The sequence below is a fragment of the Citrobacter sp. MGH100 genome, assembly GCF_001034465.1.
Lineage (GTDB): Bacteria > Pseudomonadota > Gammaproteobacteria > Enterobacterales > Enterobacteriaceae > Citrobacter > Citrobacter youngae.
This window is the reverse complement of the sequence record NZ_KQ089800.1, coordinates 976,115-1,314,775: the sequence shown is the minus strand read 5'-3', so window position 1 is coordinate 1,314,775 and position 338,661 is coordinate 976,115. Positions and strand designations below refer to the sequence as shown.

Below are 338,661 nucleotides of genomic sequence, written 5' to 3'. Positions count from 1 at the left end.
TGCAGACCTGCTTCTTCCGTCGGCGCCTGGTAAATCGCCTTCAAATCGCGGGTAACGGCCTTGTAATCTTTCCAGGAGACGAACCGCAGGCTGTTGCGCACCATATGTACGATGCACAGCTGGATGCGGGCCTCCGGATATACCGCGTTTATGGCGTCCGGGAAGCCTTTCAGTCCGTCGACACAGGCGATGAGGATGTCGTTCAGGCCGCGATTCTTCAGTTCTGTCAGCACATTCAGCCAGAACTTCGCGCCTTCATTTTCGGCCAGCCACATACCCAGCAGTTCCTTCTGGCCTTCGATGTTGATGCCCAACGCCAGGAACACGGATTTATTGATGACGCGACTGTCCTGCCGGACCTTAAGGACAATACAGTCAAGGTAAACAATAGGATAGATTGCATCCAGTGGCCGGTTTTGCCACTCAACAACCTGCTCCATGACGGCGTCAGTGACTTTTGAGACCAGCGCTGGCGAGACATCCGCGTCGTACATCTCTTTGAATGCAGTCGCTATCTCGCGGGTGGTCATCCCTTTGGCGTACAGGGATAAAATCTGATTATCCATCCCGGTGATGCGGGTCTGGTTTTTCTTCAGCAACTGAGGCTCAAAGGTGGCTTCGCGATCCCGGGGAGTACGCAGTTCAAGTGGACCATCCGCAGTCGCTACGGTCTTTGTTGAGTAGCCGTTGCGGGTATTGGAGCCCGGTTTAGGCTGATTTTTATCGTACCCCAGATGGTGAGACATCTCAGCATTGAGAGCCGCCTCAACGCTGATTTTCTTCAGCAGACGATCGAACTGGCTAAGATCGTCGGGAGTTTTGAGATTTTTGGCCAGTTCATTAGCCAGAGCCTGCAACTGTTTTTCGTCCATAAAGTAACCTGCCTTTGATGTTGAATTGAACATATCAAAATCAGGCAATTACACAAATTTATGTACAGGCTCAATGTACCCGTGTTCAGAACCCATCTACAACTCATTGTGGATAATATCTACGATGTCATCGCCATATCACCTAACCTATTTATTTTTAATGATAAAATAATGATTAAACCTTTATTCCCTCATAATTATATACGGTTTGGTCTGCGAAAGTGATGAGCAGAAATACTGACCAGCTCCCCGTTGTTCAACTAAGACTTGTTATTGACAACCTCCGCTAATGGCACAAAGCGAACTGTCATAGGTGGAAGGTCCGCTATTGGCACAAAGCGAACATTCTAAAACAAGTTGATGGACGATGAGCATTGCTCATCGCAAGCATTCAGAGCCAGACAGAAAGACACTGCGGCACAGTTCCCGTTTCGTTTAGCCGAGGTTTACTGCATACGACCTGTACAATCTACCTCACCACACACATTGGTCTGCCAGATATCGGCTCGGGATGGATCTCCGTTTCCACGCTGAATACGCTTCTCAGCAATCCAGGATTCATCACTGCTTCGGGTGTGCCTTGTGCCATCACATGTCCGTTGGCCATGACCACCAGATGATCGCAGTATCGGCTTGCCTGATTAAGGTCGTGCAGCACTGCGACTACCGTTTTCCCCTGGGCTCGGAGTGCGCCCATCAACCGCATCAGTTCCACCTGATGATTGATATCGAGATAGGTCGTTGGCTCATCGAGCAGGACAACGGGCGTATCCTGCGCCAGGACCATCGCCAGAAATGCGCGCTGGCGCTGGCCGCCAGAAAGATCGGTTAACCGTCTGTCGGCAAGATGATGGATTTGGGTCTGGCTCATCGCGTCATTCACCCGCGCATTGTCTTCAACGGAAAGACGCCCCCAAAGTGGTAACCACGGGTTGCGGCCGTAGGAAACCAGCTCTCGGACGGTGATCCCCTCTGGCGTTAAATGATGCTGCGGCAGCAGCGCCAGCCGGCGGGCAAGCTGGCGCGATGAGAACGTATTGATGGGATTGTCGTCAAGAAATACGGTGCCGGACTGCGGTATTAACAGCCGTGAAAAACAGTTTAACAGCGTCGATTTCCCACAACCGTTAGGGCCAAGTAGCGCAGTAATCTTGCCCGTAGGCAGTGCGAGTGATACGCCGTCAAGCACCTTGTTTGTCCCGTAACAAACCGTCAGATTTTCAGTTCGTAATGTCATTTATCGCATTCTCACAAGCAGCCAGACAAACCACGGCGCACCGATAATGGCGGTCAGCACGCCAGCCGGAAGCTCCAGCGGGGGATGAATAATTCGCGCCAGCAGGTCGGCCGCCACCAGCAGCAATGCACCCGTCATGGCCGAAACGGGCAGCAGCCAGCGGTGACGCCCACCGGTAATGGTGTGCACCATATGCGGTACCACGAGTCCAATAAAGCTAATCGGGCCGCAGACGGCCACGCCGGTTGACGTCATGGCAACCGCCAGTAGTAAAGCCTGAAACCGTGTACGCGGCACCGACACCCCGAGCGTGGTGGCACGCGCATCGCCCAATGCCAGGAGGTCGAGATCTCGGCAAAAAACCAGGCTCAGCGGCAGAAACAACATCAGCAGCGGGGCGGCAACCTTCACAAAACTCCAGTCACGTCCCCATAAGCTGCCGGTCAGCCACAGCAGGGCGCTGTTCACATCCTGTGGGCGCGAAAGCATCAGGTAATCCGTCAGGCTGGCCCAGCAGGCAGAAAGCGCGACACCCGTGAGCGCGAGCTTCATCGGCTGGCTGGTGTTCGCCAGCATTTTCAGCAGAATCAAGCCTGCCATGCCACCGGCAAAGGCCAGCAGCGGCAGGGCAATTACCGGTAGTGACGGCAAGAGCAACAGCGCGCCCACAGAGGCCAGGCTTGCGGCATGATTTACGCCGAGAATATCCGGCGATGCCAGAGGGTTACGCACGATCCCTTGAACCAGAACGCCTGCCACCGCGAGGGCTGCGCCGACCAGCAGCGCCAGCAGCAATCGCGGCAGGCGGTACGCCGTTAACACGTAATGATACTCGCGCCCGGTGTGCCAGTCGGTCAGCAGGGCGCGCCAGGGAACGGCGATCACCCCCATTTGCAGAGACAGAACCGAAAATCCCGTCAATGCGAGGGCGATGAAAATGACTAACGTAATTTTCATCCACGCCTCCTGACCAGCCAGACAAAGCAGGGCGCGCCAATCAGCGCCACTACTGCCCCGGCAGGCAATTCGCCAGGAAAAGCCAGCGCTCGGGCCAGAAGATCTGCCAGCAGCAGCAGCGTAGCGCCCATCAGCATGCTCATCGGTAAAACCTTGCGCTGATCGAATCCCACCCAGAAGCGAGCCAGATGCGGCATCAGCAGGCCGATAAACGCCACCGGGCCAGCCACGCTGACGCAGGCACCGACCAGAAGCAGCACCAGAATATTGATGATCAAACGTAGCTTTGGCAGATTCACCCCCAGCGTGCGGGCAGTGCTGTCACTGACGTTAAGCAGGTTCAGTTGATTAGCCAGCAGCAACACCACCGGCAGGGCAACCGCCACCATCGGGAAAAGCTGCCAGAACTCCTGCCAGCGTGCGTGGGATACGCCTCCCGCGAGCCAGTATAAAATGCCGTAAGCGTGATCTTCCGTCAGCAGCAGGGTGATGCGGGTCAGGGCCATGCAAAACGCCGAGAACGCGATGCCCGCGAGGATCAATTTGTTTCGGTCCTGGCTGTGGCGAAATCCGCCGCCAGCGGTCATCACCAGCAGCCAGCTTACGCCGCCACCGCAGGCGGCGATAAAGGCGATGGAGTAACCTGCAACGGGCACGGGGCTGAGAGCACTGGTCAGCGCCATCGCCAGCGCCGCGCCGCTGTTAATACCAAGCAGCGAAGGGGATGCCATTGAATTATGCGTCAGGGTCTGCAGCAGCGTTCCCGCGAGAGCCAGACTCGCGCCGATCAGAATGGCGACCAGGCTTCGCGGCAAACGAAGGTTTTGCACCAGCGCTTGTGCAAGCGTCGGCGTATGGCCCGGCAGCAGAGCGTGAATGGCGTCAACGCCAGAAACAGGAATGGCCGAGTAGCAAAACAGACTCAGCCAGAAGAGAGTGATAAGCGCGGCAAGGGGAAGACCCCACTGCAGCGCTGGATGTCTGAGAACCGTCATTTCACATCGGATAAAGGCTGGTGATGGAAGATTTTTACCGTGTCACTGGCAATGCGTTCGGCCGCGAAAATGCCGCGCATCCGCGCCCAGGCGTTACTGTCGACCGACGCCGTCTGCTGTTTTTGCACCGCAGTTAACATCTGCCACAGCGGGTCCTGCTGCCAGCGTTTGACGATGCTCTCTTCGCGGTAGTGGGCGACCAGCAGCCATGCTGGATTGAGCGCCAGCAACTGCTCCAGGCCGATAGACGGCATAGACGCACCGGATATTGCCGCCGGCACCTTCAGCCCCAGAGAGGTCAGGACGCCCCCGGTCCAGGTCTCCTGCGTGTGCAGGTTGAACTGCTGCTCCCGGGACGTACCAAACAACACCAGCGTGCCTTTTGGCAACTGGCTTGCCCACGCTGACATCTGTTGTTGGTGTTGCGCCAGACGTGACTGCATCTGCGCCTTTTTGCCCACTACTTCGCCGATGATGGCCGCAGATTGCAGATTTTCAGTGTAGGTTTCATTGCGGGACTTAAGCAGCAGCACCGGTGCGATTTGCTGCAAGGCGCTGTAGATACCCGCATGACGGCTGCTGTCGGCTATGATCAGATCCGGTTTCAGCGCGCTGATGGCTTCTAAGCTCGGCTGCGCGCGCGTACCGACAGACTGCCAGGGTTTAAGATGGGCGCAAACTTCTGGAAGAATACGCGTGGCATCGTTATCGTCGGCAATGCCGACCGGACTAACATCGACGGCTGCCAGTGCGTCCGCGAACGACAGTTCCAGCACCACGATCCGCTGTGGCGTTTTATCAAGCGTAAAGGTGCCATGTTCGTCAAGAACCGTGGCGGCAAAAGCGTTGCCGGTGAGCAGCAGAGCGGCGAATAGCGTGCGTAGTGATGTGAACATGTGAATGGCCTGTGTCGAGTGGCGCGTCGTTTACCCGGCCGACAAAAACAGCATGCAGGCCGGGTAAACGGGATTTAGAACTTCAACGACCCCTGCATATACAGCGTGCGCGGCTGGCCGGCGTAAATGCCTTTATTGTTGTCGTCGTAGGAGCGGGTGAAATATTCTTGGTCGAAGATATTTTTCACACCGAACGCCAGGTTCAGGTCTGCCATCTGCGGACCGAAGTCATAGGCTACGCGTGCGCCCCAGAGCATGAAACCTGGGATACGGCCAGTGCTGCCGTCGGCGCTCTCTTTGACGGTGTTGGCGTTATCCGCAAACTGGCTGGACTGGAAATCGCTGTTCAGGTTGAAGGTCCAGTTGCCCGGCTTATAGTCCACGCCCAATGTGCCTTTGTGTTTCGGCGAGAACGGCACCTGGTTGCCGTAGGTGTCGCCTTTCTCACGAATCTCGGCGTCCACGTACGCATAGCTTGCGTAGACTGAAACGTTTTCGAGCGTTGGCGTCAGCGTGCCGAGGTCATAGCGGGCCTGGGTTTCCAGCCCGGTATGGCGCGTTTTACCGCGTGCGGTAACGGTGTCGTTGGTCTGGTTGGAGTCGTACTGATTATTAAAGTTAATCAGGAACAACCCCATTTCCGCGGTCAGCGCGCCATCGTCGTATCGGGTGCCGAGCTCCCAGGTTCGCGCTTTTTCCGGTTCCACATTGCCGCTTTGCACAGCCTTGCCAATTTGGCTGTACTGTACGGTGCCGAACGAGCCTTCGGTGTTTGCATAAAGATTCCAGCTGTCAGTCAGGTGATAAAGCACGTTTAGCGCCGGAAGCGGGGCGTTATAGCTCACTTCCTCATGTGTGCCTTTGATGGCGTTGTTCTGGTATGACTCGATATGTTCAAAGCGCATACCCGGAGTGATAGTCCAGTTGCCAATATCGATTTTGTCATCCAGATACCAGGCGTGCGCTTCGGTACCGGAACGGGTGTCGCGATCGTAAGGGCTGGCGCTGGTCGGCAGTTGCCCGCTGCTGGTGGCGGTGTAGTAGCGCATTTCATGCGTCGACTCGCTCACATAGCGGTATCCCACCCCCACTTCGTGCGCGGAAGGGCCCAGCATAAAGCTCTGGCTGTAGCGTGGCTCAATGCCGCGTACCCAATAGTTACGCGGTGAAAGCGTGGTGCGTTTGCCCTGTTCCAGATAGCCGCTGCGCAGGGTTTCGGTGTAGAAGCCCTGAATATTGAATTTATGCTGGCTGTCCGGCTGGAACTGATAGCCGAGGCTTGCCAGCTTGCGACGCCCCCAGAAGCGATCGTTCGGACGCGTAGATTGCCAGCGGTCGGCGTTGTAATCCGCGCGCGACAGACCACCGGGCATATCGGCTTCACCGTCGTAGTATTGCAGAAGACTATTGAAGGTATGCACGTCGTTCGGCGCATATTTGCTTTTCAGCATCAGATCGTCGATGCGCGTCGCGCTGTGCTCGCGCCAGTCGCTGCCGCGCGTGCCGGAGTAAAGCAGGGCGGTACCAAAACCGTTATCCGCCGTGCCGCCCACCATCAGGTTGTGCGTCTCTTTTGGATTATTTTGTGAGGACGTTGGGCTGAGCTGGCCTTCCATGCCGGCTTCGATCCCGAAGTCTTGCGGAATGGCGCGGGTGACAAAGTTCACCACGCCGCCCACGCTCTGCGGTCCGTAACGCACCGCACCACCGCCGCGTACCACATCGATGGCGTCCATATTTCCGAGCGAAACGGGTGCCAGGGAAAGCTGCGGCTGGCCGTAAGGGGCAAACGGCACCGGAATACCGTCCATCAGCACCGTTGAACGGCTGGCAAGGCGCGGGTTCAGGCCGCGAATACCAAAGTTCATCGCCAGATCGTGGCTACCGGTACCGTTGTTTTCCGGGGCGGTAACGCCAGGAATACGATTCAGCACCTCGCGCATGGTCGTCGCGCCGGTTTTGGCGAAATCCTCACGGCGGATAACGTCACGCGCGCCGGCATGTTCGAATACGTCGTTTTCGCGCGCATCGCCCAGCCAGTCGCCCACAACCGTGAGCGCATCTTCCTGTGGTGCTGGAACGTGTTCGAGCGTCCAGCTGTTATTCCCTAACGGCTTCACCTGCAGGCCACTGCCCAGGAGCAACTGCTGCAAACCACTCTCAACATCGTAATCGCCGTGCAAACCGTTGCTGTGCTTGCCGCGCGTCAGGCTGGCATCAACAGACAGGGTAATTCCGCTGTGTGCGGCATATTGGTTTAGCGCTTTATCGAGTGAGCCTGGTGCAATATCAACCTGCGCTGCGAAAGCGGATAACGAGAGCCCAGCCAGCGGCAGCAGGCTCAGGCGAATGGCGTTAACCAAAGGTGTTGTTTTGCTAAAAACGCGTAAAGGCGTCATACCTTCTCCATCATCATTTTTGTTGTGTTCAGCTATGAGTCGAATGAGAAGGGGAAAAAGGACAATGAAAATGAGAATTATTTTTCTTACAGTGCCGAAATATTTACCCAGTATCGCGTAACGGTCTGAATTTTAACTGGAAGTGTCTGGGCAATAACATCCAGAATCGCATCGGTATTTTTCAGCGGGAACGTGCCACTCAGGCGCAGCCCGGCCACTGCCGGATCGCAACGCAGCACGCCGTTGCGATAACGGCCCAGTGTGGCAATGACCTCACCCAGCGGTTTATCGCTGAAACTCAGAACACCCTGGGTCCAGGTTGCGCTTTCATCATCCGATGTGGTGATTTCAGCAAATTCAGACGCGCTAAACTGCAGGCTCTCGCCAGCGTTGACGATACGTTTTTCCTGCAGATGATTTGCCAGGCGGACTTCAACAGCGTGCTGCTGTACGGCTACGCGCGTGATGTTATCGTGCTGAAAGACGGTAAATTCTGTGCCTAAGGCGGTGAGCTGACCCTGGCGTGTCATCACACGGAAAGGCCTCTGCTGCGCATCTTTTGCGGTGGTAATCGCAATTTCGCCATACCAGAGGTGGACAGCGCGCTGATGCGTATCAAAACGAACATCAGCGGCGCTTTGTGTGTTGAGCGTCAGCAGTGAGCCATCCTCCAGCCGCTCATGGCTGACCACGCCTTTAGCGGTGCGGTAGTCGGCACGTAGACCTTCTCCGGCCTCAGATTGCCAGAGCTGCCAGCCGCTACCCACGCCAAGCAGTAGCAACAACCCTTTCATGACGTGACGACGAGTTAGGCGCGTATCGTGCAGCGCCCGGCTGGCGACATCGCCCGGAACGCTGCTGAGCTGGCTGCGCAGGTTTTCAACCTGTTGCCATGCCCACTGATTGTCCTGGTCCTGTTCATACCATTGTTGCCAGCGAGCTTCCTGCTGTGGGCTGACACGCTCGCCGCTCAATACCGCATACCAGTGTGATGCCGAGCGCAAAGCCTGACGGCGAGAATCGGTGATAGAAGCGTTCACAGGCCGTGCTCCAGACGAAACAGCAGACAATGTTCGATAGCCTTTGCCACATACTTTTTCACCGAGCTGACGGAGACGCCGAGCTTAAGCGCGATCTCGCTGTATTTGAGCCCCTCCAGTTGCGAAAGCAAAAACGCTTCGCGTGTGTTTCCGTTCAGGCCGTCAAGCATGCTGTCGATGAGTTGCAGGGTTTCGAGCTGGCTCTCACGTTCCTCGGGCGAAGGCGCGAGATTTTCCGGCATCAGCGCCAGCATCTCCAGATAGGCTTTTTCCAGCGCGTTTCGGCGAAACAGGTCGACCATTACCCGTTTGGCGATAGTGCACAGGAAGGAACGAGGGTCGCGGACAGTCTTGAGCGAGTCACTGCCCATTACCCGTAAAAATGTGTCCTGGGCAATATCATCAGCATCAAAGGCAGACTGGAGCTTGCGCGTCAGCCAGCTTTTCAGCCAGCCGTGATGTGTGCCATAAAGCGACTCGAACGTGAAGCAAGCGGTAGTAGTGGCGCGGTCAGACATGCGGATTGCATCAAAAGTTAATTATCACGCGGCTACATTAACATGAGAATGGTTATCATTACAATTGGAAATGAAATGAGATAAAAATGACATTTTAAAGGGGTTATGATTTTGGCATTAATAGCATCCCTTATTGCCCGCGCTTGCGCTCCCCATCTTTCCTGAGAGTCATAGATCCCATTGGCGATGGTTTAATTGCCTGCACATTCGCAGGCAATAGCACAATAAAATTACGCCAACGGGATGTCTTCAAGGCGGAAATAAACGGTGAGTCCATGCTTATGTGCGACATCGATGTCCATATCAGCACCTTTAGAAGCGCCTTTAATACGGTAAATCGCATCACATTTGGTGATAAGTCGATGGGCAACGGGGTAGATCATAGATTCGCCGATTTCATCGTCAATAGCCGCAGAACCGGCAGATTTTGCCAGTGGTAGTGCCAGCCATTCGCCAATTACAGGAATGTGTCCTCTTTGATATACCGCTAACGCTGCATCTTCCAGGCGAGCAAGATTCGCATCAATAAGATTTTGTTTTCCATCCGTACCGCTACGGTAGGGGCCAGCAATGAGAATAAGTTGTTTCACAAAGAGAACCTCATAGAATGTTTTTCAGCGCGATGTGATAAAGCAACATAATGGTTTTGCCATCGACGATAAGACCACTTTCAATTGCGGCAAGTGCGCTTGCAAGCGGCCACTCAAGCACTTCGATATCTTCTCCTTCAGCCGCAATTCCACCACCGGCACCTGTCTTGTCGGCAGCATCATATTCCGCGATGTAAAAATAGAGCTTCTCCGTGACCGAGCCTGGGCTCATGTACGCCTCGAAAACCTTCTGTACGCTGGATACACGAAAACCGGTTTCTTCTTCAACTTCGGCTTTGATCCGTTTTTCAGGAGCCATGTTGTCAAGAAGACCTGCTGCTGTTTCAATGAGATAGCCATCGTGACCATTTATAAATACCGGAAAACGAAACTGACGAGTTAAGATCACTGTTTTCCTGTCACGGTTATAGAGCAGAATCGTGGCTCCGTTGCCGCGATCGTAAACTTCACGACTTTGGCGCTGCCAGTCACCGTTTCTTCGTTGAATATCAAAAGTGTATTTTTTTAAACAATACCAGTCATCGGATAATGTTAGGTTATCGACGATGCGTATTTCTGCACGTTTAGGTTGCATGAAGACTCCTTGATCCGTAGAGTTGACATCATAATCAGCATTATCGTGCAAATACAAGTATAAACATGCATAAACAGGAACGGTCACATGCTCGCTCATCAACGTAAACACCTTATTCTTGAACAACTGCAGGTTGAAGGGCAGGTCCAATCGAAAAATCTGAGCGATCGATTTGGCGTTTCAGAAGACACCATTCGACGGGATTTACGTGAGCTTGCCGCAGAAGGGCGATTGCAGCGCGTTCATGGTGGTGCTTTGCCATCGTCTTCAGCTGTTGCGACATTTTCCGAGCGTAAATCATTAAAAACAGATGTGAAAATGAAGATCGCACGCAAAGGCACTGAACTCATTTCTTCGGGACAAGTTGTTATTGTGGATGGCGGCACGACCACATCAGAGCTGATTGCCTGTCTGCCGGACGATCTGCATATTACCGTGGTGACACACAGTCCCAGCATTGCACTGGGGTTGGTCGATAAACCCGAGATTGACGTTATTTTGATCGGTGGCCGACTGTACAAGCACTCCATTGTCAGTGTAGGGGCGGCCGCTATTGAAGGCATCGGCAATATTCATGCGGATATTTTCTTCATGGGGGTAACGGGTATTCATCCTGAAGCGGGATTAACCACGGGTGATTATGAAGAAGCGTGCATCAAACGTGCATTTTCCGGCAGAGCGGCGGAAACGGTCGTACTGGTGTCACCGGAGAAGGTCAACGCTGCGTCATCGTTTGTTATCGGTGAGGTAGGGCTAATCAATACTATCGTGGTTGATAGTGAAACCGATGATAATTGGTTAAGGAGTATTGAAGGAAAGGGCATCACCATTATCAAAGCGTGATTCTCTGTTAATCGAACATGAGAAATCGCATAAAAAACAGATACAGCCACGCCAGTACACTCTGGCCGTTCAGCAACTGTCGCAGATAGCCCAGCACTGTAAAAATCACGCTTTCCATCGTTTGTTCGTGAGATGGCACATATTTGTAAAGTCGGAGGGAAAGGGCAATGAATAGGGGATCTTTGGTAAGGATCTTACTGACTATGGCATTAGTTGGGGATGGGGTAGGACTAGCGACCGCTTTGAGCGAGGAGCTGACATTGCTAACAGCATTCTGTGTGAATCAACAGGGAGCAGGTCATGTTTATCAATAACGATATATTTTCTCCACATGCACCTCAAGTACACTGCGCCACTACACTATATAATCGCTAATGATGATAAGTATACTTATATAATTTTTTCCCTTTAGCTCCTGGATTAACTTGTTGAAGTTTCAATAAAATGATGATAAACAAAAAGGAGCGGCAATAATAATGGATTTTAATTATGGAATGGAGATTTTTAGGTTCTATATCAGAGGCCAGGAAATCTGGCTGTAGCGGAGTTTATCTTATTGTCCATAAGGGACTTTTCAATCGCGTGGTTTACGTTGGGGTAAGTTGTAATGTAGGTAGAAGGATAAACGAACATTACGACGGTTACCTGAGAGGAAACCGAACAATTTACGACGCGGGTCAGGATGACGACGTGTATCGCTTCATGTCTGCTTATAAAATTCATAACCACACTAAACATTATCAAGCCTTAGCGAAAGATTATAAGATATGGGCATCTACAACGTTATATTCTGATTTACCGAAAAACATGCTAGCAAAAAGCCAAGCATTTGATACTGACTGGCAGAGTATTGCATTAGAAAAATATATTCCTCAACTGGTAGTATGGGCCCTTCCAATGGCAAATTACTGTTATTCAAATGCCAGCAGAATTGAAAGTGCAATCCAATTAAAACTCATTAAATCTTTTGATTTGAGAGGTTTTTTTAATTTAAAACAACTAAGTATATTGGATAAGGTTGAATATCCATATATGGAGAAGGTCAAGGTTTTTATTATTGATGTACCTGATTTAGACCCGGCATCCCAACTTATCTTTAGCAATCTACATAATAAAAAAATCGATGACAATTTCTGTAAAGAGTTCCGTTCACAGTTTAAAAACGAGATTTTTCAGAGGGAAAGTGAAACTCAGAGAAAACGAACTATCAGGGAGCATAAGGTCTCTCTTTATGAAAATTTTGGCAAGCCCTGGACTTTAAAGGAAATGGAAAAACTTAGAGTCATGCTTGTTGATTTTGATTTGTCCCCGACAGAAATATCTGAGTATTTAGGAAGAGAGCCTCGCTCTATCTCTAAAAAAATAAGCGAAAATGATAAAGTTACTAATTATAAGTGGAGAGAGAGCGTCGGCTGGTTGTGACGTTACGTTTTGATTGAAATAACCCCATTTCGTAATGTCCGCTTCTGGCACCAGGCAGACATTTCAAATGACAATAATACCTAGATTTCAAGTGCAGCAAGGATGATGGTTTCCATTTTCTCCGGGGTAGTGAACGGCGCAAAACGCTTTAGCGGCTTGCCATCGCGTCCGATCAGGAATTTTGTGAAATTCCATTTTATCCGTCCCCCCAGCATGCCGGGCAACTCGTCTTTTAGATAACGGAATACCGGATGCGTAGCGGCACCGTTAACCTCCACTTTTTCAAACATCGGGAAGCTTACACCGTAGTTGATGTGGCAGGTCTGCGCGATTTCGTCGGCTTCGCCGGGTTCCTGCTTACCGAACTGGTTGCAGGGAAAACCAAGCACTACCAGTCCGCGAGCTGCATACTTTTTGTAAAGCGTTTCCAGACCTGCATATTGTGGCGTGAAGCCACAATGGCTGGCGGTATTTACCACCAGAACCAGCTTGCCAGCATAGTCAGCCATAGGGATACGCTGGCCGTCCAGGCTGGTGGCTGTTAGTTGATAAAAGGTGGTCATAGCGAACTCCTCAGAGCAGGACCTGTCAGACATCGGCATAGCCATACAGCATGGTGCTGCTGGGGCAAGTGAGGAGCGGAGGTGAGTCCGCTCGGTTTAGTGCTGCCAGATTCAGTCCCTAATGATCCAAATCTTCGCGAGTGGGTCCTTGAAAGTAAAGGGTACTAATATGGCAACTACGCGGTTGAGCCAGCACAAAATGAATTGTTTCCCAGACAGAACGCCCATTCATTAGATGTTCTCCCATTCTGGATTGAGTGTCGACAAGAGGATCTAACCCGGTCAATTCAAAATCCGGTGGGTATAACCCGGTTACCCGTATATTTTCTTTGGATAACTGTTCCGACAGTTTAGTTGTAAAACCACTCATCCCGTGTTTACTGGCAAAAAAAGCGGGATGGGCAATTGAATCCGTAAAATTCGGAATGCCGCATACAGATATAATCGAAACGATGTCAGCACTGTCTGAGCGCCTTAATCCTGGAAGCAATGCCTGTGTTAGTAGAATTGAACCTGTCAGGCCTGAGCTGACGGTATTGTAGATTTCTGAGTCCGGTTGTTCGTCTATAGTCCCTGATAACCACTGAGCAGCATTGAGAATTAGAATGTCGATGGACCTGTCTATATCTAAGAGTTGTGAAGCAAACTGAGAAATAGATTCAGGCTGGGTTAAATCACACAGATACCCTTTTGCAACACCACCTTCAGCGGCGATGATGCTGCAGGTTTTGTGAATATCCTCAACCCGCCGGGCAGAAAAATCCACGTTGACGCCTTCTCGAGCCAACCAAACGCACAACGCCTGACCAAATCCTCCTCCGCCGCCGGTGATAACGGCTCTTTTACCTTTCAACATAACGATGCTTCCCTTTCGTGATGAGTTTGTGTCGCTGGATATATAGCATGGTGATACGGGGTCACATCTTCCCGTTAGTGCCATTTACGGCGGGATATAAATAGCGGTTTGCATGCGTTATATCGTTCTCAAAATGGGCTCAGCTCAGATTTAAGCAAAATGCACACCGACGGGGGGATGCATGATGGGACGTCAATCCAGATTAAAATACCGACAATCCCAATCCTTGTTTTACTTCTCTTAGCGTTTGCTGTGTGATGTCGTAGGCCTGCGCGCTGCCTTTTTTAAGCATCGCCATCAGCATACCTTTATCCTGAATATAGGTTGCCCGACGCTCACGCATGGGCGCGATGAGTTCTTGCAGGCACATCTCCAGCTCATTTTTGCATGCCCGATCACCCAATCCTCCTTGCTGATAATTCACTTTCATTTCTGCGACTTTGGCCTTATCCGGGTGAAAAGCATCCAGATAGGTGAACACGACATTACCCTCAATTTGCCCCGGATCGGACACTTTTAGGTGGTTAGGATCAGTGTACATTGCGCTGACGGCGCGATGGATAGTCTCTTCACTTGCCGACAGGAGCAGCGTATTACCGAGTGATTTCGACATCTTGGCGTTGCCGTCAATACCAGGAAGACGGCTGGTTTCGCTTAACATAGCTTTACAGTGATGCAGAACGGGGGTCGGTAACAGGCTATTCATCTTATGCACGATTTCATTAGTCTGTTCGATCATCGGCAACTGATCGTCGCCGACGGGCACCAGGCTGGCTTTGAACGCCGTAATATCTGCTGCCTGGCTGATGGGGTAAACCAGGAAACCGACCGGAAGCGAACGGGCGAAACCTTTTTGCGCAATTTCATTTTTGACCGTTGGGTTACGCTCGACGCGAGCCACGGTAACGATATTCATATACAGCGCGGTGAGTTCGGCAAGGGCAGGTAGTGCTGATTGTAAACAAAGGGTGGTGAGTGAGGGATCAATACCTGCAGCGAGATAATCGGCCAACACTTCGGGTATGTTATTTTGGATCTTTTGTGGATCGCTGCCGTTATCGGTCAGACCTTGCAGGTCTGCGACCAGAACAAACTGCTGATAGTCGTGTTGCAGTATCGCGCGTTGGCGCAGGGAACCGACATAGTGGCCAAGATGCAGTGGCCCAGTAGGGCGGTCGCCGGTAAGGATGATGGATTTGTTGTTCATAGAAGACTCCTTAAGCATAAAACCGAAAGGGGTCTCAAAATGCAAATAACCGCCTTTCGGCGGTTATTTAAAAATGGATAAACACATTCTGACCGCCTTTAAGAAGGCAGCCACCAACGCTTGTGGTTAAAACCGTTGCAATCGTGTTTTATATTCATCGGGTCAACATATCACTACCAGGGGTAGAGGTAAAGTAATGCTCTGCCCGCTCGGGGGGATATTTTAGGAAGTACCCGTCTGGGCTTACGCACCGCTTTTTAGCTCGCTTCCAGCATCCCAAAGCTCACTATGCGCGAACGCCCCAGCTCTTTTGCGCGATACAGCGCGACATCCGCGGCACGTAACAGGTTATCGCTCTGGGCGTGCTGCGGGTAGCTGGCGACACCAATAGACACATCAACATGACCGATGTCAGAGACGCCAAAGCTGAGCGTCAACTCGCGTACCCCGTTGTAAATGTCCGTCGCAAAGCGATTGGCCGCTTCTTCATCCATACCGGCAAGCAGAACCAGAAACTCTTCACCACCGTAGCGGAAGGCCATTCCGTGGTCGTGAACAACGCGCTGAATAATTGCTGCGATACTTTTTATCACCCCATCACCAGCCTCATGACCAAATCGGTCGTTGATGTTTTTGAAGTGATCGATATCGATCATCAGGCAACTGATCGGTTCCTGGTTGTGGACAGCCTGACTCATTTGGGTGCGCAGAGTGTCTTCAAGGTGATGGCGATTGCGCAGACCGGTCAGTGGGTCGTAAAGCGCTTTTTCCAGTAATGCATCGCGCAGACGTTGGTTGGCTAATGCCAGTCCAAGTGCCTCGGCCATCAGCTCCAGATAAGCACGGGAAGGGGCGGAATTGTCACTGAGATTCTGGAATGAGAGCAGGCCGATGGTTTCCCCCTGGGCGATCAACGGTACGCACAGGGTATGATCCTGACACGACTCAGGCAGGTGGTAGCAGGCGATATCAGGCTCACCTTGCACGGGAGGATGACTTTGCCCACGGCGCACTGCCCAGCAGTCATCCAGATGGAAAGGGTCTGTTTTGCCTTGCGGCGAAAGCCACTCGGCGGCACAGCGCATGTGCCAGGCTTGCCGATCAAGAATGTAGAGCCGTCCGGCAACGCCAGGGGCAATGTTCGGGGCAAAAAGCTGCGCAACATTGATAACATCGGCAAAGTTTTCGCAGCCCTGTAAACGCTGGGTCATACGAGCCAACAGTTCACGGATCGCCCAGTCGGCGTCCCGCTCTTTCTCCAGCCGCTGCCGCACCAGGCCGTTCTCACGAAAGATGCGAATGGCTTGCGCCATATCGCCAATCTCGTCAATCTGATTAAAGTTAGGCGTTTCTACGGCATAATCCTGCGATGCGAGACGGTGAACCACGTCGCTCAGACGCACAACCGGACGCAGTACGCGGCGTTTCAAAATAAAGCCGAGGACAAACAAAAACAGCAGCGCGGTTAAACCGACCATAACTTCGGAGAGCGTACGCAGTATGCGGGAAGTCCTGGTGGCATCGTCAATGCTGTTACGTACACGGTTATCGAGCAACTGCCGGAAATGATCTATCCGCACCTGCGCCCGTTCCAGTTCCTGTTCATAGGCTTTGCCGTAGAGCAGGGCGATTGCCTGTGACGTTTCTCCGCGGGCCATACTGGCGAGCGCGGCTGCTTGCTCTTCCTGCAGCGCATCGACAATTTGTAATCCTTCATGCAGCAGCGCCAGCTCTTCACCTGTCGCGCCGAAGTCTTTTAATTTTGTTAACCGCAGCTCAATCGCTTTTAGTGATGACGCCTTTTGGCGATAGGCATTCAGTGCTTCTGGATCTTTGGCGATCACGTACTCGCGAGCTAAATCTGACAATGACCAGGCATCGAGCTCCACCTCTTCGGTTAGCTGATCAAATTTATACCGCTGCTCTACCACCTGACGTTCAGTATTGTCTGCTCCGGAAGCCATCAGCATAACAACGCCGGAGGCAATGGTCAGGCATACCGTCGCACTGTAGGCCCAGTTGGTGATTGTGGCTATTCGCACTTTTTCGTTCCTTCTGCGACGATTAATGAATAAGCATGATTGAAATTATAGGAAACGTATGATTTTGCGTGAAAACAAAAGGCGACCCGCGGTCGCCCCTTGTTATCGTCATGCCATCATAAATCTGGAGGGTTTTTTCCTTCTTCCATGAAGGCTTCATCGATACCTTCTACGTTGCCCTCATGGTCACGTCCGGAGAACAGATTCCAGCTGGCCAAAAACAGTGCAGCGATTAGCGGGCCAATCACAAAGCCATTGATACCGTAAATCTCCATCCCACCGAGGGTGGTAATCAATATCAGGTAGTCCGGCATTTTGGTGTCTTTTCCTACCAGTAGCGGGCGCAGGATATTGTCCACCAGTCCGACAATAATGACGAAGAATCCGACAATAAACAGCCCTTGCCACAGTTGGTGGGTGGCAAAGAGGAAAATAGCCGCCGGGACCCAGACTATCGCCGAGCCAACCGCAGGCACCAGCGAGAGGAATGCCATTAGTGCGCCCCACAAAACGCTGCCGTCGATGTCGACAATGGCGAAAGCAATGCCGCCCAGCGTGCCCTGTACGACAGCGACAACCGCCGTGCCTTTGACTGTCGCCCGCGTGACACCCACGAATTTGGCAAACAAGTGCTGCTTGGCAAAATCAGACAGCGGTAAGGAATCCAGAATCTGACGCACCAGATACGGTCCATCCTTCAACAGGAAAAATAGCAGGTACAGCATGATGCCAAAGCTGATGGCGAAGCCGAAGGTCCCTTTACCAATCAGGAAAGCACTGCCTGCGAGGTACTGTCCGCCCTGCAGCGCAATGTCGGAGAGTTTTTTCTGGATCTGCGCGACATTATCCAGATTGTGTTCTGCGAGGAATCCTCTGGCCCAGTCAGGAAGATAAGAAAGAATAGAACTGACCACTTCCGGAAACTGCGTATCGTTTTGCTGCAACTTGGTGTAAACCACATTCAGTTCGATTGCCAACGATGACAGGATCACCATCAGAGGAATAAAGACAATTAAGCAAATAATACCAATAGTGATTAACGATGCCAGACCGTTACGTTCGCCAAGCGCACTGCGCAGTTTGTTTTTTACTGGATTAAAGATGGTCGTCAGAATTGCGGCCCACAAGATTGCGGAGAAGTAGAGGGACAATACGTCGAAAAACGCCCAGGTCACGAGGGCAAGAATGAAAATGAAGAAACCTTTGGTCAGTCCGTTAAATCGCATTAGTGAATCCTGTAACTGAGAAGCAGTCTCGACTATAGAACTGTTCAGCAGAATTACCAACTGTGGATGTTGATTCCGGCTTAACGCCGCCTTGATGAGCAAACAGTGAACTCAGAGCAAAAAATTGCCGCGTGTTCCTGTCTCCGTAAGGGGTGAGCGAATGATCTATCTACTCGCCGAGAAAGGGGGCAACGTGTCTGGAAAGCCAAAAATTCTCCGTCGTTTACTGTCCACCATGAAGCGAGTTGATTCGCCAGCCGGTTGAAAATTCGTTATGATCTATCCCCACTTTTTAGTCTGGTTGTCTGATGTCTACGATTCTCGATACCTTTGTTGCTCCGCCGTGCCATGACGAAATAGAAATCCTTTACCAGGATGAACATCTGCTGCTTATCAATAAACCCAGTGGGTTGCTGAGTCTGTCGGGGAAAAATCCGCAAAATCTTGATTCGGTTCACTATCGTCTGGTACAGATATACCCGGGCTGCACGCTGGTACATCGGCTTGATTTTGGTACTTCGGGTCTGATGGTCGTTGCACGCAATAAAGCGATCAATGCAGCGCTCTGTCAGCAGTTCAGCCAGCGCGCGGTGACTAAGGTGTACAGCGCATTGTTATGTGGACACCTGAAACAGGATGACGGTGTGATTGATGCCGCCATTGTCAAAGATCCAGCACTGTTTCCGTTGATGTCGATTAGTGCTATTAGCGGTAAACCTGCGCGTTCCCGTTTTCGGGTGATTGAGCGCTTCAATCAGCTACTGAAGGATGGACGGTCACTGCCCCTGACACGGGTGCAACTGATGCCGGAGACCGGACGAACCCATCAGCTACGTCTTCACTGTCAGCATTTGGGTCATCCGATCTGGGGCTGCGATCTTTATGGTGGACGCGAGTGGCCTGGCACGGAGCAGACGTCGCGGCTGATGTTACACGCCAGCGAACTGCGCCTGGTACATCCCATCAGCCATGAACAAATCAACGTCTGCCATGCCAGCCCATTTTAATCCGGCGGCTATTACGGTGTTATCGTGCTGCACGCTGCAGAATGACGGCTGACGGCTGGCGTTGCAGAAAACGCATCCGCAGCATCATCAGCACCGCGGCAGAGGTCAGGCCAATAATAAAGCCCATCCAGAAGCCCGCTGGCCCCATGCGGTCGACGACCAGATCGGTGAGCGCAAGAATATATCCACTTGGCAAACCCAGCACCCAGTACGCCGTGAAGGTGATAAAGAAAATGGAACGCGTATCTTTATAACCACGCAGGATCCCGCTGCCAATAACCTGAATGGAGTCCGAAATCTGGTACACGGCAGCCAGCAACATCAGCTGTGCAGCCAGTGTGACAACTTCAGGATTATTGTTGTAGAGCAGGGCGATGTGCTCGCGCAAAGTGACGGTGAAAATGGCGGTCATCATCGCCATACATACGCCGACACCTAAGCCAGTTCTGGCAGCGGTCTGTGCATCCAACGTTGATCCCTGACCCAGGCGGTATCCCACACGAATGGTGACGGCAGCCGCCAAAGACATCGGCAGGACAAACATTAATGAGCTGAAGTTCAGCGCGATCTGGTGCCCGGCCACGTCGACAATCCCCAGCGGGGAGACCAACAGCGCCACCACGGCAAACAGCGTGACTTCAAAAAATAATGCCAGCGCAATTGGCAAACCCAGCTGTACCAGGCGTTTCATCACCGCGGTGTCAGGTTTCTGGAAGCCACGCTCATTACGGATATCACGCATTGATCGGGCGTGTTTTACGTAAGAAAGCATGGCGGCAAACATCACCCAATACACCGCCGCCGTTGCCACACCGCAGCCTACGCCACCCAGTTCTGGCATACCCAAATGGCCATAGATGAAAACATAGTTAACCGGAATGTTGACCAGCAGGCCGAGAAAACCCATTACCATTGCCGGTTTGGTCTTGGCCAGGCCTTCGCACTGATTACGGGCAACCTGGAAGAACAAATATCCGGGCGCACCCCATAGCAGCGCGCGCAGATATCCCACGGCTTTGTCGGCCAGTGCAGGGTCAATGTTATGCATAGAGCGGATAATGTATCCCGCATTCCAAAGCACAATCATAATCAGAACGGATACGATCCCCGCCAGCCAGAAACCCTGACGTATTTGATGAGCAATACGATCGCGGCGCCCGGAACCGTTAAGTTGCGCAATCACTGGCGTCAGAGCCAGCAACAGCCCGTGACCAAACAGAATTGCGGGTAGCCAGATGGACGTACCGATAGCAACGGCTGCCATGTCCGTCGCGCTATATCCGCCGGCCATCACGGTATCGACGAATCCCATTGCGGTTTGAGCGATTTGCGCAAGAATCACCGGAATTGCCAGAGCTAATAACTGACGCGCTTCACTTACATACTTTTGCACGTGTACACCACTATATTGTTGTTATTTGAGAGACTAAAAAAGCCGCCTTATATGGCAGCAAGGAGAAAATGCAGGGGGAATTTCAGTCTATTGTAGCGAGGAATCCGTATTTCTCCAGTGAAAAAATAGGCGGGAGCGGCGCATTGCTGGCAACCTGATTTTCCACCTGCTATTGTGCACAGCAGAGATGTCTTAATTGAGTTCAGGAGTTACAGGTATGTTTACGGGTATTGTGCAGGGCACCGCGAAACTGGTGTCGATTGATGAAAAACCGAATTTTCGCACACATGTAGTGGAGTTACCTGAATACATGTTGGATGGGCTGGAGACCGGCGCATCGGTAGCACACAACGGCTGTTGTCTGACAGTGACCGAAATTAACGGTAACCAGATAAGCTTCGATCTGATGAAAGAGACGCTGCGAATCACCAATCTGGGTGACCTGAAGGTCGGCGATTTGGTCAACGTTGAGCGCGCAGCAAAATTCAGCGATGAAATTGGCGGACATTTAATGTCAGGCCATATTATGACTACCGCCGAGATATCGAAAATTCTGACCTCAGAAAACAACCGCCAGGTGTGGTTTAAAGTTCAGGATCCGTCGCTGATGAAATATATCCTGTACAAAGGATTTATCGGTATTGACGGTATTAGCCTGACGGTTGGCGAAGTCACACCGACACGCTTTTGCGTGCATTTGATTCCGGAAACCCTGGAACGTACAACGCTGGGCAAGAAAAAACTGGGTGCGCGAGTCAATATCGAAATCGACCCGCAAACACAGGCTGTTGTTGATACGGTTGAACGTGTATTGGCCGCGCGTGAAAGCGCTATGAGCAACGTTACTGGCGAAGCGGGCGTTTAAGTCGGAATAAAAAGCCCCCGGTAGTTCGGGGGCGATGCTGTCTAACGGGGAACGCGGAGCCCGTGTTCAACGCCACGAGAGAACACAACCTGCCACAGCTGGATGTCGCGCGCGCGAAATGCGCCAGCACACGCATTCAGGTAATAACTGAACATCCGTTTAAAGCGTTCACTATAGTTGGCGGCAATTTCTGGCCAGGCGGTTATGAAACGATCGTGCCAGGCCATCAGGGTAGTATCGTAATCCGCACCAAAGTTATGCCAGTCTTCCATCACGAAATGTGGCTCGCTGGCGTTGGCTATCTGGCGAACTGACGGTAAACAGCCGTTCGGGAAGATATATTTATTGATCCACGGATCAACATTATTGTCGGTTTTTTTAGAGCCGATGGTATGCAGCAAAAAAAGACCGTCTTGCTTTAAATTACGGTCAACAACGTCAAAATAGGTGTTGTAGTTTTTCGGCCCCACATGCTCAAACATACCGACGGAAACGATACGGTCAAACCGGTCATTCAGGTCACGGTAGTCCTGCAGCAAAATCGTGACATCCAGCCCTTCACAGCGCGTCTGCGCCATTTTTTGCTGTTCTGCTGAAATAGTCACGCCAGTCACGCTCACCCCGTATTGTGACGCCATGAACTGGGACAAGCCTCCCCAGCCGCAGCCAATATCGAGAACGCGCATACTTGGTTTCAATTGCAATTTATCGGCAATCATTTTTAGCTTCGCCTGCTGGGCAGATTCCAGGGTATCGGCATCTTTCCAGTAGGCGCAGGAATATTGCATGTAGGGATCAAGCATGCGGCTAAAGAGATCGTTGCCAAGATCGTAGTGTTCTTTGCCAACGACCCACGCACGTTTTTTGGTTTGTAAATTAAACAGACGGGCCATTGCGATACGTAGCGTATCTCTGAAGTGGCGGGGAAGTTGGCTTTCAAGACCTGCACGCAGGACTTTGCTAAAAAACATATCCAGCCGATCGCATTCCCACCAGCCGTCCATATAACTTTCACCTAAACCCAACGACCCTTCCTGCAACACGCGTTTGAAAAAGTCGGGGTTTTTAACGCGAATATCTGCCGGTGCCGGGCCATTAATAGTAATGCCTGCACGGCTCAATAGCTCATTGGTGATTCGGTACCAGTCATCATCCGGTACGCTGACGTCTTCTATACATGATGAACTCATAGCTTCTCCATCACTGGTCGGTGATCAGAACCTTAAAACAGCGTAGACGCTTTTTTGGGCTTTGTGAGAAATCTCACGGAATTAATCCGCGAATCTATAATCCGACGTAGAACAGAGGAAGGGAGGAACCCTTGCCGAAAAGGCCATCCATGGAAGAACGGGAACCTGCTTGTTCCCGTTACTCTATAAATCTTATCGTTTTATTAACAACCGAAAATCAGTATAGGCCTGAATTTTTGGCTATTCAACCGAAAATTGTTAGCGGGCTAACTAAATGCCCGCAACAATGATTAATGTGACTCACCGTGTGCAACTTGCGCGCTCTCATCCGGCAAGGATGTGTTCTCAGCCTGTGACTGCATTTTGTAACCTAACGCGGCCAGTAACACTGTCGTCAGCATAACGCTGGTGGTCGTGAGCAGCGGCGTGCTGATTAACCACGAAACGACCAGGCTTGCCAGGAAGCATAACCCCAGTTGCAGCGTATTCTGCAACGCAGCGGCGCGCCCTGTTGCCTGAGGGAATGGGCGCAGCGCCTGAGCGACAACGATAGGGTAGATTGCCCCGTTCGCAATGGCCATCACGCAGAATGGGATCAGGATTTCAGCCAACGCAACGTGGTGAATAAAGCCTGTAGCCCAGGTGCCGATAACGCTAATGGCGTACAGGATAAGCAACCATGGCAGAAGCTGGCGACCCTGCCATTTTTGCAGTGCCGCGCGGCAGCCGTAACCCCCGATCAAAAATGCAATAGTTTGCGGGACATAGCTCAGACCAATCACAGCCGGGCTATAGCCCATTTCGCTAAGGATAAATGGTGAACCCGTCAGCCATGCGAAGAAACTTGCAGAACATGCTGCGTAAATCAGTACATTTCCACGGTATGCTTTGGAGCGCAGCAGCGTAGCGAACGTCAGTTTATCCTGGCTGTCGTCGCGCGCTTTTGCCGTTGGTTTTAAGCGCAGGGCCGGCAGCATCAGGATCAGGGTAATCGCAAAAAGGGTAGCAAAAATGGCCTGCCAGGAAAAATGTACCAGGATCCAACTGCCTAATAACGGTGCAAGTGCAGGGGATAATCCAACCAGCGGCATAATGGTGGCAAAAATGCGGTTTACTTTTTGTGAAGGATAATAATCAGTAACCAGCGCCTGCCAGATAACCGAAGCCGCACAGACACCAACGGCCTGAATAAAGCGTAGCACCAGTAAGCCGGTGGCGTTTTCTACCCACAACATGCCCAGGCTGCCCAGCGCGAAGATGGATAAGCCCAGCAGCAAAATAGGTTTGCGACCATAGTGGTCAGAGAGTGGCCCCCACAAAAGTTGTGCGACGGCAAATCCCGCTAAGAACAAGCTAAGGCTGGCACTCACGGCAGAGGCGGGCGTCTGTAAATCGGACTGAATAGCCGCAAAGGCGGGCAAATACATATCCGTTGCCAGAAAACCCAGCACGCTAAGACCTGCCAGCCAGACTAAAAACCCTTTTCCCGGTTGCATTATCGTTTCTCTTTTTAGCAATAGAACATTGCCGCTGAGTGTAGTGAGTGTAATTCTCGCTGTGAAACGCTAATATTTGCTTACTGATTTCAAATTTTTTGCAGGCAGAATATGTGGTCTGAATATTCACTTGAGGTGGTTGATGCGGTGGCGCGTAACGGTAGCTTTAGTTCGGCCGCGCAGGAGTTGCACCGCGTACCTTCGGCGGTAAGCTACACAGTGCGCCAACTGGAAGAGTGGCTGGCTGTGCCACTTTTTGAACGTCGTCATCGGGACGTGGAATTAACGCCTGCAGGTGCGTGGTTTTTAAAAGAAGGCCGATCTGTTATCAAAAAAATGCAGATCACCCGTCAGCAATGTCAGCAAATTGCCAACGGCTGGCGCGGGCAGTTGGCGATTGCAGTCGATAACATTGTCCGCCCGGATCGTACCCGCCAGATGATCGTGGATTTCTACCGCCATTTCGATGATGTGGAACTTCTGGTCTTTCAGGAGGTGTTTAACGGCGTCTGGGACGCGCTTTCAGATGGTCGGGTGGAGTTAGCTATCGGAGCAACGCAGGCCATTCCGGTAGGGGGGCGCTATACGTTCCGTGATATGGGAATGCTGAGCTGGAGTTGCGTGGTGGCCAGTCATCATCCGTTGGCGGCAATGCCGGGACCGCTCAGTGACGATACGTTGCGCAACTGGCCATCGCTGGTACGCGAAGACACGTCCCGTACGCTGCCAAAGCGTATTACCTGGCTACTGGACAACCAAAAACGCGTCGTGGTGCCTGACTGGGAATCATCGGCCACCTGCTTGTCAGCCGGACTCTGTGTCGGGATGGTACCGACGCATTTTGCCAAACCGTGGATCGATAGCGGAAAATGGGTGGCGTTACAGCTGGAAAATCCGTTCCCGGATGCCGCATGCTGTCTGACATGGCAACAGAACGATACGTCGCCGGCATTGAGCTGGCTGCTGGACTATTTAGGGGATAGCGAAACGCTGAACAAGGAGTGGCTGCGGGAGCCGGATGAGGCTCCCGCACAACAGTCTTAACGACGGTAATCGCGGAACGGGCCGTCGGCCACGGAGCGACGCTCTACCAGGCGTGGGTGTACCTCGATGGACTGCGATTCTTCACGTTTATTCACGATTCGGTCTAACAGCATGTTGAAGGCCGTTTCACCAAGTGAATCTTTTGGCTGATGGATGGTTGTCAGCGCAGGGGTGAAGTAACGGGCGTTGCGCACGTTGTCGTAACCGATAACTGAGATATCCTGCGGCACGCGCAGTCCCATCTCATCTGCGGCACACAGCGCACCCATCGCCATAATATCGCCACCACAGAATACGGCGGTTGGGCGATGTGACTGGGAGATGATTTGCTGCATAGCGCGGTAGCCGGATTCAGGCTCAAAATCACCCTGGACAATCCAGTTGTCAGGCACTTTAATCAGCGCTTCTTCCATCGCTTTCATGAAGCCAGCCAGGCGGCCTGCGCCGGTATTACGTTCCATAGGTCCTGGGATCACGCCGATCTCACGATGACCGCGTTCAATCAGATACCGGCCTGCCATGTAACCGCCTTCGAAAGCGTTATCAATGACGGTATCGGTAAAGTCGGCTTTTGCTTCGCCCCAGTCCATAACCACCATGGGAATATGGCGATACTCTTCGAGCATGGAAAGCAGTGATTCCGGATATTCTGAACACATTACCAGCAAGCCATCTACGCGCTTTTGCGCCATCATAGACAGATAAGCCTGCTGTTTTTCGAGACTGTTCCAGGCGTTGCCCAAAATCAGGGTGTAGCCTTTCTGGAAACAATTTTTCTCAACGGCCTCGATAATTTCGGCGAAATAGGCCGCTTCGCTGCTGGTTGCCAACAAACCGATCGATTTGGTGTGATTCACCTTCAGGCTACGTGCAACTGCGCTAGGGGAGTAGTGCAGCTCTTTGATCGCTGCCCAGACAGCGTTGCGCGTTTCTTCAGCGACAAAGCGCGTTTTGTTAATTACGTGTGATACGGTTGTAGTGGAAACGTTTGCTCGCTTCGCTACATCTTTAATAGTTGCCATTACATCTCACTCCAGACCATATCCTAAGCTCCTGAGAATACTCCAGGTAAACGTTTGCCTTCACACACCCTCAACGCAACGTCAGGGTTGCGGCACGCCGGGAAAACGACACGGAACGTCAGGAAGGGGTCAATGGCCGGTACGCTAATCAAGTAAGCGTGGAATTTTGTCTGATCTTAACGAAAAGGGGAAGAGTTAAAAGCAGTTATCAATATAAATCGTGAGAGATTTTTGCTTTCAAGTGTGTAAAAATGCGCAATATCACTTTTTGTGTGGGAATAAAAAGGAGAAAACTTGATGAGCACCGATCTGAAATTTTCGTTAGTAACGACCATAATTGTTCTGGGCCTGATTGTCGCGGGTGGCCTGACTGCAGCACTGCACTGATTTCCCCTGAGGGAGTTCGCTCTCCCTCATCCTTTCTGCTTGCCTTTTCCGTCCTATTTTTTGCAAATAAGCAAAAGTCTTTTGCAGTTTTGTTAACTTTATTAATTTTGCGATCAATGTCATGCTTTTGACTCTTATGATGTGTCGTGCCAAGGCTCGACGTTACGGAGTCGATAGATGAAACTCAATTATCCTTTACTGGCGCTGGCGATAGGTGCGTTTGGCATTGGAACGACCGAATTTTCTCCTATGGGGTTGCTACCCGTCATTGCCAAAGGCGTGGATGTATCCATTCCGGCCGCCGGGATGTTAATCAGCGCGTATGCGGTAGGCGTGATGGTTGGCGCCCCGCTGATGACATTACTGCTGTCCCATCGTGCGCGTCGCAATGCGCTTATCTTCCTGATGGCCATTTTTACGTTGGGTAATGTACTTTCGGCGATATCTCCGGATTACACGACGCTGATGCTGTCGCGCATTTTGACCAGTCTTAACCACGGGGCATTTTTCGGCCTTGGCTCTGTGGTTGCCGCAAGCGTGGTGCCCAAACACAAACAGGCCAGTGCCGTAGCAACCATGTTTATGGGGTTAACAATTGCCAATATTGGCGGTGTTCCCGCAGCAACCTGGCTTGGGGAAACCATCGGCTGGCGTATGTCCTTTATGGCGACGGCGGGACTGGGTGTTATCGCCATGGTCAGCCTGTTCTTCTCATTACCCAAAGGTGGGGCAGGAGAGCGCCCGGATGTCCGCAGCGAACTGGCGGTACTCATGCGTCCGCAGGTGTTGTCGGCTCTGCTGACGACCGTTCTGGGGGCCGGGGCGATGTTTACGCTTTATACCTACATCTCACCCGTGCTGCATAGCATTACTCATGCTACACCGGCGTTTGTCACCGCTATGCTGGTGCTGATTGGCGTTGGGTTCTCTATCGGTAACTATCTGGGGGGTAAACTGGCTGACCGTTCGGTTAACGGTACGCTAAAAGGCTTTTTACTGCTGCTGATGATTATTATGCTGGCGATACCTTTCCTTGCGCGTAATGAGCTGGGTGCGGCCGTGAGTATGGTGGTGTGGGGTGCAGCAACGTTTGCGGTGGTTCCGCCGCTGCAGATGCGTGTGATGCGCGTTGCCAGCGAGGCGCCTGGATTGTCATCGTCAGTTAATATTGGCGCGTTTAATCTGGGGAATGCCCTGGGAGCGGCGGCTGGTGGGGCGGTAATTTCCGGAGGGTTGGGCTACAGTTTCGTACCGGTAATGGGGGCGATTGTGGCGGGACTTGCGCTACTGCTGGTCTTTGTCTCGGCAAGGAAACAAGCGGAAGAAGTCTGCAACGCAACGAATTAAAAACAAAAACGCAGAAGGGAAACCCTTCTGCGTTGTCATCTTATGCTGCGAAGTTTTTCGCAACAAATTCCCAGTTCACCAGTGCCCAGAAGTGTTCCAGGTAGCCAGGACGGGCATTACGATAATCGATGTAGTAAGCATGTTCCCACACGTCAACGGTCATCAGCGGCGTCGCGTCAGTCGTCAGCGGTGTACCTGCGTTGGAGGTGGACACGATAGCCAGTTTGCCATCCGTTCCTTTGACCAGCCAGGTCCAGCCAGAACCGAAATTCTTGATAGCGGCATCGGTGAATTGTGCTTTGAAGTCTGCAAAGCTGCCAAAGGAGGCGGCAATCGCTTCGGCCAGTTTACCGGTCGGCTCGCCACCTGCGTTCGGGGCCAGGCAGTTCCAGTAGAACGTGTGGTTCCAGACCTGGGCTGCGTTATTGAATACACCACCTTCAGAGCTACGTACGATCTCTTCCAGTGATTTACCTTCAAACGCCGTGCCTTTAATCAGGTTATTCAGGTTAGTAACGTAAGTCTGGTGATGTTTGCCATAGTGGTATTCCAGCGTTTCGGCAGAAATGTGCGGTGCCAGAGCATCTTTGGCATACGGTAATGCAGGTAATTCGAACGACATTGCTTCTCTCCTTATTATTTATATTGAGTACACACAATAGCCTCATTGTGAGTAAGGATAGGGTAGCAAATTGAAAGGTTATGCAAAAGAAGAACTTACCCTACAGCATATTCTGTAGGGTAAGTTTTTAGCGAATTGTTTTCGGCGTCATTACACGGCGAGCGCCCACGTAGTGGCGTTGCCAGTAATCTTCGCTCAGAGAGGTTATTTGAATTTCCTGACCGCTGCGTGGAGACTGGATAAATTTACCATTGCCGACATAGACGCCAACGTGGTCGGCGGTACCGCGACCTTGCGTGCGGAAGAAGACCAGATCACCGTTTTTCAGTTCGCCACGTTCAATCGGCGCAGCGTCGCGCAGGTGATACATTTCATTGGCGGTACGCGGAATACGGAACTTGACCAGATCTTTGTATGCGTAATAAACCAGCCCGCTGCAATCAAAACCGGTTCTGGGTGAGGTGCCCCCCCAACGGTAAGGTTTGCCGATTTGGTTCATCAGGGTAGACATGGCGGTTTTGGTTGCTTTCTGTACTTTCACTTTATGTACATCAGCAACGGCTGTTGGCGCAGTCGTCTTCACTTTTACACAACGTGGCTTATGACCTTTGCGCGGGGTACATTTTTCAGTCCAGGTGACGGCGGGGGATTGTATTGCCGCTGTTTTACTACGACGGTTTGCTGTTTTCGTCGATTTTGCCGGAGTCGCTGTGCGTTTTTTGGAGGAGGAAGCCGTTTTCGTACTGGTTTTACTGGTGTTTTTTGTCGCCGTTTTCTTGTTGGTTTTTGTTGCTTTTTGGCTGGCTGTTGCGCTTTTCTTTTTATCTACCGTCTTGACGGTGTGGGAAGCGGTAGGTGTCGTCCTGGCCTGCTTGGAAGCATGAGCCATAGGCGTAAAAGGCAGTGTGGTAAAAAGTAAAGCACAGAGCGTGATCGAGATTCGGTTTATCCGCGCCACTGAGCAGTCCTCTGGTAAGGCAGGTCTATCGTGCCTGCGTGTGATTTTCAAAACTTGACGATTCTAATCTATAGAAAGAGGGAAAGTTAATAGCTTTTTTCGTTTAAAACTACGTTTCGTAACCGACCGCAAAAAAAAACAGCAATTCAGGGCGTAATTGGTGAACAGATAATCAATTCCACAGGCTCCATGCGGATAAATGAGATTGTGAATGCAACTTTTAACGACAGGCGATAAAATAATATCGCGTAATGAAAATGTTATTTTCCGTTACCTGCCTGACCCGCTACAATGTCAGACTACTGCCGTAAAAGAAGTTTAAGGAAGCAAGATAATGAGCACCACTATCGAAAAAATCCAGCGCCAGATCGCTGAAAACCCGATTCTCCTGTACATGAAAGGTTCCCCAAAACTGCCAAGCTGCGGTTTCTCTGCTCAGGCTGTGCAAGCGTTGTCCGCCTGTGGTGAACGTTTTGCTTATGTTGATATTCTGCAGAACCCGGATATTCGCGCCGAGCTGCCGAAATATGCCAACTGGCCGACTTTCCCACAGCTGTGGGTTGATGGTGAACTGGTAGGCGGCTGTGACATTTTAATTGAAATGTACCAGCGCGGGGAGTTGCAGCAGTTGATTAAAGAAACTGCGGCGAAATACAAAACCGAAGAGCCAGACGCTGAGTAATTTTAGCGGAAATAAAAAAGCGACCTGTGATGGTCGCTTTTTTTATCGGTCCGTTATGCTTCTTCGGGCATGGGAAGAGGCCAACCGCCGAGGCGTTTCCAGCGGTTAACGATTTCGCAAAACAGAACGGCTGTCCGTTCTGTGTCATACAGCGCCGAGTGCGCCTGAGTCCCATCAAACTCCATTCCTGCAGCCAGACAGGCTTTTGACAGTACTGTTTGCCCCAACGACAGGCCGCTTAATGCTGCCGTATCAAAGGTGACGAAGGGGTGAAACGGATTACGTTTCAGTGAAGCGCGTTCTGCTGCAGCCATCATAAAACTGTGATCAAATGTCGCATTGTGCGCCACCATGATAGCCCGATTACAGCCGCTATCTTTGATACCTTTACGCACCATTTTGAAGATGGCATGCAGCGCGTCGTACTCGCTGACCGCGCCACGCAGCGGGTTGCTCGGGTCGATACCGTTAAATGCCAGCGCTTCGGGTTGTAAATTCGCCCCTTCAAACGGTTCAACGTGGAAATGTAACGTCATGTCCGGCATCAGCCAGCCTTGTTCATCCATTTTCAGAGTGATGGCGGCAATTTCAAGCAGCGCATCGGTTTTGGCGTTAAATCCTGCTGTTTCGACATCAATGACGACAGGATAAAAACCACGAAAACGGTCACACAGACCGGAAAGTTGAGCGTTATCGGACATCTGGGTCTCTTAATACGGGAAAATTGCAGCGCGTATTATGGCAAAATGATGAGTATAAAACTACGGGCACAGACGATCTGCGCCCGAGGGGAGGTTAGTCGCCCAGACCGCGGCCGGCGTCTTTTTCTTCGATCAGCTCAATTTTATAGCCGTCCGGATCTTCAACAAACGCGATCACAGTTGTGCCGCCTTTTACCGGACCCGCTTCACGCGTTACGTTACCGCCGTTTTGACGAATACGTTCACAGGCCTCTGCCGCGTTATCTACGCTCAGGGCGATATGACCGTAGGCTGTGCCCAGCTCATACTTATCGACACCCCAGTTATAAGTCAGTTCGATCACCGCTTCGCTGGTTTCCGGGCCGTAGCCGACAAAGGCCAGAGAGTACTTGTATTCAGGGTTTTCGCTGGTACGCAGCAGCTTCATGCCCAACACGTTAGTATAAAACTCGATGGAACGCTGCAGGTCACCCACGCGCAGCATGGTATGAAGTAAACGCATCTTTTTCCCCTTCGAAAATGGCTAATACATTCAAAATGTTGTTTTAGTATAGCGGCGTTGTTACGCCGCTATCAATGGCAGAACTGAGTTTGTGAGGTTACAGGGTAGGATAATCGGTATAGCCTTCAGCACCGCCGCCGTAGAAACTTTCCGCACGCTGTGGATTGAGCTCGGCTTTACGCTGCAGACGTGCAACCAGATCCGGGTTAGCTATGTAAGCACGACCAAAGGCAACAGCATCGATCAGACCTTTCTCGATCAGTGATTCGGCTTTCTCTGGCGTATAGGCGCCCGCACCAATAATCGGACCGTGGAAACGGGCGCGAACTTTCTCGCGAAACGCGTCTGAATACGGTTCGCCACCAGCCCAGTCTGGCTCGGACATGTGCAGATAAGCAATGCCGCGCTTGCCCAGTTGTTCAATCAGGTACAGAGCATCAGCCTCTTCATTCGGACCGTTGTCGACGTTCTGGAACGAGCCGATAGGGGAAACACGGATACCAATGCGATCGGCACCCCATTCTTTAATACCTGCATCGACGACTTCCAGTACCAGACGAGCACGGTTTTCAACACTACCGCCGTATTGATCGGTACGCTGGTTAGACGTTGGTGACAGGAATTGATGCAGCAGGTAGCCGTGAGCGGAATGCAGTTCAACCATGTCGAAACCCGCTTCGCGTGCGTTGGCAATCGCCTGACGGAAGTCATTTACGATGCCAGGGATTTCTTCGGTTTCCAGCGCACGCGGCATTGAGGTATCGACACGTGTTGCCTGGCCATTTTCATCGCGCAGTGAGGTGCGGGTACCGGCGCTAATCGCAGAAGGCGCAACCGGTGCCTGACCATTTGGCTGCAGACTGGCGTGAGAAATGCGCCCGGTGTGCCACAACTGAACAGCAATATGACCTTGCTCAGCATGTACGGCCGCAGTGATTTTTTTCCATGCGGCAATCTGTGCTTCGCTGTGTAGTCCCGGCGCCCCTGCATAGCCTTTCGCCTGGGCGGAGATCTGCGTCGCTTCACTGATAATAAGACCTGCGCTGGCGCGTTGACGGTAATACTCGGCCATCAGCGGAGTAGGGATGTCGCCCGGCTCGATGCTGCGCAGACGCGTCAGTGGCGCCATGAATATGCGGTTCGCTGCCGTAATGGCGCCCACTTTCAGTGGGGAAAACAGTTTTTCAGATGACATGTGGCACTCCTGAATAGACCGGTCGTCTAGTAATAAAAGAAATAAAAACGCCTGTTAAACGGCAGGCGTTGTAATGATGGTTTTAACGTGCGCCAGCGCATTTTCCAACGGAGTGGCGCTACGAGAAATCTTGGCCTGGAGGTTGGCGCCCAGCCACAATGCATACAGCACCTGTGCCTGCTGTAACGGCTCGCCAACAAAGGACAGACAGTGATTGCCCCGGCCTTTCTCCAGCGCCTGCGCTAACAGCGCAATAATGTGCCGTGCACCTTTATCCATCGCTGTGCGCATATCCTCTGACAGATCGCACACTTCGGCAGACAGCTTAACGGTTAAACAGCCGCTGATAATGCCGTGCTGGCTAAACTGGTTCAGGGTTTCCTGATAGTAGGCCAGGATACGGTCGCGGTAATTCCCCGCCCCTGTAGCAAAATGCGTAGCCAGTCGCTGATGATAGGCCGCATAGTGGCGTTCCAGCATCGCGACGCCGAACGCTTCTTTCGAGCGAAAATAGTGATAAAACGAACCTTTAGGAACTTCAGCGGTTTTCAGTAGTTCGCTTAAGCCCATGCCGGTGAAGCCGCGCTGCATACACAGCAGTTCGCCGGTCGCCAGCAGATGTTCGCGTGTATCGTGTTCAGTGACTTTGTTCATGGGAAGAAGTGTAATAGACCAGTCGGTCTAATGCAATAGCCCTTGCGAGAAATTCAGTTAACGTCTTCAATAGGTATATCAATCTTACTAAAGGAGGGGATGTGGCCGAACAGCTGGAGTTTTTCCCCGTCCAGAGCCCATGCCGTGGAATATGTCAGTCTGACGAACGCGGATTTTGCCGTGGCTGTTTTCGCAGTCGGGATGAGCGTTTTAACTGGCAGAAAATGAGCGATGCCCAAAAGCAGGAGGTACTGCGGCTTTGTCGCCAGCGCCTGATGCGTAAATTACGCGCAAACAAATCCAACCCGCCGGAAGAACCGCAACAACCTTCACTCTTTTAAAAGCGTAATTGCGTATACTCGATGCACATTCACTTATAAGGAAGCTGCTATGGTTCAGCGTATTACTATTGCGCCGCAAGGCCCGGAATTTTCGCGCTTTGTGATGGGGTACTGGCGCCTGATGGACTGGAATATGTCCGCACGTCAGCTAGTCAGCTTTATTGAGGAACATCTCGATCTGGGTGTCACGACTGTCGATCACGCGGATATTTATGGCGGATACCAGTGTGAGGCGGCGTTTGGCGAGGCGATGAAACTGGCACCGCACCTGCGTGAAAAAATGCAGATTGTGACCAAATGCGGTATTGCCACGACGGCGAAAGAGGAAAACGCGCTGGGTCATTACATCACTGACCGCGCCCATATTATTGCCAGTGCCGAACAGTCGCTGAAGCTGCTGGCAACCGATCATCTTGATCTGCTGTTGATCCACCGTCCCGATCCGTTAATGGATGCAGACGATGTGGCGGAAGCTTTCAAGACATTACATCATAGCGGTAAGGTGCGCCATTTTGGTGTCTCTAACTTCACGCCATCACAGTTTTCACTGCTGCAATCGCGATTACCCTTCACCCTGGCAACCAATCAGGTCGAAATTTCACCGGTGCATCAACCCCTCCTGTTGGATGGGACGTTAGATCAGCTGCAGCAACTGCGTATTCGTCCAATGGCCTGGTCCTGCCTCGGCGGCGGTCGCTTGTTTAATGACGATGCGTTCCAGCCATTACGAAATGAACTTGCCGTGATAGCAGAAGAACTGAATGCACAGTCCATAGAACAAGTGGTGTATGCGTGGATCCTGCGTCTGCCGTCGCAGCCACTGCCGATTATTGGCTCGGGTAAAATCGAACGTGTGCGTGCTGCAATTGAATCAGAGTCATTGAACATGTCTCGCCAGCAGTGGTTCCGTATTCGTAAAGCGGCGCTCGGTTACGACGTGCCTTAATCACGTATTCAGCGTTCCGTCGTTCAAATTTGTGTCACTGGATTACACTTATCAGTCAGACACCTGGATGACGGAGGTTGTATGAAACGTTTGAGTTTAGCCATCATCACGTTATTGGCCTGTGCAGGTGCACAGGCTGCCAGTGAGAAGGTGGTGATGAATCTGGTGACGTCGCAGGGCGTTGGCCAGGAGATTGGTACGGTCACTATTGCCGAATCCGCAAAAGGGCTGGAGTTTACGCCTGATCTTAAAGCACTGCCACCGGGTGAACATGGTTTTCATGTGCATGCTAACGGCAGTTGCCAACCCGCTATCAAAGAGGGTAAAGCCTCAGCAGCAGAATCGGCTGGCGGTCATTATGATCCGCATAAAACTGGCAAGCATGAAGGTCCGGAAGGCGCAGGTCACATGGGTGACCTGCCATTGCTGGTGGTAAATAACGAAGGGAATGCGACAACGCCGGTTGTTGCGCCGCGGCTCAAAACGCTCGACGAGGTAAAAGGTAAGGCGCTGATGATCCATGTGGGTGGCGATAATATGTCCGATCAACCGAAACCACTTGGCGGCGGAGGTGCGCGCTACGCCTGTGGTGTTATCAAGTAATCAGCGACTCAGCGTGCCCGGTGGCGGCGCTTGCTCAAGTTGTGAAAGTGAGCAGTGTAGTCGCCAGATAAGGGCCGATAACTCCTGCGCTGCGGGCTGATGATGATGGGCCAGTGCATCACAGATGCGCTGGAGTTCGTTAAGCGTGGCATTCAGCGGACGTTGCTGCACGCCACGTTCACTCATCACATCGCGTAACAGTGATATACACACATCCCTGACGCGCGCCAACGGATCTGATCGTGCCTCCCAGACGCGAAGTTGCCATACCACGTGTGAGCAGTTCAGTAGCACCACTCCCCAGCGTAGTAACCAACGTCGCGCCAGTGCATCCTGGCTGTTGCTGAGCTGGCTGACATGATGATAGGTCAGTGACTCAAACTCATTTTCACTGAGTGACGGATGGCGGCTAAGTTGATCGACAAAGTTACGCCGTAACGCGCGAATATGACGGCGGCTCTTTCTCGCATCAGAACCTGGCCGCAGAATGGCAAAAGCCAGCCACGACAGCGCGACGCCCGTGATCTTCGCCGTATTGTCATTCAAAAAAACTGCAAAATCATAGACGGGAGGATTGGTCACCGCGATGAACGATCCCATAAAGACGATCAGCTGTCCCCAAAGCCCTGCCAGTTTCGGCATCTGTAATTTTAACAACTGCATGGTGGCAAGCAGTGGGAAGAGAAACAGAATGAACTGCCAGAGATCGGTAATTTGTACCATCAGACCGAATTTCACCACAAAACTGAACAGCGACAGCAGGACCAGCGTGCGCATCAGCAAAGAGAGTGATTTGAAGGGGGCTGCTACGGCGGAATACAACACGCAGCTGATGGCGGCAAGTGTCAGAGCCCCGGAGCCTGATTCCCATTGTGCGCCAATGCTCCACGCGCCGATTGCCATCAGCGTAATGAAGGTACGCAATCCGCTCCAGAGAGCCTCCGCGTTATCGGTATGACGGGCAAGACCCGGCGTGCGCTCAATATTGATATTATCGACCGTAACCCCCTTTTCCAGTAAGCGCAGATAATGGCTGCTTTTCAGATAGATACAGCAAAAATAGCGCAGACGCTGCCAGAAGGCGACGTGCCGATAGTCATGCTGATCGACAGGGCACAGCGGGGCGATAATCCGCGCGACGGCGTAGCTGTCGGTATCGGGTTTTACCAATGCGTTCAGCAACTGCTCAATGACATTCCGGGTATTTGCCGGGGGATTGGGCCAGTTCAGTAGCATCCGCCGCAGACTGGAAATTACGCTGGTCAACCGCAACTGCTGGTGTAACAACGCATTGAGCAAGGTATTTTGACGGCGAAAACGGTAGTGGCTCCAGAACGCCTGAATACGTAGCAGATTCATGGTCAGGATTTGGCCGATCACCCCTTCATGGGCGGTGCGGATAGCATCTGTGGTTTCTGGCTGCCAGAGTAAACTGGCATGCTCCAGCAAACGTGCATGCATATTTTTCAATGCGGTCAACAGCGTGGTGCCATCGGATGTACTGGGCAGGATCATCATCATCAAGCCGCCACACAGGATCCCGACAATGACTTCGCACACACGTGCCTGGGCGATATCCCACAGTTGCGTAACCTCTGTAATATGCACCATTGGAAACGCAATAATCGCCGCGGTATAGCCTGCCAGTTGAAAAGCGTAGGCCACGTTGTTGGTGAAATGCGCGCACGCCCAGGTACAAAAACCGATCCAGACTGACATGCTCAACAGAAACAGCCACGGTTCATTGAGTGTATGGCCGGCTATAATCAATGCGGCCGTTGCACCAAGTAAACTGCCCGCGATACGGCCCAGACTTTTGCTGATCACGCCACCAACGGTTGGAAAACTGACTACCGCTGCTGATGTCATCGCCCAGTAGGGTTCGTCCAGATTGAGGTAATAGGCGAAGGTTAGCGCCAGACACATCGCAATAGTATTACGCAGCGCGTAACGCCATTGTCCGCTCGTGGCTTTAAACCACGGCAGAATGGCTGGTGTCAGGCGGGGCAGTTTCATTTTTGCTGACCGATGGACACGCTACAGGTTGTCCCCGAAACCAGCGTAACATCGTGCGGAAGGGTATCAAATTCGATACGAACAGGAACCCGCTGCGCCAGACGGACCCACGGAACGTTTGGTTTGATGTCAGGAACCAGACCGGAATTGCTTTCCACGCTCTGATCATAAATAGCGCGACCAATGCTGGAAACGTGACCCTGTAACTTAATGTTGCCGCTGTAGAGAGTGATTAGAGCAGGTGCCCCGTCTTGAATATGGCGTAGCTTGGTTTCTTCGAAATAGCCCATGACATAAAAAGAGTGACTGTCGACCAGAGCAAACAGCGGTTTACCCGTTGAGGCGTAGTCTCCGGTACGGGTTGATAGATTGGTGACCCAGCCTGTGACCGGGGCTTTGACTACCGTTTGCGCCAGTTGCCACTGAGCATGGCGCAAGCTGGCCTGGGCTGCGGCAACAGTCGCCTGCATGGCTTTTACATTGAGCAGTGCACTGTCCAAATCTTCTGCCGAGATGAAATTTTGCGACAAATTGCGGCGACGTCTGGCTTCATTATCGGCTTTGGTCAGATCGGACTGCGCTTTAGCCAGCTGAGCCTGTGCATTCAGCTCAGCTATTTGGAAAGGGGTCTTGTCGATAACAAAAAGAATATCGCCTTTGTTAACCAGTTGATTATCTTTAATGTTGAGTTCACTAATGCTGCCAGAGATTTGCGGTGTGATGCTGACCTGTTCAGCGCGGACTTTTCCGTCACGCGTCCATGGAGATTGCATATAGTAATTCCACATCCACCACCCGGCGAGGACGGCGATGACAGCGACTATAATAGTGGAGAAGTATTTAATGGTTTTAAGCGACATAATCACCACGCAATCAACATGACAAAGGCCAGACACACGCAAAGCGTAAAGAGGGACAGATCCATTAACAGGGGATGCCAGATTTCGCCAGAATAGATCCAGTCGCGTAGCAGGCGATGAACAACTAGCCAGAGGATAAATCCTGCAACAAACGCCTTGAAAATAGGGGGGAAGTAGACAGATGCTCCGATCATTAAATCTTGTAGGGGCAATCCTGTTGCATTAAACATAAACTTCACGGGCAAAATCCTTGGCGAAAAGAGCGTTGCTATAGGTTTAGCAAAAAAAGGGACAATGTGTCTCTGTAACGCATAATGTCTGAAAAAATGTCATCCGGTAAGCAAATTTGGCAATACATTTGTTTTGGGAATACAAATGCTGCACACTATTCTAAAATCAGCACAATAACTTAGCAAGCTAATTATAAGGAGATGAAATTGGAATCGCCATTAGGTTCTGATCTGGCACGGTTGGTGCGCATTTGGCGTGCTCTGATTGACCATCGCCTGAAACCTCTGGAGTTGACGCAGACGCATTGGGTTACGCTGCACAACATTCATCAGTTGCCACCGGATCAATCACAGATTCAACTGGCTAAAGCGATTGGTATTGAGCAGCCTTCATTGGTGCGTACACTCGACCAGTTAGAAGAAAAGGGACTCATTTCACGACAGACTTGCGCCAGCGATCGTCGGGCAAAGAGAATTAAATTAACGGAGAAGGCCGAACCGCTGATTGCTGATATGGAAGCGGTTATCAATAAAACGCGCGGCGAAATTCTGGAAGGGATTTCCGCTGAGGAAATTGATCTGCTGATAAAACTGGTCGCCAGACTGGAACACAATATCATTGAACTGCAGTCGCAGGGCTAAAGCGATCAAAACGACGTGTGGCCAGAGGCTGACCACACGTGAATTTGATTAACGTGGAGACACGGTAACCTGGCTACCATTGTTAGCCATAACAACGCGCTGACCCGCAGAGAATTTGGTCGCACCCTGCTTCTGAACCACCATAATGGTATTACCGTCATCCTTACGAATTTCCAGTTCTACGCCCTGGGTTTTATTCATCGCGCCTTGTACGCCCTGGCCTGCTACGCCACCAGCAACCGCACCTGCAGCTGTCGCTAATGAACGACCGGTACCGCCGCCTACGGTGTTACCGAGGAACCCACCCAGCACAGCACCACCAATAGCGCCAATCACGTTTGCGTCGTCACCACCCTGGATTTGCACCGGACGAACATGAACAATCGTACCGTAGGTAACGTTCTGAACTTGTTTCGCTTCGGATGCGGTATACACGTCACCGGAAAGGCTATCATTGTTAACGCAGCCCGCTAAAGATACGCCCATTAATGAAACAATCAGCACACGTTTAATCATTTACAAATCTCCTTTGTCACCACGAAACGCTAATAAAGCACTCCTCATGGCTAAATTATATGGCATTTGTGAGCCTAAGGTCACATGTTCTACTGGAACAATATGAAAATCTTAACCGAAATCGGGTTAACCGAGTATAAACGAATCATTCATCACGGTGATGGAATTTAGCGGTTACTGGAAAGATTAACCTGCAAAAATCATCAAGGAAGCATGGAATTAGTCGACACTTTATGGTGGAGTGTCAAGGCTAATTTGCTTAAAAGGATGACGTATGAAATCGGGCCGTTTTATCGGAGTGATGTCTGGAACCAGCCTTGATGGTGTGGATGTTGTGCTGGCGGCGATAGATGAAACGATGGTTGCGCAGCAGGCAAGTCTGACATGGCCCATCCCTGTTCATGTAAAACAGGCCATTCTGGATATTTGTCAGGGGCAGCAACTGACGCTTTCCCAATACGGTCAACTGGACACGCAGTTGGGGCGTTTGTTCGCTGATGCGGTGAACGCGTTGCTGCAGCAGGAAAAATTAAAACCGCAGGATATTGTCGCGATCGGCTGTCATGGGCAAACCGTGTGGCATGAACCGACAGGAATTGCGCCACACACGTTACAAATTGGTGATAACAACCAGATTGTAGCGCGTACCGGGGTAACGGTGGTCGGTGATTTTCGTCGGCGCGATATCGCGTTAGGTGGACAGGGGGCACCGCTGGTTCCCGCTTTTCATCAGGCGTTGCTGGCGCATCCAACGGAACGCCGGATGGTGTTAAATATTGGTGGTATTGCCAATCTGTCACTGCTCATTCCAAAACAACCGGTTCGGGGGTATGACACCGGCCCGGGCAATATGCTGATGGATGCGTGGATTTGGCGGCAATGTGGCCAACCTTATGATAAAGATGCACAGTGGGCCTGCTCGGGTACAGTGATCCTGCCACTGTTGCAAACGATGCTTAACGATCCGTATTTCTCTGCACCAGCGCCAAAGAGTACGGGGCGCGAATATTTCAATTATGGCTGGATTGAACGCCATCTGGCGCAGTTTCCGGGAATTCGCCCACGAGACGTACAGGCGACTTTGGCTGAGCTGACGGCCGTGACGATTTCCGAGCAGGTCCTGTTGAGCGGTGGGTGTGAACGGTTGATGGTATGTGGCGGCGGTAGTCGCAATCCACTTCTTATGATGCGTCTGGCGGCGCTGCTGCCAGGGACGGAAGTGACCTCCACCGATGAAGCCGGGATCAGTGGTGATGATATGGAAGCGTTGGCCTTTGCCTGGCTGGCGTGGCGTACACTCGCGGGACTGCCGGGCAACCTGCCTTCGGTGACCGGTGCATCTGAGCCCAGCGTTTTAGGGGCTATTTTCCCCGCCAATCCACGAACTCAGAGTTAACTGAAATTATTTCAGGCGCTATACCGATAAACTAGGGATGTTAGGGAGGGTGTTTTTGCCCTCCGGGACCAGGAAAGTCTTCAGGAAATGGCTATGAAAAAATTGTTATTAGTGTGTCTGCCCGTATTGCTTACCGGTTGTAGTGTGTACAACCAATTTGTCGAGCGCATGCAAACGGATACGCTCGAATACCGCTGTGATGAAAAACCGCTTACCGTAAAATTGAACAATACCCGACAGGTGGCGAGCTTTGTTTATGATAATCAACTATTGAATCTCAAACAGGGTGTGTCGGCATCAGGTGCACGCTATACCGATGGTATCTACGTCTTCTGGTCTAAAGGCGACGAGGCAACGGTCTATAAACGAGACAGAATTGTGCTAAATAACTGTCAGTTACAGAACCCGAAGCGTTGAGATTTTCACCTGGGCGGCGCACAATAGCGTCACCCACTGACAATCCGTAGCCAACATCATGTCTGATAACGACGAATTGCAGCAAATCGCGCATCTGCGCCGTGAATACACGAAAGGTGGTCTTCGCCGCCGCGATCTTCCCGCCGAACCCCTTGCGCTGTTTGAGCGCTGGCTGGGGCAAGCCTGTGATGCCAAACTGGCAGACCCTACCGCTATGGTCGTCGCAACAGTCGATGAACACGGTCAGCCGTATCAGCGAATCGTGTTGCTCAAACATTATGATGACAAAGGGCTGGTGTTTTATACCAACATGGGCAGCCGTAAGGCGCACCAGATCGAGAACAACCCACGCATTAGCCTCTTGTTCCCCTGGCATACGCTGGAACGGCAGGTGATGGTCATCGGCAAGGCCGAACGCTTGTCCACGCTTGAGGTGGTAAAATATTTCCACAGTCGCCCGCGCGATAGCCAGATTGGCGCCTGGGTTTCTAAGCAGTCCAGTCGGATCTCCGCACGCGGAATTCTGGAAAGTAAATTTCTTGAGCTGAAGCAGAAGTTTCAGCAAGGGGAAGTTCCGTTGCCGAGTTTCTGGGGAGGCTTTCGCGTGAGCATTGAACAAATGGAGTTCTGGCAGGGTGGTGAAAACCGTCTGCACGACCGTTTTTTATACCAACGTGAAGATGACGCGTGGAAAATTGACCGTCTGGCCCCCTAAAGATGCAAAATTCTTGTTTTAAGCGCTGGTGCTGATGAATCCGGCGCTTTATTCTATGTCTCTTTCGCATCAGGCGAAAAGTCGTGTACCGGCAAAGGTGCAGTCGTTTTATACATGGAGATTTTGATGGCAAGCAGTAACTTGATTAAACAATTGCAAGAGCGGGGGCTGGTGGCCCAGGTGACGGACGAGGAAGCGTTAGCAGAGCGACTGGCGCAAGGCCCGATCGCGCTCTATTGCGGCTTCGATCCTACCGCTGACAGCTTGCATTTGGGGCATCTGGTTCCATTGTTATGCCTGAAACGCTTCCAGCAGGCAGGCCATAAGCCTGTTGCGTTGGTGGGTGGTGCAACGGGTCTGATTGGCGATCCGAGCTTTAAAGCCGCCGAGCGTAAACTGAATACTGAAGATACCGTGCAGGAGTGGGTGGATAAAATCCGCAAACAGGTGGCACCGTTCCTCGATTTCGACTGTGGCGACAACTCGGCGATTGCTGCGAACAACTACGACTGGTTTGGCGGTATGAACGTACTGACTTTCCTGCGTGATATCGGCAAACACTTCTCCGTAAACCAGATGATCAACAAAGAAGCGGTTAAGCAGCGTCTGAACCGTGACGATCAGGGGATCTCCTTTACCGAGTTTTCTTACAACCTGCTGCAAGGTTATGATTTTGCCTGCCTGAATAAACTGCATGGCGTGGCATTGCAAATTGGCGGTTCTGACCAGTGGGGTAACATTACCTCGGGTATCGATCTGACCCGCCGTCTGCATCAGAATCAGGTATTTGGCCTGACGGTTCCGCTGATCACTAAAGCTGACGGTACCAAATTCGGTAAAACGGAAGGTGGCGCAGTTTGGCTGGATCCGAAGAAAACCAGCCCATACAAGTTCTACCAGTTCTGGATCAACACAGCTGACGCGGACGTATATCGCTTCCTGAAATTCTTCACTTTCATGGACATTGAAGAGATCAATGCGCTGGAAGAAGAAGATAAGAACAGCGGTAAAGCGCCGCGTGCCCAGTATGTTCTGGCTGAGCAGGTAACGCGTCTGGTTCACGGCGAAGAAGGTTTAGTGGCGGCGAAACGCATTACCGAAAGCCTGTTCAATGGTAACCTGAGCGACCTGAGCGAAGCGGACTTCGAACAGCTGGCGCAGGATGGTGTACCGATGATTGAAATGGACAAGGGGGCCGACCTGATGCAGGCGCTGGTGGATTCTGAACTGCAGCCTTCTCGCGGTCAGGCGCGTAAGACCATCGCGTCTAATGCGGTCACCATTAATGGTGAGAAACAATCTGACCCGGAATATTTCTTCCAGGACAGTGATATTTTGTTCGGCCGCTACACCTTACTGCGCCGTGGCAAAAAGAACTACTGTCTGATTTGCTGGAAGTAAGTCAAAGTCAGCAGGGGCGTGGGAAACTACGCCCCTTTATTTTTTAGGGTTGTGGTAAGTAAAATGAAGAATATCCTCGCCATCCAGTCCCACGTTGTTTTTGGCCATGCCGGCAACAGTGCTGCCGAATTTCCGATGCGTCGTCTTGGCGCGAATGTCTGGCCGCTCAACACCGTTCAGTTTTCTAACCACACGCAGTACGGTAAATGGACCGGCTGTGTTATGCCACCCAGTCACCTGACTGAGATTGTTCAGGGCATTGCTGATATCGATAAACTTCAGACCTGCGATGCGGTGCTGAGTGGTTATCTGGGATCCGCTGAGCAGGGCGAGCATATTCTGGGTATTGTGCGCAAAGTGAAAGCGGCAAATCCCCAGGCGAAATTCTTTTGCGATCCAGTGATGGGTCATCCTGAAAAAGGGTGCATCGTGGCGCCTGGCGTTGCGGAATTTCATGTTCGTCACGCACTTCCGGCCAGCGACATTATCGCGCCAAATCTGATTGAACTCGAAATTCTGTGCGAGCATGCGGTTAACAATGTTGATGAGGCGGTGCTGGCTGCCCGTGAACTGATTGCGCAGGGGCCGGAAATTGTGCTGGTTAAGCATCTTGCCCGTGCAGGCATGAGCGCAGATCGCTTTGAGATGCTGTTGGTCACCGCTGATCAGGCGTGGCATATCAGCCGTCCGCTTGTTGATTTTGGCTCACGCCAACCGGTTGGCGTTGGTGACGTCACCAGTGGCTTGCTGTTGGTTAAACTGTTGCAGGGGGCTTCATTGCAGCAGGCGCTGGAACATGTGACTGCGGCGGTGTACGAAATTATGATCGCCACCAAAGAGATGCAGGAGTATGAGCTGCAGGTGGTTGCCGCTCAGGATCGTATCGCGAAACCGGAACACTACTTTAGCGCTACTCAGCTGTAATCAATGTGCAATGGCGCTCACGCTTATCGGGCCTGGGTTTGGCTGTAGGCCGGGTAAGCGCAAGCGCTACCCGGCAACAACAATTAATTTAATCCTTCCGCTTTAAGCGCTGCGGCAACCGCCGGGCGTTCAGCCATCCGCGCCATATACGCCTCGATATGGCTTAATCCTGCCATATTCAACTTAACCGCATACGCCCAACGCAGTACGGTAAACAGATAGGCATCAGCAATGCTGAAGCGTGCGCCGCAAATCCACGGGTTGTCTTTCAGCGATTCGTTCACATACTGCATTTTTTTCTCAAGCAATGCGCGTACGGTTGGTTTGTACTCCTCTGGCGTGTCCGGGCGGAACAGTGGGGTAAAACCTTTATGTAGCTCTGTAGCAATATAGTTAAGCCATTCGATAGTTTTGTAGCGGGAGAGACTGCTGGTAGGGGCCAGGAGATGACGGTCTGGAACGGTATCTGCCAGATATTGCATGATGGCGACGCCTTCGGTCAGTAGTGTACCATCATCCAGCAACAGTGCGGGAACTTGTCCTTTCGGGTTTACCGCGAAAAAATCGTCGCCGTTTTCCAGGCGTTTCTTCATCAGATCAACACCATCCAGAGTGAAATCTTTACCGCTCTCACGAAGTGTGATGTGGGAAGCGAGAGAACAAGCGCCCGGTTTGTAGAACAGTTTCATCGGTAACTCCTTTTGGCTGAGGTATACCGTATGGTAGTGCTACCTGGAGCAAAAAAAAAGCCGCTAACAACAGTTAGCGGCCTGAAATTAAGTTTCCCTGAGAATTACGCTGTTGCGGCCTTAGCGGCTTTCTCATCGGCTTCGTCGTCCTGAGTCATACGATTCAGTTTCGGTGCCGTCAGCAGCATCAGAACAGCGATAACCGCCGTTGCAACACCAATCTGCAGGAACACGCGACCGTAGACTTCCAAAGACATCAGCGGATCGGTCACATTCTCCGGAACCGCCATCATGTTAGCCACGTAACCACCGATGATGTTTGCACCGGCAGTGGTCAGGAACCAGCTACCCATAATGAAGCCCATCAGACGCTGTGGAACCAACTGTGCCACCATCGCCAGGCCCAGACCAGAAATCATCAGTTCACCGATACTTTGCAGACCGTAGCAGATGATCAGCCAGTTAACAGAAACGATGCCCGCATCGGTCGCGAATTTAGCGCCCAGCGGCAGGATCAGGAACGCACCGGAACACAGCACCATACCAATCGCAAATTTGGTTGGCATCGGCAGCGTATCGCCCATCTTGTTATAGATAGCGGCGAGGATTGGGCTACCAATGATGATCCAGAACGGGTTCAGCGCCTGGTACTGTTCAGGTTCGAAAGCAATGCCCAGAATAGAGTGCTCAACGTTACGAATCGCAAAGAAGTTCAGTGAGGTCGGCATCTGGCTGTACAGTACGAAGAAGATAATCGCTTCCAGCATCAGAATGAAGGCGACGATCATTTTACGACGCGCAGCACCGTGCATGGTGAAGGCTTCTTTACCGAAGATAAACACGATACCGATGGCAATTACACCCAGAACCATACGTGCGATCTGCTGGTTGTGCAGCAGCCAGGTTGCAATCGCGATCAGCACCACAACACCAACGATGGTCAGCAGCAGGTTACGGAAGTTGATCGGCTCAAAGTCAGGCTTGGAACCGTACTGTTTAACCCAGCGCTGGCAGAAGGCGAAGTTAACAACGGTGATCAGCATACCCACAACGCTCAGGGCGAACGCGGTGCTCCAACCATAACGCGCTGCCAGCCACGGTGTTGCCAGCATAGAGAAGAATGAGCCGATGTTGACGGACATGTAGTACATGGTGAATGCACCATCAAGACGCGGGTCATCTTTGGCATAGCAGGTAGAAAGCAGGGAAGATGGGTTCGCTTTAAACAGGCCGTTACCGACCGCGATGGCTGCCATACCCATATAAACGATACCCGCATCGTGACCAGACCATGCAACCAGCGCATAACCAATGGCCAGGACAACGGCACCCAGCATAATGACGCGTTTTGTACCCAGAACTTTATCACCTAACCAGCCACCAATGGCAACAAGGCCATACACCAGGGCGCTAAAGGAGGAGAAAAGGGTGATGGAATCCGCTTCTGACATACCCAGTTGCTTCACCAGGTAGACGGCCATAATCCCTTGCAGGCCGTAATAACCAAAACGTTCCCATAGCTCAATTGAGAAAATGAGATAGAACGCTTTTGGTTGTTTGAAGGCGTTTAAACTGACGCTTTCTGTTGGTTTATTGTTTGCAGTAGACACTTTTACCTCTTTTTTTACATCCCATATCAACGGGGGTGTTCTGGTACGTGATGAGTCAAGTTCATCCGTCCGATTGTTATAGTGGGAGGGGAAACGGCAAGTAATGTTCACTATCTTGACCATTCAGACAAGGGGTTTGTAATAATCTGTTACATATAACTCAGATGGTGAAATCGTCGGGGCTGAGAAATGTTATCCAGCGTTAAATTTCTTCATATTGAGAATGGCAGATTTTTACACTGTCAGGATGGGGTTAAAATGGGAATGTGGCGATATGTTCTGCTATTTTGGCTTGAAGGTAGTGATATGGTCCATTATCTGAAAAATAGCCAGTGTAATGTTTTGTATCGAAACGAACCTGTCAGGTCATCTGATTGTCATTTTAACTACAAAATAATAAATATTTTACATAATGTTATCAGGGTGATCTTGATCACGGATGGATAGAAATTTCTACTATTAAAAAAACGATTAACCTACTCAGGTGTTAGTTCACAAGAATATTACATTAGATATGCAGGAAGGTACGGCATCATTGTCGGGAAATTAACGGTTGAGAAGTGCATAACTAATCGTTATGAAATAGGGGCCAGCGTTATGGCCCCATGTTGTCAGATATCGACTTTTTCTTTGAATTCGCAAAGATCTTCGATAATGCAGGAACCGCAACGTGGTTTTCTGGCTATGCAGGTGTAGCGACCATGAAGAATTAACCAGTGGTGGCAATCGACTTTAAATTCACTGGGGACGACTTTCAGCAGTTTCTCTTCGACCTGTTCGACGTTTTTACCTGGGGCAAATTGTGTCCGGTTACATACCCGGAAAATGTGGGTATCTACGGCAATCGTTGGCCAGCCGAAGGCGGTATTTAACACTACATTCGCCGTCTTGCGCCCAACGCCAGGCAGGGCTTCTAATGCGGCTCTGTCTTCCGGAACCTCGCCATTGTGCTTTTCCAGTAAAATGCGGCAGGTTTTAATCACGTTCTCCGCTTTGCTGTTAAACAAACCGATTGTCTTGATGTAGGACTTAACACCTTCAACGCCGAGTTCCAGCATCGCGGCAGGCGTATTAGCGACGGGGTAAAGCTTAGCTGTTGCTTTATTGACGCTGACATCGGTGGCCTGCGCGGAGAGCAAGACCGAAATCAGCAGTTCAAACGGTGATGTAAAATTAAGCTCGGTTGTCGGATGCGGATTGTTATCACGCAGGCGCGTCAGTATTTCCAGCCGTTTTGCTTTGTTCATTACACATTCCCTGTTTCACCCGCCGGGTCTGCTGCCATAGCGGCCTCGGCACGACGCTTCTTCATCTTTTCATCAATCAGATACTTAACAGCCAGCATCAGCCCCAGGCCAATGAATGCACCCGGCGGTAGCATGGCCAGCAGAAATGGTGTGTCAGTATGGAAGATCTCCACGCGCAGGACTTTGGCCCAATTGCCCAGCAGTCCGTCTGCGCCGTCGAACAATGTACCGTTACCTATGATTTCACGCAGCGATCCGAGAACAAACATGGCGCCGGTCGCCCCCATGCCAATAGAAAAACCATCGAGTGCGGATAATGCAGGGCCTTTTTTGGCGGCGAAGGCTTCTGCGCGGCCAACAACAATACAGTTGGTCACAATCAGCGGGATAAAGATACCCAGAGACTGATACAGGCCAAAGGCGTAGGCATTGATAAGCATTTGTACCGCACTCACTACGGAGGCGATGATCATGACATAAATGGGAATACGGATTTCGGGCGGTGTCCAGCGGCGTAGCGCTGAAATCGTCAGGTTTGTCAGGGTCAACACCAGCGTGGTCGCAAGCCCCAGACCTAACGCATTGGTTGCAGTAGAGGTAACGGCCAGCAACGGGCACATCCCGAGTAACTGTACAAGGGCGGAGTTATTTTTCCAAAGCCCCTGAACAATGACGTCTTTAATTTCGCTCATGGTTATTCTCCACAGGCGCTAAGTTGAGGAAGTTGCGCAGGCAGCGTCTGCGCATATAAACCGGCGCGTTTTACTGCATTCACCACCGCACGCGGCGTGATGGTTGCGCCCGTAAACTGGTCAAAGTCGCCGCCGTCTTTTTTCACCGCCCAGTGAGGGTCGTTCTCTGCACTAATCGTTTTGCCGCTAAAATGGGTTATCCAGTCTGACAGACGTAACTCGATTTTATCACCGAGGCCTGGTGTTTCATGATGTTCTGTTACCCGCGTACCCAGCACAGTACCGTTGAAATCTACACCAACCAGAAGTTGAATTGCGCCGGAATAACCATCGGGGGCCGTAGCCTCCAGAATTGCCGCAACCGGACGATCGTCCTGGCGGGCAATATACACTCGGTGGCTGCCTTTGCCTAACGCTGGCGCATCGACCAGATAACAACTCTCAGGCAAGTTATTATTGTAGCGTTCGCCAGGCAGAACCTGATCGAACAGTGCTTTTTGCTGCAGCGCGGCCTGTTCATCAATAGTGGACTTGGTTAATTGATTGATTGCCGCGGTTAACCCCGTCGAGCCCGCAGCAAACAGCGCCAGTGTAATACCGTGTTTACGAATCGTTTTCAGCATAGGGAGTCCTTAGCGATGTCCGTACACGCGAGGGCGAGTGTAATAATCAATCAGCGGAACCGTGATATTTGCCAGCAATACGGCAAAGGCTACACCGTCAGGATAACCGCCAAAACTGCGAATCAACCATACTAACAACCCCGCAAGTGCGCCAAAAATCAGGCGGCCACGGTTAGTTGTCGAGGCCGTAACGGGGTCGGTAAGAATAAAGAATGCACCCAGCATGGTTGCGCCGGAAAGCAGGTGCAACTGCGGTGATGCCAGAGAGTCTGGCGAGAAAATCCAGCCTAAAGTGGCGCAAACAGCGAGCGATATCAGGAAGCTCACCGGGATGTGCCAACGAATCGCTTTCTGCCATAACAACACGATGCCGCCCGCGAGCCAGGCAAGGTTAACCCACTGCCAACCCGCGCCCGCGAGCATGCCGCTGTAAATCGGATACTGCATCACCTGTTCAACGGTACGCCCTGCATGTAGTGACGTCTTAAAGGTGTCGAGAGGCGTTGCCTGACTGATGCCGTCGATCCCTATACGGAGCGTGTTCATATCGCTGCCGCCAGCGGTATGTCCGGTAAAGATAACGTTTAAAGCATCAAAAAAGCCGGGCACCGTAGCGGCAATTTCATGTGGTGGCAGCCAGCTTGTCATCTGCACCGGGAATGAGATCAACAGCACGACATAACCAATCATTGCCGGATTAAATGGATTCTGCCCAAGACCGCCATACAGCTGCTTGGCAATGATAACGGCGAAGACGGTACCCAGGATCACCATCCACCACGGAGCCAGGGGAGGAATACTGACGGCAAGCAGCAACCCTGTAAGCAGGGCGGAGTTGTCTTTCAGGATTGCGGCAACGGGCTGTTTACGTAGTTTAAGCACGCCCGCTTCGGCGGCGATGGCACTGACCGATGCCAGCACTATCTGGAACAATGTACCCCAGCCGAAGAACCACCATTGAGCGGCAATTCCTGGTAATGCAGCAATCAGAACCAGCATCATGATACGCGATGTCTGACGCTGGTTATGGGTATAAGGGGAGCTAGCTATTCTGAATACCATTTATTCCTCGTTTACAACCTGCTGCTGTGCGGCTTTCTTTGCCTGAGCGCGAGCAATAGCGGCCGCAACGGCGGCTTTACGTGGATCAATCGGCTCGGCTGTTTCCGTTACTGCCTGCTGCTCAAGCTTGCGGGCTTTGGCACGGGCAATTGCGGCTTCGACGGCAGCTTTGCGCGGGTCAATCGGTTCGGTTGTTTCCGTGGCTGCCTGCTGCTCAAGCTTGCGGGCTTTGGCACGGGCAATTGCGGCTTCGACGGCGGCTTTGCGCGGATCAACCGGTTCGGTTGTTTCCGTAGCTGCCTGCTGCTCAAGCTTGCGGGCTTTGGCTCGGGCAATTGCGGCTTCGACGGCAGCTTTGCGTGGATCCGCACCCGCTCTGCTGTCCTCATCTTTTGACGGATTATCAGTGCGTGCGGCGCGAGCCTGCGCTTTTCGCGCTTCACGTGCGGCAATCACTGCGCTGTTATCAGGTTTTTCACCCGCCTGAATGACAACCGGCTGCATAGCCTGGGCCTGTTTCTCTTTCACGCGAGCCAGTGCAGCAGCGATGGCATCATGATCTTTCGCTGCAGGTTGTACAGCTGCGCTTTTATGCCGCTCAAGACGCGCTGCTTTTTCACGTTCAAGGCGCGCCTGTCGGGCTTCAAATCGCGCTTTTGCTTCAGCCGCTCGTTTTTCTTCCTGACTAATGGCGTAAATCTCGGCTTTTTCCTGACGGAAATACTGCACCAGTGGAATGTTGCTTGGACATACCCAGGCGCAGGCACCGCATTCAATGCAGTCGGCGATATTGTGGGTTGTCGCTTTATCATGCTGCTGGCCTTTACTGAACCAGTAAAGTTGCTGCGGCAGAAGATCGGCAGGGCAGGCATCGGCACAGGCGCTACAGCGAATACAGCCTTTTTCTTCCTGCGGTTCACCCATTTCACTGGCAGAAGGCGCAAGCAGGCAGTTGCTGATCTTCACGATGGGAACATCCAGCCAGGGCAGGGTAAAGCCCATCAGCGGACCGCCCATGATCACCATCTGGTCAGCAGAAGGACAGAAACCTGCATCATTGAGCAGGTGACGAACAGGCGTACCCAATCGCGCCCAAACGTTGCCCGGGCGGCTGACTGCTTCGCCCGTTAGCGTGACCACACGCTCGGTGATTGGCTCGCCGTCAATAACGGCCCGCTTGACAGCATAGGCAGTCCCCACGTTTTGCATCAGCACCCCGATATCGGAGGAACGTCCACCGTGAGGAACCTGTTTCCCGGTCAGGATTTGCGTCAGTTGTTTGGCACCGCCTGACGGGTATTTAGTGGGAATGACTCGTAAGCTGATATCGTGAGAATCAGCCAACACTGCGCGCAGCATGGAGATAGCCTGCGGTTTGTTATCTTCAATACCCAGCAGGACTTCGCGCGGTTGAAGAATATGAGCAAGTATGCGGATACCTTCGACCACCTGGGCCGCGCAATCTTGCATTAAGCGGTCATCCGCGGTGATGTAGGGTTCACATTCAGCGGCGTTGATGATCAGTGTTTCAATTTTATCACCGCCACCCTGCAATTTGACGCCGGTTGGAAAACCTGCGCCGCCGAGTCCGGCAACACCGAATTGGTGAATACGGGCTATGAGCTCCTCGCGGCTGCGGGCACGATAATTTGCCCAGCCGTCACGCTCAATCCAGCGATCTTCGCCGTCCGCATCAATGATGACGCTAAGTTCAGCTAAAGCCGAAGGATGCGCGGTAGAGTGCGGGGCAATGGCAACAACGGTGCCGGAGGTCGGGGCGTGTACGGGCAACATTCTGCCGCGCCCACGGGTTAGCGCCTGACCACGCAGCACGGTGTCGCCCACATTGACACACAGTTCACCTTCAGCGCCAATATGCTGCTTCAACGGAATAATAAAGCGCGGAGCCAGCGGAACCTGCCGCAGCGGTGTCCCGTTAGACTGGGTTTTCATTTCAGGTGGGTGAATGCCGCCATCAAAGTCCCAGATTTTATTTTTTCTGAATGCGGAGAATAACTTAAGCATGTTGTTCCACAGGAATGATGCGCACAGGAATAGTGTTTAAATCCCACTTCCAGCTGTCAGGCGTCTCGGCGACCGGGCGTAATTCGATACATTGGGTCGGGCACGGATCAACGCACAAATTGCATCCGGTGCACAGATCGCTCATCACCGTGTGCATGGCACGCGTAGCGCCCACGATGGCATCGACCGGGCAGGCCTGAATGCATTTTGTGCAGCCGATACAGTTATTTTCATCAATCACCGCCAGCATACGAACGGGGGTAGCATCCTGCTCATCACCATCAATAGGTTGCGGATCGACGTTCAACAGGGTCGCAATTTTTAGCATCACCGCTTCGCCACCAGGGGCGCATCGGTTGATTTTTTCGCCCTGACAGCCAATAGCTTCAGCATAAGGACGGCAGCCCGGATAACCGCACTGCCCACACTGGCTTTGCGGGAGAATTTCATCAATTTTCTCCACGACTGGATCATCCTCGACGGCAAATCGACGAGAGGCATAACCCAAAATAGCGCCGAACGCCAGACCCAGCAGACTCACTGCGGCAACGGCAATCCAGATAGCATTCATTACAACTTCACCAAACCACTAAAGCCCATAAAGGCCAAAGACATTAAACCAGCGGTAATCAGCGCAATCGCATTACCGCGGAAGGGGGCAGGAACGTCTGCCACGGCGAGGCGTTCGCGAATTGCGGCGAACAGAACCATCACCAGTGAGAAGCCGACGGCGGCGGAAAAACCGTACAGCGCCGACTGTAAAAAATTATGCCCGAGGTTGATGTTCAGCAACGCTACACCTAATACCGCGCAGTTAGTGGTGATCAGCGGTAAGAAGATCCCCAGCAGGCGATACAGTGCAGGGCTGGTTTTGCGTACAACCATCTCGGTAAATTGCACCACCACGGCGATGACCAGAATGAAGGCCAGCGTGCGCAGGTAGATGAGATCGAGCGGGATGAGGATCCAGGTGTCAATCAGCCATGCGCAAATGGATGCCAGCGTCATTACAAAGGTCGTGGCGAGGCCCATACCCATTGCGGTTTCCAGTTTTTTGGAAACGCCCATAAAGGGGCATAAGCCCAGAAACTTGACCAGTACAAAGTTATTGACCAGTACAGTTCCGACAAACAGCAGCAGGTAATCAGTCATTTTTCGGCCTGAAATAAAAAAGCCGCCTATTATCTGACAATCTACAACAGGCGACAACAGGTTAACTGTAGGGTTATTACGGATTCACAAACGTCGTCTTAACGCGTTGCGAGCGTTTGAAATAGGGTACCAGCAGCGCAGCCGCCAACAAAGGGAACAGCAGCTGACGCACGGCAAACGCATCCGGAACAGGTGAGAATGCAAACGCTTTAATTGCCAGTAACACCGAGATCAGCAGCCATATAATATAGTGTTTTGGCACACAGGCTCTGCGTTTGAAAAACGCGATGGTCAGCCACAGCGTGTAGAACCACATGGCGATAGCGGTAATAAAGGAGACGCCCCATAGCAGCAAATTCGTCGTACTTTGCTCGCTCAGCGTGTGGAATGTCTGCGGTGTGGCCAACGCAGTGACATACAGCAGTAACGCCAGCGAAGCACTTAACAACGCGACTAACAGCCAGGCCAATGGCCCGAGTAGCCAGCCTCCGATACGTTGTGCCGGTGTTGTAGTCATTTCATCTCCAGGTTTACACGCGCGAACAGACATGCCGTTCATTTTGGGGCAATTATTATAAAGCTTTTAACGCCAGGCGCTACTTTCTTGTTTATTGCACGTAATGCCAGACGGACTTGGGCACCTGACCGACATCGAACAGGCGGCCTCCCGAAATGAGCTCGGCACGGCGGTGGTCTGCAGCGCGATACATATTGATAATGTCGCTATCGTCAGTAAGTGTGTAGTTAAGATGATCGAACAATTTTTCCAGACTTTCTAGCGAACTGATTTTGCGGAATTTTAATAAGTAATCCTGAACAGTCATAAAAGGCAATCCATATTAATAAAATAATACTAACGGAGTAGTAAATATTAAAAAACAACCAACGTTGTACAGGTAAACGCGAATTTGCGCGCAAATGTAAGAAGAGTTTTCAACCCTGTGGGAATCCAGGCGCTATTTACGCCTGCGGAAAGGGTAACGCGCTTCACGATCGCAGGCAATACGCGCTGGAGCGGGATGCGGCATAATTCGCTTTTTTTTTGACAAAAAATGATCTTTTACAGCCATACCCAGCAACCATCGCGGAGTTAACTGCCAGGCTATAACGGGCTGCGTATATTTATTTTTTCTGTACTGCAGCGACGGGTTCCGGTGGTTGGTAGTTGTCAATATGATTGGCAACACCCAACAGGATCACGGAGACCACGAGAACAATCCAACCTGTTAACTCAATAAGACGATTCATTACTGACGACATTTGCTTTGATTTATCCATAAACACAGGTAGCAAATGTTACTTATCAATAAATGATACAGCAAGAGTATTGGGAACGATTTCGATGACTTTTTCGCGGCAAGTTAACTCTAAGTGGCATATGTTTGACTTAAGTTAAGCAACAACCTTTGTAGCGCAAAGGTTATTAAACTATTGTGGCGCTACTATCTATGGTGTGAAATAGGCCAGATCTGAATTGAGAGGCAAAAACATGAGTGACAACATCCGCGTTGGGCTAATCGGTTACGGTTATGCCAGTAAAACTTTCCATGCCCCCCTGATTGTGGGCACTCCGGGTCTGGAACTGGTTGCGGTGTCCAGCAGTGATGAAACAAAAGTGAAGGCGGACTGGCCTTCGGTGGCGGTTGTTACTGAGCCTAAACACCTGTTTAACGATCCGAGTATCGACCTGATTGTGATCCCTACACCCAATGATACACACTTCCCGCTGGCGAAAGCGGCGCTGGAAGCAGGTAAGCATGTGGTTGTTGATAAGCCTTTCACTGTGACACTGTCACAAGCACGCGAGCTGGATGCGCTGGCCAGAAGCGTAGGGCGCCTGCTTTCTGTCTTCCATAACCGTCGCTGGGACAGCGATTTTCTGACGCTGAAAGCCTTGCTGGCTGATGGCGCGTTGGGTGAGGTGGCTTATTTTGAATCTCATTTCGATCGCTTCCGCCCGCAGGTCCGTGACCGCTGGCGTGAACAGGGTGGCCCGGGGAGTGGTATCTGGTATGACTTAGCGCCGCATCTTTTAGATCAGGCAATTAACCTGTTTGGCTTGCCGGTGAGTCTGACGGTCGATCTGGCACAGCTCCGTCCAGGGGCGCAGTCGACAGATTACTTCCATGCCATCCTGACGTATCCGCAGCGTCGGGTGATTCTGCACGGAACGATGCTGGCAGCGGCTGAGTCTGCTCGTTATATCGTTCACGGATCGCGTGGCAGCTATGTGAAGTATGGTCTGGACCCACAAGAGGAACGTCTTAAAAATGGTGAGCGGCTGCCACAGGAAGACTGGGGTTATGACATGCGTGATGGTGTACTGACACGCATGGAAGGTGATGAGCAGGTGGAAGAAACCTGGTTAACCGTGCCAGGTAATTATCCGGCTTACTATGCGGGAATCCGTGATGCGCTGAATGGTAACGGCGAGAACCCGGTTCCAGCCAGACAAGCCATTCAAATCATGGAACTGATTGAGTTGGGCATTGAATCGGCGAAACACCGATCGACGCTGTGCCTTGCCTGATAATGCCAATGTCGGATGTCGAGGCATCTTATCTGGCCTACAATGCAATGTAGGCCAGATAAGCGTTAGCGCCATCCGGCAATAAAGCCATTACGCTGCGGCGACTTTCTCACGCAGTGCTTGTTTCTCTTCATTGCTCAGGAACGCCATTTCCAGGCCATTGATTTGCGCCTGGCGAATCTGTTCACGCGTCAATCCTGCAGCCGGAGCGGCTACGGTGTATTCGTGAATAATATCCACACCCTGAACCGCCGGGTCGTCCGTATTCAGACTGGCCAGTACACCGTGTTCAAGGAATGTTTTCAGCGGATGCGTCGTCAGTGAGGCGACGGTACTGGTTTGAATATTCGATGTAAGACAGGATTCAATGCCGATGCGCTGCTCGGCGAGAAAATCCATCAGGGCGCGATCTTCGACGGCTTTTACGCCGTGGCCAATACGTTCTGCTCCCAGTTCTCTGATAGCTTGCCAGATGCTTTCCGGGCCTGCCGCTTCACCTGCATGAACCGTGATATGCCAGCCAGCGTCGCGTGCACGGTTGAAATGGGACAGGAACAAACTGCCCGGGAAACCGAGTTCATCGCCGGCCAAATCCAGTGCGGTGATGTGATCACGATGCGCTAACAGTGCATCCAGTTCCTGCAAACAGGCAGCTTCGCCGAAAGTACGGCTCATAATTCCAATTAAGCGAGCTTCAACGCCGAACGTTTTACAGCCTTCGCGTACGCCTGCAATAACGGCTTCAACCACACCTGCAACGGGGAGTTGATGGGCCATCGCCATATAGCCTGGGGAAAAACGTAGTTCAACGTAATGCAGACCATTACGTGCGGCATCCTCAATATTCTCAAATGCGACGCGGCGACAGGCATCCAGCGAGGCCAGCACTTTGACACCCCAGTCAAGCTTTGACAAAAAACTGACCAAATCAGGCTCAGTTGACGTTACCTGCACGTGAGGGATCAGCATTTCAAGTGTTTGAGCAGGAAGCGTTAAATTAAACTGACGACCAAGATCCAGGATCGTTTGGGCACGGATGTTCCCATCAAGGTGGCGATGGACGTCGGTTAAAGGAAGGGAAGTATCAATCATGGTCGCACTCATGTTTTTAGGTAAAGTGCGCAGTATTATAAGAATAAATCGGGATAAAAATCTATGTTGCGCAATGATTAATTTCATTGCGCAACTTTAGTTAGCGAAGAGAGCGCAGGGCGTTAATTAATCCCTGAACACCTTTCTCAAGTTTTGAGCGGGGGCATCCGGTATTCAGGCGTACAAAACCGCACCCTTCCTCTCCGTAGGTCGAACCTGGCATGATCGCCACTTTTTGCTGGTGGATAAGCGCATTTTGTAACGCCTGATCATCAACCCTGAGCGGACGTAAATCTATCCAGGCCAGATAGGTGGATTGCGGGATCTGCCAGTTAAGTTCAGGGAACGCGGTATTAAGTTCATCAGCAACATAATGCAGGTTGCCGACAAGATAATCCCGTAAGGCATCCAACCAGCGCTCACCTTGCTGATAGGCGGCAATATGTGCGGTGAGTGCCAGCACCGCAGGGGAAGACAATCCATCGCGTCCCTTTAGCGCACTGAGATAATCGTTGCGACTATTGGCGTCTTCGATGATCCCATACGCTCCGGTTAATGCCGGGATATTGAAGCTCTTGGAGCCGGAGGTGAGTAGCGCCCAGTCGCCGCGTGCGACATTGAACCACGGGATATGCGGTTGCTCTCCCCAAACCATATCCATATGGATTTCATCGGAAATGACGTTGACACCATGTCGCTGGCATAAGTCAGCCATGGTTTCCAGTTCCTCGTGCGTCCACACTTTGCCCGTTGGATTTTGTGGGCTACACAGCAGAAGAATTTTACTCTCTGGCCGTGAGAGAGCTGCTTCCAGCTTTGCCATGTCGCAATACCAACCGTCGCTCCGCTTTTCCAGACCGACGGGGAGCACTGTGCGCTGGTTGCCCTCGATGGCCTTGTAGAATGCATCGTAAGCTGGCGTATGGACAACTACCGCGTCGCCAGCAGACGACCACTGGCGGATGAGTTCTGAGACCATATAGATAACTGAGGGGCCATATACCAGCGATTGAGGATCGATCCGGGTATTGTGACGAGTTAGAAACCAGTGGCTAATGGCCGCCAAAAACTCGTCATTTTTCCAGCGGCTGTATCCTAATACACCGTGTGACAGGCGCTGTGTCAGCGCCTCCAGAATGCAAGGGGCCGTAGCAAAATCCATATCAGAGATGGTGAACGGCAGCAGATCGGCAGTGCCAAAACGGTCGGCAACGTAATCCCACTGAGTACACCAGGTACCATGCCTGTCCACAACCTTTGAAAAATCAAACATGTCGTTGTCCTCACGCCTGTACGGTGTTCATCAGAACTGCGATTTCGTCTTTCACTGACTGGACCTGCGGGCCAATAACGACCTGAAGGTTATGCTGATTGAGCTGTACCACGCCAATGGCCCGGTTGTCTTTCAGTGCCTGGACATTTACGCGTGACATATCTTTGACCGACAAGCGCAAACGCGTAATGCAGTTATCCAGACTAACGATATTCTCCGCGCCACCCAATGCCGCCAGAATTGCCGGGACATTGTAGCCAGATTTACCGGGTGTGCCTGCCATCACTTTCTCGATATTGCTGGCAATTTCGACATCACGGCCCGGTGTCTTCAGATTAAAGCGGGTGATCGCGAAGCGGAAGATAACGTAGTACACCGAAAACCAGATGGCCGCGACAACAGGGACCAGATACCACTTGGTGGACAACCCGTGCAGGATCCCGAACACCACGAAGTCAATCAGGTTACCGTCTGTGTTGCCGATAGTCACACCGAGCACCGCCATCACGGTAAAGCCGAGGCCGGTCAATAAGGCGTGGATCACGTACAGAACTGGGGCAACGAACAAGAACAAGAATTCCAGTGGTTCGGTGGTACCGCCAATGACGCAGGCAATCAGACCAGAAATTAATAACCCTTTAATTTTATGTCGATTCTCAGGACGAGCACAGTGATACATCGCTAATGCTGCACCCGGCAAACCACCGAGGAACGCCGGCATTTTACCCTGGGACAGGAAGCGGGTTGCGCTTTCAGAGAAGCCTTGCGTTGTCGGGCAGCTCAGCTGCGCCTGGAAAATAGTCAATGCGCCACTGACGCTATGACCACACACTTCCTGGGTACCGCCCGCTTCAGTAAAACGAATGAGGGCCACCAGAATATGGTGCAGGCCAAAAGGCAGCAGCAGGCGTTCGCCGGTACCAAACAGCATCGGACCAAATTCACCTGCGCTGTTGATGATATTGCCGAGCCCGGTGATACCCATCGCAAATACAGGCCAGATCAGAGGGATAACTAATCCAACCAGCCCCATGACCAGTGAAGAGATGATGGGGACAAAACGGGTGCCGCCGAAGAAAGCCAATGCGTCCGGCAGACGGATATTGTGGAAGCGTTCATGCAGCATCCAGACAATGATCCCAGCGATGACGGCACCGAGGATCCCGGTGTCGATCGACTGGATCCCCAGGATGTTTTGGATGTTATTGGCCTTCAGGATTGCTGCATCAGTGGTAGGTAAAATCCCTTTCGCCGTCAACCAGAAGTTAACGGCAAGGTTCATGACTGCATAACCAACAAACCCGCCAAATGCCGCCACACCTTTGTTCTCGCGCGCCAGACCGAGAGGAATAGCAATACAAAACATCACGGGTAAGAAACTAAAGGCGAAAGAGCCGACTTTACTCATCCAGGTAAAAAGAGCCTGAAGCACCGGGTTACCCAATGCGGGGATCAGCGTTAAGACATCATGACTGCTTAATGAACTGCCGATCCCCAACATGATCCCGCAGAAGGAGAGCAGAGCCACGGGCAACATAAAGGTTTTGCCCAACTGCTGGAAAAATTCCCATAACGTTATTTTTGGTGTGGTTCTCGTCGTCATCTAACGACTCCTCGTGAAAGCTCGGTGACTAATGATGGCGAGAAGATAAAACGTTTTACCTAATTTTAGTGCGGTATAAATCACATTATCGAATGATAATACGGCGTATAACTATAACCGATTGATAAAACGTTTTATCCGTCACGTTATCAGGGAGTTTTCTGTTTTTATGGCTATAGCCAAAAAAATAACCATTCATGATGTTGCGCTGGCTGCCGGGGTTTCGGTCAGTACAGTCTCATTGGTGCTTAGTGGAAAAGGGCGTATCTCATCCGCAACCGGGGAGCGGGTAAACGCAGCCATTGAGCAGTTGGGGTTCGTACGTAATCGTCAGGCATCGGTGCTGCGTGGCGGTCAGAGTGGTGTGGTCGGGCTGATTGTGCGCGATCTGTCTGCGCCATTTTATGCTGAACTGACGGCAGGCCTGACGGAAGCATTAGAAGCACAGGGTCGGATGGTCTTTCTTTTACACGGCGGCAAAGACGGTGAGCAATTGGCTCAGCGTTTTGCGATGCTACTTAATCAGGGCGTGGATGGCGTAGTCATTGCAGGTGCAGCTGATAGCAGTGATGCGCTGCGACAACTGGCTGAAGAAAAAGGGATTCCGGTCGTATTTGCCTCACGAGCCAGTTACCTGGATGACGTCGACACGGTACGACCCGACAACATGCAGGCAGCGCAATTGTTGGTTGAGCATCTCATTCGGCACGGCCACCAGCGAATCGCGTGGCTGGGGGGACAGAGTTCTTCTTTAACCCGCGCAGAGCGTGTCGGCGGCTATTGTGCGACGCTGCTAAAATATGGTTTACCGTTTCATAGTGATTGGGTTCTTGAGTGTTCATCCAGTCAAAAGCAGGCTGCCGAAGCCGTTGCTGCACTGTTACGCCGCAACCCGACGATCAGCGCCGTAGTGTGTTACAACGAAACCATCGCTGTTGGTGCCTGGTTTGGTTTGATGAGAGCGGGGCGTCAGAGCGGCGAAATTGGCGTCGATCGCTATTTTGAACAGCAAGTTTCACTGGCAGGATTTGCGGATGTGGCGGAAAACGCGCTGGATGACATTCCCATTATCTGGGCCAGTACCCCGGCACGCGAAATGGGTTATACCCTGGCTGAACGTATACTGCAGCGCATTGGTAATGATGACAGCCATTCCCGCAATCTGACGCTTTCCGCCCGACTGGTCACGCAGAAGTAGCTTGGCGAAGATCAAAAGCCCGATAAGCGGTATTATCGGGCCTGGTTCAGAGAAGAATTACTGTTGTGGAACTGCCGGAGCATCCGGTTCGCCAAGGGTCGGCATACCGAACATACCAACAAACTCATCCAGCGGCATCTTCTGCCCGTTGAGCGTTACCTGGCCATTGGTGTACTGCAGGCTGGAGCCGATAGTGTTGTCCTGCATCGTGGTAATGCGGAACATCTGCCCCATCGCAGCCATGCCATTGACCTGCTGTTTAGCCAGCTCCGCGGCTTGCTCCTGCTGATAGCCCTCAATTTTGGCTATCTGTGTCATGAACTCAGTCGCCATATCCACAGGAATAGTCAGCTTCGCGTCCAGTGATTTGACTGAACGATCCACTTCCTGAGCCAGCGTTTGTGGCTCTTCTTTGGTCGCGGTTGGATCTTTGAGCAGCAGCGACAGATTAAACGTCGTTTCGCCTTTCGCATTTTTCCAGCTTAACGGCGCAATGGTGATTACTGGTTCACCTTTCATCAGAATGGGCAGCGCATTAAAGAACGCTTCCGTGACTTTCTGCTGATACAGCTCTGGGTTTTGGACGACATCAATCTGCGACATTAGCACCTTGGTTTGGGCACTGTACTGCTGGCTGAACTGATGCAGGGCTTCACCGTCAATCTGACCCACTTTCAGCGTTAGCTTACCGCTACCCAAATCCTGACCCTGTAATTTAAGGCTGTTCAGGGTGTAATCCAACTGACTGTTCACGGTTTTTCCATCGTTAATCAGATCGGATTTACCATCAATTCCCATCCCTTCCAGCACGGCCAGTTCTTTGCCTTCGACCGATATCGACAGCTTATCGAGAGACAGCTTCTGGTCGCCGATGCGTTCACCAAAACTGGCGACACTGCTGGATCCTTCGGTTGTCAGGTTATTAAAGGTAATTTGCACCTTCTGATCGTATTCGTTGACTGCATTAACCTGACCGCTTTGCGCAGTGCCCGTCAGGGAAACCGCGTTACCGTCTTTATCTGCGGTGAACTGGAATTCCCCACCGCTAAAGGCCACTTTTTCGTCGCCTTTCTCGTAGTTCAACGGTTTAAGGGAAAGATCGGAACGGGTGTCGCCACTATAGCTAATACGGGAGTTGATGACAAAAGGAGACTCGCCTTTGGCTATATCAAACAATGACTTAGTGACATCGTTATTCACCAGTGTTGTTCTCACCGAAGCCATAGCAGGAATGAGGTTCAATGACTTAAGCTGGGTTAACGGGAAGGGGCCGTGATCCACCGTTTCATCCAGAACGATAGTTTGGCCTGCTTTCAGCCATGCGTTTTCCTGTCCGGCGATGGGCTTCACTACCAGTTGCAGTTGGCTATTGAACACGCCGCGCTGGTAGTTTTGATAACTCAGTTCAATTCCTGCCTCAGGTGAGTAGCGTTTGATCTGATCATTTGCCTGCGTCACCATCTCAGCGAGATGCGTTTCCAGTTTCTTTCCGGTGTACCAGGCGCCGCCCGTCCAGACGATACCCAGCGCAACCACCACACCCGCAGCTACCAGCGATTTTTTCATTTCGATATCCATAAAATAAAACCAGGCGTTTGAAGACGCCTGGAGGAGTGACATGTTTTTAACTCTCTACTAGCTTAGCAAGAGTTGTCAAAAATATCAGTATCTTGCTAGAGCTTGTTGTAAACACGCGCTAAACGGCCGACGCCGCTGACACTTATTGGCGATTCATTCGCACTAATAAATGCGGATTCACCCGGTTTTAGTACCAGACGTTGATCGCCTTTACTCAGTAGCGCTTCACCTTCGATGCAGAACAAAATCGCCGCACTGTGCTGGCTAATTACGGCTTCTCCGGCAGACAGTTCATGCAGGGAGAAGGCGAAATCATCAACCGGGATCGGGAAGTCGAGTTCACCACCGGTTTTGACCGGCGTGGTCAACAGTTGGTTCGCCGGTTTTGCGACAAATTTAACGTTGGCCACCAGCTCCGGAATATCGATATATTTCGGTGTCAGCCCTGCACGCAGCACGTTATCTGAGTTTGCCATGACCTCAAGTGCCACACCTTGCAGATAGGCGTGCGGCGTTTCGGCGAACAGGAACATCGCTTCGCCAGGATTTAGCTTCACCACATTCAGCAGCAGTGGGGAGAAAAGACCGCTGTCGTTCGGGTAGACATCAGCGATAAGGCGAATAGTCTGCCACGGTTCGCCTTGCTGGCTGTTAAGGGCTGATTTCAGTATTGCCAGTGCATGCGATTTTTCCTGGTCCTGCATATTTAACAGGCTGGCGAAAAGGTAGCTCAGGCGCTCGGCACCGGGTTCCTGCAAAAAGTGAGCAATGGCAGGATGTGCGCCCGCAACCGGTTGCAACAACGCAACGATGTCAGAGAACTCGCGAAACGCATTCATCGCCAGGAATGGCGTCAGGGCAAAAACCAGTTCTGGCTTGTGGTTCGGATCTTTGTAGTTACGCTCAGCGGCATCCATCGGGATCCCGGCAGCGTTTTCTTTGGCGAAACCTATCTCAGAGTTGTGTTTGTTTGGATGGACCTGAATAGAAAGGGGTTGAGCGGCGCAGAGCACTTTAAACAGGAAGGGCAGTTCGCCAAAGCGTTTTGCTACCGCATCGCCCAACAGTGCGGATTTATCGTGCTCGATAACATCGCGCAGAGCAACGGGTTGGCCATCGGCCCCTTGAACCTGAGAGCTGCTTTTCGGATGAGCACCCATCCACAGCTCGGCCATTGGCTGCTGGGTTGGGTTGGCAATGCCATAAAGTTCCGTTAACGCAGTTTTACTTCCCCAGGCGTAGTGTTGCACTGAGTTGATCAGTTTTTGCATTATCAATGCCCTGTTTCAATGTTGAAAAATCTCTGGCTATTAAACCAAGAAACCCCGGTCGAAGTAACCTGCACGTGCAAAAAGTCGTACTAGTCTCAGTTTTTGTTAAAAAATTGTGTAGGATATGGTGACTCGCTTTTAATACCCTGAGTAATTCTGGTTGCAGAAAGCCATATCTTCTACAACCCGATCTGCGGCAGGGAAGCAGGGCAATGGAACATCTGCCCAGAGAATAACCAGACCGAGCAGTAAGTGAGAGCACAATGTCAAACAAACCCTTTCATTATCAGCATCCTTTTCCCCTCAAAAAGGATGATACCGAATACTATCTGCTGACCAGCGACCATGTTTCCGTTGCCGAATTTGAAGGGCAGGAGATTGTCAAAGTTGCGCCTGAGGCTTTAACTTTGCTGGCTCGCCAGGCGTTTCATGACGCATCGTTTATGCTGCGTCCTGCTCATCAGCAGCAGGTTGCAGACATTCTGCGTGATCCGGATGCCAGCGAAAACGATAAATATGTCGCCCTGCAATTCCTGCGTAACTCTGATATCGCGGCAAAGGGCATTCTGCCGACATGTCAGGACACCGGCACGGCGATTATCGTGGGTAAAAAAGGACAGCGTGTCTGGACTGGCGGCGGTGACGAAGCGGCGCTGGCGCGTGGGGTTTATAACACCTACATCGAAGATAACCTGCGCTATTCACAAAACGCCGCGCTGGATATGTACAAAGAGGTGAACACCGGTACCAATCTGCCAGCACAGATTGACTTGTATACCGTCGACGGCGATGAATATAAATTCCTGTGTATTGCCAAAGGCGGCGGTTCGGCGAACAAAACCTATCTGTACCAGGAAACCAAAGCGCTGCTCACGCCAGGCAAATTAAAAAATTACCTGGTGGAGAAGATGCGTACGCTGGGAACAGCAGCTTGCCCGCCGTACCACATCGCGTTTGTGATCGGTGGAACATCCGCAGAAGCCACGCTGAAAACGGTGAAACTGGCGTCGGCGAAATACTATGATGAGCTGCCGACCGAAGGTAACGAACATGGCCAGGCATTCCGTGATGTGGTGCTGGAAAAAGAGCTGCTGATTGAGGCACAGAATTTAGGGCTGGGCGCGCAGTTTGGCGGAAAGTACTTTGCTCATGATATCCGTGTAATCCGCCTGCCGCGTCACGGCGCGTCGTGTCCGGTCGGTATGGGGGTCTCTTGCTCTGCTGACCGTAATATCAAAGCCAAAATCAACCGTGAAGGGATCTGGATTGAGAAGCTCGAACACAATCCTGGCAAATATATCCCGGAAGAACTGCGTCAGGCAGGCGAAGGCGAAGCCGTGCGTGTCGACCTGAACCGTCCGATGAAGGATATCCTGGCACAGTTGTCGCAATATCCGGTTTCTACCCGCTTGTCGCTGAATGGTACGATCATCGTTGGACGTGACATAGCGCATGCGAAACTGAAAGAACGTCTGGATAACGGCGAAAGTTTGCCGCAGTATGTTAAAGATCACCCAATCTATTACGCCGGACCGGCAAAAACGCCGGAAGGTTATGCATCTGGCTCGCTTGGTCCAACCACTGCCGGACGTATGGACTCGTATGTTGACCAGCTTCAGGCCGCGGGCGGGAGTATGATCATGCTGGCAAAAGGAAACCGCAGTCAGCAGGTTACTGACGCTTGCCATAAACATGGCGGTTTCTACTTAGGCAGCATTGGTGGGCCAGCGGCCGTGCTGGCTCAGGGCAGTATCAAGAGTCTGGAGTGCGTGGAATATCCCGAACTGGGGATGGAAGCCATCTGGAAAATTGAAGTGGAAGATTTCCCGGCGTTTATCCTGGTGGATGACAAAGGGAACGATTTCTTCCAGCAAATTCAGACGTCGCAGTGCGCACGCTGCGTTAAGTAACGTCAGCCGCCCTACGGGGCGGTTTTTTTTTACCGCACGAACCACCAAACGACAGTTTTTTCCTCGTTAATACTCATAAGACCAATGCAAGTGGGCAATGTCGAAACATAACCTAATCAATCGTTAATATAAGGAGCAGGTAATGGTAACGGTACGCCGCGAGAATGATTCAATGGGTGCGATCGATGTCCCGGCCGATAAACTCTGGGGCGCGCAAACGCAACGATCGCTGGAGCATTTTCGCATTTCAACAGAGAAAATGCCGGTTTCGCTGATCCACGCGTTGGCGCTGACTAAACGGGCCGCTGCGAAGGTTAACCAGGATTTGGGGTTGCTGGCTGCGGAAAAAGCCTCCGCCATCATGCAGGCTGCAGACGAGGTTCTGGCAGACAAACATCGTGATGAGTTTCCGCTGGCTATCTGGCAGACCGGCTCCGGCACGCAAAGCAATATGAATATGAATGAGGTGCTGGCAAACCGGGCCAGCGAATTGTTGGGCGGCGTGCGGGGGATGGAGCGAAAAATACATCCGAACGATGACGTCAACAAAAGCCAAAGTTCAAATGATGTTTTTCCCACGGCAATGCATGTCGCCGCGCTGTTGGCTTTGCGTGAGCATCTGATCCCTCAACTGAATGTGTTGACCACCACGTTACGTGAAAAATCGCATGCCTTCGCCGACATTGTCAAAATCGGCAGAACCCATTTACAGGATGCGACGCCCCTGACGCTGGGTCAGGAAATCTCAGGCTGGGTGGCCATGCTGGAACATAACCTGAAGCATATTGAACATAGTCTGCCACACGTTGCTGAACTGGCGTTGGGCGGTACGGCGGTAGGGACCGGGCTGAACACCCACCCGGAATATGCCGAGCGGGTTGCGGATGAACTGGCTGTGTTGACCTCTGCACCTTTTGTCACCGCGCCGAATAAATTCGAAGCGCTCGCCACCTGCGATGCCCTGGTTCATGCTCACGGCGCGCTAAAAGGCCTGGCTGCATCGCTGATGAAAATCGCCAATGATGTACGCTGGCTGGCATCCGGTCCGCGCTGCGGCATTGGCGAAATTTCTATTCCTGAAAATGAGCCGGGCAGTTCCATCATGCCGGGTAAGGTTAACCCGACACAATGTGAAGCCCTGACTATGCTGTGCTGTCAGGTTATGGGTAACGATGTTGCCGTTAATATCGGCGGGGCGTCAGGGAATTTTGAACTGAACGTCTATCGCCCGATGGTTATCCACAACTTCCTGCAATCGGTTCGCCTGTTGGCTGATGGTATGGAAAGCTTCAACGAACACTGTGCGACAGGGATCGAGCCAAATCGTGAACGCATTGATCAGCTGCTCAACGAATCACTGATGCTGGTAACCGCGCTAAACACCCATATCGGTTACGATAAAGCGGCTGAGATTGCTAAAAAGGCGCATAAAGAAGGACTGACCTTAAAAGCGTCAGCCCTGGCGCTGGGATATTTAACCGAGGTCGAATTCGACAGTTGGGTCCGCCCGGAACTGATGGTCGGTAGCATGCGACCGGGTCGTTAATCCGCTACATACAGGTGCAGCCGTGGGATAATCAGTCTTAACGGTTGTGCCTGAGGTTTAAAACGGTGCTGAACATTGTCAGCATCGTAGTTCAGTAATCCTCCGATATCCGGCACCGTCATGCCGTTTTCGTTATTTACTAGCGCAATTAATGGCGTCGGGCAGGCATATTGCACCTGTTTTTGCTGCCCTTTGTACCAGACTCGGGCGATGGGTTGTACTTTGACCGGGCGTTTGATCTTCAATTTTGCCTGCTGTGGCAGGGCAGCAATGTCCTGGTATTCATGCTCAAGCCTGGCCTGCCACTCTTCGCGTGTCCACGGATGCACGCTGCGTGGTGATGTCAGGCTCTTTTCCAGTTGTTGCAGTACCTCATCACGTGTCAGGTTCTTAATAATATGCTTGTTGGCCCAGCCAAATCGCAGGGTAGCCGGATTTCTGACGACCGTTAGCGTCCGATAGGCGTTCAACGTAATCAGCCCCGGTAGGTGGCGGTGCACCCATTCAAAACGCGCCGCCGATGGCAGACCAGAATCTACGGTGACAATACGCTCAAAGGTGGTTTTAAGCTGATTAATACGTTGTATTTGCTCTTCCAGCACGACTTGTGTGCCGGTATTCACCTGATAGCAGAGTACCCCCGGCAGGCGGACAGCCGCTTTGCTGCTGCGATTCTCGGACTGCTGTTGAATAAACAGGTGGCGAAAGTGGCGTAGTGCCAGGGTTTCCGCCTCTTTACCCAAGTGCTGTTTAACGTCGATGGTTTCCAGTGGCGCGTGTTCTGCCTCTTTCACCACTTCCGGCAACGAGAACACGCGAGCAATCAGCAGCGCCTGCTGTTGCAATTGCCCGGTGAGGTGTGCCAGTTCTTGTTCCATCTGGCGAAAGGTTCCGTTTAAGCGTTCGACAAGATCATAGCGAGACATAGGCTTACCATTTTAGTTACAACATACTTTTTTATAGCACAAGACACTCAACCTGACCACCGAGCGGTGTAGGTCAGGCAGCTGAAAATTCAGGTATGTTATGCCAGACAGGCCAACTGAAGGAGAAGCGGGCACCACCGAGTTCACTTTCACCACAGACCACAGTACCGCCCATAGCCAGAGCAATGGAGTGGACGATGGCGAGGCCAAGCCCGCAGCCACCTGTCGCCCGGTCACGGCTGGGGTCCAGACGAACGAACGGTTCAAAAATCTGCTCGCGCGCAGCTGGCGCGATGCCGGGTCCATCATCTTCGACGATAAGCGTTGCCTGACTCCCATTGAGTTGCAGGCTGGCTTGCACAGTAGACTGGCAGTAACGCAGAGCGTTGTTTAACAAATTATCCAGCACACGCTCCATCAAACGCATATCCAGTGCGCCGTAGTCTCCGATTTGAAGATGGCGCAGGCGTACCGCACGATCGGGATTGACGCTTTGTACATCTTCCAGATGGGTTGTTAGCCACATAGGCAGGTCCGGAACACTGAGTTTTAGCTCATTTTGCGGCCGATCCAGACGAGCATAGGTGAGCAATTCTTCAATTAACGCTTCCAGTTGACCAATATCGCGGTTTAGCGCCTGCGATTCCTGCTCGGTGAGGTTATCGCTCATTTCCAGGCGGTAACGCAATCGCACCAGCGGTGTGCGAAGCTCATGGGCAATGCCGTCAATCAGCTGTTTTTTACTGGCAATCAGGGCATTGATATTGTCTGCCATTTGGTTAAACGCCACGCCCAGACGTTCAAAGCTTGATCCGCTGTCAAAGTGCAACCGCTCATTAAGATGCCCTTCACCAAAACGCTGCGCAGCGGCCTCCAGTCTGAGCATCTCTTGCCAGTGTGGGCGCATCCAGATCAGCACAGGGAAGGCCAATGAAATAGCAATGAAGGCCATCAGCGCGACGTCCAGCAAGCGCATCTGGTGCAGGAAATAGAGATAAGGTACCGGGCCGACGGCTAGTACATAGTGGCTTCGTGGAATTCGTTGAATAAAGGTGTACTGATCGTCGAGCGCAACGATATCGCCTTCCCGTAAGCGCTGCATGGTGGGAGCATCCAGATGGTATTTATTCAACGGTTCTACGCGAAGATCAAAAGACAGATTTAAATCCATCTCTTTCAGGGTTTTTCCCCAGTCACGCGGCGGGATTTCGCGTAATTCGCTGCGCATCAGATACAACGAGCTTTTCATCAAGTCGTCGAGCGACTGTCTGCCCGCACGTTCTGCGGTGAATTTGTACACCAGGCCAACCAGCAGGGTCATCACCAGAAAACAGACAAACAATAAGAGATAAAACTGCACAAACAGCTTTTTCATGAAAAATCACTCAATGTTCAATATGTTAGCTATTGCGCGTTTCCCTCTGGGGCACCAGGGGACACTGTTGTATCCGCTGATGCGCTGGTTCAGAAAGGCTATTTGATCACCATCAAGCGCGTATATCCAGGCAGAGTACACTGTATAAACCATTTCTGCATTCTCATGACCCATCTGATTTGCAATAAACGTAGGGTTGGCTCCAGCGGAGAGCATCCAGCATGCATAAGTATGCCGGGTTTGCTATGGGCGACGGCGGCGCACGCCAGAACGCCTTATGGTTGTGTTCCAGAGTGAGCTTATCGAATTAGCAGTGAATCGCCGCAGGTTTAACAGACACCTCAGAGTCATTTAAGATGGCTTAAAGAGAGGTGCCCATGAGCGGTAAGCGTTATCCCGAAGAGTTTAAAATTGAAGCAGTCAAACAGGTTGTTGATCGCGGTTATTCTGTTGCCAGCGTTGCAACACGTCTCGATATCACCACCCACAGCCTTTACGCCTGGATAAAGAAGTACGGTCCGGATTCTTCCACTAATAAAGAAGAGTCAGATGCTCAGGCCGAGATCCGCCGTCTCCAGAAAGAGCTGAAGCGGGTTACCGACGAACGGGACATATTAAAAAAAGCCGCGGCGTACTTCGCAAAGCTGTCCGACTGAGGTACGCCTTTATCCGTGACAACACCTGTTGCTGGCCTGTTCGCCTGCTCTGTCGGGTGCTGGATGTTCATCCCAGTGGTTTTTACGCCTGGCTTCAGCAGCCGCATTCACAACGCCATCAGGCAGACCTGAGACTGACAGGACAGATTAAACAGTTCTGGCTGGAATCGGGATGCGTCTATGGTTATCGCAAAATCCATCTGGATCTGCGGGACAGCGGGCAACAGTGCGGAGTGAACAGAGTCTGGCGACTGATGAAACGTGTCGGGATAAAGGCTCAGGTCGGATACCGGAGCCCGCGGGCACGTAAAGGCGAGGCCAGTATCGTGTCGCCCAACAGGCTCCAGCGACAGTTCAACCCGGATGCTCCGGATGAGCGTTGGGTAACGGACATAACCTACATCAGGACCCACGAAGGCTGGCTGTATCTTGCCGTGGTTGTTGATCTGTTCTCACGCAAAATTATCGGCTGGTCCATGCAATCCCGGATGACAAAGGACATTGTCCTGAACGCACTGCTGATGGCTGTATGGCGGCGTAATCCCCAAAAACAGGTGCTGGTTCATTCGGATCAGGGCAGTCAGTACACAAGCCATGAGTGGCAGTCGTTCCTGAAATCACACGGCCTGGAGGGCAGCATGAGCCGTCGCGGTAACTGCCATGATAATGCGGTTGCAGAAAGCTTTTTCCAGTTGTTGAAACGCGAACGGATAAAGAAAAAGATCTACGGAACGCGGGAAGAAGCCCGCAGCGATATTTTTGATTACATCGAAATGTTTTATAACAGTAAGCGTCGGCATGGTTCTAGCGATCAGATGTCACCGACAGAATATGAAAACCAGTATTATCAACGGCTCGGAAGTGTCTAGATTATCCGTGGCGATTCAGGCAGCTGTTTATTGGCTTTTAGCATTTTCATCTTCCTGAGTATCAATCACGAGTATCAAAAACAGCGGAGACAGGATGATATGAAGATCTATATTATCGACCAGAATGGCGATTTAGCCTTACAAAATGGTCGCAGTATTGTTGTTGAGTTTGCTGATGGCAAATCGCTTGAACTGGCTGGTAGCCCACAACCGTTACCGGAGGGAATCCCTGACGGGATCCATATTTGGGGCGGCAGAATTCCGTATCAAACGTCAGAAGAAGTGAAGACCTCGCAACTGGATTTCAAACCGGTAGCGGCCAATGGCATGATTGTTTCACCGCTCCCGATCAAAGAATCTGATTCCTGTGTAACAGAGATGTTTATTGCAGATGATGACGGTTCCCTGCAACCGCTAAAAGGGAGCAGGGTGGTTATTGCGCTTGAAAATGGCAAAACCCTGGAGTTCATGGAACATTATGCCAACAATGGGCTGCTGGTTTGGGGAGGACGCGAGCCCGATTCGCAACTTCCTTTTGAAGAAGTTAAGCAAAGAACCGAGAGTCTTGGAGTGTATCTACTGGCAGGCAACGTTGTTCATGTATTTCCCTATAAAGTGGAGTAACAATATGCTTTTCGCCTCAAGGCTCAATCAAATAAGAGGTCGCATTGGATAAATCTGTAGTCAATGGCTGGCTCAGCCGATGGGGACTCACCCCTGATGGCGAACAGATTGCAACGCACACATCGCAGCTTTTGCCCGTTACCGTTATTAAAAATGGACAAAAAGCGATACTCAAACTCACCACCAATGACAGTGAACGAAATGGCGGCGAGCTGATGGTTTGGTGGAGCGGGAATGGCGCAGCGAGAGTGCTTGCTCATGCTGATGGCGCGGTTCTGTTAGAACGAGCGACAGGGTCGAGTTCTTTAGCTGACATGTCCCGCTCTGGCAAAGATGCGCAGGTTTGTCGCATTATTTGCCATACTGCCAGCCGTCTCCATCTCCCGCAAAATACGTCTACACCCGCGCTAACGCCGCTACATCATTGGTTTGGCGATCTTGCCCCAGCGGCGAAAATCTATGGTGGAGTTATGACGCGCTGTGCAGAGATCGCAAACGAATTGTTCTCATCTCCTCAGAATGAGGTCGTATTGCATGGTGACTTACACCACGGCAATGTCCTCGATTTTGGCCCGGCAGGCTGGCTGGCAATTGATCCCAAGGGACTACTGGGTGAGCGAGGGTTTGATTTCGCCAATATATTCACGAATCCTGACCTTGCCGATCCCTGTGTTGCTATCGCGACAGACCCAAACATTTTTAAGCAACGCGTGCAACTTGTCGCTGAGATAGCCGGGATTGAACGACAGCGACTGCTGATGTGGATAGCCGCATGGTGTGGTTTATCTTCTGCATGGTTTCTGGAGGATGGGGAAAATGCGGCGATAACCTTGCGTGTCGCGGAGTTAGCGATTGCTGAACTGGACGAAGAGAGCAGGCAACTTTGATCTAAGACACTGGGCTGGTAATTCTTAAACGTTATCATTAGGCTGGTAAACGTTTTATTAATCTATCAGTGAACGGCGGTGATGTTGTGTTGTTTATTACAAAACGAGTGGGCCGGAAATAATGACTTCGTTGTATTCATTAATAAAAAAACGGCCAAACCTCATATTGCTGGTGGTTTTTCTCATCGGAGCAAACATAGTCGCCTGGCTTTGGGCATTCACCGCGTTTCGGCATAATACGTCACTTCTGGCGCTGAGCCTGATCGCGTGGTGTTATGGTCTGCGTCATGCAGTCGATGCCGATCATATTGCGGCCATAGATAGTGCGACGCGAAAGCTCATGCAGCAAAACAAACGCGCGCTGACGACGGGGGCATGGTTTTCTCTGGGACACTCCACCATCGTCGTGCTGGCAAGTATGGGTATTGCTCTGACCACCAGCGTGTTTAAGCAGCATATGGTATGGTTTCAGAATATTGGTGGAATTATCGGAACCACCGTTTCTGCAGCATTTCTGCTGATTCTGGCTACCATCAACCTCATCATTTTCTGTCAGGTCTGGAAGGCGTTCCGCCATCTGAAACGTACCGGTATTTATGATCTCTCCACGGAAGATGTCACGGTTTCAGGTCCGCTGAATTGGCTATTCCGCTCAGCCTTCAGGTTGGTTGGGAAAGACTGGCACATGTATTTTGTTGGTTTCTTATTTGGCCTGGGCTTTGACACCGCGACTGAAATCTCGTTATTGGGCATATCGGCTTCAAGCGCCTCCAACGGGATGTCTGTCTGGTCCATTTTAGTCTTCCCGGCGCTGTTTACCTGCGGTATGGCGCTGATTGACTGCCTCGACAGTATTCTGATGGTTGAGGCCTACGGTTGGGCATTCAATAAGCCGCAGCGTAAGCTGTATTACAATATGACCATTACCGGAACCTCAGTGATTGTGGCGCTGTTTATCGGTGGACTGGAGGGGTTGGGCCTGCTGTCTGATGCTTTTTCGTTACAGGGCGGGCTGTGGGACACGGTCAGTAACTTAAGTGACCACATGGGCAACGTCGGGTTTGTCATTATTGGCGTTTTTATTGCCTGTTGGATTATTTCCGCGTTGAACTACCGCTGGAAAAAGTATGACGGTCTGACGTTCAGTTGAGGTAGAAAATCGGTATGCAACTCAACGTGACGCTGTCACGTTGAGTTGCATTCACGCGATAGGTTATGCGCCTCATCCGGTGGGTTATTTCTGAGATTCGTCGTCCCAGGCGTGTGGCGCGAACAAATAACCTTTGTTGCGTACCGTTTTGATTCGATAGGGTTCAGTCGCGTTATCGAGCAGTTTTTTACGTAACCGGGAAATTGCGACATCGACACTGCGGTCCATACCGTCGTAACTTACGCCGCGCAGATTCTTCAGCAACGCATCACGGTCCATAATCTGCCCGGCATGGGTTGCCAGTTCCCAAAGTAACTCAAAATCCGCCGTAGAGAGGGCGACCAGCTCACCGCCGAGCAGCACAGACCTATTCGTTGGGTCAATGGTCAGTGCACCAAAACGCAGAGTGGTGTGCGGGGTGATGGTGGCAGCCTGAATCCCTTTAGCCTGGGCTGAATGTTCGTTTTGGCGTAAATGCAGGCGCAGGCGAGCCAGCAGTACTGCCGGTGGTGTGGTTTTCAGGATATAGTCGCAGGCACCCATTTCGAGAGCCAGAATATGGTTCATGTCACTGTCCAGCGAAGTCAGCAGGACAATTGGACCTTGCCAGCGCCCACGCAAATCACGGCAAATAGTCATACCGTCCTTACCTGGAAGCATAATATCTAACAACACCAGATCGGGTTGCACTTGCAGAATTTTCTCTTCGGCCAAATCACCACGAGGTTCAACGATAACCTCAATATCATGCCGGGCCAGATAGGCCGCAATCAGCGAACCTACTTCGGGATCATCTTCAACAAATACGATGGTGTTCATATCATTCATTTTGAATATAAAACGCCAACATACACCGCCATCGTTTTTCCTTCCATTAATCTTTTCTAAACGAGAACGCTTCCGTTATGCTAGAGGCTGATGTTATTGATGTGTTAAGGCAAAACGATGGGGCTCGTAGTAAAAGCGGCGCTGGGTGCGCTGGTGGTGGTGTTGATTGGCTTGCTGGCTAAAACAAAGAATTACTATATTGCCGGATTAATTCCGTTGTTCCCAACCTTTGCGTTGATTGCCCACTATATTGTGGCCAGTGAACGTGGGATCGAGGCGCTGCGTACAACGATTGTATTCAGCATGTGGTCGATTATTCCCTATTTTGTCTACCTCATTTCACTGTGGTACTTCACCGGTTTTATGCGTTTACCCGTCGCGCTCATTGGCTCGGTAGTCTGCTGGAGCCTGAGCGCGTGGTTGCTGATCTTTTGTTGGATAAAACTGCACTAGCGCAGGTGGCGACCACCGTCAACGGCAAAGCTGCGGCCGGTGACAAAGCAGCTGGTAAACAGGTAGTCTATTAAATCAATGACTTCTTTTTCACCGGGCGCGGTTTTCATCAACGATTTATTCAGCGCCTGCTGACGATATTCTGCATCGTCACCCTCGTTAAACAGGATTAGCGAGGGGGCGATTGCGTTAACTTTCACTTCCGGGGCCAGTTTGCGGGCAAATGAGCGGGTCATATTATCCAGAGCAGCTTTACTGGCAGCATAGGCAATATGCTTGTCGCTGCCACGCTCTACGACGTAATCAGTAAAATGGATAATATCGCTGGCCGCATGCCCATGTCCGCGTAGCAGGCCTTCCAGCGCGTGATTAAGCAGGTAAGGGGTATTCACGTGGATCTGCATCATGCTGGACAGCACCTCAGAAAGCGGCAGCCCCGGTTTTTCGGCAAGCCAGGCGCTGGCATTATGCACAATAGCGCGTAAACCTTCGGTACGGGCTTTCACTTCCCTGGCAAAAGCGAGGACGCCTTCGTCGGTCGCGAAGTCAGCCTGAATACATTGTGCACCCGCCTCTTGCAGGCCATCAATCGCCGGGTAGTGTGTCCGGTAACTGACGATCACCGGCTGCTTTTGATTCAGAAAATGCCACGCGATGGCGAGACCGATACGACGGCCCCCTCCGGTGATAAGTATTGGCAAAGCGGGCTTTTTACCCATCGAGATCTCCATGAGTCGCAAACGATGGGTCAACTATTTAACCCATCAGCATCCAGGTCGCTGGAACAGCTGCTACAAGAAGCAGGCCGATCAAAGCCATTTCCTGGCGTTTTAATACGTTGTCATGCGCGTGAGTTTTGCGGGCATAAAGGAAAACCAGCAACCCCGGAGCATACAGCACCACGGACAACAGCAGGTGCATCGGACCTGACGCGTACAGTAACCATAAGCCATAAATGCATGCACCGACACCAACAGCCTGATGAATTGGGCGGGTCGCTATTTTCAGCAAAAATGCGCCGACGAGGAAATAGGGCACCAGAATCATCTCTGAGGCAATAGTCAGCAGCGTATTGTAGTCAGAACCTGTGAGCCAGATCAGCACCAGACAGACCTGCACGCAGATGTTAGTCAGCCACAGTGATGCAGATGGCGCACCTTGCGCATTCTGACGGGCAAAAATACGCGGGAATGCTTTGTGCGTGGATGCCAGAAACGGGACTTCCGCCGCCATAATCGTCCAGCTCAAATAGGCGCCGCAGACAGAGACAATCAAACCCGCGGCGATAATGATTTCGCCCCATGGCCCCATCATTTTAACCATCAGACCAGCCATTGATGGGTTGCGGATCTCAGCCAGTTCCGGGCGTGCGACCACGCCAAGAGAAAGCAGGGTCACCAACAGGTAGACGCCAAGCGCGGCAAGTACTGCCAGCAGTGTCGCGCGCCCAACGTCGCGTTTGTTCCTCGCCCGTGCGGACACCACGACAGCGCCTTCCACGCCGATAAACACCCACAGAGTGATAAGCATGGTGTTTTTAACTTGCTCCCAGACAGGAACACCCAGTTTCACACCGGTAAAGTCCAGGCTAAAGGTGTCGAGCTTAAATAACATAAATGCCAGAACGATAAACAGGCCAAGCGGCAGTAGCTTCGCCAGCGTCGCCACCAGATTAATGCTGGCGGCTGTCTGTACACCACGTAACACCAGAAAATGCACGACCCACAGCAGTACCGATGCGCCAACAATAGACTGCCAGGTATTCCCGTCGCCAAACAGACGCAACGCAGGTGTATCGGTAAAGAAGCTAAGTGCGGAAAAGACGATAACCAGATAGGAAACGTTAGCGATAACGGCGCACAGCCAATACCCCCAAGCGGAACAGAAACCGATCAGTTCTCCGAAGCCTTCACGCGCGTAGGTAAAGATACCGCCGTCCAGTTCCGGGCGGATACGCGTCAGGATAAGCATGGCAAACGCGAGCAGCAGGATCCCCGCGCCCGTAATCGCCCAACCAATCAATAACGCTGCCGGGCTGGCTACTGCAGCCATATTTTGTGGCAGGCTGAAAACACCGGCGCCAAGCATTGAGCTTAGAACCAGCGCCGTCAGTGCGCTCAGACCCAATTTCTTTTCCATTTGTATCCAGTTACAAAAACGAGAGTGAGAGAATAATTATTTTGGCAAATCGCATAAAAATGGTGAAAGCGACTCAAGGCGCGGGATTTTACGGAGAGAAGACAGCGCATGCAATGGGGATAGGCAGATTTGTGACTAAAAATGCTAAAGGCGGCATAAAGCCGCCTTTTATTGTTACAACTGTCTGTTACTTATACAGGTCGGCGCTGATGGTCATGTTGTTACCACGTTCCGACCACTGGCGGGTAATGTGGTAGTACTTGGCACCTTTTTTCGCTGCACGTTTCGCAACCTGGTAAGAGACTTCGGTCATGTTGCCATAGTTACCGGTGAACTTGATGCTGTCGAACGGCACCATCATCGCGGCGGTAGCTTTGTTCAACTCCTCAACTTTAGTACCGTCAGGCAGGGTGACAGTGTAACGCCCGCCTTTAGTTGACTGAGTTTCGAAGAAACGACCCACTTCGGCACTCGGAGACGCGGTTGTTGCCACGCCTGGGATTTCAACTTTCTTCGCGGCTTCGCCACCGGCTGCTAAAGCGGCACGTCCGGCATCAGAATCGGCAGGGATCGCATCAGGGCTTTGAACAACACGTTTTTTCGCATCTTCTTTGTAGATGAATGCGGTAATACGTTGGTTACCCCCCTGGTTGGCATCAACTTGGCGTACGATATAAAAAGAGTAAGCCCCTTTTTCTTTTGCCACTTTGGTGATGGCATCATTTACTTCAGGCTGGCTGCGGTAGAAACCCTGAACCGTAACGGTATCGAAAGGTTCAATCAGAACAGCCTGGTCTTTCGGTAATTCCATAACGCCGTTGATGACGCGATTTTTGGTGACTTCTGCTTTTTCAGCGTCGGCTTTATAGATATCGGCGACGACGCGCCAGTTACCGCCACTGCCAAAATCTGAGGTATCAACAACATAAAAGGAGGCTGCACCGTCTTTATCTGCACGACGGGATACGGCGTCTACCGCATCACCGATAGCATTAAAACGACCGGTAACCACAATGCGGTCATAGGGTTTCAGGGCAGTTGCTTGCTCCGGCGTCAATTCTGTCGCTGCATTTACAGAAAAAGCAGTCGCAGAAAGAAGAGCGGACGCCAGGAGAGTGTTCTTAAGCTTCATAAAAATAATCCTTCGCCTTGCGCAAACCAGGTACTGGTATTGTTATTGACTAGAAACGTGGCTGATTATTGCATTTAAATTGTGTCAGTGTCTGCGTGATTTTTCACTCATCGTGCCACCCATGCTAACAACATCGATAACATTTAGTGATATGTCTAAAAATTCGGCGTTTGGCGGCTAAAACTGATAAAGCAGTTGAATTTCATAAGTTAATTTAATGTTAATCAATTGTTCTACGGTGGCGCTTAATCATGTTTTGCCGCTTCGCTTGAGCGAATTATCGGCCTTTGCGGGCTATTTAAAGGGCATTATCCCTGCTTGCGAATGAATTCATTCCTGTTTTGCAAATTTCATAATAAATACTGTTTTTTGGCGCTAGATCACAGGCGTCATTTTCAGTAGCTTATACAGAGTTTGTTACTGTTTTATTTTATTGGGGTAACACTGAGCTCTCTCGGGAGTGTGCGCATGCCTCTTGCGAACATTGATAAACCATCATCAAAAATACAGATGGAAGGGAACATTATGCGAATTGGCATACCAAAAGAACGGTTAACCAATGAAACCCGTGTTGCAGCCACACCGAAAACGGTTGAGCAGTTGCTGAAGCTGGGTTTTAGCGTCGCGGTTGAAAGCGGCGCAGGTCAACTGGCTAGTTTTGACGATAAGGCGTTTGTGCAAGCAGGCGCAGAAATTGTTGACGGGAATGCTGTCTGGCAGTCAGAGATTATCCTGAAGGTCAATGCGCCAGAAGCGTTTGAGATTCCGTTGCTTAATTCGGGTACCACGCTGGTGAGTTTTCTCTGGCCTGCGCAGAACCCTGAGCTACTGCAAAAGCTCGCTGAGCGAAATGTGACGGTCATGGCGATGGATTCCGTGCCGCGTATTTCGCGTGCGCAGTCACTGGATGCCTTAAGCTCGATGGCCAACATTGCCGGGTATCGTGCAATTGTTGAAGCGGCACATGAGTTCGGACGGTTCTTTACCGGGCAAATTACCGCGGCGGGTAAAGTTCCACCTGCCAAGGTGATGGTGATCGGTGCTGGCGTGGCAGGATTGGCCGCTATCGGTGCAGCAAACAGCCTCGGGGCGATTGTTCGCGCCTTTGACACTCGCCCGGAAGTAAAAGAACAAGTTCAGAGTATGGGCGCTGAGTTCCTCGAACTGGACTTTAAAGAAGAAGCGGGCAGCGGCGATGGCTACGCCAAAGTGATGTCCGAAGCGTTTATTAAAGCGGAGATGGAGCTGTTCGCCGCTCAGGCAAAAGACGTCGACATCATCGTTACCACCGCGCTGATCCCGGGGAAACCAGCGCCGAAACTGATCACGCGTGAGATGGTTGATTCGATGAAGCCCGGCAGCGTGATTGTCGATCTCGCCGCGCAAAACGGGGGTAACTGCGAGTATACCGTTGCCAATCAGGTGACCACCACCGAGAACGGCGTCAAGGTTATCGGCTATACCGATTTGCCGGGGCGTTTGCCGACTCAGTCTTCACAATTGTATGGCACCAACCTTGTAAACCTGCTGAAACTGTTGTGCAAAGAGAAAGACGGCAACATCACCGTTGATTTTGACGATGTGGTGGTGCGCGGCGTGACAGTGGTTCGCGATGGTGAAATTACGTGGCCTGCACCACCCATCCAGGTTTCTGCTCAGCCACAAGCGGCGCCTAAAGCTGCACCTGCACCACAGGAAGAGAAAAAACCTGCATCCCCATGGCGCAAATATGCGCTGATGGCGCTGGTGGTGATTTTGTTTGGCTGGCTAGCCGACGTCGCGCCAAAAGAGTTCCTCGGACACTTTACGGTGTTCGCACTTTCCTGCGTGGTGGGTTACTACGTGGTGTGGAATGTCTCGCATGCGTTGCATACCCCGCTGATGTCCGTGACTAACGCTATCTCCGGGATCATCGTCGTGGGGGCATTATTACAAATTGGCCAGGGCGGCTGGGTGAGTTTCCTGAGTTTTATCGCGGTGCTTATTGCCAGCATTAATATTTTCGGTGGCTTCACCGTGACTCAGCGCATGCTGAAAATGTTCCGGAAAAACTAAGGGGTAACATATGTCTGGAGGATTAGTTACAGCTGCATACATTGTTGCCGCAATCCTGTTTATTTTCAGCCTGGCGGGACTTTCCAAACACGAAACGTCTCAACAGGGTAACAACTACGGCATCGCCGGGATGGCGATTGCGCTGATTGCCACGATTTTTGGCCCGGATACCGGCAACGTCGCCTGGATTCTGGTTGCAATGATCATTGGTGGTGCAATTGGTATTCGTCTGGCGAAAAGAGTCGAGATGACCGAGATGCCGGAGCTGGTGGCGATTCTGCACAGCTTCGTCGGTCTGGCCGCCGTACTGGTTGGTTTCAACAGCTACCTGTATCACGATACCGGTCTGGAACCGATCCTGGTGAACATTCACCTGACTGAAGTGTTCCTCGGCATCTTTATCGGTGCAGTAACCTTCACCGGTTCTATCGTGGCGTTTGGTAAACTGCGCGGCAAGATCTCATCTAAGCCGCTGATGCTGCCGAATCGCCATAAGTTGAACCTGGCGGCACTGGTGGTTTCTTTCCTGCTGCTGGTGGTGTTTGTTCGTACCGAGAGCGTGGGCCTGCAGGTTCTGGCGCTGCTGGTGATGACCATTATCGCACTGGCGTTTGGTTGGCACCTGGTAGCATCCATCGGTGGGGCCGATATGCCGGTCGTCGTCTCTATGCTGAACTCCTATTCAGGATGGGCGGCAGCAGCGGCAGGCTTTATGCTGAGCAACGATCTGCTGATCGTTACGGGTGCGCTGGTCGGTTCCTCGGGTGCGATCCTGTCTTACATTATGTGTAAGGCAATGAACCGTTCTTTCATCAGCGTTATTGCGGGTGGGTTTGGCACCGATGGGTCCTCAACCGGTGATACCGAAGAAGCAGGTGAACATCGCGAGATTAATGCCGAAGATACCGCTGAAATGCTGAAAAACTCTCATTCTGTGATTATCACCCCGGGCTACGGTATGGCGGTGGCGCAGGCGCAGTATCCGGTGGCGGAAATCACTGAGAAACTGCGCGCCCGTGGTATCAAAGTCCGCTTTGGTATTCACCCGGTAGCAGGGCGCTTGCCTGGTCATATGAACGTGCTGTTGGCGGAAGCAAAAGTGCCGTATGACATCGTGTTGGAAATGGATGAAATCAACGATGATTTCGCCGACACCGATACCGTGCTGGTTATTGGCGCCAACGATACGGTGAACCCGGCAGCGCAGGATGATCCGCGCAGCCCGATAGCCGGAATGCCGGTGCTGGAAGTGTGGAAAGCGCAGAATGTTATCGTGTTCAAACGCTCAATGAACACCGGTTATGCAGGCGTGCAGAACCCGCTGTTCTTTAAAGAAAACACCCATATGCTGTTTGGTGATGCCAAAGCCAGCGTGGATGCGATTCTGAAAGCGTTGTAATGCGTGCTTAAAAGTAAGACGGCCTCTGCGGAGGCCGTTTTTTTATTAAACATCCAGTTTACGCTGGGTTATCCATTCCACGCGCGCCGGATCGCGATGCGAGAAAAATGCGCTGATCCCGGCGTCCATGGCGGCGATTTGCGTCATTTCCTCAGTCGTTAAGGTAAAATCCAGTATCTGAATATTCTCTGTCATACGCGCTTTACGCACGGTTTTCGCCAGAGAAATAATTCCGCGCTGATAAATCCAACGCAGTACTACCTGACCGATGCTTTTCCCGTACTTTTTACCAATCGCGGCCAGTGTCGGATTTTGAAACAGGTCATTGCGCCCCTCGGCGAACGGCGCCCAGGCTTGTGGTTGAATATTGCGGCTCTGCATCCAGGCTACGGCATGCGGTTGCTGGTGGAAGGGATTCACTTCTATCTGATTCACCGCCGGGATGATGCGGTTGAAGGCCATCAAATCTGCCAGACGGTCCGGGTGAAAATTGCTGACGCCAATCGCGCGAATTTTCCCTTCCTCGTAGAGTTCCTCCATCGCACGCCAGGCACCGTGTACGTCGCCATAGGGCTGGTGGATTAAATACAGGTCAAGGTAGTCAAGTTGAAGGCGCTGCAACGAACGTGCAAACTGAGCTTTCGCGCCAGCGTAGCTGGTATCCTGTAACCACAGCTTGGTTGTGATGAAAAGTTCATCGCGGGGTACGCCGCTTTGTTTCAGCGCATTGCCGACCTGAGTTTCATTCAGATAGGAGGCGGCGGTATCGATCAGGCGATATCCTGTTTCGATGGCATCCCGCACGGCTTGCTCACACTCGTTCGCTTCGGTCATTTGGTATACACCAAAACCGAGCAGAGGCATCTCAACACCGTTATTTAAGACCGTTGTATTCATGGAACGCTCCTGAACATCATTTTTTGCATTGCCAGCAGATTAGCAAGAATCTGTTCACACCATTAGTCCGTTAAATCAGCATAGACCTATGAGCTAAATTCATTTTTAGCAGGCTAAAATGCGAAGGTTGTCGCATGTGTTAGCGGGGAGAGGGCGTTACTCATGATTGGCGTTCATAAACTTATGCTTCTTCGGCTATCTAATCACTGTCATTCACCCCGTATATACTGCCACCTGACTTTTCCTAAGATAACAGGACGCTATGCGTACACGTGAACAGTGCCTGCCGGCTGCTGCTGCAAGCCAGACCGGTCTCTCTTTTATTCTCATCCTCAGCGGCCTGATGGCCTTTACTTCACTTTCAACCGATATCTACCTCCCGGCGATGCCGACTATGGCGGGGGATTTAAACGGCAATGTGGAGCTTACTGTTACCGGTTTTTTGGTGGGGTTTGCTATTGCGCAGCTGATCTGGGGACCGATCAGCGATCATCTGGGCAGACGTACACCGTTGTTCATCGGCATGGTGCTGTTTATCATCGGTTCTGCGGGGTGTGCGCTGTCCACGGATATCACGCAAATTGTTTTCTGGCGGGTCTTTCAGGCGCTGGGGGCCTGTACCGGACCGATGCTGGCGCGTGCCATGATTCGTGATCTCTTTGCTCGTACTCGTGCGGCGCAAATGTTGTCAACCCTGGTACTGGTTATGGCGATTGCCCCCATCGCAGGGCCATTGATTGGCGGGCAAATTATTCGACTGAGCACCTGGCACTCTATTTTTTGGTTACTGGTGGCCATTGGCGTGCTGATGTTTATCTCGTTGCTGTGGTTACCGGAAACACTCCCTGAAGAAAGACGCGTAAAAGCCTCACTGGCAGGCGCATTCCGGCATTACCGCGCGCTATTAACCAATGGTCGATTTATGCGCTACACCCTGAGTCTGACCTTTTATTACGTGGGTGCGTATGCGTTTATTACCGGTTCGCCATTTGTTTACATTCGCTATTACCATGTCGATCCGCAGCATTATGGCTGGTTATTTGCGTTAAATATTGTCGGCGTTATGGCGATGAGTGCGGTCAACCGCCGGCTGGTGCAACGGCACGCGTTAGAACAGTTGCTTAAGTACGCGACAATGTTGGCGGCACTGGCTGCTGTTGCATTGGCACTGCTGGTTAAGCTGGAAATAGGGGGGTTTATTGCCATTATCATCACTGTGTTTCTGCTATTTTCGATGAATGGGATCATTGCAGCAACGTCGACGGCCGCCGCGCTGGATGCGGCCCCCAATATCGCCGGGTCAGCTTCGGCGCTGATTGGTTCATTACAGTATGGCAGTGGCATCATCTCATCATTACTACTGGCGAGATTGAGTGACGGCACCCCCTGGACCATGGCCTGGATTATTGCGCTATTCACATTGATGAGCGCCGCACTGGTGTTCCGTGACAAACAGTAGTTGAACAGCTCCGCGATAGCGGGGCATATACTTATTCTTTGTTAAGATCGCTCAGCAGGACGGCAATGCTTTGACCACCATTTGTTTGCTCAAGGGCAATCTTTACAATGATGGTCAGCGGTACTGAAAGCAGCATCCCAACGGGGCCGAGCAGCCAGCCCCAAAAAATCAGCGACAGGAATACCACCAGCGTAGAAAGTCCCAGCCCACGTCCCATGATGCGGGGTTCGAGGATATTGCCGAATACCAGGTTAATCACCAGATAACCTGCCAGCACGAGCAACGCGTCGTAAAAACCACTGAATACCAGTACCTGAGCAATAGGGGGAATCGCTGCCAGCACCGAACCGATGTTAGGAATATAATTCAGGGCAAAGGCCAGTAGTCCCCAGACAAACGCGAAGCGGACATCCAGTGCGGCAAGCATGCCCCAGGCGACCAGGCCGGTGACGATGCTGATGGCGGTTTTTAGTACCAGATAGTGTGAGACACTGTCGATAGCGCGTTGGATTGCGGCCATTCCCTCAAGAGGGCGGCTCATCATTTGTTTGAGTTTTCCGGGGAGTTGCGGTACTTCCAGCAGCATAAAAACCACGGTCAGCAACAGTAGAAATATCGAGGACATCGCATTAGAGAGTTGCGTCAATAAATTGGTGACCAGCGTCATCGCAGCGTTCGGATCGACATATTTCACCAACTCGTCTACGGAAACGCCGATCCCCGCACGTTGTAGCCACGGTTCGATATTTTTCAGTGGGATAACCAATGACGAACGATACTGCGGCAGTGTCCGTGCCAGCTCATTTAAGGATGTACCTAAATAAGCCAGAAGCAGCACCATTAGCATGACAATAATAACAACCAGCAATGACACGGCAAATACACGCGGTATGCGGAGCTTAACCATGCGCTGTACTACGGGATTAAGCACGACGGCGATAAATAACGCCAGAATAAACGGTACGATGATATCGGCGGCAAATCGGATACCGGTTAAAATGATAACCAACATGCCGAGCATAATAACTATTTTTAGGCCGTTAAGCGTGATGATCGGTTTTGCCATGTGAATCCCTGAGTTTTTTATCAATATAATAATGTGATCTGCCTCGAGCCGTTATAACAAAAATCAAACGAGTCGGGTAAAGAAGTGAAAAGATTTTGAGTTCGCATTGAACCTATGATACAAATCATCTGTGTTTAACTACCGAGGACAATTATCATCCGCGATGATGAGAAGCAACACTGCGGATAATTGTAATATTATGGACAATACGTTCAGGATGTTTTTGCGTTTACCTACACTTCTTCGTACCTCCTCCACTTTCTTGCTTGCGGGTGAGCAACACTGGCGCAACGCGCTTTAGTCCCTTCTTCTGCCTGAGCTGGCGTTATGCGCTGAGCTATCTGATTCTATTTTTTGGTTTACTGCATGCAGTAGGCCCAAAGGACTATATTCTCAAGCAGGAGATGCATCATGTTTTACTGGATATTATTAGGTCTGGCCATTGCGGCTGAAATTACCGGTACGCTGTCAATGAAATGGGCCAGCGTAGGCCATGGTAATGCGGGCTTTATTTTAATGCTGGTAATGATCGCCTTATCGTATATTTTTCTCAGTTTTGCCGTTAAAAAAATCGCCCTTGGTGTGGCCTATGCCTTATGGGAAGGTATCGGAATTTTATTTATTACGCTGTTTAGCGTGTTGTTATTCGACGAAACCTTGACCACGATGAAAGTTGCTGGACTGGTCTCGCTGGTGTTAGGCATTGTGTTGATCAAATCGGGTACACGCAAACCGGCAAAAGCGAGGAGGGAGGTGACCCATGCAGCAGTTTGAGTGGGTTCACGGCGCGTGGCTTGGAATGGCCATCGTTCTTGAAATCGTTGCTAACGTCTTCTTAAAATTTTCCGATGGTTTCCGCCGTAAGGCTTATGGCGTGTTGTCGCTGGTGGCGGTGTTAGCGGCCTTTAGTGCGCTGTCCCAGGCGGTAAAAGGGATCGACCTTTCTGTCGCCTACGCGCTGTGGGGAGGATTCGGGATCGCCGCAACGTTGGCCGCAGGATGGGTGCTTTTTGGTCAGCGCCTGAATAACAAAGGCTGGATTGGCGTCGCCTTGCTGCTGGCCGGAATGATAATGATCAAACTTGCCTAATCTACGTGCTGCCCGCAAACGTGGGCAGCATGCGTCATCCCTTCGCCAGTGCTTCGAGTTTATCGCGAAAACCCGTCACAGAAATGGCGCGATTATCTGCCCGCCAGCGATCTTTTGCTGCTGGAGCGGAGCTTTGCACACCAATCAATTGCCAGCCTGAATCTGTCTTTAACATCAATGGGGAGCCGCTGTCGCCAGGGAGCGTATCGCACTGATGCGACAAGACTGTATTTTGCGCCCAGCCAGTTACCACGCAATCCTGATGCGTGTACAGGTCATCCAGGTGATCTTCCGGGTACCCCGATTGAGTCACTTTACGGTCAGCAGCTTTTAGCGCAGCGGTTAACGCGGCTTTATCACCGTCAAATAACGGTAGCGGCGTGATCCCGGAGGGGGGATAACGTAACACTACCAGACCAAAATCCCACGGAGCTGCAGAAGGTGGGACAATCCAGCCGTCACCATCTGCTTTTAAACGCTTGCCGAGAGAGGGATCAACCCGTCCTTCAATGCCGTGGATTTCATAGCGCCAGATACCCTTTTTCGACACAAAACGTAGCGCGACGGCTTTATCCGGCTTGCCTTTTGGTGGGGTGAGTAAGCAGTGCCCGGCGGTCAGGGCCAGGTGAGGTGAAATGAGCGTAGCCGTACACAGGTTACCGCTGGCGGTTTCCAGTTGCCCGATAGCGTCCCACGGTGATTGTGTAGGGTCAGTCACCCTCACACGATCATCATGACCAAAAAACAGCGTTTTTATGTTATCGGCTTCAGCAATGGTCGTTGCAGGCTGCTCCGCATGTGCAACGACAGGAAATAGACAAATTGAACCCAGTAATACCGCAATGGTTTTATGCATATCACACTCTGGTGGGGAATTATGATTATTAACAGCAAACCCTCAGTTAATACTATAGACGGGACGGCGGGAAAGTGGGAGTAAAATCAGATAACTACACTCAGGAAAGATAAAAATGCATGGCGATAAGAGCGCAAATTATCAGGGTAATAAGAATGAACTCAAAGCGGTAATGTGACACCATTTTACCCTCCGAAAGGCGGCGCTAAATCAGACTGATTTAGCGCCGTATGCTATGGCATGGGGGATGCCATGGTTACTACAGATGTTTTATGCAGCCGGCTGAGCAGCTGGTTTAGCGGTTTCGTGTTTTACTGCTTTTTTGGTGTGTTTTTTAGCGGCCTGAGCTTTCTGCTCTGCGGCTGGTTTGGTTGCAGCTGGTTTAGTTGCTGCTTTTTTGGTGTGTTTTTTGGCTGCCTGAGCTTTCTGCTCTGCAGCTGGCTTGGTTGCTGCTTTTTTGGTGTGTTTCTTCGCAGCCTGAGCTTTCTGTTCTACAGCCGGTTTAGCTGCGGATTTTTTAGCGTGCTTTTTGGCAGCCTGCGCTTTCTGCGGAGCTGCTTTGTGCTGTTTTTTATGATGAGTGGTTTTTGCCGGTGCGGCTTTCGTGGTCGCAGCAGCAGTCGGAGCGGTAGTAGCAGTTGTTTCAGCAGCAAATGCAGCGGAAGACAGACCCATAGCAGCGGCAACAACCAGAGCTAATACTTTTTTCATTCTCATACCCTCGATTTGGTTTTTCATTCAACCCCACTGCGGGGCCGTTGAAATAACTATATCGCTGTAATCTCTGGGCTTCCGTGAGTCATTGGTTTCGACGTGTAACCGTTTGTACAATGACTCACGGTTTACGATTACAGATAGCGGGCTTCCAGATGGGCGCGGAAATAGCGGCTGCTCAGCGGCTCTCCGGTTGCCTGGGTAATGAGCTGCTCGGTCGTGAAACGACTGCCATGTTGCCAGATATTCTGGCGCAACCAGTCAAACAAGGCGCTAAAATCTCCTTGCGCAATGGCGTGGTTTAAGCCTGGCAAGGCACGGTTAGCTGCACTGAAAATCTGGGCTGCATACATCGCCCCCAATGTGTACGAAGGGAAGTAGCCAAAACCGCCATCGGTCCAGTGGATATCCTGCATACAGCCGTTACGGTAGTTCCCGATCGTAGAGAGCCCTAACCAGGCCTGCATTTTTTCATTCCACAAGGCAGGAATGTCATCGACCTCAATGTCGCCGTTAATCAACGCGCGCTCGATTTCATAACGCAGGATCACGTGAGCAGGATAGCTAACCTCGTCAGCGTCAACGCGGATATAGCCCGGTTTGACCTGCTGGTTCCAGGCGATGAAATTGCTTTCCTCAAAGGCGGGTTGATTGCCAAAATGTCGGGTTACTGCGGGAATTAACCGTTTCAGAAACGCCGGGCTGCGGCCTAATTGCATTTCAAAGAACAGGCTCTGAGATTCATGGATGGCGGTTGATCGTGCCAGGGCAATAGGTTGTCCTGACCAGTTCTGAGGTAGATTTTGCTCATAACGCGCATGACCTGTCTCATGAATGACGCCAAATAACGCGCTGAGCAGTTCGTTTTCATCGTAGCGGGTGGTAATCCGAACATCTTGCGGTACGCCGCCGCAGAACGGATGTGCACTGATGTCCAGGCGTCCCGCGGTAAAATCAAAACCTAACTGAGCCATGGTTTCAAGGCCCAGCTCACGCTGAACTGCAGTCGGGAAGGGACCAGTGGGGGCGATAAGCGATTGTTGTGATTGTTTTGCCACTACCTTATTGAGCAATTCGGGTAGCCAGCTCTTGATGTCGGCAAAGAGAATATCCAGCCGGGCGCTGGTCATCTCTGGTTCAAAGACATCCAGTAATGCGTCGTAGGGCGAACATCCTTTCGCTTCTGCACGCAGTCGGGCTTCTTCGCGGCTGTACTTAACCACCTCTTTCAGGTTTTCAGCAAACCCTTCCCAGTCATTGGCCGGGCGTTGGCTGCGCCAGGCATGTTCGCAACGACTGCCCGCCAGTGATTTCGCTTCTACCAGTGATTCGGGTAGCAAGGACGCTTGATGATGTAGCCGTGACATTTCGCGCAGATTGGCCTGCTCGACATCGTTCAGGTCTTCCTGCTGTGCGGCGGCGATCCACTTTGCCACATTGGCATCGGTTAACAGTTGATGTTCAAGCACGCTCAGTTCAGCCAGCGCTTCACCCCGGGCTTTGCTACCGCCAGGCGGCATCATGGTAAACATGTCCCAACTGGCTATTGCCGAGAGGTGGGAGAAGCGAGAGAGGCGCTGGAACGTACGGGTGAGTTGATGGTAATTATCGCTGTTACTCATTTTTTGTTCTCGTTCTGTTGGACCAGATTTCAGAGTCTAACGCGATTTCGCAAATTAACCCATTCATCATAGGCATGGGAATTTTGGTAGCTTGTCAATGATAATGATACTTTTTATCATGGTTGTGTATTGTTCAGATAACGAGAACATTTCATTTTATCCAAGGAGCAGGTGTGCAACAGGAAGTCAGTAACGAATATATCGCAAGGACAAAAGCGGTGGCTGGCTGTTTCTCTATGTTTTTGTTGATGTTCGGCCTCACATTTTCCCCATTATTTTTCCCTGCCAGTCACGACTTGCTCGCCAAAGGATTACTTTTCCCGCTGCTGTTTACACTGGAATTCGTCGTCCTGGTGCCGTTGTATTACGTTTTCTTTAGAAAAAGAGACGGTCTCGGCAAAGGAACATTCAACGCCAGGTGGTTTGTCATATTGTTTGTTGCGCTGCTGATTGTGCAGCTGGTCCTGCCCTGGGTATTGGGGATCAGAAAGACCGAAGAATGGGTGACAAGCCAGGTCTCACTGAACAGCTACGCGCTTTGGTTATCCAGTGTAACGCTGATATTTATTGCACCCGTGTATGAAGAAATCATCTTCAGGGGCTGCCTGTTCAATGCCTTTCAGTACTGGTTCAATAATAAAACAGGATTGTCGTCAGTGGTGGTGTCGGCTATTTTCGCCGTGATGCATACACAGTATGTGGATCTGAGAACGTTATTGATGTTGTTTATTGTGTCCCAGGTTTTGATCCTGGCGAGGCTGAAAAGTAACGGTTTACTGATGCCGATTTTGCTACATATTTTGATGAACGGTATGGTAATTGCTCTGCAGATTAGCGCCCAGACGTTTATGTTATCGTGAGACGTTTATGATGCCCGGTTTTCGGGCATCATTGATTATGCGTGCAGACGGTGGTGCAATCGGGCACCAACCAATAGCGCCAGCACCAGCATCAGTGCGATAAACCCGCCCACGCCGTTCCAGCCATAGCTATGCCAGAAAACACCCCCTAGTGTACCGGCAATGCTTGAGCCCAGGTAATAGCTGAACAGGTACAGTGAAGAGGCCTGGCCTTTAGCGCGTTTGGCTCGCGGCCCGATCCAACTACTTGCCACGGAATGCGCCGCAAAAAAGCCGGCTGAAAAGAGCAACATACCGGCAAAAATCAGCCATAACGAGGTAAACAGAGTCATTATTAGTCCGAACAACATCACGCCTGTCGAGAACAACATTACCGGGCCGCGCCCATAACGGGTGGTCATGGAACCGGCTTTTGGTGAGCTCCAGGTGCCGGTAAGATAAGCCACAGACAACAAACCGACGACAGCCTGGCTCAGCGCCCAGGGAGACAGCATCAGACGGTAGCCGATGTAGTTAAACAGTGTGACAAACGACCCCATCAGCAAGAACCCTTCTGCGAACAACAGTGGAAGTCCTCTGTCACGCCAGTGCAAACGGAAGTTGATAAATAACGTTTTAGGCCGTAACGATGTCGGTCTGAAGTGCCGTGATTCCGGTAAGATCTTCCAGAACATTAGCGCGGAGGCGAGGGCAAAGCAGCCAATAGCCGCCAGCGCGATTCGCCAGTTAAAAAAGTCAGTAAACACGCCGCTAATCAAACGACCACTCATACCACCAATCGAGTTTCCGCTGATGTATAAGCCCATTGAAAATGCAACAAAACTTGGGTGAATTTCCTCACTCAAATAGGTCATTCCCACGGCCGCCACGCCGCTCAGTGACAGTCCGATCAGCGCACGCATGATTAAAATACCGTGCCAACTGGTCATCATTGTTGAAAGGAGCGTACAACAAGAGGCGAGCAGCAGCGCGGTAACCATCACCGGCTTGCGGCCAATAGCATCTGAAAGTGGGCCGGTAAACAGTAACCCTATCGCCAGCATCGCTGTTGAAATGGAGAGCGAAATACTACTGCTGGCAGGCGATACGCCAAACTCGTGCGAAAGCACAGGCAGTATGGGTTGTACGCAATAGAGGAGGGCAAAAGTCGCCAGTCCGGCGGAAAACAGCGCCAGCGTGACGCGCATAAATGGGGATGTTCCGCGTTTGATAAAACCATCCGGCGGGGTAACTATCTGTTCATCAACATCGCTTGTTGGCGCGGTATCGACAGTTGTTGTACGGCTCACTTGAAATCCTTGCTCATCCAATTACGTCTACAGGACCAGCCTTAAGAGTATGAAAATCACAATATTCTGTCTAATATATTAATAATCTCAAATAATATTTTAAAGATATGAATATCGAACTGCGTCATTTACGTTACTTTGTGGCAGTTGCGGAAGAGCTGCATTTTGGTCGTGCAGCGGCACGACTGAATATTTCGCAACCTCCGTTGAGCCAGCAGATTCAGATTCTTGAGCAGCAGGTGGGTGCACGGCTACTGGCGCGGACTAACCGCAGCGTGGCGCTTACCGCTGCCGGAAAACAGTTTCTGGCGGACAGTCGGCAAATCCTGGGCCTGGTAAATGAGGCTGCCGCCCGTGCTGAGCGATTACACCTGGGGGAGTCGGGGGAACTGCGCATCGGTTTTACGTCATCAGCCCCGTTTATTAAGGCCGTGTCCGATACGCTGTCTCTTTTTCGCCAATGTTATCCTGCGGTGCATATGCAAACCCGTGAAATGAATACGCGCGAGCAAATTGCCCCGCTCAACGAGGGAACACTGGATTTAGGGCTCCTGCGCAATACGCAACTACCGGACACGCTGGCGCGGGAGGTCATTTTGCATGAGCCGCTGATGGCGATGATCCCACGCGCACATCCTCTGGCGCAAAAGCCGGTGGTGACGCTGGCGGAGCTGGCAAACGAGCCGTTTGTCTTTTTTGATCCGCATGTTGGAACGGGGTTGTATGACGATATTCTCGGCCTGATGCGCCGTTATGATCTGAAACCAACCATCGCCCAGGAGGTCGGTGAGGCGATGACCATCATTGGACTGGTGGCCGCAGGGTTGGGGGTTTCCATTTTGCCCGCCTCTTTTAAACGGGTGCAATTGTATGAAATGTGTTGGATCCCTATTGCCGAAGACGATGCGGTCTCCGAAATGTGGTTGGTGTGGCCGAAGCATCATGAACAAAGCCACGCTGCGCAGCGTTTTCGCCAGCAGCTTTTAGCCGCAGTGCAGCGCGGTTAATTTAGTTTAAAAATGGTCGAAAATGTGCAGTAAATCACAAGGCTAAGCAAAAAGTTGACGGAAACCATTGAAGTGCTTCACCATAGTCTACAGATTATTTCGGAGCGCGAAAATAAAGGGAGTAAGTGGTGGTTGCTGATAGTCAGCCTGGGCATATCGATCAAATTAAGCAGACCAATGCGGGCGCGGTTTATCGTCTGATTGATCAGCTGGGACCGGTATCGCGTATTGATCTCTCTCGCCTGGCACAATTGGCGCCTGCCAGTATTACCAAAATTGTCCGAGAAATGCTGGAAGCGCATTTGGTGCAGGAGCTGGAAATAAAAGAAGCCGGTAACCGCGGACGTCCGGCGGTTGGGCTGGTTGTCGAAACAGAAGCCTGGCATTACCTTTCTATTCGTATTAGTCGTGGCGAGATTTTCCTGGCGCTGCGCGATCTGAGCAGCAAACTGGTGGTCGAGGATTGTCTTGAAATGGCGCTGGTCAGCGAGACATCGTTACTGGAACGGGTTGTTGCGCAAGTTGATCAGTTTTTTATTCGTCACCAGCAAAAACTCGAACGCCTAACTTCCATCGCGATTACCTTACCCGGCATTATTGATACAGAGAACGGTATCGTACATCGTATGCCGTTCTATGATGACGTCAAAGAGATGCCGCTCGGCGAAACGCTGGAGCGGCATACCGGCGTGCCGGTATACATTCAGCACGATATCAGCGCATGGACCATGGCCGAGGCGCTGTTTGGTGCATCACGCGGGGCGCGTGATGTTATTCAGGTAGTCATCGATCACAACGTGGGTGCAGGGGTGATCACTGATGGTCATTTACTGCATGCAGGCAGCAGCAGCCTGGTCGAAATAGGTCATACGCAGGTGGACCCTTACGGCAAACGGTGCTACTGCGGTAATCATGGGTGTCTGGAAACGATCGCCAGCGTCGACAGCGTGCTGGAACTGGCGCAGGTGCGACTGAAGCAGTCAATGAGCTCCTCTCTGCACGGACAACCGTTGACGGTAGACGCACTGTGTCAGGCGGCCATGCAGGGCGATTTATTGGCGAAAGATATTATTAACGGCGTTGGGACACATGTCGGTCGTATCCTGGCCATCATGGTGAATTTGTTCAACCCGCAAAAGATATTGATAGGATCTCCACTCAGTAAAGCCGCTGACATTTTGTTCCCGACGATTGCTGACAGCATTCGTCAACAGGCGCTTCCGGCCTACAGCCAGCACATTGTTGTCGAAAGTACGCAATTTTCTAATCAGGGGACGATGGCGGGGGCCGCTCTCGTTAAAGACGCGATGTATAACGGTTCTTTGTTGATTCGTCTATTACAGGGTTAACATTTTTTAACTGTTGTACGAAAAATTGCGCTATCTCAAGCTGGTTCTGGCCGTCATACTTTAGACTTTCTCCACTGTTTTATTTTCCTGACTTATATTTTCAGAGCATACGGTGGAGTTAGTGATGCTGAAGCGTTTCTTTATTACAGGTACAGACACTTCTGTTGGGAAGACCGTGGTTTCCCGCGCATTACTACAAGCGTTGGCGTCAGGGGGTAAACGTGTGGCGGGTTACAAACCCGTCGCCAAAGGCAGCAAAGAGACTCCGGAGGGTATGCGCAATAAAGATGCACTGGTGCTGCAAAGTGTGTCATCCATCGAACTGCCGTACGAGGCGATTAACCCTATCGCGCTGAGCGAAGACGAAAGCAGCGTGGCGCATAGTGGTCCGGTTAACTACACCCTGTTATCCAATGGACTTGCAAGCCTGAGTGAGAAGGTTGATCACGTTGTTGTTGAAGGCACAGGTGGCTGGCGTAGTCTGATGAACGATCTGCGTCCGTTATCGGAGTGGGTAGTACAGGAGCAACTCCCGGTTCTGATGGTGGTGGGCATTCAGGAAGGCTGTATTAACCATGCCATTCTCACCGCACAGGCGATTGCCAGTGACGGGCTGCCGTTGATTGGCTGGGTAGCGAACCGTATTAACCCCGGATTGGCGCATTATGCCGAAATCATCGACGTGCTAAGCAAAAAATTACCGGCACCGTTGATGGGTGAATTGCCTTATTTGCCACGTGCCGAGCAGCGCGAGCTTTCTCAGTATATTCGTCTGTCAATGCTCGGCAGCGTGTTGTCTGTAGATAGAGTCATGGCGTAACGTTCGCGACAGCACTGACGACACGACGCAAGCAATCAACAGGCCGGGGAGCAGTCGATACTCACCGGTCATTTCACAGACCATCAATGTCGACATAATGGGGGCATGGGTCGTCGCCGCCAGCAGTGTGGCCATTCCTGTTAAGCCCAACAGTACCGCTATTTCATCCGCCCCCGGAAGCCAGAATCCCCATACCCGACCCAGTAACATACCGATCGACAAACCGACGAACAGCGTTGGTGTAAACACGCCGCCGGGGGCTCCTGAACCGCTACTGGCGAGTACGGCCAGCAATTTGCAAATGAAAATTCCGCTGATGACGGCGAGCAAAGGCGGAGAGAGTAAATACGACTGTACCACGCTGTAGCCGTTGCCCCAGACCGCAGGTGTGAGTAGCGACAACAGGCCAACGATCAACCCACCCAGGGCTAACTGGCCTGGTGGTGCGAGTTTTAAGCGCAAAAAGCCGTTGTGGCTGGTGGTCATAAGCCACATAAAAAGAGGTCCGCAGAGACCGGCTAACAGACCCGTGCTGATAATCATCACATATTCCAGCACATGCAGCTCACGTGTCAGATGAACGGTATACAGTAGCGCGTTGCTGTTGCTAAGCGCATTGGTGGTTAACAATGCGACGACGGCGGAGACAACCACCGGCCCTAATGAGGCGAGGATCAACGTGCCAAACAGCACTTCGGCAATAAATAAGCTACCCGCCAACGGAGCGTGATACGCACCGGCCATACCAGCAGCAGCCCCGCAGGCAATCCATAATTTCCATTCCGAACGCGGTGTGAAGCGTTGTGCGAAGCATGAGGCCGCCAATGCGGCCAATAAAATCATTGCTCCTTCACGACCAATGGCGCTACCGCTCGCCACGACGACCAAAGAGGCCAGTGATTTCACCAGACTTGCGCTGACGTCGAACTGCCCGTCAGTCTGCAGGGCTTCCATATAATCTGTGGGGGCCTGTGGGCGTAAACGATTAAATTTTTGCCAGCCCCAGAGCAAGAGTCCTGCCGCCAGACCACCGAGCGCAGGTGTCAGCATGCGTCTGAACGGCGGCAGATTTGTCGCGGCATTGACCAGACTTCCCGTATCGTTAATCAGGAACAGCCATTCAAGCAATTGCATCGCATGACGAAATCCTGCAACGGCCAGGGCTGCAAGGATACCAATCAGCGCGGCGATCAGCAGACGCCGAAACAGAGTGCGTAGGTCAGGATAAGCATGTAAACGATGCATGGGTTGCCAGACAGGAATATTCAGACGGCTTATTTTGCGGGTAATTAGCCGCAGAAGCAAAAGCTCAGCGTGCGAAACTCAGCGGGAAATGGGCAGGAACTGTCCTGCCCGTGGGTGACATTAACGAAACAATGGTTTATCTGCCACCGGAACTAATAACTGCGACTGCCATTGTGCCAGCGTCAGGCGTGCCAGTTTACCCAACCCCTGGTAGAACGGATGGTCCGCCTTCTCGATAAAAATATCGAGAAAGCGAGCCGACCACGGCAGTAGATGCCAGGCCAGCAATTGCTCACATTCGGTGTGGCGGCCATTTTCGGCAAGCCAGGCGGTTAGCAGTAACAGCGAACCAAAGTGATCTTCTGGCTCATTCTGTTGCAGCGCAAACTGAATGCCGTTGTCGCGCATCCATTGACGTAATGCCAGCGTGGAATCACCAAACAACACGTTTTCGCGATCCAGCCAGACCGAACCCCAGGGCGGGGATGGCAAAGCGTAGGGGCCGATAAACAAACGTTGCCAGGCTTGTGGGAGCGTTTCATCGCTATCTGTCTGCATTTGTGCAGCCAGTGGCGACAACGTAGCTTCCGGCAGCGGCCACTGTGCTTGCCAGCCATCAGCTTTTAACGCACTGACCATCGCAGATGCTTCAGCGCTATCTGGCGCATAGAAGAACAACGCGCCCAGAACGCGCGCTGCGGTTGAAAAGTTGTCACATTGTGAAAAATGGGTCATGCAAACAATCCTGAACAGTGCGGGTTGCCCCGCACCCGAGAGTTAACCTGCAACAGCCATTCCGACTGTCATATGCAAACCATAAAACAAACCACGACCAATGATTTCACCGGCCAGGACTAAAATTAAACCTAACGCCAGCCCAGCGGCATGCGGGTTTTTACGGCGGATAAGCGGGCATATCCAGCACCCAAGACCTGCGGCCAGCAAGACGATGCGCCACACCTGTAAGCGGCCGTAGTCAGGTACCAGCGCATTGGCGAATTGCACCGAACTGTGGATTGTGCCGAGGGAAAGTCCCTGCAGGACAATCACACCTGCACTCACCAGTAACGCCAGCACGCTTATTCCCGCGAACACGTTGGCATTAAAAGGAACACCAGCAGCACGCAACAGCAGGGCGGCAAAGAGTGGCCCGCTCAGAAGCATGGTCATGAAAAAGGCCACCGTAGTGTAACCATTATACCAGGTCGGTACGGTATCTATCTGGTAAACGTTGGTCATCGCCCAGACAAACACCACGCCCAGCAACATGCTTACCAGCAGCCATATTTTACCTAATGCAGCAGGCATTTTACCGAGAAAAGCGACCAGCCACCATAAACCACCGACGGCAAAAAACAGCGAACCGCTGGCGATTTCATTACTTAGCGCTGATTCACCGACTCTGTTCAGTGAGTTAAATGCGCGTAACGGAGACCCCAAATGCATAACCGAGGCCAGGAATGCGATTCCCATTACCAGCCAAAGAAAAAACATACTGCGAACAATGCGCTGCCTTACAACATCGTCTTTGGCGGCAACCCAACCCAGCCCACTGACGATTAGCGCGCCTGCCACGCATTGGCCCAGAACCGTGAACAGTACCAGCGGCCATTCATGCCATCCACTTCCCATTTTAGACCTCCTTCGGATTAGCCAGATAACCCGTGGTATCCCCGGTCGGGCGGCTATTGGCATTTGGTTTGATGACGATGCTCGGTTTGGTAAAGTGCGCGCCAGGGAGCGGCGCTACCGCGGCCAGGGTGCCGTGTTTTTTACGCAGTTCCTCTATCGGGCCGAAGTCCAGCGCACGCAGCGGGCAGGATTCGACACAGATGGGTTTCTTACCCTCAGCAACGCGTTCATGACAGCCATCGCACTTGGTCATGTGTCCTTTGGCGGCATTGTATTGCGGCGCGCCATACGGGCAGGCCATGTGGCAATAGCGACAGCCAATGCACACATCTTCATCCACGACCACAAAACCATCTTCACGTTTGTGCATCGCGCCGCTTGGACACACCTTGGTACAGGCCGGGTCTTCACAGTGGTTGCACGCAATGGAGAGGTAGTAGGCGAAAACGTTCTGGTGCCAGACACCGTTATCTTCCTGCCAGTCACCGCCGGCGTATTCGTAAATACGGCGGAAACTGACGTCCGGCGTTAAATTTTTGAAGTCTTTGCAGGCCAGTTCGCAAGTTTTGCAACCGGTGCAACGGGCGGAGTCGATAAAAAATCCGTATTGAGTCGTCATGGGTTACACCTTACGCCTTTTCAACCTGAACGAGATTACTGTGGGATGGATTCCCCTTCGCTAACGGAGAAGGACGATGTGACGTGAGAATGTTAATAGAACCACCGTGATCGATCTGGTCACCAAACATATCAGCATTGAGCCATGCGCCTTGGCCGATGGCTGTCACGCCGGGCAAAATACGCGGTGTGACTTTCGCAGCGATCAGCATCTGACCATTGCTGTTAAACACCCGTACCGTATCGCCGTGATGAATACCACGTGAACGAGCATCGACGGGGTTAATCCAGATTTCCTGCGGGCATGCCTGTTGTAAAACATCAATGTTGCCGTAGCTTGAGTGAGTTCGCGCCTTATAGTGGAACCCGGTGAGCTGTAGCGGATACGTTTTGCGTTTGGGGTCGTCCCAGCCGTCAAAGCCTGGCGCATAAGCCGGTAGCGGATGCACAATCTCGTCTTGCTTGAGTTCCCATGTCTCGGCAATGGTGGCCAGTCTTTCAGAGTAAATCTCAATTTTCCCTGATGGCGTTTTCAACGGGTTTGCCGCAGGATCTTCGCGGAATGAACGGAAGGCAACATAGTGTTCTTCCGGGCATTTTTTCTTGAAAATACCGGTCGTTTTCATCTCTTCGTAATCCGGCATTTCCGGGTTACGTTCTTTGGTTTTGGCATGCAGATATTTCACCCACTCGTGTTGGGTGCGGCCTTCCGTGAATTATTGATAGACGTCCGGGCCCAGGCGTTTAGCGACTTCACTTAACATCCAGTAGATGGGTTTTCGTTCAAATTTAGGTGTGGTAGCGGGTTGTCCGAGGATCACATAGCCCATATTCCCGGCGGACTCATGTGAGATGAGATCTTCCTGTTCAGTAGGCATCAGATCCGGCAGCAGGATGTCGCAGTACTTCGCCGATGCGGTCATAAAGTGCTCAATGCCGACAATCATTTCGCACTTACTGTCATCCTGTAAAACGTCATGAGTATGAGCAATATTGCCATGCTGGTTGATGAGCGTGTTACTGGCATAGCACCAGATAAACTTGATAGGCACATCCAGTTTATCTTTGCCACGGACACCGTCGCGGGTGGCCGTCATTTCTGCACCATGATCGATAGCATCCGTCCAGGTGAACACCGATATCTGTGTTTTGACCGGGTTCTCTAACATGGAGAACCATTCAACGCCCAGATCCCAGGTCCCTTCACGCATACCGGAGTTACCGCCGTTAATTCCCACGTTTCCTGTCAAAACAGAGAGCATGGTGATTGCTCGGGCTGTCTGTTCACCGTTGGAATGGCGTTGCGGTCCCCAGCCCTGACAGATGTAAGCAGGTTTTGCCGAACCGATTTCACGCGCTAACTGGATGATTTTGTCTGCAGGGATGCTGGTAATCTGAGATGCCCATTGCGGTGTTTTGGCAATTCCGTCCGGACCGTCACCTAATATATAGGTCTTGTAGTGCGCATTACGCGGTGCGCTGGCGGGGAGAGTGGTTTCATCGTAGCCGATGCAGTATTTATCAAGGAAAGGTTTATCAATCAGATCTTCTGTGATCAGCACCCAGGCGATAGCGGCGGCCAGTGCAGCATCCGTCCCAGGGCGAATAGGCAACCATTCATCTTCACGACCTGCGGCGGTGTCGTTGTAGCGTGGATCGATAACGATCATTCTGGCATTTGACCGCTCACGTGCCTGCTCGACATACCAGGTTACGCCACCGCCGCTCATACGCGTTTCGGCTGGGTTATTACCAAACATCACAACCAGTTTTGTGTTGGCGATATCGTCGGGGCTGTTACCGTCGTTAGCACCAAACATGTATCCCATGGCGGCGCTGATTTGTGCGGTGCTGTAACTCCCGTAACGGCTTAGATAGCCACCACAGGAATTCATCAAACGGTAGGGGACGTTGGAGTTCGTGATATTACCGCCATCCACACCGGTACCGTAAAGAACGTGAACGGCTTCATTACCGTAATCATGCAAAATACGTTTCAGATTTCCGGCTACGGTATCCAGCGCTTCATCCCAACTGATACGCTCAAATTTACCTTCACCGCGTTTGCCAACGCGTTTCATCGGGTATTTGAGGCGGTCAGGGTGGTTCATACGACGGCGAATCGAACGACCACGCAAGCAGGCGCGAACCTGGTGGTTACCGTAGGTATCATCGCCGGTCGTGTCAGATTCAACCCAGTAGACTGCATCATCTTTCACATGCAGACGTAAAAGGCAACGGCTGCCGCAGTTAACCGTACAGGAACTCCAGACAGCTTTATCTTCAACAGGTTGCACTGATTGCTGTACTGCAGCAGCAGCGGCACGAATACCAAAGGGTAGTGACAGGCCTCCGGCAGCAAGTGCCAGTGAACCTATAGCCGAGGATTTCACTAACGTCCTGCGGCTAATACCTCCATATTGCTCATCTTCAGACATAACCCACTCCATTGTAATTGTCGTTATATACATTGTTTTATAACGAAATAACTAGCTTGCTAACAATGAAGTTGAGTCTACCTATTTATAGGTAAATCTTATTAATGCATATCAAACAGGAGTGACCCTCCGCGAACGGAGGGTAAAAATTTATTGCGGTTCAGCCACGTGACCGTCCTGAGAAGGGCTACTGTTTGCGGGTGCGTTACCGCTGTTAGTTCGGGTATAGAGGATCTTGTGCGTATCATTGGCACAATGACCGACCACCAGTGAATCAGGCTGATCGGCCTGGTCATTTGGAACAATATTCAACGTGAAACTGGATTCCGCGACACCATTATTAATAATGCGCTGCTCAATATCACTCTTCACGCGCTCACATGACGCGGGTGCCGCCAGGATCTGCGGGGAAGCGACCAGTAATAAGCTCGCGGCAATTCCTGCTATGTATTTCATCATCAACTCCTTTCGTGATCGACATAAACTAAGATTAGCATTTCTGGTGTAAATAACTGTATTTGCTAATATGATTGAGAATTATCTTCTTATCCCGGTGAAAAATGTGAAGAAACAGACCCTGTTAGGTTTCCTGTGTATCGTGTTGGTTGGGTGTGATAACGCCAAAGGGCTGGTGTCCTTTACGCCGGAAATGGCCAGCTTCTCCAATGAATTTGATTTTGATCCGCTGCGCGGCCCGGTGAAAGATTTTAGTCAGACGCTGCTCAACGACAAAGGCGAAGTGACTAAGCGCGTCACAGGTACGCTCTCGCAGGAAGGCTGTTTTGATACGCTGGAATTGCATGATGTCGAAAATAATACGGGTATGGCGTTAGTGCTGGATGCGAACTTCTATCGGGATGCCGAAACGATGGAAAAACGGATCCGTTTACAGGGGAAATGCCAACTGGCGGAACTGCCTTCTGCGGGCGTAGTGTGGGATACCGACGATAACGGTTTTGTTGTGTCCGCCACGGGAAAAGAAATGAAGGTGCAGTACCGGTATGATGCGGAAGGCTACCCGCTCGGCAAAACCACCGTCAGTAAGGACAATACGCTGCAGGTTGAGGCTAAACCGTCAGCCGATCCATTGAAAAAACTGGATTACACGGCAGTAAGCATGCTGAACGATCATCCTTTAGGTAACGTCAAACAAACCTGTGAGTATGATTCGTATGCTAATCCGGTCAACTGCCAGCTGGTTATCGTTGACGAAAGCGTAAAGCCGGCAGTTGAGCATCATTACTCGATTGAAAACACCATTGATTACTACTAACCGTTTTTACTGAGCGGTAGGTTGTAACAGGCTGGAACCCGGTATTTTGTGATCGGCAAGATATTGCTGTTGGAAGATACACATGCGAATGGTGTTACGATATTGGCCGTTAATAAAGAACTCATGAATCAATTCACCTTCGACCATAAAGCCAAGTTTGCGGTAGATATGAATGGCTTTTTCGTTCTCTTTATCAACGATCAGATACAGCTTATATAAATTAAGCACGGTAAAACCGTAATCCATCGCCAGCTTTGCCGCGCGCGTTGCCAGACCTTTTCCCTGGTAATCCGGGGAAATGATGATCTGAAATTCAGCCCGGCGGTGCACATGGTTTATTTCAACCAGCTCCACCAGCCCGGCTTTCTCACCGTCACACTCGACCACAAAACGGCGTTCACTTTGGTCGTGAATGTGTTTGTCATACAGGTCTGACAGCTCAACAAACGCTTCGTAAGGTTCTTCAAACCAGTAGCGCATGACGCTGGCGTTGTTATCAAGCTGATGGACGAAACGTAAATCTTCACGCTCCAGCGGGCGCAGCTTTACACTGAGGGCGCTTGCCATATCGTATCCTTTCAATATCTTCTAATGAGCACAATGATTATGGGGCAACGGTGCGCCCAGTGCGGCGATCGAGACAACGCAGGGTGTTAGGCTCCCAATACGCATTCAGGTTCGCGCTTTGTTCGCATTTATCACGGCTATCAAAAGCAGCGTCGGCTTTGTCCCACTCTTTCTCTGTACGCTTGTTGACTTTCTGACGCAACTGACGCGTATCGTTCCACTGTTCCTTTTCCATTGCAGCCTGTTGACGACTTTGCGCACTGTCCCCGGACTCTATGACCAGTTTACTGGTTTCAGCAAATACGGAAGAGGTGTACACGGCCGCCGCCAGCGTCAGCATGGCCGTCAGACACAGGCGTTTGGTCAGTGTAATTTTCATGGCGAATTCCTTTAATGAGAAAGGGAAAAAAACGATAAAACAGGGTTAAATTCTACACTATTCCTGCGCCAGGGCATACCCACTGGGCGCATATGGATACGTTGGACATATTCTGTCGTATCATGGTTAAACCGAAGGTAACTGAATTACTTCAATGCTTAAGACAACATTACTTTTCTTCGTCACCGCGTTATGCGAAATCATTGGCTGCTTTTTACCCTGGCTCTGGCTTAAGCGTGGGGCGACGGCCTGGTTGCTGGTTCCCGCTGGGGTGTCATTAGCGCTGTTCGTCTGGTTGCTGACGCTACATCCGGCGGCGAGCGGGCGGGTATATGCCGCGTATGGTGGTGTCTACGTGGTGACTGCACTGCTCTGGTTACGCATTGTCGATGGCGTAAAACTGAGCCTGTACGACTGGTCCGGCGCGTTAGTAGCACTGTGCGGGATGTTGATCATCGTTGCCGGATGGGGGCGCGCATAGCGCCTTTTTTGTGATCAGTGAGCGTTTTTTTGATCTTCATACTTGTATGGTAGTAGTTCAGTTGGGTAAATTTCCTGCATCACAAGAAGAGATGTAAGGATTAAAAAATGAAGATTGTCGGGGCTGAAGTTTTTGTTACCTGTCCAGGACGTAATTTTGTCACGCTGAAAATCACGACAGACGATGGGATCACTGGATTAGGGGATGCCACGCTTAACGGGCGTGAATTATCCGTGGCGTCCTACCTGAAAGATCATGTGTGTCCACAGCTAATTGGACGTGATGCGCATCGAATTGAGGATATCTGGCAGTTTTTCTACAAGGGGGCTTACTGGCGCCGCGGCCCGGTAACGATGTCGGCGATTTCTGCGGTGGATATGGCCCTGTGGGATATCAAAGCGAAGGCGGCGAATATGCCGTTGTACCAGTTGCTGGGGGGCGCATCACGCGAAGGCGTCATGGTGTACTGTCACACAACGGGTCATTCCATTGATGATGTGCTGGAGGATTACGCGCGTCATAAAGAGATGGGATTTAAAGCGATCCGTGTACAGTGTGGTGTACCGGGAATGAAGACCACCTACGGAATGTCTAAAGGTAAAGGCCTGGCCTACGAACCTGCGACCAAAGGCCAGTGGCCGGAAGAGCAGCTGTGGTCGACGGAGAAATATCTCGATTTCACACCGAAATTGTTTGAAGCCGTCCGCAACAAATTTGGTTTTGATGAACATCTTCTGCATGACATGCATCACCGTCTGACGCCAATTGAAGCGGCTCGTTTTGGTAAGAGCATTGAACAATACCGTTTGTTCTGGATGGAAGACCCAACCCCCGCTGAAAACCAAGAGTGCTTCCGCCTGATTCGCCAGCATACGGTCACGCCGATTGCGGTAGGGGAAGTGTTCAACAGTATCTGGGACTGCAAGCAGCTTATTGAAGAACAGCTGATCGACTATATTCGCACCACTATTACCCACGCAGGCGGTATCACCGGTATGCGTCGTATTGCTGATTTTGCCTCACTTTATCAGGTACGCACGGGGTCTCATGGACCTTCCGATTTGTCACCAGTCTGCATGGCCGCTGCGCTGCATTTCGATCTGTGGGTACCCAACTTCGGGGTGCAGGAATATATGGGATACTCAGAACAGATGTTGGAAGTGTTCCCGCATAACTGGACCTTTGATAACGGCTACATGCATCCAGGTGACAAACCAGGGCTCGGTATTGAGTTTGACGAAAAACTTGCAGCGAAATATCCGTACGATCCCGCATATCTGCCGGTCGCCCGTCTTGAAGATGGCACGCTATGGAACTGGTAAATGTAAATTTTACGTACGAAAGATGTTGATTAACCCAATACCCTACAGAAGGTTAAACTTATGGTTAGTTCAGTCGATATTAAAAATAACGTAGATAATAAGCCCATTATTCGTCGAGTGGCTTCAGCATCCGCAATTGGTACTGCTGCTGAGTATTATGATTTTTTTGCATACGGGACAGCTGCTGTACTCTTTTTTGGTCATTTATTTTTCCCAAGTGACGATCCGTTAATAAGTACTCTCGCGGCTTTTGCTACCTATGCTGTTGGTTTCCTCGCAAGACCATTAGGAGGAATTGTCTTTGGCCATATTGGCGATAAGGTCGGGCGTAAAAAAGCACTGGTTATTACCATATTAATTGTTGGTTTGGGGACGTTCTGTATCGGGTTATTACCTACATATGAGAAAATAGGTGTATGGGCTCCAGCTTTACTTATTTTTATTCGTGTATTACAGGGATTTGGGGTTGGAGGAGAGCAAGCCGGTGCAGTACTGATGACTGCTGAATATTCTGAACCCAAACATCGTGGATTTTTTTCCAGTTGGGTTCAAATTGGTGCCCCGGTTGGTTTCCTACTGCCGTTAGCACTCTTTGCGTTGTTAAATGCCACACTTTCTCCAGAGGCAATGATGGATTACGGGTGGCGAATACCGTTCCTGTTGAGTCTGTTACTGGTTATTGTTGGGCTGTTTATCCGCTTAAAAATTGATGAGTCACCTGTCTTTGCTCAGATTAGGGAGACAAAAGCAGAAGAATCACGTCCACTCGTTGAAGTTATCCGCGATTTTCCTGGCATTGTTGTCAAGGGAGTCTGTGCGAAACTGATTGAAGCTTGCACATTTGCAATGTTCACCGTGATTGTTTTGGCTTACGGTAAGGCAAATAATCTTGATGCTAATATTTTGATGGAGACAATGATAGTTGCGGTGATAATAGAAATCATTGCCATACCGTTGATGGGGTCGCTATGCGATAAAATTGGACGTAAACCAGTCTATATTATCGGTGCGTTGCTGCAGGTCGTTATGATTATTCCTTTTTTCCTTGCGATTAATCAGGATAGTTTCTGGCTTACACAAATAGTAATGATCATGGTGCTGAGTATTGGACATAGTATGTGTTATGCACCTCAGGCTTCATACTTTCCGGAGCTTTTCCCAACGCATATTCGCTGTAGCGGAATAGCATTAATTTGGCAACTGGGGTCGCTAATAGGCAGTGGGATTCTTGGCTTAGTTGCAGTAAAAATTCTGCAAGTAACAGGTGGACATTACTATGGACTTGCAACCTATGTGATTGTACTTGGAGTTATCTCAATTATTGGTTTGTTGATGATGCCGGAAACCGCTCCGCAAAGACTTAAGCGTGAATACCAGCAGTGGCAGAAACATTAATATTCGTTGGCGGCAGTATGCCGCCAAATTCACCGATCTTGGTATATAACTCAATAAATGATGTCATACCAATCATAGAAAGTTTAATGCAAATCAAAACATACAACCATACAGACGTTACTCTGAGACAGTCCTGATTTCATTGATAAGTAGGTCATACAATGCAAAACAAGCTCTTAGCGGCAAAGGCTGCACTTCCTGGCTACGATCGTACAAAACTGGTTCCGCGTATTGTTCATCTGGGGTTCGGTGCTTTCCACCGTGCACACCAGGGGGTATACGCTGACATCCTGGCAGCAGATCACAATAGTGACTGGGGATACTGCGAAGTAAACCTGATTGGTGGAGAGCAGCAGATTGCTGATTTGAAACAGCAAGATAACCTGTACACCGTTGCGGAAATGTCTGCGGATGCCTGGACCGCAAGAGTTATTGGCGTGGTTAAAAAGGCGTTGCATGCGCAGGTTGATGGTCTGGAAGCTGTACTGGCTGCGCTGTGCGAACCGCAGGTGGCGATCGTTTCCCTGACCATAACTGAGAAGGGGTATTGCCATTCTCCGGCTACCGGGCAATTGATGCTGGATAACCCGATGATTGCCGCCGACCTGCAAAACCCAAAACAGCCGAAGACGGCACCGGGTGTGGTGGTTGAAGCACTTGCACGCCGTAAAGCCGCAGGTTTAGGTGCGTTTACCGTGATGTCCTGCGACAACATGCCTGAAAACGGCCATGTGATGCGCAATGTTGTCACTGCGTATGCCCGCGCGGTGGATGCTGAGCTGGCTGCATGGATCGAACAACATGTGACGTTCCCGTCAACAATGGTTGACCGTATTGTCCCGGCGGTAACCGCAGATACGCTGGACAAAATTGAACAACTTACCGGGGTACGCGATCCGGCGGGTGTGGCATGCGAACCGTTCCGTCAGTGGGTCATTGAAGATAACTTTGTCGCAGGGCGTCCAGAGTGGGAAAAAGCCGGGGCTGAACTGGTGGCAGATGTTATCCCGTTCGAAGAGATGAAGTTGCGTATGCTTAACGGCAGCCACTCTTTCCTTGCTTACCTCGGCTACCTGGCAGGATATCAACACATCAACGACTGCATGGGTGATGAGAACTATCGTGTCGCCGCCCGCGAGTTGATGCTGCAGGAGCAAGCGCCAACATTAAAAGTGAAAGGGGTGGATCTTCAGCATTATGCCGACTTACTGATTGACCGCTATAGCAACCCGGCGTTGCGCCACCGTACCTGGCAGATTGCCATGGACGGTAGTCAGAAACTGCCGCAACGTATGCTTGACTCTGTGCGTTGGCATATCGTGCACGGCAGTGGTTTTGATCTGCTTGCACTCGGTGTGGCGGGTTGGATGCGCTATGTCGGGGGCGTGGATGAGCAGGGACAAGCCATTGAAATTAGCGATCCGCTGCTGCCAGTGATCCAGAAAGCGGTACAGAACAGTCACGAAGGTGAAGATCGTGTGCAGGCGCTATTGGCTATTGACGCTATTTTTGGTGACGAACTGCCACAGGTTGAACGGTTTAAAAAGCGGGTTACAGAAGCGTACCTGACTTTGCTGGCGGAAGGCGCGAAGGCAACGGTTGCAAAATATGCTGCGAAATTACTGTCAGTAAGATAACGCTTTATGTCGCCATCCGGCTTTAACGACAGCCAGATGGCGCATTGTTTTTGGCATTCACACCAATTAGTTCATGCCTAAACGAATAAGTTCGAGGGGGGCATATTTGCCTTCACATCCTTCGATTTCCACTGTTTTACCGCGGCGGATTTGCTCAGCGGTCAGGCCATCGGTGTCAATGGCTGTAATACGGCCGGTGAGTCCGGTGTCACTAATCATGACTCGGCTGCCAGTGGTGATTGCGTTGCGGTTACGATCGTATGTTTTCATGGTGTTTTCTCCTTTCCAACTTACCGTCAAAGCCCGTGGGCTTTTAGTCCCACGTAACGGGCGCAATATAAATACGCTTCTCGTTAATGATTTTTTTTGTTTTCGATCAAAATCACAGCTTTTTTTATCGGGATATGCAGGAGAGGGGGATCTTTCGGGGAAACTCACCTCAGTGAGAGGTGAGCTACGTATTAGTCTTCGCTAAACCAGTCGCTATTTTCCTGACGAATAAGCTGAACAGATTCGCTAATTTCCTGTAGATGCAGCATCATTGCATGCTCGACGGCATCGCCATCATGTTTTACCAGCGCTGCAAAGATATCATGGTGCTGACGAAGTAGCATTTCAGGTGGGGAGACATGATCCAGACTCATATAGCGCACACGGTCAATCGTGGCTTTAATATTCTCGACGGTGTCCCAGGCAAGCTGGCAATCAGCGATTAATGCCAGCTTCTGATGAAACTCATCATCAAGCTGGAAGAAATCGTTGAGCTGCTTACGGTCGATGGCAATGCGTTGCTGGTGCAGATTCTGTTCCAGTTGATAGCACTGGTTATCGGTGATCATCGAGGCGGCGCGGCGGGCTACGGCACACTCAATGGCCTGACGTACAAAACAGCCATTTTGCACCTGCGACAGCGAGATCTTATTCACGTAACTGCCACGTTGTGGACGGATCTGAATCAAACCGTTTTCTGCCAGTTTGATGAATGCTTCTCGTACCGGCTGGCGAGACACGTTAAAGCGTACGGAAACCTCTTTCTCCGACAATGGCGTACCAGGTGCAATCAGACAATGCACGATATCGCTGCGAAGAATACGGTAAATCTGTTGATTTACCGGCTGTGTAGGGTTGAGCTGCGTTTCTACGGTCATTCATTCTTACTTATTAGAGAGTTAACCCGGCTATTTTATCACTTATCGAGCGCTTTCTATACCCGGCACAAGGCCGGGTATCTCATTTAGCTTCGATGCACGCTAAGCCCGGCAAAAGACTGGGTGACTGGCATCATCTCAAGGGTATTGATGTTGACATGAGCCGGTAACGAAGCAACCCACCATACAGCTTCAGTGACATCCTGCGGAGTCAGTGCAGTGGTATTTTCGTAGGTTTTACCTGCTTTATCATCGTCGCCTTTGAAACGCACATTAGAGAACTCGGTACCGCCAACCAGTCCGGGTTCAATGTCGGTAACGCGGATCGCCGTGCCGTGTAAGTCTGTACGCAGGTTCAGACTAAACTGACGAACAAACGCTTTGGTTGCACCATAAACGTTCCCGCCAGCGTACGGCCAGCTACCGGCGGTAGAGCCGATATTAATTATGTGTCCGCGGTTACGCTCGACCATGCCAGGCAGAACGGCACGAGTCATATAAATCAGGCCTTTGTTGTTGGTATCGATCATGGTTTCCCAGTCATCGACATTCGCTTTGTGGGCTGGCTCAAGACCCAGCGCAAGACCGGCATTGTTGACCAGAATATCGATATTGCGCCATTCGGCAGGCAGGGCGTCCAGCATCTCTTCAATGGATGCGCGATTGCGTACGTCAAGCTGGGCGATATACAGATTATTACCCAGTTCATCTTTCAGTTCCTGCAGACGTTCCTGGCGGCGTCCGGTGGCAATAACTTTATGCCCATTCTCAATAAAACGACGCGTAATGCACTCACCAAAACCTGCTGTTGCTCCGGTTACTAAAACGATCATCTCACTGTTCCTCAACGCTTTTTATGTAGTACTACCATAGCACGTCATTTCTGTTCAGAGCTATTCCTGCTTAACGAGATTGCGGTCAAATCCTGGGAGGCCTACTCTAGTAAACTAGTAAACAAATCGTTTTCAGGAGGAAAAGATGTCGTTAACAAATCCTTTTTTGCACCACAGCACATTACCTTACCAGGCACCGCAATTTGATCAGATTGAAGATTGCCATTATCGGCCCGCGTTTGATGAAGGTGTGAAACAAAAACGCGCTGAAATAGCGGCGATTGTGCAAAACCAACAGGCTCCTGATTTCACAAATACGTTGCTGGCGCTTGAGCAAAGTGGGGCGTTGTTGACGCGCGTCACCAGCGTTTTCTTTGCGATGACGGCAGCGCATACCAACGATGAGCTGCAGCGTCTTGACGAGGAGTTCTCCGCCGAACTGGCCGCGCTGGCCAATGATATCTATCTCAATGACGCACTTTTTGCGCGTATAGATGCCGTCTGGCAGCAACGCTCTTCGCTGGCGCTGGAAGGTGAATCATTGCGTCTGTTGGAGGTGGTTCACCAACGCTTTGTGTTGGCTGGTGCATGTCTTAATGATGCCGATAAAGCACGCCTGAAAGCGCTAAATACGGAGTCGGCGACGTTAACCAGCCAGTTCAATCAGCGTCTGCTGGCGGCGAACAAAGCGGGTGCACTGATCGTGGATGATGTCCGGCAGCTTGACGGACTCAGCGCAGAAGAAATTGCCGTTGCGGCGCAAGCCGCCAGCGACAAAGGACTTGAGGTTCGCTGGGTTATCCCACTATTGAACACCACACAACAACCGGCACTTGCTGCGTTACGCGATCGACAGACACGAGAAAACCTGTTTACCCAGGCATGGACGCGGGCGGAAAAAAATGATGCCAACGATACTCGCGCTATCATTAAACGGCTGGTGGAGATCCGCAGAGAGCAGGCAACATTACTGGGTTTTGCGAATTTTGCTGCCTGGAAAATTGCCGACCAGATGGCGAAAACGCCAGAAGCGGCACTTTCTTTTATGCGGGCGATCGTGCCCGCTGCACGTCAACGCGCGCTGAATGAGCAGGCTGAAATTCAGAAAGCGATTAATCAGCAACAGGGACAATTCGAGGTTGAGGCCTGGGACTGGGCATTTTATGCCGAGCAGGTGCGTCGTGAAAAATATGCTCTTGATGAAGCTCTGCTTAAACCTTACTTTGCCCTGGATACGGTGCTGAATGAAGGTGTTTTCTGGACAGCAAACCAGCTATTTGGCATTAAATTCATCGAGCGCTTTGACATCCCTGTTTATCATCCGGATGTACGGGTTTGGGAGATTTTCGATCATGATGGCGTAGGACTGGCGCTATTTTATGGTGATTTCTTTGCCCGTGAATCAAAAAGCGGTGGTGCCTGGATGGGAAATTTTGTTGAGCAATCTCTGCAAAATGAAACCAGGCCGGTAATTTACAACGTCTGCAATTATCAGAAACCTGCTCAGGGCCAACCCGCCTTGCTGCTGTGGGATGATGTCATCACGTTGTTCCATGAGTTCGGACACACGTTACATGGTCTGTTTGCCAGCCAACGGTATGCGACGCTGTCGGGCACGAATACCCCGCGTGATTTCGTCGAATTCCCGTCGCAGATAAACGAACACTGGGCGAGTGATCCGCAGGTTTTCGCGCGTTATGCTCGTCATGTTGAAACGGGTGAAAAAATGCCCCAGCCATTGCTGGAGAAGATGCAACGGGCCAGCTTGTTTAACAAAGGCTATGATATGACGGAGCTTCTCAGTGCTGCATTGCTGGATATGCGCTGGCACAGCCTGGAGCAGTGTATGTCATCGCTGTCAGTTGATGAATTTGAGCAGCAGGCCCTGGCTGCGGAAGGATTGGATCTGCAGGCTGTACCGCCGCGTTATCGCAGCAGCTATTTTGCCCATATCTTCGGTGGTGGCTATGCCGCAGGGTATTATGCCTATTTATGGACGCAAATGTTGGCCGATGACGGCTATCAGTGGTTTGTAGAGCAGGGCGGATTGACCCGTGAAAACGGGCAGAAATTCCGCGAAGCGATTTTGTCCCGTGGTAACAGCACTGACTTAGCTGAGCTTTATTGCCAATGGAGCGGCCGAGATCCAAAAATGGAGCCAATGCTCAAACATCGTGGTTTGAGCGCCTAAGGCATTGTCTGCCAAAAAATTGAACCGGGCGCGATGCCCGGTTTTTAGCGTGATTTTTTCTTCTCCAAAATGTGAGATGGATGAATGACGATGAGATTGCCAACAAAGGTAGAGCTGATTTCATTCTGCTTTGCTGTTACCTGGGTTATTTGGTGTGTATGGGTAGACAAAATCACTCATGACACGTACCTCTTTGACGGGGTGCTTTATAAGTCAGTTATTGTTGGAGTTGCCTTTCTGCCAGGCGTGTTCATGGCCTGGCGCGTGTACCTAAGAAATAAGTACGCAACAGGTAGATAAGCTGATTTCAGGTATGGGCGGGCAGATTCTTTACCACGAAGCCGTTCATTGAGGAAATTGTTTTCAAATATCACATTTCATGTGGTTAATATTATCGTCATTTTTGCGATTTAACTCATGGGTGTTCGGTTCCATTAAATATAAAACAAGAAAAATAGAATAAAATCTATCGCATTGATTATCATGATTATTTTAATTTCAAGTTAATTTATTATCATGCGAAGTAATCTTTGTTTTCTTTCCTTAATATTAATTACTATTAAAAAATTTACATAAGTTTTCCTTTTTGGCGCTAAAATGCCCATGTCTAAATGTTCATACAGGGAAGGAAACCGTGATGATCAGAAGAACGCAGGAAATAGATGTAATTTTAATCGAACTTAACAAATCAATTGATGCTCATTATAAGTGGCTGGTGAAAATGTTCCGCTGTGTGGTGTCATCAGACGTTACTCAGCCTGATATTTCGGGCGATGACTCTCACGCTGTTTGTCAATTTGGGCAGTGGCTCAAAAACCATCCACAGCACGATGATGATGAATGCAGTTATGTCAGCAATATTCACGCGACACATGAGAAAATGCATTTGTTAGGCAAGGAATTGCTATTGGCAATCGTGGAAGAGCGTAGCCATTCATGGCATTTCGACAGTTTCCAGGATGCGTTACTGGGATTTACGTCTGCGGTCATGGACTACAAAATATATTTACTGACTATCCGCAGTAATATTGATGTGTTAACAGGTTTGCCTGGCAGAAGAATGCTTGATGAGTCGTTTGACCAGCAGTTACTCGATGCTGAGCCGCTTAACCTGTACATATTGTTGCTGGATATCGACCGTTTTAAACATGTTAATGATACCTACGGACATCTGGTTGGTGACATGGTGTTGCGCAGTCTGGCGTCAAATTTATTAGCATGGACTCGATACGATGAGGTTGCTTATCGCTATGGTGGTGAGGAGTTTATTGTCATCATCCGAACCAAAACGGACGAGCAGGCATGCCAGGCAGGGTTGCGTCTTTGTCATCTGATTGGCCAGAAAAAAATCCCTTATCCAGAAGGCGAAATCGGCATAACGGTAACGGCTGGCATTACCAGAGTTCAACAGGGTGAAACGCTGGACAACGGTCTTGGACGTGCTGACAGAGCCATGTATGAAGGGAAACAGACCGGCAGGAATCGCTGCATGTTTATGGATGAAAAAGAGAAAATCACGCTAGTTGGCACTAATGATCAACTGACACCGCGCGTCAGAGCGTGAATTTTATCAGTGTAGACCGGCTGTAGTTACGTTTCGTTTAACTTCCATTGCGGTTGTCGATGATATGTTAGCCGACTATTCGTTATCTTCGCAGGGAATTGCCAGATAACGTATAAAGCAAAACACAAATCTATCCATGCAAGCATTTACCGCTGGTTTCTCCGGCGGTTTTTTTTATCTGTAATTCTGAGAAATGATTCAGGGAAGGGAAGCAGGTAAAAAAATGGCCCCTTGTGCAGTTATGCGACAAGGGGCCGGTTCGGTGCAGGATTATCTCCGTTCATCAATCATCCCATCTGTGGCTAAAATACGCGGCCAGGAAACCGGAAAATAAAATAATTCCCAGAACAGCCATAAAAATATTCATATTACCCAGCATAGTAAATGCTCCTTTATCTATTGAGTTTCCTCTCTTACCTTAATTTCACCTCGTTAATGACTATAGTAGCAATTCGAACTTAAACAAAGAGTGAACTGTGTGAATATTTCGTCTGAAATGTAAGATTTTGGCTTTTTCTCGTCGAAGAAAATAAATAATCGTGACGAAACAGGCGCCCCCATCTGCAAATAATCATAATTTTATCTTGTAATCCGCCGTAGCTACCGGGTTGTCCGGACACAAGATGTTGCACGTTTATAATGCAACACTGTGTCATGGTGGTTCAATTCTTCTCTCTTGCCGTCATGGCGACGCATTCTTTTTATCTGCATTTCATTGATGGTATTTATAATTTATTGAATTATATGCCTTTTTCATATCTGGCACTGTTTTTGCCTTATTCCTTCTGAACACCCTTAATTTGCACCGTTTTGCCTTTCCGGCTGCACCGGAGCTTTCAGCAAGTCTACTTTCAGGAGTGAAACTATGCAGCGTCGTACATTATTAAAAGCCTTTGCTCTTTCGGCCTCTGTTGTGGCTATGGGGATGAGTTTTAGCGTTCAGGCTGCCGACACCATTAAAGTTGGCATCATGCATTCGTTGTCCGGGACAATGGCTATTTCTGAAACACCGCTGAAGGATGTGGCGTTGATGACCATTGATGAGATCAACGCCAAAGGCGGTGTACTGGGAAAAAAACTGGAGCCGGTAGTGGTTGATCCGGCGTCAAACTGGCCGCTGTTTGCCGAAAAAGCCCGTCAGTTGCTAAGCCAGGACAAAGTGGCGGTGGTTTTTGGTTGCTGGACATCGGTTTCGCGCAAATCTGTACTGCCGGTATTTGAAGAGTTAAACGGCCTGTTGTTTTATCCCGTGCAATATGAAGGTGAAGAGATGTCACCTAACGTTTTCTATACCGGCGCTGCGCCCAATCAGCAGGCCATTCCCGCGGTTGAGTATCTGATGAGTGAAGACGGTGGCAGTGCAAAACGTTTCTTCCTGCTGGGCACCGATTACGTTTATCCGCGAACAACCAATAAAATTCTCCGTGCCTGGCTGCATTCAAAAGGCATTGCGGATAAAGACATTGAAGAGGTTTATACCCCGTTTGGCCACAGCGATTACCAGACCATCGTCGCCAGCATCAAAAAATTCTCCGCCGGGGGAAAAACGGCGGTGGTATCAACCATTAATGGCGACTCTAACGTTCCGTTCTATAAAGAGCTGGCAAACCAGGGTCTGAAAGCGACCGATGTTCCGGTTGTTGCGTTCTCTGTTGGAGAAGAGGAGTTGCGCGGTATTGATACCAAACCCCTGGTAGGCAATCTTGCGGCCTGGAACTATTTTGAATCCGTTGATAATGCCACCAATAAGCAATTTATCGCTGATTACCGCGCCTATGCGAAAGCGCACAAACTACCGAATGCTGATTCTGTGGTCACGAACGATCCGATGGAAGCCACGTATGTTGGCCTGCACATGTGGGCGCAGGCGGTTGAAAAAGCCGGAACGACGGATGTCGATAAAGTCCGTGCGGCCATGGCGGGGCAATCATTCTCTGCACCTTCTGGCTTTACGCTGACAATGGATGCAACGAACCATCACCTGCATAAACCCGTCATGATTGGCGAAATTGAAAGTAACGGTCAGTTTAACGTGGTATGGCAAACGGATGCCCCGGTCCGTGCCCAACCGTGGAGTCCGTATATCGCCGGGAATGATAAAAAATCTGAGCAGCCCGTCAAAACCGCCAGCAACTGATCTTACGCCCTCCTGTGGGAGGGCCCAATTTTGGAGAACGCTATCATGAAAGCCATGCGCTTTATTCGTGGCGTGTTGTTGCTGACGTGGCTTTTGCCGTGGATAGCGCAGGCAACAGATGCCGATACCTTCGCCGCGGCCAGTCGGACACAGCAGGCGACATTACTGGAACAATGGGCGATTAACCCCGATGTTCAGCGTTTACCTTTGCTTAATGCCCTGAGTGGCGAAAACCTGCTGACCGACGACGTTAAAAATGCATTCACGATGAACGGTTCGCGTGTGCAATCTCTGGGGGCGGCCAGCACACCCAGTGGTGAATTAAAAAAAATCCGCCTGACTAACCGCCTGCGTAACCTGGTGGCTGGCACATTGTCTGTTCATCAGTTATTAAGTGACAATGTCACTTTTAGAATGGCTGCTGCCCGAACATTACAACGTGAAGCACTGCCAGTGATGCTGCCATTTTTGCAGCAAAGGCTGCTGCAGGAGACGGATGCTGGCGTGAAATCCACCCTGGCGGCTGCTCTGGCAAACCTGCAACTGAACAGTAGTTCGCCCGATGTCAGGCGCCGGGCCATCGAATTGCTGGGCGCATCCAATGATCCTGAAACACAAGCACGATTACAGCCTTTCACCCAGCTGGAACATGAACCCGATGCGCGTGTACGCGCTGCCGCCAGCGAAAGCCTGAATACCATTGAACATCGAATGAAGGTTGGAGAGTTGCTTGGCCAGGCGTTTATGGGATTATCGCTTGGGTCTATTTTATTGCTGGCGGCGCTGGGGCTGGCCATCACCTACGGACTACTCGGCGTCATTAATATGGCGCACGGTGAAATGCTGATGCTTGGTGCTTATTGTACCTGGATAGTGCAACAGCTGATGAGCCAGTTTTTCCCGCAGTGGTTAGCCTTTTATCCGCTGATTGCGCTGCCGGTTGCTTTCCTGCTGACCGCCGCTATGGGAATGCTGCTGGAACGCACAGTGATCCGCCATTTGTACGGACGCCCACTTGAAACGCTACTGGCAACCTGGGGGATTAGCCTGATGCTGATCCAGTTGGTGCGCATGACCTTTGGTGCGCAAAACCTTGAGGTAGCTAACCCGGCATGGCTGTCGGGTGGTATTCAGGTCTATGCCAATCTGATTTTGCCGTGGAACCGGATTGTGGTGCTGGGATTTGCCATTCTGGTGCTGTCCTTCACCTGGTTGTTGCTGAATAAAACCCGTCTGGGTATGCGCGTGCGTGCAGTGACACAAAACCGCAGCATGGCAGATTGCTGCGGCGTTCCCACGGGGCGCGTGGATATGTTGGCATTTGGTCTCGGCTCCGGCATTGCCGGACTTGGGGGCGTGGCGCTATCGCAGTTGGGCAACGTTGGGCCAGAACTGGGGCAAAGCTACATCATTGATTCATTTTTGGTGGTGGTGCTGGGAGGCGTTGGACAGCTTGCCGGGAGCGTCGCGGCGGCGTTTGGTTTGGGGATTTTCAACAAGATTCTCGAACCGCAGGTTGGGGCCGTCCTCGGCAAAATTATGATTCTGGTGCTGATTATTCTGTTTATTCAAAAACGTCCGCAGGGGCTGTTTGCGCTAAAAGGGAGGGTCATTGACTGATGACGATGCCAATGACATTAACGCTGGCGCGCAAAGCGCCGCGTATTACCTGTGTGCTGGGGCTGGCTTTACTGCTGGCACTGATTATTCTGCCATTTCTCGCGCTGCTGCCTACGGATCATCCGCTGGCGATATCTGTCTGGACACTGACACTGGTTGGGAAAATTCTCTGTTATGCCATTGTGGCAGTTGCCCTGGATCTGGTGTGGGGATATGCGGGAATGCTCTCGCTGGGCCACGGTATTTTCTTTGCGCTGGGCGGTTATGCGATGGGGATGTACCTGATGCGCCAGGCATCTGGTGAAGGGGTGCCAGCTTTTATGTCGTTCCTGTCGTGGACTGAACTTCCGTGGTTCTGGTGGGGAACGCAGCATTTTCTTTGGGCGATGATGTTGGTTGTTATGGTGCCTGGCTTGCTGGCGTTGGTGTTTGGCTGGTTTGCCTTCCGTTCAAAAATCAAAGGGGTCTACTTCTCCATCATGACGCAGGCGCTGACCTTTGCCGGCATGCTGTTGTTCTTCCGTAACGAAACCGGGTTTGGCGGCAATAACGGATTTACCGGTTTTACCACCATTCTGGGATTTTCGGTGACGGCGACCACGACACGTATCGCGTTGTTCCTGGCGACCGTTGTGCTGCTGATTCTGGCGCTGTGGCTCGGATGGGCGCTGGCTCGCAGTAAATTTGGCCGTATTTTGACAGCCGTTCGCGACGCTGAAAATCGGTTGATGTTCTGTGGGTATGACCCAAAGGGTTTCAAACTACTGGTATGGACACTCTCTGCCGTCCTGTGCGGGCTGGCGGGGGCGCTGTATGTTCCGCAGGTGGGGATCATTAACCCCAGTGAAATGTCACCCACCAACTCAATTGAAGCCGCGATTTGGGTCGCACTGGGTGGGCGCGGTACGTTGATTGGCCCGGTGTTTGGCGCGGTGCTGGTGAACGGCGCTAAAAGTTGGTTTACCGTCATCATGCCTGAATACTGGCAACTGTTTCTCGGCCTGATTTTTATTGGCGTTACGCTGTTTTTGCCTCGAGGCGTAATTGGTCTGTTTCGCAAGGGAGACAAATAATGCAGCCAGATGAAGGGCTTTTTACCCGCCAGATGCCGGGCGATCGTTTTCGCAATCAAACAGATCCGGTGCTCCAACTGGAAAAAATAAACGTTAACTTTGATGGTTTCCAGGCGCTAACGGATTTGACGCTCAATATTGGGGTTGGCGAGTTACGCTGCGTTATTGGACCCAATGGCGCGGGAAAAACCACGTTGATGGATGTCATCACCGGTAAAACGAAGCCGCAAAGTGGGCGGGCGATTTACGATCAATCCATTGATTTAACATCACTCGACGCCATCGCCATTGCTCGCCAGGGCATTGGTCGCAAATTTCAGAAACCGACCGTTTTTGAAGCGTTGACGGTGGAAGAGAACCTCGAGTTGGCGATGAAAAATGATAAATCCGTTTGGGGGTCATTACGGGCGTGTTTATCGGGAGAACAACGGGATCGCATTGATGACATGTTGACGCTGTTGCGACTGAGTAACGAACGCGACCGTCATGCCGGGCGCCTTTCCCATGGACAGAAACAATTTCTGGAGATTGGTATGTTGCTGGTGCAGGAGCCGCATTTGTTGCTACTGGATGAGCCAGCTGCCGGGATGACGGATGCTGAGACGGAATACACCGCTGAACTGTTTCGCCAGCTTGCCGGAAAACATTCTCTGATGGTGGTTGAGCACGATATGGGGTTTGTTGAGAGCATTGCTGATCACGTCACGGTATTGCACCAGGGGCGGGTACTGGCCGAGGGGAGCCTGCGCGATGTTCAGGCCAATGAGCAGGTGATTGAAGTGTATCTCGGACGCTAAGGAGTGCTGATGCTACAGGTAAATGAACTAAATCAATACTATGGCGGCAGCCATATCCTGCGTGGCGTGAGTTTTGAGGCGCGTATCGGTGAAGTAACATGTCTGCTGGGGCGTAATGGGGTTGGCAAAACGACACTGCTGAAGTGCCTGATGGGTCTGATTCCAACCCGCAGCGGCAGTGTTATCTGGCAGGGTAAAAACATTACTCTCCGTAAGCCACATCAGCGGGTGCAGGCGGGGGTAGCGTATGTGCCGCAGGGCCGCGATATTTTTCCTCGCCTGACGGTTGAAGAGAATCTGTTGCTGGGACTCTCCCGGTTTTCAGCGCAAGAGGCAAAACGTGTACCGGATGAAATTTATGCGTTGTTTCCGGTATTACAGGAGATGAAATACCGGCGGGGTGGTGATTTGTCGGGTGGGCAACAGCAACAGTTAGCTATTGGCCGGGCGCTGGCCAGTCGCCCGCAGTTGTTGATCCTCGATGAGCCAACAGAGGGGATCCAGCCTTCGGTGATAAAAGAGATTGGCCTGGTTATCAGCCAACTGGCCCATCGTGGTGATATGGCTATATTGCTGGTGGAGCAGTTTTATGACTTTGCCGAACAGCTTGCAGACAAATACCTGTTAATGTCGCGAGGCAGCATTATTCAACGTGGATCAGGTGAAAATATGGCAGCAGAAGGTGTGCGTGGGTTGGTTGCCATTTGAATCAGGCGACAGTGCCGTTTTGGCACTGTCGCAGTAATTTTCAGCAGACTGCCGGCTGGCTCCAGGGTTTGGCGCGCATGCCTTTTATCATTAACGCCCAGGCCAGGACAATCGCCACCATTAGTGCGACAAACAGCGACCATGGGGGCAGTGTGGTCAGGATGACCCCGCTGACTAATGGGTTTACCGCCGCGCCAAGCCAGCCCAGTGACTGGGCGGAAAAGTAACTGGCTTTCATACCTGCCGGTGCGATGTTGTCGATCAGCATGTATTCACCCGGCGCGTAGATGACCTCGCCAATGGTGAAAAAGGCGGCTGAAATCCCCCAGAACAGCAGGCTGTTGCCAGAGAAGGTAAAACCGACCAGACCAATAACAAAAAAAAGTGTACCCGCAGCCATCAGCGGGCGAATGTTTGCAGACGTCAGTCTGCGTCCGACAGCATATTGCAGCGATACCACAATTGCTGCGTTGACGGGCAGGACGACCGCCACCACTTTCTCAGCAAAATCACCATCGGCAACCACCATCACGTACTGAGAAATACAGGATGCAAATGCGCCACCGACAAACGAGGCCAGAAAAGCAGACAACGTAAACCAGCATAATGCTTTATCGCGCAGCAAAACTGAGGGTGACCATACTGTCGCGTTCAAACCTTCAGAGGGGATTGCGGAGCGTTTTACCCATGTCTGGATAAACACCAGCGGGAAGGCTGAACATATGGCCGCCAACCAGAACGGCAGGTTAATGCTTTGCATGACCAGTAGCGTGCCTAACGGCGGGCCAACGGTCCAGCCGATGTTCAGCACGGTGTAGTTAAGTGAGAAAATCTTTGTTTTAGTGGTGGCTGAGAGGTTATCGGCAAACCAGGCTTTCAGCACGGTGGCAAACACGGAGTAGGCACAGTTGATCAGCGCGAAGAGCAGAACCACCACCACCACGTTATGCACCAGAGGAATCGCTATAAAGCCGCAAGCAAAGCCCGCGATCGCCAGTAGCATAAAGCGTTTTTTTTCAAATTTATCGGCCAGGATGCCGAATCCAAGACTGAAAACGACGCCAATAGTCAGTGCTACTGTCATTGCATAACCGATCAGATCGACACCCAGGCCATACTGACGACTGAGGTAAATCGTCATGAATGGTAGCGTGGCTCCGCGTCCAATGGTTAATAACAAAGATGACGCGAGTAACGCGAGAGTGGACCTTCTCAGTGAGATATTCATTTTTCTGCCCGACAATGCATGTTGTTATGTTTTTTTTAGATATCAGAAACAAATAGCATGCTAAAAGTGTGATGTACACTCAATAAGTTGTCTGAAAATGCCCTGTGTGGCCTACCTGAATTAATGATCTGTTACGGTACAACGATTTCCGTTACCTTAACTTGTTTACAAAAATTTAATATTTGCAGGGGCGGTGGTATGTCGCGTAAAGATGGGTTGCTGGCGTTACTGGTTGTCGTAGTTTGGGGGCTGAACTTTGTTGTCATTAAGGTGGGACTACACAATATGCCGCCGTTGATGCTGGCAGGCTTGCGCTTTTTACTGGTGGCGTTTCCCGCAATCTTTTTTGTTGCCCGCCCGAAGATCCCGCTCTCGCTGTTACTTGGCTATGGCCTGACCATCAGCTTCGGTCAGTTCGCTTTTCTGTTTAGCGCCATCAAGTTTGGGATGCCTGCCGGTCTGGCATCGCTGGTTTTACAGGCGCAAGCGTTTTTCACTATCGTGCTGGGCGCGTTCGCCTTTGGCGAGCGTTTGCAGGGGAAGCAACTGGTCGGTATCGCGCTGGCGGTGTTCGGTGTGCTGGTATTGATTGAGGCGAGTCTCAATGGACAACATGTTGGTATGCTTGGCTTTATGCTGACGCTGGCGGCGGCACTGAGCTGGGCCTGCGGCAATATCTTTAACAAGAAAATTATGCAGCATACTTCGCGTCCAGCGGTCATGTCGCTGGTGGTGTGGAGCGCATTAATTCCTGTCGTACCGTTTTTTCTGGCATCGGCATTGCTTGATGGCCCAGCGCAAATCGTGCAGAGCCTTGTGGCGATCGATATGACTACCATCCTGTCCCTGGTGTATCTGGCCTTTGTGGCGACCATTGTGGGCTATGGCATTTGGGGTTCTCTGCTGGGGCGCTATGAAACCTGGCGTGTTGCGCCATTGTCGTTGCTGGTACCCGTGGTAGGGTTGGTCAGTGCCGCTGTGCTGCTGGATGAAACGTTAACCGGGCTGCAACTGCTTGGTGCGTTGTTGATCATGGCGGGGTTGTATATCAACGTGTTCGGTTTTCGCTTGCGCAAGATTGTGCAGGTGAAGGGTTAAAAAAAAGCCCCGCAGTGACGGGGCTAAATAATTACAGGCTGTGCATATTGTAATAAGGCACGCCTAACTCATCGGATTTATCGCTGCCGGCACCCATATGATTAAAATCGAACGGGGACTGATCGTGCGCAGGGGGCATAATCATCGCGTCGCGATTATTTTGCGTTGTCGGTTGCGGGGTCTGTTCCGCCATGCTCTGGCCCGACGCAACAAGCAGCAGGGCCAGCATCGCATAAGACAGAAGTTTCATGATTTCCTCGGTTACGTCGTTAACTGGCGATTAGCAATTGCATTGATTGAGCGGGAGCAAATACCGGGATTCGCCATGCATATTCGTCACCCGATATTTATGCGGCGGTACATCAAAATAGTTCTTAAAGGTCCGGGTCAGCGTTTGCTGAGACTCAAAACCGTAACGCTCTGCAAGATAGAGGATCGGTTCGTTACTCTCTTTCAATTTTTGCGCTATTTCAGTCATTTTGCGGCTACGGATGTATTGACCTAATGAATGACCGGTTTCTTTTTTGAACATCCGCTGCAGGTGCCATTTGAAGTAACCTGAACGCTCAGACACTTTTTCCAGCGAGAGTGGCGATTCAAGGTTATTTTCGATCCAGTCCAAAATGCTATGAATAGTGATTGTGTCAGTATTGCGTCTGGACATCGTCATACCTCTTTCTGTTTACGGCAGGATCCTCTTAAGCAAATGCTCAAGTGTTGCTACTTCTTCCGCCGTTAAGTTTTTTGTTAGTTCCTGGTGCAGGTCTTGCCCTACTAATTGATGACACTGCTCGCAAATTGCTGCGCCGTGCTCGGTGAGTTTCACCAGTACACCGCGCTTGTCATGTGGATTCGGAAGTCTTTCTATCCAGCCTTTACAGGCCAGTCTGTCCAGCATCCGCGTCAGGGCGCCAAGATCGACAGACAGCACTTTTTTCAATTCGACAGGGGTAATGCACACCGCACAACGGATGGAGCAGAGCACCTTAAACTGCGATGCCGTGATATCCAGCGGTGACAAATAGTCGTTTAATAAACGATCTTTTTTCTGATTAACCATGTAGATCAAACGACCCAGTGGGATGATTTCATTGAACAGATCACTGGTGCTTTTCACAATGGTTGCCCTGGCAAGTAGTTAGTCACGGCTGATATTATTGCTTAGGCAAATATAAGTCAAATGAATGAGTGGCCGCATGCCACGTTTTGCTAAAACATCAGGAACGCGCTACGCATAGCGCGTTTTTAACGTTCTGATCCGTAGGGTTTATGCGTAAAGAGAACTAATGAATCCTTACATCGACAACATGGCTTAACCCTGGAGTTTGCCCTTATACTTGCCGTTGACGAAAAACGCACAGGAAAGATGACATTATGATGGACTTGTTTAAAGCAATAGGACTGGGGCTGGTAGTCCTGTTACCGCTGGCAAACCCGTTAACCACCGTGGCGCTGTTTCTCGGCCTTGCTGGCAACATGAACAGCGCAGAGCGTAACCGTCAGTCATTAATGGCGTCTGTCTATGTATTTGCCATTATGATGGTCGCGTACTACGCCGGGCAGGTGGTAATGAATACGTTTGGGATTTCGATTCCCGGGTTGCGTATTGCGGGCGGGTTAATCGTTGCGTTTATCGGCTTTCGTATGCTGTTCCCTCAGCAGAAAGCGCATGATTCTCCGGAAGCGAGAAGCAAATCCGAAGAACTGGAGGACGAACCGACGGCCAATATTGCCTTTGTTCCGCTGGCCATGCCGAGTACTGCCGGCCCGGGGACGATTGCAATGATCATCAGTTCGGCCTCTACCGTACGGCACGGTTCCGAATTCCCGGACTGGGTGATCATGGTTGCGCCGCCCATTATTTTTGCCGTCGTCGGGATTATCTTGTGGGGATGTCTGCGCAGTTCTGGCGGAATTATGCGGCTGGTGGGGAAAGGCGGGATCGAAGCTATTTCCCGTCTGATGGGCTTCCTGCTGGTGTGTATGGGTGTGCAGTTTATTATTAACGGCGTGCTGGAAATCATCCAAACCTACCATTAAACAACGGGCCCGGTATATCTACCGGGCCTTTTTCTTATTGCTGCTGTGGTTGTTCTTCCAGTGTTACCGGCCATTTGCGGAAGATAATCACTGACCAGATCAGCGCGGCAACGGCAGGAAGTGCACCGACGTAACCAATCGTCGACATCGACCAGTGCAGACTTACCTGATTTCCCACCAGCGCTCCCGCGCCAATACCAATATTAAAGATACCGGAGAACAGCGCCATTGCGACGTCAGTGGCATCCGGAGCCAGTGCCAGTACTTTCACCTGCATTCCCAGGCCGATCACCATAATGGCAATGCCCCAGAAAATACTCAGGACAGCCAGGTGCATTTCGCTATCAGCAGCAGGCAATAGCAGCACCAGGCACAGGGTCAACAGGGCGATAGCCGCGCTTATCAACACCGAGGCATACTGATTACCCAGCTTGCCAAAAATTACGCTGCCAATAATACCCGCGCCACCGAGAACCAGAAGCAGCACAGTGGCAAAGTTAGCGCTCAGCCCGGCGACAGTCTGCACAAAGGGTTCGATATAGCTATAAGCCGTATAATGCGCGGTGACCACAATCACTGTCAGCAGATACAGGCTCATTAACGCCGGACGGCGGAATAACACCGGCAGGCTTTTTAATGAGCCGGAATGCTCACTGGGTAATTTGGGCAGAAGCTTAATCAGGCAAAGCAGGGTAATTAGCGCGCCCATACCGATGGCGAAGAAGGTAGTGCGCCAGCCAAAATACTGGCCGACGATGCGTCCGATAGGCAGGCCTAATACCATCGCCAGCGCGGTGCCGGTCGCAATCAGGCTGAGTGCCTGCGCGCGTTTCCCGGCCGGAGCAAGGCGTATCGCCAGCGATGCAGTGATCGACCAGAAAATGGCGTGTGCGAAAGCAATACCAATACGGCTAATCACCAGCACGGTAAAATTCCATGCCAGGAAAGAGAGTACGTGGCTGGCGATAAACACGACAAACAGGCAGATCAGCAGCTTGCGGCGTTCTACCTGACTGGTGAGCAGCATGAAGGGCAGCGACATCAGGGCCACCACCCAGGCGTAGATCGTCAACATGATCCCAACCTGCGCGGTCTGCATATTAAAACTTTGCGCAATGTCGGACAGCAACCCGACCGGGACAAACTCAGTGGTATTGAAAATAAAACCGGCAATAGCAAGCGTAACTACCCGTAGCCACGCGACCTTGCGGGAAACAGTGTTTGTTGTCATATGTATAAATCGGGTTAGCTGCAAAAAGGAGAGGTGGCGATCTTAAAACGTTTACTGGTGAAAATACAATCATTTCGTGATTAAGATCACGCTGTTTTGCGGATGATAATGCGGTGCATTACGAGAGAAAATAAAGCCGGTCAGTACTACTGACTGACCGGAGAATACCGTTACCTGAGCGAGTTTAGTGCAGCTGCGCTTCTTTCATGCACAACGCTTCATGCTCACTGTCGATGATTGGCTCAACTTTACCCATCAAAAACAGATAGTTCAAAATTCCCAGAACCACCAGTGCGGCAGAGAACACCAGCGCCCAGGTAAAGGAGCCAGTGGCTGCAACAATGGCTCCGGTAATAATTGGTCCTACCGCGCCTCCCATATTGGAGACAGTATTCTGTAACCCTGCAACAATCGATACGCTGTTTTTAGGTGCAACGTCACCCGGTAGTGCCCAGACCTGCGAGGCGGCAACCGTGGTGCCTGATTTCGCCACACACAGTAAAAACACGGTCATAAACACGGAATCAGTAAAAGGGGCAAAACCAATACATAAAGCCATTAACAGACCGATTGTCAGGAATAATTTTCTTGTGGCAGTCAGCGACAGGATCCGCTTATGTACCATACGGTCAGAGGCCCAGCCGGCAAAGACTTCGATCACCATCCCACATAATAATGGCAGGGCGGCAACCATCCCCATTTTGATAAAATCCATTCCTTTGTCTTTTACCAGATAAGTGGGTAGCCAGGTAATAAAGAAATAGGATGTATAGTTGATGGTAAAGAAACCGATACACATTGCCCAAATGTTACGGTAGCGCAACAGTTTATACCAACGCATCGGTAATACGGATTTGTCGCCGTGTTTTTGCTTTTGCCCTTCGCGAATATGTTTAATTTCGCTTGTACTGATCCTTTTGTGGTCCTCCGGGTTTTCTGTATAAATAAAATACCAGGCGATGACCCAAAAAATGCCTACACCACCAATAATCAGAAATGTCATCCGCCAGTCAAACTGGTAGATCATCCAGACAATAAGCGGCATCGCGACGGCACCGCCAAATTTAGAGGCACTGTCAAACAATCCTGAGACGGTGGCCCGCTCCCGATCCGGGAACCAGCGCGCAGCGATCCCTGCATTGCTTGGATAGGCGGCGGCTTCACCGACGCCCAGAGCGAGTCTCAATGCGAGTAGAGATTTAAATCCAGTGGCTAAACCCATCATTGAGGTGGCGATTGACCACCACGCGACGGCAAAACCCAGACCTTTTTTCTGACCAAAACGGTCAGCAAACCAACCTGCCGGTATTTGCAGTAAAGAATATGACCAGAAGAACGCCGCCATGATAAACCCCATCATTTCAGGATCGAGTTTTAGCTCATCAATGAGGTGAGGTGCTGCAGCAGATAATACCGTCCGGTCAATATAGTTAATTGCAATAGCAAGCCACATTAATCCCGCAATCCACCAACGAATTCGGGATTTTTCTGCAAAATTATTCATATATCTGGCCCATGGTAGATGTTCATTTTTATTATTGTGGAAAGGGTAGGGTTATCTCCACAATGTTATAATCCGTTCATTATATTTTTAGGCTTACGCTGATGAATGACATGTTCAATGATGTTATAAACACATTGCTCGCCTATATTGCTGATCGCACCCTCGGTATATCCTGCAATATGTGCCGTAGGGATGAAATTATCGAGCGCAAATAAGGGGTGTGAATTGCACGGCTCTTGTAAAAAGACATCGGCGGCAGCGCCCTTAATGACACCCTGCGTGAGAGCCAGAAAGAGATCCTCTTCATTAACGACACCACCGCGTGAAACGTTTATGAGATAACTAGTGCTCTTCATTTTTTTCATCTGCGCCAAATCAAAGAGATTTTTGGTTTCAGGCGTCAGCGGAGTGTGTAACGTGATGAAATCACTTTGTTCTGTTAGTTCATCGAGCGAAACGTATTCAATGTGATTATCTGCGGCGAACTGTGCATCCTGCCATGCGTCGTGAGCCAGCACGCGCATATTAAAGCCGCGGGCTCGCAGTGCAACCTGTTTACCTATATTACCTAACCCAATAATGCCAATCGTTTTTCCATATACATCGGAGGCGAAGATCCGTGGCCAGTTTCCCGCGCGGGTTTGTTCAATCGCGTAGGGGAGTTGACGCGCACAGTTAAGGATCAGGGAAAACGCAAAGTCTGCGACGGCATGCTTATTGGCATCCGGCACATTGGTAACAAAAATACCTTTTTCACGCGTGGCATTGAGGTCAATATTATCGACACCCACGCCGTGTTTGCAGACGATTTTCAGATTCGGTGCCGCAGCTATTAGTCCGGCATTAACATCGGTAAAAGCGACGATCATTGCCACTGTCTGTTCCAGATGAGGTGCAAGCGCTTCTAAACCGGCATCTGCAGGTAGCATGATTAACTCAAGTCCGGCGTCGTTAAGCAGTTTGATCGGTTGCTGATCGTATTTGGCAAATGAAGGTGATGTACAGATGACTTTCATAATACAATCCTGTTAGTTAAGCGGCGTTGCCGCCGCTGTAAAAGTGTCTATCGTAAATAGTTATTGATAATTTGCTGGATCTGGCGTTCCTGATGAGCATCAAACGTGACAGCGTAACGGCTTGCGCCTACCTCATGTCCCATGATTTGCAATGCTTTTTTGACTGCGGCGGGCGAGAACGCAACTTTATAGAGCTCGGTTCGTAAACCTGTGACGCTTTCCTGTGCTTCATGCGATCCGACAACATCACCGGCCTTGAATCGCGCCCAGATAGCGTTAATTTCTTTTGGCGCTACGTTCGCCAAACCGGAAATACAGGCTGAACAGCCATCAACAAATCCCTGATGAATGAGTGAATCTGGACCATTCAGCACATCAAATCCCTCGATATCTTTAACTGCATCCAGGAAGCTGCTAAGACTTTCATAACTGCCGGCACTGTCTTTGATCCCGATTATGTTCGGGTGTGCCGCCAGCACTCTGGCTGTTTCCGGTTCAATGGTATTTCCCGTACGTGCCGGAATGTTGTAGAGAAATACCGGTACCGATAGCGCGTCGGCAATCGCGGTATAGTGATCTATCAGTTCCTGCTGTTTGAGCGGAACAAAATACGGGGTAATCACCGATACGGCATCGACGCCCAGTTTTTCTATCTGCTTGCCCAGACGGATGGTTTCACGGGTAGAGATTTCACCAATATGCGCCACTACGTTCGCCCGCCCAGCAACTTCCTCAACGCAGGTGCGGGTCACTGCTATTTTTTCTTCCTCGTTGAGCACAAAAAACTCACCGTTTGTGCCGCCGCAGAAAATACCGTTTCCGGCATTTAACTGGCGGTTTACCTGGTTTCTCAGTTCTTTAAGGTTAAGCCCGCCGTCGTGGTCGAACGGGGTAACGATTGCCGTCAGTACACCACAGATTTTCTTACTCATGATTCACTCCTTTGGTATTCAGTTCTGGAAACAGAGTTTGATAAATGGCCTGAATATCCTCATGACTCACCTCGCAGGGAGCATTATTCATCAGGCGTTTTACGTTCAGTGCGGCATCGGCCAGTGCGGGAATATCAGTAGACGGTACACCAAGCGTTGCCAGGTTATCGGGCAGGTTCAGTCGTTTCACGAGTGTGGCGAAGTACTCCACCAGGGCGCGGGATTTTTCTTCGGCACTGAGTGTTGAGTCAGCGTCAGGCAGCAGATCCCACACCAGGGCAAACTTGTCGACCACAAATGGGCGAATCACTTTCATGCAGGGTGCTAACAGAATGGCGTTAGCGACGCCATGTGGGAGATGGTATCGACCGCCGAGCGGGTAAGAGAGCGCGTGGACCAGGTGAGTACCAGCATGATTAATCGCCACACCGCCGTAATACGATGCCCACAGCATCTCCAGTTTGGCCAGCAGATTTTCCGGCTCATTGACGGAGATTTCGATATGGTTGAGTAGCTTACGCAGGCCAATGAGCGAAGCGTTATCACTTACCGGATTGGCGACGGTAGCGGTAAAGCATTCGATCAGATGACATAGCGCGTCGATGCCAGTGGACGAGGCAATATGCGCCGGCATGCTGGTGGTGAGTTCTGGCAACAGGGCCACGTAATCCGGTAATAGCACCGGAGAAATGATGCCGACCTTGGTGTTTTGTTCCGGGATCGCCAGAATCGCATTGGGAGTCGCTTCAGAACCCGTACCTGCTGTGGCGGGGATCAGCACAGAAGCAACGCGTTGCAGCGGTTTTTCTCCCGCCAGCATGGCATCAAGCGTCGGAGATTCAGGATGGCATAAGACGGAGAGCAGTTTCGCCACATCCAGTACGCTACCACCGCCGATACCGATCACCATTTCTACGTTGAGACCTTGTACGTTTTTTAATAGTGCGCTGACATCGTGATGCCCGGGTTCTGCAGGCACATTGTCAATCAGAGCCACATGACGTCCATCGTTGGTCAGTAAGTTGCGGATCTGTGTTACCGCGCCCAGTCCGACAATATTGCTATCCGTCACCAGTAACAGTTGGCGTTTACCTGCCAGTAACGGCTCCAGTGCGGGGATAGCATTCGAACCGCTAATGACGGTGCTATTGATTGTTGCCACAGCATTCTCCTGTTGTTCGAGTGATTGAATTCGCTCACTGAGATTCAGGAACGATTGCATCATGGGCTAAATTTATAATTTATCTCGGAGATGAATAACTTGAGCTTGCTCACATTTAATCAAATGTGATTGAATATAATCATTATCAACATACAACAACCCGGAGCATGGATGAGTAGACATGTTGTAAGACCCCAGATCCTTGTCATTGCTGATGACTTTACGGGGGGAAATGATGCGGGGGTGAGTCTGGCGCTGACGGGAATGACGGTAAATGTCGCTTTCACATTGCCCTGTGCCGATGATGCAGATGTGCTGGTCATCAACACGGATAGTCGTGCGCTGGAGGCAGAGCAGGCCGCCGCCAGAGTAAGTGAGCTGGCTCTGACGAGTCAGGCTGGTCCTCAGACGCAGTGGCTGAAGAAAATAGATTCAACATTGCGCGGAAACCCGGGGGCCGAACTGGACGCGTTAATGCGGATTACAGGTAAAAAGCGGGCCATCGTGGCACTGGCTTGTCCCTCAGTCGGGCGAACCACCGAGCAGGGGCAGTGCCTCGTTAACGGTATTCCGGTAACGCAGACCGAATTTGCCAGCGATCCGAAAACACCGGTGATGAGTGCCGATATTTGTGAGGTGATACAGGCACAAACCACCATTGCGTGTCGGGCGATGTCACTGAATGACTACATGCAGCACCTGCGCGAGCCTGCTGTTGAGACGCCGCAGATTTGGGTTGTGGATGCCCGGACTGACGCTGACCTTGATGTGATTGTTACTGATGCGCTGATGCAGGATGAGCTGCCGCTGCTGGTGGGGTCTGCCGGGATCTGTGACGCGCTGGCCCGTCATGTCCGGACACCGTCCTCACAGTGTTTACTGGCGGTAGTGGGTTCAATGAGTGAAATCGCTCAACAGCAGATTGCCGCTGTGTACCAGGACCCGCAGGTGGGGACTGTATTCATTGATATCGAAAATATCTTCAGCGGTAGCTCGACAGAGTACGCGCAGCACATCGTTAGGATCCTCTCCTCTGGTAGGCACTGCATTGTTCACACAAGTCCCGACAGTGAAGCACGCCATCATATTCCGCAGCTGTGCGTGCGTATGGGGATGAATCGCGCTCAGCTCGGTGAAAAAATCTGCCAGTTTCTTGGACAGCTTATCCGGCAGGTTTTGCAGGAGGTATCGCCAGGCGCGCTGTATCTCTCTGGTGGTGATGTGGCGATGGCGGTTGCAGACGCCCTTAAGGCAACAGGATTTCGTATTACTGACCGTGTGGCCCAGTGTGTGCCGTACGGTCATTTTGTCGGTGGCGACTGGCAACGCCCGGTTATGACAAAGGCAGGGGGATTTGGTGACGAAACGACGTTGCGTCAGGTTTTAAATTTTATCGAGGAGAACATGAGTGAATAACATTATTGCAGTAACTATGGGCGACCCTGCAGGTATTGGACCTGAGATTATTATTAAATCGCTGGTGGAGGGAGAGCTGTCTGGCGCGCCGGTTGTGGTTGTGGGATGTGCCCAAACGCTGCGTCGTATCCAGTCATTAAATGTCACGCCGCCAGCGGAACTCCGGGTTATCGACAGCGTAACCCAGGCGCAATTCGCCCCCGGTGTTATCAACGTGATTGACGAACCCCTTGCCGATCCTGCGGCGCTTGAACCGGGGGTGGTGCAAGCGCCGGCGGGTGATTTGGCCTATCGCTGTATTAAACGCGCTACAGCACTGGCGCTAAGTGGTGAAGTTAAGGCCATTGCCACTGCGCCGCTGAATAAAGAAGCACTGCACATGGCGGGACATCATTATCCCGGCCATACCGAACTGCTGGCGCAACTGACCAACAGCAAAGACTATGCGATGGTGCTGTATACCGAACAGCTTAAAGTGATTCATGTCACCACGCATATTGCACTACGTAAATTCCTTGATACGCTCAGTGAACAGCGTGTAAAAACAGTCATTCAGGTCGCAGATGATTTCCTGCGTCGTGTCGGGTTTGATAATCCACGTATTGCGGTCGCAGGCGTCAACCCCCATGCCGGCGAAAATGGCCTGTTTGGCGAGGAAGAGATAACGATAGTCGGACCCGCGGTGCAGGCAATGCAAGCGAAAGGGTTAAATGTTACGGGACCATGTCCACCAGATACTGTCTTTATGCAGTGCCACGAAGGTATGTATGACATGGTGGTGGCAATGTATCACGATCAGGGCCATATTCCGCTAAAATTGCTGGGATTCTATGATGGGGTGAATATCACCGCCGGATTGCCATTTATTCGCACTTCTGCAGACCACGGCACGGCGTTTGATATTGCCTGGACAGGTAAAGCCAAGTCTGAGAGCATGGCCGTGTCCATCCAGTTAGCAATGCAAATTACGCGGGATTAAAATGAAGGGATATAATCGGTTAGAACAGATTATGGATTATCTGAAAGGGCATAATCTGGCGACAGTTGAACAGCTTGTCGCTGTGACTCAGGCCTCTCCGGCGACCATTCGCCGCGACCTGATTAAACTCGATCAGGAAGGTGTTATCAGCCGTACTCACGGCGGCGTGACGCTTAACCGGTTTATCCCTTCACAACCAACCACACATGAAAAAATGCAGCGCAGCCTGATGGAAAAACAGGCTATTGCCTGCGCGGCGGCAAGCCTGGTGAAAGCCGGGGACGCCATTATCCTGGATGCGGGAACGACGATGATTGAACTGGCGCGCCAGCTTACCCATCTGCCGTTGCGCGTCATCACCAGCGATCTGCACATTGCGCTATTTCTTTCTGAGTTCAAGCAAATTGAAGTGACGATCATTGGCGGGCGTATTGATGACTCCAGCCAGTCCTGTATCGGCGAGCACGGGCGTAAACTGCTGCAAAACGTGTGGCCGGATATCGCGTTTCTAAGCTGTAACGGCTGGGATCTGACCCGCGGGATCACCGCACCGACGGAAGAAAAGGCCGGTCTAAAGCGCGACCTGATTGCAAACGCCAAACGTCGCGTACTGCTGGCAGACAGTTCAAAATACGGTGCATGGTCACTTTTCAACGTCACACATCTGGATGCGTTGACGGATATCGTGACCGATGCGCGACTCAATGAAGAGGTGCGGCAGCAGCTTGAGCAACTGCCTTGCCATCTGACGTTCGCCAGTTAATCTGAATTTTGCGACAGCTGAGGTTCCAGTACCTCAATAAATGCTTCCAGCTGTCGCGTCATCGCCCCCCGACGCCAGACCAGCCACGTATTTAACCAACGCCAGTTTTCACTCAGTGGCCAGGCATTGACCTGATGGTGGCCTGGCATGCTTTCCAGCATAGAACGTGGAATCAGCGCGATTCCCGCGCCGGCAATCACACAGGCCAGCATGCCGTGGTAGGACTCCATTTCATGGATCGTGCCTGGCATGGCACGATCGGCGTGAAACCAGCTTTCAAAGTGGCGACGATAGGAACAGTTGGCGCGAAAGGCATAGATATTGTAACCATTCACATCGCTGGCCCGTTTGATGGGGGGGTGGCCGTGTGGGGTGACAATCATCATCTCTTCACGGTACACCGGCATTCCTTCAAGACCTGGATGGGTAATAGGGCCATCAGCAAAAGCGGCGTTCAGCGTACCGTCGAGCACACCGTCCAGCATGGTACCGGACGGTCCTGTTGCCAGTGCAAACTGGATTTTAGGGTAGCGCTGATTATATTCGGCAAGTGTGGCCGGAATACGCACGGCGGCTGTACTTTCCAGCGATCCCAGAGAGAACAATCCCTGTGGTTCATCACCTGCGACCACCATCCTCGCTTCTTCTACCAGCGCCAGGATCCGCTGGCTGTAACGCAAAAAATTGTGCCCGGAGGGAGAAAGCCGCAGACGTTGATTTTCACGAATAAACAGATCGACGCCAAGGTCCGCTTCAAGCTGGCGAATACGCGTGGTGAGATTGGACGGCACGCGATGCACCTTCGCCGCAGCCTGCGTGATGCTGCCGGTCTCTGCGACGGCATTGAACATTTCAAGTTGCGTCAGGTCCATAATTTTCTCTGTTCGTGAATGGTATGGTTAATATTATTCATTTTTCAGAAAGAGTAAACCTGCGCATGATATAACCATACCTTGCGAGAAAGAGAGGCACTTATGACCATCACAGCAGCAACACATGCTATTTCCGTTGACCCGACCTGTGGCGAAATGCTGACGGCAATGCCGTGGGCCAGCGCCGATGAGATTACCCACGCGCTGAATCTGGCGGCGACGGGATTCAACGCATGGAAACGCACGACCGTCACCCATCGCGCACAGATGTTGCGCCGGGTCGGACAAGCGCTGCGTGAACGCGCCGAAGAGATGGCGCAGTGTATCTCGCGTGAAATGGGTAAGCCCGTCAGGCAGGCACGTGCGGAAGTGGCAAAGTCTGCGGCATTATGTGACTGGTACGCCGAACATGGGCCAGCGATGCTCAGTACCGAGGCCACGCAGGTTGAGAATCATCAGGCCGTGATTGAGTACCGTCCCCTGGGGACTATTCTGGCGATCATGCCGTGGAACTTTCCGCTCTGGCAGGTTATGCGCGGCGCCGTGCCGATTTTGCTGGCCGGAAATGGCTATCTGTTAAAGCATGCACCGAATGTCACTGGTTGTGCCGCGATTATCGCCCAGGTCTTTACCGATGCGGAAATACCCGCTGGGGTATATGGCTGGGTGAATGCCGATAACGCCGGGGTGAGTCAGATGATCAATGACCCGCGTATCGCGGCGGTAACGGTGACGGGCAGCGTTCGTGCTGGTGCTGCGATTGGCGCTCAGGCTGGTGCAGCGCTGAAGAAATGCGTGCTTGAGTTAGGCGGTTCCGATCCGTTTATCGTGCTTAATGATGCAGACCTTGATTTAGCGGTTAAAGCCGCAGTGGCAGGGCGTTATCAGAATACCGGGCAGGTTTGTGCCGCAGCGAAACGCTTTATTATTGAAGAAGGGATTGCGGCAGAATTCACCCACCGTTTTGTTGCGGCAGCCAGTGCACTGAAAATGGGCGATCCGCTAAATGAAGAGAACGATCTCGGCCCAATGGCACGTTTTGATCTGCGGGATGAACTGCATCAGCAGGTTGAAGATTCACTGGCTCAAGGGGCGCGCTTACTCCTCGGTGGGGAAAAAATAGCTGGTCAGGGTAATTACTATGCCGTGACGGTACTGGGTGATGTTACGCCGGAAATGACGGCGTTTCGTCAGGAGCTGTTTGGCCCGGTTGCGGCGATTACCGTCGCGAAGGATGCTGAGCACGCATTAGCACTGGCTAATGACAGCGAGTTCGGCTTGTCGGCGACGTTGTTTACCGCGGATGAGGCACTGGCGCAAACTATGGCGGCCCGTCTGGAGTGTGGTGGCGTGTTTATTAATGGTTACAGTGCCAGTGATGCTCGCGTTGCTTTTGGCGGCGTGAAGAAAAGCGGTTTTGGTCGTGAGCTTTCTCACTTTGGTCTGCATGAGTTTTGCAATGTGCAAACCGTCTGGAAAAACCGTCTCTGATAGCCCGGGTGCCTCTGCAGGGGCACCCGTCTTATTTCTGCAATAAATTTGTCATTTACTCTGCGTACACTCGCGCCTAACGCTTTGATACAGAAGAGTAATATGAACATAACGCAAATTTTTCGTCGCCTGACTCCCCGTCAGTTTGGTCTGTTAACCGGTATCATTTGTATTATTGCACTGTTCTCTGTTTTGCAGATTGCATCCTCGCTTATGCTCTCAGCCTCTGTCAGGGACGCGCAGATTAATGAACAGCATAATCAGCAGGTGCTTTTGCAACAGTCGAAGATCGATGAAGCAAGGGTGGCGTTGTTATCTGCCAGCGACTTACTTAATCGTGCTGGCGTTTACTTTATGCAGGATGCGGCTACCGGCTCGGAAGGGAGCTGGCGCCCGTTAATGGAAGAGGCCCAGCATGCGTTAACGCAGTCAAAAACGGCATGGGATGCCTGGCTTGCAATGGATCCGCATCAGCCTCCCGACTTGATGGAGAGCTATCAGCGTTTTTATAGCGGTATTCAGGAGCAGGCCGATGGATTAATGCAATCCAATAGCATTGATGCGTTTTTTGCCGTGCCTGTTCAGGCGTTTCAGACAGACTTTAATGAAAATTATGCACGTTTTCAGCAAGACAGTTTCCAGCAGACGGAAAAAGGGCGAGAGCAGCTGTTGACCAGTCTTGAACGTTTACAGCACCTCTTTTTATTTATTCCTCTTGTGCTGGTGGTGATTGCGGTACTGGTCTGGCGCAGTATGTCCCGCTGGGTAATCGCGCCACTGAGACGACTGATCGATCATATTGATGTGTTAGCGGCTGGCGATCTTTCCCGTCCAGCCCCCCAGGTGAGCCAGTTTAATCGTGAAGTGACACAACTGAGCTCACGTATCGACGCGATGCAGCAGGGGCTACGGATTCTGGTGCAACAGGTGAATGACGCTACGACCTCAATGGTGGGAAATATCACTCAGCTTACGCAAAGCAATAAACAGTTATATCAGCAATCCGCGAAACAGAGCGATGAGCTAAATACGGTGACATCACATATTTCGTTTCTGGAAACACATGTCGAGGATAACAGTGGGTTTGCTCAACTGGCGAATCAACGCGCCGTGCAGGCGCGGGATATTGCTGCGGGTGGCAACCGGATGATGGCAACGGTAAATGCGTCGATGCAGGCAATTGTTGCCCGTTCATCAGAGATGCGCGGGATCATCTCACTGATTGACAGCATCGCGTTTCAGACCAATATTCTGGCGTTAAATGCGGCGATTGAAGCTGCGCATGCTGGTGAACAAGGGCGTGGATTTGCGGTTGTTGCAAAAGAAGTTGGGTTGTTGGCGAGAAAAAGCAGTCAGTCCACGCAGAATATTCAGGCGCTGATTCATCATTCCTTAGCGGGTATTGACGAAGGATTTCATGCGGTGAACGGACTGGATGACAACTTACAGCAGGTTATATCGCTGGTGGAAAATCTTGGCGCCTTACTGAATGATATTTCTGCTGCGACGATGAATCAAGGAACCCGTATTCACGAGTTGACCAGTCAGCTTCAGGCTCTGAATAACGAAGCCCGACAGACCAGCGATCTGGTGAACGCTGCGTCTGATTCCTCCTTACAGTTACATCATGAATCTCATCAGCTTATGCAGGCCGTTGCCAGATTCCGTCTTCCGGCCTGACGCTGTGTATTCAGCTCTGTTATACTCGCAGGCCTTTCATACCTGCGAGCAAGGAGCATGTTGTGGCCAGGGCCATGGACAATTCAATTTTAGAGACCATTGTGCAGCAGGTTCGTCCGCTGATTGGTCAGGGAAAAGTTGCCGATTATATTCCTGCATTAGCCTCTGTCGATGGCTCAAAACTGGGTATTGCCATTTGCACCGTTGATGGTCAGCACTATCAGGCGGGGGATGCGCAAGAACGTTTTTCTATTCAGTCGATTTCAAAGGTGCTTAGCCTGGTTGTCGCAATGCGTCATTACCAGGAAGACGAGATCTGGCAACGTGTTGGCAAAGATCCTTCCGGTCACCCGTTTAACTCGCTGGTGCAGCTGGAAATGGAGCAGGGTATACCACGTAATCCCTTTATCAATGCCGGGGCATTGGTGGTTTGCGATATGCTGCAAGGTCGCCTGAGTGCGCCACGGCAACGAATGCTGGAAGTGGTACGTGCATTAAGTGGCGTTTCAGATATTGCTTATGATACGACGGTGGCACGCTCTGAGTTTGAGCACTCAGCCCGCAACGCGGCAATTGCCTGGCTGATGAAGTCCTTTGGTAATTTTCATCACGATGTGACGACCGTTCTGCAAAATTATTTTCACTACTGCGCGCTGAAAATGAGCTGTGTGGAGCTGGCGCGCACGTTCGTCTTTCTGGCGAATCAGGGGCATGCCTTTCATCTTGCGGAGCCCGTGGTCACGCCGATGCAGGCGCGGCAGATTAACGCGCTAATGGCGACCAGCGGTATGTATCAAAATGCCGGGGAGTTTGCCTGGCGGGTAGGTTTGCCGGCGAAATCGGGTGTCGGTGGTGGTATTGTGGCGATCGTGCCGCATGAGATGGCGATTGCGGTCTGGAGTCCGGAACTGGATCCCGCAGGGAACTCGCTGGCGGGTATTGCGGTACTGGAACAATTAACTCAACAGTTAGGGCGCTCGGTTTACTGATGAACACGCTCGACTCGCTTTTTGCCCGACTGGCGAAATCGACTTTTCGATCGCGGTTTCGTCTCGGTCAGAAAGAAAGACAATATTGTCTGGAAAAAGGTGCGCCGGTCATTGAACAACATGCGGCCGATTTTATTGCTAAGCGCCTGGCTCCCGCGCTCCCGACCAATGACGGAAAGCAAACGCCGATGCGTGGACATCCGGTGTTTATCGCTCAACATGCCACGGCGACCTGCTGTAGGGGATGTCTGGCCAAATGGCATGATATACCTCAGGGGCAACCGTTGAGCGAGCAACAGCAACGTTACGTTGTCACTGTTATCTACCACTGGTTAGTGCTGCAAATGAATAAGCCATAGATAACATAATCCTATGATTCGACTCCTTGTGTTATGTAATTGTTAATTGCAGTATGAAGGGGTCAATCTAAGGAGACTAAATGGCTACCCACACCCCCTGCTTTATACTGAGCGCGGAACAGATCCTGTCGAGAATCGAGGAGCTTAGTGATGTCCTTGAACAGTGCGTGAACGATGGCGCATCTGTCAGTTTTATGCTCCCTTTTAACCGCGATAAGTCGCGGCCTTTTTGGACGCGTGTTGCACAAAGTGTCTCTTGTGGAGAACGCATTGTTCTGGGGGCTGAAAATGCGCAAGGGACCCTTGTTGGGACCGTTCAGCTCATTATTGATCAACCCGAAAACCAGCCTCATCGTGCAGACGTTGCCAAACTCCTGGTTCATACCTCTGCACGGCGGTGTGGGATAGCCCGGGAATTGATGAATACACTGGAAATTTGCGCCCATCATGAAGGGAAAACCCTCCTGGTTCTTGATACGTCTACAGGCAGCGCCGCCGAGTTGTTCTACCACAATTGTGGATGGCAAAAAGCAGGGGTAATCCCTGACTATGCAAAAATGCCTGATGGAACAGTGGCCGGGACCACACTTTTTTATAAAACGCTCTAATTTGTCACCGGGGATTGATCAAAACAGGGTTTCATTGTATTAAAGTTTGCTAACCTATTGGACCAATTCAATCAGGTTGTATGACTAATCAAAAAGGGAACCCATTGTGCAAACACTAAATCGTCGCGATTTTCCCGGTGCTCACTATCCTGAACGCATTATTCAGTTTGGTGAAGGAAACTTCCTGCGCGCCTTTGTTGACTGGCAAGTTGATCTGCTGAATGAACATACCGATCTGAACGCTGGTGTGGTCATTGTTCGTCCTATCGAAAGTACTTTTCCGCCGTCACTGAGTACCCAGGATGGTCTCTATACCACCATCATTCGTGGTTTGAATGAAAAGGGCGAGGCCGTCAGCGATGCCCGTTTAATTCGTTCGGTTAACCGCGAAATCAGCGTCTATAGCGAATACGATGAGTTCCTGAAGCTGGCGCATAATCCTGAAATGCGTTTTGTTTTCTCTAACACCACGGAAGCGGGTATTAGCTACCACGCGGGTGATAAGTTTGATGATGCGCCGGCTGTGAGTTATCCGGCAAAACTGACCCGACTGCTGTTCGAACGCTATAGCCATTTCAACGGTGCGCTTGATAAAGGCTGGATTATCATTCCTTGCGAGCTGATTGATTACAATGGTGAAGCGCTGCATGAACTGGTTTTGCGTTATGCTCAGGAATGGGCGTTGCCGGAAGCATTCGTACAGTGGCTGGACCAGGCAAACGCATTTTGTTCTACGCTGGTGGACCGTATTGTTACCGGTTACCCACGTGACGAAGTTGCGAAGCTTGAAGCTGAACTGGGTTATCATGATGCGTTTCTTGATACCGCAGAACACTTTTATCTGTTTGTTATTCAGGGGCCAAAATCATTAGCCACTGAACTTCGCCTCGATAAATACCCGCTGAATGTTCTGATTGTTGATGACATCAAGCCGTATAAAGAGCGTAAAGTCGCCATTCTCAACGGTGCGCACACAGCCCTGGTACCGGTCGCCTGGCAGGCAGGGCTTGATACCGTGGGTGAGGCAATGAATGATGCTGAGATTCGCGCCTTCGTTGAGAAAGCTATCTATGAAGAGATTATTCCGGTGCTGGATCTGCCGCGTGATGAATTGGCTTCATTTGCCAGCGCGGTGACCGGCCGATTCTGCAACCCGTACATTAAGCATCAACTATTGTCGATTGCGCTTAATGGCATGACCAAATTCCGCACCCGTATTCTGCCGCAGTTGTTGGCAGGGCAGAAGGCCAGCGGCCAACTGCCGCTGCGTCTGACATTTGCCTTGGCAGCCTTGATTGCTTTCTACCGTGGTGAGCGTAACGGTGAATCTTATCCGGTTCAGGATGATGCGCATTGGATGGAGCGTTTCCAGGTGTTGTGGGCTCAGCATCGTGACCGCCAGATTACTACCGAAGCGCTGGTCAACGCGGTATTGGCCGTAAAAGATCACTGGGAACAGGATCTGACACAGGTTCCCGGGCTGGTCGAACAGGTTTCTGCCGACCTGGATTCTATCCTGGCGAAAGGCATGCGCGAAGCGGTTAAGCCACTGTGCTAATACGTTAACCCGGTTCAGACCGGGTTTTTTTATCGTCCTTATTTAGTTACAACATACAATATAACTTCTAAAAATGGAGCACACCTGTAGCTTCAATGCCCACTATGGTCAGCAGGAAAAGATGTTTAGATAATGTTGCTATAAGCTTGCAACATTGATCGCGATCACGTTTAATGTCCCGGCTTTCACATTTTCCGAAGATAACCATGATCGTTCGCCCCCAACAACACTGGGTACGCCTGATATTCGTCTGGCATGGCTCAGTATTATCCAAAATCTTTTCACGCTTGCTGCTGAATTTCCTGCTCTCCATTGCCGTTATCATCATGCTGCCATGGTATACGATGCTGGGTATCAAATTTACTTTGGCACCGTTCAGCATTCTTGGTGTCGCAATTGCAATCTTCTTAGGCTTTCGTAACAACGCCTGTTATTCGCGCTATGTTGAAGCCCGACATTTATGGGGGCAGTTGATGATTGCTTCCCGTTCGCTTCTGCGTGAGGTGAAAACGACCTTACCAGACGATGCTGAACTGGGACAGTTCGTTCGTTTGCAAATCGCATTTGCCCATTGCCTGCGTATGACTTTACGTCGACAACCGCAGGCGGAACCCCTGGCGAAATATCTCAGCGAGAGCGATTTACAGACCGTTTTTGCGGCTCAATCACCGGCCAACCGCATTCTGCTGATGATGGGGGAGTGGCTGGCCGTTCGCAGGCGAAATGGGCAGCTATCTGATATATTATTTCACAGTTTAAACAACAGGTTAAATGATATGTCAGCAGTGCTGGCAGGTTGTGAGCGTATCGCGAACACACCCGTTCCGTTTGCTTACACCTTAATCCTGCATCGCACGGTATATCTGTTTTGCATCATGCTGCCGTTCGCGTTAGTGGTGGATTTACACTATATGACACCGTTCATCTCGGTGCTTATTTCCTATACTTTTATCTCGCTCGATACGCTAGCCGAAGAACTCGAAGATCCGTTTGGTACAGAGAATAATGATCTGCCACTCGATGCGATTTGTAACGCGATTGAAATCGATTTGCTGCAGATGAATGATGAAACCGTTGTGCCGGCGAAACATATGCCAGATAAGCATTACCAGCTGACATAGCATCCGGTAGAGCTGGTAACACGACCAGCTCTTATTGTTTCACGGAAGGAATAGGTAAGACTTGATGCGCCGGTGAGTGCGGTTTTAGCCGAATTCTCTTTGCCACCACGCAGGCTGCATATCGGTAAATGAATGAAACTCGGGGGCCAGATCTTCATCATTGGGATCATCAAAAACGCCCGCTAATAGCGCTATTACCGGAGCATCATCAATGGCACCAACTGAACTTCCGCATTGAGGGCAAAAAGCGCGACTGGAGGTTTCTGAAGAACGCCAGGTAGTCGGTTTACCCGCTTTTCCCGTCCATTCTACATTTTCAGCATTAAATTCAATCCAGACGACGGTTGGTGCACCGGTATGCTTGCGGCAAATATCGCACGAGCAGGTATGCGAATTATTAGGGCTCGTCGCGGTAAAGCGAACAGAGCCACACAGACAACCGCCAATGTAGATTTTAGACATGACAACCCCCCGTCAGTAAACGTTCTCAGACACTAGCAGATGACTGGCTTCATCACTAGATCCTCATCGTAAAAAGGCGAGGGCGCGCATGGGGAATTCACAATAATTATCAGCCCCTGGTATAAAGAGGCTGATACCAGGAGGTCAGTGCTTAAGAATTGTGTTTAGCAACGATAAACAACCGCGGAAACGCCAGCAGTATTTTCCCATTCTCTTGCAGTGGATATTGCTCCTGCAGCAATGCATGATAACGCGCCAGATAGCGATGTTGTTCGCTTTCACTCAGCTCCTGCAACCAGGGACGCAACCCCGTCGAACTCACCCAGTCGATAATTGACTGGTGTGAATCCATAACGTGATAGTAGGTTGTACGCCAGATATCAACATCGCAACCCATGTCAGTCAAAATATCATAGTACGCATGCACTCCGGGAAGAGGCGCACGGCCGCGATCGGGGTAACCCAGTTCATAGGCAACTTCACGCATCAGAACATGCGTTGGCTCCAGCCAGTTATCCGGCATTTGTACAGCCAATACGCCATCTTTCCCCAGCAGAGAGACCAGGTGGGGGAACAGCTGATAGTGATCGGGAACCCATTGCAAAGATGCGTTTGCATACAACAGATCTACGGGCTCTTCTGTCTGAAATGCGCTAATATCCGCTTCGATAAAATGACAGCCAGGCAACGCGTTACGCGCTTCGCTCAGCATTGCCGGCGAAGAATCCACGCCTGATATTTGCGCTGATGGCCAACGTTGATGTAGCAATGCGGTGCTGTTACCCGGGCCGCAGCCGAGATCGACGACTGAGCGGACATTCTCCAGCGCGACTCTGCTGAGTAATTCAGCTGCGGGTCGCGAACGTTCGGTTTCATATTGCAGATAGAGCGAAGGGTTCCAGTCAGCCATGTTTCTGTATCCTGTATGCGATGAAATAGTATGATTCTGAGCCAGCAATTTCCATCACGCCCTCAGAATCAATGATTCTTGTTCCTTCCCAGCATAGTAAGTGTAGCTTTAAAGGGTAAAAATAGGACAAATCGTATTACAAAAGATAATAATTCATAATCTTTCTTATACTTCTTTTGCTTTCTCTTCAGGATCGCGATCTCTCTTTGGGCATTCAAAAAGCTTCTGACATAACATTCACCATTATTATGGTTGTCGATAAAGTCATCACCGTAGTTGCTCTCATAGAGGCTTATGCAGTATTTTATTTTTTCCTTAATAGATTCAATGTCATCAAATTGAATCCAATATTCAGATAATAAATATGCTATCAACTTCTCCTGGAAAACAGACATGGTACTGTGTGTATCATTCAAAAATATCGCATCGAAATCTTCTAAGGCTTCAATTTTATGTGTAGCTTCGTACCATTCGCTTCGCCCAAAGCAATAAACTGGTTTACCGAAAATCAAGGCTTCAATGCTTGTACCAGAATTACATGCGATAACGGCAGAACTCCCTTCAATTAATTCGTGGATATTAGCATCAACAGACAAAACATTCTCGTTGGTTGCTAATAGATACGCAATCTTGGCATCAACACCTCTGGATTTACACATCGGGTGGCGTTTGATTACCAACTTTCGATTTGTCTTTTTAGCCAATGCCGCAACATAGTCTAATGCCTCCATGGCGCTGATGTTCTCATGATCGGTAACCGAATCAGAGTTGACCTGCATGGGGAAAAAAAGGTAATTCGAGGGTAGAGCAACGTGGTTATGTGGTTGTTGATGCTTGGAGAGTTTTGTCTCCCTGAAAAATTCCCGCTTCTCGCCAATGATACTTTTGGCACTGTCGTGATCTATTTTATTTATTTTATCGATATATGAACTGAAGTTAACACAAATATCTGCCCATCCCGAATATCCATTTTTATCTACAGAGTACAGTCCATATATAGGTGATTATTTTATCGAGAAAACATTTTTGTCATTATTATATGAGTGGAAGGAGAATGTAATAGAGTCTTTAATTGCCAGTCTTTTAAGACCATAACAGGGAAAGCTAACTGGATTCAGTACTACTTGTAATTGTTCATCATGGAGACAAGATATAAAGTTACCAATAAATTGTCGATGAATGCCTTCACTCTTACCTAGCCATTGTGGTAAGTCAAAGTAAAAACGATTTAAATCATTCATCATAACTCCACGTGATTAATGTAATTAAAACTTTGGGTTAGGCTAATCTTTATTTGGCAGTCGGCTGTCCGCTAAACAGTAACGATTATCATTAAAAGTATGCAGGTATTATATTATTTTCATAGGGTCAATACAATCCGGTACTCTTGAATAGAAGTGGAGACAGAAGGGGGATATCGATATGACATAGGCCCTACTGGTGCCGATGTCATATTCAGAAACAAGTATGCTGATTAATATATTTCCCCACATCAACAACTTTATTTGTATCGGGGTCAACATTGAGTACTATAAACCGCATTTGTGGGCAGAACAGTTCCAGGCTTTTTTTACTGCATTCCGTTTGTAACCATTTATGACTGCCACTTTCGGTTTGTACCTGATTGAGGTTTGTATCCTTACTGCACACAAAACCATCCACGATTGCTTTTTGCCTTGCAGCATCCAGATTCAAGCCAATAACATTTAGCTCATCGACGTCTTTGTCATGTGAGCTGGCAGAGACGCGGGTCAACGCACAACCGGTCAGTGTGAATGAAAGAACCAATAGAAACGCGACGCGTAAGATAGCGTTGTCATTTTGATGAACATGGATAGTTCTTTGCATTGTGCTGTAGGGTCCGTTGCTGTGAAATTCCAGGGCACAGGTTTGTGTCGTACCTTGTGGTTGTACGCGAAAAGGACTGAGTGAGCAATTGCAACGTCAGCGATTTGACGTATGCGTAAAGTATATGGTTTGAATGGTAGTCGGTGAACAGCCTGAATCCAGGAACAACGCTGTCAGGCGTTATCAATGACCAGCACAATGATGAACCCAGTATGGCAGATTTCACTTCTCTCTATCTGTGTCTAGCCAATGTTGAAATGTCGTGCTGAAAACAAAGCTGACCTGACGTCAGTGGAGAGTCTGGACAATGCCTTTTTAAGGTTGAGTCAGGCTTTGGAGGAAGAACGTGGTTGCCAGGTTTTCTCGGCTATCATCAGTTTACGTACGGTCTCTTTTGAAATCCGGACACCGTATTCTGTGGTCAGAATTCGCCAGATGGCTGACGGATTCATACCCCGGCCGCGTGAGCGAATAAGCTGCAGTGCCTGATCTCTGATGGTGGTGTTTAACTGATGATTGCCGGGCTTTCCACGGCGCCGGCTGACCAGACCGGCTGGCCCCAGCTCGCGATAGCGCTTAATCAGGCGGGAGCACTGACGACGGGTGAGCTCCATGGACTCTGCCACTTCTGCCAGCGTGATTTCCCGCGCCATATAGGCTTCAATCAAATCCAGGCGTAGCGCTTCGTGAAGTGTCAGGAGCACTGGTTTGTTGTCGTCCATTTTTCTCTCATCTGTCGGCCATATCAGATCCACAGGTGAGGGAAGGGCTCATCGCTTCAGGCTGGGGATAAAATCCTGCGGACTGGCCAGCACCGGGTTGATCGCCCTGAGCTCTTCCAGTGCACGCTCCTGAGCGCGCCTGCGGGGCATTTTTGTACTGCGCATTCGCTTTCCTTCAGCCTCCAGCTCGTCCTGTTTCTGCTGTGCCAGCCTCAGAACGGCACCCAGTCGTTTGTTATCAACAACCGCCCCCTGATCAACGCAGGTCAGTTTATCGAAAATCTTATAACCCAGTGGCCGGTGCTGATGCCGGAAAGTAATGCTTCCGTCAGGGTAATCATAAACGGTAATTTTTTCACCTGCTATGCGCGTATTTTGTTCGGTGGGTTCAATGATATACATGACTTTATCATACTGAAAAGTCAGTGCTTTCGATAAGGTCCGTAGCTCCTGCCAGGCGAAGATATCATTCAGCTCCAGTGGACTCTGTGTGACCGCACGGTGCAGATCTTTAGGGTATTTTGCCGGCCGGGAGAAACGACGGTTAAAATCAGACATGAAATGTTCAATCCACTGATTGGCTTCAGCAACCGAGCTGATGTTCTGCAGGCGCATCTCTTTAATCAGTCGATCCTGGAGCGTTTTATTTACCCGTTCCACGCGACCTTTTGCCTGGCTGCTGTTGGCACAAATCAATTCGATCGCCAGTTCCCGGAGAGCCCGTCCGAACTGGGTTGTGCCGGTACGTCGGCTCTCGGGTCCGCTGACCCTGAACACCGCATGCTTGTCGCTGTAAAATGCGACAGGTTTACCATGTTTATCAATGTATTGCCGGGTAGCCATCATGTAGTCAAACGCGTTTTCTGAATCACAGAATCGCAGGTGCATCAGGCGACCTGTGGCGTCATCCATGAAGACCAGAAGACAGCATTTTGGGGCTCTTCCTTCGAACCAGTCATGGTGAGAGCCATCGATCTGAACCAGTTCGCCGAAACAGTCGCGACGATAGCGCGGCTGGTAAACCCGGGTTCGCCGGCGGGAATGAGGACGCCAGAGACCGTCGGCTGTCATCCAGTTACGGATGGTTTCAACGGAGAGATATATATGATGGCGTTCAGCCAGTTTTTCGGTTGCGAGCGTTGGGCCAAAATCTGAATAGTGGCACCGGATCAAATCCAGGGCTTTACAGCGTGTTTCTTCATCGATCCGGTTGTTTGCAGGACGTCCACGGCGGGAAGATGCAAATGCGGTTGCGCCATCTGTCCGGTACAGACGCACAAGACGCTGCACCTGACGAACACTGAGCTTAAGTATGTCTGCTGCGTCGCGCTGAAGCAAAGCCCGGTCAAATACTCGCTGAATGATGCCAAGCCGGTAAAGTTCTTTGTCTGTCATAGTCACCAACATAAGATCGCGGTCCTGTGCTGAGCAAAATGAAGGCTTAGCGTACACGACGCGTGTGAATTGTGCTGAGACGACAATAACGCTTTGTGCTGACAATCTGAGTGCGCATAATGTATATTATGTTAAATCAAATCAATGCGTACCTGACTCATAACCCTCTACGGGTTCCCCCCATTACAAAATACTCATAGAAGGCCCGGCCTTGTCATCAATGGCATGCACCATGATGGCCTTGATACCCACTTGATCAGCTAAGTTAGAAATGCGCAATACAACATCATTAAGCAGCCATTTTCCAAAACTATGACCTTGCGTACAGACATCATTAGCCTGGCCGCCGGGAATAGTCACTTCGCCCTTCTCTTTCGCCTGTTTCAAGTACTGCGCGCACATTGCTGGCCTGGTACTCATTCACCGTGCTATGCCAGTTTATACCATTGCTGGTCGCCTTGCTTTCTTGTAACCTTGCGCTCGTGCAACTGACAAAATCTGGAACCACCGAACTGGACTTCATATGAATGCTCACATTTCTAAAGACCCCTTACATGGCGTGACGCTTGAAATGCAGGTCAATGCCCTGGTTAATCGTTATGGTTGGGCTGAACTTGGCCAACGGATAAACATTAACTGTTTTAAAAATGAACCGAGCGTTAAATCCAGTTTGAAGTTTCTGCGTCGTACGCCGTGGGCGCGAGCAGAAGTTGAAGCACTGTATCTTGATTCTCTGTATGACGTTGCACCAGAACCCACTGCTCCTGCTATTGATCCCTGGGCTAACAGCCGCAACAAGAAAAAATAAGAGCAAAATTCGATGTCAGCATCCGGTTTTTTTTCAGGTCATTATCAGAAAAAACTGGCGACTCTGCTCGCCCGTTCCCGCAACTCGCTACCGCTAACCAACGTGAAATGGTTCGCTGCACTGGTTGGCAGTATGCTGTTACTTGGCAGTTGCTCTTCACAACCGCCAGGGCCGAAGGTTAACCCTCACCCCCCGGTCACAACGCCGCAACAGAGCAAAGAACCGGTTCGTGGTATCTGGCTGGCAACGGTTTCCCGTCTGGACTGGCCGCCAGTCTCATCCGTAAACATCAGTTCGCCCGCCATCCGCATCAGCCAGCAGCAAAAAGCGCTGACGGATAAGCTGGATAATCTGAAACGTCTTGGGATCAATACCGTTTTTTTCCAGGTGAAACCGGACGGCACTGCGCTGTGGCAATCCAAAATTCTCCCCTGGTCAGACACTCTGACCGGCACCATTGGCCAGGATCCTGGTTACGATCCGTTGCAATTTATGCTCGATGAGGTGCACAAACGCGGGATGAAAGTTCATGCCTGGTTTAACCCCTACCGTGTCTCCGTCAATACGAAGCCTTCAACGGTCGCAGAATTAAACCGCACGCTGTCGCAGAACCCGTCCAGCGTTTATGTTCTGCATCGGGACTGGATCCGTACATCGGGTGACCGTTTTGTACTGGACCCGGGTATTCCTGACGTGCGCGACTGGATAACCAGCATCGTGGCGGAAGTCGTTGAGAATTATCCGGTGGATGGCGTGCAGTTTGACGACTACTTCTATACCGAATCGCCGGGTTCGGCGCTTAACGACAGCCAGACTTTCAGACGGTATGGCCAGGGTTTTGATTCAAAAGCGGACTGGCGACGTCATAACACGCAACGGCTGATCGAACAGGTTTCACAGACCATCAAAAAGCTTAAGCCTGACGTGGAGTTTGGCGTCAGTCCTGCAGGCGTGTGGCGTAATCGCTCCCACGATCCGGCAGGCTCCGACACCCGTGGTGCGGCAGCGTATGATGAATCGTATGCCGATACCCGGCGCTGGGTGCAATTAGGTCTGTTGGATTACATCGCACCACAGCTGTACTGGCCTTTCGCCCGTGATGCGGCGCGTTATGATGTACTGGCAAAATGGTGGGCTGGCGTGGTGAAATCCACCAATACCCGCCTGTATATTGGCGTGGCGCTGTATAAAGTGGGTGAGCCGTCGCGAAAAGAACCGGACTGGACGATACAAGGCGGTGTGCCGGAGCTTAAAAAACAACTCGATCTGAACGAGTCCGAACCGAATATTAATGGCACTATCTTGTTTCGAGAGGACTATCTTAACCAACCGCAAACCCAGGAAGCCGTGACCTATATTCGTGACCGTTGGGGACGCTAAGTATTGCCGGGGGCTGGTGACCGGAGATAAACGCTGACGTAGCGGATAAATTTCCCGATAAACACCCCGGCGAGCACGCCACCGGTAATAATTGCCAACGCGCTCATTACCGGCTGGCGTAAAATATCGGGAGCGATAGCATTCAATACACCTTGTACATATTTGATGCCAAAGGCCAACATCATGAACGGTAATGCAGAGTAATCTGCCGGGCGATGAATGCTGCGTGGTGCGCTACTGCGTGTCAGACGACTGGGGTTTATCAACATATAGCCCACTATCGCGCCGCTAATAATACCAACCATCCACTGCAGATACGTACTGATGGACTGATCGCGGTAAGTGACTAAATCGTAAATATCCCAAAAAAGAAAGAGCGCCGGGATCAGTGCCAGCTTTTCCAGCGTAACGGTAGCGGGTATCCTGGCTTTAATCCCCCGAAATAACAGGAAGACCAACAAGACATACACCCACACTGGTGTGTGCACCAGCATCGCTACGACAAACTCAGCCATACTCCGGCTCCCGACGTGTTAACTACGTTAAGTGTAGCCTGGAGTTATCCGGGTGCAGACGATGCCCCCGGATACTTTACGTGGGGGTCAGGCCGCTGAAGGCTCCGGCAATTTGAAGGAGGAAACCAGTAGCGCTAATTGTTCCGCCTCTTCTTTCAGTACCTGGGTTCGCGTGGCGGCATCATCAATCAACGATGCGTTTTGCTGCACGGTGCTGTCCATTTCGGTGACGGCGAGCGTGACTTCGGAAACGCCCTTACGTTGCTCGTCACCCGCGACACGGATTTCCCCCATCAGTTGGCTAACCTGACGCACGTTGTTGACCAGCTCTTCCAGGCGCTCACCTGCATTGTGGATTTGCTGGCTGCTGCTGCCAACATGCGAAACGGACTCATCAATCAACGCTTTGATTTCCTGGGCTGCAGTGGCACTGCGCTGTGCCAGGGTACGAACTTCAGAGGCAACAACCGCAAATCCTCTGCCTGCATCCCCTGCTCTGGCGGCTTCAACGGCGGCGTTCAGCGCCAGGATATTGGTCTGGAATGCAATACTGTCGATGACGGCTACAATTTCCACCATTCTACCGGACGAGGCACTGACGTTATCCATTGTCGAGATCACACCTTGCATCACGTCGCCACAGCGATTCGCCGTTTGCGCAGTGTTGTCGGAAAGTTCATCTGCCAGTTGCGTGTTGCTCGCATTTTGATGAACGGTCGCATTTAATTGTTCCATCGCGGCCGAGCTCTCTTCCAGCGCAGCCGCCTGCTGAGTTACCCGTGAAGAAAGCTCCATGTTACTGTCGGCCAGGCTGACGGCGTTATTGGCTACCACCACGCTACTGCTTCTGACGGTGATCAGAATGGCGGAAATTTTATCGACGAACAGGTTAAAGGCTTCCGCGATATCTGAAATCTCATCTTTACCTCTAACATCCAGACGTCGGGTAAGATCGCCTTCACCCTGTGCGATATCATCGAGTGCGCGACGTGTATCATCGAGACGAGAGATCAAGCGACGCACCACCAGCCATGATCCTACCAGCAACACGGTCATAATCGGGATCAGCACTTCCAGCACATCCTGCATCATGACTTTGGCGAGGCCAACGATGCGCGTTTCCGGTGTCACCAGCCCTACGACCCAGCCAGTATCAGCCATCGGGAACAACATTACGCGTGACGGAGCATTCAGTACGTTATCGCTTTCCAGCGTGATGGTTTTCACGCCATCAGTCGCGCGCAGCGATTTCAGCCCGGCTTCTACCGGAGCCAGCCAGTGTGCGCTTTGCGCCAGATCGCTAAAGGTTTTGTATTTTGTCTGATCGGCCTGGGGGAAATAGAGGATCTGCCCCTGTTTATCAACCACAAATGCGTAGCCGCCGGTGCTGTTGCCTTGCTGCTGCATAAAGGTCGCTACGTTATCCAGACGAATATCGGTGGTGGCCACACCGGCAAACTTGCCGGCTAATTGATACGGAATACTGCACGTCACCATGTTCACGCCGGAACTGGCATCCTGGTAAACATCAGACCACAGGCAACTGTTCTGTGAGTGACCTTTGGCATGCTGATACCAACTTTCATTGTGATAACCGGCAGATCCTTCGGCATTATAATCATTCGAAAAATCAAGCTTGCCCTCAGCATTGCGCGCCCAGAAAAAGCTACGTTTATCTACTCCCGGGGTAAACGCGTTTGGCTCTGGCCAGATCCCGCCGCCGGTAATAATTGAGTGGCTGCCTTCGCCAATCAGGTGTGGAACCACGCTTTGATACAAAGACTCATCATTAGGCAGTACTTCGGCCAGTCGTGACAGACTGACGGTTTCGCCCTCGATTCGGGATAGCACAGTACTCAGTTGACGGGTTAAACCTTGCCCTGTTTCTTCTATCAGAGCGGTATTGATTTCGACGACGCGTGGCTGACCACGCCAGAGCATAATTGCAACAATAACAAGGGTGGTCACCGCAAGCAGCAGGATGCCGCCAATGGTTAACCGCGTTGAAATACGAGTAGGATACCAGGCCATACAAACTCCTTCTGCAAAAGGCTAACTTTTACCCAGTATCGGCACAGGAGTTTATATCTTTATAACGTTTTCTTAAGTATTACGAAATAAATAAGTGACGTTGTCACATATAGCAAAACCCAGCACTCAGGCTGGGTTTTAATACATCGCTAATCTTATTTAGATAATTCTTTTTTGATTTCTTCTTTTATTTTACTTAATTCACTTTGCGGATGTTTTTTGCAAAGTTCAACGGTCAGAGGCACAGCTGTAGTGATGGTTTCGTTATAGTCAACGAAGTCGCCGCCTTTGAAGTCTTCGTCTTCATTCAGTACCCAGAAAGCAACTGGAGCCATAGTTTGCGGGTTCAAATCAATAAACTCCTGGCAGCTCATGCCTTTCGGAGTGACTTCAGTTTTAGCGTTATCAGTTGCTGCATTGACGCTTACACTGGTTAACAGCGCTGCGACCAGGATGCCTGCTGTAGAAAGGGAGAATTTATTCATTGTAGTACTCCATTTATAATCCAGATAATATCTACACTTGCGCTTTAAACCGTTAATGTAGTTCGCAAAAAATAATACTCCCACCGTCATAGGAATAAAGATTACGGCCATCGATATGGCTGAAATTTATATTTCACATTACTGATTCTGATGTCTGATAAGAAATGTTGCACACAATGTGATCGTTACGACGAAATCAGCAGATTCATCCCTCACTTACCCTACCGTTGCACCAAAACTGAACTACGCTGCACAAATGTTGATCATTAGTTAATGAAAATTGATATTTTTTAACAAAGAACCCCGACGCAGCGCTGTCGCCGACCTGGCACGCGTCCTGCATTGTTAATCCGGTAACAGTGACGCGGTATCTGACAAACAACTAACAGCGAGATGGTAATGACATCAAAACCTGAGTTATTTGCCCGCATAGAAAGGACCTTTAGCCAGCTAACGCCCAGCGAAAAGCGCGTTGCCGGTTGGTTGTTAGCGCACGCTGCACAGATCCCTTTTGAAACGGCAGACGGCATCGCGAAAGCAGCAGGAACCAGTGGCATTACCGTCGGGCGCTACCTGCGTAAACTCGGGTTTCGTAACCTGGAAGATGCGAAAGCCAGCCTGCGTGAAATACCGGCTATTCCCTATCAGCCCTGGGGAATGAACGAGCGCCTGGACTCCTGGCACCAGCAGCAAAATCTACCTGACCGCGCACAACAGTCGCTGTTGCTGGAGATTGACGCTATCACCCACGTCTACCAACTGGCGCAAAGCGAGACATTTTTACGTATTGCGCAGCAATTGGCGCAGGCAGAAGCCGTTTATATCCTTGGGATCCAGTCCACCCGCGGGATCGCTAACGCCTTTTTTAGCCATCTGGAATATCTGCGCCCGAAAGTGAGTTACTCCGAAGGGCTTTCCGGTAGCTGGGTTGAGTCGCTGAACTCGGGATTTAATCAACCTTATGTCGTGATCACCGATACGCGCGCTTACTCGGCGACATCCCGACAATATTGCCGCGTTGCCAGTGAGCGCGGCATTCCTCTCGCGTTAATCACGGATGTATGGTGCCCCTGGGCCAGAGACTATGCCATTGATTTACTTCAGGTGAAAACGGATACCGGGCACTTCTGGGATTCACTTGCTCCGGTAAGTTGCCTGTTCAACTTATTACTCTCCGCGGTGGTGGCGCAACTGGGCGACTCCCTCGCGGGACGCCTGCAAACTAACCGCCAGTTACAACAACAATTTGGTCAATTCGAACAATAAACAGGAAACGTGCTATGTCAGATACCCCAGAACTGGTCGATTTGTCGGTGATTTTCCCGTCACTGCATATCGACCTGAAATACGCTACAGCCGATAACATTACCGGTGCGCCCATCTACCAGGAAGCGCGCTGCCTGCTGCATTCCGAGGCCGTCACAGCACTGGCTAAAAGCATCAGCATCGCGCAGTTGGCGGGTTTGTCATTGGTGGTGTATGACGCCTACCGCCCACAGCAGGCGCAGGCGATACTGTGGAATGCCTGTCCGGATCCGCAGTATGTGGTGGATGTGGCGATCGGTTCGAATCACAGCCGGGGTACGGCCATTGACGTCACGCTGATGGATGCTCGCGGTAATGTGCTCGATATGGGGGCTGGTTTTGATGAAATGCATGACCGTTCCCATGCCTGGCACCCTTCAGTTCCTCCGGCTGCGCAGCGTAATCGACTGCTGCTCAATGCCATCATGTTCGGCGGCGGTTTTGTCGGCATCAACAGCGAGTGGTGGCATTTCGAACTGCCAAATGCCGCGCGTTACCCGCTGCTGGACGATCAAATATCTTGTTACACTGTCACGTCTATAACAACACAACATCCCCTTTAATTCTGGAGCCTGGTTATGAAGACTACACCTGCGTTAACCTCGTTTTTTCGCCCCGCTCTGTTAGCCGTTGCGCTGGCGGTCGCTTTGCCTGCCGCACAGGCCGCCGTCCCTAAAGATATGCTGGTTATCGGTAAAGCCGCCGATCCACAAACGCTCGACCCCGCTGTAACAATCGATAACAACGACTGGACGGTGACCTATCCCTCATATCAGCGTTTGGTTCAGTACAAAACAGAGGGCGGCAAAGGTTCCACGGAAGTTGAAGGTGATTTGGCCAGCGGCTGGAAAGCGTCTGATGACCAAAAAGAATGGATCTTTACCCTGAAAAGCGATGCAAAATTCGCCGACGGCACGCCAGTGACCGCTGATGCAGTAAAACAATCTTTTGAGCGCTTGCTCAAGATCGGTCAAGGGCCGGCTGAGGCATTTCCGAAAGATCTGAAAGTTGATGCCATCGACAACAACACGGTGAAATTTACCCTTAGCCAACCATTCGCGCCGTTCTTATATACGCTGGCAAATGACGGTGCCTCAATTATCAACCCGGCGATCTTAAAAGAGCATGCCGCTGATGATGCCCGTGGATTTCTGGCACAAAATACGGCCGGGTCTGGTCCCTTCATGTTGAAGAGCTGGCAAAAAGGACAACAACTGGTACTGGTACCCAACCCACATTATTCCGGCCCTAAACCCACGTTTAAACGCGTATCGGTCAAGATCATCGGAGAAAGCGCTTCCCGTCGTTTGCAACTGTCCCGTGGCGATATCGACATTGCCGATGCGCTTCCTGTTGACCAGCTTGCTGCCTTAAAACAGGAAGGTAAAGTCAACGTGGCGGATTATCCCTCGTTGCGCGTCACCTATCTGTATCTGAATAACAGTAAAGCGCCGCTCAATCAGGTGGATTTGCGCCGCGCCATCTCGTGGGCCACCGATTATAAAGGCATGGTAAATGGGATCCTCAGCGGTAACGGCAAGCAGATGCGTGGCCCCATTCCTGAGGGGATGTGGGGTTTTGATGACAAGGCCATGCAGTACAGCTTTGATGAAGCGAAAGCAAAAGAAGCATTAGGTAACGTTGCCAACAAACCCGAAACCCTGAGCTTCCTGTATTCCGATAACGATCCTAACTGGGAGCCAATTGCGCTCTCCACTCAGGCCAGCCTCGGCAAGTTAGGTATTAAGGTGAAACTGGAAAAACTGGCGAATGCCACCATGCGCGATCGCGTCGGTAAAGGTGACTATGACATTGCCATCGGTAACTGGAGCCCGGACTTTGCTGACCCGTACATGTTCATGAACTACTGGTTCGAGTCGGATAAGAAAGGCTTGCCGGGTAACCGTTCATTCTATGAAAACAGTGAGGTCGATAAGTTGCTGCGCAGCGCGCTGGCCACCACCGACCAGGTCGCCAGAACCAATGATTACCAGCAGGCGCAAACCATCGTCATTGATGAAGCGGCTTACGTCTATTTATTCCAGAAAAACTACCAGCTGGCGATGAATAAAGACGTCAAAGGTTTTGTCTTCAACCCCATGCTGGAACAGGTCTTCAATATCGCCACCATGAGTAAATAAACCACATTAATGCGGAGCCGATTTGGCTCCGCAAGGGGAAGCCAATGACCTTCTGGAGCATTTTACGCCAGCGATGCTGGGGACTTATCCTGGTGGTTGCCGGTGTCTGTGTAATCACTTTTATTATTTCACACCTGATCCCGGGCAACCCTGCACGGCTGCTGGCCGGCGATCGCGCCAGTGATGAAATTGTCGAAAATATTCGCCAACAGCTGGGACTGAATCAGCCGTTGTATATTCAGTTTTTCCGTTACGTCAGCGATATTTTTCAGGGTGATTTAGGCACATCCATTCGCTCCGGCCGTCCGGTGCTGGATGAACTGCGCGTATTCTTCCCTGCCACTCTTGAATTGGCCTTCTGCTCTCTGCTGCTGGCGCTGATCATCGGTATCCCGCTGGGTATTCTGTCTGCTGTCTGGCGCAACCGTTGGCTTGACCACCTCGTCCGCCTGATGGCGATCACCGGTATTTCGACCCCGGCATTCTGGTTGGGCCTCGGCGTTATCGTGCTGTTTTATGGCCATTTGCAGATTTTACCCGGCGGCGGACGGCTTGATGACTGGCTCGATCCCCCCACGCATGTCACCGGTTTCTATCTGGTTGATGCGCTACTGGAAGGCAACGCCGAGGTCTTTTTCAATGCGCTGCAGCACCTGATCCTGCCGTCGCTGACGCTGGCCTTTGTGCACTTAGGGATCGTTGCCCGACAGATTCGCTCCGCCATGCTGGAACAACTGGGCGAAGATTATATCCGCACCGCGCGTGCCAGTGGTTTACCGGGTTGGTACATCATTTTGTGTTATGCACTGCCGAATGCGTTGATTCCGTCAATAACCGTGCTGGGTCTGGCCCTGGGCGATCTGCTCTATGGCGCGGTACTGACCGAAACGGTCTTTGCCTGGCCGGGCATGGGCGCCTGGGTTGTGACCTCCATTCAGGCGCTTGATTTCCCGGCCGTGATGGGATTTGCCGTGGTGGTCTCCTTCGCCTATGTGCTGGTTAACCTGGTGGTGGATTTGCTCTATCTGTGGGTAGATCCTCGAATTGGACGTGGAGGCGCACAATGATGCTCACACAAGAAACGCCAGCGGCCCCGCAGACCGCCCGCCGTCGCACGGACTGGGCCAAATTGTTCTGGATGATGAAAAGCAGCCCGCTGACGCTGATTGGCGGCGTTATTATTGTACTGATGCTACTGTTAATGGTGCTCTCTCCGTGGATCACCCCTTACGATCCTAACGCCATCGATCTGACCGCTCGCCTGTTGCCACCGTCGGCCAGCCACTGGTTTGGCACCGATGAAGTGGGTCGTGATCTGTTCAGCCGCGTCCTGGTCGGAAGTCAGCAGTCAATTGTCGCCGGTCTGGTGGTGGTGGGTATCGCTGGCGGGCTGGGCTCGCTGTTGGGATGCCTGTCTGGCGTGATGGGCGGACGTGCCGATGCGATCATCATGCGTATGATGGATGTTATGCTGTCCATTCCTTCGCTGGTACTGACAATGGCACTGGCCGCTGCATTAGGGCCAAGCCTGTTCAACGCCATGCTGGCGATTGCGATTGTGCGTATTCCTTTCTATGTACGCCTCGCCCGCGGTCAAACGTTGGTCGTTCGTCAGTTTACTTATGTACAGGCCGCGCGAACCTATGGCGCATCACGCTGGCATCTGATCAGCTGGCATATTTTACGCAATTCACTTCCCCCGCTGATTGTGCAGGCATCACTGGATATTGGCAGTGCGATCCTGATGGCCGCCACGCTCGGATTTATTGGCCTCGGCGCCCAACAACCCAGCGCTGAATGGGGCGCAATGGTGGCGATTGGTAGAAACTACGTGCTTGACCAGTGGTGGTATTGCGCATTTCCTGGTGCCGCCATTCTGATTACCGCCGTGGGCTTTAATCTCTTTGGTGATGGTATTCGCGATCTGCTGGATCCGAAAGCCGGAGGAAAACACTCATGACACAACCTGTCCTGGAGATCGAGAATTTACATCTGAGCTTCCCCGGTTATAAAGCGGATGTGCATGCGCTGAATCATGTGTCGCTGCATATCAACCGGGGTGAAATTGTCGGCGTGGTTGGTGAGTCTGGCTCAGGGAAATCCGTCACGGCCATGCTCGCCATGCGTCTGTTACCCGAAGGAAGCTATCGTATCCATCAGGGGCGCGTTACGCTGTTGGGTGAAGATGTTTTAACTGCCAGCGAAAAACAAATGCGCCAGTGGCGCGGCCAGCGCGTGGCGATGATTTTCCAGGAGCCGATGACGGCGTTGAATCCAACACGACGAATCGGCCAGCAAATGGTGGAGGTCATCCGTCACCATCAGGCATTGAGCCGCACGGATGCCCGGCAGAAAGCCATTGCGTTACTGGAAGAAATGCAAATCCCGGATGCCCCGGAAGTAATGTCCCGCTTCCCGTTTGAGCTTTCTGGGGGGATGCGTCAGCGCGTGATGATTGCGCTCGCGTTTTCCTGTGAGCCAGACCTGATCATTGCCGATGAACCCACCACCGCGCTGGATGTCACGGTACAGCTTCAGGTGCTGCGCTTACTGAAGCGTAAAGCGCGGGCCAGCGGTACCGCCGTGTTGTTTATCAGCCATGATATGGCCGTCGTCTCGCAATTGTGTGACCGGTTATACGTTATGTATGCCGGGAGCGTGATTGAAAGCGGCCCGACGCAAACCGTTATTCAGCACCCCACACATCCCTACTCTATTGGCCTCCTGAAGTGTGCGCCTGAGCACGGTGAACCGCGTGCTTTGCTCCCCGCGATTCCGGGTACCGTACCGAATTTAACCTGTTTACCCGTCGGATGTGCGTTCCGCGATCGCTGCTTTGCCGCGGGGCCTCGCTGTGAAGAAACACCTGATTTATGCAGCCAGGGCGGTGCGGATCAACAATCCGCCTGCTGGTACCCACAACTGGAGACGACACATGTCTGATATTTTACTGGACCTGCAGGATGTTCATATTAACTTCCCCGCGCGAAAAAACTGGCTCGGCAAAGTAACAGAGCGGGTGCATGCACTCAACGGTCTGGATTTACAAATCCGCCAGGGGGAAACGCTGGGGATTGTTGGCGAATCCGGCTGCGGTAAAAGTACGCTGGCACAACTGCTGATGGGGATGCTCAAACCGAGCCAGGGGCACTATTCTTGCGGCGGTGGCAAACAGCATAACGGTATGCAGATGGTCTTTCAGGACCCGCTTTCATCCCTGGATCCGCGCTTGCCGGTATGGCGAATAATCACTGAACCGGTATGGATCCAAAAGCGTAGCCCTGAACGCGAACGCCGCGCCCTGGCCGAGGATTTGGCTCGCCAGGTAGGGATTCGTCCGGAATACCTCGATCGCCTGCCGCATGCCTTTTCTGGCGGACAGCGTCAGCGTATTGCCATCGCCCGCGCGCTGTCATCGGAGCCGGATGTGATCGTCCTTGATGAGCCAACGTCGGCACTGGATATTTCGGTACAGGCGCAAATCCTCAATCTGCTGGTTGCATTGCAGGCACGCCGGAATCTGACTTTTGTGCTGATATCGCATAACGTATCGGTCGTACGGCATATGAGCGACCGCGTGGCGGTGATGTACCTTGGGCAAATTGTTGAGCTGGGCGATGCGCAACAGGTTCTCTCGCATCCGGCGCATCCTTACACCCGTCTGTTGCTGGATTCGGTGCCTAAAACGGGTACACCGCTGGCTGAAGACCTGGTCCTGCGTAAAACCGAACTCCCCGGCAACAGGACGCTACCGCAAGGTTGTTTTTTCCGCGACAGATGCCCGCTGGCAACCCACGGATGTGAAAAAAAACAGACATTACTGAAAAATGAAGCCGGACGCGAAGTTCGTTGTTGGCGGGCCATTGACATCTGCTGACTGCGCATTTTCAGGCGAGATACGCCTTTTTCAGCGCGTCCACCAGCATTCCCGACGCGGTTGATAATTTATGGTGTGCCGAACGCAGCACCCCGATCCGCCGCTGGATCACGGGACCGTCAAGCTCTATACAGGTTGCGCCAAGTTCCGTCATTTGTGTTCGACACAGTGCGGGAACTGCGCTGCCGCCTAATCCGTTTGCCACCATACGGCCAACGGTCACCAGTTGATGGCTTTCCAGCGCCACGTCCAGCGTATGTCCGCTTTGCACCAGTTGTTCTTCCAGCATCAGGCGCACGGCAGATGGGCGTTGCAGCGTAATAAAATCCAGCGTCAGCAGTTCGCGCCACGCAATACGCTCTCGCCCCGCCAGCCTGGATGTTGGCGGGACGATCGCCACAAAACGATCGACACCGAGCGGCGTGAAGTGCAGTTGCCCTGAATAATCAGGCTCGAAGGCGATCCCCATCTCCACCCGCCCTTCACTCACCATTTCAATCACGTGTTCATTGATCACATCGTGAACCGTCACGTTAATACCGGAATAGCAATCCCGAAAGGTTTTCAGTACCTGTGGCAGGACGTTAGCCGCAAACGAAGGCATGGCAGCAATGGAGATTTTACCGCGTTGCAGTGTAAAGCGCTGGCGCATTGCTTCTTCCGTATTCTCCCAGTCCGCCAGCAGTTGTCGCCCCATATTCAGCAGCGTTTCTCCTTCCTGCGTCAGGGTCACTTTGCGGGTGGTTCTCAACAGTAACGCCCCGCCCAGCGAGTCCTCAAGTCCTTTAATCGCCAGGCTTAATGCGGGCTGCGACATATTCAGTCTTTCACTGGCATGAGCAAAATTCAGAGTGTGAGCTACCGCTAAAAACGCGCGTAACTGTTTGATGCTCATTCCCATTTCGCATTCCTTTAACCTATTGAATACCTTTAATTAACATTAAATTGATAAAAAAACCCAATGAGTGAGTCACAAATTTAAAATTAACAAATCATTTTTCACCCCCAATGATGTCGGCAAGGACAACTGGAGGGACAAGTGTATGGCTGGACTGGATAAACGTGTCGCCACGTATCAAGAGGCGCTGGCAGGGCTGACCGACAATATGACGCTGCTGGCGGGCGGTTTTGGCTTATGCGGCATTCCTGAAAACCTGATTGCCGAAGTACGCCGTCGGGAGGTTCAGGGACTGACCGTCGTTTCAAACAACTGCGGCGTGGATGGTTTTGGCCTCGGTGTGCTGCTGGAAACACGTCAGGTACGTAAAGTGGTAGCGTCCTATGTTGGCGAAAATGCGCTGTTTGAAAAGCAGGTACTGAGCGGTGAACTGGAAGCCATTCTGACCCCACAGGGCACGCTGGCTGAGCAGTTACGTGCCGGCGGCGCAGGGATCCCGGCGTTTTTCACCGCCACAGGATACGGTACACCCGTCGCCGAAGGCAAAGAGGTACGTGAATTTGACGGCCGTCCTTACATTATGGAACAGGCGATTACCGGTGATTTTGCGCTGGTCAAAGGCTGGAAAGCCGACTGGTACGGCAACGTTATTTATCGCCACACCGCACAGAATTTTAATCCACTGATGGCCGCCGCCGGGCGTATTACCGTCGTGGAAGTCGAAGAAATTGTCCCTCCCGGCGAGCTGGACCCCGCCGCAATTCATACCCCGGGAATTTTCGTAAACCGCATCATTCAGGGGCAGTTTGAAAAACGCATTGAACAACGCACCCTGCGCCAGAAAGGAGCCTGACATGTTAACACGTGAACAAATGGCGATGCGTGTCGCCCGGGAACTGCGCGACGGTTATTACGTCAACCTTGGGATCGGTATTCCAACTTTAGTGGCCAATTATATTCCCGATGGGATGGACGTGATGCTCCAGTCGGAGAACGGTCTGCTGGGGATGGGCCCGTTTCCGATCGAAGACGAAATTGATGCTGACATGATCAACGCCGGTAAACAGACCGTGACGGCGCGCAAAGGCGCGGCGATCTTCGACTCGGCGCAATCTTTCGCCATGATCCGCGGCGGTCACGTTGACCTGACGGTGCTCGGCGCGTTTGAAGTGGATGTTAACGGCAATATCGCCTCATGGATGATCCCCGGAAAAATGGTGAAAGGCATGGGTGGCGCGATGGACCTGGTGGCCGGGGCTGAAAACATCATTGTGGTGATGACGCATGCGTCCAAAAACGGTGAGTCCAAGCTGCTCCCCGCCTGCACCCTGCCATTAACCGGCGTGGCCTGCATTAAACGCGTGCTTACCGACCTGGCGTTGCTGGAGATCGCCGATGGCGCGTTCATTCTGCGCGAACGTGCGCCGGGCATCAGCGTGGATGAGATTGTCGCCAGAACAGCCGGCAAGCTGATCGTTCCCGAAAACGTCCCCGAAATGCAATTTAGCTGAGGAGCTGACCATGCAGGATGTTGTTATTGTCGCCGCAACGCGCACACCCATTGGCAGTTTCCACGGGGCGCTGGCACCGCTCAGTGCCGTGGAACTGGGGGCAGTGGTGATCCGCTCTCTGTTGGAAAAAACCGCCGTCGCGCCGGAGCAAATTGACGAGGTGATCCTGGGGCAGGTTCTGACGGCGGGCAGCGGCCAGAATCCGGCCAGACAGACAGCATTACGGGCTGGCTTGCCGGTGACGGTCCCTGCGCTAACCATCAATCTGGTATGTGGTTCAGGTCTGAAAGCGGTGCAACAGGCGGTGCAGGCTATCCGCTGCGGTGATGCGGACATCATCATTGCCGGAGGCCAGGAAAGCATGAGCAATGCGCCCTATTTTCTCGACGGCGCACGCTCGGGTCTGCGTCTGGGGCATGCCAGTCTGAAAGACAGCGTGGTACACGACGGGTTGTGGGATGCGTTTAACGACTACCACATGGGCATTACTGCAGAAAATCTGGCGGATAAATTCGTTATCAGTCGCGAGCAGCAGGATGCCTTTGCGCTGCAGTCTCAGCAGAAAGCCGCGGCGGCAATTGAAGCTGGTCGATTCAATGCAGAAATCACGCCGGTCAGCGTTCCACAAGGGAAAAAACCACCACGTTTGGTTGAGCGTGATGAACAATCGCGCCCGGATACTCAGGCGGAGAAACTGGCACAACTGAAACCGGCTTTTCGTCCTGGTAATGGCACAGTGACCGCCGGGAACGCCTCATCAATCAACGACGGCGCGGCGGCGGTGATGCTGATGAGCGCCGCCAAAGCAACAGAACTTAAGCTGCCGGTTCTTGCCCGGGTGGCGGGTTACGCCGTTTCCGGTGTCGACCCGGCCATTATGGGCATTGGGCCGGTAGAGGCGTCACTCCAGTGCCTGAAGCGAGCGGGCTGGACGTTGAATGATGTCGATCTCATTGAAGCCAACGAAGCCTTCGCCGCACAGGCGCTGGCGGTTGGCGAATCCCTGAACTGGGACAGCGACCGGGTGAACGTAAACGGCGGTGCGATTGCGCTGGGTCATCCGATTGGTGCCTCTGGCTGCCGCATTCTGGTGACCCTGTTACATGAAATGGCGCGCAGTAACGCGACCAAAGGGCTGGCTACGCTGTGCGTAGGCGGCGGTCAGGGCGTCGCGCTGGCGGTAGAGCGTTCAACAGGAGAACAGCATGCAAAATAATCACTTTAGCGTCCTGGGCGCGGGTTTAATGGGCGTCGGCATTGCCACCCATTTTGCCCGTTTTGGCCATAATATCTGGCTATTTGATACCGATAGCGACCGGATTGCTGAAATTAACGCCGTTGCCGGGAGCATTCTCGATGAGCTGATCGCGACTGACCAGTTTCACGCAGAGGAAAAAGCGTCGGTTCTGAGTCGCTTGCACGGTACGACTTCGCTGCAGGATATCGCCACCGCGCAATTACTGATTGAAGCGATCCCGGAACGACTCGAGCTCAAACACGCACTGTATGCACAACTGGAAGCATTAATCGCCCCAGATGCGGTGATCGCCAGTAATACCAGTGGCCTGCCGCCGGATGCGCTGGCAGAAAAACTCACCCACCCCGAACGGTTGCTGATCGCCCATTTCTGGCATCCCCCCCACTTTATTCCGCTGGTTGAAATTGTGCCGGGTTCAGCAACGAAACCGGAATATCTCAGCGAGTTGCAACGTCTGTTGTTCTCGATGCAACTGGAAGCGGTGGTGCTCGATCGCGCCGCACCGGGGTTTGTCGGTAACCGTTTGCAATTCGCACTGCTGCGTGAAGCGCTACATATCGTTAAAAGCGGGATCGCCAGCGCGGAAGTGGTGGATCAGGTGATGCGCGCCTCCCTCGGGCGTCGCTATGCGATGGTCGGTCCGCTGGAGGCGGCTGATATGACCGGGCTGTCTACGGTGCAGGATATTTGTCGGCATCTGCTCCCGGAGCTGGCCACCGGCAGCGACATGATGTCACTTGTTGCTGACAAGGTTGCCAACGGCGACACCGGCTTGCGCAGTGGTCAGGGGTTTTATCGCTGGGATGATTCGCGCAAGGAATACATCCAGCAACGCCGTGAACATCAACTGCGCTTTGCCCTGAAGCCATAACGTCTCTTTCTGTACCCCACTATAATAATAAGGAGTCATGATGAGTGTATTAATCGCCCTGGCAGCGCTGGGCTTGCTGATGCTGGCAGCCTATCGCGGATACAGCGTTATCCTGTTTGCCCCCATCGCGGCATTAGGTGCTGTTCTGCTTACGGAACCGAGCGCCGTCGGCCCCGCCTTCACCGGTCTGTTTATGGAAAAAATGGTCGGTTTTGTAAAGCTTTACTTCCCGGTGTTCCTGCTGGGAGCGGTGTTTGGCAAGTTAATCGAGTTATCCGGTTTTTCCCGTTCAATCGTTGCTGCTGCCATCAACATTCTCGGACGTCGTCACGCCATTCCGGTGATTGTGCTGGTATGTGCTCTCCTGACCTACGGCGGTGTGTCGCTGTTCGTAGTGGCCTTTGCGGTGTATCCGTTCGCGGCTGAACTGTTCCGTCAAAGTAATATTCCGAAGCGCCTGATCCCGGCAACCGTGGCGCTGGGGGCATTCTCTTTCACGATGGATGCCCTGCCAGGGACGCCGCAGATCCAGAACATCATTCCAACCAGCTTCTTTGGGACTAACGCCTGGGCCGCGCCGTGGCTGGGGCTGATTGGCTCGCTCTTTATTATCTTTGTTGGCCTGATGTACCTCGAGCGCCAGCGTCGGAAAGCGCAGGCTAAAAATGAAGGCTATGGCACTGAGCTGTTAAACGAGCCGGAGACGCCGGATAACATTAACCTGCCAAACCCGATTATTGCTATTTCTCCGCTGATCCTGGTCGGTGTGTTTAACCTGCTGTTTACCCGCTGGATCCCGCAGTGGTATGGCGCAACGCATCAATTGGAACTCCCGGGGCTTGCCAAACCTATTACCACTGAAGTGGGGAAAATTACGGCTATTTGGGCGGTAGAAGCGGCATTGATATCGGGGATCCTGCTGGTGGTGGTGTTCGGCTATCGCAACATCAAAGGTCGCCTGGCGGAAGGCAGCCGAACGGCGGTTGGCGGCGCTATCCTGGCCGCGATGAATACCGCATCAGAATACGGTTTTGGCGCGGTTATCGCCGCCCTGCCGGGGTTTCTGGTGTTGTCAAAAGCGCTGGCTGCCATTCCCGATCCGTTGCTCAATGAAGCGATCAGCATTACCACGCTTGCCGGGATCACCGGCTCGGCATCCGGCGGGATGAGTATTGCGCTCGCGGCGATGTCTGATACGTTCATTGCTGCTGCCCATGCCGCCAATATTCCACTTGAAGTCTTCCACCGCGTCGCATCGATGGCAAGCGGCGGCATGGACACTCTGCCACATAACGGCGCGGTCATTACCCTGCTGGCGATTACCGGCCTCAGCCATCGTCAGGCGTACGGCGGGATTTTTGCCATCACCGTAATCAAAAGCCTGGCCGTGCTGTTTGTAATCGGCGTTTTCTACACCACCGGAATTGTTTAAGGAGAATCATCATGAACTTAACGGGAAAAGTTGCCCTGGTTACCGGCTCGACCAGCGGTATCGGATTAGGCATCGCGCAGGTACTGGCGCAGGCGGGCGCGACGCTGATCCTTAACGGATTTGGTGATGTCGATGCCGCCAAAGATGCCGTTGCGCAATATGGCAAAACGCCAGGCTATCATGGTGCGGACTTAAGCGATGAAGCGCAAATTGCCGACATGATGCGTTATGCCGAAAGCGAATTCGGTGGTGTGGATATTCTGGTCAACAATGCCGGGATCCAGCACGTTTCACCGGTAGAGACTTTTCCGGTTGATAAGTGGAACGCGATTATCGCCATTAACCTCTCTTCTGTTTTTCATACCACGCGCCTGGCGCTTCCCGGCATGCGTACGCGTAACTGGGGACGCATCATCAATATCGCCTCTGTTCATGGTCTGGTGGCCTCAAAAGACAAATCTGCTTATGTGGCAGCGAAGCATGGCGTGGTGGGTTTAACCAAAACCATTGCGCTTGAAACCGCGCAGACGGGAATCACCTGCAATGCACTGTGTCCCGGCTGGGTGTTGACCCCGTTGGTCCAACAGCAGATCGACAAACGTATTGCTGATGGTGCAGAGCCCGCTGCGGCGCGTGACGCTCTGCTGGCGGAAAAGCAGCCGTCACGCGAATTTGTCACGCCGGAACAGTTGGGTGAGCTGGCGCTATTTCTGTGCTCAGACGGCGCAGCGCAGGTGCGCGGCGTAGCGTGGAATATGGATGGCGGCTGGGTGGCGCAGTAATACCCTCGGGTGCCGGATAAGACGTGGTCACATCCGGCACGCCATTACTAAGATTTCAATTGATAATCCAGCGTAATTTCCGCTTTCAGAACCTGCGACACCGGGCATCCGGCTTTCGCTTTCTGAATAATGCCGTCAAACGTAGCGGCGTCTATCCCCGGAACGCTCACCTGGCTGTGTAACGCCACTTTGGTGATAGCAAAACCGGCATCCACCTTATCCAGAGAAACATCGGCAGTCGTATCAATGGCATCTGGCGTAAAACCTGCTTCGCCCAGCATCAACGACAGTGCCATCGAGAAGCAGGCAGCATGTGCTGCGCCAATCAACTCTTCAGGGTTAGTGCCTTTGACGCCTTCAAAACGTGTATTAAATCCATACGGTTGCTGGTTAAGTACGCCACTTTCGGTCGACACGGTCCCTTTACCGCGTTTAATGTCGCCTTCCCAGTGGGCCTGACCTTTCTTATGGATAGTCATTACCGCTCTCCTGTGTTGTCATCGGAGTAACAAGTATAGGCCTCATGGGAAAATGCATGACCATAATGGAAAGTTCTGCATTTCCTGCTTAAGCATTGACCTTTCAGATAAAATGACCGACCATCCAGAGAGCCGTTAGTTTACTCATCGGCTTTTTGTCAGGTTGTATTTCGTCCGTTCTTACGCGGGCTCGCCCTTGAAACCAGTAACAGGATTAAGGAGTTAGAATGAAATCGAACCGTCAGGCCCGTCATATTCTTGGACTGGACCACAAAATCTCCAATCAACGTAAAGTCGTGACCGAAGGCGACAAATCCAGCGTGGTCAACAATCCTACCGGAAGAAAACGCCGCGCTGACAGCAAATAGTTTCCCGCACGACATACTGATTAACGAGATAAACACCATTGCAACCGCAGTGGTGTTTTTGCTTATAAAACCCCTTAACCCATTCACAATGCTTTATACTTCGCCCGTTTCCCTGGCGGACAGGCCCTATACGATCATAAAGAGTGCCAGGGACGGTTATTCAAAAAAGAGTGAGTGACATGGAAAACGAAACTAAAAAACTGCGTTCCCTTTACATCCCTTACGCTGGCCCGGTACTGCTGGAATTCCCTTTACTGAATAAAGGGAGCGCTTTCAGTGTGGAAGAACGCCGTAACTTCAACCTGCTGGGGTTACTGCCGGAAGTGGTCGAGACGATTGAAGAACAGGCTGAACGTGCCTGGATCCAATATCAGGGATTCAAAACCGAAATCGATAAACATATTTACCTGCGCAACATCCAGGATACCAACGAAACCCTGTTCTATCGACTGGTGCATAATCATCTTGATGAGATGATGCCGGTTATCTACACCCCAACGGTAGGCGCGGCCTGTGAGCGTTTCTCTGAGATCTATCGTCGCGCCCGCGGCGTGTTTATCTCGTATCAGAACCGTCACAACATGGACGATATTCTGCAAAACGTCCCGAACCACAATATCAAAGTCATCGTTGTCACCGACGGTGAACGCATCCTTGGTCTTGGCGATCAGGGGATCGGCGGGATGGGTATTCCAATCGGTAAGCTGTCGCTGTATACCGCGTGTGGCGGGATTAGTCCGGCTTACACCCTGCCGGTGGTACTTGACGTCGGGACCAACAACCAGCAATTGCTGAACGATCCGCTGTACATGGGGTGGCGTAATCCGCGCATTACTGATGATGAATACTACGAATTTGTTGATGAATTCATCCAGGCCGTGAAGCATCGCTGGCCTGACGTGCTGTTGCAGTTTGAAGATTTCGCGCAGAAAAACGCCATGCCGCTCCTGACCCGTTATCGCGATGAAATTTGCTCATTCAACGACGATATTCAGGGCACCGCAGCGGTTACCGTCGGTACGCTGATTGCGGCCAGCCGTGCAGCCGGCAGCCAGTTGAGCGAGCAGAACATTGTTTTCCTTGGGGCGGGTTCCGCCGGTTGCGGGATTGCCGAGCAGATCATCGCGCAAATCCAGCGTGAAGGTTTAAGCGAAGAAGCCGCGCGTCAACGCGTGTTCATGGTCGATCGCTTCGGCCTGTTAACCGATAAAATGCCCAACCTGCTCTCTTTCCAGACCAAACTGGTGCAAAAACGCGAAAATCTTCAGCACTGGGATACACAAGAAGATGTGCTGTCGTTGCTTGACGTGGTCCGCAACGTTAAACCTGACATCCTGATCGGGGTTTCCGGACAGGTTGGCCTGTTTACTGAAGAGATCATTCGCGAAATGCACAAGCATTGTCCGCGTCCGATCGTTATGCCGCTGTCTAACCCGACCTCGCGCGTTGAAGCCACGCCACAGGATATTATCGCCTGGACCGAAGGTAACGCGCTGGTTGCCACCGGCAGCCCGTTCGCCCCGGTCGCATGGAAAGATAAAATCTACCCGATTGCCCAGTGTAATAACGCGTACATCTTCCCGGGTATCGGCCTTGGCGTGATAGCCTCTGGCGCCAAACGCATCACCGATGAAATGCTGATGTCGGCCAGCGAAACGCTGGCGCAGTACTCACCGCTGGTGCTGAACGGTGAAGGACTGGTGTTACCGGAACTGAAAGATATTCAGACGGTTTCTCGTGCCATTGCCTTTGCCGTCGGTAAAATGGCCCAGCAGCAAGGCGTGGCGGTGAAAACCTCCGCTGAAGCGCTGCAACAGGCAATCGACGAGAATTTCTGGCAGGCGGAATATCGCGACTACCGTCGTACTTCTATTTGACGGTTTGCCCGGCGGTGCTCTACCGCCGGGTGTTCAACACTTGCGTAATCCAGTAGCTTGCGTTTACACTTTCACCATCGATTAACATTCGGAAATATAAAAGGAGGATACTTATGCTGTACTGTGAACGTTTCATCGTTTCACATGCTTTTGGCGATCGCCAGTGCTCAAGCGTTATCGGTATCGTGCTGCGATAACTTCTGCTTGAGCGAAGCTAACATCTAAATCCCCTTCTCTCGGGCTTACCGGGTTATCGTCAGCGATGTTTGACGAGGCGTTTTTACGCCTGTAACTCTTGAGTAAGCAACAATGAGCACATTACTAACCGCACAATCCTTACACGTTGATACGGCATTCGGCACCCTGTTCGACGATCTCTCATTTACCCTCAAAAAAGGCGACCGCATTGGGCTAATCGGCTACAACGGCTGCGGAAAAAGCACGCTGTTAAAACTGCTTGATGGCACCATCGCCCCCACCAGTGGAACCATTGCGCAGGCGAATCACTGCCACCTCGCCCGTGTGGAGCAGCACTTGCCGGACGATATACTGCCTCTTACGCTGCAGGAAGCCGTTCTCGCTCAACTTCCTGAGCATGAGCGTGCGGCTCAACAATGGCGGGTTGAAGCGTTGCTTGCCGAAATGGGCTTTACGCCGGAAAATTTGCATCTCACTGCGCAAACTCTGAGCGGTGGACAGCACACACGCCTGCTGCTGGCGCGTGCGCTAATGCGAAACCCTGACCTGATGCTACTGGACGAACCTGGCAACCACCTGGATTTGCCGACATTGCTATGGCTGGAGCAGTTCTTACAGAACTGGTCTGGCAGTTTCGTGGTGGTGTCCCATGATCCACAACTGCTTGATGCCGTCACGCAGGGAACATGGATCCTGCGCGATCGCACACTGCACGCTTTTGATCTTGCCTGCAGCGCCGCTCGTCAGGCTCTAGTTGAGAGAGATGCCAGCGATGCACTGCGCTATAAGGCGGAACAAAAGGAGATTGATCGCGTTACCGCCAGTGCCAAACGACTGGCAACCTGGGGGCGTGTCTATGACAACGAAGATTTGTCCCGCAAAGCAAAGCAGATGGAAAAGCAGGTGCAGCGCCTGAAGGATGTTCAGACGGAAGTGACCGCAGGAAGTCAGTGGACACTAACATTGCAGGGTGATGCCCTGCGTGCAGATCGTTTGCTGGAGATGACCAATCTGTCTGTAGCCCCTGCTCCCGACGCAGATACACTGTTTTCCATTGCCGGTATCCGGTTAAAAAGCGGCGATCGCGTGGCGATTGTCGGGCGTAACGGTTGCGGGAAATCATCGCTGCTACGGCTTATCTGGCAGCAATATCAGTCGCAAATGGCATTGTGCTCACTGATGTTGCACTCTCGCGTCACACTGGGGTATTACGATCAGACGCTACACCAGCTCACAGATGACGACACGTTGTTTGATGCGCTCGAACCGTTTGCTCCGCAGCCTGATGTTCGCAAGATGGCGCTGATTAGCGCGGGCTTCCCGTGGATTCGTCATGGGCAGAGGGTCAGTACATTAAGCGGCGGAGAGCGCTCCCGGCTGCTGTTTGTGGGGCTTACGCTTGCGCGCTACAGCCTGCTGATGCTCGATGAACCAACCAACCATCTGGATATGGAAGGTAAAGAAGCGCTGGCGCAGACGCTACAAAGTTTCAGCGGCGGCGTGCTGCTGGTCAGCCATGACCGTCAGCTTATCAGCCAAAGCTGTAATAGGTTCTGGTTTATCGATAATGGCGAACTTAGCGAATGGCACGATCTGGACGCGATCAACGATCGTATTCGGGAAACGTCTGAGGAGATGAGCGTTCCCAAAACGGTGGTCGAAGCGAGGGCCGAAATACGCGGTGACAGCGATGAATTGCTGGAACAACTCCTCGAGCTGGAGCAACGTCTGGCCGACGATCTCGCCCGCAAGCCGAAACATCAAAAGCCGCTGTTGCAGGCGCAATGGCGTAAAGAGATTGAGCGCCTGAACTCACAACTGGAGTAATCTCTATGCCGGATGGCGCAAGCCTATCCGGCCTACATTAGCAAAATGCGCGTGTAGGCCTGCCATCCGGCAATTCTTGCATGGCGCTTTCCAGATATGCCCCTTCTCCCTTTCTCTTTCTGCGCATTCGCCGCACAATTTTGAATAGCGCAATCCTGGTGTTGCGCTTAAAGGAACATTAATGGTAGTGTTCCTCTTGAAGGAACAAGGATGATACGGATGATCATGAACTTCAGACACAAGGGATTGCGCGATTTGTTTCTTCATGGACGAACATCAGGCGTTATGGCAAAACATGTCCGACGATTACGACATAGACTTGCCGTTATTGATGCAGCAAACAAGGTTACAGATATCAATATGCCCGGTTATCAGCTACATCCTTTGGTGGGCGAGCGTGACGGCAGATGGGCAATTTCTGTTTCAGGTAACTGGCGTATTACGTTTGAATTCGTCAATGGCGACGCGTACATACTGGACTACGAGGACTATCATTGATGAAGATGGCAAATCATCCCCGTCCTGGGGATATCATTCAGGAAGCGCTGGACGAACTCACTGTCAGCCTGCGCGAGTTTGCCAGAGCGATGGAGATTGCACCTTCAACGGCAAGTCGGCTATTAACCGGGAAAGCGGCACTAACGCCTGAGATGGCGATTAAACTCTCCGTGGTGATTGGCAGTTCACCCGAAATGTGGTTAAACCTGCAAAATGCCTGGAGCCTGGCAGAGGCCAAAAAAAACGTGGATATTTCACGCCTGCGTAAGCTGGCAGCGCAGTGATAAAAGTGAATGCCGGATACGCTAACGCCATCCGGCATTTCATTTACTGTTTCGGCTGTTTTTCTTTCCAGGCATCCCAGGCCTGTTTGATCTCTTGCTTTGCCGTAGCTGCGTCGTTGAAACCGTTTAATTCGACCTTCTTACGCCCTTCGGGCAACTCTTTGTACACGCGGAAAAACGACTCCAGTCGTTGCACTTCGATCTTTGGCAAATCGCTCAACTCTTTGATGTCGTCATAGGTGGGGTCAATTTTGCTGGCCGGCACGGCGACAATTTTATCGTCCTTTTCCCCGCCATCAATCATCTTCAGCACGCCAATCGCGCGCAACTTGATCAGCGTTCCCGGGGCCAGCGGTGCCCGGGTATAGAAAATCACATCCAGCGGGTCACCGTCACCTGCCAGGGACTGGGTCAATGAGCCATAGTTTGCCGGATAGGCAACCGGCATCGACTGGAAACGATCGGCAATGATAAAGCCGGTTTTGGCGTCGGTTTCATATTTTATGATCCCGCCTGCCGGGATTTCAGTCACGGCATAAAACTCTTCCGGGTTATTCTCCGGTTGCGGAAATTCGAGGATATTCTGCGCCTGAGCGGACGCACAGAGAAACACGCTGACTGCGAGTAGTTTTTTCACCAGATGCATTGTCTTTTAACTCTTCTCTTATTGGAAAGACAACACCTTACGTTTACCAAATGACAGAAACATGACGTTTTTTTGGCAAAAAAATGGCGCTACATCCGCAGCGCCATTGTTGTCAGAAAGCGTCAGGTTTACTTAACCCCTTCTTCACTCTCTTTCTTTGCTTCCAGCTTTTCAACATCGCGATACCAGCGCGGGTGATGCTTCTTCGCCCAGCGACGGCTCACTTTCCCTTCAACCATGCCTTTAATTGATCCTTTCACCCAAAATGCCATATACATATGAATGAGGATAGCGTGCATCAGAATAATGCCCGCCGCAGCGTGGATCAGCAGGCTGTAACGCACTACCTGCATCGGGAAATACTGCGCAAAGTATGGACGCCAGATAATAACGCCCGTGACCAGCAGCACAAAAATCATGCTCATGATCGACCAGAACATCATTTTCTGTCCGGCGTTGTATTTGCCCACATCCGCCACTTTGTGTTCATTGCCCTTCAGCACTTCCACAATGTTTTTCAGCCACGGGATGTCTTTCTTATCCGGGATGTTGTGGTGCACAAAGCGCACAAACATGAACATCAGCGCAACGAAGATCAGCAAACCAAAGAAGGGGTGCAGAATACGCCCCATCTGCGGCGTACCGAAGGTTTGCGTCAGCCATTGCAGAGTCGGGAAGAAGAACGAAATCCCCGACAGCGCCACCAGGAAAAAGCAGATCACCACCGTCCAGTGACAGGCGCGATCGATAAATTTCGTGCGCACAATCATTTTCGACTTACTCATGATGATCCTCCTCGTCGTCGTCCACTTCCTTATTCGGGCCGATGCCAATGTAGTGGTAAATCAGCCCGGCGAAGGTAGCGATAAATCCGGCAGCAGCCAGCGGTTTCAGCGCCCCTTTCCACAGATTGATAGAGGTATCGATCTTAGGCTCTTTCGGCAGACCGTGATACAGCTCCGGCTGGTTGGCATGATGCAGAACGTACATGACGTGCGTGCCTCCCACACCTTCCGGGTTGTAGAGACCGGCATGTTCATAACCACGTGCTTTCAGTTTTGCCACACGCTGCTCGCCCATTTCCAGCATTTCCTGCTTGGTGCCGAAATGTATTGCCCCGGTCGGACAGGTCTTCACGCAGGCAGGTTCCTGCCCGACGCTGACGCGATCCACACACAGCGTACATTTATACACGCGGTTATCCTCTTTATTGAGGCGCGGAATATTAAATGGACACCCGGCAATACAGTACCCGCAACCAATGCAATGCTCTGACTGGAAATCAACAATCCCGTTCGCGTACTGGATGATTGCTCCGGCAGACGGGCATGCCTTCAGGCAGCCCGGATCTTCACAGTGCATACAGCCGTCTTTACGAATCAACCATTCCAGCTTGCCGTTCTGTTCGGTTTCGGTAAACCGCATCACCGTCCAGGACTTGGCGCTGAGATCTGCGGGGTTGTCATACACCCCGACGCAATGACCCACTTCATCGCGGATATCGTTCCACTCTGAGCAGGCCACCTGACAGGCTTTACAGCCTATACAGGTGGAAACGTCGATCAATTTTGCGACTTCGGCTTTGTAATCACGGGCCTGAGGTGGCGGCGTGATGGAGTTTGTTGCGGACCTTTTGATGATGTCCTGCGTTTCCATAGACATATATTCGCCCCCTTACGCCTTCTCGATGTTAACTAAAAACGCTTTGTATTCCGGCGTTTGCGAGTTTGCATCACCGACGTTCGGCGTCAGGGTGTTGGCAATAAATCCTTTACGCGCGACTCCTTCAAAGCCCCAGTGGATCGGGATCCCTACGGTTTCAACCTGCTGACCGTTGACGTTCAGGGTTTGCAGACGACGGGTGACCACCGCAACTGCGCGAATAAATCCACGCTTGCTGCTGACTTTCACGTAGTCGCCGTTGCCGATACCTTTTGCTGACGCCAGCGTTTCGCTGATTTCCACAAACTGCTCTGGCTGGGCAATCGCATTTAACAGTGCGTGTTTGGTCCAGGTGTGGAAATGCTCGGTCAGACGATAGGTGGTTCCGACGTATGGGAAGTCCTGCTTCGTCCCCATACGCAAGGCATCCGCTTCGTACAGACGCGCTGCGGGGTTGGAGATCACGTTCGGGTGCAGCGGGTTCGTACCCAGCGGCGTTTCCATCGGCTCGTAGTGTTCCGGGAACGGCCCTTCCGCCAGCTTATCGATAGCAAACAGACGCCCCAGCCCTTCCGGCTGCATGATAAACGGATTGGTGCCACTGCCCGGTGCGGCGTTGTTGAAGTCAGGGATATCGTTACCGGTCCACTTAGTACCGTTCCACTGGATCAACATCCGTTTCGGATCCCACGGTTTACCCTGCGGGTCTGCCGAAGCGCGGTTGTACAGTACTCGACGGTTCAGTGGCCATGCCCATGCCCAACCCAGCGTATTACCCAGACCTGATGGGTCAGCGTTATCGCGGTTAGCCATCTGGTTGCCCTGCTCGGTCCAGCTACCGGTATAAATCCAGCAGGAGGATGACGTTGTACCGTCGTCACGCAGGAGCGCAAAGCTGTTGAGCAACTGACCTTTTTTCGCCACCAGCACGCCATTCGCATCATAGAGATCTTCCAGCGCATAGCCGTTGTTCTCTTTGGCCACTTCCTCGGAATGCGGTTCGTCCGGCACCTTATAGTTCCAGCTCATTTTCAGCACAGGCTCTACAGCTTTACCGCCTTCGGTGCGATACATGTCGCGCAGACGATGGTAAATACCGGCCAGAATTTCGCCGTCATTACGCGCTTCACCTGGTGCATCCTGACCTTTCCAGTGCCACTGCAGCCAACGGCCAGAGTTAGCAATCGAGCCGTCTTCTTCTGCAAAGCAGGTGGATGGCAGACGGAAAACTTCAGTCTGAATCGACGCCGGATCGACATCGTTGGATTCGCCGTGGTTTTGCCAGAATGTGGACGTTTCTGTGACCAGCGGATCAATAACCACCAGATACTTCAGTTTGCTGAGGCTCTGTACTACTTTGTTTTTGTCCGGGAAGGACGCAACCGGGTTAAAGCCCTGACAGATGTAGCCGGTAACTTTCCCGCTATCCATCATGTTGAAATATTTGATGACGTCGTAGGACTGATCCCACTTCGGCAGCCATTCAAAGCCCCAGTCGTTTTCTTTCTGTGCCGCATCGCCGTAGAAAGATTTCATCAAACTGACGAAGAACTTCGGATAGTTGCCCCAGTAGTTCACCTGGGAGGCCAGCGTCGCTTTGGGTGTATTGGCGGCCAGATAGGTTTGCAGATCAGTCTGCTTTTCTGACGGCAGCGTCAGATAACCGGGCAGGCTGGTTGATAACAGACCCAAGTCGGTTAAGCCCTGAATGTTGGAGTGACCGCGTAATGCGTTTACGCCGCCACCGGCCATCCCCATATTACCGAGCAGCAACTGGATCATCGCCATGGTGCGGATGTTCTGCGCCCCAACGGTATGTTGTGTCCAGCCCAGCGCGTACAGGAAGGTCGTGGTACGATCTGCAGCACTGGTGGAGGCCAGAACTTCACACACTTTCAGGAAGTCGGCTTTCGGCGTACCGCAGATGTTTTCCACCACATCCGGCGTATAACGGGAAACGTGCTGTTTGAGCAGGTTCCACACGCAACGGGGATGGCTTAAGGTTTCATCGCGTTTTGCGTAGCCATTTTCATCGAACTGGTAGTTCCAGGACGACTTATCATATTGACGTTTTTTGGCGTCGTAACCGCTGAACAAACCGTCTTCAAAAGCAAAATCATCCCGCACCAGCAGGCTGGCGTTGGTGTAGTGCTTAACGTATTCAGCATTGATTTTGTTATTTTCAATCAGATACAGCAATACGCCGGAAAGGAACGTAATGTCCGTGCCGGAGCGAATCGGCGCATAGATATCCGCCACCGACGCTGTACGTGTAAAACGGGGATCGACAACAATCAGCGTAGCATCATTGTTGTTTTTAGCTTCCATCGCCCAGCGGAATCCCACCGGATGTGCTTCAGCGGCGTTACCACCCATCACCATTACGACGTTAGCGTTTTTGATATCAACCCAGTGGTTGGTCATCGCACCGCGACCAAATGTTGGAGCAAGACTTGCTACCGTTGGTCCGTGTCAGACGCGTGCCTGGTTGTCTACCGCCAGCATGCCGAGTGAGCGCACGAATTTTTGCGTCAGCATGCCGGTTTCATTACTCGCCGCAGATGCACACAGCATCCCGGTTGAAAGCCAGCGGTTTACCGTCACGCCCTGCTCATTTTTCTCAATAAAGTTGGCGTCACGGTCTGCTTTCATCAGTTTTGCGATGCGGGAGAAAGCTTCATCCCAACTGATGCGTTGCCATTTGTCGGAACCGGGAGCGCGATATTCCGGGTAGCGTAAACGGCTTTCGCTGTGCACGTAATCCAGTAATCCTGCGCCCTTAGGACAAAGTGCCCCACGGCTCACCGGATGATCCGGATCCCCTTCGATATGATAAATCGACTCTTTGGCGTTTTTTGCTCCATCACCAAGGCTATACATTAATAGCCCGCAACCTACGGAACAGTATGTGCAGGTGTTTCGGATCTCTTTTGCGCGTAACAGTTTGTAGTTTCGCGCCTGAGCCAGTGCCATTTTGGGTGCAAAACCCAGTGCGGCCACTGTTGTTCCCGCCATACCGCCCGCGCAGATTTTAAAGAATTGTCTGCGGCTGACGTCCATTGCTTTCCTCTTTTTTACAGGGGTTCGTACAAGACATCTTTCACCTTGCGCCAGCGCGGCAGTCTGAAAGATGACATGTACAACTTCGCGACGAAACTAACAGCTATATCCATATTTTTTTTGCGTCAAATCAATAACGAAACGGTTCCGCTACTAAATAGTGCAGTTTGTGTAACCTGTGTACCCACAAGGGGTTAGCTAAAAGCTAATTAGTTAGCCCGTGCTGACGTAAAAGTGCTATAAATTTCAGCTTCATTTTTGCCAGGACGACGGACAGACAAACAGCATGACAAAACAAAAAGCAACGTTAATCGGGCTCATCGCCATTGTGCTGTGGAGCACGATGGTGGGGTTGATTCGTGGGGTAAGCGAAGGTCTCGGGCCAGCGGGCGGCGCAGCGATGATCTTCTCGCTAAGCGGCCTGCTGCTGATATTTACCGTCGGATTTCCAAATATTAGAAAAATACCTGTTCGTTATTTAATCGCCGGTAGCGTGCTTTTTGTCAGCTATGAAATTTGCCTGGCGTTGGCATTAGGTTATGCCGCTACCCGACACCAGGCAATAGAAGTAGGAATGGTCAATTATCTCTGGCCAAGTCTGACGATTTTGTTTGCTATATTATTTAATGGTCAAAAAACAAACTGGATGATTATTCCAGGATTAATTCTCGCATTGACCGGAGTCTGCTGGGTTTTAGGTGGCGAGAACGGTCTAAATCCAGGTGAAATTATCAGCAACATTGCCAGTAGCCCGCTGAGTTATTTTCTCGCATTCTTGGGCGCTTTTATCTGGGCAACGTATTGCACTGTCACTAATAAATTTGCGAAAGGGTTTAACGGTATCACCGTTTTTGTTTTACTGACGGCGGCAAGTTTGTGGGCCTACTATTTTATGACGCCACAACCAGAAATGGTTTTCAGCACACCGGTGACCATTAAGATGTTCACGGCTGCATTAACACTAGGATTTGCCTATGCGGCCTGGAATATCGGAATTTTACACGGAAATGTCACTGTCATGGCAGTAGGGTCTTATTTCACCCCAGTGCTTTCTTCTGCCCTGGCTGCTGTATTGCTCAGCGCCCCGCTGTCGTTCTCGTTCTGGCAAGGCGCACTGATGGTCTGTGCTGGCTCACTACTGTGCTGGCTGGCAACACGTCGGATATAGAAATCAGGCCGGGTTTCTGGCATAGAGATAGAACCCGGCTACACTCTGGTCAGTTAACGGATAATAATTGTACATTTCGCTTGTGTATTATGTTTTTATTTGTTTAATTAAATGTTAAGCAACTGGTAATTAATCAACAGCCGAAAATATTATATGTTTACCTATAACCCTCCGGTTGTATATATTTTACATAGGTTACTAACGATTAGTAAACCATAACCAGCACAATAGTCCCCGCCGAAAATATATCCCAACAAAAGGTCACATATTAATATTAATATAATCAGCTGTATTATGTAGATCTAGATCACACAAATTCAAATATTCCGCAATATTATGAAACTTATTATTGAACTAATACCACATCGTCATTTAAAAATAGTTCGTCATTGATGAACGGCCTCGTTTAGCAATGGTTTAGGAAACACATCAAGAAAAAATTATAAGGATTATTTAGAATGAAACTTAAATTAGTTGCAGTGGCAGTGACTACCCTGTTGGCAGCGGGTGCGGTAAACGCAGCTGAGATTTATAACAAAGACGGTAACAAACTGGATCTGTACGGTAAAGTTCACGCTCAGCATTACTTCTCTGACGATACCAGCAGCGATGGTGACAAAACTTACGCGCGTCTGGGCTTCAAAGGCGAAACTCAGATCAACGACCAACTGGTTGGTTTCGGCCAGTGGGAATATGAATTCAAAGGCAACCGTTCTGAAGATCAAGGTTCCGAAGCAGACAAAACCCGTCTGGCATTCGCTGGCCTGAAATTCGCTGAATACGGTTCTTTCGACTACGGTCGTAACTACGGCGTAGCCTACGACATCGGCGCATGGACTGACGTCCTGCCGGAATTCGGCGGTGATACCTGGACCCAGACTGATGTCTTCATGACTCAGCGTGCTACCGGCGTTGCAACTTACCGTAACACTGACTTCTTCGGTCTGGTTGAAGGTCTGAACTTTGCTGCTCAGTATCAGGGCAAAAACGACCGTAGCAGCGACGTTGAAGCGAACGGTGACGGTTTCGGTCTGTCTTCTACTTATGAATACGAAGGCTTCGGCATCGGTGCAACCTATGCGAAATCTGACCGTACTGATGACCAGATGCGTAATGGCAACAACGAATTCTACGCTTCCGGTAAAAACGCAGAAGTATGGGCTGCTGGCCTGAAATATGATGCGAACAACATCTACCTGGCAACTACCTACTCTGAAACCCGCAACATGACCACGTTCGGTAAAGTAGACGGTATTGCTAACAAAGCGCAGAACTTTGAAGTTGTTGCTCAGTACCAGTTCGACTTCGGTCTGCGTCCGTCCATCGCTTACCTGAAATCCAAAGGTAAAGATCTGGGTGTTTACGGCGACCAGGATCTGGTTGAATACGTTGATCTGGGTGCGACCTACTACTTCAACAAAAACATGTCTACCTTCGTTGATTACAAAATCAACCTGCTGGACGACAACAAATTCACTTCTGACGCACGTGTTAGCACTGACAACATCGTGGCAGTTGGTCTGAACTACCAGTTCTAATTTTGTTGTAAGTTGAATACAAAGCCAGTCCATCCAGGGCTGGCTTTTTCTCTTGATGTAGACTCGGTCATAAGGAGTATGCCGTGCAGACGTTCACTGGTCGTTGTCTTTGCGGACAGAGTCATTTTACCGTAAACGTCGAAATGCTTGATGTCTATGCCTGCCACTGCACGCTGTGCCAGAAATGGTCCGGTGGTGTCGCCATGTATCTGGAAGCCAGCGGTCATCCACTACTTTCCCCTGATTCAGCAGAACCTTCGCACTTTCCCTCATCAACGCGCGGAGAACGTTTCTTCTGTTCCGGCTGTGGATGCCCCTTGTGGTTTACGCTGACCGATAGCGACCGCTACTTTATTCCGTGGACATTGCTGGAGCTGAATGAGGTGGATCGCCGCCGTCTGATTCTGGCGGCTGAAATCTATACCGAAACACAGCCTGCGTTCTGGCGGTTGACGGGGCAATACGCTCGCCTGAGTGGAAAAGAAGTCGAAGCGATGGATTACCCCTGTCATTTAGCTCACTAGTTATTGATGGTTCACTTTTGCCAGGCTGAACCACATCCCTACCGCTAATACGATAAGCATGCTGCCAGCGCTGCTCAACGCCACGCTGTGCGACCAGGTAAATGCTTCTCTGGCAGCTGCAAGCAACGCGTCGCTAAGAGACGGCGAAAGAGAATGTGCTAATTGCACCGCTTCACCCATTGACGATGAAGCACGTTCCAGATCCTGCGCACTGAGGCCGGCAGGCGGTAGAATCGATGCGGAAAAACTACGGCTTAGCAAGAGACCAAAAATCGCGATCCCAAGACCGGCCCCCAATTCATAGGCCATGGTTTCGATAGCCCCCGCCGCAGCGGCTTTTTCAGCCGGGGCTGCCGCCATAATGGCCGCCGTTGAGGCCAGTAGCGCACTGGCGGCACTGAACCCCAGTAACGCCATTAATATCCAGGCCTGGATCTGCTGAGTGCTGAAATCCGTTATTGCCAGACCGTAGAAACTGACCGCACTCAACGCCATACCTGCCGTTGCCACGCAGCGCAATCCCAGCCGTGAAACCAACATACCGGCAATCGGGCCGCTGAAGCCACTCGCCAGCATGACGGGTAGCATAAACAGTCCCGCCTGATACGGCGTTAAACCGTGAACAAACTGTAATTCCTGGGCCATCAACAGCTCAAATCCCACCAGGGTGATCATCGCAGTCATCGCCATTACCACGCCGCTTAAGATAATGCGATGGGTGAACAACCGCATATCAATCATCGGACGTGAGGCCGCGAGCTGAATACGAACAAATTTCCACAGCAGCACTGCTCCTGTTAACAGCGTCAATACGATAACCCCGGTCGCCATATGCCCTTTTAGCGCCGTTTTAGCACTGTAAACCAGCAGTAAAATCGCCACGATCAACATAATCGCATGGCCAAAATTTAACGACTGATCGCGGCGTCCAGTCTGGCGCGGCACGTAACGTGCGGTCAATGTCATCACCACCAGAACAATGGGCACATTGATTAAGAACACTGAGCCCCAGTAGAAATGCTCCAGCAACATACCACCGACTAAGGGACCAAATGCTGCACCGCCTGAACCGACGGCAGCCCAAACACCGAGCGCCATATTACGATGACGTTGTTCGGCAAAGGTGGCGCGAATACCTGCCAGCGTCGCCGGAACGATCATCGCCGCACCAATAGCCAACACGGCCCGGGTTGCGATTAGCCAGCCGGCACTGTGAGCAAACGCGGCAGCCAGCGAAGCCAGACCAAATAGCCCCCCCCCCAGTATCAGCAAGCGCTTAAAACCGATGCGATCGCCCAACGCCCCCATCGGTAACACCATACCGGCCATTACCAGAGAATAGATATCAATGATCCACAGCAGCTCGTTACCACTGGCACCCAGCGTCATACTCAGCGTGGGCGCGGCAACGTGCAGCACCGTTGCATCAATCGCAACAGGGATGTAGACCAGCACAATAATCACTAACGTTAACCACTGACGAAACATAAAACTCCCTACAAAACTGAAACTGGACACATGTCCAGCTTTAGCGATCCTACGGAAAATTGAACGTATGTCCAACTTTTTGTTAAACTGGCAATAATGTGAATATAGGGAGGAAGCATGAGCTATATGAATCGGGATGAACGTCGGGAAGTGATCCTGCAGGCGGCAATGCGCGTGGCGCTTGAAGAAGGATTTTCCGCCATGACGGTTAGACGTATTGCCACAGAGGCTCAGGTAGCGACCGGGCAACTGCATCATCATTTTACGTCTGCCGGTGAGCTTAAATCCCAGGCCTTTGTCCGCCTGATTCGCACCCTTCTCGATGCCGAACTGGTCAGTGAAAACGCAACTTACCGTGAACGACTCCATGCCATGTTGGGAAGTGAAGACGGTGGGTTCGAACCCTATATAAAACTGTGGCGTGAAGCACAGGTTCTGGCGGATAAAGATCCGGAAATCAAAAGCGCTTACCTGCTGACCATGCGGATGTGGCACGAGGAAACCGCGAATATTATCACTCAGGGACAGAAGGCCGGTGAGTTTTCATCCACCCCAGATGCCGCCGATGTGGCCTGGCGTTTAATTGCGTTGGTATGCGGTCTGGATGGTATCTATGTATTAGGCATTGAGGAAATGGCCGATCCAGCGTTCGAGCGCCACCTGGATCGCATGATAACACTGGAGTTATTTATTTGATGTTATAAATGAATTAACAATACACCTTTTCAATTTACAATTAGTAACACTTAAGCAACGTGTTATTCCTCTGACGCGCCGCGTTATTGCGCTTTTTTATCTATTCTTTCAGTCAATATTCCCAAAACTTTTCAATAGTTTCTAAAAGAACTCGCGCGGCGCTGTATGCGTTTATTTCTTTTTCATGAACGGCATGTGCATGGAGAATAATATGTCAGCATCAAATGAGAAAAATAATCGTTATCTTTTAACTGACTGGAAACCGGAGAACCCCGCCTTTTGGGAAAATAAAGGTAAGCACATTGCCCGAAGAAACCTATGTATATCAGTGAGTTGTCTATTGCTGGCGTTCTGTGTCTGGATGTTGTTCAGTGCTGTGGCCGTCAATTTGAATAAAATTGGCTTTAATTTCACCACCGACCAACTGTTTTTATTAACCGCATTGCCTTCTCTTTCAGGCGCAATATTGCGAGTCCCCTACTCCTTTATGGTACCTATATTTGGTGGACGCCGTTGGACCATTTTTAGCACCATTATTCTGGTCATTCCCTGCCTTTGGCTCGGATTTGCCGTGCAAAATACCGCTACTCCGTTTGGCGTATTTATTATTATTGCGCTGATGTGTGGTTTTGCTGGCGCTAACTTTGCCTCCAGCATGGGTAATATCAGCTTTTTCTTCCCGAAAGCGAAGCAAGGCAGTGCGCTAGGTGTTAACGGCGGGCTCGGTAACCTTGGTGTCAGCGTGATGCAGTTAATCGCGCCGTTAGTCATTTTCCTGCCCCTATTTACCTTTTTAGGGGTACAAGGCGTGCCGCAGCCTGACGGTTCTTTACTGTCACTGGCAAACGCCGCATGGATTTGGGTTCCGCTGCTGCTGCTCTCAACGCTGGCTGCGGGCGTGGGAATGAATGACATCGCCAGTTCGAAGGCCTCAATCGCCTCTCAACTACCGGTCCTCAAACGCTTTCATCTGTGGCTGCTAAGCCTGCTGTATCTCGCCACCTTCGGTTCATTTATCGGTTTCTCGGCCGGCTTTGCCATGCTGGCGAAAACACAATTCCCTGACGTGAATATTCTGCAACTGGCGTTCTTCGGCCCGTTCATCGGCGCGCTTGCGCGTTCGGCTGGCGGCGTGATCTCTGACAAGTTTGGTGGTGTGCGTGTCACCTTAATTAACTTCATCTTTATGGCACTGTTCAGCGCCCTGCTGTTTCTCACTTTGCCCGGCTCGGGCGAAGGAAGCTTTATCGCGTTTTACCTGGTGTTTATGGGCTTGTTCCTGACCGCGGGTCTGGGCAGTGGTTCAACCTTCCAGATGATTGCGGTGATCTTTCGCAAAATAACTATTTACCGGGTGAAGCTGCACGGTGGTACTGAAGAACAGGCCCAGCGTGAGGCGGTAACCGATACCGCCGCCGCCCTGGGATTTATCTCCGCAATTGGCGCTGTCGGGGGCTTCTTTATCCCGAAAGCGTTTGGTTCATCGCTGGCGCTGACCGGATCTCCGGTAGGCGCCATGAAAATATTCCTTGTGTTCTACATCGTCTGCGTGCTGGTGACCTGGCTGGTTTACGGCCGTAAATCACAAAAAAAATAGTCATCTTTTGGCCTGTGCAGGCAACGTTATTCGAAGCAGGAGTTATGTCATGAGTAAACTGTTAGATCGCTTTCGCTACTTTAAACAAAAGGGTGAGACATTTGCCGAGGGGCACGGGCAAGTGATGCACACCAACCGGGACTGGGAAGACAGCTATCGTCAGCGCTGGCAGTTCGACAAAATTGTGCGCTCTACCCACGGCGTGAACTGTACCGGCTCATGCAGCTGGAAAATCTACGTTAAAAACGGACTGGTGACCTGGGAAACACAGCAAACTGACTACCCGCGAACCCGTCCTGACTTGCCAAATCATGAGCCACGCGGCTGCCCGCGTGGTGCCAGCTATTCCTGGTATCTGTACAGCGCCAACCGCCTGAAATATCCGCTGGTGCGTAAACGTCTCATCGAGCTGTGGCGTGACGCCCTGTCCCGCCAGCCCGATCCGGTGCTGGCCTGGGAATCGATCATGAACGACCCGCAGAAGTGCCAGAGCTACAAACAGGTGCGCGGGCGCGGCGGGTTTATCCGTTCCAACTGGAAAGAGCTTAATCAACTGATTGCTGCTGCCAACGTCTGGACGGTAAAAACCTATGGCCCGGACCGCGTGGCCGGATTCTCGCCCATCCCCGCAATGTCGATGGTTTCCTACGCGGCGGGTACGCGCTATCTCTCACTTCTGGGCGGAACCTGCCTGAGCTTCTATGACTGGTACTGCGATTTACCGCCTGCGTCACCCATGACCTGGGGTGAGCAGACCGACGTTCCGGAGTCAGCCGACTGGTATAACTCCAGCTATATCATCGCCTGGGGGTCTAACGTGCCACAGACCCGTACCCCGGACGCCCACTTCTTCACGGAAGTACGCTACAAAGGCACCAAGACGATTGCCATTACGCCGGATTACTCGGAAGTCGCCAAACTCTGTGACCAGTGGCTGGCACCCAAACAAGGTACTGACAGCGCGCTGGCGATGGCAATGGGCCACGTCATCCTGAAAGAGTTCCACCTCGATAATCCCAGCGATTACTTCCTCAATTACTGTCGCCGCTATACCGACATGCCAATGCTGGTGCTGCTGGATGCCCGCGAAGATGGCAGCTACGTACCTGGACGCATCATGCGCGCTTCAGACCTGGTTGATGGCCTGGGCGAAAGCAACAATCCGGAGTGGAAAACGGTGGCTTTCAACCGCGCAGGCGAACTGGTTGTCCCGAACGGTTCGATTGGTTTTCGCTGGGGCGAAAAAGGCAAATGGAATCTCGAATCGCTGGCGGCTGGCGCTGAAACAGAGCTTTCCCTCTCGCTGCTTGGTCAGCATGATGACGTGACCGGCGTGGCATTCCCCTATTTCGGCGGCAACGAAAACCCACATTTTCGCAGCGTGAAGCAGGAGCCGGTGCTGATTCGACAATTGCCGGTAAAACGTCTCACCCTCGCAGATGGCAGCGTTTGTCCGGTGGTGAGCGTCTATGATCTGGTGCTGGCGAATTACGGCCTCGACCGTGGTCTGGATGATGTTCATAGCGCACAAGATTACAGCGAAGTAAAAGCCTACACCCCGGCCTGGGGTGAGCAAATTACCGGCGTGCCACGCCGTCATATCGAACAAATCGCCCGTGAGTTTGCCGATACCGCGCACAAAACGCATGGCCGTTCGATGATCATCCTCGGGGCTGGCGTTAACCACTGGTACCACATGGACATGAACTACCGTGGGATGATTAACATCCTCGTGTTCTGTGGTTGCGTGGGACAAAGCGGCGGCGGCTGGGCGCACTATGTGGGTCAGGAGAAACTGCGTCCGCAAACCGGCTGGTTGCCGCTGGCCTTTGCGCTGGACTGGAACCGCCCACCGCGTCAGATGAACAGCACCTCGTTTTTCTACAACCACTCCAGCCAGTGGCGCTATGAAAAACTCACTGCTCAGGAACTCCTCTCTCCGCTGGCCGATGCGTCGAAGTTTAGCGGACATTTGATTGACTTTAACGTACGTGCTGAACGAATGGGCTGGCTGCCCTCTGCGCCGCAGCTTAACCTTAACCCATTGACCGTCAAAGCGAAGGCAGAACAGGCTGGGTTATCTCCTGCGCAATACACTGCCGAAGCGCTGAAGTCGGGTGATATTCGTTTTGCCTGCGAGCAGCCGGATAGCGGCAAAAACCACCCACGCAACCTCTTCGTCTGGCGCTCTAACCTGCTCGGCTCCTCCGGTAAAGGGCATGAATACATGCTCAAATATCTGCTGGGTACCGAAAGCGGGATCCAGGGAGAAGCGCTCGGTTCAAGCGACGGTATTAAACCTGAAGAGGTTGAATGGCAGTCGGCGGCGATTGAAGGCAAGCTCGATCTGCTGGTGACGCTCGACTTCCGCATGTCCAGTACGTGTCTGTTCTCCGATATCGTGTTACCTACCGCCACCTGGTATGAAAAAGACGATATGAATACCTCGGATATGCATCCGTTTATTCACCCGCTGTCGGCTGCAGTCGATCCTGCCTGGGAGTCAAAAAGCGACTGGGAAATTTATAAAGGCATCGCCAAAGTGTTCTCCGAGGTCTGTGTGGGACATCTTGGGCAAGAGACGGATGTGGTGTTGCAACCACTGCAACACGACTCTCCGGCAGAGCTGGCGCAGCCGTTTGACATTCTGGACTGGCGCAAAGGCGAATGCGATCTCCTGCCGGGTAAAACAGCGCCGAATATTGCCGTTGTGGAGCGCGACTACCCCGCCACCTGGGAACGTTTCACTTCGCTCGGTCCACTCATGGACAAACTCGGCAACGGCGGGAAAGGCATTGCGTGGAATACCCAGGCGGAGGTCGATTTCCTCGGCAAGCTGAACTACACCAAACGCGAAGGTCCGGCAAAAGGCCGACCGCTGATTGATACCGCGCTGGATGCCTCTGAGGTGATCCTCGCCCTGGCGCCGGAAACCAACGGTCAGGTGGCGGTGAAGGCGTGGGAAGCGCTGGGGGCGATGACCGGTCGCGACCATACGCATCTGGCGTTGAACAAAGAAGACGAAAAGATTCGTTTTCGCGATATCCAGGCGCAGCCGCGCAAAATCATCTCCAGTCCGACCTGGTCCGGCCTTGAAAGCGAACATGTCTCCTATAACGCAGGCTATACCAACGTCCACGAGTTGATCCCATGGCGTACCCTGTCCGGTCGCCAGCAGCTGTACCAGGATCACGCGTGGATGCGAGCGTTCGGTGAAAGCCTGGTGGCGTATCGTCCGCCTATCGATACCCGCAGCGTCAGTGAAATGCGCGAGGTTCCGCCTAACGGCTTCCCGGAAAAAGCCCTCAACTTCCTGACGCCGCACCAGAAATGGGGGATCCACTCTACCTACAGTGAAAACCTGCTGATGCTGACGCTTTCGCGCGGCGGGCCGATTGTCTGGATCAGTGAAACTGATGCTAAGGAGTTAGGTATTGAAGACAACGACTGGATCGAAGCTTTCAATGCCAACGGCGCGCTCACCGCGCGTGCAGTGGTGAGTCAACGCGTGCCGCCGGGAATGACCATGATGTATCACGCCCAGGAGCGAATCATGAATATCCCTGGCTCCGAAGTCACCGGGATGCGTGGCGGGATCCATAACTCGGTCACCCGCGTCTGCCCGAAACCGACGCACATGATCGGCGGCTATGCGCAACTGGCATACAGCTTCAACTATTACGGGACGGTCGGCTCTAACCGCGATGAGTTCATCATGATTAGAAAAATGAAAAACATTAACTGGCTGGATGATGAAGGTCGCGATCAGGTACAGGAGGCGAAAAAATGAAAATACGCTCACAGGTAGGCATGGTTCTGAATCTGGATAAGTGCATCGGCTGCCACACCTGCTCCGTCACCTGTAAAAACGTCTGGACCGGGCGTGAAGGGATGGAATATGCGTGGTTTAACAACGTCGAGACCAAGCCGGGCATTGGTTACCCGAAAAACTGGGAAGATCAGGAAGAGTGGCAAGGCGGCTGGGTTCGCGATGTCAACGGCAAGATCAGACCGCGTCTGGGCGGTAAGATGGGCGTGATCACCAAAATTTTCGCCAACCCGGTGATCCCGCAAATCGATGATTACTATGAACCGTTTACCTACGATTATCAGCATCTGCATAGCGCGCCGGAGAGCAAGAATCAGCCCACCGCGCGTCCGCGTTCGCTGATAGATGGTAAACGGATGGACAAGATTATCTGGGGCCCCAACTGGGAAGAACTGCTTGGCGGCGAATTTTCAAAACGGGCCCGCAACCGTAACTTCGAGAAGATGCAAAAGGAGATGTACGGACAGTTCGAAAACACCTTCATGATGTATTTACCGCGCCTGTGCGAACACTGCCTGAACCCAAGCTGTGTCGCCACCTGCCCGAGCGGTGCTATTTATAAGCGTGAAGAAGACGGCATTGTGCTGATCGACCAGGACAAATGTCGCGGTTGGCGCTTGTGCATCAGTGGCTGTCCGTACAAAAAAATCTACTTTAACTGGAAGAGCGGTAAGTCAGAGAAGTGTATTTTCTGCTACCCGCGTATTGAGTCCGGCCAGCCGACGGTGTGTTCAGAAACCTGCGTTGGGCGTATCCGTTATCTCGGGGTATTGCTGTACGACGCCGACCGTATCGAGGAAGCAGCGAGCACCGAGCATGAAACCGATCTCTACGAGCGTCAGTGCGATGTGTTCCTTAACCCGCACGATCCGGCGGTGATTGAAGAAGCGCTTAAACAGGGTATTCCGCACAACGTCATCGAAGCGGCCCAACGTTCACCGGTTTACAAAATGGCGATGGACTGGAAGCTGGCGCTACCACTGCATCCGGAATACCGCACCCTGCCGATGGTCTGGTACGTGCCGCCGTTGTCACCGATTCAGTCAGTCGCCGACGCGGGCGGACTGCCGCACAATGGCAACATTTTGCCTGCGGTTGAGTCGCTGCGCATTCCGGTACAGTACCTCGCCAATATGCTTAGCGCGGGCGATACCGGCCCGGTACTGCGCGCCCTGAAACGGATGATGGCGATGCGCCACTATATGCGTTCGCAAACCGTAGAAGGTGTTACGGATACTCGCGCGATTGAGGAAGTGGGTCTGAGCGTTGAACAGGTTGAGGAGATGTACCGCTATCTGGCCATCGCCAACTATGAAGACCGCTTTGTGATCCCAACCAGCCATCGTGAAATGGCGCGTGATGCCTTCCCGGAGAAAAACGGCTGCGGCTTTACCTTCGGCGACGGCTGTCACGGCTCGGACACTAAGTTCAATCTGTTTAACAGTAGCCGCATTGACGCTATCGATATCACCGAAGTACGCGATAAAGCGGAGGGTCAATAATGCAAATCCTCAAGGTTATCGGTCTGCTGATGGAATACCCCGACGAGCTGCTATGGGAGTGTAAAGACGACGCGCTGGCGCTTGTGGCCAGCGATGCTCCAATGCTGAGCGATTTTAGCCAGGAACTGCTCAATGCGCCGTTACTGGATAAACAAGCTGAATGGTGCGAAATCTTTGACCGGGGCCGGGCCACCTCTCTGCTGTTGTTTGAACACGTGCACGCCGAGTCCCGCGACCGTGGTCAGGCGATGGTCGATCTGTTGGCGCAGTACGAAAAGGTCGGGCTGCAGCTTAACTGTCGTGAACTGCCGGATCACCTGCCTTTATATCTTGAGTACTTAAGCGTGTTACCGGAAGCGGAGGCCAAAGAAGGACTGCAGAACGTCGCACCGATTCTGGCGTTGCTGGGTGGGCGTTTGAAGCAGCGCGATACACCGTGGTATCAACTGTTTGATGCCCTGTTGCAGCTTGCCGGAAGCCCTCTGTCAAGTGACAGTGTCACTAAACAGGTTAGCACGGAAACCCGCGACGATACCCGTCAGGCGCTGGATGCGGTCTGGGAGGAGGAACAGGTGAAGTTTATCGAGGATAACGCCACCACCTGTGACAGTTCACCGTTACAAAACTATCAACGACGCTTTAGCCAGGACGTGGCACCTCAGTATGTCGACGTCAGCGCGGGAGGCCCGAAATGATACAGTACCTGAACGTTTTTTTTTACGATATCTATCCGTACCTGTGCGGTACGGTGTTTATCCTCGGCAGTTGGCTACGCTACGACTACGGGCAATACACATGGCGCGCCTCTTCCAGCCAGATGCTGGACAAACGCGGTATGGTGTTGTGGTCAAACTTATTCCATATCGGCATTCTGGGGATATTTTTCGGGCACCTGTTTGGCATGTTAACGCCGCACTGGATGTATGCCTGGTTTCTGCCGATTGCGGTAAAGCAACAGATGGCAATGATTGCCGGTGGGCTATGTGGCGTGCTGACACTGGTAGGTGGCGCGGGCCTGCTGGTGCGCCGACTGACTAACCCGCGCATTCGCGCAACCTCCTCGACCGCCGATATTCTGATCCTGTGTATCCTACTGATTCAGTGTATCCTCGGCCTGACCACCATCCCGTTTTCGGCACAACATCCAGACGGCAGTGAAATGCTGAAACTGGTCGGTTGGGCGCAGTCGGTCGTCACCTTCCAGGGCGGTGCGTCTGCGCATCTGGATGGCGTGGCGTGGATTTTCCGTGTGCATCTGGTGCTGGGGATGACCATTTTCCTGCTGTTCCCGTTCACCCGCCTGGTTCACGTGTGGAGTGCGCCGTTTGAGTACTTTACCCGCCGTTATCAGATAGTGCGTTCGCGCCGCTAATTTCCTCTGCTGCCCGGTAGCGCGTGCGCTTACCGGGCAACATCGCTATCCCGCTTCTTGTACGTTATGATGCTTCTCCATTCCAGGAGAACGCTAATGAAACCACAGGTTTATCACGTCGATGCCTTTACCTCAGTACCCTTTCGCGGCAATTCAGCGGGTGTGGTGTTGCATGCTGACGGACTGAGTGACGCCCAGATGCAGCTCATTGCTCGCGAGCTGCGCCATTCGGAAACGGCTTTTCTACTGACCAGTGACGACAGCGATGTTCGCATTCGTTATTTCACGCCGACGGTCGAAGTTCCTATCTGTGGACACGCTACCGTCGCCGCACATTACGTGCGGGCCAACGTGCTGGGTCTGGGCAACAGCACCGTCTGGCAAACCTCGCTCGCCGGTCGTCATCGGGTCAATATTGAATTGAGCGACAATGACTATCGCATCAGTCTTGAACAAGGCGTACCTGGATTCGAAGCTCCGCTGGAAGGTGCTGTACGTGCCGCGATAATCGATGCGCTGCACCTGAGTGAAGACGATATGTTGCCCGGATTACCCATTCAGGTAGCCACCACCGGACACTCTAAAGTGATGATTGCGCTGAAGCCTGAGGTGGACCTCGACGCCCTTTCCCCTGATTTGCCTGCCCTGACCGCTATCAGCCAGCAAATTGGCTGTAACGGGTTCTTCCCTTTTCAAATTCGCAAGGACGAAAACGCCACCGATGGCCGCATGTTCTCGCCAGCTATTGGTATTGTGGAAGATCCGGTCACCGGCAACGCGAATGGTCCAATGGGCGCGTGGCTGGTACACCATAACCTGATGGCTCATGATGGCAAAACATTGCATGTTCAGGGCCACCAGGGTCGCGCGCTCGGGCGTGACGGTATTGTTGATGTGACGGTGACTATCCGTGATAACCAGCCTGAGAAAGTAACGATTTCCGGCTCTGCTGTGATCCTGTTTCACGCCGAATGGGCGATCGATTTTTAAATCTTCAGGTAGGCCGGATAAGGCGATTACGCCGCATCCGGCATTAATTCTGATGCCCCTATTTTCCCGCCTCCGGATGTGTATCAAACGCCGCCATTACTGTCGCCAGCTCATCCAGGGTAAACCCATGCTTCGCGTCATCCACGCCCAGTCCAAACCGTTCCTGCAACAGCGTATACAGGCTGGCGACGTCAGGCAGATTAATCTGCTCTATCGCGTGACCGTCCTGATAATGGGTAAAGTGGAAATTGGTCAACGTCAGCTTGCCGCCGTCAGGTAAATGACGACACATCAGCAGATGGTGGCGGAAATGCGACTGCGGCCAGTGCGCAGACCAGAAGTTACCCATCAGATAATCGCTGTGATGTTGCACCACCAGATCGAATCGGTACATTGACTGCCAGTGATCATGATGGCGGAACTGCAATATCCAGTCTTCCCCCTCCTGAATCAACCGATAGTCGCCGTGTGGCGTTTGCTGCTCAATATCGGCCTGCAGACGAATCGGCGCCGTTAGCGTTTGCCCGCCGAAGCCAACGTCGGCGATCCACTGTTCATCCTGTAATTCAACCAGTAACAGGCGATGCGTGCGCGGCGGCAGACTTGACGGATTAGCCAATACCACGCGTCCCAGCAAACTGCGTACGGTAAAGCCGATTTCGCGTAGCGCCCGTTCAAATACACCATTTTGTTCAAAGCAATAGCCACCGCGGCGGGCAGTGACCAACTTCTCTTCAAGGGACAGATCGTCAAGCTGCATTTCACGCGGCAGCAGCACATCAAGATTTTCAAAGGGTATGGCACCGTTATGCAGTAAGTGTAGCGCTCTCAACGTTTCAATGTCGACGTTGGGCGCATCTGACCAGCCAATACGGGCAAAATAAGCGTTTAAAAAAGGCGTCATACGGGATTCCTGTTTGTTGAATGTTGTACTTATAACGCATTTTTAATTTTACGCCGTCGCTTTTGTGCGCTGTTCACCCCGGTGAGGCGACAAAATCGCTAATCCCGTTACTATCTATGTTTATTGTGATGTCATTTTTATTCTGCCGAGGAGTCACTATGAGTCATTTTCGTCCGGTTGAATTACAACACGCCAGCCGACTGCTTAATCACGGCCCCACCATTTTGATAACCAGTCGTGACGCGAATACAGAACGGCGTAATGTGATGGCGGCCGCGTGGTCAATGCCCGTGGAATTTGATCCGCCGAGGGTGGCCATTGTTGTCGACAAGACCGCCTGGTCACGCGAACTGATCGAGCGTAGCGGGCAATTTGGTATTGTTATTCCAGGGGTTGCCGCGACCAACTGGACCTATGCCGTGGGGAGTGTTTCCGGTCGAATAGAAGATAAGTTCAACTGCTACGGTATTCCGGTGGTCAACGGCCCGGTATTGGGATTACCGCTAATAGAAGCCAAGTGTCTCGCCTGGATGGAATGCCGCCTGCTTCCTGCCACAGCGGCTCAGGACAAATATGATACCTTGTTTGGCGAAGTGGTTTCTGCCGCTGCCGATGAGCGGGTATTTGTGCAAGGACGCTGGCAGTTTGATGATGGCAAACTCAATACCTTGCACCACCTTGGCGCCGGAACGTTTGTCACCAGCGGGAAACGTATAACAGCGGCTGAATAATACGGGCGCAATAATCGCCCGTTCTCGTTCACATGCTGTAGCCTGGTTTTTTAATCAATGTGTCCATCTGCGGTGCGATTTCCGCATCCCACACGCCCTGCCACGCCTCGGGCTCAATTTCATTGAGCGCCACGCTGACCGAGCTGTCTTTGCTTTGCAAATGACGAATAATGACCTCGGTAATATCCGCCGCCAGCGCGGTTTTTTGTTCGTTGGTAAGGGAGCGAGGAAAGCATTTGATATCGACGTGCGGCATAGCAGATTCCTTAATGTTTTGGGATGCAGGTAACTTATGCAGACTCTCGTTCTACCAGGTGAAACCCGACGTCAATAATATCGTCTTCACGCGGAATTTGTTCGATTCGATCGGCAAGCAGTGTGGCGGCACGCTGTCCAATGGCCCGTCGGTCGACGCTGATTGTGGTGATAGCTGGTCGGTTACTGGCGGCAAAATCAAGATCGCCAAAACCGATTACCGCTAGCTCTTGTGGCACGCATAGACCACGGCTTTCGGCTTCCATGATCGCTCCCTGGGCTAACGTATCTGAGCTACAGACAATGACATCGAACGTACGTTCAGCCAATAGCTGAGCTAATCCACTGCGCCCCAATGCCAGAGAGGCCGGAAGCGGGACATCTATCTGTGCGTCAGCCGCAATACCATGACGTCTCAGCGCATCGCACAGTCCTTGTTTACGCTGGCCGGCCCGGCGATCGGCTGTCCATAGCAAACCAGGACGGCGATAACCTTTTTTCAGCAAGTAGTCTGCTACCGCCTGACCGACTTTTTCGTGCGAAAACCCGACCAGCATATCAATGGGGGTTGGCGTTAAATCCCAGATCTCCACAACCGGAATGGCCGCATTAAGAATCACCTTTTTCATCCCGGCGGTATGATGGATACCGGTGAGCACGACGCCATCCGGGCGGCGAGAAAGCAGCGTCGCCACCAGCTCAGCCTCTGTTTGCGGCGTGTAACCTGATACGCAGAGCAAGATGTGGTATCCGCGTTCGGCCAGTTCATCGCTTAATGACTGAATGGTATCGACAAACATATTGTTGTTAATTTGCGGAACAACCACGGCGATAAGCTTGCTGCGACGCGACGCCAGCCCCCCGGCCAGCGCGTTGGGAATGTAGCCGGTGGCGCGTACCGCCTGCATCACTTTTTCCACCGTTTTCGGGCGCACCAACTGCGGAGTATTTAGCGCCCTGCTCACCGTCATGGGTGACAATCCCGCGGTACGGGCCACATCTTCCAGCGTGGGTGCTCGCGGAGGTCTGGCGTTTTTCACTGTCGATGCCCTTGTCAAAAATCGCTGATTTATCCTGGCATTATTCATCATGATTTCGGCTATTGCTAGCATGGCTCTGTGATAACACTGGGAAAACAGCAGCTTAGATTGTCATCTCTGAGCAAAATGATAGCGATATCATAAAGATTTGTGCATTTCCCCATAAAGTATTGGAATGTGATGCTGTATACAAGTTATCGCCCTTTTATCTTCGTATTTGTGAGCAATTGTTCAAATCGCAATCAATTCGCTGGTGCAGTGATTTCGCTAACATTAAAAATGATAGCGCAATCATTTATTAATCACCAGGAGAGAATAAGATGTCTTTAAGTGCTAATTCCGATGCCGTAACCTATGCCAAATCGGCCAATGCAAAAACCGCGGCAGAAACCGGCGACCGTATCGAATGGGTTAAGCTATCCCTCGCTTTCCTTCCCCTGGCAACACCGGTAAGCGATGCCAAAGTGCTGACTGGTCGTCAGAAACCACTAACCGAAGTCGCCATAATCATCGCCGAGATCCGCAGTCGCGACGGGTTTGAAGGCGTGGGATTTAGTTACTCCAAGCGTGCTGGCGGTCAGGGGATCTACGCGCATGCCAAAGAAATTGCCGATAACCTGTTAGGTGAAGATCCAAACGATATTGACAAGATCTATACCAAGCTGTTGTGGGCTGGGGCTTCCGTAGGACGCAGCGGCATGGCGGTTCAGGCCATCTCCCCTATCGATATCGCTTTATGGGATATGAAGGCCAAGCGTGCAGGATTGCCGCTGGCAAAACTGCTTGGCGCGCATCGTGACTCCGTACAATGCTACAACACCTCCGGCGGATTCCTGCATACGCCGCTGGATCAGGTGCTTAAAAACGTGGTTATTTCCCGTGAAAACGGTATTGGCGGCATCAAACTCAAGGTCGGTCAACCAAACTGCGCCGAAGATATTCGCCGCTTAACCGCGGTGCGTGAAGCGCTGGGTGATGATTTCCCGCTGATGGTCGATGCCAATCAGCAGTGGGACCGGGAAACCGCCATCCGTATGGGACGTAAAATGGAGCAGTTCAATCTGATCTGGATTGAAGAGCCGCTGGATGCCTACGATGTTGAAGGTCACGCCCAACTGGCTGCCGCGCTGGATACCCCGATTGCTACCGGTGAGATGTTGACCAGCTTCCGCGAACATGAACAGCTGATCCTCGGCAATGCCAGCGATTTTGTCCAACCCGATGCGCCGCGTGTGGGCGGGATTTCACCGTTCCTTAAAATTATGGATCTGGCGGCAAAACACGGACGAAAACTGGCACCCCACTTCGCCATGGAAGTTCACCTGCATTTGTCCGCCGCTTATCCGCTTGAGCCATGGCTGGAACATTTCGAATGGCTGAATCCGCTATTTAATGAACAGCTTGAGCTGCGCGATGGGCGGATGTGGATATCTGACCGTCACGGTCTGGGGTTCAGCATCAGCGAACAAGCGCGCCGCTGGACACAATTAACCTGCGAGTTTGGTAAACGTCCTTAATTTATTTGGCGGGTAAGTAATACCCGCCCTCTTCCCTACAGAAACGCTCTCAACCTTATGAAAGGAGTGGGTGATGAACACAATAATAAAGCGCACAAAAGTGCGTTACGGCATTTTGATATTTCTGTTTCTTGCTACCGTATTTAATTACGCCGATCGCGCGACGTTATCCGTGGTGGCTCCAATAATGAGCAAAGAATTAGGTTTTGATCCTGAAGCAATGGGGCTGGCCTTTTCTGCTTTCGGTATTTCTTATGTCATTATGCAACTGCCCGGCGGCTGGCTACTGGATCGCTATGGTTCTCGTCTGGTATACGGCTGCGCCCTGATTGGCTGGTCGCTGGTGACCATGTTCCAGGGCACCATTTATCTGTACGCCAGCCCGCTTGTCGTATTGATTATCTTACGATTACTGATGGGTGCCATTGAAGCTCCGGCCTTTCCAGCCAACAGCCGATTAAGCGTGCAGTGGTTTCCGAATAACGAACGAGGCTTTGTCACCTCAGTTTATCAGGCCGCGCAATATATCTCGCTAGGGATTATTACGCCGCTCATGACGATTATTTTGCATAATCTGAGCTGGCACTTTGTTTTTTATTATATCGGGGCTATTGGCGTTATTCTTGGCATCTTCTGGCTGGTCAAAGTCAGGGATCCCATGCATCATCCGAAGGTAAACCAACAGGAAATTGACTATATCCTAGAAGGCGGTGGCGAACCGTCGCTGGGCAATAAAAAAGAGCCGCAGAAAATTACCTTTACGCAAATTAAGAGCGTCTGCGTCAATCGCATGATGATTGGCGTTTATATCGGACAGTTCTGCGTGACGTCAATTACCTGGTTCTTCCTGACCTGGTTTCCTACCTATCTGTATCAGGCTAAAGGAATGTCGATCCTCAAAGTGGGATTTGTCGCCAGTATTCCTGCCATTGCCGGTTTTATCGGTGGATTATTAGGCGGCGTGTTCTCCGACTGGCTACTAAAACGCGGCTACAGCTTGACGATTGCCCGTAAGCTGCCGGTGATCTGTGGAATGCTACTTTCCTGCGTCATCGTTATCGCGAATTACACCTCGTCAGAGTTTGTAGTTATCGCCGCGATGAGCCTGGCGTTTTTCGCCAAAGGCTTTGGCAATCTGGGATGGTGCGTTCTCAGCGATACCTCGCCAAAAGAAGTGCTTGGCATTGCAGGCGGCGTATTCAATATGTGCGGCAATATGGCAAGTATCATTACGCCACTGGTGATCGGCGTCATTCTGGCGAATACCCAGTCTTTTGATTACGCCATTCTGTACGTCGGTTCGATGGGGCTGATTGGCCTGATTTCTTATCTGTTTATCGTGGGTCCGTTGGATCGTATTACGCTGACGCCTTCTGCTGCGTAATTTAAACTTATGGCGATGATAGTTCGCCCGCTGTTCCGGGAATTGCACTCCTGCGGAACAGCGTTTTTTTATTCAAATAATCTTATTGCTTTTCAGGACAGTACGCAGCCGCGGGATTTGACAAACCGCGTCCGCGATGGCGCTAATATTAGGCGTATTATCCTGGAACCAGTCATGTCCAGGCCCCCAGGTGCGCATAACGGCAATATAAACGTCCAGCAACGTGAGCTGATCGCCAAACGCGTACGGTTCGGCGCTTAGCTGGTCGTTCAGCCACATATAAAGCGATTTACGGTACTCAATACAGTTCTTTTTCAACTGCGCCGGAGCATCTGGCGTCCAGCGTTCGGGATAATCAGCATAGGTAAACGTGGGATAGACATTTGCCACCAGCCATATCAGCAGGCGCTGAAATTGTTGACGTTCCACATGTCCGACAGGCGGGGCCAGATCGGGCCTGCGATCAAGAATCATCAGCGCAATAGCCGCCGTTTCCGTCATAATGTCGCCATTTTCCATCCTGAGCGTTGGAATCTGGCACAGCGGATTCATTTTTTTAAGTAACTCCCGCGAAGGGCCGTCACTGTCAAAGCCGTCCACATTAATAAACGTGTAAGGGATCTCCGCCAGTGTGAGCATCACTTCACTGATGGCCGATCCCCAGCCCGGCACCCCATAGACTTTCATCATGCTGCAACCCTCAATGTTAAAACCCTAAGTGTAGAGCAGCATTCGCGTGTCTATGCAGTCATCATTATTACTCTCATAATAACAATATCCGTGCCAGAGCGAACACCAGGAGAGTAAGAGATGCGTTCCAGTATGTTTGAATACATGAGCATTTTTGTGCAGGTCGTGGAGCAAGGGGGATTCGCCAAAGCTGCCGATGTGCTGCACCTGCACCGCCCCGCGGTGACGAAAGCAATCCAGCATCTTGAGGACGATCTGGGGACGAAACTCCTGAACCGAACGACGCGGAAGGTTACCCTGACCGAAGAAGGTGACGCATTTTACCAACGAACCAAAGTACTGCTTGGTGACGTGGATGACATCATGGCCTCTTTCTCACCGACACGGCCTCCACGTGGAAAGCTCAGGATCAATGCTCCACTGTCGTTGGCTCACTCGATTATAGTCCCTGCGCTAAGCGACTTTCAGTCACGCTATCCGGACATTGAGATTGTACTCACCTCCACTGACCGCAAAATTGATCTGCTTGCGGAGGGGATCGACTGCATGATCCGCATTGGCGAGTTGCAGGACTCCTCGCTGATATCCCGACGACTTGGCGAGGTAAAAATGGTGACCTGTGCGTCCGCAGATTATCTGGCTATACGGGGCATCCCACAGACACCGGATGATTTGGCTCAGCATCAGGCACTCAACTTCTTTAGCGAACGTCATCGTGACGCGCTGGAGTGGTCCTTCATCAACGAAGGGAAAACGGTATCTATCATACCAGCAAGCCGAATGAGCGTAGACAACTCCGACATTCTGCTAACAGGTTGTTTATCAGGATTGGGGATCATACACGGGGTTCACGCCGTACTGGCACCCTACCTCGAGTCGGGCCAGCTCGTTGAGGTGCTGGGTGACTATGCGGGGGAAGCTAAACCCGTTTCCGTGCTCTACCCGGACAGACGTCATCTTGCCCCGCGCGTGCGGGTGTTTATTGACTGGCTGTGTGCGCTTTTTAACGAGCAAAAACCGCGCCTGCAGGGATTATTACAATCTGAGTAATAGTGAAGTTCCATAACGGCGGTTTTTCGCCCCCACCGGAACCGATACATTGTGCGGACTCAAGTCAGAACAATTTACCGAGGTCCGCTATGTCTAAAGTCGTGGTTTTCAATCAAACAGGTGGCGCTGATGTGCTGAATATTCAGGATATTCAGACCCCGGCTCCGCTTGCAAACGATGTTCAGATCCGCGTTCGCGCAATAGGTATTAACCGGGCGGAAATTATGTACCGTACCGGACAATATATTTACCAACCCAATTTTCCTGCTCGCCTGGGCTATGAAGCCTCCGGCATTGTTGAAGCCGTCGGTGACAATGTGCACGAGTTCGCACCAGGCGATAGCGTGAGCGTCATTCCGGCATTCAGCTTTCATGAGTACGGTATGTATGGCGAAATCGTCAATGCGCCTGTTCATGCGGTCGTCAAACATCCTGAAAACCTGAGCTTTGCCGAGGCCGCCGCCAGTTGGATGATGTATGTGACGGCTTTTGGCGCGCTGGTCGAATATGCCAATATCGGGCCTGGCGATAACGTGCTGATCAATGCTGCGTCCAGCAGTGTCGGGCTGGCAGCGATACAGATAGCCAATATGCTCGGGGCAAAACCGATTGCGATGACGCGCACCAGTGAGAAGCGCGCCCAGCTTCTACAACTTGGCGCGGCAGAGGTTATCGCCAGTCAGGAGCAGGATCTGGTCGTGGAAATTAATCGTATAACCGATGGCAAAGGTACCCGCGTGGTCTTCGACCCGGTCGGCGGCCCCGGTGTGGCGAAAATAGCCCAGGTAATGCCCGCCGGAGGGTTATTTTTCCAGTACGGTTCGCTGGACGGTCGCGATCTGTCGATCCCGGTGATTGAGATCCTTGGCCGTCATCTGACCTTCCGCGGCTATGAGCTTTTCGAAATCACCACTGATGCTGAAAAACTGGCACGAGCTAAACGTTTCATCTTTGAAGGATTGCAATCGGGGCAACTCAAGCCACTGATTGATAAAACCTTTGCGTTTGATGACATCGCTAAGGCCCACCAGTATATGGAGGCCAACGGTCAGGTAGGCAAAATCGTCGTTACCCTGTAATCGCTGTGCGGCACAGCCTTGTGCCGCAACATTTTTTCCGCGTATTTACAGAACTTTCGACAAAAACTGCTGCGTGCGCGTTTGGCGCGGATAATTTAGCACCTGTTCGCTGCTACCCTGCTCGACGATTTTGCCGTCAACCATAAATACCACCTGATCGGCCACCTCCCGGGCAAAACCGATTTCATGCGTCACCACCACCAGCGTGGTTCCCGACTGTGCCAGTGACTTAATCACATCCAGCACTTCGCCCACCAGTTCAGGATCGAGTGCGGACGTCGGCTCATCAAACAGCATCACGCGCGGATTTAACGCCAGCGCGCGGGCAATGGCGATTCGCTGCTGCTGTCCGCCAGACAAGTGACGCGACCAGGCATCGGCTTTATTTCGCAGCCCAACCGCATCAAGCAGAGTTAATGCCCGTTCGGTAGCGGCTTTACGCGATGCCAGCCCGTGGGCTATTGGCGCTTCAATCAGGTTCTCCAGCACCGTTAAATGCGGGAACAGGTTAAAGTTCTGAAATACGTAGCCCACATTAATGCGCTGGCGCAGGATTTCTGCCTCTTTTAGTTCATACAACCGGTCTCCCTGAAGGCGATAGCCAATATAATCACCGTCAATCTGAATAAACCCCTCATCGACACGCTCCAGATGATTAATCGCCCGCAATAGCGTTGATTTACCTGAACCGGAAGGCCCGAGAATGACCGTGACCGTACCGGGTGGGATCTCCAGAGATACGTTATCCAGCGCCTTATGGCGACCAAAATATTTGCTGACGCCGGTAATGGAAATATGACCTTCAGGCGAGTGGGACATGGATAGCCTCCTGCTGTGGAACCTGGCGACGACGTTTAGCCGAGCGACTCACCCTGGCGGTGTTAATAGCGGATCGTCTTTCACTGCGTGCCAGCGCGCGTTCAACCAGATGCTGAATTAATGACAAAACGCTGGTGATCACCAGATACCACACGGCTCCAACCATCAGCAGCGGAATCACTTCCTGGGTGCGGTTGTAGATCATCTGGATGGTGTAGAACAGTTCCGGCATCGCCAGCACATAAACCATCGCCGTACCTTTCGCCAGGCTGATAATTTCATTGAACCCGGCGGGCAAAATGGTGCGTAACGCCTGTGGCAGGATTATGCGCAGCGTGCGGCGCCAGGCAGGTAATCCCAGCGCGGCTGCGGCTTCGTACTGACCATGATCAACCCCAAGAAACCCGCCGCGAATAATTTCTGCGGTATAAGCACTTTGCACCAGCGTCAGGCCAACAACTGCAGTGGAAAACTGTCCAAGGACATTAATAGTCTCAAAGCTGCCCCACTGGATAGCAGTGAAGGGTATGCCGATCGCCAGCGTGTCGTACAAATAGGAGAAGTTGTACAAAATGATCAACACCACAATCAACGGGAGTGAACGAAACAACCAGATGTATCCCCACGCCAGGCTGTTTAGCAGCCAGGATGATGAGAGTCTGGCCAGCGCCAGCAACCCACCAAATACCACGCTCAGTAATGTCCCAATGAGCGTCAACAACAGCGTTTGCCCAAGTCCAGACAAGATAACCGGGTCGAAGAACCAGCGGGCAAACACACCCCATTCCCAGCGCGGATTAAACGCGACAGACTGAATAATCGCCGCCAGCACAAACAGGGCAATAATCGCCCCTACGGTGCGCATCGGATAACGTGCCGGGACGACTTTGATGGTTGCAGTCGTTTTCATCTTATCTCCTCAGGCAATTTTGGCCTGACCTGCGATAGTCAACAGTTTGGTGAAGCGCAGCCTCCCATCAAAGGGCGGCTGGCTGTACTCTTCTGGGTTACGAGTGGTATCGAACTGTGGATCGTATCCCTGACTCAAATAAAGTCGGACGGCCTCTGGCTGGCGAAAGCCCGTGGTCAGATAGATACGGCTATAGCCCGCCAGTAATGCCCGGCGCTCCAGTTCCTGCACCACGTACGCTGCCAGCCCCTGCTTACGCAGGTTGCTTTTAGTCCAGATACGCTTAATTTCAGCGGTGTCTTTGTCATAGGGTTTATAAGCCCCGGTGGCGATAATTTCGCCGTTGCGCTCCAGCACCACAAAGATCCCCTGTGGAGCCAGATACCATTCGGTTAGCTCCACTTCAGCATCACGAGAAAAATAATCACCATAGCGGGCGGCGTACTCACCAAACAGTCCGCTGAGGATCGGCTGTAGCTCAATGGCTTCGGGCGAGACAACGCGGAATTGATCGCTCACATTGACCTCCTTAGTCGCCTAAACCGGCCGGGTTAACTTCAGATTGTGGGATACGTTCTACCCCTTCCCCCCAGCGGTTCAGCACCTTGTCATAGTCGCCATTGCCGATCACACCGTTGAGAGCTGTTTGCACCGGCAGCACCAGACCGCTATCTTTTTTCAGCGTGACGGCAATATGTGCGGCTTTTGGCCAACCGCCATCAACGCTGCCCACCAGTTGCGTTTTGCCGTTGAGGGCAGCTTTCCAGGCCCCAATGACATTCGGACCAAAGTAAGCATCTGCACGACCTGACTGTAGAGCTAACGTCTGAGCAGCATCATCTTTGGTATACACCGGCGTAAACGGTTTTAATCCTTTCTTCAGATTCTCTTCGTTCCACGCCAACAGAATGGCTTCCTGGTTCGTCCCTGAGCCGACGATGATACGCAGACCGGCAATATCTTCCGCCTGCTCTATTTTCTTCAGCTTGCTGCCGGTTTTGACGTAAAAGCCAAGGGAATCTTTCCGATACGTCGCAAAATCGAATTTTTCTTTGCGTGCTTTGGTGACGGTAATATTGCTGATCGCGGCATCATATTTGCCGGAAGCTACGCCCAGCGGCCAGTCTTCCCATGACGTGGGTACGACATTCAGCTCCAGCCCCAGGCTATCGGCAACCAGGCGAGCGATATCTGCCTCACTGCCGATGAGCGTTTTATTATCATCGGCAAATACAGTCAGCGGCGGCTGGCTCAGTCCGGCGATAGCGACCGTGAATTTACCCGGTACAGCCAGATGCAGGTTGGCGGGTAACTGCGCGATCGCCTGTGGATTTTTGGCCGTGTTAATCGGTGTTTTATTAGCTTCCAGACTTACGCCAGTACCGTTGATGGTGACGTCATTTGCCCAGACTGTCGCGCTGAAAGCCAGTGACAGCGCAAGAAGTAGTGATTTTTTCTGCATAGCGTTTTCTCTTATTGTGTGAATTGATTTGCAGGTGTTGCCAGCCCCAGACTTGCGCGCAGCGTCGTGCCGGGGTAGTCGTGGCGAAATAAACCGCGCGCCTGAAGCACGGGAATAACCTGTTCGACAAACCGTGGGAAGGTATCTGGCGTTCCCCCCTGAATGATGAAACCGTCTGCGGCTTTCTCCTCGAACCACTGCTGCAGACCATCAGCAACCTGTGCCGGCGTTCCGCTAAAACGTGGACGTGGACTGGCAGCTTCCAGCGCCACCTGACGCAGGGTTAATCCCCGTTCCCGCGCATTGCGCTTGATCTCGTCAGTGGTACTGCGAAAACTGTTTTCCCCTAGGGGGCCAAGATCCGGGAACGGTGCGTCCAGCGGGTACTGGCTAAAATCGTGATGTTCAAAATATCGTCCCAGGTAATTCAGCGCGTCGGTGATCGACACCAGTGCAGCGGTCGCCTGGTACTGTTGCTCTACGTCAGCGTCACTGTCGCCAACAATAATGCTGACGCCCTGGAAAATATGCAGCTCATCGACATGACGTCCGACAGCTTCAAGCCGACTTTTGACATCCTGATAAAATGCTTTAGCTTCAGACAGCGATTCCTGATGGGTGAAAATAGCGTCCGCATGCTGCGCCGCTAATTTTTTCCCATCGTGTGATGCGCCTGCCTGAAAAATAATCGGACGGCCTTGCGGCGTACGCCCAATATTTAATGGCCCGGCGACCTGGAAATAATCTCCATGATGGTTTAGCGTGTGCAGTTTATGAGGATTAAAAAATTCCCCGCTTGTTTTATCACGGGTAAAAGCATCGTCTTCCCAGGAATCCCACAGTCCTTTCACTACCTGTAAATATTCATCGGCAATACGATAACGCTGGGCATGCTCAGGATGCTGAGCGCGAGAATAGTTTTTAGCCGAACCTTCCAGCGGGGATGTCACCACATTCCATCCGGCCCTGCCCTGGCTAAGATGGTCCAGACTGGCAAACTGTCGCGCAGTAGTAAACGGCTCGCTATAAGAGGTTGAAACCGTGCCCACCAGACCAAGATGACGGGTGACGCTTGCCAGCGCAGATAATACCGTCAGCGGCTCAAAGCGATTTAAGAAATGTGGAATAGATTTTTCATTAATATACAGACCGTCAGCGACAAAAATAAAATCAAGTTTCCCTTTCTCCGCAATAAGCGCCGTCTCTTTGACAAAATCAAAATTAATACTGGCATCAGCACGTGCTGCCGGATGACGCCATGCGGACATATTTCCCGATGCGCCATGCAGAATAGTTCCGAGCCGTAGTTGCCGATTTTCAGCCATAGTAACCCCTACCCAACAGGTAAATTAAAGGTGTGCGAATGCCGTTTTTGCTAAATGTGCAAAGTAGTGTGCGGCAGGTTCAATTAACCGCTCATCCGGATTAAACCCCGGATGATGTAATCCGTATTCACTGGCACTACCGATGCTAACAAACGCACCAGGTGTATTTTGCAAATAAACGGCAAAATCCTCCCCGCCCATATGCAGGTCGGCATGATGCGTTGTGTAACCGGATTGTCTGGCTACTTTGGTCGCAATATCGGCCCAGTGCGCGTCATTGACCAGGGCCGTGGGCCCCGCGTGCCAGATAACATCGATCTGTGCGCCAAAGGCGTGGGCAAACCCAGCGACAATATCACTGACCCGCGATTTAACCTGTTGTTGCACCTCTGCGCGATGTGTCCGCAGCGTCCCTTCCAGCTCAACGGATTCCGGTAGTACGTTCCATGTATTTCCCCCCTGAATTCGGGTGACGCTAAGCACCACCGAATCCAGCGTATTGACCTCACGGCTGGCGACACTTTGTAATACCGTCACCAGTTGACTGGCGAGGAGGATGGCATCTTTTCCCTCGTGTGGGCGTGCCGCATGCGCGCCTTTTCCGGTAATACGCAGCACAAGGCGGTCCACATTGGCATAGAACGCACCGCCGCGTGTGGCAAATTCGCCCACCGGCAAACCGGGCTCATTGTGCATACCGAAAATAGCCGCTACGTTTTGCAGCGCACCGGCGCGGATCAACGTTTTTGCGCCGCCGAAACTCTCTTCAGCTGGTTGAAACAAAATACGTACTCGCCCAGGTAAGGTTGTTTCCTGTTGTTTAAGCAGCAGTGCAGCACCAAGCATGACGCTGGTATGGACGTCATGCCCGCAGGCATGCATCACGCCCGGTGTGAGGGAGCGAAACGGAACGTCGGCGCTTTCTTCTATCGGTAGCGCATCGATATCCGCCCGCAGAGCGATGACATCTTCTCCCTGACCGATTTCGGCAACCACTCCGGTTTTCAAATTGAATGGCAATAAAGTGACATCTGCAGCATGCAACCAGTCACGAATACGCGCGGTTGTCGCCACTTCCTGGAGGGACAGCTCCGGGTGCTGATGTAGCTCGCGACGCCAGTCGATAAGCTGTGAGGCTAATGACATCAGGCAACCTCCATCGTGCTATGGGCTTGCGCCAGCAGGCGTAACGATGTCAGGCGCACCTGACCTTCGGCCACCGGCGTATCGATAATGAATTCATCAATACCGTATTGCACCTGCAATGAGCGCAGTGTTGCCACCACCTCCTGGGCACTCCCGTGCAGTAATGCCTGCTCACGCCGGGCGATTGTTCGCGGTGCGCTGCCCGCCTGCGCGGCGAAAGCCAGCGCCTGCTCTTCGCTGGCGACGGTGACACGTTGCCCATCCTCCAACTCGACGCCCCAGATTTGTACATCTTCCGCCAGTTGCGCAGCCATATCACTGCTGTCAGCCACAATAACCTGTACGGCGACAATCGTTGGACGTGAACTGTTGGCCTGCCAGAAGCTCAGCACCTCATGCAGTAACGCTTTATCGCCGTTCAGGTGCGCCGCGAAAATAAAGTTCCAGTCAGACTCTGCCGCCAGGCGTGCACTTTCTACGCTCGCGCCCAGCACAAATCTTTGCGGCGGCGCAGGCGGGAGCGGTGTCGGGAATACTGTCTGCCCGCTTTCTGTCCCGGTCAGCGCCAGCCAGGCGTTCAGTTGAGCAAGCTGGTCGGCAAAACTGCCTTTTTCTTCCTGATGAAGACCCAACTGCAGTGCCTGCGTTGACAGCGGTAAGCCGCCTGGCGCTTTTCCAATCCCAAGATCGACACGTCCCGGCGCCAGTGAGGCCAGAAGATTAAAGTTTTCCGCAACTTTGTAGGGGCTATAGTGTTGCAGCATGACGCCACCGGAACCCACGCGAATGCGCTGGGTTTGTCCCAGTATCCAGGCGATCACCAGCTCCGGTGATGGGCTGGCAAGCTGCGGCGTATTATGATGTTCCGCGATCCAGAAACGATGGTACCCCCACTCTTCTGCGCGTTGTGCCAGGCGCAGCGTACGGGTCAGTGCGGTTGCGGCAGTTTCACCTTCTCCGATGGGGCTTTTATCCAGAATACTCAGGCGGTATGACATGTTGCAGGCCTATATTTGTTAACATGTCAGTATTATTAAATTATAAAATAACCATATAGAAACATTTAATTCACATTTGCTCAGCTAAAAAACAGATAACCAACCCCGCAGCGATCAGGGATAACGTTCATACCAACAGGAACCAAACTTCCGGTTTTGGACGCGGCACTCTGCAGAAAAAATGGCTTGTATTTGCATACTACAAAATATAATAGGTTTTTTATTGATACTGGAAAGACGGCAACATCCTTTTCCGTTTGATTTATTTTTACGCATGCGTTCAGTAATGAATTTAATTTAAGTCAGACTAAACAGCTGTCTGTGTTATGCGCTTGTATTGATTGTTTCATTTTTATGAAAGAGACATAGGTTCCACGCATTAATTTTTTTATTTTAAATACTTTCACAGAACTGATGATTAGTAGAGAATGCAGCGTTTCTTATTAAAATGGTTTAAAACAGCTTTTTAATATCCCCTGGCATTATTACGGGGATCTTTGTATGAATTATACATACCATCATGGGGCCTTTATGAAAAGTAACATGCCCGTTACACAAATTGAGCACACACTTAACGGTAAAGCGACGCTGCTATCGACGACAGATAAAGAGAGTCATATTACCTATGCAAACTCCGCGTTTATCGATGCCAGTGGTTTTAACGAAAGTCAATTAATGGGTGAACCACATAATATTATTCGCCATCCGGATATGCCGCCAGCCGCGTTTGCTGACATGTGGTACACGTTGCAGCAAGGTGACAGCTGGACGGGAATGGTGAAAAACCGGCGTCAAAACGGTGACCACTACTGGGTACGTGCCAACGTCACGCCCGTTTGGCACAATGAAAAGTTAACGGGTTACATCTCAGTGCGTACTGTTCCTTCGCGAGACGAAATATCTCAGAGTGAGCAGTTGTATGAAAAAATAAATAATCAACAACTTAGCGGGTTCCGTCTTTTTAAGGGTATTATCATTCGCCGTGGCATATTGGCATGGACTTCAATGTTTAAATGGTTGAGCATTAGTCAACGCGTCAATTATGCTTTGGGAGTCGTTGCCCTGCTCTCTTTGTTATTAATCTTCGCTCCCGTAAATCACTTTATTCAATCCGGCGGTTTACTGGCGTTATTTCTGTTATTTGCCATTTACCTTAAGTGCCAAATTTGTCAGCCAGTTAATACACTATTGACTCAAATGAAGAAAGTCGTATCCGGACGAAAACCCGATAACTGCCATTTAAATCGCGTAGATGAAATCGGCATGTTAATGCGGCTGGTTAATCAATCCGGACTTAATCTAAATTCACTGGTTGATGACGTTAGTACGCAAATATCCGGAATTCAGGCCATCAGCCAACGCGTTTCTAAAGAAGGTATCGCGCTGCATACGCGTTCTGAAGAAACATCCGCAGACCTTCAGCAAACCGCTGCCGCCATTGAAGAAATTGGTAGTGCAGTGCAGCAAACTGCAGAAACGGCGGCACATACCATGACGATGGCCGACCAAACCAGCACCAATGCCGCTGAAGGCGGCGATATTATGAAACAAACTATCGCCATGATGCAGGCGATCTCTCGTGATAATGGTCAGATTGTCGATATCATTGGCGTAATTGATAGCATTGCCTTCCAGACTAATATTCTGGCGCTCAACGCGGCCGTTGAGGCGGCGCGTGCCGGAGAATCCGGGCGCGGTTTTGCCGTCGTGGCCGCGGAGGTGCGCAATCTTGCGCAACACTCTGCATCAGCGGCAAAAGAGATTAAACAGCTTATCGAGAAGAACGTCGCTAACGTCAATACCGGCGTAAAAATGGTTGAACAAACAGAAACGCATCTCACCGGAATGATCAGCGATGTGTTACAGATGTCGATGATGATTAAAGACATTAGTCTGGCAACGCGGGAGCAAACCCAGGCGTTGGATCTGATTAATGATTCCATTTCGCGTGTTGGTACCATGACGCACAATAATGCCGAGATGGTGGAGCGTGTCACTGACGCAACTGCCGATTTAACGCAGCGCTCATCGCGATTGCAGCAGGCCGTGCAGGTCTTTGGCGTGTCGGTATAAGGCAAACAGCGCTCATTCTGCTGACGATCAGGATGAGCGCATTCCTTCGCATTTTCCCACCGCCTCTATTTTTACTGAATCGAGTCCACATCCCGTCGATTCAGGCCACAGAAAAACCCCATTTCCCCGTGTCCAGGCTTTGCGTCACTTCTCAATTGAATGTAGGATGCTCGGCCGACAGTTTCCCGCGGTAACACAATGAAGGGTTTCGTAAACGCTGTTTTCGCCGCAACTGCTGCGGCAAAAAGGATTTTGTAAATTAGTCAGGTTAACAGGAAACGTAATGAACACACACAACACGCAAGCCGCGGAACAACACGCGGCGAAACGACGCTGGTTGAATGCTCACGAAGAGGGGTATCACAAAGCGATGGGTAACCGGCAGGTACAAATGATCGCCATTGGCGGTGCTATTGGTACCGGGTTATTTTTAGGGGCTGGCGCACGTTTGCAAATGGCCGGCCCCGCTTTAGCACTGGTCTATCTGGTCTGCGGTATTTTTTCATTCTTCATTCTGCGGGCACTCGGTGAACTGGTTTTACACCGCCCTTCCAGCGGCAGCTTTGTCTCTTATGCCCGCGAATTTTTAGGTGAGAAAGCGGCCTATGTGGCTGGCTGGATGTATTTCATCAACTGGGCGATGACCGGAATCGTGGATATCACGGCCGTGGCCTTGTATATGCACTACTGGGGCGCATTTGGTGACGTACCGCAATGGGTGTTTGCCCTCGGCGCGTTGGCCATTGTCGGCACCATGAACATGATCGGCGTAAAGTGGTTTGCGGAGATGGAGTTCTGGTTTGCACTGGTCAAAGTGCTGGCTATCGTTATCTTCCTGGTCGTCGGGACTGTCTTTTTAGGCACGGGAAAACCGCTCGATGGTAACGCCACGGGTTTTCATCTGATCACCGACAACGGTGGTTTTTTCCCGCATGGCCTGCTGCCAGCGCTGGTACTGGTACAGGGCGTCGTCTTTGCATTTGCTTCCATTGAACTGGTAGGCACTGCGGCGGGTGAGTGCAAAGATCCGCAAACGATGGTGCCAAAAGCGATTAACAGCGTTATCTGGCGAATTGGCCTGTTCTATGTGGGTTCAGTGGTGTTACTGGTCATGCTGCTGCCGTGGAATGCCTATCAGGCAGGTCAAAGCCCGTTTGTTACCTTCTTTTCCAAACTCGGCGTTCCCTATATTGGCAGTATTATGAATATCGTGGTACTTACCGCTGCGCTTTCCAGCCTCAACTCGGGTTTGTATTGCACTGGTCGTATTTTGCGCTCAATGTCGATGGGCGGTTCCGCGCCCAAATTTATGGCCAAAATGAGCCGTCAACACGTACCTTATGCTGGCATACTTGCCACGCTTGTCGTGTACGTCGTCGGGGTTTTCCTCAACTATCTGGTGCCTTCGCAGGTATTCGAGATCGTGCTTAACTTTGCCTCGCTGGGCATCATTGCATCGTGGGCATTCATTATGGTGTGCCAGATGCGTCTGCGTCGGGCCATTAAAGATGGTAAAGCGGCAGACGTTCACTTCAAACTGCCAGGTGCGCCGTTTACGTCCTGGTTAACACTGTTGTTTTTACTGGCTGTGCTGGTGCTGATGGCGTTTGACTATCCGAATGGGACCTACACTATCGCCTCATTACCGCTGATTGCCATTCTGCTGGTCGTTGGCTGGTTTGGTGTACGTAAACGCGTCGCAGAAATCCACCGTACCGCGCCGTAACGCTTTAAGGTAGGTCAGATTTCTGGCCTACCCGTTTGAGCGACTTAGTTTGCTTCAATTAGCTGAGCAACATCATTGCTGTTAATTTCCCGCGCATTCCCGTCCTGATCGGTATAGCTGGTCATTCCCGTATCTTTATCCAGTTTTGGTTTGCCCTGGGTGGTAATCGTTTGTCCGCTTTTCGTCGTCATGACGTAATCGGTGGTGCACCCTGCCAGCGTAAACAGCATTACGCCCGCACAAAGACAGATTAATGGCTTTTTCATGGTATTCCCGTGTTATTCAGTTAGCCGTTGAGGGCGTAGTGTAAGTCTCTGAAGTTTGTCAGGCTACCGATGGGGTGTAACGAGGCGTATCGTGGAGTATAGAGAAATGACAGGAGGGGTTGCCCCCTCCGAATAATTACAGGGCGATACGAATAACATCGTCCGGTTGAGTCGCTTCCTGCTCGCGTGTGGATTTCTGTTTCACGCTAACGTACAGGGTTTTACCATCGGCGGAGAGCGCCAGGCTGTTTGGGAACGTCGGGGTATCGAAGGTTTTAACCACTTTATAGCTTTTCGCGTCGATCACGCTGACTTTACCGGCCTGACGGTGGGTCACGTAAGCTTCATTACGCACCGGGTTGAACAGTACGGCCAGGGATTCCGGCGCGGCAACTTTTGCCAGCACGTTGCCGTTACGGGTATCGATAACCAGCACTTCCGCTGCTTTAGAGTCAGTGACAAACGCACGATGACCTGCCGTATCCAGGCTCAGGTTAATGAAGAAGTGCTCTTTGCCATCGTCCAGCAGTTTTTTGCGGCTGAGAATTTTGTTGGAGGCGGTATCGATGGTAATGAATTCGCCATCGGCATTGGCGGTATACAGGCGTTTAGCCTTGCTGTCGACGGCCAGTGCAGTGCTCATTTTACCGGTATTTTGAATCGTGTCCTGAAGTTTGACAGTCTCACCGTCCACCACCCAAATCACGCTCTCCTTACCAATTCCGCTGATGTATACCTTGTTGGTGGCATCATCGGCGACCAGTTCACGAGGCTGCAGCGGACGGACATCTTCAGAACGTTTACGCGCATCCAGTACCAGACGCCCTTTCACCTCACCGGTTTTCGCATCAATCGCCGTCACCGCGCTATTCACGGTATTACCAAACCACAGCGTTTGCGTCGCGTTATTGATGGTCGCGCCAAACGGTTTGAGATCGTTATGAATAACCTGAGTCACTTCAAGCGTCACCGGATCAAGACGGTAAACTATCCCACCTTTATCCAGCTTACGACTCTGCGAGGTGGCCAGCCACAGTGCGTTTTCCTGCTGGCTGTACGCCATTTCGTAGGCGCCTTTACCTACACCTTTGCGCAGCAGTTCTTCCGCAGCCTGCGTGCTAAATGATGATGCAACCAGCAGTGAACCTAACAGTAAAGAACCACGCAGGCGCGGTGAAAACAGATGACGTAAAGACATGACGACTCCCTTTGATAAATTCAGTTGTTACTGCTTCACATAGCTTCAATGAGCAAAATCATGGTTTTGCCTTTTTAAGAATGAGAATAGTAATCATTATTTATCGCAAAGTGGAGTGTTTATTCACATTCGGTGAAAACCTGCTTATTTTCTCCATGAATACTCGCTTGCGGCGAAATCAATATTCAGACAGATTGGCTCTACAACGCTTGCCGGATGGCGGCGTTGACGCCATCCGGCTGTTACCGTCTTTAACCCCTCCGTATCACTCTTCAGCAAGCCGAATTACGACCTTGCCAAAGTTTTTACCGGTCAGCAGACCGGTAAACGTCTCCGGTGCATTTTCCAGCCCCTCAGTGACCTGCTCGCGATAGTGGATCTTGCCTTCCTGGACCCAGCGCCCCATTTCTCGCTGAAATTCATGAATGCGGTGACCATAATCCTGACCAATGATAAAGCCCTGCAAACGAATACGTTTTTTCAGTAACGTGGCCATAAGCAGCGGTAAACGGTCTGGGCCCGTCGGCAGTGATGTGGCGTTATAACCACTCACCAGACCACACAGCGGAATACGCGCGGAGGTGTTGAGTAACGGCAAAACGGCATCAAAAACTTTACCGCCGACGTTTTCATAATAGATATCGATACCCTGCGGACAGGCTTGTGCCAGTTGGAGTGCGAAATCGGGGGCATGATGATCGAGGCAAATATCAAAGCCCAACACGTCAGTAGCATGGCGACATTTCTCTGCCCCACCAGCTACCCCAACGACCCGACAGCCCTTCAGTTTACCGATCTGGCCCACGGTTGCGCCAACAGGTCCGGTTGCCGCAGCAACAACCAGTGTCTCACCGGCTTTGGGCTGGCCAATATCCAGCAGCCCCATATACGCCGTAAAGCCCGGCATACCCAGCAGACCAAGCGCCCAGGAAGGATGCTCAGGATGATCGCCTAACTTTACCAAATCAGAACCCTTTGAGATGGCGAAGTCCTGCCAGCCGCTATAGCTCAACACCCATTCACCGGGTTTAAAATCCGAATGATTCGATGCCTCGACCCGACTGACCGTGCCGCCCACCATCACTGCGCCAATCTCAACCGGGGGCGAATAAGACGGTTCGTCACTCATACGCCCACGCATATAGGGATCGAGTGAGAGGTAGACGTTACGCAGTAACACCTCTCCGTCACCGGGGGGGGTGATGGCCTCTTCTTCCAGACGGAAGTTACCGGGCACCGGTGCGCCATGCGGGCGTGACGCCAGAACCCAGCGACGATTGCGTTGCATTTGTTGACCCATTGATGTTCTCCTCAGCTTTTGGCATGAATCCATCAATAGTAGACGCGCTATCTCTGTGATGCTTTCACATTAATTGCCAGCGTGGTTTAACCGCACAACCAGATAAACGCAGGACTGCGCGGTTTCATTGATAAACCGACAGTCATTTGGCGGCCCCAGCTCCAGGCAGTCCCCTGCCTTCATTTCATGGCGTGTATCACCTTCAACAAACACCAATTCGCCCTGCTGCAACCAGAGAAGCTGTCGGGCCTGCACGTAGGAAGAGGCGGGCATCGGGATATCACTGCCGGCCGGTAATTCGATTTGCACCAGATCGATAGGCAGATCGCTGCGCGGAGATACGTGGCGGCGCAAATAATGGCTTTGCGGATCGTGCCAGACCGGCTGGTCGGCGAAACGCAGCAGTTTACCCTCCTGCATTTCGGCTCGGGCAATCAGCGTCGACATGCTGATACCAAACGCACCGGAAAGCCGTCCCAGTAGCGTCGCCGTTGGACTGCTCTCTCCACGTTCTATTTTATGGATCATCGCCCGCGAGACCCCTGCTCGTTCGGCAAGTTCCGTCAGCGACCAGCCGCGAGATTCCCGCTCAATGCGAATTCTTGCACTGATCCGTTGATTTATGCTGTCTTCAATAGTATTCATATTGTAATACTATAGTGAACAACCCCTGAGGTTCAACATGTCAATTCGATTTGCCAGCAAAGACGACTGCGCCGCCATCGCAGAAATCTACAATCACGCCGTACTGCATACGGCCGCTATCTGGAACGATCAAACGGTCGATGCCGAAAACCGCATCTCCTGGTATGAGGCTCGCCAACTGATGGGGTATCCGGTACTGGTAAGTGAAGAGAATGGCGTCGTCACGGGGTACGCCTCTTTTGGCGACTGGCGCAACTTTGACGGTTTCCGTCATACCGTCGAACATTCAGTGTACGTGCACCCGGAACATCAGGGAAAAGGACTGGGGCGCAGGCTGCTCAGCAGACTCATTGAAGAAGCGCGCGCGTGTGGCAAGCATGTCATGGTGGCAGGAATTGAGTCGCACAATCAGGCATCGCTCCACCTGCATAGCACGCTGGGTTTCAATATTACCGCGCAGATGCCCCAGGTCGGGACTAAATTTGGTCGTTGGCTGGATCTGACTTTTATGCAGCTACAGTTAGACGACCGCAGCGAACCGGATGCGCGTGGATGAACCAGACGCTGACCCTCTCCTTTCTGATTGCCGCAGGTATTGGTCTGGTGGTGCAAAACACTTTGATGGTACGCATTACCCAGACGTCCTCGACAATCCTTATTGCTATGTTGCTTAACTCACTGGTCGGGATCGTCTTGTTTGTCAGCATACTATGGTTTAAACAAGGTGCGGCGGGATTTGGCGAACTGGTTTCCAGCGTGCGCTGGTGGACATTAATCCCGGGTTTACTGGGGTCGTTCTTTGTTTTTGCCAGTATCAGCGGATACCAAAACGTAGGCGCTGCCACCACCATCGCGGTGCTGGTCGCCAGCCAGCTTATTGGCGGTCTGGTGCTGGATATTCTGCGTAGCCAGGGTGTACCGCTTCGCGCGCTGGTGGGTCCGGTATGCGGTGCGATATTGCTGGTTGTGGGTGCCTGGCTGGTGGCAAGACGTTCGTTTTAATTGCCTGATGGCGCTTCGCCTATCAGGCCTACAGAACGCCGGATAAGGTGTGAACACCGCCATCCGGCAAGGAAATATCAAAGAATAGAGCCGCCTTTGGTCAACTGCTCACGACGCGCTTCCATATCTTCTTTATGCTGGCGCCCATGATGTGCAATTGCCGTACGCAAACGTTGTTGCTGGGTATAACGATCTTCCCGGCTCAACGCAACATCATCGCTCAACTCAATCAGCAATTCATTCATATGCGTAATGACGCTCTCTTCAATGGCGGCATCAACACGTGCGCTGACCTCATCCAGATGCGACATACTCCCTCCTTAACTCATTAATTTAATTTCGCTTTTGAAAAATCACTGCCCATCAGGCTAACGCTGTATCCGCTGACGTTGCTGCGTGTGGCATAGAAGGTTTTGCCATTCGCCAGCGCAATCCACGGGGCCCGCTGATAGAAAATTTCCTGCGACTGCTGGTAAAGTGCGGCGCGCTCTTGCGGTTTGCTCACCAGTTTCGCCTTTTGAACCAGCGAATTATACTCTTTATCACACCAGCGCGCGGCGTTTGATCCGGTTTTAATGCTGTCACAACCCAGCAGAACATCGGCAAAGTTATCCGGGTCACCGTTATCTGACATCCAGCCAAACAACGCAGTATCGTGCTCGCCTTTACGCATCCCGGAGAGATATTCCCCCCATTCCCAGGAGACGATTTTCGCCTTCACACCAACTTTTGCCCAGTCGCTTTGAATCATCTCAGCAATACGACGAGAGTTCGGGTTATAGGGGCGCTGCACCGGCATAGACCACAGTGTCGCTTCAAAACCGTTTTCCAGCCCCGCTTTCTTCAGCAGCTCTTTCGCTTTCTGCGGGTCGTAAGCGTAATCTTTCAGGTCTTTATTGAAGCCCATCATATTCGGCGGGATTGGCGATTTCGCCACCGTTCCGGAACCTAAAAAGACCGCGTTAATAATGGCTTTTTTATCTGTCGCATAGTTCAGCGCCTGGCGCACAAGTACGTTATCAAACGGTTTTTTCTCCGTATTAAACGCCAGATAACCGACGTTCAGCGCTTCAACCGAATGCAGCGTCAGATCTTTGTTCTTTTTGATTTCATCAAACTGCACCGGTGCTGGCGCGGGAATAATCTGGCATTCGTTGGTTTGCAGTTTCGCCAGTCGCGTCTGTACGTTTGGTGTGATGGAGAAAATCAGATGTTTCGTTGGAACTTCACCATCCCAGTAGTTCGGGTTGGCCAGATAGCGGATTTGTGAATCCTGCTTGTACTGTTGCAAGACATAAGGCCCGGTACCAATCGGCCAGTTATCGACGTTTTCCGGCGTGCCTTTTTTCAGCATCTCGTCGGCATATTCAGCCGAAAGAATAGAGGCGAAATCCATCCCCCAGTCAGCAAGAAATGCAGCGTTGGGTTCGTTCAGAACAAACTGAACGTGATAATCATCAACCTTCTTAACCTCTTTGATCAGTTTGTCCAGGCCAACATCGTTGAAATATTCATAGCTACCCTGTGAAACCTTATGGTACGGATGATCGGCATCTTTCTGGCGTAATACTGAGAAAACGACGTCATCAGCATTGAAATCACGGGTAGGTTTAAAGAACTTATTACTATTGAACTTCACGCCCTGACGCAGGGTAAATGTGTAGGTCTTGCCGTCGGGGGAAATTGTCCACTCCGTTGCCAGAGACGGGACCGGAGTATTTTTGACCGGATCGAAGTTGATCAATCGGTTGTACAACACCTGTGAACTGGCGACAAACGACGGACCTGAACTGGCTATTTGGGGGTTAAATGATTCCGGGGATGCTTCAGAACAGTAAACGATGGTATCAGTACTGGCGGCATATGCAGCGCCTGTTGGTAAAACGGCGCTGAGTGCCAGCGCGAGCAGCGTTTTCCTTGCAATCATGGTTATAAGCCTTCTTCTTTTATTATTTACTCGTCTATCAGAGCATAGCTGGCAAATACGCACTAATAACAAATCTCTATCAGGTTATTCTAATCTGGCAGGTTTCGCTGATTAATTCATCATCGCAGGTGAAATAATTTACCTTAAGTCTTTTTCAAAACGTCAAGATTTTTCCCAATACTCTATGCCATGAAAATTCGCCCCTTTTTGCCTCTCTTCCAACGTTTGCTTACTTTTATTCCCCGTAAAGTAGATGTGTGAAGAAGTCTAAGGGGCAATTACGTGGCAAAAACTCTCTTGCGCAGCGGCAATTTGGATGACTATCAGGCCGTGGGTGGCGGTGGTCAGGCCGTGTTTGATTCAGCGCTACAAATTCGTGAAACGCTTCGTCTGCGTAAACAACAGGCGATGGCGGACTGTCTGGCAATACCACAAGTTAACGACAGTGGCGATCGGGTGGACTGGTATTCCCCGGTTGAAGGAAAGGCTGTCGCGTGGAAAGCCGCTGATGAAGATGCGCGTTTTCGGGCTCTGCGCTATCTGTCCAGTACGCTGGAGAATGCCGCGGCACTGAGCCGGAAAAGCCTGCAATCGGGTAAAACTTCTCTGCAACTGTTTGGTTCACTTCTCGACAAAGCCATCCAGTTTCCAGGTGAGAACCACGTGTTCCTGGTTGATGGCAAGCCCGTCATTACGTTCTGGGGCTTCGTCAATCTGAATGAAAACACCCGTGACGATGTACTCGATTGCCTGCGTCATACCGACGTTCCCCCGGTTGTATTGGCACCTGAACCGGAGCCGGAAGTCGAAGAAATCCCGGCGGAAATCACTTTCGCCGAGGCCGATACCCCGCTGCTGACAACAGCTATTGAGTTACCGAAACCCGCTGAACCCGAACCACAACCCCTGGTCATTGCAAGTGAGCCAGAGATTACGCCGCCAGTACAGCGCAAGCCTACGCGACGCCTGCCGCTGTGGAGCCTGCCCGTTGCTGCTGCAGTGATTGCCGCCATTGCAGGGCCGCTATTGTGGAAACAACACACGGAATCTCCCGCACCTACGGTTGCCTCCATTGACGTTGCAAAGGTAGACAGTAAACCGCTGCCTGAACTAACACCTTCGCTGCCGCTGCATCGGGCTGACGTTATTCCACCAGTGAAAAAAGAGAAGCCCGTAGAAGGACCGGTGGTGATAGCCGCCATCCCGAAAGATGCGCTGGTAATGGATGCCAACCAGATGAAGGCAGGTACAACACGTTTTCTTAACGGCAACTGGCGTGTGCTGGTCGATATAAAAGATCCGGTCAGCGGTAAAGCCCCATCGCTGCGCTATCAGATCCAGGCCAATAAGGGCACTGCGCGCGTCGTGCATGGCGACAATATCGTTTGCCGCGCCGAAATTTTCTCTGGTCTGCATCAATCGGGCGAATTAATGATTAAGAGTCGCGGGAATGCCCGTTGCACGGACGGTTCGCGTTACCCAATGCCTGAAATCACCTGCAAAGCAGGAACAAACGACGTCGCAGCTTGTACCGCACGTTATGACGAACACGCGGAAATCCCTTTGACGATCAAAAAGATAGGTGCCTGATTTTATGTTGGTGAATCTGTGTGATTACAAACAGAGCGTAACGCTCATCGCCAATAGCGGTGTGCAATTTCTGGATTTTGGGCTGACACCACAGGAATCTGCGCACCACGGTCGTTTTGTTCGCAAAACGGCAAACGGTCCGCTACTGCGTCTGGATTTTGATCTGGCGTCGGGACGCTATACCCTGCCGGGTAATACCGGTGGCCAACCCGAAGTAGTGAAACCGGAAAGCACGCAGACGCTGCATTATTCTCTGGACGTACTTGACGGTGTCTGGTTGCCGCTGCCGTTCCTGCGTTTTAACCCGCCCCGCACATTTGTTGAAGGCCCGGATAACTGGGCGCGCGTCCAGGTGCGAAAACTCGCACAACCGGACAGTGCCGGCAATACTCACCGTGTCACGGTGGCGCTGGACAGTCAGTTGACTGAAGCCCCGGCAGCATTGACGCCCAATGAGAACGATCTGCTGAATGGCACGCGATTTGCGCTGGCCTGGCACGATAATGAGATCGCAGATTTCCTCGACCAGACGTGGATTGATGGCTGGCTACGCGAGTCCTTTTTGCAGCACGTCACACAGCAAGAAAACCGTTCAGAGCAGGAGATCCAACAAGCTCTACGCAACTTTGAATACCAGGCGCACTGGCTGAATTTGTTGACCCTGTTAGGCGAACAACTTTCCGTCCCGGAAGTGAAGCTGGTGACCCATACGCTCAGCACGCCCGCGATTCCTGTCGATCTGATTCTGGATATTGGCAATACCCATACCTGCGGCGTGTTGATTGAAGATCATGGCGATGCCAATGACGGTTTGCGTCAGACGGCTGAATTGCAGGTGCGTTCATTAAGTGAACCACAGTTCCTCAACGATCCCCTGTTCACCAGCCGACTGGAGTTTTCCGAGGCGCGCTTTGGTAAGCAACATTTCTCCGTTGAGAGTGGCCGCGATGATGCCTTTATCTGGCCGTCGATTGTCCGCGTTGGGGATGAAGCCCGTAAGCTGGCGATGCAGCGTATGGGAACGGAAGGCAGTAGTGGGATCTCCAGCCCACGCCGGTACTTATGGGATGAAACCCCCGTTTTACACGACTGGCGCTTTAGCCAGATGAACAGTAAAACGCAGCGCGAGCCGCTGGCTACCGCCTTCCCGCTGATGAATCTGATGAACGATGACGGTCAGCCGCTGTTCAGCCTGCCGCAAGATGACCGGCTGCCGGTGTTCTCACCACAATACAGCCGCAGCACGCTGATGACGCATATGTTGTGCGAGATTCTGGCCCAGGCGCTGGGACAAATTAACAGCGTAGCGACACGGCTGCGTCTCGGGTTCCCGGCCTCTCCACGCCAGTTGCGCACGCTGATCCTCACTCTGCCGTCAGCCATGCCAAAACAGGAGCGAGAGATCTTCCGTCTGCGTATGTTTGAAGCCATTGCGCTGGTCTGGAAAGCAATGGGCTGGCACCCGCAGGACGAAGATTTCACCACCCGCAAACAGCAAGAAAAGAGCGTTGTTCCCGTACCTGAGATCCAGATGGAGTGGGATGAGGCCAGCTGCGGACAGTTGGTTTGGTTGTATAACGAAGCGATTTCACACTATGACGGGCACACAGAATCGTTCTTTAACGCCCTCGCCCGTCCGGACCGCCAGCCAGAACCCGGTGAAGTTAAAGGTCGTGCACTGCGCGTCGCCTCCATCGATATTGGCGGCGGCACGACGGATATGGCCGTGGTCCATTATCAACTGGATGACGGCGTTGGGGCGAATGTCAAAATCACCCCGCATCTGCTGTTCCGTGAAGGCTTCAAAGTCGCCGGGGACGACATGTTGTTGGATGTCATACAACGCTGCATACTGCCCGCCCTGCAAACCCGCTTACAACAAGCTGGCGTGACCGATGCCGCCGCGCTGCTGGCCACACTGTTTGGTGATTCCGGGAGAATCGATACTCAGGCTATTTTGCGACAACAAACCGCGTTGCAACTCTTTATGCCACTGGGTCATGCGGTGCTCAGTGCCTGGGAGCAAAGCGATATTAACGATCCCGTAGCGGGGTTGCACGCCACCTTTGGCGAACTGCTTTCTCAGCGCCCGACACGCAATGTGATGAACTATATCCAGCAGGCTATCGATCATGCTTTACCGTCTGGTTCACCGGCTTTTGATGTGCTGAGCGTTCCGTTGCAGGTACAGTTCAGGCAGTTGCAAGAAGCGCTGCTGGCAGGGCAATTTACCCTGACATCCCCTCTGCACGCCGTTTGCGAAGCGATTTCCCACTATCGTTGCGATATTTTGTTAGTCACTGGCAGACCCGCCTGTTTGCCGGGGGTTCAGGCGCTAATCCGCCATCTGCAACCCGTTCCGGTCAACCGCATGATCTGGATGGACAGCTATCGCGTACATGAGTGGTATCCGTTCAGCCAGCAAGGGCGTATCGGCAATCCAAAATCTACCGCTGCCGTTGGCGCGATGCTGTGTAGCCTGGCGCTGGATTTACGCCTGCCGCGCTTTAATTTTAAAGCTGCGGATATCGGCGCGTATTCGACGGTCCGCTACCTTGGCGTACTGGATAATACGGTCAATACGTTGCGCGATGAGAATATCTGGTATCACGACATCGATCTGGATAAACCTGGAGCAAAACTGGATACCCGTCTGCACTTCCCGCTGCGCGGCAACGTGACGCTGGGCTTTCGCCAGTTAGCAAACAGCCGCTGGCCAGCCACCCCGCTATATACGCTGAGCATCAATTCCGCTGAGCTGGCAAAAACGATTGCCGGTGACGGCGTATTAAATGTACGGCTGCAACTGCGCGGCGGCAGCAAAGAGACTGGGCCGGAATTTTTCGTTCTCAGTGATGCCTGGCTACAGGATGGCACGCCCGTTGCCGCCAATGCCCTAACGTTAAAACTGAATACACTGGCAGATCGTCGCCATAGCGGCAGCCATTACTGGATTGATAGCGGGAGTGTGTACCTGAAATGAGTAAGATGTTTAACACAGCACAAGCCGCCATCGAATGGGTGAATGACACACGCCAGCGCGCAGCGCGTCTTGATGATGAAGCGGATTCCCTGCTCGCTCAGCTCACCATCGCCGCGGTTACTGAGTCTGCGCTGAATACGGCGTTTTCAGCGCGTGGCTGTGTGGGTCTGTACGGTCATTCACAGCCAGCAAAAGCACATCTGTTGTCCGCACTGTGCAGCAACACCAGTGGGAAATTGAATATTGCTACACCGGATCGCAGTTTTGATTATTTTTCGCATATCAATCCGGGCCATGCGCCGACCAATATGGCGATCCGCTTTACACGTGAAGACAATCCCGTTGATAGCGAGTGGCCCCTGCGTCTGCGCCTACTGAGTGAAGCGGAACTGGTACAGCTGTTTATCACGCAGTTTTGCGCAATGCCTGACAGCCGCCAGGTTGAAAAATCGATTATTGAAGCCCGGTTAGAAAAATGGCAAACGCTGCGTCAACGTCATCCGGTTCAGGGCATCACGGCACATGACGTAGCCGCCATCGGCCGTTTTTGGCGCTCTTGTGTTCCTGCAAACCAGCAGCAAATTGATGATGCACTATGGCATCAATTTGCTACATTGCTGCCGGCGCTGGATCTAACCACCCGCGCTCACGCCTGGGCGCTGTTGTGGGGAGAACAACCAGAGTTAACGCAGCAATGGCTGGCATTAGCGCATACTTTGCAACAAACCGGACAGGCGCACGAGCTAGCCGCACCGCTGAGTTTGTTGGTCGATCATTTTGGCTTGCCCGCCGAAAGCTTCCTGACCCAGGTCGCATTAACCGGGAATGACGCGCAAAGCGATGTGGTGGTTCATCCTGTTGCAAACCATCAGTTGCTTAACGCGGTCAGTCTGTCGCTGGAATCGCTGGCGCTGCTGACGCGTGAACTGGTGCTGACTGTCGAAGACTCGGTGTTGGAAAACGTCGACCTGCTCGATATTCCCCTCGCACCGGATGCCCACCCCAACCCGCTGTGGCGGGCCAAATTAGGCTGGATGTTGGAACATTACCGCCAGCATCTGCAACCCGATGTCCTGCTGATCTGCAACGCAGTGTCTTCACGCTCGCAGACACCGGCCATCACGCGTAAGCTGATGAGCTGGGCCAACGATACCCAACCCGTACACGATGCGGCATTACCGGGGGTTGTGTGGGCCATTACGCCACAAGATGCTCGTTTTAGCACACAGCAAAACCTTGATGAGGCCGTGCAGCAATTAATGGGCAAGCCCGGGTTGCGCTGGGGAACATTGCAGGCACTGGATAAACACAGCCTGTTGCGCCTTGCTGAATGGCTGTCGCAAGCGACATCCGCTCAACAACGCCAGTCGCGATTAACGTCCCTGCATGAACAGCATCAACAGCGTGTTCGTGAGGCGCTGATGAGCTGGCTTAACGACAGCGAAAGCGTGCCAGACTCCAGCGAGACAGTGATCCGCCAGCTTCAGGCCCAGGCAGCAAAGCATGGTGAACTCCTGGAGGGGTTACTACCACCGATGCGCTGTTTTGAGTCGTTGCTGCGTATCCAGCAGCCACGTGAAGAACAAGTCAGTGGACTCTTTAATGAAGAGATTGACCTGTTTGCCGACGTCCGGGAACCGTCGCATGCATCCGAAAGCAAAGAGACCGGATACCAGGCGCACAAAATGTGGATCAACCATGTGCGTCAGTGGTGTCGTGATGACAATAATGCGCGCCGATTGCGGCTTGATCCGCGAACGCTTAGACAGGTAGCCGACATTCTTATCACTACCAGCTATCGACTGGAGATGCCTCAACGCCTTCAGCAGATTATGCAGCGAGAGAATGTCTGCGGGGCGCAGTTACACGCCGATATCGGTGATTTTATTACCTGGCTCGGCTACGCCAACGTTGCAGAGGATCAACGCCCTGCCAGCAGGATCCTCAAGGGTGCGGCTATTTTCAGTGCGCCAGTACAACAACCGATGTCGCGCCTGACTCAATTGGATGAGCAGCCGCAGCACGGTGCAAGCCGACACGTTTACGACTGGCTGGTTGCGTTGTACACCCGTGCGAATGAAAACGTGGGATACCAGCATCCCCTGGACGTAACCAAAGACGACAGACTGCGATTAGTCGCTCTGCTGGCCCCCTGAAACGGCATTGACAACGCCATCAGAAAAGAGAAAACAGGAGTGCGACGGGAAAGCTCATCGGCCATGTCGCCCCGACTAATACCGCGCTCAGAAAGCGAATACGTTTTTTATCACGTGACAGAAACCAGGTGGTAATGGCCGCAATTGCAGCCATTACCGCATAAAAAAACAACATTTTTTGGTACAGAGACATTTAGGGCATCCAGGCCAGAAGAGAAAATCGCGCGCAATATGCTCTCTTTTATGACCCACATCAAGTTTTATTCATTTATTTAAAAAAACCGCCTAAATAACAGCCCACTTTCAATATGTTCAGATTTCGTACTATTGCGGATAGCTATAAGCCGTACTATACCCAAAGGGGTAAAAACGAAAGGTGGCAAAAATGAATGTTTCCAGTAAGACCGTGGTGCTGATAAATATATTTGCTGCTGTAGGACTTTTCAGCCTGATCTCCGTAAGGTTCGGCTGGTTTGCTTGATGTGACTCTTTTTGATGAATTGCAGCGCCTGCTGGCAGAGAGAAAATCTTCTCTCTGCCATTAGTAAACGATCTTCCCACTCCGCCACTGCCCGGTAAATTATCCTTAATATGTAACACCCCTAATCCTTCTGCGGCATTATTCCCCCGTGATAGCGGGTCGGTGTCGTACCTGTAAGCTGCCGAAAAAACACGATAAAAGCACTGTCGCTAACAAATTTCAGCTGTTGCGCCACCTGGCTGATTGAGTCACCCTCCGCCAACATCTCCATCGCCTTTAACAGCCTGAATTGCTGCCGCCAGGTCTGATAATTCATCCCTGTATCTCTGATAAAGATGCGGCTGATTGTCCGTTCGCAGGCACCGACCAGGCGGGACAACTGATTCAGTCGGGGCGGTAACGTCCCCATTCGAACCCCTTCCAGCCACAGATTCAGGCGGACATCAGAGGGAAACTGCAACGTCCAGTTTTCACGGCGTGCGGCCCTGATTTCCTCACAAAAAACAGTGATGAGGCTGGCCTGCTGCGTTTCTGTCATTTGCCAGGGCCAGAATGCCATCCGTTCTATGACTTCAAAAAAGAGCGGGTTCACTTCGACAACCTGTAGCGGCAATGCGGATAACGGCGGCAGAATGGTTGAAAAATATAATGACCGATAAGCCATCACCCCGCGCATGATGGCCCGGTGAACCGTACCCGCGGGGATCCAGACCGCACGGCGAGGCGGAAGCAGACACAGGGTATTTTCCAGTTCAATGGTGATACACCCCGCCGCCGAAAAGAGTAACTGATGGCGAAGATGACTGTGCCGACCTGAATCATGTACGCCCATATCAGAGGCAATACCCACTACTGTTTCCTTAAAACCATCCGGGTCGAAGACATCATCAGGCGCAATTTTCATCATCTGTCCGATATTTGATATATAAAGTCCTGATAATGGTAATAAGACATTTTCTATTCAGCAATAATCCCCCCAAGTTTTTTGCTTCTTGGATATTGCCATGAATATGACCCATCGACCGCCCTTGTGGCTTCTCACATTACTGATTATGTTTCCGCAACTGGTGGAAACCATTTACAGCCCGGCGTTGCCAAATATCGCCACGTTTTTTCAAATAAGCAGTGAACGTGCTGCTCAAACACTTTCCGTTTATTTTGTCGCCTTTGCCGTGGGGGTTGCGCTATGGGGCTGGCTTAGCGACTGCATTGGACGACGGTGGGCAATGGTAGCTGGACTTCTCTGTTACGGAGCGGGTTCCGTAATGGCGGTTATTGCCACTGATTTCAGCGTCTTGCTGCTGGCCCGTATGGTATCAGCCATTGGCGCGGCCGCCGGGTCTGTTGTGGTGCAGACTATGTTGAGGGACAGTTATGAATCAACAACACTGTCCCGCATTTTTTCCATTATGGGCGCAGCACTGGCAATCAGCCCGGTTTTTGGTCTGGTGAGCGGAGGTTGGTTAGTCAGTCTTTACGGCCATACGGGCGTTTTTACTGCGCTGGTATTGCTGGCGATACTGCTGCTGATGTTAACCGCAGCCTTATTGCCGGAAACACGGCCGGAGACTACGCGCAGACCACAATTAACGGGACTGGTCTCCCGGATGGTGAGGGACAGTACACTGTGGAAAAATGCCATGCTGGTTGCTCTGTTGAATACTATGCTATTCAGCTACTACAGCCTGGCCCCGTTTCTTTTCGGACAGTTAGGATGGAGTTCCAGGACATTTGGCTGGACGGGATCCTTGCTTGCCCTCGCGTCACTGTCAGGCAGCCTGCTGAATCGCAAGCTGTTAACGAGCGGTTTGTCATCGGGATATCTGGTGCGCCATGCCTGTGCTTTAGCTCTGCTGTCTGGTCTCGCGGCATGGTGGCTACAGCATTCAGTCTGGATTCTGTTGCCAGTGGTTGGGGTTGTTGTTGCCTATGGCATCGCGATCCCCAATGTGTTGAGTCAGGCTCTGCATCACTATCGTGAACAGGCCGGGGCCGCAGGTGCTCTGTTCGGATTATGCTACTACCTGTTACTGGGAATGATGTTAGGGTTAGCGGGTATCGTGCAGCAACTGGGATTGGTTCTGACTATCTGTGCGTTCATCGCCTGGCTATGTAGCCTGTGCCGTCGTTAGAACAATCACCTAAATAATCAGGCCCCGACATTGTGCCGGGGCCTGATGGTGTGCAAATTAGCCTGACCTCGCGGATATTTCCAACTTACCGCCGTCCGATGGCGACGAGGCCAGTGGCGCGAATAGTATAGACACACGTTTACCAATATTTAGCTATCCGTGCCCCATTTACCGCTCGCGCTTAAGATATTACTCATGCTTGATCATGACATGGCGAACAATCGTGTAATCTTCCAGCCCGTAAACCGACATATCCTTGCCATACCCAGACTGTTTTTGCCCGCCGTGGGGCATCTCGCTAACCAGCGTGAAGTGCGTATTGACCCAGGTACAACCATACTGCAGGCGGGCACTCAGTCGGTGCGCGCGACCAACATCCCGCGTCCAGACTGACGAGGCCAGTCCATACTTCGAATCATTGGCCCACGCCAGGACCTGATCTTCATCTTCAAAGACGGTAACACTGACCACCGGGCCAAAGACCTCACGCTGCACGATAGCATCTTCCTGTTTCGCGCCCGCCAGCAACGTTGGCGCAAAATAGTAGCCTGAACCCTCCACTTTTTTGCCGCCGGTGATGACCTTAATGTGTCCGAGCGCTTTCGCGTCATCGACCGCTTTAGCTACCCTGTCAAGATGCGCCTGTGAGCTTAACGGTCCCAGTTCTGTCGTTTCATCATTCGGTGCGCCGATTTTCAGGCTGGCAACTGCAGCGCCGAGTTTTTCGACCAACGCATCATAGATGCCTTTTTGCGCGTAGATTCGACAGGCAGCAGTGCAATCCTGTCCGGCGTTGTAATACCCAAAGGTCCGTACACCACTGACCACCGCATCAAGGTCCGCATCATCAAAAATAATCACCGGGGCTTTCCCGCCCAGTTCCATATGCGTGCGTTTAATCGAAGGCGCAGTATGCTGGATAATATGTTCCCCGGTCACAATGGAGCCGGTCAGTGAAACCATACGTACTTTTTCATGGCCGGTCAGCGGATCGCCCACTGTTTTACCACGACCAAACAGGACGTTAATCACGCCTGCCGGGTAAATATCTTTCGCATATTCCGCCAGTTTAAGCGCCGTCAGCGGGGTAATTTCTGAAGGTTTAATCACCACGCAGTTACCGGCGGCCAGCGCTGGAGCCAGCTTCCATGCCGCCATCATCAGCGGGTAGTTCCACGGCGCGATGGAGGCCACCACACCCAGCGGATCGCGACGAATCATGGAGGTATGCCCTTCCAGATACTCCCCAGCGGCCTGTCCTTGCAGGGTGCGCGCAGCCCCCGCGAAGAAACGGAAAACGTCCACGATGGCCGGAATTTCATCATTAAGCACACAATGTAGTGGTTTACCGCAGTTAAGCGATTCCAGCTCAGCGAAGGTCTGTGCATTATCTGCAATGGTGTCCGCCAGCTTTAACAACAGCTCCGAACGCACTTTCGGCGTGGTTTGGCCCCAGGAGGCAAACGCATTGTCTGCCGCGCGCACTGCGGCATCAACCTGCGCGGATGACGCCTCAGCAATCTCCAGAATAAGTTCACCAGTGGCAGGGTTATAAACTGGTTGCTTTTCACCTTCACCGCTGACCAGCTCACCGTTAATCAGTAATTGATGTTGCATAGCAATTTCCCATATCGTCGTTTATTTACTGTTTCCGGCGACGGTGTCGCCTTCACGCGTTAGCCACCAGGCCCCTAAAATTGGCAGTGTTGTTACCAGCATTACCAGCAATGCCACAACGTTGGTAACAGGCACATCTCGTGGGCGACCCAGTTGATTGAGCAGCCACAGCGGAAGTGTTCTTTCATGTCCGGCGGTGAACGTTGTCACGATGATTTCATCAAACGACAAGGCAAACGCCAGCATGCCCCCCGCCAGCAGTGCTGATGCCAGATTGGGCAGCACGACATAACGAAAGGTTTGCCAGCCGTTGGCGCCAAGATCCATAGACGCTTCAACCAGACTCCATGAGGTACGGCGAAAACGCGCCACGACGTTGTTAAAGACAACCACCACGCAAAACGTCGCATGACCCACCACGATCGTGAGAAAACCCGGTTCCAGGTTGATGGTCTTAAATGCCGTCAGCAGTGCCAGGCCGGTAATAATGCCCGGCAGCGCAATCGGCAACAGCAGCAACAGCGATATTGCGCTTTTACCGAAAAAGTCCCTGCGCCACAGCGCAGCCGCCGCCAGCGTCCCCAGTACCAGAGCGATTGCTGTCGACAACGCGGCGATTTTAAGTGACAACGTCACTGACTCAAGAATATCGCTACGCTGCGCCGCCACGCTAAACCAACGCAATGTCAGTCCCTGAGGCGGAAAACTAAAAGCAGCCTCCTCTGTATTAAAAGCATAGGTGCCGATGATGAGGATGGGAAAGTGCAGAAAAAGAACCCCTCCCCATGCTGCCAGTTTGAGTAACCAGGGTGCGCGTTCAGAGTGCATCGAAAGCTCCCAGACGCTTCACGAACGCCAGATACAGTGCAATTAAAACAATGGGCACCAGAGTGAATGCCGCCGCCATTGGCATATTGCCGATAGCCCCTTGTTGCGAATACACCATGTTGCCGATGAAATATCCCGGCGGTCCCACCAGTTGCGGCACAATAAAGTCACCCAGCGTCAGTGAAAAAGTAAAGATAGAACCGGCGGCTATACCGGGTATTGCCAGCGGGAAAACCACATAGCGGAAGGTTTGACGAGGACGCGCGCCCAGATCGGCCGATGCCTGCAAAAGCGAGGGCGGAAGCCGTTCCAGAGCAGCCTGAACCGGCAGGATCATAAAGGGAAGCCAGATGTAGACAAAAACCAAAAAGCGCCCTAATCCCGATGTTGACAGCGTATTACCGCCGACAGCCGGCAAGGTGAGGAAAGCGGTCAACAGTGGCTCCAGCCCGAGATGGGTTAGAAACCACTGCGCCACGCCGTCTTTCGCTAACAGCAGCGTCCACGCATAGGCTTTGACGATATAGCTCGCCCACATCGGCAACATGACGGCAATGTAAAAAAAGGCTTTCATTTTGCCACTGGTATAGCGCGCCATATACCATGCCATCGGGAACGCCAGAATGGCGCTGGCAATCGTCACCGCCACCGCCATTGTCAACGTTCGCACAATGATGTCGTAATTAGCCGGATTAAACAGCGCCTGCAGATTCGCCAGCGTCAGGTCTGGCGTCACCGACATAGTGAAATCGTCGAAGGTGTAAAAACCTTGCCACAACAGCGTCAGCAACGATCCAAAGTAGACGATGCCAAACCACATCAGCGGCCCGAGTAGTAGCAAAAACAGCCCAAGCCCTGGATTACGCCAGAAGAACCCCGAGATACGGTTCAGCTTTGTCGGCTGTGCTGGCGAATGTATGACGTTCATAGCCATTCACCTCTCCTCTACCAGCGGAACCATGACATCGCGTGACCACGATGCCATCACCTGCTGACCCGGCGACAGCGCCGACGGCAGCATTTCTCCCGTCAGGTTCGCCTGGCTCACCAGCAACTTTTCACCACCGGCAAGTTTCAGTTCAAAACGCGTCGCCGCCCCCTGGTACTGCACCGCCTGAATGACACCCCGAGCCTGAACCTCGCCCGCCATATCATTTAACCGAATGTGTTCCGGGCGCAGCGAGAACATCCCCTGTAAGCCACAGACGTTTGCCGACATCGCTTCGTCAAAGACGTTTGACGTACCTACAAAACTCGCCACAAACGGCGTGCGCGGACGCATGTAGAGTTCTCGCGGTGAATCCACTTGCTCGATACGACCATTGTTAAATACCGCCACACGATCGGACATCGACAGCGCCTCACCCTGATCGTGGGTGACAAAAATAAAGGTGATACCGAGAGACTGCTGGAGTTTTTTCAGCTCCAGTTGCATCTGTTCGCGTAGCTTGAGATCCAACGCGCCAAGTGGCTCATCCAACAGCAGGACGCGAGGCTCATTGACCAACGCACGGGCAATCGCTACACGCTGACGCTGTCCACCAGAGAGTTGTGATGGCTTGCGCTCATAGACAAAGCCGAGCGCAACCTTATCTAACGCTTCGCGTGCCCTGGCATGACGCTGCTTTTTATCAATGCCTTTCACCATCAGCCCATAAGCCACGTTGTCGAGAATCGACATATGCGGGAATAGTGCGTAATCCTGAAATACCGTATTGACGTCCCGTTCCCAGGGCGGTAATTCACTGGCTTGCTTACCAAAAATTTTAATTGAACCGCCCGAAAGCTGCTCAAACCCTGCAATCATGCGCAGACAGGTCGTTTTGCCGGAGCCGGATGGCCCCAGCATAGAGAAAAACTCACCATCATTAATTGCAATACTTACCCCATCAACTGCACGAACATCCCCGTACAGACGCGAGACATTATGAAACTCCACTGCGTACGTCATAAAACCCCCAGCGGAATTAACGACCGCCCATAATGGCGATGTAATCCTGCGTCCAGCGACTGTAAGGAACGAATTTTCCACCTTCTGCGATTGGCGTTTTCCAGAAAGCAATTTTGTCGAAATAGCTATAGCCGTTGGTTTCACAGCCTTTTTCGCCCAGCAGCGGGCTGGCTTTACAACCTTCAGGGACTACCGGCAGAGATCCAAACCAGGCTGCGACGTCGCCCTGAACTTTCGGGGTTAATGACCAGTTCATCCATTTGTAAGCACAAACAGGATGTTTTGCTTCGCTATGCAGCATGGTGGTGTCAGCCCAACCGGTGACGCCCTCTTTCGGGAAAACCGTGGCGATTGGCTGGCCTTCTGCTTTCAGGGCGTTAGCCTGATAGGGCCAGGCGCTTGATGCCACCACACCTTCGTTTTTGAAGTCACTCATTTGCACAGTGGTGTCATGCCAGTAGCGATGAATCAGTGCGTGCTGATCGCTCAGGACTTTGATGACCGCCTGATACTGTTTCTCGGTGAGCTGATAGGGATCGGTGATACCCAACTGCGGTTGAGTGGCTTTGACGAACAGCGCCGCATCGGCGATATAGATCGGGCCATCGTACGCCTGGACTCGTCCTTTATTGCTTTTTCCGTCCTCAAGTTTTTGCTCGACGAACACCACTTTCCAACTATCTGGCGGCGTTGGGAAGGTTTTGGTGTTATACATCAGCAAGTTGGGACCCCATTGATAAGGAGTGCCGTAAACTTTCCCACCGACGTTAAACCATTCCCCTTTGACCACGCGCGGATCGATAGTTTTCCAGTTTGGGATAAGCGCAGGATTTATAGGCTGGACACGTTTGCCCATAATCAGACGCAGTGAAGCATCACCAGAAGCCGTCACCAGGTCATAGCCGCCTTTCGCCATCAGGCTCACCATTTCGTCTGATGTGGCCGCTGTTTTAACATTGACGGCACAACCGGTTTCCTTCTCAAACTGCGAAACCCAGTCATATTGTTTATCGGTTTGTCCGCGTTCGATATAACCTGGCCAGGCAATAATATCCAGGCGCCCTTCCGGTTTATCTAATGATGTTGGGGGTTCGGCTGCATGGGCTGTCATCAGCGTCATACTGAGTGCACACAAGCTACTGAGGGCAAATTGCTTGCTCATAACGTCTTACTCCTGTCGAAAAAATATTGAGCGGCAGCCTTGCCGTAAATATATGTCCTTTCCTAAAAATAGTCGGGGTGTTGAAAGCGTTCCTGCTGGCGCAAGGAAATTTAATCAGGTTGTGAGCTAACGCTCATTACGCCACGGGTTATAGCAAAGTAATTTAATCTTCTGGAGTATAGACAAGGAGTTAAGTGCCAGGGTGGCACCAGGAAGAACTATTGATATTTCGTATGGTGGCACCTGATATAAATAACATCAGGGTTTAACATTCACTATTTCTAAAATAAGAATGCGCTATTCTTTTATATTGAATAGCACATTCAGTTTTATTTCATCATCTCGCGAATTAATTTTCCAAGCTGTTTAACCGCCTGTTCTTCGCGTTCACCCCAGTGCCATGCGGTATTAAAACGAAAGAAACGTGACCATGTCCCCGAGGTTGAAAACATCTTACCTGGTGCGATGCTGATGTGGTGCGCCAGCGCCTGGGTGCTGAGTTCTCCCGCATCCAGCGGTTCTGGCAGTTCGAGCCACAGAAAATAGCCGCTGTCGTTATGGTGTATTTTGACCTCTGCCGGAAGATGACGCAGCAACGTTTGCCAGGCCTGCTGTTTGCGTTCCGCCAGCTGACGACGCAGCCGTCGCAAATGCGCGTCATAACGCCGGGTCGACAGGTAGTCCACCAACGCAAGCTGCATTGGGGAACTGGTGGATAAGGTGCTCATCAACTGGAGTCGCTGAATACGACGGGCATGTTTCCCGGCAGCAACCCAACCGATGCGAAATCCGGGGACCAGACATTTCGAGAAAGATGAACAGTGCAACACCCTGTCTCCTCGATCCCACGCTTTAGCCGGCAGTGGTTTCTCCCGGCCAAAATAGAGTTCGCTGTAAACATCATCTTCAATCAGCATCACATTGTATTTTTCCAGTAATACGACCAGATGGGCTTTTTTCCGTGCGCTAAGTGTAAAACCCAACGGATTTTGGCTGTTGGTCATCAGCCAGCAGGCTTTGACCGGGTACTCCTGTAGGGCCTGCTCCAGTGCGACAAGGTCGATTCCGTCCTTCACGTCGGTGGCAACGGACAACGCCTTCAGGCGCAATCGCTCCAGAGCCTGTAATGCGCCGTAAAAACACGGATTTTCGACAATCACCCAATCCCCCGGCTCAGTGACCGCCTGCAGGCTCAGGTTAAGCGCTTCAAGTGCGCCAGTGGTGATCACAATTTCATCCGGAGAAAGGGTCATTCCCTGTTGCGCATATCGACGGGCAATAGCATGACGCAGTTCATCATTTCCTGGCGGCAGGTTTTCGATAACACTCATGGCGGTAGCCGTTTTACTCACCTGAGCCAGCGAGCGATTAAGCTGCTGAAGCGGAAATAAGCGTGGATCGGGGAAAGCGGATGCAAACGGCATCACGGAAGCATCACGACTGGCCTGCAGCATGTCAAAGATGTAGGTGTTGATATCCACGGCCTCATCGCGCATGACCTGTACCTGCGGCACGGCGGCTTCGCGTTCGGGGCGCGCGGCAACATAATAGCCCGACTGCGGCCGGGCGATGATCCGCCCCTGACTTTCCAGCAGTTGGTAGGCATGCCCCACGGTCATAAAACTCATCCCGCTGCTTGCCACCTGCTCGCGCAAAGAGGGCAACCGATCGCCTGGTTGCCATACGCCAGACGCGATTTGATCGCGAATTTGCTCCGCCAGTCGCTGGTATTTCTTCATTTTTCGTCCTGATATTCGGTATCGGTGACAACCTCTGTATATATCAGTCTACATAAATAACGATTTTTTCAGAACTGTTATAGTTAACAGTTTTACAACATCGTTAGCGAAAGCTCTTTGCCTGAGGCCCGGGCAGCTATCTGTACAGCATCAATTTTCGGGGTGTGCTTTAAGGCGAATAAACAGGTGATGTTCACATAGTCATCAGCACCGTCAATCACCGCAGACCACGTGATAAACTCATTATCGTCGAAGTAAAATTCAAATGCGGGACCAGATTGCATATCAGATCGTGCGACCTATAACGGCAGCACAACTGTTATGGTTAAAAAGAACTGTTCTGTTTCTGCCCCACATTTCGCCAGGGGCTTAGAATTGCGCCAAATCAATTTTGCCTGCGGAGTTAAGCATGTTCGGTCTTGATGCGTTTCACCTGGCGAGGATCCAGTTCGCGTTTACGGTGTCCTTTCACATCATTTTTCCGGCCATTACTATCGGTCTTGCCAGCTATCTGGCGGTGCTGGAAGGTCTCTGGTTGAAAACCAAAAATCCGACCTGGCGTTCGCTGTATCATTTCTGGTCGAAAATCTTCGCCGTAAACTTTGGTATGGGCGTAGTGTCCGGGCTGGTGATGGCTTATCAGTTCGGCACTAACTGGAGCGGTTTTTCTGAGTTTGCCGGGAGCATCACCGGGCCGCTGCTGACCTATGAAGTGTTAACCGCCTTCTTCCTCGAAGCAGGCTTCCTCGGCGTAATGCTGTTTGGCTGGAACCGTGTGGGGGCAGGCCTGCACTTCTTTGCAACTTGCATGGTTGCGCTGGGGACAATTATTTCTACCTTCTGGATACTGGCCTCCAACAGCTGGATGCAGACTCCACAGGGCTATGAAATCGTCAATGGACAGGTCGTTCCCGTCGACTGGTTCGCCGTTATTTTCAACCCTTCATTCCCATATCGTTTGTTGCATATGTCCGTTGCCGCTTTCCTGAGCAGTGCGCTGTTTGTTGCGGCGTCAGGGGCATGGCATTTATTACGTGGGAATAACACTCCGGCTATTCGCGCCATGTTTTCGATGGCGCTGTGGATGACGCTGATCGTCGCCCCGCTGCAGGCATTGATTGGCGATATGCACGGGTTGAATACGCTGAAGCACCAGCCGGCAAAAATTGCCGCGATTGAAGGACACTGGGAAAATCCGCCCGGCGAACCGACTCCGTTGCTACTGTTCGGCTGGCCGGATATGGAGCAGGAGCGCACCCACTATGGGCTGGAAATTCCGGCGCTGGGCAGTCTGATCCTGACCCATAGTCTGGATAAACAGGTCCCGGCCCTGAAAGAGTTTCCTAAAGAAGACAGGCCCAACTCCACCATGGTGTTCTGGTCGTTTCGCATTATGGCGGGGCTAGGCATGCTGATGATCCTGTTGGGTGCGTTTGCCCTGTGGCTACGTTATAAGCAGCGTTTATACACCTCGCGCGCTTTCTTGCGCTTTGCCTTGTGGATGGGCCCTTCCGGTCTGATTGCCATCCTCGCTGGCTGGGTGACCACTGAAGTTGGCCGTCAGCCGTGGGTGGTTTACGGTTTGCAACGCACAGCGGATGCGGTTTCCGCACATGGTGATTTGCATATGAGCATCAGCCTGCTGGCTTTCTTTGTGGTTTACAGCTCGGTCTTCGGTGTGGGTTATAGCTACATGATTCGCCTGATCCGTAAAGGACCACAGGAAGATGATCCGACCCTCCCGCCAGCTGGCACACCCGCACGGCCGCTTTCCGCTGCCGTCCTCGATTCTCAAGCTGAGGCACATCGCTAATGGGTATTGATTTATCAGTTATCTGGTTCGTTATTATCGTGTTCGCCACGCTGATGTATATCGTGATGGACGGCTTTGATCTCGGGATCGGTATTTTATTTCCCGCTATTCAGGACGCTGATGACCGCGACGTGATGGTCAACAGCGTCGCACCGGTATGGGATGGGAATGAAACCTGGCTGGTGCTGGGCGGTGCAGGATTGTTTGGCGCATTTCCTCTGGCCTATGCAGTCATTGTCGATGCACTGACGATCCCACTCACCCTGATGCTGATTGGCCTGATTTTTCGCGGCGTTGCCTTTGAGTTTCGCTTCAAGGCCACGCCGGCGCATCGACCATTCTGGGATAAAGCCTTTCTGGGCGGTTCAATTCTTGCCACGTTTACCCAGGGAGTGGTCGTGGGCGCGGTACTCAACGGATTTTCCGTCACTGGCCGCAGCTACAGCGGCGGTCCGTTTGACTGGTTAACGCCTTTCACGTTGTTTTGCGGGCTGGGGCTGGTGGTGGCCTACGCCCTGCTGGGGGCAACATGGCTGGTGATGAAAAGCGAAAACCCGCTACAGGATAAAATGCGCAGTGTGGCAAAAAAACTGCTGCTGGCGATGTTGGCTGTCATTGCCATTATCAGCCTATGGACGCCGCTGGCGCACAGTGCCATTGCCGATCGTTGGTTTAGCCTGCCAAATCTGTGGTTCCTGATGCCGGTGCCGCTGCTGGTTGCGCTAATGAGCCTGTGGCTGTGGCGTTCTCTGGGCCAGCAGCATAGCCATGCCCCGCCATTTATATTGACGCTGGGTTTAATTTTTCTCGGTTTCAGCGGGTTGGGGATTAGTATCTGGCCACACATCATTCCACCGTCTATTACCCTTTGGCAGGCGGCGGCTCCGGCGCAAAGTCAGGGCTTTATGTTGGTGGGCGCACTGCTGATTATCCCGATAATCCTGGTGTACACCTTCTGGAGTTACTACGTTTTCCGCGGCAAAGTTCAACATGGTGAGGGGTATCATTGATGGAACAATCAATCTGGAAACGTCTGATGTGGCTGATCATTCTCTGGGGCGGCAGCGTGCTGGCCCTGGCGGCCGTCGGTTCATTCTTTCGCTTACTGATGACGGCGGCGGGATTTAAGTCCTGATTTTCCCCCCCGGTAACAACCGGGTCGCGCTGCGCTTCCCGGTTTTAACAAATCCTAACGTTGACTAAACAAAAATGTAAAAAACATCGAATTGGCAAAACAGAGATTGCCATTAACCCGATTAAAATATTGAATAGTCACCTGACGAAATTATCGCCAATTCCGCAGCTAACGTACCAGAGGGTGCATGATGTTTAAGAAAGGGTTAACGGTGTTATTGCTGGCTAGCGCGCTTTTTTCGGGTCAGCTTTTCGCTACTAATCAGGGACATGAATATCTTCAGGTGCAGGATGCCGATCACCTATTACGACACACGGCCGACAGCGATGAGCTGCGAGTAACGGCGGAAGAATCCGCCGCCGATCTTCGCGAGCACCACCACTGGCAGAAATCACGCAAACCCGATATCCATATGAGTTAACCGTCAGCCTTTACGCTTCGGCAGCGTCTTCATCAGGTCTTCGGGGCTGACGGAAGCCACTACGCTGCCCGGCAATGGCATCTTCAGGATGTGATGTTTCATCTTGCCGATCACGTGCATTTCGCACGGTCGGCAATCAAATTTCAGCGTCAGCACTTCATCGCCATTTACCAATTGCATCGGCGTGGCTTTCCAGCTCTTGATATTCCCTTTCGCCTGTTTCGGACACAGATTGAATGCAAAACGCAGGCAGTGCTTGGTAATCATCACTGGAACATCGCCCTTTTCTTCATGCGCTTCATAGGCTGCATCAATCAACTGGACGCCATAACGGTGGTAAAACTCACGCGCTTTATGGTTATAGACGTTAGCCAGAAAACTCAGATGCGTTTGCGGATAGACCGGTGCCGGCTGGGCAACAGGTTTACGACTGCCACGCTGGTAGTTTTCCAGACGCGCGGCATCCAGCATGTCGATGGCTTCACGGCGCAACTGATTCAGTTGACCATTCGGTACAAACAGCGCGCCCGGCAGATTCACCTGAATATTGCGGGCGTAGTACATCGTCTGCCCAAGTTTTGCCAGTCCGTCCTGTAGGTTACTCAACGCTTTTTCCGCATTGTTCGCTTCCTCAAACTGACCATCCAGCGTATGGGTGATACTCACGCCGTCTTCACTGGTCAGTGTCAGGATCAACTGTTCCTGCCAGCCGCCCAATTCAATATCAACCGCGACACGGCGTTCGCTGGAGGTTTTGGTCAGCGCCTGTTGCCAGTTATGATCAAGGTTGCGATTCAGCGGATGGTTAGCACGAACTTTGTGCAGATCGGCAGGCATTTCATTCGGCCACACCCGATAACGATTGTGCCCGGTTTTTTCAACGGTATTAGCGCGAAATCCCACGACTTCACGCTTGATTAACACGTTCAGGCCATCCCCGTTTGCCAGCGGTTCCGTCACGTCGACATCAAGATAATCCTTCGCCACCTTCAGGACTTCACCCACTGGCAAGCCAATGAATTTAGGTGAGTCGAATGCACCAATGTCGCCTTTACGGGCATTTACAAAATAGTCAGTGCTACCGCGGTGGAAGGTTTTCTCCGTAGATGGCGTGAAGAAATGCTCAGTGCGACCTGCAGATGAACGAGCCAGATCGCCGCGTTCTTCGATGATGGCATCCAGCATCTTCCGGTAATGTGCAGTGATGTTTTTCACATAGCTCATGTCTTTGTAGCGCCCTTCAATTTTGAAGGAACGTACTCCGGCATCAATCAACGCACCGAGGTTGGCGGTCTGATCGTTATCTTTCATCGACAGCAGGTGTTTTTCATACGACACCACCCGGCCCTGATCGTCTTTCAGGGTATACGGTAGTCGGCAGGCTTGTGAACAGTCGCCGCGGTTAGCGCTGCGCCCGGTTTGCGCATGAGAGATATAGCACTGGCCTGAATAAGCAACGCATAACGCACCGTGGATGAAAAACTCGATCGTCGCGTCCGTCACCTGATGAATCGCGTGAATCTGCTCAAGACTCAGTTCGCGCGCCAGTACAATCTGCGTGAATCCGACATCAGAAAGAAACTTCGCCTTCTCGACGCTGCGAATATCACACTGGGTGCTGGCATGCAGTTCAATCGGTGGGATATCCAGTTCCAGAATCCCCATATCCTGCACAATCAGCGCATCAACGCCAGTGTGATACAAATCGGTAATTAACCGCTGAGCAGGTTCCAGCTCATCATCATGCAAAATCGTGTTCAACGTCACAAAGATTTTCGCCCCATATCGATGAGCGAATGGCACCAGTTCAGCGATGTCTTTCAGGCTGTTACTGGCGTTATGACGCGCGCCAAAACCCGGTCCGCCAATGTAAACGGCGTCAGCACCGTGCAAAATGGCTTCACGCGCAATGGCGGTATCCCGGGCCGGGCTTAACAATTCAAGGTGATGAGGTTGCTGGCGCATACAGTTGTTACCATCCACAAGCGGTAAAAATGGCGGCTATTGTAGTCAGAAGCGCGACATTTCGGAATAGTTTTCCCGATTAACCGCGTGGGTAATGGATCAGGGAATGAAAGTGAACCGTCTGTTCGCTGCTGTTATGGTAACTATGTGCAGTATCACCCGCAAAACGGACACCCTCACCCGATTTAATGGTTCGCCACTGTCCGTCAATGCACATATCCAGCAGGCCACTAATCACCACTACGTGCTCAATCACACCGGTTTCATGCGGTGTAGATTCACTCAACGCCCCCGGTGCCAGCAATATTGAAAAATGGTCAAAACAGAGTTGTGGGTCCCATGGAAACAGCGGTGTCACTACCATTGCCTGCTGTTGGGGATCAAAAGTCGCTGTGCCTTCTGACTCTGGTGGTGAAATAAACGTCGAAAACGGCACGTTCAGTCCGGTGGCAATTTTCCATAGCGTCGCCACTGTTGGGCTGGATTCATTGCGTTCTATCTGCCCCAACATGGCTTTGGAGACACCCGTTTCTTCTGCCAGACGCGACAGACTCCATTCCCGCTGGTGACGTAATGTCCGGAGCGTGGTAGCCAGATAGTGGGTTAAATTGTCCATTGTCGCCTTCCTCTATCTCCTGTTTCTGTCCATCAGCTTATCACTTGTACGCTATAACGCACAGTGCTACAGTGAATGACCGTTATAACGCACGCGGAGTCGCTATGCGCACATTATTAATCCCTTTGCCCACCGTTTTATCGGGTTTTGTTGCCGTGCTGGTCGGCTATGCCAGTTCAGCAGCCATCATCTGGCAAGCGGCGGTTGCCGCAGGCGCAACGACCGGGCAGATTGCGGGCTGGATGACCGCACTGGGAATCGCGATGGGCGTGAGTACGCTGGCATTGTCAGTGTGGTATCGTGCTCCCATCCTGACCGCCTGGTCTACGCCCGGTGCTGCACTGCTGGTTACGGGTCTGCAAGGCGTGACCATTCAGGATGCTATCGGCGTTTTTATTGTTGCTAACGCGCTGATAGTCCTGTGTGGTGTGACGGGGTTGTTTGCACGTCTGATGCAGATAATCCCACACTCACTGGCGTCGGCAATGCTGGCTGGGATCCTGCTGCGTTTTGGTTTGCAGGCATTTAATAGTCTTAATAATGAGCTTCTGCTGTGCGGCAGCATGCTGCTGGCGTGGCTGGTGTTAAAAGTTGTCGCGCCCAGGTACGCCGTCATTGCTGCCATGCTGGTGGGTACCGCCATCGCACTGCTAAAAGGTGACATTGTCACTTACAACATTAATTTATCTCCGGTGATGCCTGAATTCATCACCCCCCACTTTTCTCTTGCACACAGTATAAGCATCGCATTGCCGTTCTTCCTGGTTACCATGGCATCACAAAATGCTCCTGGCATTGCCACCATGAAAGCGTCAGGTTATTCCTTGCCCGTTTCACCGCTGATTGTCTTCACTGGTCTGTTAGCGCTGCTGTTTTCACCTTTTGGCGTTTACTCTATTTGTATTGCCGCCATAACCGCGGCAATTTGCCAAAGTCCCGAAGCACATCCTGATGCCAAACGACGTTGGCTCGCTGCCGCATCGGCAGGCGTTTTCTATCTTCTGGCTGGTGTATTTGGTGGTTCGGTCACAGGACTGATGGCGGCCCTGCCCGTAAGCTGGATCCAGATGCTGGCTGGCCTTGCTTTACTCGGTACGATTAGCGGTAGTCTGTATCAGGCATTGCTTCATGAAGCGGAACGAGATGCTGCCATCGTCACCTTTCTGGTTACTGCCAGTGGTTTGACCTTAATGGGGATTGGCTCTGCTTTCTGGGGATTAATCGCCGGAGGGATATGTTATGCCACGCTGAGATTATCGCGACGCACGTAATTGCGTTGGCGTCTTGCCCGTCATCTGCTTAAACCGATTGCTAAAATGGCTTGCTGAACTGAATCCACAAGCCATCGCGATATCCGACAAGCTACGTGAAGAATAACGGACCAGTTGCTGCGCCAGCGCCATACGACGCTGCATAACATACTGATGCGGAGCCATATTCATCGACTGGCGAAACATTCTGGCAAAGTGGAAATCGCTTAGTGCCGCTTCGCCTGCCAAATCGCTGAGGGTCATTGGGTAGGCCAGATGTGCGTCAATATAGGCCAGCACATTGCGCAATGTGGCTGGCGCAAGCCCACCGGTTACCACCGGCGGCCGCCATTGAACGTTGCTGTAATGTTGAATCAGATGCGTCAGCAACAGCGAAGATGCCGCGCTGAGCGTTAGATGATTAGCCGGTTGCTGCCAGTCATTACCCAGTAAAAACTGGCGATAAACCGCCGTGATCCCCGGATCGCTGCCGAACGTATGTTCGTCCAGCGTGAAGTTGTAAGGGCTTTTGTCCCAAACTTTCTCACCCACTTCCCGCAGATGCGCGTCGGTACAATAAAGATGTACAAAGGAAAGATCGTCACGAATATCCCAACTGGATTCGCTCTCTTTCGGCATCAGGCAGAAGCGATCCGGGCCGCCGCCGTTTTTCCAGCCCCCTGCCGTCTTGTGATAGCTTTCGTAGCCATCCGCGATATATAAACTGAGCGTGTGGTGATCGCAATACTGAGTGATGGTGTCGCGCTTGTTCGACCACGCCGCCAGTTGGATCCCCGAATGTAACGCAACCGACTCATGCAGCACGGCATTATGTTTGCGTAAGTTTTCAAAGGCGCCATAGGGCTGAGACATACCATCACATTCAAAATAAGTTAGCAGGCTTTCAGTCTATATCAGCTACATGTTGTTAACAGCCTCCTTTTCACTTTCGCGAGAAAAAAAGCGCAAGATTTTGCAAGTCTGCCGCAATCAGATGAAAGCCAGCCCCGGCCAGCCATGACACTGTGTGCGCTTCAATACAAAAATGAGAGAGATGTATGAACGCATTGTTGTACTGCCTGGTGGTCGTGATATGGGGAACGACATGGATTGCCATTTACCTGCAGCAAGGTCCGGTAGCTGCCCCGGTCTCTATCTTTTGGCGCTTTGCGGTCGCCAGTTCGGTGATGATCCTTCTCCTGCTGTTCAGCGGCAAATTGCGTAAGCTCTCCGGACGCGACCACCTGTTTTGTCTGTTACAGGGCGGGTGTGTTTTTTGCTTCAATTTCTGGTGTTTTTACACGGCCGCAGCGTGGATTAATACCGGTCTGGAGTCAGTAATTTTCTCGATGGCCGTGCTGTTCAATGCGGTGAATAGTTTTATATTTTTTGGTCAAAAACCACCGATACGCTTTTATTTCGCCGCGGCGCTGGGGTTGACGGGTATCATCACCCTGTTCTGGCAGGATTTGGTCAATAGCGGCCTGAATCATACGCTGCTGTTGGGTATTGGTTTAAGCGCTCTGGGAACGTTTGGTTTTTCCCTGGGCAATATGATCAGCCTGCGCCATCAGAAAAAAGGGCTTGAAGTGATGACTACCAACAGCTGGGCCATGCTGTACGGTACCTTGCTAATTGCCATCATTGCACTGGTGCGCGAGGACAACTTCACGCCGCAGTGGACGTTCAGCTATCTTAGCGCGCTGTTATATCTGGCTATTTTTGGCTCGGTGATTGCTTTCGGCGCCTATTTCACACTGGTAGGACGCATCGGTCCGAGTAAGGCCGCCTACAGTACGTTACTTTTCCCGTTGGTCGCGCTGACGCTGTCAACATTGTATGAAGGATACGTCTGGCAGGTTAACGCAATTGCCGGATTAGTGCTGATTTTGCTGGGTAATCTGGTGATGTTTGCACGCCCGGAGGCGTTAGTGGGGAAACTGCTGTACCGTCGTCGGACGGCATAAAAAAAGCGCACCATCAAAAGATGGTGCGCTCAGCATTACTGTTTTTTGTTGACATCAAACATGGAGGCGTCTGTCGCCATGTCATCAACAACTTTCTTCAACGTTTCGAACGCCATCGGCGTACTTTCGTTGTTCAGGTCCTTGCCTTCACCCTGACGTACCACTTTAATCACCGGCTTATTGGTTGCCGCATCGATCAATTCACCTTCAAAATAGAGGTGAGTATCCATGGTGCGGTGACCTGTCGCCATTTGTGTCCCCGCTACGAGTAACGCAACCGGAACGACTTCATAGAACTGCAGCCCTTCCTTGCTGGTTGCGACACCGGTAATCGCGCCACGGAAAATCAGGCTGCGCGGGCCGGGGGTCGTCACCAGGGGTTTACGTTTACTAATGGCGGTTTTCATTTGCGTATTGGTATAGCTCAACAGTTTATCCAACACCTGTTGCCCAACCTGAGTCGTTGGTTTAGGAATCGGATAATAGGTTATCGGGTTATACACAATACTGTCATATTTGGACTCATTGAAGTTGGGATCAACCCAACGCAGCACAGGCTGTCCTGTTGCCGATTTCGTTTCCTTCAGGCCAGAGTAATCTTTTAAAAAACCTGAATATTTATCTGGCTGCGTGATTTTTGACGCACAGCCTGATAACGCCAGTAAACCCGTAAGCACTGCAACTTTAAATAAAGTTTGAGCACGCATGGAACGATCCCTTAGTATTTGCAGATATGCATCTGAAATAATAGCAAAAGGAAATCATTTTGGATGTGCGAAAAATGGTAAGCGCCGCACAATTGTATTTTTGCGCTCAGCACAAAAAATGCTGAACGCAGAGCGTAGGCCATCAGCCGATTTTGCGGGCCAGCATAGTCGCAAAACGCAGTTTAATGCGATTGCCGTTTTCGTCTGTACGATGCAGTTCCCCCACGTCTTCGTTATATTTCAGCAGCTCCCATCCGCGGTAATAGTTGCGTAATTCCCCCGCTTTAAACGCGAACGGGAAGCCAACAGTGCACGGGAAATCATCGGTATCCATCGCCGCAACGATTAAGTTATATCCACCCTGTTTCGTGCAACGTTGCATATTTTCGATAAGCCCCGGAATGGTTTTCGCTTCGAGGAACATCAGCACTACGGTAGACAGGATAAAGTCGTATTCACCATCAAATCTCAACGCATTAAGGTCCGCGACGCTTGCCTGCAGATTAGTCAACCCTTCGGCTGCTTTGATACGCTCAAGGTTAGCGATGCTCATGGGATTTTTATCCCATGCTGTCACATCATAGCCGTTTGCCGCAAGGTACAGACTGTTTCGACCGTTACCGCACCCCAGGTCTAACGTTTTGCCTGGCTTAACAATTTTCGCCGCTTCAACGACATCGGAATGCGTACGGGTTAGATCGTATTTCTCAGTAAAGTAGTTTTCGTCGCAAAGGGTCATTATTTATCCTCAGATTTCAGTAATGCAGCACGCTCCGTGCGGATGAGCAGTTTCCCCTGCATCAACAATGCAAACGTACGTACCAGTAATAATGCAATGATAACATTGGTAAAAATAAACAGAGGGATCGACAGCATATGAAAAAATCCTGATTCGCTGCCGTGTCCCAGATGCAGCCCCGTTGTCGCCAGGGCCGACACGCCGAACGAGAAGCTCCAGAAAGACGCATTAAACGGCTGAGACAGATACCACGGCATGAGGCGTAGCATAAACAGCAGTTGCAGCAGACCATAGCCAAACAGCATTTTGGCCAACGTATCGCCCTCGCCGCCGTTGACGCTAAGCCAGGCGCTGCAGGCGACCAGCGCAGGTGCCAGCTGAATGCCAAGTGAGGTACGTAATGCCGTTGGCAGCTCGCCGCAACTGCGTAAACGCTGCAGGATCACCGGCTCGAGGCTGAGCCAGGAAAATACCCCTGCGCCCAAAAACACCAGTCCTGCGTCGTTGAAACCCAGCGCACCACAGGCCATTGCGCTAATAAAGTTATTGGCGACAGTCGGCAAATACAGCCCCGGTGTGGTGGCTTCTTCTGGGTGATCTCCGCGCCATAATCCTGCCGTTTGCCAGGCCGCGTACGCCAGTTGGATAACGACCCCAATGCTGAACAAGCCAAGCGCCAGCGGTCGATACCACGGGACAAAACCAATCGCGACCAGCATGGTTGTGGCCGGAAACAGACTGACAAAGCTACTCATCACTGGATGACGAATCTCCGCCAAAACGCTATGCGGAAAACGCAGTAAACGACTAAAAAAGGCCAGCGTCAGCAGCCCCCAAATGACCATGGCCAGGATGACTAACCCATCGCCTATCCAGTGGCTCACAGGCCACGCCTGACTGGCATATCGCCACGCAAATCCCATCCCGATGATGCCCAGTACCATGCCAAAATAACCGGCCGGAAGATTAAGGACCCGATCACTATGCTTGTTATTACTCATTTTGTTTATTTTTTAAAGTATATTTGAAATGCATTTTATGGAAATTATGGCGATTTAGCCAGTACGGAAAACTTTGCTACGTTTAACTAAGGTACGCAACACGGAAATGAGCTATGACCAAATACCGTCTGAGCGACGAACCTCGCTCCTTCAGTTATCAGGATAATGGCAACAAAAGAAGCGTATTACTACGCCAGATAATTGCACTGATCGATTTTAATGATGTTCCGGCCGGCACGCCTGGTGGCTGGATTGATAATGAAGCCGTACTGGCGCAGTGCGGTGATTGCTGGATTTACGATGAGAACGCGATGGCATTTGCGGGGGCAACCATTTCTGGAAATGCCCGCATTACGCAGGCCAGCGTGGTCAGAGATGGCGCACAGATTGGCGGTGCCGTATGGATAGATCGGGCTGAAATTAGCCATGGCGCGCAAATACGTGACAACGTCACCATTCAAAATTCTGTTGTACGTGGCGAATGTTTTTTGTCGGGCGATGCACGTGTTCTGGGAGGCTCCGAAGTCATCGCCGCCAAAGGGTTAACCCGTGAAAGTGACCAGCCCCTACAAATATATGATCGCGCAACCGTAAACCATTCACGCATTGTGCATCAGGTGCAGATCTATGGCGATGCAACCATTGACTACGCTTTTATTGAACATCGCGCCGAGGTTTTTGATTGTGCCCGCATCGAGGGTAATGAGGAAAATAACGTTTGGATCTGCGATTGTGCGAAGGTATACGGCAACGCCCGCATCATCGCTGGTACCGATGAAGATGCGATACCGACCCTGCGCTATAGCTCCCAGGTGGCTGAGCATGCGGTGGTTGAAGGTAACTGTATCCTGAAACACCATGTGCTGGTCGGGGGGCATGCAAAATTACGCGGCGGGCCACTCTTGCTGGATGGACACATCCTGATTGAAGGCCACGCCTGTATTCTGGGTGAAGTGCTGATCGAGCATCATATTGAGATAACCGGTCAGGCCCACGTTGAAGCCTTTGATGGTGATGCAATCCATCTGCGCGGGCCAAAAGTGATCAACGGCGAACAGCGTATTACGCGCACCCCCCTCGCCGGTTTATTCTGAAACGCTATCAATGATACGGGCATAGAGATTCACATCATGATAACCATCATTGAGAAACTCTGCCTGCTTTAAACACCCTTCCAGCTGAAAACCGTTGCGCAGCGCCACCTGGTTACTTTCCAGGTTATCGACGCGGCATTTAATAATGAACCGACGGATCTCGCCACGCTGAGCATAATGATGAATCAGTGCCTGTAGCGACCGGGACATAATACCCTGTCCCTGATGAACTTCATCCAACCAGTAGCCAATGTAAGCCGCTTTATTCAGCGGTTCTATTTGGTTAAATGAAATAACGCCAACCACTTCACCTTGTTTGAAGATAAGGAACATTTTGGCGTAGCCACGCTGGTGCAACATCATATTCCCCTGCACATTCTTACGCGTATCGTTCTCAGATTCGACAAGCTGCGGCCAGTTCAGCGACCGCTGGAGCCACACTTTATTTTTGAGCACCAGTCGATGCAAAGGCGTGACGTGTTGTTCTTCTACTGCCCGCAGTTCCAGCGTGTCACTGACGGTAATAATTTCTGACATGTTTATCTCCTTGGCGATTGTAAACGGGGGATTTCTGACTGGCAGTAGCCGATATTAATCTGCTTAGCGCCGTGGATGTCATATTTTTATGCTGTAACAGCAATCACTTAGAAACAATCTCTGGCGCGGAAGCCGTTACTCTGGATGTCCGGTTATCCCATGCCTGGATAGGCCGTAATGATGACAACAACACTTTCATTCTATTGCTAAGGAGCAAGCATGGCAGCACCTTTGGGTCGTTTAGCACTTATTCCGCTTTTACTGATTACCGCCTGTCACCAACCCGTCCCCACCACGCAAGCGGGTCCTGTCCCCTTTGCCGTTAACAAACAACCGGTTGTAGATAATACCACGCTGGAAATTTCCCGTAGCGCGCTGGAATATAACATTCATAAGGTTCAGCAGCTGCTGGGAGACAAAACCCGGATGTGCGCCATTCTTAAAGGCGATGCGTATGGCCACGATCTCTCACTGGTTACGCCGGTGATGATGCAAAACGGTGTGCAGTGTATTGGCATCGCCAGCAACGAGGAGATTAGCATTGTTCGTCAGTCAGGCTATACATCGCAGCTGATGCGCGTTCGCAACGCGACGGAAAAAGAGATGCGCCAGGCGGCGGATTTTGATACCGAAGAGCTGATTGGCAATCTGGATATGGCTAAACGTCTGAGTGCAATTGCCCAGGAGAAAGGGAAAACGATTCGTATTCATCTGGCCCTGAACTCTGGCGGTATGTCACGAAACGGTCTGGAAGTCAGCACCGCGGCAGGTCTGGAAGAGGCCCGCGCCATTTCCACGTTACCCGGTCTGAAAATTGTTGGCATCATGTCACATTTCCCGGAAGAAGATGCGGCGGTGGTTAAACGCGATCTGGCCCGTTTCAATACGCAATCGGCCCAGGTACTCAAAATTACCGGGCTTAAGCGCGAAGATGTCACCCTGCATGTCGCGAATACGTTCGCCACCCTGACCGTTCCTGAATCCTGGCTCGACATGGTGCGTGTTGGCGGTATTTTTTATGGTGATACCATTGCCAGCACCGAATACAAACGCGTCATGACGTTTAAATCCGCAATCGCGTCGGTAAACCATTACCCCAAAGGAAATACCGTCGGCTATGACAGAACCTATACCCTTAAACGTAATTCCGTTCTTGCCAATATTCCGACGGGTTATGCTGATGGCTATCGTCGCGTGTTCAGTAACGTGGGGCACGTATTGATCCACGGCCAGCGGGTTCCTGTACTGGGTAAAACATCCATGAATACCGTGATTGTTGATGTGACCGATCTACCGCAGGTTGCCTCCGGCGATGAAGTGGTGTTATTCGGTAAACAGGGAAATGCGCAGGTGAGCGCAGAAGAAGTCGAAGAAATTAGCGGCGCGCTGTTCACTGAAATGTCGATCCTCTGGGGGGCGACAAACAAACGCGTAATGGTCGATTAACACCTAAAACAGGAAGGGCTTCCTTTTCTCGCTGGAAGCCCTTTTACACAGTGAGCACAGTACTATTTAGCTCTCACTGACACTCTCTCTTTGCAAAATTTTGAGCAAATCTTCCTTCAGGTGAAGTTTCTGTTTCTTAAGACGAACAATGTCCAAACTGTATCCCCGACCATCCGAACCTTCCAGTCTGGAAATCTCATGATCAAGGCTGTTGTGTTTTTCGAATAAGGACAGAAAACGAGGATTCTCGGATTTCAGTCGGGAAATAAGGTCTCTGTATTCTGGAAACATACTTTCTCCCTGTTAGTGGACAAGAACGTGTATAAGAAATACACACCTTCAGCTTATCGGTTTGAGTCAGGGAAAAATGCGAGCAGGATCGAGTAAATAGTGTACAGAATTTTTTAAGAAAATGACGAACATGGCTCCCCGTCAGGAGAGCCATAACGGTGAGGATCAACGCATTTCGCGGTCGTCAACGTACTGACGTTTATCCGGCGCTGGCGGGAAGTACTGATACAGCCAGGTTTCACTGATGGCGTCGCCCTGACAACGCAGGAACATACGCATATCTACCGGATCGGTTGAGTCAGAAGTCGGATACCAGTCAAACTGAATGCGGTAGCCGTCGATAGGTTCAACGTAGAGGATCTCAATCTGTTTCGCTTCACCACTCGAAAGCGTAATTACCGGTTCAATACCTTTCGGCGCGGCGGCTTTTAAATCTCCACCAACGAAATCAACGGCAAAACGTCGTGCCCATTTTTCCGGGTAGTGCTCGCCCGGCGCCCATCCTTCCGGGAAGCCGCCCATACCTGTACGGGTCGCCATCACGCGAGCCAGCGGAGAGCGCACCGGCGGCTGAGCGCTCCAGTACAGGCGATATTTGAATTCCAGTTCATCGCCGGCTTTGATCTTCTTCTCCGGCTGCCAGAAGCAGACGACGTTATCCAGCGTTTCACCAGTCGTCGGGATCTCCATTAAGCCAATGGTTCCCTTGCCCCACTGGTTACGTGGCTCGACCCACAGGCTGGGGCGCTTGTTGTACCAACCCATAATGTCCTGATAGTGGGAGAAGTCACGATCCAACTGCAGCAGGCCAAATCCGCGCGGGTTGTTATCGGTATAGGCATTAAACTGCAGTTTTTGCGGGTTATTCAGCGGACGGCAGATCCACTCGCCATTGCCTCGCCACATCGCCAGACGGTCGGAGTCATGAATTTGCGGGTGAATGGTGTCACACATCCGGCGTTCATTGTTACCACAGCTGAACATGCTGGTCATCGGCGCAATACCGAGTTGCTTGATGTCTTTACGTGCATAGACATGATTCTGTACATCCATGATCACCTGCGTTTTCTCACAGTGGATCACAAACTTAAACGCGCCGGTCACGCTTGGGCTATCGAGCAGTGCATAAACAGTAAATGAAGTGGCGCCCGGTTTAACCGTTTCGAACCAGAATGCGGTGAAGTCCGGGAACTCTTCTTTGCTGTCGGTATACGTATCAACAGCCAGACCACGCGCCGACAAACCGTACTGATAGGTGTCATCTACGGCGCGAAAATAGCTGGCACCGAGGAAAGACACGACATCGCGACGAGCCAGTTCAGGCGCTTTGAACACGCGGAAACCGGCGAAACCGAGATCGGTTTGCCCTTCCAGCTGTTTGGTATCCACACCGGCATCGTTGTACTTGAAAAGCTCCGGGCGGAAGTGGATCTCACGCGCCATATGCGTACTGTCATCAACCGAGTACATGCGTACGCGGCGACGGAAGCCCATTCCCACATGGAAGAACTGCGCGTCAAGCTGACGATTTTCAACGTTGTTCCACAGTGACTGTTCTGCGTCGTACTGAATACTGTTGTAAGCCTGCGGCGTCAGTTTAGCCAGCGTATCCGGCAATGCGCGCGGCGCGCCGCCCCAGGGTTTCTGTGCTAAATCATGGGCCATCGATTGCAGAACGGAAAAATCAAAACGTACGGTTTTTCCGTCTGCAATGTCAGACTCTGCCGCATAGGCGGCGCGGGAAAAGAGTGATGCAATACCACTGGTTCCGCACACGGCGGCCACTGCCATTGAACCTTTAATAAATCGTCTGCGATTCATGCCTGAAAGTGAGTCCTTCTGGTCGTGTAAATGGTCCCGCGCCGGTCAAAATCTGCGGCAAGAGAGTGCACATTTCTGACCGCTCACTCTAGACAAAATTCATTAATAATCCAATTGTTGGTCGACGATTATCTGTACAAAATCGAAAATATTTTATGTCGATGAGAACAGGCCGAATCCCGTGTAAATTCAGTTAAAGTAAACCACACCGCCGTTTACTGCGTTCTTCTGCCTCCTGATACAACGCAAACTCATCATATACTGCGCAGCCCAGCGCCTGTTCAAAGGCATCGCGGCTGGAATTACCGTGGCTGCGCGCCTGCGTTTCATTACCCAGATTAGACTGGAAAATCCCTGCGGCGCTCACGGGCAAAAAATCCTCGTAGGTGATGGGTTGCGCAACCAGCCACCCTCGCTCAATGAGCGGCTGCGGGTCGTCATCCGGACGGATAGCCTGCCGATGCGCCTCGCCCGACGGCGTCAGGCGATAACGGAACCAGGCAAGCCCTTGCTGGCGCAACAGAAACTCACTGTCCGGGAACGCCTTAAACACGTCCTGAAGATGCAACTGGTGCGTCAGGTTATCTTTCCCCGTCCCCGCTTTACTCAACAGTTCGTCATACAACGCCCGGCCTTTTGGCGTCAGCGCCACACCACGTTGCTCGATTTCGCCAAAACGTGCTGTGTGAGTCCCACGCATTTCGCCGGCAAACAACACCGGTTCTTCCAGCGCCTTAAAGCTGGTCTGGCGCAGCAAGATAGGCACCTCGCGCCGTGGTGGGCCTTCAATGAGAATTTTAGGTGCAATACCGCACTCCGGCATCATCGACTGCACCCGATCGATATCCAATGTACGCGGCGTCAGATGGTTGATATGACAACCAGGGAAGCACACCACATCGGCAATCAGTCGATGCTCGTTATGCAAGGCATGATACGTTTGTTCATCTACGGTGGCGTGTTGATGCCAACGGAATGTTTCCAGTGCCTCATGCACAAATTCCTGAGCTTGTGCGGGTGTGAAACTACCCTGTGCATCAAACTCATCCAGCAGTTCGTGACAACGACGCGTGAAAATATCACGCTTTGCAAGGATCTCCGCTGCCTGCTGGCGCAACACCGCGTTCTCGATTAATTCGAGGCGTAATAACGAGGTAAATACCCGGAACGGGTTGCGCGAAAGCGAAGCATCGTCGATGGGACGAAACGCCGTGGAATGGACGGGGACGCCGGCCTGGGAGAGATCGTAATAGCTAACCGGATACATCCCCATAATGGCAAACATCCGCCGCAGTGTAGACAACTCCTGCGCAGTACCGACCCGAATTGCCCCATGGCGTTCAACATTGAGCCGTGCCAGTTCATCCGCATTGGCCAGTTTTTCATGCAGCGTCGGATTATTTTCCAGTACCGCCAGATTCACATCAGCGACAAGTTCCAGCAACGTGCCATACTGCGGGACTTCCTGCTGGTACATTGCTGACATTGCCTGCGAAAATTGTTCCCGAATCTCATCAGCCGTGATGGTGTTCGCCATAATGTCATGCCTCCAGTGAATATTACCTGGAGTGTAGAAAACGCCGCTGAGTCCGGTGGGAAGAATTTACAAACTGTGATCCCGCATAAATTCCCCCCACCCACAAAGGCAGTGAACTGAAGCTTACTGACGCGGTTTTAACTGACGTTCCAGCCATGGCAACATCTGTTTTTTACGACTGAGCATGCCTTCGACCTTGCAGGGTTGCGGTAACTCTGACAACTCAGATCCAGCGAACCACAGGCTGGTATCGCCAAGATTGATGTCCGTCAGCATCAGTACCACCAGCGCAGCCTGATTTTCCTCAGCATAACGGGTCATCTCCTCGCGGAGATCGTCCAGCATACCGTCAACCTGGCGCAATGCATACAGCTCGAGTTGCGCCACGCAGACTTTATGCCCATGAATGGTGAACGTTTTAATATCTTTATGCAGCAGCTCACGGGCACTCATGTCTTCGACGCTGGTTTTGGCCGACAACAGATCACGGCTAAAAGTGTCCAGATCCACACCCGTTTTTTGGGCCAGAGCACCCACCGCCTGGCTGTCATCCGGTGTAGTAGTCGGCGAGCGAAGCGTGACAGTGTCACTTAAAATAGCCCCCAGTAGCAAAAAAGCCTCCGCAGACGACAGCTGACTGCGCTCGTCATCCGCCATCAGTTGCCACAACAACGTCGCACTGCTGCCAACAGGTTTGACCCAGACCTCTGGAGGAAGACGAGTCACTAATCCGCCGAGTCGATGATGGTCGATGATACCAACGACATTGCTCTCAGACAGCGATTCCGGCCCCTGTGTCGGTTCGGTGAAATCTACCACCCAAACATCCTGATCGGTCAGCGGAAACGAGAGTCGTTCGGGCATGTCCAGTCCTGCATGCGCAAAGATAAATTGCGTTTCGCGGTTCGGTTCGCCCAGACGCCATGCCGTCGCCTGCTGGCCGCGTAACGTAAGCCAGCGAGCTGTCATTGCCGCGGTGCAAATGGCATCGCTATCGGGGTTAAGGTGCCCTATTACATGGATCATGGTCAGTGCCTTGTGATGATGGATGATGAAAAAGCGAACAATTGTCCGAGTATAACGACTGGCTACATTCCCTTCCATGATCCCACTACGCGGTCATGCTGTACAAAACATAAGCAAAATAAATCAGTTGTAAGTAAAACGCGTTAAATGTTAATAATATTTTGCTATCAAGTTATCAAAAACAAACAACTTCACTTGTCACCAATACGGCTCTGTTTTTAACATCGCTTATGGAAAAAAATGTTCTGTTCAATCAGCGCATTCGCTTGCGCCATCTTCATACTTTTGTCGCCGTTGCCCAACAGGGAACGTTGGGACGTGCGGCCGAAACCCTTAACCTGAGTCAACCAGCCCTCTCCAAAACACTGAACGAACTGGAGCAACTGACCGGAACCCGACTCTTTGAACGCGGTCGCCTTGGTGCACAATTAACGTTGCCCGGCGAGCAGTTTCTTACCCATGCGGTAAGAGTGCTTGATGCACTCAACACTGCCGGGCAGGCATTAAATCATCGTGAAGAATCTCAGAATGATGTCGTGCGTATTGGTGCCTTGCCAACAGCTGCGTTAGGTATTCTTCCGGCGGTAATCGGTCCGTTCCATAAGCAGCAAATGGAGACTACTCTGCAAGTTGCCACCATGAGTAATCCCATGATACTGGCCGGTTTAAAATCCGGGGAGATCGACCTCGGTATTGGCCGTATGGCCGATCCGGAATTGATGGTCGGTCTGAACTACGAACTGTTATTTCTGGAATCGCTCAAACTGGTCGTGCGTCCTAACCATCCATTGTTACAGGAAACCATCACGCTGAGCCGGGTGATTGAGTGGCCAGTGGTGGTTTCGCCGAAAGGAACCGCCCCTCGCCAGCATGCTGAGGCATTGTTGCAAAGTCAGGGCTGTAAAATGCCGCCGGGTTGTATTGAAACGCTGTCAGCATCGCTCTCCCGTCAACTGACGGTTGATTACGACTATGTGTGGTTTGTCCCTTCAGGCGCGGTTAGAGAAGATCTGCGCCAGGCAACGCTGGTGTCATTGCCAATTCCCACCCACGGTGCGGGTGAACCCATCGGTATTCTTACTCGTGTCGATGTGCAACTCTCTCAGGCCGCCCAGATCCTTATCGCCGCAATACGCAAAACCGTACCTGTTTAATCGAATTGATGATTGGGTCTGTTATTACCGGCAGGCCCACCCCATGTAAATGTTCAATATATGGACGGTAAAACCGTCATAAAACACAGCTAAAAGCGTATTTTTCCTTACAAGTAAATTAAGCAATGCTTATTATTGATGATATCTCTGTCGAATAATGGCGGATGAAATTCTCTACACAAACTTACAGCTATAAATTTTCCTTTAGAATTCAATGAGGAATAAAAAAATCAATCCAATCAATTTAATTAAAATTTTACATTAAATAATTAGCTTTTGCCCCTAATCAAATTCTTAAAAAAAACCAACCCCAACTTCACCTGCTATCCAGTCAGAATCTCGGGATATATAATGCCTTCGCTATTTAATTTGTTATTAAGGAAAATGACGTGAAATTTGTTAATTGTTTAAGTGCAGCAGCGCTTCTGATCGCAGGGGCTGCTTTTCAGGCCCAGGCGGCTGGTTCTGACTCTGCAAACATTGATTTTGCAGGAAACATTACATCATCAACCTGTGATGTCAGTATTGATGGTATTTCTGCTTCCAAAGAAGTCAAACTGCCAGACATCACCGTTTCTGCGATGCAAGCGGCTGTCAGCAGTCCTGCGATGAAAACCAAATTTCAGATCGCCGTTAAAAACTGCGCCACTGAACCAGCGGGCGGTAAAGTAAAAGGGCAATTTTCAACCTCCGGTAATTACAACAGCACCAGCAAAGCATTGTTAAATACTGCAGCAGGAGACAAAGATGCGGGTTTCCAGGTAGAAGATACCGCAACCAGTACCATTATCGATTTTACATCAGCCACACCGCAATCTGAAGCCGCTTATAGTTCCACCAACGGTGCTGAATTTAATTACACCGTCGGTTATATCTATTCAGGTTCTGGTACGCCGACTGTTGGTGTAGTGAAAGCGAATACCACCTTTGTAACAACCTACCCCTAACAAGCTGTATAAGATCAACATTAGTTAATAACTCTGCTGCAACTTTTAATTCAAGGTTGCAGCTATGTAACCAAGATATAAATGATATGAATCTACAAAATACATTCAGAATAATTATACTTTCTACCACTATCTCTTTTAGCTATTCGTCAGTCGCCAGCATAGTGATTAACGCTACCCGTGTCATTTACCCTTCCGACGCGAAAGAGGCGCTCATTAAAATGGTGAATCAGGGGCAACAACCTTTATTAGTCCAGTCCTGGTTAGACGATGGTCATGAAGATGTTGATCCGCAAACCTTAAACGTTCCTTTTATCGCCTCCCCCCCGGTAAGTCGGGTCGATCCTAAACAGGGATTGACCGTACGCTTAAACTGGGACGGTCAACCGTTACCTACCGATCGTGAAAGCGTGTATTGGTTTAATGCACTTGAAATCCCCGGCAAAAATAAAGATGCCGCCAAATCGAATCAACTGCAGATCGCGCTGAAAACCCGCATCAAAGTATTTTATCGCCCGGCATCCCTTCCAGGTTCGGCGGATGACGCAATCCAACATCTGAAATGGAGCCTTGCTAACCAAGGTAAACAAGTTTGGGCGACGGCGAAAAATGACTCTCCTTATTTTGTTTCGCTTGTTGGCGCTAACATCACTTCCGGAGGGAAAAAATACAAAATTGAGCCCGACATGGTCGCCCCTTTTTCCAGCGCCAGCTATGAAGTGAAAACACTCACCACTCCTCGGCTAGAATCCGTTTCATGGACAGCCGTCAATGATTACGGGGCTAACGTTGACGTAACGGATAAATAAAGAACACGTGCAAGGATTGCTCTATGTCGATGTCAAAACACCGGTTAGCGACCTCAGTATGGGTATTACTGGCTATTTGTCAGACAGGATTTGCTGACGATAATTACATTGAATTCAACGATGACTTTATCTTCAGCAATGCAGGTAAAAAATCGACAATCGACGTGTCACAATATGCGCGCGGCAACCCGGTGAAACCCGGTATTTATACCGTCTCCGTTTGGATTAACGGTGAGCAACAGCAAACTGCAAAGATCCAGTTTATTGACAACCACACCCCGAACGCGTCTCCCTGCCTGACTCGTGAGGTGCTCGATGAAGCAAACGTTGATGTAAGCAAACTCCCCACGGCAGATGCGGACGAAGGTGAATCGCAATGCTATATACTGGCGGATTATTACCCCTCATCCAGCGTGAGTTACGATCCTAATTCACAGATCCTGATGCTCACAATTCCGCAACTGTTTCTCGTCAGCCACCCTGCGGGTTATGTCAACCCCGCACGTTGGGATGCCGGTATTCCTGCTGCAATACTGAACTGGAGCTTCAGCGGCTATCACAGTGAAAACGACGGTAGCGCTTCTGACAGTGGTTATCTGGGGCTCGGCTATGGTCTCAATTTGGGAGCATGGCGGTTACGTTCCAGCGGCGCGCTGAACTGGGCAAAAGACGATAGCGCGACCTGGGACAACTACGACCTCTATTTGGCACGCGATTTACCCCCTATCCGGGCACAAATGGAACTGGGTCAGGTCACCTCTCGCAGCGAAGTACTGGATAGTATCGGCATTAAAGGCGTACATCTGTATAACGACAAACGTATGGATCCACATGACGGTCGCTACGTTCCCGTCATCAACGGCGTGGCTAACAGTAATGCCAAAATTACCGTACGACAGCAGTCTCGCATCATCTATGAAACCACCGTTCCCCCAGGTCCTTTTGCCCTGAAAGATTATTATGTGGCAATCAACGGCGCTGACCTTGACGTTACCGTGGAAGAAGCTGATGGGTCAAAACGGTTATTCACCGTACCGTACGCCTCTGTTGCTCAGTTAATGACCAAAGGTGAAGTCGACTGGGATTTTGCCGTTGGGACATTAGACAACGATGGCAACAGCGATTCTCCCTGGGTGCTCACCACTAACGGTAATTATGGACTGAGCGATATTTTCACGCTGTATGGCGGCATACAGTCAATGGAAGAAGACTATCTGGCGGGGATGCTGGGTCTGGCGATGAATACGCGTCTTGGTGCTATCGCAGTCGATGTTATCCACTCTCGCGCTTCACTTGAAGATATTGGCGCTCTGCAGGGGCAGAGTTACCGTATAAGCTACAGTAATGTGCTGGACGCAACACAGACCAATTTCAGCTTTAGCGCCTATCGATACAGCACCAAAGATTACCTCTCGCTTAATGACGTCATCTCTTTGCAAAATAGCATCGATAGTTATAGCGACGATCACGATACTAACCGTAACGATGCGTATCGCAACAGCTACAGCCATTCCAAGAATGAGCTTCAGGCTAACGTCAATCAACCGATCAACCTTAACGGTGAAGATTACGGTTCATTTTATCTCAGCGGCACCTGGACGAGTTACTGGGGTAGCTCAGACAAAACGTCTCAGTATTCGCTGGGCTACAGCAATACTTTCCGCTCCATCTCGTGGAATATCTCGCTGCAGCGCAGTTATAACGAATGGGGCGATGAAGATGACAGCCTGTACGTTGGGTTGAGTATTCCTTTTGGTAGCAACGCTCAAAACGATCAACCAGCATTCTCCAGTCTGAACCTCAGCGCCAATAGCGACTTTAGCGGCAACAACGGTTTCACCAGTACGGCCAGCGGCAACAGTAGCAACAATAAATGGAACTACAGCCTCAGCACCACCGCTAACCAGGCCAGCCAGGGAGAAGACTCCTATTCCGTCAGCGGATATTCCACTTATAACGGCGCGCATGGATCGACCAGCGTTTCCGCTACAGTCGATAAAAATCATAACCAGCAGTATTCCCTAAACAATAACGGCGGTGTGCTGTTACACAGCGGTGGATTGACGCTCTTACCGGGTAATGTCAACGCACAAAGCGCCATAGCCCTTATTGAAGCGCAAGGTGCAAATGGCGCGACCACCACCAATGGGTATGGTGAGATTGACAGTGCCGGATACGCAGTTGCCACCAGTCTTTCACCTTATGCCGAGAATACCGTCGGACTGGATCTCAGCACCATCAAGGCGGACGTCGAAGTGAAAAATACCTCCGCCGCCGTGGTTCCGCGCGATGGTGCCGTGGTGAAAGTCACCTTCGCCACCCAGCAAGGTCAATCGGTGTTTGTCACGCTCAGACGTAGTGATAACAGTTTCATTCCATTGGGCGCGAACATTCTCAATGAGCAGGGAAAATCCGTTGGCGCAATGGGTCAGGCGGGCCGCGCCTTTTTACGCGGGATCGAACAACGTGGCAGCCTGAAGGTTATTTGGGGGAGCGACGCGGCAAGCTACTGCGATGTGACCTACCAGATCCCTGACGCGCCCGCGATGATCGGAAAATCAATTCATCTGGAGACGTTAGTTTGCCAGATGCCAGGAGCCGGAAAGTAGCTTATGCGCCAGGTAATGCTTGTTTCTTTTCTATTATGCAGCCCGCATCTCTTTGCGGCGGATGTCGTGGTTAACTTTAAGGCCAATTTGCTTGCTATGACCTGCACCGTCAATATTGTTGTTGGTTCAAGCAAAGCGGTGAACCAGACCATCGATTTTGGTGTATTAACCCGCGCAGAACTTGAGGCTCAGGGCGCTAACACGCTGAAAGATTTTTCGTTGCAGTACAGCAACTGCACGATCGGCTCCAGTACAAACCAGACAGTGACCTGGATGAAAACGGGAATTAAGGCCTCATCTGTCTACAGCGGTTATCCAACCGAACTCAAGGGTGGGGATAACGGGGCAGCAGCGGTTTTGTATCGTTCTGGCTCCCCAAACTCTCTGTTGGTTCTCAATAGCAGTACGCCGTTTGACTGGACCTCGACTGAGCGCACCAATAAGGCCCTGAACCTGGTTTTATCTCTGCGTCCGACGTCTTACTCAACCACCGCGACAAGTGGCACCTTCAACGGTTCGTTGACGTTCACTACCACCTATCAGTAGGAGCCACCATGAAATTTATCCCAACAGTCTTATTGCTGATATCCACACCGCTATGGGCCGCAATCAGTACCAATACAAATGTATTAACGGTTAAGGCGGAGCTGGTTACCGGTAGCTGTTATATTGCCGCTTCTGATATGGATTTAGGTGACCTGGACGCAAGCGAATTCTCTGCGGGTGGCGCATGGGCGGATTTATCTGCCACTGCGCAGGGAAACGTAACCTTAGCAGGGCAAATGCTTACTCTGAGCTGCGACTCAGGGTCCGTTGCCAAATCTCTGGTAATGAGCATCAAACCGCAAAAGGCGCAGCTAACCGGTAACCAGATCTTCCCTAATGAATATACAGGGCCAACAGGGCGAGTTAAATCAACAACCGCAGCAGGTAATGTTGGCGTTGTCGCTTTTTTTGACGGAAAAAATGTTTTAAATAAAGACAATACTTCCGAAGTTATTATCGATAGTAACTATATTGGTACCGATGACAATAAGGTCCTTCCTATCCTTCGCGCCCGCTTCCAGAAAATAGATTCATCAAAACCGGTCACTCCAGGTGGAGTATTAAGTCAGGTGCAAATCAGCGTGAGCTACAAATAATGGATAAATGGCAGGTTAATATGAGTACGATGATTTCACGATCAATTTCTTTTGTGGCATTACTGCTGAGCGGAATTTATTCATATCAGGTGCAGGCCAAGGAGTGTTATTTTGAAACAATTAATACCAGCACGGTAAGCGCGGGAACGTTAGTTGTTAATAGTTATAACCCATCCAGTACAACACCCGTGTTATTGGGGACATTAAGTGCAGGAAAGTATGGTAACTTAGTCTGTAATACAGGTAATGATGGTTCTGATTTTTATGGAATGACCACAGTAACAAGCGGTACGCAATCCGATAGTTATACCAGTACCAGCGGCAGTACAAAATATAGCTACAATAGAGTTTTTTTTCCAACGAGCATACCCGGAATATATTATAACATTTACATAGCTAATTCTATTAGTGCTAAATATACAGCTTATATTCCGTCTAATACGAGTTGGACACGTGAGATCGATAATGCTGCAGATGGAAGTTTTTCTGTTGGATTATACGTCGAGGTTTGGCAACGTGGGGTGGTTTCCTCAATAGGTAATGGTGAAGCGCATCCGGTCATAAATGGTGAGGTAGGTAGGTTTAAAGCAGGAGATGAAAATATAACCAGTCAACAGATTGTCGCCACAGTAAACGCTTCTTCATTCACCGTAAAATTCGCCGCGCCAACCTGTAACCTATCCGTTTCCCCCACCACCATCGACTTTGGCGATGTGGGTAATGACAAACCACGAAAAACCTTCACCTTGAAAAATAGCAACTGCGTTAATGCTTCAGGGGTTACCCTTAAACTGACGTCGACCAAAGCGGCTTATGATAATAGCGGGTTGTCTATTCTCGCCAATACCACGACTGGCACCTCAGCAGCGGGCGGACGGGGAGTGGCGGTTTCTTACGAGGGATCGTCCCGGCAATATCTGTCGGCGAATGACACAAATTCTTCAGTGTCCATCGACTTTGGTTCCATCGTAACGGCGAAAGATATCACCATGGCCGGATTACTCACCTGTACCTCCGCCAGCAACAACAGTACCTGTGATGACTACACCCCCGGAGCCTTCACCGCCGTAGGCACCCTCAGCGCGACGTACAAATAAATAAGAAATCCGGTAATACAAAGAATCGTATTACCGGATGACTGACCTGTCAGAATGTTTCCCAGTTATCCGTATTTACCGTGTTTGATTTTGGCAGTGAAACCGATGGATTAACGGCAGGTGTAACGCGTTTAATTGCGCTTGTCCCGGTTAAACGGAATGTGCCGACGGCTTCCGTTAAGCGTGCGGCCTGCTCTTCAAGAGAGGCCGCAGCGGCCGATGCTTCTTCAACCAGTGAGGCGTTTTGCTGCGTGACCTTATCCATCTCTGAAATCGCCTGGCTTACCTGGACGATACCCCGGCTTTGTTCATCAGAGGCCGCCGCAATTTCCAGCATAATGTCGGTGACACGTTTTACCGCATCGACAATATCCGTCATCGTATTGCCTGCCGCGACCACTTCTCCGGATCCCTGGTCAATCAGTCGGACTGATTCGCTGATCAACCCTTCTATCTCTTTTGCCGCCTGGGCGCTGCGGCTTGCTAACGTACGTACCTCACTGGCTACGACGGCAAACCCTCTCCCCTGCTCGCCTGCCCGCGCCGCTTCGACCGCTGCGTTCAGCGCCAGGATATTGGTCTGGAAGGCAATGCTGTTTATAACGGCGGTAATTTCGGAGATTTTCTTCGAACTTGTTGAGATATTCCCCATGGTTTTAACCACGCCAGAGACCATCTGACCGCCCCGGCTGGCCTTGCCGGACGCATCTTCCGCCAGCGTGCTCGCATGATGCGCGTTGTCGGCGTTTTGCTTCACCGTAGCCGTCAGTTCTTCCATGCTGGCCGCCGTTTGTTCAATCGCCGCGGCCTGTTGTTCAGTTCGTGAAGAAAGATCGGTATTGCCCGCAGAAATCTCACTGGTACCACGGTAGATTTCTTCCGCCCCCTGACGTACCGTGCCCACCGTTTTCCCAAGCGATCGTTGCATTGTTTGCAGATGACGGCTCAGGCGACCAATTTCGCTGCGCCCGGTTGGTTCCTCCGGCATCGTCAGATCGCCCGCTGAAATTTGCTCAATACGCTGGGCCGCACGTAACAAAGGATGAATAACGGTACGGCGCAAAACAATGAACGTCATCACGGTCAGCGCCAGCGCAAGAACGAATGCGCCCAGCATAAAGGCCATGCCAAGCTGTGTACGTTGGTGCGCCTGTTCGCTTAACTGATTCGCCCTGGCGGTACGAATATCGATCGCCTTTAACAACACCTTGTTGTAAGCAGAGTCCAGCGGTCTGGCCTGTTCATTTTCATGGTTGATGATCGCCTCGAACATACCGTTTTTAGCGTACTTCAGCATAGGCTGTAAGCCGTCGATATAGGCTTTGAAATTGGCGCTCAGTTCAGCGTCTAACGCCTCTCCGTCAGTGGTTTTCACCGCACGCGCCATATAGGTATTAAAACCGTCCTGCGATTGCTTAATACGTTTTTCTGCCTCGGCAATACTGGCCTTCATGTCATCCATTTCAGCAATACGGCTCGCCGCACCAGCATGGATCATGTTGATACGCGCGGTGCGTAAGTGGTTAGAGCTGTTAGATAACCCCATCCGAACCTGAATCTCATCGGTTACATCGCGCTGATCGCGATCGGCCTGCATAAGAAAATAACCTGCCAGCCCGGAACTTAAGGCGAACAGCAGAAGGATGCCACCGAGAATGGAGGAAAACAGCGGAACCAGCCGGATTTGATGCAGAAAGCCCAGTTTATGCTGGGCTTGCATCGATGTAGTGTTGTCCATGACCGTCGACTCTCTTGTAGGGTTTATGCGTGAAAACACGCCCGTTAGATAGTCATCGGCAATCCGGGAAGTTTACTTACCGTGAAAAGCGCCGGATTCGTCACACTTTCACAACATCATTCAAAGAAATTCAGGAAAGTGCCAGCGGTGAAATCCGCTGGCCAATGAATCAGTTATCACCAAAATGGATAACGGTACGGATGGATTTACCCTGATGCATTAAATCAAACGCGTCGTTGATCTGCTCCAGCGGCAGGCGATGCGTAATAAACGGATCTAACTGAATTTTTCCGCTCATTGCTTCTTCGACCATACCCGGCAACTGGGTGCGCCCTTTTACACCGCCAAACGCGGAACCGCGCCACACGCGCCCGGTTACTAACTGGAACGGACGTGTTTTGATCTCCTGACCAGCACCCGCCACGCCAATGATGATGCTTTCACCCCACCCTTTATGGCAACACTCCAGCGCCGCACGCATCACGTTAACGTTGCCGATACACTCAAAGCTAAAGTCCACGCCACCGTCGGTGAGCTCAACAATCACGTCCTGCACCGGCTTATCGTAATCGTTCGGGTTGATGAAATCGGTCGCGCCCATTTCACCCGCCAGCTTGAATTTTTCCGGATTAGTATCAACGGCCAGAATACGCCCGGCTTTCGCCTGTACCGCGCCCTGAATCACCGCCAGGCCAATACCGCCCAGACCAAATACGGCCACGGTATCGCCTTCTTTCACTTTCGCGGTGTTATGGACCGCTCCGATCCCGGTGGTTACGCCACAGCCCAGCAGACACACTTTATCCAGTGGAGCCTGCGGGTTAACCTTCGCCAGCGAGATCTCTGCGCAAACGGTGTATTCACTGAAGGTACTGGTGCCCATATAGTGATAAATCGGCTCGCCGTTATACGAGAAGCGCGTTGTGCCATCCGGCATCAGACCTTTGCCCTGTGTCGCACGCACGGCCTGACACAAGTTAGTTTTACCCGATTTACAGAACTTGCACTCGCCGCACTCTGCGGTGTACAGCGGGATCACATGATCGCCAGGTTTCAGACTGGTGACGCCCTCACCCACTTCAACCACGATACCCCCGCCTTCATGGCCGAGTACCGCCGGAAACACTCCTTCCGGATCGTCGCCAGAGAGTGTAAAAGCGTCAGTATGGCACACGCCTGTGTGGGTAATTTTAACCAGCACTTCACCTTTCTTTGGCGGTGCGACGTCGATCTCGACAATTTTTAACGGCTGACCGGGGCCGAATGCAACTGCTGCGCGTGATTTCATTTGTCTCTTCCCATTATTGCGAGGTGATGGTGTTATTTTAGATAAGCGCGCAGAAGATGGCCGATTTCAGCCATGCGCACAGCACGCTGGTCTGGGGTAGTCTCCCCGCTGACCAGTTCATCTTTCAGGTGGATCTCAACCATTTCGCCCATCAGGCCATTGGATGCGCCGCGCACAGCGGCAATTTGTTGCAGGATCGCCAGACACGGCTCGCCGGACTCCAGCGCGCGCTCAAGCGCATCAACCTGGCCGCGAATACGGCGTACACGGGTGAGAATGCGTTTCTTATCTTCAGGTGAATGCGGCATACGTCCTCCAGATACTATAGGGGGGTATACTATCAGAATTTTTATGTAATTGTAAAAAAATAACATCTATTTAATGAGGGGGTGACGACCAGACCTCGTCAGATGAGACCTGGTCGCCAGGTCACTGAATGGCTTTCTGAACTAATTTTTCCAGATTTTTTAAGGGTTGAATTGCCGCAGTTAGTCCGGCATTTTTAGCCTCTTTCGCATGATCAAATTCTCCAAACAAAACAAGATTATTACTCTCAATGGCAGCTATAAGATGCTCACTGGTCTGCTGGTAATTATAAGTACTATACGTTTTGATCATGGTATTCCCGGTGTTGGCAGCATGACTGGTTACCGTCATAAGCAGATACAGTGCAGCTGTAATAAATATATTTTTTATAGACCGAAGCATCACAATATCCTTAATTTAACGATAGTCTGGAAAGCTATCTAAGACCAGCGGATACTTTGCCGGTATAATCTCTCTCATGCTGATTATGTGCAAGAATACATTTGGCCGAATGCACCATCGCAATAAGGCCCGCAGCCATCATTATCGTGTCTTTTAAGACTAGTCGCCCGGCACCAGAAAGATAGGGAAATCCGGTATGAGCATCCTGGCCACTTACCCATGTTTCTGGTGTAAATATCAGGAATGTCAAAGTGACAAAAGGAGTTAAGAAGGCAAGTGTTGCCCCCCAAAAGCCGATTTTTGGTGATACATAATGAGCAAGAATTAATAATGAGAAAATGACTTCAACAATACCAAGTCCGGTAGAGTACCCATAAGTATTATTCGTATGATGCCATGCGCGGTTAGCCTCTATTAATTCGCCCTCATGGTTCATAAACTGAGTATAATTACTCGGATCGTTATAAAAGAAAGACATAAATGGGCTATTAGCTACAAAAGGAACAATGCTATCTGCTTCATAGGGAATGAACTTCAACAATCCTATCCACATAAATACAATGGCAATAGAAATGCGACAAACATTTATTCCCACGTTTTCTTTCGTTGAAACATATTGGTATAGTTTATCCATCATATCCAGAAGTCCTGTGTTGTAGAAATCACGACCTTTATAGCCTTGTTATTTATATGCCTATATGTTCAGGAATCTATAATTTTTGTTTGACCGTCTGGAAAGGTCAAAATATAGACTATGGATAAGTTCGGTTGAGTGGAATGAACTCCTTGTCTTTCGGTTTGGCTATCAAACTACTCGCAACAAATCGTTGTATAACATGGTGAACGCATGTCTCTCTTCATCGCCCACGGTTGCTGTATCCCTTATCCGGCAAAGTAGAGCATTCCTTTACCCTTTTCAGCATTAAGCGTATCCAGATATCTCCATCAGTTTATCGCTGTTATGCCGCGGGAGGTTGTCGTCAAAAAGATTCAGTTCGCCGTGCGTACCGGCAACCAACCTGACATGATCAATTTTTACCAATCCATACCCCCAGGCTTACAGCACTAATACCCTCTCACGTCAATAACCACTAAAAGTTAATGGTTTATAAAACAATTTAACCTTACAATAACCATACTTTTTCATGTCTTAAGTTTAAGCTGGAGAAAAAAATGGAGCTCAGCCGGAGGCAGTTCTTTCGAATCTGCGCGGGCGGTATGGCAGGAACAACTGTTGCATCTCTCGGATTCTTATCATCTTTTTCCGTTCACGCGGAAACCCGTCAATACAAACTCTTAAAAGCAAAAGAGACACGTAATAACTGTACGTACTGCTCAGTAGGCTGCGGCATGCTGATGTACAGCCTTGGCGATACAGCCAAAAACGTCAAAGAAAGTATCTACCATATTGAAGGCGATCCGGATCATCCGGTGAGCCGTGGATCGTTGTGCCCTAAAGGCGCTGGCGTGCTGGATTACATTCATAGTGAAACCCGTCTGCAGTATCCCGAATATCGTGCACCGGGTTCGGATAAATGGCAGCGCATTAGCTGGGATGATGCGATCAATCGTATTGCCCGACTCATGAAAGATGATCGTGATGCCAACTTTATTGAGAAAAATGCCCAGGGCGTTACCGTCAACCGGTGGTCCACTACGGGCATGCTATGTTCCTCAGCGGCAAGCAATGAAACCGGGATTCTGGACGGTAAATTCACCCGTAGCCTCGGGATGGTGGCCATCGACTGCCAGGCACGCCTGTGTCACGGGCCAACCGTGTCAGCGCTGGCTCCGACCTTTGGGCGCGGTGCAATGACCAACAACTGGGTCGATATTAAAAATGCCAACGTAGTGCTTATTATGGGCGGCAATGCCGCTGAGGCACATCCGGTAGGCTTTAAATGGGTGGTCGAAGCGCAAACTAAAAACGACGCCACCGTAGTGGTAGTCGACCCGCGCTTTAACCGTAGCGCCGCGGTCGCCGATCTGTATGCGCCAATACGCGCAGGTTCCGACACCGCATTCCTGCTCGGTGTAATCCGTTATCTGCTGGAAAACAACCAGGTGCAGCACGACTATGTGCGCCACTACACTAACGCCAGCCTTATAATACGTGATGACTATCAGTTCGACGACGGCTTGTTCAGTGGCTATGACGACAAAAAACGCCAGTACGATAAATCGAGCTGGTTCTATCAGCTTGACGAACAGGGTAATGCCCTGCGTGATGAAACATTGTCTCATCCACGCTGCGTGTGGAATTTGCTGAAAGCCCACGTCGACCGCTATACGCCAGAAATGGTTAACCGGTTGTGTGGGACCTCAGTGGCAGATTTCAATCGTATCTGCGAAATTCTCGCCAGCACCAGCGTGCCTGACCGCACCGCTACTATTCTGTATGCGTTGGGTTGGACACACCACTCCGCCGGGGCACAGATTATCCGCGCCGCCGCTATGCTCCAGTTGCTACTGGGTAATATAGGCATGGCGGGCGGTGGCGTTAACGCCTTACGTGGCCACTCCAATATTCAGGGCTATACCGATCTTGGCTTGTTGTCGACGAACCTGCCGGGCTATATGCCGCTGCCGTCGGAAAAACAGCCAGACTACCAGACCTATATTTCGCAAATCACGCCGCCTGCGTTAGGCGTGAATGAGGTCAATTACTGGCAAAATACGCCGAAGTTCTTTGTTAGCATGATGAAAAGTTTCTGGGGCGACAATGCAACAGTGGAAAATAACTGGGGCTACGACTGGCTACCTAAATGGGATCGCCTGTATGACGTAATGACCCAGGCTGAATTGATGCTCGAAGGGAAGATTAATGGTTACATCGTTCAGGGCTTCAATCCGCTGGCGGCGTTTCCAGATAAAAACAAATCAACTCGCGCGCTTTCAAAACTGAAATATATGGTGGTTATCGATCCGCTGGTCACTGAGTCGTCCAATTTTTGGCAAAATCATGGCGAGATGAACGATGTAAACCCGGCAGATATTCAGACCGAAGTTTTCCGTCTGCCCTCTTCCTGCTTTGCTGAAGAAAATGGTTCAATCGCTAACTCCGGGCGTTGGTTACAGTGGCACTGGGCTGCGGCAGAACCACCAGGTGAAGCCTTACATGACGGGAAGATCCTTGGGCGCCTGTTTATGCGCCTACGCGAGCTGTATCAGCAGGAAGGTGGAGCGAATCCGCAACCCTTGTTGAATATTGCCTGGAATTATAAAGATCCATACGACCCACACCCAGAAGAGATTGCGCGTGAAGCAAATGGTCAGGCGCTTGAAGACCTTTATGATGACAAAGGCCAGCTTATAGCCAAAAAAGGCCAGCAGCTCAGCAGTTTTGCACAGTTGCGCGATGATGGCTCGACCAGCAGTTTCTGCTGGGTCTACTGCGGAAGCTGGACAGAACAAGGCAACCAGATGGCCAATCGCGACAACAGCGATCCGTATGGTCTGGGCTGCACACCAGGCTGGGCGTGGTCATGGCCTGCCAACCGCCGTATTCTCTACAATCGCGCTTCGGCCGACCCATCAGGAAAACCGTGGGATCCCAAACGTGTCCTGCTGCATTGGGATGGCAAAAAATGGGCCGGTATGGACGTAGCCGACTACGGCCAGGCCGCGCCGGGCAGCAACGTTGGTCCGTTTATCATGAACCCGGAAGGCGTAGCGCGCCTGTTCTCCATCAACAAAATGAACGACGGGCCATTCCCGGAACATTACGAACCCATTGAGTCGCCTATTGGTACCAACCCACTGCACCCGGATGTTGTATCCAGCCCGGTTGCGCGTATCTACCATGACGATATCGCCAATATGGGTAAAGCGGATGCCTTTCCGTACGTCGCCACCACTTACTCCATTACCGAACTGTTCCGCCACTGGACCAAACATGCGCTGCTCAACGCCATCGCTCAACCCGATCAATTCATCGAAATCGGTGAGGCGCTGGCGAGCAAAAAAGGCATTGCGGCAGGTGATACGGTGAAAGTGATGTCGAAACGCGGCTTTATCAAAGCGAAGGCGGTGGTCACCAAACGTCTGCAAACGCTGACGATCGATGGTAAGCAGGTCGATACTATCGGTATCCCTTGTCACTGGTGCTTTGAAGGCGCCACACGCAAAGGGTTCCTCGCCAATACGTTAACGCCATCGGTGGGTGACGCGAACTCGCAAACACCGGAGTATAAAGCGTTTCTGGTCAACATCGAGCGAGCGTAAGGAAGGGAACTCATGGCTATGCAATCACAAGATATTATTAAACGCTCGGCGACGAACAGCATCACGCCGCCGCCCCAGGCGCGGGATTACCGTGCAGAAGTGGCAAAATTAATTGATGTCACTACCTGTATTGGCTGTAAAGGCTGTCAGGTCGCCTGCTCAGAGTGGAACGATATTCGCGATGAAGTGGGCTACTGCAACGGCGTCTACGACAACCCGACCGATCTCAGCGCTAAGTCCTGGACGGTGATGCGCTTTAGCGAAACCACCCAGAACGACAAGCTGGAATGGCTGATCCGCAAAGACGGCTGCATGCACTGCGCCGATCCCGGCTGTTTGAAAGCCTGTCCATCCGCTGGAGCAATCATTCAGTATGCCAACGGGATTGTCGACTTTCAGTCCGAGCACTGTATTGGCTGTGGCTACTGCATTGCTGGCTGCCCGTTCAATATTCCGCGACTTAATCCCGAAGATAACCGGGTCTACAAATGTACGTTGTGCGTTGACCGGGTGAGTATAGGCCAGGAACCAGCCTGCGTGAAAACTTGCCCGACCGGCGCTATCCAGTTTGGCACCAAAAAAGAGATGCTCAATGTAGCGGAAACTCGCGTGGCGCAGTTGAAAAAACGCGGCTATGCCAATGCGGGCATCTACAACCCGCAAGGGGTCGGCGGCACCCACGTGATGTATGTACTTCATCACGCGGATCAACCATCGCTGTACCACAATCTGCCGGATGAGCCCAAAATCGCCGCACCAGTGAACCTCTGGAAGGGGATTTTAAAACCACTCTCCGCCGCCGGATTTATCGCCACCTTTGCCGGGCTGATTTACCACTACGTGGGAGTCGGCCCAAACAAAGAGACGGATGATGATGAAGAGGAGAACGGTCATGAGTAAAAGCAAAATGATTCTGCGCACCAAATTCATCGACCGTGCTTGTCACTGGACGGTGGTAATAAGCTTCTTCCTGGTGTCGCTTTCCGGTATTGCGCTGTTCTTCCCGACGTTGCAATGGCTCACCGAAACTTTCGGTACACCGCAAATGGGGCGAATTCTACATCCGTTTTTCGGGGTAATGATTTTCATCGTGCTGATGTTTATGTTCGTCCGTTTTGTACACCACAATATTCCCGATAAACAGGATCTTCCCTGGATTAAGGGCATCGTTGAGGTACTGAAGGGGAATGAACATAAAGTCGCTGATGTGGGGAAATACAACGCCGGACAGAAAATGATGTTCTGGAGCATCATGAGCCTGATTCTGGTATTACTGATTACCGGCGTTATTATCTGGAGGCCCTACTTTGCCCATTATTTCTCAATTAACATTGTTCGTTGGAGTTTGTTAATCCACGCGACAGCAGCCATTGTGCTGATCCACGCCATTCTGATCCATATGTACATGGCGTTTTGGGTAAAAGGTTCAATTAAAGGTATGATCGAAGGGAAAGTGAGTCGACGCTGGGCGAAGAAACACCATCCTCGCTGGTACCGTGAGGTTGAACTTACTGAAGAAAAAGCACCGGAATTAGAATCTAAATAAAAGCAATAAGGCCGCTGTTATTCAGCGGTCTTATTCTCTCAATGGCCCAGTGATATGCTACGGCGCTGCGAGACCTGATTATCAGGCAAATAAAAGGCCCTCCATTCAATAATGAACAAACCCTACCCAACCCGCAGCAAATCACTGTATCTCGTGGTATAACGCGGTGAGAGCATATCTCGCTTCATCGCCCACGGTTGTTGTATACCTTGTCCGGCAAAATAGAGCGTTCCTTTACCCTTTTCAGCATTGAGCGTATCCAGAACGGCCATCAGCTTATCGCTGTTATGCCGTGGAGCGTTGTCATCAAAAAGATTCAACTGTGCAACACCTGAGCTAAAAAAATCGCCCAGCATGACCCCTGCTTTTTGATAACGTAGCCCCTCTCGCCATATTGCGTCCAGGCTACATGTGGCCGCCCTTGTAATTTCCCGACTATCCTGGGTTGGTGTCAGCAGTTTTATCGATGCGCTGTTACCGTAATAAGGTTCATTCAGAACAAACGGACTGGTTTTGATAAACGTAGAGATAAACCGGCAGTACTGGTGCTCTCTGCGCAGCTTTTCCGCAGCACGTGAAGCATAGGTACAAATTGCCTCTCTCATCGCGTTGTAATCCGTGAGTTTTTCACCAAACGATCTTGAGCAGATAATTTCCTGCTTAACTGGCGCAAACTCATCCAGCTCCAGGCAAGGTTCACCGCGCAATTCCCGCACAGTGCGCTCAAGCACAACGTTGAAATGTTTGCGGATAAAGCGAATATCGGTATCTGCCAGGTCGCAGACCGTTTTAATGCCCATAGCGTCCAGTTTTTTACTGATACGGCGTCCAACACCCCAGACTTCATCAACCGGGAGCGCAGTCATCAGCTTACGCTGACGCTCAATATTCGAGAGATCCACCACCCCGCCAGTCTGTTCCTGCCACTTTTTGGCAGCATGGTTAGCCAGCTTGGCCAGGGTTTTGGTCTGGGCGATACCAACCCCAACCTTGAGGCGTGTTTTCTGTAAAATGGTTGCTCTGATTTCCCGACCAAAATCCGTAAGGTCCCGGCAGTTTCGCACGCCCGTTAAATCGCAAAAGGCTTCATCAATACTGTACATCTCCACGCGCGGCGACAACTCCTCCAGAATCGACATCACCCTGCTGCTCATATCCGCATACAATTCGTAGTTCGAACTAAAACAGAACACGCCATAGCGCCTGAACAGATCTTTCTGTTTGAAGTATGGCGCGCCCATATTAACGCCAAGCGCTTTTGCCTCCGCGCTACTGGCAATGACACAGCCATCGTTATTTGAAAGAACGACAACGGGTTTGCCCTTCAGATCGGGCCGGAATGCCGACTCACAGCTGGCATAAAATGAATTAACATCCACCAGGGCAAACATAATCAGCCCGCGGCTTTAACGATAAATGTCACCACACCAAATATATCCAGCGTGTCCTCGCTGCTAATCATGATCGGCGCGTAGGCGCTGTTCTCTGGCTTCAGCATGATAACTGGGTGTAATTGCAGACGTTTAACGGTGAATTCGCCCTCAATAGCGGCAATAACGATATCTCCATGGGCAGGCTTTCTGGCGCTGTCGACAATCAGCAAATCGCCCTCGCCGATCCCCGCGCCCCTCATGGAGTCGCCAGATGATTTAACAAAATAGGTTGCGCTGGGATGCCGTACCAGCAGGTCATTGAGGTCGATACGTTTCTCAACGTAGTCCTGTGCCGGAGATGGAAAACCGCAAGGCACAAGATCGCTAAATAGCGGAAAGTGTTTAATTTCGCGGCGTTCCGCAGGCTGGAAAAACAACATAATAATCTGCCCCTCATTAACTGTATTTATATACAGTAGTTTTAATAAGGACAGCGATCAAGTGACAAGTGTGGCGAATTGAGCGTTGTTTAACCATCTTGTCGATAAGCTTTTATGATGTCTGGAAAAATAATCGGCTAAAAAAATGCCCCACATTTGCGGGGCATTACCTCAGGAACGTTTTCGCGGCATCATGCGCAACAACGTATTATCCTTCCAGAAATAGTGATGTAGCAGAGCCGCGGCGGCATGCAGGCCAATGACAAAATAACCCAGGTTTGCCAGCGTTTCGTGCCATGATTTCAGCATATCGGCCAGTTCAAAATTGGCTTCTGCCGCATGTGGCATAACAATGCCGAATGCAACCCACGGATTTCCCCGGTTATACATCATCACCAGGCCAATAATCGGCAGCGCAATAAACAGCAAATAGATAACCAGATGCCCCAGATGCGCCATGCCTATCATCATCGGCTTCGGTTTTGGTTCAATCGGTGGTGCCGGATACTTAAGTCTGACCAGCAGACGCGCCACCATCAACGCTAAGATTGTGATACCACAGGAAACATGCACCATGTTGAACCCGGGACGATAGCTGCGCGGAAAAAATCCGCGAAACTCCATGGCACTGTAGGCCACAATGACCAACAAAAAGACCAGCCAGTGAATGCCAATTTGCAGGCCAGAATACTTCTTCCCCATAACACTTCTCGAATCAAAACAATAATGCGTCAACATAACGGGCTTTTGTTAAAAATTCATTAAGTTTTGTTCACCCATTTTCAGTCAGTTACGTTTAACCGCAAAAACAGCTATTGCCGCGGATGCCTGACTGGACTATGCCTGGTAGGGAAAATATGTCGTACCGTCTCATCCTGACAGGAGAAAACCATGAATAAAATTGGCATTAACGGTTTTGGTCGTATCGGTCGTCTGGTATTGCGTCGGCTACTGGAGGTCAAAAGCAGCGTGGAGGTCGTCGCTATCAATGACCTCACCTCACCGAAAATCCTCGCTTATCTGTTAAAACACGATTCAAACTACGGCCCGTTTCCCTGGAGCGTCGACTTTACCGAGGACGCACTGATTGTCGATGGTAAAAAAATTGCCGTTTACGCCGAAAAAGAGGCCAAAAATATTCCGTGGAAAACGACTGGCGCAGAGATCATCATCGAATGCACCGGTTTTTATACCTCAACAGAAAAAGCCAACGCGCACCTGGATGCCGGGGCCAAAAAAGTGCTGATATCCGCCCCGGCTGGGGATATGAAAACCATTGTCTTTAACGTCAACGACGACACGATGGATGCCAGCGATCGGATTATCTCTGTCGCGTCGTGCACCACCAACTGCCTGGCGCCGATGGCAAAAGCGCTGCATGACAGCTTCGGTATTCAGCTTGGCACCATGACCACTATCCATGCTTACACCGGAACGCAATCACTGGTTGATGGCCCTCGCGGGAAAGATCTGCGCGCCTCACGCGCGGCAGCAGAAAATATCATTCCTCATACCACCGGTGCGGCGAAGGCGATTGGTCTGGTGATCCCGGCCCTGAGCGGGAAATTAAAAGGTCACGCCCAGCGTGTTCCGGTAAAAACCGGATCCGTTACGGAACTGGTGTCGATTCTGGGTAAAAAAGTCACTGCGGAAGAGGTTAACGACGCGCTGAAAAAGGCAACGCTGAACAATGCATCATTCGGCTATACCGACGAAGAAATTGTCTCGTCAGATGTCATTGGCTCACATTTCGGTTCAGTATTTGATGCAACACAAACCGAGATCACCGAAGTGGGCGATCTGCAACTGGTAAAAACCGTGGCCTGGTACGATAACGAGTACGGTTTTGTCACCCAATTTATCCGTACGTTGGATAAATTTATCACGCTTTAGTGTTATGGCGGAGGATCGCCTCCGCCTCGTTTCATTTCCCGCTAATTCAATACGTTGTGAGTCTCTCCCCGTTTTCAACCCATTAAGTGTGCTATAGCTAACCTTTGCCACAAAGGGAGCACAGTAATGGAAGCACTGAGTCGAGAAACGTTAGAAACTATGATCGCGCAAGCCGTTGCCCACGCCGCCACCGTCTCAGTCTGGCCAATGGGTGAAGCCCCCGGAGCAAAAAACAGCGATGCGGTATTTACCCCCGAACCCAGACATACGGGAACCTCTCATTACGATCGTGCGGTAACCGGTATTCGTGCCCCAGAAATCACCGTCTACGCCCCCGCAAAACCGAATGGTGTGGGAATACTTGTCACCCCCGGCGGCTCTTATCGACGCGTAGTGCTGGACAAAGAAGGCAGTGCGCTGGCGCCCTTTTTTAATGCCCGCGGTTATACTCTGTTTGTCATGACCTATCGCTTGCCGGGGGATGGTCACGAGGAAGCGTCAAACGCACCGTTGGCCGATGCCCAACGCGCTATGCGCTACATTCGGGCTAACGCACATGAATGGGGAATCGATCCTTATCGTATCGGTATACTGGGCTTTTCCTCCGGCGGTCATGTGGCAGCCAGCCTGGGAACACGTTTTGCTGAATCGGTTTATACGCCCCTCGATAGCGTAGACGAACAACCCGCCCGCCCCGCGTTCATGGCGCTGGTCTATCCGGTGATTAGCCTGCGTGAGAATATCGCTCACCCAGGCTCTCGCCTTGAATTAGTTGGCACGACCCCCGAAGAAAAGGACCTGCATTGCTATTCACTTGAAGAACGGGTTGAGAACACGACGCCGCCAACATTCCTGCTGCATGCCATTGACGATCCGGCGGTGAAAGTCGAAAACAGTCTGGCATTTTTTAATGCGCTTCGCGCACAGGGGGTTCCTGTTGAAATGCATCTGTTTGAACGCGGCAAACACGGCTTCGGTATTCGGGATACTCAAGGGTTACCGCTGGCCATCTGGCCGGAAATGATGATGAACTGGGTAGCCACTAAAGTGTGAGGATGGCGCCGGGTGGCGTACAGACTCACCCGGCGAAAAACTTAGGACTGCAGATACACCACTTGCGTTTGCAGGTATTCGTTCAGACCATGTTTACCATCAGCCCCGCCAATCCCGGACTTACGCCAGCCAGCGTGGAAGCCCTGCATCGCCTCGAAGTTTTCTCGATTAATGTAGGTTTCGCCAAACTTCAGCCCCTTAATCGCCTTCATTGCCGTATTCAGATTCTGCGTATAGATCGATGAGGTCAGACCGTAGTCGCTGTCATTAGCCATCGTCAGCGCCTCTTCCAGCGTATTAAACGCCACCACTGGCAGCACAGGACCAAACGTCTCCTCGTGCATAATCGCCATCTCCTGGCGCACGTCTAACAGTAACGTCGGCGGGTAGTAATAACCTTTGCCGACAACAGCCTTACCGCCCAGCACCACTCTGGCCCCTTCCTGCACCGCTCGTGCGACTTTCTGCTCCACACGATCCAGCGCAGCGGCGTTAATCAGCGGCCCCATCGCAATGTCATTGCGTTCGGCCGGATTGCCAAACTGCACGGCTTTCATTGCCTCTCCCAGACGATTAACGAACTGGTCATAGATACCTTTCTGAACGTATACGCGCTCAGCACAGTTGCATACCTGTCCGGTATTGATCACCCGCGAGTCAACAATGGCCTTCACCGCCAGCTCAAGGTCAGCATCGTCCATCACGATAGCCGGAGCTTTACCACCCAACTCCAGACAAACTTTAGTGATGTTTTTGGCCGCTGCGGCCATAATTTTCTCTCCAGCGCCGACGCTGCCGGTCATACTCACCATCGCCACCTTCGGGTTTCCGGCCAGTTCCTGACCGACCGTTTCACCGCGTCCCAGCACCAGATTAAAGACCCCGCGCGGTAAACCAATGTCATCAACAATTTTGGCAAAGGCGATGGCGTTATTCGGTGTGAATTCACTCGGCTTAATGACAATGGTATTCCCCGTCAGCAAGGCGGGAGCCAGTTTGCGGGCAATCAGGAAAAACGGGAAGTTCCACGGCAGAATGCCCGTCGTCACGCCCAGTGCACGCTTAAACAGCAGGATATTCTCACCCGGGCGATCGCTTTGCAGGATCTCGCCTTCATAGCGACGCGCCCACTCAGCCATGTAATCGATATAGTCGGCGGTAAATGAGACTTCGACCTCGGCCAGTTGCTGTATTTTTCCACCTTCCGCCACAATCAACGCACTGATTTCAGCGGCTCGCTGACGGATGCCCGCAGAAATTTTGCGTAACCAGTTCGCCCGTTCAATAGCAGGCAGGGCTTCCCATTGCGGCTGAGCACGCTGTGCGGCATCGATTGCTTTACGCGCATCTTCGGCACGCCCATCGGGAATACGCGAGATCAGCTCTTCGGTCGCTGGATTGATGACATCAATCCAGGCATCGTCGTGCCAGGTCACAAACTGCCCATCAATATACATAGGATGTTGTACGGGTACTGACATGCGCTTCTCCTGTGATTGATTTGTTTTTAACAAGTAAAACTATTGTTAATTAACACCAATCATGCATGACGCATTACTGCTGGAATTGTCGTTCTGTGAGCCGCTTCATAAAAGCATCTGGTAATGTCATGGCGGAGGGAAAAAACAGGCAGGATTTATGCCCGTTTGCGACAAAACGCCGACAAACGGGCAGCAAAGATTACAGCGATCGGCTCGCCAGCAGGTCAGTCAGCGCCGTATCGTTTTGCAGATGCAACCATGCATCCTCAACATTCTGCGGAATATCAACATGGGCGATAAAATCACGACCACGAGGGCCATAGCCGGTTGCATCATCGCGCAGTCTCGGCAATTCGCCGGTAATCAGTGAAAGATAGCGATCCACAGACCACAGCCCCTCCGCAGTTGGCGCGAAATCCACACCACCGTTCTGTAGAGTCAACTCAGGGATAAAACCGGGAAAACTCAACCAGCGCGGCGCCTGCAGAAAATCACGGGTTACACGCTGAAACGTCGCCATCGTGCGGCGTTGCATTGTAGGGTCCTGCACCACAATGACCGTGTGAATATTTTCTGTCGCCTGGTTCAGTAAGGCACAACTAAAGCGTGCATTCTCACCGCAGTTTGTTGACTGGTCTTCCACCCAAATCGTCTCACCCGGAATTTGCCAGAACTGGTGCGCAATATCAGCCAGGATCGCAGCTTCTGCTCGTCCGCTGGTGCGGATGATGTTATAGCGAGGATGCTCTGCAATCGCGTCATACAGAAAGCGCGTAGAATGACCGATGCCACCGCTAATCAATAAGGGAACCTGTTGTTCTTTCGCGATCCGACAGGCGGCGTCGATGGTCGGAATAACCGCGTTGCCCGCCAGAATCACGCAGTCTGACTGAACGGTGATGTTCTCCATAAAATCATTCTGCGCCAACCATCGCCCTACGGTATTTATCGCCGCAAGGGTGGCTGCGGAAAGTATCGGGAACTGACTCATACTCATAACTCCTGGTGTTTATTCTTTACCGGGTACAGATGCCGGATGGCGGCTATGCCTTATCCGCCCTACAGTCCAGCATCGCGTCACCCCGTAATCTGCTCCATCGCCTGCAGAATACGTTTATCGGAGATCGGATATGGTGTGCCAAGCTGCTGGGCAAAATAGCTGACTCGCAGCTCTTCTATCATCCAGCGGATCTCTTTGACATCATCATCTTCACGCCGCGCGGGCGGCAGTTTATTGAACCACTGCTGCCAGGCCTGCTGCACACTATCTACTTTCAGCATCTGCGCCCGATCGCGGTGTGGATCAATCGCCAGTTTCTCCAGCCGTTTTTCAATGGCCTGCAAATAACGCAACGTATCGCCCAGACGTTTGAATCCATTGCCGGTGACAAATCCACGGTACACCAGCCCGCTCATTTGCGCTTTGATATCCGAAAGCCCCAGCGCCATGGTCATATCCACACGCCCTTTCAGACGTTTGTTGATATTAAATACCGCCGTCAGGATCTGTTCGACCTGCTTCGCAATATCGACCACTGTGTCATTCAGCTCAGCCCGCACTTTTTCGTGCAACGCCGCAAAGCCCTCTTCCGTCCACACCGGGCCGCCGTTAGCGTCGATAAGTCTATCCACACCGCAGGAGATACAGTCGTCAATCAAATCCAGCACTTTGCCATACGGGTTAAAATACAGCCCCAGCTTCGCTTTATTAGGCAGTTTCTCGTGTAAATATTTGATAGGTGATGGAATATTCAGCAACAACAGGCGGCGTAAACCGCACCACATCGCCTGCTGTTGCTCCAGCGGATTATCAAACAGTTTGATGGCAACGCTGTCACGCTCATCCACCAGCGCAGGCCACGCTTTGACTTTATAGTTGCCGCGTTTTTGCTCGTAACTTTCCGGTAGTTGACCGAAGCTCCAGATGTGCAATCCGCTCTGTTCAATACCGTCATCCGCCACCGCAGACAGCGTTTCCTGAACTTTGCCCTTCAGCGCATCTTTCAAATCCTGCAGCGAACGCCCTTCCTGCAGCTTCCTGTTCTTATCATCCACGACCCGGAAGGTGATTTTTAGGTGATCGGGCACCTGATCCCAGTGCCAGTCGTCACGGTCAACGGTGACGCCGGTCATGCGGCGCAGTTCACGCTCCAGCGAATCCAGCAGCGGCAGTTCCAGCGGCGTCACACGACCTAAAAATGCTTCCGCATAGTTCGGTGCCGGCACAAAGTTACGCCGTACCGGTTTTGGCAGTGATTTAATCAGGGCGATCACCAGTTCACGGCGCAGCCCCGGAATTTGCCATTCAAAACCGCTCTCTTCGATCTGGTTAAGCAGCGGCAGCGGAATATGCACGGTCACGCCATCCGCATCAGCGCCGGGTTCAAACTGATAGCTCAGGCGCAGTTTGAGATTGCCCTGATGCCAGAAGTTCGGGTAATCCAGCTTGCTGATTTTCTCCGCGCCCTCTTTGATGAGCATGCTCTTTTCAAAGTTGAGCAGATCCGGTGTCTCGCGGCTAACCTTCTTCCACCAGCTGTCAAAGTGGCGGGCAGAAACCACATCATGGCTGATGCGCTGGTCGTAAAACTCAAACAGCGTCTCATCATCGACCAGAATGTCGCGACGGCGTGATTTGTGCTCTAACTCTTCCACTTCCGCACGCAGCTTGAGGTTGTCACGGAAAAACGCATGGCGAGTTTGCCAGTCGCCTTCCACCAACGCATGGCGGATGAACAGTTCACGCGACAGGACTGGATCGATCTGGCTGTAGTTCACCTTACGGGCGGCCACAATCGGTAAGCCGTAAACGGTGACCTTTTCTGTCGCCATTACAGTACCCTGCGCGCGTTCCCAGTGCGGTTCACTGTATGAACGTTTGATCAGATGCTGGGCAACCGGCTCCACCCACTCGGGATCGATACGTGCGGCAATACGTCCCCACAGGCGGCTGGTTTCCACCAACTCCGCCACCATCGTCCATTTCGGTGGTTTTTTAAACAACCCAGAACCGGGGAAGATCGAGAAGCGGGCGTTACGCGCGCCGGTAAATTCCTGTTTATCGGCATCTTTCATCCCGATATGCGAAAGTAACCCGGTCAACAGCGCAACGTGAATTTCCCGATACTCAGCAGGTTCGCTGTTAACCGGAATACCCAACTCTTTCACTACCTGGCGCAGTTGCGTGTAGATATCCTGCCACTCTCGCACGCGCAGGTAGTTCAGAAAATCAAGTTTGCACTGGCGACGGAACTGGTTTGACGACAGCGCTTTTTGCTGCTCGCCAAGATAGTTCCACAGGTTCACAAACGCGAGGAAATCAGACTCTTTGTCGTGGAAGCGGCGGTGTTTCTCGTCAGAAGCCTGTTGCTTGTCCATTGGACGCTCGCGCGGGTCCTGAATGGACAGCGCCGAGGTAATGATCATCGCTTCACGTACGCAGCCATGTTTTTGCGCTTCCAGCACCATGCGCGCCAGACGCGGATCCACCGGCAGTTGCGACAGCTGACGGCCCAACGGCGTTAACTTGTAAGCGGTTGCCTGTTCGTCGGTGGTTATCGCCCCCAGCTCTTCGAGCAGGCGTACCCCGTCCTGAATATTGCGTTTATCCGGTGCTTCAACGAACGGGAATGCCGCGATATCCCCCAGTCCCAGCGCAGTCATCTGCAAAATAACGGATGCCAGGTTGGTACGCAGGATCTCCGGGTCGGTAAACTCCGGGCGCGACAGGAAATCGTCTTCGGAATACAGGCGAATACAGATCCCTTCCGAAACACGACCGCAGCGGCCTTTACGCTGGTTCGCAGAAGCCTGCGACACCGGTTCAATCGGCAAACGCTGGACTTTAGTACGGTAGCTGTAACGGCTGATACGCGCAGTGCCCGGGTCAATTACATATTTGATCCCCGGCACGGTTAGCGAGGTTTCCGCCACGTTGGTAGCCAGCACGATACGGCGGCCGCTGTGCGACTGGAATACGCGGTTCTGCTCACTGTTTGAAAGACGCGCATAGAGCGGTAGCACTTCGGTATGGCGCAAATCCAGCTTATTCAGCGCATCCGCAGTATCGCGAATTTCGCGCTCGCCGCTCATGAAGATCAGAATATCGCCCTGACTTTCACGGCCTAACTCATCTACGGCATCAAAAATTGCCTGCAGTTGGTCACGCTCAGTGTCATCTGCATCTTCAACAATCGGGCGATAACGCACTTCCACCGGGTACGTTCGACCGGAGACTTCGATAATCGGCGCGTTATTGAAATGCTTTGAAAAACGCTCCGGGTCGATGGTCGCCGAAGTGATGATAATTTTTAGATCCGGGCGACGCGGCAGAAGTTCTTTCAGATAGCCGAGCAGAAAGTCGATATTCAGACTGCGTTCATGCGCTTCATCGATGATGATGGTGTCGTACTGCATTAGCAGCCGATCCTGTTGGATTTCCGCCAGCAGGATACCGTCCGTCATCAGCTTGACCATAGTGTTATCACTGACATGATCGCTGAAACGCACTTTATAACCAATACAGCCGCCCGGCTCGGTCTGCAGCTCTTCCGCAATACGGTTCGCCACGGTGCGCGCCGCCAGACGACGCGGCTGGGTATGGCCGATCAGCCCTTTTACCCCGCGCCCCAGTTCCATACAGATTTTGGGTAACTGGGTGGTTTTCCCCGAGCCGGTCTCGCCAGCAACAATCACCACCTGATGATCGCGAATTGCGTCCAGAATATCCTGTTTTTTCTGGCTGACGGGCAGGTTTTCCGGATAGGTAATCTCCGGACGCGCCGCTTCGCGCAGCACGACTTTACCTGCTGCCTGCGCGATCTCTTTCGCCATCTCCTGGTAAATGGCCTGTTGTGCATCAGGATTTTTAACCTTCTTCACGCCGTGCAGGCGGCGGGCAAAACGCTGTCTGTCGCGCAGCATCAGTGAGTCCAGCTGTTGCTGCAGCATGTTGAAGGTTAATTTTTGTTGTTCTGTCATAGCGTTAGAGGGCAGTGCTCTGCCGGGTTAAATCTCTTGTAGATGATAGGTATAGAGTACCACATCGGCGCTTTTCATGTGTTGTTCAATAATTTCGAACATAGGATTCGATATATTGCGCTATCACTGCGGCAGGATTGTGAATAAAGTGTCAACAAGCAACGGGGCACATCCCCTTCAAACACATAAAAGGAAACACCCATGAGCAAGGTATTAGTTCTTAAATCCAGTATTCTGGCAGGGTACTCTCAGTCTGGTCAGTTGTCTGATTATTTTGTTGAACAGTGGCGTGAAAAGCACTCCGCTGATGAAATCACCGTCCGTGACCTGGCTGCAAATCCTGTTCCGGTGCTGGATGGCGAGCTGGTGGGTGCGATGCGCCCGAGCGATACGCCGCTGACGCCACGCCAGCAAGAAGCGCTCGCGCTGTCCGATGAACTGATCGCTGAGCTGAAAGCGCATGATGTGATTGTTATCGCCGCGCCGATGTATAACTTCAACATCCCAACGCAACTGAAAAACTACTTCGACCTGATTGCCCGTGCTGGCGTGACCTTCCGTTACACCGAGAAAGGCCCGGAAGGTCTGGTAACCGGAAAACGTGCGATCGTGCTGACCAGCCGTGGTGGTATCCATAAAGATACGCCGACCGACCTGATCACCCCGTATCTGAATGTGTTCCTGGGCTTTATCGGTATCACCGACGTGAACGTCGTCTTCGCGGAAGGCATTGCTTACGGTCCGGAAGTGGCATCTAAAGCACAATCCGATGCAAAAGCGGCAATCGACAGCGTCGTCGCTGCCTGATGATTGACCCTCTCACCATCCGGTGGGAGGGTTTTTACTTCTTTGCCTGCTTCCCGTGAATGCGATTAATATCACGCCAGATGGTTGCGTAATCCCTGCACTTCGCCAGATTCTCTTCCCAGCAATGCTGTAAAAATTGTTCCGGCTCCGCGACATCCCGGCTTAACAGCTTGAATACCCAACGATTCCAGACATACCACTTGAAAAGCCACATGATTTCACCCCAGGACGCTACCGGAGGGGAACTATATCAACATCGATATCATGCAGTGTGGCAACTATTGCGATATCGATGAATTAGCCATACGAACGCTACACCAATAGCGCCAACCAGACAGCCCACAGAACCACAACCAGAAACAGTGTTTTTCGACATTGCTGCAATGCGCCAGACTGGCGTTCAGCCAGCGTTAACGTTTTCAACCGTTCACGTCGCCAGATAAAACACAGCGCGCTTCCGGCCTGCTCATTGTTTTGCGTATTAATCAGCGAAAAATAACGCTCATCGAGCCACAGTCGCCAACACCCAAACCAGACCACAGCGCATAGCAACGCAATGATGGCACGCAGTACACCTGACGGAGCAACAAACAGCACCCACACCATCGGCGGGAGAGAAAAAAGCAGAATGAATCGCCAGCTTGCCAGCGTGTGTCGGAGCAAACCATGCTGAAGAGCCTCATCATTTGTTACGCTGTCACTTTTTGTTGCCATTGTTGCAGCATCTCCAGATGTTTATCAGTCAGTACCACCTGCGGTCGATTCGCCCGAATCCGTGCTACGGCCTGCTCTACCGTCGTCGCATGACCACAGTGTAACAGCCACGCTGCAATCACCATTGCGCTGCGCGACAGTCCTAACGCACAGTGAACCAATACCGTGCCCTGAGCCCCACGCAGCGTTTCTAGGGCGCTTACCGCCTGCTGAAGTTCAGCTTCATCCGGGATCACTAAATCCAGCATCGGTACACAGTGATACATACGCGAGGCCGTCGCCCGCCCACGTGAAAACTCAAAGGTTACGTCGAGCACCGCTTTTTGGGCAGGCACATAGCGCGGATAACTACCGAGATAAACGCCTGCAGCGACCGGACTTAGCGCAGGCACACTGCGGGTGAACCAGCGCATTGATAGCCACATTCCTGCGCGCCACGGCAATGACAGCCAGTAAACGGCACAGGGCAGTCGGCCCTGCGAATTTTTAGCCGTCGCCGCCGCGCCGAATCCCGCGTAACCCCAGCCGACCATCAACAGGGCCAGTGCAGGCCATAACAACCATAGCGTCAGCCCCGCTGCGGCAATAAAACATAATGCCGAGCCCAACAGGTATCGGCGCATCAGTCTCAGACGCGCGGCATCCGGTTTACACCAGCGCCAACGATGCTGTTCCGGTACAAGCCAGTCAATCAGCATTCCTGCCGCCAGCCCGGTAATAACATCAATAAAATGATGTTGCCAGGTGGTCAGCACCGATATCGCGATCAGTAAAGACCAGCCGTCGCACAGTCTGCGCCAGCCGCCGGACAGATGGCGATTGAAATGCCGCCACAGCAGCCAACAGAGAATGATATGCAGCGACGGCGACTGGTTATAGGGCAAATCGAACTGTTCAAGCTGTGCAAATAGCCAACCCGCCGCCCCCGTCACTTCGGGGCGGGTAAAGCTAAACTGTAACGGGAACAGTAAAAAACCGCCGCAGGCAATCACCGATGCCAGTACCAGCCTGAACACCAGCCGACGCTGCTCGAAACGCGTGGTACAAATAAACAGGGATAACCCGTAAAACAGATCCAGACTCCAGTACGGGACAATAGTCCACGGAATAAACGGAATGGCAGACTCCCAGCCGAAAACGATGCTGCCAACGTTCTGATACTGAGCATCCTGCCAGGCGGTAAACTGATTAGCCTTGCCGTAAGTAAGGAAAAAAAAGGGTGCCAGCAGCAATAACCAACCCACAGCCTGCACCATAACTTTACGCTGTTCAGGAAGCACGACGCACCGCCATAGAAACGGTGAAAATCCCCCATTCATCAATCAATTGTGTGCACTTATCAAAGCCTGCTTCCCGGACCAACGCATCCATTTCGCCCTGCGTACGCACACGCATCACCCACGCTTTGCCATCTTTATGACTGGTTAGCGACCAGGCTATCGTTTTAAGCTGCGGATGCCACGGCTGCCCGGTATAAATCAAAATGCCCCCCGGCGCTATCGCCTCTGCCAGCCCGGCCAAAGAGTTTTTGACCAGCGTGTTTTCAGGAAAGAGCTCGTATAAACCGGAGACAATCGCCAAACCAGGACGAGGTTCCAGCGCCGCCAGCTGTTTGCGGTTGAAGGCATCACCTTGTTCAAAGCGCGCGATGTCAGTCATACCTCTGCTGGCGATCATTTCGCGACCTTTACTCACGTTCAGTTCACTGTAATCGCGCAGTAAAATTGAACGCACCGCCTTTTGACCTTCCAACGCATCAAGCACATAGCGCCCGTGTCCGGCAGCAATATCGACCACATGTACCGGCGTGCCCTGCTCCGCCAGATGTGCGACCGCCTGACCGATCAGCATCTGCAGATGAATCTTACGCTGACGGATCCCTTTCCAGCCCACGCTGTTAAGATAGTTTTTGTCAATCAAACGCCCCAGCGCGCTGCTCCCCTGCGGCTGATTGCGGTAGACGTAATCCAGCGTGCTACCGGAATCAAAACCCGTTTCAAATCCCAGGCGAACGCCTGTCGATTCCGTGCCCAGAAGCTTCATGCCATAGCGCAAGCCACGGTATGCAATGTCGTCGAGAGAATACGGCGCGGGTCCCCCGCTGAGCATCCGCCAGGTATCGGCACCAGGGCTCCAGCGATCTTCATTGCTATAATCAAAGCGCTGCGGTGCCATAGCGTAAAGCGTGGTGATGAAATCACGCATTTTATCGAACGCCAGATGCCGGTCTTTTTCTCCCAACGTATCGTGGTAAAACCCTGGCAGCACGTGCAGCTCTTTGAGCGGATTCCTCAAGCGCTGATAAAAATCAATTTGCGGCTGGCGATGCACAACGAAATCATCCCCGGATACCAACAACTGCACAGGCATCGTAATGGCGGCGGCATCGCTGACAATGCGTTCTGCCGTTTTATAGAGATCCAGCAGGATATTCACCGCAATCGCCCGGGTGATATGTTTATCCTGGTTGAAGCTTGCCACCCGCTCTGCGTCGTGCGTGAGATACTTACCCTTAACGTAAGACTTAACGAAAAACAGGCCGCGCAGTCGGTGCATTAACGCCAACCCCTGGCGAGCAAACGGCACATATAATTTTACTTTGAACGCCGGTGACGCCAACACCAGCCCACGAATGGTGGGCGCATAGTCGTGAGCCCATGTCGCGGCCAATACCGCGCCAACGCTCTGTGCCACAACCACCACATCTTCCATTGCGGCCTGGCTGTCTGCTGCGGCGAAACGTACGAATTCTTCAACATCCTGCACCGAACGCGCCAGCGAAGGACTGTAGCCACGCAGGCCCGGAGAGTGGCCGTGACCGCGCGCATCCCAGGCATAGAATGCGGTGTCCGGCATCGCCAGTTCGTCCACCATATGCTGCAGCCGCCCGGAATGTTCGTGTCCGCGATGGAACATGACGATCACTTTCGGCGTCGCACCCGGCGCAATTGCTGGCCAGTGGCGGTAAAACAGCTCGGTGTTGTCGCTGGTCACAAAATGTTGTTCGTCAGGTACTCGTATATTACTCATGAGAATGCATTCCTTTAGTTTGTTGCTCCAACAGCAAAAATTGCTGTCTGAGTTCGTCCATGAAGCGGTGTTTATCACCATGAAAATTCAATGCGCTGCCAATATTGACGTCAATAAACAGCGGCAGCGGTATGCGATTCCCTTTCGCCATGACAGATTCAGTGCCTCGTAGCCAGACGGGAATAATCGGTACCTCCGGTACACGCTGACTGAGATGCCACAATCCAGATTTCAACGGCGACAATACTCCAGGCTCGCCTCGCGTACCTTCCGGAAAGAGGATCAGGATCTTGCCGTCACGTAATGCCTGTTCACACTGCGCCAGCGGATTGGTTTCTCCGCCCTTTCGCGAAATGGGAATAATGTTGAGAATATTTAGCGCAAACCAGGCCATGGCTTTATTACGCAGAAAATAGTCAGCGGCAGCCACCGGATGAACCGACGACTGGCGGCGCAGCGGAAAGAGCGAAAGCAGCGCAAAAACATCCATATGGCTGTTGTGATTGGCGACAATAATTGCCGGGCCGCGTGTGGGCAAACGCTCCCGGTGCCTGATACGCAGCCCAAGCCACAGCCAGATCACCGGCCAGACGATGCACAGCGTAAACAGCATTCGCAGAATTGAGCTCATCATAAGTTAGTAGCAAAAGTAGCGAATGAAATGGAAAAATACCGGCGCGGTGAAGATCAGAGAATCCAGTCGATCAAGAATGCCACCATGGCCTGGCAGCAGTGTTCCGCTATCCTTCACGCCGATATCACGTTTTATTGCCGACATCACCACATCACCACAAAAACCACTGAGGCCGATAATAAAACCTGCCAGCAGCGACAACGGTAAGTTTAATGGCGTCATGACTGGCCCAAGCACCGCCGCCATCAGCGTAGTCGTTGCCACGCCGCCAACCAATCCCGCCAGCGTCTTGTTAGGACTGACTTTGGGCGTAATTTTGATGCGGCCAATCGATTTACCCCACAGATACTGTGCAATATCGTTGAATTCTGTTAAGCCAACCAAGAACAGCACCAGCAATGCGCCGGTTTGCTTGCCGTCATCGGGCAGAATCAGCAAAAATGCCACATGGCTGAAGGCAAAAACGGTCGTCATCAGACTCCAGTGATGCTGCGAAGCGTAGCGCAAGAAACCCTGAGTATCGCCCGCAATGACCATCCGCACGGGCAAGAATAAAAATGCGTAGACTGGGATAAATACCACAAACATGCCGTACCAATTGATGCCAATCAGCCAGTAGTTAATCGGAATAGCAATGAACATCCACAGCAGAGGCATGCGATCGGTCTGACGCGACGGCGCCAGCGTCAAAAACTCCTTTAACGCCATAAAGCTCACCAGCGCAAAAAAGGTCAGTGCCAGCCAGTGCGGACTTAAAATCGCCAGAGAAAACAGGATGATGATTATCCACCAGGTACGAATACGTAACGTCAGTTCCCGCCAGTCTTTGTCCGGTCGTCGCCACACCAGTAATCCATTCACTCCCGTTGCAACCAGCAGCAATGCAAAAATAACTGCGAGCGACTTCTCCAGCAGCATCATTTCACCCCCGCTTCGCGTAATGCACTTTTACAGCGATTAATTACCGTCCATAGCAGCAGGAGCGTCGCAATGCCCCACAGCAGATTGTTCCACTGCACAAGCTGCGGCCACAAAGCCAACACCAGACCCCATGCGCCAAATACCAGCGCTCGATCGCTTTTACCCAGCGGCCCGGCATAGCTACGAACGCCATTAATCGTTTGTGCCAGAACGCCGCAAAACTCCGTCATTACCGCAGAGAACAGCATCACCATAACCAGTATTACGTTACTGTCCGGAAGCAGCATAAACGGCAGATAAAGCGCCAGATCGGACAGAATATCCCCGCTCTCGTTCAGAATGGCCCCAAGGCGTGATTGTTGGTGACATTCACGTGCCAGCATGCCATCAAGCGCATTAAGCGCCATTCGAATAAACAACACGATTGGCAGGAGAACAAAAAATCCAGGTTGGGGAAAAATCGCCAGTACGACACCGGTCACAAAAGAAAGCGCCATCGCGGCGAGAGTAACGTGATTCGCTGTGATGTCTTTCTTATGTAGCCAAAACATCAATGGGCGTAACAGCGCCTGAAAGGCAGGCTTGATCTGATAAAGCGTCATCATCATTCCTTGATAATATGTCTGTTTGGCTATAGTAGATTAATCACTCCCCGCTTACCTGATACTTTTCTCGACTGAACTCAAAATCAGACTTTACTAACAAGCAAGGTTATTCTTTCCTCAACCACTTACCATTGATTCCCTGGACGTACTCTCCCGGTTTAGCGCGGGCGACCAGCTTTTGTCCGGCCATTTTCGCCACTTCATCTGGCGGAATGTTGTTACTCTCAGCCAGTTGCTGATAGCTGGCGCTGCGCGCTTTATTAATCTCATTCACCAGCGCCTGCGTTTCAGCATCCGTTTTCAGCGCTACAAGATAGCCGTTAAGCGTTTCGCCTACCCGTCCCTGGGTTCTGGCTTCATTCAGCGTCAATGCCCATACGTTGCCGCTCAAAAAACTTAACGCCACCAGGATCGCTGCAAGCTGTTTTTTCATCGTGACCTCAGAACAGATCGCTGCGCGATTTCAGTAAACTCTCGACGTCTTTATCCACTTTGATATGGATCTCGTGCTCGATTTTGACGTTCATATTGATAGTGATGGGCTCTTTAGGCGCAGCCACTTCGATTCTGGGGGTACACCCCGCCAGCAGAGATGACGCAAGCAGTCCCAGCATGGCAGCTATCGTTTTCATTGTTGTTCCTCACATTCCTTGCCTTCCGGGCAATGGGTTTCTGGCAGCGCTGCATTTTGTTCAAGCCATGCCTGTAAATTGTCGCCAAAACGCAAACTGCGCCATAGCGTAAAGACGTTTTCCTCGTGGGTGTAATTCAAATTAACCGTTCCCACTTTGCCATCCGCCCGACTGTTGCCAGTCACCGTTGCCTGCATGGTTAAAACACCGAGGTTATCCAGATTTATTTTCGTCCAGGAATGACTTATTTCCATATAACGCAGCCAGTTAATGGCCGCACCGGCCGCCATATTATCTTTGACGACGGCATCCGCCGTGTCCTTATCAATACGCAACGTCATTGGTCCTGGGTTGGTCAGCCAGCCGTCTTTGATGATCCACTTTTCGTTATTCAGCCATAACGGTAACGCACCGCTGACCGGACCCGACATAGCAAACTGCTTCGGATTTACCGCACTGATGAGTTCGCTGGAGGAGATATTCTGCACCCGTAACAATGCCGGATCGTGCTGCGGCATCCGCAGTTGTTGCATAACCACTTTGCCACCCAGTAGTTCGGCGCTGACATCGCTTAACAGCAACGGATTGTCTTCACTCCAGGGATACCCGCCCTGCAGATCGGCGGTGATGTTTGTCGCAGCAACCTGATTCACAACTTCCGCAATACGTAATGACACCGGCCCCCGCGTACCCAGTTGCCATACGCCTTCGCTAAAACGAAACGGCAGCACAAAATCGACACCGTTAATTTGGTTATCAGGCATCCAGGCACTACCCCCTTTCAGTACACCGTGCCCCCCCGCCTCAAAGCCCTGCTCCGGCGCGGCGGAGAACGCCACCTGCGCATAAAGTTCACCTTCGCGCAGATTCATTTTCCAGTCCGGTGGTACCAATGGCTGGAAAACGGTGAGTGATTGTTTTGGCCACCAGGCCTGGCCACGCAGGCGGATCCCATCCCAGCGCCCATTCAACTGTACAGGACCAATTGCTCCGGCATGAAGTTGACCTTTGAACTGGAAAATCGTCGGATCAGTCCCTTCAACACTGAACTTCAGCGTTGAAGGAGGTAAGACGCTGCCCCCGCTAAAGAGCGTATTTCCGGCATCGAGCGAAAGCGCACCGCTAAACGTCGGTTTTTCGGCATCACGGACCCACACAATCGGCGCATCCATCACCAGACGCGGGTTTTCCACCTTCATGGTGCCGTATTGCAGTTGGTCAAACCCGGTCGAGAGGTCGAAAAGTCTCAGGGTGTTGTCGTGCCACTCCCCTTTGCCCGCGACATCCCAAAGCGCATGCATCGGTGTAAAACTGCCTTTGCCCCAATACCGCCACTGCCAACGACCGGCATCAGGAAGAAAATCATTGGCCAGACCATCAAGGTGTAACTCAAAGTCACCCATCTGGTTCTCATGCGCTCGTAAAATGGCCTGCAGACGCCCATCCACACCGCGCTGTGTCACTTTAACGCCAGCCAATGGCCAGCGAATTTCGTCAATATCGAGTGAGTCGATGACTCGCCCACGGGAACGCAGCAATGCCCCTGGCTCGAAAGCGAGCTGCGGATCGATCAGGCTTCCGGTAAGTCTGGCGGGTAACTTCGCGTAGAAGATCAGGTCATCCTGTTTCGCCTCACCGATCAACTGTAACGGCATATCGCTACTATCCACACCGAGCCTACCTGGCCCTAACGTTAATACGGCGTTTCCTTTACCGGCATCGCCTTGCGTCAGAATGTTCAGACGCCCACTCACCACGGCATTTTCCAGACCGGCCTGCCAGTTTTCAACTTTCACCCCCAGACGCCCACTTAACGGGAACCCCTGATAAGGCCAGTTCCAGCGACCGTCACTGATAGTCAGTTGCTGACGCGTTATTTCCCATGGCAGATCGAGAAGCGGATCGGCCGCATCCCGTGCCATGACGATCAGTTGTCCGCTGTTTTCTTGCCACTCAAGTTCGGCGTCAACCAGCGTTGGCTCCTGCGGCAAGCTCAGAGTAGCAACCGCATGCCCGCTCACTGGTAGTCCATCAGGAACCAGCGGCATGGTAAATTCACCGACCAGTTTTATCGGCGGCTGCCCTTCAAATGCTGCAACATCCAGCTCATTTACCGTCAGATTCTGTCCGTGCAGACGCCCCTGAAATTTAACTTTTTCACCCTGGTAGCGCAGCTGCTGGGTAGAGGGCGTTAGCGAGAGCGACAGTTTCCCCTGCCACTCCTGCCATGGAGAGAGAATAACGTTGTCGATGTTAATCCAGGTATTGGGTAGCATCGATTGCCATTCAGCCAGCGTTTTTGGCGCTACCGGCGAGGGTTCTGCCTGCGGCAATTTGGCCAGGCAAGCCGAGTCGAGCTCAATTGTCCCAACATTAAGCAACCAGCGGCTGGGGTGAGAGAGCTCTGCCTGAGTAATGCGCGCTAGCGGGCAATCATCGACCAGATAGCGAAGTTCCGGGATATGCAGCCCATGCCGTGTCAGCCGTGGGCTCTCATCCAGCGCAATACGCGTGCCGACAGGCAACCAGACGCCCACCAGCGTGGGAACCCACAGGCCAAGCGTCATGACCAACGTCAGCGGCACGAGAATCAATAATAAGAGGAGTGCCAGAACGGCTTTATATTTACCCTTCATGGGTAGTTAATATCCTGATTTAGCGAAAATTTAAGCCGGTTTGGGCCAGTATTGTGGCATGTTTAGCTAAACATGCCCACCTTAAGAATAGATACCATTGAAATATATGTAATATTTATAGGTTGTGGGTAATAAAAAATAGTGGTCTCTCAGTGAGATACCCTGTACCACATCCGTCAGTGGCGCAGAAAACCGACCATTTTTTCGCCCTATTAGCCCTATGCCGTGCCTCATTTCTGATGAAAGGCAATGCCCAATAATTTGTCGAGCACAATATTAACCAGCGAAATAGCAATCTTCTCAACCTGAGCTCTTGCTGCAATTTCCACCGTGTTTTTATATTGTCGCAGCAGTTGATCTCTGGCGTAGAGCAACGCCTCCAGTTCACTGTCACTCAGTTTTCCCTGCCCACGAAGACGCAGCCAGTACGCAATTTTCTTACCGGTATCGTTTATTACCTCATTCGTATCTTTTGCTGCCGAGAGCAAGAGCGCTTTCAGTTGTTCTTTAATGGATTCAGCAACCTCATTTTTAATCGCATTCATGGCATCATCAATATCTGACATTTTTCATCCCCTATTTTACAACAGACCCCACACGGGAACTTTCTCCCCGAATGGCCAGATCGTAGTTCAACTTAACTACATCGGTTTTTTCATCCGCATAGACGACGCTAAATAACTTTTTATCCTTCATCGCCATTCGGCAATCACTCTCAAAGACATTATCGAGGTAATGAATAGCCCGTACACGTGAGTCATCATGTTTGCCTGCAGCATATTCCGTCGCCTCACGGAACTTGAGGTCCCCGGTATCGCAAGTAGCCTTTACCTTAGTTTCATCAAAGGTATTCCCGGGTTTAGCTGTATTATCTTCGAGAAATTTAAGGTGGAACGCCTTTAAATTTGTGAAGTTCTGGTACGCGCCTGCATCGTAGTGTGAAACGAATAAGGCACACCCACTCAGTAAAAGGAAAGTGCAAAACATTAGCGGGGCAGCGTATTTAAGCACTATATTAGATCGTTTCATTTTTCACTCTCCGCGATACCCCATGATGGCAAACAGCGTTTCCCCTCCTTGTACGTCGCTGGCAAGGAATCCGTCGGCGGTGAGCGCCAACGGGCGTCGTGTCACCGAATTACCAACATTACCGCCAATAATTTCAATCTCATTAGTGCCTACGGAAACAACTAAGTCGGTGTGACTGCTGTAGTTGCCCAGATGCTGATGATCGTAATCAACGACTTTGTCGGGGTCTCTGTCCCAACAAACCAAATCCCCCACCTGCGGTTTACGCTCATTCAGCCTGTATCCCCAGTACAACGCTTTAGCATTACCCTGATTTCTGTCGCGGATCGATTTGCTGATGTACGTCGCATGCGAAGCAGAGTAGGAAAAACGCTCCCCCGCGCCAGCCTGACGTATGGCCCATGAAATGAACGCCGCCGACCACGGCCAGTCATGATCTCGCCCGTCCAGATCGTCCCGCCCGATTTTTGCCCAATACAGGCCAACACGTTGCCACCAGCCATCCTCACCCTCTTTGTGCCCGGAATGAAGAAGGCCACCATTGCGGTTGTAGCGCTGCTCGCCAAAAAAATGCCACTCGTCAGCGGCGATCGACGCGGCGTTATCCGCAAAACCAGAAACGGGTGCTTCCTCACCAAAATACGGAACGCTGGGTTGTTCCACCGGAGGTATCGATGTCTGAGTGATTGATATATCAGGTAAGGGCCCGACGGGTATACCGTTAGCGTTAATGGGGACCTGCGAAAGATCCCAGTTGCCGCGATCTATTTCAAATCGCAAACATTTTGTACGATAAACGGTAGGATGAAGTTCGGGGTTGCTATGGTTGGCTAACCATGAATTTCTCACTTCAACATACTGGGAAATCCAGGTGCGTTCATCACCGCCACTGGCTGGAGGCACCTCACGAAACTGGGCGCGCAAGAACGTCAAAATAGTGCCGCTATGAACAAATGAGTCATAGATGACCAGAAATGAGAGCGCATCTTTAAAACCAAAGTCCTGTGCCCATTTCAGCGCAGGCAGATAGTAGCGCTCATCAAAGAACCGATCCTGTACCGATTTCATTATCGGATCATCGCGCCCTGCTCGTCGTAATAAGTCCTTAAACGGTTCATTGTCAACCAGTGCGATATTACCTATCTTTGCAACATATGGAGCAAGATCGGCACTGAATCGCCCATTTGCATTAACGTAGCGGGTCACCAGATCCTACAGCTTGCTGTATTCCGTAGTTTGTGAACGACCGTAAGTGATCTGCCTGATCCCGTGAGGACCATCATGGAATATCGCGATAGCCGAGTAATCGCCTTCGGCCGAGCCGGTTTCAAACGCATTCAAAACTCGTTCACAGAGACTTTTCTGTGCGGGTGTAAGTATCATGATGCCCTCTCTGTCGATAGTTAACCGTTACACTTCACTTACTTTTCGGACTGTCGGATTTACCCGGTGCTGCTGGTTTTGGGCCAGTTGAACGGACCTGCATAACCCGTTGAAGAATATCGAACCAGAAAGGTCCGCCGAGTGAGACGGCGAAAATAGTCACCAGCAGGCCCACCACTTTTGCCAGCCATTCAGCACCCCCTTGCGGCCATCCTTTCCAGCCCAGTTCGAAGCCTGCAGACTGCATAACGGCAATCGCGTGGTTATATTTGCCTTTAGCTGTCGCGATGCGCTCCTTGTCCTGAGCCTGATTTTTCGCCTCATTGACTTCCTGCTGCGCGATCGCCACCATTTTTTCTCGAACATCAGGATTGGAGGCCAGCACAGTCGCAAGGTTGAGGGTGTCAATATTCCCCCCAAGAACCAGAACGGTGGCGACAATCAACGTGATGGTCTGCATTTTTCGTTTATACCAACCCGAGGCGCGATCCATTACCGCATCAAACTGTTTTGCAACCGCGTTGCGAAACGTGGCCGCGTTATTGCCCGTCTGCGCCACCACTGTTTCGAGGATGCCTTTGATCCGATTATTTTTGGCATTTCCCGGCATGGCATTCACTCCAGCGGAGAGCGTTGCCATCGCACTTTTGCTGACAACTAACGCCTCCACGACTTGCGCGACAATGTCTGGGGGAATATAGGAAGGACGCCCCTGGTTTCCTTTACTTAGGGACTGAATTAACGGATGTTCAAAAAACTGAGTAATAAATTGCTGATTTTGCGACAGATCGCCTGAAAGGAACTCGTTCAGCGCCACGTCAAGATTTTGACTACGAATACGGGTCCACGCAGAAATAGCTTCAACAATCGCGGTACATGCTATCCCAAACATGAAATACACAGTCATTATCCCAATTAATATATCAAGCGTTTCAAGTCCAAACATATTGTCTCCCTCACGGTGAAGAACGTTTGGTCAACCGATAGCAGAACCATGCGGGTTGCTTCCTGAAAATATGAGTCAGAAACAGTGAGTATTCGGTAAGAGGTTCGGGTAATGACTCCAACTTATTGATAGTGTTTTATGTTCAGATAATGCCCGATGACTTTGTCATGCAGCTCCACCGATTTTGAGAACGACAGCGACTTCCGTCCCAGCCGTGCCAGGTGCTGCCTCAGATTCAGGTTATGCCGCTCAATTCGCTGCGTATATCGCTTGCTGATTACGTGCAGCTTTCCCTTCAGGCGGGATTCATACAGCGGCCAGCCATCCGTCATCCATATCACCACGTCAAAGGGTGACAGCAGGCTCATAAGACGCCCCAGCGTCGCCATAGTGCGTTCACCGAATACGTGCGCAACAACCGTCTTCCGGAGCCTGTCATACGCGTAAAACAGCCAGCGCTGGCGCGATTTAGCCCCGACGTATCCCCACTGTTCGTCCATTTCCGCGCAGACGATGACGTCACTGCCCGGCTGTATGCGCGAGGTTACCGACTGCGGCCTGAGTTTTTTAAATGGCGGAAAATCGTGTTGAGGCCAACGCCCATAATGCGGGCGGTTGCCCGGCATCCAACGCCATTCATGGCCATATCAATGATTTTCTGGTGCGTACCGGGTTGAGAAGCGGTGTAAGTGAACTGCAGTTGCCATGTTTTACGGCAGTGAGAGCAGAGATAGCGCTGATGTCCGGCAGTGCTTTTGCCGTTACGCACCACCCCGTCAGTAGCTGAACAGGAGGGACAGCTGATAGAAACAGAAGCCACTGGAGCACCTCAAAAACACCATCATACACTAAATCAGTAAGTTGGCAGCATCACCTAACACAAGTATACCCTGTTCGGCGATAGTAGACTCCTGGAGACAAGAGTCTACTATCAGTACGAATGTCCATAACCAGGAACGACCAGGTAAAAGCTAACACTCATGTGTCGAACTACATTTAACCTTATGTATTTGCTATATATCTAGTTATATTAAGACATCCCCCAAGGAAGAATATGACTGTGCCACTTTCGTCTGTCCCTCATCCCTCTGCTCACGGCATTTTGCCTGCCCACGTTAGCCCATCAGGCAACGTTGAATAAAGTCAAAGAAGCAGAAAGACAGCTCACCGCACGCGTTTATGCCGAGCTGGATCTCACCAGCAGCGCTGGTGCTATCACGCGTTGACGCCGGGCAAGAGCAGCTCAAACCGTCGCATTAAGTACGGCCTGCCTGACCTGGTCGAGTACTCGCCGGTAACGGAAAAACATCTTGCGGACGGCATGACCGTCGGCGAATTATACGATGCCACCATCACCCTATGCTGAGTAAAGTGGTTTAAATCCAGCAATGTGCCCACATTAAGAAGAGATACTCTAAAATTATTCATTATATCTATGACTACCAATAACTTTTTAGATTTTGTAAAATAATTTGAACTGAATTAATGTGACGTCAAAATCACTGGAGAAAGTCTTATGAAACTCGCCATCTATAGTACAAAACAGTACGACAAGAAGTATCTGCAGCAGGTTAACGAGGCTTTTGGTTTTGAACTTGAATTCTTTGACTTTCTGTTGACGGAAAAAACAGCGAAAACCGCCCATGGTTGTGAAGCCGTGTGCATTTTCGTCAACGACGATGGCAGCCGCCCTGTTCTGGAAGAACTGAAAAAGCACGGTGTGAAATACATCGCGCTGCGCTGCGCCGGGTTCAATAACGTCGATCTGGACGCTGCGAAAGAGTTGGGCTTGCAGGTTGTACGTGTTCCTGCCTATTCACCTGAAGCCGTCGCCGAACATGCAATCGGTATGATGATGACGCTGAACCGCCGTATCCATCGTGCTTATCAGCGTACTCGTGACGCCAACTTCTCTCTTGAGGGGCTGACCGGCTTTACCATGTATGGCAAAACGGCTGGGGTGATTGGTACAGGTAAAATCGGTGTTGCTGCACTGCGGATCCTGAAAGGGTTTGGTATGCGCCTGCTGGCGTTTGATCCCTACCCAAGCGCTGCTGCGCTGGAGTTAGGCGTTGAATATGTCGATCTTAAAACACTGTTTGCGGAGTCTGATGTTATTTCCCTGCACTGCCCGTTAACACCAGAAAATTATCATCTGCTCAATCACGAAGCTTTTGAGCAAATGAAAAATGGCGTGATGGTTATCAACACCAGCCGCGGGGCGTTGATCGATTCTCAGGCAGCAATCGACGCGCTGAAAAACCAGAAGATCGGTTCCCTGGGGATGGACGTGTACGAAAATGAACGCGACCTGTTCTTTGAAGATAAGTCCAATGATGTGATTCAGGATGATGTGTTCCGTCGTTTGTCAGCCTGTCATAACGTCCTGTTCACCGGGCATCAGGCATTCCTGACTGCCGAAGCATTGACCAGCATTTCTGAAACAACCTTGCAGAATCTGGCTCAAATCGCCAAAGGCGAAACCTGCCCGAACGCCCTCTTCTAATCATTCCGCTCCCCCGCCTCCGGGGGAGCATTTTCAGATAACCCCCAATGATAAATCTGGCGATATCATTACCATCACGAATGCAATTCCGCCACGAACGTAGAGAAAGTTAATGAAGAAAATTGTCACGCTGATTGCGCTCAGCATGCTTATGGCTGGCTGTGTGAGCAATGGAAAAATTTCCGTCAATCGCGAACAGTTACAGCACCACCGTTTTGTTTTACAGAGCGTCAATGGCAAGCCGGTAACCGTCGCCAATAACCCACCTGAATTAAGTTTCGGTGAAAATATGACGGTGTCGGGAAAAATGTGTAATCAGTTCCACGGTCAGGGCAAGCTGTCCGACGGTGAATTAAAAGTGAAAGACATGGCAATGACGCGCATGATGTGCGCCGATCCACAGCTTAACGCGCTCGACGGCATCGTCAGCGAGATGTTTAAGCAAGGCGCACAGGTTGATCTGACTGCTGACCAGTTAACACTGGCCACGGCAGAACAAACGTTGACGTTTAAACTGGCAGATTTAATGTAGTAAAAGCAGTGGTTCAATAATTTCCACAGCTTCCGGCGGCAAGCGACTGCTCACTACAGCGTTTGCCGTTAGGTAATGCACACATGCCGATGGCAGAACCATCCAGTTGACGGGCAACGGATAGCGAACCGCCAATCATGGCGCAATTTGCCTCTCCAGAACTGGACATTGCGGCCTTCATCCCCGGTGCGACATGAGCGGCGGTTGCCTGCTGAACAGGTTCACTGCTGCACGCCGATAATAATAACGCGGCACACCCTACCCAAAACGCTGCGCGCATCTTACTCCCCTCTGAATATTAACCAAACGACACAGCCATAAATAATAGGCAGCGAAAACACCGCCGTCGAGAGGCAAAATGCGCATTTATGCGTGCTGTTTACATTTTCTGGCAATTTTTTGGCTCCTCCTTTGATCAAACCATTCATTCTGATTATTCCCAGGACACAAAAGCGAAAATCTGTCTTTAGCGCTTTTGCTAAAATAGAAAGATATAACTACAGGATTCGCCGCGGTTACGCGGATCCCTCTTTTTGCGCAATGTAAGGGTGTCAGTATGCAAACAATTGACGGTAATGGTGCGGTTGCTTCGGTCGCATTTCGTACCAGCGAAGTTATCGCCATCTACCCGATTACACCAAGTTCGACGATGGCGGAACAGGCAGACGCCTGGGCCGGGAACGGGCTTAAAAACGTGTGGGGGGATACCCCTCGCGTCGTTGAAATGCAGTCGGAAGGCGGTGCGATCGCGACCGTTCACGGCGCGTTGCAGACCGGCGCGCTCTCTACGTCGTTTACCTCATCGCAGGGCCTGTTGCTGATGATCCCAACGCTGTACAAACTGGCCGGTCAGTTGACGCCATTTGTGCTGCACGTTGCCGCGCGTACGATTGCTACTCATGCGCTGTCTATCTTCGGTGACCATTCCGACGTAATGGCGGTGCGCCAGACGGGTTGTGCGATGCTCTGCGCCAGCAGCGTCCAGGAAGCACAGGATTTCGCACTGATTTCACAAATCGCCACCCTGAAAAGTCGGGTGCCTTTTATTCATTTCTTTGATGGTTTCCGTACTTCGCATGAAATCAATAAAATTGTGCCGCTAGCCGATGACACGATCCTCGGACTAATGCCGCAGGCGGAAATCGATGCTCACCGCGCCCGCGCGCTTAATCCAGAGCATCCGGTTATTCGCGGTACATCTGCGAACCCGGATACCTACTTCCAGTCGCGCGAAGCGACAAACCCCTGGTACAACGCGGTTTACGAAAACGTCGAACAGGCGATGAACGACTTCGCCGCGGCGACGGGCCGCCAGTATCAACCCTTTGAATATTACGGTCATCCGCAGGCAGAACGCGTCATTATCTTGATGGGTTCTGCGATTGGTACCTGCGAAGAAGTCGTCGACGAGTTACTTGCTCGTGGAGAGAAAGTTGGCGTCCTGAAAGTTCGACTGTTCCGCCCCTTCTCCGCCAGACATTTACTGCAAGTATTACCAGAAACGGCGCGTAGCGTTGCCGTTCTGGATCGCACCAAAGAGCCTGGCGCCCAAGCAGAACCGTTGTATCTGGATGTAATGACCGCGTTGGCAGAAGCCTTTAACTGCGGTGAGCGGGAAACCCTACCGCGCGTGATTGGCGGACGTTACGGGCTTTCTTCTAAAGAGTTTGGCCCGGACTGCGTGATGGCGGTGTTTAATGAACTGAGCAGCGCTAAGCCCAAATCACGTTTTACGGTCGGTATTTATGACGACGTCACCAATTTGTCGCTACCTCTGCCAGAAAACACCCTGCCCGGTACCGCGAAGCTCGAAGCGCTGTTCTACGGTCTGGGCAGTGACGGTAGCGTGTCGGCCACCAAAAACAATATCAAGATTATCGGTAACTCCACGCCGTGGTACGCGCAGGGTTATTTCGTCTATGACTCGAAAAAGGCAGGTGGCCTGACCGTTTCTCACCTGCGCGTCAGTGAGAAGCCTATCCGTTCCGCGTATCTGGTATCGCAGGCTGATTTTGTCGGCTGCCATCAGTTGCAGTTTATCGATAAATACCAAATGGCCGAGCGTCTGAAGCCTGGCGGTATTTTCCTGCTCAATACCCCGTACAGCGTGGATGAAGTCTGGGCGCGTTTGCCGCAGGAAGTTCAGGCGGTCCTGAATCAGAAGAAAGCCCGTTTCTATGTGATTAATGCGGCCAAAATCGCGCGCGAGTGCGGTCTGGCTGCGCGTATTAACACCGTGATGCAGATGGCATTCTTCCATCTGACGCAAATCTTACCTGGTGACAGCGCGCTGATTGAATTGCAGGGTGCGATTGCGAAAAGCTACAGCAATAAAGGTCAGGATCTGGTGGAACGTAACTGGCAGGCGCTGGCGCTGGCACGTGAATCCGTTGCCGAAGTGGCACTGCAACCGGTTGATCCACACAGCGCCAACCGTCCGCCGGTAGTTTCCGATGCCGCGCCTGATTTCGTGAAAACCGTCACCGCAGCGATGCTCGCCGGACTCGGCGATGCCCTGCCCGTTTCAGCGTTACCGCCGGACGGTACCTGGCCGATGGGTACCACGCGCTGGGAAAAACGCAATATTGCCGAAGAGATCCCAATCTGGAAAGAAGATCTGTGTACCCAGTGTAATCATTGCGTTGCCGCCTGTCCGCACTCGGCAATCCGCGCCAAAGTGGTTTCACCAGAAGCGATGGAAAACGCGCCTGCCAGCCTGCATTCGTTGGATGTGAAATCACGCGATATGCGCGGTCAAAAATATGTCCTGCAGGTTGCACCTGAAGATTGCACCGGTTGTAATCTGTGCGTCGAAGTGTGCCCTGCGAAAGACAGGCAAAATCCGGAGATCAAGGCCATCAATATGATGTCGCGCCTTGAGCATGTTGAAGAAGAAAAAGTTAACTACGACTTCTTCCTCAATCTGCCGGAGATTGATCGCACTAAACTGGAACGTATTGATATTCGTACCTCGCAGTTGATAACGCCGCTGTTTGAATATTCCGGCGCCTGCTCTGGCTGTGGTGAAACGCCGTATATCAAACTGCTTACGCAGCTGTACGGCGATCGTATGCTGATCGCCAATGCGACCGGCTGTTCATCGATTTATGGCGGTAACCTGCCCTCAACGCCGTATACCACCGATGCCAATGGCCGTGGCCCTGCATGGGCGAACTCACTGTTTGAGGATAACGCCGAGTTCGGTCTGGGCTTCCGTCTGACGGTGGATCAGCATCGTGTGCGCGTCATGCGTTTACTGGAACAGTTTGCCGATAAAATCCCGGCTGAGCTGAATGACGCCCTGCACGCGGAGGCAACACCAGAAGTCCGTCGTGAGCAAGTTGCCGCGCTGCGCCAGCACCTGAAAGATGTCGAAGGCGCACAGCAACTGTTAACCGATGCCGACGCGCTGGTCGAAAAATCCATCTGGCTGATTGGCGGCGACGGCTGGGCTTACGATATTGGCTTTGGCGGCCTGGATCACGTCCTGAGCCTGACCGAGAACGTCAATATTCTGGTGCTGGATACTCAATGTTACTCCAACACGGGTGGACAAGCGTCGAAAGCCACGCCGCTCGGGGCCGTCACCAAATTTGGCGAGCACGGTAAGCGCAAGGCGCGTAAAGATCTTGGCGTCAGTATGATGATGTACGGGCACGTGTATGTTGCACAGATCTCTCTGGGCGCACAGCTAAACCAGACGGTGAAAGCGATTCAGGAAGCGGAAGCCTATCCAGGTCCGTCGCTGATTATCGCCTATAGCCCATGTGAGGAGCACGGTTACGATCTTGCGCTAAGCCACGATCAGATGCGCCAGCTCACCGCTACCGGGTTCTGGCCGCTGTACCGCTTTGATCCGCGTCGTGCAGACGAAGGTAAACTGCCGCTGGCGCTGGACTCTCGCCCACCGTCAGACGCGCTGGCTGAGACATTGATGAACGAGCAGCGCTTCCGCCGCCTGAATGCTCAACAACCCGAGGTTGCGGAGCAACTGTGGAAAGACGCAACGGCTGACTTGCAAAAACGCTACGATTTCCTGGCGCAATTGGCAGGAAAAGCAGAAAAGAGCAGCACTGATTAATACGCTCTGTCAGGTATTAACCAGGAGTCAAAAAAAAAGCCCGAACAATTGTTCGGGCTTGTCAATTTATTCGCTGAGTAGTGAGCATTCCTGCCAACATACCAACGACAATAAATTAAGTCGTGACAATAAAGGCATATAACCCGCGCAGAATAACGCAATGAGATTCACTTGTATAATTTTTATTTTATATATTTCCACAACAAAACATTCATGATAATTATCACCATTTCAGCAGAATTATTTATTTAAGGTTTTACTTAAGGCGTAACAATTCATATTTATCTCTTTACGGAACTTCTCCTTTAGCATGCTTTTACTCCCTACACGGGTAGTCACAGGTTAATAAAAAAACTAAAGGATTATTTCAATGAACAGAAAAGTATTGGCACTTGTAATTCCTGCACTGTTAGCGGCAGGCGTTGCTCACGCTGCTGAAGTTTATAATAAAGACGGCAACAAATTAGATCTCTATGGCAAAGTAGACGGCCTGCATTACTTCTCCGACGACGCCAACGGCGATGGCGATCAGACTTATATGCGTATGGGCTTCAAAGGTGAAACTCAGGTTAACGATATGATCACCGGTTATGGCCAGTGGGAATATCAGGTTCAGGCTAACGGTACTGAAAGCGGCGATAAAGGTGATTCCTGGACTCGTCTGGCCTTCGCCGGTATTAAAGTTGGCGACTACGGTTCATTCGACTACGGTCGTAACTACGGTGTACTGTACGACGTAGAAGGCTGGACCGATATGCTGCCAGAATTCGGTGGCGACTCCTATACCAAGGCTGATAACTTCATGACCGGTCGTGCTAACGGCGTAGCGACCTACCGTAACACCGACTTCTTCGGTCTGGTTGACGGTCTGAACGTTGCGCTGCAGTATCAGGGCGCGAACGAAAGTCAAAACGGGCAGGAAGGCACCAATAATAGTGGTGACCGTAATGTGAAGAACTCCAACGGTGACGGCTTCGGTATCTCCTCTACCTACGATCTGGGTATGGGCGTAAGCTTCGGTGCAGCATATACCTCTTCCGATCGTACCAACGAGCAGGTAAATCAATCCACTGCTGGCGGCGACAAAGCGGATGCGTGGACTGCCGGTCTGAAATACGACGCGAACAACATCTATCTGGCAACCATGTACTCCGAAACCCGCAATATGACTCCGTATGGCGGCTCAGACGGTCACGACAATACTATTGCCAACAAAACTCAGAACTTTGAAGTTACGGCACAATATCAATTCGACTTTGGTCTGCGTCCGGAAGTGTCTTTCCTGATGTCTAAAGGTAAAGATCTGGGCGTAAATGGATCTGACGGCGACCAGGATCTGGTGAAATATGCATCCGTAGGCGCTACTTACTACTTCAACAAAAACTTCTCTACCTATGTTGATTACAAAATCAACCTGCTGGATGAAGATAAAAGCTTCTACACCCAGAACGACATCTCTACCGATGACGTTGTAGCACTGGGTATGGTTTACCAGTTCTAATCTGTCTCTGATAGCCCGCTGGCAACAGCGGGCTTTCCTTTCTGTTATCGCAATTCTGTTTTATCCAGATCAAAACATTATATCTGTTGCGTTAAAATACACCTTTGATAGATGATATCTTGCATTAATACCTGTAGTAGAGGATACCTGCAATGAATCATCACCCCGTTAAATCATCCCGTATTGCATCCGTCGGCTATGACGAATCCTCTCGCACACTGGAAATTCGCTTTCATCAACTCACTACATTGCAGTATCAGCATGTCCCGGCGCGTATTTTTCGTGATTTCCTTAGCGTGGTCTCTAAGGGCCGATTTTATGATGGGGTTATAAAAGGGAAATTTCCTGAAATCAAAATAAAGTGATGCCAAAATGTGATCTTTGTCATTGTACATAAAGTGCCATTACGCGGTAAGCTTTAGATGGATACTTAAACAGGAGGTTTTATGAACAGAACGATTCTTGTACCCATCGATATTTCAGACTCAGAATTAACTCAACGCGTTATTGCCCATGTTGAAGCAGAGGCAAAAATTGACGATGCGCAGGTGCATTTTCTGACCGTTATTCCGTCATTGCCCTATTATGCTTCCCTGGGACTGGCCTACTCGGCGGAGTTACCGGCCATGGACGATCTGAAAGCCGAAGCGAAATCTCAACTGGAAGAGATTATCAAGAAGTTCAATATCCCGACGGACAGAGTGCATGTTCACGTTGCTGAAGGTGCGCCAAAAGATAAAATCCTGGAGATCGCCAGGAAATTACCTGCAGATATGGTCATTATTGCCTCACACCGACCGGACATCACCACTTATCTGCTGGGCTCTAACGCCGCAGCCGTGGTGCGTCACGCGGAGTGTTCAGTTCTGGTGGTTCGCTAAGCTGTCTGGCCCGCACACCGTTGCGGGCTTTTTGTTTCTCCCTCTTTTACCCCGCGATTCCTGACCTAAATGTGCTGACATTTTTCCCGCTTATCCGTACCATACACGCCACAGTTTTTATATCAGACTTTTTTTGCCGGACTATCCGGCGTGATGCATACTCTTCTGATGCCACACTACGAATTGAGCCTCTATTAAATGTCGCAAAATCAAGATATTAGTAAGAAAGAACAATACAACCTGAACAAATTACAGAAACGCCTGCGTCGTAACGTAGGTGAAGCTATTGCCGATTTCAATATGATCGAAGACGGCGATCGCATTATGGTGTGTCTTTCCGGTGGGAAAGATAGCTACACCATGCTGGAAATCCTGCGAAATTTGCAGCAAAGCGCCCCAATCAGTTTCTCTTTGGTCGCCGTAAATTTGGATCAAAAACAACCGGGCTTCCCGGAGCACATCCTGCCGGAGTATCTGGAACAACTGGGTGTTGAGTATAAAATTGTCGAAGAAAATACCTACGGGATCGTCAAAGATAAAATTCCTGAAGGCAAAACGACCTGCTCTCTCTGTTCTCGTCTGCGCCGCGGCATTTTGTACCGCACGGCAACCGAATTAGGCGCCACCAAAATTGCGCTCGGACACCATCGCGACGACATCCTGCAAACACTGTTTTTAAATATGTTCTACGGCGGGAAAATGAAAGGCATGCCGCCGAAGCTGATGAGCGATGATGGTAAGCATATTGTGATCCGTCCGCTGGCCTATTGCCGCGAAAAAGATATCGAGCGCTTCTCTGAAGCGAAAGGTTTCCCGATTATTCCGTGCAACCTGTGTGGTTCACAGCCTAACCTGCAACGTCAGGTGATCGCTGATATGCTGCGTGACTGGGATAAGCGCTATCCAGGTCGTATTGAAACGATGTTCAGTGCGATGCAGAATGTGGTGCCTTCTCACCTGAGCGATATTAATCTGTTCGATTTTAAAGGCATCAAACACGGCTCAGAAGTGGTAGATGGCGGAGATCTGGCATTCGATCGTGAAGAGATCCCACTGCAACCAGCAGGCTGGCAGCCGGAAGAAGATGAAAACCAGTTAGATGAGTTGCGTCTGAACGTGGTGGAAGTGAAGTAATAGAGAGGATGCCGTATCCGGCCTACTGGACAAGGTATTATGTCAGTACCAGTAGGCCTGATAAGCGGAACGCCATCAGGCATTCCTACGGGCATTTATTTTAATAAACGAACCCGGCAGTTCTTACCTTTGATCTTACCGTTCTGCAGTTGCTTCCACGCTTTATGTGCCACAGCCTGGCGAACGGCCACGTAGACATGCGCCGGATGAACGGCAATCTTGCCGATATCTGCCCCGTCCAGACCAATATCTCCGGTCAACGCCCCTAATACATCACCAGGCCGCATTTTAGCTTTTTTACCGCCATCGATGCACAGTGTCGCCATCTCAGCCTCCAGCGGCAGAATTGAACCATTACCCGGTGCGGGTAGCCAGTTCAGCTTCAGTTGCAGCATCTCGGACAAAATATTGGCACGTTGCGCTTCTTCCGGCGCACAGAAGCTAATCGCCAGGCCACTGTTACCCGCACGGGCAGTACGTCCAATACGGTGTACATGAACTTCCGGATCCCATGCCAGTTCAAAGTTAACCACCAGCTCGAGCGATTTAATATCCAGGCCACGCGCCGCCACATCGGTGGCAACCAGAACACGGGCACTGCCGTTGGCAAAACGTACGAGCGTCTGGTCCCGATCGCGTTGCTCAAGATCGCCATGAAGCGATAATGCGCTTTGCCCGGCTGCGTTCAGTGCATCACAAACAGCCTGACAATCTTTTTTGGTGTTACAGAAAACCACACATGATGCCGGCTGATGCTGGCTAAGTAATTTTTGCAACAGCGGAATTTTGCCGTGTGAGGAGATTTCAAAGAATTGTTGTTCAATCGCTGGCAACGCATCGACTGTATCAATCTCAATCGTTAACGGATTGTTTTGCACGCGACCACTGATCGCGGCAATTGCTTCCGGCCAGGTTGCGGAAAACAGCAATGTCTGACGGGACGCTGGTGCAAAGCGGATTACGTCATCAATTGCATCACTAAATCCCATATCCAGCATGCGGTCGGCTTCATCCATCACCAGCGTATTCAACGCATCAAGGGAGACGGTGCCTTTTTGCAGGTGGTCGAGTAAACGTCCCGGCGTGGCAACAATAATATGTGGGGCATGTTGCAGAGAATCACGCTGTGCGCCAAAGGGCTGGCCACCGCACAGCGTCAAAATTTTGGTATTTGGCAGAAAACGCGCCAAACGACGCAATTCACCGGCGACCTGGTCAGCCAGTTCGCGGGTTGGGCACAGCACCAGCGACTGAGTCTGAAACAGCGCAGCATCAATGTGTTGTAACAGGCCAAGACCAAACGCGGCCGTTTTGCCACTGCCGGTTTTTGCCTGCACACGAACATCTTTTCCTGCCAGGATTGCCGGCAACGCAGCGGCCTGAACAGGCGTCATTTCAAGATAACCCAGCTCATTAAGATTCTCGAGTTGGGCGGCAGGCAAAACATTCAGGGTTGAAAAAGCGGTCACAATTTAATCTCGCGGTAAAAACTCACATTCAGCAGGCGCGTATCCTCGCAGATCTGCGCCCGTGATGCGACAATTTAATCGGCTCTTCATCCGGTGACGGGTCCGGCATAGGTTGCGGACGAGGTATGGAGTCGGGAATCGGAACCGGGTCGGTGGGAACAGTATCGGAATGGGGACGTTGCAACTGCAACGGGGCGAATAAGCAGGTCATATTACCCTCCAGTGAGTCAGGCTGACCCTTTTAGGGTAGACGCTGGTTTCCTACAGGCAAAAAAAAGCCGACTAATCTAAGTCGGCGTCGTACGAATCAATTGTGCTATGCAGTAATTCAAAAAAGGAAGTAAGACAATATGGAGCGCAACGCCCATCGCTTGACGTTGCATTCACCTGCGAGAGAGATATTGCCCCGAATAGGTAGATGGTTTATTGACCTCGCTCAAAAACTTCGCCGTTTTCACTCACGAAAGTCAATAAAAAACGTAGTTGTTACAACCATTTACTACGATGCAACCATAAAGTAACACCACCAATCAGGACAACTAACAGAATACAGAATAGCGAAAAACCAAACTGCCAGCCGCCACCGGGAATCCCCCCGAGATTGACGCCAAACAGTCCGGTTAAAAATGTGCTGGGCAGAAAAACCATTGCCATCAACGACATGGTATAGGTTCTTCGCGCCAGAGATTCCTGCATAACCTGAGCAATTTCATCCGCCATAATGCCCGTCCGGGCGATGCATGCGTCGATCTCATCCAACCCTCTTCCCAATCTGTCGGCGATATCCTGCATCCGACGTCGGTGATCGTCAGTCATCCACGGTAAACGTTCACTGGCCAGGCGCGCATAAACATCGCGCTGAGGGGCCATATAGCGCCGCATGACTATCAGTTGTTTGCGCAGCAATGCCAGAAAACCGCGAGGCGGGATCTGCTGATCCAGCAGGTTGTCTTCCAGATCGATAATTTTGTCATGCAATTGTTCGATAAACTCACTGGCATGATCGGTTAAGGCATCACAAACATCCACAAGCCAGCTACCACAGTCAGACGGTCCCGTCCCTTCCTGCAAGTCACTTACCACATCATCCAGTGCCAGCACTTTACGCTGACGTGTTGAGACAATCAGGCGTTCATCCATATATAAGCGCATGGCGACAAGCTGGTCAGGGCGTTCGTCGGTGCTGCCATTAATACAGCGTAACGTAATCAGCGTCCCTTCCCCGATCCTGCTTACGCGCGGGCGAGTACTTTCTCCCGCCAGTGCATCACGCACATTATTAGGAAGCAGAGGCGTTGTCGCCAGCCATTGCGCGCTATCAGAATGGGTGTAATTAAGATGCAGCCAGCACGGATGCGCACTGTCGATAACATCGTTGTCTTCCAGCGGTTTCACGCCACCGCGACCATCCAGCAGCCAGGCAAACACGGCATCCGGCACATTAACTTCGGTTCCCTTAATGGCTTCCACAGCGCCTCCATAAACATTCAAACTTTTTGTTAGTCTAGTCTTCAGTATATGTTAAGCAATATCGCATTGTCCCATTATGCTGAAATGATTCATAAAAGTGTTCAAGAAAATAAAAAGCGCCGACGGGTTCGGCGCTGTGGCGAGCAGATGTTGAATCTTAATATGAAGAACTGCATTTAACCCGTTGATGTAGTCCGGAGACAGGAGAATCTCGATGCAAGATCGTGGTTGTTTCGACAGATATATTTTTACTTAAGCGAAATTTATGTGTACGTGACAGAAGATCATTCACCTGACTTTTCAGGATACCGGACGAATCAGATAACTCATCGACCATGCTGACATTACTTTGCGTCACGTTTTCCAGTTCGACAAGAGCCTGGGTAATTCTGGTGATCCCGTTTTCCTGTTCCCGTGTGGTTGTTAATATCTCCGCCATCAGCTGATTTAATTGCCCTGCACCACCCACAATATCCTGCATGTTTTTTTCGGCTTCACGTACAACCGCCGCACCCTGCTGGACATTGTGATGCGTTTCATCGATAAGCCGTTTAATACTTTTTGCCGCTTCTGCGCTACGATGTGCCAATATTCTCACTTCACCTGCAACGACAGAAAAACCTTTGCCATGTTCACCAGCCCTCGCCGCCTCAACCGCCGCATTCAATGCCAGAATATTCGTCTGGAATGCAATACCATCTATTAACGCGATAATTTCAGTCATCTGCTGAGCGCAGTCGGTGATCGAGCGCATATTGGTGGCGACCTGCACCATTAAATCGCCCCCCTGGCGAGCAGATTGTGTCGCAATATTTGCCTGGGCGCTCGCCATGTGCGTATTGTCTGCATTATTGCGCGTACTAACCGCTATCTCATCCATATTCGCAGCTGTTTGCATTAACGCGCCAGACTGCTGTTCCGTTTTTACTGACAGTTCAGCGCTACGCTCCGCGAGTTGTTCAGAAAGCGTCATCACGGTCCGCGAAGAGGATCTGATCTCACTGACTAACGTGGAAATATTACTCGCCAGACTGTTAATTCCCGGAATAAGTCTGCCAGCACAATTATTACCGAACTCAGGAATACTCATTGCCAGATTCCCTGCAGTCACCTCTTCAATGCTTTCTTTTACCGTATTAATCGGCACGACGAGATATTTTGTCATATACCACCATAAATATAATAGTGAAATAGTACAAACCACATCAGTGCCAATAATGACATTAAATCCTGCAGATAATATTACCTCTACGATATTGAGGACCACTACGGTACATACCAGAAATAAAGTAATAAACGTCCTGACGCTTATATTATTTAACATTTTAATCCTGCCTGCCAAAGAATAACGCGGAGTATTATTTTTTATAGCACCTGCAATGCAGATTGCCATTCCGCGATACCGAAAGTTCCACTTTCAATGAGAGCATGCCGCCTTTTCACTTAAAGCACACTATCACACCACCAGTTTACATTAGTCTGGTTATTTATCCCGCATAAGCTGGCGTTCACGCCAGTTGCCAGACTATTGTCACCCAGTGCACAATGCGAACAAAAATACGCCAAATCATAAACTCGGTGAATGTTTTCATAAGCAAACATCACATACTCCACCGTTATAGCGGCTCAGACTAATACTGCTGACAGGAAACTAAGAACGCGCCTGGTTTTACCAGGTTAACTGGACAGAATCTGCTAGATTTATCATCACGGTTTTTTATCGATGGGTAGTAAGATGTTGCACGTGTCATGGGACCCTGTACTGATTGGGATTTCCTTTGTTGTCGCATTCATTGCTTCGTTTATTGCCCTCGATAGCGCAGGGAAAGTGGCGATCTCTAATCGTCGGGAATCGACTTTCTGGCGTTTATCTGGCGGGGCAACGCTGGGGATGGGGATCTGGTCGATGCATTTTATTGGCATGCTGGCCATGAAAATGAGTATGCCAATTAATTATCACTTTTCACTCACGGCATTTTCTTTTTTGATCGCACTCATTTCCGCGACGCTTGCCATCAATATTGCGATATCAGGTCAAACGCTTTCGACCAGGCGGCTTATTGTTGCAACAAGCCTATTAAGCACCGGTGTTGTGACCATGCACTACGTTGGCATGGTCGCTATCGTTGAACATGTTGCTATCCGCTGGCAGTTCTCACTCATTTTGCTTTCCGTGGTCATTGCCATTATCGCGTCAGGGATCGGCCTGTGGTTAGCTTTTCATTTGCGGCAAAATACCCGACGCGCATTAATAAACCGACTTATTGCCGCTCTGGTAATGGCGCTGGCGATCGCCTCAATGCATTACACCGGGATGGGGGCGGCCACCTTCACGCATTTCGGTCACACTGCGCATGATGGACTGAGCACGCTGGAACTCTCTATCTGGGTCTGCGCCGTCACGCTGGTGATTCTGGGTATTATGCTGGTCATTTCGATGGTGGATTCTCAGCTACGCACCTCAAGACTGGCCGATAATCTGCATCAACTGAACTGCCAGCTTGAGCACCAGGTCCACTTCGATGCGCTGACCGGCCTTGCCAATCGAACGCAAATAGACGTCTGCTTACAGACCTGCCTGCGTCATTCCAAACTGCATCAACAACACTTCGCCCTGGTCTTTATCGACCTTGATCGATTCAAAATCGTAAACGACACCTGGGGCCATCACATTGGCGATCAGTTGCTTATCTCCAGCACACAACGCATATACAACTGCCTTGAGGACACCATGACGCTGGCGAGGCTGGGTGGTGATGAATTTATCCTGCTGGTGCCAAACAGCAACCGGGAAGCAATTTCAGTGCTGATGACCCGTATTGCCAGCGCCGTCAAAGAACCTTTTACACTGTTTGGACATACCATTCGCGTTTCGTTAAGCGCGGGAAGCAGTCTTTATCCCGAACACGGCTCAACGTTACATGAGCTAAAAGTTAAAGCCGATACTGCGATGTATCATGTCAAACAGGCTGGCAGAAACGGCTGGGCGATTTATACCCCAGAGATGGAGGCTATCGCCGATACGCCACCAACGTTCTTGCAGGAACTGTCGCAAGCGCTTGAGCGGAATCAATTTGAATTATGGTATCAACCTAAATACACCGCCGGGGATCGCTCTCTGACGGGGTTTGAGGCGTTGTTACGCTGGCACCATCCTGAACGCGGCATTCTGCTGCCGGCTGAATTCCTGCCCGCACTTGAAGAAACAGGCCTGATTATTCCTGTCGGCACCTGGGTTCTCCAGCAGGCATGCGGTCAGTTATATCAATGGAAGTCACAAGGCCACACGGAGTGGACCCTTGCCGTTAATCTGTCACCAGCCCAGTTTGAACAACCTGATATTGTCGATATAGTCTGCAACGCCCTGGCACAATATCAGCTTTCACCAGCACATCTCACGCTGGAACTGACTGAAAGTACGGCACTTAAAAATTTAAAACGCAGCGTAGAAGTCCTGAACGCGTTTGCCGATTTGGGGATCACCGTTTCTATTGATGATTTTGGCACCGGTTATTCAAATATATTGATGCTGAAATCACTTCCGGCACGAGAATTAAAAATCGACAGAATATTTGTCAAAGATATTAGTGAGAACAGCAAAAATACAAAAATCGTGTCTACTATTATAGACATAGCGCACTCTATGAATATGCGCGTTGTGGCAGAGGGTATAGAGACCCAGGAGCAGGAAACGCTGTTAACCCAGATGGGCTGCGGTGTGCTGCAAGGCTTCCTGTATGCGAAACCGCTGCCAGCACATAAAATCTATGACTTGATACAAACTGAAAACGCCACAAAAGTAAAACCAACGGTACAACCCTTGTCTCACCGACAATCAATAACATTGTGAGATTGCATAATTAAAAAAATTCGCCAATAAACCGGCAACACAGCATATGAAGATAACGGGATTATCGATGAGCATAAACGAGCTGCATTCACTGGATTTATTAACCATTCCGGTCTGGATCGTTTCGCCACATACCGAAGAACTGGTGTTCGCCAATACCGTTGCACGGGAACTGATGCAGGCCCCGTGTTTCCCCCCTCTCAGAAAAGGCACATTCTCCACGCACGCACAAAATGATTTACCTATGTATCTTAGTGATTTGCGAAATCATCATGACATTGTAGAGATACTCACGGTTTACCGCGAAAGCGAGGAAATCGCGCTGGCCTGTCGTTTGTCCATCAGGACGCTTCAGGATATAGGTGATGTTATCCTCTATGAAGGCATTGAAACACCGACAGCGCAAGGTCTGAAAGCCAGCCGCTCTGCCACCTATCAGCGGAAAAAACAAGGATTCTATGCCCGTTTTTTCCAGACTAACTCAGCACCCATGTTGCTTATTGATCCGTCACGCGACGGATTGATTGTGGATGCAAATCTCAGTGCCCTGAATTTCTATGGCTATGATCATGACGTGATGTGTCAGAAGCATACCTGGGAAATCAATATGCTGGGGCGCCATATATTGCCGATAATGCATAAAATTGCGCATCTTCCTGGTGGCCATAAGCCCTTACATTTTGTCCACAGACTTGCCGATGGAAGCACCCGTCACGTACAAACCTATGCCGGTCCTATCGAAATCTACGGCAATAAGCTGATGCTGTGCATTGTTCACGATATTACCGAGCAAAAACGTCTGGAACTGGAACTGGAACGCGCCGCCTTGCATGACGCGTTAACCGGATTACTCAACCGGCGGCATTTTTATCAGATAACTGAGCCAGCGCAGACACACACAACATCGTTAACGCAGGATTACAGTTTGCTGCTAATCGACACCGACCGGTTTAAAAGCATCAACGATCTTTTCGGGCATTTAAAAGGGGATGATGTACTTTGCGCGTTGGCACGCACCCTGGAATCCTGTGCAAGAAAAGACGATCTGGTTTTTCGTTGGGGGGGAGAAGAGTTTGTACTGCTTTTGCCACGCACGTCTTTAGATGCAGCACTTAATCTCGCTGAAGTAATACGCGCGACGGTAGCCAAGGTGAGCCTCCCTGGCCTTCCCCGCTTTACTGTCAGTATTGGTGTGGCGCGACACGAAGCCAATGAAAGTATTGATGAGTTATTTAAACGCGTGGACGACGCATTGTACAAAGCCAAAAATGAAGGCAGAAACAGAGTGCTGGCTGCCTGATGACTACCCTGTCTAGCGACTACGTTTAGCGTGGCGTTCCCAGTTCTCCTGTTTCGCCAGCGCCGTTTTACGTAACGCCACATAACATGCCCCGCTGCCGCCATGATGCGGCAGTGCGGTGCAGAAAGCCTGCACATCATCAAACTCCGTTAACCAACGCGCGACGTAGCTACGAACGATGTTGGCATGGGAGTTATCATCACGCCCCTTACCGTGAATCACCAGGACGTTGCGCAACCCATCCTGCTGCGCCTGTAAAATAAAGCTAAATAGCATCTGGCGGCAGGTTTCAACGGGCTGTCGCACAAGATTAAGGCTTGCTTGTTGCGGATATTTCCCGGTGCGCAGCTTGTCAGTCACGCCATGCTGTAACCCTTCACGACGAAACTCCAGCGGAACGCTCAGCGGGACGATATCCAGAAAACCTGTCGAGAGAAAGTTATCCAGCTGCAGCGTATCAATACGTGCCGGAGCGCGAAGATTACGCGTTGGCTGCCAGTGAACATCGGCGCATCCCTTCAGTGGTTGAACATCCCCCATGGCGTCAAGAAACAGCGATGCATCATCATGGTTCATGTTTCATCCTCCAGCGATTTTACGACGGTCATTATCATAACCGCGCACTATTATACCGACAACGGTTTACGGTTATTTCCAATAACGCACCGTTCGACATTCCTTTACCTCCACAAGTTAAGATCCGTTTTTGGGGGTATAGAAACGACTATCACTGACATGATAATGTGTAACCCCGCCTGTAATGAGAAAAACGGATGCTGAACTTACTTGAAGACATCATTGCAACACCCCTAGGCCCGTTGTGGGTAATTTGTGATGAGCAATTTCGCCTGCGTGCGGTTGAATGGGATCAACATCGCGATCGTATGGAGCAATTACTCGATATTCATTATCGTTCCGAGGGTTATCAGCGTATTGCTGCCAAAAACCCCGGAGGGCTAAGCGATAAGCTGGCAGAGTATTTTGCGGGAAATCTCAGCATTATAGATACGCTTGAAACCGCAACAGCGGGAACCCCTTTCCAACGCGAGGTCTGGAAAGCGTTACGTTCTATCCCCTGCGGGCAGGTCATGCATTATGGACAACTGGCTGAACAACTGGGGCGCCCCGGTGCCGCCAGAGCCGTTGGTGCGGCTAATGGTTCCAATCCTGTCAGCATCGTCGTCCCGTGCCACCGCGTGATTGGACGGAATGGCACAATGACTGGCTATGCGGGTGGCGTGCAGCGAAAAGAGTGGTTATTGCGCCATGAAGGCTATCTGCTACTCTAGAATCCAGGCAATTAATGCCTTATTCATCACACTTCCACACAATGCATCCCCAAATAAAGTGCGGTTAATCAGATAGATACAAACATTCAACTCGCTTATGCCTGAATTATTCTCTATTGGGAGTAGCTCAGGCTTACGTGCTCACCAAAAAGATGTTAAAATTGACAAATATCAATTACGGCTTGAGCAGACCTATGATCCCGGAAAAGCGAATTATACGGCGCATTCAGTCTGGCGGTTGTGCTATCCATTGCCAGGATTGCAGCATCAGCCAGCTTTGCATCCCGTTCACACTTAACGAGCATGAGCTTGACCAGCTCGATAACATTATCGAGCGCAAAAAGCCTATCCAAAAGGGGCAGACGCTCTTTAAAGCAGGTGACGAGCTTAAGTCACTCTATGCTATCCGTTCCGGAACGATAAAAAGCTATACCATTACCGAACAAGGCGATGAGCAAATCACCGGTTTCCACTTAGCGGGCGACCTGGTTGGTTTTGACGCGATTGGCAGCGGTCACCACCCAAGCTTTGCCCAGGCGCTGGAAACGTCAATGGTATGCGAAATTCCTTTCGAAACCCTGGATGACCTGTCCGGTAAAATGCCGAACCTGCGTCAACAGATGATGCGTCTGATGAGTGGCGAAATCAAAGGCGACCAGGACATGATCCTGCTGTTGTCGAAGAAGAATGCTGAAGAGCGCCTGGCGGCCTTTATCTACAATCTGTCCCGCCGTTTTGCCCAGCGGGGCTTCTCTCCGCGCGAATTCCGTCTGACAATGACCCGTGGCGATATCGGTAATTACCTCGGCCTGACGGTTGAAACCATTAGCCGCCTGCTGGGTCGCTTCCAGAAAAGCGGTATGCTGGCGGTGAAAGGTAAATATATCACTATTGAGAATAGCGACGCGCTGGCCGTCCTTGCTGGCCACACGCGTAACGTTGCGTAACCTTCTCAGTTAACCTTCTGTCAAATTGCTAAATTACCCCAATTTAATGGTTTGGCAGAAGGCTCTTCTGCTCTGATTTAATTAAAATATAAAAACTATAAGTGTACTCAATATAAATATTCCCATCATTAATGCTGTCACAATAACTACGGTTAAAAACTCTTTCCTGCCTGGTAGCATAAAAAGCCTCTGAGGTGATTCAATATAATAACCAAACTATTCCATGGTCAGACATTTACTTCTGTAAATAATCCAATATTCTCAGCCGAGATAATGATGCAGGATAGCAGCGGTCAGCACACCAATAGCAACGGTGACAGGCATAGGAAAACGTAATGCGGCGATCAGTGTTAAACCTAATGCGATAAGATCGGCAGGGTTTCCGGACGCAAAATAAGGTGCGATAAATGCCAGCATGACGCATCCTGGCGATGATTTAAGAACGGCCATCGATCTGGGGGATAACACCCGGTTGCGCAATATCATGTACGACGCAATACGTGTCGCATAGGTGGTCAGAGCCATCAGGAGGATGGCGAACAGCGTTTGCTGGTCTGGCATTATTTATCCCCCTGCAACCATGCAACCACTAATCCCACCAACGGACCTGCCATGACATACCAAACACCGGGGACATAATGATAAACCGCAACCGCAACAATCAGGCTGGCAAACCACGGTATCGCTTTGCGAAAACCGCTCCACATGCCCCTGACAAGCACAAGGAATACAGCGGGAAAAGCCATATCAAAACCGTAACGATGAACATCGCCAAGCACAGGGCCGATTAACGCGCCTAACGTGGTACAACCTACCCACATAGTATAAAAAGAAAAAGAAGCGGCTAAATAATAAGGCATACTAAAATGAGGAACATTATTAATGCTTCTTTTATATGCATCACTATAACTTAACGCCCAACTTTCATCAGTCATAAAAAAAAGTGCAGGTAAAACTTTACGCTTAGAAAAACGCATCAACAGCGGAACAAGAGTTGCCCCCATCAGAATATGTCTGCTATTAACCAGGAATGTAACTGCCATAATAAGAAAAATATGGGGAGGTGAAGTCCAGATTTGTATTGCTGCAAATTCAGATCCACCAGCGAAATTTAATCCCGTCATTAGCGGAACAGCTAAACCATTGAGTCCTTTATGGCTGGCCTGGGCCCCCAAAACCAGAGCAAAAGGAATCACGCCAAGTAAAACGGGAAAACCGTCTTTCAACCCACGGACAACGTCTTTTCTAATACTATCAATAGCTGTCGGATCATCTGCAGATCCTGCGCCATCTATACTTTCACTCATACTTTTCACACTCATACCCGATGCCTGTTCTGACCCATTTTGATACTGGCGTCAGAATAGAATGCGTGACACTATTAGTAAATATAAATAGTGTCACATTACACTTATGGTGATCCGATGCGTGAGCGTTCTCCCTGGCAGCCAAGACTGTCCAGCAATGCGACATCTCCAACAGAACAATTAGTTGAGGCCCTGGCCGAAGATATCCTCTCAGGATCGCTTCAGCATGGCGCCCGCTTACCAGCCCACCGTAATTTAGCGGACACATTGGGTATCGGGCTTGGCACCGTAACGAAAGCCTATGGGATCCTTGAGAAACGTGGACTTGTCAGAAGTGTGAAAGGAAGCGGGATGTTTGTAGCACTAGCAAATTCGCGTGGTCAGACCGTCATCGATTTGTCGCAAAATACCCCCCCGGCTGCGCTAAGCTCGCGTTCACTCAGCGCGACACTTTCGGCAATCGCTCGCCGTCCGGATATGGACATGTTCAACACCTACGCGCCAGCAGCCGGCCATGACGAACACCGTCGCCTGATGGCTCGCTGGTTCAACAGGCTGGGAATGCCCGCTGATTATCGCCAACTCATTATTACCAGCGGAGCGCAACATGCGCTTTCAGTGGCGTTATCAACGGTATGCGAACCTTTTGGGACACTTTATGTGGAGGCGCAAACGTATTCCGGACTGATCCAACTTTCACGGCTGTTAAAACTGAGACTGGTTGGCATTCCGATGGATGACGAAGGGATGGATGTTTCAGTATTGGAGAAAATGCTGGATGCCAGCGATGACAAACGCAGTGCGGTATATGTCACTCCCCTGCTACAAAGCCCTTCGACGCGCATAATGAGTCTTGCCCGGCGAAAAGACCTGATACGCGTTTGCCGTGCAAACGCATTATTTATTATCGAAGATGATGTCTATCGACTCACCCGTAATATTGAACTCCCACAAATTGCCCGATTAGCACCGGATATCACTTTATATGTAAATAGCTTATCTAAAATACTGAACCCCACGTTACGCATCGGCGGACTTCTGCTGCCTGAACAGCTATATTCCCGAGCTGAATCCATGCTCAGAGCAACGGCAATGATGGTTTCCCCGATAAGTTGCGCGATCATGGAGCAATGGTTACTTGATGGTACTGCGGAAACCGTAACCTCTGCGATAGAACACGAAACAGTTCGCCGCTATGAATTAGCCTTTTCTATTTTAGGTGAGCATCTTTATCGCTCCGGGCATCCCAGCTTTCACCTCTGGTTGCCACTGGCTCGCGAAAGCGTACAACCGTTCTACGAAGCAGCCTTAGCGGCAGGGATCAAAGTTACCTCACCCGTATCAACAGAGGTCAACCCGTTATCCGAGCAGTCAGGTATCCGACTGTGCATTGGTGGGCCGGAGATCGAACAACTTCACCGGGCACTCTTAACTCTTAAAGAGATTGCCGGGCAGTTGAAACGTCCACACGTCCAAACTTTTTCCGTGTAGCGCGCAAGCACAATAGAAACAACGGAAAATGGTTTAAATTGAGCGGGATGTGGGGAAAAGCTGGAGATTTCCCCAGTTTATTGATCTGGCAAGAGGTTCTCCCCTGTTTCAATCCACATTATTGGGTTACTCTTTTAAATACAAACTGCGGTGACAGTTGTAAGGAGACCCTGTATGGCTATGTATCAAAACATGCTGGTAGTCATCGATCCAAACCAGGACGATCAACCAGCATTACGGCGAGCTGTTTATTTGCATCAACGGATTGGTGGCAAAATTAAAGCCTTTTTGCCGATCTATGACTTTTCCTACGAGATGACCACCCTGCTGTCGCCGGACGAGCGTACGGCAATGCGTCAGGGGGTCATCAGCCAGCGAACTGCATGGATACGTGAACAAGCGAAATACTATATCGAAGCAGGGATCCCGCTTGATATTAAAGTGGTCTGGCACAACCGTCCCTTTGAAGCCATCATCCAGGAAGTGATCAGCGCTAAGCATGACCTGGTGCTCAAAATGGCACACCAACACGATCGCCTTGAAGCCGTAATTTTCACACCAACTGACTGGCATTTGTTGCGTAAATGTCCAAGCCCGGTATGGATGGTCAAAGATCAGCCGTGGCCGGAAGGTGGTAAAGCGCTGGTAGCGGTGAACCTCGCCAGTGAAGAGGCGTATCACAATGCACTCAACGAAAAACTGGTCAAAGAAACGTTGCAGCTCGCAGAACAGGTTAACCATACCGAAGTACACCTGGTGGGCGCCTATCCTGTAACGCCTATCAACATTGCGATTGAGCTACCTGAATTTGATCCCAGCGTGTACAACGACGCCATCCGTGGACAACATCTGCTGGCCATGAAGGCATTACGCCAGAAATTCAGTATTGATGAAAAAGTTACACACGTTGAAAAAGGATTGCCTGAAGAGGTCATCCCGGATTTAGCTGAGCATTTACAGGCGGGTATCGTGGTACTCGGCACCGTTGGGCGCACCGGCATATCAGCTGCGTTTTTGGGGAATACCGCAGAACAGGTTATCGACCATCTGCGTTGCGACCTGCTGGTTATCAAACCGGATCAGTACCAGACCCCGGTTGAACTGGACGACGAAGAAGACGATTAACCCTGTAGCAAAATGCCGGATGGCGATGTCATCCGGCATGACATGTTCTTAGTGCTTCTCCTCGCCTCCGAGGAAATAGATACCGAGCGGAATAGCCAGCAAAATAGTAAAAACCATACTGTAGACGCAAATCATTGCGGATTGAATGGCATACATCGAAGCTGTCCAGTCGGAGAGCGGAATGTCATACTGTTCAATGACGCCACCAATCGTCGCGCGCGTCACAACCGATGCCGCAATAATAAATACCCCAAGCAGACATAACAGAAACTTCCGTCCCTTCGCTGTCTTCAGCTTAGCCATGATCATAATATCGTCCTTATGCAGATGAATACCGTGTTACTTTGCAGCAACAATACCATGACATCAACTCACTGTCTGCTACATACGCCACACTCAAACTTGACATGCGTACTATTCGCCTGAAAATAACGCTGATTGTATTATTTCGCTCTCCTTTTGATGAATGATCTGACAGCCTGAACTAGGTAAAATATCCGCTGATGAAGGATGTCAGATGATATTTAGCTAACACGGAGTGACCTGGGAGAATCATGATCGCTGAACTGTTTATAAATAATGCGTTTAATTTAACGGTAATTCTCAGCAGCTGTGCAGCGTTAGTCCTGATGAGCGTGTGGTTTCATCGTAGTGAAAAACACTGCAAAGGATTCATATTCCACGCAGCACAGTTTTTTGTTTATGCCATTATCATTGGTACGTTTGGCACTATTGCGAATAACGTCATCGATAGTTATAAGCTGAAATTTATCTCCCCAAGCGTGGTCGACTTTATCTGTACCTCGTTGATTGCGTTGATCCTGACGATAAAACTCTTTCTGGTCATCAACCAGTTTGAAAAAACGCAGATTAGTAAGGGCAGAGATATCACCAGTGCGAGGATCATGTCACGCATCATTAAGATTACGATCGTCGTCGCCATCATCTTGCTGTACGGTGAGCATTTCGGCATGAGCCTGTCAGGGCTGTTAACGTTCGGCGGCATCGGCGGTATCGCTGTCGGTATGGCAGGTAAAGATATCCTGAGCAATTTTTTCTCTGGCATTATGCTCTACTTCGACAGGCCGTTTAGCATCGGTGACTGGATCCGCTCTCCGGACCGAAATATCGAAGGTACGGTAACGGAAATCGGCTGGAGAATGACCAAAATAAACACCTTCGACCACCGTCCGTTATACGTGCCGAACTCAATTTTCTCTTCCATCAGTGTAGAAAACCCGGGGCGGATGAGTAATCGACGAATCAAAACGGTGATCGGGTTACGTTATGAAGATGCTGATAAAATTGGCGCAGTTGTCGAGTCGGTCAGAAAAATGTTGCAAAATCATCCCGGAATAGATCAAAAACAAACCCTGCTGGTCTATTTTAATGAATTTGCCGATTCATCGCTGAATATCATGGTGTATTGCTTCACGAAAACCACCGTGTGGCAGGAGTGGCTTGCTGTACAACAAGATGTGTACTTGAAAATTATTACAATAGTTCAGGAAAACGGTGCTGACTTTGCGTTCCCCAGTCAGACGTTGTATATGGATAACGCCGAGGCACAACCTTCTGCCCACTAACCAAAATCAAGACGCGGATACCCGCGTCTTTCATCTGTTCGCTGTCTGCTGAAAGCACAACATCACTGCCCCCGGGCGTCTGGCATCAGCTTCTTTGCCTGGCGACCGCGTGAATAACGTAACATCAGCCCCCAATGCTTTAGCAATCTTGATCGCCATGTGTCCCAGGCCACCCAACCCAACAACAGCGACTTTACTCCCCTGCCCAACCTGCCAGTGACGCAACGGCGACCATGTGGTGATACCGGCACACAACAACGGTGCAGCACCACGTAAGTCGATTCCTTCCGGCACCTTCACGACGAACAAAACTGTGCGGGACCAGATCTTCTTTCACCGCCAGCGCGGCATAACCCTTCACGTTCATGGCTATTTCGATCTCCTCAGAGATAAAGTGCACCTCAACCAGCATAGCTCAGGGCAACAGGTTGTACTCGGCGTCAGCGACCGGCTCCAGCCATTCATTCGATGCGCCTGCTACCGGGATTTCTACCGCAATATGGGCAAACCAGCTATCACGTGCAGCTCCGTGCCAGTGTTTCATTCCCGCCGGAATATGAACCACATCACCCGTTTTCAGTTCTCGCGCAGGTTGATTCCACGCCTGGTACCAGCCTCTGCCGCCAGTCACCAGCAGAATTTGACCGCCCTGATGATGAATGTGCCAAAAATTACGGCAGCCAGGTTCAAATGCAACGTTACCAATCACCACTCCTTCCATTGAAAGCATGGTCAGATAGCTGGTCCCGGTGAAGTACTTCGCATAGGCTTCATTTTTCTCTCCCCGGGGAAAGACGCTGTTGCCATCAAATTGTTCGTTCATCATGACTCCTGCTGGGGTATTAGCTAACGGAATTCCTTAAATACATTCATCAAGAACTGCACGGGCATTTTCCGCAATCTCAGCACCACAGTGCTGCTTAAGTAGCGCAGTAAACGCGATAAGTTGCTCAGGGCGGAACCCAACATTCAGGCTGATCGCGAAGTGACTTTTCAGTTGGCTGTTCACGCCGCCCAGTACGGCTAACGCAGAGACGGTTGCCAGTTCACGAGTCGGCCAGTCCAGTACATCGCGCTGAAAAATATCGCCAAACAGATGTGCTTTAAGCCAGGTATCAATGGCAGGGGCAAAATCAAACAGCGGACCGCTAACCGGCTGTCCAACCAGTTGGGTTTGCGTTTGGCTCCCCGCCAGCAGGCTGTTCCAGTCAACAGGTTGCGGCGTAGTGGATTTCCCTTCTGGATCCACAATCCCTTTTTCTTTGCGGACTTTCACTACCGACATCAGGCACGACAGGCCATTCAGGCTACGGGGAAAACCACAGTACGCGTAAAGCTGCTGTAAAACCTCTTTCACTTCATTCAGCGTTAGTCCTGCATCTAACCCTGCATTAAGCGCTGCCTCCAGCTTATCTGGCTGTCCTGTGGCAGTGAATGCTGCAATGGGGACAACTGCCAGTTGTCTGGCATTCAAATGATTTGACATGTTCGATTCTCCGGGGAGGCGACAGCCTCTGCCGCCGAATGCTGAAAACGCAAAAATTATAGAGGCTCAGCGTATCGACGATTAGAGGGTTAAATAAGGACAAACCTATGAAGACAAGTCATGAATAGCGCTATCCACAATGTGGCAGTACAGCGCTGTCCGTCACATCCACTTGCGGTGCATCCAATTTCACGGGCCAGCGACTCATATGCTGGATAAACTCGACACATGAAAGATATTTTTTACGGCAGCCGAAACGCTGAAGTTCAGAGAGGCTGCCGCAACACTCGGTCTGGCCACCCAACAAATAACCCGAGGTATTACTGAACTACAGATCCTGCGCGGGCAATTTTGTCATCCGGCCTGATCTACGTATTACGCTACAATCTCGATTAAATTACCGTCGGGGTCCTGAATGACGGCCTCGTAATACCCGTCACCGGTGGTTCGTGGTCCGGAGACCAGGATGCCCTGTTCTTTTGCGCGTATAGCCAGAGCATCAACATGCCCCGCGCCACCAACAGAGAGAGCCAGATGCACCCATCCTGAAGTGTTATTGTCAGGTACAGGGTGGGTCAGTCCCGGTTTGGTCATTAACTCAATCGCAATGTCCTCACCAATGTTGACGAAATAAGATTCAAACCCGGGATTGGTTTTGCTGCAGTATTTTTCGTTTATCACACCATCAAAAAACGACACCCAGAACCGGGCTTGTCGTTCAAGATCCCGGGTCCATAAAGCCATGTGTGCAATTTTCATCGCGATCCTCTTATCGTTTACTCTGAACGGTACGCCCCCGTTAAGGGATATTGACATCCTGCATTATAATGCAGGATTATGCACGTTATTGCTCGATGTTTATTTTTATGGAGTTCTCATGCTCGATTACGCTGCATTCCCGGATCAACGCCAGGCGCTTATCTATCAGATCCTGCAGGAAAACGGCAGAGTGATCTGTACTGAACTGGCCGTCCGTTTGGGGGTGTCAGAACATACGATCCGCCGCGATTTACAAGAGTTGTGTAAAGAAGGTGTTTGCAAGAAAGTCTATGGCGGGGCTGTCATTTCACTACCAGAGTCAGCTGACATCACAGTACGCAAGAATATTAATACCGCGAAAAAGAGCAGCATCGCGCAAAGATGTGCCCGGCTAGTGAAATCCAGAAGCTGTATTTTTATCGACACAGGAACAACCAACCTGGCAATGGCTGAAGCCCTTCCCGCTGAGCTGGCATTAACCGTCGTGACAAATTCACCTGATATTGCCGCCGTACTGCTGAAAAAACCGCTATTCGAGGTCATCATGTTAGGTGGGCCAGTGCAGCGATCGTCCGGTGGGTGCGTAGGTCCGACAGCCATTGCCCAGGTACAGGATATTTTATTTGATCAAGGTTTTATTGGTGGTTGTGCGATGGCACCGGAGTCCGGATTAACCGGGTTTGATTACGCCGATTGTGAGTTTAAAAAAGCGGTAATTAAGCAGTGTAACGAAACTATCGTCGCACTGACGGCGGATAAGATCCCTGCCGTCGCACGTTATGTTGTCACCGCCAGCAGTAACATTGATGTCATTGTCGTGGAGGAAAACATCAGCAAACAGTACGGCACCGCTTTTCAGGCGCATGACATCCGCATTTACACCGTATAACGGTGGCGCAGTCTTTTTACGTGTAAATTCAACGGAATATCACGGTGCCAAAAGTGGCGCCAGCCGTCAATGGGGTAATGGCTGACAGATAGTCCAGGCGAATTCTATGATGGTGTTCATGGCACTCCACAAGCAAGAATTCCTCTTTGTCTGCTGTGGTGCATGTCGTCACGGCCCTGGCATCAAAGTGTTCCCCGGTAGTCAGTTCAATGCGCAGCAAATAGTGATAGAGACAGGCAATCTCCAGATAGTCATGCAGATCGCAATCGACAGGATGGTACTTTTCTGCCGCACACATAAATCCCCCCTTCCCTATGTCCACGCCGGTTCGGGAAATAGCTCACGCGACTTCCCGAACATGCGACGCTATTTCAGCGCTTCGATAGGTGCGCCAAAGTTGATATGCAGCACATTACCGTCGATTACCAGAGCGGGAACAGACTTCACTCCGATTCGCTCCGCCTCTGCAACGTGATCGGGTTGTTCTCCCAAATGAATAACCTCGATTTCCACATCCGGGGACAGATACTGTAGCAGTGTTTCTTCTGCGGAAACGCAAACCGGGCAACCAGCATGATAAAAACGGGCTTTGGTCATGATACCTCTCCTTTAAATTATAGTATCGAATCGATACTATAATTTATGCTACGCCAGTTTTATGCTTTGTCAATATAGTTTTTAGTCGATACTATATGCCGAGGAGGATTTTGTTATGCATGATATGTCGCTTTTTGACGTACTGGACCGACTGTCTGGTCTGACGCGGATGTGGTTTCGCCAGCATCCTTTACTGGCGGATCTTCAGCCAGTACAGCTCAGTGCGTTGATGTATCTCGCACGCTGTAACCGCTACTCCAATACGCCTCTCGCCGTGACGGACTACCTCGGTCTCACCAAAGGAACGGTGTCACAATCGCTAAAGTTGTTGGAATCAAAAGGACTGGTGGTACGCACGCAGGATGCCAGGGATAAGCGTAGCGTTCATCTGCAGCTCACCGAGTCGGCCAAAAATTTGCTGGATGCCCTGCTTCCCCCCTCATTTTTGATGACGGGCGAATCTGCGATGGGTGAACGCGCGGGTTTACTCAAGGAGCTACTCTTCGAACTTCTGCGGGGCATTCAGCGCACCAGTAATGTGCCGGGATTTGGTCTGTGCCAGAGCTGTCGGTTCCACCAAAAAGTAAATGGTCAGGGATTTTGTAATTTAACGAAAGAACCGTTGAGCGAGGATGATTCGATGTTAATTTGTCGGGAGCATCAGCCCCCGGACGTATGATCTTCTCTGTTATAGTGTCTTCATGTGGCCGGGTTGCCGCTTTCCAGGATAACCACTCGCTACAGGCATTTGACACGGCGATATTACGGTAGCCGCGTTCCCACGCCATATCGTCAACAATTTCTGCGGATTACGTATGTTGCAGGTGGTTCAGATCCCGTAGCATCCGCTTGAGACATTTGACTTTATTTTTATCGCGTATTGCCGCTGAAAACTTACTGAGCTGAAAAAACGTTTTGTCACCAAAACCATCAATGACTTTGAAACAATATTCCTGACGCGTGGCATCCCAGGCGTAGACGATGTTTTTACAATGCAGGGAGTTAATAATGACACCGGTACTGACAAACCACGCTAAAAAAACATTCAACTTCTGCAATTTGCTGGCATCAAGTTCTTTGTTCAGGGCAAGCTGATAAAGCGTTTGCGCGATGTGACCATGCTCATCACATTCCTTAACCGTGAGTTGCCCTATTCCTTTATTTGTTTCAACAAGTCCTTCAATTTTTTGCATATAAAATGCGTCGGTTTGGTGACTCAACTTACATTCTTTGATGTCCCGAAAGACCTCACGTAGCTTGCTTTTATATTTCGCAATGCCTGGAATCACGATTTTGACCAGCAGTTTACTATCCTGTGGATGCTGGAAGACGTAGCGATCGTTACCTCGTGCCAGCAAGTCTTCATCTTTCAATATAAGTATTTGTTTCATAATATTTTTTTATTTTTACCCTACGTGAAATGGAGTTGCCTCAACGAAGAGTTGTCTCAGCCAAAAAATATTGTGTATCTATCTATTTCAATGGTTGTTAAACAAATAGCGTATTCATCCAATAAATAACTTTTGTAGTGACGTACTGAAGCAAAGTAACGGTGGATGTGCAGCAGGTTGAACGCCAGGAGATACTGTTGGAGAAATCCACGCCAGCTTTGTTTTTTTGATGTTGTTAACGAAGGTAAACAGCGGAAGGTATTCAACTAAGCGTCATTCACCGTGACCTATGGTGCTGCCACCAGAGGCCGCTCGCGAATGGATGAGGCCGGATGTTGGAGGGGAAAGAAGCCGAGGACATTGCAGACGATGGTTTCGTGCCAGTTACAAAATTGATATGACAGGGCGTAACACGTACAGGCAAGAATGTAAAAATTAGGGAGCCAAACTACGTTGCGTCAGATAACCAGATTAAACACTGCAAGGGAAAATCACTATGGATATCTTTCATACTAACTCCCAACAAATTGATTAAAAATCCACAGCAATACAATAATCATTATTTTCACATCAACCCAAAATCATTAACAATTCAGAGAAACGGTATCTGCCGATACTTCAACACTGTTCAAGAAATATAGATGATTCACTATGATGTTTATGCTCACCCTGTAGGTAATTTTTATACATCGTTGCAACATCAACACCGTAGATAACCGCTACCTGCGTTCTCTCCGCTGTGCGCCAGAAAACGACACCCGGACAATTAAAATTGAAACTCCTGCACGCCACAAATTTATCGTTCAGATGCCGGGAATCGTTTGTACAGAGTTGGTATTTCGACGTCAATAATGAGAATAACCCTGTAGCGAGTCACATTCATCGCTAACAATCTTCCGGTCGGTCCCCACTGTTCACAGGCCAGATTTGGCCGTAACCCCTCGTGCAGTACGAGGTTAAGGTACCAATGATTCAGGCGGAAACACTCTGCCGGCGCAGATGCCTGATCCCCAAAAGCATTGGTCCCAGAAGCGCAAAAGAGAAAACCAGAATAATCAGCTCAGGAAGCCAGAATGTAGAAATAATTATTAATACTATAATTTCCCAGTTGTGCAATTTTCCCGGCTTTTCGTACGTCATCAAGACATAAAATGTTGCAAAAAGACACAAAGCGAAAAGTGCGTAACAAATAGTAATCAAAAACATTCATAATCCTTTGTTTATAAGCTAGTAACTGCACTTACAAGTCAGAGCATGTCAACCCTGCGAAATATACAGCTTTTCCCTGCTGTTTAGTAGTCCCTTGAAACACCAGGAAATAGATGCCCGCGCAGAGAAGAGACAGGTTTAAGTATGTGTCTGGCACGGATACTAACGTTACGATAACTGGGCTCTGGTCAGGTTACTATGCCGATTACATAAGGCTTCCCTGGAGAAAATCCCGATGATTCAACAGGTAATGGCGTCATTGTAGGTAGTAGGAATTTCTTGCAAAGTACCAACAAAGTTAATTCTAAGCCACATGCAATCCATATTGGTTTTTACACTGCAAATAACCATAGTCACAATCTGATAACCTGGCCAGATGCCATCAGTAGCTTAATCAGACTAAAATCTAACCACATACATAAACACATGACATAATATTAATAAACATTAATTCATTGAGATTATGGCAATCATCGTCCATATCAGGGCCATGCCCCCGGCAGTTTCGAATACCTTGCTCGCCAGTTAACGGTCCTTAAGTACTGTCGCCAGGGTTGCACGGCTGTTTTTTCTTCAAATATAACATCAGATTATGCAGGCTAATATAGCTAGCCGTTCTTTGTTGGGTTCCGACAATATATTGCTTATCCACAATGTACAAGCTAAGTGCCCCGGTGCTTTCAGTTACGCTTCATATTTTACACCACTACTTTAATTATTAAACCTTATTTCTACAAGCACCGACAGTGTTCTTTATTGAAGAATACCATTTCATTAAGTTTAAATGACGGTATAAATCGAAATCTGCAGTATGAATAATTCATTAGATATATTTTTATCATTATTTTTAATGAGGTTGATACTGATTGTCTGGAGATGCGGGCGCTGAAGTCAGCGCCAGTTCTGGTTTTGAAGTGGTTAACGAAGGTTAACAGGAGGACGTACGCAATTAGTGCTTAACAATATACATAGTGCGACTGTATGCCACATCCTCTGGGTTGGTAATCGGATACCCTTTCAGCCACGGTTTAATTAAACGTCCGTTGGTGTACTGATAAATCGGCGCAATAGGTGCCTGTTCCATCAGAATTTTCTCCGCAGCGTTATAATCAGCATTCCGCGCTTTCTCTGTATTTTCCAGAGTAGCCTGGGTCAACACTTTATCGTATGTCGGATTATTAAAGCGGGAGATATTGCCCGTATGGGTCGATGTTAATAATGACAGGAACGTAGAAGGCTCATTGTAGTCGCCCACCCAGGAGGCACGGATAACATCAAAGTTGCCGGTATTACGACTATCAATATAGGTTTTCCACTCCTGGTTCTGTAGCCTCACATCCACGCCAAGATTTTTCTTCCACATGGAAGCCACAGCAATAGCAATCTTCTGATGGTTTTCAGAGGTGTTGTACAGCAGTGTGAGTTTAAGCGGTTTCTGCGGACCATAGCCCGCGGCACGCAGCAGCGTTTTCGCCTGGGCATTAAGCTCTTCCTGACTCATTTGTTCAAACGGAGAAGGTTCCGGGATAAATCCTGCCGTCACATCCGGCGTAAAGTGCCAGGCGGGTTTTTCGCCAGTTCCTAATACTTTCTCCGCCATCAGACGACGATCGATAGTCATACTGAGCGCCAGACGCACGCGTGAATCGGCAGTCGGCCCTTTTTGCGTGTTAAATGCATAGTAATAAGTACCAAGCTGCGGCGGCGTATACACCTGGCCCGGAATATCCTTCAATAGCTTCTGATACATATTTTTCGGGAAGGACTCAGTAATATCAATATCGCCAGCAAGATAGCGTTTGGTCGCAGCAGACTCCTGGTTAATCGGCAGGAAAGTCACTTTTTGCAGCACCGTTTTGGCGTTGTCCCAATAATGTGTATTCGGCACAACTTCCAGTTTCTCGTTAACCACACGGTCTTTCAGCACATAGGCACCGTTACCGATAAGGTTGCCTGGCTTCGTCCACTCTTTACCGCTTTCGACATTGGTTTTTTGGACAGGATAAAACGCAAAGCTCGCTGTCAGGTTGGCAAACCAGGGTAGCGGTTTGTCCAACTGCACTTTGAAGGTATGCGCATCCACCGCGCTGACACCTAACTTATCGGGCGCGGCTTTGCCATCGATGATCGCCTGGGCATTGTTGATCCCTGCTAGCGCGGCAAACCAGGCAAACGGCGATAGTGTTTTCGGGTCAACCAGACGCTGCCAACTGTAGACAAAATCCTGTGCCGTTACCGGCGTGCCATCGGCCCATTGCGCATTATTGCGCAACGTAAACGTCCAGATACGGTTATCATTACTCTTCCACTGTGTGGCGACACCGGGAATAATCTCACCCTTTTCATTCTGGTTGACCAGCCCTTCGAATAAATCGCGAATAACCTGAATTTCTGGAAGCCCAACGGCTTTTGCCGGATCGAGTGACGCTGGCTCATCTTTTATATGACGCACCAGTTCTTGCTTTTCTGCCAGTACCGTCCCGCTGGGAACATCAGCAGCCCAGGATAATGAAATGCTGCTAACCAACAGCGCACAACAGGTTACTGAAACAGAATGCTGCATAAGATACCCTCAATTCCGGCTACTAAGTGAATGTGTAATTATTTGTATCGCCAGCAGGAAATGCAATTAACTTCCGACAGGAAAGTGATATTACACCTGAAAAGATAAGTGTGTGAAAACGATTTGATTATCCATACATTTTGCACAACACTGCGAGTAACTATCCCAGCATTCAGAGATGACTATGACCGTTACCCGCCCCCGTGCCGAGCGCGGCGCATTTCCGCCAGGAACCGAACATTACGGACGTTCACTATTGGGCGCGCCGCTAATCTGGTTCCCGGCACCGGCAGCCGATCGTGAAAGCGGCCTGATACTGGCGGGAACGCACGGCGACGAAAACTCCTCGGTCGTTACCCTTTCCTGCGCATTGCGTACGCTTAATCCCTCCCTGCGTCGCCATCATGTGGTGCTGGCGGTAAACCCTGACGGTTGCCAGTTGGGTCTGCGTGCAAATGCAAACGGCGTAGATCTTAACCGTAACTTTCCGGCGGCAAACTGGAAATCTGGTGAAACGGTATATCGTTGGAACAGCAGCGCAGAAGAGCGTGATGTGGTGTTATTGACTGGCGATCATCCGGGATCTGAGCCTGAGACCCAGGCACTATGCCAACTTATTCACCACATTCATCCTGCATGGGTAGTTTCTTTCCACGATCCGCTGGCCTGTATTGAAGATCCCAGACACAGCGAATTAGGCGCGTGGCTGGCGCAGTCGTTCGAATTGCCGCTGGTAACCAGCGTCGGTTATGAAACGCCAGGCTCTTTTGGTAGCTGGTGCGCCGATCTAAACCTACATTGCATTACTGCAGAATTTCCGCCCATTTCATCGGATGAAGCGAGCGAAAAATACCTGCTGGCAATGTCTAATCTTTTGCGCTGGCATCCTTGAGATGAAGCTGTCCGGTTGTAAAATGCAAGGCAGGCTCCACGTCTCTGGCCAGCCATGTTGGGCCATCCAGATCGGCAAAGCTGACCTGTGACGTAAGCGGCAATGCAGCGCCGATCGCCCTTGATGTACACAACATACAGCCCAGCATGAGTGCAAATCCCTGCTCGCGGGCTTCGGTCGCCAGCGCCAGCGCCTCCGTCAGTCCGCCTGTCTTATCCAGTTTGATATTGACCATTTCATAGCGTCCATGCAGCGCTTTCAGACTGCTGCGGGTATGGCAGCTTTCATCTGCACAGACAGGCAGCGGATGCACGAAATTCTCCAGCGCGGCATCATCATTAGCCGGCAGAGGCTGCTCCAGCATCGCAACGCCTAAATCCGCCATTAACTGGCAGCGTGCGGCCAGCCCTTCAGCACGCCAGGATTCATTAGCATCAACAATGATTGTCGCCTCAGGCACAGCCGCCCGGATCGCAACCATCCTTTCGCTGATTAAGTGTGCATCCAGTTTGACTTTCAGCAATCTGGCACCGTTATCCCATAGCGCAGTCGCGCTCGCCGCCATCTGCTCCGGCGTGCCAATCACGACGGTTTGAGCGGTCGTTACTGTTGCATCCAGTTCAGTACCAACGTAGTCGGCCAGAGACTGTTGTTGCTGACGCGCATTGAGATCCCAAAGCGCACAGTCAACGGCATTACGCGCCGCCCCCGCGGGCAGCAATGCCTGCAGCGCTTCACGCGTCACACCGTGTTCCAGTTGCGGCACAACACTCATGATTTGAGCCAGTACCGACGCATCGCTTTCGCCATAGCGAGGATAAGGCGTACATTCTCCAACGCCCTTTACACCATTCTCTTCCAGTTCAACCACCACCACATGCGCTTCGGTCCTGCTCCCGCGGGCAATCACAAAGGGAGTGTGTAACGGCCAGGCTTCCTCATACACCTTAACTGATCTCATTTGTTTTCCTTAATGCAGTCCCTGAAGCGGATATCCGCAAATAGCGTTTGCCGTGTTAACTGCTGATGGCATAAACTAGCCTTGACGTTAACTATATGTAAACAGGAAGATAACCATGTCACAAACCGTTCATTTCCAGGGCAACCCGGTTGCAGTTGCCGGCTCTATTCCTCAGGCTGGAAGCAAAGCCCAGGCTTTTACCCTTGTGGCTAAAGACCTGTCTGACGTTACGCTGGGCCAGTTCGCAGGCAAGCGCAAAGTGCTGAATATTTTCCCAAGCATCGATACCGGCGTGTGCGCGGCATCAGTACGTAAGTTTAACCAACTGGCGACAGAAATCGACAACACCGTCGTACTGTGCATTTCAGCCGATCTGCCATTCGCCCATTCTCGTTTTTGCGGCGCGGAAGGTCTGAGCAACGTTATCACGCTGTCCACCCTGCGTAACGCTGAATTCCTGAAAAACTACGGCGTTGAAATTGCCGAAGGTCCGCTGAAAGGTCTGGCTGCTCGTGCCGTTGTCGTTATCGACGAAAATGACAACATCGTGTTCAGCCAACTGGTCAATGAAATTACCAACGAGCCTGACTATGATGCAGCGTTGGCCGTGCTGAAAGCCTAAGTTGCCCTGAATACAAAAATGCCTCCGGATGGAGGCATTTTTATTTGCATCATTATTCTTCGTTTTTTTTCTGCTGACTCAAACCATACTCGCGTAACTTATTGGCAATCGCGGTATGTGAAACCCCCAGGCGTTTAGCCAGTTTACGCGTGCTGGGATAATTCATATAAAGCTGCGTCAACACAGAACGTTCAAAGCGGCTGGTGATCTCATCCAGCGACCCTTCCATCACGTCTTCTCCGACGGCAACTGTCGCAGCATCATAATCCGGCAATAAGATATCCTGCGGACGCAGTTCATAGCCCTCAAGCTGAGTTAACGCCCGATAGATAGCATTTTTAAGCTGACGCACATTGCCCGGCCAGCCGTAGCGGGTGAGCACCGTGCTGAGATCGGCAGACAACTTCGGACGCGGTACACCCTGCTCATCGGCAAAACGCGCTACAAACAGCTCTGTGAGTGGCATAATATCCTGTGGGCAATCGCGTAGCGGCGGCAGATTAAGCGTCAGGACATTCAGACGATAATAGAGATCTTCGCGGAAAAGACCTTTCTGCACCAGTTCCACCAGGTTCTTTTGCGTCGCGCAGATTACACGAACATCAACATGAACTTCATGATCTTCACCCACGCGACGGAACGTCCCGTCATTGAGGAAGCGCAGCAATTTCGTCTGCATGCGCGGCGACATTTCGCCAATCTCATCCAACAACACTGAACCGCCATTCGCCTGCTCGAAGAACCCTTTTTTACCTTCCGGGGCGTGACCAAACAGTTCGCTTTCTACCGCATCTTCAGGAATAGACGCGCAGTTCAGCGCCAGATAAGGTTTTGACGCACGTGGGCTCGCCAGATGGCAGGCATGCGCAAAGAGATCTTTGCCCGTACCGGTATTCCCGGTGATCAGCAGCGGCGCACTCAGCGTCGCCAACTTGCGCGCCTGTTCAACAACGTGTTTCATTTTGGCGCTTACGGCAATAATCTGGCTGAATGCGCTCAGATCCTGGGTGGTCATGTTTTGCAATTGACGGCCCATGCGGAGGGTAGAACGCAACATGACAACGGCACCGGTCAGCATTTGCTCCTGATTTTCGCCCTGCAAATGGACCGGCGTAATTTCCATCAGGAAGTTCTGTCCGTTAATCACCACATGTTCACTATGGGAATCCTGCGGATTACTTTCCAGCCAGCGCTGGAAGTTAAACCCATTAATGAGCTGTGCCGCCGTGTGGTTGCGCATCCGCTCCTGGGGATGGGCAAAAAGCTGGCAACTTGCCGGGTTTGCCATCTCCACTTTACTTTTCATATCCAGAGAAAGAACGGGTTCAGGCAATGCTTCAAGCAACGCGCTAAGCGCCAGATGTTCGCGTTCGGAAGGCATCCAGGGCACGGTACGGACGTCCGTTACCCCTGCGATGCGGCGGATTTCAGCCATCAGGCTGCTGAAGTTAGTGAACTCCAGCTCCGCAAAATTAAGGTAAATTCGCCCGATGGGGTCAATCTCGATACCGCGTAAATCAATGCTTCTCAGCACCAGTAAATCGAGCAATTCGCGGGTCAGACCAAGACGGTCTTCACAAAAGACTTCCAAACGCATAGGAACCTTCACCTGGACAAGGGATTATGTATTAAATGATAAGCCAGTATTGGGTTAGCAGGAAGGACTCTGTCAACAAATATTGACAGCACGCTGGAAAATTGGGCGCCGGGGCGTAAAGTTATACGATCGGCACCCGTATTTACTCAACTTTCACGCGGGGATTTGTTCTTTTGTAAGGTCTCTTTCACCTGACCGATCAACTGACGGCGGAAATCCCCCAGTCGCGGTTTATCATCATCAATCCACGGTAATGGACGGCACAGCTCCATCGCTTTAATCCCCAGACGCGCTGTTAACAAGCCCGCGCCAATACCCTGCGCGGCACGCGTGGATAACCGGGCCGCTAAATCCTGCGACATCCAGTCCATCCCCACTTCCCGCACCAACTCGCTGGCCCCGGCAAAAGCGATATTTAGCAGTACCAGACGAAACAGGCGCAGGCGGCTGTAATAGCCGAGTTCGATGCCATACAGCGTAGCTATACGGTTAATCAACCGCAGATTTCGCCAGGCAATAAACGCCATATCCACCAACGCTAACGGGCTGACGGCAATCATCAGCGTGGATTCCGCCGCAGAACGACTGATCTCACGTCGTGCTTGCGCATCCAGCACTGGCTGCACCAGGTGGGCATACAGGCTCACAACTTCCCTATCATTCTGCGTTTCATGGATAGAGGCATACCAGCGTTGTAGCGTAGGATGAGACTGATCGATACCCGCCTGTTGTGCCAACTTTTCACAAAATGCGCGGCCTTTTCCGGTTCCGTGACTGTGTAACAGATCACGCGCTTCATCACGCTCGTGTGCGCGTTGACGTAAACGCCACAGCCGACGCCACTCGGTTGCCACCGACCCAACGCCTGCGCCAATAATCAGCGCACCCGCAGCACAGCCCCCCAGCGCGACCCAGTCCTGAGTCTGCCAGGCGTTCATGGTCCACTGCACACCCTGAGCGACAACGCTTACGCCAAACAGTGCCAACCCGCCCATCACCATCTTGCGCCACAAACTGCGTTTAGGGCGAAGGGCCGCATCAATAACGGCTTCTGCCTGACCTTCGTCTTCCAGTGGTTCGTCCACTGTCGCCGGAGAAAAAGTCTGCGCCTCCGTATCGTTGAACATTTTCTGTGCTTTAAATGCCGTGTTTGGTTCCACTTCCAGTGGACCTGAGAAATCGATACGCGGTTTTAACGGCTCGCTCATCGCAATTTATCTCCTATTAAAAACTCCAGCGCGGCATCCAGGCGAATATGCGGTAAGGGTTTATCTACATCCATGACCTGCGGGCGAAAGGCTTCAAACTGGAAACCCTGGCGATCCCAAAAAGCCTGGCCAGGTAAACGCGCAGGGACTTCTCCCGGATAGACGGTCAACGGCTCGCCGTCGCTCAGGCGATTGCCGCGCAACGCGGGGATCTTCTCGCCCTTCACATCAATCAGGCCGCTGGTGGTTGCCTGCACCGATGCCAGTCCCAGACAGTCCATACTGATGCCTTCAAACGCAGCATTTTGCCAGGCGTCCTGAATCAATTGCTGCAACAACGACACCATATTGGCATGTTGATCGACCGTAACGTGGTCGGCCTTGGTGGCAGCGAACAGCAACTTATCGATTACCGGCGAGAACAACCGGCGGAACAACGTGCGCTGACCATAATGAAAACTTTGCATCAGTTGTGTCAGCGCCAGTCGCATATCGTTAAACGCCTGTGGTCCGCTGTTAAGCGGTTGCAGGCAATCGACCAGCACAATTTGGCGATCAAAGCGCAGGAAGTGATTCTTGTAGAACCCTTTCACGACCTTTTCGCAGTAGTAATTAAACCTGTCGCGTAACATACCTGCGTTGGTATGTTTATCCGCCTGTGCCAGTTTTGACTCACCAAAAGCATCAACATCCGGCCACGGGAAAAATTGCAGCGCAGGTGCGCCAGCCATGTCCCCCGGCAGCACAAAGCGCCCGGGCTGAATGAAATGCAATCCCTGCTGTTTGCACTGATGCAGATAATCTGTCCACGCCGCGGCGATTTCCGCCAGACGGTTTTCGTCAGCAGGCGCCAGCGGGTCAAGCCCCTCGCATAGCTGCCGCCATCTGGCCGACCATTCACCTCGCTGGCCCTGCAATAATCCGGTCATTTGCCGTGACCAGCCAAGGTAATCCTGGGCCAGCATCGGTAAATCGAGCAGCCACTCCCCCGGATAATCGACGATCTCCAGGTACAACGTGGACGTATCTTTAAAGTGACGCAGCAAAGAATCGTTGGATTTGTAGCGCAACGCCAGGCGAATTTCACTGACGCCACGCGTTGGCGTCGGCCAGGTTGGCGGAGAGCCATAAAGCTGCGCCAGTCCCTCATCATAGGTAAAGCGCGGAATACCAAAATCGCGCTGAGGAACCCGCTTTACGCCAAGCAGACGCTCTTCACGCACACAACTGAGCAACGGCAGGCGCGCACCGGCATGAATATTGAGTAACTGGTTTACCATTGCGGTAATAAACGCTGTTTTACCGCTGCGGCTAAGTCCTGTGACAGCCAGGCGCAGATGCCGATCTACGCCGCGATTAACCAGCGAGTTGAGTTCATTTTTAAGTCGCTTCATCGCCATCCCGTTATGCTGAAGGAACCGAAGAAATTATAACAAACAGGGAGCAAACATAAGGTTTAATACTGAGTTATCAACTCCCTGAAAGAAATCAGGCGACATCATTCATGTCGCCTTTAGCCAAAAGAAAGCATGCGGATTATTTATTCTCTACTTTAGGAAGATGAATCCCGCTAATACCGCCTTCGTTGGTTACCTGTGTATAGCCCATCCCGGTCAGCATATCTTTTGCCATCCCGGATTGACGACCTGAGTTGCAATACAACTTCACGGTGTCGGTCTTATCAGGGACTTCTGCCGCAATTCGTGCCTGCAAATCCTTTAAAGGGATGTTGATGGCCCCCTGAAGGTGTTCCTGCTGATATTGTTCAGGAACACGAACATCAATCCAGTGCTCGGCCGCAAATACCGGCATCCCGATGACCAGCGCTAGTGCGAATACTCCTTTTTTCAACATAGTATCGTTCCGTTAAATGATGGAAAGTCACCTAACACTATATACTTGATCTTAAGGAAATATTGCGAGCATGCTATCACTGGCCGTAGCGTTGGGAAATTTTCCTGGCAACCTTGCTCAATAATGGCTCCAGTACCAACACCAGCAACATTTTTAACGGACGGCGGGCCACTGATTTCACCGCCCACCCCGCAACACCTGCGGGGCCGTAGCGAAGCGCAGTCAAAAGTACCAGCTTGCCTGCTATTTTAAAGCCCGGCTTAACCCTTTGCCCGGCACGTTGCCAGCGATTATTCATTTCAATCCTCACAATTGACGGAAACGACTGCGCAATGTGAAGGTGTCCGATGTCACATAACGCTCCATTTCACGCAAACGCTTTTCACTCGCGGCCAGTTCACGATCGACGGAATCTAGCAGTTCCCCGCTTGATGGCTGTTGGTCGCCGGATACGACGTTGTCCGGCATTGGGTCCAGCACAAACGTCAACACGATATAGGCAACTACGGTGAAAAAGGCCAGACCAAAAAAGACTGACAGTACCACCAGGATCCTTACCAGCTTCACGGGGACATCAAGATAGTGCGCAATACCAGCACAG

General features: G+C 51.3%; 324 protein-coding genes and 8 pseudogenes (1 of these 332 running past the window's edge). 146 read left to right on the top strand and 186 right to left on the bottom strand.

Annotated elements, in window-relative coordinates; all coding sequences use genetic code 11:
• Positions 1–872: IS256 family transposase (locus SK32_RS06245; protein ID WP_075551379.1), on the bottom strand; the 872-nt coding region annotated here is incomplete at its 3' end.
• A 60-nt stretch (positions 873–932) separates the two neighbouring features.
• Between SK32_RS06245 and SK32_RS26695 the strand changes: the two genes are divergently transcribed.
• Positions 933–1,097, top strand: coding sequence for a CDI toxin immunity protein (locus SK32_RS26695; protein ID WP_442778354.1), 165 nt, complete (start codon positions 933–935; stop codon positions 1,095–1,097).
• A 244-nt stretch (positions 1,098–1,341) separates the two neighbouring features.
• On the opposite strand, the gene fecE is transcribed toward SK32_RS26695, so the two are convergent.
• The 9 genes from fecE to SK32_RS06200 form a co-directional block, all read right to left on the bottom strand.
• Positions 1,342–2,109 (bottom strand): Fe(3+) dicitrate ABC transporter ATP-binding protein FecE, encoded by a 768-nt coding sequence (fecE, locus tag SK32_RS06240; protein WP_048211786.1) that lies wholly within the window; start codon positions 2,107–2,109, stop codon positions 1,342–1,344.
• Positions 2,110–3,066, bottom strand: a complete 957-nt coding sequence (fecD, locus tag SK32_RS06235) for a Fe(3+) dicitrate ABC transporter permease subunit FecD (protein WP_048211785.1) — start codon at positions 3,064–3,066, stop codon at positions 2,110–2,112. It lies immediately after the preceding gene.
• On the bottom strand, positions 3,063–4,061 hold the full coding sequence (fecC, locus tag SK32_RS06230; protein ID WP_048211784.1) for an iron-dicitrate ABC transporter permease FecC: 999 nt from the start codon (positions 4,059–4,061) through the stop codon (positions 3,063–3,065). Before fecC ends, fecD begins: the two co-directional genes overlap by 4 nt.
• Positions 4,058–4,957 carry a Fe(3+) dicitrate ABC transporter substrate-binding protein FecB gene (locus tag SK32_RS06225; RefSeq protein ID WP_048211783.1) on the bottom strand — a complete coding sequence of 300 codons (900 nt, stop codon included), beginning with the start codon at positions 4,955–4,957 and terminating at the stop codon, positions 4,058–4,060. Before SK32_RS06225 ends, fecC begins: the two co-directional genes overlap by 4 nt.
• A gap of 74 nt (positions 4,958–5,031) precedes the next feature.
• Positions 5,032–7,356: a TonB-dependent Fe(3+) dicitrate receptor FecA gene (fecA, locus tag SK32_RS06220; RefSeq protein WP_048211782.1), complete on the bottom strand. Its 2,325-nt coding sequence runs from the start codon at positions 7,354–7,356 to the stop codon at positions 5,032–5,034.
• Between the two features lie 86 nt (positions 7,357–7,442).
• Complete coding sequence (gene fecR, locus SK32_RS06215; protein WP_048211781.1) at positions 7,443–8,396, bottom strand: ferric citrate uptake sigma factor regulator FecR; 954 nt, start codon at positions 8,394–8,396, stop codon at positions 7,443–7,445.
• Positions 8,393–8,914 (bottom strand): ferric citrate uptake sigma factor FecI, encoded by a 522-nt coding sequence (gene fecI / locus SK32_RS06210; protein ID WP_048211780.1) that lies wholly within the window; start codon positions 8,912–8,914, stop codon positions 8,393–8,395. The genes fecR and fecI overlap by 4 nt, the downstream gene beginning before the upstream one ends.
• A 230-nt stretch (positions 8,915–9,144) precedes the next feature.
• Positions 9,145–9,504, bottom strand: coding sequence for a TIR domain-containing protein (locus tag SK32_RS06205; RefSeq protein WP_048211779.1), 360 nt, complete (start codon positions 9,502–9,504; stop codon positions 9,145–9,147).
• A gap of 10 nt (positions 9,505–9,514) precedes the next feature.
• A complete protein-coding gene (locus SK32_RS06200) occupies positions 9,515–10,099 on the bottom strand; it encodes an NUDIX hydrolase (protein ID WP_040233800.1) in 585 nt (194 codons plus the stop codon).
• A gap of 87 nt (positions 10,100–10,186) precedes the next feature.
• Here SK32_RS06200 and SK32_RS06195 point away from each other — a divergent pair, with 87 nt between their 5' ends.
• Both SK32_RS06195 and SK32_RS06190 read left to right on the top strand, forming a co-directional pair.
• Entirely contained in the window at positions 10,187–10,942 is a 756-nt protein-coding gene (locus tag SK32_RS06195) for a DeoR/GlpR family DNA-binding transcription regulator (protein ID WP_048211778.1), read from the top strand.
• A gap of 489 nt (positions 10,943–11,431) precedes the next feature.
• Positions 11,432–12,364 carry a GIY-YIG nuclease family protein gene (locus SK32_RS06190; RefSeq protein ID WP_197081311.1) on the top strand — a complete coding sequence of 311 codons (933 nt, stop codon included), beginning with the start codon at positions 11,432–11,434 and terminating at the stop codon, positions 12,362–12,364.
• Between the two features lie 80 nt (positions 12,365–12,444).
• Here SK32_RS06190 and SK32_RS06185 read toward each other — a convergent pair whose 3' ends face one another.
• The 5 genes from SK32_RS06185 to SK32_RS06165 all read right to left on the bottom strand — a co-directional run bounded on the left by SK32_RS06185 (position 12,445) and on the right by SK32_RS06165 (position 18,258).
• Positions 12,445–12,927, bottom strand: a complete 483-nt coding sequence (locus SK32_RS06185; RefSeq protein WP_048211777.1) for a glutathione peroxidase — start codon at positions 12,925–12,927, stop codon at positions 12,445–12,447.
• 118 nt (positions 12,928–13,045) lie between these two features.
• The gene (locus tag SK32_RS06180; protein WP_048211776.1) at positions 13,046–13,783 is read right to left on the bottom strand and encodes an SDR family oxidoreductase; all 738 of its coding nucleotides are present in this window, start codon (positions 13,781–13,783) and stop codon (positions 13,046–13,048) included.
• Between the two features lie 202 nt (positions 13,784–13,985).
• On the bottom strand, positions 13,986–14,990 hold the full coding sequence (gene trpS / locus SK32_RS06175) for a tryptophan--tRNA ligase (RefSeq protein ID WP_048211775.1): 1,005 nt from the start codon (positions 14,988–14,990) through the stop codon (positions 13,986–13,988).
• A gap of 257 nt (positions 14,991–15,247) precedes the next feature.
• Positions 15,248–17,032, bottom strand: a complete 1,785-nt coding sequence (locus SK32_RS06170) for a diguanylate cyclase (RefSeq protein WP_048211774.1) — start codon at positions 17,030–17,032, stop codon at positions 15,248–15,250.
• Between the two features lie 116 nt (positions 17,033–17,148).
• Positions 17,149–18,258: an AI-2E family transporter gene (locus tag SK32_RS06165; protein WP_048211773.1), complete on the bottom strand. Its 1,110-nt coding sequence runs from the start codon at positions 18,256–18,258 to the stop codon at positions 17,149–17,151.
• Between the two features lie 308 nt (positions 18,259–18,566).
• Here SK32_RS06165 and SK32_RS06160 point away from each other — a divergent pair, with 308 nt between their 5' ends.
• A complete protein-coding gene (locus tag SK32_RS06160) occupies positions 18,567–19,265 on the top strand; it encodes an RluA family pseudouridine synthase (protein WP_048211772.1) in 699 nt (232 codons plus the stop codon).
• Between the two features lie 19 nt (positions 19,266–19,284).
• Here SK32_RS06160 and mdtK read toward each other — a convergent pair whose 3' ends face one another.
• A complete protein-coding gene (mdtK, locus tag SK32_RS06155; protein ID WP_048211771.1) occupies positions 19,285–20,658 on the bottom strand; it encodes a multidrug efflux MATE transporter MdtK in 1,374 nt (457 codons plus the stop codon).
• Between the two features lie 217 nt (positions 20,659–20,875).
• Here mdtK and SK32_RS06150 point away from each other — a divergent pair, with 217 nt between their 5' ends.
• Positions 20,876–21,523 carry a riboflavin synthase gene (locus SK32_RS06150; protein ID WP_048211770.1) on the top strand — a complete coding sequence of 216 codons (648 nt, stop codon included), beginning with the start codon at positions 20,876–20,878 and terminating at the stop codon, positions 21,521–21,523.
• A 41-nt stretch (positions 21,524–21,564) separates the two neighbouring features.
• Here the strand turns inward: SK32_RS06150 and cfa are convergent, their stop codons facing one another.
• Both cfa and punC read right to left on the bottom strand, forming a co-directional pair.
• Complete coding sequence (cfa, locus tag SK32_RS06145; RefSeq protein ID WP_048211769.1) at positions 21,565–22,713, bottom strand: cyclopropane fatty acyl phospholipid synthase; 1,149 nt, start codon at positions 22,711–22,713, stop codon at positions 21,565–21,567.
• Positions 22,714–23,003: 290 nt separating this feature from the next.
• Positions 23,004–24,209, bottom strand: coding sequence for a purine nucleoside transporter PunC (punC, locus tag SK32_RS06140; RefSeq protein WP_048211768.1), 1,206 nt, complete (start codon positions 24,207–24,209; stop codon positions 23,004–23,006).
• A 111-nt stretch (positions 24,210–24,320) separates the two neighbouring features.
• On the opposite strand from punC, the gene punR reads away from it, so the two are divergent.
• On the top strand, positions 24,321–25,253 hold the full coding sequence (punR, locus tag SK32_RS06135) for a DNA-binding transcriptional activator PunR (protein ID WP_048211767.1): 933 nt from the start codon (positions 24,321–24,323) through the stop codon (positions 25,251–25,253).
• Here the strand turns inward: punR and purR are convergent.
• Positions 25,250–26,275 (bottom strand): HTH-type transcriptional repressor PurR, encoded by a 1,026-nt coding sequence (gene purR, locus SK32_RS06130; RefSeq protein WP_048211766.1) that lies wholly within the window; start codon positions 26,273–26,275, stop codon positions 25,250–25,252. The genes punR and purR overlap by 4 nt on opposite strands.
• Before the next feature lie 297 nt (positions 26,276–26,572).
• Between purR and cydH the strand changes: the two genes are divergently transcribed.
• On the top strand, positions 26,573–26,662 hold the full coding sequence (gene cydH, locus SK32_RS25960; protein ID WP_003029209.1) for a cytochrome bd-I accessory subunit CydH: 90 nt from the start codon (positions 26,573–26,575) through the stop codon (positions 26,660–26,662).
• Positions 26,663–26,839: 177 nt separating this feature from the next.
• Positions 26,840–28,009 (top strand): MFS transporter, encoded by a 1,170-nt coding sequence (locus SK32_RS06125; RefSeq protein ID WP_048211765.1) that lies wholly within the window; start codon positions 26,840–26,842, stop codon positions 28,007–28,009.
• Between the two features lie 40 nt (positions 28,010–28,049).
• Here the strand turns inward: SK32_RS06125 and sodB are convergent, their stop codons facing one another.
• Together sodB and SK32_RS06115 are read right to left on the bottom strand one after the other, a co-directional pair.
• Complete coding sequence (sodB, locus tag SK32_RS06120; RefSeq protein WP_048211764.1) at positions 28,050–28,631, bottom strand: superoxide dismutase [Fe]; 582 nt, start codon at positions 28,629–28,631, stop codon at positions 28,050–28,052.
• A gap of 127 nt (positions 28,632–28,758) precedes the next feature.
• Positions 28,759–29,589: a C40 family peptidase gene (locus tag SK32_RS06115; protein WP_048211763.1), complete on the bottom strand. Its 831-nt coding sequence runs from the start codon at positions 29,587–29,589 to the stop codon at positions 28,759–28,761.
• 334 nt (positions 29,590–29,923) lie between these two features.
• On the opposite strand from SK32_RS06115, the gene grxD reads away from it, so the two are divergent.
• Positions 29,924–30,271, top strand: coding sequence for a monothiol glutaredoxin 4 (gene grxD / locus SK32_RS06110; protein WP_003832760.1), 348 nt, complete (start codon positions 29,924–29,926; stop codon positions 30,269–30,271).
• A gap of 53 nt (positions 30,272–30,324) precedes the next feature.
• On the opposite strand, the gene rnt is transcribed toward grxD, so the two are convergent.
• From rnt to SK32_RS06090, 4 genes are all read right to left on the bottom strand, one after another.
• Positions 30,325–30,972, bottom strand: coding sequence for a ribonuclease T (gene rnt / locus SK32_RS06105; protein ID WP_048211762.1), 648 nt, complete (start codon positions 30,970–30,972; stop codon positions 30,325–30,327).
• Between the two features lie 94 nt (positions 30,973–31,066).
• A complete protein-coding gene (gene gloA, locus SK32_RS06100) occupies positions 31,067–31,474 on the bottom strand; it encodes a lactoylglutathione lyase (RefSeq protein WP_003029198.1) in 408 nt (135 codons plus the stop codon).
• A gap of 97 nt (positions 31,475–31,571) precedes the next feature.
• Positions 31,572–32,669, bottom strand: coding sequence for an alkene reductase (locus SK32_RS06095; RefSeq protein ID WP_048211761.1), 1,098 nt, complete (start codon positions 32,667–32,669; stop codon positions 31,572–31,574).
• A 54-nt stretch (positions 32,670–32,723) separates the two neighbouring features.
• Positions 32,724–33,323, bottom strand: a complete 600-nt coding sequence (locus SK32_RS06090) for a TetR/AcrR family transcriptional regulator (RefSeq protein ID WP_048211760.1) — start codon at positions 33,321–33,323, stop codon at positions 32,724–32,726.
• Between the two features lie 101 nt (positions 33,324–33,424).
• Between SK32_RS06090 and SK32_RS06085 the strand changes: the two genes are divergently transcribed.
• The 3 genes from SK32_RS06085 to sodC all read left to right on the top strand — a co-directional run bounded on the left by SK32_RS06085 (position 33,425) and on the right by sodC (position 35,213).
• The gene (locus tag SK32_RS06085) at positions 33,425–33,664 is read left to right on the top strand and encodes a DUF1289 domain-containing protein (RefSeq protein WP_048211759.1); all 240 of its coding nucleotides are present in this window, start codon (positions 33,425–33,427) and stop codon (positions 33,662–33,664) included.
• Positions 33,665–33,713: 49 nt separating this feature from the next.
• On the top strand, positions 33,714–34,610 hold the full coding sequence (locus tag SK32_RS06080) for an aldo/keto reductase (protein ID WP_048211758.1): 897 nt from the start codon (positions 33,714–33,716) through the stop codon (positions 34,608–34,610).
• A gap of 81 nt (positions 34,611–34,691) precedes the next feature.
• The gene (gene sodC / locus SK32_RS06075; protein WP_005127180.1) at positions 34,692–35,213 is read left to right on the top strand and encodes a superoxide dismutase [Cu-Zn] SodC; all 522 of its coding nucleotides are present in this window, start codon (positions 34,692–34,694) and stop codon (positions 35,211–35,213) included.
• Here the strand turns inward: sodC and SK32_RS06070 are convergent.
• The 3 genes and pseudogenes from SK32_RS06070 to SK32_RS06060 all read right to left on the bottom strand — a co-directional run bounded on the left by SK32_RS06070 (position 35,189) and on the right by SK32_RS06060 (position 38,328).
• Positions 35,189–37,229 (bottom strand): annotated as a pseudogene (locus tag SK32_RS06070) (FUSC family protein). The gene sodC and the pseudogene SK32_RS06070 overlap by 25 nt on opposite strands.
• The gene (locus tag SK32_RS06065; protein WP_048211756.1) at positions 37,226–38,089 is read right to left on the bottom strand and encodes an efflux RND transporter periplasmic adaptor subunit; all 864 of its coding nucleotides are present in this window, start codon (positions 38,087–38,089) and stop codon (positions 37,226–37,228) included. The pseudogene SK32_RS06070 and the gene SK32_RS06065 overlap by 4 nt, the downstream one beginning before the upstream one ends.
• A 2-nt stretch (positions 38,090–38,091) precedes the next feature.
• Positions 38,092–38,328, bottom strand: coding sequence for a DUF1656 domain-containing protein (locus SK32_RS06060; protein WP_005127177.1), 237 nt, complete (start codon positions 38,326–38,328; stop codon positions 38,092–38,094).
• A 192-nt stretch (positions 38,329–38,520) separates the two neighbouring features.
• On the opposite strand from SK32_RS06060, the gene slyA reads away from it, so the two are divergent.
• On the top strand, positions 38,521–38,961 hold the full coding sequence (slyA, locus tag SK32_RS06055) for a transcriptional regulator SlyA (protein WP_019076732.1): 441 nt from the start codon (positions 38,521–38,523) through the stop codon (positions 38,959–38,961).
• Between the two features lie 48 nt (positions 38,962–39,009).
• Here the strand turns inward: slyA and slyB are convergent, their stop codons facing one another.
• Complete coding sequence (gene slyB / locus SK32_RS06050; protein ID WP_003029175.1) at positions 39,010–39,477, bottom strand: outer membrane lipoprotein SlyB; 468 nt, start codon at positions 39,475–39,477, stop codon at positions 39,010–39,012.
• Positions 39,478–39,751: 274 nt separating this feature from the next.
• Here slyB and anmK point away from each other — a divergent pair, with 274 nt between their 5' ends.
• The 5 genes from anmK (at position 39,752) to pdxY (ending at position 44,330) form a co-directional block, all read left to right on the top strand.
• Positions 39,752–40,873 carry an anhydro-N-acetylmuramic acid kinase gene (anmK, locus tag SK32_RS06045; protein WP_048211755.1) on the top strand — a complete coding sequence of 374 codons (1,122 nt, stop codon included), beginning with the start codon at positions 39,752–39,754 and terminating at the stop codon, positions 40,871–40,873.
• An 87-nt stretch (positions 40,874–40,960) separates the two neighbouring features.
• Positions 40,961–41,290, top strand: coding sequence for a C-type lysozyme inhibitor (gene mliC, locus SK32_RS06040; protein WP_086523662.1), 330 nt, complete (start codon positions 40,961–40,963; stop codon positions 41,288–41,290).
• Positions 41,291–41,348: 58 nt separating this feature from the next.
• A complete protein-coding gene (gene pdxH, locus SK32_RS06035) occupies positions 41,349–42,005 on the top strand; it encodes a pyridoxamine 5'-phosphate oxidase (RefSeq protein WP_048211753.1) in 657 nt (218 codons plus the stop codon).
• 126 nt (positions 42,006–42,131) lie between these two features.
• Positions 42,132–43,406 carry a tyrosine--tRNA ligase gene (tyrS, locus tag SK32_RS06030; RefSeq protein ID WP_020996426.1) on the top strand — a complete coding sequence of 425 codons (1,275 nt, stop codon included), beginning with the start codon at positions 42,132–42,134 and terminating at the stop codon, positions 43,404–43,406.
• Between the two features lie 63 nt (positions 43,407–43,469).
• Positions 43,470–44,330 carry a pyridoxal kinase PdxY gene (pdxY, locus tag SK32_RS06025; RefSeq protein WP_048211752.1) on the top strand — a complete coding sequence of 287 codons (861 nt, stop codon included), beginning with the start codon at positions 43,470–43,472 and terminating at the stop codon, positions 44,328–44,330.
• A gap of 83 nt (positions 44,331–44,413) precedes the next feature.
• Here the strand turns inward: pdxY and gstA are convergent, their stop codons facing one another.
• The 12 genes from gstA to blr form a co-directional block, all read right to left on the bottom strand.
• The gene (gene gstA, locus SK32_RS06020) at positions 44,414–45,019 is read right to left on the bottom strand and encodes a glutathione transferase GstA (RefSeq protein WP_048211751.1); all 606 of its coding nucleotides are present in this window, start codon (positions 45,017–45,019) and stop codon (positions 44,414–44,416) included.
• A 104-nt stretch (positions 45,020–45,123) separates the two neighbouring features.
• Complete coding sequence (dtpA, locus tag SK32_RS06015) at positions 45,124–46,629, bottom strand: dipeptide/tripeptide permease DtpA (RefSeq protein WP_048211750.1); 1,506 nt, start codon at positions 46,627–46,629, stop codon at positions 45,124–45,126.
• 611 nt (positions 46,630–47,240) lie between these two features.
• Positions 47,241–47,876: an endonuclease III gene (gene nth, locus SK32_RS06010; protein WP_048211749.1), complete on the bottom strand. Its 636-nt coding sequence runs from the start codon at positions 47,874–47,876 to the stop codon at positions 47,241–47,243.
• A complete protein-coding gene (locus tag SK32_RS06005; RefSeq protein WP_048211748.1) occupies positions 47,876–48,568 on the bottom strand; it encodes an electron transport complex subunit E in 693 nt (230 codons plus the stop codon). The genes nth and SK32_RS06005 overlap by 1 nt, the downstream gene beginning before the upstream one ends.
• A 2-nt stretch (positions 48,569–48,570) precedes the next feature.
• Complete coding sequence (rsxG, locus tag SK32_RS06000; RefSeq protein WP_048211747.1) at positions 48,571–49,191, bottom strand: electron transport complex subunit RsxG; 621 nt, start codon at positions 49,189–49,191, stop codon at positions 48,571–48,573.
• 9 nt (positions 49,192–49,200) lie between these two features.
• Entirely contained in the window at positions 49,201–50,253 is a 1,053-nt protein-coding gene (gene rsxD / locus SK32_RS05995) for an electron transport complex subunit RsxD (RefSeq protein ID WP_048211746.1), read from the bottom strand.
• On the bottom strand, positions 50,254–52,278 hold the full coding sequence (rsxC, locus tag SK32_RS05990) for an electron transport complex subunit RsxC (protein ID WP_048211745.1): 2,025 nt from the start codon (positions 52,276–52,278) through the stop codon (positions 50,254–50,256).
• Positions 52,271–52,849, bottom strand: coding sequence for an electron transport complex subunit RsxB (gene rsxB / locus SK32_RS05985; RefSeq protein ID WP_005121200.1), 579 nt, complete (start codon positions 52,847–52,849; stop codon positions 52,271–52,273). The genes rsxC and rsxB overlap by 8 nt, the downstream gene beginning before the upstream one ends.
• Positions 52,849–53,430, bottom strand: coding sequence for an electron transport complex subunit RsxA (gene rsxA / locus SK32_RS05980; RefSeq protein ID WP_005121199.1), 582 nt, complete (start codon positions 53,428–53,430; stop codon positions 52,849–52,851). The genes rsxB and rsxA overlap by 1 nt, the downstream gene beginning before the upstream one ends.
• A gap of 76 nt (positions 53,431–53,506) precedes the next feature.
• Positions 53,507–53,947, bottom strand: coding sequence for a DUF2569 domain-containing protein (locus tag SK32_RS05975; RefSeq protein ID WP_048211744.1), 441 nt, complete (start codon positions 53,945–53,947; stop codon positions 53,507–53,509).
• A gap of 91 nt (positions 53,948–54,038) precedes the next feature.
• Positions 54,039–54,254, bottom strand: coding sequence for a transcription modulator YdgT (gene ydgT / locus SK32_RS05970; protein WP_003832804.1), 216 nt, complete (start codon positions 54,252–54,254; stop codon positions 54,039–54,041).
• 298 nt (positions 54,255–54,552) lie between these two features.
• Positions 54,553–54,678 (bottom strand): division septum protein Blr, encoded by a 126-nt coding sequence (gene blr, locus SK32_RS05965; protein WP_040233850.1) that lies wholly within the window; start codon positions 54,676–54,678, stop codon positions 54,553–54,555.
• Between the two features lie 241 nt (positions 54,679–54,919).
• Here blr and SK32_RS05960 point away from each other — a divergent pair, with 241 nt between their 5' ends.
• Positions 54,920–55,960 carry an oxidoreductase gene (locus tag SK32_RS05960; protein WP_048211743.1) on the top strand — a complete coding sequence of 347 codons (1,041 nt, stop codon included), beginning with the start codon at positions 54,920–54,922 and terminating at the stop codon, positions 55,958–55,960.
• 90 nt (positions 55,961–56,050) lie between these two features.
• Here the strand turns inward: SK32_RS05960 and add are convergent, their stop codons facing one another.
• From add to malX, 3 genes are all read right to left on the bottom strand, one after another.
• Positions 56,051–57,052 (bottom strand): adenosine deaminase, encoded by a 1,002-nt coding sequence (gene add / locus SK32_RS05955; protein ID WP_048211742.1) that lies wholly within the window; start codon positions 57,050–57,052, stop codon positions 56,051–56,053.
• 100 nt (positions 57,053–57,152) lie between these two features.
• Complete coding sequence (locus SK32_RS05950) at positions 57,153–58,325, bottom strand: MalY/PatB family protein (RefSeq protein WP_048211741.1); 1,173 nt, start codon at positions 58,323–58,325, stop codon at positions 57,153–57,155.
• Between the two features lie 10 nt (positions 58,326–58,335).
• Entirely contained in the window at positions 58,336–59,928 is a 1,593-nt protein-coding gene (gene malX / locus SK32_RS05945; protein WP_048211740.1) for a maltose/glucose-specific PTS transporter subunit IIBC, read from the bottom strand.
• A 169-nt stretch (positions 59,929–60,097) separates the two neighbouring features.
• Here malX and SK32_RS05940 point away from each other — a divergent pair, with 169 nt between their 5' ends.
• Positions 60,098–61,126, top strand: a complete 1,029-nt coding sequence (locus SK32_RS05940; protein ID WP_048211739.1) for a Mal regulon transcriptional regulator MalI — start codon at positions 60,098–60,100, stop codon at positions 61,124–61,126.
• A 57-nt stretch (positions 61,127–61,183) separates the two neighbouring features.
• Here SK32_RS05940 and SK32_RS05935 read toward each other — a convergent pair whose 3' ends face one another.
• Both SK32_RS05935 and manA read right to left on the bottom strand, forming a co-directional pair.
• Entirely contained in the window at positions 61,184–62,692 is a 1,509-nt protein-coding gene (locus SK32_RS05935) for a YdgA family protein (RefSeq protein ID WP_048212590.1), read from the bottom strand.
• A gap of 107 nt (positions 62,693–62,799) precedes the next feature.
• Complete coding sequence (gene manA, locus SK32_RS05930) at positions 62,800–63,975, bottom strand: mannose-6-phosphate isomerase (RefSeq protein ID WP_005121190.1); 1,176 nt, start codon at positions 63,973–63,975, stop codon at positions 62,800–62,802.
• Between the two features lie 263 nt (positions 63,976–64,238).
• Between manA and fumB the strand changes: the two genes are divergently transcribed.
• Together fumB and fumC are read left to right on the top strand one after the other, a co-directional pair.
• Positions 64,239–65,885: a class I fumarate hydratase gene (gene fumB / locus SK32_RS05925; RefSeq protein ID WP_048211738.1), complete on the top strand. Its 1,647-nt coding sequence runs from the start codon at positions 64,239–64,241 to the stop codon at positions 65,883–65,885.
• A 142-nt stretch (positions 65,886–66,027) separates the two neighbouring features.
• Positions 66,028–67,431: a class II fumarate hydratase gene (gene fumC, locus SK32_RS05920; RefSeq protein ID WP_048211737.1), complete on the top strand. Its 1,404-nt coding sequence runs from the start codon at positions 66,028–66,030 to the stop codon at positions 67,429–67,431.
• Here the strand turns inward: fumC and tus are convergent.
• Positions 67,428–68,357: a DNA replication terminus site-binding protein gene (gene tus / locus SK32_RS05915; RefSeq protein ID WP_048211736.1), complete on the bottom strand. Its 930-nt coding sequence runs from the start codon at positions 68,355–68,357 to the stop codon at positions 67,428–67,430. The genes fumC and tus overlap by 4 nt on opposite strands.
• A 73-nt stretch (positions 68,358–68,430) precedes the next feature.
• Positions 68,431–69,732: a two-component system sensor histidine kinase RstB gene (gene rstB, locus SK32_RS05910; RefSeq protein WP_048211735.1), complete on the bottom strand. Its 1,302-nt coding sequence runs from the start codon at positions 69,730–69,732 to the stop codon at positions 68,431–68,433.
• A 377-nt stretch (positions 69,733–70,109) separates the two neighbouring features.
• Here rstB and SK32_RS05895 point away from each other — a divergent pair.
• The 4 genes from SK32_RS05895 to SK32_RS05880 all read left to right on the top strand — a co-directional run bounded on the left by SK32_RS05895 (position 70,110) and on the right by SK32_RS05880 (position 73,918).
• Positions 70,110–71,257, top strand: a protein-coding gene (locus SK32_RS05895) for an IS3 family transposase (RefSeq protein WP_087770335.1) whose coding sequence is annotated in 2 segments (ribosomal slippage) — positions 70,110–70,347 and positions 70,347–71,257 — 1,149 coding nt in all. Because the reading frame shifts where the segments join, the coding sequence is not laid out codon by codon here.
• Between the two features lie 99 nt (positions 71,258–71,356).
• On the top strand, positions 71,357–71,881 hold the full coding sequence (locus SK32_RS26405) for a hypothetical protein (RefSeq protein ID WP_048211733.1): 525 nt from the start codon (positions 71,357–71,359) through the stop codon (positions 71,879–71,881).
• A 44-nt stretch (positions 71,882–71,925) separates the two neighbouring features.
• On the top strand, positions 71,926–72,768 hold the full coding sequence (locus SK32_RS05885; protein ID WP_048211732.1) for an aminoglycoside phosphotransferase family protein: 843 nt from the start codon (positions 71,926–71,928) through the stop codon (positions 72,766–72,768).
• A 121-nt stretch (positions 72,769–72,889) separates the two neighbouring features.
• Entirely contained in the window at positions 72,890–73,918 is a 1,029-nt protein-coding gene (locus SK32_RS05880) for a HoxN/HupN/NixA family nickel/cobalt transporter (protein ID WP_048211731.1), read from the top strand.
• 84 nt (positions 73,919–74,002) lie between these two features.
• Here SK32_RS05880 and rstA read toward each other — a convergent pair whose 3' ends face one another.
• Positions 74,003–74,737 carry a two-component system response regulator RstA gene (gene rstA / locus SK32_RS05875; protein ID WP_162926026.1) on the bottom strand — a complete coding sequence of 245 codons (735 nt, stop codon included), beginning with the start codon at positions 74,735–74,737 and terminating at the stop codon, positions 74,003–74,005.
• 126 nt (positions 74,738–74,863) lie between these two features.
• Between rstA and SK32_RS05870 the strand changes: the two genes are divergently transcribed.
• Entirely contained in the window at positions 74,864–75,199 is a 336-nt protein-coding gene (locus tag SK32_RS05870; RefSeq protein ID WP_005121178.1) for a GlpM family protein, read from the top strand.
• Here SK32_RS05870 and folM read toward each other — a convergent pair.
• The 3 genes from folM to ydgH form a co-directional block, all read right to left on the bottom strand.
• Positions 75,196–75,918 (bottom strand): dihydromonapterin reductase, encoded by a 723-nt coding sequence (gene folM / locus SK32_RS05865; protein ID WP_048211729.1) that lies wholly within the window; start codon positions 75,916–75,918, stop codon positions 75,196–75,198. The two genes, SK32_RS05870 and folM, sit on opposite strands and share 4 nt — an antisense overlap.
• Before the next feature lie 37 nt (positions 75,919–75,955).
• Positions 75,956–77,338 (bottom strand): amino acid permease, encoded by a 1,383-nt coding sequence (locus SK32_RS05860; RefSeq protein WP_048211728.1) that lies wholly within the window; start codon positions 77,336–77,338, stop codon positions 75,956–75,958.
• A 187-nt stretch (positions 77,339–77,525) separates the two neighbouring features.
• Positions 77,526–78,470, bottom strand: coding sequence for a DUF1471 family protein YdgH (gene ydgH, locus SK32_RS05855; protein ID WP_048211727.1), 945 nt, complete (start codon positions 78,468–78,470; stop codon positions 77,526–77,528).
• A 525-nt stretch (positions 78,471–78,995) separates the two neighbouring features.
• Here ydgH and pntA point away from each other — a divergent pair.
• Positions 78,996–80,525: a Re/Si-specific NAD(P)(+) transhydrogenase subunit alpha gene (pntA, locus tag SK32_RS05850; RefSeq protein WP_048212589.1), complete on the top strand. Its 1,530-nt coding sequence runs from the start codon at positions 78,996–78,998 to the stop codon at positions 80,523–80,525.
• Positions 80,526–80,535: 10 nt separating this feature from the next.
• On the top strand, positions 80,536–81,924 hold the full coding sequence (gene pntB / locus SK32_RS05845) for a Re/Si-specific NAD(P)(+) transhydrogenase subunit beta (protein ID WP_005121173.1): 1,389 nt from the start codon (positions 80,536–80,538) through the stop codon (positions 81,922–81,924).
• A gap of 45 nt (positions 81,925–81,969) precedes the next feature.
• Here pntB and SK32_RS05840 read toward each other — a convergent pair whose 3' ends face one another.
• A complete protein-coding gene (locus SK32_RS05840; RefSeq protein ID WP_048211726.1) occupies positions 81,970–82,821 on the bottom strand; it encodes an aldo/keto reductase in 852 nt (283 codons plus the stop codon).
• A gap of 262 nt (positions 82,822–83,083) precedes the next feature.
• Between SK32_RS05840 and SK32_RS05835 the strand changes: the two genes are divergently transcribed.
• A complete protein-coding gene (locus tag SK32_RS05835; protein WP_048211725.1) occupies positions 83,084–84,280 on the top strand; it encodes a multidrug effflux MFS transporter in 1,197 nt (398 codons plus the stop codon).
• Positions 84,281–84,311: 31 nt separating this feature from the next.
• Here the strand turns inward: SK32_RS05835 and SK32_RS05830 are convergent, their stop codons facing one another.
• Positions 84,312–85,346, bottom strand: a complete 1,035-nt coding sequence (locus SK32_RS05830; protein ID WP_048211724.1) for an AI-2E family transporter — start codon at positions 85,344–85,346, stop codon at positions 84,312–84,314.
• A gap of 130 nt (positions 85,347–85,476) precedes the next feature.
• Here SK32_RS05830 and SK32_RS26690 point away from each other — a divergent pair, with 130 nt between their 5' ends.
• The 3 genes from SK32_RS26690 to mdtI all read left to right on the top strand — a co-directional run bounded on the left by SK32_RS26690 (position 85,477) and on the right by mdtI (position 86,436).
• The gene (locus SK32_RS26690) at positions 85,477–85,647 is read left to right on the top strand and encodes a protein YdgV (RefSeq protein WP_086523670.1); all 171 of its coding nucleotides are present in this window, start codon (positions 85,477–85,479) and stop codon (positions 85,645–85,647) included.
• A gap of 107 nt (positions 85,648–85,754) precedes the next feature.
• Complete coding sequence (gene mdtJ / locus SK32_RS05825; protein WP_161958620.1) at positions 85,755–86,120, top strand: multidrug/spermidine efflux SMR transporter subunit MdtJ; 366 nt, start codon at positions 85,755–85,757, stop codon at positions 86,118–86,120.
• The gene (gene mdtI, locus SK32_RS05820; protein ID WP_040233868.1) at positions 86,107–86,436 is read left to right on the top strand and encodes a multidrug/spermidine efflux SMR transporter subunit MdtI; all 330 of its coding nucleotides are present in this window, start codon (positions 86,107–86,109) and stop codon (positions 86,434–86,436) included. The genes mdtJ and mdtI overlap by 14 nt, the downstream gene beginning before the upstream one ends.
• A gap of 34 nt (positions 86,437–86,470) precedes the next feature.
• On the opposite strand, the gene SK32_RS05815 is transcribed toward mdtI, so the two are convergent.
• From SK32_RS05815 to SK32_RS05805, 3 genes are all read right to left on the bottom strand, one after another.
• Positions 86,471–87,292 carry a trypsin-like serine peptidase gene (locus SK32_RS05815; RefSeq protein ID WP_048211723.1) on the bottom strand — a complete coding sequence of 274 codons (822 nt, stop codon included), beginning with the start codon at positions 87,290–87,292 and terminating at the stop codon, positions 86,471–86,473.
• A 270-nt stretch (positions 87,293–87,562) separates the two neighbouring features.
• Positions 87,563–88,003, bottom strand: coding sequence for an acid resistance repetitive basic protein Asr (gene asr, locus SK32_RS05810; protein ID WP_048211722.1), 441 nt, complete (start codon positions 88,001–88,003; stop codon positions 87,563–87,565).
• A gap of 137 nt (positions 88,004–88,140) precedes the next feature.
• A complete protein-coding gene (locus tag SK32_RS05805) occupies positions 88,141–89,628 on the bottom strand; it encodes a carboxypeptidase M32 (protein WP_048211721.1) in 1,488 nt (495 codons plus the stop codon).
• 173 nt (positions 89,629–89,801) lie between these two features.
• On the opposite strand from SK32_RS05805, the gene SK32_RS05800 reads away from it, so the two are divergent.
• On the top strand, positions 89,802–90,488 hold the full coding sequence (locus tag SK32_RS05800; RefSeq protein WP_048211720.1) for a CPBP family intramembrane glutamic endopeptidase: 687 nt from the start codon (positions 89,802–89,804) through the stop codon (positions 90,486–90,488).
• A 35-nt stretch (positions 90,489–90,523) separates the two neighbouring features.
• Here the strand turns inward: SK32_RS05800 and SK32_RS05795 are convergent, their stop codons facing one another.
• Positions 90,524–91,777, bottom strand: a complete 1,254-nt coding sequence (locus tag SK32_RS05795; RefSeq protein WP_048211719.1) for an MFS transporter — start codon at positions 91,775–91,777, stop codon at positions 90,524–90,526.
• Between the two features lie 107 nt (positions 91,778–91,884).
• On the opposite strand from SK32_RS05795, the gene SK32_RS05790 reads away from it, so the two are divergent.
• The 3 genes from SK32_RS05790 to bioD all read left to right on the top strand — a co-directional run bounded on the left by SK32_RS05790 (position 91,885) and on the right by bioD (position 94,953).
• Positions 91,885–92,784, top strand: a complete 900-nt coding sequence (locus tag SK32_RS05790; protein WP_048211718.1) for a LysR family transcriptional regulator — start codon at positions 91,885–91,887, stop codon at positions 92,782–92,784.
• A 128-nt stretch (positions 92,785–92,912) separates the two neighbouring features.
• Positions 92,913–94,133, top strand: coding sequence for a sugar metabolism global transcriptional regulator Mlc (gene mlc, locus SK32_RS05785; protein ID WP_048212588.1), 1,221 nt, complete (start codon positions 92,913–92,915; stop codon positions 94,131–94,133).
• 124 nt (positions 94,134–94,257) lie between these two features.
• Complete coding sequence (gene bioD / locus SK32_RS05780; protein ID WP_005121161.1) at positions 94,258–94,953, top strand: dethiobiotin synthase; 696 nt, start codon at positions 94,258–94,260, stop codon at positions 94,951–94,953.
• Here the strand turns inward: bioD and clcB are convergent.
• The 6 genes and pseudogenes from clcB to SK32_RS05750 all read right to left on the bottom strand — a co-directional run bounded on the left by clcB (position 94,909) and on the right by SK32_RS05750 (position 101,345).
• Complete coding sequence (gene clcB / locus SK32_RS05775) at positions 94,909–96,198, bottom strand: voltage-gated ClC-type chloride channel ClcB (protein WP_048211717.1); 1,290 nt, start codon at positions 96,196–96,198, stop codon at positions 94,909–94,911. The genes bioD and clcB overlap by 45 nt on opposite strands.
• Positions 96,199–96,318: 120 nt before the next feature.
• Entirely contained in the window at positions 96,319–96,933 is a 615-nt protein-coding gene (dmsD, locus tag SK32_RS05770; RefSeq protein ID WP_048211716.1) for a Tat proofreading chaperone DmsD, read from the bottom strand.
• A 42-nt stretch (positions 96,934–96,975) separates the two neighbouring features.
• On the bottom strand, positions 96,976–97,830 hold the full coding sequence (locus tag SK32_RS05765; protein WP_048211715.1) for a dimethyl sulfoxide reductase anchor subunit family protein: 855 nt from the start codon (positions 97,828–97,830) through the stop codon (positions 96,976–96,978).
• 1 nt (position 97,831) lies between these two features.
• The gene (locus SK32_RS05760; protein ID WP_048211714.1) at positions 97,832–98,449 is read right to left on the bottom strand and encodes a DMSO/selenate family reductase complex B subunit; all 618 of its coding nucleotides are present in this window, start codon (positions 98,447–98,449) and stop codon (positions 97,832–97,834) included.
• Positions 98,450–98,459: 10 nt separating this feature from the next.
• Positions 98,460–100,898: pseudogene (ynfF, locus tag SK32_RS05755) on the bottom strand (selenate/tellurate reductase subunit YnfF).
• Positions 100,899–101,036: 138 nt separating this feature from the next.
• Positions 101,037–101,345 (bottom strand): DUF1161 domain-containing protein, encoded by a 309-nt coding sequence (locus SK32_RS05750; RefSeq protein WP_086523673.1) that lies wholly within the window; start codon positions 101,343–101,345, stop codon positions 101,037–101,039.
• A gap of 103 nt (positions 101,346–101,448) precedes the next feature.
• Between SK32_RS05750 and SK32_RS05745 the strand changes: the two genes are divergently transcribed.
• Positions 101,449–102,159, top strand: a complete 711-nt coding sequence (locus SK32_RS05745; RefSeq protein ID WP_082193773.1) for a YnfC family lipoprotein — start codon at positions 101,449–101,451, stop codon at positions 102,157–102,159.
• A gap of 6 nt (positions 102,160–102,165) precedes the next feature.
• Here the strand turns inward: SK32_RS05745 and speG are convergent, their stop codons facing one another.
• Together speG and SK32_RS05735 are read right to left on the bottom strand one after the other, a co-directional pair.
• A complete protein-coding gene (gene speG, locus SK32_RS05740) occupies positions 102,166–102,726 on the bottom strand; it encodes a spermidine N1-acetyltransferase (protein WP_048211711.1) in 561 nt (186 codons plus the stop codon).
• Positions 102,727–102,763: 37 nt separating this feature from the next.
• Positions 102,764–103,105 (bottom strand): DUF1283 family protein, encoded by a 342-nt coding sequence (locus SK32_RS05735; RefSeq protein ID WP_048211710.1) that lies wholly within the window; start codon positions 103,103–103,105, stop codon positions 102,764–102,766.
• A 154-nt stretch (positions 103,106–103,259) separates the two neighbouring features.
• On the opposite strand from SK32_RS05735, the gene SK32_RS05730 reads away from it, so the two are divergent.
• The 4 genes from SK32_RS05730 to SK32_RS05715 all read left to right on the top strand — a co-directional run bounded on the left by SK32_RS05730 (position 103,260) and on the right by SK32_RS05715 (position 107,940).
• Complete coding sequence (locus SK32_RS05730; RefSeq protein WP_005121149.1) at positions 103,260–103,586, top strand: YnfA family protein; 327 nt, start codon at positions 103,260–103,262, stop codon at positions 103,584–103,586.
• Positions 103,587–103,693: 107 nt separating this feature from the next.
• Complete coding sequence (gene rspA, locus SK32_RS05725) at positions 103,694–104,908, top strand: starvation-sensing protein RspA (protein ID WP_048211709.1); 1,215 nt, start codon at positions 103,694–103,696, stop codon at positions 104,906–104,908.
• 60 nt (positions 104,909–104,968) lie between these two features.
• The gene (locus tag SK32_RS05720) at positions 104,969–106,303 is read left to right on the top strand and encodes an MFS transporter (RefSeq protein ID WP_048211708.1); all 1,335 of its coding nucleotides are present in this window, start codon (positions 104,969–104,971) and stop codon (positions 106,301–106,303) included.
• A 161-nt stretch (positions 106,304–106,464) separates the two neighbouring features.
• Positions 106,465–107,940: a mannitol dehydrogenase family protein gene (locus SK32_RS05715; protein ID WP_048211707.1), complete on the top strand. Its 1,476-nt coding sequence runs from the start codon at positions 106,465–106,467 to the stop codon at positions 107,938–107,940.
• A 66-nt stretch (positions 107,941–108,006) separates the two neighbouring features.
• On the opposite strand, the gene ydfZ is transcribed toward SK32_RS05715, so the two are convergent.
• The 3 genes from ydfZ to ydfG all read right to left on the bottom strand — a co-directional run bounded on the left by ydfZ (position 108,007) and on the right by ydfG (position 109,921).
• Positions 108,007–108,210 (bottom strand): putative selenium delivery protein YdfZ, encoded by a 204-nt coding sequence (gene ydfZ / locus SK32_RS05710; RefSeq protein ID WP_003032393.1) that lies wholly within the window; start codon positions 108,208–108,210, stop codon positions 108,007–108,009.
• 191 nt (positions 108,211–108,401) lie between these two features.
• Positions 108,402–109,088 carry a GntR family transcriptional regulator gene (locus SK32_RS05705; RefSeq protein ID WP_048211706.1) on the bottom strand — a complete coding sequence of 229 codons (687 nt, stop codon included), beginning with the start codon at positions 109,086–109,088 and terminating at the stop codon, positions 108,402–108,404.
• 86 nt (positions 109,089–109,174) lie between these two features.
• Positions 109,175–109,921: a bifunctional NADP-dependent 3-hydroxy acid dehydrogenase/3-hydroxypropionate dehydrogenase YdfG gene (gene ydfG, locus SK32_RS05700; RefSeq protein WP_048211705.1), complete on the bottom strand. Its 747-nt coding sequence runs from the start codon at positions 109,919–109,921 to the stop codon at positions 109,175–109,177.
• A gap of 145 nt (positions 109,922–110,066) precedes the next feature.
• On the opposite strand from ydfG, the gene dcp reads away from it, so the two are divergent.
• Both dcp and SK32_RS05685 read left to right on the top strand, forming a co-directional pair.
• Positions 110,067–112,112 carry a peptidyl-dipeptidase Dcp gene (gene dcp, locus SK32_RS05695; RefSeq protein ID WP_048211704.1) on the top strand — a complete coding sequence of 682 codons (2,046 nt, stop codon included), beginning with the start codon at positions 110,067–110,069 and terminating at the stop codon, positions 112,110–112,112.
• A 637-nt stretch (positions 112,113–112,749) separates the two neighbouring features.
• Complete coding sequence (locus SK32_RS05685; protein WP_048211702.1) at positions 112,750–113,676, top strand: diguanylate cyclase; 927 nt, start codon at positions 112,750–112,752, stop codon at positions 113,674–113,676.
• 239 nt (positions 113,677–113,915) lie between these two features.
• Here SK32_RS05685 and SK32_RS26685 read toward each other — a convergent pair whose 3' ends face one another.
• Both SK32_RS26685 and mgtS read right to left on the bottom strand, forming a co-directional pair.
• Positions 113,916–113,960, bottom strand: coding sequence for a hypothetical protein (locus tag SK32_RS26685; protein WP_420889184.1), 45 nt, complete (start codon positions 113,958–113,960; stop codon positions 113,916–113,918).
• Complete coding sequence (gene mgtS / locus SK32_RS25950; RefSeq protein ID WP_003032406.1) at positions 113,960–114,055, bottom strand: protein MgtS; 96 nt, start codon at positions 114,053–114,055, stop codon at positions 113,960–113,962. The genes SK32_RS26685 and mgtS overlap by 1 nt, the downstream gene beginning before the upstream one ends.
• A 486-nt stretch (positions 114,056–114,541) precedes the next feature.
• Between mgtS and urtA the strand changes: the two genes are divergently transcribed.
• The 5 genes from urtA to urtE are packed head-to-tail and all read left to right on the top strand — an operon-like array spanning position 114,542 to position 120,011.
• Positions 114,542–115,813, top strand: a complete 1,272-nt coding sequence (urtA, locus tag SK32_RS05675; RefSeq protein WP_048211701.1) for an urea ABC transporter substrate-binding protein — start codon at positions 114,542–114,544, stop codon at positions 115,811–115,813.
• A 45-nt stretch (positions 115,814–115,858) separates the two neighbouring features.
• Complete coding sequence (gene urtB, locus SK32_RS05670; RefSeq protein WP_048211700.1) at positions 115,859–117,433, top strand: urea ABC transporter permease subunit UrtB; 1,575 nt, start codon at positions 115,859–115,861, stop codon at positions 117,431–117,433.
• Positions 117,433–118,506, top strand: a complete 1,074-nt coding sequence (urtC, locus tag SK32_RS05665; RefSeq protein ID WP_048211699.1) for an urea ABC transporter permease subunit UrtC — start codon at positions 117,433–117,435, stop codon at positions 118,504–118,506. The genes urtB and urtC overlap by 1 nt, the downstream gene beginning before the upstream one ends.
• Complete coding sequence (urtD, locus tag SK32_RS05660) at positions 118,506–119,303, top strand: urea ABC transporter ATP-binding protein UrtD (RefSeq protein WP_048211698.1); 798 nt, start codon at positions 118,506–118,508, stop codon at positions 119,301–119,303. The genes urtC and urtD overlap by 1 nt, the downstream gene beginning before the upstream one ends.
• Positions 119,304–119,312: 9 nt before the next feature.
• Entirely contained in the window at positions 119,313–120,011 is a 699-nt protein-coding gene (gene urtE, locus SK32_RS05655; RefSeq protein ID WP_005122752.1) for an urea ABC transporter ATP-binding subunit UrtE, read from the top strand.
• Positions 120,012–120,051: 40 nt separating this feature from the next.
• On the opposite strand, the gene ydeE is transcribed toward urtE, so the two are convergent.
• Positions 120,052–121,239, bottom strand: a complete 1,188-nt coding sequence (gene ydeE / locus SK32_RS05650; protein ID WP_048211697.1) for an efflux MFS transporter YdeE — start codon at positions 121,237–121,239, stop codon at positions 120,052–120,054.
• 198 nt (positions 121,240–121,437) lie between these two features.
• On the opposite strand from ydeE, the gene eamA reads away from it, so the two are divergent.
• Positions 121,438–122,337 carry an O-acetylserine/cysteine exporter gene (gene eamA, locus SK32_RS05645; RefSeq protein ID WP_048211696.1) on the top strand — a complete coding sequence of 300 codons (900 nt, stop codon included), beginning with the start codon at positions 121,438–121,440 and terminating at the stop codon, positions 122,335–122,337.
• 31 nt (positions 122,338–122,368) lie between these two features.
• Here the strand turns inward: eamA and marB are convergent, their stop codons facing one another.
• Genes marB through marR form a run of 3 tightly spaced genes read right to left on the bottom strand, consistent with a single transcriptional unit; the run spans position 122,369 to position 123,454 of the window.
• Positions 122,369–122,587, bottom strand: coding sequence for a multiple antibiotic resistance protein MarB (gene marB, locus SK32_RS05640; RefSeq protein WP_048211695.1), 219 nt, complete (start codon positions 122,585–122,587; stop codon positions 122,369–122,371).
• Between the two features lie 30 nt (positions 122,588–122,617).
• Positions 122,618–123,001, bottom strand: a complete 384-nt coding sequence (gene marA, locus SK32_RS05635; protein ID WP_156182759.1) for an MDR efflux pump AcrAB transcriptional activator MarA — start codon at positions 122,999–123,001, stop codon at positions 122,618–122,620.
• Positions 123,002–123,019: 18 nt separating this feature from the next.
• The gene (marR, locus tag SK32_RS05630; protein WP_048211693.1) at positions 123,020–123,454 is read right to left on the bottom strand and encodes a multiple antibiotic resistance transcriptional regulator MarR; all 435 of its coding nucleotides are present in this window, start codon (positions 123,452–123,454) and stop codon (positions 123,020–123,022) included.
• A 257-nt stretch (positions 123,455–123,711) separates the two neighbouring features.
• On the opposite strand from marR, the gene SK32_RS05625 reads away from it, so the two are divergent.
• The gene (locus SK32_RS05625; protein WP_048211692.1) at positions 123,712–124,377 is read left to right on the top strand and encodes a MarC family NAAT transporter; all 666 of its coding nucleotides are present in this window, start codon (positions 123,712–123,714) and stop codon (positions 124,375–124,377) included.
• Between the two features lie 34 nt (positions 124,378–124,411).
• Here the strand turns inward: SK32_RS05625 and SK32_RS05620 are convergent, their stop codons facing one another.
• From SK32_RS05620 to SK32_RS05600, 5 genes are all read right to left on the bottom strand, one after another.
• Positions 124,412–125,608, bottom strand: coding sequence for a sugar transporter (locus SK32_RS05620; RefSeq protein ID WP_048211691.1), 1,197 nt, complete (start codon positions 125,606–125,608; stop codon positions 124,412–124,414).
• A gap of 184 nt (positions 125,609–125,792) precedes the next feature.
• Positions 125,793–127,112, bottom strand: a complete 1,320-nt coding sequence (locus SK32_RS05615) for an MFS transporter (protein WP_048211690.1) — start codon at positions 127,110–127,112, stop codon at positions 125,793–125,795.
• A gap of 65 nt (positions 127,113–127,177) precedes the next feature.
• Positions 127,178–128,128, bottom strand: a complete 951-nt coding sequence (locus SK32_RS05610) for a phosphoglycerate dehydrogenase (protein WP_048211689.1) — start codon at positions 128,126–128,128, stop codon at positions 127,178–127,180.
• Between the two features lie 47 nt (positions 128,129–128,175).
• Entirely contained in the window at positions 128,176–129,060 is an 885-nt protein-coding gene (locus SK32_RS05605; protein WP_048211688.1) for a dihydrodipicolinate synthase family protein, read from the bottom strand.
• Complete coding sequence (locus tag SK32_RS05600) at positions 129,053–130,222, bottom strand: iron-containing alcohol dehydrogenase (RefSeq protein WP_048211687.1); 1,170 nt, start codon at positions 130,220–130,222, stop codon at positions 129,053–129,055. The genes SK32_RS05605 and SK32_RS05600 overlap by 8 nt, the downstream gene beginning before the upstream one ends.
• 171 nt (positions 130,223–130,393) lie before the next feature.
• Between SK32_RS05600 and dtnK the strand changes: the two genes are divergently transcribed.
• The 3 genes from dtnK to SK32_RS05585 are packed head-to-tail and all read left to right on the top strand — an operon-like array spanning position 130,394 to position 133,380.
• Positions 130,394–131,638: a D-threonate kinase gene (dtnK, locus tag SK32_RS05595; RefSeq protein ID WP_048211686.1), complete on the top strand. Its 1,245-nt coding sequence runs from the start codon at positions 130,394–130,396 to the stop codon at positions 131,636–131,638.
• Positions 131,631–132,617, top strand: coding sequence for a D-threonate 4-phosphate dehydrogenase (locus tag SK32_RS05590; protein ID WP_048211685.1), 987 nt, complete (start codon positions 131,631–131,633; stop codon positions 132,615–132,617). The genes dtnK and SK32_RS05590 overlap by 8 nt, the downstream gene beginning before the upstream one ends.
• Position 132,618: 1 nt before the next feature.
• Entirely contained in the window at positions 132,619–133,380 is a 762-nt protein-coding gene (locus tag SK32_RS05585; protein ID WP_048211684.1) for a DeoR/GlpR family DNA-binding transcription regulator, read from the top strand.
• On the opposite strand, the gene ptrR is transcribed toward SK32_RS05585, so the two are convergent.
• Entirely contained in the window at positions 133,377–134,252 is an 876-nt protein-coding gene (gene ptrR, locus SK32_RS05580) for a putrescine utilization regulator PtrR (RefSeq protein ID WP_048211683.1), read from the bottom strand. The two genes, SK32_RS05585 and ptrR, sit on opposite strands and share 4 nt — an antisense overlap.
• 102 nt (positions 134,253–134,354) lie before the next feature.
• Here ptrR and sad point away from each other — a divergent pair, with 102 nt between their 5' ends.
• The 7 genes from sad (at position 134,355) to SK32_RS05545 (ending at position 142,058) form a co-directional block, all read left to right on the top strand.
• Complete coding sequence (gene sad / locus SK32_RS05575; protein WP_048211682.1) at positions 134,355–135,743, top strand: succinate-semialdehyde dehydrogenase; 1,389 nt, start codon at positions 134,355–134,357, stop codon at positions 135,741–135,743.
• Between the two features lie 102 nt (positions 135,744–135,845).
• Positions 135,846–137,423, top strand: coding sequence for a methyl-accepting chemotaxis protein (locus tag SK32_RS05570; protein WP_048211681.1), 1,578 nt, complete (start codon positions 135,846–135,848; stop codon positions 137,421–137,423).
• A 62-nt stretch (positions 137,424–137,485) separates the two neighbouring features.
• Positions 137,486–138,412, top strand: coding sequence for a glutaminase B (glsB, locus tag SK32_RS05565; RefSeq protein ID WP_048211680.1), 927 nt, complete (start codon positions 137,486–137,488; stop codon positions 138,410–138,412).
• Entirely contained in the window at positions 138,412–138,771 is a 360-nt protein-coding gene (locus SK32_RS05560; RefSeq protein ID WP_048211679.1) for a DUF4186 domain-containing protein, read from the top strand. Before glsB ends, SK32_RS05560 begins: the two co-directional genes overlap by 1 nt.
• An 80-nt stretch (positions 138,772–138,851) precedes the next feature.
• A complete protein-coding gene (locus tag SK32_RS05555; protein WP_048211678.1) occupies positions 138,852–139,379 on the top strand; it encodes a GNAT family N-acetyltransferase in 528 nt (175 codons plus the stop codon).
• A 106-nt stretch (positions 139,380–139,485) separates the two neighbouring features.
• Complete coding sequence (locus SK32_RS05550; RefSeq protein WP_048211677.1) at positions 139,486–140,937, top strand: tagaturonate reductase; 1,452 nt, start codon at positions 139,486–139,488, stop codon at positions 140,935–140,937.
• 206 nt (positions 140,938–141,143) lie between these two features.
• On the top strand, positions 141,144–142,058 hold the full coding sequence (locus tag SK32_RS05545) for a bestrophin family protein (protein ID WP_048211676.1): 915 nt from the start codon (positions 141,144–141,146) through the stop codon (positions 142,056–142,058).
• Positions 142,059–142,142: 84 nt separating this feature from the next.
• Here the strand turns inward: SK32_RS05545 and SK32_RS05540 are convergent, their stop codons facing one another.
• The 7 genes and pseudogenes from SK32_RS05540 to SK32_RS05510 all read right to left on the bottom strand — a co-directional run.
• Entirely contained in the window at positions 142,143–142,520 is a 378-nt protein-coding gene (locus tag SK32_RS05540; protein ID WP_048211675.1) for a GFA family protein, read from the bottom strand.
• A gap of 151 nt (positions 142,521–142,671) precedes the next feature.
• Positions 142,672–143,430: a trans-aconitate 2-methyltransferase gene (tam, locus tag SK32_RS05535; protein ID WP_048211674.1), complete on the bottom strand. Its 759-nt coding sequence runs from the start codon at positions 143,428–143,430 to the stop codon at positions 142,672–142,674.
• 68 nt (positions 143,431–143,498) lie between these two features.
• Positions 143,499–144,377: a capsular polysaccharide export protein, LipB/KpsS family gene (locus tag SK32_RS05530; protein ID WP_269156196.1), complete on the bottom strand. Its 879-nt coding sequence runs from the start codon at positions 144,375–144,377 to the stop codon at positions 143,499–143,501.
• Positions 144,378–144,885: 508 nt separating this feature from the next.
• Positions 144,886–145,278, bottom strand: coding sequence for a hypothetical protein (locus SK32_RS05525; protein WP_048211672.1), 393 nt, complete (start codon positions 145,276–145,278; stop codon positions 144,886–144,888).
• 326 nt (positions 145,279–145,604) lie between these two features.
• On the bottom strand, positions 145,605–146,000 hold the full coding sequence (locus SK32_RS05520; protein ID WP_004143398.1) for a helix-turn-helix domain-containing protein: 396 nt from the start codon (positions 145,998–146,000) through the stop codon (positions 145,605–145,607).
• Positions 146,001–146,048: 48 nt separating this feature from the next.
• A complete protein-coding gene (locus tag SK32_RS05515; protein WP_077253535.1) occupies positions 146,049–147,395 on the bottom strand; it encodes an ISNCY family transposase in 1,347 nt (448 codons plus the stop codon).
• A 157-nt stretch (positions 147,396–147,552) separates the two neighbouring features.
• Positions 147,553–147,737: pseudogene (locus SK32_RS05510) on the bottom strand (hypothetical protein); the annotation flags it as partial.
• A 181-nt stretch (positions 147,738–147,918) separates the two neighbouring features.
• On the opposite strand from SK32_RS05510, the gene SK32_RS05505 reads away from it, so the two are divergent.
• Positions 147,919–148,203 (top strand): VF530 family protein, encoded by a 285-nt coding sequence (locus SK32_RS05505; protein WP_048211670.1) that lies wholly within the window; start codon positions 147,919–147,921, stop codon positions 148,201–148,203.
• 12 nt (positions 148,204–148,215) lie between these two features.
• Positions 148,216–149,583 carry a glycoside hydrolase family 10-like protein gene (locus SK32_RS05500; RefSeq protein WP_048211669.1) on the top strand — a complete coding sequence of 456 codons (1,368 nt, stop codon included), beginning with the start codon at positions 148,216–148,218 and terminating at the stop codon, positions 149,581–149,583.
• Here the strand turns inward: SK32_RS05500 and SK32_RS05495 are convergent.
• The 3 genes from SK32_RS05495 to hdeB form a co-directional block, all read right to left on the bottom strand.
• Positions 149,580–150,098, bottom strand: coding sequence for a hypothetical protein (locus SK32_RS05495; protein ID WP_048211668.1), 519 nt, complete (start codon positions 150,096–150,098; stop codon positions 149,580–149,582). The genes SK32_RS05500 and SK32_RS05495 overlap by 4 nt on opposite strands.
• 87 nt (positions 150,099–150,185) lie before the next feature.
• Positions 150,186–152,129 (bottom strand): methyl-accepting chemotaxis protein, encoded by a 1,944-nt coding sequence (locus SK32_RS05490; RefSeq protein ID WP_048211667.1) that lies wholly within the window; start codon positions 152,127–152,129, stop codon positions 150,186–150,188.
• A gap of 155 nt (positions 152,130–152,284) precedes the next feature.
• Entirely contained in the window at positions 152,285–152,614 is a 330-nt protein-coding gene (hdeB, locus tag SK32_RS05485; RefSeq protein WP_005122660.1) for an acid-activated periplasmic chaperone HdeB, read from the bottom strand.
• 399 nt (positions 152,615–153,013) lie between these two features.
• On the opposite strand from hdeB, the gene SK32_RS05480 reads away from it, so the two are divergent.
• The 7 genes from SK32_RS05480 to SK32_RS05450 are packed head-to-tail and all read left to right on the top strand — an operon-like array spanning position 153,014 to position 159,937.
• Positions 153,014–153,880 carry a MurR/RpiR family transcriptional regulator gene (locus tag SK32_RS05480; RefSeq protein WP_048211666.1) on the top strand — a complete coding sequence of 289 codons (867 nt, stop codon included), beginning with the start codon at positions 153,014–153,016 and terminating at the stop codon, positions 153,878–153,880.
• A 14-nt stretch (positions 153,881–153,894) separates the two neighbouring features.
• A complete protein-coding gene (ddpX, locus tag SK32_RS05475; RefSeq protein ID WP_048211665.1) occupies positions 153,895–154,482 on the top strand; it encodes a D-alanyl-D-alanine dipeptidase in 588 nt (195 codons plus the stop codon).
• Positions 154,483–154,497: 15 nt separating this feature from the next.
• The gene (locus SK32_RS05470) at positions 154,498–156,060 is read left to right on the top strand and encodes an ABC transporter substrate-binding protein (RefSeq protein ID WP_048211664.1); all 1,563 of its coding nucleotides are present in this window, start codon (positions 154,498–154,500) and stop codon (positions 156,058–156,060) included.
• 44 nt (positions 156,061–156,104) lie between these two features.
• A complete protein-coding gene (locus tag SK32_RS05465; protein WP_048211663.1) occupies positions 156,105–157,127 on the top strand; it encodes an ABC transporter permease in 1,023 nt (340 codons plus the stop codon).
• Positions 157,124–158,020 (top strand): D,D-dipeptide ABC transporter permease, encoded by an 897-nt coding sequence (gene ddpC / locus SK32_RS05460; RefSeq protein ID WP_048211662.1) that lies wholly within the window; start codon positions 157,124–157,126, stop codon positions 158,018–158,020. Before SK32_RS05465 ends, ddpC begins: the two co-directional genes overlap by 4 nt.
• Positions 158,017–159,003: an ABC transporter ATP-binding protein gene (locus tag SK32_RS05455; protein WP_048211661.1), complete on the top strand. Its 987-nt coding sequence runs from the start codon at positions 158,017–158,019 to the stop codon at positions 159,001–159,003. Before ddpC ends, SK32_RS05455 begins: the two co-directional genes overlap by 4 nt.
• The gene (locus SK32_RS05450) at positions 158,996–159,937 is read left to right on the top strand and encodes an ABC transporter ATP-binding protein (RefSeq protein WP_048211660.1); all 942 of its coding nucleotides are present in this window, start codon (positions 158,996–158,998) and stop codon (positions 159,935–159,937) included. The genes SK32_RS05455 and SK32_RS05450 overlap by 8 nt, the downstream gene beginning before the upstream one ends.
• 10 nt (positions 159,938–159,947) lie before the next feature.
• Here the strand turns inward: SK32_RS05450 and SK32_RS05445 are convergent, their stop codons facing one another.
• A complete protein-coding gene (locus tag SK32_RS05445; protein WP_048211659.1) occupies positions 159,948–160,838 on the bottom strand; it encodes a LysR family transcriptional regulator in 891 nt (296 codons plus the stop codon).
• 142 nt (positions 160,839–160,980) lie between these two features.
• On the opposite strand from SK32_RS05445, the gene SK32_RS05440 reads away from it, so the two are divergent.
• The 6 genes from SK32_RS05440 to SK32_RS05415 are packed head-to-tail and all read left to right on the top strand — an operon-like array spanning position 160,981 to position 166,689.
• Positions 160,981–161,688, top strand: a complete 708-nt coding sequence (locus tag SK32_RS05440) for a CoA transferase subunit A (protein ID WP_048211658.1) — start codon at positions 160,981–160,983, stop codon at positions 161,686–161,688.
• 1 nt (position 161,689) lies between these two features.
• Positions 161,690–162,346 carry a CoA transferase subunit B gene (locus tag SK32_RS05435; RefSeq protein ID WP_048211657.1) on the top strand — a complete coding sequence of 219 codons (657 nt, stop codon included), beginning with the start codon at positions 161,690–161,692 and terminating at the stop codon, positions 162,344–162,346.
• 10 nt (positions 162,347–162,356) lie between these two features.
• Entirely contained in the window at positions 162,357–163,562 is a 1,206-nt protein-coding gene (locus SK32_RS05430; protein WP_048211656.1) for an acetyl-CoA C-acetyltransferase, read from the top strand.
• Positions 163,552–164,475, top strand: coding sequence for a 3-hydroxyacyl-CoA dehydrogenase family protein (locus SK32_RS05425; RefSeq protein WP_048211655.1), 924 nt, complete (start codon positions 163,552–163,554; stop codon positions 164,473–164,475). Before SK32_RS05430 ends, SK32_RS05425 begins: the two co-directional genes overlap by 11 nt.
• A 37-nt stretch (positions 164,476–164,512) precedes the next feature.
• Entirely contained in the window at positions 164,513–165,907 is a 1,395-nt protein-coding gene (locus SK32_RS05420) for a GntP family permease (RefSeq protein WP_197081310.1), read from the top strand.
• 11 nt (positions 165,908–165,918) lie between these two features.
• Entirely contained in the window at positions 165,919–166,689 is a 771-nt protein-coding gene (locus SK32_RS05415; protein ID WP_048211653.1) for a 3-hydroxybutyrate dehydrogenase, read from the top strand.
• 47 nt (positions 166,690–166,736) lie between these two features.
• Here the strand turns inward: SK32_RS05415 and osmC are convergent, their stop codons facing one another.
• Positions 166,737–167,168, bottom strand: a complete 432-nt coding sequence (gene osmC, locus SK32_RS05410; RefSeq protein WP_048211652.1) for a peroxiredoxin OsmC — start codon at positions 167,166–167,168, stop codon at positions 166,737–166,739.
• A gap of 227 nt (positions 167,169–167,395) precedes the next feature.
• On the opposite strand from osmC, the gene sra reads away from it, so the two are divergent.
• The 5 genes from sra (at position 167,396) to SK32_RS05385 (ending at position 172,220) form a co-directional block, all read left to right on the top strand.
• Complete coding sequence (sra, locus tag SK32_RS05405; RefSeq protein ID WP_005126806.1) at positions 167,396–167,536, top strand: stationary-phase-induced ribosome-associated protein; 141 nt, start codon at positions 167,396–167,398, stop codon at positions 167,534–167,536.
• A 179-nt stretch (positions 167,537–167,715) separates the two neighbouring features.
• Positions 167,716–169,413: a malate dehydrogenase gene (gene maeA, locus SK32_RS05400; RefSeq protein WP_048211651.1), complete on the top strand. Its 1,698-nt coding sequence runs from the start codon at positions 167,716–167,718 to the stop codon at positions 169,411–169,413.
• Between the two features lie 309 nt (positions 169,414–169,722).
• Positions 169,723–171,438: an ABC-F family ATP-binding cassette domain-containing protein gene (locus SK32_RS05395; protein ID WP_048211650.1), complete on the top strand. Its 1,716-nt coding sequence runs from the start codon at positions 169,723–169,725 to the stop codon at positions 171,436–171,438.
• Positions 171,439–171,657: 219 nt separating this feature from the next.
• Complete coding sequence (locus SK32_RS05390; RefSeq protein ID WP_048212587.1) at positions 171,658–171,936, top strand: type II toxin-antitoxin system RelE/ParE family toxin; 279 nt, start codon at positions 171,658–171,660, stop codon at positions 171,934–171,936.
• A complete protein-coding gene (locus SK32_RS05385; RefSeq protein ID WP_048211649.1) occupies positions 171,936–172,220 on the top strand; it encodes a HigA family addiction module antitoxin in 285 nt (94 codons plus the stop codon). The genes SK32_RS05390 and SK32_RS05385 overlap by 1 nt, the downstream gene beginning before the upstream one ends.
• 43 nt (positions 172,221–172,263) lie before the next feature.
• Here SK32_RS05385 and SK32_RS05380 read toward each other — a convergent pair whose 3' ends face one another.
• From SK32_RS05380 to fdnG (SK32_RS05365), 4 genes are all read right to left on the bottom strand, one after another.
• Entirely contained in the window at positions 172,264–172,866 is a 603-nt protein-coding gene (locus tag SK32_RS05380; protein WP_048211648.1) for an inorganic diphosphatase, read from the bottom strand.
• 128 nt (positions 172,867–172,994) lie between these two features.
• Positions 172,995–173,651 carry a formate dehydrogenase-N subunit gamma gene (gene fdnI, locus SK32_RS05375; RefSeq protein WP_048211647.1) on the bottom strand — a complete coding sequence of 219 codons (657 nt, stop codon included), beginning with the start codon at positions 173,649–173,651 and terminating at the stop codon, positions 172,995–172,997.
• Positions 173,644–174,528, bottom strand: coding sequence for a formate dehydrogenase N subunit beta (fdnH, locus tag SK32_RS05370; RefSeq protein WP_048211646.1), 885 nt, complete (start codon positions 174,526–174,528; stop codon positions 173,644–173,646). Before fdnH ends, fdnI (SK32_RS05375) begins: the two co-directional genes overlap by 8 nt.
• A gap of 12 nt (positions 174,529–174,540) precedes the next feature.
• The gene (gene fdnG, locus SK32_RS05365) at positions 174,541–177,588 is read right to left on the bottom strand and encodes a formate dehydrogenase-N subunit alpha (RefSeq protein ID WP_086523676.1); all 3,048 of its coding nucleotides are present in this window, start codon (positions 177,586–177,588) and stop codon (positions 174,541–174,543) included.
• Positions 177,589–177,874: 286 nt separating this feature from the next.
• Between fdnG (SK32_RS05365) and yddG the strand changes: the two genes are divergently transcribed.
• The 3 genes from yddG to SK32_RS05345 all read left to right on the top strand — a co-directional run bounded on the left by yddG (position 177,875) and on the right by SK32_RS05345 (position 180,818).
• Positions 177,875–178,756 (top strand): aromatic amino acid efflux DMT transporter YddG, encoded by an 882-nt coding sequence (gene yddG / locus SK32_RS05355; RefSeq protein ID WP_048211643.1) that lies wholly within the window; start codon positions 177,875–177,877, stop codon positions 178,754–178,756.
• A 458-nt stretch (positions 178,757–179,214) separates the two neighbouring features.
• Positions 179,215–180,294 (top strand): porin OmpD, encoded by a 1,080-nt coding sequence (ompD, locus tag SK32_RS05350; RefSeq protein WP_048211642.1) that lies wholly within the window; start codon positions 179,215–179,217, stop codon positions 180,292–180,294.
• Between the two features lie 143 nt (positions 180,295–180,437).
• Positions 180,438–180,818 (top strand): GFA family protein, encoded by a 381-nt coding sequence (locus tag SK32_RS05345; RefSeq protein WP_086523677.1) that lies wholly within the window; start codon positions 180,438–180,440, stop codon positions 180,816–180,818.
• On the opposite strand, the gene SK32_RS05340 is transcribed toward SK32_RS05345, so the two are convergent.
• The gene (locus SK32_RS05340; protein ID WP_048211641.1) at positions 180,819–182,306 is read right to left on the bottom strand and encodes an MFS transporter; all 1,488 of its coding nucleotides are present in this window, start codon (positions 182,304–182,306) and stop codon (positions 180,819–180,821) included.
• Positions 182,307–182,423: 117 nt separating this feature from the next.
• Between SK32_RS05340 and SK32_RS05335 the strand changes: the two genes are divergently transcribed.
• The 7 genes from SK32_RS05335 (at position 182,424) to SK32_RS05305 (ending at position 192,292) form a co-directional block, all read left to right on the top strand.
• The gene (locus SK32_RS05335; RefSeq protein WP_048211640.1) at positions 182,424–183,002 is read left to right on the top strand and encodes a TetR family transcriptional regulator; all 579 of its coding nucleotides are present in this window, start codon (positions 182,424–182,426) and stop codon (positions 183,000–183,002) included.
• A 211-nt stretch (positions 183,003–183,213) separates the two neighbouring features.
• The gene (locus tag SK32_RS05330) at positions 183,214–184,599 is read left to right on the top strand and encodes a NarK family nitrate/nitrite MFS transporter (protein ID WP_048211639.1); all 1,386 of its coding nucleotides are present in this window, start codon (positions 183,214–183,216) and stop codon (positions 184,597–184,599) included.
• A gap of 49 nt (positions 184,600–184,648) precedes the next feature.
• A complete protein-coding gene (locus SK32_RS05325; protein ID WP_048211638.1) occupies positions 184,649–188,389 on the top strand; it encodes a nitrate reductase subunit alpha in 3,741 nt (1,246 codons plus the stop codon).
• Positions 188,386–189,930 carry a nitrate reductase subunit beta gene (narH, locus tag SK32_RS05320; protein WP_048211637.1) on the top strand — a complete coding sequence of 515 codons (1,545 nt, stop codon included), beginning with the start codon at positions 188,386–188,388 and terminating at the stop codon, positions 189,928–189,930. The genes SK32_RS05325 and narH overlap by 4 nt, the downstream gene beginning before the upstream one ends.
• Entirely contained in the window at positions 189,930–190,625 is a 696-nt protein-coding gene (gene narW / locus SK32_RS05315) for a nitrate reductase molybdenum cofactor assembly chaperone (RefSeq protein ID WP_048211636.1), read from the top strand. Before narH ends, narW begins: the two co-directional genes overlap by 1 nt.
• Positions 190,622–191,302, top strand: a complete 681-nt coding sequence (gene narI / locus SK32_RS05310) for a respiratory nitrate reductase subunit gamma (protein WP_048211635.1) — start codon at positions 190,622–190,624, stop codon at positions 191,300–191,302. Before narW ends, narI begins: the two co-directional genes overlap by 4 nt.
• Positions 191,303–191,398: 96 nt before the next feature.
• A complete protein-coding gene (locus SK32_RS05305; protein WP_048211634.1) occupies positions 191,399–192,292 on the top strand; it encodes a PhzF family isomerase in 894 nt (297 codons plus the stop codon).
• A gap of 58 nt (positions 192,293–192,350) precedes the next feature.
• On the opposite strand, the gene nhoA is transcribed toward SK32_RS05305, so the two are convergent.
• Positions 192,351–193,196 (bottom strand): N-hydroxyarylamine O-acetyltransferase, encoded by an 846-nt coding sequence (nhoA, locus tag SK32_RS05300; RefSeq protein ID WP_048211633.1) that lies wholly within the window; start codon positions 193,194–193,196, stop codon positions 192,351–192,353.
• Between the two features lie 158 nt (positions 193,197–193,354).
• On the opposite strand from nhoA, the gene SK32_RS05295 reads away from it, so the two are divergent.
• Entirely contained in the window at positions 193,355–193,927 is a 573-nt protein-coding gene (locus SK32_RS05295) for a flavin reductase family protein (RefSeq protein ID WP_005126787.1), read from the top strand.
• 28 nt (positions 193,928–193,955) lie between these two features.
• On the opposite strand, the gene pptA is transcribed toward SK32_RS05295, so the two are convergent.
• Together pptA and SK32_RS05285 are read right to left on the bottom strand one after the other, a co-directional pair.
• A complete protein-coding gene (gene pptA / locus SK32_RS05290; protein ID WP_048211632.1) occupies positions 193,956–194,183 on the bottom strand; it encodes a tautomerase PptA in 228 nt (75 codons plus the stop codon).
• A gap of 34 nt (positions 194,184–194,217) precedes the next feature.
• Complete coding sequence (locus SK32_RS05285) at positions 194,218–195,270, bottom strand: LacI family DNA-binding transcriptional regulator (RefSeq protein ID WP_370551899.1); 1,053 nt, start codon at positions 195,268–195,270, stop codon at positions 194,218–194,220.
• Between the two features lie 272 nt (positions 195,271–195,542).
• On the opposite strand from SK32_RS05285, the gene SK32_RS05280 reads away from it, so the two are divergent.
• A complete protein-coding gene (locus SK32_RS05280; protein ID WP_048211630.1) occupies positions 195,543–196,739 on the top strand; it encodes an L-talarate/galactarate dehydratase in 1,197 nt (398 codons plus the stop codon).
• Positions 196,740–196,812: 73 nt separating this feature from the next.
• On the top strand, positions 196,813–198,123 hold the full coding sequence (locus SK32_RS05275; RefSeq protein ID WP_048211629.1) for an MFS transporter: 1,311 nt from the start codon (positions 196,813–196,815) through the stop codon (positions 198,121–198,123).
• A 72-nt stretch (positions 198,124–198,195) separates the two neighbouring features.
• Here the strand turns inward: SK32_RS05275 and SK32_RS05270 are convergent, their stop codons facing one another.
• Positions 198,196–198,813, bottom strand: coding sequence for a glutathione S-transferase family protein (locus SK32_RS05270; protein ID WP_048211628.1), 618 nt, complete (start codon positions 198,811–198,813; stop codon positions 198,196–198,198).
• 120 nt (positions 198,814–198,933) lie between these two features.
• On the opposite strand from SK32_RS05270, the gene SK32_RS05265 reads away from it, so the two are divergent.
• Together SK32_RS05265 and SK32_RS05260 are read left to right on the top strand one after the other, a co-directional pair.
• Entirely contained in the window at positions 198,934–199,863 is a 930-nt protein-coding gene (locus SK32_RS05265) for a LysR family transcriptional regulator (RefSeq protein WP_048211627.1), read from the top strand.
• Positions 199,864–199,952: 89 nt separating this feature from the next.
• A complete protein-coding gene (locus SK32_RS05260) occupies positions 199,953–200,942 on the top strand; it encodes a zinc-dependent alcohol dehydrogenase family protein (RefSeq protein ID WP_048211626.1) in 990 nt (329 codons plus the stop codon).
• Positions 200,943–200,987: 45 nt separating this feature from the next.
• Here the strand turns inward: SK32_RS05260 and SK32_RS05255 are convergent, their stop codons facing one another.
• The 6 genes and pseudogenes from SK32_RS05255 to SK32_RS05225 form a co-directional block, all read right to left on the bottom strand.
• The gene (locus tag SK32_RS05255) at positions 200,988–201,761 is read right to left on the bottom strand and encodes an amino acid ABC transporter ATP-binding protein (protein WP_048211625.1); all 774 of its coding nucleotides are present in this window, start codon (positions 201,759–201,761) and stop codon (positions 200,988–200,990) included.
• Positions 201,745–202,671, bottom strand: a complete 927-nt coding sequence (locus SK32_RS05250) for an amino acid ABC transporter permease (RefSeq protein ID WP_048211624.1) — start codon at positions 202,669–202,671, stop codon at positions 201,745–201,747. The genes SK32_RS05255 and SK32_RS05250 overlap by 17 nt, the downstream gene beginning before the upstream one ends.
• Positions 202,672–202,680: 9 nt before the next feature.
• Positions 202,681–203,190 carry a GNAT family N-acetyltransferase gene (locus SK32_RS05245; RefSeq protein WP_048211623.1) on the bottom strand — a complete coding sequence of 170 codons (510 nt, stop codon included), beginning with the start codon at positions 203,188–203,190 and terminating at the stop codon, positions 202,681–202,683.
• Between the two features lie 10 nt (positions 203,191–203,200).
• Positions 203,201–205,458, bottom strand: a pseudogene (locus tag SK32_RS26400) (NtaA/DmoA family FMN-dependent monooxygenase).
• Positions 205,459–205,482: 24 nt separating this feature from the next.
• Entirely contained in the window at positions 205,483–206,604 is a 1,122-nt protein-coding gene (locus tag SK32_RS05230; protein ID WP_048211620.1) for an amidohydrolase, read from the bottom strand.
• Positions 206,604–207,602, bottom strand: a complete 999-nt coding sequence (locus tag SK32_RS05225) for an MsnO8 family LLM class oxidoreductase (protein WP_048211619.1) — start codon at positions 207,600–207,602, stop codon at positions 206,604–206,606. Before SK32_RS05225 ends, SK32_RS05230 begins: the two co-directional genes overlap by 1 nt.
• A 531-nt stretch (positions 207,603–208,133) precedes the next feature.
• On the opposite strand from SK32_RS05225, the gene SK32_RS05220 reads away from it, so the two are divergent.
• Together SK32_RS05220 and ansP are read left to right on the top strand one after the other, a co-directional pair.
• A complete protein-coding gene (locus SK32_RS05220; protein ID WP_048211618.1) occupies positions 208,134–209,675 on the top strand; it encodes a methyl-accepting chemotaxis protein in 1,542 nt (513 codons plus the stop codon).
• 283 nt (positions 209,676–209,958) lie between these two features.
• Entirely contained in the window at positions 209,959–211,401 is a 1,443-nt protein-coding gene (gene ansP / locus SK32_RS05215) for an L-asparagine permease (protein WP_048211617.1), read from the top strand.
• Between the two features lie 44 nt (positions 211,402–211,445).
• On the opposite strand, the gene SK32_RS05210 is transcribed toward ansP, so the two are convergent.
• The 4 genes from SK32_RS05210 to SK32_RS05195 all read right to left on the bottom strand — a co-directional run bounded on the left by SK32_RS05210 (position 211,446) and on the right by SK32_RS05195 (position 214,810).
• Entirely contained in the window at positions 211,446–211,667 is a 222-nt protein-coding gene (locus SK32_RS05210; protein ID WP_043016274.1) for a YgdI/YgdR family lipoprotein, read from the bottom strand.
• Between the two features lie 136 nt (positions 211,668–211,803).
• On the bottom strand, positions 211,804–212,865 hold the full coding sequence (yncE, locus tag SK32_RS05205) for a 7-bladed beta-propeller protein YncE (protein WP_048211616.1): 1,062 nt from the start codon (positions 212,863–212,865) through the stop codon (positions 211,804–211,806).
• Positions 212,866–213,130: 265 nt separating this feature from the next.
• Complete coding sequence (locus tag SK32_RS05200; protein ID WP_048211615.1) at positions 213,131–214,165, bottom strand: NADP-dependent oxidoreductase; 1,035 nt, start codon at positions 214,163–214,165, stop codon at positions 213,131–213,133.
• 69 nt (positions 214,166–214,234) lie between these two features.
• On the bottom strand, positions 214,235–214,810 hold the full coding sequence (locus SK32_RS05195; RefSeq protein WP_048211614.1) for a helix-turn-helix domain-containing protein: 576 nt from the start codon (positions 214,808–214,810) through the stop codon (positions 214,235–214,237).
• Between the two features lie 37 nt (positions 214,811–214,847).
• Between SK32_RS05195 and SK32_RS05190 the strand changes: the two genes are divergently transcribed.
• Positions 214,848–215,366: a GNAT family N-acetyltransferase gene (locus tag SK32_RS05190; protein ID WP_048211613.1), complete on the top strand. Its 519-nt coding sequence runs from the start codon at positions 214,848–214,850 to the stop codon at positions 215,364–215,366.
• On the top strand, positions 215,363–215,812 hold the full coding sequence (locus tag SK32_RS05185; RefSeq protein WP_048211612.1) for a DMT family transporter: 450 nt from the start codon (positions 215,363–215,365) through the stop codon (positions 215,810–215,812). Before SK32_RS05190 ends, SK32_RS05185 begins: the two co-directional genes overlap by 4 nt.
• 77 nt (positions 215,813–215,889) lie before the next feature.
• On the opposite strand, the gene SK32_RS05180 is transcribed toward SK32_RS05185, so the two are convergent.
• Together SK32_RS05180 and SK32_RS05175 are read right to left on the bottom strand one after the other, a co-directional pair.
• Entirely contained in the window at positions 215,890–216,123 is a 234-nt protein-coding gene (locus tag SK32_RS05180) for a YdcY family protein (protein WP_048211611.1), read from the bottom strand.
• 17 nt (positions 216,124–216,140) lie between these two features.
• A complete protein-coding gene (locus tag SK32_RS05175; protein WP_048211610.1) occupies positions 216,141–217,739 on the bottom strand; it encodes an ABC transporter substrate-binding protein in 1,599 nt (532 codons plus the stop codon).
• Between the two features lie 282 nt (positions 217,740–218,021).
• Between SK32_RS05175 and SK32_RS05170 the strand changes: the two genes are divergently transcribed.
• From SK32_RS05170 to SK32_RS05160, 3 genes are read left to right on the top strand one after another with little or no spacing between them, the layout of a single operon-like run.
• Entirely contained in the window at positions 218,022–219,329 is a 1,308-nt protein-coding gene (locus tag SK32_RS05170) for an SrfA family protein (RefSeq protein WP_048211609.1), read from the top strand.
• Between the two features lie 4 nt (positions 219,330–219,333).
• Positions 219,334–222,312, top strand: coding sequence for a virulence factor SrfB (locus SK32_RS05165; protein WP_048212586.1), 2,979 nt, complete (start codon positions 219,334–219,336; stop codon positions 222,310–222,312).
• Complete coding sequence (locus SK32_RS05160) at positions 222,309–224,468, top strand: virulence factor SrfC family protein (protein ID WP_048211608.1); 2,160 nt, start codon at positions 222,309–222,311, stop codon at positions 224,466–224,468. Before SK32_RS05165 ends, SK32_RS05160 begins: the two co-directional genes overlap by 4 nt.
• A 19-nt stretch (positions 224,469–224,487) precedes the next feature.
• Here the strand turns inward: SK32_RS05160 and SK32_RS24390 are convergent, their stop codons facing one another.
• Complete coding sequence (locus tag SK32_RS24390; RefSeq protein ID WP_075551376.1) at positions 224,488–224,661, bottom strand: GhoT/OrtT family toxin; 174 nt, start codon at positions 224,659–224,661, stop codon at positions 224,488–224,490.
• Positions 224,662–224,853: 192 nt separating this feature from the next.
• Here SK32_RS24390 and yncL point away from each other — a divergent pair, with 192 nt between their 5' ends.
• The gene (gene yncL, locus SK32_RS24385; RefSeq protein WP_071828932.1) at positions 224,854–224,949 is read left to right on the top strand and encodes a stress response membrane protein YncL; all 96 of its coding nucleotides are present in this window, start codon (positions 224,854–224,856) and stop codon (positions 224,947–224,949) included.
• 121 nt (positions 224,950–225,070) lie between these two features.
• Here yncL and SK32_RS05150 read toward each other — a convergent pair whose 3' ends face one another.
• Positions 225,071–225,853 (bottom strand): AraC family transcriptional regulator, encoded by a 783-nt coding sequence (locus SK32_RS05150; RefSeq protein ID WP_048212585.1) that lies wholly within the window; start codon positions 225,851–225,853, stop codon positions 225,071–225,073.
• A gap of 100 nt (positions 225,854–225,953) precedes the next feature.
• Between SK32_RS05150 and SK32_RS05145 the strand changes: the two genes are divergently transcribed.
• Complete coding sequence (locus tag SK32_RS05145) at positions 225,954–227,081, top strand: multidrug effflux MFS transporter (RefSeq protein ID WP_048211606.1); 1,128 nt, start codon at positions 225,954–225,956, stop codon at positions 227,079–227,081.
• Between the two features lie 189 nt (positions 227,082–227,270).
• On the opposite strand, the gene patD is transcribed toward SK32_RS05145, so the two are convergent.
• The 7 genes from patD to SK32_RS26680 form a co-directional block, all read right to left on the bottom strand.
• A complete protein-coding gene (gene patD / locus SK32_RS05140; RefSeq protein WP_048211605.1) occupies positions 227,271–228,698 on the bottom strand; it encodes an aminobutyraldehyde dehydrogenase in 1,428 nt (475 codons plus the stop codon).
• A 21-nt stretch (positions 228,699–228,719) separates the two neighbouring features.
• Positions 228,720–229,526, bottom strand: coding sequence for an ABC transporter permease (locus SK32_RS05135; protein WP_048211604.1), 807 nt, complete (start codon positions 229,524–229,526; stop codon positions 228,720–228,722).
• Entirely contained in the window at positions 229,516–230,460 is a 945-nt protein-coding gene (locus SK32_RS05130; RefSeq protein WP_005126750.1) for an ABC transporter permease, read from the bottom strand. The genes SK32_RS05135 and SK32_RS05130 overlap by 11 nt, the downstream gene beginning before the upstream one ends.
• Positions 230,461–231,477 (bottom strand): ABC transporter ATP-binding protein, encoded by a 1,017-nt coding sequence (locus tag SK32_RS05125; RefSeq protein ID WP_048211603.1) that lies wholly within the window; start codon positions 231,475–231,477, stop codon positions 230,461–230,463.
• A gap of 16 nt (positions 231,478–231,493) precedes the next feature.
• Positions 231,494–232,639: a putative ABC transporter substrate-binding protein YdcS gene (gene ydcS, locus SK32_RS05120; RefSeq protein WP_048211602.1), complete on the bottom strand. Its 1,146-nt coding sequence runs from the start codon at positions 232,637–232,639 to the stop codon at positions 231,494–231,496.
• Between the two features lie 329 nt (positions 232,640–232,968).
• A complete protein-coding gene (locus SK32_RS05115) occupies positions 232,969–234,378 on the bottom strand; it encodes an aminotransferase-like domain-containing protein (protein ID WP_048211601.1) in 1,410 nt (469 codons plus the stop codon).
• Positions 234,379–234,470: 92 nt separating this feature from the next.
• Entirely contained in the window at positions 234,471–234,662 is a 192-nt protein-coding gene (locus SK32_RS26680; RefSeq protein ID WP_053065221.1) for a hypothetical protein, read from the bottom strand.
• Between the two features lie 125 nt (positions 234,663–234,787).
• Here SK32_RS26680 and SK32_RS05105 point away from each other — a divergent pair, with 125 nt between their 5' ends.
• The 4 genes from SK32_RS05105 (at position 234,788) to SK32_RS05095 (ending at position 237,747) form a co-directional block, all read left to right on the top strand.
• Positions 234,788–236,191 (top strand): cytochrome ubiquinol oxidase subunit I, encoded by a 1,404-nt coding sequence (locus SK32_RS05105; protein WP_048211600.1) that lies wholly within the window; start codon positions 234,788–234,790, stop codon positions 236,189–236,191.
• Entirely contained in the window at positions 236,191–237,201 is a 1,011-nt protein-coding gene (cydB, locus tag SK32_RS05100) for a cytochrome d ubiquinol oxidase subunit II (protein ID WP_048211599.1), read from the top strand. Before SK32_RS05105 ends, cydB begins: the two co-directional genes overlap by 1 nt.
• Positions 237,201–237,326, top strand: coding sequence for a DUF2474 domain-containing protein (locus SK32_RS24380; protein WP_071887343.1), 126 nt, complete (start codon positions 237,201–237,203; stop codon positions 237,324–237,326). The genes cydB and SK32_RS24380 overlap by 1 nt, the downstream gene beginning before the upstream one ends.
• Before the next feature lie 190 nt (positions 237,327–237,516).
• A complete protein-coding gene (locus SK32_RS05095; RefSeq protein ID WP_048211598.1) occupies positions 237,517–237,747 on the top strand; it encodes a DUF2554 family protein in 231 nt (76 codons plus the stop codon).
• Positions 237,748–237,750: 3 nt separating this feature from the next.
• On the opposite strand, the gene SK32_RS05090 is transcribed toward SK32_RS05095, so the two are convergent.
• A complete protein-coding gene (locus SK32_RS05090) occupies positions 237,751–239,712 on the bottom strand; it encodes a peptidase U32 family protein (RefSeq protein WP_048211597.1) in 1,962 nt (653 codons plus the stop codon).
• A gap of 79 nt (positions 239,713–239,791) precedes the next feature.
• Positions 239,792–240,328: a helix-turn-helix domain-containing protein gene (locus tag SK32_RS05085; protein ID WP_048211596.1), complete on the bottom strand. Its 537-nt coding sequence runs from the start codon at positions 240,326–240,328 to the stop codon at positions 239,792–239,794.
• Between the two features lie 104 nt (positions 240,329–240,432).
• Between SK32_RS05085 and SK32_RS05080 the strand changes: the two genes are divergently transcribed.
• On the top strand, positions 240,433–241,599 hold the full coding sequence (locus SK32_RS05080; protein ID WP_048211595.1) for a benzoate/H(+) symporter BenE family transporter: 1,167 nt from the start codon (positions 240,433–240,435) through the stop codon (positions 241,597–241,599).
• Here the strand turns inward: SK32_RS05080 and SK32_RS05075 are convergent.
• Complete coding sequence (locus SK32_RS05075) at positions 241,582–242,451, bottom strand: helix-turn-helix domain-containing protein (protein WP_048211594.1); 870 nt, start codon at positions 242,449–242,451, stop codon at positions 241,582–241,584. The two genes, SK32_RS05080 and SK32_RS05075, sit on opposite strands and share 18 nt — an antisense overlap.
• A 185-nt stretch (positions 242,452–242,636) precedes the next feature.
• Here SK32_RS05075 and SK32_RS05070 point away from each other — a divergent pair, with 185 nt between their 5' ends.
• Positions 242,637–243,545 carry a DMT family transporter gene (locus tag SK32_RS05070; protein WP_048211593.1) on the top strand — a complete coding sequence of 303 codons (909 nt, stop codon included), beginning with the start codon at positions 242,637–242,639 and terminating at the stop codon, positions 243,543–243,545.
• A 35-nt stretch (positions 243,546–243,580) separates the two neighbouring features.
• Here SK32_RS05070 and SK32_RS05065 read toward each other — a convergent pair whose 3' ends face one another.
• The 3 genes from SK32_RS05065 to tehA form a co-directional block, all read right to left on the bottom strand.
• Complete coding sequence (locus SK32_RS05065) at positions 243,581–244,252, bottom strand: DUF3313 domain-containing protein (RefSeq protein WP_048211592.1); 672 nt, start codon at positions 244,250–244,252, stop codon at positions 243,581–243,583.
• A 142-nt stretch (positions 244,253–244,394) separates the two neighbouring features.
• On the bottom strand, positions 244,395–244,991 hold the full coding sequence (gene tehB / locus SK32_RS05060) for a tellurite resistance methyltransferase TehB (protein ID WP_048211591.1): 597 nt from the start codon (positions 244,989–244,991) through the stop codon (positions 244,395–244,397).
• Positions 244,991–245,992: a dicarboxylate transporter/tellurite-resistance protein TehA gene (gene tehA, locus SK32_RS05055; protein ID WP_048211590.1), complete on the bottom strand. Its 1,002-nt coding sequence runs from the start codon at positions 245,990–245,992 to the stop codon at positions 244,991–244,993. Before tehA ends, tehB begins: the two co-directional genes overlap by 1 nt.
• Positions 245,993–246,105: 113 nt before the next feature.
• Between tehA and ydcK the strand changes: the two genes are divergently transcribed.
• Complete coding sequence (gene ydcK / locus SK32_RS05050) at positions 246,106–247,086, top strand: YdcK family protein (RefSeq protein WP_048211589.1); 981 nt, start codon at positions 246,106–246,108, stop codon at positions 247,084–247,086.
• Here ydcK and rimL read toward each other — a convergent pair.
• Positions 247,078–247,623: a 50S ribosomal protein L7/L12-serine acetyltransferase gene (gene rimL / locus SK32_RS05045; RefSeq protein WP_048211588.1), complete on the bottom strand. Its 546-nt coding sequence runs from the start codon at positions 247,621–247,623 to the stop codon at positions 247,078–247,080. The genes ydcK and rimL overlap by 9 nt on opposite strands.
• A gap of 219 nt (positions 247,624–247,842) precedes the next feature.
• On the opposite strand from rimL, the gene alr reads away from it, so the two are divergent.
• Complete coding sequence (gene alr, locus SK32_RS05040) at positions 247,843–249,069, top strand: alanine racemase (protein ID WP_048211587.1); 1,227 nt, start codon at positions 247,843–247,845, stop codon at positions 249,067–249,069.
• Between the two features lie 66 nt (positions 249,070–249,135).
• On the opposite strand, the gene SK32_RS05035 is transcribed toward alr, so the two are convergent.
• From SK32_RS05035 to SK32_RS05020, 4 genes are all read right to left on the bottom strand, one after another.
• Entirely contained in the window at positions 249,136–249,360 is a 225-nt protein-coding gene (locus tag SK32_RS05035) for an HP1242/YdcH family protein (RefSeq protein ID WP_003020276.1), read from the bottom strand.
• Between the two features lie 165 nt (positions 249,361–249,525).
• Positions 249,526–251,181 (bottom strand): glucan biosynthesis protein D, encoded by a 1,656-nt coding sequence (locus tag SK32_RS05030; RefSeq protein ID WP_048211586.1) that lies wholly within the window; start codon positions 251,179–251,181, stop codon positions 249,526–249,528.
• Positions 251,182–251,374: 193 nt separating this feature from the next.
• Positions 251,375–252,718, bottom strand: coding sequence for a 2-oxoadipate dioxygenase/decarboxylase HglS (hglS, locus tag SK32_RS05025; protein ID WP_048211585.1), 1,344 nt, complete (start codon positions 252,716–252,718; stop codon positions 251,375–251,377).
• A gap of 123 nt (positions 252,719–252,841) precedes the next feature.
• On the bottom strand, positions 252,842–253,744 hold the full coding sequence (locus tag SK32_RS05020; protein ID WP_048211584.1) for a manganese-dependent inorganic pyrophosphatase: 903 nt from the start codon (positions 253,742–253,744) through the stop codon (positions 252,842–252,844).
• 230 nt (positions 253,745–253,974) lie between these two features.
• Here SK32_RS05020 and SK32_RS05015 point away from each other — a divergent pair, with 230 nt between their 5' ends.
• From SK32_RS05015 to SK32_RS04985, 7 genes are all read left to right on the top strand, one after another.
• Entirely contained in the window at positions 253,975–254,898 is a 924-nt protein-coding gene (locus tag SK32_RS05015; protein WP_048211583.1) for a LysR substrate-binding domain-containing protein, read from the top strand.
• A gap of 389 nt (positions 254,899–255,287) precedes the next feature.
• Entirely contained in the window at positions 255,288–255,845 is a 558-nt protein-coding gene (locus SK32_RS05010) for a fimbrial protein (RefSeq protein ID WP_048211582.1), read from the top strand.
• An 86-nt stretch (positions 255,846–255,931) separates the two neighbouring features.
• A complete protein-coding gene (locus tag SK32_RS05005) occupies positions 255,932–256,654 on the top strand; it encodes a fimbria/pilus periplasmic chaperone (RefSeq protein ID WP_048211581.1) in 723 nt (240 codons plus the stop codon).
• Between the two features lie 23 nt (positions 256,655–256,677).
• Positions 256,678–259,263, top strand: coding sequence for an outer membrane usher protein (locus SK32_RS05000; RefSeq protein WP_048211580.1), 2,586 nt, complete (start codon positions 256,678–256,680; stop codon positions 259,261–259,263).
• Between the two features lie 3 nt (positions 259,264–259,266).
• Positions 259,267–259,809, top strand: a complete 543-nt coding sequence (locus tag SK32_RS04995; RefSeq protein WP_048211579.1) for a fimbrial protein — start codon at positions 259,267–259,269, stop codon at positions 259,807–259,809.
• Between the two features lie 8 nt (positions 259,810–259,817).
• Entirely contained in the window at positions 259,818–260,405 is a 588-nt protein-coding gene (locus SK32_RS04990) for a fimbrial protein (protein ID WP_048211578.1), read from the top strand.
• Positions 260,405–261,502 (top strand): fimbrial protein, encoded by a 1,098-nt coding sequence (locus SK32_RS04985; protein ID WP_048211577.1) that lies wholly within the window; start codon positions 260,405–260,407, stop codon positions 261,500–261,502. The genes SK32_RS04990 and SK32_RS04985 overlap by 1 nt, the downstream gene beginning before the upstream one ends.
• 49 nt (positions 261,503–261,551) lie before the next feature.
• Here the strand turns inward: SK32_RS04985 and SK32_RS04980 are convergent, their stop codons facing one another.
• From SK32_RS04980 to SK32_RS24365, 6 genes and pseudogenes are all read right to left on the bottom strand, one after another.
• Positions 261,552–263,240 (bottom strand): methyl-accepting chemotaxis protein, encoded by a 1,689-nt coding sequence (locus SK32_RS04980; protein WP_048211576.1) that lies wholly within the window; start codon positions 263,238–263,240, stop codon positions 261,552–261,554.
• 169 nt (positions 263,241–263,409) lie between these two features.
• The gene (locus SK32_RS04975) at positions 263,410–264,528 is read right to left on the bottom strand and encodes an S-(hydroxymethyl)glutathione dehydrogenase/class III alcohol dehydrogenase (RefSeq protein WP_048211575.1); all 1,119 of its coding nucleotides are present in this window, start codon (positions 264,526–264,528) and stop codon (positions 263,410–263,412) included.
• A 32-nt stretch (positions 264,529–264,560) separates the two neighbouring features.
• Positions 264,561–264,836 carry a metal/formaldehyde-sensitive transcriptional repressor gene (locus SK32_RS04970; protein WP_003833178.1) on the bottom strand — a complete coding sequence of 92 codons (276 nt, stop codon included), beginning with the start codon at positions 264,834–264,836 and terminating at the stop codon, positions 264,561–264,563.
• A 121-nt stretch (positions 264,837–264,957) separates the two neighbouring features.
• Positions 264,958–265,236: a DUF302 domain-containing protein gene (locus tag SK32_RS23985; RefSeq protein WP_053065219.1), complete on the bottom strand. Its 279-nt coding sequence runs from the start codon at positions 265,234–265,236 to the stop codon at positions 264,958–264,960.
• A 34-nt stretch (positions 265,237–265,270) separates the two neighbouring features.
• Positions 265,271–265,870, bottom strand: a complete 600-nt coding sequence (rclC, locus tag SK32_RS04960; protein ID WP_048212582.1) for a reactive chlorine resistance membrane protein RclC — start codon at positions 265,868–265,870, stop codon at positions 265,271–265,273.
• A gap of 176 nt (positions 265,871–266,046) precedes the next feature.
• Positions 266,047–266,118 (bottom strand): annotated as a pseudogene (locus SK32_RS24365) (DUF4113 domain-containing protein); the annotation flags it as partial.
• Positions 266,119–266,409: 291 nt separating this feature from the next.
• Between SK32_RS24365 and fdnG (SK32_RS04955) the strand changes: the two are divergent.
• Genes fdnG (SK32_RS04955) through fdnI (SK32_RS04945) form a run of 3 tightly spaced genes read left to right on the top strand, consistent with a single transcriptional unit; the run spans position 266,410 to position 271,006 of the window.
• Positions 266,410–269,460, top strand: a complete 3,051-nt coding sequence (gene fdnG / locus SK32_RS04955) for a formate dehydrogenase-N subunit alpha (RefSeq protein WP_075551375.1) — start codon at positions 266,410–266,412, stop codon at positions 269,458–269,460.
• Positions 269,461–269,472: 12 nt separating this feature from the next.
• Positions 269,473–270,360 (top strand): formate dehydrogenase subunit beta, encoded by an 888-nt coding sequence (fdxH, locus tag SK32_RS04950; protein ID WP_048211574.1) that lies wholly within the window; start codon positions 269,473–269,475, stop codon positions 270,358–270,360.
• The gene (gene fdnI, locus SK32_RS04945) at positions 270,353–271,006 is read left to right on the top strand and encodes a formate dehydrogenase-N subunit gamma (protein WP_003020312.1); all 654 of its coding nucleotides are present in this window, start codon (positions 270,353–270,355) and stop codon (positions 271,004–271,006) included. The genes fdxH and fdnI (SK32_RS04945) overlap by 8 nt, the downstream gene beginning before the upstream one ends.
• 122 nt (positions 271,007–271,128) lie before the next feature.
• Here the strand turns inward: fdnI (SK32_RS04945) and SK32_RS04940 are convergent, their stop codons facing one another.
• The 3 genes from SK32_RS04940 to cybB all read right to left on the bottom strand — a co-directional run bounded on the left by SK32_RS04940 (position 271,129) and on the right by cybB (position 273,521).
• The gene (locus SK32_RS04940) at positions 271,129–272,397 is read right to left on the bottom strand and encodes a Y-family DNA polymerase (protein ID WP_048211573.1); all 1,269 of its coding nucleotides are present in this window, start codon (positions 272,395–272,397) and stop codon (positions 271,129–271,131) included.
• 2 nt (positions 272,398–272,399) lie between these two features.
• Positions 272,400–272,819, bottom strand: coding sequence for a translesion error-prone DNA polymerase V autoproteolytic subunit (locus tag SK32_RS04935; RefSeq protein ID WP_005126708.1), 420 nt, complete (start codon positions 272,817–272,819; stop codon positions 272,400–272,402).
• A 171-nt stretch (positions 272,820–272,990) separates the two neighbouring features.
• A complete protein-coding gene (cybB, locus tag SK32_RS04930; RefSeq protein ID WP_048211572.1) occupies positions 272,991–273,521 on the bottom strand; it encodes a cytochrome b561 in 531 nt (176 codons plus the stop codon).
• A gap of 189 nt (positions 273,522–273,710) precedes the next feature.
• On the opposite strand from cybB, the gene gap reads away from it, so the two are divergent.
• Together gap and SK32_RS04920 are read left to right on the top strand one after the other, a co-directional pair.
• Positions 273,711–274,712, top strand: a complete 1,002-nt coding sequence (gap, locus tag SK32_RS04925) for a type I glyceraldehyde-3-phosphate dehydrogenase (protein WP_048211571.1) — start codon at positions 273,711–273,713, stop codon at positions 274,710–274,712.
• 126 nt (positions 274,713–274,838) lie between these two features.
• A complete protein-coding gene (locus SK32_RS04920; protein ID WP_048211570.1) occupies positions 274,839–275,765 on the top strand; it encodes an alpha/beta hydrolase in 927 nt (308 codons plus the stop codon).
• A gap of 41 nt (positions 275,766–275,806) precedes the next feature.
• Here SK32_RS04920 and aldA read toward each other — a convergent pair whose 3' ends face one another.
• The 3 genes from aldA to hrpA form a co-directional block, all read right to left on the bottom strand.
• A complete protein-coding gene (aldA, locus tag SK32_RS04915; protein WP_048211569.1) occupies positions 275,807–277,246 on the bottom strand; it encodes an aldehyde dehydrogenase in 1,440 nt (479 codons plus the stop codon).
• 199 nt (positions 277,247–277,445) lie between these two features.
• Entirely contained in the window at positions 277,446–278,243 is a 798-nt protein-coding gene (locus SK32_RS04910) for a YdcF family protein (RefSeq protein WP_170927359.1), read from the bottom strand.
• 80 nt (positions 278,244–278,323) lie between these two features.
• Positions 278,324–282,226 carry an ATP-dependent RNA helicase HrpA gene (gene hrpA, locus SK32_RS04905; protein ID WP_048211567.1) on the bottom strand — a complete coding sequence of 1,301 codons (3,903 nt, stop codon included), beginning with the start codon at positions 282,224–282,226 and terminating at the stop codon, positions 278,324–278,326.
• Between the two features lie 201 nt (positions 282,227–282,427).
• Here hrpA and azoR point away from each other — a divergent pair, with 201 nt between their 5' ends.
• Entirely contained in the window at positions 282,428–283,033 is a 606-nt protein-coding gene (gene azoR, locus SK32_RS04900) for an FMN-dependent NADH-azoreductase (protein ID WP_005126702.1), read from the top strand.
• Positions 283,034–283,067: 34 nt separating this feature from the next.
• On the opposite strand, the gene SK32_RS04895 is transcribed toward azoR, so the two are convergent.
• The 16 genes from SK32_RS04895 to SK32_RS04820 all read right to left on the bottom strand — a co-directional run bounded on the left by SK32_RS04895 (position 283,068) and on the right by SK32_RS04820 (position 296,383).
• Positions 283,068–283,247, bottom strand: coding sequence for a hypothetical protein (locus tag SK32_RS04895; protein ID WP_048211566.1), 180 nt, complete (start codon positions 283,245–283,247; stop codon positions 283,068–283,070).
• Between the two features lie 98 nt (positions 283,248–283,345).
• Positions 283,346–283,747: a hypothetical protein gene (locus SK32_RS04890; RefSeq protein ID WP_048211565.1), complete on the bottom strand. Its 402-nt coding sequence runs from the start codon at positions 283,745–283,747 to the stop codon at positions 283,346–283,348.
• Entirely contained in the window at positions 283,723–285,027 is a 1,305-nt protein-coding gene (locus SK32_RS04885; protein ID WP_048211564.1) for a phosphatase PAP2/dual specificity phosphatase family protein, read from the bottom strand. Before SK32_RS04885 ends, SK32_RS04890 begins: the two co-directional genes overlap by 25 nt.
• Positions 285,017–286,777: a bifunctional alpha/beta hydrolase/class I SAM-dependent methyltransferase gene (locus tag SK32_RS04880; RefSeq protein WP_048211563.1), complete on the bottom strand. Its 1,761-nt coding sequence runs from the start codon at positions 286,775–286,777 to the stop codon at positions 285,017–285,019. The genes SK32_RS04885 and SK32_RS04880 overlap by 11 nt, the downstream gene beginning before the upstream one ends.
• Entirely contained in the window at positions 286,770–287,411 is a 642-nt protein-coding gene (locus SK32_RS04875) for a lysophospholipid acyltransferase family protein (protein ID WP_048211562.1), read from the bottom strand. Before SK32_RS04875 ends, SK32_RS04880 begins: the two co-directional genes overlap by 8 nt.
• A gap of 3 nt (positions 287,412–287,414) precedes the next feature.
• A complete protein-coding gene (locus SK32_RS04870) occupies positions 287,415–288,332 on the bottom strand; it encodes a phosphatidate cytidylyltransferase (protein ID WP_048211561.1) in 918 nt (305 codons plus the stop codon).
• The gene (locus tag SK32_RS04865; protein WP_048211560.1) at positions 288,329–288,934 is read right to left on the bottom strand and encodes a CDP-alcohol phosphatidyltransferase family protein; all 606 of its coding nucleotides are present in this window, start codon (positions 288,932–288,934) and stop codon (positions 288,329–288,331) included. Before SK32_RS04865 ends, SK32_RS04870 begins: the two co-directional genes overlap by 4 nt.
• A gap of 109 nt (positions 288,935–289,043) precedes the next feature.
• Positions 289,044–289,370 carry a YdbL family probable chaperone protein gene (locus tag SK32_RS04860; RefSeq protein ID WP_048211559.1) on the bottom strand — a complete coding sequence of 109 codons (327 nt, stop codon included), beginning with the start codon at positions 289,368–289,370 and terminating at the stop codon, positions 289,044–289,046.
• 7 nt (positions 289,371–289,377) lie between these two features.
• Entirely contained in the window at positions 289,378–289,569 is a 192-nt protein-coding gene (locus SK32_RS04855) for a YnbE family lipoprotein (protein WP_045442846.1), read from the bottom strand.
• The gene (locus tag SK32_RS04850) at positions 289,566–292,205 is read right to left on the bottom strand and encodes a YdbH family protein (RefSeq protein ID WP_048211558.1); all 2,640 of its coding nucleotides are present in this window, start codon (positions 292,203–292,205) and stop codon (positions 289,566–289,568) included. The genes SK32_RS04855 and SK32_RS04850 overlap by 4 nt, the downstream gene beginning before the upstream one ends.
• 230 nt (positions 292,206–292,435) lie before the next feature.
• A complete protein-coding gene (locus tag SK32_RS04845) occupies positions 292,436–292,771 on the bottom strand; it encodes a hypothetical protein (protein ID WP_048211557.1) in 336 nt (111 codons plus the stop codon).
• Between the two features lie 10 nt (positions 292,772–292,781).
• Positions 292,782–293,234, bottom strand: coding sequence for a hypothetical protein (locus SK32_RS04840; RefSeq protein WP_048211556.1), 453 nt, complete (start codon positions 293,232–293,234; stop codon positions 292,782–292,784).
• Positions 293,235–293,237: 3 nt separating this feature from the next.
• Positions 293,238–294,440, bottom strand: coding sequence for a DUF2272 domain-containing protein (locus SK32_RS26245; protein WP_075551374.1), 1,203 nt, complete (start codon positions 294,438–294,440; stop codon positions 293,238–293,240).
• A 6-nt stretch (positions 294,441–294,446) separates the two neighbouring features.
• Positions 294,447–294,617, bottom strand: a complete 171-nt coding sequence (locus tag SK32_RS26240) for a hypothetical protein (protein WP_197081308.1) — start codon at positions 294,615–294,617, stop codon at positions 294,447–294,449.
• A 34-nt stretch (positions 294,618–294,651) separates the two neighbouring features.
• Entirely contained in the window at positions 294,652–295,509 is an 858-nt protein-coding gene (locus SK32_RS04825) for a hypothetical protein (protein WP_137379026.1), read from the bottom strand.
• A gap of 176 nt (positions 295,510–295,685) precedes the next feature.
• Positions 295,686–296,383, bottom strand: a protein-coding gene (locus tag SK32_RS04820; protein WP_095033700.1) for an IS1-like element IS1B family transposase whose coding sequence is annotated in 2 segments (ribosomal slippage) — positions 295,686–296,134 and positions 296,134–296,383 — 699 coding nt in all. Because the reading frame shifts where the segments join, the coding sequence is not laid out codon by codon here.
• A gap of 238 nt (positions 296,384–296,621) precedes the next feature.
• On the opposite strand from SK32_RS04820, the pseudogene SK32_RS26395 reads away from it, so the two are divergent.
• The 3 genes and pseudogenes from SK32_RS26395 to hslJ all read left to right on the top strand — a co-directional run.
• Positions 296,622–296,923 (top strand): annotated as a pseudogene (locus tag SK32_RS26395) (class A beta-lactamase LEN-27); the annotation flags it as partial.
• A 156-nt stretch (positions 296,924–297,079) separates the two neighbouring features.
• Positions 297,080–298,069 (top strand): D-lactate dehydrogenase, encoded by a 990-nt coding sequence (gene ldhA, locus SK32_RS04815; protein WP_048211554.1) that lies wholly within the window; start codon positions 297,080–297,082, stop codon positions 298,067–298,069.
• A gap of 112 nt (positions 298,070–298,181) precedes the next feature.
• Complete coding sequence (hslJ, locus tag SK32_RS04810; RefSeq protein ID WP_048211553.1) at positions 298,182–298,601, top strand: heat shock protein HslJ; 420 nt, start codon at positions 298,182–298,184, stop codon at positions 298,599–298,601.
• Positions 298,602–298,614: 13 nt separating this feature from the next.
• On the opposite strand, the gene SK32_RS04805 is transcribed toward hslJ, so the two are convergent.
• The gene (locus SK32_RS04805) at positions 298,615–298,881 is read right to left on the bottom strand and encodes a putative hemolysin (protein WP_003020360.1); all 267 of its coding nucleotides are present in this window, start codon (positions 298,879–298,881) and stop codon (positions 298,615–298,617) included.
• A 276-nt stretch (positions 298,882–299,157) separates the two neighbouring features.
• Here SK32_RS04805 and nifJ point away from each other — a divergent pair, with 276 nt between their 5' ends.
• From nifJ to ttcA, 5 genes are all read left to right on the top strand, one after another.
• Complete coding sequence (gene nifJ / locus SK32_RS04800; protein WP_048211552.1) at positions 299,158–302,682, top strand: pyruvate:ferredoxin (flavodoxin) oxidoreductase; 3,525 nt, start codon at positions 299,158–299,160, stop codon at positions 302,680–302,682.
• Positions 302,683–303,052: 370 nt separating this feature from the next.
• On the top strand, positions 303,053–304,183 hold the full coding sequence (gene ompC, locus SK32_RS04795; protein WP_048211551.1) for a porin OmpC: 1,131 nt from the start codon (positions 303,053–303,055) through the stop codon (positions 304,181–304,183).
• A gap of 152 nt (positions 304,184–304,335) precedes the next feature.
• Complete coding sequence (locus SK32_RS24345) at positions 304,336–304,548, top strand: KTSC domain-containing protein (RefSeq protein WP_071887345.1); 213 nt, start codon at positions 304,336–304,338, stop codon at positions 304,546–304,548.
• 81 nt (positions 304,549–304,629) lie between these two features.
• Positions 304,630–305,064 carry a universal stress protein UspF gene (uspF, locus tag SK32_RS04785; protein WP_005126652.1) on the top strand — a complete coding sequence of 145 codons (435 nt, stop codon included), beginning with the start codon at positions 304,630–304,632 and terminating at the stop codon, positions 305,062–305,064.
• Between the two features lie 198 nt (positions 305,065–305,262).
• A complete protein-coding gene (ttcA, locus tag SK32_RS04780; RefSeq protein WP_048211549.1) occupies positions 305,263–306,198 on the top strand; it encodes a tRNA 2-thiocytidine(32) synthetase TtcA in 936 nt (311 codons plus the stop codon).
• Between the two features lie 95 nt (positions 306,199–306,293).
• Here the strand turns inward: ttcA and dbpA are convergent, their stop codons facing one another.
• The 4 genes from dbpA to SK32_RS04765 all read right to left on the bottom strand — a co-directional run bounded on the left by dbpA (position 306,294) and on the right by SK32_RS04765 (position 310,461).
• On the bottom strand, positions 306,294–307,667 hold the full coding sequence (gene dbpA / locus SK32_RS04775) for an ATP-dependent RNA helicase DbpA (RefSeq protein WP_048211548.1): 1,374 nt from the start codon (positions 307,665–307,667) through the stop codon (positions 306,294–306,296).
• A gap of 28 nt (positions 307,668–307,695) precedes the next feature.
• Positions 307,696–307,878: a proline-rich small protein YnaL gene (ynaL, locus tag SK32_RS26675; RefSeq protein WP_071887346.1), complete on the bottom strand. Its 183-nt coding sequence runs from the start codon at positions 307,876–307,878 to the stop codon at positions 307,696–307,698.
• Between the two features lie 275 nt (positions 307,879–308,153).
• Positions 308,154–309,137, bottom strand: a complete 984-nt coding sequence (gene zntB, locus SK32_RS04770) for a zinc transporter ZntB (protein ID WP_048211547.1) — start codon at positions 309,135–309,137, stop codon at positions 308,154–308,156.
• Positions 309,138–309,294: 157 nt separating this feature from the next.
• On the bottom strand, positions 309,295–310,461 hold the full coding sequence (locus tag SK32_RS04765) for a methyl-accepting chemotaxis protein (protein WP_048211546.1): 1,167 nt from the start codon (positions 310,459–310,461) through the stop codon (positions 309,295–309,297).
• A gap of 411 nt (positions 310,462–310,872) precedes the next feature.
• On the opposite strand from SK32_RS04765, the gene SK32_RS04760 reads away from it, so the two are divergent.
• Together SK32_RS04760 and SK32_RS04755 are read left to right on the top strand one after the other, a co-directional pair.
• The gene (locus SK32_RS04760) at positions 310,873–312,987 is read left to right on the top strand and encodes a putative bifunctional diguanylate cyclase/phosphodiesterase (protein ID WP_048211545.1); all 2,115 of its coding nucleotides are present in this window, start codon (positions 310,873–310,875) and stop codon (positions 312,985–312,987) included.
• 67 nt (positions 312,988–313,054) lie between these two features.
• Positions 313,055–314,287: a GGDEF domain-containing protein gene (locus SK32_RS04755; protein WP_048211544.1), complete on the top strand. Its 1,233-nt coding sequence runs from the start codon at positions 313,055–313,057 to the stop codon at positions 314,285–314,287.
• Between the two features lie 12 nt (positions 314,288–314,299).
• On the opposite strand, the gene smrA is transcribed toward SK32_RS04755, so the two are convergent.
• Entirely contained in the window at positions 314,300–314,863 is a 564-nt protein-coding gene (gene smrA, locus SK32_RS04750; protein WP_048211543.1) for a DNA endonuclease SmrA, read from the bottom strand.
• 197 nt (positions 314,864–315,060) lie between these two features.
• On the opposite strand from smrA, the gene ogt reads away from it, so the two are divergent.
• Positions 315,061–315,576, top strand: coding sequence for a methylated-DNA--[protein]-cysteine S-methyltransferase (gene ogt / locus SK32_RS04745; protein WP_048211542.1), 516 nt, complete (start codon positions 315,061–315,063; stop codon positions 315,574–315,576).
• Positions 315,577–315,770: 194 nt separating this feature from the next.
• Positions 315,771–316,523 carry a fumarate/nitrate reduction transcriptional regulator Fnr gene (fnr, locus tag SK32_RS04740; protein ID WP_003020397.1) on the top strand — a complete coding sequence of 251 codons (753 nt, stop codon included), beginning with the start codon at positions 315,771–315,773 and terminating at the stop codon, positions 316,521–316,523.
• 261 nt (positions 316,524–316,784) lie between these two features.
• Here fnr and SK32_RS04735 read toward each other — a convergent pair whose 3' ends face one another.
• Both SK32_RS04735 and SK32_RS04730 read right to left on the bottom strand, forming a co-directional pair.
• Positions 316,785–317,084, bottom strand: coding sequence for an AzlD family protein (locus tag SK32_RS04735; protein WP_048211541.1), 300 nt, complete (start codon positions 317,082–317,084; stop codon positions 316,785–316,787).
• Positions 317,084–317,845, bottom strand: a complete 762-nt coding sequence (locus tag SK32_RS04730; protein ID WP_048211540.1) for an AzlC family ABC transporter permease — start codon at positions 317,843–317,845, stop codon at positions 317,084–317,086. Before SK32_RS04730 ends, SK32_RS04735 begins: the two co-directional genes overlap by 1 nt.
• A 102-nt stretch (positions 317,846–317,947) precedes the next feature.
• On the opposite strand from SK32_RS04730, the gene SK32_RS04725 reads away from it, so the two are divergent.
• Together SK32_RS04725 and uspE are read left to right on the top strand one after the other, a co-directional pair.
• The gene (locus SK32_RS04725) at positions 317,948–319,321 is read left to right on the top strand and encodes an aminotransferase-like domain-containing protein (protein ID WP_048211539.1); all 1,374 of its coding nucleotides are present in this window, start codon (positions 317,948–317,950) and stop codon (positions 319,319–319,321) included.
• A 174-nt stretch (positions 319,322–319,495) separates the two neighbouring features.
• Positions 319,496–320,446, top strand: coding sequence for a universal stress protein UspE (gene uspE / locus SK32_RS04720; RefSeq protein WP_005126626.1), 951 nt, complete (start codon positions 319,496–319,498; stop codon positions 320,444–320,446).
• A 48-nt stretch (positions 320,447–320,494) separates the two neighbouring features.
• Here uspE and SK32_RS04715 read toward each other — a convergent pair whose 3' ends face one another.
• On the bottom strand, positions 320,495–320,755 hold the full coding sequence (locus SK32_RS04715; protein WP_048211538.1) for a DUF2534 family protein: 261 nt from the start codon (positions 320,753–320,755) through the stop codon (positions 320,495–320,497).
• Between the two features lie 245 nt (positions 320,756–321,000).
• Here SK32_RS04715 and SK32_RS04710 point away from each other — a divergent pair, with 245 nt between their 5' ends.
• Positions 321,001–322,032, top strand: a complete 1,032-nt coding sequence (locus SK32_RS04710; RefSeq protein WP_048211537.1) for a mechanosensitive ion channel family protein — start codon at positions 321,001–321,003, stop codon at positions 322,030–322,032.
• A gap of 22 nt (positions 322,033–322,054) precedes the next feature.
• Here the strand turns inward: SK32_RS04710 and SK32_RS26390 are convergent.
• The 4 genes and pseudogenes from SK32_RS26390 to SK32_RS04690 form a co-directional block, all read right to left on the bottom strand.
• Positions 322,055–322,338 (bottom strand): annotated as a pseudogene (locus SK32_RS26390) (zinc-binding dehydrogenase); the annotation flags it as partial.
• A gap of 109 nt (positions 322,339–322,447) precedes the next feature.
• Complete coding sequence (locus SK32_RS04700; protein ID WP_048211535.1) at positions 322,448–322,855, bottom strand: cupin domain-containing protein; 408 nt, start codon at positions 322,853–322,855, stop codon at positions 322,448–322,450.
• A 36-nt stretch (positions 322,856–322,891) separates the two neighbouring features.
• On the bottom strand, positions 322,892–323,518 hold the full coding sequence (locus SK32_RS04695) for a carboxymuconolactone decarboxylase family protein (protein WP_048211534.1): 627 nt from the start codon (positions 323,516–323,518) through the stop codon (positions 322,892–322,894).
• 375 nt (positions 323,519–323,893) lie between these two features.
• Positions 323,894–324,277, bottom strand: a complete 384-nt coding sequence (locus tag SK32_RS04690; RefSeq protein ID WP_048211533.1) for a VOC family protein — start codon at positions 324,275–324,277, stop codon at positions 323,894–323,896.
• Positions 324,278–324,395: 118 nt separating this feature from the next.
• Between SK32_RS04690 and SK32_RS04685 the strand changes: the two genes are divergently transcribed.
• Positions 324,396–325,166 (top strand): DeoR/GlpR family DNA-binding transcription regulator, encoded by a 771-nt coding sequence (locus SK32_RS04685; RefSeq protein ID WP_048211532.1) that lies wholly within the window; start codon positions 324,396–324,398, stop codon positions 325,164–325,166.
• A gap of 28 nt (positions 325,167–325,194) precedes the next feature.
• On the opposite strand, the gene SK32_RS04680 is transcribed toward SK32_RS04685, so the two are convergent.
• Together SK32_RS04680 and SK32_RS04675 are read right to left on the bottom strand one after the other, a co-directional pair.
• Entirely contained in the window at positions 325,195–325,464 is a 270-nt protein-coding gene (locus SK32_RS04680) for a Rho-binding antiterminator (RefSeq protein WP_048211531.1), read from the bottom strand.
• Positions 325,465–325,532: 68 nt separating this feature from the next.
• Entirely contained in the window at positions 325,533–325,763 is a 231-nt protein-coding gene (locus SK32_RS04675; RefSeq protein ID WP_048211530.1) for a glutaredoxin domain-containing protein, read from the bottom strand.
• Between the two features lie 115 nt (positions 325,764–325,878).
• Here SK32_RS04675 and SK32_RS04670 point away from each other — a divergent pair, with 115 nt between their 5' ends.
• A complete protein-coding gene (locus SK32_RS04670; protein WP_048211529.1) occupies positions 325,879–326,442 on the top strand; it encodes a MarR family winged helix-turn-helix transcriptional regulator in 564 nt (187 codons plus the stop codon).
• 130 nt (positions 326,443–326,572) lie between these two features.
• On the opposite strand, the gene SK32_RS04665 is transcribed toward SK32_RS04670, so the two are convergent.
• Positions 326,573–327,154, bottom strand: a complete 582-nt coding sequence (locus SK32_RS04665) for a YrbL family protein (RefSeq protein WP_048211528.1) — start codon at positions 327,152–327,154, stop codon at positions 326,573–326,575.
• Between the two features lie 286 nt (positions 327,155–327,440).
• On the opposite strand from SK32_RS04665, the pseudogene SK32_RS26385 reads away from it, so the two are divergent.
• A pseudogene (locus SK32_RS26385) lies at positions 327,441–327,552 on the top strand (SOS response-associated peptidase); the annotation flags it as partial.
• A gap of 1,760 nt (positions 327,553–329,312) precedes the next feature.
• Here the strand turns inward: SK32_RS26385 and mppA are convergent.
• Positions 329,313–330,926: a murein tripeptide ABC transporter substrate-binding protein MppA gene (mppA, locus tag SK32_RS04655; RefSeq protein ID WP_048211526.1), complete on the bottom strand. Its 1,614-nt coding sequence runs from the start codon at positions 330,924–330,926 to the stop codon at positions 329,313–329,315.
• Positions 330,927–331,110: 184 nt separating this feature from the next.
• On the opposite strand from mppA, the gene mpaA reads away from it, so the two are divergent.
• Positions 331,111–331,818 carry a murein tripeptide amidase MpaA gene (gene mpaA, locus SK32_RS04650; RefSeq protein ID WP_048211525.1) on the top strand — a complete coding sequence of 236 codons (708 nt, stop codon included), beginning with the start codon at positions 331,111–331,113 and terminating at the stop codon, positions 331,816–331,818.
• Here the strand turns inward: mpaA and ycjG are convergent.
• The gene (gene ycjG / locus SK32_RS04645) at positions 331,793–332,779 is read right to left on the bottom strand and encodes an L-Ala-D/L-Glu epimerase (protein ID WP_048211524.1); all 987 of its coding nucleotides are present in this window, start codon (positions 332,777–332,779) and stop codon (positions 331,793–331,795) included. The genes mpaA and ycjG overlap by 26 nt on opposite strands.
• Before the next feature lie 115 nt (positions 332,780–332,894).
• On the opposite strand from ycjG, the gene tpx reads away from it, so the two are divergent.
• Positions 332,895–333,401 (top strand): thiol peroxidase, encoded by a 507-nt coding sequence (gene tpx, locus SK32_RS04640; RefSeq protein WP_040230898.1) that lies wholly within the window; start codon positions 332,895–332,897, stop codon positions 333,399–333,401.
• A 52-nt stretch (positions 333,402–333,453) separates the two neighbouring features.
• Here tpx and tyrR read toward each other — a convergent pair whose 3' ends face one another.
• The 6 genes from tyrR to pspC form a co-directional block, all read right to left on the bottom strand.
• Positions 333,454–334,998 carry a transcriptional regulator TyrR gene (tyrR, locus tag SK32_RS04635; RefSeq protein ID WP_048211523.1) on the bottom strand — a complete coding sequence of 515 codons (1,545 nt, stop codon included), beginning with the start codon at positions 334,996–334,998 and terminating at the stop codon, positions 333,454–333,456.
• Positions 334,999–335,144: 146 nt separating this feature from the next.
• The gene (locus tag SK32_RS04630) at positions 335,145–336,206 is read right to left on the bottom strand and encodes a YcjF family protein (RefSeq protein ID WP_048211522.1); all 1,062 of its coding nucleotides are present in this window, start codon (positions 336,204–336,206) and stop codon (positions 335,145–335,147) included.
• Positions 336,203–337,600: a YcjX family GTP-binding protein gene (locus SK32_RS04625; protein ID WP_048212579.1), complete on the bottom strand. Its 1,398-nt coding sequence runs from the start codon at positions 337,598–337,600 to the stop codon at positions 336,203–336,205. The genes SK32_RS04630 and SK32_RS04625 overlap by 4 nt, the downstream gene beginning before the upstream one ends.
• 142 nt (positions 337,601–337,742) lie before the next feature.
• Positions 337,743–338,060 (bottom strand): thiosulfate sulfurtransferase PspE, encoded by a 318-nt coding sequence (gene pspE / locus SK32_RS04620; RefSeq protein ID WP_048211521.1) that lies wholly within the window; start codon positions 338,058–338,060, stop codon positions 337,743–337,745.
• Between the two features lie 76 nt (positions 338,061–338,136).
• Positions 338,137–338,358 (bottom strand): phage shock protein PspD, encoded by a 222-nt coding sequence (gene pspD / locus SK32_RS04615; RefSeq protein WP_040230893.1) that lies wholly within the window; start codon positions 338,356–338,358, stop codon positions 338,137–338,139.
• A gap of 8 nt (positions 338,359–338,366) precedes the next feature.
• On the bottom strand, positions 338,367–338,661 hold the 3' portion of the coding sequence (gene pspC, locus SK32_RS04610; protein WP_048211520.1) for an envelope stress response membrane protein PspC. The gene runs 65 nt beyond the window's last position; 295 of the gene's 360 nt are visible here — the last part of the coding sequence; the start codon falls outside the window, past its right edge — the gene reads right to left on this strand; its stop codon occupies positions 338,367–338,369.

Excerpts from the sequence above, each read along its gene's own strand:
- SK32_RS26695 (WP_442778354.1), top strand. The coding sequence starts at position 933 with ATGTACAGGCTCAATGTACCCGTGTTCAGAACCCATCTACAACTCATT.
- fecE (WP_048211786.1), bottom strand. The coding sequence starts at position 2,109 with ATGACATTACGAACTGAAAATCTGACGGTTTGTTACGGGACAAACAAG.
- fecD (WP_048211785.1), bottom strand. The coding sequence starts at position 3,066 with ATGAAAATTACGTTAGTCATTTTCATCGCCCTCGCATTGACGGGATTT.
- fecC (WP_048211784.1), bottom strand. The coding sequence starts at position 4,061 with ATGACGGTTCTCAGACATCCAGCGCTGCAGTGGGGTCTTCCCCTTGCC.
- SK32_RS06225 (WP_048211783.1), bottom strand. The coding sequence starts at position 4,957 with ATGTTCACATCACTACGCACGCTATTCGCCGCTCTGCTGCTCACCGGC.
- fecA (WP_048211782.1), bottom strand. The coding sequence starts at position 7,356 with ATGACGCCTTTACGCGTTTTTAGCAAAACAACACCTTTGGTTAACGCC.
- fecI (WP_048211780.1), bottom strand. The coding sequence starts at position 8,914 with ATGTCTGACCGCGCCACTACTACCGCTTGCTTCACGTTCGAGTCGCTT.
- SK32_RS06200 (WP_040233800.1), bottom strand. The coding sequence starts at position 10,099 with ATGCAACCTAAACGTGCAGAAATACGCATCGTCGATAACCTAACATTA.
- SK32_RS06195 (WP_048211778.1), top strand. The coding sequence starts at position 10,187 with ATGCTCGCTCATCAACGTAAACACCTTATTCTTGAACAACTGCAGGTT.
- SK32_RS06190 (WP_197081311.1), top strand. The coding sequence starts at position 11,432 with ATGGAATGGAGATTTTTAGGTTCTATATCAGAGGCCAGGAAATCTGGC.
- SK32_RS06185 (WP_048211777.1), bottom strand. The coding sequence starts at position 12,927 with ATGACCACCTTTTATCAACTAACAGCCACCAGCCTGGACGGCCAGCGT.
- SK32_RS06180 (WP_048211776.1), bottom strand. The coding sequence starts at position 13,783 with ATGTTGAAAGGTAAAAGAGCCGTTATCACCGGCGGCGGAGGAGGATTT.
- trpS (WP_048211775.1), bottom strand. The coding sequence starts at position 14,990 with ATGAACAACAAATCCATCATCCTTACCGGCGACCGCCCTACTGGGCCA.
- SK32_RS06165 (WP_048211773.1), bottom strand. The coding sequence starts at position 18,258 with ATGCGATTTAACGGACTGACCAAAGGTTTCTTCATTTTCATTCTTGCC.
- SK32_RS06160 (WP_048211772.1), top strand. The coding sequence starts at position 18,567 with ATGTCTACGATTCTCGATACCTTTGTTGCTCCGCCGTGCCATGACGAA.
- SK32_RS06150 (WP_048211770.1), top strand. The coding sequence starts at position 20,876 with ATGTTTACGGGTATTGTGCAGGGCACCGCGAAACTGGTGTCGATTGAT.
- cfa (WP_048211769.1), bottom strand. The coding sequence starts at position 22,713 with ATGAGTTCATCATGTATAGAAGACGTCAGCGTACCGGATGATGACTGG.
- punC (WP_048211768.1), bottom strand. The coding sequence starts at position 24,209 with ATGCAACCGGGAAAAGGGTTTTTAGTCTGGCTGGCAGGTCTTAGCGTG.
- punR (WP_048211767.1), top strand. The coding sequence starts at position 24,321 with ATGTGGTCTGAATATTCACTTGAGGTGGTTGATGCGGTGGCGCGTAAC.
- purR (WP_048211766.1), bottom strand. The coding sequence starts at position 26,275 with ATGGCAACTATTAAAGATGTAGCGAAGCGAGCAAACGTTTCCACTACA.
- cydH (WP_003029209.1), top strand. The coding sequence starts at position 26,573 with ATGAGCACCGATCTGAAATTTTCGTTAGTAACGACCATAATTGTTCTG.
- SK32_RS06125 (WP_048211765.1), top strand. The coding sequence starts at position 26,840 with ATGAAACTCAATTATCCTTTACTGGCGCTGGCGATAGGTGCGTTTGGC.
- sodB (WP_048211764.1), bottom strand. The coding sequence starts at position 28,631 with ATGTCGTTCGAATTACCTGCATTACCGTATGCCAAAGATGCTCTGGCA.
- grxD (WP_003832760.1), top strand. The coding sequence starts at position 29,924 with ATGAGCACCACTATCGAAAAAATCCAGCGCCAGATCGCTGAAAACCCG.
- rnt (WP_048211762.1), bottom strand. The coding sequence starts at position 30,972 with ATGTCCGATAACGCTCAACTTTCCGGTCTGTGTGACCGTTTTCGTGGT.
- gloA (WP_003029198.1), bottom strand. The coding sequence starts at position 31,474 with ATGCGTTTACTTCATACCATGCTGCGCGTGGGTGACCTGCAGCGTTCC.
- SK32_RS06095 (WP_048211761.1), bottom strand. The coding sequence starts at position 32,669 with ATGTCATCTGAAAAACTGTTTTCCCCACTGAAAGTGGGCGCCATTACG.
- SK32_RS06090 (WP_048211760.1), bottom strand. The coding sequence starts at position 33,323 with ATGAACAAAGTCACTGAACACGATACACGCGAACATCTGCTGGCGACC.
- SK32_RS06080 (WP_048211758.1), top strand. The coding sequence starts at position 33,714 with ATGGTTCAGCGTATTACTATTGCGCCGCAAGGCCCGGAATTTTCGCGC.
- sodC (WP_005127180.1), top strand. The coding sequence starts at position 34,692 with ATGAAACGTTTGAGTTTAGCCATCATCACGTTATTGGCCTGTGCAGGT.
- SK32_RS06065 (WP_048211756.1), bottom strand. The coding sequence starts at position 38,089 with ATGTCGCTTAAAACCATTAAATACTTCTCCACTATTATAGTCGCTGTC.
- slyA (WP_019076732.1), top strand. The coding sequence starts at position 38,521 with ATGAAATTGGAATCGCCATTAGGTTCTGATCTGGCACGGTTGGTGCGC.
- slyB (WP_003029175.1), bottom strand. The coding sequence starts at position 39,477 with ATGATTAAACGTGTGCTGATTGTTTCATTAATGGGCGTATCTTTAGCG.
- anmK (WP_048211755.1), top strand. The coding sequence starts at position 39,752 with ATGAAATCGGGCCGTTTTATCGGAGTGATGTCTGGAACCAGCCTTGAT.
- mliC (WP_086523662.1), top strand. The coding sequence starts at position 40,961 with ATGGCTATGAAAAAATTGTTATTAGTGTGTCTGCCCGTATTGCTTACC.
- pdxH (WP_048211753.1), top strand. The coding sequence starts at position 41,349 with ATGTCTGATAACGACGAATTGCAGCAAATCGCGCATCTGCGCCGTGAA.
- tyrS (WP_020996426.1), top strand. The coding sequence starts at position 42,132 with ATGGCAAGCAGTAACTTGATTAAACAATTGCAAGAGCGGGGGCTGGTG.
- pdxY (WP_048211752.1), top strand. The coding sequence starts at position 43,470 with ATGAAGAATATCCTCGCCATCCAGTCCCACGTTGTTTTTGGCCATGCC.
- gstA (WP_048211751.1), bottom strand. The coding sequence starts at position 45,019 with ATGAAACTGTTCTACAAACCGGGCGCTTGTTCTCTCGCTTCCCACATC.
- nth (WP_048211749.1), bottom strand. The coding sequence starts at position 47,876 with ATGAACAAAGCAAAACGGCTGGAAATACTGACGCGCCTGCGTGATAAC.
- SK32_RS06005 (WP_048211748.1), bottom strand. The coding sequence starts at position 48,568 with ATGAGCGAAATTAAAGACGTCATTGTTCAGGGGCTTTGGAAAAATAAC.
- rsxG (WP_048211747.1), bottom strand. The coding sequence starts at position 49,191 with ATGCTGAAAACGATTCGTAAACACGGTATTACACTGGCGCTGTTTGCT.
- rsxD (WP_048211746.1), bottom strand. The coding sequence starts at position 50,253 with ATGGTATTCAGAATAGCTAGCTCCCCTTATACCCATAACCAGCGTCAG.
- rsxC (WP_048211745.1), bottom strand. The coding sequence starts at position 52,278 with ATGCTTAAGTTATTCTCCGCATTCAGAAAAAATAAAATCTGGGACTTT.
- rsxB (WP_005121200.1), bottom strand. The coding sequence starts at position 52,849 with ATGAATGCTATCTGGATTGCCGTTGCCGCAGTGAGTCTGCTGGGTCTG.
- rsxA (WP_005121199.1), bottom strand. The coding sequence starts at position 53,430 with ATGACTGATTACCTGCTGCTGTTTGTCGGAACTGTACTGGTCAATAAC.
- SK32_RS05975 (WP_048211744.1), bottom strand. The coding sequence starts at position 53,947 with ATGACTACAACACCGGCACAACGTATCGGAGGCTGGCTACTCGGGCCA.
- ydgT (WP_003832804.1), bottom strand. The coding sequence starts at position 54,254 with ATGACTGTTCAGGATTACTTATTAAAATTCCGCAAAATCAGTTCGCTA.
- blr (WP_040233850.1), bottom strand. The coding sequence starts at position 54,678 with ATGAATCGTCTTATTGAGTTAACAGGTTGGATTGTTCTCGTGGTCTCC.
- SK32_RS05960 (WP_048211743.1), top strand. The coding sequence starts at position 54,920 with ATGAGTGACAACATCCGCGTTGGGCTAATCGGTTACGGTTATGCCAGT.
- add (WP_048211742.1), bottom strand. The coding sequence starts at position 57,052 with ATGATTGATACTTCCCTTCCTTTAACCGACGTCCATCGCCACCTTGAT.
- SK32_RS05950 (WP_048211741.1), bottom strand. The coding sequence starts at position 58,325 with ATGTTTGATTTTTCAAAGGTTGTGGACAGGCATGGTACCTGGTGTACT.
- malX (WP_048211740.1), bottom strand. The coding sequence starts at position 59,928 with ATGACGACGAGAACCACACCAAAAATAACGTTATGGGAATTTTTCCAG.
- SK32_RS05940 (WP_048211739.1), top strand. The coding sequence starts at position 60,098 with ATGGCTATAGCCAAAAAAATAACCATTCATGATGTTGCGCTGGCTGCC.
- SK32_RS05935 (WP_048212590.1), bottom strand. The coding sequence starts at position 62,692 with ATGAAAAAATCGCTGGTAGCTGCGGGTGTGGTGGTTGCGCTGGGTATC.
- manA (WP_005121190.1), bottom strand. The coding sequence starts at position 63,975 with ATGCAAAAACTGATCAACTCAGTGCAACACTACGCCTGGGGAAGTAAA.
- fumB (WP_048211738.1), top strand. The coding sequence starts at position 64,239 with ATGTCAAACAAACCCTTTCATTATCAGCATCCTTTTCCCCTCAAAAAG.
- fumC (WP_048211737.1), top strand. The coding sequence starts at position 66,028 with ATGGTAACGGTACGCCGCGAGAATGATTCAATGGGTGCGATCGATGTC.
- tus (WP_048211736.1), bottom strand. The coding sequence starts at position 68,357 with ATGTCTCGCTATGATCTTGTCGAACGCTTAAACGGAACCTTTCGCCAG.
- rstB (WP_048211735.1), bottom strand. The coding sequence starts at position 69,732 with ATGAAAAAGCTGTTTGTGCAGTTTTATCTCTTATTGTTTGTCTGTTTT.
- SK32_RS26405 (WP_048211733.1), top strand. The coding sequence starts at position 71,357 with ATGAAGATCTATATTATCGACCAGAATGGCGATTTAGCCTTACAAAAT.
- SK32_RS05880 (WP_048211731.1), top strand. The coding sequence starts at position 72,890 with ATGACTTCGTTGTATTCATTAATAAAAAAACGGCCAAACCTCATATTG.
- rstA (WP_162926026.1), bottom strand. The coding sequence starts at position 74,737 with ATGAACACCATCGTATTTGTTGAAGATGATCCCGAAGTAGGTTCGCTG.
- SK32_RS05870 (WP_005121178.1), top strand. The coding sequence starts at position 74,864 with ATGGGGCTCGTAGTAAAAGCGGCGCTGGGTGCGCTGGTGGTGGTGTTG.
- folM (WP_048211729.1), bottom strand. The coding sequence starts at position 75,918 with ATGGGTAAAAAGCCCGCTTTGCCAATACTTATCACCGGAGGGGGCCGT.
- SK32_RS05860 (WP_048211728.1), bottom strand. The coding sequence starts at position 77,338 with ATGGAAAAGAAATTGGGTCTGAGCGCACTGACGGCGCTGGTTCTAAGC.
- ydgH (WP_048211727.1), bottom strand. The coding sequence starts at position 78,470 with ATGAAGCTTAAGAACACTCTCCTGGCGTCCGCTCTTCTTTCTGCGACT.
- pntA (WP_048212589.1), top strand. The coding sequence starts at position 78,996 with ATGCGAATTGGCATACCAAAAGAACGGTTAACCAATGAAACCCGTGTT.
- pntB (WP_005121173.1), top strand. The coding sequence starts at position 80,536 with ATGTCTGGAGGATTAGTTACAGCTGCATACATTGTTGCCGCAATCCTG.
- SK32_RS05840 (WP_048211726.1), bottom strand. The coding sequence starts at position 82,821 with ATGAATACAACGGTCTTAAATAACGGTGTTGAGATGCCTCTGCTCGGT.
- SK32_RS05835 (WP_048211725.1), top strand. The coding sequence starts at position 83,084 with ATGCGTACACGTGAACAGTGCCTGCCGGCTGCTGCTGCAAGCCAGACC.
- SK32_RS05830 (WP_048211724.1), bottom strand. The coding sequence starts at position 85,346 with ATGGCAAAACCGATCATCACGCTTAACGGCCTAAAAATAGTTATTATG.
- mdtI (WP_040233868.1), top strand. The coding sequence starts at position 86,107 with ATGCAGCAGTTTGAGTGGGTTCACGGCGCGTGGCTTGGAATGGCCATC.
- SK32_RS05815 (WP_048211723.1), bottom strand. The coding sequence starts at position 87,292 with ATGCATAAAACCATTGCGGTATTACTGGGTTCAATTTGTCTATTTCCT.
- asr (WP_048211722.1), bottom strand. The coding sequence starts at position 88,003 with ATGAAAAAAGTATTAGCTCTGGTTGTTGCCGCTGCTATGGGTCTGTCT.
- SK32_RS05805 (WP_048211721.1), bottom strand. The coding sequence starts at position 89,628 with ATGAGTAACAGCGATAATTACCATCAACTCACCCGTACGTTCCAGCGC.
- SK32_RS05790 (WP_048211718.1), top strand. The coding sequence starts at position 91,885 with ATGAATATCGAACTGCGTCATTTACGTTACTTTGTGGCAGTTGCGGAA.
- bioD (WP_005121161.1), top strand. The coding sequence starts at position 94,258 with ATGCTGAAGCGTTTCTTTATTACAGGTACAGACACTTCTGTTGGGAAG.
- clcB (WP_048211717.1), bottom strand. The coding sequence starts at position 96,198 with ATGCATCGTTTACATGCTTATCCTGACCTACGCACTCTGTTTCGGCGT.
- dmsD (WP_048211716.1), bottom strand. The coding sequence starts at position 96,933 with ATGACCCATTTTTCACAATGTGACAACTTTTCAACCGCAGCGCGCGTT.
- SK32_RS05765 (WP_048211715.1), bottom strand. The coding sequence starts at position 97,830 with ATGGGAAGTGGATGGCATGAATGGCCGCTGGTACTGTTCACGGTTCTG.
- SK32_RS05760 (WP_048211714.1), bottom strand. The coding sequence starts at position 98,449 with ATGACGACTCAATACGGATTTTTTATCGACTCCGCCCGTTGCACCGGT.
- SK32_RS05750 (WP_086523673.1), bottom strand. The coding sequence starts at position 101,345 with ATGATGAAATACATAGCAGGAATTGCCGCGAGCTTATTACTGGTCGCT.
- speG (WP_048211711.1), bottom strand. The coding sequence starts at position 102,726 with ATGGCAAGCGCCCTCAGTGTAAAGCTGCGCCCGCTGGAGCGTGAAGAT.
- SK32_RS05735 (WP_048211710.1), bottom strand. The coding sequence starts at position 103,105 with ATGAAAATTACACTGACCAAACGCCTGTGTCTGACGGCCATGCTGACG.
- SK32_RS05730 (WP_005121149.1), top strand. The coding sequence starts at position 103,260 with ATGCTTAAGACAACATTACTTTTCTTCGTCACCGCGTTATGCGAAATC.
- rspA (WP_048211709.1), top strand. The coding sequence starts at position 103,694 with ATGAAGATTGTCGGGGCTGAAGTTTTTGTTACCTGTCCAGGACGTAAT.
- SK32_RS05720 (WP_048211708.1), top strand. The coding sequence starts at position 104,969 with ATGGTTAGTTCAGTCGATATTAAAAATAACGTAGATAATAAGCCCATT.
- SK32_RS05715 (WP_048211707.1), top strand. The coding sequence starts at position 106,465 with ATGCAAAACAAGCTCTTAGCGGCAAAGGCTGCACTTCCTGGCTACGAT.
- ydfZ (WP_003032393.1), bottom strand. The coding sequence starts at position 108,210 with ATGAAAACATACGATCGTAACCGCAACGCAATCACCACTGGCAGCCGA.
- SK32_RS05705 (WP_048211706.1), bottom strand. The coding sequence starts at position 109,088 with ATGACCGTAGAAACGCAGCTCAACCCTACACAGCCGGTAAATCAACAG.
- ydfG (WP_048211705.1), bottom strand. The coding sequence starts at position 109,921 with ATGATCGTTTTAGTAACCGGAGCAACAGCAGGTTTTGGTGAGTGCATT.
- dcp (WP_048211704.1), top strand. The coding sequence starts at position 110,067 with ATGTCGTTAACAAATCCTTTTTTGCACCACAGCACATTACCTTACCAG.
- SK32_RS05685 (WP_048211702.1), top strand. The coding sequence starts at position 112,750 with ATGATCAGAAGAACGCAGGAAATAGATGTAATTTTAATCGAACTTAAC.
- mgtS (WP_003032406.1), bottom strand. The coding sequence starts at position 114,055 with ATGCTGGGTAATATGAATATTTTTATGGCTGTTCTGGGAATTATTTTA.
- urtA (WP_048211701.1), top strand. The coding sequence starts at position 114,542 with ATGCAGCGTCGTACATTATTAAAAGCCTTTGCTCTTTCGGCCTCTGTT.
- urtB (WP_048211700.1), top strand. The coding sequence starts at position 115,859 with ATGAAAGCCATGCGCTTTATTCGTGGCGTGTTGTTGCTGACGTGGCTT.
- urtC (WP_048211699.1), top strand. The coding sequence starts at position 117,433 with ATGACGATGCCAATGACATTAACGCTGGCGCGCAAAGCGCCGCGTATT.
- urtD (WP_048211698.1), top strand. The coding sequence starts at position 118,506 with ATGCAGCCAGATGAAGGGCTTTTTACCCGCCAGATGCCGGGCGATCGT.
- urtE (WP_005122752.1), top strand. The coding sequence starts at position 119,313 with ATGCTACAGGTAAATGAACTAAATCAATACTATGGCGGCAGCCATATC.
- ydeE (WP_048211697.1), bottom strand. The coding sequence starts at position 121,239 with ATGAATATCTCACTGAGAAGGTCCACTCTCGCGTTACTCGCGTCATCT.
- eamA (WP_048211696.1), top strand. The coding sequence starts at position 121,438 with ATGTCGCGTAAAGATGGGTTGCTGGCGTTACTGGTTGTCGTAGTTTGG.
- marB (WP_048211695.1), bottom strand. The coding sequence starts at position 122,587 with ATGAAACTTCTGTCTTATGCGATGCTGGCCCTGCTGCTTGTTGCGTCG.
- marA (WP_156182759.1), bottom strand. The coding sequence starts at position 123,001 with ATGTCCAGACGCAATACTGACACAATCACTATTCATAGCATTTTGGAC.
- SK32_RS05625 (WP_048211692.1), top strand. The coding sequence starts at position 123,712 with ATGATGGACTTGTTTAAAGCAATAGGACTGGGGCTGGTAGTCCTGTTA.
- SK32_RS05620 (WP_048211691.1), bottom strand. The coding sequence starts at position 125,608 with ATGACAACAAACACTGTTTCCCGCAAGGTCGCGTGGCTACGGGTAGTT.
- SK32_RS05615 (WP_048211690.1), bottom strand. The coding sequence starts at position 127,112 with ATGAATAATTTTGCAGAAAAATCCCGAATTCGTTGGTGGATTGCGGGA.
- SK32_RS05610 (WP_048211689.1), bottom strand. The coding sequence starts at position 128,128 with ATGAAAGTCATCTGTACATCACCTTCATTTGCCAAATACGATCAGCAA.
- SK32_RS05605 (WP_048211688.1), bottom strand. The coding sequence starts at position 129,060 with ATGAGTAAGAAAATCTGTGGTGTACTGACGGCAATCGTTACCCCGTTC.
- dtnK (WP_048211686.1), top strand. The coding sequence starts at position 130,394 with ATGAGTAGACATGTTGTAAGACCCCAGATCCTTGTCATTGCTGATGAC.
- SK32_RS05585 (WP_048211684.1), top strand. The coding sequence starts at position 132,619 with ATGAAGGGATATAATCGGTTAGAACAGATTATGGATTATCTGAAAGGG.
- ptrR (WP_048211683.1), bottom strand. The coding sequence starts at position 134,252 with ATGGACCTGACGCAACTTGAAATGTTCAATGCCGTCGCAGAGACCGGC.
- sad (WP_048211682.1), top strand. The coding sequence starts at position 134,355 with ATGACCATCACAGCAGCAACACATGCTATTTCCGTTGACCCGACCTGT.
- SK32_RS05570 (WP_048211681.1), top strand. The coding sequence starts at position 135,846 with ATGAACATAACGCAAATTTTTCGTCGCCTGACTCCCCGTCAGTTTGGT.
- SK32_RS05560 (WP_048211679.1), top strand. The coding sequence starts at position 138,412 with ATGAACACGCTCGACTCGCTTTTTGCCCGACTGGCGAAATCGACTTTT.
- SK32_RS05555 (WP_048211678.1), top strand. The coding sequence starts at position 138,852 with ATGGCTACCCACACCCCCTGCTTTATACTGAGCGCGGAACAGATCCTG.
- SK32_RS05545 (WP_048211676.1), top strand. The coding sequence starts at position 141,144 with ATGATCGTTCGCCCCCAACAACACTGGGTACGCCTGATATTCGTCTGG.
- SK32_RS05540 (WP_048211675.1), bottom strand. The coding sequence starts at position 142,520 with ATGTCTAAAATCTACATTGGCGGTTGTCTGTGTGGCTCTGTTCGCTTT.
- tam (WP_048211674.1), bottom strand. The coding sequence starts at position 143,430 with ATGGCTGACTGGAACCCTTCGCTCTATCTGCAATATGAAACCGAACGT.
- SK32_RS05525 (WP_048211672.1), bottom strand. The coding sequence starts at position 145,278 with ATGCAAAGAACTATCCATGTTCATCAAAATGACAACGCTATCTTACGC.
- SK32_RS05520 (WP_004143398.1), bottom strand. The coding sequence starts at position 146,000 with ATGGACGACAACAAACCAGTGCTCCTGACACTTCACGAAGCGCTACGC.
- SK32_RS05515 (WP_077253535.1), bottom strand. The coding sequence starts at position 147,395 with ATGACAGACAAAGAACTTTACCGGCTTGGCATCATTCAGCGAGTATTT.
- SK32_RS05505 (WP_048211670.1), top strand. The coding sequence starts at position 147,919 with ATGAATGCTCACATTTCTAAAGACCCCTTACATGGCGTGACGCTTGAA.
- SK32_RS05500 (WP_048211669.1), top strand. The coding sequence starts at position 148,216 with ATGTCAGCATCCGGTTTTTTTTCAGGTCATTATCAGAAAAAACTGGCG.
- SK32_RS05495 (WP_048211668.1), bottom strand. The coding sequence starts at position 150,098 with ATGGCTGAGTTTGTCGTAGCGATGCTGGTGCACACACCAGTGTGGGTG.
- SK32_RS05490 (WP_048211667.1), bottom strand. The coding sequence starts at position 152,129 with ATGGCCTGGTATCCTACTCGTATTTCAACGCGGTTAACCATTGGCGGC.
- hdeB (WP_005122660.1), bottom strand. The coding sequence starts at position 152,614 with ATGAATAAATTCTCCCTTTCTACAGCAGGCATCCTGGTCGCAGCGCTG.
- SK32_RS05480 (WP_048211666.1), top strand. The coding sequence starts at position 153,014 with ATGACATCAAAACCTGAGTTATTTGCCCGCATAGAAAGGACCTTTAGC.
- ddpX (WP_048211665.1), top strand. The coding sequence starts at position 153,895 with ATGTCAGATACCCCAGAACTGGTCGATTTGTCGGTGATTTTCCCGTCA.
- SK32_RS05470 (WP_048211664.1), top strand. The coding sequence starts at position 154,498 with ATGAAGACTACACCTGCGTTAACCTCGTTTTTTCGCCCCGCTCTGTTA.
- SK32_RS05465 (WP_048211663.1), top strand. The coding sequence starts at position 156,105 with ATGACCTTCTGGAGCATTTTACGCCAGCGATGCTGGGGACTTATCCTG.
- ddpC (WP_048211662.1), top strand. The coding sequence starts at position 157,124 with ATGATGCTCACACAAGAAACGCCAGCGGCCCCGCAGACCGCCCGCCGT.
- SK32_RS05455 (WP_048211661.1), top strand. The coding sequence starts at position 158,017 with ATGACACAACCTGTCCTGGAGATCGAGAATTTACATCTGAGCTTCCCC.
- SK32_RS05450 (WP_048211660.1), top strand. The coding sequence starts at position 158,996 with ATGTCTGATATTTTACTGGACCTGCAGGATGTTCATATTAACTTCCCC.
- SK32_RS05445 (WP_048211659.1), bottom strand. The coding sequence starts at position 160,838 with ATGGGAATGAGCATCAAACAGTTACGCGCGTTTTTAGCGGTAGCTCAC.
- SK32_RS05440 (WP_048211658.1), top strand. The coding sequence starts at position 160,981 with ATGGCTGGACTGGATAAACGTGTCGCCACGTATCAAGAGGCGCTGGCA.
- SK32_RS05435 (WP_048211657.1), top strand. The coding sequence starts at position 161,690 with ATGTTAACACGTGAACAAATGGCGATGCGTGTCGCCCGGGAACTGCGC.
- SK32_RS05430 (WP_048211656.1), top strand. The coding sequence starts at position 162,357 with ATGCAGGATGTTGTTATTGTCGCCGCAACGCGCACACCCATTGGCAGT.
- SK32_RS05425 (WP_048211655.1), top strand. The coding sequence starts at position 163,552 with ATGCAAAATAATCACTTTAGCGTCCTGGGCGCGGGTTTAATGGGCGTC.
- SK32_RS05420 (WP_197081310.1), top strand. The coding sequence starts at position 164,513 with ATGATGAGTGTATTAATCGCCCTGGCAGCGCTGGGCTTGCTGATGCTG.
- SK32_RS05415 (WP_048211653.1), top strand. The coding sequence starts at position 165,919 with ATGAACTTAACGGGAAAAGTTGCCCTGGTTACCGGCTCGACCAGCGGT.
- osmC (WP_048211652.1), bottom strand. The coding sequence starts at position 167,168 with ATGACTATCCATAAGAAAGGTCAGGCCCACTGGGAAGGCGACATTAAA.
- sra (WP_005126806.1), top strand. The coding sequence starts at position 167,396 with ATGAAATCGAACCGTCAGGCCCGTCATATTCTTGGACTGGACCACAAA.
- maeA (WP_048211651.1), top strand. The coding sequence starts at position 167,716 with ATGGAAAACGAAACTAAAAAACTGCGTTCCCTTTACATCCCTTACGCT.
- SK32_RS05395 (WP_048211650.1), top strand. The coding sequence starts at position 169,723 with ATGAGCACATTACTAACCGCACAATCCTTACACGTTGATACGGCATTC.
- SK32_RS05390 (WP_048212587.1), top strand. The coding sequence starts at position 171,658 with ATGATCATGAACTTCAGACACAAGGGATTGCGCGATTTGTTTCTTCAT.
- SK32_RS05385 (WP_048211649.1), top strand. The coding sequence starts at position 171,936 with ATGAAGATGGCAAATCATCCCCGTCCTGGGGATATCATTCAGGAAGCG.
- SK32_RS05380 (WP_048211648.1), bottom strand. The coding sequence starts at position 172,866 with ATGCATCTGGTGAAAAAACTACTCGCAGTCAGCGTGTTTCTCTGTGCG.
- fdnI (WP_048211647.1), bottom strand. The coding sequence starts at position 173,651 with ATGAGTAAGTCGAAAATGATTGTGCGCACGAAATTTATCGATCGCGCC.
- fdnH (WP_048211646.1), bottom strand. The coding sequence starts at position 174,528 with ATGTCTATGGAAACGCAGGACATCATCAAAAGGTCCGCAACAAACTCC.
- yddG (WP_048211643.1), top strand. The coding sequence starts at position 177,875 with ATGACAAAACAAAAAGCAACGTTAATCGGGCTCATCGCCATTGTGCTG.
- ompD (WP_048211642.1), top strand. The coding sequence starts at position 179,215 with ATGAAACTTAAATTAGTTGCAGTGGCAGTGACTACCCTGTTGGCAGCG.
- SK32_RS05345 (WP_086523677.1), top strand. The coding sequence starts at position 180,438 with ATGCTTGATGTCTATGCCTGCCACTGCACGCTGTGCCAGAAATGGTCC.
- SK32_RS05340 (WP_048211641.1), bottom strand. The coding sequence starts at position 182,306 with ATGTTTCGTCAGTGGTTAACGTTAGTGATTATTGTGCTGGTCTACATC.
- SK32_RS05335 (WP_048211640.1), top strand. The coding sequence starts at position 182,424 with ATGAGCTATATGAATCGGGATGAACGTCGGGAAGTGATCCTGCAGGCG.
- SK32_RS05330 (WP_048211639.1), top strand. The coding sequence starts at position 183,214 with ATGTCAGCATCAAATGAGAAAAATAATCGTTATCTTTTAACTGACTGG.
- SK32_RS05325 (WP_048211638.1), top strand. The coding sequence starts at position 184,649 with ATGAGTAAACTGTTAGATCGCTTTCGCTACTTTAAACAAAAGGGTGAG.
- narH (WP_048211637.1), top strand. The coding sequence starts at position 188,386 with ATGAAAATACGCTCACAGGTAGGCATGGTTCTGAATCTGGATAAGTGC.
- narW (WP_048211636.1), top strand. The coding sequence starts at position 189,930 with ATGCAAATCCTCAAGGTTATCGGTCTGCTGATGGAATACCCCGACGAG.
- narI (WP_048211635.1), top strand. The coding sequence starts at position 190,622 with ATGATACAGTACCTGAACGTTTTTTTTTACGATATCTATCCGTACCTG.
- SK32_RS05305 (WP_048211634.1), top strand. The coding sequence starts at position 191,399 with ATGAAACCACAGGTTTATCACGTCGATGCCTTTACCTCAGTACCCTTT.
- nhoA (WP_048211633.1), bottom strand. The coding sequence starts at position 193,196 with ATGACGCCTTTTTTAAACGCTTATTTTGCCCGTATTGGCTGGTCAGAT.
- SK32_RS05295 (WP_005126787.1), top strand. The coding sequence starts at position 193,355 with ATGAGTCATTTTCGTCCGGTTGAATTACAACACGCCAGCCGACTGCTT.
- pptA (WP_048211632.1), bottom strand. The coding sequence starts at position 194,183 with ATGCCGCACGTCGATATCAAATGCTTTCCTCGCTCCCTTACCAACGAA.
- SK32_RS05285 (WP_370551899.1), bottom strand. The coding sequence starts at position 195,270 with ATGAATAATGCCAGGATAAATCAGCGATTTTTGACAAGGGCATCGACA.
- SK32_RS05280 (WP_048211630.1), top strand. The coding sequence starts at position 195,543 with ATGTCTTTAAGTGCTAATTCCGATGCCGTAACCTATGCCAAATCGGCC.
- SK32_RS05275 (WP_048211629.1), top strand. The coding sequence starts at position 196,813 with ATGAACACAATAATAAAGCGCACAAAAGTGCGTTACGGCATTTTGATA.
- SK32_RS05270 (WP_048211628.1), bottom strand. The coding sequence starts at position 198,813 with ATGATGAAAGTCTATGGGGTGCCGGGCTGGGGATCGGCCATCAGTGAA.
- SK32_RS05265 (WP_048211627.1), top strand. The coding sequence starts at position 198,934 with ATGCGTTCCAGTATGTTTGAATACATGAGCATTTTTGTGCAGGTCGTG.
- SK32_RS05260 (WP_048211626.1), top strand. The coding sequence starts at position 199,953 with ATGTCTAAAGTCGTGGTTTTCAATCAAACAGGTGGCGCTGATGTGCTG.
- SK32_RS05255 (WP_048211625.1), bottom strand. The coding sequence starts at position 201,761 with ATGTCCCACTCGCCTGAAGGTCATATTTCCATTACCGGCGTCAGCAAA.
- SK32_RS05250 (WP_048211624.1), bottom strand. The coding sequence starts at position 202,671 with ATGAAAACGACTGCAACCATCAAAGTCGTCCCGGCACGTTATCCGATG.
- SK32_RS05230 (WP_048211620.1), bottom strand. The coding sequence starts at position 206,604 with ATGTCATTAGCCTCACAGCTTATCGACTGGCGTCGCGAGCTACATCAG.
- SK32_RS05225 (WP_048211619.1), bottom strand. The coding sequence starts at position 207,602 with ATGTCATACCGCCTGAGTATTCTGGATAAAAGCCCCATCGGAGAAGGT.
- SK32_RS05220 (WP_048211618.1), top strand. The coding sequence starts at position 208,134 with ATGAAAAGTAACATGCCCGTTACACAAATTGAGCACACACTTAACGGT.
- ansP (WP_048211617.1), top strand. The coding sequence starts at position 209,959 with ATGAACACACACAACACGCAAGCCGCGGAACAACACGCGGCGAAACGA.
- SK32_RS05210 (WP_043016274.1), bottom strand. The coding sequence starts at position 211,667 with ATGAAAAAGCCATTAATCTGTCTTTGTGCGGGCGTAATGCTGTTTACG.
- yncE (WP_048211616.1), bottom strand. The coding sequence starts at position 212,865 with ATGTCTTTACGTCATCTGTTTTCACCGCGCCTGCGTGGTTCTTTACTG.
- SK32_RS05200 (WP_048211615.1), bottom strand. The coding sequence starts at position 214,165 with ATGGGTCAACAAATGCAACGCAATCGTCGCTGGGTTCTGGCGTCACGC.
- SK32_RS05195 (WP_048211614.1), bottom strand. The coding sequence starts at position 214,810 with ATGAATACTATTGAAGACAGCATAAATCAACGGATCAGTGCAAGAATT.
- SK32_RS05190 (WP_048211613.1), top strand. The coding sequence starts at position 214,848 with ATGTCAATTCGATTTGCCAGCAAAGACGACTGCGCCGCCATCGCAGAA.
- SK32_RS05185 (WP_048211612.1), top strand. The coding sequence starts at position 215,363 with ATGAACCAGACGCTGACCCTCTCCTTTCTGATTGCCGCAGGTATTGGT.
- SK32_RS05180 (WP_048211611.1), bottom strand. The coding sequence starts at position 216,123 with ATGTCGCATCTGGATGAGGTCAGCGCACGTGTTGATGCCGCCATTGAA.
- SK32_RS05175 (WP_048211610.1), bottom strand. The coding sequence starts at position 217,739 with ATGATTGCAAGGAAAACGCTGCTCGCGCTGGCACTCAGCGCCGTTTTA.
- SK32_RS05165 (WP_048212586.1), top strand. The coding sequence starts at position 219,334 with ATGTTGGTGAATCTGTGTGATTACAAACAGAGCGTAACGCTCATCGCC.
- SK32_RS05160 (WP_048211608.1), top strand. The coding sequence starts at position 222,309 with ATGAGTAAGATGTTTAACACAGCACAAGCCGCCATCGAATGGGTGAAT.
- SK32_RS24390 (WP_075551376.1), bottom strand. The coding sequence starts at position 224,661 with ATGTCTCTGTACCAAAAAATGTTGTTTTTTTATGCGGTAATGGCTGCA.
- yncL (WP_071828932.1), top strand. The coding sequence starts at position 224,854 with ATGAATGTTTCCAGTAAGACCGTGGTGCTGATAAATATATTTGCTGCT.
- SK32_RS05150 (WP_048212585.1), bottom strand. The coding sequence starts at position 225,853 with ATGAAAATTGCGCCTGATGATGTCTTCGACCCGGATGGTTTTAAGGAA.
- SK32_RS05145 (WP_048211606.1), top strand. The coding sequence starts at position 225,954 with ATGAATATGACCCATCGACCGCCCTTGTGGCTTCTCACATTACTGATT.
- patD (WP_048211605.1), bottom strand. The coding sequence starts at position 228,698 with ATGCAACATCAATTACTGATTAACGGTGAGCTGGTCAGCGGTGAAGGT.
- SK32_RS05135 (WP_048211604.1), bottom strand. The coding sequence starts at position 229,526 with ATGCACTCTGAACGCGCACCCTGGTTACTCAAACTGGCAGCATGGGGA.
- SK32_RS05130 (WP_005126750.1), bottom strand. The coding sequence starts at position 230,460 with ATGGCTATGAACGTCATACATTCGCCAGCACAGCCGACAAAGCTGAAC.
- SK32_RS05125 (WP_048211603.1), bottom strand. The coding sequence starts at position 231,477 with ATGACGTACGCAGTGGAGTTTCATAATGTCTCGCGTCTGTACGGGGAT.
- ydcS (WP_048211602.1), bottom strand. The coding sequence starts at position 232,639 with ATGAGCAAGCAATTTGCCCTCAGTAGCTTGTGTGCACTCAGTATGACG.
- SK32_RS05115 (WP_048211601.1), bottom strand. The coding sequence starts at position 234,378 with ATGAAGAAATACCAGCGACTGGCGGAGCAAATTCGCGATCAAATCGCG.
- SK32_RS26680 (WP_053065221.1), bottom strand. The coding sequence starts at position 234,662 with ATGCAATCTGGTCCCGCATTTGAATTTTACTTCGACGATAATGAGTTT.
- SK32_RS05105 (WP_048211600.1), top strand. The coding sequence starts at position 234,788 with ATGTTCGGTCTTGATGCGTTTCACCTGGCGAGGATCCAGTTCGCGTTT.
- cydB (WP_048211599.1), top strand. The coding sequence starts at position 236,191 with ATGGGTATTGATTTATCAGTTATCTGGTTCGTTATTATCGTGTTCGCC.
- SK32_RS24380 (WP_071887343.1), top strand. The coding sequence starts at position 237,201 with ATGGAACAATCAATCTGGAAACGTCTGATGTGGCTGATCATTCTCTGG.
- SK32_RS05095 (WP_048211598.1), top strand. The coding sequence starts at position 237,517 with ATGTTTAAGAAAGGGTTAACGGTGTTATTGCTGGCTAGCGCGCTTTTT.
- SK32_RS05090 (WP_048211597.1), bottom strand. The coding sequence starts at position 239,712 with ATGCGCCAGCAACCTCATCACCTTGAATTGTTAAGCCCGGCCCGGGAT.
- SK32_RS05085 (WP_048211596.1), bottom strand. The coding sequence starts at position 240,328 with ATGGACAATTTAACCCACTATCTGGCTACCACGCTCCGGACATTACGT.
- SK32_RS05080 (WP_048211595.1), top strand. The coding sequence starts at position 240,433 with ATGCGCACATTATTAATCCCTTTGCCCACCGTTTTATCGGGTTTTGTT.
- SK32_RS05075 (WP_048211594.1), bottom strand. The coding sequence starts at position 242,451 with ATGTCTCAGCCCTATGGCGCCTTTGAAAACTTACGCAAACATAATGCC.
- SK32_RS05070 (WP_048211593.1), top strand. The coding sequence starts at position 242,637 with ATGAACGCATTGTTGTACTGCCTGGTGGTCGTGATATGGGGAACGACA.
- SK32_RS05065 (WP_048211592.1), bottom strand. The coding sequence starts at position 244,252 with ATGCGTGCTCAAACTTTATTTAAAGTTGCAGTGCTTACGGGTTTACTG.
- tehB (WP_048211591.1), bottom strand. The coding sequence starts at position 244,991 with ATGACCCTTTGCGACGAAAACTACTTTACTGAGAAATACGATCTAACC.
- tehA (WP_048211590.1), bottom strand. The coding sequence starts at position 245,992 with ATGAGTAATAACAAGCATAGTGATCGGGTCCTTAATCTTCCGGCCGGT.
- ydcK (WP_048211589.1), top strand. The coding sequence starts at position 246,106 with ATGACCAAATACCGTCTGAGCGACGAACCTCGCTCCTTCAGTTATCAG.
- rimL (WP_048211588.1), bottom strand. The coding sequence starts at position 247,623 with ATGTCAGAAATTATTACCGTCAGTGACACGCTGGAACTGCGGGCAGTA.
- alr (WP_048211587.1), top strand. The coding sequence starts at position 247,843 with ATGGCAGCACCTTTGGGTCGTTTAGCACTTATTCCGCTTTTACTGATT.
- SK32_RS05035 (WP_003020276.1), bottom strand. The coding sequence starts at position 249,360 with ATGTTTCCAGAATACAGAGACCTTATTTCCCGACTGAAATCCGAGAAT.
- SK32_RS05030 (WP_048211586.1), bottom strand. The coding sequence starts at position 251,181 with ATGAATCGCAGACGATTTATTAAAGGTTCAATGGCAGTGGCCGCCGTG.
- hglS (WP_048211585.1), bottom strand. The coding sequence starts at position 252,718 with ATGGCGAACACCATCACGGCTGATGAGATTCGGGAACAATTTTCGCAG.
- SK32_RS05020 (WP_048211584.1), bottom strand. The coding sequence starts at position 253,744 with ATGATCCATGTAATAGGGCACCTTAACCCCGATAGCGATGCCATTTGC.
- SK32_RS05015 (WP_048211583.1), top strand. The coding sequence starts at position 253,975 with ATGGAAAAAAATGTTCTGTTCAATCAGCGCATTCGCTTGCGCCATCTT.
- SK32_RS05005 (WP_048211581.1), top strand. The coding sequence starts at position 255,932 with ATGAATCTACAAAATACATTCAGAATAATTATACTTTCTACCACTATC.
- SK32_RS05000 (WP_048211580.1), top strand. The coding sequence starts at position 256,678 with ATGTCGATGTCAAAACACCGGTTAGCGACCTCAGTATGGGTATTACTG.
- SK32_RS04995 (WP_048211579.1), top strand. The coding sequence starts at position 259,267 with ATGCGCCAGGTAATGCTTGTTTCTTTTCTATTATGCAGCCCGCATCTC.
- SK32_RS04990 (WP_048211578.1), top strand. The coding sequence starts at position 259,818 with ATGAAATTTATCCCAACAGTCTTATTGCTGATATCCACACCGCTATGG.
- SK32_RS04985 (WP_048211577.1), top strand. The coding sequence starts at position 260,405 with ATGGATAAATGGCAGGTTAATATGAGTACGATGATTTCACGATCAATT.
- SK32_RS04980 (WP_048211576.1), bottom strand. The coding sequence starts at position 263,240 with ATGGACAACACTACATCGATGCAAGCCCAGCATAAACTGGGCTTTCTG.
- SK32_RS04975 (WP_048211575.1), bottom strand. The coding sequence starts at position 264,528 with ATGAAATCACGCGCAGCAGTTGCATTCGGCCCCGGTCAGCCGTTAAAA.
- SK32_RS04970 (WP_003833178.1), bottom strand. The coding sequence starts at position 264,836 with ATGCCGCATTCACCTGAAGATAAGAAACGCATTCTCACCCGTGTACGC.
- SK32_RS23985 (WP_053065219.1), bottom strand. The coding sequence starts at position 265,236 with ATGCTTCGGTCTATAAAAAATATATTTATTACAGCTGCACTGTATCTG.
- rclC (WP_048212582.1), bottom strand. The coding sequence starts at position 265,870 with ATGGATAAACTATACCAATATGTTTCAACGAAAGAAAACGTGGGAATA.
- fdnG (WP_075551375.1), top strand. The coding sequence starts at position 266,410 with ATGGAGCTCAGCCGGAGGCAGTTCTTTCGAATCTGCGCGGGCGGTATG.
- fdxH (WP_048211574.1), top strand. The coding sequence starts at position 269,473 with ATGGCTATGCAATCACAAGATATTATTAAACGCTCGGCGACGAACAGC.
- fdnI (WP_003020312.1), top strand. The coding sequence starts at position 270,353 with ATGAGTAAAAGCAAAATGATTCTGCGCACCAAATTCATCGACCGTGCT.
- SK32_RS04940 (WP_048211573.1), bottom strand. The coding sequence starts at position 272,397 with ATGTTTGCCCTGGTGGATGTTAATTCATTTTATGCCAGCTGTGAGTCG.
- SK32_RS04935 (WP_005126708.1), bottom strand. The coding sequence starts at position 272,819 with ATGTTGTTTTTCCAGCCTGCGGAACGCCGCGAAATTAAACACTTTCCG.
- cybB (WP_048211572.1), bottom strand. The coding sequence starts at position 273,521 with ATGGGGAAGAAGTATTCTGGCCTGCAAATTGGCATTCACTGGCTGGTC.
- gap (WP_048211571.1), top strand. The coding sequence starts at position 273,711 with ATGAATAAAATTGGCATTAACGGTTTTGGTCGTATCGGTCGTCTGGTA.
- SK32_RS04920 (WP_048211570.1), top strand. The coding sequence starts at position 274,839 with ATGGAAGCACTGAGTCGAGAAACGTTAGAAACTATGATCGCGCAAGCC.
- aldA (WP_048211569.1), bottom strand. The coding sequence starts at position 277,246 with ATGTCAGTACCCGTACAACATCCTATGTATATTGATGGGCAGTTTGTG.
- SK32_RS04910 (WP_170927359.1), bottom strand. The coding sequence starts at position 278,243 with ATGAGTATGAGTCAGTTCCCGATACTTTCCGCAGCCACCCTTGCGGCG.
- hrpA (WP_048211567.1), bottom strand. The coding sequence starts at position 282,226 with ATGACAGAACAACAAAAATTAACCTTCAACATGCTGCAGCAACAGCTG.
- azoR (WP_005126702.1), top strand. The coding sequence starts at position 282,428 with ATGAGCAAGGTATTAGTTCTTAAATCCAGTATTCTGGCAGGGTACTCT.
- SK32_RS04895 (WP_048211566.1), bottom strand. The coding sequence starts at position 283,247 with ATGTGGCTTTTCAAGTGGTATGTCTGGAATCGTTGGGTATTCAAGCTG.
- SK32_RS04890 (WP_048211565.1), bottom strand. The coding sequence starts at position 283,747 with ATGGCAACAAAAAGTGACAGCGTAACAAATGATGAGGCTCTTCAGCAT.
- SK32_RS04880 (WP_048211563.1), bottom strand. The coding sequence starts at position 286,777 with ATGAGTAATATACGAGTACCTGACGAACAACATTTTGTGACCAGCGAC.
- SK32_RS04875 (WP_048211562.1), bottom strand. The coding sequence starts at position 287,411 with ATGATGAGCTCAATTCTGCGAATGCTGTTTACGCTGTGCATCGTCTGG.
- SK32_RS04870 (WP_048211561.1), bottom strand. The coding sequence starts at position 288,332 with ATGATGCTGCTGGAGAAGTCGCTCGCAGTTATTTTTGCATTGCTGCTG.
- SK32_RS04865 (WP_048211560.1), bottom strand. The coding sequence starts at position 288,934 with ATGACGCTTTATCAGATCAAGCCTGCCTTTCAGGCGCTGTTACGCCCA.
- SK32_RS04860 (WP_048211559.1), bottom strand. The coding sequence starts at position 289,370 with ATGAAAAAACAGCTTGCAGCGATCCTGGTGGCGTTAAGTTTTTTGAGC.
- SK32_RS04855 (WP_045442846.1), bottom strand. The coding sequence starts at position 289,569 with ATGAAAACGATAGCTGCCATGCTGGGACTGCTTGCGTCATCTCTGCTG.
- SK32_RS04850 (WP_048211558.1), bottom strand. The coding sequence starts at position 292,205 with ATGAAGGGTAAATATAAAGCCGTTCTGGCACTCCTCTTATTATTGATT.
- SK32_RS04845 (WP_048211557.1), bottom strand. The coding sequence starts at position 292,771 with ATGTCAGATATTGATGATGCCATGAATGCGATTAAAAATGAGGTTGCT.
- SK32_RS04840 (WP_048211556.1), bottom strand. The coding sequence starts at position 293,234 with ATGAAACGATCTAATATAGTGCTTAAATACGCTGCCCCGCTAATGTTT.
- SK32_RS26240 (WP_197081308.1), bottom strand. The coding sequence starts at position 294,617 with ATGATACTTACACCCGCACAGAAAAGTCTCTGTGAACGAGTTTTGAAT.
- SK32_RS04825 (WP_137379026.1), bottom strand. The coding sequence starts at position 295,509 with ATGTTTGGGATAGCATGTACCGCGATTGTTGAAGCTATTTCTGCGTGG.
- ldhA (WP_048211554.1), top strand. The coding sequence starts at position 297,080 with ATGAAACTCGCCATCTATAGTACAAAACAGTACGACAAGAAGTATCTG.
- hslJ (WP_048211553.1), top strand. The coding sequence starts at position 298,182 with ATGAAGAAAATTGTCACGCTGATTGCGCTCAGCATGCTTATGGCTGGC.
- SK32_RS04805 (WP_003020360.1), bottom strand. The coding sequence starts at position 298,881 with ATGCGCGCAGCGTTTTGGGTAGGGTGTGCCGCGTTATTATTATCGGCG.
- nifJ (WP_048211552.1), top strand. The coding sequence starts at position 299,158 with ATGCAAACAATTGACGGTAATGGTGCGGTTGCTTCGGTCGCATTTCGT.
- ompC (WP_048211551.1), top strand. The coding sequence starts at position 303,053 with ATGAACAGAAAAGTATTGGCACTTGTAATTCCTGCACTGTTAGCGGCA.
- SK32_RS24345 (WP_071887345.1), top strand. The coding sequence starts at position 304,336 with ATGAATCATCACCCCGTTAAATCATCCCGTATTGCATCCGTCGGCTAT.
- uspF (WP_005126652.1), top strand. The coding sequence starts at position 304,630 with ATGAACAGAACGATTCTTGTACCCATCGATATTTCAGACTCAGAATTA.
- ttcA (WP_048211549.1), top strand. The coding sequence starts at position 305,263 with ATGTCGCAAAATCAAGATATTAGTAAGAAAGAACAATACAACCTGAAC.
- ynaL (WP_071887346.1), bottom strand. The coding sequence starts at position 307,878 with ATGACCTGCTTATTCGCCCCGTTGCAGTTGCAACGTCCCCATTCCGAT.
- SK32_RS04765 (WP_048211546.1), bottom strand. The coding sequence starts at position 310,461 with ATGTTAAATAATATAAGCGTCAGGACGTTTATTACTTTATTTCTGGTA.
- SK32_RS04760 (WP_048211545.1), top strand. The coding sequence starts at position 310,873 with ATGTTGCACGTGTCATGGGACCCTGTACTGATTGGGATTTCCTTTGTT.
- SK32_RS04755 (WP_048211544.1), top strand. The coding sequence starts at position 313,055 with ATGAGCATAAACGAGCTGCATTCACTGGATTTATTAACCATTCCGGTC.
- smrA (WP_048211543.1), bottom strand. The coding sequence starts at position 314,863 with ATGAACCATGATGATGCATCGCTGTTTCTTGACGCCATGGGGGATGTT.
- ogt (WP_048211542.1), top strand. The coding sequence starts at position 315,061 with ATGCTGAACTTACTTGAAGACATCATTGCAACACCCCTAGGCCCGTTG.
- fnr (WP_003020397.1), top strand. The coding sequence starts at position 315,771 with ATGATCCCGGAAAAGCGAATTATACGGCGCATTCAGTCTGGCGGTTGT.
- SK32_RS04735 (WP_048211541.1), bottom strand. The coding sequence starts at position 317,084 with ATGCCAGACCAGCAAACGCTGTTCGCCATCCTCCTGATGGCTCTGACC.
- SK32_RS04730 (WP_048211540.1), bottom strand. The coding sequence starts at position 317,845 with ATGAGTGTGAAAAGTATGAGTGAAAGTATAGATGGCGCAGGATCTGCA.
- SK32_RS04725 (WP_048211539.1), top strand. The coding sequence starts at position 317,948 with ATGCGTGAGCGTTCTCCCTGGCAGCCAAGACTGTCCAGCAATGCGACA.
- uspE (WP_005126626.1), top strand. The coding sequence starts at position 319,496 with ATGGCTATGTATCAAAACATGCTGGTAGTCATCGATCCAAACCAGGAC.
- SK32_RS04715 (WP_048211538.1), bottom strand. The coding sequence starts at position 320,755 with ATGATCATGGCTAAGCTGAAGACAGCGAAGGGACGGAAGTTTCTGTTA.
- SK32_RS04710 (WP_048211537.1), top strand. The coding sequence starts at position 321,001 with ATGATCGCTGAACTGTTTATAAATAATGCGTTTAATTTAACGGTAATT.
- SK32_RS04700 (WP_048211535.1), bottom strand. The coding sequence starts at position 322,855 with ATGAACGAACAATTTGATGGCAACAGCGTCTTTCCCCGGGGAGAGAAA.
- SK32_RS04695 (WP_048211534.1), bottom strand. The coding sequence starts at position 323,518 with ATGTCAAATCATTTGAATGCCAGACAACTGGCAGTTGTCCCCATTGCA.
- SK32_RS04690 (WP_048211533.1), bottom strand. The coding sequence starts at position 324,277 with ATGAAAATTGCACACATGGCTTTATGGACCCGGGATCTTGAACGACAA.
- SK32_RS04685 (WP_048211532.1), top strand. The coding sequence starts at position 324,396 with ATGCTCGATTACGCTGCATTCCCGGATCAACGCCAGGCGCTTATCTAT.
- SK32_RS04680 (WP_048211531.1), bottom strand. The coding sequence starts at position 325,464 with ATGTGTGCGGCAGAAAAGTACCATCCTGTCGATTGCGATCTGCATGAC.
- SK32_RS04675 (WP_048211530.1), bottom strand. The coding sequence starts at position 325,763 with ATGACCAAAGCCCGTTTTTATCATGCTGGTTGCCCGGTTTGCGTTTCC.
- SK32_RS04670 (WP_048211529.1), top strand. The coding sequence starts at position 325,879 with ATGCATGATATGTCGCTTTTTGACGTACTGGACCGACTGTCTGGTCTG.
- SK32_RS04665 (WP_048211528.1), bottom strand. The coding sequence starts at position 327,154 with ATGAAACAAATACTTATATTGAAAGATGAAGACTTGCTGGCACGAGGT.
- mppA (WP_048211526.1), bottom strand. The coding sequence starts at position 330,926 with ATGCAGCATTCTGTTTCAGTAACCTGTTGTGCGCTGTTGGTTAGCAGC.
- mpaA (WP_048211525.1), top strand. The coding sequence starts at position 331,111 with ATGACCGTTACCCGCCCCCGTGCCGAGCGCGGCGCATTTCCGCCAGGA.
- ycjG (WP_048211524.1), bottom strand. The coding sequence starts at position 332,779 with ATGAGATCAGTTAAGGTGTATGAGGAAGCCTGGCCGTTACACACTCCC.
- tpx (WP_040230898.1), top strand. The coding sequence starts at position 332,895 with ATGTCACAAACCGTTCATTTCCAGGGCAACCCGGTTGCAGTTGCCGGC.
- tyrR (WP_048211523.1), bottom strand. The coding sequence starts at position 334,998 with ATGCGTTTGGAAGTCTTTTGTGAAGACCGTCTTGGTCTGACCCGCGAA.
- SK32_RS04630 (WP_048211522.1), bottom strand. The coding sequence starts at position 336,206 with ATGAGCGAGCCGTTAAAACCGCGTATCGATTTCTCAGGTCCACTGGAA.
- SK32_RS04625 (WP_048212579.1), bottom strand. The coding sequence starts at position 337,600 with ATGAAGCGACTTAAAAATGAACTCAACTCGCTGGTTAATCGCGGCGTA.
- pspE (WP_048211521.1), bottom strand. The coding sequence starts at position 338,060 with ATGTTGAAAAAAGGAGTATTCGCACTAGCGCTGGTCATCGGGATGCCG.
- pspD (WP_040230893.1), bottom strand. The coding sequence starts at position 338,358 with ATGAATAATCGCTGGCAACGTGCCGGGCAAAGGGTTAAGCCGGGCTTT.